The 450671-nt window shown below is 58.2% G+C and carries 463 protein-coding genes, 2 tRNA genes, 8 pseudogenes and 2 riboswitches (2 of these 475 cut by a window edge); of the genes and pseudogenes, 245 read left to right on the forward strand and 228 right to left on the reverse strand.

Annotated elements, in window-relative coordinates:
• The 10 genes from ACR3ES_RS08950 to ACR3ES_RS08995 form a co-directional block, all read right to left on the reverse strand.
• Positions 1–379, reverse strand: partial view of a hypothetical protein gene (locus tag ACR3ES_RS08950; RefSeq protein ID WP_170435068.1) — the 5' end (the start) only. It extends 437 nt beyond the left edge of the window; the window shows 379 of its 816 coding nt (coding positions 1–379); its start codon is at positions 377–379; the stop codon falls past the left edge of the window.
• Positions 379–882 carry a ribosome maturation factor RimM gene (gene rimM, locus ACR3ES_RS08955; protein ID WP_170435070.1) on the reverse strand — a complete coding sequence of 168 codons (504 nt, stop codon included), beginning with the start codon at positions 880–882 and terminating at the stop codon, positions 379–381. The genes ACR3ES_RS08950 and rimM overlap by 1 nt, the downstream gene beginning before the upstream one ends.
• Before the next feature lie 143 nt (positions 883–1025).
• Positions 1026–1661, reverse strand: a complete 636-nt coding sequence (bluB, locus tag ACR3ES_RS08960) for a 5,6-dimethylbenzimidazole synthase (protein ID WP_170435075.1) — start codon at positions 1659–1661, stop codon at positions 1026–1028.
• Between the two features lie 13 nt (positions 1662–1674).
• Positions 1675–2064, reverse strand: coding sequence for a 30S ribosomal protein S16 (gene rpsP, locus ACR3ES_RS08965; protein WP_170435077.1), 390 nt, complete (start codon positions 2062–2064; stop codon positions 1675–1677).
• Between the two features lie 42 nt (positions 2065–2106).
• Entirely contained in the window at positions 2107–2403 is a 297-nt protein-coding gene (locus ACR3ES_RS08970) for a chorismate mutase (RefSeq protein ID WP_074737903.1), read from the reverse strand.
• The gene (locus tag ACR3ES_RS08975) at positions 2400–2939 is read right to left on the reverse strand and encodes a GNAT family N-acetyltransferase (RefSeq protein ID WP_170435079.1); all 540 of its coding nucleotides are present in this window, start codon (positions 2937–2939) and stop codon (positions 2400–2402) included. The genes ACR3ES_RS08970 and ACR3ES_RS08975 overlap by 4 nt, the downstream gene beginning before the upstream one ends.
• Complete coding sequence (locus ACR3ES_RS08980) at positions 2936–3526, reverse strand: GNAT family N-acetyltransferase (RefSeq protein ID WP_170435081.1); 591 nt, start codon at positions 3524–3526, stop codon at positions 2936–2938. Before ACR3ES_RS08980 ends, ACR3ES_RS08975 begins: the two co-directional genes overlap by 4 nt.
• Positions 3523–4059 carry a GNAT family N-acetyltransferase gene (locus ACR3ES_RS08985; RefSeq protein ID WP_170435083.1) on the reverse strand — a complete coding sequence of 179 codons (537 nt, stop codon included), beginning with the start codon at positions 4057–4059 and terminating at the stop codon, positions 3523–3525. The genes ACR3ES_RS08980 and ACR3ES_RS08985 overlap by 4 nt, the downstream gene beginning before the upstream one ends.
• 1 nt (position 4060) lies before the next feature.
• On the reverse strand, positions 4061–5563 hold the full coding sequence (ffh, locus tag ACR3ES_RS08990) for a signal recognition particle protein (protein WP_170435085.1): 1503 nt from the start codon (positions 5561–5563) through the stop codon (positions 4061–4063).
• A 160-nt stretch (positions 5564–5723) separates the two neighbouring features.
• The gene (locus ACR3ES_RS08995) at positions 5724–6242 is read right to left on the reverse strand and encodes a hypothetical protein (RefSeq protein ID WP_170435087.1); all 519 of its coding nucleotides are present in this window, start codon (positions 6240–6242) and stop codon (positions 5724–5726) included.
• 88 nt (positions 6243–6330) lie between these two features.
• Here ACR3ES_RS08995 and ACR3ES_RS09000 point away from each other — a divergent pair, with 88 nt between their 5' ends.
• Complete coding sequence (locus ACR3ES_RS09000; protein ID WP_170435089.1) at positions 6331–6861, forward strand: prolyl-tRNA synthetase associated domain-containing protein; 531 nt, start codon at positions 6331–6333, stop codon at positions 6859–6861.
• Here the strand turns inward: ACR3ES_RS09000 and ACR3ES_RS09005 are convergent, their stop codons facing one another.
• Both ACR3ES_RS09005 and ACR3ES_RS09010 read right to left on the reverse strand, forming a co-directional pair.
• Positions 6862–7602 carry an aspartate/glutamate racemase family protein gene (locus ACR3ES_RS09005; protein WP_170435091.1) on the reverse strand — a complete coding sequence of 247 codons (741 nt, stop codon included), beginning with the start codon at positions 7600–7602 and terminating at the stop codon, positions 6862–6864.
• 72 nt (positions 7603–7674) lie between these two features.
• Positions 7675–8256 (reverse strand): NAD(P)H-dependent oxidoreductase, encoded by a 582-nt coding sequence (locus ACR3ES_RS09010; protein WP_170435093.1) that lies wholly within the window; start codon positions 8254–8256, stop codon positions 7675–7677.
• Between the two features lie 121 nt (positions 8257–8377).
• Here ACR3ES_RS09010 and ACR3ES_RS09015 point away from each other — a divergent pair, with 121 nt between their 5' ends.
• From ACR3ES_RS09015 to ACR3ES_RS09035, 5 genes are all read left to right on the forward strand, one after another.
• Positions 8378–9256 (forward strand): LysR family transcriptional regulator, encoded by an 879-nt coding sequence (locus ACR3ES_RS09015; protein ID WP_170435095.1) that lies wholly within the window; start codon positions 8378–8380, stop codon positions 9254–9256.
• Positions 9253–10167: a DMT family transporter gene (locus ACR3ES_RS09020; RefSeq protein ID WP_480425223.1), complete on the forward strand. Its 915-nt coding sequence runs from the start codon at positions 9253–9255 to the stop codon at positions 10165–10167. The genes ACR3ES_RS09015 and ACR3ES_RS09020 overlap by 4 nt, the downstream gene beginning before the upstream one ends.
• Before the next feature lie 84 nt (positions 10168–10251).
• Positions 10252–10533 (forward strand): hypothetical protein, encoded by a 282-nt coding sequence (locus ACR3ES_RS09025; protein ID WP_170435100.1) that lies wholly within the window; start codon positions 10252–10254, stop codon positions 10531–10533.
• Between the two features lie 72 nt (positions 10534–10605).
• Entirely contained in the window at positions 10606–11535 is a 930-nt protein-coding gene (locus ACR3ES_RS09030) for a coiled-coil domain-containing protein (protein WP_170435102.1), read from the forward strand.
• An 81-nt stretch (positions 11536–11616) separates the two neighbouring features.
• Positions 11617–12021: a universal stress protein gene (locus tag ACR3ES_RS09035; protein ID WP_170435104.1), complete on the forward strand. Its 405-nt coding sequence runs from the start codon at positions 11617–11619 to the stop codon at positions 12019–12021.
• Between the two features lie 7 nt (positions 12022–12028).
• On the opposite strand, the gene ACR3ES_RS09040 is transcribed toward ACR3ES_RS09035, so the two are convergent.
• A complete protein-coding gene (locus tag ACR3ES_RS09040) occupies positions 12029–12364 on the reverse strand; it encodes a metalloregulator ArsR/SmtB family transcription factor (protein ID WP_170435106.1) in 336 nt (111 codons plus the stop codon).
• Positions 12365–12448: 84 nt separating this feature from the next.
• On the opposite strand from ACR3ES_RS09040, the gene ACR3ES_RS09045 reads away from it, so the two are divergent.
• The 11 genes from ACR3ES_RS09045 to ACR3ES_RS09095 all read left to right on the forward strand — a co-directional run bounded on the left by ACR3ES_RS09045 (position 12449) and on the right by ACR3ES_RS09095 (position 21348).
• Positions 12449–13360, forward strand: a complete 912-nt coding sequence (locus ACR3ES_RS09045; protein WP_170435251.1) for a DMT family transporter — start codon at positions 12449–12451, stop codon at positions 13358–13360.
• Positions 13361–13545: 185 nt separating this feature from the next.
• Entirely contained in the window at positions 13546–13878 is a 333-nt protein-coding gene (locus ACR3ES_RS09050; protein ID WP_170435109.1) for an AtpZ/AtpI family protein, read from the forward strand.
• Between the two features lie 2 nt (positions 13879–13880).
• Entirely contained in the window at positions 13881–14639 is a 759-nt protein-coding gene (locus ACR3ES_RS09055; protein ID WP_170435111.1) for a F0F1 ATP synthase subunit A, read from the forward strand.
• Positions 14640–14687: 48 nt separating this feature from the next.
• Positions 14688–14912: a F0F1 ATP synthase subunit C gene (locus tag ACR3ES_RS09060; protein ID WP_005981269.1), complete on the forward strand. Its 225-nt coding sequence runs from the start codon at positions 14688–14690 to the stop codon at positions 14910–14912.
• Between the two features lie 86 nt (positions 14913–14998).
• Complete coding sequence (locus ACR3ES_RS09065; RefSeq protein ID WP_480425225.1) at positions 14999–15550, forward strand: F0F1 ATP synthase subunit B'; 552 nt, start codon at positions 14999–15001, stop codon at positions 15548–15550.
• A gap of 5 nt (positions 15551–15555) precedes the next feature.
• Positions 15556–16116 (forward strand): F0F1 ATP synthase subunit B, encoded by a 561-nt coding sequence (locus ACR3ES_RS09070; RefSeq protein WP_170435114.1) that lies wholly within the window; start codon positions 15556–15558, stop codon positions 16114–16116.
• Between the two features lie 148 nt (positions 16117–16264).
• Positions 16265–17200, forward strand: coding sequence for a glycosyltransferase family protein (locus ACR3ES_RS09075; protein WP_170435116.1), 936 nt, complete (start codon positions 16265–16267; stop codon positions 17198–17200).
• Positions 17197–17991 carry an FkbM family methyltransferase gene (locus ACR3ES_RS09080; protein WP_480425227.1) on the forward strand — a complete coding sequence of 265 codons (795 nt, stop codon included), beginning with the start codon at positions 17197–17199 and terminating at the stop codon, positions 17989–17991. Before ACR3ES_RS09075 ends, ACR3ES_RS09080 begins: the two co-directional genes overlap by 4 nt.
• Positions 17992–18034: 43 nt before the next feature.
• Entirely contained in the window at positions 18035–19267 is a 1233-nt protein-coding gene (locus tag ACR3ES_RS09085; protein WP_480425229.1) for a glycosyltransferase, read from the forward strand.
• 153 nt (positions 19268–19420) lie between these two features.
• Positions 19421–20284, forward strand: coding sequence for a glycosyltransferase family 2 protein (locus tag ACR3ES_RS09090; protein ID WP_170435122.1), 864 nt, complete (start codon positions 19421–19423; stop codon positions 20282–20284).
• A 248-nt stretch (positions 20285–20532) separates the two neighbouring features.
• Positions 20533–21348: a phosphate ABC transporter ATP-binding protein gene (locus ACR3ES_RS09095; protein ID WP_170435124.1), complete on the forward strand. Its 816-nt coding sequence runs from the start codon at positions 20533–20535 to the stop codon at positions 21346–21348.
• A gap of 67 nt (positions 21349–21415) precedes the next feature.
• On the opposite strand, the gene ACR3ES_RS09100 is transcribed toward ACR3ES_RS09095, so the two are convergent.
• Entirely contained in the window at positions 21416–22183 is a 768-nt protein-coding gene (locus tag ACR3ES_RS09100; RefSeq protein ID WP_170435126.1) for an FCD domain-containing protein, read from the reverse strand.
• A gap of 153 nt (positions 22184–22336) precedes the next feature.
• Here ACR3ES_RS09100 and ACR3ES_RS09105 point away from each other — a divergent pair, with 153 nt between their 5' ends.
• The 5 genes from ACR3ES_RS09105 (at position 22337) to ACR3ES_RS09125 (ending at position 28931) form a co-directional block, all read left to right on the forward strand.
• Positions 22337–23530, forward strand: a complete 1194-nt coding sequence (locus ACR3ES_RS09105; protein ID WP_170435128.1) for an aminotransferase-like domain-containing protein — start codon at positions 22337–22339, stop codon at positions 23528–23530.
• 43 nt (positions 23531–23573) lie between these two features.
• Entirely contained in the window at positions 23574–23969 is a 396-nt protein-coding gene (locus ACR3ES_RS09110; RefSeq protein WP_170435130.1) for a hypothetical protein, read from the forward strand.
• Positions 23970–24110: 141 nt separating this feature from the next.
• Complete coding sequence (locus ACR3ES_RS09115; RefSeq protein WP_170435132.1) at positions 24111–27566, forward strand: AAA family ATPase; 3456 nt, start codon at positions 24111–24113, stop codon at positions 27564–27566.
• A 33-nt stretch (positions 27567–27599) separates the two neighbouring features.
• A complete protein-coding gene (locus ACR3ES_RS09120) occupies positions 27600–27974 on the forward strand; it encodes a hypothetical protein (protein ID WP_480425231.1) in 375 nt (124 codons plus the stop codon).
• Positions 27975–28130: 156 nt separating this feature from the next.
• Complete coding sequence (locus ACR3ES_RS09125; protein ID WP_170435134.1) at positions 28131–28931, forward strand: hypothetical protein; 801 nt, start codon at positions 28131–28133, stop codon at positions 28929–28931.
• 92 nt (positions 28932–29023) lie between these two features.
• Here the strand turns inward: ACR3ES_RS09125 and ACR3ES_RS09130 are convergent, their stop codons facing one another.
• The 3 genes from ACR3ES_RS09130 to cobD are packed head-to-tail and all read right to left on the reverse strand — an operon-like array spanning position 29024 to position 32094.
• Positions 29024–30187 (reverse strand): lytic murein transglycosylase, encoded by a 1164-nt coding sequence (locus tag ACR3ES_RS09130; protein WP_480425233.1) that lies wholly within the window; start codon positions 30185–30187, stop codon positions 29024–29026.
• 18 nt (positions 30188–30205) lie between these two features.
• Positions 30206–31126, reverse strand: coding sequence for an adenosylcobinamide-phosphate synthase CbiB (gene cbiB, locus ACR3ES_RS09135; protein ID WP_170435138.1), 921 nt, complete (start codon positions 31124–31126; stop codon positions 30206–30208).
• On the reverse strand, positions 31123–32094 hold the full coding sequence (gene cobD, locus ACR3ES_RS09140) for a threonine-phosphate decarboxylase CobD (RefSeq protein WP_170435140.1): 972 nt from the start codon (positions 32092–32094) through the stop codon (positions 31123–31125). Before cobD ends, cbiB begins: the two co-directional genes overlap by 4 nt.
• Positions 32095–32272: 178 nt before the next feature.
• On the opposite strand from cobD, the gene ACR3ES_RS09145 reads away from it, so the two are divergent.
• Positions 32273–32635, forward strand: coding sequence for a response regulator (locus ACR3ES_RS09145; protein WP_170435142.1), 363 nt, complete (start codon positions 32273–32275; stop codon positions 32633–32635).
• Here the strand turns inward: ACR3ES_RS09145 and ACR3ES_RS09150 are convergent.
• Entirely contained in the window at positions 32617–33606 is a 990-nt protein-coding gene (locus ACR3ES_RS09150) for a glutathione S-transferase family protein (protein WP_170435144.1), read from the reverse strand. The two genes, ACR3ES_RS09145 and ACR3ES_RS09150, sit on opposite strands and share 19 nt — an antisense overlap.
• 211 nt (positions 33607–33817) lie before the next feature.
• On the opposite strand from ACR3ES_RS09150, the gene ACR3ES_RS09155 reads away from it, so the two are divergent.
• Positions 33818–34171: a hypothetical protein gene (locus tag ACR3ES_RS09155; RefSeq protein WP_170435147.1), complete on the forward strand. Its 354-nt coding sequence runs from the start codon at positions 33818–33820 to the stop codon at positions 34169–34171.
• On the opposite strand, the gene ACR3ES_RS09160 is transcribed toward ACR3ES_RS09155, so the two are convergent.
• Both ACR3ES_RS09160 and ACR3ES_RS09165 read right to left on the reverse strand, forming a co-directional pair.
• Positions 34168–34698, reverse strand: coding sequence for a L,D-transpeptidase family protein (locus ACR3ES_RS09160; protein ID WP_480425236.1), 531 nt, complete (start codon positions 34696–34698; stop codon positions 34168–34170). The two genes, ACR3ES_RS09155 and ACR3ES_RS09160, sit on opposite strands and share 4 nt — an antisense overlap.
• On the reverse strand, positions 34699–35871 hold the full coding sequence (locus ACR3ES_RS09165; protein ID WP_170435149.1) for a MalY/PatB family protein: 1173 nt from the start codon (positions 35869–35871) through the stop codon (positions 34699–34701). It abuts the gene before it with no gap.
• A 100-nt stretch (positions 35872–35971) separates the two neighbouring features.
• Between ACR3ES_RS09165 and def (ACR3ES_RS09170) the strand changes: the two genes are divergently transcribed.
• From def (ACR3ES_RS09170) to ACR3ES_RS09190, 5 genes are read left to right on the forward strand one after another with little or no spacing between them, the layout of a single operon-like run.
• Positions 35972–36490: a peptide deformylase gene (gene def / locus ACR3ES_RS09170; RefSeq protein ID WP_170435152.1), complete on the forward strand. Its 519-nt coding sequence runs from the start codon at positions 35972–35974 to the stop codon at positions 36488–36490.
• A complete protein-coding gene (def, locus tag ACR3ES_RS09175) occupies positions 36487–36981 on the forward strand; it encodes a peptide deformylase (RefSeq protein ID WP_170435154.1) in 495 nt (164 codons plus the stop codon). Before def (ACR3ES_RS09170) ends, def (ACR3ES_RS09175) begins: the two co-directional genes overlap by 4 nt.
• A gap of 2 nt (positions 36982–36983) precedes the next feature.
• A complete protein-coding gene (gene fmt / locus ACR3ES_RS09180) occupies positions 36984–37898 on the forward strand; it encodes a methionyl-tRNA formyltransferase (RefSeq protein WP_170435156.1) in 915 nt (304 codons plus the stop codon).
• Positions 37899–37903: 5 nt separating this feature from the next.
• On the forward strand, positions 37904–38140 hold the full coding sequence (locus ACR3ES_RS09185; protein WP_170435158.1) for a hypothetical protein: 237 nt from the start codon (positions 37904–37906) through the stop codon (positions 38138–38140).
• 1 nt (position 38141) lies between these two features.
• Positions 38142–38381 (forward strand): GlsB/YeaQ/YmgE family stress response membrane protein, encoded by a 240-nt coding sequence (locus ACR3ES_RS09190; RefSeq protein ID WP_170435159.1) that lies wholly within the window; start codon positions 38142–38144, stop codon positions 38379–38381.
• Positions 38382–38388: 7 nt separating this feature from the next.
• On the opposite strand, the gene ACR3ES_RS09195 is transcribed toward ACR3ES_RS09190, so the two are convergent.
• The 7 genes from ACR3ES_RS09195 to ACR3ES_RS09225 form a co-directional block, all read right to left on the reverse strand.
• The gene (locus ACR3ES_RS09195) at positions 38389–38991 is read right to left on the reverse strand and encodes a COG3904 family protein (RefSeq protein ID WP_480425239.1); all 603 of its coding nucleotides are present in this window, start codon (positions 38989–38991) and stop codon (positions 38389–38391) included.
• 62 nt (positions 38992–39053) lie between these two features.
• Positions 39054–39677, reverse strand: a complete 624-nt coding sequence (locus ACR3ES_RS09200; RefSeq protein WP_170435163.1) for a trimeric intracellular cation channel family protein — start codon at positions 39675–39677, stop codon at positions 39054–39056.
• Complete coding sequence (gene rnhA / locus ACR3ES_RS09205) at positions 39674–40141, reverse strand: ribonuclease HI (RefSeq protein WP_170435165.1); 468 nt, start codon at positions 40139–40141, stop codon at positions 39674–39676. The genes ACR3ES_RS09200 and rnhA overlap by 4 nt, the downstream gene beginning before the upstream one ends.
• A complete protein-coding gene (locus tag ACR3ES_RS09210) occupies positions 40134–40727 on the reverse strand; it encodes a class I SAM-dependent methyltransferase (protein WP_170435168.1) in 594 nt (197 codons plus the stop codon). Before ACR3ES_RS09210 ends, rnhA begins: the two co-directional genes overlap by 8 nt.
• The gene (locus ACR3ES_RS09215; RefSeq protein ID WP_170435170.1) at positions 40724–41176 is read right to left on the reverse strand and encodes a DUF3429 domain-containing protein; all 453 of its coding nucleotides are present in this window, start codon (positions 41174–41176) and stop codon (positions 40724–40726) included. The genes ACR3ES_RS09210 and ACR3ES_RS09215 overlap by 4 nt, the downstream gene beginning before the upstream one ends.
• The gene (gene ispH, locus ACR3ES_RS09220) at positions 41173–42123 is read right to left on the reverse strand and encodes a 4-hydroxy-3-methylbut-2-enyl diphosphate reductase (RefSeq protein WP_170435171.1); all 951 of its coding nucleotides are present in this window, start codon (positions 42121–42123) and stop codon (positions 41173–41175) included. The genes ACR3ES_RS09215 and ispH overlap by 4 nt, the downstream gene beginning before the upstream one ends.
• 191 nt (positions 42124–42314) lie before the next feature.
• Entirely contained in the window at positions 42315–42890 is a 576-nt protein-coding gene (locus ACR3ES_RS09225) for a LabA-like NYN domain-containing protein (RefSeq protein ID WP_170435173.1), read from the reverse strand.
• 136 nt (positions 42891–43026) lie between these two features.
• Between ACR3ES_RS09225 and folK the strand changes: the two genes are divergently transcribed.
• The 11 genes from folK to rnc all read left to right on the forward strand — a co-directional run bounded on the left by folK (position 43027) and on the right by rnc (position 51508).
• Positions 43027–43596: a 2-amino-4-hydroxy-6-hydroxymethyldihydropteridine diphosphokinase gene (gene folK, locus ACR3ES_RS09230; RefSeq protein ID WP_480425242.1), complete on the forward strand. Its 570-nt coding sequence runs from the start codon at positions 43027–43029 to the stop codon at positions 43594–43596.
• A gap of 94 nt (positions 43597–43690) precedes the next feature.
• Positions 43691–44044 carry a DNA-directed RNA polymerase subunit omega gene (gene rpoZ, locus ACR3ES_RS09235; RefSeq protein ID WP_170435177.1) on the forward strand — a complete coding sequence of 118 codons (354 nt, stop codon included), beginning with the start codon at positions 43691–43693 and terminating at the stop codon, positions 44042–44044.
• A 26-nt stretch (positions 44045–44070) separates the two neighbouring features.
• Positions 44071–46203, forward strand: coding sequence for a RelA/SpoT family protein (locus ACR3ES_RS09240; protein WP_170435179.1), 2133 nt, complete (start codon positions 44071–44073; stop codon positions 46201–46203).
• Positions 46204–46219: 16 nt separating this feature from the next.
• A complete protein-coding gene (locus tag ACR3ES_RS09245) occupies positions 46220–46918 on the forward strand; it encodes a DUF2062 domain-containing protein (RefSeq protein ID WP_170435181.1) in 699 nt (232 codons plus the stop codon).
• On the forward strand, positions 46911–47657 hold the full coding sequence (locus ACR3ES_RS09250) for a pyridoxine 5'-phosphate synthase (RefSeq protein WP_170435183.1): 747 nt from the start codon (positions 46911–46913) through the stop codon (positions 47655–47657). Before ACR3ES_RS09245 ends, ACR3ES_RS09250 begins: the two co-directional genes overlap by 8 nt.
• Positions 47654–48274: a LysE family transporter gene (locus ACR3ES_RS09255; protein ID WP_170435185.1), complete on the forward strand. Its 621-nt coding sequence runs from the start codon at positions 47654–47656 to the stop codon at positions 48272–48274. Before ACR3ES_RS09250 ends, ACR3ES_RS09255 begins: the two co-directional genes overlap by 4 nt.
• Positions 48271–48894: a LysE family translocator gene (locus ACR3ES_RS09260; RefSeq protein ID WP_170435186.1), complete on the forward strand. Its 624-nt coding sequence runs from the start codon at positions 48271–48273 to the stop codon at positions 48892–48894. Before ACR3ES_RS09255 ends, ACR3ES_RS09260 begins: the two co-directional genes overlap by 4 nt.
• 93 nt (positions 48895–48987) lie before the next feature.
• Positions 48988–49518 carry a hypothetical protein gene (locus ACR3ES_RS09265; protein ID WP_170435188.1) on the forward strand — a complete coding sequence of 177 codons (531 nt, stop codon included), beginning with the start codon at positions 48988–48990 and terminating at the stop codon, positions 49516–49518.
• Positions 49515–49934, forward strand: a complete 420-nt coding sequence (acpS, locus tag ACR3ES_RS09270; RefSeq protein WP_170435190.1) for a holo-ACP synthase — start codon at positions 49515–49517, stop codon at positions 49932–49934. Before ACR3ES_RS09265 ends, acpS begins: the two co-directional genes overlap by 4 nt.
• Before the next feature lie 57 nt (positions 49935–49991).
• Positions 49992–50831, forward strand: a complete 840-nt coding sequence (gene lepB, locus ACR3ES_RS09275) for a signal peptidase I (protein WP_170435192.1) — start codon at positions 49992–49994, stop codon at positions 50829–50831.
• A complete protein-coding gene (rnc, locus tag ACR3ES_RS09280; protein ID WP_170435194.1) occupies positions 50828–51508 on the forward strand; it encodes a ribonuclease III in 681 nt (226 codons plus the stop codon). The genes lepB and rnc overlap by 4 nt, the downstream gene beginning before the upstream one ends.
• Before the next feature lie 91 nt (positions 51509–51599).
• Here the strand turns inward: rnc and ACR3ES_RS09285 are convergent, their stop codons facing one another.
• Positions 51600–52976, reverse strand: coding sequence for a multicopper oxidase family protein (locus ACR3ES_RS09285; protein WP_170435257.1), 1377 nt, complete (start codon positions 52974–52976; stop codon positions 51600–51602).
• Between the two features lie 162 nt (positions 52977–53138).
• Between ACR3ES_RS09285 and era the strand changes: the two genes are divergently transcribed.
• Positions 53139–54047 carry a GTPase Era gene (gene era / locus ACR3ES_RS09290; RefSeq protein ID WP_170435195.1) on the forward strand — a complete coding sequence of 303 codons (909 nt, stop codon included), beginning with the start codon at positions 53139–53141 and terminating at the stop codon, positions 54045–54047.
• Positions 54044–54373, forward strand: a complete 330-nt coding sequence (locus tag ACR3ES_RS09295) for a DUF1491 family protein (protein ID WP_170435198.1) — start codon at positions 54044–54046, stop codon at positions 54371–54373. The genes era and ACR3ES_RS09295 overlap by 4 nt, the downstream gene beginning before the upstream one ends.
• Before the next feature lie 44 nt (positions 54374–54417).
• On the opposite strand, the gene ACR3ES_RS09300 is transcribed toward ACR3ES_RS09295, so the two are convergent.
• Together ACR3ES_RS09300 and ACR3ES_RS09305 are read right to left on the reverse strand one after the other, a co-directional pair.
• The gene (locus ACR3ES_RS09300) at positions 54418–54789 is read right to left on the reverse strand and encodes a VOC family protein (protein WP_480493397.1); all 372 of its coding nucleotides are present in this window, start codon (positions 54787–54789) and stop codon (positions 54418–54420) included.
• A gap of 176 nt (positions 54790–54965) precedes the next feature.
• Positions 54966–55790: a class II glutamine amidotransferase gene (locus tag ACR3ES_RS09305; protein WP_170435202.1), complete on the reverse strand. Its 825-nt coding sequence runs from the start codon at positions 55788–55790 to the stop codon at positions 54966–54968.
• A 276-nt stretch (positions 55791–56066) separates the two neighbouring features.
• Between ACR3ES_RS09305 and recO the strand changes: the two genes are divergently transcribed.
• Positions 56067–56792, forward strand: a complete 726-nt coding sequence (gene recO / locus ACR3ES_RS09310) for a DNA repair protein RecO (RefSeq protein WP_170435204.1) — start codon at positions 56067–56069, stop codon at positions 56790–56792.
• Here the strand turns inward: recO and ACR3ES_RS09315 are convergent.
• Positions 56776–57168: an META domain-containing protein gene (locus tag ACR3ES_RS09315; protein ID WP_480425248.1), complete on the reverse strand. Its 393-nt coding sequence runs from the start codon at positions 57166–57168 to the stop codon at positions 56776–56778. The two genes, recO and ACR3ES_RS09315, sit on opposite strands and share 17 nt — an antisense overlap.
• A gap of 250 nt (positions 57169–57418) precedes the next feature.
• On the opposite strand from ACR3ES_RS09315, the gene ACR3ES_RS09320 reads away from it, so the two are divergent.
• Positions 57419–58633 (forward strand): hypothetical protein, encoded by a 1215-nt coding sequence (locus ACR3ES_RS09320; protein ID WP_480493395.1) that lies wholly within the window; start codon positions 57419–57421, stop codon positions 58631–58633.
• Positions 58634–58761: 128 nt separating this feature from the next.
• Here the strand turns inward: ACR3ES_RS09320 and ACR3ES_RS09325 are convergent, their stop codons facing one another.
• The gene (locus ACR3ES_RS09325; protein WP_170435210.1) at positions 58762–60453 is read right to left on the reverse strand and encodes an acyl-CoA dehydrogenase family protein; all 1692 of its coding nucleotides are present in this window, start codon (positions 60451–60453) and stop codon (positions 58762–58764) included.
• Between the two features lie 144 nt (positions 60454–60597).
• Here ACR3ES_RS09325 and ACR3ES_RS09330 point away from each other — a divergent pair, with 144 nt between their 5' ends.
• Positions 60598–61362: a sulfite exporter TauE/SafE family protein gene (locus ACR3ES_RS09330; protein WP_170435212.1), complete on the forward strand. Its 765-nt coding sequence runs from the start codon at positions 60598–60600 to the stop codon at positions 61360–61362.
• A gap of 4 nt (positions 61363–61366) precedes the next feature.
• On the opposite strand, the gene ACR3ES_RS09335 is transcribed toward ACR3ES_RS09330, so the two are convergent.
• From ACR3ES_RS09335 to ACR3ES_RS09350, 4 genes are all read right to left on the reverse strand, one after another.
• Positions 61367–61864, reverse strand: coding sequence for a hypothetical protein (locus tag ACR3ES_RS09335; protein WP_480493393.1), 498 nt, complete (start codon positions 61862–61864; stop codon positions 61367–61369).
• A 77-nt stretch (positions 61865–61941) separates the two neighbouring features.
• A complete protein-coding gene (locus ACR3ES_RS09340) occupies positions 61942–62232 on the reverse strand; it encodes a hypothetical protein (protein ID WP_170435214.1) in 291 nt (96 codons plus the stop codon).
• A 361-nt stretch (positions 62233–62593) separates the two neighbouring features.
• Positions 62594–64192: a phosphoenolpyruvate carboxykinase gene (locus ACR3ES_RS09345; RefSeq protein WP_170435216.1), complete on the reverse strand. Its 1599-nt coding sequence runs from the start codon at positions 64190–64192 to the stop codon at positions 62594–62596.
• Positions 64173–64295 carry a hypothetical protein gene (locus ACR3ES_RS09350; protein WP_480581897.1) on the reverse strand — a complete coding sequence of 41 codons (123 nt, stop codon included), beginning with the start codon at positions 64293–64295 and terminating at the stop codon, positions 64173–64175. Before ACR3ES_RS09350 ends, ACR3ES_RS09345 begins: the two co-directional genes overlap by 20 nt.
• 243 nt (positions 64296–64538) lie before the next feature.
• On the opposite strand from ACR3ES_RS09350, the gene ACR3ES_RS09355 reads away from it, so the two are divergent.
• Genes ACR3ES_RS09355 through ACR3ES_RS09385 form a run of 7 tightly spaced genes read left to right on the forward strand, consistent with a single transcriptional unit; the run spans position 64539 to position 69966 of the window.
• Entirely contained in the window at positions 64539–65243 is a 705-nt protein-coding gene (locus tag ACR3ES_RS09355) for a response regulator transcription factor (RefSeq protein ID WP_170435218.1), read from the forward strand.
• A 32-nt stretch (positions 65244–65275) separates the two neighbouring features.
• Complete coding sequence (locus ACR3ES_RS09360) at positions 65276–66994, forward strand: sensor histidine kinase (protein WP_170435220.1); 1719 nt, start codon at positions 65276–65278, stop codon at positions 66992–66994.
• A 3-nt stretch (positions 66995–66997) separates the two neighbouring features.
• Positions 66998–67468 (forward strand): HPr kinase/phosphatase C-terminal domain-containing protein, encoded by a 471-nt coding sequence (locus tag ACR3ES_RS09365; RefSeq protein WP_170435222.1) that lies wholly within the window; start codon positions 66998–67000, stop codon positions 67466–67468.
• Entirely contained in the window at positions 67465–68346 is an 882-nt protein-coding gene (gene rapZ, locus ACR3ES_RS09370; protein WP_170435261.1) for an RNase adapter RapZ, read from the forward strand. The genes ACR3ES_RS09365 and rapZ overlap by 4 nt, the downstream gene beginning before the upstream one ends.
• Positions 68343–68735 (forward strand): PTS sugar transporter subunit IIA domain-containing protein, encoded by a 393-nt coding sequence (locus tag ACR3ES_RS09375; RefSeq protein ID WP_170435225.1) that lies wholly within the window; start codon positions 68343–68345, stop codon positions 68733–68735. The genes rapZ and ACR3ES_RS09375 overlap by 4 nt, the downstream gene beginning before the upstream one ends.
• A gap of 17 nt (positions 68736–68752) precedes the next feature.
• Positions 68753–69022, forward strand: a complete 270-nt coding sequence (locus tag ACR3ES_RS09380) for an HPr family phosphocarrier protein (RefSeq protein WP_170435226.1) — start codon at positions 68753–68755, stop codon at positions 69020–69022.
• A gap of 44 nt (positions 69023–69066) precedes the next feature.
• Positions 69067–69966 carry a lysophospholipid acyltransferase family protein gene (locus tag ACR3ES_RS09385; RefSeq protein ID WP_170435228.1) on the forward strand — a complete coding sequence of 300 codons (900 nt, stop codon included), beginning with the start codon at positions 69067–69069 and terminating at the stop codon, positions 69964–69966.
• 46 nt (positions 69967–70012) lie between these two features.
• Here the strand turns inward: ACR3ES_RS09385 and ACR3ES_RS09390 are convergent, their stop codons facing one another.
• Positions 70013–70888: a 3-hydroxybutyryl-CoA dehydrogenase gene (locus ACR3ES_RS09390; RefSeq protein ID WP_170435230.1), complete on the reverse strand. Its 876-nt coding sequence runs from the start codon at positions 70886–70888 to the stop codon at positions 70013–70015.
• Positions 70889–71050: 162 nt separating this feature from the next.
• Here ACR3ES_RS09390 and ACR3ES_RS09395 point away from each other — a divergent pair, with 162 nt between their 5' ends.
• Positions 71051–71908 carry a DUF6473 family protein gene (locus tag ACR3ES_RS09395; protein ID WP_480425252.1) on the forward strand — a complete coding sequence of 286 codons (858 nt, stop codon included), beginning with the start codon at positions 71051–71053 and terminating at the stop codon, positions 71906–71908.
• On the opposite strand, the gene ACR3ES_RS09400 is transcribed toward ACR3ES_RS09395, so the two are convergent.
• The 6 genes from ACR3ES_RS09400 to ACR3ES_RS09425 form a co-directional block, all read right to left on the reverse strand.
• Positions 71909–72838, reverse strand: coding sequence for an FAD-binding protein (locus tag ACR3ES_RS09400; RefSeq protein ID WP_170435235.1), 930 nt, complete (start codon positions 72836–72838; stop codon positions 71909–71911).
• Positions 72838–73596 carry an electron transfer flavoprotein subunit beta/FixA family protein gene (locus tag ACR3ES_RS09405; RefSeq protein WP_170435237.1) on the reverse strand — a complete coding sequence of 253 codons (759 nt, stop codon included), beginning with the start codon at positions 73594–73596 and terminating at the stop codon, positions 72838–72840. Before ACR3ES_RS09405 ends, ACR3ES_RS09400 begins: the two co-directional genes overlap by 1 nt.
• A 238-nt stretch (positions 73597–73834) precedes the next feature.
• Complete coding sequence (locus ACR3ES_RS09410; protein ID WP_170435239.1) at positions 73835–74407, reverse strand: cob(I)yrinic acid a,c-diamide adenosyltransferase; 573 nt, start codon at positions 74405–74407, stop codon at positions 73835–73837.
• Positions 74408–74410: 3 nt separating this feature from the next.
• On the reverse strand, positions 74411–74611 hold the full coding sequence (locus ACR3ES_RS09415) for a twin transmembrane helix small protein (protein WP_170435241.1): 201 nt from the start codon (positions 74609–74611) through the stop codon (positions 74411–74413).
• A gap of 82 nt (positions 74612–74693) precedes the next feature.
• Positions 74694–75521: an SDR family NAD(P)-dependent oxidoreductase gene (locus ACR3ES_RS09420; RefSeq protein ID WP_170435243.1), complete on the reverse strand. Its 828-nt coding sequence runs from the start codon at positions 75519–75521 to the stop codon at positions 74694–74696.
• 68 nt (positions 75522–75589) lie between these two features.
• Positions 75590–76210, reverse strand: a complete 621-nt coding sequence (locus ACR3ES_RS09425) for an SH3 domain-containing protein (RefSeq protein ID WP_480425253.1) — start codon at positions 76208–76210, stop codon at positions 75590–75592.
• Between the two features lie 202 nt (positions 76211–76412).
• On the opposite strand from ACR3ES_RS09425, the gene parC reads away from it, so the two are divergent.
• The 4 genes from parC to ACR3ES_RS09445 all read left to right on the forward strand — a co-directional run bounded on the left by parC (position 76413) and on the right by ACR3ES_RS09445 (position 82774).
• Positions 76413–78761, forward strand: a complete 2349-nt coding sequence (gene parC / locus ACR3ES_RS09430) for a DNA topoisomerase IV subunit A (protein ID WP_170435246.1) — start codon at positions 76413–76415, stop codon at positions 78759–78761.
• A 97-nt stretch (positions 78762–78858) separates the two neighbouring features.
• A complete protein-coding gene (locus ACR3ES_RS09435; RefSeq protein WP_170435248.1) occupies positions 78859–79446 on the forward strand; it encodes a hypothetical protein in 588 nt (195 codons plus the stop codon).
• Positions 79447–79562: 116 nt separating this feature from the next.
• Complete coding sequence (tuf, locus tag ACR3ES_RS09440) at positions 79563–80738, forward strand: elongation factor Tu (protein WP_170438373.1); 1176 nt, start codon at positions 79563–79565, stop codon at positions 80736–80738.
• Between the two features lie 674 nt (positions 80739–81412).
• Entirely contained in the window at positions 81413–82774 is a 1362-nt protein-coding gene (locus tag ACR3ES_RS09445) for a tetratricopeptide repeat protein (protein WP_170431740.1), read from the forward strand.
• A 62-nt stretch (positions 82775–82836) separates the two neighbouring features.
• Here the strand turns inward: ACR3ES_RS09445 and rpe are convergent, their stop codons facing one another.
• A complete protein-coding gene (gene rpe / locus ACR3ES_RS09450; protein WP_170431742.1) occupies positions 82837–83526 on the reverse strand; it encodes a ribulose-phosphate 3-epimerase in 690 nt (229 codons plus the stop codon).
• A gap of 195 nt (positions 83527–83721) precedes the next feature.
• On the opposite strand from rpe, the gene phnC reads away from it, so the two are divergent.
• The 5 genes from phnC to ACR3ES_RS09475 all read left to right on the forward strand — a co-directional run bounded on the left by phnC (position 83722) and on the right by ACR3ES_RS09475 (position 88462).
• Positions 83722–84543: a phosphonate ABC transporter ATP-binding protein gene (phnC, locus tag ACR3ES_RS09455; RefSeq protein ID WP_480425255.1), complete on the forward strand. Its 822-nt coding sequence runs from the start codon at positions 83722–83724 to the stop codon at positions 84541–84543.
• 65 nt (positions 84544–84608) lie between these two features.
• Positions 84609–85511: a phosphonate ABC transporter substrate-binding protein gene (gene phnD, locus ACR3ES_RS09460; protein WP_170431746.1), complete on the forward strand. Its 903-nt coding sequence runs from the start codon at positions 84609–84611 to the stop codon at positions 85509–85511.
• A 67-nt stretch (positions 85512–85578) separates the two neighbouring features.
• Complete coding sequence (gene phnE, locus ACR3ES_RS09465) at positions 85579–86460, forward strand: phosphonate ABC transporter, permease protein PhnE (protein ID WP_170431748.1); 882 nt, start codon at positions 85579–85581, stop codon at positions 86458–86460.
• Positions 86457–87824 (forward strand): phosphonate ABC transporter, permease protein PhnE, encoded by a 1368-nt coding sequence (gene phnE / locus ACR3ES_RS09470; protein WP_170431750.1) that lies wholly within the window; start codon positions 86457–86459, stop codon positions 87822–87824. Before phnE (ACR3ES_RS09465) ends, phnE (ACR3ES_RS09470) begins: the two co-directional genes overlap by 4 nt.
• 23 nt (positions 87825–87847) lie before the next feature.
• Positions 87848–88462 (forward strand): LbetaH domain-containing protein, encoded by a 615-nt coding sequence (locus ACR3ES_RS09475; RefSeq protein WP_170431752.1) that lies wholly within the window; start codon positions 87848–87850, stop codon positions 88460–88462.
• Between the two features lie 19 nt (positions 88463–88481).
• Here ACR3ES_RS09475 and phnF read toward each other — a convergent pair whose 3' ends face one another.
• Positions 88482–89192 carry a phosphonate metabolism transcriptional regulator PhnF gene (gene phnF, locus ACR3ES_RS09480; RefSeq protein WP_170431754.1) on the reverse strand — a complete coding sequence of 237 codons (711 nt, stop codon included), beginning with the start codon at positions 89190–89192 and terminating at the stop codon, positions 88482–88484.
• Positions 89193–89295: 103 nt separating this feature from the next.
• On the opposite strand from phnF, the gene phnG reads away from it, so the two are divergent.
• From phnG to ACR3ES_RS09520, 8 genes are read left to right on the forward strand one after another with little or no spacing between them, the layout of a single operon-like run.
• Entirely contained in the window at positions 89296–89754 is a 459-nt protein-coding gene (gene phnG, locus ACR3ES_RS09485) for a phosphonate C-P lyase system protein PhnG (protein ID WP_170431756.1), read from the forward strand.
• Positions 89754–90329, forward strand: coding sequence for a phosphonate C-P lyase system protein PhnH (gene phnH, locus ACR3ES_RS09490; RefSeq protein ID WP_480425257.1), 576 nt, complete (start codon positions 89754–89756; stop codon positions 90327–90329). Before phnG ends, phnH begins: the two co-directional genes overlap by 1 nt.
• 3 nt (positions 90330–90332) lie before the next feature.
• A complete protein-coding gene (locus ACR3ES_RS09495; RefSeq protein ID WP_170431761.1) occupies positions 90333–91424 on the forward strand; it encodes a carbon-phosphorus lyase complex subunit PhnI in 1092 nt (363 codons plus the stop codon).
• Positions 91421–92017 carry an HAD family hydrolase gene (locus tag ACR3ES_RS09500; RefSeq protein WP_480425259.1) on the forward strand — a complete coding sequence of 199 codons (597 nt, stop codon included), beginning with the start codon at positions 91421–91423 and terminating at the stop codon, positions 92015–92017. Before ACR3ES_RS09495 ends, ACR3ES_RS09500 begins: the two co-directional genes overlap by 4 nt.
• Positions 92014–92874 (forward strand): alpha-D-ribose 1-methylphosphonate 5-phosphate C-P-lyase PhnJ, encoded by an 861-nt coding sequence (locus tag ACR3ES_RS09505; protein WP_170431765.1) that lies wholly within the window; start codon positions 92014–92016, stop codon positions 92872–92874. The genes ACR3ES_RS09500 and ACR3ES_RS09505 overlap by 4 nt, the downstream gene beginning before the upstream one ends.
• Entirely contained in the window at positions 92871–93641 is a 771-nt protein-coding gene (gene phnK / locus ACR3ES_RS09510; RefSeq protein WP_170431767.1) for a phosphonate C-P lyase system protein PhnK, read from the forward strand. The genes ACR3ES_RS09505 and phnK overlap by 4 nt, the downstream gene beginning before the upstream one ends.
• A gap of 10 nt (positions 93642–93651) precedes the next feature.
• The gene (gene phnL / locus ACR3ES_RS09515; protein WP_170431769.1) at positions 93652–94335 is read left to right on the forward strand and encodes a phosphonate C-P lyase system protein PhnL; all 684 of its coding nucleotides are present in this window, start codon (positions 93652–93654) and stop codon (positions 94333–94335) included.
• The gene (locus ACR3ES_RS09520; protein ID WP_170431771.1) at positions 94332–94880 is read left to right on the forward strand and encodes an AAA family ATPase; all 549 of its coding nucleotides are present in this window, start codon (positions 94332–94334) and stop codon (positions 94878–94880) included. Before phnL ends, ACR3ES_RS09520 begins: the two co-directional genes overlap by 4 nt.
• Here the strand turns inward: ACR3ES_RS09520 and ACR3ES_RS09525 are convergent.
• The gene (locus ACR3ES_RS09525) at positions 94862–95545 is read right to left on the reverse strand and encodes a DUF1045 domain-containing protein (RefSeq protein WP_170431773.1); all 684 of its coding nucleotides are present in this window, start codon (positions 95543–95545) and stop codon (positions 94862–94864) included. The genes ACR3ES_RS09520 and ACR3ES_RS09525 overlap by 19 nt on opposite strands.
• A 52-nt stretch (positions 95546–95597) precedes the next feature.
• Between ACR3ES_RS09525 and ACR3ES_RS09530 the strand changes: the two genes are divergently transcribed.
• The gene (locus ACR3ES_RS09530) at positions 95598–96740 is read left to right on the forward strand and encodes an alpha-D-ribose 1-methylphosphonate 5-triphosphate diphosphatase (RefSeq protein WP_170431775.1); all 1143 of its coding nucleotides are present in this window, start codon (positions 95598–95600) and stop codon (positions 96738–96740) included.
• A gap of 18 nt (positions 96741–96758) precedes the next feature.
• On the opposite strand, the gene ACR3ES_RS09535 is transcribed toward ACR3ES_RS09530, so the two are convergent.
• From ACR3ES_RS09535 to ACR3ES_RS09565, 7 genes are read right to left on the reverse strand one after another with little or no spacing between them, the layout of a single operon-like run.
• The gene (locus tag ACR3ES_RS09535) at positions 96759–97235 is read right to left on the reverse strand and encodes a class I SAM-dependent methyltransferase (RefSeq protein ID WP_170431777.1); all 477 of its coding nucleotides are present in this window, start codon (positions 97233–97235) and stop codon (positions 96759–96761) included.
• A gap of 19 nt (positions 97236–97254) precedes the next feature.
• Complete coding sequence (locus tag ACR3ES_RS09540; protein WP_170431778.1) at positions 97255–98007, reverse strand: polysaccharide deacetylase family protein; 753 nt, start codon at positions 98005–98007, stop codon at positions 97255–97257.
• Positions 98004–99146, reverse strand: coding sequence for a glycosyltransferase (locus ACR3ES_RS09545; protein ID WP_170431779.1), 1143 nt, complete (start codon positions 99144–99146; stop codon positions 98004–98006). Before ACR3ES_RS09545 ends, ACR3ES_RS09540 begins: the two co-directional genes overlap by 4 nt.
• Entirely contained in the window at positions 99146–99727 is a 582-nt protein-coding gene (locus ACR3ES_RS09550; protein WP_170431780.1) for a histidine phosphatase family protein, read from the reverse strand. The genes ACR3ES_RS09545 and ACR3ES_RS09550 overlap by 1 nt, the downstream gene beginning before the upstream one ends.
• Positions 99724–100800 carry a glycosyltransferase family 4 protein gene (locus tag ACR3ES_RS09555; protein WP_170431781.1) on the reverse strand — a complete coding sequence of 359 codons (1077 nt, stop codon included), beginning with the start codon at positions 100798–100800 and terminating at the stop codon, positions 99724–99726. The genes ACR3ES_RS09550 and ACR3ES_RS09555 overlap by 4 nt, the downstream gene beginning before the upstream one ends.
• Entirely contained in the window at positions 100800–102047 is a 1248-nt protein-coding gene (locus ACR3ES_RS09560) for a glycosyltransferase family 4 protein (protein ID WP_170431783.1), read from the reverse strand. Before ACR3ES_RS09560 ends, ACR3ES_RS09555 begins: the two co-directional genes overlap by 1 nt.
• On the reverse strand, positions 102044–103258 hold the full coding sequence (locus tag ACR3ES_RS09565) for a glycosyltransferase (protein WP_170432341.1): 1215 nt from the start codon (positions 103256–103258) through the stop codon (positions 102044–102046). Before ACR3ES_RS09565 ends, ACR3ES_RS09560 begins: the two co-directional genes overlap by 4 nt.
• A gap of 368 nt (positions 103259–103626) precedes the next feature.
• On the opposite strand from ACR3ES_RS09565, the gene ACR3ES_RS09570 reads away from it, so the two are divergent.
• Positions 103627–106011, forward strand: a complete 2385-nt coding sequence (locus ACR3ES_RS09570) for a mechanosensitive ion channel family protein (RefSeq protein ID WP_170431785.1) — start codon at positions 103627–103629, stop codon at positions 106009–106011.
• 87 nt (positions 106012–106098) lie between these two features.
• Here ACR3ES_RS09570 and ACR3ES_RS09575 read toward each other — a convergent pair whose 3' ends face one another.
• Genes ACR3ES_RS09575 through ACR3ES_RS09595 form a run of 5 tightly spaced genes read right to left on the reverse strand, consistent with a single transcriptional unit; the run spans position 106099 to position 113322 of the window.
• A complete protein-coding gene (locus ACR3ES_RS09575; protein ID WP_170431787.1) occupies positions 106099–107454 on the reverse strand; it encodes a CoA transferase in 1356 nt (451 codons plus the stop codon).
• The gene (locus tag ACR3ES_RS09580; protein WP_170431789.1) at positions 107451–108605 is read right to left on the reverse strand and encodes an ABC transporter permease; all 1155 of its coding nucleotides are present in this window, start codon (positions 108603–108605) and stop codon (positions 107451–107453) included. Before ACR3ES_RS09580 ends, ACR3ES_RS09575 begins: the two co-directional genes overlap by 4 nt.
• The gene (locus tag ACR3ES_RS09585) at positions 108602–109630 is read right to left on the reverse strand and encodes an ABC transporter permease (protein WP_170431791.1); all 1029 of its coding nucleotides are present in this window, start codon (positions 109628–109630) and stop codon (positions 108602–108604) included. Before ACR3ES_RS09585 ends, ACR3ES_RS09580 begins: the two co-directional genes overlap by 4 nt.
• 13 nt (positions 109631–109643) lie before the next feature.
• The gene (locus ACR3ES_RS09590; protein WP_170431793.1) at positions 109644–111557 is read right to left on the reverse strand and encodes an ABC transporter substrate-binding protein; all 1914 of its coding nucleotides are present in this window, start codon (positions 111555–111557) and stop codon (positions 109644–109646) included.
• The gene (locus ACR3ES_RS09595; RefSeq protein WP_170431795.1) at positions 111550–113322 is read right to left on the reverse strand and encodes an ABC transporter ATP-binding protein; all 1773 of its coding nucleotides are present in this window, start codon (positions 113320–113322) and stop codon (positions 111550–111552) included. Before ACR3ES_RS09595 ends, ACR3ES_RS09590 begins: the two co-directional genes overlap by 8 nt.
• A gap of 234 nt (positions 113323–113556) precedes the next feature.
• On the opposite strand from ACR3ES_RS09595, the gene ACR3ES_RS09600 reads away from it, so the two are divergent.
• The 7 genes from ACR3ES_RS09600 (at position 113557) to ACR3ES_RS09630 (ending at position 121649) form a co-directional block, all read left to right on the forward strand.
• On the forward strand, positions 113557–114054 hold the full coding sequence (locus tag ACR3ES_RS09600; protein WP_170431797.1) for a class I SAM-dependent methyltransferase: 498 nt from the start codon (positions 113557–113559) through the stop codon (positions 114052–114054).
• A gap of 77 nt (positions 114055–114131) precedes the next feature.
• Positions 114132–114761 carry a glutathione S-transferase gene (locus tag ACR3ES_RS09605; protein ID WP_170431799.1) on the forward strand — a complete coding sequence of 210 codons (630 nt, stop codon included), beginning with the start codon at positions 114132–114134 and terminating at the stop codon, positions 114759–114761.
• Between the two features lie 113 nt (positions 114762–114874).
• Positions 114875–117277, forward strand: a complete 2403-nt coding sequence (locus ACR3ES_RS09610; protein ID WP_170431800.1) for a GcvT family protein — start codon at positions 114875–114877, stop codon at positions 117275–117277.
• 2 nt (positions 117278–117279) lie between these two features.
• Positions 117280–118830: a trimethylamine methyltransferase family protein gene (locus ACR3ES_RS09615; RefSeq protein ID WP_170431802.1), complete on the forward strand. Its 1551-nt coding sequence runs from the start codon at positions 117280–117282 to the stop codon at positions 118828–118830.
• Positions 118831–119505: a TetR/AcrR family transcriptional regulator gene (locus ACR3ES_RS09620; RefSeq protein WP_170431804.1), complete on the forward strand. Its 675-nt coding sequence runs from the start codon at positions 118831–118833 to the stop codon at positions 119503–119505.
• The gene (locus ACR3ES_RS09625) at positions 119502–120806 is read left to right on the forward strand and encodes an FAD-dependent oxidoreductase (protein WP_170431807.1); all 1305 of its coding nucleotides are present in this window, start codon (positions 119502–119504) and stop codon (positions 120804–120806) included. The genes ACR3ES_RS09620 and ACR3ES_RS09625 overlap by 4 nt, the downstream gene beginning before the upstream one ends.
• A gap of 57 nt (positions 120807–120863) precedes the next feature.
• Positions 120864–121649 carry a hypothetical protein gene (locus ACR3ES_RS09630; protein ID WP_170431809.1) on the forward strand — a complete coding sequence of 262 codons (786 nt, stop codon included), beginning with the start codon at positions 120864–120866 and terminating at the stop codon, positions 121647–121649.
• On the opposite strand, the gene ACR3ES_RS09635 is transcribed toward ACR3ES_RS09630, so the two are convergent.
• On the reverse strand, positions 121607–121996 hold the full coding sequence (locus ACR3ES_RS09635) for a DUF3307 domain-containing protein (protein ID WP_480425263.1): 390 nt from the start codon (positions 121994–121996) through the stop codon (positions 121607–121609). The genes ACR3ES_RS09630 and ACR3ES_RS09635 overlap by 43 nt on opposite strands.
• A 215-nt stretch (positions 121997–122211) precedes the next feature.
• Here ACR3ES_RS09635 and ACR3ES_RS09640 point away from each other — a divergent pair, with 215 nt between their 5' ends.
• Complete coding sequence (locus tag ACR3ES_RS09640; RefSeq protein WP_170432347.1) at positions 122212–125208, forward strand: cyclic nucleotide-binding domain-containing protein; 2997 nt, start codon at positions 122212–122214, stop codon at positions 125206–125208.
• Between the two features lie 3 nt (positions 125209–125211).
• Here ACR3ES_RS09640 and ACR3ES_RS09645 read toward each other — a convergent pair whose 3' ends face one another.
• The 8 genes from ACR3ES_RS09645 to ACR3ES_RS09680 form a co-directional block, all read right to left on the reverse strand.
• A complete protein-coding gene (locus ACR3ES_RS09645) occupies positions 125212–125499 on the reverse strand; it encodes a metalloregulator ArsR/SmtB family transcription factor (RefSeq protein ID WP_170432350.1) in 288 nt (95 codons plus the stop codon).
• Positions 125500–125607: 108 nt separating this feature from the next.
• Positions 125608–126840 (reverse strand): mandelate racemase/muconate lactonizing enzyme family protein, encoded by a 1233-nt coding sequence (locus tag ACR3ES_RS09650; protein ID WP_170431810.1) that lies wholly within the window; start codon positions 126838–126840, stop codon positions 125608–125610.
• A 25-nt stretch (positions 126841–126865) separates the two neighbouring features.
• Positions 126866–127960, reverse strand: a complete 1095-nt coding sequence (locus ACR3ES_RS09655; RefSeq protein WP_170431812.1) for a Zn-dependent alcohol dehydrogenase — start codon at positions 127958–127960, stop codon at positions 126866–126868.
• Positions 127961–128116: 156 nt separating this feature from the next.
• Complete coding sequence (locus ACR3ES_RS09660; protein ID WP_170431814.1) at positions 128117–128830, reverse strand: alpha/beta fold hydrolase; 714 nt, start codon at positions 128828–128830, stop codon at positions 128117–128119.
• Between the two features lie 13 nt (positions 128831–128843).
• Positions 128844–129632, reverse strand: coding sequence for a 3-oxoadipate enol-lactonase (pcaD, locus tag ACR3ES_RS09665; RefSeq protein ID WP_480425265.1), 789 nt, complete (start codon positions 129630–129632; stop codon positions 128844–128846).
• Positions 129633–129690: 58 nt separating this feature from the next.
• Positions 129691–130665: a threonine/serine dehydratase family protein gene (locus ACR3ES_RS09670; RefSeq protein WP_170431818.1), complete on the reverse strand. Its 975-nt coding sequence runs from the start codon at positions 130663–130665 to the stop codon at positions 129691–129693.
• The gene (locus ACR3ES_RS09675; protein WP_170431820.1) at positions 130662–131489 is read right to left on the reverse strand and encodes an alpha/beta fold hydrolase; all 828 of its coding nucleotides are present in this window, start codon (positions 131487–131489) and stop codon (positions 130662–130664) included. Before ACR3ES_RS09675 ends, ACR3ES_RS09670 begins: the two co-directional genes overlap by 4 nt.
• Positions 131489–132175 carry a haloacid dehalogenase type II gene (locus ACR3ES_RS09680; RefSeq protein ID WP_170431822.1) on the reverse strand — a complete coding sequence of 229 codons (687 nt, stop codon included), beginning with the start codon at positions 132173–132175 and terminating at the stop codon, positions 131489–131491. Before ACR3ES_RS09680 ends, ACR3ES_RS09675 begins: the two co-directional genes overlap by 1 nt.
• A 123-nt stretch (positions 132176–132298) precedes the next feature.
• On the opposite strand from ACR3ES_RS09680, the gene ACR3ES_RS09685 reads away from it, so the two are divergent.
• Positions 132299–132727 (forward strand): FKBP-type peptidyl-prolyl cis-trans isomerase, encoded by a 429-nt coding sequence (locus tag ACR3ES_RS09685; protein WP_170431824.1) that lies wholly within the window; start codon positions 132299–132301, stop codon positions 132725–132727.
• A 33-nt stretch (positions 132728–132760) separates the two neighbouring features.
• On the opposite strand, the gene ACR3ES_RS09690 is transcribed toward ACR3ES_RS09685, so the two are convergent.
• Genes ACR3ES_RS09690 through fabA form a run of 4 tightly spaced genes read right to left on the reverse strand, consistent with a single transcriptional unit; the run spans position 132761 to position 135567 of the window.
• Entirely contained in the window at positions 132761–132940 is a 180-nt protein-coding gene (locus ACR3ES_RS09690; RefSeq protein ID WP_480426474.1) for a hypothetical protein, read from the reverse strand.
• A gap of 59 nt (positions 132941–132999) precedes the next feature.
• Positions 133000–133791, reverse strand: coding sequence for an enoyl-ACP reductase FabI (locus ACR3ES_RS09695; protein WP_170431828.1), 792 nt, complete (start codon positions 133789–133791; stop codon positions 133000–133002).
• A 5-nt stretch (positions 133792–133796) separates the two neighbouring features.
• Entirely contained in the window at positions 133797–135026 is a 1230-nt protein-coding gene (gene fabB / locus ACR3ES_RS09700) for a beta-ketoacyl-ACP synthase I (RefSeq protein WP_170431830.1), read from the reverse strand.
• 31 nt (positions 135027–135057) lie between these two features.
• Entirely contained in the window at positions 135058–135567 is a 510-nt protein-coding gene (gene fabA / locus ACR3ES_RS09705) for a bifunctional 3-hydroxydecanoyl-ACP dehydratase/trans-2-decenoyl-ACP isomerase (protein WP_170431832.1), read from the reverse strand.
• 188 nt (positions 135568–135755) lie between these two features.
• Here fabA and irrA point away from each other — a divergent pair, with 188 nt between their 5' ends.
• Positions 135756–136172 (forward strand): iron response transcriptional regulator IrrA, encoded by a 417-nt coding sequence (gene irrA, locus ACR3ES_RS09710; protein ID WP_170431834.1) that lies wholly within the window; start codon positions 135756–135758, stop codon positions 136170–136172.
• Here the strand turns inward: irrA and ACR3ES_RS09715 are convergent.
• Positions 136150–137073, reverse strand: a complete 924-nt coding sequence (locus ACR3ES_RS09715) for a LysR family transcriptional regulator (RefSeq protein ID WP_480425267.1) — start codon at positions 137071–137073, stop codon at positions 136150–136152. The two genes, irrA and ACR3ES_RS09715, sit on opposite strands and share 23 nt — an antisense overlap.
• Before the next feature lie 85 nt (positions 137074–137158).
• Here ACR3ES_RS09715 and ACR3ES_RS09720 point away from each other — a divergent pair, with 85 nt between their 5' ends.
• Complete coding sequence (locus ACR3ES_RS09720) at positions 137159–137956, forward strand: phytanoyl-CoA dioxygenase family protein (RefSeq protein WP_170431838.1); 798 nt, start codon at positions 137159–137161, stop codon at positions 137954–137956.
• A gap of 6 nt (positions 137957–137962) precedes the next feature.
• Here the strand turns inward: ACR3ES_RS09720 and ACR3ES_RS09725 are convergent, their stop codons facing one another.
• On the reverse strand, positions 137963–138826 hold the full coding sequence (locus ACR3ES_RS09725; protein WP_170432353.1) for a hypothetical protein: 864 nt from the start codon (positions 138824–138826) through the stop codon (positions 137963–137965).
• 123 nt (positions 138827–138949) lie between these two features.
• Here ACR3ES_RS09725 and miaB point away from each other — a divergent pair, with 123 nt between their 5' ends.
• From miaB to ACR3ES_RS09785, 12 genes are all read left to right on the forward strand, one after another.
• The gene (miaB, locus tag ACR3ES_RS09730; RefSeq protein WP_480425268.1) at positions 138950–140269 is read left to right on the forward strand and encodes a tRNA (N6-isopentenyl adenosine(37)-C2)-methylthiotransferase MiaB; all 1320 of its coding nucleotides are present in this window, start codon (positions 138950–138952) and stop codon (positions 140267–140269) included.
• Between the two features lie 181 nt (positions 140270–140450).
• Positions 140451–141215 carry an outer membrane protein gene (locus ACR3ES_RS09735; protein WP_480426476.1) on the forward strand — a complete coding sequence of 255 codons (765 nt, stop codon included), beginning with the start codon at positions 140451–140453 and terminating at the stop codon, positions 141213–141215.
• A 142-nt stretch (positions 141216–141357) separates the two neighbouring features.
• On the forward strand, positions 141358–142380 hold the full coding sequence (locus ACR3ES_RS09740) for a PhoH family protein (protein ID WP_170431842.1): 1023 nt from the start codon (positions 141358–141360) through the stop codon (positions 142378–142380).
• 42 nt (positions 142381–142422) lie between these two features.
• Positions 142423–142917 (forward strand): rRNA maturation RNase YbeY, encoded by a 495-nt coding sequence (gene ybeY / locus ACR3ES_RS09745; protein ID WP_170431844.1) that lies wholly within the window; start codon positions 142423–142425, stop codon positions 142915–142917.
• Positions 142918–142953: 36 nt separating this feature from the next.
• Positions 142954–143841, forward strand: a complete 888-nt coding sequence (locus tag ACR3ES_RS09750) for a hemolysin family protein (RefSeq protein ID WP_170431846.1) — start codon at positions 142954–142956, stop codon at positions 143839–143841.
• Positions 143838–145343: an apolipoprotein N-acyltransferase gene (gene lnt, locus ACR3ES_RS09755; RefSeq protein WP_170431848.1), complete on the forward strand. Its 1506-nt coding sequence runs from the start codon at positions 143838–143840 to the stop codon at positions 145341–145343. Before ACR3ES_RS09750 ends, lnt begins: the two co-directional genes overlap by 4 nt.
• A gap of 42 nt (positions 145344–145385) precedes the next feature.
• A riboswitch (SAM-SAH riboswitch) is annotated at positions 145386–145434 on the forward strand.
• A 5-nt stretch (positions 145435–145439) separates the two neighbouring features.
• The gene (gene metK, locus ACR3ES_RS09760) at positions 145440–146621 is read left to right on the forward strand and encodes a methionine adenosyltransferase (protein ID WP_170431850.1); all 1182 of its coding nucleotides are present in this window, start codon (positions 145440–145442) and stop codon (positions 146619–146621) included.
• Positions 146622–146716: 95 nt separating this feature from the next.
• Entirely contained in the window at positions 146717–147439 is a 723-nt protein-coding gene (gene trmB, locus ACR3ES_RS09765) for a tRNA (guanine(46)-N(7))-methyltransferase TrmB (RefSeq protein WP_480425270.1), read from the forward strand.
• 66 nt (positions 147440–147505) lie between these two features.
• Positions 147506–148858: a 3-phosphoshikimate 1-carboxyvinyltransferase gene (aroA, locus tag ACR3ES_RS09770; RefSeq protein ID WP_170431852.1), complete on the forward strand. Its 1353-nt coding sequence runs from the start codon at positions 147506–147508 to the stop codon at positions 148856–148858.
• A gap of 5 nt (positions 148859–148863) precedes the next feature.
• On the forward strand, positions 148864–149490 hold the full coding sequence (locus ACR3ES_RS09775) for a cytidylate kinase (RefSeq protein WP_170431854.1): 627 nt from the start codon (positions 148864–148866) through the stop codon (positions 149488–149490).
• Between the two features lie 91 nt (positions 149491–149581).
• On the forward strand, positions 149582–150097 hold the full coding sequence (locus tag ACR3ES_RS09780) for a hypothetical protein (RefSeq protein ID WP_170431855.1): 516 nt from the start codon (positions 149582–149584) through the stop codon (positions 150095–150097).
• Between the two features lie 313 nt (positions 150098–150410).
• Positions 150411–152096 carry a tryptophan halogenase family protein gene (locus ACR3ES_RS09785; protein ID WP_170431856.1) on the forward strand — a complete coding sequence of 562 codons (1686 nt, stop codon included), beginning with the start codon at positions 150411–150413 and terminating at the stop codon, positions 152094–152096.
• A gap of 69 nt (positions 152097–152165) precedes the next feature.
• Here ACR3ES_RS09785 and ACR3ES_RS09790 read toward each other — a convergent pair whose 3' ends face one another.
• Entirely contained in the window at positions 152166–152630 is a 465-nt protein-coding gene (locus ACR3ES_RS09790; protein ID WP_480458664.1) for a hypothetical protein, read from the reverse strand.
• A gap of 291 nt (positions 152631–152921) precedes the next feature.
• Here ACR3ES_RS09790 and rpsA point away from each other — a divergent pair, with 291 nt between their 5' ends.
• The 7 genes from rpsA (at position 152922) to ACR3ES_RS09825 (ending at position 158537) form a co-directional block, all read left to right on the forward strand.
• On the forward strand, positions 152922–154598 hold the full coding sequence (gene rpsA, locus ACR3ES_RS09795) for a 30S ribosomal protein S1 (protein ID WP_170431858.1): 1677 nt from the start codon (positions 152922–152924) through the stop codon (positions 154596–154598).
• A 270-nt stretch (positions 154599–154868) separates the two neighbouring features.
• Positions 154869–155153 (forward strand): integration host factor subunit beta, encoded by a 285-nt coding sequence (ihfB, locus tag ACR3ES_RS09800; RefSeq protein WP_037310872.1) that lies wholly within the window; start codon positions 154869–154871, stop codon positions 155151–155153.
• 7 nt (positions 155154–155160) lie between these two features.
• Entirely contained in the window at positions 155161–155511 is a 351-nt protein-coding gene (locus tag ACR3ES_RS09805) for a LapA family protein (protein ID WP_170431859.1), read from the forward strand.
• Positions 155512–155520: 9 nt separating this feature from the next.
• Positions 155521–156165: a phosphoribosylanthranilate isomerase gene (locus ACR3ES_RS09810; protein ID WP_170431860.1), complete on the forward strand. Its 645-nt coding sequence runs from the start codon at positions 155521–155523 to the stop codon at positions 156163–156165.
• A gap of 32 nt (positions 156166–156197) precedes the next feature.
• Positions 156198–156548, forward strand: coding sequence for a DUF3291 domain-containing protein (locus tag ACR3ES_RS09815; RefSeq protein WP_480493388.1), 351 nt, complete (start codon positions 156198–156200; stop codon positions 156546–156548).
• 67 nt (positions 156549–156615) lie between these two features.
• Complete coding sequence (trpB, locus tag ACR3ES_RS09820; RefSeq protein ID WP_480425273.1) at positions 156616–157863, forward strand: tryptophan synthase subunit beta; 1248 nt, start codon at positions 156616–156618, stop codon at positions 157861–157863.
• 50 nt (positions 157864–157913) lie between these two features.
• Positions 157914–158537, forward strand: coding sequence for a class I SAM-dependent methyltransferase (locus tag ACR3ES_RS09825; protein WP_480425274.1), 624 nt, complete (start codon positions 157914–157916; stop codon positions 158535–158537).
• Between the two features lie 30 nt (positions 158538–158567).
• Here ACR3ES_RS09825 and hmuQ read toward each other — a convergent pair whose 3' ends face one another.
• The 8 genes from hmuQ to ACR3ES_RS09865 form a co-directional block, all read right to left on the reverse strand.
• Positions 158568–158888 (reverse strand): heme-degrading protein HmuQ, encoded by a 321-nt coding sequence (gene hmuQ, locus ACR3ES_RS09830; protein WP_170431863.1) that lies wholly within the window; start codon positions 158886–158888, stop codon positions 158568–158570.
• 85 nt (positions 158889–158973) lie between these two features.
• Positions 158974–159351, reverse strand: a complete 378-nt coding sequence (locus ACR3ES_RS09835; protein ID WP_170431864.1) for a DUF2237 domain-containing protein — start codon at positions 159349–159351, stop codon at positions 158974–158976.
• Between the two features lie 9 nt (positions 159352–159360).
• A complete protein-coding gene (locus tag ACR3ES_RS09840; RefSeq protein WP_170431865.1) occupies positions 159361–160524 on the reverse strand; it encodes a serine hydrolase domain-containing protein in 1164 nt (387 codons plus the stop codon).
• A gap of 83 nt (positions 160525–160607) precedes the next feature.
• The gene (pth, locus tag ACR3ES_RS09845) at positions 160608–161291 is read right to left on the reverse strand and encodes an aminoacyl-tRNA hydrolase (protein ID WP_170432366.1); all 684 of its coding nucleotides are present in this window, start codon (positions 161289–161291) and stop codon (positions 160608–160610) included.
• 135 nt (positions 161292–161426) lie between these two features.
• Positions 161427–162089: a 50S ribosomal protein L25/general stress protein Ctc gene (locus tag ACR3ES_RS09850; protein ID WP_170431866.1), complete on the reverse strand. Its 663-nt coding sequence runs from the start codon at positions 162087–162089 to the stop codon at positions 161427–161429.
• Between the two features lie 243 nt (positions 162090–162332).
• Positions 162333–163499, reverse strand: a complete 1167-nt coding sequence (locus ACR3ES_RS09855; protein ID WP_170431867.1) for an alpha-hydroxy acid oxidase — start codon at positions 163497–163499, stop codon at positions 162333–162335.
• Between the two features lie 44 nt (positions 163500–163543).
• Positions 163544–164335: a tryptophan synthase subunit alpha gene (trpA, locus tag ACR3ES_RS09860; protein ID WP_170431868.1), complete on the reverse strand. Its 792-nt coding sequence runs from the start codon at positions 164333–164335 to the stop codon at positions 163544–163546.
• Positions 164336–164414: 79 nt separating this feature from the next.
• Positions 164415–164903 carry an acyloxyacyl hydrolase gene (locus ACR3ES_RS09865; protein ID WP_170431869.1) on the reverse strand — a complete coding sequence of 163 codons (489 nt, stop codon included), beginning with the start codon at positions 164901–164903 and terminating at the stop codon, positions 164415–164417.
• Positions 164904–165104: 201 nt separating this feature from the next.
• On the opposite strand from ACR3ES_RS09865, the gene ychF reads away from it, so the two are divergent.
• A complete protein-coding gene (gene ychF, locus ACR3ES_RS09870) occupies positions 165105–166202 on the forward strand; it encodes a redox-regulated ATPase YchF (protein ID WP_170431870.1) in 1098 nt (365 codons plus the stop codon).
• Positions 166203–166252: 50 nt separating this feature from the next.
• Here ychF and ACR3ES_RS09875 read toward each other — a convergent pair whose 3' ends face one another.
• Entirely contained in the window at positions 166253–166684 is a 432-nt protein-coding gene (locus ACR3ES_RS09875) for an ester cyclase (protein ID WP_170431871.1), read from the reverse strand.
• A gap of 230 nt (positions 166685–166914) precedes the next feature.
• Between ACR3ES_RS09875 and ACR3ES_RS09880 the strand changes: the two genes are divergently transcribed.
• From ACR3ES_RS09880 to ACR3ES_RS09895, 4 genes are all read left to right on the forward strand, one after another.
• Positions 166915–167796, forward strand: a complete 882-nt coding sequence (locus ACR3ES_RS09880; protein ID WP_170431872.1) for a LysR family transcriptional regulator — start codon at positions 166915–166917, stop codon at positions 167794–167796.
• A gap of 87 nt (positions 167797–167883) precedes the next feature.
• A complete protein-coding gene (locus ACR3ES_RS09885) occupies positions 167884–169587 on the forward strand; it encodes an NAD(P)H-dependent oxidoreductase subunit E (RefSeq protein WP_170431873.1) in 1704 nt (567 codons plus the stop codon).
• A 13-nt stretch (positions 169588–169600) separates the two neighbouring features.
• Positions 169601–172384, forward strand: coding sequence for a formate dehydrogenase subunit alpha (gene fdhF / locus ACR3ES_RS09890; RefSeq protein ID WP_170431874.1), 2784 nt, complete (start codon positions 169601–169603; stop codon positions 172382–172384).
• Between the two features lie 113 nt (positions 172385–172497).
• A complete protein-coding gene (locus ACR3ES_RS09895) occupies positions 172498–173022 on the forward strand; it encodes a thioesterase family protein (RefSeq protein WP_170431876.1) in 525 nt (174 codons plus the stop codon).
• A gap of 12 nt (positions 173023–173034) precedes the next feature.
• On the opposite strand, the gene ACR3ES_RS09900 is transcribed toward ACR3ES_RS09895, so the two are convergent.
• From ACR3ES_RS09900 to ACR3ES_RS09910, 3 genes are all read right to left on the reverse strand, one after another.
• On the reverse strand, positions 173035–177081 hold the full coding sequence (locus ACR3ES_RS09900) for a translocation/assembly module TamB domain-containing protein (protein WP_170431878.1): 4047 nt from the start codon (positions 177079–177081) through the stop codon (positions 173035–173037).
• 35 nt (positions 177082–177116) lie between these two features.
• Complete coding sequence (locus ACR3ES_RS09905; protein ID WP_480425280.1) at positions 177117–178922, reverse strand: autotransporter assembly complex protein TamA; 1806 nt, start codon at positions 178920–178922, stop codon at positions 177117–177119.
• Positions 178923–179071: 149 nt separating this feature from the next.
• Positions 179072–180295 (reverse strand): urate hydroxylase PuuD, encoded by a 1224-nt coding sequence (locus tag ACR3ES_RS09910; protein ID WP_170431881.1) that lies wholly within the window; start codon positions 180293–180295, stop codon positions 179072–179074.
• Between the two features lie 95 nt (positions 180296–180390).
• Here ACR3ES_RS09910 and ACR3ES_RS09915 point away from each other — a divergent pair, with 95 nt between their 5' ends.
• Positions 180391–181305 (forward strand): LysR family transcriptional regulator, encoded by a 915-nt coding sequence (locus tag ACR3ES_RS09915; RefSeq protein WP_170431883.1) that lies wholly within the window; start codon positions 180391–180393, stop codon positions 181303–181305.
• 3 nt (positions 181306–181308) lie between these two features.
• Here ACR3ES_RS09915 and uraH read toward each other — a convergent pair whose 3' ends face one another.
• On the reverse strand, positions 181309–181665 hold the full coding sequence (uraH, locus tag ACR3ES_RS09920; protein ID WP_170431885.1) for a hydroxyisourate hydrolase: 357 nt from the start codon (positions 181663–181665) through the stop codon (positions 181309–181311).
• 161 nt (positions 181666–181826) lie between these two features.
• Between uraH and puuE the strand changes: the two genes are divergently transcribed.
• On the forward strand, positions 181827–183245 hold the full coding sequence (gene puuE / locus ACR3ES_RS09925; protein ID WP_170431887.1) for an allantoinase PuuE: 1419 nt from the start codon (positions 181827–181829) through the stop codon (positions 183243–183245).
• Positions 183242–183730 carry an ureidoglycolate lyase gene (locus ACR3ES_RS09930; RefSeq protein ID WP_170431889.1) on the forward strand — a complete coding sequence of 163 codons (489 nt, stop codon included), beginning with the start codon at positions 183242–183244 and terminating at the stop codon, positions 183728–183730. Before puuE ends, ACR3ES_RS09930 begins: the two co-directional genes overlap by 4 nt.
• An 18-nt stretch (positions 183731–183748) precedes the next feature.
• Here ACR3ES_RS09930 and ACR3ES_RS09935 read toward each other — a convergent pair whose 3' ends face one another.
• From ACR3ES_RS09935 to ACR3ES_RS09945, 3 genes are all read right to left on the reverse strand, one after another.
• Positions 183749–184735, reverse strand: coding sequence for a glyceraldehyde 3-phosphate dehydrogenase NAD-binding domain-containing protein (locus ACR3ES_RS09935; protein ID WP_170431891.1), 987 nt, complete (start codon positions 184733–184735; stop codon positions 183749–183751).
• Positions 184736–184789: 54 nt separating this feature from the next.
• Positions 184790–185113: a hypothetical protein gene (locus ACR3ES_RS09940; RefSeq protein WP_170431893.1), complete on the reverse strand. Its 324-nt coding sequence runs from the start codon at positions 185111–185113 to the stop codon at positions 184790–184792.
• A gap of 100 nt (positions 185114–185213) precedes the next feature.
• On the reverse strand, positions 185214–186047 hold the full coding sequence (locus tag ACR3ES_RS09945; RefSeq protein WP_170431895.1) for a bifunctional allantoicase/(S)-ureidoglycine aminohydrolase: 834 nt from the start codon (positions 186045–186047) through the stop codon (positions 185214–185216).
• A 175-nt stretch (positions 186048–186222) separates the two neighbouring features.
• On the opposite strand from ACR3ES_RS09945, the gene ACR3ES_RS09950 reads away from it, so the two are divergent.
• Positions 186223–186579: a hypothetical protein gene (locus ACR3ES_RS09950; RefSeq protein WP_170431897.1), complete on the forward strand. Its 357-nt coding sequence runs from the start codon at positions 186223–186225 to the stop codon at positions 186577–186579.
• A gap of 18 nt (positions 186580–186597) precedes the next feature.
• Here the strand turns inward: ACR3ES_RS09950 and ACR3ES_RS09955 are convergent, their stop codons facing one another.
• On the reverse strand, positions 186598–187533 hold the full coding sequence (locus tag ACR3ES_RS09955) for a 2-hydroxyacid dehydrogenase (RefSeq protein WP_170431899.1): 936 nt from the start codon (positions 187531–187533) through the stop codon (positions 186598–186600).
• Between the two features lie 126 nt (positions 187534–187659).
• Here ACR3ES_RS09955 and ACR3ES_RS09960 point away from each other — a divergent pair, with 126 nt between their 5' ends.
• The 4 genes from ACR3ES_RS09960 (at position 187660) to ACR3ES_RS09975 (ending at position 191331) form a co-directional block, all read left to right on the forward strand.
• On the forward strand, positions 187660–188895 hold the full coding sequence (locus ACR3ES_RS09960) for an acyl-CoA dehydrogenase family protein (RefSeq protein WP_170431901.1): 1236 nt from the start codon (positions 187660–187662) through the stop codon (positions 188893–188895).
• Positions 188896–188901: 6 nt separating this feature from the next.
• Positions 188902–189711, forward strand: coding sequence for a thioesterase family protein (locus ACR3ES_RS09965; RefSeq protein WP_170431903.1), 810 nt, complete (start codon positions 188902–188904; stop codon positions 189709–189711).
• A gap of 94 nt (positions 189712–189805) precedes the next feature.
• A complete protein-coding gene (locus ACR3ES_RS09970) occupies positions 189806–190432 on the forward strand; it encodes a DUF1007 family protein (protein WP_480425283.1) in 627 nt (208 codons plus the stop codon).
• Complete coding sequence (locus tag ACR3ES_RS09975) at positions 190417–191331, forward strand: HoxN/HupN/NixA family nickel/cobalt transporter (RefSeq protein ID WP_170431917.1); 915 nt, start codon at positions 190417–190419, stop codon at positions 191329–191331. The genes ACR3ES_RS09970 and ACR3ES_RS09975 overlap by 16 nt, the downstream gene beginning before the upstream one ends.
• Position 191332: 1 nt before the next feature.
• Here ACR3ES_RS09975 and truA read toward each other — a convergent pair whose 3' ends face one another.
• Positions 191333–192100: a tRNA pseudouridine(38-40) synthase TruA gene (gene truA / locus ACR3ES_RS09980; protein WP_170431919.1), complete on the reverse strand. Its 768-nt coding sequence runs from the start codon at positions 192098–192100 to the stop codon at positions 191333–191335.
• 113 nt (positions 192101–192213) lie between these two features.
• On the opposite strand from truA, the gene ACR3ES_RS09985 reads away from it, so the two are divergent.
• The 9 genes from ACR3ES_RS09985 to ACR3ES_RS10025 all read left to right on the forward strand — a co-directional run bounded on the left by ACR3ES_RS09985 (position 192214) and on the right by ACR3ES_RS10025 (position 203269).
• Positions 192214–193629: a YcjX family GTP-binding protein gene (locus tag ACR3ES_RS09985; protein ID WP_170431921.1), complete on the forward strand. Its 1416-nt coding sequence runs from the start codon at positions 192214–192216 to the stop codon at positions 193627–193629.
• Positions 193626–194081, forward strand: a complete 456-nt coding sequence (locus ACR3ES_RS09990) for a GNAT family N-acetyltransferase (RefSeq protein WP_170431924.1) — start codon at positions 193626–193628, stop codon at positions 194079–194081. The genes ACR3ES_RS09985 and ACR3ES_RS09990 overlap by 4 nt, the downstream gene beginning before the upstream one ends.
• Positions 194074–195063, forward strand: a complete 990-nt coding sequence (locus ACR3ES_RS09995) for a YcjF family protein (protein WP_170431926.1) — start codon at positions 194074–194076, stop codon at positions 195061–195063. Before ACR3ES_RS09990 ends, ACR3ES_RS09995 begins: the two co-directional genes overlap by 8 nt.
• 59 nt (positions 195064–195122) lie before the next feature.
• Entirely contained in the window at positions 195123–195833 is a 711-nt protein-coding gene (locus ACR3ES_RS10000) for a VIT1/CCC1 transporter family protein (RefSeq protein ID WP_480425285.1), read from the forward strand.
• Positions 195834–196058: 225 nt separating this feature from the next.
• Complete coding sequence (locus tag ACR3ES_RS10005) at positions 196059–196172, forward strand: DUF2269 family protein (RefSeq protein WP_480425569.1); 114 nt, start codon at positions 196059–196061, stop codon at positions 196170–196172.
• A gap of 102 nt (positions 196173–196274) precedes the next feature.
• Positions 196275–198992: a DUF2339 domain-containing protein gene (locus tag ACR3ES_RS10010; RefSeq protein WP_170431930.1), complete on the forward strand. Its 2718-nt coding sequence runs from the start codon at positions 196275–196277 to the stop codon at positions 198990–198992.
• A gap of 164 nt (positions 198993–199156) precedes the next feature.
• Positions 199157–202117 carry an isoleucine--tRNA ligase gene (gene ileS, locus ACR3ES_RS10015; RefSeq protein WP_170431932.1) on the forward strand — a complete coding sequence of 987 codons (2961 nt, stop codon included), beginning with the start codon at positions 199157–199159 and terminating at the stop codon, positions 202115–202117.
• A gap of 152 nt (positions 202118–202269) precedes the next feature.
• Entirely contained in the window at positions 202270–202725 is a 456-nt protein-coding gene (locus ACR3ES_RS10020) for a methylated-DNA--[protein]-cysteine S-methyltransferase (RefSeq protein ID WP_170431934.1), read from the forward strand.
• Positions 202726–202801: 76 nt separating this feature from the next.
• Complete coding sequence (locus ACR3ES_RS10025) at positions 202802–203269, forward strand: hypothetical protein (RefSeq protein ID WP_480425288.1); 468 nt, start codon at positions 202802–202804, stop codon at positions 203267–203269.
• 21 nt (positions 203270–203290) lie between these two features.
• Here ACR3ES_RS10025 and ACR3ES_RS10030 read toward each other — a convergent pair whose 3' ends face one another.
• The 4 genes from ACR3ES_RS10030 to fsa all read right to left on the reverse strand — a co-directional run bounded on the left by ACR3ES_RS10030 (position 203291) and on the right by fsa (position 206550).
• Positions 203291–203986, reverse strand: a complete 696-nt coding sequence (locus ACR3ES_RS10030) for a CDP-alcohol phosphatidyltransferase family protein (protein WP_170431940.1) — start codon at positions 203984–203986, stop codon at positions 203291–203293.
• An 89-nt stretch (positions 203987–204075) separates the two neighbouring features.
• Positions 204076–204996, reverse strand: a complete 921-nt coding sequence (locus tag ACR3ES_RS10035) for a tyrosine recombinase XerC (RefSeq protein ID WP_170431943.1) — start codon at positions 204994–204996, stop codon at positions 204076–204078.
• A complete protein-coding gene (locus ACR3ES_RS10040) occupies positions 204993–205700 on the reverse strand; it encodes a DUF484 family protein (RefSeq protein WP_170431946.1) in 708 nt (235 codons plus the stop codon). The genes ACR3ES_RS10035 and ACR3ES_RS10040 overlap by 4 nt, the downstream gene beginning before the upstream one ends.
• Before the next feature lie 196 nt (positions 205701–205896).
• Positions 205897–206550 carry a fructose-6-phosphate aldolase gene (gene fsa, locus ACR3ES_RS10045; RefSeq protein ID WP_170431949.1) on the reverse strand — a complete coding sequence of 218 codons (654 nt, stop codon included), beginning with the start codon at positions 206548–206550 and terminating at the stop codon, positions 205897–205899.
• An 88-nt stretch (positions 206551–206638) separates the two neighbouring features.
• Between fsa and ACR3ES_RS10050 the strand changes: the two genes are divergently transcribed.
• The 4 genes from ACR3ES_RS10050 to ACR3ES_RS10065 all read left to right on the forward strand — a co-directional run bounded on the left by ACR3ES_RS10050 (position 206639) and on the right by ACR3ES_RS10065 (position 211535).
• Entirely contained in the window at positions 206639–208834 is a 2196-nt protein-coding gene (locus ACR3ES_RS10050) for a primosomal protein N' (protein ID WP_170431952.1), read from the forward strand.
• Between the two features lie 78 nt (positions 208835–208912).
• Positions 208913–210145, forward strand: coding sequence for an MFS transporter (locus ACR3ES_RS10055; protein ID WP_170431956.1), 1233 nt, complete (start codon positions 208913–208915; stop codon positions 210143–210145).
• Positions 210146–210211: 66 nt separating this feature from the next.
• A complete protein-coding gene (locus tag ACR3ES_RS10060) occupies positions 210212–211090 on the forward strand; it encodes a 50S ribosomal protein L11 methyltransferase (RefSeq protein WP_170431958.1) in 879 nt (292 codons plus the stop codon).
• A gap of 100 nt (positions 211091–211190) precedes the next feature.
• Positions 211191–211535 (forward strand): hypothetical protein, encoded by a 345-nt coding sequence (locus ACR3ES_RS10065; RefSeq protein WP_170431960.1) that lies wholly within the window; start codon positions 211191–211193, stop codon positions 211533–211535.
• Between the two features lie 103 nt (positions 211536–211638).
• Here the strand turns inward: ACR3ES_RS10065 and ACR3ES_RS10070 are convergent, their stop codons facing one another.
• The gene (locus tag ACR3ES_RS10070; protein ID WP_170431962.1) at positions 211639–211851 is read right to left on the reverse strand and encodes a DUF1127 domain-containing protein; all 213 of its coding nucleotides are present in this window, start codon (positions 211849–211851) and stop codon (positions 211639–211641) included.
• A gap of 332 nt (positions 211852–212183) precedes the next feature.
• On the opposite strand from ACR3ES_RS10070, the gene ruvC reads away from it, so the two are divergent.
• The 18 genes from ruvC (at position 212184) to ACR3ES_RS10160 (ending at position 228625) form a co-directional block, all read left to right on the forward strand.
• On the forward strand, positions 212184–212681 hold the full coding sequence (gene ruvC / locus ACR3ES_RS10075) for a crossover junction endodeoxyribonuclease RuvC (RefSeq protein WP_170431964.1): 498 nt from the start codon (positions 212184–212186) through the stop codon (positions 212679–212681).
• Complete coding sequence (ruvA, locus tag ACR3ES_RS10080) at positions 212678–213355, forward strand: Holliday junction branch migration protein RuvA (protein ID WP_170431966.1); 678 nt, start codon at positions 212678–212680, stop codon at positions 213353–213355. The genes ruvC and ruvA overlap by 4 nt, the downstream gene beginning before the upstream one ends.
• Before the next feature lie 4 nt (positions 213356–213359).
• On the forward strand, positions 213360–214379 hold the full coding sequence (gene ruvB / locus ACR3ES_RS10085) for a Holliday junction branch migration DNA helicase RuvB (RefSeq protein WP_170431968.1): 1020 nt from the start codon (positions 213360–213362) through the stop codon (positions 214377–214379).
• A gap of 63 nt (positions 214380–214442) precedes the next feature.
• Entirely contained in the window at positions 214443–215066 is a 624-nt protein-coding gene (locus ACR3ES_RS10090) for a hypothetical protein (RefSeq protein ID WP_170431970.1), read from the forward strand.
• Complete coding sequence (gene ybgC, locus ACR3ES_RS10095; RefSeq protein ID WP_170431972.1) at positions 215063–215446, forward strand: tol-pal system-associated acyl-CoA thioesterase; 384 nt, start codon at positions 215063–215065, stop codon at positions 215444–215446. Before ACR3ES_RS10090 ends, ybgC begins: the two co-directional genes overlap by 4 nt.
• Positions 215447–215555: 109 nt before the next feature.
• Positions 215556–216251, forward strand: coding sequence for a protein TolQ (gene tolQ, locus ACR3ES_RS10100; RefSeq protein WP_170431975.1), 696 nt, complete (start codon positions 215556–215558; stop codon positions 216249–216251).
• A gap of 1 nt (position 216252) precedes the next feature.
• Positions 216253–216723 (forward strand): protein TolR, encoded by a 471-nt coding sequence (tolR, locus tag ACR3ES_RS10105; protein WP_170431978.1) that lies wholly within the window; start codon positions 216253–216255, stop codon positions 216721–216723.
• A 15-nt stretch (positions 216724–216738) separates the two neighbouring features.
• Positions 216739–217842: an energy transducer TonB gene (locus tag ACR3ES_RS10110; RefSeq protein WP_170431981.1), complete on the forward strand. Its 1104-nt coding sequence runs from the start codon at positions 216739–216741 to the stop codon at positions 217840–217842.
• On the forward strand, positions 217839–219158 hold the full coding sequence (gene tolB, locus ACR3ES_RS10115; RefSeq protein WP_170431984.1) for a Tol-Pal system beta propeller repeat protein TolB: 1320 nt from the start codon (positions 217839–217841) through the stop codon (positions 219156–219158). Before ACR3ES_RS10110 ends, tolB begins: the two co-directional genes overlap by 4 nt.
• Positions 219159–219241: 83 nt before the next feature.
• Positions 219242–219748 carry a peptidoglycan-associated lipoprotein Pal gene (pal, locus tag ACR3ES_RS10120; RefSeq protein WP_170431988.1) on the forward strand — a complete coding sequence of 169 codons (507 nt, stop codon included), beginning with the start codon at positions 219242–219244 and terminating at the stop codon, positions 219746–219748.
• A 4-nt stretch (positions 219749–219752) separates the two neighbouring features.
• Entirely contained in the window at positions 219753–220577 is an 825-nt protein-coding gene (ybgF, locus tag ACR3ES_RS10125; RefSeq protein WP_170431991.1) for a tol-pal system protein YbgF, read from the forward strand.
• Entirely contained in the window at positions 220568–221827 is a 1260-nt protein-coding gene (gene tilS / locus ACR3ES_RS10130) for a tRNA lysidine(34) synthetase TilS (RefSeq protein WP_480425292.1), read from the forward strand. Before ybgF ends, tilS begins: the two co-directional genes overlap by 10 nt.
• Before the next feature lie 76 nt (positions 221828–221903).
• Positions 221904–223820, forward strand: a complete 1917-nt coding sequence (gene ftsH, locus ACR3ES_RS10135; RefSeq protein ID WP_170431997.1) for an ATP-dependent zinc metalloprotease FtsH — start codon at positions 221904–221906, stop codon at positions 223818–223820.
• 104 nt (positions 223821–223924) lie between these two features.
• On the forward strand, positions 223925–224500 hold the full coding sequence (locus tag ACR3ES_RS10140; protein ID WP_170432000.1) for an MOSC domain-containing protein: 576 nt from the start codon (positions 223925–223927) through the stop codon (positions 224498–224500).
• Positions 224501–224665: 165 nt separating this feature from the next.
• A complete protein-coding gene (locus tag ACR3ES_RS10145; protein ID WP_170432003.1) occupies positions 224666–226342 on the forward strand; it encodes a formate--tetrahydrofolate ligase in 1677 nt (558 codons plus the stop codon).
• A 58-nt stretch (positions 226343–226400) separates the two neighbouring features.
• On the forward strand, positions 226401–226706 hold the full coding sequence (locus tag ACR3ES_RS10150) for a chorismate mutase (protein WP_170432006.1): 306 nt from the start codon (positions 226401–226403) through the stop codon (positions 226704–226706).
• Between the two features lie 52 nt (positions 226707–226758).
• Entirely contained in the window at positions 226759–227649 is an 891-nt protein-coding gene (folD, locus tag ACR3ES_RS10155) for a bifunctional methylenetetrahydrofolate dehydrogenase/methenyltetrahydrofolate cyclohydrolase FolD (RefSeq protein WP_170432009.1), read from the forward strand.
• Between the two features lie 331 nt (positions 227650–227980).
• Positions 227981–228625 (forward strand): LytTR family DNA-binding domain-containing protein, encoded by a 645-nt coding sequence (locus ACR3ES_RS10160; RefSeq protein WP_480493386.1) that lies wholly within the window; start codon positions 227981–227983, stop codon positions 228623–228625.
• 2 nt (positions 228626–228627) lie between these two features.
• Here the strand turns inward: ACR3ES_RS10160 and pdeM are convergent, their stop codons facing one another.
• The 14 genes and pseudogenes from pdeM to ACR3ES_RS10230 form a co-directional block, all read right to left on the reverse strand.
• On the reverse strand, positions 228628–229290 hold the full coding sequence (pdeM, locus tag ACR3ES_RS10165; protein WP_170432015.1) for a ligase-associated DNA damage response endonuclease PdeM: 663 nt from the start codon (positions 229288–229290) through the stop codon (positions 228628–228630).
• A gap of 40 nt (positions 229291–229330) precedes the next feature.
• Positions 229331–231742 (reverse strand): ligase-associated DNA damage response DEXH box helicase, encoded by a 2412-nt coding sequence (locus ACR3ES_RS10170; RefSeq protein WP_170432018.1) that lies wholly within the window; start codon positions 231740–231742, stop codon positions 229331–229333.
• 40 nt (positions 231743–231782) lie between these two features.
• A complete protein-coding gene (locus tag ACR3ES_RS10175) occupies positions 231783–233090 on the reverse strand; it encodes an ATPase (RefSeq protein WP_170432021.1) in 1308 nt (435 codons plus the stop codon).
• Between the two features lie 117 nt (positions 233091–233207).
• Entirely contained in the window at positions 233208–233753 is a 546-nt protein-coding gene (locus ACR3ES_RS10180) for a prepilin peptidase (protein ID WP_170432024.1), read from the reverse strand.
• Between the two features lie 3 nt (positions 233754–233756).
• Positions 233757–234608 carry a tetratricopeptide repeat protein gene (locus tag ACR3ES_RS10185; RefSeq protein ID WP_170432027.1) on the reverse strand — a complete coding sequence of 284 codons (852 nt, stop codon included), beginning with the start codon at positions 234606–234608 and terminating at the stop codon, positions 233757–233759.
• 29 nt (positions 234609–234637) lie between these two features.
• Entirely contained in the window at positions 234638–235219 is a 582-nt protein-coding gene (locus ACR3ES_RS10190; protein WP_480425298.1) for a tetratricopeptide repeat protein, read from the reverse strand.
• 7 nt (positions 235220–235226) lie between these two features.
• Positions 235227–236204 carry a type II secretion system F family protein gene (locus ACR3ES_RS10195; protein WP_170432030.1) on the reverse strand — a complete coding sequence of 326 codons (978 nt, stop codon included), beginning with the start codon at positions 236202–236204 and terminating at the stop codon, positions 235227–235229.
• Positions 236205–236214: 10 nt separating this feature from the next.
• A complete protein-coding gene (locus ACR3ES_RS10200) occupies positions 236215–237183 on the reverse strand; it encodes a type II secretion system F family protein (RefSeq protein ID WP_170432033.1) in 969 nt (322 codons plus the stop codon).
• Between the two features lie 11 nt (positions 237184–237194).
• A pseudogene (locus ACR3ES_RS10205) lies at positions 237195–238632 on the reverse strand (TadA family conjugal transfer-associated ATPase).
• 23 nt (positions 238633–238655) lie between these two features.
• Positions 238656–239891 (reverse strand): AAA family ATPase, encoded by a 1236-nt coding sequence (locus ACR3ES_RS10210; RefSeq protein ID WP_170432039.1) that lies wholly within the window; start codon positions 239889–239891, stop codon positions 238656–238658.
• A 201-nt stretch (positions 239892–240092) separates the two neighbouring features.
• On the reverse strand, positions 240093–240719 hold the full coding sequence (locus tag ACR3ES_RS10215) for an OmpA family protein (RefSeq protein WP_170432042.1): 627 nt from the start codon (positions 240717–240719) through the stop codon (positions 240093–240095).
• Between the two features lie 17 nt (positions 240720–240736).
• Positions 240737–242143: a type II and III secretion system protein family protein gene (locus tag ACR3ES_RS10220; RefSeq protein WP_170432045.1), complete on the reverse strand. Its 1407-nt coding sequence runs from the start codon at positions 242141–242143 to the stop codon at positions 240737–240739.
• A 194-nt stretch (positions 242144–242337) separates the two neighbouring features.
• Positions 242338–243222 (reverse strand): Flp pilus assembly protein CpaB, encoded by an 885-nt coding sequence (gene cpaB, locus ACR3ES_RS10225; RefSeq protein WP_170432048.1) that lies wholly within the window; start codon positions 243220–243222, stop codon positions 242338–242340.
• 901 nt (positions 243223–244123) lie between these two features.
• Positions 244124–244360, reverse strand: coding sequence for a hypothetical protein (locus ACR3ES_RS10230; RefSeq protein ID WP_170432051.1), 237 nt, complete (start codon positions 244358–244360; stop codon positions 244124–244126).
• Between the two features lie 353 nt (positions 244361–244713).
• On the opposite strand from ACR3ES_RS10230, the gene ACR3ES_RS10235 reads away from it, so the two are divergent.
• On the forward strand, positions 244714–245580 hold the full coding sequence (locus ACR3ES_RS10235; RefSeq protein WP_170432054.1) for a lytic transglycosylase domain-containing protein: 867 nt from the start codon (positions 244714–244716) through the stop codon (positions 245578–245580).
• Between the two features lie 46 nt (positions 245581–245626).
• Here ACR3ES_RS10235 and ACR3ES_RS10240 read toward each other — a convergent pair whose 3' ends face one another.
• The 6 genes and pseudogenes from ACR3ES_RS10240 to tldD form a co-directional block, all read right to left on the reverse strand.
• On the reverse strand, positions 245627–246253 hold the full coding sequence (locus ACR3ES_RS10240) for a CoA transferase subunit B (protein WP_170432057.1): 627 nt from the start codon (positions 246251–246253) through the stop codon (positions 245627–245629).
• Positions 246253–246972 (reverse strand): CoA transferase subunit A, encoded by a 720-nt coding sequence (locus ACR3ES_RS10245; RefSeq protein WP_480634769.1) that lies wholly within the window; start codon positions 246970–246972, stop codon positions 246253–246255. Before ACR3ES_RS10245 ends, ACR3ES_RS10240 begins: the two co-directional genes overlap by 1 nt.
• 105 nt (positions 246973–247077) lie before the next feature.
• On the reverse strand, positions 247078–249714 hold the full coding sequence (gene topA, locus ACR3ES_RS10250; protein WP_170432063.1) for a type I DNA topoisomerase: 2637 nt from the start codon (positions 249712–249714) through the stop codon (positions 247078–247080).
• Between the two features lie 183 nt (positions 249715–249897).
• Positions 249898–250125: a DprA-like winged helix domain-containing protein gene (locus ACR3ES_RS10255; RefSeq protein WP_480634770.1), complete on the reverse strand. Its 228-nt coding sequence runs from the start codon at positions 250123–250125 to the stop codon at positions 249898–249900.
• Positions 250126–250212: 87 nt separating this feature from the next.
• A pseudogene (gene dprA / locus ACR3ES_RS10260) lies at positions 250213–251036 on the reverse strand (DNA-processing protein DprA); the annotation flags it as partial.
• Between the two features lie 238 nt (positions 251037–251274).
• Entirely contained in the window at positions 251275–252696 is a 1422-nt protein-coding gene (gene tldD / locus ACR3ES_RS10265; RefSeq protein WP_170432069.1) for a metalloprotease TldD, read from the reverse strand.
• 176 nt (positions 252697–252872) lie between these two features.
• On the opposite strand from tldD, the gene coxB reads away from it, so the two are divergent.
• The 11 genes and pseudogenes from coxB to ACR3ES_RS10320 all read left to right on the forward strand — a co-directional run bounded on the left by coxB (position 252873) and on the right by ACR3ES_RS10320 (position 262856).
• Positions 252873–253784: a cytochrome c oxidase subunit II gene (gene coxB / locus ACR3ES_RS10270; RefSeq protein ID WP_170432072.1), complete on the forward strand. Its 912-nt coding sequence runs from the start codon at positions 252873–252875 to the stop codon at positions 253782–253784.
• Positions 253785–253871: 87 nt separating this feature from the next.
• On the forward strand, positions 253872–254837 hold the full coding sequence (cyoE, locus tag ACR3ES_RS10275; protein WP_170432075.1) for a heme o synthase: 966 nt from the start codon (positions 253872–253874) through the stop codon (positions 254835–254837).
• The gene (locus ACR3ES_RS10280) at positions 254837–254998 is read left to right on the forward strand and encodes a hypothetical protein (protein ID WP_170432078.1); all 162 of its coding nucleotides are present in this window, start codon (positions 254837–254839) and stop codon (positions 254996–254998) included. The genes cyoE and ACR3ES_RS10280 overlap by 1 nt, the downstream gene beginning before the upstream one ends.
• The gene (locus ACR3ES_RS10285; protein WP_170432082.1) at positions 254998–255573 is read left to right on the forward strand and encodes a cytochrome c oxidase assembly protein; all 576 of its coding nucleotides are present in this window, start codon (positions 254998–255000) and stop codon (positions 255571–255573) included. The genes ACR3ES_RS10280 and ACR3ES_RS10285 overlap by 1 nt, the downstream gene beginning before the upstream one ends.
• Positions 255574–255595: 22 nt before the next feature.
• Positions 255596–256411 carry a cytochrome c oxidase subunit 3 gene (locus ACR3ES_RS10290; RefSeq protein ID WP_170432084.1) on the forward strand — a complete coding sequence of 272 codons (816 nt, stop codon included), beginning with the start codon at positions 255596–255598 and terminating at the stop codon, positions 256409–256411.
• A gap of 163 nt (positions 256412–256574) precedes the next feature.
• On the forward strand, positions 256575–257252 hold the full coding sequence (locus tag ACR3ES_RS10295; protein WP_170432086.1) for an SURF1 family protein: 678 nt from the start codon (positions 256575–256577) through the stop codon (positions 257250–257252).
• Positions 257249–258637, forward strand: a complete 1389-nt coding sequence (thrC, locus tag ACR3ES_RS10300) for a threonine synthase (RefSeq protein WP_170432089.1) — start codon at positions 257249–257251, stop codon at positions 258635–258637. Before ACR3ES_RS10295 ends, thrC begins: the two co-directional genes overlap by 4 nt.
• Positions 258634–259896 (forward strand): M16 family metallopeptidase, encoded by a 1263-nt coding sequence (locus ACR3ES_RS10305; RefSeq protein ID WP_170432092.1) that lies wholly within the window; start codon positions 258634–258636, stop codon positions 259894–259896. The genes thrC and ACR3ES_RS10305 overlap by 4 nt, the downstream gene beginning before the upstream one ends.
• A complete protein-coding gene (locus ACR3ES_RS10310) occupies positions 259896–260480 on the forward strand; it encodes a GNAT family N-acetyltransferase (RefSeq protein ID WP_170432095.1) in 585 nt (194 codons plus the stop codon). Before ACR3ES_RS10305 ends, ACR3ES_RS10310 begins: the two co-directional genes overlap by 1 nt.
• A gap of 104 nt (positions 260481–260584) precedes the next feature.
• Positions 260585–261403 carry an MBL fold metallo-hydrolase gene (locus ACR3ES_RS10315; protein ID WP_480425304.1) on the forward strand — a complete coding sequence of 273 codons (819 nt, stop codon included), beginning with the start codon at positions 260585–260587 and terminating at the stop codon, positions 261401–261403.
• A gap of 38 nt (positions 261404–261441) precedes the next feature.
• Positions 261442–262856, forward strand: a pseudogene (locus tag ACR3ES_RS10320) (FAD-binding oxidoreductase).
• 39 nt (positions 262857–262895) lie between these two features.
• On the opposite strand, the gene ACR3ES_RS10325 reads toward ACR3ES_RS10320, so the two are convergent.
• The 3 genes from ACR3ES_RS10325 to ACR3ES_RS10335 all read right to left on the reverse strand — a co-directional run bounded on the left by ACR3ES_RS10325 (position 262896) and on the right by ACR3ES_RS10335 (position 264306).
• Positions 262896–263378, reverse strand: coding sequence for a fasciclin domain-containing protein (locus ACR3ES_RS10325; RefSeq protein ID WP_170432101.1), 483 nt, complete (start codon positions 263376–263378; stop codon positions 262896–262898).
• Between the two features lie 171 nt (positions 263379–263549).
• Positions 263550–264089, reverse strand: a complete 540-nt coding sequence (locus ACR3ES_RS10330) for an adenine phosphoribosyltransferase (RefSeq protein ID WP_170432104.1) — start codon at positions 264087–264089, stop codon at positions 263550–263552.
• Positions 264090–264171: 82 nt separating this feature from the next.
• A complete protein-coding gene (locus ACR3ES_RS10335; protein ID WP_480425306.1) occupies positions 264172–264306 on the reverse strand; it encodes a hypothetical protein in 135 nt (44 codons plus the stop codon).
• A gap of 106 nt (positions 264307–264412) precedes the next feature.
• Here ACR3ES_RS10335 and ACR3ES_RS10340 point away from each other — a divergent pair, with 106 nt between their 5' ends.
• Complete coding sequence (locus ACR3ES_RS10340; protein ID WP_170432107.1) at positions 264413–264586, forward strand: hypothetical protein; 174 nt, start codon at positions 264413–264415, stop codon at positions 264584–264586.
• Between the two features lie 7 nt (positions 264587–264593).
• Here the strand turns inward: ACR3ES_RS10340 and ACR3ES_RS10345 are convergent, their stop codons facing one another.
• Positions 264594–265223 (reverse strand): LysE family translocator, encoded by a 630-nt coding sequence (locus ACR3ES_RS10345; protein ID WP_170432111.1) that lies wholly within the window; start codon positions 265221–265223, stop codon positions 264594–264596.
• A gap of 191 nt (positions 265224–265414) precedes the next feature.
• On the opposite strand from ACR3ES_RS10345, the gene ACR3ES_RS10350 reads away from it, so the two are divergent.
• Positions 265415–266281: an alpha/beta hydrolase gene (locus ACR3ES_RS10350; protein WP_170432114.1), complete on the forward strand. Its 867-nt coding sequence runs from the start codon at positions 265415–265417 to the stop codon at positions 266279–266281.
• Between the two features lie 15 nt (positions 266282–266296).
• Here the strand turns inward: ACR3ES_RS10350 and ACR3ES_RS10355 are convergent, their stop codons facing one another.
• Positions 266297–267169, reverse strand: a complete 873-nt coding sequence (locus ACR3ES_RS10355) for an S-methyl-5'-thioadenosine phosphorylase (RefSeq protein ID WP_170432117.1) — start codon at positions 267167–267169, stop codon at positions 266297–266299.
• A 217-nt stretch (positions 267170–267386) separates the two neighbouring features.
• On the opposite strand from ACR3ES_RS10355, the gene ACR3ES_RS10360 reads away from it, so the two are divergent.
• Positions 267387–269021 (forward strand): SulP family inorganic anion transporter, encoded by a 1635-nt coding sequence (locus tag ACR3ES_RS10360; protein ID WP_170432120.1) that lies wholly within the window; start codon positions 267387–267389, stop codon positions 269019–269021.
• Between the two features lie 30 nt (positions 269022–269051).
• Here ACR3ES_RS10360 and ACR3ES_RS10365 read toward each other — a convergent pair whose 3' ends face one another.
• A complete protein-coding gene (locus ACR3ES_RS10365; protein WP_170432124.1) occupies positions 269052–269693 on the reverse strand; it encodes a CatB-related O-acetyltransferase in 642 nt (213 codons plus the stop codon).
• Complete coding sequence (locus ACR3ES_RS10370) at positions 269693–270298, reverse strand: flavin reductase family protein (RefSeq protein WP_480425308.1); 606 nt, start codon at positions 270296–270298, stop codon at positions 269693–269695. Before ACR3ES_RS10370 ends, ACR3ES_RS10365 begins: the two co-directional genes overlap by 1 nt.
• Positions 270299–270369: 71 nt before the next feature.
• Between ACR3ES_RS10370 and ACR3ES_RS10375 the strand changes: the two genes are divergently transcribed.
• From ACR3ES_RS10375 to ACR3ES_RS10395, 5 genes are all read left to right on the forward strand, one after another.
• Positions 270370–270864 (forward strand): GNAT family N-acetyltransferase, encoded by a 495-nt coding sequence (locus ACR3ES_RS10375; protein WP_170432130.1) that lies wholly within the window; start codon positions 270370–270372, stop codon positions 270862–270864.
• 53 nt (positions 270865–270917) lie between these two features.
• The gene (locus ACR3ES_RS10380; protein ID WP_170432133.1) at positions 270918–271661 is read left to right on the forward strand and encodes an EcsC family protein; all 744 of its coding nucleotides are present in this window, start codon (positions 270918–270920) and stop codon (positions 271659–271661) included.
• 212 nt (positions 271662–271873) lie between these two features.
• On the forward strand, positions 271874–272263 hold the full coding sequence (locus tag ACR3ES_RS10385) for an NUDIX hydrolase (RefSeq protein ID WP_480493382.1): 390 nt from the start codon (positions 271874–271876) through the stop codon (positions 272261–272263).
• Between the two features lie 72 nt (positions 272264–272335).
• Positions 272336–272791: a DUF1178 family protein gene (locus tag ACR3ES_RS10390; protein WP_170432136.1), complete on the forward strand. Its 456-nt coding sequence runs from the start codon at positions 272336–272338 to the stop codon at positions 272789–272791.
• Positions 272792–272794: 3 nt separating this feature from the next.
• Entirely contained in the window at positions 272795–273433 is a 639-nt protein-coding gene (locus ACR3ES_RS10395) for an SDR family NAD(P)-dependent oxidoreductase (protein WP_170432139.1), read from the forward strand.
• Here ACR3ES_RS10395 and ACR3ES_RS10400 read toward each other — a convergent pair.
• Positions 273427–273783: a hypothetical protein gene (locus ACR3ES_RS10400; RefSeq protein WP_170432142.1), complete on the reverse strand. Its 357-nt coding sequence runs from the start codon at positions 273781–273783 to the stop codon at positions 273427–273429. The genes ACR3ES_RS10395 and ACR3ES_RS10400 overlap by 7 nt on opposite strands.
• Positions 273784–273947: 164 nt before the next feature.
• Between ACR3ES_RS10400 and ACR3ES_RS10405 the strand changes: the two genes are divergently transcribed.
• From ACR3ES_RS10405 to ACR3ES_RS10430, 6 genes and pseudogenes are all read left to right on the forward strand, one after another.
• Positions 273948–275186, forward strand: coding sequence for an aspartate kinase (locus ACR3ES_RS10405; protein ID WP_170432145.1), 1239 nt, complete (start codon positions 273948–273950; stop codon positions 275184–275186).
• Between the two features lie 46 nt (positions 275187–275232).
• Positions 275233–277475 (forward strand): annotated as a pseudogene (ptsP, locus tag ACR3ES_RS10410) (phosphoenolpyruvate--protein phosphotransferase).
• Between the two features lie 163 nt (positions 277476–277638).
• Positions 277639–279084, forward strand: a complete 1446-nt coding sequence (zwf, locus tag ACR3ES_RS10415) for a glucose-6-phosphate dehydrogenase (RefSeq protein WP_170432151.1) — start codon at positions 277639–277641, stop codon at positions 279082–279084.
• 2 nt (positions 279085–279086) lie between these two features.
• Positions 279087–280892 (forward strand): phosphogluconate dehydratase, encoded by a 1806-nt coding sequence (gene edd, locus ACR3ES_RS10420; RefSeq protein ID WP_170432154.1) that lies wholly within the window; start codon positions 279087–279089, stop codon positions 280890–280892.
• 4 nt (positions 280893–280896) lie between these two features.
• Positions 280897–281532, forward strand: a complete 636-nt coding sequence (locus ACR3ES_RS10425; RefSeq protein ID WP_170432157.1) for a bifunctional 4-hydroxy-2-oxoglutarate aldolase/2-dehydro-3-deoxy-phosphogluconate aldolase — start codon at positions 280897–280899, stop codon at positions 281530–281532.
• Between the two features lie 51 nt (positions 281533–281583).
• Positions 281584–282780 (forward strand): aminotransferase class V-fold PLP-dependent enzyme, encoded by a 1197-nt coding sequence (locus ACR3ES_RS10430; RefSeq protein ID WP_170432160.1) that lies wholly within the window; start codon positions 281584–281586, stop codon positions 282778–282780.
• Here the strand turns inward: ACR3ES_RS10430 and ACR3ES_RS10435 are convergent.
• The gene (locus ACR3ES_RS10435; protein WP_170432163.1) at positions 282777–283889 is read right to left on the reverse strand and encodes a pyridoxal phosphate-dependent aminotransferase; all 1113 of its coding nucleotides are present in this window, start codon (positions 283887–283889) and stop codon (positions 282777–282779) included. The two genes, ACR3ES_RS10430 and ACR3ES_RS10435, sit on opposite strands and share 4 nt — an antisense overlap.
• A 93-nt stretch (positions 283890–283982) precedes the next feature.
• On the opposite strand from ACR3ES_RS10435, the gene ACR3ES_RS10440 reads away from it, so the two are divergent.
• Both ACR3ES_RS10440 and ACR3ES_RS10445 read left to right on the forward strand, forming a co-directional pair.
• Positions 283983–285053 (forward strand): SMP-30/gluconolactonase/LRE family protein, encoded by a 1071-nt coding sequence (locus tag ACR3ES_RS10440; protein ID WP_170432167.1) that lies wholly within the window; start codon positions 283983–283985, stop codon positions 285051–285053.
• Positions 285054–285118: 65 nt separating this feature from the next.
• Entirely contained in the window at positions 285119–285901 is a 783-nt protein-coding gene (locus ACR3ES_RS10445; protein ID WP_170432170.1) for a crotonase/enoyl-CoA hydratase family protein, read from the forward strand.
• Here ACR3ES_RS10445 and ACR3ES_RS10450 read toward each other — a convergent pair whose 3' ends face one another.
• The 4 genes from ACR3ES_RS10450 to ACR3ES_RS10465 all read right to left on the reverse strand — a co-directional run bounded on the left by ACR3ES_RS10450 (position 285902) and on the right by ACR3ES_RS10465 (position 291704).
• Positions 285902–286234 (reverse strand): DnaJ family domain-containing protein, encoded by a 333-nt coding sequence (locus tag ACR3ES_RS10450; protein ID WP_170432173.1) that lies wholly within the window; start codon positions 286232–286234, stop codon positions 285902–285904. It abuts the gene before it with no gap.
• Positions 286235–286272: 38 nt separating this feature from the next.
• Entirely contained in the window at positions 286273–287436 is a 1164-nt protein-coding gene (locus tag ACR3ES_RS10455; RefSeq protein WP_170432176.1) for a benzoate/H(+) symporter BenE family transporter, read from the reverse strand.
• Positions 287437–287573: 137 nt separating this feature from the next.
• A complete protein-coding gene (locus ACR3ES_RS10460; RefSeq protein WP_170432179.1) occupies positions 287574–290714 on the reverse strand; it encodes a valine--tRNA ligase in 3141 nt (1046 codons plus the stop codon).
• Between the two features lie 93 nt (positions 290715–290807).
• Positions 290808–291704, reverse strand: a complete 897-nt coding sequence (locus ACR3ES_RS10465) for a phytanoyl-CoA dioxygenase family protein (protein WP_170432182.1) — start codon at positions 291702–291704, stop codon at positions 290808–290810.
• 621 nt (positions 291705–292325) lie between these two features.
• Between ACR3ES_RS10465 and ACR3ES_RS10470 the strand changes: the two genes are divergently transcribed.
• Positions 292326–293402, forward strand: a complete 1077-nt coding sequence (locus ACR3ES_RS10470; RefSeq protein ID WP_170432378.1) for a T6SS phospholipase effector Tle1-like catalytic domain-containing protein — start codon at positions 292326–292328, stop codon at positions 293400–293402.
• Positions 293403–293412: 10 nt separating this feature from the next.
• Here the strand turns inward: ACR3ES_RS10470 and ACR3ES_RS10475 are convergent, their stop codons facing one another.
• Together ACR3ES_RS10475 and ACR3ES_RS10480 are read right to left on the reverse strand one after the other, a co-directional pair.
• Positions 293413–294057, reverse strand: coding sequence for an NUDIX hydrolase (locus ACR3ES_RS10475; RefSeq protein ID WP_480425312.1), 645 nt, complete (start codon positions 294055–294057; stop codon positions 293413–293415).
• 5 nt (positions 294058–294062) lie between these two features.
• On the reverse strand, positions 294063–294626 hold the full coding sequence (locus ACR3ES_RS10480) for a GcrA family cell cycle regulator (protein WP_170432184.1): 564 nt from the start codon (positions 294624–294626) through the stop codon (positions 294063–294065).
• Between the two features lie 126 nt (positions 294627–294752).
• On the opposite strand from ACR3ES_RS10480, the gene ACR3ES_RS10485 reads away from it, so the two are divergent.
• Positions 294753–295556 (forward strand): ABC transporter permease, encoded by an 804-nt coding sequence (locus ACR3ES_RS10485; protein WP_170432187.1) that lies wholly within the window; start codon positions 294753–294755, stop codon positions 295554–295556.
• Here ACR3ES_RS10485 and ACR3ES_RS10490 read toward each other — a convergent pair.
• Complete coding sequence (locus ACR3ES_RS10490; protein ID WP_480425570.1) at positions 295538–296431, reverse strand: DMT family transporter; 894 nt, start codon at positions 296429–296431, stop codon at positions 295538–295540. The genes ACR3ES_RS10485 and ACR3ES_RS10490 overlap by 19 nt on opposite strands.
• A 301-nt stretch (positions 296432–296732) precedes the next feature.
• On the opposite strand from ACR3ES_RS10490, the gene ACR3ES_RS10495 reads away from it, so the two are divergent.
• Complete coding sequence (locus ACR3ES_RS10495; RefSeq protein WP_170432191.1) at positions 296733–297920, forward strand: aspartate aminotransferase family protein; 1188 nt, start codon at positions 296733–296735, stop codon at positions 297918–297920.
• A gap of 75 nt (positions 297921–297995) precedes the next feature.
• On the forward strand, positions 297996–298922 hold the full coding sequence (gene argF / locus ACR3ES_RS10500; RefSeq protein ID WP_170432193.1) for an ornithine carbamoyltransferase: 927 nt from the start codon (positions 297996–297998) through the stop codon (positions 298920–298922).
• A 6-nt stretch (positions 298923–298928) separates the two neighbouring features.
• On the opposite strand, the gene ACR3ES_RS10505 is transcribed toward argF, so the two are convergent.
• Entirely contained in the window at positions 298929–299540 is a 612-nt protein-coding gene (locus ACR3ES_RS10505; protein WP_170432196.1) for a ferric reductase-like transmembrane domain-containing protein, read from the reverse strand.
• Positions 299541–299559: 19 nt separating this feature from the next.
• Positions 299560–300048 (reverse strand): peptidase associated/transthyretin-like domain-containing protein, encoded by a 489-nt coding sequence (locus tag ACR3ES_RS10510; RefSeq protein WP_170432199.1) that lies wholly within the window; start codon positions 300046–300048, stop codon positions 299560–299562.
• A 289-nt stretch (positions 300049–300337) separates the two neighbouring features.
• Here ACR3ES_RS10510 and ACR3ES_RS10515 point away from each other — a divergent pair, with 289 nt between their 5' ends.
• Positions 300338–301300, forward strand: coding sequence for a pirin family protein (locus ACR3ES_RS10515; RefSeq protein ID WP_170432202.1), 963 nt, complete (start codon positions 300338–300340; stop codon positions 301298–301300).
• Positions 301301–301374: 74 nt separating this feature from the next.
• Entirely contained in the window at positions 301375–302349 is a 975-nt protein-coding gene (locus tag ACR3ES_RS10520) for a 2-dehydropantoate 2-reductase (RefSeq protein ID WP_170432205.1), read from the forward strand.
• A 128-nt stretch (positions 302350–302477) separates the two neighbouring features.
• On the opposite strand, the gene ACR3ES_RS10525 is transcribed toward ACR3ES_RS10520, so the two are convergent.
• From ACR3ES_RS10525 to ACR3ES_RS10535, 3 genes are all read right to left on the reverse strand, one after another.
• A complete protein-coding gene (locus ACR3ES_RS10525) occupies positions 302478–302948 on the reverse strand; it encodes an NUDIX hydrolase (protein WP_480425315.1) in 471 nt (156 codons plus the stop codon).
• 177 nt (positions 302949–303125) lie between these two features.
• Complete coding sequence (gene hrpB / locus ACR3ES_RS10530; RefSeq protein ID WP_170432208.1) at positions 303126–305579, reverse strand: ATP-dependent helicase HrpB; 2454 nt, start codon at positions 305577–305579, stop codon at positions 303126–303128.
• Positions 305580–305621: 42 nt separating this feature from the next.
• Positions 305622–306335 carry a DUF3108 domain-containing protein gene (locus ACR3ES_RS10535; RefSeq protein WP_480425316.1) on the reverse strand — a complete coding sequence of 238 codons (714 nt, stop codon included), beginning with the start codon at positions 306333–306335 and terminating at the stop codon, positions 305622–305624.
• An 83-nt stretch (positions 306336–306418) separates the two neighbouring features.
• Between ACR3ES_RS10535 and meaB the strand changes: the two genes are divergently transcribed.
• The 5 genes and pseudogenes from meaB (at position 306419) to ACR3ES_RS10560 (ending at position 310456) form a co-directional block, all read left to right on the forward strand.
• Positions 306419–307396, forward strand: a complete 978-nt coding sequence (meaB, locus tag ACR3ES_RS10540; RefSeq protein ID WP_170432213.1) for a methylmalonyl Co-A mutase-associated GTPase MeaB — start codon at positions 306419–306421, stop codon at positions 307394–307396.
• A 158-nt stretch (positions 307397–307554) separates the two neighbouring features.
• Positions 307555–308690: pseudogene (locus ACR3ES_RS10545) on the forward strand (Hint domain-containing protein).
• A 225-nt stretch (positions 308691–308915) separates the two neighbouring features.
• Positions 308916–309203 (forward strand): 50S ribosomal protein L28, encoded by a 288-nt coding sequence (gene rpmB / locus ACR3ES_RS10550; protein WP_170432219.1) that lies wholly within the window; start codon positions 308916–308918, stop codon positions 309201–309203.
• A 401-nt stretch (positions 309204–309604) separates the two neighbouring features.
• Positions 309605–309955, forward strand: a complete 351-nt coding sequence (locus ACR3ES_RS10555; protein ID WP_170432390.1) for a hypothetical protein — start codon at positions 309605–309607, stop codon at positions 309953–309955.
• 42 nt (positions 309956–309997) lie between these two features.
• Entirely contained in the window at positions 309998–310456 is a 459-nt protein-coding gene (locus tag ACR3ES_RS10560) for a copper chaperone PCu(A)C (protein WP_170432222.1), read from the forward strand.
• 114 nt (positions 310457–310570) lie between these two features.
• Here ACR3ES_RS10560 and ACR3ES_RS10565 read toward each other — a convergent pair whose 3' ends face one another.
• Both ACR3ES_RS10565 and ACR3ES_RS10570 read right to left on the reverse strand, forming a co-directional pair.
• Complete coding sequence (locus ACR3ES_RS10565) at positions 310571–311179, reverse strand: DUF308 domain-containing protein (RefSeq protein ID WP_170432225.1); 609 nt, start codon at positions 311177–311179, stop codon at positions 310571–310573.
• 76 nt (positions 311180–311255) lie between these two features.
• Positions 311256–311954 carry an NAD-dependent deacylase gene (locus ACR3ES_RS10570; protein ID WP_170432227.1) on the reverse strand — a complete coding sequence of 233 codons (699 nt, stop codon included), beginning with the start codon at positions 311952–311954 and terminating at the stop codon, positions 311256–311258.
• 28 nt (positions 311955–311982) lie between these two features.
• Between ACR3ES_RS10570 and ACR3ES_RS10575 the strand changes: the two genes are divergently transcribed.
• Together ACR3ES_RS10575 and ACR3ES_RS10580 are read left to right on the forward strand one after the other, a co-directional pair.
• Positions 311983–312432, forward strand: coding sequence for a low molecular weight protein-tyrosine-phosphatase (locus ACR3ES_RS10575; RefSeq protein ID WP_170432231.1), 450 nt, complete (start codon positions 311983–311985; stop codon positions 312430–312432).
• A gap of 316 nt (positions 312433–312748) precedes the next feature.
• Positions 312749–313291: a DUF7486 family protein gene (locus ACR3ES_RS10580; protein ID WP_170432234.1), complete on the forward strand. Its 543-nt coding sequence runs from the start codon at positions 312749–312751 to the stop codon at positions 313289–313291.
• 54 nt (positions 313292–313345) lie between these two features.
• Here ACR3ES_RS10580 and ACR3ES_RS10585 read toward each other — a convergent pair whose 3' ends face one another.
• From ACR3ES_RS10585 to ACR3ES_RS10595, 3 genes are all read right to left on the reverse strand, one after another.
• A complete protein-coding gene (locus ACR3ES_RS10585) occupies positions 313346–314299 on the reverse strand; it encodes a LysR family transcriptional regulator (RefSeq protein ID WP_170432394.1) in 954 nt (317 codons plus the stop codon).
• A gap of 73 nt (positions 314300–314372) precedes the next feature.
• A complete protein-coding gene (locus ACR3ES_RS10590; RefSeq protein WP_170432237.1) occupies positions 314373–314684 on the reverse strand; it encodes a hypothetical protein in 312 nt (103 codons plus the stop codon).
• Between the two features lie 163 nt (positions 314685–314847).
• Complete coding sequence (locus ACR3ES_RS10595; RefSeq protein ID WP_170432240.1) at positions 314848–316035, reverse strand: hypothetical protein; 1188 nt, start codon at positions 316033–316035, stop codon at positions 314848–314850.
• 89 nt (positions 316036–316124) lie between these two features.
• Here ACR3ES_RS10595 and lepA point away from each other — a divergent pair, with 89 nt between their 5' ends.
• The 3 genes and pseudogenes from lepA to ACR3ES_RS10610 all read left to right on the forward strand — a co-directional run bounded on the left by lepA (position 316125) and on the right by ACR3ES_RS10610 (position 320263).
• The gene (gene lepA / locus ACR3ES_RS10600) at positions 316125–317924 is read left to right on the forward strand and encodes a translation elongation factor 4 (protein WP_170432243.1); all 1800 of its coding nucleotides are present in this window, start codon (positions 316125–316127) and stop codon (positions 317922–317924) included.
• A 276-nt stretch (positions 317925–318200) separates the two neighbouring features.
• Positions 318201–319318 (forward strand): annotated as a pseudogene (locus tag ACR3ES_RS10605) (IS3 family transposase).
• A gap of 123 nt (positions 319319–319441) precedes the next feature.
• Entirely contained in the window at positions 319442–320263 is an 822-nt protein-coding gene (locus ACR3ES_RS10610; RefSeq protein ID WP_480493379.1) for a hypothetical protein, read from the forward strand.
• On the opposite strand, the pseudogene ACR3ES_RS10615 reads toward ACR3ES_RS10610, so the two are convergent.
• The 4 genes and pseudogenes from ACR3ES_RS10615 to ACR3ES_RS10630 all read right to left on the reverse strand — a co-directional run bounded on the left by ACR3ES_RS10615 (position 320247) and on the right by ACR3ES_RS10630 (position 323378).
• A pseudogene (locus ACR3ES_RS10615) lies at positions 320247–321363 on the reverse strand (IS3 family transposase). The gene ACR3ES_RS10610 and the pseudogene ACR3ES_RS10615 sit on opposite strands and share 17 nt — an antisense overlap.
• 300 nt (positions 321364–321663) lie before the next feature.
• Complete coding sequence (locus ACR3ES_RS10620) at positions 321664–321906, reverse strand: hypothetical protein (RefSeq protein WP_170432256.1); 243 nt, start codon at positions 321904–321906, stop codon at positions 321664–321666.
• 832 nt (positions 321907–322738) lie between these two features.
• Positions 322739–322876: an entericidin A/B family lipoprotein gene (locus ACR3ES_RS10625; protein WP_170432259.1), complete on the reverse strand. Its 138-nt coding sequence runs from the start codon at positions 322874–322876 to the stop codon at positions 322739–322741.
• A 160-nt stretch (positions 322877–323036) separates the two neighbouring features.
• A complete protein-coding gene (locus ACR3ES_RS10630) occupies positions 323037–323378 on the reverse strand; it encodes a metalloregulator ArsR/SmtB family transcription factor (protein WP_170432262.1) in 342 nt (113 codons plus the stop codon).
• 359 nt (positions 323379–323737) lie between these two features.
• Between ACR3ES_RS10630 and ACR3ES_RS10635 the strand changes: the two genes are divergently transcribed.
• The 6 genes from ACR3ES_RS10635 (at position 323738) to ACR3ES_RS10660 (ending at position 327493) form a co-directional block, all read left to right on the forward strand.
• Positions 323738–324370, forward strand: a complete 633-nt coding sequence (locus ACR3ES_RS10635; protein ID WP_170432264.1) for an ATP-dependent Clp protease proteolytic subunit — start codon at positions 323738–323740, stop codon at positions 324368–324370.
• Positions 324371–324502: 132 nt separating this feature from the next.
• The gene (clpX, locus tag ACR3ES_RS10640) at positions 324503–325771 is read left to right on the forward strand and encodes an ATP-dependent Clp protease ATP-binding subunit ClpX (RefSeq protein WP_170432267.1); all 1269 of its coding nucleotides are present in this window, start codon (positions 324503–324505) and stop codon (positions 325769–325771) included.
• A 68-nt stretch (positions 325772–325839) separates the two neighbouring features.
• Positions 325840–326199: a RidA family protein gene (locus ACR3ES_RS10645; RefSeq protein WP_170432270.1), complete on the forward strand. Its 360-nt coding sequence runs from the start codon at positions 325840–325842 to the stop codon at positions 326197–326199.
• Between the two features lie 80 nt (positions 326200–326279).
• The gene (locus tag ACR3ES_RS10650) at positions 326280–326663 is read left to right on the forward strand and encodes an NADH:ubiquinone oxidoreductase subunit NDUFA12 (RefSeq protein ID WP_170432273.1); all 384 of its coding nucleotides are present in this window, start codon (positions 326280–326282) and stop codon (positions 326661–326663) included.
• 12 nt (positions 326664–326675) lie between these two features.
• Positions 326676–327128 carry an outer membrane lipid asymmetry maintenance protein MlaD gene (gene mlaD, locus ACR3ES_RS10655; RefSeq protein WP_170432277.1) on the forward strand — a complete coding sequence of 151 codons (453 nt, stop codon included), beginning with the start codon at positions 326676–326678 and terminating at the stop codon, positions 327126–327128.
• Positions 327125–327493, forward strand: a complete 369-nt coding sequence (locus tag ACR3ES_RS10660) for a DUF2155 domain-containing protein (RefSeq protein WP_170432280.1) — start codon at positions 327125–327127, stop codon at positions 327491–327493. Before mlaD ends, ACR3ES_RS10660 begins: the two co-directional genes overlap by 4 nt.
• On the opposite strand, the gene aat is transcribed toward ACR3ES_RS10660, so the two are convergent.
• The 4 genes from aat to ACR3ES_RS10680 form a co-directional block, all read right to left on the reverse strand.
• Complete coding sequence (gene aat, locus ACR3ES_RS10665; protein WP_170432283.1) at positions 327448–328080, reverse strand: leucyl/phenylalanyl-tRNA--protein transferase; 633 nt, start codon at positions 328078–328080, stop codon at positions 327448–327450. The genes ACR3ES_RS10660 and aat overlap by 46 nt on opposite strands.
• A 48-nt stretch (positions 328081–328128) precedes the next feature.
• Complete coding sequence (accC, locus tag ACR3ES_RS10670) at positions 328129–329478, reverse strand: acetyl-CoA carboxylase biotin carboxylase subunit (RefSeq protein WP_170432286.1); 1350 nt, start codon at positions 329476–329478, stop codon at positions 328129–328131.
• 9 nt (positions 329479–329487) lie between these two features.
• On the reverse strand, positions 329488–329991 hold the full coding sequence (accB, locus tag ACR3ES_RS10675; RefSeq protein ID WP_170432289.1) for an acetyl-CoA carboxylase biotin carboxyl carrier protein: 504 nt from the start codon (positions 329989–329991) through the stop codon (positions 329488–329490).
• Positions 329992–330141: 150 nt separating this feature from the next.
• Entirely contained in the window at positions 330142–330678 is a 537-nt protein-coding gene (locus tag ACR3ES_RS10680) for a LuxR C-terminal-related transcriptional regulator (RefSeq protein WP_170432292.1), read from the reverse strand.
• A gap of 217 nt (positions 330679–330895) precedes the next feature.
• Between ACR3ES_RS10680 and ACR3ES_RS10685 the strand changes: the two genes are divergently transcribed.
• From ACR3ES_RS10685 to ACR3ES_RS10705, 5 genes are all read left to right on the forward strand, one after another.
• Entirely contained in the window at positions 330896–332191 is a 1296-nt protein-coding gene (locus tag ACR3ES_RS10685) for a helix-turn-helix transcriptional regulator (protein WP_170432295.1), read from the forward strand.
• A gap of 78 nt (positions 332192–332269) precedes the next feature.
• Positions 332270–332650: a response regulator gene (locus ACR3ES_RS10690; protein WP_170432298.1), complete on the forward strand. Its 381-nt coding sequence runs from the start codon at positions 332270–332272 to the stop codon at positions 332648–332650.
• 83 nt (positions 332651–332733) lie between these two features.
• A complete protein-coding gene (locus ACR3ES_RS10695; protein WP_480493377.1) occupies positions 332734–332955 on the forward strand; it encodes a hypothetical protein in 222 nt (73 codons plus the stop codon).
• A complete protein-coding gene (locus ACR3ES_RS10700) occupies positions 332955–335633 on the forward strand; it encodes a sensor histidine kinase (protein WP_170432305.1) in 2679 nt (892 codons plus the stop codon). The genes ACR3ES_RS10695 and ACR3ES_RS10700 overlap by 1 nt, the downstream gene beginning before the upstream one ends.
• A gap of 79 nt (positions 335634–335712) precedes the next feature.
• Positions 335713–336825, forward strand: a complete 1113-nt coding sequence (locus ACR3ES_RS10705) for a FliM/FliN family flagellar motor C-terminal domain-containing protein (RefSeq protein WP_170432308.1) — start codon at positions 335713–335715, stop codon at positions 336823–336825.
• Positions 336826–336836: 11 nt separating this feature from the next.
• Here ACR3ES_RS10705 and ACR3ES_RS10710 read toward each other — a convergent pair whose 3' ends face one another.
• The 4 genes from ACR3ES_RS10710 to ACR3ES_RS10725 are packed head-to-tail and all read right to left on the reverse strand — an operon-like array spanning position 336837 to position 339035.
• Positions 336837–337268 (reverse strand): TIGR01244 family sulfur transferase, encoded by a 432-nt coding sequence (locus ACR3ES_RS10710; RefSeq protein ID WP_170432311.1) that lies wholly within the window; start codon positions 337266–337268, stop codon positions 336837–336839.
• Between the two features lie 9 nt (positions 337269–337277).
• Positions 337278–337709, reverse strand: coding sequence for a DUF6691 family protein (locus tag ACR3ES_RS10715; protein WP_170432314.1), 432 nt, complete (start codon positions 337707–337709; stop codon positions 337278–337280).
• Positions 337709–338137 carry a YeeE/YedE thiosulfate transporter family protein gene (locus ACR3ES_RS10720; RefSeq protein WP_170432317.1) on the reverse strand — a complete coding sequence of 143 codons (429 nt, stop codon included), beginning with the start codon at positions 338135–338137 and terminating at the stop codon, positions 337709–337711. Before ACR3ES_RS10720 ends, ACR3ES_RS10715 begins: the two co-directional genes overlap by 1 nt.
• A gap of 34 nt (positions 338138–338171) precedes the next feature.
• On the reverse strand, positions 338172–339035 hold the full coding sequence (locus tag ACR3ES_RS10725) for an MBL fold metallo-hydrolase (protein ID WP_170432320.1): 864 nt from the start codon (positions 339033–339035) through the stop codon (positions 338172–338174).
• A gap of 246 nt (positions 339036–339281) precedes the next feature.
• On the opposite strand from ACR3ES_RS10725, the gene ACR3ES_RS10730 reads away from it, so the two are divergent.
• Positions 339282–339497, forward strand: coding sequence for a hypothetical protein (locus ACR3ES_RS10730; RefSeq protein WP_170432323.1), 216 nt, complete (start codon positions 339282–339284; stop codon positions 339495–339497).
• 9 nt (positions 339498–339506) lie between these two features.
• Here the strand turns inward: ACR3ES_RS10730 and ACR3ES_RS10735 are convergent, their stop codons facing one another.
• The gene (locus ACR3ES_RS10735) at positions 339507–339725 is read right to left on the reverse strand and encodes a hypothetical protein (RefSeq protein WP_170432326.1); all 219 of its coding nucleotides are present in this window, start codon (positions 339723–339725) and stop codon (positions 339507–339509) included.
• 163 nt (positions 339726–339888) lie between these two features.
• Between ACR3ES_RS10735 and ACR3ES_RS10740 the strand changes: the two genes are divergently transcribed.
• Positions 339889–340155, forward strand: coding sequence for a DUF2312 domain-containing protein (locus ACR3ES_RS10740; RefSeq protein WP_170432329.1), 267 nt, complete (start codon positions 339889–339891; stop codon positions 340153–340155).
• Positions 340156–340176: 21 nt separating this feature from the next.
• Here ACR3ES_RS10740 and ACR3ES_RS10745 read toward each other — a convergent pair whose 3' ends face one another.
• Entirely contained in the window at positions 340177–341052 is an 876-nt protein-coding gene (locus ACR3ES_RS10745; protein ID WP_480425327.1) for a hypothetical protein, read from the reverse strand.
• A gap of 173 nt (positions 341053–341225) precedes the next feature.
• Here ACR3ES_RS10745 and ACR3ES_RS10750 point away from each other — a divergent pair.
• Positions 341226–341301: transfer RNA gene (locus tag ACR3ES_RS10750), tRNA-Thr, on the forward strand.
• Positions 341302–341603: 302 nt separating this feature from the next.
• On the opposite strand, the gene tcmP is transcribed toward ACR3ES_RS10750, so the two are convergent.
• From tcmP to ACR3ES_RS10765, 3 genes are all read right to left on the reverse strand, one after another.
• Complete coding sequence (tcmP, locus tag ACR3ES_RS10755; protein ID WP_170432335.1) at positions 341604–342767, reverse strand: three-Cys-motif partner protein TcmP; 1164 nt, start codon at positions 342765–342767, stop codon at positions 341604–341606.
• Positions 342764–343525, reverse strand: coding sequence for a phage Gp37/Gp68 family protein (locus ACR3ES_RS10760; RefSeq protein WP_170432338.1), 762 nt, complete (start codon positions 343523–343525; stop codon positions 342764–342766). The genes tcmP and ACR3ES_RS10760 overlap by 4 nt, the downstream gene beginning before the upstream one ends.
• 259 nt (positions 343526–343784) lie before the next feature.
• Positions 343785–343961, reverse strand: coding sequence for a hypothetical protein (locus ACR3ES_RS10765; protein WP_480493375.1), 177 nt, complete (start codon positions 343959–343961; stop codon positions 343785–343787).
• 262 nt (positions 343962–344223) lie between these two features.
• On the opposite strand from ACR3ES_RS10765, the pseudogene ACR3ES_RS10770 reads away from it, so the two are divergent.
• A pseudogene (locus ACR3ES_RS10770) lies at positions 344224–345017 on the forward strand (IS5 family transposase).
• A 102-nt stretch (positions 345018–345119) separates the two neighbouring features.
• Positions 345120–346148, forward strand: coding sequence for an IS110 family RNA-guided transposase (locus ACR3ES_RS10775; protein ID WP_171567903.1), 1029 nt, complete (start codon positions 345120–345122; stop codon positions 346146–346148).
• A gap of 327 nt (positions 346149–346475) precedes the next feature.
• On the opposite strand, the gene ACR3ES_RS10780 is transcribed toward ACR3ES_RS10775, so the two are convergent.
• On the reverse strand, positions 346476–346967 hold the full coding sequence (locus ACR3ES_RS10780; protein ID WP_170438128.1) for a hypothetical protein: 492 nt from the start codon (positions 346965–346967) through the stop codon (positions 346476–346478).
• 66 nt (positions 346968–347033) lie between these two features.
• On the opposite strand from ACR3ES_RS10780, the gene ACR3ES_RS10785 reads away from it, so the two are divergent.
• Positions 347034–347423, forward strand: a complete 390-nt coding sequence (locus tag ACR3ES_RS10785; RefSeq protein ID WP_170438130.1) for a hypothetical protein — start codon at positions 347034–347036, stop codon at positions 347421–347423.
• Positions 347424–347473: 50 nt separating this feature from the next.
• On the opposite strand, the gene ACR3ES_RS10790 is transcribed toward ACR3ES_RS10785, so the two are convergent.
• The 15 genes from ACR3ES_RS10790 to ACR3ES_RS10860 form a co-directional block, all read right to left on the reverse strand.
• The gene (locus ACR3ES_RS10790) at positions 347474–348205 is read right to left on the reverse strand and encodes an amino acid ABC transporter ATP-binding protein (RefSeq protein ID WP_170438132.1); all 732 of its coding nucleotides are present in this window, start codon (positions 348203–348205) and stop codon (positions 347474–347476) included.
• Positions 348202–349062 (reverse strand): amino acid ABC transporter permease, encoded by an 861-nt coding sequence (locus ACR3ES_RS10795; RefSeq protein ID WP_480425329.1) that lies wholly within the window; start codon positions 349060–349062, stop codon positions 348202–348204. Before ACR3ES_RS10795 ends, ACR3ES_RS10790 begins: the two co-directional genes overlap by 4 nt.
• Positions 349063–349887, reverse strand: coding sequence for an ABC transporter substrate-binding protein (locus tag ACR3ES_RS10800; protein WP_170438136.1), 825 nt, complete (start codon positions 349885–349887; stop codon positions 349063–349065).
• 445 nt (positions 349888–350332) lie between these two features.
• On the reverse strand, positions 350333–351430 hold the full coding sequence (locus tag ACR3ES_RS10805) for a M56 family metallopeptidase (RefSeq protein ID WP_170438138.1): 1098 nt from the start codon (positions 351428–351430) through the stop codon (positions 350333–350335).
• The gene (locus tag ACR3ES_RS10810; RefSeq protein ID WP_170438140.1) at positions 351417–351812 is read right to left on the reverse strand and encodes a BlaI/MecI/CopY family transcriptional regulator; all 396 of its coding nucleotides are present in this window, start codon (positions 351810–351812) and stop codon (positions 351417–351419) included. Before ACR3ES_RS10810 ends, ACR3ES_RS10805 begins: the two co-directional genes overlap by 14 nt.
• Before the next feature lie 66 nt (positions 351813–351878).
• Positions 351879–352280 carry a DUF2160 domain-containing protein gene (locus tag ACR3ES_RS10815; protein WP_170438142.1) on the reverse strand — a complete coding sequence of 134 codons (402 nt, stop codon included), beginning with the start codon at positions 352278–352280 and terminating at the stop codon, positions 351879–351881.
• Between the two features lie 8 nt (positions 352281–352288).
• Entirely contained in the window at positions 352289–353086 is a 798-nt protein-coding gene (locus ACR3ES_RS10820) for a carbohydrate ABC transporter permease (protein ID WP_058280831.1), read from the reverse strand.
• A complete protein-coding gene (locus tag ACR3ES_RS10825; protein WP_170392846.1) occupies positions 353083–353946 on the reverse strand; it encodes a carbohydrate ABC transporter permease in 864 nt (287 codons plus the stop codon). Before ACR3ES_RS10825 ends, ACR3ES_RS10820 begins: the two co-directional genes overlap by 4 nt.
• Entirely contained in the window at positions 353946–355019 is a 1074-nt protein-coding gene (locus tag ACR3ES_RS10830; protein ID WP_170438144.1) for an ABC transporter ATP-binding protein, read from the reverse strand. Before ACR3ES_RS10830 ends, ACR3ES_RS10825 begins: the two co-directional genes overlap by 1 nt.
• A gap of 1 nt (position 355020) precedes the next feature.
• Positions 355021–356070 carry an ABC transporter ATP-binding protein gene (locus tag ACR3ES_RS10835; protein ID WP_170438146.1) on the reverse strand — a complete coding sequence of 350 codons (1050 nt, stop codon included), beginning with the start codon at positions 356068–356070 and terminating at the stop codon, positions 355021–355023.
• 81 nt (positions 356071–356151) lie between these two features.
• Complete coding sequence (locus ACR3ES_RS10840) at positions 356152–357891, reverse strand: ABC transporter substrate-binding protein (RefSeq protein WP_170438148.1); 1740 nt, start codon at positions 357889–357891, stop codon at positions 356152–356154.
• A 176-nt stretch (positions 357892–358067) separates the two neighbouring features.
• Complete coding sequence (locus tag ACR3ES_RS10845) at positions 358068–358655, reverse strand: dihydroorotase (RefSeq protein WP_480426478.1); 588 nt, start codon at positions 358653–358655, stop codon at positions 358068–358070.
• A gap of 31 nt (positions 358656–358686) precedes the next feature.
• The gene (locus tag ACR3ES_RS10850; RefSeq protein WP_170438359.1) at positions 358687–359079 is read right to left on the reverse strand and encodes a transcriptional repressor; all 393 of its coding nucleotides are present in this window, start codon (positions 359077–359079) and stop codon (positions 358687–358689) included.
• 13 nt (positions 359080–359092) lie between these two features.
• Positions 359093–359338, reverse strand: a complete 246-nt coding sequence (gene yidD / locus ACR3ES_RS10855; protein WP_170438356.1) for a membrane protein insertion efficiency factor YidD — start codon at positions 359336–359338, stop codon at positions 359093–359095.
• Entirely contained in the window at positions 359335–359679 is a 345-nt protein-coding gene (locus tag ACR3ES_RS10860) for a DALR domain-containing protein (protein WP_480425336.1), read from the reverse strand. The genes yidD and ACR3ES_RS10860 overlap by 4 nt, the downstream gene beginning before the upstream one ends.
• Before the next feature lie 397 nt (positions 359680–360076).
• Between ACR3ES_RS10860 and ACR3ES_RS10865 the strand changes: the two genes are divergently transcribed.
• Positions 360077–360163, forward strand: a tRNA-Leu gene (locus ACR3ES_RS10865).
• Positions 360164–360586: 423 nt separating this feature from the next.
• Entirely contained in the window at positions 360587–360775 is a 189-nt protein-coding gene (locus ACR3ES_RS10870; protein WP_170437201.1) for a hypothetical protein, read from the forward strand.
• Here ACR3ES_RS10870 and ACR3ES_RS10875 read toward each other — a convergent pair whose 3' ends face one another.
• Positions 360776–361534: an alpha/beta fold hydrolase gene (locus ACR3ES_RS10875; protein ID WP_170437205.1), complete on the reverse strand. Its 759-nt coding sequence runs from the start codon at positions 361532–361534 to the stop codon at positions 360776–360778.
• 92 nt (positions 361535–361626) lie between these two features.
• On the opposite strand from ACR3ES_RS10875, the gene ACR3ES_RS10880 reads away from it, so the two are divergent.
• The 4 genes from ACR3ES_RS10880 (at position 361627) to ACR3ES_RS10895 (ending at position 363746) form a co-directional block, all read left to right on the forward strand.
• A complete protein-coding gene (locus ACR3ES_RS10880; RefSeq protein WP_170437199.1) occupies positions 361627–362001 on the forward strand; it encodes a hypothetical protein in 375 nt (124 codons plus the stop codon).
• A 55-nt stretch (positions 362002–362056) separates the two neighbouring features.
• A complete protein-coding gene (locus ACR3ES_RS10885) occupies positions 362057–362647 on the forward strand; it encodes a TetR/AcrR family transcriptional regulator (protein ID WP_170437197.1) in 591 nt (196 codons plus the stop codon).
• Positions 362648–362739: 92 nt separating this feature from the next.
• Complete coding sequence (locus ACR3ES_RS10890) at positions 362740–363423, forward strand: PspA/IM30 family protein (RefSeq protein ID WP_170437194.1); 684 nt, start codon at positions 362740–362742, stop codon at positions 363421–363423.
• A gap of 38 nt (positions 363424–363461) precedes the next feature.
• A complete protein-coding gene (locus ACR3ES_RS10895; RefSeq protein ID WP_170437193.1) occupies positions 363462–363746 on the forward strand; it encodes a hypothetical protein in 285 nt (94 codons plus the stop codon).
• Between the two features lie 129 nt (positions 363747–363875).
• Here the strand turns inward: ACR3ES_RS10895 and glyA are convergent, their stop codons facing one another.
• A complete protein-coding gene (gene glyA, locus ACR3ES_RS10900; RefSeq protein ID WP_170437191.1) occupies positions 363876–365171 on the reverse strand; it encodes a serine hydroxymethyltransferase in 1296 nt (431 codons plus the stop codon).
• Between the two features lie 166 nt (positions 365172–365337).
• Here glyA and ACR3ES_RS10905 point away from each other — a divergent pair, with 166 nt between their 5' ends.
• A complete protein-coding gene (locus ACR3ES_RS10905; protein WP_170437188.1) occupies positions 365338–366099 on the forward strand; it encodes an NAD kinase in 762 nt (253 codons plus the stop codon).
• A 265-nt stretch (positions 366100–366364) separates the two neighbouring features.
• On the opposite strand, the gene ACR3ES_RS10910 is transcribed toward ACR3ES_RS10905, so the two are convergent.
• The 4 genes from ACR3ES_RS10910 to ACR3ES_RS10925 all read right to left on the reverse strand — a co-directional run bounded on the left by ACR3ES_RS10910 (position 366365) and on the right by ACR3ES_RS10925 (position 372715).
• Positions 366365–367804, reverse strand: a complete 1440-nt coding sequence (locus tag ACR3ES_RS10910; RefSeq protein ID WP_170437186.1) for an amidase family protein — start codon at positions 367802–367804, stop codon at positions 366365–366367.
• An 83-nt stretch (positions 367805–367887) separates the two neighbouring features.
• Positions 367888–369777, reverse strand: coding sequence for a propionate-CoA ligase PrpE (prpE, locus tag ACR3ES_RS10915; RefSeq protein WP_170437184.1), 1890 nt, complete (start codon positions 369775–369777; stop codon positions 367888–367890).
• Positions 369778–370008: 231 nt separating this feature from the next.
• The gene (locus ACR3ES_RS10920; protein WP_170437182.1) at positions 370009–370398 is read right to left on the reverse strand and encodes a GFA family protein; all 390 of its coding nucleotides are present in this window, start codon (positions 370396–370398) and stop codon (positions 370009–370011) included.
• A gap of 43 nt (positions 370399–370441) precedes the next feature.
• Positions 370442–372715 carry an NADP-dependent malic enzyme gene (locus tag ACR3ES_RS10925; protein WP_170437180.1) on the reverse strand — a complete coding sequence of 758 codons (2274 nt, stop codon included), beginning with the start codon at positions 372713–372715 and terminating at the stop codon, positions 370442–370444.
• A 298-nt stretch (positions 372716–373013) separates the two neighbouring features.
• Here ACR3ES_RS10925 and ACR3ES_RS10930 point away from each other — a divergent pair, with 298 nt between their 5' ends.
• The 6 genes from ACR3ES_RS10930 to upp all read left to right on the forward strand — a co-directional run bounded on the left by ACR3ES_RS10930 (position 373014) and on the right by upp (position 378733).
• Positions 373014–374117, forward strand: a complete 1104-nt coding sequence (locus tag ACR3ES_RS10930) for a cupin domain-containing protein (protein ID WP_170437178.1) — start codon at positions 373014–373016, stop codon at positions 374115–374117.
• A gap of 91 nt (positions 374118–374208) precedes the next feature.
• Positions 374209–374601 carry a cytidine deaminase gene (locus tag ACR3ES_RS10935; RefSeq protein WP_170437176.1) on the forward strand — a complete coding sequence of 131 codons (393 nt, stop codon included), beginning with the start codon at positions 374209–374211 and terminating at the stop codon, positions 374599–374601.
• A gap of 4 nt (positions 374602–374605) precedes the next feature.
• Positions 374606–375913, forward strand: a complete 1308-nt coding sequence (locus tag ACR3ES_RS10940; protein WP_170437203.1) for a thymidine phosphorylase — start codon at positions 374606–374608, stop codon at positions 375911–375913.
• Entirely contained in the window at positions 375910–377121 is a 1212-nt protein-coding gene (locus tag ACR3ES_RS10945) for a phosphopentomutase (protein WP_170437174.1), read from the forward strand. Before ACR3ES_RS10940 ends, ACR3ES_RS10945 begins: the two co-directional genes overlap by 4 nt.
• Positions 377118–378104, forward strand: coding sequence for an adenosine deaminase (locus tag ACR3ES_RS10950; RefSeq protein WP_170437172.1), 987 nt, complete (start codon positions 377118–377120; stop codon positions 378102–378104). The genes ACR3ES_RS10945 and ACR3ES_RS10950 overlap by 4 nt, the downstream gene beginning before the upstream one ends.
• A complete protein-coding gene (gene upp / locus ACR3ES_RS10955; RefSeq protein ID WP_170437170.1) occupies positions 378101–378733 on the forward strand; it encodes a uracil phosphoribosyltransferase in 633 nt (210 codons plus the stop codon). Before ACR3ES_RS10950 ends, upp begins: the two co-directional genes overlap by 4 nt.
• Before the next feature lie 6 nt (positions 378734–378739).
• On the opposite strand, the gene ACR3ES_RS10960 is transcribed toward upp, so the two are convergent.
• Positions 378740–379753 carry a hypothetical protein gene (locus tag ACR3ES_RS10960; RefSeq protein ID WP_170437168.1) on the reverse strand — a complete coding sequence of 338 codons (1014 nt, stop codon included), beginning with the start codon at positions 379751–379753 and terminating at the stop codon, positions 378740–378742.
• A 153-nt stretch (positions 379754–379906) separates the two neighbouring features.
• Between ACR3ES_RS10960 and ACR3ES_RS10965 the strand changes: the two genes are divergently transcribed.
• From ACR3ES_RS10965 to ACR3ES_RS10975, 3 genes are all read left to right on the forward strand, one after another.
• A complete protein-coding gene (locus tag ACR3ES_RS10965; RefSeq protein ID WP_480425341.1) occupies positions 379907–380842 on the forward strand; it encodes a DMT family transporter in 936 nt (311 codons plus the stop codon).
• Entirely contained in the window at positions 380839–381486 is a 648-nt protein-coding gene (locus ACR3ES_RS10970) for a sulfotransferase family 2 domain-containing protein (protein ID WP_170437164.1), read from the forward strand. Before ACR3ES_RS10965 ends, ACR3ES_RS10970 begins: the two co-directional genes overlap by 4 nt.
• Positions 381487–381673: 187 nt before the next feature.
• Complete coding sequence (locus ACR3ES_RS10975; RefSeq protein ID WP_480634716.1) at positions 381674–382420, forward strand: Hint domain-containing protein; 747 nt, start codon at positions 381674–381676, stop codon at positions 382418–382420.
• A gap of 83 nt (positions 382421–382503) precedes the next feature.
• On the opposite strand, the gene ACR3ES_RS10980 is transcribed toward ACR3ES_RS10975, so the two are convergent.
• The 8 genes from ACR3ES_RS10980 to ACR3ES_RS11015 all read right to left on the reverse strand — a co-directional run bounded on the left by ACR3ES_RS10980 (position 382504) and on the right by ACR3ES_RS11015 (position 390463).
• Positions 382504–384705, reverse strand: coding sequence for a 3-hydroxyacyl-CoA dehydrogenase NAD-binding domain-containing protein (locus tag ACR3ES_RS10980; RefSeq protein ID WP_480425344.1), 2202 nt, complete (start codon positions 384703–384705; stop codon positions 382504–382506).
• A complete protein-coding gene (locus ACR3ES_RS10985; RefSeq protein WP_170437159.1) occupies positions 384698–385186 on the reverse strand; it encodes a cupin domain-containing protein in 489 nt (162 codons plus the stop codon). The genes ACR3ES_RS10980 and ACR3ES_RS10985 overlap by 8 nt, the downstream gene beginning before the upstream one ends.
• Positions 385186–386397 carry an acetyl-CoA C-acetyltransferase gene (locus ACR3ES_RS10990; RefSeq protein ID WP_170437157.1) on the reverse strand — a complete coding sequence of 404 codons (1212 nt, stop codon included), beginning with the start codon at positions 386395–386397 and terminating at the stop codon, positions 385186–385188. Before ACR3ES_RS10990 ends, ACR3ES_RS10985 begins: the two co-directional genes overlap by 1 nt.
• An 11-nt stretch (positions 386398–386408) precedes the next feature.
• Complete coding sequence (locus tag ACR3ES_RS10995) at positions 386409–387047, reverse strand: glutathione S-transferase (protein ID WP_170437155.1); 639 nt, start codon at positions 387045–387047, stop codon at positions 386409–386411.
• A 278-nt stretch (positions 387048–387325) separates the two neighbouring features.
• Positions 387326–387538 carry a hypothetical protein gene (locus ACR3ES_RS11000; protein ID WP_170437153.1) on the reverse strand — a complete coding sequence of 71 codons (213 nt, stop codon included), beginning with the start codon at positions 387536–387538 and terminating at the stop codon, positions 387326–387328.
• Between the two features lie 55 nt (positions 387539–387593).
• Entirely contained in the window at positions 387594–389375 is a 1782-nt protein-coding gene (locus ACR3ES_RS11005) for an acyl-CoA dehydrogenase C-terminal domain-containing protein (protein WP_170437151.1), read from the reverse strand.
• A gap of 42 nt (positions 389376–389417) precedes the next feature.
• Positions 389418–389819 (reverse strand): MerR family transcriptional regulator, encoded by a 402-nt coding sequence (locus ACR3ES_RS11010; RefSeq protein ID WP_170437149.1) that lies wholly within the window; start codon positions 389817–389819, stop codon positions 389418–389420.
• Positions 389820–390094: 275 nt separating this feature from the next.
• Positions 390095–390463 (reverse strand): MerR family transcriptional regulator, encoded by a 369-nt coding sequence (locus tag ACR3ES_RS11015; RefSeq protein WP_170437147.1) that lies wholly within the window; start codon positions 390461–390463, stop codon positions 390095–390097.
• 115 nt (positions 390464–390578) lie between these two features.
• On the opposite strand from ACR3ES_RS11015, the gene ACR3ES_RS11020 reads away from it, so the two are divergent.
• From ACR3ES_RS11020 to ACR3ES_RS11030, 3 genes are read left to right on the forward strand one after another with little or no spacing between them, the layout of a single operon-like run.
• Positions 390579–390998 carry a PaaI family thioesterase gene (locus tag ACR3ES_RS11020; protein WP_170437145.1) on the forward strand — a complete coding sequence of 140 codons (420 nt, stop codon included), beginning with the start codon at positions 390579–390581 and terminating at the stop codon, positions 390996–390998.
• A 1-nt stretch (position 390999) separates the two neighbouring features.
• Positions 391000–391518 carry a PaaI family thioesterase gene (locus tag ACR3ES_RS11025; RefSeq protein WP_170437143.1) on the forward strand — a complete coding sequence of 173 codons (519 nt, stop codon included), beginning with the start codon at positions 391000–391002 and terminating at the stop codon, positions 391516–391518.
• 2 nt (positions 391519–391520) lie between these two features.
• Positions 391521–392837: an MATE family efflux transporter gene (locus ACR3ES_RS11030; RefSeq protein WP_170437141.1), complete on the forward strand. Its 1317-nt coding sequence runs from the start codon at positions 391521–391523 to the stop codon at positions 392835–392837.
• On the opposite strand, the gene arsC is transcribed toward ACR3ES_RS11030, so the two are convergent.
• The 4 genes from arsC to ACR3ES_RS11050 are packed head-to-tail and all read right to left on the reverse strand — an operon-like array spanning position 392834 to position 394993.
• Complete coding sequence (gene arsC / locus ACR3ES_RS11035; RefSeq protein ID WP_170437138.1) at positions 392834–393175, reverse strand: arsenate reductase (glutaredoxin); 342 nt, start codon at positions 393173–393175, stop codon at positions 392834–392836. The two genes, ACR3ES_RS11030 and arsC, sit on opposite strands and share 4 nt — an antisense overlap.
• Complete coding sequence (locus ACR3ES_RS11040) at positions 393172–394230, reverse strand: quinone-dependent dihydroorotate dehydrogenase (protein ID WP_170437136.1); 1059 nt, start codon at positions 394228–394230, stop codon at positions 393172–393174. The genes arsC and ACR3ES_RS11040 overlap by 4 nt, the downstream gene beginning before the upstream one ends.
• Positions 394227–394658 carry a DUF1330 domain-containing protein gene (locus tag ACR3ES_RS11045; protein WP_170437134.1) on the reverse strand — a complete coding sequence of 144 codons (432 nt, stop codon included), beginning with the start codon at positions 394656–394658 and terminating at the stop codon, positions 394227–394229. Before ACR3ES_RS11045 ends, ACR3ES_RS11040 begins: the two co-directional genes overlap by 4 nt.
• Positions 394655–394993 carry a DUF952 domain-containing protein gene (locus tag ACR3ES_RS11050; RefSeq protein WP_170437132.1) on the reverse strand — a complete coding sequence of 113 codons (339 nt, stop codon included), beginning with the start codon at positions 394991–394993 and terminating at the stop codon, positions 394655–394657. Before ACR3ES_RS11050 ends, ACR3ES_RS11045 begins: the two co-directional genes overlap by 4 nt.
• Before the next feature lie 108 nt (positions 394994–395101).
• Here ACR3ES_RS11050 and ACR3ES_RS11055 point away from each other — a divergent pair, with 108 nt between their 5' ends.
• Positions 395102–396685, forward strand: coding sequence for a bifunctional metallophosphatase/5'-nucleotidase (locus ACR3ES_RS11055; RefSeq protein WP_170437130.1), 1584 nt, complete (start codon positions 395102–395104; stop codon positions 396683–396685).
• 54 nt (positions 396686–396739) lie between these two features.
• Here the strand turns inward: ACR3ES_RS11055 and ACR3ES_RS11060 are convergent, their stop codons facing one another.
• Both ACR3ES_RS11060 and ACR3ES_RS11065 read right to left on the reverse strand, forming a co-directional pair.
• Positions 396740–397738: a sulfotransferase family protein gene (locus ACR3ES_RS11060; protein ID WP_480425346.1), complete on the reverse strand. Its 999-nt coding sequence runs from the start codon at positions 397736–397738 to the stop codon at positions 396740–396742.
• Between the two features lie 37 nt (positions 397739–397775).
• Positions 397776–398393 (reverse strand): tetratricopeptide repeat protein, encoded by a 618-nt coding sequence (locus ACR3ES_RS11065; protein WP_480425347.1) that lies wholly within the window; start codon positions 398391–398393, stop codon positions 397776–397778.
• A gap of 54 nt (positions 398394–398447) precedes the next feature.
• Between ACR3ES_RS11065 and ACR3ES_RS11070 the strand changes: the two genes are divergently transcribed.
• Together ACR3ES_RS11070 and mnmH are read left to right on the forward strand one after the other, a co-directional pair.
• Positions 398448–399113 carry an SOS response-associated peptidase gene (locus ACR3ES_RS11070; RefSeq protein WP_170433103.1) on the forward strand — a complete coding sequence of 222 codons (666 nt, stop codon included), beginning with the start codon at positions 398448–398450 and terminating at the stop codon, positions 399111–399113.
• Positions 399114–399160: 47 nt separating this feature from the next.
• Positions 399161–400213 carry a tRNA 2-selenouridine(34) synthase MnmH gene (gene mnmH, locus ACR3ES_RS11075; protein WP_170433100.1) on the forward strand — a complete coding sequence of 351 codons (1053 nt, stop codon included), beginning with the start codon at positions 399161–399163 and terminating at the stop codon, positions 400211–400213.
• On the opposite strand, the gene selD is transcribed toward mnmH, so the two are convergent.
• The 7 genes from selD to ACR3ES_RS11110 are packed head-to-tail and all read right to left on the reverse strand — an operon-like array spanning position 400204 to position 408296.
• Positions 400204–402363, reverse strand: coding sequence for a selenide, water dikinase SelD (gene selD / locus ACR3ES_RS11080; RefSeq protein WP_170433097.1), 2160 nt, complete (start codon positions 402361–402363; stop codon positions 400204–400206). The two genes, mnmH and selD, sit on opposite strands and share 10 nt — an antisense overlap.
• Positions 402364–402368: 5 nt before the next feature.
• A complete protein-coding gene (locus tag ACR3ES_RS11085) occupies positions 402369–402755 on the reverse strand; it encodes a Na+/H+ antiporter subunit G (RefSeq protein ID WP_170433092.1) in 387 nt (128 codons plus the stop codon).
• Positions 402756–402762: 7 nt separating this feature from the next.
• A complete protein-coding gene (locus ACR3ES_RS11090; protein WP_170433089.1) occupies positions 402763–403032 on the reverse strand; it encodes a K+/H+ antiporter subunit F in 270 nt (89 codons plus the stop codon).
• Positions 403029–403526: a Na+/H+ antiporter subunit E gene (locus ACR3ES_RS11095; protein ID WP_170433134.1), complete on the reverse strand. Its 498-nt coding sequence runs from the start codon at positions 403524–403526 to the stop codon at positions 403029–403031. The genes ACR3ES_RS11090 and ACR3ES_RS11095 overlap by 4 nt, the downstream gene beginning before the upstream one ends.
• A complete protein-coding gene (locus ACR3ES_RS11100) occupies positions 403526–405070 on the reverse strand; it encodes a monovalent cation/H+ antiporter subunit D (protein ID WP_170433085.1) in 1545 nt (514 codons plus the stop codon). Before ACR3ES_RS11100 ends, ACR3ES_RS11095 begins: the two co-directional genes overlap by 1 nt.
• Entirely contained in the window at positions 405067–405426 is a 360-nt protein-coding gene (locus ACR3ES_RS11105) for a Na+/H+ antiporter subunit C (RefSeq protein ID WP_170433082.1), read from the reverse strand. Before ACR3ES_RS11105 ends, ACR3ES_RS11100 begins: the two co-directional genes overlap by 4 nt.
• Complete coding sequence (locus ACR3ES_RS11110; protein ID WP_170433078.1) at positions 405426–408296, reverse strand: monovalent cation/H+ antiporter subunit A; 2871 nt, start codon at positions 408294–408296, stop codon at positions 405426–405428. The genes ACR3ES_RS11105 and ACR3ES_RS11110 overlap by 1 nt, the downstream gene beginning before the upstream one ends.
• Before the next feature lie 219 nt (positions 408297–408515).
• On the opposite strand from ACR3ES_RS11110, the gene ACR3ES_RS11115 reads away from it, so the two are divergent.
• The gene (locus tag ACR3ES_RS11115; RefSeq protein WP_170433076.1) at positions 408516–408986 is read left to right on the forward strand and encodes a rhodanese-like domain-containing protein; all 471 of its coding nucleotides are present in this window, start codon (positions 408516–408518) and stop codon (positions 408984–408986) included.
• Entirely contained in the window at positions 408986–409801 is an 816-nt protein-coding gene (locus ACR3ES_RS11120; protein ID WP_170433074.1) for an alpha/beta fold hydrolase, read from the forward strand. The genes ACR3ES_RS11115 and ACR3ES_RS11120 overlap by 1 nt, the downstream gene beginning before the upstream one ends.
• Here ACR3ES_RS11120 and mdoH read toward each other — a convergent pair whose 3' ends face one another.
• The 13 genes from mdoH to cbiE all read right to left on the reverse strand — a co-directional run bounded on the left by mdoH (position 409802) and on the right by cbiE (position 424588).
• Positions 409802–411670, reverse strand: coding sequence for a glucans biosynthesis glucosyltransferase MdoH (gene mdoH, locus ACR3ES_RS11125; RefSeq protein WP_170433070.1), 1869 nt, complete (start codon positions 411668–411670; stop codon positions 409802–409804).
• Entirely contained in the window at positions 411667–413166 is a 1500-nt protein-coding gene (locus ACR3ES_RS11130; RefSeq protein WP_170433067.1) for a glucan biosynthesis protein G, read from the reverse strand. Before ACR3ES_RS11130 ends, mdoH begins: the two co-directional genes overlap by 4 nt.
• The gene (locus ACR3ES_RS11135) at positions 413163–414383 is read right to left on the reverse strand and encodes an OpgC domain-containing protein (RefSeq protein WP_170433064.1); all 1221 of its coding nucleotides are present in this window, start codon (positions 414381–414383) and stop codon (positions 413163–413165) included. The genes ACR3ES_RS11130 and ACR3ES_RS11135 overlap by 4 nt, the downstream gene beginning before the upstream one ends.
• Before the next feature lie 28 nt (positions 414384–414411).
• Positions 414412–415782: a tetratricopeptide repeat protein gene (locus tag ACR3ES_RS11140; RefSeq protein WP_170433060.1), complete on the reverse strand. Its 1371-nt coding sequence runs from the start codon at positions 415780–415782 to the stop codon at positions 414412–414414.
• Positions 415783–415961: 179 nt separating this feature from the next.
• A complete protein-coding gene (locus ACR3ES_RS11145) occupies positions 415962–417146 on the reverse strand; it encodes a CaiB/BaiF CoA transferase family protein (protein ID WP_170433057.1) in 1185 nt (394 codons plus the stop codon).
• Positions 417133–418752, reverse strand: coding sequence for a thiamine pyrophosphate-binding protein (locus tag ACR3ES_RS11150; protein ID WP_170433054.1), 1620 nt, complete (start codon positions 418750–418752; stop codon positions 417133–417135). The genes ACR3ES_RS11145 and ACR3ES_RS11150 overlap by 14 nt, the downstream gene beginning before the upstream one ends.
• Positions 418753–418831: 79 nt before the next feature.
• Positions 418832–419296 (reverse strand): DUF302 domain-containing protein, encoded by a 465-nt coding sequence (locus ACR3ES_RS11155; RefSeq protein ID WP_170433051.1) that lies wholly within the window; start codon positions 419294–419296, stop codon positions 418832–418834.
• 166 nt (positions 419297–419462) lie between these two features.
• Entirely contained in the window at positions 419463–420206 is a 744-nt protein-coding gene (cobF, locus tag ACR3ES_RS11160; RefSeq protein WP_170433049.1) for a precorrin-6A synthase (deacetylating), read from the reverse strand.
• Complete coding sequence (gene cobA, locus ACR3ES_RS11165) at positions 420199–420927, reverse strand: uroporphyrinogen-III C-methyltransferase (RefSeq protein WP_170433046.1); 729 nt, start codon at positions 420925–420927, stop codon at positions 420199–420201. The genes cobF and cobA overlap by 8 nt, the downstream gene beginning before the upstream one ends.
• Positions 420924–422246 carry a cobyrinic acid a,c-diamide synthase CobB gene (locus tag ACR3ES_RS11170; RefSeq protein ID WP_170433043.1) on the reverse strand — a complete coding sequence of 441 codons (1323 nt, stop codon included), beginning with the start codon at positions 422244–422246 and terminating at the stop codon, positions 420924–420926. The genes cobA and ACR3ES_RS11170 overlap by 4 nt, the downstream gene beginning before the upstream one ends.
• A complete protein-coding gene (cobM, locus tag ACR3ES_RS11175; RefSeq protein WP_170433040.1) occupies positions 422233–423027 on the reverse strand; it encodes a precorrin-4 C(11)-methyltransferase in 795 nt (264 codons plus the stop codon). Before cobM ends, ACR3ES_RS11170 begins: the two co-directional genes overlap by 14 nt.
• Positions 423024–423392 (reverse strand): cobalamin biosynthesis protein, encoded by a 369-nt coding sequence (locus ACR3ES_RS11180; protein ID WP_170433037.1) that lies wholly within the window; start codon positions 423390–423392, stop codon positions 423024–423026. The genes cobM and ACR3ES_RS11180 overlap by 4 nt, the downstream gene beginning before the upstream one ends.
• Positions 423389–424588 (reverse strand): precorrin-6y C5,15-methyltransferase (decarboxylating) subunit CbiE, encoded by a 1200-nt coding sequence (cbiE, locus tag ACR3ES_RS11185; RefSeq protein ID WP_170433034.1) that lies wholly within the window; start codon positions 424586–424588, stop codon positions 423389–423391. The genes ACR3ES_RS11180 and cbiE overlap by 4 nt, the downstream gene beginning before the upstream one ends.
• Between cbiE and ACR3ES_RS11190 the strand changes: the two genes are divergently transcribed.
• The gene (locus ACR3ES_RS11190) at positions 424587–425336 is read left to right on the forward strand and encodes a cobalt-precorrin-6A reductase (protein WP_170433031.1); all 750 of its coding nucleotides are present in this window, start codon (positions 424587–424589) and stop codon (positions 425334–425336) included. The two genes, cbiE and ACR3ES_RS11190, sit on opposite strands and share 2 nt — an antisense overlap.
• Here the strand turns inward: ACR3ES_RS11190 and cobJ are convergent.
• The 7 genes from cobJ to ACR3ES_RS11225 are packed head-to-tail and all read right to left on the reverse strand — an operon-like array spanning position 425309 to position 433267.
• Complete coding sequence (gene cobJ / locus ACR3ES_RS11195; protein WP_170433028.1) at positions 425309–426061, reverse strand: precorrin-3B C(17)-methyltransferase; 753 nt, start codon at positions 426059–426061, stop codon at positions 425309–425311. The two genes, ACR3ES_RS11190 and cobJ, sit on opposite strands and share 28 nt — an antisense overlap.
• Entirely contained in the window at positions 426058–426786 is a 729-nt protein-coding gene (locus tag ACR3ES_RS11200) for a precorrin-2 C(20)-methyltransferase (RefSeq protein WP_170433025.1), read from the reverse strand. Before ACR3ES_RS11200 ends, cobJ begins: the two co-directional genes overlap by 4 nt.
• Complete coding sequence (locus ACR3ES_RS11205; protein ID WP_170433022.1) at positions 426783–427412, reverse strand: precorrin-8X methylmutase; 630 nt, start codon at positions 427410–427412, stop codon at positions 426783–426785. The genes ACR3ES_RS11200 and ACR3ES_RS11205 overlap by 4 nt, the downstream gene beginning before the upstream one ends.
• The gene (gene cobG, locus ACR3ES_RS11210) at positions 427412–428539 is read right to left on the reverse strand and encodes a precorrin-3B synthase (protein WP_170433018.1); all 1128 of its coding nucleotides are present in this window, start codon (positions 428537–428539) and stop codon (positions 427412–427414) included. Before cobG ends, ACR3ES_RS11205 begins: the two co-directional genes overlap by 1 nt.
• Positions 428536–431829, reverse strand: a complete 3294-nt coding sequence (cobN, locus tag ACR3ES_RS11215) for a cobaltochelatase subunit CobN (protein WP_170433015.1) — start codon at positions 431827–431829, stop codon at positions 428536–428538. The genes cobG and cobN overlap by 4 nt, the downstream gene beginning before the upstream one ends.
• 6 nt (positions 431830–431835) lie before the next feature.
• Positions 431836–432891 (reverse strand): cobalamin biosynthesis protein CobW, encoded by a 1056-nt coding sequence (gene cobW / locus ACR3ES_RS11220; RefSeq protein WP_170433010.1) that lies wholly within the window; start codon positions 432889–432891, stop codon positions 431836–431838.
• Position 432892: 1 nt separating this feature from the next.
• The gene (locus tag ACR3ES_RS11225; RefSeq protein ID WP_170433007.1) at positions 432893–433267 is read right to left on the reverse strand and encodes a DUF1636 domain-containing protein; all 375 of its coding nucleotides are present in this window, start codon (positions 433265–433267) and stop codon (positions 432893–432895) included.
• A 92-nt stretch (positions 433268–433359) separates the two neighbouring features.
• A riboswitch (cobalamin riboswitch) is annotated at positions 433360–433566 on the reverse strand.
• A 147-nt stretch (positions 433567–433713) separates the two neighbouring features.
• On the opposite strand from ACR3ES_RS11225, the gene ACR3ES_RS11230 reads away from it, so the two are divergent.
• The 4 genes from ACR3ES_RS11230 to ACR3ES_RS11245 all read left to right on the forward strand — a co-directional run bounded on the left by ACR3ES_RS11230 (position 433714) and on the right by ACR3ES_RS11245 (position 438557).
• The gene (locus tag ACR3ES_RS11230; protein ID WP_170433004.1) at positions 433714–434661 is read left to right on the forward strand and encodes an NAD(P)-dependent oxidoreductase; all 948 of its coding nucleotides are present in this window, start codon (positions 433714–433716) and stop codon (positions 434659–434661) included.
• A gap of 128 nt (positions 434662–434789) precedes the next feature.
• Positions 434790–436331 carry a DUF4153 domain-containing protein gene (locus ACR3ES_RS11235; protein ID WP_480425352.1) on the forward strand — a complete coding sequence of 514 codons (1542 nt, stop codon included), beginning with the start codon at positions 434790–434792 and terminating at the stop codon, positions 436329–436331.
• Positions 436332–436338: 7 nt separating this feature from the next.
• The gene (locus ACR3ES_RS11240) at positions 436339–437031 is read left to right on the forward strand and encodes a response regulator transcription factor (RefSeq protein WP_170432999.1); all 693 of its coding nucleotides are present in this window, start codon (positions 436339–436341) and stop codon (positions 437029–437031) included.
• Positions 437016–438557: a sensor histidine kinase gene (locus tag ACR3ES_RS11245; RefSeq protein WP_480425353.1), complete on the forward strand. Its 1542-nt coding sequence runs from the start codon at positions 437016–437018 to the stop codon at positions 438555–438557. Before ACR3ES_RS11240 ends, ACR3ES_RS11245 begins: the two co-directional genes overlap by 16 nt.
• A gap of 29 nt (positions 438558–438586) precedes the next feature.
• Here the strand turns inward: ACR3ES_RS11245 and ACR3ES_RS11250 are convergent, their stop codons facing one another.
• From ACR3ES_RS11250 to ACR3ES_RS11260, 3 genes are read right to left on the reverse strand one after another with little or no spacing between them, the layout of a single operon-like run.
• A complete protein-coding gene (locus tag ACR3ES_RS11250) occupies positions 438587–439594 on the reverse strand; it encodes an ABC transporter substrate-binding protein (protein ID WP_170432993.1) in 1008 nt (335 codons plus the stop codon).
• On the reverse strand, positions 439573–440940 hold the full coding sequence (locus ACR3ES_RS11255) for a sensor histidine kinase (RefSeq protein ID WP_170432988.1): 1368 nt from the start codon (positions 440938–440940) through the stop codon (positions 439573–439575). The genes ACR3ES_RS11250 and ACR3ES_RS11255 overlap by 22 nt, the downstream gene beginning before the upstream one ends.
• Positions 440930–441598, reverse strand: coding sequence for a response regulator transcription factor (locus ACR3ES_RS11260; protein ID WP_170432985.1), 669 nt, complete (start codon positions 441596–441598; stop codon positions 440930–440932). The genes ACR3ES_RS11255 and ACR3ES_RS11260 overlap by 11 nt, the downstream gene beginning before the upstream one ends.
• Before the next feature lie 108 nt (positions 441599–441706).
• On the opposite strand from ACR3ES_RS11260, the gene ACR3ES_RS11265 reads away from it, so the two are divergent.
• From ACR3ES_RS11265 to ACR3ES_RS11290, 6 genes are all read left to right on the forward strand, one after another.
• The gene (locus tag ACR3ES_RS11265) at positions 441707–442690 is read left to right on the forward strand and encodes a tripartite tricarboxylate transporter substrate-binding protein (RefSeq protein WP_170432982.1); all 984 of its coding nucleotides are present in this window, start codon (positions 441707–441709) and stop codon (positions 442688–442690) included.
• 63 nt (positions 442691–442753) lie between these two features.
• Entirely contained in the window at positions 442754–443236 is a 483-nt protein-coding gene (locus ACR3ES_RS11270; RefSeq protein ID WP_170432978.1) for a tripartite tricarboxylate transporter TctB family protein, read from the forward strand.
• A gap of 1 nt (position 443237) precedes the next feature.
• A complete protein-coding gene (locus tag ACR3ES_RS11275; protein ID WP_170432975.1) occupies positions 443238–444749 on the forward strand; it encodes a tripartite tricarboxylate transporter permease in 1512 nt (503 codons plus the stop codon).
• Complete coding sequence (locus ACR3ES_RS11280) at positions 444739–445926, forward strand: CoA transferase (RefSeq protein ID WP_170432972.1); 1188 nt, start codon at positions 444739–444741, stop codon at positions 445924–445926. Before ACR3ES_RS11275 ends, ACR3ES_RS11280 begins: the two co-directional genes overlap by 11 nt.
• Positions 445923–446702 carry a citryl-CoA lyase gene (locus ACR3ES_RS11285; RefSeq protein ID WP_170432970.1) on the forward strand — a complete coding sequence of 260 codons (780 nt, stop codon included), beginning with the start codon at positions 445923–445925 and terminating at the stop codon, positions 446700–446702. The genes ACR3ES_RS11280 and ACR3ES_RS11285 overlap by 4 nt, the downstream gene beginning before the upstream one ends.
• Before the next feature lie 305 nt (positions 446703–447007).
• On the forward strand, positions 447008–447871 hold the full coding sequence (locus tag ACR3ES_RS11290; protein WP_170432968.1) for an MBL fold metallo-hydrolase: 864 nt from the start codon (positions 447008–447010) through the stop codon (positions 447869–447871).
• 222 nt (positions 447872–448093) lie between these two features.
• Here ACR3ES_RS11290 and ACR3ES_RS11295 read toward each other — a convergent pair whose 3' ends face one another.
• Entirely contained in the window at positions 448094–448855 is a 762-nt protein-coding gene (locus tag ACR3ES_RS11295) for an FkbM family methyltransferase (RefSeq protein WP_170432966.1), read from the reverse strand.
• A gap of 99 nt (positions 448856–448954) precedes the next feature.
• Here ACR3ES_RS11295 and ACR3ES_RS11300 point away from each other — a divergent pair, with 99 nt between their 5' ends.
• From ACR3ES_RS11300 to ACR3ES_RS11310, 3 genes are all read left to right on the forward strand, one after another.
• Positions 448955–449554, forward strand: coding sequence for a superoxide dismutase (locus ACR3ES_RS11300; RefSeq protein ID WP_170432964.1), 600 nt, complete (start codon positions 448955–448957; stop codon positions 449552–449554).
• A gap of 4 nt (positions 449555–449558) precedes the next feature.
• Positions 449559–450440: a metallophosphoesterase gene (locus tag ACR3ES_RS11305; RefSeq protein WP_170432962.1), complete on the forward strand. Its 882-nt coding sequence runs from the start codon at positions 449559–449561 to the stop codon at positions 450438–450440.
• A gap of 210 nt (positions 450441–450650) precedes the next feature.
• A protein-coding gene (locus ACR3ES_RS11310) for a host attachment family protein (protein WP_170432960.1) crosses the window boundary here: on the forward strand, positions 450651–450671 show its beginning. 432 nt of this gene lie beyond the right edge of the window; the window shows 21 of its 453 coding nt (coding positions 1–21); it begins with the start codon at positions 450651–450653; the stop codon falls past the right edge of the window.

Consider the following 450671-nt stretch of genomic DNA (forward strand, 5'->3'; position numbering starts at 1 on the left):
ACGGATCGCCTTGCAGCCTGTCACGAATGAGTTCCACCAAGGCAGAGGCTAGCTCGGGAAGGGCGGCATAGCCCTCGGCGCTGTTGCGGCTGGAGCGCAGGCCCGCGAAGTTTTCCTCACTCAGGATCAGGCCGCGGCGGGTGGCGAAATCGGTCGATTGCAGCAGGTCGCCGGCACCTGCCTTAAACTCGGCAAGTGTGTTGTTCATCCGGTAAATCGAATGACGGGTGGCAGCGTCCGCCAGACCGGTCTTGCGTGTCTTGTAAGGCAGGATCAGCGAGAAATGTGGCCAGATCAGCTTGCGGTTCTTGTACAGGAACGAGTGTGCAACGGTGGTGCCGGTCTTGTGCAGCCCCAGATGCAGCAGAACGCGTCGCATCAGATCAGGCCTTCGGGCGGGTCGGCGATGATGCGGCCCGCGTCCAGATCAACCGTCGGTACCGCCTCTAGCGTGAAGGGCAGCAGAACGGTCGACTTCAACCCCGGCCCGTGAAGTTCCAGCAAATCCGAGGCACCGTGGTTCTGAACGGATTTGACCCGGCCCAGCAGTGTACCGCCTGTGTCATAGACCTCTAAACCGATCAGATCGGTATGGTAAAACTCGTCGTCGGGAAGCGAGGGCAACTGGTCGCGTCGCGCAAAAAGGCGCAGGCCCTTCAGGGCATCTGCCTCTTCCTTGGTTTCGACGCCACCAAGACGGGCTGCAAATCCGTTCTTGATCGTCCGGGTCAGGACAAGAGGATAGCGCTGGGTGCCCGCTTCGTCTGTCAGAGGGGAATAGGCTTCGATGTCTTCCGCAATGGCGCAATAGCTTTTCAGCCGGACCTCACCGCGCACGCCGTAGGATCCTGCAACGCTGCCGACGCAGATCAGATCACTCATTTGAGCCTTCCGTTATACACAGTCCATTTCGCCAATGTCCGATCCCCTCGCAGGCTTCGCGTTGGTTCGAGCGTTCGAAGAACACGCCCACAATAAAGGCGATCATCAGCAGGATGGGAAGCCGCAACAAACCGAACATGTGCCTATCTCACCTCGATGGGCAGAGTTTCGTTTCGGTTTTCCCAGCCGACCTGTTCCAGTTCCGGCGTGTCCGAGAATACTTCGGGCCAGCCGACGCAGAAATACCCGATCAACCGCCAGGTCTCGGGCACGTCCAAATCACGGGTAAGTTGGTCGGGGTCAAGGATGGACACCCAGCCCAAGCCCAAACCTTCTGCGCGCAAAGCGAGCCAGAACAGTGTGATCGCCGACACGACCGAATACCGCCGCATCTCGGGCATTGTGCCTGCGCCCAGACCCTGGCCTTTTTCGGTGGCATCGTCGCAAAACACGGCCAGCTGCACCGGGGCGTCCTGCATCCCGGACAACTTCAACTCGCTGTAAAGCTTTGCCTTCTCACCGGAATAGCCATCTAACGCCTTGGCATTGGCGGTTTGAAAATTCCTTAGGGCCGCGTCGCGTGCGGCGTTGCTATCGACGCGGATCACGCGCCAGGGTTCGCTGAGCCCCACCGAAGGGGCCAGCCGAAACGCGTCGAGGCAGCGCGTCAGCACTGCCTCGTCAAATGCATCGGTGCGGAACCGACGCACATCGCGCCGGAGCCGCAACAACAGGTCAAACTGCGTGCGAAAATCGTCAGTGAACGTCTGATCCCGCACAGCAATCGCCTGCTTATTCTTCTGCGACCGCTTCTTCAGCCGGTGCAGCCGCTGCTTCGGTGGCTTCCGCAGCCTTTGCAGCTTTCTCTTCAGCGCGTTCCTGAGCTTTCTTGCCCGGGGTACCTTTGTTGGGGTTGTTGCGCTCGGCCTTGTCACGGGCGCCGGCTGCTTCCAACATACGCGCGATACGGTCGGTGGGCTGTGCGCCCTGATCCAGCCAGTACTGGATGCGCTCCATGTTCATTTTCACGCGCTCTTCGCTGTCTTTCGGCAGCAGCGGGTTGTAGGTGCCCAGTTTCTCGATGAAACGACCGTCGCGCGGCATGCGGCTGTCAGCAGCCACGATGCGATAGAAGGGACGCTTTTTCGAGCCGCCGCGAGCGAGACGAATTTTCATTGCCATGGTGGTATCTCCTTTGAATGGCGTATCCGGGATTTGCCCGGTTTAGTTCTGATGTTTCTTGTGGTGTCGGATGACTTCCTGAATGATGAAATTCAGGAAAGCCTTGGCGAAATCGGGGTCTAGATCGGCCTCTTTCGCCAGGTCTTCGAGCCGTGCGATCTGCGCTGCTTCGCGCGAGGGATCGGACGGGGGAAGGTCGTGTGCGGCCTTGAGTTTGCCAACGGCCTGCGTGTGCTTGAACCGCTCGCCCAGCGTGTAGACAAGGATCGCGTCCAGCCGGTCGATGCTTTCGCGATGCTCTTTCAACAGCGTGGCAGCCTGTGTCACGGGGTTGGTCATTGGCCAGTCCTTTCGGTGGTCAAGTCAATCTGCGGGTGGCGCCAGATCTGAGCGTGTTTACCCAAAAGCTCGGCTCGCTCAGTTTCCAACGTGGCCCCAAGCCGTTCCGCCAGCGCGCGCGAACGATCATTGGCGTGGGCGATGTAGGAGATCACACCATTCAGACCCTGATGCCGCGCGGCGTAGTCGCGTGCCGCAAGTGTCGCTTCGAAGGCTAGCCCTTTTCCTTCAAAATCGGACATCAACACCCAGCCAAGCTCGGGTTCGGCCCAACCCGGTGCATTCATCATGCCAACCCAGCCGGCAAACTGACCAGATGATCGTTCGGTGATGTGCCAGCCGCCATAGCCGTGAAGCGCCCAGTGACCAAGACGTCCTGCCAGAGATCTCCACGAGTCCACCTCGTTTCGCGGGCCGCCGACCATATGGCTGCGCTCGGTTGCAAAAAAAGCAATCATCGCGGGCAGATCATCCAGATGCGGTGCGCGAAGGATCAGGCGGTCTGTCTCAATGGTGGGGATGGTGAAGGTTGTCATGCGTAGGCCTCCATCCCACCATCGCCGTCAGCGGAGAGGTGACGATACACCAAAGTCACACCGTCCTCTTCAACGATTTCGCGTTCCACAAAGGCGCCAAGCCGTTCTGCCAGACGTTGAGAGCGTTCATTCCCTTTGACGATAAAACTCGCCAAAGTGTCCCAACCAAGTTGCTCAAACGCAAAGCCGCGCGCTGCGCTCGCGGCCTCAAACGCATAGCCGTGGCCTTCGCCTTCCTCGGTGAAGATGAAACCAAGCTCTGGCTCTGGGTCTTCCGGCTCGAAGCCGAGAACGACAAATCCGAGCAGTTGACCGTCTGCCTTCGCTGCAACCGACCAAAGGCCATGGCCGCGCAGCGACCAGATGGCGACCATCTGAGCGAAATCATACCACGCGTCTTCACGCGACATGACCGTCAGGTACCGCGCACGCGGACTGGCCACGATCTGGGCGTAAGTGTCGAAATCCGACAACTGCGGAGCACGCAGAACCAGACGCTCGGTTTCGAGCGTCGGAATGGCATCCGCCACCCGTGCCGCCAGCTCAGCCCCTTGCGCATTGGGCGCGGCTTCAAATCGGAAGGTCATGCGTAGGCCTCCGATCCGCTTTGCCGCTCATCCGGGTGAGGGTGACGAAAGACAACATCTTCGGGAGACGGGCGCGCTGCGCTTGGATCTTCACTTGCCCCAAGCCGCTTTGCCAGTGCGATTGAGCGGGTGTTAGGCGCATCGATATAGCTGACCAGAGTCGTCAATTCGGTGTTCTGAAACGCCCAATCACGTACAGCGCAGGCCGCTTCAAATGCATAGCCCTTGCCTTCAAATCCGGGGAAAATGCACCAACCGATTTCGGTTTCCGGGAATTTAGGGGGTTTGTTGATCCCGACCTGCCCAATGAGCTCACCGGTTTCCGTCAGATCGACGGCCCACGCGCCAAACCCAAGAAACTGCCAACTGGCCACGTCCGAGCCCAGCATCGACCAAAGGTCCTGCGCCGAGTACGGCCCATCCATGTACTTCGCCCAATCGGTCGCAAACAGCTTCGCCATCGGCTCGAAATCCTCAAGCCGGTGATGGCGCAACGTTAGGCGCGTGGTGGATATGGTGGGCGCAAGGGTCACGTTACTTTTTCTTCCCAAAACCGCTGAGACCCGGGGGCAGGGTCATACCGCCGCCCATACCAGGCAGACCGCCGCGTCCACCCATCGCCTTGGCCGCCTGTTCGAGCGCTTTAGGGTCCATGCCTGCGGCCATCTCCTCGGGTGAGGGGCCGCCTTTGCCGAACATGCCTTTCATGGCTTGTTTCAGCATCTTGCCTTTGCCCATCTTGCCCATCTTTTTCATCATGTCCGACATCTGCCGGTGCATCTTGAGCAGTTTGTTCAGGTCGCTGACCTCCATCCCCGAACCGGCGGCGATGCGTTTCTTGCGGCTGGCTTGCAGCAATTGCGGGTTGGCGCGTTCGCGTTTGGTCATCGACTGGATCAGGGCGATCTGACGCTTAAGCACCTTGTCGTCCATGCCCGCTTCTTCGACCTGTTTGGCCATCTTGCCCATGCCCGGCATCATACCCATCATGCCCTGCATACCGCCCATCTGGATCATCTGTTCCAGCTGCATTTTCAGGTCGTTCATATTGAACTGACCTTTGACCATGCGCTTCATCATGCGCTCGGTCTGTTCCATCTCCATCGTTTCCTGGGCCTTTTCGACCAGAGCAACGATGTCGCCCATGCCCAGAATACGACCGGCGATCCGGTCCGGCTCGAAGGTTTCGAGCGCGTCCATCTTTTCGCCCAGACCGACAAAGCGGATGGGCTTACCGGTGACCGCGCGCATCGAAAGCGCTGCACCGCCGCGCCCGTCACCGTCCATCCGGGTCAAGACCACGCCCGAGATGCCGACCTTGGCGTCGAACTCTTCAGCGACTTCAACGGCGACCTGGCCGGTCAGGCCGTCAACCACCAGCAGGGTTTCGCGCGGGTCGACCGCGTTGCGGACCTGCTCGACTTCGTCCATCAGCACTTCGTCAATGTGCAGACGGCCTGCAGTGTCGAGCATGTAGACGTCATAGCCACCCAGCGTCGCTTGCTGCTTGGCACGTTTGGCGATATCAACCGGCGATTGGCCCGGCACAATCGGCAACGTGTCTACACCAACCTGCGTCCCGAGCACCGCCAACTGATCCATGGCCGCCGGGCGATAGACGTCGAGCGAGGCCATCAGGACCTTCTTGCCCTCTTTCTCTTTCAGGCGCTTGGCGAGCTTGCCGGTGGTGGTGGTCTTACCCGAGCCCTGCAAACCGACCATCAGGATCGGAGCGGGCGGGTTGTCGATTTTCAGCGCGCCGGGGTCTTCTTCGCCGCGCAGGGTGTCAACCAGCGCGTCATGCACGATCTTGACGACCTGCTGGCCGGGCGTGATCGATTTGGTCACCGCCTGACCGGTCGCCTGTTCCTGCACCTTCTTGACGAATTCACGCGCCACCGGCAGCGAGACGTCGGCCTCAAGCAGGGCAACGCGAACCTCGCGCAGGGCGGTTTTCACGTCTTCTTCGGACAGGGCACCCTGTTTGGTCAGCCGATCAAAGACGCCGGAAAGGCGTTCGGATAGATTTTCAAACATGCCTTCGGCCTCCTTAGCCGGTTTAGATGTGGCACCACCTAATTAGGTTGCGCCGGTTAAATGCACAAACGCCCCCACGGGCGAAACTCGCTGGTGGGGGGCGATCCCTGAACGTCTCAAGGGACCGGAAGATCAAACGCTTCCGGATGTTGGGGGCGATTTAGGCGGATTGGCTATCAGAGTCAACCGTGCGTGGCGGAAGCCAGTCATTGACCGCATCGACCATCCGCTGCGCGCCGCGACCGCTGACATAGGCTTCGACAATTGGGTGACGACCAGCACTCATACCTTTTTCCAGGATCAAAACGGGACGATGCATCTTGGACGTGGTCCCTTCGCGGGTTGAGGTGGTGGTTTCCACCTCGGCATGGGACAAGTTGGACAGCTCATGTTCTACGGTGTCATATCCAAAAACCGATTGACGACGGATCAAAATGCTATTGCTACTCCGGTCGAATATGACTTGCACGCGGCGCACAAAGGCGCAGAACGCGCCAAAGCCCAACCCGCCACCAAACAGCGCAAAGACAATACCGAACAAGACGCCTTCACCACCCTCGGTAGCCATGAAAAGGCCTGCGCCGACAAAGCAGAGGATAAAGACGACCAACATGAGGCCGATCAGCCAAGGCGTATTGGACAGGATCAACTGGTCTGGGGTGTTGCGCGTCACTTTCATGGCGGCACGCTAGCATCGATTTTGAGGGCTGTCGTGGCTTGAAATTAACCATGTGTTGCGCGATGAGCGCGTGAAACAGGAGGGTCCCATGGACGCATCATCCGCCTTTCAGGATACATTGCCGCTCAGTTCCGATGCGCTGCTCGCGCAGCTGGATGCGTGGGGGCTGGCCTACCGGCTTCATACTCATTTGCCGCTACGGACTGTTGAGGATGCGAAGGCGGTGGAAGATCAGTTCATGGTGCCAGGCGAAAACACGTTGCGGCTCAAGAACCTGTACCTGCGCGACAAGAAAAAGCGCAACTACCTGGTGACACTGGAACAGAGCCGCGAGATCGACCTCAAAGTGCTGGGTGCCGAACTTGGGGTCGGCAACCTGTCCTTCGGTTCGGCAGATCGGCTGTTTCAGAACCTCGGTATCCGTCCCGGGGCGGTCAGCCCTCTGGCGATGATCAACGGTGTAGAGAGGAGCGTAAACTTCGTCATGGACGCCGCCGCACAGCAGGCGGATGTGATCAATATGCACCCGCTGGTCAATGACCGGACCGTGGTGCTGGCGCGCGCGGATCTGATGACTTTCTTTGACAAGATCGGCTGCAAGGTGGCCTGGCTGCCCTGATCAGACCTCCAAAGCCTCCTTCAACGCGGTCGCCACATGCGCGGCCGAGGGGTTGATGAACAAGTGTCCATCGGCCTCGAACACCGGATCGTCCAGATGATCGGGAAAGGCCAGTGGCAATTCCGTGCAGGCCAGCAGGATGGCGGTGCCGGGTTGGGCGTGGCGATTGCAGAATGCCAGCAGGCGGGGGTGCGCCGTCTCGGACGCACCGCCGTAGAAGTCGCTGTCAATCATCGCCTGCATCTCGGCAATTTCGTCTTCGGGCAGACGCGCGTTTGCCGCGATACCTTCTGCAGCCAAACGGTCGGCATAGTTGCTGGCCCGCATGGTGACGGTCGTGCCAAGAACCAGCGCCTTTGACGCCCCGGTGGAGGCAGTCGCTTCTGCCGTTGCATCGAAAATGCTGAGAATGGGCATGGATACCCCCTCGCGGATCGCATGAAGCCGGGCGTGTGGCGTGTTGGATGCGATGATCGCAAAGTCGCAGCCAGCCCGTTGCAATGTCAGCAAGGCGTCGCGGAACACCGCGTCAAATGCGGCCCAGCTCTCCTCATCCCCGGCCGCGCCGCGCAAGGCGCGGGTTTTGGCCTGTGTCACGGACTCGATGGTCATTGGCGGGATCGGGAATGGTGATCCATGACCGCGTTCCGCAAAGTACCGACCCGCCCCTTGAGCAATGGCGCGGTAGTAATCCACGGTCGAGGCCCAGCCTACACCGCCCAGAATTCCGATCTTCTTCATGTCAAACGCCCAGCCCGCCGGTTCCCGCTCAGGTGCAGACTGGACGTTTCGAGGCATAAAGGCCAGAGCCGATCAGGCTGCCAGCTCTGACACCGCCTTGTGGGCGTTCTTGACCGCGGTTTCAGCATCCAGAGCCATCTGATCGGCCGCGATCACATCAACATCATGGATGCCAATAAAGCCCAGCACGTGTTTTGCATATCCGGTGGCAAAGTCGATCTCGGACCCCACTGCGGTTCCGCCTGACGCGATGGCAAGGACGGCGCGTTTGCCCTCTAACAGCCCTTTGGGCCCCTTTTCGCTGTAAGCAAAGGTCAGACCGGCCCGGGCGACCAGATCGATCCAAGCCTTGAACGCGGCGGGCACCGAGAAGTTGTAAATGGGCAAGCCGATGACGATTGTGTCGGCCTGTTGAAGCTCGTCTACCAACTCATCCGACAGGGCCAGTTGATCGCGCTGAACGTCATCCCGTTCGTCTGCGGGGGTAAAGTTCGCAGCGATCCAGTCCTCGGTCAACAGCGGCAGGGGTGTCGCCAGATCGCGGCGAATGATACGCCCGGCCCCCAGATGCCGGACGATACGGTCAGACAGGTCGCGGGTGGCCGACCCCGAGCGACGGGCGGAGGCATCGATATGAAGAATGGTCTTGGTCATGGCTTTGGGTCCTTTTGGTCGGGAAAATTTTGCTCTGTCGCCAATATGAATGTTGCGTACATGAACAAAAGTCGGATACATCAACAGTTATTGTTGGAAATTGCACAGAGATGGTCGGGCCATGGACAATTGGGACGAAGTGAGAACCGCGTATCAGGTTGCTCGAATGGGGACCGTGAGCGGCGCGGCCGAAGTTCTGGGCGTGCACCATGCAACGGTCATACGCCATATCGATGCGATAGAGTCGCGGCTCGCGGTCAAACTGTTCCAGCGCCATGCGCGAGGCTACACCCCGACCGAGGCTGGCGAAGACCTGTTGCGGGTCGCGCAAGCCACCGAGGATCAGTTCAATCAACTGGTCGGGCGCATGAAGGGACGCGGCGACGATGTCTCGGGTGAATTGGTTGTGACATCGCTGTCGTCTTTGGCGCCTCTGGTTGTTCCAACGCTGAGCGATTTCCAAAAAGCCCATCCGGCGCTGATCGTGCGTTATCTGACAGGCGACCGTTTGTTTCGTCTGGAATATGGCGAAGCCCATGTGGCGATCCGGGCCGGGGCCGCGCCGGACCAGCCTGACAATGTTGTGCAGCCTTTTGTGGCGCAAGAGGTCGGCTTGTATGCCAGCCGAGACTATATCGCCCGCCACGGCAAACCGTCAGATGTGCAGGACTTTACCAATCACACATTTGTCGGGAATGATGATGAAAACAGCCGCGCACCGTTTTATCGGTGGCTGCGCGAAAACACGCCAGCCGAGGCAATCACCTTTCGTTGTTCGAACAACTTTGCGGCGGGCGAGGCTGTTCTGGCGGGTGCTGGCATCGGCTTTATGGCGCGGTGGGAGGCGGCGCGGTACCCGATGCTGGAGGAAGTGATGCCACCCTTGCCGGAATGGTCAGGAAAGCTGTGGCTCGTGACCCATGTGGATTTGCATCGCACGACCAAGGTGCAGGCGTTTCTCAAATACCTGAAAGAGCAGGCTAAAGGTTGGTTGCCATGAGCCCACCGGCGCGTGGCCATTTGGCCATGCTCACCTTTTCGGCTCTGGTTGCGGGCAGCTTCTCGCTGGGATCTATTATTGCCAACGATGTCGAACCGGCGGCCTTGAACGCAGTGCGCTTTGCCATTGCAGCTGTGATTATCGGCATAGCGGCCTCATTAACAACCGGCTTGACCCGAACCGCGGCACAAGCCCCATGGCGATACCTGGTTTTGGGCGGGTTGTTCGCCACCTATTTCGTGTTGATGTTCTACGGCCTGAAAACCGCGCCACCGGTCAGCGCCGCCGCGGTCTTCACGCTGACACCTGTCCTATCGGCTGTCGCGGGCTGGGTTCTGCTGCGCCAGATCACTACGCCACGAATGGCCTTGGCGTTGACGGTTGGTGCGGTTGGGGCCTTGTGGGTGATTTTTCGGGCCGATTGGCTGGCGTTTCGGGCTTTTGAAATCGGCAGCGGTGAGATCATCTATTTCTGGGGTTGTGTGGCACATGCGATTTACACACCAATGGTGCGCAAGCTGAACCGGGGCGAACCGGCTGTTGTGTTCACCTTTGGAACGCTTGTGGCGGGATGTCTGATCCTCGTCGCTTTCGGCTGGTCGGACATAGCGCCAACCGAATGGGCCAGCCTTTCGCCCATTGTCTGGATTGGACTGATGTATCTTTCGGTCTTCGCCACAGCAGCCAGTTTTGCTCTGGTTCAGTTTGCCACCATGCGCTTACCCTCGGCCAAGGTAATGGCGTATACCTACCTTGTGCCCAGTTGGGTTATTCTTTGGGAAGTATCGCTGGGGAATGGCATCCCAACCGCGCTGGTCATCGGAGGCGTTGTCCTGACCGTTGTCGCGTTGCTCTTGCTGCTAAAACAAGAGGTGCCAGAGCCTGCTTTAGGCCAAAGTGTTTCGGATTGAACCTTGTTTTTTCGTTTTGATCTGGCAGCATCGGGCCAGAGGATCGGAGCGCGATCTCGACCTACTAATAAAGAGCAGGTGGTTATGAAACATATCTATGGCTCGGTTGTTTTTCTTGCATTTTGTGCGTGCGCACCAAACAGTCAAACCGGATCCGGCACCGAAACCGATCTGGAGGCGAGCTGCGAGGCTCTGGTCGCTGCGGAAACAGGCAGAGGGCCGGGCGATGTATCGACCCTCTCCACCCAATCAAGTCCGACCGGTACAGTCACATCGGTTTCCGTTGCCGGTGCCGACGCACCCTGGCTGTGCCGCGCCGATGCTGGAGGCGTCATCACCGGCGTTGGATACAGTCAGGAGGGTTAGGAAGATTACGTGACCCGGTGGCGTGTGATTTCCATTGGCCCAAAACTTGTTTTCCAAACCAAAGGTTAGACTATGAATAATACGCATTATTTCATTCGCGTTCTGATCTGCGCCAGCTTATGCCTGCCGCTTTACATCAATCAGGCTCAAAGTCACGATGGTCATTCTGGCGATGATGATCGTGTCGTTGGTGATCAGTTTCGCAAAAGCGGCGGTTTTGGAGATCAGGACGGAAAAACGGGAGATCGGACTACGAGGCCGGAGCCACAGTTGAGCAATCAGGAGGGTGGCGACGTTTCAAGTGCGAGCAGTGATGATTTTGGTGAAGTAACCTCGCACTGGGTGGCGGCCAAAGGGGCGGCAGATAGCCTGTCGTCATCCATTGGCGCAATGCATGCCAATACGCAGGCACTGTCCGCCCGCCACCGCGATTTTTTGGACGGTGATATCGATGAGAGCGGCTCGTCGATCCACAATGTGATTTTGAATCTGGCGCCCAAAGCGGCGGAACACATGGAGAACATAGTTGCTCAGAACGCAAAGGTAGAGGAGACCCTGGCAGAGATACAGGCGAACTTAAATACCGTAAGGGCTGACATTCAGGCCTTCAATGATGACCAGCAACAGGAAACGCCAAGCCTCGGAAAAACGATCCATCTTAGCAAGTTGAAGCAGAATACGAATGCGTTGAACACTCTTGAGCAGCAGTTTCAGACCATAGCGTCGAATTCTGGGGTAACGATGCAGGAATTGGAGCAGGCAGAAGAGCAACTTCAATCAGAAGTTAACGCATTCAAGGCGTCACATTCCGTAAACTCCGATGCGGCTGACATCCTAGAAGCAAAGAACCTTTCTGCCGACGCAGCTGCGTCAAAGTATCGGCAGGAACTCAGCCAAACGCGTGCATCATATGCTGATTTACAGACTAAACTCGACGAGACATCGGTGCAGCTTGACGCGTTGCAGGAACAGTTAGGACATCTGCGTGATCATCTTGAATAAATACGGCAAAGACGTTTGTTCAAGTCAGACTGAACTGGTAGGCTCTTGGCTGCCCTGAGCCGCAAGCGAGAGAAGGTCCACATGTTCAAGCACATCATGATCCCAATTGATCTTCACATGCCGCCAGAAGTGCAAAAAGCGACCGAGGTGGCTTCGGAAATGGCCAAATGGCAAGGTGCCAAGATCACCGTTGTAAGCGTTTCAGGAACAGACCCCGCCCAGTCTGACAATGCCGTCGACGCACAACTGGCAGAGATTGCCAGCGCGCTTGCGGCTCAAAGTGGCGCACAGGTCAACACGCACAATATCCATTCCGTCGATGTCGCCATCGAGGTCGACAGGGACCTGACCAGCGCGGCCGAAGAAATCGGTGCCGATCTGATTGTTGTCGGAACCCACACTCCCCGGATTACCGACTATATTCTGTCCAGCCATGCCGGGTATCTGGCCAAACATGCCAAGGTTTCGGTATTCGTCGTCAGGTAAGTCGAGATCAGGTGTCTTCGGGCGCTGGCAATTCCACCTCAAGGAACCGTTCGAACGCATCCAGATTGACCGGTTCGAACTGACCAAAACCCTGCATCCAGACGGAAGCGGCGCGCAGCGCGTCGGGTTCTAGCTTGCACCATTTCACCCGCCCGCGCTTTTCTTGTGAAATCAGCCCGGCCCGGGTCAGAATGACCAGATGCTTCGAAATCGCAGCCAGCGACATCTCGAACGGTTCGGCCACGTCCGTTACGGCCATGTCATCCTCCAACAGCATCGCAAGGATGGTGCGGCGGGTCGGGTCGGCAAGGGCCGCGAAAACTGTGTCGAGATCACTGGACATGCTTCTTTCCTAAAGGGCAGCAACCGGTTTGACAATTTGCGCTAAAAGATCACTGTGCCCCGGAACGAGCTGAAAGGGCAGGTGATGGCGCTCAAATACTGGCTGGTGATCTGCATACTAGGCATCGGCTGGGGCATGTCTTTCATGTTCAACGCGATTTTGCTGCGTGAACTTGGGCCGCTATCGGTATCGATGGGGCGCGTGGCGTTCGGTGCGCTGGGCTGTTGGGTCTATGTGCTCGGGGCGCGTTTGCCGGTGCGCTTAAGCTCAGTGCGCGCTGTTGGACTGCTGGGCTTTGGTGCACTCAGCTATGCTGCGCCCTTTGCGTTTTACGCGCTGGGGCAGCAGCAGATCGCCTCAGGTGTGGCTGGTATCGTAAACGCGACGACACCTGCCTTTGCGGTCATCGTTTCGCATTTCTGGCCGGGCAGCGAACGCGCCACGCTGCTCAAATCGCTGGGTGTCATATGTGGTTTCACTGGCATCGTGGTACTGTCTTTACCTGTTCTGAACGCCGGAGCGACATCCAAGTTCTGGGCCATCCTGCTGATCCTGTGCGCGCCTGTCTGCTATGCCTTCTCGCTCAACATCGCCCGCTCGTTTCGCGACATGCAGCCTGTGGTGCTGGTGGCGCTGGCCCTGACGGGAGCGACGCTCGCCATCGCTCCGCTGGCACTGTGGCGCGAAGGGGTGCCGCATGTTACGCGGGCCGAGACATGGGCGTCGCTGCTGATGATCGGTTTTGTCCTGACCTCGGCGGCCTTTATCGCGTTTTATTGGCTGCTGCCCAAGGTGGGGCCGACCAATATCTCAACCGTCACCCTGATTGCGCCGGTCTCGGCGCTGGTACTGGGAACATCGGTTCTGGGTGAGGCACTTTTGCCCGAACATCTACTGGGCATGGCAACCATATTCGCGGGACTGTTACTGATCGACGGGCGGATCGTCAGAAGATGGCGGCAGGGTAGGGCTGACAAAGATCAACCAAAAGGTTGAATATGCTGAATCCGGTGTTTCGGCCCGAATGCCCGGCCCAGCGCGTCTTGTGCGTTGATAAAATAGGAAGATTTATTTTATATAAGTCAATAGCTTAGGGAAATTTTGACTGGCAATCAAACAACGTTGACTCTGTGTCTTATGCCCCTTAGCACCGTGCCCAAGACTGTGCGAGGAAAACGCCCGTGACCGATGATGACCAAAAGCAGCGTATGGCGCAGCTGGAGGCCAAGATCGACGCGGCGAAAAAGGCCAAAGCGCCGAAGCCTCGTGCGGATTCTGACGTGTCCGGGGGCGAGCTTGCCTGGAGGATGGTCATCGAAATGGTATCCGGTCTGGGGATCGGGTTTGGCATTGGATACGGGCTGGACAGCCTGCTCGGGACAATCCCGATCTTTCTGGTGCTGTTCACATTGCTGGGCCTTGTCGCGGGCGTGAAGGTTATGCTCCGCAGCGCGAAAGAGGTCCAAGAGAAACAAGCGGCGGCGACGGCTGCCGAGAAGGACGAGAGGGACTGAACGTGGCGACCGAGACCACCGCAGCAGAAGGCAGCAGCCTGGTTTTCCACCCGATGGATCAGTTCATCGTTAAGCCGTTGTTCGGTGACGGAGTGGTGGGCATGTTCACCATTACCAACGTGACGCTGTGGCTGTTCCTTGCGATCGTTGCAATTGTTCTTCTGCTGATCGTTCCGACCTCGAAGCGCGCGATTGTTCCGACGCGGATGCAGTCGGTGGCCGAACTGGCCTATGGCTTCATCTACAAAATGCTTGAAGATATCTGCGGCAAAGAAGGCGTTAAGTACTTCCCATATGTCATGACCCTGTTCATGTTCATTGTCTGCGCAAACTTCCTGGGCATGATCCCCATGTCCTTCACCACGACATCGCATTTCGCCGTGACCATCCCGCTGGCGCTGGCCGTGTTCCTGACCGTGACCGTACTGGGTTTCGTCAAGAACGGTGCCGCGTTTCTGGGCCTGTTCTGGGTCTCCAGCGCCCCGCTGGCGCTGCGTCCGGTTCTGGCGGTCATCGAGCTGATCTCGTACTTCGTACGCCCGGTCAGCCACTCCATTCGTCTTGCCGGTAACGTCATGGCAGGCCACGCGGTGATCAAGGTTTTCGCAGGCTTTGCCGCGATTGCGGTGATCTCGCCCGTGTCCGTGCTGGCGATTGTCGCAATGTATGGCCTTGAGGTCCTCGTGTCCTTCATCCAAGCCTACGTATTCACCATTCTGACCTGTGTCTATCTGAAGGATGCACTGCATCCGTCGCACTAAGGTCCGAACACCCAACATCGAAACTTCCAATTCGTAAGGAGAAACATCATGGAAGGCGATCTCGCACATATCGGCGCAGGCCTGGCAGCAATCGGTTCCGGCGCGGCCGCAATCGGGGTGGGCAATGTTGCCGGCAACTTCCTGGCCGGCGCCCTGCGCAACCCTTCGGCGGCTGCGTCGCAGACCGCAACCCTGTTCATCGGTATCGCGTTCGCAGAAGCGCTGGGCATCTTCGCATTCCTGGTCTCGCTGCTGCTGATGTTCGCCGTATAATCTGCGGAACCTGATCCTTACGCGCAGGTGGGCCCAAGCCATAGCGGCCCACCTGTTGTAAAGACGAGTTTCCGACGGAGGATATCATGGCGACTGAACCCCTTACAGAAGAGGTAGCTGGCTCGTGCGTCGACTCCTATGGCTCTGCCATCGGGATGCCGCAGCTCTGCTTCGATTGGTTCCCCAACCAGATTTTCTGGCTGGTCATCACGCTGGTCGTCATCTTTCTGGTCCTGTCTCGCGTGGCCCTGCCGCGTATCGCGGCAATCCTGGCCGAACGTCAGGGGACCATTACAAATGACCTGGCTGCGGCCGAAGATCTGAAGGCCAAAGCGGTCGAGGCCGAAGGGGCCTACAACAAGGCGCTGGCCGATGCCCGATCTGAGGCACAGCGTATCGCAGCGGAAGCCCGCGCCGAAATCCAGTCTGGTCTGGATGACGCGATTGCCAAGGCGGACGCGGAAATCGCTGCAAAGGCGGCTGAATCGGAAAAGGCAATTGCCGACATCCGGGCCGGTGCGCTGGAAAGCATTCAAGTGGTTGCCAAGGATACGGCGGCTGAACTGGTGACTGCGCTGGGCGGCGAGGCGGATGCCAAAGCCATCAACAGTGCCGTAGACGCGCAGACGAAAGGATAAGTGACATGCGGAACACTCTTGCCCTTATCCTGACTTTCGGCGCGGCCAGCCCGGCATTGGCAGCCAAAGGCCCATTCTTCTCGCTGGCCAATACGGATTTTGTGGTCTTTCTGGGCTTCATCGTCTTCATCGCGGTCCTGTTTTACTTCAAGGTCCCCGGAATGATCGGTGGCGCGCTGGACACCCGTGCCGAAGGCATCAAGTCCGAGCTGGATGAAGCCCGTGCCCTGCACGAAGAAGCGCGCAGCCTGCTGGCCTCGTACGAGCGTAAGCAACGCGAAGTTCAAGGTCAGGCGGATGCCATCGTGGCGGCTGCCAAGGAAGACGCGGTACTGGCGGCTGAGCAGGCCAAAGCTGATCTGGAGAAATCCATCGCACGCCGTCTGGCTGCGGCGCAGGATCAGATCGCCTCAGCTGAGGCGTCTGCTGTCAAGGAAGTCCGTGATCAGGCCATCACCGTTGCTGTTTCAGCTGCAAACGCTGTGCTGGCGAAGCAAATGACTGCCGCGCAAGCAAACAAGCTGATCGACGCGTCCATTTCGGATGTTGGTGAAAAGCTGCACTGACGGGATTCCGTCGAGGTTTTGGCGAAAGAAAGAATGCTCGCCCGTGGATACACGGGCGCGCTTATGTTAAGCTAGGTGCTCGCCGCGTCGGCAATTCCGTGAGCCGCGCAGGCCTTGACTGCAAAAGCAGGCGGTTTGGGACTATTTAATGCCAGAAGCGCAGTACGAATACGCTGATCCAGCTCCAATCTGCTTGTTTGCATTCAACCGCCCGCAACACACAAAGCGAACGCTCGATGCGCTGGCGGCGTCTCCTCTGGCGCCTCAAACCGACTTGATCGCCTACGTGGACGGCCCTCGGACACCGGAAGAAGCGCCGGTTGTAGATTTGGTAGCCGAGATCATCTCAAAGCAAACCGGCTTCGCCAACGTCTCAGTGACTAAACGAGAGGCTAACGTGGGCTTGGCATCCGCGATTCAGGATGGTGTGACCGCGACAATGCAGGCCAGGGGAAAGGCAATTGTCGTCGAAGATGACATCGTGACATCGCCAGCCTTTCTGAACTTCATGAACGAGGCTCTGCACCGCTACGAACACGACAAAAGAGTATGGCACATCGCAGGCTACAACGAGGAATTGCCTGCACTTTCGGATAGGCCAGGTGCGGTATTTTGGCGGTTTATGAGCTGTTGGGGCTGGGCAAGCTGGGCTGACAGATGGCAGCATTTCGAGCGCGATCCCGAGCAATTGGTGAACGATTTCTCAACCAACAACATTTACCGTTTCAATCTGGACGGGGCCGAGGATTTCTGGAGCCAGGTGCTAGGTAATGTTCGAGGCGAGATCCGAACTTGGGCAATCTTTTGGTATGCGACGATTTTTCGAAACGACGGCCTGTGCCTGTCGCCCTATCCGTCGTATGCTGAGAACATCGGCTTGGATGGATCCGGTACGCATTGCATACCCGCCGGTGAGGTGCGCGATCGGGTGCTCAATCAGAACATGCTCCCCGACTTCCCGGATCAGGTCCGAGAAGACCGCGTGGCGCTGGAGGCACTTCGAACACATTACGGCTACAAGCCTGGAAAGTTGCGCGAACTCAAACGCAGAATTCGGCAATGGAAGGAAAGGGTTTTGAATTGATCGGGTTCATCAATAAGCGCCTAAGGAGACCCGAAGGTCCAAAACGCCATAGGCTTCAGAACCTTGTGCCAAAGCCGGGCTTGAACCTAATTTCGCTGGGCACCTCCTATGGGGGCTGGACTTTCCAGGACGACGTTTCGTTGCAAAACGCAGTTGTAATCAGCGCAGGGTTAGGTGAAGACGCATCGTTCGATGTTGCGTTTGCCAAGAAGTATTCGGCCAAGATTATACTCGTAGATCCGACGCCGCGTGCGGTTTCATATTATGAGGCGATGAAGCTTCGCTTCGGGTACTCTGCCGAATGTGCCTTTGTTGAAGGCGGAAAACAGCCGATTGAAGCCTATGACCTCGTCGGTTTATCCGAGTCTGATTTGGTTTTCGAACCAACCGCGCTGTGGACGGAGAATACCAGGTTGAAATTTTTTCAGCCAGAGGACCCAAATCACGTTTCGCATTCGATCGTGAATTTTCAGAACGATTACCGAAAGGATACCGCAGCGATTGAAGTCGAGGCAGTCACGTTGCAGACTTTGCTGCAGCGTCACGGACTGGAAGGGCAGCGCATCGCTTTACTGAAACTTGACATAGAAGGTGCTGAGGTAGAAGTGTTAGAACAATTGGCCGCTCAGGGTATTTTCCCTCGCCAGATTTGTGTCGAGTTCGATGAGTTGAACCGCCCAGGTGACAAGGCATTCGAAAGGGTCGACCGTGCAGATGCGGCACTGCGATCTTCCGGGTATGAATGCGTATACGGAAATGGTGGTACAGATTATCTGTACCTGAAACTATGAACGCGCCTCTGTCTCAGTGTCTTCTCGTTTGCGAAAAAACAGCATGCCAGACAAGTTTCGGGTTAACCATTTAAACTACAGCTACGATCACGGAGGTGCAGCGCTTGCTGCATACCGATTGCACCGGGCGTTATTGGATGCAGGTGAGATATCCAGAATGACGGTCGCGACGGGCCAGGTGAATGAGTTCATCGAGACCGTATCCCCCAAAAAAACGTGGCGGCGGTTCTTACAACGAAAACTGTCGAAGTACTTGCATAAGACATATGCTCAAAGGCAGACTGAGGGGTTCGCGTCCTTGGGCTATGTCTCATCTGGATTGGGAGAATATCTGAACTGCCAACCGCGTCAGATCGTTAATCTACACTGGATTAATTTCGATTTTTTTTCGATTGCTGAGATTGGCGCGTTGAAGCAACCGTTGGTCTGGACGCTGCACGATATGTGGCCGTTCTCTGGAGCCGAGCACTACAGCGAAAAGAATGCATGGCGAGATGGTTATGCATCGCATGGACGACGCGGGTTTGACCTGAATCGCTGGGTGTGGAAGAGGAAAGCTGAGCATTGGCATACGCCGATGCAAATTGTGTGCCCAAGCCGGTGGTTGGCGGACTGCGCGAGAAGTAGTCAATTAATGCAAGACTGGCCAATAAAAGTGATCCCAAACGCAATTGATACGGAGATATGGCGACCAAGCAACCGGTTGGCCGCGCGCGCCTCGGTGGGGATTTCGCCTGACGTGCCCATCGTATTATTCGGCGCGGTTAGAGGAACGGATGACCCCCGCAAGGGGTTCGGGCATCTGGTGGCAGCGATGCACAAGGTGCACAGGGAAATTCCGGACGTTCAGGCGGTTGTGTTCGGAAGCGGCGCAGGCGACAATAGTTTTCCATTTCCTGTTCGTTATATGGGTGAAGTTACCGATAAACGGCTTCTGCGCTCTATTTATTCGGCCGCAGATGTACTCGCGCTTCCGTCGCGGCAGGACAATTTACCAAATACGGGTATTGAGGCAATGGCATGCGGTATTCCGATCGCAGGGTTTGATATCGGCGGTTTACCTGATCTGGTGCCCAACAATTCCATGGGCCATTTGGCGCGCCCATTCGATGAAGGAGATTTGGCGCAAGGAATCATTAGAATTCTGCGAGACCGCGATACGGACGAGGCGTTGGACAGGGCATTGGCGCTGCGCAGGTACGTTCAGGAAACCTATGATTCAAAGGTCGTGGCCGACCAGTATCGAGCAGTTTATCATCGGATCTGGCAGGGCTGATCCGTATCAATTACAGTCGGCATTGCTAGGTGATCGAGGCAGACATGAAATGCGACTAAAACACTTCTGTTGCCGGAACAATAGCGCGGAATGTCAACGTAAAGTCGCTATAGAGGTACGTTTACTTCTTCAGGCTTCCACAATGAAGTTAGAATGAAAATGACGCTGCCTAAGATAAGCTTGGTCATACCCAACCTGAATTGTGTTGAGTTTATCGAGGACACGATCACATCGATTCTGGATCAATCTTATCCGAACCTTGAACTTATCCTTTCGGATGGTGGAAGTACCGATGGCTCGCTCGACATTGTTGATCGCTATTCTGACGCCTTTGACCATGTCGTTTCGGGCCCGGATACCGGTCAGGCGAATGCGGTGAATAAGGGCTTTGCCTTGTCCACAGGGGATGTCATGGGGTGGATCAATTCCGATGACATACTTCGGCCGGGCGGGCTGGCCCGTGTCGGATCGCTCTTTGCCCAGAAGCCAGAAATTGACTGGCTAACCGGAAAAATCACCAGCATTGACGAAGATGGCAAGCTATTGCGTTCACATCGACCAAGGCCATTAACTTACGAACGTATTCTGGCCGGAGATTATCAATGGGTGCAACAGGAATCGACGTATTGGCGTCGAAGTCTTTGGGACGTAGCGGGTAAAGGTCTGAATGAAAACATGAAGCTTGCCGTTGATGGCGAGTTGTGGCTGCGGTTTGCCCGCCATTCTAATCTGGTTCCGGTGAATGCACAGATAGGTGCATTTCGATTTCGCAAAGGCCAACGTTCGGAAGCCATTGACGAGTATCACGCGGAAATGTTGCGGGTCATTGAGCAGGAGCGGAGAAAGCAAGACGCCACTGACGATCTTATTGAACAAATAGTAGACGCGCCGTTGTCTTTGCGCTCGCGACAACAAGCTGAAACTGAATTTCCGGACATTTCATACCGGGATCCCAAGTCAATAAATGCTTGGAGAATGCTAAGGATTCGAACGCTCGGTCGATTTAGTAGCCTTTGACCGCAGATCAAACGATTGTTAAGCGCGATGCGCTTTTAGAAAAACAAACAAACGTTTATTGCGTTTCCTTGCAAGTGAACCATTCCAACAGAATAAGCCTGCGTATCGCGATACTCGCAAAAATAACGAGCGACGCCGAATAGATACCATGTGAAACTTTTGTGAAGTTCCCCCCTCCCTTGTTTTGGATCAAACCGGGTTTCGTCCCGGCATGTGAGGCATGTGGTGACAGATAGGAGGAGGCTCGCATGCTTAACATCACAGAACAGGACATCACGCGATCTGCATCGCAACTCAGGAATTCCCCGCCGCTGATTGAGGTCAGGAATCTTTCGCTGTTCTATGAGGACAAGCAGGCGCTGAAGGACGTCAGTTTCGACCTTTTTGAAAACGAAATCCTCGCGCTGATTGGCCCTTCAGGATGCGGAAAGTCCACCGCCTTGAAGTGTCTGAACCGTATGCATGACGGGACGCGCGGCGTGCGGATTGAGGGGTCTATCACGATGGGGGGCGAGGAGATCCACGCGCCGCACATCGATCCGCCGATCCATCGGAAAAAGTTCGGCTGGGTCGCGCAGAAACCCAATCCGTTTCCTGTTTCCATTTGGGAAAACGTGGCTTATGGCGCGCGTATCCACGGGTTCTTTACCAAGACAGCAGAGCTTGAGGAGCATGTCGAACAGTGCCTGAAACGGGCGCATCTCTGGGACGAAGTCAAGGATGTCTTGCGCAGCAAGAACGGCACTGATTTGTCTGGTGGCCAGCAACAACGGCTGTGCATTGCGCGGGCGCTGGGAACGAAACCCGACATCATGCTAATGGACGAACCGACGGGCTCGATCGACCCGATTGCAACTGCCAAAGTCGAAGAGCTTATGGTGGATCTTAGGCAAGATCACAGTGTCGTGGTGATCACGCACTCGATGATGGAAGCACGCAGGATCGCTGATCGGGTCGCGTATTTTCATCTCGGCGAATTGCTGGAAATCGGGCCGACCACGCAGGTTTTTGAGAACCCGGTTCACGAAAAGACCCGCGAATTTGTCCATGGCAAAACTGGATGACCCCGATCCGTGGCAGACGGTTCGACAGACAGGGCTAAAAGATCAAGTCAGATACGACCGCGCATCACTATTGCTCTGTCTCATTGGCGAGACGCTGGAGCGCGATCTCCTCGTTTCGCTCGGCCTTTTGCTGATCCGCCATACAACGTTCGACATAATCCAGATGGTGTTCCACTGCTTTTCGGGCCGCCGACGGATCGCGCGCTTGTAGGGCCGCGTTAACTGCACGATGCTGATCAAGGATGGCATCGCGCGTCGCACTTTGCTGGAACATGATCTGCCGGTTGTAAAAAACCCCTTGCCGCAGCAGGTCATACATTGATCGCATCATGTGCAGCATCACGACGTTATGGCTGGCTTCAATGATCGCCATATGGAATTGCGCGTCCAGTTGCGCCTCTTCCTCGGCGGCGTTGCGGGCATGGGCGGTCTCCATTTTGTCCAAGATGGCTTGTACCACCTTCAGGTCGCTATCCGATCCCATACGCGCGGCGCGCTCGGCGGCCAAACCTTCCATATCCCGACGAAAAGACAAATAGTCGAACACCGCCTCGTTATGATTTCCAAACAGCCGGATCAACGCAGGCGAAAAGGCTGATCCCAGTACTTCCGCCACATAGATGCCCGACCCGGCCCTGGCTGTCAGCAACCCCTGTTCCTGCAATTCCGAGATCGCCTCGCGCAGCGACGGGCGCGACACGCCCATTCGTTCGGCCAGTTCCCGTTCCGAGGGCAGTCGTTCACCAGGCCGAAGGATGCCCCGCAGGACCAGCAGTTCGATCTGGCGTACCACGGCCAGAGACAGTTTTTCGGTCTGAACTTTTTGAAAGGGCATAGGATCAACAGTCAAAATTGGTCAAGTCACATGACCACATATCAGAATGGCATTCAAGGTGATCGAAAAGATTGAAATACTAGGTCAGTATTATTGACACAAAAAGAACTCTGCATAGTCTGCACCGGATGGGACAGAGGAGGCCCTGACAAGATGGATCAGCTTTTTGCCACACGGACGTCCCGGATGAAGGCATCGGAAATCCGTGAACTGCTCAAGTTGCTTGGCCAGCCCGGCATCATTTCTTTTGCTGGCGGCATTCCCGACCCGAACCTATTCCCGGCTGACGCGTTCGCAGAGGCCTTTCAGCAGGCGCTGGCGCCCGAACAACACGCTCAGGCCCTGCAGTATTCGGTGAGCGAGGGTTACGCCCCGTTGCGCAAATGGCTGGTGGACCATATGCGGGGAATTGGTGTGGATTGCGACATTAACAACGTCCTGATCACATCCGGTTCTCAACAGGCGCTGGACTATCTGGGCAAACTCTTTCTGTCTCCGGGTGACACTGCGCTTGTTGGCTGGCCCACCTATCTGGGGGCAATCAACGCCTTTGATGCCTATGAACCGCGTTTTGACCGGCTCGATCCCCACGGCAATCGCGGGGCGGCGGAATATAGTGATGCTGCGGGTGATAGCCCGATCAAATTTGCATATCTCTCCGCAGATTTCGCCAATCCTACGGGGGAAACCGTGGATCTCGCGGGCAGAGAGGCTCTGCTGGGTCTTGCTGATGATCTGGATTGTGCGGTTATCGAAGATGGGGCTTATCAGGCGCTGCGCTATGACGGCGACCCGATCCCGCCGATCCTGGCCCTGGAGATCAAGCGCAAAGGGTCGATTGAAAACTGCCGGACGATCTATTGCGGTAGCTTCTCGAAAACCCTGTCGCCGGGGTTGCGGATGGGATGGGTTGTGGCCGCCAAACCCGTGATCTCGCAACTGGTTTTGCTGAAACAGGCCGCCGATCTGCACTCGGCGACGATCAACCAGATGGCGGTTCATCACGTCGCACAGAACTGTTTCGATGTGCATGTGCCCATGTTGCGTGAGGTTTACAGCGCGCGCCGTGACGCCATGTTGGACGCGTTGGCTGAACATGTTCCCGATGGTATCGAGTGGACCCGGCCCCAAGGTGGCATGTTCGTCTGGGTTACCCTGCCCGAAGGCATCGACGGGGCCGACCTGCTGGCGCGCGCGCTCGAAACTGTCAAGCTGGCCTTCGTGCCGGGCCGTGCCTTCTTCCCCGATGGGTCCGGGGCCAATACGATCCGATTGAGTTTTTCCAACTCGGATGAGGCCACGATCCGCGAAGGCATCCGCCGACTGGGAGAGGTGCTGCGCGTCTGAACTGGGAAAGGTTTCATTAACCAATTTGGCGCAAAGCTGCGGCATGGTCCGGTTTCTTACCTTCCTGCTGCTGGCTGCCTGTTCCGGCGGCACCCCGTATTTCCGCGATCTGCCCGCGACCCGTGTGGCGGTGAACGGCAGCGTTTTTGATGTGCGGGTGCGCAACGAACTGGCCGAGGCCGTCCGTGTGAACGCACAATACGCTCCGCGATTGGGTCCAATCCGCGACCGGGCCGCGCTGGCCATGGCGCAGGTCTCGGGCTGTCCGCTTCTGGACGTGTTGGGAGATGCGGCGGTCACCGTGGGTGTGCTGGGTTGCGATCGCGAATTGGGTGAGAAGTTGGTTTTTGGCGCGCTCCTCCGCCGTCCATATGAATGCATCAACTACGGTTATTCCGGCGATTACGGCTATCAGGTTTTTGAGTGTACGCCCTACTGATTTGTGCAAAACCCCGCGCAGTTTTGGCAAGATATTGTGGATAACTCAGCGCAAACTCCCATATCCTGCGCATACACGTTGACACCTTGCCCCTCACTTGCGCAGACTTCTGATCCATAGGAATCATAAGACGAGCAGCCTTTGCGCTTTAGCAAACTCAAACTGACCGGCTTCAAGAGCTTTGTGGACCCGACCGATCTGATCATCGCGGACGGGCTGACGGGCGTCGTGGGTCCCAATGGTTGCGGTAAATCCAACCTTTTGGAAGCGCTGCGCTGGGTCATGGGTGAGAACCGCCCGAAATCTATGCGCGGCGGTGCGATGGAGGATGTGATCTTTGCGGGTGCCGCGACGCGCCCGGCCCGTAACTTTGCCGAGGTTGTCCTGTCGCTCGACAACTCTGAACGTCTTGCGCCGTCAGGCTTTAACGACAGCGATCAGCTTGAGATCGTCCGCCGCATCACCCGCGACGTCGGCAGTGCCTATAAGACCAATGGCAAGGATGTCCGCGCCCGCGACGTACAGATGCTGTTCGCCGACGCCTCGACCGGGGCGCATTCGCCAGCACTGGTGGGGCAGAACCGCATCGCTGAACTGATCAACGCCAAACCCCAGGCGCGCCGTCGGATTCTGGAAGAAGCGGCCGGGATTTCTGGCCTTTACCAGCGCAGGCACGAGGCCGAGTTGAAGCTGAAAGGCACCGAGGCCAACCTAACCCGGGTTGACGACGTGCTGGAACAGTTGGGCGCGCAACTGGCGCAACTCGCCCGCCAAGCCCGTCAGGCGGCGCGGTATCGCGAGATCGGCGAACAGCTGCGGCAGGCTGAGGGCATGCTGCTCTATCGTCGTTGGAAAGAGGCCGACATGGCCCGTCAGGCGGCAGAAGAAAAGCTGCGCGACCGGATCACCGAAGCCGCGCGTGCCGAGGCTGAGGCCCGCGAAGCCAGCACCAGACGCGCTGAGATCGAAGAGACCCTGCCACCCTTGCGTGAGGAAGAGGCAATTGCCGCCGCCGTGCTGCAACGTCAACAGGTGCAGCGCGATCAGATTGCGGATCAGGAAACCCGTGCCCGTCAAACAATTGAAACGCTGACCTCCCGCATCCAGCAACTTGGCAATGACATCGAGCGTGAGACCGGTCTGAACCGGGATGCAGGACAGATGATCGAACGTCTGGAGTGGGAGGCTCGCGAACTGAGCAAAGCCGCAGAGGGGCACGACGAAAAAGTGGCCCAAGCGGCCGAGGTCGCACGTGAGGCCGCGTCGATCTTGCAGGATCGCGAAGATCACCTGTCGCAGGAAACCGAAGACATGGCGCGCCTTGTTGCTCGCCATCAGTCGGCGCAGCGACTGGTAGAAGACAGCCGCAAGACCCTGACCCGATCCGAGGGTGAAGAGGAAAAGGCCCGCATCGCTGTGGACGAGGCACAAACGGCTCTGACCCGCGCCAGTGACGCTTTCGTGGCCGCGCAAACCGGCGAAAGTGATGCGCGCGCGGCCGCAGAAGAGGCCGAGCAAGCCCTGGCTGCGGCCGACGAATTGCGCAACGAAACGCAAGCGCGCGAGGCGGACGCGCGGGCAAAGCGCTCCGAGGCCGAAGGTGAACTGGGCGCTATCCGGGCCGAGACTACGGCGCTGGCCAAGCTGGTAGAACGCGATACGGCCGAGGGCGGTCAGGTGCTTGATCTTCTGCGCGTGGCACCGGGTTATGAAAAGGCGCTGGGGGCTGCGCTGGCCGATGATTTGCGCGCGCCATTGGTCGAGGGCGACGGCCCATCCGGTTGGGTGCAACTGGCCGGGTATGACGCGGACCAATCGTTACCAGAGGGGGCCGAACCACTGGCCTTGCATGTGTCGGGCCCGGACCGCCTCAGCCGTAGGATCGCGCAGATTGGGCTGGTCGATGGCGATCAGGGCGCGCGTCTGCAGGCTGCGCTGAAACCGGGGCAACGCCTTGTATCGCGGTCCGGCGACCTGTGGCGCTGGGATGGGTTCCGCGCCTGGGCCGAGGATGCGCCAAGCGCGGCAGCCTTGCGGTTAGAACAGCTGAATAAGTTGGAGGCTCTGAAACAAGAGCTCGCCCGCACCGAAGCGCAGGCCGACGGGGCGCGGGCTGCGCATGAGGTCCTGTCTCGACAGCTGGCCGAGGTGACCGAGGCCGACCGCTGCGCGCGTGAGGCCCGCCGCGCTGCCGATCAGCGCATGGCGGAAACCGCGCGTTTACTCAGCCGGGCCGAGGCGGATCGCAACCTAGCGCAGGGTAAACTGGAAACACTGATTCTGGCCGTTGACCGCCACAAGGAAGATGCCATGTCCGCGCGCGCGCAACTGCGCGAAGCCGAAAGCGCATTGACCGGACCGGGTGATCTCGACAGCGCCCGGGCGCAGGTTGAGGACATCAAGCAGACCGTCGAAGCCGCGCGGATCACCATGCTGACCCACCGCTCGACCCATGATGAGCTACGCCGCGAGGGTGAGGCCCGCACCCGCCGCACGCAAGAGGTCACCAAAGACCTCAGTGGTTGGAAACATCGTTTGGAGACCGCAGAGAAGCGCATTTCTGAACTTGCTGAACGCAAGGAAAGCTCGGAGGAAGAACTGACCGAGGCCACAGCCGCCCCCGGTGAGATTGCCAAGGCGCGTGAAGACCTGAACGAGCTGATCGAAACCGCCGCAGCCCGCCGGGCCGAGGCAGCAGATAAACTGGCGGCTGCCGAGGCGCTTCAGCGCGATGTCGTTATGACCGAGCGCGAGGCAGAGCGTCTGGCCTCGGAGGCGCGCGAAACTCGCGCCGCGGCGGAGGCCCGTTGCGATGCCGCCAAGGAAAGCGTTGTTGCAGCGGCAGAGCGGATCGCAGAGGATCAGCAGCTCACGCCAAACCAGTTGCTAAATCAACTGGACGTGAATCCGGATCAGATGCCTGCGGCCGATGCGCTTGAGGCGGAAGTGAACCGCCACAAGCGTCAGCGCGATGCGATGGGAGCGGTGAACCTGCGTGCCGAAGAGGACAGTAAAGAGGTTCAGGAAGAATTCGACACCCTGAACAGCGAAAAGTCTGATCTTGAGGAGGCAATCAAGGCCCTGCGCAGCGGCATCGCCAGCCTCAACCGCGAAGGGCGCGAGCGTCTGTTGACGGCCTTTGAACAGGTGAACTCGAACTTTGCCATGCTGTTTAAGCATTTGTTCGGTGGAGGCGAAGCCAATCTGGTCATGGTGGAAAGTGACGATCCGCTGGATGCGGGTCTCGAGATCATGTGCCAACCACCGGGCAAGAAACTTTCGACGCTTAGTCTACTCTCGGGGGGCGAACAGACCCTCACCGCCACCGCGCTCATTTTTGCAGTCTTCCTTGCCAATCCGGCCCCGATCTGCGTGCTGGACGAGGTCGACGCGCCGCTGGACGACGCCAATGTCACCCGCTTTTGCGACCTGTTGGACGAGATGTGCCGCCAGACCGAAACGCGTTTTCTGATCATTACCCACCACGCGGTGACCATGGCGCGTATGGACCGGCTGTTCGGTGTGACGATGCAGGAACAGGGTGTCAGCCAACTGGTTTCGGTGGATCTGAAGAAAGCCGAGCAGATGGTCGCCTAATCGATCACTGCAACGTTATGACGGATTCGCAGTATGTCGGGGTACGGTGGCGGTATGGTCCGATTGATACTGATCTTTTCCGTCATTTTTGCCTTGCCGCTTTCGGCAAAGGAATGGCCGGTCAAGCCCGGCGATGTACCCCTCAGTCAAACAGAACTGGATGGGCTAGCGGGGCGCACACTGACCTTTTACGACGACGGTCAGTCAAGATACTCGGCCGGAGGGGCCTATTCCTACACCTATGCCAGCGGAGAATCCGCCTTCGGCACCTATTCCATCGCCGAGGATGGCAGCATCTGCATCGCCTATCGCAATGGTTTCAGCCGCTGTGATCTGTACGTCCACAGCGGCGAACGGCTGATCCTGATCGACGAGAAGGGCGATCGCTATCCGGTGCGGCCGGAGTAACAACAGCGCAGCGCCGTTAGGCTATTGGAACTGTGTCACACTCTGTGTGCTTCATTCGCGTACTGAGGTATATTGCCCATTGGCGGTTGACCTGCGCTTTGCCTCATCTTTAGTGAGACGCGCTGGGTTTTCACTTGATGGGCGAGGGCAACTGATTTGAACTTTGAGGTGGCAAGTTTCTGGTTTGGATCGCCGTTGTCCTGCGTCGAACGCGTGTGCATTCAGTCATTCCTGGATCATGGCTATGTGTTCCACCTCTATGTTCTGGATCTGAATATCGAGGTGCCCGAAGGTGTCAAACTGCACGATGCGCGGGACATTTATGTTGACGAAAACACCGAGGATCTGGCTGGTGGCCGTAAACGAGCGGCGGTCTATTCGGATGTGTTTCGAATTCATCTGATGCAAAAAACCGACTACGTATGGGTCGATTTGGATGTCTATTGTTACAATCCTCTGGAAGTGCAGTCCGACTATCTCTTTGGTGTGGTGCGGCGCAACTGGGCCATGAACAACTGTGTTCTGCGCATTCCAGAGAATTCTCTTGGCTTGAAGATGATACTGAACTTTTTGCAAGCCGAAGTTCCGATCCCGTTCTGGCTGGGTAGTGAGAAGGTCAAGAAGCTGGTCAGTAGATACGAGGCTGGCGAACCTGTCACTCTATACGACCTGCCGTGGACTACGACTGGCCCCAGCGTGGCGCGCTGGGCCTTGAGTGTCACCGGTGAGATTAGCCGTGGCCAGCACTGGCACCTGTATTGGCCGTGCCGAGGATTTCTGGACCCGGAGCGCAGTATTGACGACTATGAGGCCGACTGGGTTCGCTTTCATCATTTTCAGGGTGAGACGCGAAGCAGCATCCGATCCAAATTTGGTGGGATTCCTCCGAAAGGCAGCTATATCGACCACATTTGCAAACGCCACGGTATTAACCCCGAAGATTTCCCGGTCGTTTAGGTGAACATTCGAGCGCAACCGATTTCGCGCCGAACCTTGTTGGTGCACAACAGAGCTCCAACGGGATAGCGTTACGGCGCGAGTTATGGCATTTAAAGCCTATTCAACAAGTCCGCTGTCGGCCACGCATCGGCAGGCAGCCCCAGCCGCACCTGTTCCGCCTGAACCGCCGCCCGCGTCCCGGCCCCAAGAATCCCGTCGATCTTGCCCACGTCATATCCACGTGCCTGCAGTTTGCTCTGCAATTGTTTCATCTGCGCACCCGACAGACCCGGTGCAGGGTTACCAGCATCGTAAATCTGTGCGCCGTCCAGGTGTGTGCCGAAATAGGCGGCGGTTAGGACGTAGACAAAGCTCTGGTTCCACTCGAAATAGACGTCGAAATTCGGATAGGCCAAAAAGGCGGGCCCTTTGTGCCCCTGTGGCAGGATCAGTGAAGCGGGCAGGTTGGCCAGCGATCCGCTGCGCGCCTGAACACCCATAGCTTGCCATTCGGACACCGAGCGCGGTTTGCCGGGACCGGACAGCGACCAGTCCATCTGTGCCGGTACTGTAACCTCTTGTAGCCAGGGTTGTCCCGGTTGCCAGCCCAGATGCGACAGCATCTTGGCCCCTGACATCAGCGCGTCCGGAGCCGAGGTTTTCAGCGAAACCGTACCGTCCCCGTCGCCATCCACGCCGTTGTCGAGAATATCCTGTGGCAGCATCTGGACCATGCCGATTTCACCGGCCCAGGCACCTGTTGTGCGGGCGGGGTCGAAATTACCCCGTTGGTACAGCTCAATCGCAGCGAAGATCTGCGGTCGGAACAGCTCGGGTCGGCGGCAATCATGCGCGAGTGTCACCAGCGCGTCACGTGTGTTGAAATCCCCTTGAAACGCGCCGTAGTCCGTCTCGAACGCCCAAAACGCCAGCAATACCCCGCGCGAGATGCCATATTCAGCCTCGATCCGGTCAAACACCGCGTCGTATTTGCGCGACATGGATTGTCCGCGCTCAATCCGGTTTTGCGAGATCAGACGGCGCGAGAAGTCGATGAACGGTTTTTGAAACACGCCCTGGGCTCGGTCAGCTTGCAGCACTTTGTTGTCTTGTCGCACGCCACTGAAGAAGGCATTCACAGTGCCCTGATCGAACCCTTTTTGTGCAGCCTCCGCCTTCAACCCCTCGACGAATTGGTTGAACCCGCCGCCACATCGGGCGAGGGCAGGTGAGGTCAAAAGCGTGGCGGCAACGAGGCCGGAAAGAATGCGCATGGTCGAACCGATCCGATCTTAGAAAACAAAACTGAAGACAACCCACACTGACACGAGGCCAAGCACAAGCCCCCATACGGTCCACAGCATGTCGCATGCGCGGAAAACCTCGTATGCGCCGATCTCCCGCTGCCCGCTCCCATTGACCCAGGCGAGGTCCTGGACCTGTCCATCATAGCTACGCGGCCCGGCCAGCGCGACGTTCAGGGCGCGCGCCATTGCCGCTTCGGGCCAGCCGGCATTGGGCGATTTGTGTTGCCGCGCATCCTGCGCGATATCCGACAATTGGCTCCATTGTCTGGAAATGGCGAGGATCATCACACCCGTCAGCCGGGCGGGGATCAGGTTCAGCAAATCATCGAACCGGGCCGAGGCCCAACCGAATTCCAGATACCTGTCGTTGCGATAGCCGATCATGCTGTCTGCGGTATTCACGGCCTTGTAGACCAATAGCCCGGGCAATCCGGCGATCAGGAACCAGAACGCCGGCGCGATCACACCATCGCTGAGATTTTCCGCAGCACTTTCTATGGCAGACCGGGCAACCTGTGCCTCGGTCATGTCCGCCGTATCGCGAGACACGATGCGGGCCACCATTTCCCTGCCGTCGCTCAGCGACACCCGCAGCCCGTCGCCCACATCGCGAACGTGGCTAACCAGCGATTTCTGGGCCAGTAGAATGGCACAAACCAAGATCTCGACGACCGAACCCAGCAGTGTGAGAGCCAGTCCGATGGCACAGGCCATCCCAACCAACAGGACCAACACGACCAGACCTTTTATCTGCCGCCATTGCCCGGTGTTCAGCCGGTCATCCAGCCAGTTGATTGCCATGCCGATGATCACTGCTGGGTGCCTGAGGCGGGACCAAAGCCAATCCGGTTCACCCAGTGCGGCATCCAGACACAGGGCACAGGCCAGCAACAACGCAGGGCTCACAACGCCGCCTCAAGCCGCTCCCAGCCCTCGGTCGGTGGCAGGCCAAGGCGTAGGGACGTCTCGGAATATGGAAAAATGCGGCTCCAAACATGCGAACGGGCCAACCGATCCTGCCATGTGCGGGCGCTGTTGACCTTGTAAAGCCGGAAAAGTGCCGTGCCGCCGACCAGGTCTGCGCCTTTGCGCGTCAGTAGCTCATCAAGACGGTCGGACTCGTTGGCAAGCAAACGGCGCGTTTCAACCGCCCAATGCGTATCCTCCAATGCACGCGCTCCGATCCGTAACGCCGGCCCGGACACGGCCCACGGTCCGGTCAGATCATTCAGTCGTGCAATCAGGTCCGGCTGCCCCACCGCAAATCCCAGACGCATCCCTGCCAGGCCCCAGAACTTGCCAAAGCTCTTGAGTATCACGACGCCGGGTCGCGTGGCCAGATGGAGCAAAGATGCATCTGGCATGACGTCGCAAAAGCTTTCATCAATCACAACCAACGGCGCGCTCGCATCGTCCTCGCGCCAAACGCGCCCATCGGGGTTGTTCGGATGCACGATGACCCGGGCCTCTGCAGAACCATTTTCAGTGACAGTCCAACCCTGCGCTGTAAACGCGGCGGCATGCTCGTTGTAAGTCGGGGTGGTGATATGGACACGTCCGGGTGGCGCCAGCCCAGGAACGCGCGCGATCACTGCAGACGCGCCCGGGACGGGTAGAATCGCGGCTGTGTTCGGAACATTCCAGAACCTGCGTGCAGCATTTGTAAGACGGTCGAAGGCGCCATGATCCGGCAGGTCCATCCAATCACTTGGCCGAAGTCCCGACACATCATACGGGTGCGGATTAATCCCGGTGGACAGATCAATCCAGTCGGCCCGCGTTCCGCCGTACATTCTGATTGCATCATCCAGCCCGCCACCATGGTCGCGTTTGGCGCGCGGGTTCAATTCGCCAACTGTGTCCATTATCTGCATTACATGCTCAAACTGCCGATTTAAGCCCGCTTGAAGCGGATTTTCGCCATTTCGACAAGAAAATCCGCATGATCAAAGGTTGCTGAGAGCATCGTTAACACTTTGTTAAGGAAATAACGGGATCACGAGCCACGGGGGTCGGCACCACTCACCATACCAAGTGCCGAGGTTGTTGCAAATGAAAGTTCTGATTGTTGAGAGTAACCCCGACCTAGGTCAGGTCTGGAAACGGTATCTGGAACGACAAGGTGCAGAGGTCACTCTGGTCGCTGGTCAGGAGGCTGCGATTCTTGCGCTCTACGGCACTGCCTTTGACATCATTGTACTGGATCTGGTTTTGGAAACCGGCAGCGCATTGGCCGTGGCCGACTTCGCCAGCTACCGCCGCCCCAACGCCCGCGTGATCTTTGTTACCAACACGACCTTTTTCTCGGACGGGTCGATCTTTGCCCACAGCCCGAATGCCTGTGCTTATGTGCAAAGCGGAACGCCGCCAGAGGATCTGGCGGCAATGGTTGAGCATTACGCAGCTGGCCGCTGACCGCGCCCGTGCGATTCCATGTAGTCGAGGATCGGGTTTACGGGGATGATCCGGTGCGGGTTTATGGTTTCATGGCTGTAGTGATAGTGGCGCACGATGTGTTCGAAGTTCACTGTCTGCGCAACACCGGGCCATTGGTACAGTTCGCGCGTATAGGCCCATAGGTTGGGATAATCGATCAGGCGTTGGCGGTTGCACTTGAAATGCAGGTGATAGACCGGGTCGAACCGGATCAAGGTGGTGAAAAGACGCCAGTCCGCCTCGGTCACGCGGTCGCCCATCAGATAACGGTTTGAGGTCAGGCGATCTTCGAGCCAGTCCAGCGTCTCGAACAGCGGGCCAACCGCGGCGTTATAGGCCTCTTGCGAGGTGGCAAAGCCGGACTTGTAGACCCCGTTGTTAATGTCGGAGTAAACCCGCGCGTTCACCTTTTCGATCTGATCGCGCATCGCTTCGGGCCAGTAGTCATCTGTATTTCCTGTGATCCCGTCAAAGGCCGTGTTGAACATGCGGATGATTTCGGAGCTTTCGTTGGACACGATGGTTTCGCGCTCTTTATCCCACAGGATCGGCACCGTCACGCGGCCGGAATACGCGGGATCGGCTTTGGAATAAATTTCGTGCGCATAGTCCAGGCCGTAAAGCGTGTCGCCCGTGGCCCCAGATTCATCGGTTTCGAACGTCCAACCCTTGTCGAGCATGTCCGGGTGCACAACCGAGACTGAGATCAAATCGCTCAGCCCCTTCAGTTCGCGGAAAATCAGCGTGCGATGCGCCCAGGGGCAGGCATGACTGACATAAAGGTGGTATCGGCCCGGTTCCGCTTTGAACCCGTCTGTGCCTGACGGGCCGGGACTGCCATCGGCTGTCACCCAATTGCGAAACTGTGCGGTGCTGCGTTTGAACGCGCCACCGGTGGATTTAGTATCATACCAGGTGTCATGCCACACCCCATCGACCAACAGGCCCATAAGAAGTCCTCCGAAACAAGATTGAAACATAGATAGGCCGATACCGCACGTCTTCCTACGCGAGGGCACGCGCAATGGGCCTGCGCCCGTGCACAGCCGGGACAGAATTTTTTGAGCAACAGGTAGCCGAATGGCCGGACTATGTGTCGCGGTTCACTGGATTTTTACGTTCCATCCCCCAAAATAAAGAACATTAGCGGGGGAAGAATTTATGAGTACCTATGTTTCCAAGGAAATACGCGCTGAATTAGATGCGGCGCGAATCGCCGCGCTCAAGAAAACCAGCCGCTTGCGGGTGGAAATGGGCGACAATACCTTCAAGATACTCGAATTGTGGAAGGACGGCTTTTCAGTCGAAGCGGAAACCACGCCCCGTTTGCGCGGGCTGGTCGACATCTATGATGGCGCCAACCACCTGTATCAATGCCTCATCATCGCGGATGAGGAGGAGGGTGGTGAAATGCGCTATGAGTTCAAGCGCAGCACAGCCGCGCATGACAAGGCCCCCCTCGATTTCTGCCGGGCGCCCGACGCGCCAATCGCACTGTTGGGGCATGACGACTAGGGGCGAATTTCAACCGTCGTTCCGTTGGTCGTCAGCCTCCAAAGCCGCTCCATCTCGGAATTTGAGACGGCGATACAGCCCGCCGTCCAATCTCCGGGCAAAGTCAGGCCACCGAGCCCATTTGGCTGGCCATCAATAAAAATGTCACCGCCGGGGTCTTCGCCGCGCTGTCGCGCGCGCTCTAGATCGTCGGGCTTCGGATAATCGATCCCCAGAGACAGGTGGTAAGCGCTCTGCGGATTGCGCCGGTTGATCTTGAAGACTCCAACCGGCGTCTTTCCGTCGCCCTCTACTTCTTTGTCGCCTTCGGGCGTAAAGCCAAGAGCGATATCAGCCTGCATGACAACTGCGCCATTCTGAGTGGCAGTGAGGCGCCGCGCCGACTTTTCAATCAAGATGTGATCGACCCAAGCCGCCTCCGGGGCCATTTGCGGAGCGGCAGGGCGCGGACCATAGTGGTGCCAACTAAACCAACCGGCACCCAAGACCAGCGCAAGCAGGGTTATCCGACCCAGCCAGCGCATCATTCACTGAAGGTCGGCAAAGGCACCGCTGAGTCGAGCGCAAGCCTCTTCGACCCGCGCGCGCTGGGTTCCGAGGTTGAAGCGCAGAAAATCCTCTCCGCCAGTGCCGAATGTGGTGCCATGGTTGACCGCGATTTTAGCAGTTTGTTCGACACGGTTCGTGAATTCGGTGCGCTCCATACCGGTGCCAGAGAAATCGACCCAGGCCAGATAGGTCGCTTCCAGGGGCATGGATCTTAGCCCGGGGATATTTGCGATTGCTGCATCGAAAATCCGGCGGTTTTCGTCGATATACTTGACCAGTTCCCCGACCCAAACAGCGCCTTCGGCAGAGTAGGCTGCGGCGGTGGCGAACTGGCCGAAGGAATTCGGCGCCAGCGACAAGGCCAGCATACGCTTGGCAAACTGTCCGCGCAGCTCTGGGTCAGGTATGATCACCTGACCCGTGTGCAGGCCCGCGATGTTGAATGTCTTGGACGGTGCGGTCAGCATCAGCAATCGGTCGGTGATCTCCGGCGCCGCGTTCTGCATCGGGATATGTGTGTGGCCCGAAAAAACGACGTCTTGGTGAACCTCATCCGACAGCAGCAGCAGGTCGTGGCGTTTGGCGAAATCGGCAACGGCTTGCAACTCGGACTGGCTCCAGACCCGGCCGCCCGGATTGTGGGGCGAACACAGGATGACCATCTTCTCGTTGCCGGTCATCTGCGCGTCATAGGCTTCAAAGTCCATCTCATACCGGCCATCAGTGTTGACCATCTCACATTCGACGACCTTGCGCCCGGCATTGCGGATTACCTTGGCGAACGCGTGATAGACCGGGGTAAACAAGACAATGCCGTCGCCCGGTTTCGTGAACGTGTCCAGGCACATGCCCACCCCGTTCACAAGGCCGGTGGTGGTGAAAATCGCGTCCGCCTCGACGTCCCAGTCATGCCGCGTGCGCATCCACCATCGGATCGCGTCCGTGTAGGGCTGATCCAGGTTGACGTAACCAAAGATGCCATGGTCCACCAATTCCCGCAGTTTGTTCAGCACCGGCGGTGGCGCGCGAAAGTCCGTGTCCGCGACCCACATGGCCAAACCGTCCTCGGTCGGCACGCCATAGACCGGCTCCATCATGTCCCACTTTGCGCAATGGGTGCCGTGGCGGTCGATGAGGTCGTCAAAGCTCATGGGGGTCGTCTCCTGTCTGGTCGCAGGGCAAGCTATCCGGAATCGCGTCATGTGCAAGGGGGGCGTTGCGGCGCGACACGGGATGGCCTAAATCAGCCCCATGAAACGCAATATCCTGATCCACCCCGATCCGCGCCTGAAAAAGGTCTGCGCCCCCGTCGCTGATATCACGGACGACCTGCGGGCGCTGGCCGATGACATGCTGGAGACGATGTATGATGCACCGGGCATTGGCCTTGCCGCGCCTCAAGTGGGTGTTCTTGACCGGTTGATCGTGATTGATTGCATCAAGGAAGAGGGTGAGGCACCGCGTCCCTTGGTCATGTTCAACCCCGAGGTCATCGCATCCTCGGACGAGACCAATGTGTATGAGGAAGGGTGCCTGTCGATCCCCGATCAATATGCCGAAGTGACCCGGCCCAAAGTGGTGGATGTCACGTGGATGGATCGGGATGGCAACTTGCAAACCGAAACCTTTGACGGGCTCTGGGCGACATGTGTGCAGCACGAAATCGACCATCTGAACGGCAAGCTGTTTATCGACTACCTCAAGCCACTGAAACGCCAGATGATCACCCGCAAGATGCAAAAGCTCAAACGCGAGCGCGCACGCGCATGACGGTCCGCCGCTGCCTGCCCTGGCCTGACAAGCACCTGCGCAGCAAGGCCAGCGAGGTGACCGAGATCACGGATGAGATCCGGGCGATCTGGGACGACATGATCGACACGATGGAGGCGATGCCCGGCGTTGGCCTCGCCGCGCCCCAGATTGGCATCCTGCTGCGCTTGGCCGTGGTGGATGGTTCGGCTGAACGTGATAAAGCCGTGCGGCTGGCCAATCCGGAAATCCTGCACAGCTCGGTCGAGTTACGCGACCATGAAGAAGCCAGCCCCAATCTGCCGGGTGTTTCGGCCAAAGTGAAACGTCCGCGGGCGGTCACGGTAAAGTACCTGAACGAACATGGAATCGTGGATCGCCGTGATTTCGTGGGGATCGAGGCCACGAGTGTGCAGCACCAGATCGATCACCTGAACGGACGGATGTATTTCGACCGTCTCAGCAAGGTCAAACGCGATATGCTGCTGCGCAAGGCCAGGAAACAGGGGTAGCAATGCGCGTCGTCTTCATGGGCACCCCGGACTTTTCGGTTCCGGTTCTTGAGGCTCTGGTCGCCGCCGGGCACGAGATCGCGGCCGTCTACTGTCAGCCTCCGCGTCCGGCTGGGCGGGGCAAAAAAGATCGTCCAACGCCAGTGCAGGCGAGGGCTGATGCGCTGGGTCTGACCGTTCATCACCCCACCTCATTGAAATCGGCTGAGGAACAGGCCAGTTTTGCCGCGCTGAACGCGGATGTGGCTGTTGTCGTTGCCTATGGTCTGATCCTGCCACAACCGATCTTGGACGCTCCAAAACATGGTTGCCTGAACATTCACGCCAGCCTGTTGCCCCGCTGGCGCGGCGCGGCGCCGATCCATCGCGCCATCATGTCCGGTGATGCAGAAACCGGTATCTGCATCATGCAGATGGAGGCCGGGCTGGATACGGGACCCGTCCTGTTGCGCAAAGCGATGCAGATTGGGGCCGAGGACACCACAGCTGACTTGCATGATCGATTGTCTCTCGTGGGGGCCGAGCTGATCGTCGAAGCGCTGGCCAATCTGCCTGATCTGAAACCCGAACCGCAGCCCGAAAGCGGAGTGACCTACGCGACCAAGATCGACAAATCCGAAGCCCGTATCGACTGGACACGCCCGGCGACTGAAATCGATCGCCAGATACGTGGTCTCTCGCCGTTCCCCGGTGCCTGGACCGAGGTCGGGGGCGAGCGCATCAAGCTTCTGGCCTCCCGCCTGACAGAGGGGCAGGGCAAACCGGGCGAGGTTCTGGACGATGCGCTTCGCGTGGCCTGCGGGCAGGGTGCAATCGAGCTGCTGCGCTTGCAAAGAGCCGGCAAAGGCGCGCAGGATAAGGAAACGTTTCTGAGGGGTTGGCCCATTACAGCCGGCACCCGTTTGTTAGCGGAGTAAGCCAATTGTTCATGGTCTTGATGGGCACCGTCGTGATTGCAGGGATCGTCGGATACCTGTCGGAAAAGACGGGGTTTACCCATAACGGATACCTTCAGTCCATCATCATCTGCGTCGGCGGGGCGTTTTTGTTCTATTTCCTCCGCATCATGTTTGGCATCAGCTTTGGGCCGCCGGGGCTGGATGCAATGATTTCGTCCATTGGCGCGCTGATCATCGTCCCGACCCATTGGAGGAAATGAGATGCCGGTTGTCGCCCTGATCGTGATCGGAGCCGCTGCGGGGTTCCTTGCCACCCGCCTGATGCGGATCGAAGCGGATATCCCGACCACTATGCTGATCGGCATTATCGGTGCACTGATCGGTGGGTTTCTCTTGCGCACGCTGGCAACTATGATGGGGTGGTTGTCCGGGTTTGTCGGGGCGGTGCTGGGCGCATTACTGGTGATCTGGATCTGGCAGACTTACCTGCGACGCCGGTAGACCCTGTTCATCGCGCATCGCACACGTCGGCTGATCCCAGACGCGGCGATGCGCGCGTGGTCAGCCCAAAGCGATCCGCTTCGGCCGCCGTCATCCAATGCATGCTGTCCGCTGGCGCGGCCTCCAGCGTGAACCAGTAAAACGCTGCATCCACGTCAATATCTTTGAAATAGTCCAGATACCGGTCATGCTCGGGGTCGTCCTTGGGCAGTTCTATGGCCACAACGCCCGAACCTGCCCAACTGTGGACGCCCACGCATGCGCCCGGCTGCAGGGTGCGCTGGGTCCCGGCCAGAAACAGGTCGGTTCCGCCTGACGCGACCAACCCATTGGACGGCACAACCGTGTCGAAGCCTTCGTCATGAACAACCCGGCTGAAAACGACATTTGCATCATCGTCCACAGAGCCTTCGATGTTTTGCAGGACCAGCGTCCGGATTTCTGGGTTCTCGGCGATCACTTCCTCAAAAGCAGACAATGTTGTGTCATCAATCGTACCGGTTGCAATGATCTGATCCCCCTGAGCAACGAAGCTGACCGGAGTGTATCGCTCGGCGCAGGACGCCAGCACTGCAATGCACGCAAGGAGAGACGGGAGTGAATAGTTCATTTCAACCTCACGCAGTTCTTCTTGGTGGTATCAGTGCACAAGTTGCACGTCCATTCAGCAGCTCATTTGCGAGGCGGGCGTGCCTTGTAGACCGGCAGCCGCCACCCAAACAGCAGCGATCCGGCCCGCAAGGCCCAACAGACCAGCGCACAGGCCGCCAGCGCGGGCAACGTGTCCAGCCCGAGTTTCGTTGCAACAACAGCCGTAAGCGCCCCGGCAAAGGCGCATGAGACATAAAGCTCGCCCTGTTTCAGAACCAGCGGCACTTCGTTGCAGACAACGTCGCGCATCAACCCGCCCAGACAACCGGTGGTCACGCCCATCAATATGACAATCACCCCGGACTGATCCAGTGACAGGGCTGCGGCAGTCCCGGCCGCGGCGGCAATCGACAAAGCAAAACTGTCCAGCCAAACCAGCCAGTGGTACCGGCTTTCGACCAGATGGGCGGTGAAGAACACCAACACCGCCGCGCTGCAAGCGATCAGGATGTAATCGGGCTGTCCGACCCAAAAGACCGGATGGCGATCCAGCAGCAGATCTCTGACCGTGCCACCGCCCACGGCCGTCAGGCAGGCCACAAAGGCAAACCCCACCAGATCCAGCTGCGCCCGACTGGCCACCAGAGCACCCGTCAGTGCAAACACCAAAACCGAGGCATAATCCAGCAGGGCAAGAAGGCTCACGCCTGTGCCTTTTTGGGTTTGAACGGGGCCATGCCTGCCCGGGCCAGTTCGTCGGCCTTTTCGTTTTCAGGGTGACCTGCGTGGCCCTTGACCCATTCCCAGGTCACGTCATGGCGCTCTTGCGCCGTATCCAGCCGTTGCCACAGATCGACATTCTTGACCGGTTTCTTGTTGGAGGTTTTCCAGCCGTTTTGCTTCCAGCCAAAGATCCAGCCTGTAACGCCGTTTTTGACATAGGCGCTGTCGGTGACGATTGTGATCTTCGACGGGCGGTCCAAGGTGTCCAGGGCGCTGATCGCGGCCAGTAGCTCCATTCGGTTGTTGGTGGTTTCGGCCTCTCCGCCGTTCAGTTCGCGTTCTTTGAGAACCGTATCACCCTCCATCGCGCGCAGCAGAACACCCCAGCCGCCGGGGCCGGGATTGCCGGAACAGGCACCGTCGGTATAGGCAAAAAGATCAGGCATGCGCGGCCAGTGCAATCCAGTTCGAAACAGAACCATCCAGCCCGGTTCCACTGCCGAATTTCTGCGAGGTGACAGTAAAACCGGCCTCTTGCAAGTATGTCTTCAACTCTTCCTCGCTATAGTAGCTGTAGTATCGGCCCAGACGATCGGGCCCTTCGCCCTGCCCAAGTTTCATTGCGATGTAAAAGACACCGCCAGGTTTCAACGCTTGATGCACGGTCTCGAGGTGATCCGGGAATTCACTTCGGCTGGCATGCAGCAGACTGAAATTTGCCCAGATGCCATCGTAGGCCGCCACCGCGTTCAGATCCGAAAACGTCGCCTGCCGTGCCGAAACCCCGGTATGCGCCGAGGCCAGCCGAACCATCTCGGCGGACGCGTCCATAGCATCAACGATCAGCCCGGCCCGTGCCATGATGGCCGCAGATGCACCTGGTCCGCAGCCCAGATCCAGCACACGCCCGGTTGCAGGCACGGCCTCAATGAACCGCGTCAGCTGAGGATCGCCAGCGTTGTCATCATCGGTCAGCGCAGCATAGCGCGTGGCTTCTGCATCATAGACAGAGATCGTATCGCGCGTGCTCATAGATACACCCCCACGGACAGGCAAAGAACGACAATCGCGGTCAGCAGAACACGCAGCTTCATCCACCAGCGTGGCGCCAGCCCCCAATACCAGAACACTACGTCCAACAGCAGCAATCCGACAAACCCGACGATCAGGTTGATGCCCGCATTCACCGGGCCACCACCCGTCATAAAGAATGCCCAAAGCGCCGGTAAAACCGACAACGCGTAGCAGGTCGCGGCCCGGCTGCCCGAGGTCTTTGTGGCAAATCCCCACAAGATACCGGACATGAAACTCAGAATGACCGCACCATAGAACAGCTGAACATACGGTCCCACCATCCGTGGGCCAAAAGTGCGCGATCCCCAGGCGGCAAGGTCTCCGTTCAGGTATGTGAGTGCCCCCCAGACAAATGGGATCAGGCCAGCCAGACCCAAAACCAATGGCGCGCGGGGCACCCCGTTCATGCCGGCTGCCGCAGGACGCGGGGCACTTTGAATTCGACGTTCTCCACGGCGGTTTCGACAAGTTCAACCGTCACGTCGTAGTGTTCGCGAAAGGCGTCGATCACTTCGTTGACCAGCACCTCGGGCGCTGACGCCCCTGCGGTGATGGCGATGCTGGAAATGCCCTCCAACGCGCGCCAGTCGATCTCGGTCGCGCGCTGGACCAGCTGCGCGTAGTCGCATCCGGCCCGTGCGGCAACCTCCACCAGGCGTCTGGAATTGGACGAGTTCGGCGCGCCGACAACCAGCAGGGCGTCGGACTTGGGCGCGACTTCTTTTACGGCCTCTTGTCGGTTGGTGGTTGCGTAGCAAATATCTTCTTTGTGCGGCCCAACGATTGCCGGAAAGCGGGCTTGAAGAGCGGCAATGATATCCTTGGTGTCGTCGACCGACAGGGTTGTCTGGGTCACAAAGGCCAGCCGTGCCGGATCCCGCACCTGAACCTGCGCCACGTCCTCAACCGTTTCCACCAGCAGCACTTCACCGTCGGGCAGTTGCCCCATCGTCCCGACGGTTTCCGGGTGCCCTTTGTGCCCGATCATGATCATCTGCAACCCAGCTTCGAAGTGACGCTGTGCCTCGACATGCACTTTGGACACCAGCGGACACGTGGCGTCCACATAAATCATCTCGCGTTGGGCCGCCTCGGCGGGAACCGATTTAGGCACGCCATGGGCCGAGAAAATCACCGGGCGGTCGTCGGGACATTCGTCCAGTTCCTCAACAAACACCGCGCCCTTGGCGCGCAGCCCATCGACGACAAACCTGTTGTGCACGATCTCATGACGCACATAGACCGGTGGCCCCCACTTTTGCAGGGCCATTTCAACAATCTTGATGGCCCGATCCACGCCTGCGCAAAAGCCACGCGGGGCAGCAAGGTATAGTGTCAGTGGCGGCTTGGTCATGTCGCTGTCTCCTTATGGCACAGGTAAGTCTTTTCCCGGCCTTGGTCCAGACAGGACTACGTCATTGATCTGACATGAATCGGTGCTAGCCAGACGACGTTTTAGCACCTGTTCATTGTTAAAGAAGCGCGGTCAGGATGATCTGTCCTGACCGCGCGCTTTTGTTGTCCCCATCGATGTCAGCGGTGTAATCAGTTGCCGCTGGCAACCGCAACGCTGCGCGGCTCAGCCGGAACCTCGCGCGGAGGGCGTCCGATGACATCCCGCAGATCTTCCAATTCGATGAAATTGTCCGCCTGCCGACGCAATTCGTCCGAAATCATCGGGGGTTGGCTACGAATGGTCGAAACCACCGAAACACGCACCCCTTGGCGCTGCAGGCTTGCAATCAGCGGGCGGAAATCCCCATCGCCCGAAAACAGCACAATATGATCGACGCGCGGTGCCAGTTCCATGGCATCAACCGTCAGTTCGATATCCATATTCCCTTTGACTTTCCGACGCCCCATGCTGTCGGTGTATTCCTTGGCCGGTTTCGTCACCATGGTGAAGCCGTTGTAATGCAGCCAGTCGACCAGGGGACGGATCGGGGAATACTCGTCATTTTCCAGTAGCGCTGTGTAGTAGAAAGCTCTTAGCAGTTTGCCGCGGCGCATAAACTCTTGCCGCAATAGTTTGTAGTCTATGTCAAAACCGAGTGCTTTTGCCGCAGCATAAAGATTCGAGCCATCGATGAACAGCGCTAGCCGTTCGTCCTTATAAAACATAAATAGTCCCTTCCGGTATAATCCAGGGCGCCCCTTCAGAGGTGAGTGAGTGAATTCCCGGGCGCTCTGCTGCGTCTATAATTAGGGTATTTATTGTACACCGCAAGTATGCAGTTTGCCGAATAAAGGTAGTTTAATGAGCGTTTCGTTATCAAATACCGTTCTTGCTCTGGGCGCCAATCTCGATTTGGGCGGAAATGAGCCCAAGGCGACCCTTCGGCTTGCGCTGGATGCGCTGGGCGCCAACGGGTTGGTGATTCGCGCTGTCAGCCGGTTTTTTTCCACTCCGTGTTTCCCAGCTGGTGCCGGCCCGGACTATGTGAACGCGGCTGCTCTGATCGAAACGCAAGAAAAGCCGGACGACCTGCTCGAGGTTCTGCACGCGGTCGAACACCAGTTTGGGCGCGAACGGGTGCAACGCTGGGGCATGCGGACGCTGGATCTGGATCTTGTTGCGTGGAACGACAGCGTATTGCCCAACCGTGTCGAGTTCGACCGCTGGCGCACCCTGCCGCCTCGGGCGCAACGGCACACTGCACCGGAGCAGCTCATTCTGCCTCATCCCCGTCTACAAGATCGGGCTTTTGTGCTGGTGCCGATGGCGGACGTGGCACCAGATTGGCGGCACCCTGTGCTGGATAAGACAGTGACCGAGATGATCGCGGACCTGCCGGCCGCAGACGTTGCTGCTGTCACGCCTCTGTGATCCGTGCATTTGCGGCATTTCCTGCTTGTCAAGCCTTGCAATCGGCCTTAGATAGACGGCTTCCTGCCACGGATTCATTTACGGAGAGCGCCCTATGGCCCGCGTTACGGTCGAAGACTGTGTAGACAAGGTTCCCAACCGGTTCGAACTGGTGATGCTGGCAGCCCACCGGGCTCGCGAGATTTCCGCCGGTGCAGCGATTACCGTGGACCGCGATAATGATAAGAACCCGGTCGTGTCTCTGCGCGAGATTGCAGACGAAACCCAGAGCGCTGACGACCTGCGCGAACGGCTGATTGAGGCCAATCAGACCCAGATCGAGGTTGATGAGCCAGAAGAAGATCAGATGGCGCTGCTGATGGGTGCGGAAACGGACAAGCCCGCGGATGATGATATGTCCGAAGAAAAGCTCCTGCGCGCCCTGATGGAGGCTCAAGGCCAGGGGTAACCCCAGCAACACAAGGTGCGGACCGGATGATTTCTGCTGACGACCTGATCGCGCTGGTCCGCAACTACAATCCCAAAGCAAATGCTGACCGCATCGCGCGGGCCTATGACTTTGGCAGGCAGATGCATGAGGGGCAGTTCCGGTACTCCGGCGAGCCCTATTTCAGCCATCCTGTCGCCGTAGCGGCCATCCTGACCGAACAGCGTCTGGATGATGCGACCATCATCACCGCACTCCTGCACGATACGATCGAAGACACCAAGACCAATTACGGCAAGGTGGCCGAGCTGTTCGGCGATGAAGTTGCCAAGCTCGTCGATGGCGTCACCAAACTGACCAACCTTCAGCTTTCTAGTCGCGAGACGAAACAGGCCGAGAACTTCCGCAAGTTGTTCATGGCCATGTCCAAGGACCTGCGGGTCATTCTGGTCAAGTTGGCCGACCGTCTGCACAACATGCGCACGATCAAGGCGATGCGCCCGGAAAAGCAGGTCCAGAAAGCGCGTGAGACGATGGATATCTATGCGCCGCTAGCCGGTCGCATGGGTATGCAATGGATGCGCGAAGAACTCGAAGACCTTGCGTTCCGCGTTCTGAACCCCGAAGGCCGCCAATCTATTATTCGGCGTTTTATCACTTTGCAGCGCGAAACCGGCGACGTGATTCACCGGATCACCGGCGACATGCGGCACGAGTTGGAGAAGGCGGGTATCGAGGCCGAAGTGTTCGGGCGCGCCAAAAAACCTTATTCGATCTGGCGCAAGATGCAGGAAAAGGATCAGGGCTTTTCCCGCCTGTCCGATATCTACGGCTTCCGCATTATCACCGGGTCCGAAGAGGACTGTTATCGAACCCTTGGCGCGATCCACCAGCGCTGGCGGGCGGTGCCCGGGCGGTTCAAGGACTATATCAGCCAGCCAAAATCCAACGGCTACCGCTCGATCCATACGACGGTGTCGGGGCGTGACGGTAAACGGGTCGAGGTGCAGATCCGCACACGTCAGATGCACGACGTTGCCGAAACCGGTGTTGCGGCGCACTGGTCCTATCGCGACGGGGTACGCTCAGAAAACCCGTTCGCGGTTGATCCGGCCAAGTGGATTGCCAACCTGACCGAACAATTCGACAGCGAAGACGACCACGAGGATTTCCTCGAGGCCGTCAAGCTTGAGATGTATTCGGACCAGGTGTTTTGCTTCACGCCCAAGGGCGACGTGGTCAAATTGCCGCGCGGTGCCACACCGATTGACTTTGCCTACGCCATCCACACCCGCATCGGCCATGCCTGCGTGGGGGCGAAGGTGGATGGGATTCGCGTGCCGCTGTGGACTCGGATCAAGAACGGGCAGTCGGTGGATATCATCACCGCCGATGGGCAGACACCACAGGTTACATGGCTCGAAATTGCAGTGACTGGTAAGGCACGTACCGCCATCCGTCGGGCCCTGCGCGAAGTGGACCGGGAACGTTTCATCAAACTTGGTAAAGAACTGGCCCGCGCCGGTTTCGAAAACGTGGGCCGCAAGGCCACCGACAAGGCGCTGGACACAGCTGCCAAACATCTGCGTCTGAAAGACCGACACGAATTGCTGGCCCGGCTGGGCAGTGCGGAACTGACCGCGCATGAAGTGATCAGTGCCGTTTATCCCAAACTCACACAGGATGACGGTGATGCCGTGCCGTTGCGACGCGCCGTTATCGGCCTTGAGGCCGGACAGAAATTCGACCGCGCGCCGTGCTGCCAACCTTTGCCGGGCGAACGCATTGTGGGCATTACGTATCGCGGCAAGGGTGTGGTTGTGCACGCCATCGATTGTGACAGGCTGAGCGAGTTCGAAAACGAACCGGATCGCTGGGTCGATCTGCACTGGCATTCAGGCACCCATGCGGCCGTCTACGGAGCGACACTGGACCTGACCATCGGCAATGATGCCGGCGTGCTGGGGCGCATTTGCACGTTGATCGGCGAGAAAAAGGCCAATATTTCGAACCTGCAGTTTGTAGATCGCAAACCGGATTTTTACCGCCTGTTGATCAATGTCGAACTGCGGGACCTTGAACAGCTTCACTCGCTGATGCTGATGCTTGAGGCCGAAAGCGATGTTGCGGCGGTTGAGCGGTATCGGGACAGGACGAAATCCGCAGTAGCGGCTGGTTGAGAAGGGGTGATCAGGAGTGGTTTTCAAGCGCCGAGACCGACGCTCTCCTGTCCAGATCGCTTCGGAATTCGTCTATCCGCGGGGAGGCTGGACCCGCGCATTTCTCTACGTCAAACACCGGGTACGGCGACTGCCGGATTCGCCTGAGCGGATCGCGCGCGGGATCGGGGCTGGTGTTTTCGCTGCGTTTACGCCGTTTTACGGCATGCATTTTATCGTCGCCGCTATTTTGTCGCGGCTGATCAACGGCAACTTGTTGGCCGCCCTCAGCGGCACTTTTTTCGGCAATCCGCTGACCTATGTGCCCATTGGTGTCGTGAGCCTACAGACCGGTCATTTCCTGTTGGGTACGAGGTACCGCAAGGGCGACACCCACGGTCTTATGGGTAAGTTCGCCGATGCGATTAGCGATCTGAAAAACAATTTCTTCGCCATGTTCACTGATCGGGTCGCCGACTGGCATGGGCTTAGCCGGTTTTATGACGATGTCTTCTTTCCTTATCTGGTGGGCGGCGTCATTCCGGGCATCGTGGCCGGGGTGGTCTGCGGCTATCTCAGTCTTCCGCTGATCCGGACCTATCAGCAGCGTCGCCGCGCCAGGATCAAGGCGAAGTTCGAAGAAATCAAACGCTTGGCCGAAGAAACGGCTGACGTTTCCCCTGCAATGCCACTAGGCTCGGGCCAAGATCAGAAAAAGGAATCGAGTGATGTCTGACAATCCTTTGCGTCTGGGCGTGAACATCGATCACGTGGCGACGGTCCGTAATGCGCGTGGCGGTGCCTATCCGGATCCGTTGCGCGCTGCGAAACTCGCCGAAGAGGCAGGGGCCGACGGGATTACAGCGCATTTGCGCGAGGATCGACGGCACATCTCAGACGCGGATATCGACGGTCTGATGGAGGTCTTGTCGGTGCCTCTGAACTTTGAGATGGCGGCCACGGACGAAATGCAGAAAATCGCCCTGCGTCACAAACCGCACGCGGTCTGTATCGTCCCCGAAAAGCGTGAGGAACGCACCACCGAAGGCGGGCTAGAGGTCGCGCGCGAGGAAAACAAACTGGCGCATTTCATTGCACCTTTGCGCGATGTTGGGTGCCGCGTGTCGATCTTCATTGCTGCCGATAAACGGCAGATCGATGCCGCGCACCGCATCGGCGCCGAAGTGATCGAATTACATACGGGCGCGTATTGCGACGCCTTTGCCGAAGGCAAGATGGACGAGGCTGAGCATGAGTTGCAGGCCTTGCGAGAGATGTCAGCATATGGACATTCCCTGGGCCTCGAAGTGCATGCGGGCCACGGTCTGACCTATGAAACGGTAAAGCCCGTCGCCGCCTTCCCTGAAGTGCGCGAACTGAATATCGGACACTTTCTGATCGGAGAGGCGATCTTTCTGGGCCTCACCTCCGCGATCGCCGAAATGCGCCGCCTGATGGATGAGGCGCGGTCATGATTGACCTGGCCTCGCTTGCTGTAACGGCCCTGGCCTTTTTCATCGTCGCTGTCTCGCCCGGCCCAGCCAATATCTCCAACGCGGCGGTGGCGATGAGCAAAGGGCGCAAAGTCAGCCTTGTTTACGGTCTGGGGCTGTCATGCGGGCTGGTGTTCTGGGGACTGGTCGCCGCCAGCGGCATGGGCGCGGTTCTGCAAAGCTCGCTTTACGTGCTGATGGTGCTCAAGGTTTTGGGCGGTCTCTACCTGCTTTGGCTGGCGTGGCAATCCGGACGTTCCGCGTTGCGATCCAACGCGGACACCGTTTCGGTGCCTGCCAAGGGTAGGTGGTTTTGGCGTGGTATGATCCTCAATATGTCCAATCCAAAATCGGTGATTGCTTGGATGGCGGCTTTGTCGGTTGGCCTCGGCCCGGATGACGGGTTGCTGTCCGTTGCCGTTGCAACTTTGGTCTGCATTGCGGCAGGATTCTTCAACAACTTCCTCTATTCGATGTTGTTTTCGGTCAGCGGCATGATGGCCGGATATCGCCGGTTCCGCCGCTGGATCGACGGGGTTGTCGCCGGGCTGTTTGCAATTGCCGGCTTGGGACTGATCAGATCGGCTTTTGTGCGATGATCACGTCCGGTTTCATAGCAATCTGGATCGCCTGGCTGATGGCAGGGGGCTCGCCGGGTCCCGCCACGATGGGCATTGCGGGCACGGCTATGAACGAAGGTCGCACTGCGGGTCTGGCCTTTGCGCTGGGCATCTGCGCGGGCTCCGCCGCGTGGGGCATCGCCGCCGCTTTGGGACTGTCAGCGATCATGCTGGCCAATGTCTGGGTGTTCGAAGTGATCCGCTATATCGGCGTGGCCTACCTGAGCTGGCTGGCCTTAAAGGCCCTGCGCCGCGCGATGACGTCGGATGAGGTCGCGCTGGGCAAACCGGCAACCGGGTCACTGCCGACGATTTTTGCCAAAGGGGCTGCCATTCACCTGACCAATCCCAAGGCAATCTTAAGTTGGGGGTCGATCTACGCGATCGTCGCGCCAAATGATGCCAGCCTCGCAATGTTGTTGGGCTATTTTTCTTTGCTCTACGCAGGCTCTTTGCTGATTTTCATCGGCTACGCGTTCCTGTTCTCCTCGGAACGCATGGTCTGCACCTACCGCCGCACCCGCCGGGTGTTTGACTTTGCCTTTGCAGGGTTCTTTGGATTGGCGAGCTACAAGATTCTGACGGTGCGATTGTCGTGAGTGTTATCCTCCCAGCGCAGCTGTGTCCCATTGCAGTTTCAGGGTGGAATAGTCTCTTTTTGGGTAACTGTAGTTTTTGATGGACAAGTCGGCGTGAATTTCAATCTGTTGAGATATTTGGCCGTTTTCACGGGCGCGTTCATCTTGATTCTCGTGCTGATCGTCATCCAAGGAGCTTTGCTGTTTCTGATCTCTGATCTAGGCGTCCCAGGCATTTCGGGCTATCGGTTTGTGCTTTTTTGGATTGCGGTAATGCTCTTTACGCCATTTGTAAGTGATTACTTTGATTACGCATTTGTGTTTTTGTTTGGGGCTTTCGCGGTCGCATCCTTTCTCGAAGGCAAAAGATATCAACGGTCAAACTCAACAATTCCCTCCGGTCTGGCCATGGTGTCCTTGCCTTTCACCATGGCCTTTTGCGGCGTCTGCGCGGTTGGTATCTGCGCTTTGCTAATTGGATATTTGTTAACCGGTCAGCTTTCGTTTTGGGGTGGCAACTTGAGCGCCTGGCAGTATTTTATTCTTTGCGCTTACATTGTCTTTGCGACGCTCATTTGCCGCGTTTCATTTGGCATCGGTCTCAAAAAAGCTCAGATACTGAACACAAAAGGGGAACATGCATGATCCTCGGTGTCGGAACAGATCTCGCGAATATCGATCGCATCCAGGGCACTCTTGACCGTTTTGGTGACCGATTCCGAAACCGTGTGTTCACCGATATCGAACAGCGTAAGGCGGAACGCCGCCACGACACGGCTGGGACCTACGCCAAACGCTGGGCCGCGAAAGAAGCCTGCTCCAAGGCGCTTGGCACCGGTCTGCGCATGGGCATTGCCTGGAAGGACATGGCGGTCACCAATCTGCGTACCGGACAGCCCGTGATGCATGTAACCGGCTGGGCCGCTGAGCGGCTAAAGGAAATGACCCCCGAAGGGCACGAGGCGATCATCCATGTGACACTGACCGACGACCATCCATGGGCGCAGGCCTTCGTCGTGATCGAGGCCCGTCCGCTTCACGATGGGTCCGCCCGGCCTTGACTTGCCCCCATACGCCCCGCATGTAGCACCCCGACAACCTGAGGACTGGAGAGCAGAATGGCCGAAGACGCCAAAACCGGAAACGCCGTATGGGAGACGATTAAAACCATCGTTTATGCCCTGCTGATCGCGGGCGTTTTCCGCACCCTGTTCTTTCAGCCATTCTGGATTCCGTCAGGATCAATGAAGCCCACGCTGTTGATTGGCGACTTCCTGTTCGTCAACAAGATGTCCTACGGGTATTCTTATGCCTCATGCCCCAGCCTGATCTTTCCAAGCGTCGGCCTGAACATTGATGCCGAAGACATCTGCGGCTGGATTCAGGGCGATGAAAACACGCGTATCTTTGGCAGCGAGCCTGAGCGGGGCGATGTCATCGTTTTTCGCCATCCTGTTACGGGGCGCGACTATATCAAGCGCCTGATCGGGATGCCGGGTGATCGGGTTCAGGTCCGTGATGGGGTGATTATCCTGAACGGCACGCAAGTGCCGCAAACCCCGGATGGCGTCTTTACCGAAATTGCTGCGCCCCAGGGCCCGCAACGTCTGCGACCCCGCTGCGAAAACGGTCCCGTCGGAATCGGGGGTGCCTGCGAAAAGTCGCGTTTCATCGAGACGCTGCCGAACGGTGTTTCGTATGAGGTGGTCAATATCGGCAATCAGGGGTCGGACAATACCGGCATCTACACCGTTCCCGAAGGCCATTATTTCTTTATAGGGGACAATCGCGACAATTCTGCCGACAGCCGCTTGCCGCAATCCGCTGGCGGGGTAGGCTACGTTCCATACGAAAACCTGATCGGCCGCGCCGATCGGATCATGTTCTCGTCGGCGGGTCGCTCGATGCTGTTCTTCTGGACCTGGCGCAGTGATCGCTACTTCAAGGCGGTCAATTGAAGCTATCGGCCGATATAAAGTCGTTTCAAAAGCGGTTGGGATACGAGTTTTCCAATCCCGACCTGCTTGTTCGCGCCTTGACGCATGGATCGGTTTCCTCACCCACCCGGCCAGACAACCAACGCTTGGAGTTTCTGGGGGACCGTGTACTTGGTCTGGTCATGGCGACCGCCTTGCTTGAGGTCGATAAAGAAGCTTCCGAAGGCCAGTTGGCTCCACGTTTCAACGCCCTTGTTCGTAAAGAGACCTGCGCCGATGTCGCGCGTCAGATCGATTTGGGCGCGGTGCTGAAACTGGGCCGGTCCGAGATGCTCTCGGGTGGACGCCGCAAGCAGGCCCTGTTGGGCGACGCGATGGAGGCGGTGATCGCCGCGATCTATCGAGATGCGGGGTTCGAGGCTGCGCGCGATGTGATTCTGGCGCTGTGGGACGATCGTATTCTCACAGTCGAAGCAGACGCCCGAGACGCCAAAACCGCCTTGCAGGAATGGGCGCAAGCTCGGGGGCAAAAGCCGCCCTCTTATGTCGAGTTGAAACGGACCGGTCCCGATCACGCGCCGGTCTTCACCATCGCGGCACGGCTTCAGAACGGGACTGAGGCTGAGGCAACTGCTGGTTCCAAACGTCAAGCCGAACAAGCCGCAGCCAAAGCCTTACTGGACAGCCTGCCGACATAAGTCATGTTGCGCAACTCGGAGACTTCCTCATCCGGCTGAAATTACACTCGGGCAAGCTCGGATTTAATCTGGCTCAAGAGGGTTGGCCCACTCAAACCACCCGAATAAAGCCGGTCAGGCCGGTTTTCTGATGCTCGATCACATGGCAATGAAATGCCCAATCCCCCGGATTGTCCGCGACCAGCGCGATCTCGATAACCTCATCCTTCAACAGCAACATGGTGTCGGTCAGCAGCGGCGGTAAATTCCGCAGGTTTGATTTCAAAGGCACAAACACCAACCCATGCAGGTGGATCGGATGTTGGTTCGGCGACTCGTTTCGCAACCGCAGCACATAGCTTTTGCCCATCTCCAACGTTGCAAGTGGCCCGACCCCCTGCGTCGCGTCGCCCGGCCAGGGTTTGCGATTGATGGACCAGAAGTTGTACCCGAGCGACCCGCAGAACCCGTTATTGGGCTCACCGCCTTCCGGTGTCCAGCCAAACACAAACTCGTGAAGCTCGACGCTGGCAAGATCGGGTTTGGTCGTGGGGTTCACGGGCAGGGGCCGCAATTCGCGCAGATTGCGTCCGACCGAAATCCCGACGGCCCGCAACTGGGTCACGGCCCGATGTGGTTGGCCCGGAAACTTAGCCACAAGATCAACCGTCTGACCTTCATCTGACGGCATCAGCACTGCAAACTCCACCCGCTGGCCCGGGCCGATTAACAAGGGTTCCTCCGCGCTCGGCATCGGAACCTCAATCTCAACCGGATGTCCGTCCCAGGCAATGATCCGCGCCTCTGAACCTGCCAGATGCACCTTGTAAATCCGCGTCGTATCGCTGTTTAGGACCCTAAGCCTGACAAGGCTGCCCGCACCATGGTCATAGACCGGCGCATTCAGCCAATTGGCCGTTTGAACATTGCCGAACGTTCCGGCACGCGCCGCACCCCGGGGCGTATAAGCGGGTAGAAACGCACCGTCCTCATCCAGCCGGAAATCGCGCAGGTTGACAACCTGGTCGCTGTCGAACCCCACATCCTCTGCCTCGGCAATCACCATCACGCCGGTCAGGCCGTGGGCCATCTGCTCCATCGTCATGCAATGGGGGTGGTACCAATACGTTCCGGCATCGGGTGGGGTGAATTCATAGTTGAATACCTCATCCGGTCCGATCGGCATCTGCGTGAGATAAGGCACCCCATCCATTCCGTTTGGTATCCGCAGCCCATGCCAGTGCATCGCGGTATAATCGGGCAGGGTATTGCGCACGGGTAGCCGCATCACCTCGCCCTGCTTCCCATAAAGCACGGGGGGCGGTGCGCCCGGTGACAGGCTGACCATGCCCGTCGTGACTTGATCGCGCAGGGCAAAGCTTGCAGATTGAACGATCAGTTCCTGGTTCGCCGCAGCGACGCTAATTCCACCCAGTCCTGCAGCGCCGGCTGCGGCGGCGGTGCCAATAAGAAACTCGCGGCGTTTCATATTCAACCTCTCGGAGACGGTAATCAGGCCGGGCTCGGTTTGGCTGGGCGTACTGGTCATCATTGACATCGGGCATGCATGACCGCAATGCAATAAATCCCTCTGGCCCGTCCTCGCTATCTGTTATAGGGGTGCCGACCTGCACACAGGATCGCACATTACATGACCACTCACGCCGGATTTATTGCTCTGATCGGAGAACCCAACGCAGGGAAATCGACCCTGCTGAACCGCATGGTCGGGGCAAAGGTCTCGATCGTGACGCACAAGGTCCAAACCACCCGCGCGCGCATTCGTGGCGTCGCGATGGAGGGCGACGCGCAACTGGTCTTTGTCGATACGCCGGGCCTGTTCAAACCGCGCCGCCGTCTGGACCGGGCCATGGTCGCGGCCGCATGGGGTGGGGCCGCTGACGCCGACATCGTTGTGCTGATGGTCGAGGCCCATCGTGGCATCACCGAAGGGGTTGAACGCATTCTCGAAGGTCTGGACGAAATCGGGCAGGGCCGCACGATTGCGCTGGCGATCAACAAGATCGACAAGGTGCCGTCCGAAAAACTGCTGACGTTGACCCGTGATCTGAACGCGCGCTATCCCTTTGCCGAGACGTTCATGATCTCGGCGGAAAAAGGCCACGGCGTCGACGACCTGCGCAAATGGCTCGCCTCGGAACTGCCCGAAGGCCCATGGCTCTATCCCGAAGATCAGATCGCCGATCTGCCCCTGCGCATGATCGCCGCCGAGATGACGCGCGAGAAACTGACCCTGCGGCTGCATCAGGAACTGCCCTACCAGTTGACGGTTGAAACCGAAAACTGGGAGGAGCGCAAAGATGGCTCCGCTAAGATCGATCAGGTTATCTATGTCATGCGCGACGGTCACAAAGGCATCGTGCTGGGTAAAAAGGGCGAGACGATCAAGGCCGTCAGTCAGGCGGCGCGGGCGGAACTGGAAGAGTTCCTTGACCGCAAAATCCACCTGTTCCTGCAGGTCAAGGTCCGGCCCAGCTGGCTGGAAGACTCTGAACGCTATGCCGAGATGGGTCTGGATTTCAAAGACGGTAACGCATGACGCGTCTGACGGCCGAGTTCTGGGTGCACGCCTATCTGGCGCGCCTGCGGTTTCAGGAAATCCCGGCCTTTGTTGTGGCGCATGGCGACGACACAGCCGGCGCGGTGCTGGTCAAGCTCAACACGCTGGACGGTCAGGCCGTGGTTTTCCAGCGCAGCTTTGACCTTATGAGCGGCGAACGCAAATGGATTGAACTCGCCAGCGGCGCCGAGGCCGACGCCGATGCCGCCATCACCCGCCAACGCAGCTTTGACCCCGACCTCTGGGTGATTGAGGTCGAGGACCGCCAAGGGCGTCATTTGCTTGGGGACGAGGGGTTGGAGTAAAGGCCCATACCCGCCTGGAACCTGAGCACGTTCATTTTAGGATTCTAATTTGGGTCACTAAAGTAAACGAAACTCATCTTATTGCCATCCAGATCGCGCGCGTATGCACCGAAAAAGTCCGGACCATACTGCGGACGCGCGCCTGGGTCGCCTTCGTTGGTGCCTCCGTTTTCCAGTGCTGTTGAATGCGCGTCACGAACCTCTGCTTCACTCTGACACAACAAACCGACCATAGCTCCGTTTCCGACAGTCGCAGTCTTTTGATCAAATGGTGAGGAAACCCAAACACGCCCCCCGCCGCGTAACTCGTAACAGACTGCATAGGGCATGTACTCGGCTACAACCTTACCGCCTATTTTGGCGAAAACAGCATCGTAATAGGTGCGTGCTTTAGCAACATCGTTGGAACCGATCATAACGTAGTTTAGAGACATTTTTGAAATCCATCGCTTGGAACATAACAGGAACATTAACGGCGAAAGGGACTAGTTTCAACTTGATTCTCTTCTTACGTAAATCTGCTGGCTTTTGGAGCCGGTGCAAGCGCTCTGATGACCTGAAAGGCAAAGCTTACATCGCGGAAAAACCGCAGTTACAGGACCGCCTGTGGTTGGGACGGCTCGACAAAGTTGACATGTAGATTCTTGATGCTTGCTGCAAACTCGTGCCTACTGAGCGCATCCCCGTCTGTTTCTATTGCCGTATTGGTCGCAATTTCGACCCACCCCCCAAGGTTTGCATCCAGCGGTTCCGACGAGATAATGATCCCGTCCTTGCAACGGCGATAATGCAGGCTGGGGGCGAACCGGTCCGACGCGTAGCGGGCTGCAAACAAGCGCTGGCCGTCCGACCAGCACGCGGCAAATCGCAGATAGGGTAATGCGCCTTTGCGCCGAGAAAGGGCTTCAACGCGCTCAACTGCCCGCTGCATGGCCCCAATCGGATCTTTGTTCAGCCCCTCGCCATGGGCGATTAGAAAAATGGCCTCGCTTTCGGTGGCCCCCATCCGATGGTTGTAGAGGTCGGGGGGGATCATTCCATCCAGCTCCTGCCGGATTTGCTCGTGCCCTCCGGCCTGACCGTTGTGCATAAAGCTCCACCGCCCGCAGCCGAATGGGTGACAATTGTTGCGCGAGGTGGCTGTCCCGGTCGAGGCGCGGACATGGGCCAGAAACAGACCGGACCGGGTGTGGTGTGCCAGCTGCCTCAGATTGGCATCCGACCAGGCTGGATTCGTGTCCTTGTAAAAGCAAGGGTTCGGTCGCTCCGAATACCAGGCCAGCCCGAACCCGTCGGCATTAATCGGTGTCTTGCCAATCAGTGCATTGCGGCTTTGTTCGACAAGCGACTGCTCCTGATGCATGACAAGATCGTCCAGATAGCGCTTTGCCCCAACCCATGCCAAGAAACGACACATGCAATTTACCCCGGTATATGTCCAATTCCGGTATCAATATCACCGCCTGGGCGAGGATATGTCACAAGTTATGGATACAAAAACTGCTTCTTTCTATCAAATGATATGCAGATAGCTGGATCTACGTTCAAAGATTCCGGATGCACCGGGATTAGCCAAATGCCGCTCAACTGCTGTTGGTCACCTGCAAGCAAGAAACATTGGGACCGACCCCTTGCGGGTATGAACCCTTTGCGGTCTGTTGGGCAGACACCATCAGCCACTACCGGAGCCCTTTTGGACTGGCGCGATCACGGCATACTTCTGACCACCCGCCGCCATGGTGAAACGGCGGCGATTATCGAGGTCTTTACCGAAGCCCATGGGCGCCATGCCGGTGTTGTGCGTGGGGGGACCAGCCGCAAGATCGCACCCATTCTGCAACCGGGAGCGCAGCTGGATGTACTCTGGCGGGCGCGGCTGGAGGAACATCTCGGTACATTTCAGGTGGAACCGCTGCGGTCCCGGGCGGCGGCGGCGTTCTCGGGGCGGTTGGCGCTGGCCGGGCTGAATGCGGTGGTATCGCTTTTGACGTTCTGTCTGCCAGAACGCGAACCGCACCCGGCAATCTACAGGCAGACCGAGCAACTGATGGATTTGCTGGGACACGATGAGATCTGGCCGCTGGGATATCTGCGCTGGGAACTGGCCCTGCTGGAGGAGATGGGCTTTGGCCTTGATCTTAGCCGCTGCGCTGTTACCGGCGCGACCGAAGGGCTGATCTATGTCTCGCCAAAATCAGGTCGCGCCGTCAGTGCTGCCGGAGCCGGTGACTGGGCGGACAAGTTGCTGCCATTGCCGCCCTGCTTGCGCTGTGAAGGAGCCGCGCCGGACATCGAAATTGCATCCGGGCTTCAAACAACAGGTTTCTTTCTCGAGCACCGCGTCGCGCCGTCACTGGGGCACACGCCTTTGCCGGATGCGCGCGCCCGGTTTGTCGACCACGTCACTCGGCGGCTGTGAACACCATTTCGTTCCCGTCATCGTTGCGCAGGATCAGAACATCCCCTGACACTTCGGCCTGCGTCATTGCCAACAGGGCCGCAAAATAGAACCCTTCGGCTTCAAGCGCCTCACAGGCGCGACGCGTGGCCGCCAGATCACTGATTTCGAACCAGGGGTAGGGCGCGTTCAGCGTGCCGGTATAGGTATTGCACGGCGCAGACCCTGCGACCTCACCCGCTGCCGGAAACTGTAGGGTCGCCTTGGCGGAAAAGGGTTGGGAGTCAATTTCCTGAAGGGACCAGATGCGATCAGCGGCTCCATAGGCAGCCACAGTTTCATCCCGATCACACTGAAACAGTCCCATCAGGGGCAGCATCAGAGCATAACGTAGCATTTCTTGCTCCTCGAAAAGCGCCGGACCGCGTGTATGTGCGCCGATTGGTGTGGGTCAAGCTATACTTACAACAAGGCACGTCAAACCCACCGTGCAGTTGACCGATGATTAGAAATCGACATAGTAGCTCAGCTAACACTCGGCGTTTCTACAGAGGGCCAAGTGTTCAATATACTAAAGTTCGATTTCTGGGCATGTCCCGATATGTAGTTGTTTGGTTTGGAAAGTTTCTGTGTCGCAAAGTGACGACATGAACAAAGACGCGCAACCCCGGCGTTTCGTCAGGATTCTCATGATCCTGATCTACGTGCTCTTTTTGGTGCTACTGATCGAGCTGCTGTCCTACGTCGCGGTTGTTCATCTGTTTGACAATGCACTCGGAAACAAAGCCGAACGGCATCTCTATTCGTCGATCCGGGGCCATCAGCTAAACCCGGCCTACCGGCGCGAGTTCGACACAGGTGGCCATCGAATTCACTCAGACCAGGGCTTTCGCCGGGACACAAATGTTGCTCTGCCAAAGCCGGACACTACCTATCGCATTTTTCTGATGGGAGGCTCGACGGCCTATGCCATTGGGTCCCAGGGCAGCGTTTACCCCAACCACCCGACGCTGACCAATCAGGAAACCGTCTCACACTACTTGGAACAGGCCCTGCGCCAGCAGCACCAGGCTCAGACACCCGATGTCACGATTGAAGTCATCAATGCAGGTGTAGCTGCATATCACAGCTTTCAGCACGTGCTGTATGTCTATGAAACACTGTATGAATACGAGCCAGACATGATCGTGTTTCTGGACGGGCACAATGATTTTTACAACGTTGGGATCTCTAACCCGATCCAAAGCTACGGTTACTCCTCGGCGCGCATGGTGGACGCCCTGAACGACCGCAAGCCGTTTTTCGCAACCTACGCCTTCCTGAGGTACTTTGCCGACTATTCCTACACGTTCAAGCTGGCGTCAAAGCTCACGCAAGGCCTGTACGACCGTTACGAGACACCCCCATATAACACCTATGGCGACGTCACAGCGCTTGAGCGTGATTTTTCAGCCGAACTTGAAGCCACTGCGCGCGTTGGATTCTTGCGGAACTACAAGCTGATCGAGACCTTCGGCAATTATCACGGATTCTGTTATCACGTTTTCCTTCAGCCAGAGGTCGTGTTTGAAGACGCGGCTCATCTGAGCGAATTGGATCGCGAAACGGCACGTATTACTCGGGATTTTTACTTTCCAGGCCGGGAAGATGTCATGAAGCGCGCGCGTCTTGAACTCCCCGCGCTGTTTCAACATGCCGGAATACCCTTCACCGACATCGGGGAGATCGCGGCACCGGAACATCGGGATAAGGCGCTATATGTCGACTACACCCATCTGACGCCGGAGGGATCGAAGTTGGTGGCCGACCGGATGCTGCCGGTGGTGACTAGGCGGGCTGCCGAGTGCGGGCTCGCCAACTAGGTTGAAACGTGGGATTTTTTGGACAATCTGGACACGTGTAGAGGTCGGACAGGTGCAAACTGTGCACCGCAAGAAAAGACCCGGCGCAAGGGCCGGGTCAGTTTGGGAAACAGGGATGCCGTTTCGGGTCAGCCCAGCAAACGCCGCGCAATGACCTGTGCCTGAATTTCGGCAGCCCCTTCGAAAATGTTCAGGATGCGCGCGTCGCACAGCACCCGGCTGATCTTGTATTCCAGTGCAAAGCCGTTGCCTCCGTGGATCTGCAAGCCGTTGTCGGCCGCCGCCCAGGCCACACGCGCACCCAGCAGCTTGGCCATCCCGGCCTCAAGGTCGCAACGCTGACCGTGGTCTTTTTCCCAGGCCGAGAAATAGGTCAGTTGTCGCGCGATCATGATTTCGACCGCCATCATCGCCAGCTTGCCCGACACGCGCGGGAAATTGATCAGAGATTTGCCAAACTGCTTGCGGTCCTGCGCGTATTGCATGGCGATATCCAACGCACTCTGGGCGACGCCGATGGCACGGGCGGCGGTCTGGATACGAGCAGATTCAAAGGTTTCCATCAGTTGCTTAAAACCCTTGCCCTCCTCTCCACCCAGAAGGTTCTCACCTTTGACTTTGAAACCATCAAAGGCCAGTTCGTATTCTTTCATCCCGCGATAGCCGAGCACCTCAATTTCACCACCGGTCATACCCGGGGTGGGGAAGGGGTCGTCATCGGTGCCGGGTGTCTTTTCAGCCAGAAACATCGATAGGCCACGGTGATCGCTCGACTCTGGATTTGTCCGCGCCAACAATGTCATGACATGGGTGCGCGCCGCGTGTGTGATCCAAGTCTTGTTTCCGGTAATCTGATAGTCGCCGTTTTCGTCCTTGACCGCGCGGGTGCGCAGGCTGCCCAGATCAGACCCTGTATTGGGTTCGGTAAACACCGCCGTGGGCAGAATCTCGGCGCTGGCCAGTTTCGGCAGCCAGTTGGCTTTTTGCTCATCCGTACCGCCCGCAATGATCAGTTCGGCCGCGATCTCTGACCGGGTGCCCAGCGAACCGACACCGATATAGCCACGCGATAACTCCTCGGAAACAACACACATCGAGGCTTTGGACAGGCCGAAACCGCCAAACTCCTCGGGGATTGTCAGACCGAAAACCCCCATCTCGGCCAGCTCTTCGATGACCTCGATCGGGATAAGTTCATCTTTCAGGTGCCAGGCATGCGCATAAGGCTCGACCTTTTCCTGAGCATAGCGGCGGAACTGGTCCCGGATCATCTCTAGCTCTTCGTCCAGACCAGACGCACCAAACATCGTGGCACCGGACTGATCCTGCATCAGTTCGACGAGACGCGTGCGCGCGGCCTGAGAATTGGCCTGCGCCATCAGCGTTTGCACTTCGGCGCATTGGAACCCGGACAAAGCGTCCCAGCCTAGACCCAGGTCTTGCAGGCGGACGACCTCACCCTGGTTCATTGGAATGCCACCGGCGACCTGATGCAGGTATTCGCCGAATGCGATCTGGTGCAGCAGTTGCTCTATTTCGCCAAATTTGCCGTCGGCCTCCAGCGCCTCGGCCCAGCGTTGCATCTGTTGGAGGGACTGGCAGTAGGTTGCCAACCAGGCGAACCCGTGCGCCGCTGTCTGGTGCGACTCAATCAACGCGCCCGAGATCTTGCCATCGGATGTGACCATCGCACGGACTGACTCGCGCGCCCGTTCGAACACGGACTCAACGGCCGGAACAGCGGCTCTGGTCAATGTCAGAAGGTCGGGCAATGTCGCAGTTGGTGCCATCTGTGTCACATCCTGTCCGTCATGAGCCATAAATCACGTCCTTCTCTGGGTCGTCCGGTCATACCATGCTGCACGTGCAGCGCAACAAAAATACGAATTATATCTGGTAAAAGTTCAAAAATTACCGGAACAATTTTGCATCGCAGAGAGACCTGACAATGATATCAACAGCCCATGGCGTTGTTTTCAATACTTTCTGTGCAAGACCTGTTTCTCGCGGCAGGGATTGCCTTTCTTGCAGGTTGGATCAAGGGGATGGTCGGGTTTGCCATGCCAATGATATTGGTGTCCGGGCTGAGCATGTTCCTGCCGCCAGACGTGGCACTGGCCGGGCTGATCCTGCCCACTCTGGTAACAAACAGCGTTCAGGCCCTGCGGGAAGGACCGTCTGCTGCGCTATCTTCGATCCGGCAATTCAAGGTGTTTCTGGCGGTCGGTTTGGTGTTTCTGCTGGCAGGCGCGCAGCTCGTCAGCCTTGTGCCGACCTCGGCCTTTCTATTGATGATCGGCGCACCGGTGACCGTCTTTGCATTGATCCAAGTTCTGGGAGTAAGGCTGACACTGACCAACCGGTCGGCGAAGATTGAAGCCGGCATCGGGGCCGTGGCTGGGTTTGTAGGTGGCATGTCCGGGGTCTGGGGGCCACCAACCGTGATGTACTTGACCGCGTTGAACACCTCCAAGTTGGATCAGTTGCGGGTGCAGGGTGTCATTTATGGATTGGGGGCCGTGGCCCTGACGGTCGCGCATCTGGGGTCGGGGATCCTGCGCGCTGAAACTGTGCCTTTTTCGGCGTTTCTGATCGTTCCGGCCTTGTTGGGCATGTGGGTCGGGCTGCAACTGCAATCCCGGATTGACCAGGCCAGTTTTCGCAAAGTGACGTTATTGGTCTTGCTGGTGGCCGGACTAAACCTGCTGCGGCGCAGCTTATTGTATTGAGGGCTCAGCGCCGGCTGTCGATGAACCGAAACGAAAAATACAAAATGAGCATCAAAAAGAACAAGCCGGAGATGTCGCCGATCAGAAAGGCAATGTACTCTGCGGTCGCACTGCCAAACGCGAGATTGGTCAGACCCGAGACAAGGATCGACGTTATGACTCCGACACCCATAACGCAGGTCCAACAGGCTTTTCGGTCGGGTCGCGGGAACAGGTCCCACCCCAACCATTTACAAAAGTAGAATACGGCCGGGGCGGTTGTCACAGCGATCACAATGCCGATCAGCCGGCTGGGCAGGAAGACATCGGATCCGGCTACAATAGCAAACGATAGAAAAACACCCGGCAAAAGCGCAAAGATGGCGCGCCATCCCAATAGCCAGGCCGCCAGAACACGAACGCCGTGGGGCAGAAACAGCAAACTTGCTCGGCTCAGGTATTCAGGAAAAAACACATCTTGCAGCGGCATCAGAACCCGGAACGTCAGGAGCGATGCAGCCAAATAGGCCAAAGAGGCAATGAATGTTTCAGTGGCCCACTTACGCACCGGGTCAGCCGCCCAGGTGCAGGGCCGCCACTCTACCTGGGCGCATTTACGACATACCGTCCCCGGTTGGAACTGCCACTTTGCGACAGGTACCCCTTTTCAACCAGTGACTTGAGAGCTCGGAAGAATGTTGGCCGCGAGACGCTTTCGACCAGCGTATGTTCAATAAGGCCAAATGTGCGGACTTCATGGTCGGTCTTTGAGAGCTCTTCGGCCGCATAGTATATGTCGCGCTCAACCGGAGAGAGTGTTTCCAGCCCCAAAGTGCGTTCCATGCTTTGCATCAATTTGCGCAGTTCGGTGAGTTTCGAGATTTCGGTCATTAGGTCCCCATTGGTTTTTCTGCCCGAGATTGAAGAGCTGCGACGATATGAACCGTACTGAACCTCGGTTCGTTCAGCATGTACCATATTGACTCAATTCCCCATCTGCTTAGACTATTTTATTGATTAGGCAGCTCAAATCGCCGATGTGAGTGTCCGCGTATGAGCTGCCCAAAAGCCATTTTAGTTTCAGCCCGGTGCATCAGCGCCGGGCGTTTTCGTTTTAATAGTACGCATATCTACAGCAACTGCACTTTTCGAACAACGCATTTGTCTAGGCAATTGTCGCTTTGCAACCATAAAGCGATCCCTGATTGGGCCGGGTGAGCAAAAACAGCGGTGTATTCGCTCACAGCGGCGCTTACCCGATGGCCACGGCCTTGATGTCTTCGTCGATGAACGGGACATATTGTTCAAAGTTCTCTGCAAACATCTGGACGAGTTTTTCTGCCTGTTTGTCAAAAGCCGCCTGATCATCCCAGGTCCGGCGCGGATCCAGCAGAACCTCGGGCACGCCTGGAACGGAGACCGGCACGTCAAAACCGAAATTCGCATCCTTGCGGAACTCCGCGTCGGCAAGGGATCCCTCCAGCGCCGCCGTCAGCAAGGCGCGGGTTGCTTTGATCGGCATCCGGCTGCCGACACCATAGGCGCCGCCGGTCCAACCGGTGTTGACCAGCCAGCAGGTCGCGCCATGTTGAGCGATCTTGTTGCGCAGCAGGTTCCCGTAGGCTTCGGGGCGACGCGGCATAAAGGGCGCGCCGAAGCAGGTTGAGAACGTTGGTTGCGGTTCTGTTACTCCGCGTTCGGTCCCGGCAACCTTCGAGGTGAAGCCCGACAGGAAGTGATACATCGCCTGTGCCGGTGTCAGCCGCGCGATCGGAGGCAGAACGCCAAACGCGTCGCAGGTCAGCATGATGATGTTCTTCGGGTGTCCACCCAGCGCTGATTTGGACGCGTTGGAAATGTACTCCAGCGGGTAGGCGCACCGCATGTTTGCGGTCAGAGAGTCGTCGTCGAAATCCAACTCTTTGGTTTCCGGGTCGAACACCATGTTTTCTATAACAGTCGCGAACTTGGAGGTAGTCGCGTAGATTTCGGGTTCGGCCTCGGCGTTCAGGTTAATGGTCTTGGCATAACAGCCACCCTCGAAGTTGAAGGTGCCGCGATCCGACCAGCCATGCTCGTCATCGCCGATCAGAACCCGAGCCGGGTCTGCGGACAGTGTCGTTTTGCCGGTGCCGGACAAACCAAAGAACACGGCGGTATCGACCGGGTTGCCAACGGCGTGGTTGGCCGAGCAGTGCATCGGCATCACGCCTTTTTCAGGCAGCATATAGTTAAGCAGCGTAAAGACGGATTTTTTGTTTTCACCTGCATATTCAGTGCCGCCAATCAGTATGAGCTTACGGTCAAAATTCAGCGCAATGACGGTTTCACTGCGGCAGCCGTGCTTTTTCGGATCGGCTTGAAAGCTGGGGCAGTTGATGACGGTGAAGTCAGCGGTGAAGTCGTCCAGATCCTCACGATCGGGGCGGCGCAGCAGGTGCCGGATGAACAGGTTGTGCCAGGCCAGTTCGGTGACCATGCGCACGTTTATCGAATAGCTGGGATCAGCCCCGCCGATCAGGTCCTGCACAAAATAGTCGCGACCCTTCATATGCTCGATCATGTCAGCATACAGCGCATCGAACCCCTCTGGCGTCATGGCAGCATTGTTTTCCCACCAGATGCTGTCGGCGACACTGTCGGTTTTGACGACATGCTTATCCTTGGGCGAGCGGCCCGTGAACTTGCCTGTAGAGACCAGAAACGCCCCGCCATTGCCAAGCGTGCCTTCGCCACGCTTCAGCGCCTCTTCGATCAGCGCAGGTTCCATGTAGTTGTAATAGACATTGCCCAGACCCCCGATGCCCTGATCTTCGAGGCGGAATTGCGGGTTAACCCGTCCAGATGTCATGCGTTTCTTCTCCTGTGGCGGCGCTGCAGTCGTTGGACCCCATGCGCTTTTGGGGCAGTTTGCCGGATTTTGCCGGCGGATAGGCGCCTCTTATCATGGTCATTTAGCGCATGAACAGGACGGTTTGTTGCAGTTAGCGCAACCAAGCTCAGGTTTAGCGCCACCACGAATTTCCTGTCGGAAATCCGGGCAACAATTCGGGCGAGGCAAGGCAATTTTGCCGCATCCCTGCCGCAAGAATGGCATGATTCGCGGTTACGGATTGATTCGGCGTCTTAAAACCGCCAACAATGCTGTACAAATAAGCGAATTATTGCGTGAGTGAGCAGGAATAGGGGTGAACCCGATGTCAAAGATTGCACTGGTGGATGACGATAGAAACATTCTGACGTCCGTATCCATGACACTCGAAGCCGAGGGTTTTGAGGTCGAAACATATAACGACGGACAGGCCGCGTTGGATGCGTTCAACAAGAAGATGCCGGATATGGCGGTTCTGGATATCAAGATGCCGCGTATGGATGGTATGGATTTGTTACAGCGCCTGCGTCAGAAAACGCAGATGCCGGTGATCTTCCTGACCTCGAAAGACGATGAGATCGACGAGGTTCTGGGTCTGCGGATGGGCGCGGATGACTATGTGAAAAAGCCGTTCTCTCAGCGCCTTCTGGTCGAGCGTATCCGGGCGCTGCTGCGTCGTCAGGAAGCCACTAGCGGTGATGCAGCGGCCGTTGCGTCCGGCGACACCAAAGTTATGGAACGGGGTGAGTTGCGGATGGACCCGCTGCGCCATGCAGTTAGCTGGAAAGGCACGGATGTGTCTTTGACGGTCACCGAGTTCCTGTTGCTGCAGGCGCTGGCCCAGCGCCCGGGCTTTGTCAAAAGCCGAGACCAGCTTATGGATGTGGCCTATGACGATCAGGTCTATGTGGATGATCGCACCATCGACAGTCACATCAAGCGTCTGCGCAAGAAAATGCGGGCTGCGGACCCTGAGTTTTCGGCTATCGAAACCCTGTATGGTATCGGGTACAGATACAACGAAGAGTAGCCGCTGCCGACAGCAAGGGGTGATGGAGTTCCGTGCGCGACACCGAACAAGCAGAAGAAGTGCGCGACGGTGATGTCGTTCTTGGGGATGACTGGGTCATCCCTCAGGACCCTGACTCCGCTGAATTGCGGGAAAAACGATCCCGGAGAAACCTCTTTTCACTGCGCGGATCGCCCCTCGCCCGAAAGATCATAACCTTTAACCTGATTGCACTCGTGATCCTGGTCACCGGGCTGTTGTACTTGGACGACTCCCGCAAGGAGCAGGTTCAGCAGACCGCCCGTAACCTGATTGGCGATGCGCAACTGGTCAGCAATGTTTTCGAAACCCAGCTGCGCCAGGGCGCATCCCAAAGCCCACAGAGCACCGGTAATCTGGACGTCAAAGACACCCTCGCGGGACTGAGCCTGCCTGAAGGTGGCGAAGTCTTTGTTTACGATGCCGGGGGTACTCTGATCGGCTGGACGCGCGGTGCCGCTCCGGCCTCTGAATTGCCTGTGTTGCTGCGTACGGATGCCGAAGTGCAAACCGGGGCTACTGTGATCAGTGACGCCCTGAATGCGGTTTGGACAGGTGTGTCCAAGATTTTCAACTGGTCACAGACCAGCGAGGCGCCAACCTTGGCGCAGCGCGTTCAGGACATCATCCCACAAGCCCTATTGGGCAAAAAACAGGTTCAGGCGGTTCAGGACGATGCGGGCGAGACCGTCATCGTGGCCGCCGCACCGATCCTGTTTGAAGACAATCCCGTCGGGGCTGTGGCCATTGCTGGCCCGGCAGGAGAAATTGACGCGTTGGCCCGGCGCGAACAGGAACGCATTCTGCAGATGTTTGTTGTCGCGCTGTTGGTCTCAGTTGGGCTTAGCCTTGTTCTGGCGTCGACAATCGCGAACCCCCTGGCAGACCTCGCGTCGGCCGCGGAAATGGGGAAGGATCGTGGGACGGGGGTCAATCCTGGGCGTATCCGCATACCAGACCTCAGTGCCCGACCTGATGAAATCGGGCGCCTCAGCCGTGCGTTGCGGGGTATGGTGACGGCGCTCTACAATCGGATAGACGCCAACGAACAGTTTGCTGCTGATGTCGCCCATGAAATCAAAAACCCCCTAGCCAGTCTGCAATCTGCCGTTGGCACCTTGCGAATGGTCAAGCGCGAGGATCAGCGCGACAAGCTTTTGGGTGTGATTGAACATGATGTGCGGCGCCTGGATCGGCTGGTCAGCGATATCTCCAACGCTTCCCGCCTGGATGCGGAGTTGGTCAAGGAAGAAGAACAGCCTTTCGATCTGCTTAAACTCCTTGGCAACATCGGTCAGCACCTCGGTGACGAGGCCCGGTCCCAGGGGATCGATTACATAACGGATCTGCCCCCTGACCCGATTGTGGTCAACGGTCTAGAAGCGCGTCTGGCACAGGTTTTCGTGAACCTGATCACCAACGCGATTTCTTTCTGTGAAGAAAATGATGCAATCCGGGTTTGGGTGCGTCAGCGCGACAACCGCGTACTGATCGTTGTCGAGGATACCGGTCCCGGCATCCCCGAACAGTCCCTGACCAAAGTTTTCAAACGGTTCTATTCGCAACGTCCCGAAGAGCATTTCGGGAACAACTCCGGCCTTGGTCTGGCGATTTCGAAACAGATCGTGGAGGCCCATGGCGGCGTCATCTGGGCCGAAAACATTCGCCCGACAGAGGCTGATATCACTTCGGACCCACTCGGGGCGCGGTTTGTTGTCGGGCTTCCCGTCTGAACCATGAGTGGCCCCGCCCTGTCAGATGTGACGGACCGGGACACCGCCCAAATTCATGCAAGTTGCGTTGCCGTGAATGGCCAAGGAGCGTTGATCGTTGGGGCGTCGGGCACCGGTAAATCAGGCCTCGCCTTGCAGATGATGGCGCTGGGCGCCGGGCTTGTTGCAGATGACCGCGTCGATCTTCGCATGGAGAACGATCAGGTCATGGCTGAGGCGGTTTCGCCAATCTCTGGACTGATCGAGGCCCGCGGCATCGGCCTGCTGCGGGCAACGCCGAGCGGTCCTGTACGGGTCAGCTATGTTGTCGATCTGGACCACAGCGCTTTGGCGCGGCTTCCTGATCCGGTTACGATAAAAGTGCTGAGGCAAACTGTGCCCTTGCTTGAGGCGGCCGGCGTACCCAATTTGGCACCGGCTTTGATGCAACTACTGAAAATGGGACGCGTGGACCCGGAATGGCCCAGCTCATGACTTCGCAACGGCGCATTGTTTTGGTGACAGGTCCCTCAGGCGCGGGCCGTACGACCGCGATTCATGTTTTGGAAGACCTTGGGTTCGAAGCTATCGACAACCTTCCGATGGGTCTCTTGTCCCGTCTGTTGGACGGGGGCGACGATGATCGCCCGGTGGCCTTGGGCATCGATACGCGGAACCGGGACTTTTCAACGAATGGCTTTATCGAACTGGCGGAAAAACTGGGGCGGATGGCTCAGATGGATCTGACGGTTCTGTATCTGGATTGCAGCGATGAGGTTCTGCTGCGCCGGTTCTCGGAAACCCGCAGGCGCCACCCTGTCGCTCAGGATGCTGGTCCTGAAACCGGCGTTCGGCGAGAAAAAGAATTACTGACCCCCATTCGAGAGATTGCCGATACGCTGATCGATACCAGCGCGCTGAACGTGCACCAATTGCGCGAGGAGGTTGAACTTTGGTTTGCTCCGAAGGGTGGGCGCCATCTTGCGGTTTCCATAGAGTCGTTCTCGTACAAGCGGGGGCTTCCAAGAGGTCTGGACATGGTGTTTGATTGCCGGTTTCTGGCCAACCCGTATTGGCGTCCCGAATTACGAGCGGCTGATGGTCGAAACCCGGATGTGGCGCACTATGTACAGGCGGACATGAATTATTCTCCGTTTTTTGACCGTGTTGTTGAGTTGCTGCATCTGTTGCTGCCGGCCTTTCGGGCCGAGGGCAAAGCGCACTTGTCTATCGCCTTTGGTTGCACCGGCGGTCAGCACCGCTCTGTCGCCATGGCGGAAGCGGTTGCAAAGGCTCTTGCAGAGGGGGGGCAGCAGGTGGCAGTTAGGCACCGCGAGATGGAACGTCGTTCGTTGAATGTGAGGCCAGATTGATCGGGATTGTGATCGTAGCGCATGGTGGATTGGCGCAAGAATATCTGGCTGCCATGCAGCATGTGGTGGGGCCGCAACCCGGCCTGTCGGCAGTTGCGATCGAGGCCGATCACGACCGTGATACAAAACAGGCCGAGATTTGTAGTGCCGCAGATCACGTGGACGTCGGCGATGGCGTAATCATCGTCACAGACTTGTTTGGGGGTAGCCCCTCGAACCTGAGTCTGAGGGCCTGCGCCCCTCAGGATCGGCGAATCCTCTATGGTGCAAACCTGCCTATGCTGATCAAATTGGCCAAAAGCCGCCACCTGCCGGTAGCCGATGCGGTGCGACAGGCAATGGAGGCTGGACGAAAGTACATCAATTCGCAGAATGTGACATTGGACTAAGACCGGACTTTTTTGGAATGACTAACCGCAGCTTGAAAATAATCAATGAAAAGGGCCTGCACGCCCGTGCCTCTGCAAAGCTGGTCGAGGTTGTCGAGGGCTTCGATGCGAACGCAGAGGTCTCAAGAGCAGGACTTTCTGCCTCAGGGGACAGCATCATGGGTCTTTTGATGTTGGCAGCATCGCGCGGAACGACTATTGACGTCGAGACATCTGGACCGGATGCTGAGGCCTTGGCAGAAGCTTTGGAAACTTTGGTGAACGACAAGTTCGGAGAAGGGTTCTAGGTAAGCCGCCCCTGACGGGACAGGAAGAACGGGAAGACCAGGAATTGGCGGAAACAACGCACGAGACCAAGACAGCCCCTGTATTGGACGGAACCGAGGATCAGGGTGAAATCTACGACCGTAGAACGCTGACCTACGCGAATTCGTTCGACGATGCCTGGACCTCTACGGCCATCCGCGCCATCGAATGGTGCACGGGCAAGCTGACCATTTTGCGCATGGTCAACACGTTCGAGAAAAAGAACGAGTATTACCGGGGCCAACGGTTCTGGGGCGGCGCGCTTGAGGTCATGGGCATCAACCTGACGACGCCACCAGAACAGATCGCGCGGATTCCTAAAAAGGGACCTGTTGTGGTCGTCGCCAATCACCCCCACGGTATGGTGGATGGCATGATTCTGGCCGAGTTGATCGGGCAAGTACGGAGCGATTACCGCATCCTGACCCGCTCGGTTCTGACCGGATTGGACGAGGCTGCGACTTCGTTCATGATTCCGGTTCCATTTCCGCACGATCCCGAGGCGCAGGCCAAAATGCTGGAAATGCGGGGCAAGGCGATGGAACACCTGAAAAACGGTGGCGTCGTGGCGCTATTTCCATCAGGTGTTGTCATGTCCTCGGACGATTGGTTCGGCCCGGCCATCGAACGGGAATGGAACGTTTTTACCGCCAAGATGATCCGCCGTTCGGGTGCACAGGTGGTTCCGATCTTTTTTCCCGGCAGGAACTCCCGCGCTTATCAGATTGCGAACAAAGTCTCGGCGATCCTGCGGCAGGGATTGTTGCTGCATGAAATCGTCCGGTCTTGCAACAAGCCGCAATCCCCGGTCATTGGTGAACCGGTTTCCGATGAGGACATGCAGCTTCTGGAAAAGGACCCGCGGGGTTTCATGACATGGCTCAGAGACCACACAATGGCGTTGAGCCGCTCGCTTAAATCCTGAGCGTATCTGTTTCTTCCCGCAGATTCATGTGGACAGGAGGCTGGCGCTACCGCGTTGGAACCGGAACCTCTCCGCGATAGTCATAAAATCCACGTTCGGTCTTGCGACCCAGCCATCCCGCCTCGACATACTTCGTCAGCAAGGGGCAAGGTCGATACTTGGTGTCCGCCAACCCGTCATGCAGAACGTTCATAATCGCAAGGCAGGTATCCAACCCGATGAAATCAGCCAATTCCAGCGGTCCCATCGGATGGTTGGCCCCCAGTTTCATCGACTGGTCGATGGACTGCACACTGCCCACGCCTTCATACAGCGTGTAAACGGCTTCATTGATCATCGGCATGAGAATCCGGTTCACGATAAAAGCCGGAAAATCTTCGGCGCTGGCCGCTGTCTTGCCCAACCGATCCACCACGGTCTTGCAGGCGGCAAAGGTCTCTTCGTCCGTCGCGATTCCACGGATCAGCTCTACCAGTTGCATCACTGGAACCGGGTTCATGAAATGAAAGCCCATAAACCGCTCGGGCCGATCTGTGCGGCTGGCCAGACGGGTGATGGAAATCGACGATGTGTTTGATGTCAAAATCGTATGGGGCAGCAGATGCGGCTGTAGGTCCTCAAAAATCGCCTGCTTGATGGTCTCGCGTTCCGTTGCGGCTTCGATCACCAGATCCGTCTGGCCCAGTTTGGGTAGATCCAAGGTCGTCGTGATCCGTTTCATCGCCTCCTGCATCGCGTCCTCGGTGATTTTACCCCGGGACGCCTGACGCGCGAGGTTCCCCTCGATGGTCGCAATTGCGTTGTCCAGCGCGTCCTGACTGACGTCGTTCAGCAGAACATCGTACTCCGCCAATGCCAGTACATGGGCGATACCGTTGCCCATCTGGCCTGCGCCAATCACTCCGACTGATTTTACGTCCATTGTCCGGTGCCTTTGTCTCGGGATTCATCGCGACACTATCGGCAGACCGGGGCGGGCGGCAAGGGCGTCCGGTGAATGCAATTTGCTTCAAATCCGCACATTAGGACTTTCTCAACACTTAAGGCTGCAAGATGGCAGCGGGGTGAAAACTGGGTGAGTGTCATGGGCTGTCATCAACTGGGCTCGGCTAAGTCCGATGAAGAGATCTGTCAATATGAAGGATCAGGGCTTTGGTTTCGCGGGCCAAAGCGGGCGTTGGACGCGCCATATGTGGCCTGCGTTGGTGGGGATGAAACATTTGGGCGGTTTTTGGAACAGCCGTATCCGGCTTTGCTGGAACAGCGGTTGGGTTGCGATTGTGTGAATTTTGGCAGTGTGTTTTGCGGTGTCGAGGCTTTGTCTACCGACAGGGGTCTTCGGGATTTAGTCGCCAGAGCTCGCCTGTGCATACTTAAGGCACCAGACATTCCCGGTCAGACGAACCGGTTTTATCGTGTTCATCCTCGGCGCAACGACCGCTTTGTTGAACCGACGAAGGATCTGCTGAGCCTGTACCCGGATATGGATTTTACGAACGTTCATTTTGTCGGCCATCTGTTGAAGCTGTTGCAGGCTAAAAACGACGCACGTTTTGAAACCGTCAGGCAGGAATTGCGTGCCGGATGGGTGCGGCGATGCAGCACGTTGCTGAGGGAAATCGATGTGCCAGTTGTTTTGTTGTGGTTACGTGTCCGTCGACACCATGACCAAGCCCATGAGCTTGTGCCGGTGGACGCGGCATCGGTAGCTGAACTCCAACCGTTTTGTGCAAGTGTCGTCGAAATGCCGGTTTCCGTCTCCGGAGAGTCGGATCATTTGGAGGATTTGCTGTTTGGCACCCTCCAACAACCGATGGCAGAGCACATGCTCGGGCCGTCGGCCCATAGGGCAATCGCCAATCAGCTGTTGATGACACTCTACGATTTAAACGAAAAAGGCCCGCCATTTGGCGAGCCTTTCCGTCGTGTCTGGGCCGATTGATCAGCCGAGTTTTTCGGTCAGTTCCGGCACAGCTTGGAACAGGTCCGCAACCAGTCCAAAGTCTGCGACCTGGAAAATCGGAGCTTCTTCGTCCTTGTTGATCGCGACGATGACCTTCGAGTCTTTCATGCCAGCAAGGTGCTGGATCGCGCCCGAGATGCCGACGGCGACATAGAGGTCAGGGGCCACAACCTTACCGGTCTGGCCGACTTGCCAGTCGTTCGGGGCATAGCCCGAGTCCACCGCCGCACGCGACGCGCCCACGGCTGCGCCCAGCTTGTCCGCCAGGGTCTCGATCATTTTGAAGTCTTCTTCCGAACCGACGCCACGGCCGCCCGAGACAACGACGCCAGCCGAGGTCAGTTCCGGACGGTCGCTTTCGGCCACCTTGTCCTCGACCCATTCCGACAGGCCCGGATTGTCGCCGACCGAGATGGTTTCGACCGGGGCCGAACCGCCTTCACCAGCGGCGTCAAAGCTTGCGGTCCGCAGAGTAACGACCTTCTTGGTATCATTCGACTTAACGGTCTGTATCGCGTTGCCCGCATAGATCGGGCGCTCGAAAGTCGAGCCATCGACAACGCCCGAGGCGTCCGAGATCACCATCACGTCCAGCAACGCGGCAACGCGAGGCATGACGTTCTTGGCGTCGGTGGTTGCGGGGGCAACAATGTGCTCGTAGCCATCGGCCAGTGATACGATCAGAGCGGCAGTCGATTCCGCAAGGCGGTGGCCCAATGAGGCATCCTCGGCGACCAGCACTTTGGACACGCCGTCGATCTTCGCAGCGGCCTCACCGGCGGCGGCGGCAGAACCGCCCGCAGCCAGAACGGTGATGTCACCCAGTGACTTGGCCGCGTTCACGGCTTTGGCGGTTGCGTCAACACTGAGTTCGCCGTTGTTCACTTCGGCAAGCAGAAGTACAGCCATTACACAGCCCCCGCTTCTTTGAGTTTCTCGACCAGCTCGTCGACCGAGCCTACGACGATACCAGCGGCGCGTGCCGGCGGCTCTTCGGTTTTGAGGACCTCCAGGCGCGGCGTGACATCGACGCCGTAATCAGCGGGGGTTTTCTCATCCAGCGGCTTCTTCTTCGCCTTCATGATGTTGGGCAGCGACGCATAGCGCGGCTCGTTCAGGCGCAGGTCAACGGTGACGATGGTCGGCATTTTGACGCTGATGGTCTGCAGGCCGCCATCCACCTCGCGGGTGACCTTGGCGGTGTCACCTTCGATATCCAGTTCGGACGCGAAGGTGCCCTGGCTCCAGCCCAGCAGGGCCGACAGCATCTGGCCGGTGGCGTTCATGTCGTTGTCGATCGCCTGCTTCCCCGCCAGAACGATGCCTGGCTGCTCTTCCTCGACCACCTTGGCCAGGATCTTGGCGACGGCCAAGGGTTCGATATCGGTGTTCACATCATCAGAGGCAACCACCAGAATGGCGCGGTCCGCACCCATGGCCAGCGCAGTCCGCAGGGTTTCCTGCGCCTGCTTGACGCCAATCGAAACAGCGACGACTTCGTCAGCCTTGCCCGCTTCCTTCAGGCGGATCGCTTCTTCGACCGCAATTTCGTCGAAGGGGTTCATCGACATTTTCACATTGGCGAGATCAACACCGCTACCGTCCGCTTTCACGCGAACCTTCACATTGTAGTCAATCACGCGTTTGACAGGCACGAGTACCTTCATTTTTGCGCTTTCTCCTCAAAAAACGGTAAGCCGCAAAGCGACTCCACCAATGTTCTCGCGGGCCTAGATAGCGCCTTGCGTAGCAACGCAACAGAGCAAAATCGTCACGTCATGTCGCCGGGACGTCGCGTTTCGTGGTTTTTTGACGCAAAGGAACACCAATTGGCTGGTTTGCGCTGTTGGTTCGCAGATCGGGTCGGGTGGCTGTGGCCATGCCGGTTGTCAGGGAAAAGAGTGTTCAGCGATTTGCGCCCGGAACCCACAGCACGTCATCCTTGCCACCATTGTTGGCGCACCGCGCAGCGACAAAGAACCAATCGCTGAGCCGGTTAAGATACTTTACCGCGACCTCGTTCACTGGCTCCATATTGGTCAGTTCCACTGCCAGACGCTCTGCCCGGCGTGAGACGGTTCTGCAAACATGCAGATGTGCTGCCAACTGCGAGCCACCCGGCAGAATAAAGCTGCGCAGGGGTTCCAGCGTTTCGTTCATGACGTCAATCTCGGCCTCGAGCCGGTCAATCTGGGCGGGCACGACACGCAGCGGGGTATAATCCGCCTCGGCATCTTTCTCCATATCAGGTCGGCAAAAGTCTGCGCCCAAATCAAACAGATCATTCTGTATGCGGGCCAATGCTGCGTCTGTCTCACCGTCGGCTTCGGTCCGGGCAACGCCAACAAACGCATTCAATTCGTCCACCGTCCCATAGGCCGTAACACGCCCAGAGTATTTTGCGACCCGCTCGCCATTCCCAAGCGCGGTTTTCCCGTCGTCGCCGCTGCGCGTGTAAATCTTATTCAATACGACCATCTGCTACACTCCTTGCCCGCGCAGAACCACGTAGATCACAATCAACACAACGGCAATGAACTGGAACAGGATGCGCAGACGCATCATCTTGTTGCTCTTCTTCGCAGCTTCCATGCCGCCTTTGCCGAAATTGGCGATACCAATCGTCAGCACAACGACAACTGCCGCCATGGCCAGAAGGAGAACGACCATCAATAGGTCCATAACAGGTCACCGTCCGTGTGTTTTTGTTTCATTGCGCCCCATCTAGCGCCGACATGATAAAAAGCGAACGGGTTATTTCGCCTCAGATGTCCGAAAGGATGCGGTCGATGGCCTTTGTGGGCAGGATTCGGCGCAAATACCCGGCTATGTAAGTCGGCGTCGTCACATAATAGCGCGATCTTGGGCGTTTGGCTTCTACTGCATGTGCTAGTTTTTCTGTGACGGCAGAGGCCGGCAGCTCAAACCGATCCGGTCCCGAGCTTTCATAGAGGCGTTTGAGAAGGGATCCTTCATACTTGTCGCGCAGGGCCGAATTTTCCCAGTCGATGAAACGTTCAAACAGCGGGATCGCCTTTTCGCGCAGCTTTGAGGTTATCGGGCCGGGTTCGATCAGGACCACCTTTATGCCGGTGTTCCGGAGTTCCAGGCGCATTGTATCAGTCAGGCCTTCGACTGCATATTTAGTGGCCACATAGGCGCCGCGCCATGGAAAGGCCACGAGGCCCAGTACAGAAGAACACTGCACGATGCGCCCGTGACCCTGTGCCCGCATGACGGGAATCACTTGACGCGTCAGTTCATGCCAGCCGAAGACGTTGGTTTCAAATATGTGGCGCAACCCCTCTGTCGGAACATCTTCGACCGCGCCGGGTAATCCATGCGCGCCATTGTTGAACAGCGCGTCGAGGGTCCCGCCGGTTTCTTTGAGAACCTGAGCCAGCCCCGAGGTTATGCTGTCGCCATCGGTATAGTCGATCCGTGGGCTGTCAAAGCCTTGTGCCCGCAAACGGTCGCAATCACGTTGCTGCCTGCACGAAGCAAAGACACGCCACCCACGCGCACGCATGCCGTGTGCTGCATCCAGGCCAATACCAGATGAACAGCCTGTAATGAGAATCGATTTTTGCATGCCATCCCCGGAATTGTCCTCGTCCATAGCTATGGCGGGGAACCGTACAGGGCAATGACATGCATGTTTCAGTCCATGGTTTTTCGGACCAGTGACGCGGAAATCCATCCGACCTGTTGCCCGGGCAACACGCGCAGGCGCAACCAGCCGGTGCCGGACTCGCTCAGCACTTCGACTTTCTGGCCGAGTGTAGCTTTGCCGACGACCGGATAAATCGTGCCCGGGCCGTCGCGCATATTCACGCGGGTTCCGGATACTTCGCGGATGTCTTTTTCCGGTTCCTCTATAACAGGGATTTCCAGCGATGCAGGTTCAGCATCCGACGTGACCTGCTGAAGCCCCGCGACACCTTGCTCCAGAGAGGCCAGAGTCAAGGTCGTGCCCTGATCGTCAAACAACGACGGGTTTGCATGCAACCCGGCCGCCACGTCTGCCAGCAAAGCTTCGGCCTCAGCATCGTTCAGCACAGGTTCGGCGTCAGGTGTCGGCGCAATCACGTCAGCCGGTTTCAATATGGCGCGCGTAACCAGTTGCTCTGCTGGTGCCGGTTCCGGAGTGGGACCGGATATCTCTGCAACAAGCTGCGGTGCATCCGAGCGCAGACCACGCGGTTCAAAATCGGGACCTCCGCTCATCACGTAAAAGGTCCAGCCAAGTAAAGCAAAAGTAACAAGTATCAGGCGCGTCATGGCGCATCCCCCAGGGTCAATCGTAACATCAAATAAAAGCAGCAATTCAATTGATGAGAGTTTAGCATATTTTGGACAACGAGTCGAAAAACGGGGGAAATCCGATACTTGGCTCCCCCTGTTGCAAAAAGCGCGACTTGTCCCCAGCAAAATACGTGCTGCTTGCTTTACCCAGCCTGTCCAGCGTCGTATCACATCATCTATGAATGACACGATCGATGACCCCAATATGGAGGCCCCCGACAACGGGGACGAGGTGGCCGAGCCGCTGCGCCGCGCGATTGGCGAACGCTATCTGACGTACGCCCTGTCTACGATTATGCACCGGGCCCTTCCGGATGCGCGGGACGGGTTAAAGCCGGTTCATCGACGAATCCTCTACGCAATGCGCGAGCTGCGGCTCAACGCAACAGGCGGATTCCGCAAATCCGCCAAGATTTCAGGCGATGTGATGGGCAACTATCACCCCCATGGCGATGCTGCGATCTACGACGCGATGGCGCGTCTGGCGCAGGATTTCAACGTGCGCTACCCGCTGGTCGACGGGCAGGGCAACTTCGGCAATATCGACGGCGACAACCCGGCGGCCTCGCGCTACACCGAGGCGCGGATGACCATCGTGGCTGAGGCCTTGCTTGAGGGTCTGAACGAAGACGCCGTTGATTTCCGCGACAACTATGACGGCACGCTGACCGAGCCGGTCGTGCTGCCGGCGCAGTTCCCCAACCTGCTGGCCAACGGTGCCAGCGGTATCGCGGTGGGCATGGCGACCAACATTCCGCCGCATAACATCTCGGAGCTCTGCGATGCCTGTCTGCACCTGATCAAAACGCCGGACGCGCGTGACGACACGCTATTGAACTACGTTCCCGGTCCTGACTTTCCAACTGGCGGCGTGATCGTTGAGCCGCCCGAGAACATTGCTCAGGCCTATCGGACTGGGCGCGGCTCTTTCCGTCTGCGCTGCAAATACGAGGTTGAAGATCTTGGTCGGGGTCAATGGCAGATCATTGTCACAGAGATTCCCTATCAGGTCCAGAAATCCAAACTGATCGAAAAGATCGCCGAGCTCATCCAAACCAAGAAAATCCCGATTCTTGCCGATGTGCGTGACGAATCCGCCGATGACATCCGTTTGATCCTCGAACCACGCTCCAAGAACGTGGACCCAGAGGTGCTGATGGGCATGCTCTACCGAAATTCGGACCTTGAGGTGCGGTTTAGCCTGAACATGAATGTGCTGATCGACGGCGTGACGCCCAAGGTCTGCTCGATGAAGGAAGTGCTGCGCGCCTTCCTCGATCACCGGCAAGAGGTGCTGCTGCGTCGCTCGCGCCACCGCATGGCGAAGATCGACCACCGGCTGGAGGTATTGGAGGGCTTTATCGTCGCCTTCCTGAACCTCGACCGGGTAATCGACATCATCCGTTACGACGACGATCCCAAAGCCGCGCTGATGCGCGAGGATTGGGGGACTACGCATTTCCGCGCGACCGACGAATCCGATTATGTCTCACCCAAACCCGGTGAGGGCGAGCTGTCCGAGGTTCAGGTCGATGCGATCCTCAACATGCGCTTGCGCTCCTTGCGCCGTCTGGAAGAGATGGAACTGGTTCGTGAGCGTGACGAGCTGATGCTGGAGCGCGCCAATCTTGAAGACCTGCTGGCTGATCCTGCCCTGCAATGGGCGAAAATCGCCGAGCAATTGAAAGAGACTAAGAAGACCTTCGGCAAGGATTACGAAGGTGGTGCGCGCCGGACTCAATTCGCCGAAGCGGGGCAAGTCGAGGAGGTCCCGCTTGAGGCAATGATCGACAAAGAGCCGATCACGGTCGTCTGCTCTCAGATGGGCTGGATCCGCGCCATGACCGGTCATATCGACCTGACCCGCGAGCTGAAGTTCAAGGATGGTGACGGGCCGCGTTTCATCTTCCATGCGGAAACGACCGACCGGCTACTTGTGTTCGCCTCGAACGGGCGCTTCTATACGGTCAGCGCCGCCAACCTGCCCGGTGGGCGCGGCATGGGGGAACCGCTGCGTCTGATGGTCGACCTGCCGAACGAGGCCGGGATCGTTGACATTATGATCCATAAACCCGGGCGCAAACTGTTGGTGGCTTCGGACGCAGGCAATGGGTTTATGGTGCCCGAGAATGAGGTTCTGGCCCAAACTCGGAACGGCAAACAGGTGTTGAACGTCAAGGACAAAGAGACAGCGATGATCTGCAAACCGGTCGACGGCGATCATGTGGCCGTCGTATCGCAAAACGGTAAGTTTCTGGTCTTTCCTGTCGATGAACTGCCCGAGATGACCCGTGGCAAGGGCGTTCGCTTGCAGAAATACAATATGGCGCGCGGGCGTCAGGGCACGCTTGAATTGGATGGTGGATTGTCTGACGTCACCACCTTCAACTGGGAAGAGGGTCTGAAATGGTCGATGGGTGGCGAAAAAACCCGGCGCGAGGCAGATATGTCGCAATGGCTGTCCAGGCGCGCCAGCGTCGGGAAAAAACCGCCCTACGGCTTCCCGCGCGACTACAAGTTCTCGTGATCTATCCAAGGCCACGGGGGGGGTTCTGCCGATACGGCTTGGCACGGGCCGTATCGGTGCGCTAGATCAAAGAAAACAGGCCTATCGAGACATAATCATGCTGCGAATTCTGACCCTGATCACCGGACTGGCCCTGATGGGCGCCTGCACCCAGACGCAACTGTACGAGGAGCCCGAGTCCTTGGGGGAGTTCAAGCTCGTGAAAATTGTGTCTTTCGCGGACAAAGCCAAACAGGGTCCGATTTCTCGCGATGCGACATCTCAGGAATGGACCGATGCTCTGGAAAACGCGATTAACATACGTCTTGGGAGGTACACTGGCTCGCAGCGCTACATTATCGGCATTAGCCTTGAGGGGTATATGTTAGCTCCTCCGGGAGTTGTGATATACAACCCAAGAAGCGCTGCGATTGTAATCGTTAATGTTTATGACTTTGATCAGGAAAAATTCTTAGCTAAGGAAAAGCAGTTTTTTGTGTTGGAAGACACTACCAAAGAAACCGCAATTGTCGGCTCCGGTAGGGTCAGGACTAAGGAGGAGCAATTGAGTGGTCTTTCTTTGAAAGTAGCCGATGAAATTGAAGAATGGCTGGCTGAGGAACACAAGAACAATGGCTGGTTCGACAAACGCCCTGATCCGATTCAGCCCCTCGACTCCGTCGAGGTGACGCAAAATCCGGCATAAGGCATCGCATTTCCCTCAGGATGTGCTTGATTTTCCCCTTTGAACCAAATATCTCGCGCGCGCAGATGTAACCACGGGACCAAGGGTCCCCCAAAATGCAAAAGGGCGCCTGAGGAATGGCAAAGGAAAAGTTTGAGCGTACAAAACCGCACGTCAACATTGGCACGATTGGGCATGTTGACCACGGCAAGACGACGCTGACCGCAGCGATCACCAAGTATTTCGGTGACTTCAAGGCGTATGACCAGATTGACGGCGCGCCGGAAGAGAAAGCGCGCGGCATCACCATTTCGACCGCCCACGTGGAATACGAGACCGACGCGCGCCACTATGCGCATGTCGACTGCCCCGGCCACGCTGACTACGTCAAGAACATGATCACCGGTGCTGCCCAGATGGACGGCGCGATCCTGGTTGTGAACGCAGCCGACGGCCCGATGCCGCAGACGCGTGAGCACATCCTGCTGGGCCGCCAGGTTGGCATCCCGAAGATGGTCGTGTTCATGAACAAGGTCGACCAGGTCGACGACGAAGAGCTGCTGGAACTGGTGGAAATGGAAATCCGCGAGCTGCTGTCTTCGTATGAATACCCCGGCGACGATGTTCCGATCATCGCAGGGTCGGCTCTGGCCGCGATGGAAGGCAACAACCCGGAAATCGGCGAAGAGAAGATCAAGGAACTGATGGCGGCTGTTGATGAGTATATCGACACCCCTGAGCGTGAAGTTGACAAGCCGTTCCTGATGCCGGTCGAAGACGTGTTCTCGATCTCGGGCCGTGGTACCGTTGTCACGGGCCGTGTCGAGCGTGGCGTGATCAATGTGGGCGACGAGATCGAAATCGTCGGCATCCGCGACACCCAGAAAACCACCTGCACCGGTGTTGAGATGTTCCGCAAGCTGCTGGACCGCGGTGAAGCGGGCGACAACATCGGCGCCCTGTTGCGCGGGATCGACCGTGACGGTGTTGAGCGTGGCCAGGTTCTGTGTAAGCCGGGTTCGGTGACCCCGCACACCAAGTTCGAAGCCGAAGCCTATATCCTGACCAAGGAAGAGGGTGGCCGTCACACCCCGTTCTTCGCGAACTACCGTCCGCAGTTCTACTTCCGGACCACGGACGTGACCGGCACCGTGACCCTGGCCGAAGGCACCGAGATGGTCATGCCCGGTGACAACGTTGGTTTCAGCGTCGAACTGATCGCCCCGATCGCGATGGAAGACGGTCTGCGCTTCGCCATCCGCGAAGGCGGCCGCACCGTCGGCGCCGGCGTCGTGTCGAAAATCATCGAGTAATCGGTGGCGGCGATGAGATTATTCGCCGAATAATCTCGGGCCCAACCGTTGCAACAAGAAAGGCCGTCCCTCACGGGCGGCCTTTTTTGCTACCTTTCTGCGTTTTAATCTACGGACCACTTTGAGGAAAAAATCACAGTCTACCTTCAGTCGTGAAGAGAAACCGTAGCAGGTCAAACACGGTGGTGGCGCGGTACGGCGCACATTTGGAAGCTCACATCTGAACGGGCAGAAACTGCCGCGCGTCCTGTTCGATTGCCCACTGCTGCTGAACGAAAGGATGAAACATGTTTGGTACTCAGTTTGCTAGTAACTGCTCACGGCTTCTGCACAGTGGTGATCTTGATGACATGCGAGACGCGATTCTGTGCGATTTTCCCACGAACGCGGATCACCAAATCGATTCGGCTAAAGGACAGAAAACACCGCAAGCGGACAGGATTGTTACCCTGAAACGGTGCGCCTGATCTGATCCCGGGGCCGGTTGCCGAGCTAACGCCAAGGTGGACATCAGAACTATCGAGTTGTTTTGCCTGGCAGCGGGACTTGCCAGCCCCAAAGAGACCCGAAAGCCCAACCATCGAACCAAAGAAGGCCGTCCCGCAACTGGGCGGCCTTTTTCTCATCACATTTGTGCGTATCCTGCTGGAAACAAAACAGCCCTTTTGGACAAAATGTTCGCAGCATTAACCAACCTGACCGGAATTTTTGCGCTGGCCGTCTCCTTTAAGGTCCTAACCGGCGGCAGCGGTTACGCTAAGCCGCTTCTTACAAACTCGCAGTCCACTTATGTTTCTGCTTGCCTGGATCAACAGGACACATCCGAGCGTCTGATTGAAATCTGTCAGAATGGTCTGGGCGAGGCCGGTGCCTCGGACAGGCAACGTGTTGAGATGCTCGATGTTCTTGCGTGGGCCCATTTCGATCTCGATGATCTTGACCAGGCAGAAGCGGCCTTTGATGAAATCCTGACATTGAGCCCAAACGCCGAGCCGGGCCTGCAAGGCCTTGGATGGATGCGGTATTACCGCGACGACTATGCTGCGGCCGTAGAGTTTTTCCGGCAGGCGGTGTCACGCAAGCCAACGGCCCAAAACCTGGCCGGGCTGGCCGCAAGCCAATACAGTGGCGGTCAGATTGGTTTCGATGCGTTCGAAGGTCAGATTCGTACGGCCTTGGCTCTGGAGCCGGATTACAGCTGGGCGATACGAGAACTGGCATGGGTGCAGGTTGACGAAGGTCTCCATGACGATGCGCTGGCATCGTTCCGGTCTGCTGCAGAAGTGGACCCCAACGATCCTTATGCTGAATACGGTGTGGCCTATGTCCTGACCGAGCGGGACGAGTGGGACAGTGCCTTTGACCACGTGACCCGGGCGTTAGATTTGTACCCTGATTTCATCTCTGCAAAATCGCGTCGGTCTCTGATCCTGCTAATGCTGGATCGCCCGAAACAAGCCTTGAAAGACGCCGAGGCCGTCATCGCGGCAAAGCCTGACGACGCGGACGGATATGTCCGAAAGGCTCGGGCGCTGTCTGTTCTGGGTCGGCGGTCAGAGGCGCATTCAGTTCTGGCAAACGCAGAAAACCGGGCAGGTCCCAGCAGCTACTTGTTGTATTGGCGGGCGAGCCTATTGGCCGATGACCTGGACTATGCGCCAGCGTTGACGCAAATCCGACGAAGCGTTGAACGGGAAGACGCCGATCACTTTGATCACCGCCTCCATGCTGAAATAGCGCTCTGGCTGGATAGGAAAGAAGAGGCGCGCGGCGCCATCAACCGTGCGCTGAAACTGAACCCTGAAGGGTCTTATATTCAGTTCACGAATGCCTTGGTTCTCTTGGGGGAGGGAAAGTTCGATACGGCGGAGAAGACGTTCGATGCGGCCATTCAAGCCGGGTTGTCCGAGGACAATCTGAGCGAATTCCTGTCGTCACTCGTGGCCGAGGGGCGGTTTGTACAGGCGATAAGGATGCGTGTGCGGTACAGCACTCGCGCGACTGAAGCAGGTGGCGAACTCGCGGGCTCCAATTAACAGCAATCACTGGTGATTCGGCGTTTTCACATTCGGCGCCTCAACCGCTGTTGCACAGTGTCTCAGGACACTGCGGCTTCGGCGGCGCTTCGAACAGCCTTGATGTTATCGCCGTAGATCCCGGGATTGCTGACTGATCCGCCTTTGAAGACAGCAGATCCTGCAACCAGCACATCTGCGCCCGCCGCAGCGACCAGTGGTGCGGTTTGGGGGTCAACTCCACCGTCAATTTCAATATGGACCGGTCGGTCGCCGATCATCTGACGCAGGCGGCGCACCTTATCAGTCATGTCGATGAATTTCTGCCCGCCGAACCCCGGATTCACCGTCATCACGCACACCAGATCGGCAAGGTCCAGCAGGTGTTCAACTGCCTCGGCCGGGGTTCCCGGGTTCAGCGCGACGCCCGCTTTCATCCCTACGGCACGAATAGCCTGCAACGTGCGATGGGTGTGGGGTCCAGCCTCGACATGGGCTGTCAGTATGTCGGCGCCGGCATCGGCGTAGGCCTGGATGTAAGGATCGACCGGTGTGATCATCAGGTGAACATCCATCACCGTTTTGACGTGTGGGCGAAAGGCTTTGATCGCCGGAGGCCCAAATGTGAGGTTCGGAACGAAATGACCGTCCATCACATCCACATGAACCCAGTCCGCGCCCTGAGCCTCAATGGCCTGAATTTCCTGTCCGAAATTGGCAAAATCGGCAGACAGGATTGATGGGGCGATCTTGATCGTGCGGTCAAAGCTCATTTCGGCCTCGTATTGGTAGAGCAGTTGAAGAGCATATAACGACAGCCTTCACAGAAGGGTAGTCTCGGAACTTCTCCGTTGCGGGGTATCCGGCGAAATTGTTGCTCCGATGCCGTTACAAAACTTTCACGCAACCGACACAAAGCCGTTGAACGCCATCTGTAGCTGACCGCCAATACGATTTGGGGGTGGCACGTGCTGCGTATCGAAAAACTGACCAAGCGCTTCGGCGAAAATACAGCCGTGGATTCTGCGACGTTGGATGTCGACAAACCTTGCATGATCGGAATCATCGGTCGGTCTGGCGCTGGCAAATCGACACTGCTGCGGATGATCAACCGTCTGACGGATTCCAGCGACGGTCAGATCTTGTTCGGGGACCGCGACGTGACACGGCTCAAAGGGCGCGAAAAACGTGCGTGGCAGGCGGACTGCGCGATGATTTTTCAGCAGTTCAACCTTGTGCCCCGTATGGACGTCGTCTCGAATGTGTTGCACGGAACGCTGAATCGCCAGTCAACACTGGCGACGATGTTCAATTTGTTTCCGATGGAAGAAATTCACCGCGCCATCGACATTCTGGATCGTCTCGGCATCGCCGAGCACGCGCCAAAACGGGCTGAGGCGCTGTCGGGTGGCCAACAGCAGCGTGTCGCCATCGCGCGCGCCCTGATGCAGAATCCCAAGATCATTCTGGCGGACGAGCCGATTGCGTCGCTGGACCCGATGAATGCGCAGGTTGTGATGCAAGCGCTGCGCCGCATTTACGAAGAAGATGGACGAACCGTGATCGCCAACCTGCACACGTTGGACACGGCTCGCCGTTATTGCGACCGCGTGGTCGGAATGCGCGACGGACGCATCGTGTTCGACGGCCTGCCTGAACAGCTGACCACCGGCGTCGCCCGCGAGATCTATGGTGCCGATGCCAGTTTCTCGGAAGAGGCAACGTCGACAGAAATCGACACGCTCGACGCCACTCAGAAAGCTCTGATGGAAGCCGAAGCCACCATCTGAGCCACACCATCCTTTCATCGCCCGGTCCGATGGAAGGCCGGGAACATCAACCTGGAGAGAGACAGATGAAGAAACTGCTTGCTGCCCTTGTGGCAACCACGGCACTGGCCACCCCGGCCATGGCTCAGGACATCAGCGAGTTCCGTATTGGTATCCTGGGTGGCGAGAACGCCCAAGACCGCCTGAACAACAACGAATGTCTGCGTGAATACACTGAAGAAGAGCTGGGCGTCGAAACCAAGCTGTTTGCCCCTGCTGACTATGACGGTGTGATCCAGGGCCTGCTGGGCGGCACCATCGACATGGCCTGGCTGGGTGCCTCGGGTTATGCCAAGACCTATCTCAGCGATCCTGAAGCTGTCGAGCCGGTTTTGGTCAAGGTGAACGTGGACGGCGGCTATGGCTACTACTCGATCGGGTTCGCCCGTAAGGACAGCGGCATCACCTCGCTGGAAGACATGAAGGGCAAGACCTTTGGCTTCGGCGATCCGAACTCGACCTCGGGTTATCTGATTCCGTCTATCGAGATTCCTCAGGCGACCGGTGCGACCATGGATTCGGGCGACTACTTTGGTGAAGTAAAGTTCACCGGCGGGCACGAGCAGACCATTGTCGCAGTAAACAACGGCGACGTTGACGGTGGAGTGACCTGGGCCGACGGTCTGGGCGACTGGGAAGACGGCTTTAACTCGGGTGCCCTGCGCCGCGCAGTTGATGCGGGTCTGGTCGACATGAACGACATGGTCATGATCTGGCAGTCCCAGCCGATCCCGGAAGGCCCGGTTGTTATCCGCAAGTCGTTGCCGGCCGAGGTAAAGGCAAAAATGACAAAGCTTTGGGATGAGTTGAGCGAAAAAGATCGCGAGTGCTTTTATGGCGTCGCGGCAGGCGAGGCAAAGAGCTTCGATCCGATTACACATGATGCCTACGAAGTCATCATCGAAGCCCGCAAGCTGAAATCCAACTAAGTCTGCAATTTCCAATACGCGGGGTCCGGTGCGAAACCGGACCCCGTTTTCCGCTCAGGAGCATTCCATGACAGACCTGACGTCAGGGTCCTTAAGCGTCGATCAAATTCGCGACGACTACACCGCAATGACACGACGCAAGCGGCTCTATGGTGGTATTCTTCTGATCTTGTTCGTGGCCTTGATGGCCGCTGGGTTCCGCACCGCCGACAGTCGGAACGCCGGCAGTTTCATCGATGGCTGGCGCCGTGTTTTAGACTATCCGACAGAAGTTCTGGCCGAAGCGTGGGAGAAAATCGGCGCTATGCCGGAGAACCTTGTCAAGTTTTTCCCGGCTCTAGTGGAGACTATTAACATTGCAGCCGCATCGACGCTGATCGGTACGATCGCTGGGACGTTTCTGGCTCTGATGTCGACCCGAGGTATGGCGCTCTGGCCTTCGCTGATCCCGCTGTTTCGCCGCATCGCTGATGTTTTCCGGGCAGTCCCTGAAATCGTCATCGCTCTGGTGCTCATCTTTGTACTTGGCGGGGGTCCGGTCCCTGCGATGATCGCCATCGCCATTCATACTGCCGGTGCGTTGGGCAAACTGTTTTCCGAAGTGAATGAGAATGCTTCGCTCAAACCCGTCGAGGGGCTGCATTCTGTCGGGGCCAACTGGTCGCAGCGGATGTATCTGGGTGTGATCCCGCAGGTCGGGCCAAACTATGTCAGCTATGCCCTCCTGCGGTTCGAGATCAACATCCGGGCATCGGCCATTCTTGGTTTCGTCGGCGCGGGTGGTCTGGGATACGAGTTGCGAAACTCGATGTCCTGGGGGCAGGGGCGCTATGACGAAGCAGCTGCCATCTTCCTTCTTCTCTTTGTTACTATTGTGGTTGTGGACCAAATTTCGGGTGTGCTGCGCGACCGGCTGACCCACGGGTCGGAAAAAGGAGCCTCGGTATGAGCACCTTCGCCACCGACCTTTCAATTGAAGAACTGAAGTCTGAGGCCGACCGCCTGTTCGGCCGCAAGAGGCTGGTGAACTTTGGTTTGCCCGCGCTGGTTCTGGTGTATCTGGTTTATGTCTTCTTCGCTTTTGACGTCCCCGGTCTGGCGGCCAGAGCCAATTGGGACAACGGCAGGACGCTGGTTGCCGATAGTTACAGCTACAAGACCCATGTCGAACGTGACAATCGCACTGGTGAGATCTCCGCCGCCATTGAGGGCGAACGCAAGGGCGCCTACCCGGAAGGTGAGGCCCCTGAATGGGTGACATTGGGCGAAACGACCGTGATCGATCTCGAAGACGGCCACGTTGTGCGTTTTGGGACGGAAACGGTCGAGTATGACATACCCGGTTTTGGCACCGTGCGCGCCACCCCAACCCGCGCAGCGGGCGTTCAGGCGGAACTGCCGGCAGGCGACGTACCGGACTGGATCAACGTTTCAAAAAACCGTCTGGCCATCACGACGGATGCCGGTCGTCTGACCGTGACCCGCAACCGGTCCGAGGTGTTCCGCTATTTCAATGGTTGGGAATTGTTCTGGTTCACGCTGGACAGCCCCTACTACGGACAGTCCTTCCCGGACCTTATGGGTCAGGCAACGTCGGGTGAGGCTGGTGCGATCCTGAACGACTTCTGGACCAACAAGATGTGGCGCCACCAGGATGTGGCCTGGGCCATTTTTGAAACAATACTGATGGCGTTTCTGGGCACGTTCGGTGCGGCTATTTTCGCTTTGCCCCTGGCCTTTCTTGCAACGCGGAACTTCAATCCGCTGAGGTCGGTTCGCTTTGTCACGCGTCGTATCTTTGATTTTGTGCGCGGGGTCGATGCCCTGATCTGGACGGTCATTCTGGCCCGGGCATTTGGACCCGGTCCCTTGACCGGCGCGCTGGCAATGCTGGTCACGGATACAGGGACGTTTGGCAAGATATTTTCTGAAGCGCTAGAGAATGTGGATCAGAAACAGATTGAGGGGGTTCAGTCGACCGGAGCGAACGCGCCGCAACGGTACCGATTTGGAGTCATCCCTCAGGTTACGCCTGTCTTGCTCAGCCAATTACTGTATTTCCTTGAATCCAACACGCGCAGCGCGACAATTATCGGCGCAATCACTGGGGGCGGCATCGGTCTGCTGTTGACGCAGGCAATCATCACCCAGAAGGATTGGGAAGAGGTGGCTTACTACATCGTCCTTATCATCCTGATGGTTATGCTGATGGACTGGTTCTCCGGTGTACTGCGCCGTCGACTGATCAAAGGCGAAACAGGCAAGGAACGCAAATCCAAGGCCTCCAAATCGCAAAAGGCAATGGCCGTTTAGGGCCGTCAAAAATGGAAAGACCAATGGCGCGACTACGCCCGGACAAGCCGTTCATTCATCAGGATTGCAGCATTACTGGCAGCACATTTGGAGCCTATGTGGAAATCGGTGCGGGTAGCCGGATCGCAAATACCGTAGTAGGGGACTACTCCTATTGCGACCGGACCTGCGACATTGCCAACGCCGAGATCGGCAAGTTCGCAAACATCGCAAGCTTCACGCGGATCGGGGCGACCGATCACCCGATGGACAAGGCGTCTCAGCACCATTTCCTGTATCGGTCTGCCAGCTATTGGGATGATGAGGCAGATGATGTTGAATGGTTCGCTCACCGCGCCAGCCGGACGTCACGAATCGGGCATGATACATGGATCGGCCACGCGGCCATCATCAAGCCTGAGGTCGAGATTGGTCACGGCGCGGTCGTTGCTGCCGGCGCGGTCGTAACCAAGGATGTTCCACCCTATATGATTGTCGGGGGCGTGACCGCACAACACATCCGCCAACGCTATGCGCCGGAGATTGCCGTCAGGATGTTGGCGCTGTCCTGGTGGGATTGGGATAACGAACGTCTGCGCCGGGCCCTGCCGGATTTCCGGGCACTTAAGGCCGAAGCCTTTCTTGAGAAATACGAGTAGGGTCAACCCTCGCTGCGGTTCAGTCTTCGTTCAGGGTTAGGGTGACCCGTTCCCCTGCAAAGACGGTTCTGCCGTATTCGACCGGTTCGCCATGTGGATCGGCATTTATGCCGACCGAGAACAGAACCGGTGCGCCTTCTGTCAACTGCAGGTGCAACGCCTGGGTCGCGGTCGCAGCCCGGGCGGTGAGACGGGTGGAAACACGGGTGTAGTCGGCGACGCCACAGTGTCGCAGGGCTTTGGTCACCGATTGCGTTTCGGTCAGGGCCTTAAGGATGTCTGGAAACCGGTCTGCGGGAAACACACTTTGAAACAGGCCGATCGGTTGACCATCTGCCAATGATAGCCCGTCATAGACATGCACAGCGTCGCCGGCATGCAAATTCAAAGCTTTGGCTTCGGCCTGATCGGCCGCACGTGTGGTGAGCGCGAGGATGGTCTTGCCAGGTATCTTGCCACTTGCCGAAATGCTCTTGTGATACCTGACACGTTTGCCAATCGGATAATCGGTGGGCCGTGCGGCGACAAAAACGCCTGCCCCGCGTCTAGCATGCACAAGGCCCTGATCTGCCATGTCGGAAAGTGCGCGGCGAACTGTATGGCGGTTGACGCCATGTGTAGCGGCCAGTTGCGCCTCGGTCGGCAGTCGGTCGCCGGTGTGATACCGACCCTCGGCGATATCCGAGGTCAGGCTGAGGGCGATGCTTTTCCAGACGGGTGTTTTGGTCATGTCATCAAATATTCACAGAGTTGCGGATTGCGAGTCACGTCGATGGGATGTAATATTTGTCTAGTTGTATAGTTCATGTAGACAACCCGGCCAAGAGGCTTTGATGACACATCAGACAGAAATCGCGCCTGCCGCGCGCAAGGAGTGGATGGGGCTTTTGGCGCGTGCCCCAGAGCACGCGGTCATGACGCTTTGGGGCGAGGTTCCCGACCATCCCTCCTTTGAATGGCTGCGCAGCCCCGAGGTTGGCGGCGTCATGGTGCGCGGGCGTACCGGAGCAACGGGCGCACCGTTTAATCTGGGCGAAATGACGGTCACGCGCTGCTCGCTGGTCTTGACGGACGGCACGGTCGGACATGGCTACGTTCAGGGCCGGTCCAAAGCTCAGGCCGAAACAGCCGCGCTAATTGATGCGCTGATGCAGACATCGGCGGCTGAAATGGTGCGCGCGCGGGTTCTGGACCCGCTGAAACAACAGATGCAAGCCAGAATGACCAAAAGGGCGGCGAAAGCCGCAGCAACCAAGGTCGAGTTCTTCACAATGGTGCGGGGGGAAGACTGATGAACGCGCAAACCCAGTTCTTGGGCGGGTTCAAAAACGCGCCGACGGACGCGGCCCATGCGTTTCGCGCGGCGATGACGGTGATGGCGCGCCCGGGCGAAATTCGCAAGCTATCGGGTGCCGAAGCGCCCGCACCGCTCTCCGCTGCGGCGGGTACTCTATTGCTAACGTTATGTGACCCGGAAACCAAAGTGTATCTGGCGGGATCGGCCAATTCGGACGCGGTGCGTCAATGGCTCACCTTCCACACCGGTGCACCGTTTGTGTCGGCATCCGAGGCAGACTTTGCCATTGGCGCCTGGGATGCGCTTGGGTCGCTCAACGCCTATCGCATTGGCACGCCAGAATACCCCGACCGGTCTGCCACCCTGATCGTTGAATGCGAAAGCCTCCAGCAAGACGGCGCCGTTCTCACTGGTCCGGGCATCAAGGACAGGGCGCGACTGTCGCTGCCCGATATCGACGTGATGCAGGCCAATGCAGCGCTGTATCCGCTGGGGTGTGATTTCTTCCTGACCTGCGGCGACCGGATTGCTGGTCTGCCGCGCAGCACGCAAATCGTGACGGAGGGCTAGTGCATGTATGTAGCCGTAAAAGGGGGCGAAAAAGCCATCGACAACGCCCATGCCTGGTTGTCCGAAGAACGGCGCGGGGCGGCAAATGTGGCGGAACTGAGCCTTGCTCAAATCCGCGAGCAACTGAGCCTTGCCGTGAACCGGGTCATGGCCGAAGGGTCTTTGTTCGATCCCGATCTGGCCGCGCTGGCAATTAAACAAGCGCGCGGCGACCTGATCGAGGCGATCTTTTTGATCCGCGCCTATCGCACCACGCTGCCACGTTTCGGATATTCCAACCCGGTTGAGACTGCAGAGATGGCCTGTGACCGCCGCATCTCGGCCACGTTCAAGGACGCGCCGGGGGGTCAGGTGTTGGGCCCCACCTTCGACTACACGCACCGCTTGCTGGATTTCAAGCTGGCCGCGGACGGAGACGTGCCTCCCGCTCCGGAAGGCGTCGCGCGACACGAAAAGACGCCGCATATCACCGAGTTCTTGAAGGGCGAGGATATCATTCAGGACGAGATTTCGACCGATGAGACGCCGGGCGATCTTACGCGCGAACCGATGGAGTTTCCGTCGAACCGCCCCCTGCGCCTTCAGTCGCTGACGCGTGGCGATGAAGGGTTTGTCCTTGGGATGGCGTATTCCACCCAGCGCGGCTATGCCCGCAACCATGCCTTTGTCGGTGAATTGCGGATTGGCAAAGTGGCCGTTGAGATGGATATCCCGGAATTGGGCTTCGCCATTGAGGTCGGTGAGATTGAGCTGACTGAATGTGAAACGGTGAACCAGTTTAAGGGCTCCAAGACCGAGCCGCCTCAGTTCACGCGCGGCTACGGCCTCGTGTTTGGACAGTCAGAGCGCAAATCCATCGCGATGGCGTTGGTGGATCGCGCCTTGCGCTGGGAAGAACTGGGAGAAGACAATCTGGGCGCGCCCGCACAGGACGAGGAATTTGTCCTGAGCCATGCGGACAATATTCAGGCCACCGGGTTCCTCGAGCACATAAAACTACCGCACTACGTGGATTTTCAGTCCGAACTGGAGTTGGTCCGAAAGCTGCGCCGTGAGGCCGAAGAGCGAATCACGCCAAAGGAGGCTGCGGAATGAAAGCGGTCGTTTTTGATATCGGTGGCGTTCTGGTCGATTGGCAACCGCACCTGGCATGGGTCGAGGAACTGGGTTCGGAAGAGGCGGCGCACGCTTTCGTCGAGCGGACTGATTTTTTGGTACGGAACGCCCGCGGCGATAACGGAGAACGCTTTGGGGACCTTGCCAAAGAACTTGATGACCCAGAGGATCAAAGCCTGTTTGCCGCCTATGTCGAACTTTATACGCGAACGGTCAAAAACCCGATCCATGGCACCTGGCAGATTCTCGACCGGCTCAAAGCGCAAGGCACACCGATTCATGCTGTCACCAACTGGTCGGCTGAGACATGGCCGGAAGGACTCAAGGTTCACCCGCGTCTTGCCGAAGTGTTCGGAACGCTGGTCGTTTCGGGCCAGGAAGGGGTGATGAAGCCCGATGCACAGATCTTCAGGTTGCTCTGCGACCGGGCAGGGATCGCGCCGGAGGACTGTGTTTTCATAGATGATGGCCCGCACAATGTCGAAGGCGCGCGCGCAGTCGGTATGGAGGGCATCCATTTCACCACGCCGCAGGCGCTGGAAATCGCGTTGACCGAAAGAGGTTTTCTATGAGCGAGTACAACTTCGCCTACCTGGACGAGCAGACCAAACGGATGATCCGCCGCGCCATTCTCAAAGGACTGGCGGTTCCGGGCTATCAGGTGCCCTTTGCCAGCCGCGAGATGCCGATGCCCTATGGCTGGGGGACGGGCGGGGTGCAGGTTTCCGCAGCAACCCTGACACCGGATGATACGCTCAAGGTGATCGACCAGGGTGCGGATGATACCACCAATGCGGTTTCGATCCGCAAGTTCTTTGAAAACACCGCAGGTGTGGAGACCACGGAGGAAACGGACAAGGCAACCGTCATTCAGACCCGCCACCGCATCCCCGAGGCGAAGCTGACCGAAGATCAGATATTGGTCTATCAGGTGCCGATCCCAGAACCGCTGCGGTTTCTGGAGCCGCGCGAGACCGAGACACGCAAGATGCACAGCCTAGAGGAATACGGGCTAATGCATGTGAAGCTGTATGAAGATATCAGCCAGCATGGCGCTATTTCGACCTCATACGCTTATCCGGTGAAAGTGTCGGAACGGTATGTGATGGACCCATCCCCGATTCCGAAATTCGATAACCCCAAGCTTGAGATGGACGCGATCCAGTTGTTTGGTGCGGGGCGCGAGCAACGGATCTACGCGGTGCCGCCACACACCAAAGTCGTCAGCCTGGATTTTGAGGACTACCCGTTCGAGGCGACCAAGGCCGACCATTGCTGTGACCTGTGCGGGGCGACGGACAGCTATCTGGATGAGGTCATCACGGATGACGCAGGCAATCGCATGTTTGTCTGTTCGGATACGGATTACTGCCGGTCGCGTCGCGAGGCGGGCCATGTCGGTCCAATGACCAAGGAGAATGCGGCATGACCCCCTTGTTGCAAGTCAAAGGCATTCGAAAACACTATGGCGCGCGGATCGGCTGCGCGGATGTGAGTTTTGACCTCTACCCCGGCGAGGTGATGGGGATCGTGGGCGAAAGCGGCTCGGGCAAATCGACCCTTCTGAACTGCCTGGCCGGTTATCTGGAGCCGGATGCAGGGCAGGTGGTCTTTGACACCCGTGCGGATGGTCCGACGGACACCGTGACCATGTCGGAACCCGAGCGCCGGATGCTGAGCCGTACCGATTGGGCCTTTGTCCATCAGCATGCCCGTGATGGGTTGCGGATGTCGGTCAGTGCGGGCGGCAACATTGGGGAACGTCTGATGGCTGTGGGTGATCGCCACTATGGTGACATCCGCGATAAAGCCATTGACTGGCTCGGACGCGTCGAAATCGAAGAAGGGCGTGTGGATGACCGCCCGACTGCATTTTCCGGCGGGATGCAACAGCGGCTGCAGATTGCGCGTAACCTGGTGACAGGGCCACGGCTGGTGTTCATGGATGAGCCGACCGGAGGGCTGGATGTTTCTGTGCAGGCGCGGCTGCTGGACCTTCTGCGGGGTTTGGTGCGCGAGATGGGGCTCAGCGCCATAATCGTCACCCACGATCTGGCCGTGGTGCGCCTGTTGGCGGATCGGCTGATGGTGATGAAGGACGGCCACGTGGTCGAGGCCGGTCTGACTGATCAGGTACTGGACGATCCGCAACATGCGTACACGCAATTGCTGGTCTCCAGCGTGCTGCAAGTGTGAGGGCGGCGACATGATTGAACTCAAAGACGTAAGCAAAAGCTTTACCCTTCACAATCAAGGAAGTGCGGTTATCCCGGTCATGGATAGCGCGTCGCTCAAGGTTGCACCCGGCGAATGCGTCGCCCTGACCGGCGCGTCCGGGGCCGGAAAATCCACGCTGATGCGGGTGATCTACGGGAACTACCTCGCCGCCTCGGGACAGATTCTGGTGGGCGGCTTGGACGTGGCCAAGGCCGAGCCGCGCGAGATCTTGGCGCTGCGGCGCGAAACGCTCGGCTATGTCAGCCAGTTCCTGCGCGTGGTGCCCCGTGTGCCGACGCTTGAGGTGGTTGCCGAACCCTTACTTGCCCTTGGCAAGGATCGTCAGAAGGCACTCGACAAGGCGGCCTCGTTGCTCGGTCGGCTGAACATTCCCGAACGGTTGTGGACCCTGAGCCCCACCACCTTCTCGGGTGGCGAACAGCAGCGGGTGAACATTGCGCGGGGGTTCGCTCATGACTACCCAGCAATGCTCTTGGATGAGCCGACGGCAAGCCTAGACGCGCAGAACCGTGAAACCGTGTTGTCGCTGATCGCAGAAGCTAAAACCCGAGGTGCGGCGATTGTCGGGATCTTCCATGATATCGATGCGCGAGAGCGGGTCTGCGACCGCGAAGTCAATGTATCAGAATTCACGCCCGGACTGGCGGCATGAATCTGTGCCCGGTCATAGCCGTTGTTGGCCCCTCAGGCGTCGGGAAGGACAGCGTGATGGAAGCCTTGGTGGCTAGCGCGTCCGATATTCAACGAGTCCGGCGCGTGATCACGCGGCCCGAGGGCGAAGACGGCGAAGATTTTGACCGGGTTTCGATCGAGGTGTTTGAACAGATGGTGCTGGATAGTGCTTTCGCACTGCACTGGCCCGCACATGGTTTGCGTTACGGCATTCCGTCTGAGATTTCCCGCCAGCGGCAGGTCGCGCGTGCTGTGCTTGTAAATCTGTCCCGTGCAGTTCTGGGGCAGGCCCAAGAGGTCTTTGGCGATCTGATCGTGATCTCTCTGACCGCGGATCCAGAGATTCTGGCGCAACGCCTGTCCAGCCGGGGGCGCGAGAGCTCGGGCGAGCAGGCACGACGCCTCGACCGAGCGAAAGCTCCGTTGCCGGACGGTCTGAACCGGGTCATTGAAATCGACAATTCAAGGTCGCTGGACGATACTGTCAGTGAAATCCTGAACCGTCTTCAGCTGGAAAGCGCGTAGCGATGGATCAGGTGAAACTGCCCATCCTCGGCCTCGCCCACCAACGCCAGATCGTTGATTTGAAATGGCACCGGCAGCAATGGCGCCAAGTTAATGTCAAGCGAGGCCTGCACACTGGTCAACACGGTCTTGTCCAGCTTTCCACTCAGGGTGATGTGAAAGCGGAACGACTCCAGCACATAGGGATAGCCCCACCGGATCAGATTGGCGTCCTGTTCCGGGGTCAGGCCATTTGCTCTTCGACGATCGATCTCTGCCTGGGTCGCCCGAGCCCGAAACTGGTCCAAGTCCTGAACACAGGCGGTGGCCAACGCGTTCAGCGCATGCGGATCACCCAAGGGTCGCAAGGCGAGAAAGCGCCCCAGACGCGCGATCTCGAGACCGTCCAATGTGACAGGCGTGCTTCTACGTGCCAACGCGGCGCAGGCCTCTTGCAATGCGTCGAAGGACTGCCCGTCGCGCAAGCGAAAGGGCGGTTTCATCGTGGCGTGCAACCCGTACTTGCGCGGCGTATCCGTGATGGCCGCGACGTCAACGCCGTCGACGTCTGGATGAGACACCTCTGTACCAGTTTCCATGTCCCAACCCAGCCACCGGGTTGCAAATTTCGTCCAATCCGCCTCGGTGGGTGGCGCAAAATAGATTGCGTATCGCGTGAATGTCACATTGGCCTCCTATTGCGTGGCCTTCCAATAGCTTGAAATGCGTGAAGTTCAGATGACAGAAGACTTGATCCTTGCCAATGCCACGCTTGTATTGCCCGACGAAACCGTGACCGGCAGCGTTCGGATCCTGGGCGAGAACATTGCCGAGATAAATACCGGCGCATCGGTTCCCCCCGGTTCGATTGACTGTGAGGGTGACTACATCAGCCCCGGCCTGGTGGAATTGCATACGGACAACCTTGAGCGTCACATTCAGCCGCGCCCAAAGGTGGATTGGCCGCATGCCGCCGCGATCATCGCCCATGACGCGGAACTGGCCAGCACGGGTATCACGACTGTATTCGACGCCATGCGTGTCGGGTCCATCCCGTCCGGTACTGCGCGATACCTGAAATACGCCCGCGGCCTGTCGCAGGAACTGTGGCAATTGCGCGAGCAGGATGCGCTAAAGATCAGTCACTTCCTACATCTCCGGGCTGAGGTGTGTTCAGAAACCCTCGTCGAGGAACTGGATGAATTCGGCCCCGAGGACCGGGTCGGGTTGGTTTCGATCATGGATCATACACCCGGCCAGCGACAGTTCCGCGATCTGTCCAAGCTGGAAGCCTACATGAAGGGCAAGCATGCCATGGACGATGACATGTTCATGCAACATGTGGCCCAATTGAAAGGCTTGCGTGACCGACACGGCGACAAACACGAGATCGAAACGGTCAAAGCAGCACGAAGGTTCGGGGCGGTTCTGGCCAGCCATGATGACACAACTGAGGATCAGGTGAAGGTCTCAGCCGGTCATGGGATTCGCTTGGCCGAATTCCCCACTACGGTTGAGGCTGCAAAAGCCTGTCATGATCACGACATCAAGGTCATGATGGGCGCGCCAAACGTGATCCGGGGTGGGTCGCACTCGGGCAACGTGGCAGCGCGAGAGCTCGCTGAACTGGGCCATCTGGACATTATGTCTTCGGACTACGTGCCCTCAGCGCTGTTGTTGTCGGCAGCAATGTTGGGCGCGCTTTGGGGAGACATGGCACGGGGCTTGAAAACCGTAACCCTGGCCCCGGCGCAGGCAGCGGGCCTGGACGACAGGGGAGAACTGCGCAGCGGGGCCCGCGCCGACCTGATCCGCTTTCGCATGCGGGCAGGCGTTCCGGCGCTGAACGCAGTTTGGTCGCGCGGTAGGCGGGTCGCCTGAACGCGGGTTGGCCCTTAATCAGGCCAAGTAAAACAGATAGCGGTCGGGATCGATGCTGTCCGGTCCGCCAATCTGATCGAACCCCACAAGCGGCTGTCCGGATACCAGCAGACCGCCGGGCTGCATCACCTGCGCGATGAGCGGACTGAGACGGGCGGCTTCGGCCACATCTTGATCCTTGATACCCCGCCCCAGGTCGTAATGCGCCATCGCAATCTTGCGCCCCGTTTGAGCCAGTTTTTGCAACATGGGCTCCGCCTCACCTTGCAGAAAATCCTCAGGTGGCGGTGTGCTGTTCGGGTGGCATTGCAGAACCCTGTCCATCACCCAGATTCTGCGATCCGGTAGAATTTCCCGAAGGTGGTCGTAGGTGCGCCCGTTTCCAAGGCCGAGATCCAGAATATCACCTTCCTTGTCGCTGATCCGTGCCGCCGCCCAGTTCAGGCCGTCGCGCTGGGCTGTCAGACGGCGCAACATAGAATCCAGTCTGCTCATCGAACGTTCTTTCTCGGTCTCAGATCTTGGGTGCGGTCCAGGCGTGCCCGGGACCCTCCAGCAACACCCGAAGTAGGTTTTCTGTAAATGCCCAGATGTCTTGATCATGAACCAGATGGTGGGTCAACACGCCAAATGGTTCCGTGTTGTCAGCCCGGCCCTCGCGTCGGTCCTGCAACAAACCGACGGACTTGGCGATCAGTGTTTCTGGCGCGATCAAGCCTCCAGTTGCGCGCCAGTCAACCGGGTCTAGATGTGTATTGACCTGTTCCAAACCCTGAGCCGCCCACCGTGTTTGTCGCGGCGTCGACGTCGATAGGTAGCGAAACCCGAGGTTTGGCAGGTTCACCATGACCTCTGGGGCTATTCGGTTCCAGGGCGGGACAAACATGGGGCGCAATTCCTCGCCAAACAGTTCCCGTAGGCGGACAAACCCGGCCTGCGCGTCCGCAACCATCGCATCAATCGGGCGATGCAACTGGAACTCCGCTTTCTTCTCTCCTGCCGTGGCATGGTTCTCGTGCGCCCACCCATGAACGACCGGAACCAAACTCTTCTGTTTCCCAACGTACTCTGCCAAATCGACCGCCGCATCGCGCGGGATGACGGCTAAGTGGACGGGTAGGTCGAGCTGTTCGGACAGGGCGGTCAGCCTGTCCAACTGTGGAGTCGGCGCGACCGCATCATCATCGCGCCACCACAGTGGCAATGACAGCCCCTGATCTGACCAGTATTGTAATTCTGTTTCGAGCGGGCGCCAATCAAAGGTCATCTGCGCCGCTCCAGCAGGCGTTTCGCAATTTCCACAGATTGCTGTGCTCCGTTGAACCCGAATTTGTGGCTTGACCGGGCACCTTCGGAAAGAACGCGGTGCACGACATTCGCAAGTGTGTCGCCGCTCAGGTCTGCACTGCTCAGCACTTCGATGGCGGATAACTCTGAAAGGCTTTGAGCACGCAGGCCCTGTTCGACTTCATTACCATCGTCGAAGGGTACGAAGACGGCGGGCGTCCCGCTTTGCAGGATGTCGAGGGCAGTATTGTAGCCGCACATGCTGACCGAGGCGGCGGCGAGCGGTAGCATGTGCCGAAAGTCCGGTCTCACTGGTTCTATAATGGTCGGCGTGCCCGTTGCCAGCTGCGATAGCTCGGCAATCCGTATTTCGACATCCCGCCCGCCGACCAACAGGCGCCAGCGCCGGTTGGGCATCTTTCGGGCGGCCTCGATGGCGGCCCGAAAGATCGGCTGCCCCACGGATCCGCCGCCCGCGCTAACGAGTATTTCATCCTGCCCCGCTTGCTGCCGGTGAGGCTGTGGCGGTTCGGGCGCGACAAACCCGGTGTAATGCAAGCGCTGTGCCAGATGGTCCGTCACCGGCCAACTGACCGACAAGGGCGTCACACTCTCGGTGGAATGAACCAGAATGCCGTCATAAAAACGGGTCACAACATCTTCAGTTCTTTGGGCTTTTGACGGTTTGGACGGCGGGGCCAGAATATCCCGGATAGACCCAAGGATGACCGGGCGTGTTGGAAGGTTCTGAGCCGCGCGCAATGCAGCATCGAATTCACTTGCCAGCGCCCTTCGCCCAAAAGGATAAAGCTCGGTGATCATAATATCCGGCTGGAAATGCCGAATGGCTTCGACCAACGCAGTTGCCCGGGCAGCTTTGTAGGCGTCACTGGCGGGGTCACCGCTGTCCGTCAAAAGACGGGTGAAATCTGTGCCGTCCGACCTCAAAGGCGGCAGGTTCACAAATGGCAGGTCTTGCTGATCCAACTGGGGCGCAGGCATTCCACCGGATACAATCTGAACCTCGTGCCCATCATCGGCAAAGGCCCGTCCCAGCGTCAGCGCGCGGCTGAGATGCCCGGTCCCAAGCAGGTGCGTGACGATGATCATCACCCGCATCACCGCGCTCCTTTCTTTTCCAAACGTACCGGATCAGGTTCCGGTGCAAGGTGTTCTACGTCCACGACATAAAGGCGGTTTCGTTTGATTTGAAACGGTGCAGGACCGTCAAAGTCCCACCCCCAGGCGCGGGCCAGTATCACCCGCATGATCCCTATGTGACACACGGCAACTGCGTCTCTTTCCAGTCCAGACAACCAAGGCGACAGCCGTCCCAAGACTTCAGCCGGGCTTTCCCCGTTTGGCGGTCTGTACTCCCACCCCCACTCCTCGATATGCCGATAGCCGCTTTCTTTTTTCTCAATCAGGTCAACACCGCGCTGGCCTTCCCAATCCCCCCAATTCATCTCGATCAGCGCGTTGTCCAAGCGCGGTACACCGCCGGAAACAAGGTGCGCAGTTTGACTGGCGCGTTTCAAAGGGCTGGACCAGATTTCAGCGGTGCTCCACTCAAAGGGGAGTGTATAGCCGGACAACTCTTGGCGCGCGTCGTCGTCCAGTGGAATGTCGCTGCGACCCTGAATGCGGCCTGCGCGATTCCATGCTGTGTGCCCATGTCGGAGCAAGGCCAACCGAGTCATGAAGACCCCTCTAACAGAGGATGTACAGCTGACCAGAACTGTTCAGTTGCATTGGGCATTAGGTGACGGTGCGCGACGCGCGTGCGGGCTTTCAAACCCAGTTCCAGACGCTTCTGCCTGTCGTCCAGAAGCGCTTGCATGAGACGTGCCAAACCCCGCGCCCCTGTTTCCACCGATGGATAACTGGATGGCACGAGTACGTCTCGAACCCCTGGTCGATCCTGCGCAACCACTGGCAATCCTACGGCCTGCGCCTCAAGATACACCATGCCGTAGGCCTCGTTCACACCCGGCCAGACCAGCATGGAGGAGCGCATGTAAACCTTCTGCATTTGCGCGCGATCCAACTGACCCAAGAAACGCACCTGATCGCCGAAAGGCGCCATTAGTGCCTCCACTTCACCGCGCGCTGGCCCGTCGCCAGCAATCTGCAGTATCCATTCGCCTGTTAAATGGCGCAAGGCGTCAGCGAGTATCGTGTAAGATGCCAGCTTATCCCCATGCCGCATCATACCAACAGCCAGCATGGGGCCGTTGCCTGCACCCGTGGGAGGCAGGTCTGATATCGGCAGAAACGGCGGAAGTTCAACCAGGCTCTGGTCGCCGTAGCGCTCTCTTTCCAACGTGATCAGGTCATTGGCAGTGTGGTAGAAAATCACTTGAGCGGCATCGCAGGCCGCGTCTGCGGCTTTGGCAAATTCGGACCATGGTCCCGACAATCGGCTGGTCGCCCGGGTGCTTTCCAGTTGAACATACGGAATGCCTTTTGCCGAACATACCGCCGGTCCAAGCAGATCAGGGGCCTTGTAGTAGTTGTGATAGGTGACCCACAGATCGGTATCGGCGGATAACTCCCTTACCAGCCGATCAACCTCGTCCTCTGCCGCCCGGCGAAGTGCCATCTGATTGTCCGGGTCGCCAGATTTGTCAAAGATGCGTAGCCGCGACACCAGATCCACCGTATCGCCATTGGCAGCAATCGCGCGCATCAGGTTTTTGGCCATCTCCCGGTCACCCGAAGGCACCGGGCTGTCCGGTGGTTTCATCGGTGCATAAAAGGCGACGCGAGGCATCACGCTTTGCCCGAGCACAAGGCATGAAGCCGCGTCGACAGGCGCGCTATGCCAGGCTCCATCCGAAACTCGGAAATCAAGCGGCCATAGGCATTGGATGCCATTTGTGCCGTACGGTCTGGGTCGGCAGCAAGTGCAGCAATTGACGATGCCAGTGAGGTCGAATCATCCTTGGACAAAACCCCATGTGTTCCCGAGGTGATAAATTCCGGAATTGCAGAGACAGGTGTCGAAAGGATCGGCAGATTTTGTGACGCGGCCTCCATCAGTACGTTGGGCAGCCCGTCGCGATCCCCGTCCGCCGCAATTCGACTGGGTAGAATAAACAGATCCGCTTGACGCATAGCCGCAATCACTTCCGGCTGGTCACAGGATCCTTTCCAAGTGATCCGGTCAAAGACCCCCGCTGTATGGGCCTTGTCGCGCAGCGTATTGCCCAAAGCCCCGCCGCCGATATGAGTCCAGTGCCAGTCCAGCGATGCGGGCAGCTGTGCAAGGGCATCGATCAGCCGGTCAAACCCTTTTTTCTCGACGAGGCGTCCAACCGATAACATCTGGAACGGGTCATCAGGGCTGCGAGTACTGCGCTCCGTCGGTTTTGGAAATCGGGCCAGGTCCAATCCGTGATAAATCAGATCAATGCGCTCCGGGGTATCGGCAAGGTCCCGCAGGTGTTCGGCTCCAACCGCGGTGCAGGTTGCACCAAACGCGGCTCCGTACGTGGCCGCCTGTAGCTTTTCGCGTTTTTCCCAGTCGGGCGAGGTCCATATGTCTTTTGCATGGGCGGAGAAGCTCCATGGCACACCGCGCATGATCGCGGCGTATCGAGCCACCGATGACGGCGTGTGCAGAAAGTGCGCGTAAAGCGCCCGGATCGCCGAGGGCAATTCAGATGCCAGGACACACGCTTGCCCGAACCGGCGGATGCGATTGTGCGACGGATCCCGTTTCAGGTCCTGACGCCAGACCTCGTACGACTTCGCGTAGCCTGGTAAACTCTGAGCGATCTTACGTGCCGACCAAACGCGCTCGGGCTCGTCATACAGATATTCGGGCAAATATCGGACTTGGCCTTTGAATTGATCGTGCAATGGGTGACGTTTGGTGTCGGTCGGATGGCGCAAAGACCAGATGTCGAAATGGTGACCGGCCTCCTGCAAAGCGACTAACTCCTGCGCGATGAAGGTCTCGGACAAGCGAGGCCACCCTTTGACCAGAACCGCCAGTTTAGGTCCGGCTGTGCTCATCCGGTGGCGCGTTCCCGTTCCGGAGTCAACAACGCGTCGATGCGGTCCGTGACATAGTTCAGCCCATCCAGAAGACCATCCTGAATGGCCTGCGATGGCAATGGTTGGTTTGGCAGATCGCGAATGGCCTGGATCATAGCCTGCGGCGTCAAACCCTTGCGGCTTTCATCCAGCATTCGCACCAGACCAAGGTCTTCGGCGCGCGACGCCCTGATCCACTGTTCCAACCGCGGCGTGGTGCGCGGCACGATGACGGCGCGTTTGTCAAAAGACAGAACCTCGCAAAATGTGTTGTATCCACCCATGCAGACCACGCCTGCGGCGCCCGCAAACAGCGTTTCGATTTGTGACTCAAAGCCAACCGCCGTTACCCGCCCGCCCAAGGCTGCCACGCGGGTTTCAAAATCCTCACGCAACTCACCGGACAGGAAGGGGCCATAGACCAAAACCGCGCGCGGTGACAAATCCGGATCTTGTTCATAGGCGGACAGCACAAGGTTCACCATGGCTTTGCCATCTCCGCCGCCGCCCGGTGTAATCAGGATATAGGGCTGTTCCGGCGGCTCACCGACGGGGCCAAGGTCACGACGCAAATAGCCTGTCCAGTGAATACGGGACTGCGCAGCGATGCTCAGCGGGAGGCCTGCGGTCGGATCGTATACAGACCGCAATCCATAAACCCAGATTTCATGATAAAACCGCTCCGTAGCGGCAACTGCCTCTTTGCGAGCCCATTCGGCCGCCAGAACCTCGGGTTCATCCAGAACATCCCGCAACCCAAGGATCAGCTTGGTTCCGCCGGTGGTGGCCAGATGCTCAAGCGTAGGCAGCAATTCTCCGCGAAATCCGGTTGGTTCTTTGTCGACGATCAGCACATCGGGGTCGAACTGTTGCACCGCGGTCTGGATCAGACCAGATCGCAGCTCTGTCACCTCATCAATGCCCATGCCGATCGTGCGTGCGGCGTAGGATCCGTCCGCGCGTTTTGTCACCCCTGGCAGTCGCACGTGGTCGACGCGACGTGGAAAGGTGAACCGGCCAGCCACGGGCGAACCCGTTAGGATCAAGGCGGAGGCGTGCGGATCGGCTTCTGTCATTGCTGCGGCCAAGGCACGGGATCGGCGCAGATGGCCCAAGCCGAATGTGTCATGGCTGTAAAACAGTATTCGCGGCGCGCGGCCGGTCTTTGTGTTTGCTATGCCTAGGCTCATATAGTCGCCTGTTATCTTGGTCACGGTGCGGTATCCGCGCGTTTGCACCTGATACCGTACATTCTGAAGGTCCGCTTGCCAAAGGCAGAAATGCGTACCTGCAAATGTTCCAAACATTGCGATTTGGCAACAGGATATTGATGGTTTGAACGTATTTGGCACAAGAATGCTGGTCAAAACCGGCAATCGTGACGCCGTCTGGGTCCTTCTCTAACCATATACAACTCTGCCGGATAATTCTATCCGCGTAGGCTGTGCATAACGAACACGACCTTACACGATGTTGGGACCGCTTAATGTGGGGGTTTGAACAGAACCTGGGGGTTATGTAGTCTGCCGGTCATGTGTGGAGCAGAATGTAAGACCTTATGAAACCGAACTTTCTGGCCGGATTGGCTCTGATGATATGGGTCCTCGGTCTGGCGATACCGGCCGGGGTGATGGCGCAAACTTCGTTGATACCCGGATACTCATCCGGGTCGGGCAACGCGGCAGAGACCTCGGATGAAAACGATCTGTCGGCGGCTATTCGTGCGGCGAGCGAAGCGGGCGCCAGCGTCATTGTAATCGACAGCGCCGGGCAGGTTGTGTCGTCAACGGCTGGCGAAACTGCTGCCGAAGACACAGGCGATCCAGATAACCCGATGGGTGAAGGCTCGCAACTGATGAAGGCGCAGGAGCGGTTTTCGAAGTTCCGCGCGTCAGTGCAATCACGCCTTGAGGCGTTGCCGTATTCCGTGTTCGAAGTTCAGTACATCCTGCGGCAGACCAGCCCGGATGGCCGTATCCAGACCTATGTTGAGGTTTTGGGGTGGAACATCTTGTTCCTGTTGTTGGGTCGATGGCTGTCGGTTGAGATCTATGGCAAGCGCATCGCCAAACGATTTGTTGTGGCTCGGATCAAAGAACACCCGCAGGGCTATCGCGAAAAGATGCCCTTTCTTGTGTTTCGGTTCCTAATGGGTATCGGGGCCACGATTTTTGCCATGCTGATGGCACTGATCGTGGGGTATCTGTTCTTCGGCGAGGCCGAGGACATCTCGGTTCAGTTCACCATTACGGCCATTTTCACGGTCTTTTTCCTGTCCAGAACGGTGTCCGATCTGTGGCGCATGGTTTTGTCTCCGTATCTGAGCCAATATCGCCTGCCACCATTTTCCGACCGTGACGCAAGGCGGCTGTACGTTTGGGCATCGGCCTTGGCGACATATGATATATCGGTTGTCCTGTTTTCGACCTGGGTGGCGGATTTCGGGCTGAACTACAACGTCTATGCAATGGTCTATGGCAGCCTGACGATGTTGGGGGCCGTCGGTAATGTTCTGATGATCCTGTTCAATGCCCGGGCGATCTCACACGCAATTCGGGGAGGACGCGCGCCCGATCAGGTGTCGTGGATATTGCGGTTCATCTCGTTTGCGTGGGCCCCCGTGCTGATCGTTTACATGGTGTTTAGCTGGTTCAAGCTGGCCGTGGATCTGGTGTTGGAGAACGAGAACTCGCTGCCAATCGTTGCAAGCAGCTATATGATCTTTATGTCTGTGGTCGTTGCCTATGGCGCGATGAACTACCTGCTTGAGCGATATTTCGACCGCAACCGGCAGATCGAGGAACTGAATGCCGAGGCCGATCAGGAGGCGGACGAGGAAGATCACGAAGCGATTGAGACCCCTCAGGCTGAAAAGCGCAAACACACCATCCTGACCTACGAAGATCTGGCGCGCCGTGTTGCAGGAATCCTGGCCTTTGTTGTTGGGCTCTATGCACTGGTTGTCATTTGGAACCCTGAAACCAGCTTTAGCGAAGACTTGCCGATTGAGCAGGCACTGGATGTGATGGTGATCCTGTTCATCGGGTACATCCTGTTTCACTTTTTCCGTATCTGGATCGACACTAAGATTGCAGAAGAGGAAGACGACGGCGGGGCAGAGGCTGAACTGGGCGACGAAGGTGGCGAAGGCGGGCAAAGCCGCCTGGCAACGCTGCTTCCACTGTTCCGAGGCGCAATTCTGGCCATAGTCGTGGTCACCATTGCGTTGATTGGTCTGATGGAAATTGGGATCAATGTCAGCCCGCTGTTCGCCGGTGCGGGTGTTGTTGGGTTGGCTGTTGGATTTGGGTCGCAGACATTGGTGCGTGATATCTTTTCAGGGGCGTTTTTCCTGATGGATGACGCTTTCCGCAAGGGCGAGTACATCGATATTGGCGATGTGAAGGGGACGGTCGAGAAAATTTCAGTCCGGTCTTTTCAGCTGCGTCACCACCTTGGTGCGCTGAACACAATTCCCTTTGGCGAAATCAAGGTACTGACCAATTATTCGCGCGATTGGGTGATCATGAAGCTGCCGCTGCGGGTGACCTATGACACCGATGTAGAGAAGGTCCGAAAACTGATAAAGAAACTTGGTCAGGAGTTGCTGACCGACCCGGTGATCGGTGAAAACTTCATTCAGCCGCTCAAGTCGCAAGGTGTGATCGAGATGCAGGATTCGGCGATGATCATCCGGGTCAAGTTCATGACCAAACCGGGCGATCAATGGTTGGTGCGCAAGAGGGTGTACCAGGATATCCGAGAGCTTTTTGCGCGTGAAGGCATTCGTTTTGCGCATCGTGAGGTGACGGTTCGTTTGGCGGATGAGAAGGAGGCCGAAGACCTGACACCCAAGCAGCGCGAGGCCGTCACAGGTGCCGTGCAGGCCGCAATTGACGAAGACTATCTCGACGATATCGGTCCGGGTGGAGATGATCGCTGAGGTGGTCTCCCGCCCCTTTGATCTGCGTCCCTGACGGGACGCCGCCCAAAGCGTTGGGCCGGGCCGCGCGTGCCGCGCGGCGGGAGGTCAAGCGTTGAGCGAAGGCCAGGACGCGTCGGCGGTGCCCAGTTTGGAGGCGGGCAGACGCCATTGCATCTTTGCGGATCCAACGCTCAAGGCCGGCTTCAAACGATGACCGGGCCCCCAGCCCGTGTCTTCGACAGAGGACGCGTAGTCTTTTGCGGCTGCGGTCGTGATGTCTTTCCCTTCGCTGGTTTTGCTGAGGACCGCCAGCAGTTCAGCGGTTCGCGCCAGCGAGAGATGGGCGTGCATAATCGAGTCGCCCGCCGCAGCCTGCGCGAGGGCCGACAGGACAGCGGCTGCCATCAGGTACCCGGTGGCATGATCCAGCGCCTGAACCGGCAAAGGCGTTGGTTTGTCGGCACCGGCCCAGTCCATGCCTGAGTGCGCAATACCGGCGCTCATTTGTACCAAACTGTCAAAGCCGCGCCGCGTGGACCAGGGCCCCTGCCATCCATAGGCGTCCAGCGTGACCTCGACCCTGTTTGGGGCCAGCTCGTCTCGTTTGGTCTTTGTCAGACCCAGCGCGTCCAGTGCGCCGGGCCGGTAACCATGCACAAACACATCGGCTTGTGACAACAAGGCTTGCAGACGGTCCAGCCCGTCTGGTGACTTCAGATCCAGATAGGCACAGTTTTTGCCGAGCGAGATGTCGGGAATTACACCGGGTTCGTCCCAATCCGGTGGATCTACACGCAGCACCTCGGCGCCAAAACCGGCCAGCGTGCGTGTCGAGACGGGGCCGGCCAAAACGCGGGTCAAATCGAGCACGCGCAGCCCCGCAAGCGGACGCGCGGCGGTTGCTTCGGGTCGCTCACGTAAGGTGATACGGCGCGGGCCTTGCCAACCAACAAGAGGATCACGGGCCACCGCTCGCCCTTGTGGATGATCCTGCCACTCGATCCGGCTGCGCATAGCCGCGGCAACGCCACCTTCCGCCACAACAGCGTTTTCCAAATCCCCGATAGCCCATGTTCGAGTAGCTTTGGTCACCGCGTCCCGGTCCGCAGGGACGGCCAGAACCTTAAGAGCCGCAGCGCGGTGATGGGGCAGGTTGGTATGCAGTCTAATCCACCCGTCAGACCCTTGATAGTCGCCGGCAATAGGGTCCCAGAGGTTCGGCATCTCCCAGCCGTCAGGCTTGAAGGAAAAGCCATACCAAAGCGACGCCAGCCTGTGATCGACCGTCACTTCGGGAGCGGTTGGTGCCAGATTCATCGCAGCTACAAGTTTGGCCAATTCCCGACCAACGGCGGCAAAACTGGCGGTCGCAAGTTCTGATACCGCAAAAGCACTGGCGCGCGCACCTGACCCTTTGGTGCGATAGCTGTCAGTAGCCGGGAGGGCTGCGAGCAGGCTCATTGCTGATAGGGGTCGAGACTATCGCGCAACCCGTCGCCAAGGAAGTTAAAGGCCAGCACAACCACGATGATCGGCAACATCGGGATGGCGGTCCATGGATAGATTTCGATCGAGGCAAGGTTCTGTGCATCATTCAGCATAACGCCCCAACTGACGGCGGGAGCGCGCAGCCCGAGACCAAGGAAGCTAAGTGCAGTCTCGCCCAGGATCATGGCTGGAATCGACAGCGTTGCCGAAGCAATAAGATGGGACATGAAGTTCGGCAGCAAGTGTTTGCGTATGACCCTTCCCGAACTCGCGCCCATCATCTCGGCGGCGCGAACATACTCCTCCTCCCTCAAGGAGAGGAATTTGGCGCGGACAGATCGGGCGAGACCGGGCCAGTCGAGGATGCCCAGAATGATCGAAATGATAAAGAAAACGGCGACTGGGCTCCAGTTCGACGGAACTGCGGCAGACAATGCCAACCAGAGTGGGAGTTCCGGGAGGGACCGCAAGACTTCGATGACCCTGTTAATGACCCAGTCAATCCGCCCGCCGAAATATCCGGCGATGGATCCGAACAGGATGCCCAAAGTGAAGGAGACGGTGATGCCGATCAGACCCACGGTCAATGACAACTGTGCGCCGTACAGAATTCGGCTGAATATGTCGCGGCCCAATCGGTCAGACCCCCACAAAAACAAGGTAGCTCCTTCAGGCGCGCAGAACAAATGGGTGTCGGACGGGATCAGCCCGGCCAGCCGGTATTCCGACCCTTCGCAGAAAAAGCGGATCGGTCGCGGGTCATCCGTGTCAGGCACGAACTTCCACTGGAATGTCTCAAGGTCCGCCTCGGCCACGATGGGATAGACGTAAGGTCCAATGAACGCGCCGTCGTGGAACCAGTTGACCGACTGGGGCGGCGCATAGAGGTGCTCTCCGTTCCGGTCATTTGGACCGTATGGGGCAATGAAACCTGCAAACGGCAGCATGAGATAGCACAGCAGCAGAAATGCGCCCGAGATCAGACCAAGCTTGTGCGTTTTGAATTTACGCCAGACCAGAACCCAATTGGGGGCATCCAGATCAGCACGCTCTAATTGCTGAACCGACGCCTGAGGGTCAAAGGGGGCGTCGTCGACAAAGCGATCTTCGGGACGGTCGGTCATGCTTCGCGCCCCTCATAACGGATACGTGGATCCAGCATCACCAGCAGGATGTCAGAGATCATCGTGCCGATCAGGGTCAACAAAGCGACAAACATCAGCACAAAGGCCGACAGGAACTGATCTTGTGTCTTGAGCGCTGTCAGCAGTGTCGGGCCGATCGTTTGCAAGCCCAGAACCACTGAGACCAGAACCGAACCCGACACCATAGAGGGCAGGAGATTTCCGATGTCCGCGACAAACGGGTTGAAAGCAACGCGCAAGGGGTATTTGGTCAGCATCCGAGACGGTGCCATGCCCTTGGCAATGGCGGTTTCCACGTAGGGTTTCCCCAATTCATCCAGCATATTGGCGCGCAGGCGTTGCATCATCGCGGACGCGCCTGATGTACCGATGACGAACGTTGGCACGATCAGGTGGATGAGAATTGACTTCAACTTGTCCCAGCTCATTGGCTGGCCTTCGAACTTTGGATCCATCAGGCCACCGATCGGCAGGTTGAAATACTGATGCCCGTAGTAGAACAGGATCAGTGCCAGCAGGAAGTTCGGCGTCGCCAGCCCCAAGTACCCCACAAAAGCCGACGTGTAGTCGATCCAAGTGCGTGATCGTGCTGCGGCAAGCACGCCAAGGGGCAGAGCGACGGCATAGACGAACAGGATCGCGGCCAGATTGACGACGACCGTCAGCCACAATGTATCTCCCACGATCTCGGACACAGGACGGTCGAATTCAAAGGACCAACCATAGTTGCCCTGCAGCAGTCCGGAAAACCCGTGAGGGCCCGGCCAGAAGCCCATCCAAATCAGGTACTGTTCCCACATCGGGCGATCCAGTGCATATTCGGTGCGCAAAAATTCAGCTTTGGCCACACCTGCGGACTGGCCCGAAGCCTGAAGCTCTGCGATCTGATTGCTCAGGTAGTCGCCGGGCGGCAGGTTGATGATGACGAATATCAGAACCGACACCACAAGCAGGGTCAGCAGCATCGTAAAAAAGCGATACACCGCATAGCGCAGCATTATCATTTAGCTGCTCCTGTCAGTCGGCGAAAAAGAACTCGTCCGGGCGGTGAACGCCGAAATGCGCGCCGGGTTCCCACGCCCACATGGCCTGTTCCGGTACATTGCGCAGACGGTTTGAAACCACGATGGGCTGTGGGGCGCCGTTCAGGATACCGATGGCATAGAGCTGTTCCGCATGTATGTTCAGCATCTCTGACCACACGGCCGCGCGCTCATCATCGGTCGTCGCGATTTCCCAGTCATGGGCCAGGGTCATAAGACGCTCGGCTTCGGGCATGTCAGGCGCTTCGCCGACCTCGCCTCCGGTCTGATAGTACTGGCCCCATTTTGGCCAGGCCAAGAATACCTGATCTGTCGGCGCGAGGTAGGCGGGAGAGGTGTGCGCTTGGGGGATACCATCATCCCAGCCGAACCAGACCGAGGCCATGGTGTTGCCCGCAAAGACCCGGTTGCGCAGGATATCCCGATCCAGTGGGCGCATGACCAGTTTCACGCCGATTTCGCGCCACGTGTCAGTTACGATCTGCAGCGCGTTTTCGACCTCCTGCCGCTCTCCGGCGGTTTCTATGACTAACTCCATCGGTCGACCATCAGGCAGCAGACGCGTTCCGTATTTATCGCGCTGGTCCAACCCAACCTCATCCAGCAGCGCATTGGCCTGATCAATGTCGAACTCGGCCCAGGCATTGGCGTTTTCTTCACTGTAGAATGGCGAGGCAGGCAATACGGACATCGCACCCGGTTGGGCGAGTTTGAAGTAAAGCGCCTGATTGATGGTCTGACGGTCTATGGCCAGCGAAAGTGCGCGGCGTACGCGGACGTCGCGCAATATGTTGCGCCAGGCCTCATCTTCAAAATTCAGGTTCGGGTATATCGCGATCTGAGATGCGACGCCCGTTTTCCACAGCACGGTCTTGTAGTCTCCCTGTGCTTCGCCCTTTTTCAGAATCGAGGCGTCCCGGAAGGCTAGGCCGCGACCCTGCAGATCGCTTTCGCCAGCGTTGGTTTTGGCTGCCACAAGACCGGGGGCGACAATCTCCATTTCGACCACATCAATATAGGGCAGTTGAACGCCGTTGGTGTCGATACGGTGATAGTAGGGGTTTCTTACAAAGTTGTGCCGGATTTTCTTGCCGGAACTGGCATTCAGCCAAGGCTGCAGCGTCGGCAATTCGTGATTGTCGAACTTGTAGAGATTGTCCAGTTTGTTGTGCAGCGCCGCCCAGCTTTTGACGCGCGCATCCTCGACCGCAAAGGCAAGGTCTTCCTGGTCTGCGTACTTCTCGTGGTACTGCTTTAGAAACTCTGAAGGACGGTAGATAAAGGGTGGGCGCGCCTGTGCCAGCGATTGCAGGAAGTCTGGATTGGGGTCATCCCATTCGTAAACTACCGTTGTCTCGTCGGGAAAGCTGACCGTCGGCAGATTACCTTCTACGATCAGGAAATCGGGCGGTCCTGAGGGGCTGAGCAATTCGTTGTTCGCAACGTCCTCCCACCAATATCGGAAGTCCTCGGATGTGAAGGGTGTGCCGTCGGACCATTTGTGGCCGTCGCGCAGTTTCAGGGTGAATTTGCGATTTCCGTCGTTCTCGAACGAGGCAAGCAGATCGGGCACAATCGTATAGTTCTCGTCGAACCCGACCAGCCGTGCATAGCCATACACCACCATTTGCCGGATGTCCTTGGATCGCGTGACCATGGTGCGCAGGGTGCCGCCGGGTGTTCCGAACTCGCGCCCCTTTGCGGCCAGATCAACGACCAACGGTTCTTGAGGCAGGCGATCCTGAATGGGTGGTAAGTCGCCGGCATCCACTTCTGCGGCCCAAAATACCGTTTCTTGCGGCGTGGGCACGGTTGTTGCCGCAGCGGGCACCATCCAGGTGAGGACCAGCAACGCGGCCGGGATCAGATGTCGAGTGGTGTTAAACATGGCAACGTACCTTATGGCCCGGCTCCAATTCCACCAGAGAAGGTAACACGGTGTCAGAGAAACGAAAGGCTTCATCCCAACTGTCCGGCGCGCCGGCACCCAGCGAAACCATTTGCAGGTCGATCGGGCGATTGATGTCGGGTTCGGGTTGAGCGGCAATCAACGCCTTGGTGTAGGGGTGGCGCGGATTGTAGAAAAGGGTTTCGGGCGGAGCCTGTTCGACAACAACGCCCCTCCGCATCACCGCAACTTCGTCGGCAATGCGCGCCACGACCGCAAGGTCATGGGAAATAAACAGATAAGACAGGTTCAGGCTGTCCTGCAACGTTTCGAGCAGCGTCAGGATTTGCTCCTGCACAGATACATCCAGCGCCGAGGTGGGCTCGTCACACACGATCAGCTGTGGGTCCAGCATCATCGCCCGCGCAATGGAAAGACGCTGCCGCTGACCCCCGGAAAAAGCGTGCGGGTAGCGTTTGAGCATATCAGCGTTCAGACCCACCCGTTGCAGCATCTCGGCAGCCTTGCCCCGCTGTTCCGAGACCGAGCCGATGCGATGAATCTCCAGTGGTTCGGTCATCGCGTCCTGAATGCGCATCCGAGGGCTGAGTGAACTGTAGGGGTCCTGAAACACCATTTGCGCTTTGCGCTGAAAGGCGGTGCGCTGAGCGCGTGTCATGTTGTGAACGGTGATTGGGTCTTCGTCCGGGGTCGTGCGGAACAGAATTTCGCCGCCTGGATCTGGCAGTTCCGCACCCAACGCAATGCGGGCGGCCGTTGTTTTGCCAGAGCCGCTTTCCCCTACGATGGCCAGTGTTTTGCCGCGCGCAAGGTTCAGGTCGACGCCGCGACAGGCGTGGATTTCCTTGTCAGCCTGCCACCCTTTGCTGGCCCGCATCGTGTAGGTCTTGGAGACGCCCTTCATTTGCAGGATCAGGTCCTCATCCGGCATCGGCAATCCGACTGCGTCCTGATCCGGAATCGCCGGTGCCGCATCGAACAATTGTTGAGTATACGGGTGCGCGGGCGCGGTCAGGATCGGCGCGGCCGGACCAGATTCCATCACGCGGCCCTTGTGCATGACCACGACCTGCTCGGCCATGTTTGCCACCACGCCCAGATCATGCGTTACCAGGATCAGCGCCATCCCGGTTTCTCTCTGCAACTCCTTGATAAGCCCCAGCACTTGCGCCTGTGTGGTCACATCAAGCGCCGTCGTTGGTTCATCTGCAATCAGCAACTCGGGCTTGGCGACCATGGCCATTGCGATCATGGCGCGTTGGCGCATGCCGCCGGACAGTTCAAACGGATAGGAGTCATAAGCGCGTTGTGGATCCGGAAAGCCCACACTGTCGAATTGTTGCAGAACCTCTTTGCGGGCCTGCGCCTCGGACGCGCCCCGGTGCAGCCACAAAACCTCGCTGACCTGATTGCCAATCTTGTGTAGTGGTGACAGGGACCGCATCGGTTCCTGGAAAATCATCGAGATCCGGTTGCCGCGTATGCCCCGCATTTCGCGCTCGCTGATTTTTGTCAGCTCTGCCATGCCTTTGGAATCGTTCAGAGTAATACTGCCGCTGCGTATCTGAGCCGTGCGCGGCAGAATCCGCAGCGCGGCCCGACAGGATATGGTTTTGCCCGAGCCGGACTCTCCGACCAATGCGAGTGTCTGTCCGGCCTCAACGTCAAAGTTCACATCGCTGACGACAGGGCTACCTGCACCGAAACCGATGCTGAGGTCCCGGATAGACAACAATGCACTCATGCGGGCATTCCGCCCGTCTGACCGTCTGGCGACATCGGTTTTTTCAACCCCCTGTGTTTTTAAGGCAGTCTCGCGCGGTTAGCCCTAACTAGTCAAACGAGTTCTTGGGGTGAAATGTCGCGAAAATGTGAAAGTTTGGGCACGATGACTACACAAAGTCTTGAGTTTTTGCGATCTACGGCAATGTCGGCGGCATCTGTGCCCCCCTGAGCAGCAGCAAAGAGAGATTATCCTATGTCCGACACCAAGAGCCGGCTGGACCTGTTCATTGACCGCATGGTGTCACAGCGCGCTTGCCTGGATTTCGCCATTTCGCAGACAACCGGAATGTCAGGGCCTGTGTTCGAGTTGGGATTGGGCAATGGGCGAACATATCACCATATGATTCAGCACATTCACGACCGCCCGGTCTATGTGTTCGAACGTGCTGTGGCGTCGCATCCCGACTCCACACCGCCCGAAGACCGGGTAATCTTGGGGGATGTACGCGAAACGCTGCCAGCCTCGCTTGATCGCTTTGGACCCACGGCCAGCGTAATCCATGCCGATCTGGGCGGGCATAGTCGTGAAAAGAACGATGTCTTTGCCCGCTTTGTTTCCCCTCTGATCGAGCCACTCCTGGCCCCCGGCGGCCTGATGGTGTCAAGCGACAGAATGTATTTTGAAAAACTCACCGAATTGCCCTTGCCAGAAGGGGCGGTCGAGGGGCGATGCTTTGTGTATCGTCGCTAAGCGCTGTTCAGAAAGGCGCGGCGGCGCCGCGTGTTCAGCCAAATGTTTGGTGGCGTGCAGGAAAAAGGACAGATGTCATGCTCTTTTATGATTGCTCAACTGCTCCCAGCCCACGGCGGGCCCGCATTTTCATCGCAGAAAAGGGGGTGCAGATCGAAAGCCGCGATGTTTCGATTGCGAAAGGCGAACAACTTGATGAGGCCTTTCGTTCAGTGAATCCGCGCGCAACTCTGCCGGTTCTGGTGACGGATGAAGGGACGGTTCTGACGGAAAATCTGGGCATTGCCGTGTATCTTGAGGCGCGTTTTCCTGAACCACCCTTGATGGGGCGCACGCCGGACGAGAAAGGCCTCGTGTTGATGTGGAATGCGATCGTGGAAAGCCAGGGTGCCGCGCCCATTGCCGAGGCGTTGCGCAACAAGCATCCAGCCTTTGAAGGCCGGGCCATGCCGGGTCCGGTCAACTATGCGCAAATCCCCGAACTGGCGCAGCGCGGCCTTGATCGGACGCATGTGTTCTTTGAAATGCTTGAAGCCAGGCTGCAACACAGCCCATTTGTGGCTGGCGAGGTGTACACGCTTGCAGACATTTCAACCTTTGTGTTCGTGGATTTCGCAAGAGTGATCAAGCTTGGGATTCCTGAGAACAACACGGCCACGCGGGCGTGGTTCGACAAGGTTCAGTCCCGGCCCAGTTCAAACCTCTGATCGCTGTTATAGGCGCGCAATTTACTGAGCTGCCTCGTACTGTACAGAAATGTCTAGACAGAGGTGAACAGTGCCACTAGCGTCTCCGCAGAGTCTTTTCATGGGAGGTTGGGATGAAATCCCAGTATCGTGTCGTGGTCATCGGAGGCGGCGTTGTCGGCGCCTCGGTTCTGTATCATCTCGCCAAATTCGGTTGGTCGGATGTCGTCGTGCTGGAGCGGCGGCGGCTGGCATCGGGGTCGTCCTGGCACGCGGCGGGTGGCATCCACGCATTGAATGCAGACCCCAATATGGCATCCTTGCAGGCCTACACGATTGACCTTTTGAGCGAGATTGAGAAGGAATCCGGTCAGAGCATCGGTCTACACATGACCGGTGGTCTGACTCTGGCTGGCACGCCCGAGCGGTGGGAGTGGCTGCAGGCGAATTACCGCATTTTCCAGTCTATCGGGATCGACGATTGCGAGTTGCTGACGCCAGAGGAAGCGCAAAAGCGGTGCCCGATCATGTCGACCGATGGCGTTCTGGGGGCCATGTGGGCGGATCGTGAGGGGTATATCGACACAACTGGTACGGTTCAGGCCTATGCCACGGCCGCCAAGAAACGCGGGGCCGAGTATTATGAAGAAACAAAGGTCGAGGAACTGATCCAAACCGATGACGGCTGGCAGGTTGTCACCGACAAGGGCACGATCACTTGCGAACATGTGGTCAATGCTGCCGGTCTCTGGGCAAAACAGGTGGGGCGTATGGCGGGGATCGAACTGCCGGTCTCGCCGCTCAAGCACCACTATCTGATCACAGATTCCATTCCCGAAGTGGCCGCTGCCGATTTTGAGATGCCGATGACAGTCGACCTCGAAGGGTTCACCTATATGCGGCAGGACCAAAAGGGTGTCTTGATCGGTATCTACGAGGTGGATCACGAACACTGGGCTATGGATGGTGCACCGTGGAACTACGGAGAAGAGCTGTTTCAGGAACAGCTTGAGCGGATCGAGAATGAACTGACGCTGGGCTTTGAGCGCTATCCGTCGATTCAGGACGTCGGCATCAAGACCTGGGTCAACGGGGCCTTCACCTTCTCACCTGATGGCAACCCGCTGGTCGGTCCCGTGCCGGGCAAACGGGGCTATTGGTCGGCCTGTGCAGTGATGGCGGGCTTCCTGCAGGGCGGGGGTGTCGGCAAAACGCTGGCCGAATGGATGATCCATGGCGAACCCGAGGCTGATGCCTGGCCGATGGACGTGGCGCGTTATGGCGATTTCGCGCAGAACAAGCGCTACATCCGTGAGACGACAGGCCAGTTCTATTCCCGGCGTTTTGTGATGACCTATCCGAATGAACAACTGCCTGCGGGTCGCCCGCTGAAGATGGCCCCGGCGCATGACGCAATGACTGAGGCCGGTTGCAAATGGGGGGTGAGCTGGGATCTCGAAGTGCCGCTTTATTTTGCGCCGAAGGGGTTTGAGGAAACGCCGACTCTCAAACGCTCGAACGCGCATGACATCGTGGCAGAAGAGTGCAAGACGATCCGCGAAGGCGTTGGCCTGATGGACATTTCGGGCTTTTCCCGGTTCGAGATCAGCGGCCCGAATGCTGAGATCTGGCTGGATAAGGTCATGGCTTCGAAGCTGCCCGCACCGGGTCGGGCCAAACTGGCGCCAATGCTGGGCGAGAATGGGCGGCTCAAGGGTGATCTGACCGTGCTCAACTGGGGCGATGGCACCTGGTGGATCATGGGCAGCTATTACCTGCGCGCTTGGCATATGCGCTGGTTTGACGATCATATGATCGATGGCGTTGATATTCGTGATTTGGGCGAAGAATACTGTGGTTTTGGTCTTGTCGGACCAAAGTCACAGGCGGTGATCGAAAAACTGGCCGAGCAGGATATCTCGGGCCTGAAATTCATGGGCTGTGGCCATTTCGACATCGGTCTTGTCCGCGCCCGCGTGGCGCGCATGTCGGTGACCGGAGAGAAAGGCTATGAGATCAATTGCCGGTATGGCGATCATATCAAGCTGCGCCGCATACTGTTGGAGGCAGGGGCCGAAGGAGGCATCCGCGAATGTGGCTTCAACGCGATGCTGTCTACCCGGCTCGAGAAGAGCTTTGGCATCTGGTCGGCGGAATTCACCCAGCTTTACACGCCGGGCATGACCGGCATGGATCGTTGGATCGACTGGGACAAAGACTTTGTCGGTAAGGCGGCTGCCGTTGCCGAACGCGACGGCAATGGCCCGGCACAAGTTCAGGTCACGCTGGAAATCGATGCCTTGGACGCAGATGCCAGCGGGTATGAACCTGTCTGGGCGGGCGGTGAGCGTGTCGGCTTTGTGACCTCTGGCGGTTACGGCCACTATACCGGCAAGTCACTGGCCATGGCGCTGGTCAACCGCGACAAGGCCGAGCCGGGGACGGAACTGTCTGTGCATGTGGTCGGTGTCGAACGACCATCCCGTGTTGTTGCGCCGTCACCTTACGATCCTCAAGGCAAAGCGATGAGGGGCTGAGCATGATCGCGCAAACCCCGGAGCGCGGGCGGAGACGGCGAGGGCGTGGCGCCGATGCTGCCCCGCCCGTCGCCCGCGATGTGAATTACCGCCAACTGAAGAATCCGTTTCCGTTGATGGAAGTGTTCCCGGCAGATCAGATCGCGGATATGCACGAAACGGCCTTGCGCGCGATTCAAGAACTTGGGGTCAAAGTGCTTCTGCCAGAGGCGCGCCGCCTGTTCGACCAAGCCGGTGCGCGGGTGGATGAAGATCGCGAGATGGTGTTCATTGGACGCGAAATTGTCGAGGCGGCCATTGCCTCGGCACCCAAGTCCATTGCCTGCCGGGCGGGTGCGGGTCGCCGTGATTTCACTTTGGAGTTGGGAAGTCTGGTGTTTCAGCCCGGGGCTGGCGCGCCCAATGCCACCGACCTGGAACGCGGGCGTCGCCCCGCCACCGGGCAGGATTATCTGGAGTTCCTAAAGCTCACCCATCATTTCGATGTGTTCCAGATGATCTCACCTCAGGTCGAGCCGCAGGACGTGCCAACCCACCTGCGCCACTACTTCACGACCAAGGCGCAGATGGAGTTGACGGACAAATTCCCGTTCTTCTTCTCGCGCGGGACGCCGCAGGTGATGGACTGTTTCGAGATGTTGTCGACAGCACGCGGCCTCTCTGACGACGAGTTTCGCGCCAACCCTCACTGTTACACGATCATCAACACCAACAGTCCGCGCACACTCGACATTCCCATGGCGCAAGGCTTGATCGATTTCGCACGACACGGCCAGATGTCCATCATCACGCCGTTTACACTGATGGGGGCAATGGCCCCGATTACGGTAGCGGGTGCAATCACCTTGTCGCATGCCGAAGCCCTGGCCGCACTGACGCTGACCCAGCTTGCCAACCCGGGTGCGCCGGTGTGTTATGGCACGTTCACCAGCAATGTGGACATGAAGTCGGGTGCTCCAGCCTTTGGGACGCCATCGCATTTCCAGGCCTCGCTGGCCGCGGGTCAGTTGGCCCGCCATTTGGGCTTACCCTGGCGGTCCGCCGCCGGATCGGCGGCGAACATCAACGATGTTCAGGCGGCCAATGAAAATCAGTTTGGCCTTTGGGGATGTCTCATGGCCGGGGCAACGGTGATCATTCACTCGGCGGGTTGGCTCGAAGGCGGGCTGACCGTATCTTTCGAAAAGCTGATCTGCGATGCCGAGGTGCTGAACATGGTGGCCGAGCTTTGCGCCGGTGCGCAGGCCGGACCAGCCGAGATCGGCTTTGATACCGCGTTGCGCGAGGTGGAACCAAGCGGTCACTTTTTTGCCTCCAGCCAGACGATGGAGCGCTATAACACCGAGTTCTACGAACCGCATGTGCACGACTATGCCAATTTCGGCACCTGGACCGAGCGAGGATCGGTGGATGCCAACCACCGCGCCACAGGGGTTTGGAAGGGTATTCTGAACGACTTCAAAGCGCCGCCCAGCGACAACGACCGGATCGGGGCTTTGCAAGATTTTATTGCCCGTCGTACAGCAGAAGGCGGCGCCCCGCCGGAGAGTTGAATGAACACCAAACCGATCTTGCACCGGGATGACCCCAAGGCCGAGCCACTTGTTGGTAACATCAAGGTCACACGCGATGACTGGCTGAATGTTGCGATGGATGTGCTGATCTCGGATGGGGTGGATCAGATCAAGGTTCTGAACTTGGCCGAGCGAATGGCGGTGTCTCGATCGTCGTTCTATTGGTATTTCAAATCCCGGCAGGAACTGCTGGACGCATTGCTGGCCAAATGGCAGGCCACCAATACAGCAGCGTTGATCGCGCAGGCCGAAGCACAGGCCGACACCATCACTGCAGCCGTTTGCAACGTGCATCGGTGCGTTGTGAACACCGCGCTTTTTGACACCGCATTGGATTTTGCGGTGCGCGACTGGGCGCGAAAGTCCGGGAAAGTGCGCCGCGTTCTGGATCAGTCGGATGCAAAACGCCTGAAGGCCCTGCACGCCATGTTCGCCCGATATGGTTATTCCGAGATCGAAGCGGAAACGCGCGCCCGCGTGCTGTATTACATGCAGATTGGATATGATTTGGCCCAGTTGAACGAACCGATGAACACGCGAATATCGATGGTTCCGCACTATCTATACGTTTTCACCGGAGTCGAGCCCAGACCCGAAGAAGTTGAGGAATTCAGCGCCTATTCAAAGCGCTATTGGCAAGGAGACACAGAATGAGCCAACCAGACGCAATTATCATCGGCACGGGTGTCATCGGTGCCGCCATCGCGTTCGAAATGGCCAAAGCCGGTTGGCAAACCTTGTCGCTGGACCGCAACAGCCAGGTCGGCCATGGCTCCACCGCAGGCTCCTGTGCAATCATCCGCATGCATTATTCGACCTTCGACGGCACCGCCTTTGCATGGGAGGGGTACCATTACTGGCGTGACTGGGCCGAGTATCTGGGTTTGCCCGAGGACGCCAATCTGGCGCAATTCCGGGAAACCGGATGTCTGGTGATGAAAACCGACGCAAACGGGTTGCTGGAAAAGCATATGCACAACAGCGCCGATCTAGAGTGTCCGTTCGAGGAATGGTCTCCCGAGAAAATCACCGAACGCCTGCCGGTCTACTCACTGGATAGTTTTACGCCGCCGAAACGTATGGAGGACCCTGAATTTGGTCAACCGAACGGCCGAAAAATGCAGGGTGGGGTGTTCTGGCCGCAGGCGGGATATGTCACGGACCCGGCCCTGTCTGCGCAAAACCTGATGGACGCGGCAAAACAGCACGGTGCGGACGTGCGAACCGGCGCGGAGGTTGTCGAGATACTGACCGAGGACGGGCGCGTCGCTGGAGTGAAATTGGCCTCGGGCGAAGAAATCCGCGCCAAAGTGGTCGTGAATGTCGCCGGACCGGGATCCGCAATCATAAACAAAATGGCTGGCGTTCTGGACGACATGACCATTGAAACACGGCCACTGCGGCAGGAAGTGGTTCATGTTCCCGCACCCGAGGGGTTCGACTTTGAAAATGACGGCACCATAGTTTCGGACAGCGATATCGCCTGCTATTGCCGCCCGGAGCATGGCAACCACATTCTGGTTGGCTCGGAAGATCCCGAATGCGATCCGCATCAGTGGTGCGAGGACGATGTTCACTACAATCACGATTTCACCGACCAGTGGACCACACAGGCCATGCGATACGCACAACGGGTGCCCAGCCTTGGCATTCCGTCCAAGACGCGCGGGGTTGTCGATCTCTACGACGCTTCGACCGATTGGATTCCGATCTATGACAAGTCCAGCTTGCCCGGCTTTTACATGGCCTGTGGCACCAGCGGAAACCAGTACAAGAATGCCCCGATTGCGGGCAAGATGATGACCGCCTTGATCAGCTATTGCGAGGGCGGGGCGGATCATGACGCACAACCTCTGCAGTTCGAACTGCCCTATATCAAGCGGAAGATCGATGTCGGGTTCTATTCGCGTAATCGCCCCATCAACGAAGAAAGCAGTTTTTCCGTTCTGGGCTAGCCGAGCTTGTGAAATGCTCTAGGTTGCACGGGACCCGCAACAAAGGCCGGACCCGTGATGACCGATCCGCAGAACCGTGTTCTGATCCTGGGCAGTGCTCCGTCGGCTGTGACAGCGCGGTCGTGGCCCCGCGAACCCTTTACGCATGTTGTGGCGATCAATAACGCGTGGCACATTCGGCCGGATTGGGACATACTGATCCATCCAGAAGACTTCCCAACTGCGAAACGTCCGACACACTTGAAAGAAACTCAGCGCATCGTAAGTGCCGAAGACTATGTCCCAAGGCAAAACCAATATGGCGGGTTTGTCTATGCGGGTGGCACGATGGCTTTTACTGCCGGATATTGGGCATTGTCCGCGCTTCGGCCTGCGGTGCTGGCCTATTTTGGATGTGACATGGTGTATTCAGATACTGGTCAGACACATTTTTACGGCAATGGCACCGCCGACCCTCTGCGCTCCGACATAACGTTACGCTCACTTGAGGCGAAGTCTGCACGGTTGGCGATGTTTGGCGCAGCACAGCAATGCCACATGGTGCGCTTGTCTGAAGGCGACAGCAGACTGGTGTTTCCCTCAACGTCAATTGCAGACTTGCAGTGCCCGCCGTTGCCTAAGGTCGACGGAATGCAGGCTGTTCTTCGAGCTGAGGCCGAAACAGGATACTTTGTTGAATCAGGACGGTACTGGGAAGTTGAAAGCCAGTTTGATCCAGAAAAAGTGGACGAACTGGATCGACTTTGGCTATCTGCGTACCGGGCGGGCGTTTCGGAGAGTAATGCCGAAAATGCTCCGGCTTACGCCGCAAACTCCAGCCAGGCCCAAACCATCGCGATATAGGTCAGATTGTGCAGACACTGGTCCAGCCCAGCCGCGCGCCAGAATGCGGCCTGGTTTGGTTCAAGCTGTTTTTTGTCCGAATAGCTTGCCTTGGCATAATCAATGTTGAAGTGAACGAACCATTCCAGAGCAACAGTAACAAAGATAAAGGGAATCGGCGCACCGAACAGCAGAAAGACAACAACGGACCCCGCGGCATGCACACCTGCATGTTGCGCGCGGCCCATGTGAAAATACTCACCACGCCCGGAGAGCATCTTGGGTGTCTGAAGGTAATAGTCGGCAAACATATGTTTGATCTGCAACAAGCAGAGCATAACCAACACTGCGCCAAAACTGGCAGTCAAAATTACCCTCCCGATGACGTCCCTGAGCAGACTCTAGGCATTAAAAGACCGCCGCGCAAATGATCTAGTTCACACAACGCGAATAAACGTCTTCGGTGGGAAACTATTTGCCAATTTTGTCAGGATTACTGTAAATTCAGAATGTTGACTTTGCGTGCATTACACCAAAATCGAACCGTTGATCAGCAGCAGGGGCGGGTTCCATAGAACGCACGATTTTCCGGTTTATTTGGAAATACTCCAAACGCGACCAGCTGATCCTGCTGGCCGTCACGTCTACGCTGTTCCCGTTGCTATATCTGACGCTTGAGTTGCCGAAGCGCATCATCAACGATGCGATTGGCGCCACCAGCAGTATTGTCGATGTTTGGGGATACAGCCTTCCACAGACAAATTTCCTGATCATCTTGTGCTTTGCCTTTCTGGCTGCCGTACTTGCGCATGGTCTGATGAAGATGCGGATCAACACGATGAAAGGCGTGTTGAGCGAACGGATGCTGAGGCGGTTCCGCTACCAGTTGATCAGCCGCGCTCTGAGGTTCCCACAACCCTATTTCGAACGGGTCAGCCAGGGCGAGATGGTGTCCATGATCACCGCAGAAAGCGAACCGATGGGCGGCTTGATGGGCGACGCGATCAGCCAGCCGGTTCTGCAGGCCGGGCAGATGATCACGATCCTGTCTTTTCTGTTTCTGCAAAGTGTCTGGTTCGGTCTGGCTGCGGTCGCGCTTATTCCTGTGCAGGCGTGGCTGATCCCGCGCCTGCAGCGTCAAATCAATCTGCTGAACAAGAAACGCATCCAGGAAGTCCGTGTGCTGGCAGCCCAGATCGGAGAGAACGCAGCCGGTGCCGCAACACTGCGTGCCAATGGTGGCTGGCGGTACCGCCGCGCTATGGTCTCGGATCAGTTGGGCCGATTGTTCGGAATCCGGTTCGAGATTTACCAGAAGAAGTTCTTTATGAAGTTCATAAACAACTTCATCTCGCAGCTGACGCCGTTCATGTTCTATCTGGTGGGCGGTCTGCTGGTTCTTCAGGGCTCTGTCTCATTGGGTGCGTTGGTGGCGGCGCTGGCGGCCTACAAAGACCTCAGTTCGCCGTGGAAGGAACTGCTGACCTATTACAACCAAACACAGGACATGGGGTTGCGCTGGGATGTGGTGATCGAGCGCTTTGCGCCGTCGGGGATGCAGGACGAAAAGCTGTTTGAGGGCGAGCCGGATGACCGGCCACACCTGAATGGCGATATCGTTCTGGATCGGGTTTCGGTTCGTGACATCGATGGAAATCAGGTGCTCGATGATCTGGATCTGACCTTCCCGGAAGGAAAGACCATCGGTATCGCCGCACCCAGCGAAGAAGACAGACGCGCCATTGCGGAATTGCTGACACGAGAAATCCTGCCTAGCGCTGGCCGTGTCGAAATCGGAAGTCAAAACCTAGCAGAATTGCATCAGGGCGTTGTCGCAGCGCGTATTGGCTATGCCACCTCGCGACCGGTCATGTTTCAGGGCACGTTGGGTGACAACGTTATGATGCCGATGCGGTACAAGCCGCTGTCAGAGGTCTCAGATGATCCCGGGTTTGCCGAAACACTCCGTGCCGGCAACAGCACCGATCCGTTTCAGGCCGATTGGCTGGACCCGTCGCTTGCCGGTTTGGACAACGCCAACGCATTGCGGGATTGGTGGCTCAAACTGATCGACGGAATGGGGTCGGGGGCAGCCTTGTTCCAGCGCGGCGCGGAACAGGCATTTGACCCAGACAAGTACCCAGCGCTCGCACAAAAACTGGTAGATCTCAGACCGCTGGTGCAGCAATCGATCAGAGAGGCCGGGCTAGAAGAACAGGCGCTGATTTTTGATCGAAACGCCTACAATACTGCCTTGCCGGTTGCCGAGAACCTGTTGTTTGCCACGCCGCGCGTTCCGGTCACTCAGGAATTGCTGGCGCAACAAACGGTCTTTCTGGGTCAACTGCGCGAATTGGGCTTGGACGAAACCCTGATCGCACTCACGCGCGACGTGATCGATATGTTGAGGCAGATCTTTGGCCTGGACGGCACGGACCATCCTTTGTTCCGCAAGCTGGGTCTGGAGGCCCAGACATATGAGGCGGCCGTCGAACTGGTGGAACGCACCAGAAAGGAAGGCGCGGCGGGGCTGGATGACGATCAACTCGCTAATCTGCTGGCTGTGCCATTGGTCATCTCGGCAGAGCAGATTGGTCCGGCTTTTTCAGATGAGCTCAAGGATCGCATTCTGGAGTTGCGTCACAGCCATTCCGCAAAACTGCTGGATCGCCTCCATGATGTTTTTGTACCGCTTGACCCCGACGGCTTTGCGCCCGGTTTGACGGTTATGGAAAACGCCCTGTTTGGGAAAGTCAGCCAGATCGGTGGGGCGCGGTCAGACGAGGCGCGCAAGATGATCGTCGACGTACTGGACGAAAACGGCGCACGTCCGCTGGTTGTTGAACTGATCTACGACATTCCCGTGGCCCTTGGTGGGCAGAATCTGCCGGCGGTTTTTGCCGAACCGCTGGCCTTTACCCGTGCAACGATCAAGAAACCCGACATCCTGATCCTGGAAAACGCGCTGGCCAGTTATGACATGCAAACACAGGTAGCGGTTTACAAAAACCTGCGTGCGCTGTTGCCCGAGACAACCGTCATCTATCTGAATGACCAATTCGAAAATCCGGATGTTTTCGACATGTATGTCGAAATCCGTCAGGGTCGTGTTGTCTCGGACGAAGGACCAGCGGACGTGGAAGAAGACAGCGCTGCCTCGGCAGACCTGGCGCGGAAACTGCGCGCTTTGGAGCAAACTCCCCTGTTTTCAGGGTTGGATCGCAGGCAGTTGCGCCTGCTGGCATTTGGTGCGCGTTGGTTCGATTCGGCTGCCGGGCAAGTTGTTTTCTTGAAGGACGACCAGCCAACGGATGGCGCATATGTGGTGCTCGAGGGCGAAGCCGGATTGTACCTGCCGCAATCTGGCGGGCCAGATCAGTTGATTACCAAAGTTGGACCCGGTGCTCTTGTCGGCGAACTTGGCTTGATCCGGAAAGAACCGCGTGCCCTAAGCATGATCGCAGAAACAAATCTGTCCTGCTTGCGTATCGGCGAAGAAGAGTTCCTTGCCGTGGTCGAAAACGACGCTGCGACTGCGTTTAAACTGTTGCAGGTCATCGCAGGCTACGTTTCAAACTAACGATCAACAGTCCGGGTTGCAGAACAGGTCGTAGAGCAGCGAAATGACCTGCGCGGTATTCCCATCCTGCAGAGAGTAATAGACCGTTTTTCCGTCCCTTCGCGCCTTCACCAGACCTTCTTCGCGCAAACGGGCCAGCATTTGGCTGACGGCGGCCTGGCGGGTTTCGAGCAATGCCTCCAGCTCTCCCACAGATTTCTCACCATCGCCCAGATGGCACAGGATCATCAACCGCCCCTCATGCGCCAGCGTCTTCAGAAAGGCTGCTGCTTCTGCTGCGCTGCTTTGCATATCGGTGGGCATTTCCGGCGGCTTTTGAGGTTGGATCTGGTTGAGTGTCACGAGAGAGCTGTCCAGCACATGATTTTGGCGCAATATGCCTCAACCCGGTCGCGCTTGTCACCCCTCGGTTGCCGGGGCTCCGCCCTGAAACGCGTTGCCATTGACGTAGTCGCAGGGCTCTTCCTGCATCTCGAGGTGCAAACCGCCCCCTGTATATGGGTGCGCCCGCGCAAGGTCTTCGTCGACTTCAATCCCCAATCCGGGTCCTTTTGGGGCGGAAACAAACCCTTCCTGGACACGCAGACTGCCTTTGATCAGCTGGTCGTGAAACGGGGTTTCAATTGACTCCAGCAACAGCAGGTTTGGGATCGATGCAGCCAGATGAATATTCGCCGCCCATTCCACCGGACCCGCGTAAAGATGCGGGGCCATCTGCGCATTGAATAGTTCGGCAATTGCGGCAACCTTTTTCATTTCCCAGATGCCACCGGCGCGTCCCAGTGCGGGCTGCAAGATTTCCGCCGCGCCCGCGCGCAACACCGCACCGAACTCGGCTTTGGTGGTCAGGCGCTCACCTGTGGCCACCGGGATGCGGACATTCCGCGCCACACGTGCCATATCTTCGATCATGTCCGGCGGTGTCGGCTCTTCGAACCAGAGCGGAGAGTAGGGCTCCAGTGCCTGGCCAAGGCGAATGGCTCCGGCGGTGTTGAACTGGCCATGGGTGCCGAACAACAGGTCGGCCTTGTCACCCACCGCTTCGCGAATTGCCTTGCAGAACGCCACCGACATGGTGATGTCGGACATCGCCGGCATATGCCCGCCTCTGAGCGTGTAGGGCCCGGCTGGGTCGAATTTCACGGCAGTGTATCCACGCCGAACCATTTCAACCGCGCATTCTCCGGCTTGCTCAGGCGATGTCCAGAAATCCATGAGATTGTGCTGTGGCAGCGGATAGAGGTAGGTGTAGGCACGAATTCGATCGTTCATCTTTCCGCCAAGCAACGCATACACCGGCCGGTCACGATCCTTGCCCAAGATATCCCAACACGCGATCTCAAGCCCTGAAAATGCGCCCATAACGGTCAGGTCCGGGCGTTGGGTGAAACCGCTGGAATAGGCGCGGCGGAACATCAGCTCGATGTTTTCCGGGTTTTCGCCCAGCATATGCCGCTCGAACACGTCGCGGATCACCGAACACATGGCCTTCGGCCCGACCGAGGACGCGTAGCATTCTCCCCAGCCTGTAATGCCGGTATCGGTGGTCACTTTGACCAAGATCCAATACCGCCCGCCCCAACCCGGCGCAGGAGGGGCGGTCACGATGATGTCGAGATCCTGCAGTTTCATGCCTTGTCCTCTCGCCTTGAAGGTGTCAGCCACCGTTGAACATAATCACATTGCGCTTGGCAGATCCTGTCTTGGTATCCGCAATCGCCTCGTTGATCTGTTCCAGCGTCCAACGGCCCGAGATCAACTCATCCAGCTTCAGACGCCCCTGCTCATAGAGATCAATCATCCAGGGGATGTCCCGCTGAATGACCACATCCCCCATTTTTGACCCAACAAGCCCCTGACCAAGGGCCGCCAGAATCACTGGCTCATAGTGGGCTTCATCGCTAGAATGTGGCATGCCAATCATCACGGCCTTGCCGCCGGGCCCAAGGTAGCGGGGCGCCTGATCATAGGCGGGGATCGCGCCGACGGTGATCAGAACGGCATCCGCACCGCGCCCACCCAAAGCCTTGTAGGCGGCTTTCCACGGTTCTTTTAGACCGGCCAAGACACCATGGGTCGCACCGAACTCCTTGGCGATATCCAGCTTGTCCTCGGTCATGTCCACTGCAACGATACGGCGTGCACCCGCAATGCGGGCGCCCTGAATGGCGTTTAGGCCAACCCCGCCGGCCCCAATTACCACCACGTCCTGCCCCGGACGCAGACCGGCGGCATTGACGGCTGCCCCAACACCGGTGATGACGCCGCAGGACAACAGGCTTGCCACGTCTTTGGGCATGTTTTCCGGGATTTTGACGATCTGCCGATGGCTGACCACGACCTTCTCCGCAAAGGCGCCACAGGCCATGGCCTGCTGCAACGGACCGCCGTCACCGGTCCGCAACGGCCCCTTGACCGTATCGTAGGGCGTTTCGCAGATCGTAGGCTTGCCACCCGCGCAGGACGGGCAAGACCCACAGGCACGGATCAGGGTGACCACAACGGGATCACCGACCTTAAAGTCTCCTGCGGCCTCGCCTACCGCGCTTATCACGCCTGCCGCTTCGTGCCCGTAAACAGCAGGTAGAAACCCACCCCACGCGCCATCAGCGTAGGAAATGTCTGAATGGCAGATGGCCACGGCGTCTAATGTTACCTCGACCTCTCCGGTACCCGGGTCTGCAAGTTGAACCTCTTCGATGGCCAGGGGTTCATTGAACGCCCGGCATACCGCAGCTTTCATGGTTTGCATGTGGTCCCTCACTCCCTTTGGTGCACGGTGGCGCGGGAAATTGCGAGCCGCAAGGCGGAATACGGCATGGAAACGTCGTTGTTAAGCCACGGCAGAATTTATTGCGAATTGCAGGTGCCATTGCACAGCATCGAGGCTGATTTGAGGAATACCGCGTCAGAGCTTTGTTTCGAGCTCGTGCAGGGTCCCTGCCAACTGGCGGGGGTGAGAGAAAAACGAGGAATGTGAACTGTCAATTGTTCGGCGCAATGCCGGGGGGACGCAGTCGCTCATCTGCTCCTGATACTCGGTCGGCAAGGTTCGGTCGTCCGTGGTGCGGATATACGCCTTGGGCATGTTCGCAAACCGTTCGCCAATCGGCAACGGCGTATCCTGCGGTCGGATCGCCTGAGGGCACAGGCGGGCCAACGCATACGGCACGATGTCTGCGGGGCAATCATGGTAAAACAACGCCTGAACGCAGTCCGGTCGGACAGTGTAGGACAGGCCGTCGGCGGATTTTTCAACGGCGTCTTTGATGGTCTGGCTTGGTCCTTTTCTGCGCATCTGGACCATCGACAGGCCATCATGTGGCACATATGCGCTGAGATAGATCAGAGCGCGCATGGCGTCCGGTTCCGCCTCGGCGGCGGCGCTGATTGGATAGCCACCCCAGGAGTGTCCGACGATGATTGTTTCAGGTGTCACCGCAGCCAGTATCGCATCGCGACACCCGTCCAGTGTGACCTCGGAAATCGGAGTCGGGTCCGCGCCATGGCTGGGCAGATCAATCGCTCGCGCCGTGTGGTCCAGCGCCTCAAGTTCGGGGATCAGATCACGCCAACACCAGGCGCCGTGACATGAGCCGTGGATCAACAGGAAATCTGCCAAGGGGAATGCTCCTTCAAATATGTCCGATATCGCTCAAAAAATGCCGCAAAAGATCAGCGTAGTCTGCAGGTCGCTCGATGCAAGGTAAATGGCCAGCACGGCGCATTATCTCGAAGCGAGAACCGGGAATCAGGTCGACGGTTTCCCGAACGAGGTCGGGGGGAGTCGAGCCGTCCTCGCTGCCGGCGATCCCAAGCGTAGACAGTCGCAGGCCGCTGGTAGGCGTATAGAAGTCGGTACCGGCTATGGCCGCGCAGCATCCCAGATACCCGTCCACAGGCTGTTGAACCATCATGTTGCGCCACACCAGGTGGTTTCGATTGGCTCGGAAATCCTTTGAAAACCATCGTTCCATGGTGGCATCTGCAAGCGCTTCGATCCCGCCGGATCGCACGGCAGTCATTCGGTCCCGCCAAATCTCAGGCGTCCCGATTTTGGCAGCGGTGTTTGACAGAACCAGAGCACGAATCTGGTCTGTTCTCTTCACGGCCAACCCCTGCGCGATCAGACCACCGACGGACAAGCCGACAAAGACACAGTCTATGATTTCGAGGTGGTCCAATAATGCCTCGGCATCCCGGATCAGCGCCCCCATGGAGTAGGGTCCGGACGGGGTTGACGACAGCCCGTGCCCCCGTTTGTCGAACCGGACGATCCGCAGTCCCTCAGGCAAATACGGTAGGACCGCATCCCACAGGCGCAGATCGGTTCCCAGAGAATTGGCAAACACCACCGGTGCACCATCGGGTGTACCGTCGATCCGGTAGTGAAGCTGTGCGTCGCCGAGATTAGCGATGTTCATGTGTCAGGTCCTTACAGCAAGGATTGCGCGTTCAGGTTGCACCTATCTGATGCGCTTGTCAGGTCAGGAACTCCAGGGCGCGACCAAAGACCTCGGGATCAGCATTGCCCCCCGACGCAACCACGATCACGGCCTCGCCTTGAATTTCGTCCTTGCGGAACAGGGCCGAGGCCAGTGCAACAGCCCCACCGGGCTCCAGTACAATTTTTAGCCGCAGGAAGGCCTGGGCCATTGCGCGCAAAGCTTCGTCTTCCGTGACCGAAAACCCCGGACCACACAGGCGTTGCAGGATTGGAAACGTGATTTGGCCCGGCTGGGGAGTCAGAATCGCGTCGCAGATATTGCCTGAGGTTGCGGTGTTGGCCTGAATTTGCCCGGTCGCCAGCGAGCGTTTGACATCGTCGAACCCTTTTGGCTCGCAGGGTCGCGCGCGCAGGCCTGGTGCATGTTTGTTCAGAGCCAGTGCAATGCCTGATGTCAGGCCCCCGCCACCGCAACAGACCAGCACATCCGCCTCGGTGACATCCAGGTCCGCAGCCTGTCGCGCAATTTCAAGACCGGTTGTACCCTGTCCGGCGATGACCTGTGGCTCATCATAGGGCCGGATCAGTGTCAGTCCGCGTTCAGCGGCCAAGGCTTCGCCGATATCCTCGCGGCTTTCGGACGCCCGATCATACAAGACGACTTCGGCGCCAAGGGCCTTGGTATTGGCGATTTTCAGCTGCGGTGCGTCTGAGGGCATGACGATAACCGAAGCAACGCCATGTTTGGAAGCGGCCATTGCGACGCCCTGTGCGTGGTTGCCAGAGGAGTAGGCAATTACTCCCCGCTTGCGGTCCGCCTCTTCCAATGCGGAAATCGCCGACCAGGCACCGCGGAACTTGAAACTGCCTGTGTGTTGCAGGCATTCGGGTTTCACCAGAACACGACGGCCCGCGATGTCATCCAGAAAAGGTGAGGTCAGAATCGGCGTTTCCCGAACATGTCCTTTCAACCGCTCGGCGGCGGCTTCGGTCATTTCAATGGTACTCATACGGCGCTCAATACCTTGCGAATTACATCCAGTGACTGCGGTTCATTCAAAAACGGGACATGGCCTCGGTCGGGCACCTCTGCTGAGATAAGGTTCGGGTGCCGCACATGCATCTCGGCCAAGGTCTCCGCACCCAAAACATCGGAATTGGCCCCTCTTATGACGCACGTCGGGATATCACGCAGTGCTTCGAAGAACATCCACATATCCGGTATTGCCCCGGCAGCCGCCTGTTCGATCAGGGCCGCACGTAAGGCGGGGTCATAGCGCAGGGCGAGGCGATCCCCCTGTTTTTCATACTGTATTTCCGCTTGTTTCCTCCAAACGTCCAGCGACACACCGGGAAACTGAGGCTCCATCACCTGTTTGAGAACAGCAGCGGCTTCGTCATAGGTTTTTGATGTCGGTTTTGCACCGACATACTCCATGATTTTTGCGATACCGGATGGTTCGATCACCGGGCCCATATCGTTGAGGATGGCACCACACAGGCGTGCGGGATGGCTGGCGGCCAGCGCCATGGCGATCAACCCGCCGCGCGAGGTTCCCAGAACGGTTGCCTTTTCGAGGCCAAGATGGTCCAGCAATTCGATTGCGTCGTGAGATTCGCGAAAGATGTTGTAGTTCAGGTAATCCGGATCGTAGTCCGAGCGCCCGCGTCCCCGGTAATCCATCGTGATCATACGCAGGTCGGTAACGTGCGGCGCAAGGAACGAGAAATCCCGGCTGTTTCGCGTCAAGCCCGCCAGGCAAAGCAGCGGCGTTCCCCCGCCGGTGTCTTCGAAATAGATGCGTTTTCCGTCGGACGTTGTGAAGTCAGCCATCAAAGCCCCGCAAGGCTCGGGATCGTCGTTAGATCGGGCAATACATGCGCAGGCATCCAGGGCAGGCGGTCCATGGGTTCACCAGATCGGTTGACCCAAGCGGTGACAAAACCGTAGCCGCTGGCTCCCGCCGCGTCCCAGCCGTTGGAACTGACAAAAAGCACTTCATCGCGTGCACACTCAAATCTGCCCTGCACCAGATCGTAGACACGGACATGCGGTTTGAACACGCCGACGCTTTCAACCGACAAGACATCGTCCAAAACGTCTCCGATCCCGGCGGATTGAACCGCGCCGTCGAGCATGGGCGGGGAACCGTTGGATAAGATTGCGGTTTGCAATCCCCCGTCTTTCAGGGCTTTCAGCATCTCGGGCACCTCAGGGTACGCGCTCAGCTGCCAATACAGATCCAGCAACCGTTGGCGCAATGCTGCGTCGCCTTGCAGCCCGGTGGCTTCCAACGCCCAGTCCAGCCCATCCTGGGTCACGTCCCAGAAATCAGCATGGGCATCCGCCACTGCCCTCAGCCAAGTGTATTGCAGTTGTTTTAGGCGCCAATGGTTGGCCAGATCCGGCCATTTGTCCTGCAATGCGTCAAAACCCGGTTCGGCGGCGGCCTGACGCGCAGCAGAGGCGACATCAAATAAGGTGCCGTACGCATCGAATACGCAGGTTGTGATTGCCATCCGCCCCTCCTTTGTTTGGGCGCAGGTTGGCACAAGAGTCAGGGGTGTTAAAGAGCCTAGGGTTTACTTAGTGAAATCAATCCCTACGGTTGGCCCCTCAACCCCAAAAGGCCGGAGGCCAGTATGGCAGACATCAAAAAGGGCGATACTATTCGCATCCATTACACCGGGACGCTGTTGGACGAAACCGTCTTTGACAGTTCAGACGGGCGCGAGCCGTTGGAGTTTGTCGTCGGGTCTGGTCAGGTCATTCCCGGTCTGGATGAGGCTATGTCCGGTCTTTCGGTTGGCGAGAAGAAGCGGGTCGAGATCGCCTGTGTCGATGCTTATGGGCCGATCAACCCGGCTATGCGGCAGGAAATACCGCGCGAGGGTATTCCCGATAACATTCCGCTCGATCCCGGTACGCAGCTTCAGATGAAAACGCCAGAAGGCTACGACCTTTCGGTGACCGTGGTCGAGGTCAATGATGCAACTGTGACACTGGATGCAAATCATCCGCTGGCGGGGCTGGATTTGACTTTTGATGTCGAGGTGGTTTCGATCAACTAGTGCTTGTTGCGGACTGCCCCGGCGAACGAGATTCTAGCCCAAAAGTGCTTCTATCGCTGCACGAACCTGCGGTTGCGTGAAAAAGACGAGCAAAAGCAACACGGTGGTCAGCGTCAGCAACAGAAGACGCGCTCGATTGCTGAGAAAACCCTGCTTTCTCCGCGCCTGCGACCCACGTGGGCTGCTGGTAATGATCTGGTCGACTTTGCTCATGCCGCAAGACATGCCCGCCAAAGATGGTGAAATCTTGGCGGTGACGGGGAAAGATGTGGTCACATGAAATCGGGCTGTGGCATCCCCAGCACGTGAAATCCGCCATCCACGCGAATGATTTCACCAGACGTGCATGCGCCGACATCGGATGCCAGATAAACTGCGGTACCACCAACCGCCTCAAGCGTTGCATTCGAACGCATCGGGGCGTTCTGATCGCAGAATTTGTAGGTCCTACGCGCGCCGCCGATGGCCGCCCCCGCCAGCGTTTTCATCGGACCCGGAGAGATCGCGTTTACGCGAATGCCTTCGGGGCCCAGATCGTTGGCCAGATAGCGGGTCGCGGATTCCAAAGCGGCCTTGGCGACTCCCATGACGTTGTAGTTGGGAACGACCCGGTTCGATCCCTGATAGGTCAGGGTCAAAAGTGTGCCGCCATTGTCTTTCATCATAGGATAGGCGCGCCGGGCGACTTCGATCAGCGAATAGGCTGAAACATCCATCGAGTGTTTAAAGTTGGCGCGGGTTGTGTTCAGAAACCGGCCCGTCAGTTCAGATTTATCTGAATACGCAATGGCGTGAACCACAAAGTCTATGGTTGGCCAACGTTTTGCCAAGTCTTCGAACGCCCGGTCCAGTGATGCGTCATCGGTGACATCCGCATCCACCATGAAATCACTGCCAAGGCTTTGGGCCAGCGGTTCCAACCGCTTGCCGAATGCCTCGCCCTGATAGGTGAACGCCAGTTCTGCGCCAGCTTCATGCATGGCCTTGGCGATGCCCCATGCGATGGAACGGTCATTTGCCACGCCCATAATCAGGCCGCGCTTACCCTTGAGAACATCCGACATCATATTCACCCGTTATACTTTGACAGAACCATGGATCCGTTTGTGCCGCCAAAGCCGAAGCTGTTGGTCATCACGCTGTCCAAGCCTGCATTTTCAACTACTTGAGTCGCTATTTCACCGGGCAGGATGCCTTCGGCAAGTGTGTCGACATTGATCGACGGAGTAATGAAATCTTCGTGCAGCATCAAAAGGCAAAAGATCGCTTCCAGCGCGCCCGCAGCCCCCTGCGCATGGCCGGTCATCGATTTAGTCGACGAGATCGGCGGCACTTGGCCCTCGCCAAAGATGCGGCGCACGGCCTCAACCTCTCCCACATCCCCGACCGGGGTCGAGGTGCCATGGGCGTTGATGTAGCCAACCTTGCGGTCTTCCGGCAAGGTTGCCAACGCGAGCCGCATGGCACGTTCGCCGCCTTCGCCGGACGGGGCCACCATATCATGGCCGTCCGACGTGGCTGCGTATCCGGTGACCTCTGCGTAAATTTTTGCTCCGCGGGCGAGGGCGTGGTCCAGTTCTTCCAGAACCACGATGCCGCCGCCGCCTGAGATCACGAACCCATCCCGGTGTTCGTCAAACGCGCGTGAGGCTCTTTCCGGCGTGTCATTGTATTTCGAGGACATTGCGCCCATTGCGTCAAATAGGCAGGACAGGGTCCAGTCCAGTTCCTCACCGCCACCGGCAAACATCACATCCTGCTTACCCATGATAATCTGCTCGGCCGCATTGCCGATGCAATGCAGTGACGTTGAGCAGGCCGAGGTGATCGAGTAGTTGATCCCTTTGATTTTAAATGCGGTCGCAAGGTTCGCCGAAATCGTGGAACACATGCATTTCGGAACTGCAAACGGCCCGATGCGCTTGGTTGCACCATTCTTCAGAACGGTCTGGTGCGCGGTCAGCATGGCGCTGGTCGACGGACCGCCGGACCCGGCGACAAGCCCGGTCCGTGGGTTTACCACCTGATCCTCTGTCAGGCCCGCGTCTTCAATGGCCTGGCTCATCGCGATATGGGCATAGGCCGCGCCGGGCCCCATAAAGCGCAGCGTGCGCTTGTCGACATGCTCTGCGACATCGATCTTGAGCGATCCGGCGATCTGGCTGCGAAACCCGTGTTCGGCCATCTGATCATTGGCCACGATGCCGGATTTACCAGCCTTCAGAGAGGCCAGAACCTCCTGGGCATTGTTCCCGATGGAGGACACAACCCCCAAACCGGTGACAACTACTCGACGCATGTGCATGCTCCTTGTTTCGGGCCAGTCAGGCTCAGGCTTCTGACAGGACGACTCTCATGTCCTTGACGTCGTAGATCATTTCACCATCTGCTTCGACGATACCATCGGCCACACCCATCGTCAGGCGTCGGGTCTGGATCGCTTTTTTGAAATCTATTTTATAGGTCAAAATCTTACGATCCGGGCGAACCATACCTGTAAGCCTGACCTCGCCAACGCCAACAGCCATGCCGCGCCCCTGCCAGCCGCGCCAGCCCAGATTGAAGCCGGTCAACTGCCACAACCCGTCCAGGCCCAAACAGCCGGGCATGATCGGATTGCCCGGAAAGTGACATTCAAAAAACCAAAGATCGGGCGTGATGTCGAACTCGGCCAACACATGGCCCTTACCGTGCTCGCCTCCGTCGCCGGATATGTCGGTGATACGGTCCACCATCAGCATCGGCGGGGCAGGCAATTGCGCGTTGCCGGGACCGAAAAGGTCGCCGCGGGCGCATTTCAGCAGATCATCCTTGTCAAAGCTGCTCGGGAATTGGGCCATTCTGCCGACTCTCCTGCCAGGGGTCCGTTGGTTTTATCTGGCCTCGTCTAGCACCCGTTTGCAAGGTCCTGCAAGAGCCGCAAGCCACATCATGTTGTGCGCCAGACATAGTTTGCGAATGAATTTCATTTGAAATTACCAAGGGTGCGCACCTATATATAGGGTCAGCAAAAACGGGTATCGGATCAATGACACCTCAGAGCCGCAATATCGCAACAAAATGGCTGGTAGATGCCGGGCTACGCCCCACGCGACAGCGTGTGGCGCTGGCCGAGCTTTTGGTGGGTGATGGTCGGCATCGTCATGTGACCGCCGAAAGCCTGTTTGAGTCGGCTAAGACCAAAGGCGACGCAGTCTCTCTTGCGACGGTGTATAACACTTTGCGTGCATTCTGCGATGCGGGTGTGCTGCAGGAAATTACGGTCGACGGGTCCAAGAGTTATTTCGATACCAACACACATGATCACCCGCATTTCTATTGGGAAGACGACGGTCGCGTCAGCGACGCACCCTCTGATGAGCTTGTGATCCAGAGCCTGCCACAAGCCCCTGAAGGGGTAGAGATCGCGTCTGTCGATGTTGTTATTCGGTTGCGCCGAAAGTAATTTGTGGCACGGCTTGGAGCGCCTCGATTAAAACTTGCTCAGCTTCGGTGACAGTCTGGTCCGCAGGGCCTGTCCCGTGGCGCGCCAGAACCACTGCTTCAACTGCATCTGCGTTGCCGATTGGAATACGGACAAGTGGCCTGCCGTCATAGCTAAAGCGGTTCTGCGGGCTCGCATAGCTGAGTCCGATACCGTTCCCATGTGCCGCCAAACTGCGTTGAATCTCCAAAGACGCAGCGCGATGCGCCACTGTAGGGTTAAGGCCGTTGCGTCGGAATAATCCGAGGAAATGTTGGGCGGACAAACCTTCTTCGGACAAGATAAGCGGATGGTGTGCCAAATCTGACAGCGTGACCTGAGCACACCGCGCAAGCGGATGTTCGGTCGACACGAGTGCCCTTGGCCGGCTGTCAAACAGATGATGTCTGACAAAACCAGCGTCCAGAACCAGTTCGTATGTGATTGCGATATCGATCTGACCGTTGATCTGTCCGTTCAGGAGGTTTTCGAACGTCCCGACCGTGTACGTCAGCGTGGTGTTGGGCAAAGCGTTATGCAACAGGTGCAGAGAAGAGGCTAAGTGAAGCGGCGCCAAATCCATAAAACAGCCCAGCCTCAGGTGTTTTGCGCTTTGCCGCGCCGGATCGGAAACCTCGATTCTGGCGGCGTTTTTCAACAGGTCCTTTGCCTGTTCTACGAACTTGCAGCCTTGCGGCGTTAAGGTCATTGCCACTCCGCGCCGGCGGACGAACAAGGGATATCCCAAATGCGCCTCGACCCGAGTCAGGGCAGTCGATAGGGCAGGTTGCGAAACATTCAGGTTTTGCGCCGCGGCTGACAGGCTGCCGAATTGCCCAATGGCACACACATATTCGTACTGGCGCAGGGAAAGATATAACATCGAGTTAATTCTTTCATTAAAAGATATGATTTGAACAGAAGAAACGTTTCAGGTCAGAATCTTTTGACACGCCAAGGAGACCGATATGCCGCATCCGCTCGTTTCCCAAGATATGATCGACACATACCAGGAGGACGGGGTCGTCCTGGTAAAGGGCCTGTTTGCCGATCACCTAGACCAACTGCGTGCGGGCGTGGCGACAAACATGAAGGAGCCGGGCCCCTATGCGTCGGAAAACAAGAAAGAGGGCGAGACCGGCCTGTTTTTTGATGATTACTGCAACTGGACCCGCATTCCCCAGTTTCGGGAGGTAATCGAAACCTCTCCGGCAGCCGAGGTTGCAGCAGACTTGATGCAATCGCAGACTGTACAGATGTTTCACGACCACGTGCTTGTGAAAGAGCCGGGGACGTCGATGGCAACACCCTGGCATCAGGACGGCCCATACTACTTTGTCGAAGGTCAACAGACGATCAGTTTCTGGTCGCCACTGGACCCGGTCAAACAGGCCACATTGCGTTGCGTTGCCGGTTCGCATCGATGGGACAAAGAGGTTCTGCCAACCCGATGGGTGTCCGAGGAAGGGTTTTTCCCGGATGAAGGCCGCTACATCCCGGTGCCGGATCCGGATGCCGACGGCATGAAAGTCGTTGAATTCGAAATGGAACCGGGCGATGCGGTTGCGTTCAACTACCGTACGCTGCACGGCGCGCGTGGGAATCGATCAGACAGCCGCCGCCGGGCGTTTTCGCTGCGACTAGTGGGGGATGATGCGCGATATGTTGAACGTCCAGGTCCCACGTCGCCGCCATTTCCGGGGCACAAGATGCAGCCCGGGCAGCGCCTGCGCGACGATTGGTTCCCCGTGCTTTTGCAGCGCTAAGATGTCTCAGAACCACTGACCGGATTCAATAAGTCCCAGATCAAGTAACTGACGCGAGTTCCACTGAAACGGGACCGATTTGTCCCAGCGGAAGCTGGGGATATCAAAAGTGGAGCCCGCGTTGCTTTTCAAGGCCTTGGCCGCGCGAAAGGAACAAATGGCGGCCGTCAGATTGTTGTGCCAGGGGCAGGAATAGGTGTTGTATTCCGCCTCGTTGAAGGTGTGGTCTGGTAACAGAGTCAAACCCTTTTGTGCCTTGAACAAAGCGATCCTGTCGATGCGGCGGCGCTCATACGGGATGTGGTCCTCGAACCGCCACCTGAGACCGCCGGACATGTCCAATTGACGCTCAAGCGGTTGGCCAGCCGAGTTATGACGCGTGTGGGCATAATAGCCGGTGCTGTCCAGCATGGCATGAGCCGGATCGACACCGTTCGGAAAGCGCGCCAGATCATCGGCGTAGAGGTCAATGACATGGCTCAGCATGGCTTTGCGGCGTTCTTCTGTGTGAAAGGCCAGCATTTCGCCGATGCTCCGCGTTTCACAGAAGGGGAAAAACAAATACTCGGCGTTGTAACAGTAGTACATCCAAGTGTTGGGTGCGGCCTGAATGATCCTGTTGATCGCCTCAAAGATGGCGGACCGAGGGGCACATTTCAGTGTGACGCGGTGGATTTCTTCGCTCAGATCCTCACCAAGCCGGAAGTCACGGGGCATGAACGCAACCACGGCTTTGAAGCCGAGTTTCTGGTGATGCCGCAGGGTTCCCTCGAGTTCCACATCGTCTTCGGCAAATACCAATGCAACCGGACCATTGGCCAGAACAGTCTGGCCTGCTTTTAAAAAGTGATCGAGGGATTCGTACTGCATCGCCCTGTTTTCGGTTCCGCCTTGCTGGAAAGTTCCGCCAAATTCGGGTAATTGCGCCTGCATTGCAAGCGGCGTTCCAAGCATATACATGACGCCGGTCCAGCGAGCGCAAAGGCCCGATCCATGTCCGAACCAAAAAAGCTGTTTATCAAGACCTACGGCTGCCAGATGAATGTCTATGATAGCGAGCGGATGGCCGAGGCACTGGGCGGGCAGGGCTATGTCGAGACCAAAAGCGCAGATGATGCGGACATGATTCTGCTCAACACCTGTCACATTCGGGAAAAAGCCGCCGAAAAAGTCTATTCCGAACTCGGTCGCTTCAAGGGTCTCAAGGCAGAGAAGCCCGATCTGAAGATCGGTGTTGCGGGCTGCGTGGCGCAGGCTGAAGGTCAGGAGATCATGCGCCGACAGCCTCTTGTCGATCTGGTGGTTGGTCCGCAGAGCTATCACCGTCTGCCGGAAATGGAGGCCAAAACTCGTGCCGGTCAAAAGGCGCTCGACACGGATTTCCCGGAAGAAGACAAGTTCGAGAAGCTCAAGAACCGACCGAAAGCCAAGCGCGGCCCCACCGCTTTCCTGACCGTTCAGGAGGGGTGTGACAAATTCTGCGCGTTCTGTGTGGTCCCCTACACAAGGGGCGCCGAAGTCAGCCGTCCAGCCGACCGCATTCTGTGTGAGGCCCGTGACCTTGTTGAGCGCGGCGTGCGCGAAATCACTCTGCTGGGTCAAAATGTGAATGCCTATCACGGGGCGGGGCCCGATGGTGAAATGACCCTTGCGGGTTTGATCTGGGAACTGAACAAGGTCGATGGCTTGGAACGCATCCGGTTTACCACGTCGCACCCGAATGACATGGCAGACGACCTTATCGAGGCGCATGGAACCTGTGAAAAACTGATGCCATACCTGCATTTGCCGGTGCAGTCGGGTTCCGACAAGATTTTGAAATGTATGAATCGTAGCCATACTGCGGACAGTTACCTGCGACTGATCGAACGGATTCGTGACGCCCGCCCGGACATCGTCATGTCCGGAGACTTCATTGTTGGTTTTCCGGAAGAAAGCGAAGGGGATTTTCAGGCGACCCTCGACCTCGTGGAAGAGGTGAAATACGGTTATGCCTATTCCTTCAAATACTCGACGCGCCCCGGAACGCCTGCCGCTGAACGGCCACAGGTCGACCCCGACGCTGCGGATGAGCGGCTGCAGCGTTTACAAGCGCTGATCACGCGTCATCAGCGTGAAATTCAGGATTCGATGATCGGCCGGTCCGTGCGGGTGCTGTTCGAAAAACCAGGCCGATTGGACGGGCAAATGGTCGGTAAATCCGATTATCTTCACTCGGTTCACGTCTCGGGAGCGGATATTTCGGTGGGGGATTTGCGAGATGTTCGGATCACCGAGTCTGCGGCAAATTCCCTGGCGGGTGCGTTGATCTGAGTACCTTATTGGCCGCGACCCGGACACCATAGTTGGCTTTTGTTTCCAAATTTTACCCTTGATTTATCGCTTTGACCTATGGTCCGAGGAAAGTCATATTTTTCCTGACGCGCAAACACGTCTTTGGGAAAACTAAATCTGCGCTAACTTGAGTTCTAGTTTGGGGCGATGGAGGGTACGAGTGACGAGCCTGATGCGATTTGCACTGCTGCAGTTTTGCCGCGCTGTGTCGGTGACCTGCGTTATGGCGTTTTCCGCCGGCGCAACCATAGCTGCGGATCTTGGTAGCGGTGCATCTGACCCGGCAGTGATCAGCTCCAAGCGGTTTGGCGACGATGTACACGCGTTTTATCTGGGGGTAACCGGTGGTTTCGGTGGCGGCGGAGACGACCGGTTTGGACTGAGAACACCCTCGGGAACGTTCGAAATTGGCGAACAGGACCTGACTGGCAGCTATGGTGGTATCAAGGGCGGATGGCGCGGCGTGCTACCGGCAAGAGGCGGCCGGGACTTTGTCTATGGGTTTGAAATCGGATATGATTTCGGTTCGGTTGATGACACTGTCACGACACAGATTGGCACGGATATCGTGCAGGGCGGCTCGAAAATTTCGGATGTTCTGACACTGCGTGTTCGCAATGGTCTGACGAACCGCAGCGGTCGCGTCTTGTATTTTGTCAGCCTTGGTTACGTCTGGGGTGACATAGAAACAACAAACAGCATCACGTCCGGATCGACGGTTCAGTCTTTTGCAAACTCGGATCGACGAGGCGGCTTTTCGGCAAGTATTGGGGCTGAACACAGGCTGAACGACAATTGGTCGGTTACCGGCGAATACGAGTATGTGCAGTTCGATTCCGAGGATGTCGTGTTTGGTTCTGGATTTTCCACCAAATCCACGCCCAATTATCGGGGACTGCGGTTTGGTCTGAATTACAAATTCTAGCAAAGAACCATTTTGTTTAGCTTTTGTTTGACAACTGGTCGGCGGTTTTGTCCTTTGGCGCGGAAATTTTGAAACTGTGGCTTGCGCCCACCGAGTCTTGTTGTCTACGCTAAAGGTGAAAACGCCAAGACAGGAGAACGGATTGGCCATCGGTGCCCTGACCCCACCGCAAGACGACATGCCCCAACGCGAGGCGTTTGTTGAATTCCCCGACAACCGATTGTTGATTGATTTATGCGGCGAGTATGACCGCAATCTGGCCGAGATTGAGCAGAAGCTGTCTGTTCAGATCCTGCGTCGGGGTAATCAGCTGGTGGTTATGGGCGACGAGGATTCGCAGAAACAGGCGCTGGAGGTGTTGCAAGCGCTCTATACGCGGTTGGAAGGCGGGCGCGACGTTGAGGCGGCGGATGTGGATCGCGAGCTTCGCATGGGCGGCTCTGAACAGGAGACTGGCAGCCGCGACGGTGACCAGCTTGAGATGTTCAAGGGCGGGACGGTTGAGATCAAAACTCGTAAGAAACTGGTCGAACCGCGTACAGACGCTCAAAAAGCTTATGTTCAATCCCTTTTCAATAATGAGCTTGCCTTTGGCATTGGGCCTGCCGGCACTGGGAAAACCTATCTGGCCGTTGCGGTTGGCGTGTCGATGTTTATTGGCGGTCACGTGGACCGGATTATCCTTAGCCGTCCGGCCGTCGAAGCCGGCGAAAAGTTAGGCTACCTGCCGGGTGATATGAAAGACAAGGTCGATCCGTACATGCAGCCTTTGTATGACGCGCTGAACGATTTCCTGCCGGGCAAGCAACTCGCCAAACTGATCGAGGAAAAGCGAATCGAAATTGCCCCGCTGGCCTTTATGCGCGGTCGGACTTTGGCCAATGCCTTTGTTGTTCTGGATGAGGCGCAGAACGCAACCACCATGCAGATGAAAATGTTCCTGACCCGTCTTGGAGAAGGCAGCCGCATGGTCATCACAGGCGACAGGTCTCAGGTCGATCTGCCGCGCGGTGTTCTGTCGGGTCTGGCGGATGCGGAACGGCTGCTGAAGGCGATTCCAAACATCAGCTTCAACTATTTCACGTCAAAAGATGTTGTGCGCCACCCGCTTGTGGCGGCCATTATTGAGGCATATGAGGCTGAAGCTGGCCGCGAAACGGGGTGATATCCCGGGCCTCGTCGGTTTGAGGCTGCGGAAAGTGTCGAAATGAACCTGGAAGTCACAGTCGAAGACTCGCGTTGGCAAAATCTTGAAGACTTGTCGCAGGACGCTATCGGCGCCGTGCTCTCGCATGTGGGGCTGCCCCCCGACATCTGCGAAGTCAGCGTATTGGGATGCGACGATAACCGTATTGCCGAGTTGAATGACGAGTTTCGGGAAAAACCAACAGCGACAAATGTTCTCAGCTGGCCGGGAGCCGAATTGGGTGCGGTTGATGCCGGGCAAACGCCGCGTCTCCCGCATCCGGATCTCACCGGCGAAATCATGCTGGGTGACATCGCAATCGCGTTCGATACCTGCGCGCGCGAGGCTGCTGCGGCGGGTAATTCCATGGACGATCACGTGACGCATTTGCTCATTCATGGAACGTTGCATTTGCTGGGGTATGATCACGTTCGTGACCTGGACGCCACTTTGATGGAGGCAGTTGAGGTCGAGATACTTGGCAAAATGGGTATTGATGACCCATATAATACATGACGTGGGTTACCAAACCCGATCAATTGGAACAGGATAATGGGCGATATAGACGGCAGTTCTAGGGCGGCGCACAGCGCGCAACCACAGAACAGCGGCAACGACATCGAAGAAAAAAGCAGCATTTTTTCTCGGATTTTTGATGCTTTCTCCGGTCCGGACGACAAGCAAGACCACCCGGTCAACGGGCATGAGGCGGTTGCCGTGCAGCCGCGTGGCATGATCAACCTCCGCCGGATGCGGGTTGAGGATGTCGCGATACCGACCGCGGAAATTATCTCAGTACCTTCTACGATATCCAAAGATGAACTCGCTCAGGTGTTCCGTGACAGCGGGCTATCTCGGGTTCCTGTCTACGAAGGCACGCTGGACACACCATTGGGGTTTGTACATCTAAAAGACTTTGCTTTGATCCACGGATTCAACGGGGGATCGGACGAGTTCGACCTGAAATCGATGCTGCGCACGTTGCTGTTTGTGCCGCCTTCAATGCCGATTGGGGTTCTGTTGACGAAGATGCAGACCGAACGGCGTCACATGGCGCTGGTGATCGATGAATATGGCGGCGTTGACGGGTTGCTTACAATCGAAGATCTGATTGAGCAGGTCGTGGGTGAGATCGCCGACGAACATGATGCGGATGAAGACCAGCTTTGGATTCAGGAGAAACCAGGCTGCTACGTTGTTCAGGCCCGCGTGCCTCTGGAAGAGTTCGAAGCCGAGATTGGCCGATCCCTGACCGATCATAAGGATGTCGATGACGAAGACATCGACACCCTCGGGGGGCTGGTCTTTATGCTGTCTGGGCGCGTTCCCGCGCGGGGCGAGGTTGTGTTGCATCCCGAAGGTCCGGAATTCGAAGTTATTGACGCCGATCCACGCCGCATCAAGCGATTGCGCGTGATGTTGCCGGATATCGCTGCATGAACCCTGCCCAGGGCTGGCCTGTATGGGTGAGGCTCGTGGTTGCCGCCGCGCTGGGCGCGTCGGCTGCCTATGGTCTTGCCCCGTTTGGGTACTGGCTGGCGACATTGACCTCACTGGTTCTGATCACGCCCCTGTTTCTTGCCAGCGAAACGCGCACCCGCGCCGCTTGGCTCGGTTGGGTTTTTGCGACCGGCTACTTTGCGCACGCGTTGAACTGGATCATCGAGCCGTTTCAAGTTGATGCCGCACGACACGCCTGGATGGCGCCGTTCGCCCTGGTCTTGATGGCGGGCGGGTTGGCCTTGTTCTGGGCGCTCGCTTTTTGGCTGTCGCGCCGGTTGGGAGCGCCGGCGCTGCGTCAGGGCATTCTGTTGGCGCTGGCGCTCTCGCTTGTTGAGTTCGGACGCGGGTACCTGCTCACCGGGTTCCCCTGGGCCGCGGTGGCACAAATCTGGGTGGACACACCAGTTGCGCAGCTTTTGTCGTTGGTGGGTCCATATGGTCTTGCAGCGCTGACGTTTGCGGCGCCCCTGCTTGTCGGTGCAGCGCTCTCGGAACACAGGCCCATCCGGCGTCTTGCGGGACCCGTTGTCTTTGCCATGGGTTTTGCGGTTTTAGCTTTGTCTTACGCTGCGATGCGACCTGACGTTCAGGACAGCGAATACACCGTTCGTCTGGTGCAGCCCAATGCTCCACAACACCAGAAGTGGGATCCTGAGTATGCGCCGCTGTTTTTTGCACGACAGCTGGAGTTTACGGCTGCGGACCCCCGGCCGGATCTGATCGTCTGGCCAGAAACTGCGATTCCGGCATGGTTGGGTAGTGCGCAACCCTATCTGGCGGCAGTTGCCGAGGCGGCGCAGGGTACGCCCGTCATTCTGGGCATTCAGCGTAGCGACGGTCCACGTATCTACAACTCGATGATTTTTCTGGGTGAAGACGGTCGTCAGCAAGGTTTGTACGACAAACATCATCTCGCGCCGTTTGGCGAATATGTGCCATTTGGCGATCTGATGGCGCGTTTCGGCATCCACGGCCTTGCGGCAACAACGGGAAATGGATTCAGCGCCGGACCCGGTCCCCAACTGCTCGATACCGGAGACCTGGGCAAGGCCTTGCCGCTGATCTGTTACGAGGCCGTTTTTACGCAGGACGTTCTGGGTGCACCCAACAGGGCGGATTACCTGCTGCAGATTACCAACGACGCGTGGTTCGGCACACGTTCTGGGCCGTATCAGCATCTGGCACAAGCGCAGATGCGGGCTATCGAGCAAGGCCTGCCGATGATGCGGTCGGCCAACACCGGCGTGTCGGCGATGATCGATCCTTTGGGGCGGATCACGGCATCGCTGCCATTGGGGCAGGCCGGGTATGTAAATGCCACGCTGCCGAAACCACAGGCGCCGACGCTTTATTCACGGATGGGCGATAATCCGGTCTTGGTCTTGCTATTGGTGTTGTTCGCGATGTTCTGGCGCAACGCCCGCAAAGATCGACGCTGATTTTGGATTGACCCTGTCTGCCTGGGCGCGTATCCCGTCCGTCGCCTGTCACAACGGCTTCCTGGCGTGGCAGGAAAATCCTAATGGAGCACTTTTATGTCCCGACAGAACTATACATTTACTTCGGAATCCGTTTCCGAAGGACACCCTGACAAGGTCTGCGACCGCATTTCCGACGCCGTCCTTGACGCATTCCTGAACGAAGAACCCGAAGCGCGCGTTGCGTGTGAAACCTTCGCCACAACCGACCGTGTCGTCATCGGTGGTGAGGTCGGTCTTTCGGATCAGGATAAATTGCACGATTACATGGGCCGCATTGATCAGATTGCGCGGGCCTGTATCAAGGATATCGGGTACGAGCAGGACAAATTCCATCATGGCACGGTGGAAGTGACCAACCTGCTGCACGAACAATCGGCCCATATCGCGCAGGGTGTAGATGCCGCCCACAATAAGGATGAAGGTGCCGGGGATCAGGGCATCATGTTCGGTTACGCGACGACCGAAACGCCAGCACTGATGCCTGCGCCGATTCAGTATTCCCACGCGATTCTGCGCCGTTTGGCCGAGGTCCGCAAAAACGGAACCGAGCCTGCGCTGGGCCCGGATGCAAAATCGCAACTGTCGGTGATTTATCGCGATGGCAGGCCAGTTGGCGTCAGCTCAGTCGTGTTGTCGACCCAACACCTGGACGAGGCTCTGACTTCGGACGATATCCGCGAGATTGTCGAGCCTTACATCCGCGAGACGCTACCGGAGGGTTGGCTGACGGCAGAGACCGAATGGCATGTCAATCCCACCGGTAAGTTCGTAATCGGCGGCCCGGACGGTGATGCGGGTCTGACCGGACGCAAGATCATTGTCGATACCTACGGCGGCGCGGCACCTCATGGCGGTGGCGCATTCTCGGGCAAAGACCCGACCAAGGTCGACCGCTCGGCCGCATATGCGGCCCGTTATCTGGCTAAGAACGTTGTTGCTGCTGGAATGGCGGATCGCTGCACCATCCAGCTAAGCTATGCGATCGGTGTGTCCAAACCGCTGTCGATTTACGCCGACACCCACGGGACCGGACAGTTGCCGGATGCGCAGATCGAAAAAGCGGTGGGGGAGGTCATGGACCTGACACCGCGCGGAATTCGTCAGAAACTGGAGCTGAACAAACCCATCTATCAGCGTACCGCAGCCTATGGTCATTTCGGACGCGAACCGGATGCAGACGGTGGTTTTAGCTGGGAGCGGACCGATCTGGTCGACGCGTTGAAACAGGCGGTCTGATTCAAAGAGACTTAGAAAAACGCGCCCGACCCGGCGCGTTTTTTGTATCGCATCGCATCGGCGGGCACCTCTTGCAACGCGTTAGGCGGCGCAGTATGGCCAGCGTCATGAACTCCAAGACACCACAACGCCCACACAGAAACTTCTACGGCCGTCTCAAGGGAAAGGCCCTCAAGAGAAGTCAACAGACCTATCTGCACGAAGATCTTAACGCCTTGTCACCCGGCGCAGTGGATTGGCAGACCAACCCCGAGCGGCACCCGCTGAACCTGCAAGAGTTGTTCGGCGGCAAGGATGTTTGGCTTGAAATTGGGTTTGGCGGTGGTGAGCATCTGGTGCATCAGGCGGCGCGCAACCCGAACACCGGTATCATCGGGGCTGAGCCTTACATCAATGGCGTCGCAATGTTGCTGGGAAAAATCCGCCGTGCAGGCGTGCACAACCTAGCCGTTCATCCCGGCGATGCGCGCGATTTGTTTGATGTGCTTCCCGATGCCAGCATGTCGCGGGCGTTCCTGCTGTATCCGGACCCCTGGCCGAAAAAACGGCACCACCGCCGCCGTTTCGTGACAACCGAACATCTGGAGCCGCTGGCCCGTGTGCTGAAACCGGGCGCGATTTTCCGGGTGGCAACCGATATCCCCGACTACGTCCGTCAAACATTGGAAGAGGTCCCGCGTGCGGGGTTCGAATGGCTGGCCGAGCGCCCGGCGGACTGGCGCGAGCCTTGGGATGATTGGATCTCCACCCGCTACGAACAGAAGGCCCTGCGCGAGGGCCGCACACCGCACTACCTGACCTTCCGGCGCAAGGGGTGATTGCGCTGGACCAAGCGGCGGCAATTCGCTAATCGGCCTGAGTAAGACAGCGCAAAAGGAACCCTCATGTCCGGACACGGTTCGCCCATCCCGATGACCTCACGCCCCTGTGGCCCACTGACTGGAACGGCAGAGGTGCCCGGCGACAAGTCGATCTCGCACCGGTCTTTGATCCTGGGTGCAATGGCGGTGGGCGAGACCAAGATCTCGGGCCTTCTCGAGGGTGAGGACGTTCTGGACACAGCTAAGGCGATGCGCGCCTTTGGGGCCGAGGTGACCGATCACGGTGGTGGGGAGTGGACGGTGTATGGCGTGGGCGTCGGGGGCTTTGCGGAACCCGATCAGGTGATCGACTGCGGTAATTCAGGGACCGGCGTGCGGTTGATCATGGGGGCAATGGCGACCTCACCGATCACAGCGACCTTTACGGGCGATGCAAGTCTGAACAAACGCCCGATGGCGCGTGTCACGGACCCGTTGTCTCTGTTTGGAACGCAGTCCGTTGGGCGGTCAGAAGGGCGTCTGCCCATGACCATCGTCGGTGCCGCCGAACCGGTGCCCGTGCGGTACGAGGTTCCGGTTCCCTCTGCGCAGGTCAAATCTGCCGTGTTGCTGGCGGGCCTGAACGCACCCGGCCAGACCGTGGTGATTGAAAAAGAAGCCACCCGCGACCATTCGGAACGGATGCTGGCGGGGTTTGGCGCTGAAATCACCGTTGAAGACACTGATGAAGGTCGGGTGATCACCTTGACCGGTCGCCCTGAGTTGAAACCGCAGGTAATCGCCGTACCCCGCGATCCGTCCAGTGCGGCGTTTCCGGTTTGCGCAGCCCTGATCACGCCGGGTTCGGACGTGTTGGTCCCCGGTATTGGCTTGAACCCAACCCGCGCCGGTCTGTTCACCACGCTGCGAGACATGGGGGCCGATCTAACCTATGAAAACGAGCGCGAAGAAGGTGGCGAGCCCGTGGCCGATCTGCGCGCGCGGTATTCGCCCAAAATGCGGGGTATCACGGTCCCGCCGGAACGCGCCGCGTCGATGATCGATGAATACCCGGTGCTCTCCGTTGTCGCAGCAAACGCCACGGGAACCACGGTGATGGGCGGCGTCAAAGAGCTGCGCGTCAAGGAAAGTGACCGGATCGACGCAATGGCGCGTGGCCTGAGGGCCAATGGGGTCACTGTTGAAGAAGGCGAGGATTGGTGGTCCGTCGATGGCCATGGAATCGGCGGCGTTCCAGGCGGCGGTACGTGCGAGAGCTTTCTGGATCACCGCATTGCCATGTCCTTCATGATCCTCGGGATGGGCGCGCAAAAGGCAGTGACCGTAGATGATGCCGGGCCCATCGCTACGTCTTTTCCGATTTTTGAACCCTTGATGGCCCGGCTTGGTGCCCAGTTGGTTCGCAGCAATCGGTAGGCTTGATGGCGACGACCAGTTTCACAGTGGCGATTGACGGTCCTGCGGCGGCAGGGAAGGGAACAATTTCCAAAGGCGTCGCAGCGCATTTCGGGTTTGCCCATCTGGATACCGGGCTGCTCTACCGCGCGGTTGGCCGTGAAACGCTCAACGGGGTCGATGCGATCACGGCGGCGCATGCCTTGACGGCAGAGGCGTTGGACCACGGCGATCTGCGCACAGCGGATATCGCGCAGGCCGCATCCAAAGTCGCAGTCATTCCCGAAGTGCGATCCGCCTTGGTCGATTTCCAACGCGCTTTTGCCAGAAGGGCAGGCGGTGCGGTCCTGGACGGCCGGGACATAGGAACAGTGATTTGCCCCGCAGCCGAGGTGAAGCTGTTTGTCACCGCAAGCCCAGAGGTGCGGGCGGAACGGCGTTTTCTTGAGCTTCAGGAAAAAGGCGCCGACGTTTCGCGCGCGCAGGTTCTGAACGATGTGCGCGAACGCGACGCGCGCGACGCAGAACGCAGCACGGCCCCGATGAAGCCAGCGGAAGATGCGGTACTGTTGGATACCTCAGACCTGTCGATAAAAGACGCTTTGGACAAAGCAATCGACTTGATCTCGGAACAGCGACGCACCGTTCGGTAGCACTGGATGGGAAATATTCTTCACCAGGCTTTGTTTGGCTTGTGTCCTGCCGCGACCCTATTGTTGGGCCACACACTGCAGGAGAATGATCATGATCCGCCTTGCCCTTGCGCTGATGTTCCTCGCCGGAAGCCTTGCCGCCCAAGAGGCTGAGCCGCCGATGGATTACGAAAGGCTGGGCAAGATCCTGTTTGCCCTCGACCCCGAGACACAGCCACTTGGACCGGGTTTTGAGCTGACGATCTCGGATGTTCCAGTTCTGGTGATCACCGATGTCAGCACGGATCGGATGCGTGCGATGGTGGCAGTCCGCAGTGCTGATGAACTGTCGAAAGAAGAGCTGCACCGTATGATGCAGGCCAATTTCGACACGGCATTGGATGCCCGCTACGCGATTGCAAATGGAACCGTTTGGGCGACGTTTATTCATCCGCTTTCGTCGTTGGACAAGGCGCAACTGATTTCTGGATTGGCGCAGACGGTGAACATCGCCGAAACCTACGGCACATCCTATACCGGTGGCGCGATCCAGTTTGGCGGGGGTGACAGCGATGAATTGCAACGGCAATTGATCGAAGACCTTCTGAAGAAAGGCGAGGAAATCTGAACCACACCTTGAGTTTAGTGCTTATAGGTGCGCCCACCTCCGTCCGCAAAAGCGACTGTATCGATCAAGATATGCGGGGGATTTGCCTCGAACACCTCGCGGTTCTTTTTGTGCGGCCCGGGTTCGGAAGATCGAACGCTCTGAGTCGAAGGATCAGAATGAGACACATGTAAATTTGTCAAGGGTATAGATTGACGCAATAAAGTCGTTATAGTCTCCGGCACGCCAAAGAGGGAAGGCCGCTTTACAAGCCCCAAAACAAAAAGGGGCAAGCAGCTAAAAAATCCCCAAAAGCCGACAGGGACAAAAGATAATGAATAATCGTTTGCGTAAAATCACCATCGTAGGTGGTGGTACAGCAGGTTGGATGACCGCGCTGATCTTGGACATGGTGTTTTCTCGCACCTCAGCGTCCAAGGATCGCCCCGCGATCTGCCTGATCGAAAGCCCCAATATCTCAACCGTGGGTGTTGGCGAAGCCACAGTGCCGCGTATGCCGGTCACGCTCCGGCAGGCGGGCATTTCAGAGCGGGATTTTTTTCGCGAGACCAATGCATCCTTTAAATTGGGGGTGAAGTTCTGCAATTGGAACAAGGACCCCAAGGGTAAACGCATCGATTACGTCAACCCTTTTGCCCATGGCCAGGTGCTGGAAGGCTTGGAGTCCGCCGAGTATTTCTTGCGATTTGGCAATGGGGACCGGGACTTCACGCAATCCATCTCGCCACATGATGATCTGGCACGCCTATGCAAAGGTGCGCGGCAGTTGCGTCAGCCGGAATTTGAGCAGCGTTTTGGCTATGCCTATCATCTGGATGCTGTGAAATTTGCAGGCATGCTGACACGGGTCTGCACCCAGCGTGGCGTGGAACATATCCAGGATGAGGTGCAATCGGTTGAGCTGGATGAACAGGGCAACGTCAGCCATCTGATGCTGGAGCGCAACGGCCGCCACGACATCGAGATGGTCATCGATTGTACCGGCTTTCGCGGGTTGATCATCAATCAGGCCCTTGGCGAGCCGTTTATGGATTATTCGGACTACCTGCCAAACGATCGCGCCATGGCGCTGCAGATCGAGCATCCTAACCCCAAAAAGATCGAAAGCGTGACCCGGTCCACGGCACTTGGTGCCGGTTGGACGTGGCGGGTGCCGCTCTATAACCGTGTCGGCACGGGCTACGTGTTCTCGTCCGCGCATCGCACGGATGATCAGGCGGCAGATGAATATCTCGAATGGCTGGGCGCCAGCGGCAAGGGTGCGACACCGCGCGTGATCCCGATGCGCATCGGGCGTGTGCGCAATGCCTGGGTCAAGAACTGTGTGGCGATTGGTTTGTCCGGCGGATTTATTGAGCCGCTCGAGAGTACCGCGATCCATATGATTGATCATGCAATTCGCTGGTTTGCAGAGCACTTGCCGACGCGGGACATCGAGCCGTCGTTGCGCGCAAGATACAACCGTCAGATGAACAAGCTCTATGACGAGGTTTTGGATTTCATCTGTCTTCACTATCGATTGGGTAACCGCACAGATGACCAATACTGGATCGACGCCCGAACGGAGATGAAGATACCGGATCGGTTGGCCGAGAACCTGGAACTGTGGCAGCACCGCCTGCCCATGGAACACGATATCGAGTTTGCAACGCTGTTTAACTTCCGCGTTTATCAGACGGTCCTACTGGGCAAGCAGGTCTACGATACCGGCTATGGCAAGGGCATCCGTGAACGTGCTAGGCCGCTCAAAAAACCGATTTGGACTCAGTGGTGGAAGGGCGCGAAAGTGGATCTTGCGCAGATCCTCAAAACGATGCCGGACCACAGAATGCTGTTGCGCGATATCCGCGGGGAGTTGAAGCAACCGACCTTCGCCATGGCAGCGCCAATGAAGCCGACGGTTGCAATGCCCGGTGCGGCACCTGAGCCTTGGGTGATCCAGAACATGCCGGACCTCGCTGAAATCCAAAGCGGTAAGAAGGATTTGCAGCTGTTCTAGACACGCTTTGCATACCAAGCAGAGAGTTTGGTCAGACAAAGATGATGGCGGGGCGTCAAATCCCGGCCATCAGGTGGGCAGGGGGTCAGGAGTCCTTTCCCCAAGCAGGTAGCGGACGACATCGACATAGTCGAAGATCAGCGAAATCGCGATGACCAGCAATATGATGCGTATGATCCAGGTGGGCAGTACCGGTATCTCTGGGCGCATTTGCTGCCGCCAAAGGTAGATCGCCAGCGGTGTCCAGAACACCACGTGCCCAAGCCCCATAAGACGAACATATCCCAGTTGACTGAAAATAACCAAAACCCCTGCCGCGCCCAGCAAGCTACCAATCAGTGTGATGACCGAAACCAGACGGGTTTGACGCCAGATCAACAAAGTGACCGGCAGGATGAATGCCCCGAACCCCAGAATATTCAGCCAGATCTGAAGCCACTGCGGTTGCTGCGCGACAATGAGATTAAAGTCTTCCATATTCGTCGAAAGCTCCGGTTGCAGATGGCGTTCGGGTGCCCGGTCAGGCGTATTCACAGACGGACCGGCAAACGCGGTCCCAAGAAGATCAGGTCAATGTCTGTTTGGCAATATCAAGCAACTTGAATGCCGGATCATGCTTTCGGGTTGCGAGACCTGCGTCAAGCCGCTATAGAGCGCGCGTCGACAAGGCGATTTGAGCCATAAAACAATGAGACGAGCAGGGTCGGAACCAACCGGCCCTCTTTGTTTTGTGGCGACACTGCCAATTCGCCTGACCAACCCACAAGACCGGCGGAGACAACCGCTCGGCCAGTAAAAACGTTAAACAAAGGAAAATAACGCCACATGGCTAACGCATCTATGGAGGAATTCGAAGCCCTCCTGAACGAAAGCTTCGAAATGGACACACCCGAAGAAGGGTCTGTTGTCAAAGGCAAGGTTCTGGCGATCGAAGCCGGCCAAGCCATCATCGACGTCGGCTACAAAATGGAAGGCCGCGTTGATCTGAAAGAATTCGCAAATCCCGGCGAAGCCCCTGAAATCGCCGTTGGCGACGAGGTCGAGGTTTACCTGCGCGCCGCAGAAAACGCCCGTGGCGAAGCCGTCATCTCACGCGAGATGGCCCGCCGCGAAGAGGCGTGGGATCGTCTGGAAAAAGCTCATGCCGACGACCAGCGCGTCGAAGGTGCTATCTTTGGTCGCGTCAAAGGTGGCTTCACTGTCGATCTGGGTGGCGCAGTTGCGTTCCTGCCCGGTTCGCAGGTTGACGTTCGCCCCGTGCGCGACGCTGGCCCGCTGATGGGCCTAAAGCAGCCGTTCCAGATCCTCAAAATGGACCGCCGCCGTGGCAACATCGTTGTGTCGCGTCGCGCAATCCTGGAAGAATCGCGTGCCGAGCAGCGTGCCGAAGTTATCGGCAACCTGTCCGAAGGTCAGACCGTCGAGGGTGTTGTCAAAAACATCACCGAATACGGTGCATTTGTTGACCTGGGCGGCGTTGACGGCTTGCTGCACGTCACCGACATGGCATGGCGCCGTGTAAACCACCCATCCGAGATCCTGACGATCGGCGAAACCATCAAGGTTCAGGTCATCAAGATCAACAAAGAGACCCACCGCATCAGCCTGGGCATGAAGCAGCTGCAGGAAGATCCGTGGGATCTGGTTGCTGCCAAGTACCCGCTGGGCTCGGTCCATCAGGGTCGCGTCACCAACATCACCGACTACGGCGCGTTCGTCGAGCTGGAAGCCGGTGTCGAAGGTCTGGTGCACGTGTCCGAGATGTCCTGGACCAAGAAAAACGTCCACCCGGGCAAGATCGTTTCGACCAGCCAGGAAGTCGACGTCATGGTTTTGGAAATCGACGGCGCCAAGCGTCGCGTGTCTCTGGGCCTGAAGCAGACTCAGCGCAACCCATGGGAAGTGTTTGCAGAAACACACCCTGAGGGCACCGAGGTCGAAGGCGAAGTCAAGAACATCACCGAATTCGGTCTGTTCATTGGCCTCGAAGGCGACATCGACGGCATGGTTCACCTGTCCGACCTGTCGTGGGACGAGCGTGGCGAGGATGCGATCCAGAACTACCGCAAAGGCGACATGGTTTCGGCCGTTGTCTCTGAGGTTGACGTCGAGAAAGAGCGTATCTCGCTGTCGATCAAAGCCCTGGGCGGTGACAAGTTCGCCGAAGCCGTGGGCGGCGTGAAGCGTGGCTCGATCGTGACCGTCGAAGTGACCGCAATCGAAGATGGCGGCATCGAGGTCGAGTACGAAGGCATGAAGTCGTTCATCCGTCGTTCGGACCTGAGCCGTGACCGTGCCGAACAGCGCCCCGAGCGTTTCTCAGTCGGTGACAAGGTCGATGTTCGCGTCACCAATGTCGACAGCAAGACCCGCCGTCTGGGCCTGTCGATCAAAGCACGCGAGATCGCCGAAGAGAAAGAGGCCGTGGAGCAATACGGGTCTTCCGACTCGGGCGCATCGCTCGGCGATATTCTTGGAGCGGCACTGAAATCCGGCGACTAAGCCCGGGCCATTGTCCAAGCTGAATCTACGGCCCCGCGCAGACGTGCGGGGCCGTTTTTCTTGCGAATCAATATGTTCCGAATTTTGACTTTAATAGGTTGATGCTTATGCAATTGGCGCCGAATCTGCGCGATCAAGCAAAAAATCGCGCAACTTCGCAGTAAAATGAAGGCTTTGCGGCCAGAGTACACGTTTCCCCGAACCAGGTTTTTTCCTATACTGTCCGAAAAAATAGACATGGTTAACTGGTCGCCTGGGAGGGTAACACACATGATCCGTTCAGAACTGATTCAGAAAATCGCAGACGAAAACCCGCATCTTTATCAGCGTGACGTCGAGCGGATTGTGAATACCGTGTTCGAAGAAGTGACCGACGCCATGGCCCGTGGGGACCGCGTGGAATTGCGTGGGTTCGGTGCATTCTCTGTAAAGCAGAGGGATGCGCGTGTTGGCCGCAATCCCAGAACCGGCGAAACGGTTCAGGTCGAAGAAAAATGTGTACCATTTTTCAAGACGGGTAAGTTGCTCAGGGACCGATTAAACGGTAAAGCCTGACAACATGATGCGCTATCTTCGATATGCTTTTTTGGCGACCCTTGGAATCGTTCTGATTTCGGTATCGCTGGCTAATGTTCAGTCGGTGGAACTGAAACTGATGCCCGAGGCGCTGTCCGAGCTTCTGGGCTTTAACCTGAGCACGACGTTGCCACTGTTCCTGGTGGTTCTGGGCGGTGTCGTCGCCGGGCTGGTTATCGGGTTTCTGTGGGAGTGGCTGCGCGAGCACAAACATCGCCGTGATGCGACTGTGAAGAAAACCGAAGTGCGCAAGCTTGAGCGCGAGGTCAAAAAGCTCAAGAAGAAGCAGAATGAAGATCAGGACGAAGTACTGGCACTGCTCGACGAGGCAAGCTAAGGCTTTTCCATGTCTGCCGATGTAAGCGTGAAAATCTGCGGTCTGACCGCCCCGGAGCATGTGCGCGCCGCCGTTGACGCCGGTGCGCGCTATGTCGGGTTCAACTTCTTTCCAAAGTCACCGCGATACGCCCCTGTGCCGCAGGCGGCGCAACTCGCGTCTCTGGTGCCGGCCGGAGTGGCCAAGGTGGCGCTTGCCGTGAACTTCTCGGATGCGCAATTGGATGAGATTGTCACTGGAGTGCCGCTCGACATGCTGCAACTCCACGGATCAGAAAGCCCGGACCGCGTCGCGGAGGTCAAAGAACGCTATGGCTTGCCGGTCATCAAGGCCATTGGCATTGCCGAGGCTGAGGATCTCACGGCCATCGATCTCTACGCGGATGCCGCAGATCAGTTGCTGATCGACGCCAAACCGCCGAAGAATTCGGAGTTACCGGGCGGGAACGGGTTGCCGTTCGACTGGCGTCTGCTGGCCGGGCGGAAATACTGGCGCCTTCCCTGGATGCTGTCAGGTGGCCTCAACCCGCAAAACGTGGCCGAAGCCATTCGGATGACGGGTGCGCGGCAAGTTGACGTTGCATCCGGTGTCGAAACTGCGCCGGGCGTCAAAGACGCTGACCTGATCAAAGCCCTTATCCGCGCCGCCCAATGATCTGAACCGCGGGTAATCGCGTATCTCTTTTCATGGAGGACGCAAAGATGCTCGCAGCCATTGGCGGCGTTTCTATAAGACACTGGTACCATGCGCCCGAGTTTTACTGGCGGGCAGGGCGGGCATTGCGTCAGGCACAGGAAGACCCGGCATGTGAGCACGCCGAGGTGTTTCAGCGCGACGGGCTCTATTTCTCGCTGAGCGTCTGGCGCGACGCTGATGCGATGCTGGACTACGCGCAATCAGGTCCGCATCGCGGGGTAATGCAGGCAGCGCATCGATTGGCCAACGTGAATACGTTTTACCATTTTCCATGCGACACAGTTCCGTCCGCAGAACAGGCGGTGCGTTTGTGGTGGCAGAACACCCGTGCCGCGGAATGATACGTTTTGCGATGGCAAAACAGCCCGGCACCACCTATGAACATCGGGTACGACGAGGGAGACACCCATGGCCAACGATCTTTTCAATTCCTTCATGTCCGGCCCTGATGAGCGTGGCCGTTTTGGCATTTTCGGCGGGCGGTTTGTCAGCGAAACACTGATGCCGCTGATCCTGTCGCTGGAAGAGGAATACAACAAAGCCAAGGACGATCCGACCTTTTGGGCCGAAATGGACGATCTGTGGACCAATTACGTTGGTCGACCCTCGCCGCTCTATTTCGCCGAGCGTCTGACCGAGCACCTAGGCGGTGCGAAAATCTATCTCAAGAGGGATGAACTCAACCATACCGGCGCGCACAAGATCAACAACGTGCTGGGTCAGATCATTCTGGCGCGCCGCATGGGCAAGACCCGCATCATCGCCGAAACCGGCGCCGGGCAGCACGGCGTCGCAACAGCGACCGTTTGCGCAAAGTTTGGTCTGAAATGCGTGGTGTACATGGGCGCACATGATGTGCAGCGCCAAGCTCCCAATGTGTTTCGAATGCGCCTGCTGGGTGCCGAGGTCATTCCCGTGACATCGGGCCGTGGCACTCTGAAGGACGCCATGAACGATGCGTTGCGCGATTGGGTGACGAATGTGCGTGATACGTTCTATTGCATTGGCACCGTGGCCGGCCCGCATCCCTATCCGGCGATGGTGCGGGACTTCCAGTCGATCATCGGCAAGGAAGCCAAAGAGCAGATGCGCAAGGCAGAAGGCCGTTTGCCAGATACGCTGATTGCGGCCATCGGTGGCGGCTCGAACGCCATGGGCCTGTTCTACCCGTTTCTGGATGACCCGGACGTCAGCATTATTGGTGTCGAAGCAGGTGGCAAAGGCGTAAACGATAAGATGGAGCACTGCGCCTCTTTGACTGGTGGTCGTCCCGGTGTTTTGCACGGTAACCGCACTTACCTGCTGCAGGACGATGACGGACAGATTCTCGAGGGCTATTCGATCTCGGCCGGCTTGGACTACCCCGGCATCGGACCAGAGCATTCTTGGCTACATGATATTGGTCGCGCGCAATATGTCTCGATCACCGACAGGGAGGCACTGGAGGCGTTCCAGCTATGCTGCGCAACGGAAGGCATCATTCCGGCGCTCGAACCCTGCCATGCCCTGGCACATGTGATGAAAATTGCGCCCGAGCTTCCAGAGGATCACATCATCTGCATGAATATGTGCGGGCGTGGGGACAAGGACGTGCAGACGGTCGCGAAATATCTGAACTTTGATATGTCCGATACCGAAGGCCGTACGGCTGACTGACACGCGCCCGGGGCTTTGCGCCCCGGGTGTTTCATGTCACGGTGCGTGGTATGCAAAATACATCCAGTTCGGAAAAGCTCGATCAAAAGTATGACGCGGCCGCCCCCGGTTGGGCTGACAAGATGCGTCTGCTTGGGTATTTCGACGCCTATCTGGGCTTTCTATCGACGGGGTCAGCCGGGGATCTCGGTCGCAACGCGCTGGATGTGGGGTGCGGTACGGGTGCTTTCGCTGAGGCGCGTGCCGTCATTCAATCCGAAGGCCGGGTTACTCTGATGGAACCGGCGGACAAAATGCTCCGGCAGGCAGAGGTCGCGCTGTCTCAAAGGGGTGTTGCGGCCAAAACGGTCCAATCACGGCTGGAAGACTACCAGTCTGCCGAACCTTTCGATTGCATTCTCGCGGCCCACATTCTGGAGCATTGCGAGGATCCGATCAATGCGTTGCGCCATATGCGCCGCCTGGCCATACCCGATGCCAAACTGTGGCTGGTCGTCAGCAAACCACACTGGTGCAATGCCATTATCTGGTTCCAATGGCGTCACCGTTCCTACTGGCCGCAGAAAGTGGCAGAGATGCTCAGGGATTCGGGTTGGGTGTTGGAGATGGAACACAGGTTTCCAGCCGGTCCGCCCTCTCGCACGTCGCGCGGGTACTTGGCCCGCGCTCTGTGACAACTAAACCAGTGCGCCAGTTCAGGCGGGTCAGCTTTGATGCAGAACCGTCTCGAAACCCTCAAATTGCGGCGGCCCCATCAGAGCGGATTGCGTGCTGCTTTTTCCGGCATTCTTATGCGCGTCGCGGAACTGCTCGGATTTGGTCCACGCTTCAAAGTCTGCGCGTCTGTCCCAAAGGACATGGCTGGAGTACAAGCGATACCCGTCGCCCTCCGGACCCTTGAGCAGGCGAAACTCCTGAAATCCCGGCAACTCCTGCAAACGGCTTTCGCGGTCCTTCCAAACGGCTTCGAAATCGGCTTCGCGGCCCAGTAGGACCTTGAAGCGATTCATAGCGATAAAACTCATGATCTTCCTCGTCTATGGTCGGTAAGACGCTGGCTAAGGAGGCCCTTGGCTGGCGGATGTGTTCGCCTCTTTTTATCAGGTCGCGTCAATCAGTCTTGGCGGCGTGTTGACGCAATATCTCGATTGGTGTGATGTCCAGCGCGCGTTGATGCGTTGCCTCAAGATGAACGCGCGGCGCACAGCCCTCCTCATGCGCTTGCAGGAATCTACTGGCGCACAGGCACCAGCTGTCGCCTGGTTTGAGGCCGGGAAAGTCGAACTCGGGCCTCGGCGTGCTCAGATCGTTGCCGACATATTTCGAAAACGCCAGAAACTCGGCCGTCATCACCGCACAGACCGTGTGGCTGCCCTGATCCTCGGGGCAGGTGTTGCATGCGCCGTCCCGAAAAAAACCTGTCAGCGGGTTGCGCGAGCACGGCGCCAGCACGCCGCCCAATACGTTGACACTGTCTTGCTTTTGCATAGGCGTACCTTACAGGTTTCTCGCGATTGTGCGGAACATTTCTACGTTCCGGGTGTTGACTCCAGGGTCGCGGAACTGACGGTCCGCACCGGTGGTGACGATCAGAACGTCGCGTGCCTGATCAAAGTAGATGTATTGCCCATAGACGCCCCGGGCAAGAAACTCGCCTTCTTCTGCGCCAATCGGAATCCACCACTGATACCCATAGCCTGTTTGGCCTTCCTTTGTTGGCGCACTGGCGCGGGTCGCCTCTGCGATCCAGTCTGCCGGTACCAGTTGGTGCCCGTCGCGAGTTCCGTTTTGCAGGATCATCTGTCCAAACCGTGCAAAGTCGCGGGTGGTAAAGTTCAAACCGCCCAGAACAAACGCCACTCCGGCACCATCAGTGATGTAGTACCCATTCCGCTCCAGTCCCAGCGGCTGAACGATCTTTTCTGTCATCAACTCCGAAACGCTGCGACCTGTCGCACCCCGGATCACCATTCCGATCACATGGGTGTCGATCGACACATATTGCCAGGTCTCGCCAGGCAGCGTGAAACTTTCGGTGAGCGATGCTGCAAAATCGTCCAGTTCCCCGCCCAGCGCCACAACACGACCCATACGGTTGATGTCGGAGTTATAGTCCAGATAGTCCTCGTCAAACCTAACGCCGCTGGTCATGTTCAGAACGTTACGGATGGTTGTCGTTTCATAGGCGCTGCCTTGCAGCTCCGGCGCATGCTGCACGACCGGATCGTCAAGAGACCCGATGGCACCTTCGTCCATAAGGATACCCAGCAGAGCCGAGAGATAGCTTTTGGCGACGGACCAGGAAATCCGTCGGTCTTCGGGTGCGGTGCCCAGATAGTATTCTTCGAACCGGATTTCGCCGTCCTGCATGACCAGCAAAGAGGTAACCGACCGTTCTTCGATCCAGGTGTCCGTGTCGCTTGGCAAGTCGAAACCCGCGCCGTAGGGCAATTCCCAGGTCGGTCCGTCACCGCGGGGTAGGTCGGTTGTCAGGAAAGCTTGATCCATGTGCGAGAAGTTGTGAACGATCTTGTCTTCGGAAAACAAAGAGTTCACTGCCATAAGGCGCTGAATTTCTTCGCGCTTCCAAAGACCGATAACAACGGCGGCCAGCACCAAAGCCAAAATGATCCGTAATGCCCATTTGAACACTGTCCGCATCTGAATCCTCCCATTATGGTTCGCATTGGAACGTGGGCTGGTTCAATACGCAATGGCTACGTTGCGGAAGGTAAACCCCCGGATTACCTGAATTTATCCAAAAGTCTTTGCATCACGGATCGCTCATCCGTGATGGGTTCGGGCGATGGCTCGGGATCTGGGTCGGCCTGTGACGGAGTGGGCGTTTTGGAGGATCGCGCAGGCGCGGTGCGCAGGGCCACCGCATTCATGAACTTTCCCCCCTCATCCAAGGCCAGATGTGCTGCGCCGTCCGAAACTCCTTGCAACACATTCTCAAGCCAATCGCCGTCAGATTTTGCAAAATCGCTGAGCACATAGGGCGAGACCATTTCTTTGCGCCCGGGATGCCCAATGCCCAGCCGAACCCGGTCATAGGCTGCCCTAATATGATCGTGTATCGAGCGCAATCCGTTGTGGCCTGCGTGACCGCCGCCGGCCTTTACGCGAACCTTTCCCGGTGCCAGATCCAATTCGTCGTGAAAGACCGTCACCTGCGTCGACTCGAGCTTGTAAAATCTCATGGCTTCGCCCACCGATTGGCCCGAGCGGTTCATGAAGGTCATGGGCTTGAGCAACAGAACCTTTTCGTCGCCGAGGCGTCCCTCGGCCATGTCGCCCTGAAACTTTGATCGCCATGGACCAAAGTCGTGATCCTCGGCGATTCTTTCAACGGCCATAAAGCCGATATTGTGCCGGTTCCGAGCATATTTAGGTCCGGGGTTTCCCAAGCCGACAAACAGCTTCATGGCATAGCCTTCGCGTCGCATCTACACGTCTAATTGTGTCACGTGCTTGCACGGTTTTATTGCAAAACGCCACCCTGAAAGAAAAACGAGGCCCTGGTAGGAGCCTCGTCTCTTCATTTCAGGAACGGTGGAAGACTATTCTTCGGCGTCTTCGCCGATGACTTCAACTTCATCTGCGGCGACTTCGTCTGTTTCGCCCTCGCCTTCGTCTTCGTCCTCTGTTGCCAGCCCGGTCGGTGCCGAGATGTTCGCAATCACGAAGTCCCGGTCGATGGTCGGTTTGACGTCGCCGGGCAGGTCGACAGACGAAATTGTTGCAACGTCGTTGATTTCCATTCCGGTCAGATCAACGGTGATTTTCTCGGGAATATCGCCCGCGGTGCAGACCAGCTCGACCTCGGGTCGCACAACTGTCAGAACGCCGCCTTTTTTGATGCCTGGGGCGGCTTCCTCGTTGATAAACTCAACGGGGATGAACAGAGCGATCTTGCTGGTGCGCCGCAGGCGCATCAGATCAAGGTGGGTCGGCAGGTCCTTGACGACATCACGCTGAACATCGCGGCAGATCACGCGAACGTCTTCGTGACCTTCGACCTTCAGGTTCCACAGGGTCGACTTGAACCGTCCGGCTTTCAGGCGCTTGAACAACTCGTTGAACGGTATCTGAATCGGTAGCGGATCGTTGTCGCCACCAAATACAATGCCCGGAACCATGCCTTCGCGGCGTGCCTGACGAGCGGCGCCCTTGCCTGTCCCCGTCCGTTCCAGAGCTACGAGATCAGGAATCTCACCAGCCATGTTAATTCTCCAAAGTTAGGGCGGGCATCCTCCAAGGCTGTATGCCCGCGTGAAGCCGCGTCTTTAGCTTGATTCACTGGGTTTGGAAAGGGCTTTTTGGCTCCTTGCCATGTTGCGAGGCTCTGCCTCGCGCTCCGGGGTATTTGAGGCCAGATGAATGAAGGATTCCCTGCTTCACTGGCCTCAAATATCCCGGGGGAGTCGCCCCCTCAGGGGCGGCGGGGCAGCGCCCCCCGCACCTCATCAGTTTTGCCAACGCCCGCCGAAATCTTTGGGAATCAGCAGGTTGTGACGTCCCAGATCGCTCACGTTTCGCTCTCCACACAGCGCCATGGTTGTATCCAGTTCCTTTTGGATAACATCCAGCGCTGTGGTGACGCCATTCTGGCCCATGGCACCCAGCCCATAGACAAAGGCGCGGCCGATATAGGTGCCCTGCGCCCCGAGAGCGAGCGCTTTCAGAACGTCCTGACCCGAGCGTATACCGCTGTCCAAGTGAACTTCGATATCGCCCCCAACTGCATCCATGATTTCCGGCAGCATGCGGATCGAGCTAAGCGCGCCGTCCAGTTGGCGTCCACCGTGATTGGACACGATAATGGCGTCGGCACCCAGTTTGGCTGCCATTTTGGCATCCCCGGCATCCAGAATGCCTTTAAGGATCACTTTGCCGCCCCATTGTTCCATCAATTTCTCGACCTTGCCCCAATCAAGACTGGGATCGAATTGTTCGGCCGTCCAAGCCCCCAGAGAGGAGGCGTCTGATATGCTTTCGACATGACCGACAATATTGCCGAATTCGCGCCGCTTTGCGCCCAACATCTCAACGCCCCATGCCCATTTGGTCATCAGGTTTGCGATGGTTTTGGCGGTCAGCTTGGGCGGAGCGGACAGCCCGTTTTTGAGATCCTTGTGGCGTTGCCCGAGTATTTGCAGGTCCAGCGTGATGACCAGAGCCGAGCATTTTGCATCCTTCGCGCGCTGGATCAGACGACTGACATAGTCGGTGTCCTTCATCGTGTACAACTGGAACCAAAATGGTTTGTTGGTGAAATCCGCCACATCTTCGATCGAATTGATCGACATGGTGGACAGCGTGAAGGGCACGCCGAAGTCCTCGGCGGCTTTTGCGGCTTTCATCTCTCCATCAGCGTGTTGCATGCCGATCAATCCGACGGGGGCCAGCGCGACCGGCATGGTTGCGTCTTCACCGATCATTTGTGACGCAGTTGACCGCCCATCCATGTCGACCGCAACCCGTTGGCGAAGGCGGATTTTCTCAAAGTCCGAGCTGTTTTCGCGGAATGTTTGTTCCGTCCAACTGCCGCTTTCCGTGTAGTCATAGAACATACGTGGGACGCGCCGCTCGTAAATCTTTCTCAGGTCCTCGATTGTCGTAATTACGGGCATAGTCGGCGGCCTCATCGGAGTGAATTGGGAATGCGCTGTTCCGGCTAGACCGAGTGTGCTCCATCCGCCAGCGTTTTGACAAAATCCAGTATGTCGGCCACGGGCTTGCGCGCGCCGATCTGGCTGACGATTGCCGATCCGACAACGGCACCATCGGCAACGGTGGCGATGGCGCGTGATTTGTCCGGCGTATTGATGCCAAATCCAACGATGACGGGCAAATCCGTCGCGGATTTGATACGCGCCACTTCGGGACCGACATTTGCGGCCTGTGCCTCGGCTGCGCCAGTGATCCCTGTGATGGAGACGTAATAGACAAAGCCCGAGGTATTCTGAAGAACACGGGGCAGGCGTTGGTCATCCGTGGTTGGCGTTGCCAAACGAATAAAGTTCAGCCCAGCCGCCTGCGCCGGAAGGCAAAGCTCATCGTCTTCTTCCGGTGGCAGATCGACCACGATCAACCCGTCTATGCCGGCGGCTTTGGCGTCCGTCAGGAACGTGTCGACGCCACGGTTGTAGATCGGATTGTAATACCCCATCAGCACAATCGGCGTCGTGTCGTCGGTTTCCCGAAAGGCGCGCGCCAGATCCAGGGTGCGCTGCAGCGTCATGCCGCCGTCTAGCGCACGTTGCCCCGCCGCCTGGATGGTGGGACCATCTGCCATCGGGTCGGTGAAGGGCAATCCCAGCTCGATCACATCGACCCCTGCGCCGGGCAGACCTTTGACAACCTCAAGCGATGTATCGTAGTCGGGATCGCCGGCCATAACGTAAGCCACAAAGGCCTTTTTCCCTTGCGCTTTCAGCGCGGCAAACTTGGCATCGATACGGGTCATGGGATGTCCTTGCAGTCAGGTTTCGACCTGATGTGCAGAAACTCTGACTGAAAATCAATCCCACTGCGGTGAGAATGGCTCAGAACCCGAGATGATAGCGCAGCATGACAGCGTTTACGCCCGGGTTCTCCTCTTGCGTACTGGCATTGGATTTGTGTGTAATCGCCACGGAAACCTTGTTGCCGCTGTTCAACGTGTAACCGACCCCCAACAGGCTGCGGATCTGAAAGCTGCCACCCAAATCATTCAATGCGTTGGATTCGTCATAGTATCCAGGCATAACGCTGCCTTCGACAAACCAGCGGTCATTGAACGCGTAAACGCCAATCAGGCCCGCGCCGATATGCGTATCACCGTCCACGTCCACCGAGAGTGCGGCCCCCCAGGTGGCGCTGAATCGGGTCGCCTGATGAAACGGTTTGTGCTGATACTCCAGTGAGAATATCGCCTGATCTTCGGACTGGCTGTCCGAATAATCCGCATATCCCGCCCCGAATATGATGGATTGCGCCGAAGCGGATGTTGTGACGCTGGCGGCTGCAGCGGCAATAAGAAGGAGTGTCTTCATTTTAAATCTGTCAACTGATTGTCTGAGGTTCGTGGTTCGGGGCGGACCTTAAGGCGCTTTTTTTATGTTGTGCAAGGCTGCAAGTCGGGAACAAATCCGTGATGTGTCCAAACGGGCTCAACAACGCAGGTTCCGCTCAGCGGCTTGCGCATCGAGCCGGACCTGCCTAGAAGCAGCCGCGAATGGCATCAGGAGACCGTCATGGGCTTTAAAATGGGAATTGTGGGGCTGCCAAATGTCGGCAAATCGACGCTCTTCAATGCGCTGACCAAAACCGCAGCCGCGCAGGCAGCGAACTTCCCGTTTTGTACTATTGAACCCAATGTGGGCGATGTCGCGGTGCCCGATGATCGGTTGGACAAGCTGGCCGCGATTGCCAGCTCAAAGCAGATCATTCCAACGCGCATGACCTTTGTGGATATCGCCGGTCTGGTGAAAGGCGCGTCCAAGGGGGAAGGTCTGGGCAACCAGTTTCTGGCCAATATTCGCGAGACCGATGCCATCGCCCATGTCTTGCGCTGTTTTGAAGATGGCGACGTAACGCATGTCGATGGCCGCGTCGATCCGGTCGCGGATGCCGACACCATCGAAACCGAGCTGATGTTGTCTGATCTGGAGAGTATCGAAAAGCGCCGTGCCAATCTGGTGCGCAAGCTGAAGGGAAATGACAAAGAGGCGAAGCAGCAGGATCGTCTTCTGGCCGCTGCGCAGGATATGCTGGAGAACGGTCAACCAGCCCGTCTAGTTGAGGTTTCGGACGAGGACACAAAGGCCTGGAAGACGCTGCAACTGCTGACCACCAAGCCGGTGCTCTATGTCTGCAACGTGTCCGAGGAGGAAGCGGCCGAGGGCAACGAATACTCCGCAAAAGTCGCCGAGATGGCTGCAGCGCAGGGCAATGCCCACGTTATCATCAGCGCCAAGATCGAAGAAGAGATCAGCCTGCTGGAAGAGGACGAAGCGCAGATGTTTCTGGAAGAGATGGGTCTGGAAGAACCTGGCCTCGACCGCCTGATCCGGGCTGGCTACGATCTGCTGAAGCTGGAAACCTATTTCACCGTCGGTCCGAAAGAAGCCCGCGCCTGGACCATCCGCACTGGCACCGCCGCGCCGCAGGCGGCAGGTGTCATTCATGGCGACTTCGAAAAGGGTTTCATCCGCGCCGAAACCATCGCTTATGATGACTATATTGCCGCCAATGGGGAGCAGGGTGCGAAAGAGGCAGGTAAGATGCGGGCCGAAGGAAAAGGCTACATCGTCAAAGATGGCGATGTGATGCACTTCCTGTTCAACAACTGATCAGTACGGGGTTGCCGGGGCTCTGAGCAGCCCGGCAGTACTTTGGCGTGCTAGTTTCCGACCCCAAGCTCCTGCCGCATCGTGTAGTAATCCCAGACGACCCAGCTTTCCGCGATCTTCCCGTCGGCGACCCGGTCGATCTGGACGCCTGTCCAGTTCACAGGGCGACCCGAGGCGGGCAGGCCAAGATAGGGGCCGGTCTGAGACCCGTAAAAGCGCCAATGTGTTGAAACGCGGTCGCCTTCAGTGATCTGACCAATTATCTCGACTTTCAGATCGGGAAAGGCTTTGTGGACGTCTGCGACAATTCTGGCCCAGGTTGCAAGATCAACGCTCCCAGTCCCGCCGGTGGCCAATGGCGCCTGATGGTTTTGATAACCCTCGGCGAATATTGCCTCGTCGATCTTAGAATCCGCCGCCCACATTTCGACGACCTGTCGGGACAGACTCTTTGCGGCGGAATTATCGCCTTGTTGCGCCATAACACTTCCTCCTGAGACCTATGCCAGCAAAGCTGCCAGTGCCCAAATCCGTGCGACCGGGCCGATGCACTCCCTAATCATTGAAGTCCTCCGTCCATAATGTCGATATCGGCTCACGATAACCCGTCGATCCCTAAAGACGAAACTGCAATCTCGCCATCGCAACTAGTGCTTTCACGGCGCCACAAATACGCTACTGTGCGCTTCTGACCTCAAAAGGCAACGACGGCATGATTGAAATCCGTGACCTGCAATTGCTCAGCGCTTTGGCGCGGCATCGTCACTTTGCAAAGGCGGCAGCCGAGTGCGGGATTTCCCAGCCAGCGTTTTCCATGCGTATCCGCAATCTTGAAGACCGGCTTGGCGTGTCTATCGTACGCCGCGCCAATCGGTTTCAGGGGCTGACCCAAGAGGGTGAGATGATCGTCCAGCGGGCACGGCGTATCCTTGATGACGCCAAAGCGCTGGAACAGCAGGTGCAGGCGGCCAAGGGCGAAATCACCGGCACGCTGATCCTGGGGGTGATCCCAACGGCCATTGCCTTTACCGGGCGTTTGATCAAACGGCTGCGGCAGGCGCATCCCCGGGTTGTGACGCGGATCGAAACGATGTCTTCAACCGCGATCCAACACCGACTGGATGAGGGAAGCCTGGACGCGGGCGTGACCTATGGTGACAGCATCGGCACCGATCTGAGACAGGTTCAGGCGCTTTACGAGGAAACCTATGTTTTGCTTGTGCCGTCTCACATGACAGATGAAACCGGCGCGATCCCCTGGGCGCGCGTGGCTGAATTCCCGCTCAGCCTGCTCGAACCTCAGATGCAGAACCGGCGCATCCTGGACCGGATTTTCGCCGAGCAGGGTTTGCATCCCGATGTCGTGGCCGAATCCAGCGGTTTTACGGCGTCGATGATCATGGCGCGCGAGGGGTTGGCCGCTACCGTTGTCCCGCGTGTTCTGATGCGAGCATTGGGTGATCTGCAGGCGACAAAAGTGCTGCCGTTGACAGACCCGGTTGTAAGCAAACCGATTTGCCTGGCTACTCTGACCCGTGATCCCGAATTACCAACTGTGGGAGCGCTGAAAGCGATTGTGACATCGTTGCGGTGATAATTTTTCGTTATCGTGCGATAGGCTTTCGAGATTTGACGGTATGCTACTCTGATGGAACAGACTCTGTCTGATACGGAGGAAAGCATGGCACCATTGGACACCAAGCCATCCGACGCAAAACTGGGCGTTTGGAAGTCAGGTAAGGGCAAAGGGCGGCATACGCCCAAAGGTCGTCAGTTCACGGATGAGGCGCAGGCCGAAATTGCGCGCCTGTTGGGCAACCGCCCGCGCCGCCGTGACCTGCTGATTGAATTTCTGCATTTGATTCAGGATGAACACGGCCATATCAGCGCTGACCACATTGCTGCTCTGGCGGTTGAGATGCGGGTCGGTCAGGCCGAGATCTACGAAACCGCGACCTTCTATGCCCATTTCGATGTGGTGAAAGAGGATGAAGCACCTCCGCCCGCGCTGACCATTCGGGTCTGTGATTCTCTATCCTGCGAGATGGCCGGTGCCCAGCAGTTGCAGAAGGCGCTGGAAGACGGGCTGGACCCGGCTGAGGTTCGTGTTGTCCGCGCACCTTGCATGGGTCGTTGCGATACCGCTCCGGTACTGGAGATCGGACACAACCATATCGATCACGCGACCCCCGAAAAGGTGCAGGCCGCGATTGCTGCCGATGACACGCACGCACATCTGCCGGACTACGAAACCTTTGCGGCTTATGAAGCGAAGGGCGGATACGCCAAGCTGAAAGAGCTGCGCGAAGGGGGCGATTGGGAAAAGGTGCAGGAAGATATCCTGTCCTCAGGCCTGCGCGGTCTGGGCGGTGCTGGCTTCCCGTCCGGCAAGAAATGGGGCTTTGTTCGCATGAACGAGGGCCCGCGCTACCTGGCTGTGAACGGGGATGAGGGCGAGCCCGGCACGTTCAAAGACCGCTACTATCTGGAGCGCACGCCGCATGTCTTTCTTGAGGGCATGCTGATCGCCGCCTGGGCGGTCGAGGCCGAGACCTGCTTTATCTACATGCGTGACGAATACCCGGCGGTGCTGGAAATCCTGCGTCGTGAGATTGCGGCATTGGAAGACATGGGTATTGTCGAGCCGGGTTACATCGACCTGCGCCGCGGTGCCGGTGCCTATATCTGCGGTGAAGAATCCGCGATGATTGAATCGATTGAGGGCAAAAAGGGCCTGCCGCGTCACCGTCCTCCGTTTGTGGCGCAGGTGGGGGTCTTTAACCGCCCGACCTTGGTGCACAATGTCGAGACGCTGTATTGGGTCACCAAAGTGTGCCGCGAGGGGCCGGAATGCCTCAACAGCACCGAAAAGAATGGCCGTAAGGGTCTGCGCAGCTATTCGGTCTCGGGCCGGGTGACAAAGCCGGGCGTTTACTTGCTGCCTGCGGGGTCAACCATTCTGGACGTGATTGAGGCGGCCGGTGGTATGGCCGAAGGGCAATCCTTCAAGGCCTATCAGCCGGGCGGTCCATCTTCGGGTTTGTTGCCTGCATCAATGGACGACATCCCGCTGGATTTCGACACTCTGCAACCGCATGGCACCTTTATCGGGTCCGCCGCCGTGGTGGTTTTGTCCGATCAGGACACCGCCCGCGACGCGGCGCTGAACATGCTGCGGTTTTTCGAGGATGAAAGCTGCGGCCAATGCACGCCCTGCCGCGCCGGTTGCGAAAAGGCCGTGAAGCTGATGCAGGCCGACAAGTGGGATCAGGACCTGCTCGAAGACCTTTGTCAGGTCATGGGCGATGCGTCGATCTGTGGTCTGGGGCAGGCGGCCCCAAACCCGATCCGCCTGGTCATGAAACATTTCGCTGACGAAATCTGAGGGAGACAGAGCCATGCTTGACGCAAGCCCAACCAAGACCGTCACCTTCAATCTGAACGGTAATGACGTCACCGTGCCCGAAGGCTGGACCATCTGGGAAGCCGCCAAAGGGCAGGGGTTCACCATCCCGCACCTGTGCCACAAGCCGCAGCCGGGCTACAAACCCGATGGCAACTGCCGTGCTTGTATGGTCGAAGTCGAAGGCGAGCGCACGCTGGTCGCCTCGTGCATCCGTCCTGCGGCGGACGGTATGATCGTTAAGACCGACAGCGAGCGTGCCGAGAAATCGCGCGCCATGGTCATGGAACTGCTGGTGGCCGACCAGCCCGAGGAGGCGCACGACACCTCCAGCCACTTCTGGGACATGGCCAAGCTGACCGATGTCAGCGACAGCCGTTTTCCGACGAAAGAACCTGAGAAGATTCCACTGCTGGACGACAGCCATGTTGCTATGCGGGTCAACCTGGACGCCTGCATCAACTGCAATCTCTGCGTCCGGGCGTGCCGCGATGTGCAGGTCAACGATGTGATCGGCATGGCGGGTCGTGGCCACACCGCACAGGTGGTATTCGACCAGAACGACCCGATGGGCGATTCAACCTGCGTGGCTTGTGGCGAATGCGTTCAGGCGTGTCCTACAGGGGCGCTGATGCCGGCCACTGTGCTGGACGATCAGCAAAAGGGCGATAGCAAGGACTACGATTCCGAAACCGAAAGTGTCTGCCCGTTTTGCGGTGTGGGCTGCAAGGTCTCGCTCAAGGTCAAAGACGGCAAGGTCAAGTATGTCGAGGGCATCAATGGCCCGGCAAACGAAGGCCGTCTGTGCGTCAAAGGCCGCTTCGGTTTCGACTATATCCACCACCCGCATCGCCTGACTAAACCCCTGATCCGCCGCGAGGATGCGCCTGAAAAGGGTCTGAACGTCGATCCTGCGGACCTCTCGACCCATTTCCGCGAAGCGACTTGGGAAGAAGCGATGGATTTAGCGGCCACCAAGCTGATGGCCCTGCGCGACGAAGATCCGCGCAGCGTTGCGGGCTTTGGCTCGGCCAAATGCACCAACGAAGAAGCCTATTTGTTCCAGAAGTTCATCCGCCAGGGCTTCAAGCACAACAACGTCGACCACTGCACCCGTCTGTGCCACGCGTCGTCCGTTGCGGCTCTGATCGAGAACGTTGGTTCTGGTGCCGTGACCGCGACCTTCAATGAGATCGAAAACGCGGATGTGGCGATCATCATCGGGGCCAACCCGATTGAAAACCACCCGGTGGCTGCGACCTATTTCAAGCAGTTCACCAAGCGCGGCGGCAAGCTGATCGTGATGGACCCCCGTGGCGTCGGGATGCGGAAATTCGCCGACGAGATGCTGCAGTTCCGTCCGGGCGCGGATGTCTCGATGCTGAATGCGATCATGAACGTAATCGTGGAGGAAGAGCTCTACGACAGCCAGTATATCCACCGCTGGACCGAGAACTGGGAGGCCGAGAAAGAACACCTGCGCGCGTTCACACCCGAGGCAATGGCACCCATCTGCGGAATCGAGCCGGATCAGCTACGCCGCGTGGCCCGTACCTTTGCACAGGCCAAGGCCGGTCTGATCTTCTGGGGTATGGGCGTCAGCCAGCATATCCACGGCACCGACAACTCGCGCTGCCTGATCTCGCTGGCGTTGATGACCGGCAACGTGGGCAAACCCGGTGCAGGTTTGCATCCGCTGCGCGGCCAGAACAACGTGCAGGGGGCCTCGGATGCAGGTCTGATCCCGATGTTCCTGCCGGACTATAAGACGGTCACGGATGACAATATCCGGGCGCAGTTTACCGATGTCTGGGGCTCTGACGATTTCTCGAACGAAAAAGGTCTGACGGTTACCGAGATCGTCGACCAGATCTATGCCCGCAACATCAAGGGCATGTATATCCTGGGCGAAAACCCGGCCATGTCCGACCCGGATGTGAACCACGCGCGCGAGGCGCTGGCTAAGCTGGAGTTGATGATCGTGCAGGATATCTTCCTGACCGAAACAGCGAACTACGCCGACATCATCCTGCCCGCCTCGGCGCTGTATGAGAAGAACGGCACGGTGTCGAACACCAACCGTCAGGTCCAGCGGGTGCGCCCCGCCGTGGCACCTCCGGGCGAGGCGCGCGAAGATTGGCAGATCACCGTCGATCTGGCGCAACGGATTGGTCTCAAATGGGACTATAGCGACGTGTCTCAGGTCTTTGCCGAGATGAAGCTGACCATGGAGTCGCTCGACAACATCACATGGGAGCGGCTGGAGACGGAGTCGATCACCTATCCCTCCCTCAGCGAAACCGACCCCGGTCAGTCTATTGTCTTCGGTGACGGTTTCCCGCGCACCGATGGCAAAGCTAAGTTCACACCGGCCAGCATCATTCCGCCAGACGAATCCCCGGATGAAGAGTATCCGATGATCGCCACGACGGGCCGTCAGCTGGAGCATTGGCATACCGGGTCGATGACGCGCCGCGCCATGGTGCTGGATGCCGTTGAGCCCGAGGCGAACTGTTCGATGAATCCCCGGACGCTAAAGCTTATGGGGATCGAGCCGGGCGAAACGATCCGCCTGACCACTCGTCGCGGTTCGATTGAGATCATGGTGCGCGCCGACCGGGCGATTGCCGAGGATATGGTGTTTATCCCATTTGCCTATGTTGAGGCGGCGGCGAACATCCTGACAAATTCCGCTATCGACCCCTATGGCAAAATCCCCGAGTTCAAATTCTCGGCCATTCGTGTGGAAAAGATCGAAGACGCCATCGCAGCAGAATAGGGTGCAAGAACACGTGGAAGCGGGCGGTCCGGGTCAGGGCCGCCCTTTTTCGTTTTGTGCGCTGGACACAGCCTCGGTTTCCCGCCTTCATGTTCTCGTAAAAGGAGGCAGCGATGTCAGAAAACCCAATAGGCGGTCATGACGGTCCATATCCGGCCCCGGTTGAAATTCCGGGCCGTCCAGTCGACCCTGCCTGGATTGACTATAACGGCCATATGAATGTGGGCTATTATGGCGTCGCCTTTGACATCGCACTGGAGCAGATGCTGGTCGAGCATCTGGGTTTGGGCGAACCCCAGGTCAAGACCGCAGGGCAGGGTCCCTATATCCTACAATCCCACCTGACTTTTCTGCGCGAAGTCACCCAGGATGCAACCATCTGTTTTCGCTTTCGAATGCTGGATGCCGATTCTAAACGCGGGCATTACTTCGCCCAGATGATTTCGGTTGATGGCAATGAGGTCTGCGCGACCCAAGAGGCGCTGTTCATGAATGTCAGCCATGAAACGGGGCGTTCCGTCGCCTATCCGGACTGGGCTGTGGCGCGGTTGGCTCGGATGGTGGACGATCACAAAACGTTGGACCGCGTCGTCCAAATGGGTCAGCCCATCGGGATTCGTCGGAAAGAGAGGCGCTGACGGGCGGGGCGCTCAATAATCTCGTTCGAAAAACAGGCCGATACCGGTTTCGCCCTTTCCGTCCACGGTGCCACGGACGGTGAAGTTGTCGGTAACGTCGAGGTTCAGGTTCACCTCGGTATCTCCTTCGGTGTTTACCGTGAAATCGGTATAGAGATTGTCACTTAGATACGCGCCAGCCCCCAGTCGCCCGGCGCCGCCTTCGGTCGCGCCTATATCAATCGTATCGACGCCAGTTGAACTGCGTAGGCCCCTGGTGGCGTCCCCGCCAGCTCCGCTCAACTGCGCCAGCGAGGCCGCCATCTGAGCCACGACAAAGGGCGAAAGCTCGGAAAACCTATTGCCGAACAAGAGCATGGCGAGGGCTTCTTCGGCTGGGCGCTCGGGATCTGAAAAAACGTCGACTTCGGGGGAATCGAGCGGGCCGGCAATCTCGATCGTTGCGGTTCCGTCCGAGGTGCTGGCCGAAGACTCGAACTCGATATATGGGGTCAGATCGCCCTGCAGCGTGACAATACCCTTGGTCAGGGCCAGCCTGCGCCCCAGGATGTCAAAGTTACCGCGGATAAGCTCGATCTGACCTGATGGGATAACCGAAGTGGTGGTGCCGCCGATCGCGATCCGACCACCAAGTTCCGCGTTCACGCCCCGGCCGCGCACGAATACGGCTTTGGGGGCCAAAAGATTGATGTCCAGCGAAATGCGGGACGCGCTTTGGCTGCCGTCATCGGTGGCAACCAGCTGTGCCCGCTCGCGCGTGACATAGCTGGCGCGGCTTTCATTCAGATGCTGGATTTCAGGAATCGGTGCCGCGCCAACAGCGCCGGATGCGGCAGCGAGATTGATGTTGGTCTCAACAAAGGTGATCTGCCCGGCCAGCAAACTGTTGCCTGCCAAGGCCCCCGTCATCGCGATCTGGCCGTCCAGCGTGGTTTCGTAGAGCAACTGATCTGTCAGCACGAGGTTGTTGATCGCGGCAGTGATCTGCGCGTTGAAAGGCGGTGTCAGATCCACCGGCCCGCTGATTGCGAAACCGCCACCCGCGCGCACGCCGCCGTTCAGTGAAATCGTGGCGCGGCTATTGGCCAGATCAACCGATCCGCTGATACCGGTGATCGTCTGGCCAATTGACGGGATTGCCATCGAAGTACCGGACGTGGTGATCGAACCGCTTACCGACTCCAACGCCGGCTTTCCCTTGAGTGCCAGATTGAACCGCGCGGAACCATCGATCTTGTTGGGGGTAATGAAGACGTTGGCAAGTCCGATATTGACGCCACCCTGCGCTGTCAGATCTGCTTGTCCGGACGTTTCGTCGAACGTACCGGCGACAGTTGTGTTGATGTCTGCCGGACCGCTAGACGTCGCATTTATGGTCCAGACTCCATTGGCGCGTTTTGCCGTACCCGTTGCGGCAACAGTTCCGGGAAACTCGGGTGCGAACCGTTCGATCCGGTTGAACTTGGCGTCGAAATCCAGATCGGCAGACCCATTTGCATCCACAGTCCCTTTGAGGTCGGCATACGAGCTGTCGGGACCCTGCAGGCTTGCTGTGCCTTCCAGTCCGGAACCGGTCGGTGCAACATTTCCGTTCAGTGTCAGCGGTCCTGAGAGGGTGTTTGACAGACGGGCCAGATCATCCAGCCGGGCGGTGAAGTCGAGGCCGCCAGAGTCCCGATCCAACTGGCCGGATGCATTGGCCGACAGCGCTGTGCCGTTCAGGCGGAAGGCGCGAATGTTAAGACCCTGATCGTCATTCACGGCGTCCACCGTTAACTCTGTTCGACCTTGAATCAATTTGTCGACTGGGTTGATACCGGTGCTGACATCGTCGGCTTGTAGGCTCCCTTGCACGTCGAAGGTCTTGCTGCCTTGCGCGCCCTTACCCTGTACATCGGCGCGAATTGATCCGGCCAGATCTCGCTGCGCAAGGGCCGAAAAGAGCGACAGATCGGGGACCGTCAGCTTACCTTGACCGTCTACCGCCAGATCACCCGCAGGGTCATCAATGGTGGCGACAACCTCAGCCGTAAGGGCCGTTCCGTTTACCTTGGCCTGCCGAATGTCGATCTGATCCTGACCGAGTGCGCCGTCGAATTCGAGTGTGGTCTTGCCTGTCAGCAAGGGATCGAATGCTGCCATCCCGGTTTGGATGTTCTGGCCGGTGACGCTGGCGGTTCCGTCAAATTCCAATGTCTGTATCGTTCCCGTGCCGTCCAGGCTGGCCTGAAGCGCGCCAGCCAAGTCCCGTTTGGCCAGTCCGGAAAAGACGGACAGGTCGCGCGCATCCACGCTGGCCTGTCCATCGATTGAGATATTGCCATCCGGTGTCGTCACGGTGCCGCTGGCCTGCGCGCGCAACACATCCGCGATAATGGTGAAGTCACGGACCGACACGCCGTCGGCATCGCGCTTGGCGTCAAGCGTTATTTTGGTTTCGCCAGCGATCACCGGGTCGATATCATCCCGCCCGGTGGACAGGTCGCTGCCTTCAACAGTCAGCTGACCGTCAAAGCTGCCCTCCAGCGGTGAACCGCTGCCGGTGACCTGCGCCGAGGCTTGCCCGCCCAGCTGCAAACCCGCCAGATCGGAAAACCGCGACATGTCGGACGCCTCCAGCGATGCGGACCCATCCACATTCAAGCCGCTGGTCAATCCGCTGATTAATGCGTCAACAGCCAGGGTATAATCTGACCCGACCAGTTCGAACCCCGACAGGTTCAATGACTGGTCGCTGCCATAGTCGAACAGGCCATCCAGCGTGATGCGGTCGCCCAGAGCCGTGTTCAGCGCCGGATCCACCATATCGACACCGTCCAAAGCTGCCTGGACATCGCCATCAATTGTCAGGGTGCTGCCCTGCGTCAGCGTTCCTTGCGCGGTGATCTGCCCTCTTTCCAGGTTGATTTGTTTCGACTTGAACGCATCTGCCGTCAGACTCAGATCCCAATGGTCGCCGTTTTCCTGATCGAACAGAGCCGATACTTGTGCTGCCTCAACGGAGGTCTCCCCGCCCGAGATCGGCAGCACCACGGCTTCCCCATCCGGTGGCGTAATGCGTCCTTGCAACGCTGCGCGTTGCAAGGCGCCTCCGGTTGCGAGTTGCAGTTCCCCTTTTAAGTTCAGCGCCTGCGACGTGAATTCCAGATCGCTGATATCCAGTGCACCATCCGGATGCGTCAGGCCATCGACAAAAAGGCGCGTTTGCGTGCCAAAAAACACATCCATGTCCTCGGCAACAAATGGTGTCAGATCGCCGCCCAGATCGGCGGTAAAGGTGATTCCGTCTTGCGCGCTGGCGGCGGCTGTCGGTGCAGACCGCAATCGAACCTGACCTGTAACGCGTGGCTGGTTGTCACTGCTCAGACCGATATCAGCGGTGAAATCGGTGACCGGACCAGACCCCCTTGCTGTCAGTTCGATCGGAGGGCTGTTCGGGATGTCAAGGGCGGTCGAGATCAACCCGCCGGACGCTTCGACCACCTGCAAATCCAGGTCGATCTGGCTGTTCGTATTCTGAAAGCCCGCCGTCAGATTGATCTGATCACCCGCACGGTCCAGCCGTGTGATATCCAGATTTGTGTCCAGCGTTCCATCTGCGAGGGAGAGGTCGCCGTTGACGGAAAGATCGGCCGCAACGCCGATCAATGGCTCTCCCAACGCAAGCTCATCGATCCGTATCTCGCCGATCTCGATGGCGACCGGCAGTTCTGGCAACTGGAACGGTTGCGTTTCTGCGGATGGAGGCGGTTCTTCTTTTGTCGTGGTGCCCGGCGCGCGCGCAATGTCGATCTCTTGTGCGGTCAGAGTGTTGACCGAGAACCTGCCCCGGATCAGGGCCAAACGGTTCCAATCCAGTTCGGCATCCTTGATGGTCAGCCAAACGCCTTCGTCGTCGGCAACCGTGATTTCTCTGATTGTCGCGCGGGAACTCAGGGCACCTTGCAGCCCGGTCACAGTGACATTCTGATTGTCCCCAGACAGCGTGTCCTGCAGGAACCGCTCGATCATGCTGCCGTCATCGTCATCCTGCGCCAACAGCGGCGCTGGTGCAGTCATGGCCACAGCCAGAAGGGGATATAGAAACCGCCAGCTCAAAATGCCTGTCCGATCCCGATGTAAAACTGCAACCCATCGCCGGTATCGCCCTGAACCGGATAGGCGAGGTCAAAGCGCAGCGGGCCAAACCCGCCCAGATCATATCTGACGCCGATCCCGGCACCGGCGTGGTCTTCGGCACCGCTGCCGACAAAGGACGACGTGTCCACGATACCGTAATCGTAAAATCCCACCAGAGACAGGGCGTCGGTGACCTTGCCGCGAACCTCGCCGGAAAAGCCCAGAAAAGACCTGCCGCCTGCAATGCCCGTTCCGACCGGGATGCCCAGGCTTTCAAAGGGTTGGCCCCGAACCGTGCCAGCACCACCGGAGAAGAACAGGAAGTCCGGTGTCACACCGTCTGCAGGCGGACCAATAACAGAACCCAACTGAACCCGTCCTGCCAGCACCAAGTTTCCACCGGTTCCAAGGCTGGTATAGGCGCGGCCATCAAAAAACATCCGAATGCCGGTATCCGTCCCGGACAACCCAACAAAGGGCATAACCTGAGAATCCAGATAAAACCCACGGGTTGCGCTGACCTTGCTGTCGCGCCGGTCCCATTCCGACCGGAACGGCAGGATGAAATACCGGAATTTGCGACCATCGCCATAGGCGTCGTTTGCGTCCGACCATTGAAAACCGGCAGAAGCTTCGGCGTACAGCCTGTCGGAAAAGGTGCGGCGCGCACCGTATGAAAAGGACGCCACGGTGACATTGTAATTGTCGGTGTTGCGCCGTTCCAGTAAGGCGCTCCAGAACGTGTTGTCGTCCGGACCCAGCCGATCCGGCTGATCCAAGCGCACGCCAATGCGACCGTCCAAGTCCTCGGATCCGCCGATGTTGCGCAATGCGGCCTCAAACCGCAGTCTCTCTGCGCGTCTGAACACGTTTCGATGCGTCCAGCTTGCGGTCACGTCCACGCCATCGCGTGAGGCCAGTTCGACGCCGAATGTCAGGCGGCGTTTGGGCAGGTCTTCGAAGGTTGCGTCGAAGTCCAGCGTTCCGTCCGGGTTGGGTGTCTCCTTTTCCTGAATGGAAACCGTGCTAAACGTTCCTGTCCGGCGCAAGCGGGTTCCCACTTTCTGGATTTTTGCAGGCGAATAAACCTCACCACTTGGAAACCCGGCTATTTTCTCAATCGAGCGGTGCCGGACGTCTGTGTCGCCCTTTATGAACATCTTGCCAAAAGTCAGGCGCCGACCCGGGTTCAGATCGATCTCGGCGTCCAGCCGGGCCTGGGCATGACGCGCAATGACTTTCTGATCTGCAACATCGGCCTTGGCATGACCCGCATCCCGCCAGGCCTGCACACCGGCCGAGGCAGCTTGTTGAATGGCACCGGTTGTCGCGCGCTGACCCGGTGCAAATTCTTGAGGCAGTTCGGTTTCCGGCGCCAGCGGTTGAACGACAGCGGTTCCAAAGGTGAAGGTCGGGCCGGTTTCAATGTCAATCGTGGCGCGGTTGATCTGGGTTGGCACGCTGAAGGAACTGAGATCGGCTGCTTCCTGCCCGTCCAGCTTGATGCTGACAACGGGGCTGAAATACCCTTCGTCATATAGTATCTGAATGATTGTGCGGTAATCGGACAGGGCGGCAGACAGGATTTCCAGCGGCGTATCCAGGCCTCGGGAGTCAGCCGTTGTGATCGACGACGTGTCTTCGATCCGTTGCACAAGATCTTTCGAAGCGCCGGGGATGTTGAGCGTTGTCTCAAGGGCCGACACTGTGGTCGCAGCCAAAGCCAGTATCAGGCCAACAAGCAGGCATATCAGTCTGCCGCGCGGCTTGCTCCCTTTCATCAGATGGCTCCAACTGTCCCTAGTCGAAATCAATTTCGCCGCGTTTTGGTTTTGCCACGGCTGATTAACTTTAGGTTAGAGCATCTGAAACCGGTCGGGGAAAGGGTTTATAGTTTTCCCCGACCAAATAGGCGTCGACTGTGGTTGCGCTATAGGCCGGCGTTTCGGGCCCACCGTATGATGGCAGCGCGGTCTTCGGGCTCCATATATGTGATGTTTGCCGGCGGCATTGCATGGCTCACGCCTGACTGCAGATAGATCTGTTGTGCGTTGCGGGCGATGTCGGCTTCGGTTTCCAGCAGAACGCCCTTGGGCGCCCAGAGGATACCGTCCCACACCGGTTCGCGGGCATGACACATGGAGCAGCGCCCGAGGACGATGTCATGCGCGTCTTCAAAACCATCAGCCGCAGCGAACCTCTGTTCATAAGGCGTCAATGGCTGCGCCTCGGCTTCTTCCAGTGGTTTGTACATGGGTGCAGTCGACAACCACATGATGGCAATGAACAAAAGCGCGGTGACCAGCCAGGTCCATGTCGGGTTACCGGTGCGGGCGTGACGTGTGTTGAAGTAGTGCCGGATGGTGACGCCCATCAGAAATACGAGCGCCGCAATGATCCAGTTGTATTCGGTCGCGAAGGCCAGCGGGTAGTGGTTCGACAGCATCAGGAACACAACGGGCAGCGTGAGGTAATTGTTGTGTGTCGAACGCAGCTTGGCGATCTTGCCGTATTTGGGGTCCGGCGTCCGCCCGTTTTTGAGATCGTCGACCACAATGCGTTGGTTCGGCATGATGATGAAAAACACGTTCGCCGTCATGATCGTTGCCGTGAACGCCCCCAGATGCAGCATCATGGCGCGCCCTGTGAAGATCTGGTTGTAACCCCAGCCCATGGCCACCAGCAGCACGAACAGTAGGATCATCAGCAATGTGGGACGCTCGCCCAGGCCGGATTTGCAAAGATAGTCATAGACCAGCCAGCCGATCGTCAGAGAGGCCGCCGAAATCAGAATGCCTTGCCACAGCGCCAAATCAGCCTTTTGCGCATCGATCAGATAGAGCTCGCCGCCCACCCAGTAGACAACCATCAGCAGCGCCGCACCGCTGAGCCAGGTTGCATAGCTTTCCCATTTGAACCATACTAGGTGGTCCGGCATCCGCTCGGGCGCGACAAGGTATTTCTGGATATGATAAAACCCGCCGCCGTGGACCTGCCATTCTTCACCATCTGCAGGACCTGGGATGTCACGATTCAAACCCAGATCCAGCGCGATGAAATAAAAAGACGATCCGATCCAGGCGATGGCGGTTATCACGTGCAGCCAGCGCACGGCAAAGGCGATCCAGTCCCAGAACACGACAAAGTCGTACATACACAGCGCTCCGATTGCTTGCCGCCACACTAGGCAAGCGGGCTTTTCTTCGGTATTCCCGTATATTGTCAAACTGTATCAAAAAAAACGAGAAGATGTCCTATCTCGACAATATCCGCACCTTTGTCCGGGTCTACGATCTTGGCAGCATGTCCGCTGCCGGTCGGGACATGCGGATTTCACCTGCTGTAACCTCGGCGCGGATTTCGCAGCTCGAGGATCATCTGGGTGTCCGCTTGTTTCAGCGCACGACCCGGAACCTGACACCAACCGAACAGGGCCGCGCGTTTTATCCCGGTGCGGTGTCCGTTCTGGATGCCGTGGACGAGGCCGAGGCTCAGGTCACACATCTGACCGAAGCGCCGCGCGGGTCGCTGTTTGTGGCCGCCCCGCTCGGGGTCGGGCGCCGTTTGTTGGCGCCCCATGTGCCTGATTTCCTTTCAGAATACCCGGAGATTGATATCCGGCTGCGATTAACCGACCGCTCGGTGGACCTGACGACCGAAGGATTGGATCTGGCCTTTTTTATCGGCCAGCCAGAAGACAGCACGTTGCGCATTCGAAAGATCGCCGATTGTCAGCGCGTTCTGTGCGCTGCACCGGACTACGTGAAACGGCGTGGTATGCCCCAAACCGGGGCTGAACTGATCTCGGACCGCCATGAATGCCTGAACCTGCGATTCCCAGGGGCGACCGAATTTCAGTGGATGCTAGACACGTCAGAGGGTCCGAAACGGTTCGCCGTGTCGGGGCGGTTTGAATGTGATGACGGGGATGTGCTGACCGATTGGGCCTTGTCCGGGCAGGGAATTGCGATGAAGCCCGTTTTTGAGGTGGCAGAGCACCTGAAAGCCGGCCGTTTGGTGTCGGTCGCGCCGGAAACGCCGCCCGTGCCGGTACAGATGGCATGCCTCTACACCCATCGCCGCCATCAGGACCCCAAGGCGCGCCTGTTCATGGATTTCATGATCGAGCGGATCGGAAAAGTTGTGCGAAACTCAGAGGTCTGATTGTCAGCTGCCGCGATAGGTCGAATATCCGTAAGGCGATAACAAAAGCGGCACATGATAATGCGCTTCGGCATCTGACAGGCCGAACCGAATTGGGATCTGATCCAGAAACAGCGGATCATCTCCGGCCTGACCCGCGGCGCGCAGATAGTCGCCAGCGTAGAAGACCAATTCGTACATCCCGGTCGCAAAGTCGGCCTGCGGCAGGATCGGGCTATCGGTGCGACCATCCGAGTTGGTCTGCATCTCCAGAAGTTTGCGATGAGAGTTGCCGGACAGTTTGTACAGCGCGATGTTCACTCCTTCGGCGGGACAGCCGCGCGCGGTGTCCAGAACATGGGTTGTCAGATAGCCAGCCACGGGGTGCTCCTTCGTTTCATCATCTTCGCCCCAGTTTGACGCAAACCCCAAATCTCAGGAAATGCCAAAAGAACTGGAAACAGCGTTCGGATTGATTTGATAATCCTGTAAGAGTTTCTAGGCTAAGCCAGTGGAAACACCAAATCGGAATGGAAGATACCATGCAGCCCCCTCGTTATCCCCGCGACATGATCGGATATGGAGCCAACCCGCCGGATGCGCAGTGGCCCGGCGGTGCGAAACTCGCGGTTCAGATCGTGCTGAACTACGAAGAGGGGGGCGAGAACTGCGTTTTGCATGGAGATGCCGCATCCGAGGCGTTTTTGTCTGAAATTGTCGGAGCCGCGCCGTGGCCCGGGCAGCGCCACTGGAATATGGAATCGATCTATGAATACGGCGCACGAGCCGGGTTCTGGCGGTTGCACCGGTTGATGCGGGATTTGCCAATCACGGTTTATGGTGTTGCCACTGCACTGGCGCGATCGCCAGATCAGATGGCGGCAATGAAGGATGCGGGGTGGGAGATTGCCAGCCACGGACTGAAGTGGGTTGAACACAAGGACATGAACGAGGCGCAGGAACGCGCCGAAATCGCCGAAGCGATCCGGTTACACACCGAGGTCACCGGAGAGCGCCCCTTGGGCTGGTACACCGGGCGCTGCTCGGAGAACACGGTGCGTCTGGTGGCTGAGGAGGGCGGCTTTGCTTATGTCGCTGACACCTATGCGGATGACCTGCCATATTGGCTGCAGGCTGGAGACAGAAACCAGTTGATTGTGCCCTATACGCTGGATTGTAACGACATGCGCTTTGCCACGCCGCAAGGGTTCAATGCGGGTGATCAGTTCTTTTCTTATCTCAAGGACAGCTTTGATGCGCTCTATGCAGAAGGCGAAGCCGGAGCGCCCAAGATGCTCTCCATTGGATTGCATTGCCGTTTGATCGGACGTCCGGGTCGGGTGATGGCGTTGAAACGCTTTCTGGACTATGTGCGCAGCGTTCCGGATGTCTGGTTCGCGACTCGTCTGCAGATCGCCGAACATTGGGCGCGGAACCACCCGCCCCTGACGCATCCCCGTCCCTCGCAGATGCGAAGGGAGGATTTTGTGGCGGCGTTTGGGGGTGTTTTTGAACATTCTGACTGGATCGCTGAGCGCGCTTTTGATCTGGAACTGGGGCCGGCCCATGACACGGCGGGCGGGCTGCACAATGCCCTCGCGCGCATGTTTCGATCTGCCTCTGAAGGCAAGCGGCTGGGCGTGTTGACCGCACATCCGGACCTGGCGGGCAAGCTGGCGCAGGCCAAGCGACTCACCAAAGAAAGCACCTCGGAACAGGCCTCGGCCGGGCTGGATGCCCTGACGGATGAGGAGCGCAAGACGTTCACTGACCTAAACCAACAGTACACCGAAAAATTTGGCTTTCCCTTTATCATTGCCGTTCGGGATCATGACAAGGCATCGATCCTGCAGGCTTTCCAGCGTCGGATTGAGCAGGACCGCGATGCTGAGTTTGCCGAGGCCTGTCGTCAGGTCGAACGGATTGCCGAATTTCGGCTGCGGGACATGTTGCCATCATGAGCCGACAAATCCAGGTGGAACCGATTTCGGCGGGCGCGTTCGCCCCGTTTGGAGACTTGATGGACGCATCTGGTCCGCCGGACAAGATCATCAATCAGGGTCAATGTGGGCGTTTTCACGATCTGGCCCAACTGGACTTTTCGGATGGGCGCACGGGTATCAGCCTGTTTGACGCCAACCCACGCGCCTTGCCGTATCGACTGGATATGGTCGAGCGCCACCCGGACGGCAGTCAGGCCTTCATTCCCATGGCGCACCAAGCATTTCTGGTCATCGTCGCTGCGGACGACGGTGGTGTTCCCGGTCACCCCCGCGCCTTTGTCACGGAGCCGGGGCAAGCGGTGAACTACCATCGTGGTACATGGCACGGTGTTCTGACGCCCTTGCATGCGCCGGGTCTGTTTGCGGTGGTCGACCGCATCGGCGCTGGCGCAAATCTCGAAGAGTTCTGGTTCGACACCCCGTACGAGGTCGTTCCGGCCTGAGGCGACAATCCCGCCTCGTCAGTCCGACGCCATCAGGCGGGCAACGTCCAGCATGCGTGCGGAAAACCCCCACTCGTTGTCATACCATCCAAAAACCCGGACCTGGTTTTCTCCCACCATCCGCGTTTCTGGGCCGGCAACAACCAGCGACTCGGGGCGTGCCCGAAGGTCGGAGGACACCAACGGCTCATCTGTCCAGCCGAGAACAGGGCAAACATCAACAGCGTCCCGCCAAGCGGATTCGAAGGTTTCGGCGGCCATCGCGTGTTCCAGCGTAACCACGAGGTCCACGGCAGAAACGCTCGCTGTCGGGACGCGCACCGCTGCGCCCGAGATGCGACCGGCCAGATGTGGCAGGACCACATCGATCAGATGCATCGCGCTCGAGGTTGTTGGCACCATCGAAAGCGCACCGGCACGCGACCGGGCAAGGTCGCCACGCGGCGCGTCGACCATCGGCTGGCTGTTGGTATAGCAATGTATCGTGGTCATATGACCGCTTGCTACGCCACCGATGCCGTCCAGAATCTTGACCAACGGCGCCAGACCGTTGGTAGTGCAGGAGGCATTCGAAACGATCCTGGCACTGCCCAGCTGATCCTCGTTGGCGCCGAGGACGACGGTCAGCTCCGCCGCAGGCGAAGGGCCAGAGATCAGCACTTTTCCCGCCCCCGCAGTCAGACCGCGCCGGGCGACATCCGAACTGCGGGCAATTCCGGTGCAGTCCAGCACGACGTCCACACCGGACAAGTCGACCTTTGCAAGATCGGTACTTTGCGTCATCGGAACGGTTCGCCTGTCCACGATCAATGCGGCGTCCCCAGCCGATACTGCGCCCGGATAGGGGCCAAATGTGCTGTCGTATTTGAACAGATACGCGCAAGTTTCCAGTGGTGCGATATCGTTGATCAACACCAACTCGACATCCGACTCCTTTGGCAACGCAAGAATCTGCCGCAGGATCGTGCGGCCAATGCGGCCGAATCCGTTGATCGCGAGTCTCATGCGCAAGCTATGGCAGGCGGATCAGGCGACCTCAACGAAAGTATTGTACCAATTTCAGTTGCAGCTGACCTGCGAGAAGAACTGGCCCGAGATATTTTGATACATACTCGGCACGATCGGCTTGCACCCGGTGGCCGCCTGGATCGCGGCAATCGCCTGAATTGTCTTCAAGCGTGGCGGCGGACCAAACGGATTCAGGTTGTTGTTGTCCCGAGTGGCCCGATAAACCACTGGAGCATCCGAGACCTGCGTCACAGCCCAGGTGCGGCTCATGACAAAAACGGATTTGGTTTCTTCCTTGGCCACAACAGGCGTTGCGTCAAATGCCGCAAAGCCAATCAGGACCGCCAGGGCCACCATCGTTCCGCGCAATACCATCGAACTGTCTCCAGGCTGAAAAACTCTGTTATTTCACCAGATTCATCGGCTTATGTGAACCCCCGACGGCGAAACGACGTGGAAATGTTGGTTTGCCCGTTCAGCGCTGCGGCAATGACAGGGGCATGTGGCGATTCACATCCTTGTAAAGGAGATAGCGAAAGCGCCCTGGGCCGCCAGCATAGCAGGCCTGAGGGCAGAACGCGCGCAGCCACATGTAATCGCCCGCTTCGACCTCGACCCAATCCTGATTGAGCCGGTAAACCGCCTTGCCCTCCAGTACATAAAGCCCGTGTTCCATCACATGGGTTTCGGCAAAGGGAATCACACCGCCGGGTTCAAATGTCACGATGTTGACATGCATATCGTGGCGCAGATCCTGCGGATCGGCAAACCGTGTCGTCGCCCAGCGCCCTTCGGTGCCCGGCATTGGAACCGGTGCAACGTCGCGCTCGTTGGTGATGATGGGATCCGGCGCAGGCAAACCCGGCACAGCCTCATATGCTTTGCGGACCCAATGGAACCGGGCGGTCTCGTCCGAACGGTTGTGCAGGGTCCACTCGGCGCCTGCGGGGATGTACGCGTACCCGCCGGTTTCCAGCAAATGAGGCTCACCATTCAGCGTCACGGTAACGGCGCCCTCGACAATAAACAGAACCGCCTGCGCCCGGGCGTCGGCTTCCGGCCGGTCGCTGCCACCCCCCGGTTGCACCTCCATGATGTATTGCGAAAAGGTCTCGGCAAACCCGCTGAGCGGACGGGACAAAACCCATAGTCGGGTGCCGGTCCAGAATGGCAGGTAGCTGGTAACGATGTCGCGCATCGTGCCTTTGGTAATTACGGCATAGGCATCGGTGAACATGGCCCGGTCCGTCAAAAGCTGATCCTGGCCGGGGTGTCCGCCAACGGGCGCATAGTAGGTCGGATGTGTCATCTTAGGCCTCGGCATCGTTTCGCAGGCACTATGCTGGGAATGCCTCAGCACTCCTAGGTCCGTGGATGCGATAGGTTTTTTCGGAATAATTTGAAGGTGGGGGGACGGGGCTTGGCCACACACCAACAGCGGTATAATCTTGAGGCAGAACTGATTTCAGCACAGCGAGGCAGGTATGAAAGCCCGGATTTTTTTAGCATTGGTGGCATTGAGCATTGTGGGGTTTGCAGGGGTCGCTCAGTCCAAACCGCTGTCCCGTATAATTGCCGAGATGGGTCTTACCCCTGCTGATTTCGAAGTTGTAACCCAAACCTCGGATGCGTTGCTGAACAGCGGCACGCCAAGCGCGGGGCAGGAGCGGTCGTGGATGAATGAGGAAACGGGGTCCAAGGGTATTGTCCGGGTGCGCGATGTACAGGGCAATTGCGTCAACCTGCAACACTTCGTCCAGCCAGAAGGATCGGATCAAACGCGCGAGGTCAGAACCCGCCGGTGCAAGGACGCCAGCGGGAACTGGCTTCTGACCCCCTGATCGGAACCTGTTGCGGGCTCAGTAGCCCTGGGTCCGATCCACCTCATGCAGCAACGGTTCACCGGCGCTTAACCTCCTGAAATTCTCGGCCACATCGGACAGGGCGTCTCCCAGATGCCAACCGGACACATGCGGGGTGATCGTGATACCGGGATGCCGCCACAGCGGGCTGTGTTCCGGCAAGGGCTCTTGGCAAGTCACGTCCAGCACCGCGTGGCCCGGTGTGCCGCGGTCCAGAGCCGCGATCAGAGCATCTTCGTCGATCAAATCGCCGCGACCGGCATTCAACAGGTGACTGCCGGGTTTCATTCTGGTTAGCATCTCAGCGCCAAACAGCCCGACTGTGCCCGCGGTCGACGGTAGAATCGCGCAGACATAGTCGGATTGGCTCAGCATGTCCGGAAGTAACTCCTCGCCATGCAGGCAGACCACGCCTTCGATCTGCTTTGGTGATCGGCTCCATCCCATGACTTGAAATCCGACCGCATGCATCATTCTGGCCGTCCGAGCGCCGATATGGCCCAGCCCCAGAACGCCGACCACGGTGTCAGGTGTAAAGATCGGCGCTTTGGGTGCCCACTCGGTCCTGTTCTGCGCTTCGGAATAAAAGGTCACGTGCCTTTGGGCCCGCAGAATATAGGCCAGAAACCACTCTGCGATACCTTGCGCGGGCGCATCAGGTTTGAGGCGCGTAACCCGCATGTGATCGGGCAGATCAGGATTGCCAAGTATCGTTTCCACCCCTGCGCCAAGTTTCTGAACCAGCTGAAGATTGGGCAAGCGACGCAGATGTTCGCCCTGCAAACTCACCAACGCAACCATCGTAATCTCGGCAGGGTCCCCGATGGATTCCGGGGTGCGGACGTCCGCTTTGGGAATGTGGCGAAGGATATCCTCAGCGATTTTGGTGTCGCTGATCCAATCGCTCATTCCGGTATCGATCAACAATGCCATTTGCACCGCTCCTGAACTCATTTGTTTGGCGTGACGTCCCGTCACTCAACTGGACAGGGTTGCGGCACTTAAGCCATCCTCGGGGGAAAGGTACAGCCCGGTTCAGGCGCCGGAGGAGGAAGTCTCATGAATATGTCATTCAGCTTGCGCGAGGAAAATCGCGCCCTGCTTCAGCGCGTAAAAGATATGGTCCGGGACGAGATCATGCCGCTTGAAGAGGAATATCAGACGGAAATCAACAAAGGCGACCGCTGGCAGTATACCGAACGTCAGGCCGAGATTCTGGAAGGCTTGAAAGCCAAGGCAAAAGCCGCCGGCCTGTGGAACTTTTGGTTGACCGACAGCAAGAAGGGTTTTGGCCTGACGACTGTCGAATACGCGTATTTTGCCGAGGAGATGGGCAAAACTCCACTGGGTGCCGAGGTGTTCAATTGTTCGGCCCCCGACACCGGCAATATGGAGGTGTTCGAGCGGTACGGAACCGACAAGATGAAGGAACACTGGCTGCGGCCTCTGCTAGATGGTCAAATCCGCTCGGCCTACCTGATGACCGAGCCGGATGTTGCGTCGTCTGATGCGACCAATATTTCGATGTCCTGTGTGCGGGACGGGGACAGCTATGTCTTGAACGGGGAAAAGTGGTGGTCCTCGGGCGCGGGTGATCCGCGCTGCAAGGTCTATATCGTTATGGTCAGAACCGGAGGTGACGCGCAACCGGTTCACAAACGTCAGTCGATGATCGTGGTGCCTGCTGACACGCCGGGTATCGAAGTTTTGCGGCCGATGGAGGTCTACGGCCATGACGATGCACCGCACGGCCATATGCATATCCGGTTCACGGATGTCCGGGTCCCGGCCGAGAACATCTTGCTGGGTGAGGGACGCGGATTTGAGATTGCGCAAGGACGTCTGGGGCCGGGTCGAATTCACCACTGCATGCGTGCAATCGGGCAGGCCGAAACGGCATTGGACCAAATGTGCAAGCGATCCCTGCAGCGTGAGGCCTTTGGCAAGAAACTGGCGCAGCTAGGGGCCAATTTCGACATTATCGCGGAATGCCGGATGGAGATCGAAATGGCCCGCCTGTTGTGCCTCAAGGCGGCATGGTACATGGACCAGGGCGATGCAAGGGCCGCCGCGCCCTGGATCAGCCAGATCAAGGTGGTGGCCCCGCGCGTCGCGCTCAAGGTCATCGACGAAGCCGTTCAGATGTTTGGCGGGCAGGGCGTCAGTCAGGATACATCACTGGCGGCAGCCTGGACGCATGTGCGCACGCTGCGATTGGCAGACGGGCCGGACGCGGTGCATCGCAGGCAGGTCGCGCGCGCCGAGTTGAAGAAGCACACGCAGGAAAAGGTCTGAAGCGAGGTGAGTGGCAGGCAAGCGGAACAGGAGGCTCAGGCCTATTTTCACTTAGACCCCGACGGCGCGTTTGTCGGCAATGACCCAGTGCGTGGGCCTTGGTCTGCCGACCACTGTCATGCTGGACCTGTAACCGGCCTGATCGCGCGTGCCGCCGAGACAGAGGTGGGCCAGGACAAGATGCTGACGCGGCTGACGGTCGACCTGTTGCGCCCGCTGCCTTTGGCGGGTCTTCGGGTTGCCGCCGAGACGACGCGCCACACCAGAACCCTGGCGACGACACGGGTCACCGTACATGATCTCGAAGACACTCTTTGCGCAACGGCAACAACCATGCATCTGGTGCGCAAGGATTTGGGCCACGTTCCCAATGCCAAAACCGACCCCATCAGCTTTGACGACACCGTTGCTGGACCATTCCCGATCCGTCAAATGCGGCACGACCTTCCGGGGTTCACGCATTTTGCGGACGTGGTCTATCCGAAACACGGCAATCAAGGCCCTGGCCCCAAGACCATTTGGATGCGGACACCACAGTTGCTGGAAGGTGAGACCGCTTCGCCCGTCCAATCACTGTGCCCGTTGGCGGATTGCGGAAACGGCATTTCGTGGAACGTGCCGCCGACCGAAATGGGGTTCATGAATACGGACCTGACAGTACATATCCATCGGGAGCCGGTATCGGACTGGCTTGCATCGGACTCGATTTCGCACTGGCAGCCGACGGGTATCGGGATGTCCCAATCCGTTCTGTACGACACCCAAGGGCCAGTCGGTACCGCCCTACAGACGCTGGTTTTGTTCCCGCCAAAGTGACACCGCAGGCTGATTTCGGCACGCGCCCGTAAAACGCGTTGCTGCCGAATGCCCCAACACCTATCTTGAACGCATGCGCTGGCTAGCCACTCTCATGACCTGCTGTTTACCGCTCCCCGCAGCGGCCCACCCGCATGTGTTCATCGATACAGGGTTAGAGTTCATTGTGGACGAGGCCGGGCAGTTGACCCATGTGCGCGTGACGTGGGCCTATGATGAGTTGTACTCTCTGCTATTGCTTGAAGATATGCAGCTGGATCAGGACTTTGACGGCGTTCTGACCGAAAGTGAGCAGGCGCAACTGGCCGGGTTCGATACGCAATGGATGGACGGATATAGTGGCGATCTTGTGGTGCGGAAGTATGGGGCGGGGGTGCCGTTATCCGGGCCGATAGATGCGCGGGCGAGCACCCAGGACGGGCGCATCGTCACGTCCCACCTTCGCGCCGTTCAAGGCGGCGGCATTGCGGCCAGTGGACTGTCCGCCATGGCGTTCGACGAAACCTATTACAAGGCGCATGACGTCAACCTGCCGGTCACAGTGGCCGGGCCGGATTCGTGCCGGATCGATCGTATCGACCCGGATATCGACGGGCAGCTTGCACAGATGCAGGCCTTTTTGCTGACTTTGGACGCAAACTATGACCTTGAAGAGAATGATATTCCCCTAGTTGGGGAGAGTTTCGCGACCGAGATTCTGCTTTCATGCCCAAGTACCTGATTGTTCCGGTCGCCGTCGCGGGCGGTCTGCTGATCTGGTTTTGGGGCAGCGGCGGGTTCGACCATCTGGCGGCCTGGGCTGCCGGTGAGCAAAGAGAATTTCAGAATCAGATCGCCCGCGCGCTGCGCGCGACGCATGCGCAACAGCCTGAGGCCGTTGCGACCCTGTTGACCGTCTGTTTCGCCTATGGGTTCTTCCACGCCATCGGCCCGGGTCATGGCAAAGTTTTGATCGGGGGCTATGGCCTGGGACGCCGGGTTGCCTTTCTGCGTTTGTCAGCCATCAGCGTGCTGTCCAGTCTTGGTCAGGCGGTGACCGCGATCGTCCTCGTTTATGCAGGGGTTTTCCTGTTTCAAATGTCCCGGGAAAGCCTTGTGGGAACGACCGAGCAGGTCATGGCCCCTATCAGCTATGGTGCAATTGCGGTGATCGGCCTGTGGCTGGTGTTCCGGGCCATGCGCAGTTTCGCGAGGCGAAAACGCAAGGAGGCTCAACCTACGCATCACGGCGATCACCAGCACGATCATGGGGCATGTTCGGATTGCGGGCATCGCCATGGACCCAGCGCCGAGGAAGCGGCGCAGGTGGGAAGTCTGCGCGAGGCACTGGTTCTGATTGGGGGGATCGCCGCACGACCCTGTACCGGTGCCCTGTTTGTTCTGATCCTGACGTGGCAGATGGGCATAGCGCCGGTTGGAATTGCGGGCGCTTTTGCGATGGCATTGGGGACTGCTACCATCACGACTCTGGTGGGCTGGACATCCTTTGGGTTGCGTGGAGGGCTGCTGGCCTCGGCATCCGCCACGCGTTTTGCAACGGTTCTGGCCCCGACCATCGAGTTGGTAGCCGGACTAATGATTGTCGTGGTTGCGGGCGGTCTGTTGCTGCGCGCAATCTAGGTCAGTTGAACACCGGCTCGGGGTATCCCACCCGCGCCAAATAGAGCCCTTGGGGTGGACAGACCGGTCCGCACGCAGCCCTGTCAGTCGCTTCCAGCGCGTGCCGTACATCTTCTGGCGACCACGCGCCTGCGCCGACCCGTTCCAATGTGCCGACGAAACTGCGCACCTGATTGTGCAAAAACGACCGGGCGCGCACATGGAAATGAACCTCCGGCCCCGAGAACCCTTGCGCATTCTCCACCCGCAACTCATCCAGAGTTTTGACCGGACTGGCCGCCTGACAGATGGAGGAGCGGAAGGTCGTGAAGTCATGCCGCCCGATCAACATATCCGCTGCCGTCTGCATCGCGTCGACATCCAGCCTGTGGTTGATCCGCCAAACCTGACCTCGATCATGGGTCGCGGGCGCTCGGCGCATCAGAATGCGAAACAGATACTGCCGTTCCGTTGCCGAAAACCTGGCATGCCAGCCGTCGTCAACCTGCGCTGCCGCGACAATCGCCACTGGCTGGGGTTTGAGGTGATAGTTCAACGCCTCTGACAAGCGGAAAGGGTCCCATTCCTTGTGTAGATCGCAATGCGCCACCTGACCAAGCGCATGAACCCCCGCATCTGTGCGACCGGCAGCCGCTATCGTGTGGTCGCCCGGTTGGATCTGCGACAAGGCGATTTCAATCGCGCCCTGAACGGACGGCAAATCCTTTTGCCGCTGCCACCCTGCAAACGGTTCCCCCTGGTATTCGACTTTCAGCGCATATCTGGGCATATCGCGCTGTATCGTGCCGCGCGGACCCGGGCAAGGGTGGGTCTGGCAAAAGCTCTGGCAAGTCTCGCAACCTCTACCTATCTTGGGGCAAACAAAAAAAGCGAGGCGACGGCTTGGTCATCTCATCATTGGCAGACAATCTGGTGCGCGGTGTCGAAGCCGTCGGGGACCGCGTATCCGAGACCTTGTTCGAGCCGGTGATCCGATTGGGTGTCACAGGTCTCGCGCGATCCGGCAAGACCGTGTTCATCACGTCACTGGTGGCAAACCTGCTGGACCGCGGGCGTATGACCGGACTTGTTGCAGAGCAGGAGGGGCGGATCACGGCTGCCTACCTTCAGCCGCAGCCAGATGATACCGTTCCACGTTTTGCTTATGAATCCCATCTGTCGGACCTGACTGGACCAGAACCGCACTGGCCCGACAGCACCCGGGCGGTTTCTGAACTGCGCCTGTCGTTCAAAGCGCGTCCGGCCGGATTGCTTGCCGGGTTGCAGGGGCCGCGCAAGATCCATCTGGATATCGTCGACTACCCCGGTGAATGGCTCCTGGATCTAGCGCTGCTGGACAAATCCTACGAGGCGTGGTCGCAGGACACGCTGGCCCGCATAAACACCCGTCCCGAGGCGGCAGAGTTCCTGTCACAGGTCAAAGCAATGGATCCTGCCGGATCACATGATGAGACAGCATCCCAGGGGCTGGCGCGGGCGTTTACAACCTACCTCAACAGGGCCCGTGAAGCTGGATTCTATGATTGCACCCCGGGACGTTTTCTGTTGCCCGGCGATCTTGCCGGGTCGCCGGTTCTGACCTTTGCGCCGCTGCCAGTGTCAGGCGCGTCGCGCCGCCGCACGCTGCACCGCGAGATGGAGCGGCGCTATGAAGCATACAAGTCGCAGGTCGTAAAGCCGTTCTTTCGTGATCACTTTGCCCGGATCGATCGTCAGGTTGTGTTGCTCGATGCGCTGGGCGCGATCCACAAGGGACCGCAGGCGGTCGAGGATATGCGGCGGGCCATGGCAGACATCCTGTCGGCCTTTCGCCCTGGGCGCAACGCATGGCTCAGTCAGCTTTTACTGGGCAAGCGGGTCGAACGCATTCTGTTTGCCGCCACCAAGGCCGATCACCTCCACCATGTGCAACATCCCCGCCTGACCGCGATCATGGAGGCCCTGACGCGCGACGCTCGGGACCGCGCGAGTTTCGCAGGCGCTGAAACGGCGGCGCTGGCCCTGGCATCGCTGCGGGCCACGACCGAAGAGATGCGCAGCCACAACGGATCAGACCTGCCATGTGTGCGGGGCATGTTGCTGGACAGTGGCAAACAGGCCGCGTTCTATCCCGGTGAGTTGCCGGACGACCCGGCGCATTTATTGGGCCCGGCCCGAGACGGCGCTGCCGAGTGGTTGAGTGAGGAGTATGGGTTCATGTCCTTTGCGCCAGCGCATCTGACCTTGCGCCCAGGCGACGGTCCACCGCATATCCGGCTTGATCGCGCCGCACAGTTTCTGGTTGGAGATCGGTTGTGACGGCTATCCTGCGCCCCGCCCGCAGCACCGATGCCGGCGCGACTGGGCAGATTCTGCATGCCTTTGCTCGCGAACACGACTGGATGCCCAACCTGTATTCTTGCGCTGAAACCATTGCCTTTTGCGGACGCATGATTGACCGGAACTGGGTTACCGTCGCGGAAACGGATCAGGGTGTAGCCGGTTTTCTGGCGCTTGATGGCTCGACTATCCATTCGCTCTATCTGGTGGCCGCGGCGCGCGGACACGGGATCGGGCGCCAGTTGTTGGAGGATGCGAAATCAACGCGGTCGCACTTGTCTCTGTTCACGTTCCAAGCCAACACGGACGCGCGCCGGTTCTATGAGCGAAATGGTTTTTCCGAAGTGGCGCGCAGCGATGGGGCCGAAAACGACGAAAACCTTCCGGACATAGAGTACATGTGGCGCAGCGAGGGTGTGAATGATGGCTAAAGGCCCTGTTCTGATCGATCTGGACACGGATGAAGCGGCTGCGGATGTCGCGCAAGCGCCTCCGGTCCCGGATGTATCCCAGCCGCAGGGACAGGCGATGCAAGGGGCTGCGAGGCTGGCCGCGCGCAGACCTTCGCCTCTGTCCCGGTGGTTCTGGGGATTGGCCCTGGCGCTGATCGGTGCGGCGGTCTCGGTTGCGGCCTGGGACTTTGCGCTCTCATTGATCGAGCGCGCACCGATTTTGGGGTGGATTGTCACCGGGTTGATTGGGGCTTTTGTTCTTGTCACGCTGATCATCGCGTTGCGAGAACTGGCGGCTATCGGGCGTCTGTCTCGGTTAGACGGGATGCGGCGGGCCGCCGATGCCGCTTTGGTGGAGGACGATCTCGCGCGGGCTCGCGCTGTCACGGCGCGGCTGATCGCGTTCTATAAGGGGCGTGACGAAACCCGCTGGGGCCGAGATCGGCTGGTCGAACGTATGGCAGATCAATTCGATGCGTCTGGTCTTTTGACATTGGCAGAAGACGAACTGCTCGCCCCGCTGGACGCCGCAGCGAGCCGCGAGGTCGAAGCGGCAGCCCGGCAAGTCGCCACGGTGACGGCTTTGGTTCCGCTGGCGCTGGCGGATGTTGCAACGGCGCTGGCCGCGTCCCTGCGGATGATCCGCCGGGTTGCCGAAATCTACGGAGGGCGCGCAGGATTTCTTGGCAGTTGGCGCCTGACACGCGCTGTTTTTGTGCATCTGGTTGCCACAGGCGCCGTCGCAGTGGGCGATGATCTACTTGAGCCGGTACTGGGCGGGTCGGTCCTCAGCAAGCTTTCCCGACGGTTTGGCGAGGGGTTGGTGAACGGTGCATTGAGTGCGCGTGTGGGCGTGGCGGCGATGGAGGTCTGCCGTCCCTTGCCGTTTTCGGATAGACATAAACCTTCGACGCGCGGAATGATCAAACGCGCTCTGCAGGGACTGTTTTCAAAAGGTTGATCTAGCGCAAAGCCTGTGCGCCGTCCCTCCGGCACATTTGTCGCAACGGAGGCCCAGCCATGACCGATCACGGTCACAGCCAGCAAGAGATTGCCGCCCGCATCAACGCCCCGCCCGGACGCGGGGTGCTGCGGGATGTGGTCTATGGCGGCATCGACGGATCGGTGACGACTTTTGCCATCGTGGCGGGTGTGGCCGGGGCAGGCCTGTCCCCCTTTGTTATCATTGTGTTAGGGTTGGCGAACGTGTTGGCCGACGGGTTTTCCATGGCGGCGGGCAATTACTCCGGCACCAAGGCCGAATTGGACAACATCCGCCGCATCCGAGCGATCGAAGAACGCCACATCAAACTCTACCCGGCCGGGGAGCGCGGCGAAGTGCGCGAAATCTTTGCCCAAAAAGGCCTGTCGGGACAGGTTTTAGACGAGGCGACCACGGCGATCACAGCCGACCGGGAGAACTGGATCAACCTGATGATCGAAGGCGAATACGGGTTGGGCAGTGTCGATCCGCACCCGATCAAAGCGGCAACGGCAACCTTTTTTGCGTTCTTGGTTGCAGGATTAATCCCACTGGTGCCATTTTTGTTGTCGTTGGAGCGTGCCTTCTCCATTTCGGCATGGATGACGATGGGTGTCTTCTTCACCATCGGCGCGGCGAAAAGCAGATGGTCGCTGGCGCCATGGTGGCGATCCGGGATTGAAACCCTGCTCATCGGCGGTCTTGCAGCCTTGATCGCGTATTTTGTCGGGTCTTTGTTCCATCTCTGAAGCGCACTGTTGTCGCAACCGGTCAGCAACACCCAGTGGGCCAAATATAATTCGCTAGTATGGTCCAAAACGGAAGCAAATCATCATGCGAGATTGAGACCTGCGAGCCAAACGTTTTCTCGGTCGCGGTGCTTACGGTTGTATTGGTACCGGATAGCGCGGCAATTGTCCCGATTTCGGCAATTTCTGCCGGACGAGGAACAACAATGGATATCATGCACTCTGGTGGCCTATCACCGTCTGTTCCGGTTTTGGTTTGCCTGCGGCGTGCCGGCCTTTCTGGCGGTGCTGACAATCCTCTGGCTGATGCTCGCGCGCCCGCCGCTATCTGTGTTCTGACGGATACGGCGCACAGGTTGCTGAAACCTTACGGGATTCCAGACTGTTGTCCTTGGCTACCTCGCGTTAGCCTTCAGGACACGCACCAAACGGAGGCCACTTTTGGAATCTTTACTTGTTCTCTTTGGCCTTATCGTTCTCGCCATCCCCGTGATACTGATTGTGCTGTTAGTGGGGCACACGCGCCTGCGGCGACGTGTTGAGCAATTGGAAACCCAGCTTGGTAAATTCACCCAAAACGCAGGAGAAGAGGAACCGAAGCTGGTACAGGCCGAAAAAGCCCCTGCCGCTCGCGTGCAAAAGGAAGAACCTCGTCCGACGCAGTTATCCGCCGCGAAACCCGACCCCAAAGATACGGAGCCAGACACTGCATTGGACGACACCGTGGAATCTGACGCAGCTGTTGTGTTTCGCGAAGACCGGTTTGCCGAATTGGGAGCCTGGCTGCGAGAGAACTGGTTTTACGCGGTTTCTGCCGTTTCCTTGGCATTGGCAGGCATCTTTTTGGTGCAATACGGGGTTGAGAACGGGCTTCTGCCTCCTGCCGCGCGCGTTACGGCTGCGTTGGCGTTTGGGTGTATGCTGATTGCCGCAGGCGAGATTGTAAGGCGCCGGTTCGGAGATGATGAAACCTCGACCACGGCCTATCTGCCATCGGTGTTCTCGGGCGCCGGGCTTGTCACGTTGTTCGGAGGGATTCTGTCCGCCCGCCAGCTTTACGATCTGATCGGGGCTGAAACAGCCTTGGCGGGTCTGGTCGTGGTTGCGATGGTTGGGCTTGTGCTGGGGTGGTTCCACGGGCCTTTGCTTGCCGCTGTCGGCTTGATCGGAGCTTTCGCCGCACCCTTTTTGGTCGGAGGCGAGTCCGAGGATCCAACCTGGCTGTATGGCTATTTCTTTGTTTTGACCGTTTTGGGGTTGGGGATCGACACCGTGCGGCGCTGGGCCTGGGTTTCGGTTTTGACCCTGTTTGGGGCATACACGGCGAGTCTGTTGCTTGTGTTGTCCTCACCACTCACCGAGCCCGGGTATCTGACATGTGTTACGGCGCTGGCTCTGATCGCCATTGCCATCCCGGTCCGACGCGTTTGGCCGGATCACCCTGGTCCCATGGTTGCCGAAAAGCTCTGGCGGTCCAAGGGTGTCGCGTGGCCTGAATTTCCAACCCGCCTGGCTGCTGGCGCGGTCACGGCAAGCACGGTGATCCTGTCGCTGCATTGGGCCGACTCGGCGGGAGAGTTCTGGCTGGGCGTTTGCTTGCTGGCCGGTCTGACGCTGGCGTTGATGCTTTGGGCCAAAGAAGCCCGCGCATTGCAGGATCTGACGGTGCTGCCTGCTTTGGGCCTGATCTGGTTCGTGCTGATGCACGGGCTGGACAGCGGCGCGGTACTGCGGACCTTTACCGCGACCTATGCCGAGACGAATGAGGCCGACTATCCGCTGGTAATCACCACCCTCGTGACTCTGTCAGCGCTTTTGTCGATCGTTGCCGCGTGGCGGTCGTTTGGCGCAGATCAATACCCGGCAGCCTCGGCCGGTGTGGCGGTTTTGTTTGCGCCCGTCATGGCAATCGCATTGGAGGTCGGCTGGCACCCGGCAGGTGTGATTGGAGCATACCCATGGGCGCTGCACGCGATCTCACTTGGCGTCCTAATGGTGGTCATGGCGGAAAGGTTTGCGCGGGTTGACGGTAACAACCGGATGCGTCCGGCATTGGCGACGCTGTCCGCGCTGTCCTGCCTCAGTTTTGCCTGCGTCATCGTTCTGAGTTCGGCCGCGCTGACGATTGCGCTGGTCGCGACAATTGTTGTCGCGGCCGCATTGGACCGGAAATTCACATTGCCGCCGATGAGCTGGTTTATCTGGGCGGGTGTGTTCACGGTCACGGTGCGTCTGGTTCTGAATCCGGGCCTCGATTGGGCCAATTCGGCACCGGTAGCCGAGATGACGCTGGTTTATGCGACAGCAACCGTTGGGTTCCTCGCCGCATGGCGTCTTATCCGGCCACTGGCGCGGCCGGTGGCGATTTTGCTTCTGGAAAGTGCGGCCTGGGCCACCGGAGGCATCCTGTTATCCCTGCTGCTGTTGCGCTGGCTCGAGGGTTTTGGTGAAGGCGGGGCCGACAACAGCCATTGGGGCCTGAGTCTGCTGTCGGTAATCTGGCTGTTGCTGGCCTACGCGCAAATTCAGAGGTTCGAACTGGGCGGCAAACTGAATTATGTGCGGTATCTTCTCGCCGTGTTCTTTGCAGGGCATGGCTTGATGCGCCTTGGACAGGCTCTGAGCGATGCGAACCCGCTGCTAAACCCCTTTGCCGAGCCTGTCCTGGGTCCGCCCGTGCTAAACACGCTTGCAGTCGCTTATCTGTTGCCAGCCGTTGCAATCGGCCTTTCGGCGTGGCGCATTCCTGCGATGCCTGTGTGGCTTCGGCAAGCCAGTTTTGGATTGGCGGGCGCGCTTTCGGCGTTCTGGTTGGGGATGGCGATCCGCCATATCTGGCAGGGCGCCAGTGGTATGTACGAGGCCAATGGCGTCACGCAGCCAGAGCTTTATACCTACACAATGACGCTTTTGGTGATCGGAGCGGTGTTGTTTTACCAGTCGCTCGCGCGCCATTCCGATGTCATGCGCAAAGCGGGATTGGGTGTGATCGGACTGGCGGTTGCCAAGGTGTTTCTGATCGACATAGCTGGTCTGGGCGGTCTGATCCGAGTGTTTTCACTGCTGGCATTGGGATTGTCGCTGGCCGGTCTGGCATGGCTCAATCGCTGGGCCAAACTGCGCCATGCGCCACGAGGTGCGGACCCTCTGGACCATTAGGCGCAGGCGTCCTATAAGCGCGGCCATGTTTGACCGTCTGGCCATCATTATTCGAATTATATCCCCGGCGCTCTGATATCGCGAGACGCCGGGCAAAGGTGCTTGAGTTATCGCACTGACCGCTTCGATCCACATGTGACAATACCACCCTGAGGACGCCCCAAATGTGCGCCGACACGACCCAAACACCTGACTACAAAGACACGCTGAACCTTCCCAAGACCGATTTCCCCATGCGCGCTGGTCTGCCCAAGCGCGAGCCTGCATGGTTGGAGCGCTGGGAAGAGATCGGCGTCTATGACCGCCTGCGCGAGAAAGAGGGGCGTGCGCCCTTCACGCTGCATGATGGCCCTCCGTACGCAAACGGCCACCTGCATATCGGCCATGCGCTGAACAAGACCATCAAGGATATGATCGTGCGGTCCCATCAGATGATGGGGTTCGACTCGCGCTATGTGCCCGGCTGGGACTGCCACGGTCTTCCGATCGAATGGAAGATCGAGGAGCAATACCGCAAGAAAGGCAAGAACAAAGACGAGGTGAGCGTCGTCGACTTCCGTCAGGAATGTCGGAAGTTCGCGGATGGCTGGATCGATATCCAGCGTGAAGAGTTCAAGCGGCTGGGGATCACCGGCAACTGGGCCGACCCTTACATCACGATGGACTATCGCGCCGAGGCGGTGATCGCCGACGAGTTCATGAAGTTCCTGATGAACGGGACGCTCTATCAAGGCTCCAAGCCGGTGATGTGGTCGCCCATAGAGAAAACCGCGCTGGCCGAGGCGGAGGTCGAGTATCACGATAAGGAAAGCTTCACCATCTGGGTGAAATTCAAGGTCTTGATCAATGAAACAACGCCTCCGGTCACCGGCGAGGTGGGGCAGGTGCAACCACTCAGCGATCTTGAAGGATCTTACGTTGTAATCTGGACGACGACCCCGTGGACCATGCCGTCTAACAAAGCCGTGGTTTATGGATCGGATATCTCGTACGGCCTCTATGAAGTCACAGGTGCGCCTGATGAGTGCTGGGCCGCGGTTGGTGACAAATTCCTGTTGGCCGACAATCTTGCAGCCGATGTGCTGGGCCGCGCGCGTCTGAATGACGATCAGTGGGCCCGTGTCCGCGACGTTACCGCTGATGAGCTTGCAACGCTCAGTCTTAAGCACCCGCTGGCTGGGGCTGAGGGCGGCAATGGCGAATGGGACGACATCCGCGACTTCCGCGCCGCTGAGTTCGTGACCGATACCGAAGGTACCGGCTTCGTCCACTGTGCGCCGTCGCACGGTATGGAGGAATTCGAACTCTATCGCGATCTGGGCATGCTGGAACAAGTCATCACCTATAACGTGATGGACGATGGCTCGTTCCGCGCCGATCTGCCGTTCTTTGGAGGCACCTACATCCTGTCCCGCAAGGGCGGCGAAGGTGATGCCAACAAGGCGGTCATCGACAAGTTGGCCGAGGTCGGCGGGCTGCTGGCGCGGGGCAAGATCAAGCACAGCTATCCGCATTCCTGGCGCTCGAAAGCGCCGATCATCTACCGCAACACGCCGCAATGGTTTGCCTCAGTGGACCGCAAGCTGGATGACGGCATGGGGGAGATGGGCGACACCATCCGTGAACGCGCCCTGCGGTCTATCGATGAGCTGGTGAAGTGGACGCCGCAGACCGGTCGTAACCGTCTGTATTCCATGATTGAGGCGCGCCCGGACTGGGTTCTGTCGCGCCAGCGCGCCTGGGGTGTGCCGTTAACTTGCTTTACCAAGAAGGCTGCACTGCCAACTGATCCGGACTTCCTGCTGCGGGATTCGGCGGTAAATGCACGGGTCAGAGAGGCGTTTGAACAAGACGGGGCCGATTGCTGGTACGTTGAAGGGGCCAAAGAGCGATTTCTGGGCAACGACTACAATCCGGACGACTGGGATCAGGTCTTTGACGTTCTGGATGTCTGGTTCGATTCCGGCTCGACCCATGCCTTCGTTCTGCGGGATCGTGAGGACGGCACCGAGGACGGCATTGCCGATGTCTATATGGAAGGCACCGACCAGCATCGCGGGTGGTTCCATTCGTCAATGTTGCAGGCTTGCGGCACTCTGGGCCGTGCGCCTTACCGAAATGTCGTGACGCATGGCTTTACGCTGGACGAAAAGGGCAACAAGATGTCCAAATCGCTCGGCAATACGATCGTTCCGGAAGAGGTCATCAAGCAGTATGGCGCCGATATCCTGCGTCTTTGGGTGGCTCAGACCGACTACACCGCCGACCAGCGTATCGGGCCGGAAATCCTGAAAGGCACCGCTGACAGCTATCGGCGCTTGCGCAACACGATGCGCTTTTTGCTGGGATCACTGGCGGATTTCACCGAAGCGGACCGGATCGATCCGGCAGAAATGCCGCGACTGGAACGTTGGGTCCTCAGCCGTCTGGCCGATCTGGATGAAGAGGTGCGTCAGGGGTATGCGGCCTTTGATTTCCAGGGTGTGTTCAGTGCGGTCTTCAATTTCGCCACTGTGGATCTCTCGTCCTTTTACTTCGATGTGCGTAAGGACGCGCTCTATTGTGATGGTAACAGTGTGCGCCGCCGCGCCGCCCGGACGGTACTGGATATCCTCTTCCACCGTCTGACAACATGGCTGGCACCCGTTCTGGTCTTTACCATGGAAGAGGTCTGGCTTGAACGTTTCCCGGCGGATGACAGCTCGGTGCACCTGGTCGACTTCCTGGATACGCCTGCAGAATGGCGCGACACAGAGCTGGAAACAAACATGGCCAAGGTGCGGCGCGTGCGCCGTGCAGTCACGGCGGCGCTCGAGGTTCAACGGCAAGACAAGGTCATCGGTTCCAGTCTCGAGGCAGCGCCCATTGTACATGTCGAGGATGCGGATACCCGTGATCTGCTGGCAACTTTCGATGTGGACGACATGTGCATCACATCGGGTCTCTCGATCACCGGCGATCCAACCCCGGCTGAGGCTTTCCGTGTGCCTGAAATCGAAGGTGTGGGCGTGGTTTTTGAAAAGGCCGAAGGTGCCAAGTGCCAACGGTGCTGGAAAATCCTGCCCGATGTTGGTTTGCACGCACATCCGGGTGTGTGCGGCCGGTGCAATGACGCACTGGGATAAAGATGGCTGCGCCCCTTCCTTGGCGAGGGGCGTACCATGGGCTTAACAGCATTATTTGGTTGAGGTCGCCCCGTTCCGCGCGGAAACTGTCGGATGCAAGTCTGCCCCATTCTCGGCTTGCGCAGTGTGACCTGATCTGAAACCGTGTGATCATGTCCATGATCGCAGTCGATACGCAGTTCGGACGGTTAGGCGTCGAGGAAACCAACGGCGCCATTACGCGCCTCGTATGGAATGGCCAGAACAATGGTCCCGCCACGCCGTTGCTTGCGGAAGCATCGGCTCAACTGAAAGCCTATGATGACGGGCGGTTGGAACGGTTCGACCTGCCGTATCGCATCGCGGGCTCTGAATTCCAGCGTCAGGTCTGCGATCTGATGTTCGCAATCCCGTTCGGAGAAACCCGGACATATGGAGAGATTGCCAAAGACCTGAACCAACCCGCGCAGCCGGTTGGACAGGCTTGCGGCGCAAATCCCATTCCCGTCATCATTCCCTGCCATCGCGTGCTGGCCGCCAATGGGCTGGGCGGCTTTTCGGGCGATGGCGGCATTGAAACCAAAGTGGCTCTGCTCCGACACGAAGGGGCTGCCAGCCTGCTGATCTGATCGGTCGAAATCGGTTGCAATCCGTCCATCCCGGGACCAACTTATACCAGATACTGAATTTGAAGGACCCCGCTGAATGACAGCCGCAACTGACCGTGCAACCCGCAAAAAGACAATCATTGACCGCCTGATGTCTCTTGAGGCGCAGGAACTGGCGACTGCGCAGGCGCATTACGATGCGTTTCTGAAAGATGCGCAACTGGATGACCGGGAAGGCCATGACAAAGACGACATCGCCGCCTCGCGCGAAAACGCTGATCTGGCGGCAGCTTTTGACGCGCCGGTCCACGCACATCACGCCAAGATAGATGTGATCGAAAACACCGATTTTGGATTGACCGACACGGTCAAGCCGGGCGCTGTCATCAAATTCAACAACCGCCGTTTTGTCGTTTGCGTGTCGACCACACGGTTCGATGTGGACGGCAAGACCTATATGGGAATCTCAACGCAAAGCCCGATCTACCTGGCCATGGCCGGCCTGCAGGAAGGTGACGTCTTCACCCATAACGGAACCGAATTCGAGGTGCAGGAAGTCTTGTAACCGGCCGCTTGCGCATTGATCCTAGCGGCCTCGCTGCGGGATCAGTTGTTGCGCGATGCCGGCAGACACGAGGTACAGGCTCGTGATCACCAGGCCCCAATGCGCCCAGCTTTCGGGGTGAAAATCGACCCAAGCCGCCCAACCAGCAAAAAACGTCCAGGCAAACGCCATCGGCAAAGTTAGGCTGCGCCACCGTTCCGTACGGATCGGGTGAACGAATTTAAGCGGTAGGAACATGGCGATTGCCAGCAGCGTCACAAGAACGAGGCTGAACCAGAAATTCGGCTCTAACGCAAAGATCACGATGACCACCATGTTCCAGCATCCCGGAAACCCAGAAAAGGAATTGTCCTTTGTTTTCATGCGGGTGTCTGCGAAATACATCGCGCTGGCGAAGGTAATGATGATGATCGCAAACCAGCCGGTCCACCCGTTCATCAAACCGGATTTGAACAATGCGTAGGCCGGGATGAACACGTATGTCAGGTAGTCGATGATAAGATCCAAAAGAACACCATCGAACTCTGGCGCGTTCTTTTTGACATGATAATGCCGGGCCAATGGGCCGTCGATTCCGTCCACGATGAAGGAGACGACAAGCCAGAGATACATCAGGCTCCATTCTTCTTCGACAGCAGCCAGCATTGCCAACATTGCAAAAACGGCGCCGGTTGCAGTGAACAAATGAACGGCGAGGGCTTTGAATCTCAGTGTCATTCACGTGTCATGTACGAAGCGCAAACCAGATGCAAAGCAAAAAGCCGAACCGCATGGCTATCGGGCTGGCTATGTTGTCTATAAGGGCCTCACGCCTTGGGATGGGCGCGATTGTAGACCTCCATCAACCGCGCCGTGTCCACGGCCGTATAGGCTTGCGTTGTGGACAGCGATGCATGACCGAGCAGTTCCTGAATGGCGCGCAAGTCCCCTCCTGCAGAAAGGAGATGTGTCGCAAAGCTGTGGCGCATCGCGTGCGGCGTTGCGGTCGCCGGCAGTCCGAGTTGCATCCGGGCCTTTGCCATGACGCCCTGAATGGCTCGCGGGTTCAGGCGGCCACCCCGGACACCTCGGAATAAGGCGGTATCCGACGTCTGTGGGTGCGGGCACAAGCGCAGGTAGCGATCAACCGCGTCGCGGGCCGCCGGAATAACCGGCACGATCCGTTCCTTGTCCCCTTTGCCCAGAATACGCAGCGTTGGCGGCAAAGGTGCATCAGCACCGGTTAAGGACAAGGTCTCGGAAATCCGAAGCCCACAGCCATACAGGAGCGTCACCACAGCGACATCGCGGGCGGCGATCCAATCAGACGTCGATTGCATTTCGACCGTCTCGATCATCGCACGCGCCGCGTCTTCGGCCAGCGGGCGCGGCAGCTTTTGGGTGAATTTGGGTGCGCGTGTGGCTAAAACAGCGGTGGGCTCAAACCCTTCGCGCTCGGCCAGCCAGCGGTAGAAGCTTTTGACGGCCGACAGCTTTCGCGCCAGCGACCGTGCACCGACGCCCGAGGCGCGCTGATCCGCCATCCAGGCGCGCATATCCGAGATCGAGATGCGTTCGAGCGCAGCCAACCCCTGTCGCTCACTGTGGTGCAGGGTCATGAAAGACAAAAACTCTGTCACATCGCCGCGATAGGCCGATTGTGTGTTTTCGGATCGCCCGGCCAGCGCCCTCAGATTGTCCAGCCAGTGCTGCAGCGCATCGCGGCAGGCCGGGGAGATCAGGCTCACGACAGCCAGTGACGCATCGAGCGTTCGAACACGCCAGCAAAAAAGGCAAGAAGGTCCGTGCCCAGTTGCGGCGTGAAGTGCCGCGGGTCCGACGCGCCCATGACAATCATGCCAGGCAAACGCCCCGGGCCTAGGTCCAGCTTAAGGCAAGCCTCGGAGCGCAGCTGATCTGCATGCGCTCCAAACAGCCGGTGGTTCGGATGATGAACCTCGCGCAGGGTGACCTCGCGCGCTGGACCGCTGCGATCAAAGGTCAGGTACTGATCGACAAAACCGGGTTCCGTCACAGTCAGCACGCCACCAAGCCTGTCGATTGCCGGGTCGTTCTGAACCACAGTGGTTTCCAAAACCAAAGTGATCCGATCCACCCGCAAAATATCGGTCACGTCACTGCCGAGCGCGCGCAGGAAATCTTCGAACTCAACCGGTTCCAGAAGGCGCAGAATGGCCCTGTGGACCTGATTGGTGCCCGCCAGATTTTCGTACGCCGCGGCGATGACGGAGCGGTGGGTGTCTTCCAGCCGGTCCAGCCGCGCCTCAAGCCGTTGCATCGCAATGCCGCGCAGATCGATGACGTTGTCCCCACGCGCCTGTTCATTTGCGGCGACAAGGGCCTGCATGAGGTCTTTGTCATCCAGAATGGCGTCCGGCTCCGCCAGAATCGCGGCACGGAGGTTGTCCTGTAGTTTCGGGTTGCTGCTCATGTCCTGTCCGGTCTTTTTTTGTTGTGCGGCTTATAACACGGGTCGCCGGAATCGCCTTGGGAAAAATGCACGTATGGGTGGATTTTGTATCCGGTGTGTGACCGGGGCTCCCGCCTGCAATTCCCTGATCACAGATCAGGTCTTGGCCGTTGGGCCGGGCACGGCGCCGGTCGGCGCCGTGCGGTTGGGTAAAAGATTAGAGGATTTTCTGGCCCGTTTTGGCCCAGTCCGCCAAGAACGCGTCCAGACCCTTGTCCGTCAGCGGATGATCGGCCAGCTTTTTGATCACCGCGGGCGGGGCGGTGATGACATCCGCGCCGATGCGCGCACTTTCGGTCACATGGTTCACCGTGCGGATCGAAGCCGCCAAAATTTCTGTTTCAAACCCGTAATTGTCATAGATCTGCCGGATGTCGGCGATCAGATCCATGCCATCCATGTTGATGTCATCCAGGCGTCCGATGAACGGCGAAATGAAAGACGCGCCTGCTTTGGCGGCCAAAAGCGCTTGATTGGCCGAGAAACACAGTGTCACGTTGACCATCTGGCCTGCGTCGGTCAGTGTCTTGCAGGCTTTCAGCCCGGCCCATGTCAGCGGGACTTTGACGGCAATGTTGGGCGCGATCTTGGCCAGTTTGCGCCCTTCGGCGATCATGTCATCGGCCTCGGTGGCGACAACTTCGGCCGACACAGGACCATCCACCAGATCGCAGATTTCCTTGGTCACTTCCAGAATGTCGCGGCCGGATTTCAGGATCAGCGACGGGTTAGTGGTCACGCCATCCACCATACCCAGATCGTTCAGTTCAGCGATGGCGTCGATCTCGGCTGTGTCTACGAAGAATTTCATGCGGGCAGTCCTTTGATGGGTTGGCCTTGGTCGCGGATGGCTTTACCTCAAAGAGACCCACGCTGGAACCCCCTGCATAGGATATGCTGTGAGCGCTAACGGATATTTCGACGAAGGAGAGCTGGTTGCGGTATTGACCACGCAGCCTCTGGACCGGACGTTGGATTACAGGGCGCCCGAAGGTGGGTGCTTTTTAGGCGCGTTTGTCGAGGTTCCGCTGGGGCCGCGCAAGGTGCTGGGCGTGGTCTGGGGGCCGGGGCAGGGAGGTTTTGATCTGGCCAAGGCGCGGTCGGTGATCCGGGTATTGGACGTCGCGCCCATGCGCGAAGAGATGCGCCATTTTCTGGGGAAGGTGGCGGATTATACGCTGACGCCAATGCCGTCGATGCTGCGCCTGGCGACCCGTGCGCCGGGGCTTGGCGATCCGCCTTCGATGCGCAAGATTTATCGGTTGGGTCAGGGTGAACCCGATCGGATGACCGACGCTAGAACTCGGGTGCTGGAGGTCTTGCGCAACTACGGAGGGTTGGCGTTTACACTGAAGGAACTGGCGGAGCAGGCCGGAGTGACGTCTTCGGTCGTCAAAGGGCTGGTCAAGCAAGGCGCTGTGCGGGAAGAGGATAGCCCCCGCGATTTGCCCTACCCGCATCTTGATCCGGACTTGCCGAGCAAAGACCTGACGGAGGATCAGGCGGTAGCGGTGGCGCGTCTACAGGCCGGGCAACGCTCTGGCGACTATGGAACGACGTTGCTGAAAGGTGTCACCGGGTCGGGCAAAACCGAGGTGTATCTCGAGGCGGTGGCAGAAGCGCTGCGCGCGGGACGTCAGGCGCTGGTCCTGTTGCCCGAAATCGCCTTGACGGCTGAATTCCTGACCAGGGTCGAAGAGCGGTTTGGCGCAAAACCTGCCGAATGGCACTCGGGTGCGACGATGACCGAGCGTCGCCGTGTCTGGCGCATGGTGGGGCAAGGCGATGCGCAACTGGTGGTGGGTGCCCGGTCAGCTCTGTATCTGCCGTTTCGCGATCTCGGTTTGATCGTTGTCGATGAAGAGCACGATACCTCGTACAAACAGGAAGATGGCGTGCACTACAGCGCGCGGGATATGGCGGTGTTGCGTGCAGCGATTTGCGGGGCCCGCGTGATCCTGGCCAGCGCGACGCCCTCTCTGGAAAGCTGGGCGAATGCAGAGGCTGGAAAATATGACCGGCTTGATCTGACGGCGCGGTTCGGGGCGGCAGTTCTGCCTGACATGAAATCCATCGATATGCGCGCCGAGCAGATGCAGGCCGGGACCTGGATTTCCCCCACATTGCGGCAGGCGGTGCGGCAACGGATCGAAAAAGGTGAGCAGTCCTTGGTGTTCATCAATCGCCGCGGTTACGCGCCGGTGACGCTGTGCCGGGCGTGCGGCTATCAGATCGAGTGTGATCAATGTGATGCGCGGATGGTCGAGCATCGGTTCCTCAAGCGTCTGATGTGTCACCAATGCGGAGCGACCAAACCGATGTCTAATGCCTGCCCCTCGTGCGGGGTTGAGGGCAAGCTGGCGCCCGTCGGGCCGGGGATCGAGCGTTTGGCCGAAGAGGCTGAGGCGACCTTTCCAGACGCGAAAATCGTAATGCTAAGCTCTGATTTGTTTGGATCGGCGCGGGCGTTAAAGGCCAAGATTGAAGAGATCGCCCAGGGGGATGCGGATATCATCATCGGCACGCAGCTGGTGGCCAAGGGTCACAACTTTCCCAAGCTCACTTTGGTGGGTGTCATAGACGCCGACCTAAGCCTGCACGGGGCCGATCTGCGCGCCGCCGAACGGACATTCCAATTGATGCGCCAGGTGGCAGGGCGCGCGGGGCGGGCGGACAAACCGGGGCAGGCTTTGTTGCAGACCTTTCAGCCGGAGCATCCCGTGATCCGGGCAATTCTGTCGGGCGACGAAGAAGGATTCTGGCGGACCGAAGCGGCCGGGCGGCAGGCGGCGGGCGTTCCGCCTTATGGGCGTATGGCCGGAATCGTTCTGTCCGGCCCCGAGGTTGGTGCGGTTTTTGACCTCGGCACCGCACTGGCGCGCAACAATGTCCCGCTTCGCGAAATCGGGGCGCAGGTTTTTGGACCCGCCCCGGCCCCGATCGCGCTCATCCGCGGACGGCATCGGGTGCGCCTGCTCGTCAAAGCCCCAAAGGCGGCCCCGATTCAGGAGGCAATCTCGCGTTGGATTACGCCCTTGCGGTTGAAGGGCGACCTTCGCCTGACCGTGGATATCGATCCGCAGAGTTTTTACTGATCTCTGCATCAGTGCAGAGGCAGTGTGCGCCCGGTCTTTTCCCTCGCCAAACCGCCGCAATGGGCGTAGAGGACTCTCATGCTGAAACCCGTGCCCCTGTCCGAGGCGCAGAGCCTTCCGTTCTGGCGTCGTCCGATGACGCTCCTGTTTGTGATGGCGTTCACCATGCCGATTGCGTTCAACGGGTGGAATGCGCTGCTGAACAATTTCGTGATCGAGGTGGTGAATTTTGATGGCGCGGATATTGGCCTTCTGCATACGGTGCGCGAGATCCCGGGATTTCTGGCCGTTGGCGTGATCGCGGTGATCCTGTTCATTCGCGAGCAGGTGTTGGCGATGATCTCCCTTATGCTGCTGGGCGTTGCCACGGCGGTCACGGCCTGGTTCCCCAGCCTTGGTGGTCTGCTGTTCGTGACGTTGTTCAGCTCGATTGGCTTTCACTACTACGAAACGGTAAACCAATCTCTGCAATTGCAATGGTTGCCAAAGGATCGCGCGCCGCAGGTTCTGGGTTGGCTGGTTGCGATGGGGTCTGCGGCAACTGCGGTTGTTTATGGGTTGATCGTGCTGACCTGGGACAGGTTTGACCTGTTATACAATACCGTTTTCATGGCGGCTGGCGGGGTCACTGCGCTGCTGGCCTTGTTCTGCCTGATCGCCTATCCGCAGTTCGACGCACCGACGCCGCAGACCAAAAAATTGGTGCTGCGCCGCCGCTACTGGTTGTACTACGCCTTACAGTTCATGGCTGGCGCGCGGCGTCAGATCTTCGTGGTCTTTGCCGGTTTCATGATGGTCGAGAAATTCGGGTTCGCGGTGCACGAACTGACCAGCCTCTATCTGATCAATCTGGTGATCAACATGGCCGCGGCGCCGATGCTGGGTAAGGCCGTGGCCGTTTTTGGCGAGCGCCGGACGTTGGTCTTTGAATACGCAGGGCTCGCCATCGTGTTTGCAGCCTATGGCGGCATCTACTGGTTTGGCTGGGGCGTGCTTCTGGCCGCGATCCTATATGTGATCGACCATGTTTTATTTGCCCTGGCGCTGGCGCTTAAGACGTATTTTCAGAAAATCGCAGACCCGGCTGACATCGCACCGACGGCGGCCGTTGCCTTCACGATCAATCATATAGCGGCTGTCTTTCTGCCCGCTCTGCTGGGCCTGCTTTGGGTGGTTTCCCCCGGTGCGGTGTTTGCACTGGCCGCGGGTATGGCAATGGTGTCTTTGGCCCTGTCGCTGCTGATCCCTCGCCATCCGGAACCGGGTAACGAAACGATCCTGTCGAAATACGCACCTGCACCTGCGGAATGAGCGTTGCCGCTTGACCTTGTCCGCCCATCCCCCTAGGCGCTCGGGCAATCCAGACAGGAGACCCCCATGCCCACATTTACAGCGCTGACGACACTGACCGGAAAACCCGCAGCGGAACGCCTGGGAAACGCGATGGAGCGTCTTAGCCCGGAGCCAACCGGCGTTGGCGTGTTCGAGGTCGAGGACGGGTCTGGCCTGTGGGAAGTCGGCGGCTATTTCACCGAAGCACCGGATGAAACCGCGTTGGCGGTGCTGGCCGCCGCGTTCGAGGCCAAGCCATTCGTGGTCTCGGAACTGCCGGAAACCGACTGGGTTGCGCATGTCCGCAGGGAACTGGCTCCGGTCGAAGCGGGGCGCTTCTTTGTCTATGGGGCGCATGACGCGGACAAAGTGCCGGCGGGCAGCGTACCTTTGCTGATTGAGGCGGCAATGGCCTTTGGAACCGGCCATCACGGGACGACGATGGGATGCCTCAAGGCATTGGATCGCCTGTTGGAGGAGGGGTTCACAGCCACCAAAGTGGCCGATATTGGCTGCGGCACCGCCGTTCTGGCCATGGCAGCGGCTCGGGTTTGGAAAGGTGATATCCTTGCCAGCGATATCGATCAGGTTGCCGTTGATGTGGCTGAGGCCAATCTGAAGGCCAACAATATGAGAGGTGCCGTAAGGTGTGTTGAGGCGGCAGGCTTTGATCACCCTGAGTTGCGGTCCGGAGCACCCTACGATCTGATTTTTGCCAATATTCTCAAAGGTCCTCTTATCGCTTTGTCGCCCGACATCGGCGCGAATCTGCGGACAGGGGGCTATGCGATTCTGTCTGGAATCCTCCATGAACAGGCCGAAGATGTGGCTGCAGTTTATTCACAGAATGGGTTCAATGAGGTCCACAGGGCGCAGATTGGTGAATGGACGACGCTGATCTTAAGCAAACAGGACTTAAATTAGGCCATTTGCGGGAGTTTTGTGGATTTTTGCCACGGTTTTGTCGCAATCTCTTTTTACCGTTTTCTAATGAAGTCGAGGGGGGCGGTTTTAGGAGGCTGCCATGACGGGAAAGCAATTGGAGTTTGGTCAGCGCGTTCATCGCCTGAACAAAAAACATCAAAAGATGAGCCGTGGCTATCGTGCGACCATGCGCAAGGATGGCTTGGTTGTTATGAAACCACAACGGGTCCGCTCGGCGGTTCCGGTCAAGGTTTTGGTGCTGTGCCTGATCGCGTTCTTCGCCTTCAAGGCATTTTTGCTGTCCAGCCTTGGGCCGTCCGGATACCAATATCGGGTTGATAGCCTGAATCAGGGCACCTCGGTTGAACAGGCCGGTGCTTGGGTGATGCAAATCGATCCACTGACACAGATTCTCTCGGTTCAACTGAACGAAGTCCTGTACTGAGTTCAGCCTGACACGAAAAACACCGCATGCCTCTCGGGCGCGCGGTGTTTTTATTTGCCCCTTGGGGAGGAGTCAGGGCGTGTGAGTGGTCGTTGATCAGACCTTAGAACCGGCCTTCCGCGATGGCGTCGATGTCGCCACGGCACAGACCGATGTCTTCGAGTTCACGATCTGTTAAACCCTTCAGCGCGTTGCGGGTAACGCGGGCGTCGTTCCATTCGAACACGGCGTTTGCAGCCGATGTGAGTGTTGCGCCGATACGGCCAACGAGGCCGAATGAGCCAGAGGTGGTGCGGATGGTATCCAGTGCAGCCATATCCTGTTTCCTTCTGTTTGTGTTCACGTTGCGATCTTGCGATCTGACCGGCATCTAGTGCCGTCAAATGAACAGAACAAGTTCAGTTTCTGCATATGTCCTATGCATTTTCTGCAATACTCAATCACCCTGTAATCGCCTTAAATAATTGGTGAATTTACCTTCATAAACCTGTCGATTTCAGACGGTTTCACGTCGTGATTAGGCTGTGTTGTCGCGGCCAGAACAGTCATGTCGTTTTCATGCGTGAGGTCAATTCGCTTGGAAAATGTTCATGTTTCGTGCTAATCGATGAAAAAAGATCACATAACCCGAGCAGGCCGAGGCAAAACATGCGAATTCTGGGCATTGATCCGGGGTTGAGAACCCTGGGATGGGGCGTCATCGAATCAAATGGCAGCCGCCTGAGCCATGTCGCCAATGGTCTGTGTAAATCGGACGGGGATGATCTGGGTGAACGGCTTCTTTCGTTGCACAATCAGATTGTCGAGGTGATCGCAGCGCATCGTCCGGATCAGGCCGCCATCGAACAGACCTTTGTCAACAAGGATGGCGCCGGAACGCTCAAACTGGGTCAGGCGCGTGGTGTCGCGTTGCTGACGCTGGCGCAGGCGGGATTGGCTGTTGGCGAATACGCCCCCAATCGGGTCAAGAAAACCGTTGTCGGGGTCGGTCACGCAGAGAAAGAGCAGGTCCTTCATATGGTCAAGCTACAGCTGCCGGGCTGTGCGCCCAAAGGGGCCGATGCGGCAGATGCTCTGGCGATTGCCATCTGTCATGCCTATTACGGCAAGACCCAGCAGGGGCGGTTGAAAGAGGTGGGAGCATGATTGGCAAGCTGACGGGACGGTTGGATTACCGGGCGGCAGATCATGTGCTGATTGATGTGCGGGGCGTTGGCTACATTGTTTATTGTTCGGATCGCACCATGGCGGCCTTGCCCGGCGTGGGAGAGGCGATTTCGCTCTACACCGATATGGTCGTGCGCGAAGACCTGATGCAGCTTTATGGGTTTTTGTCGCTGGTTGAAAAGGAATGGCACCGGCTGCTGTGCTCTGTTCAGGGCGTCGGGGCCAAGGTTTCGCTGGCCATTCTATCAGCGCTTGGGCCGGACGGTGTGAGTCGTGCGATTGCACTGGGCGACTGGGCATCCGTCAAGGCGGCCAAAGGCGTTGGCCCCAAAACGGCACAGCGCATCGTTCTGGACCTCAAGGACAAGGCGCCCGGTGTCATGGCCATGGGGGGCACCATCACCGAAGCAATGGACGGCCCGGTGCTGGATGTTGTCGAGACTGAAGCTCCCGTTCCAACACAAAAGCAATCGCCTTTGCCTGCTTCCGGTGCAGGCGCGGCGTCTGCCGATGCGCTATCTGCTCTGTCCAACCTGGGGTATGGCCCGTCAGATGCGGCAGCAGCCGTGGCCGAAGCGGCAGCGCAGATGCCCGATGCCGGTGAGGCAGATCTGATCCGCGCAGCGTTGAAGCTGCTGGCCCCGAAAGGCTGATTGAATGGTAGACGTCGATCCCACCCTGCGCCCTGAACCGTTGCCCGAAGACAATGATCGCGCGCTGCGCCCACAGGGTTTGGATGAATTCATTGGCCAAGCCGAGGCGCGGGCCAATCTGCGCATCTTTATTCAGTCCGCCCGCCAGCGGGGCGAGGCGATGGATCATACGCTGTTTCATGGTCCTCCGGGGCTGGGAAAAACCACGCTGGCGCAGATCATGGCGCGCGAGCTTGGAGTGAATTTCCGAATGACATCCGGTCCAGTGCTGGCCAAGGCAGGGGACCTGGCGGCGATTTTGACCAATCTGGACTCGCGCGATGTGCTGTTTATTGATGAAATCCACCGTCTGAATCCGGCGGTTGAAGAAGTCCTGTATCCGGCGATGGAGGATTTTGAACTGGATCTGGTGATCGGCGAAGGCCCGGCGGCACGCACCGTCCGGATCGAGCTTCAGCCCTTTACACTGGTCGGGGCAACCACCCGGATGGGCCTGTTGACGACGCCCTTGCGGGACCGGTTTGGGATCCCAACCCGTCTGCAATTCTACGAGGTCGATGAGTTGCACGAAATTGTCACGCGCAATGCGCGCAAACTGGGTGCGCCGGCCGACAACGATGGCGCGCGGGAAATCGCCAAACGGTCTCGCGGAACGCCTCGGATCGCAGGCCGGTTGCTGCGCCGCGTCGTCGATTTTGCAATTGTCGAAGGCGACGGCCGGATCACACGGGAACTCGCGGATGGTGCTCTTACCCGTCTGGGCGTGGACACTCTGGGCCTTGACGGGGCGGATCGGCGCTACTTGAAGCTGATTGCAGAGAATTACGCGGGCGGGCCTGTCGGCATCGAAACGTTATGCGCGGCGTTGTCGGAAAGCCGGGATTCGCTGGAAGAAGTGATTGAGCCGTATCTGCTGCAGCAAGGCCTGATCCAGCGCACGCCGCGCGGCAGGATGCTTGCGCAAAAGGCATGGGCTCATTTGGGGCTGCCGGCTCCGAAAGGTCAGAGCGATCTGTTTGGTTGAAGCCGGGCGTCTGAGATTTTATGCCTTCGGCGAAAGTGTTTTCGGAAAGATGAAGGATCGCGCGTGACCCCGGACGAGATCGAAGCCCTGTTCACCCGTGACAGCGGAGAATTCCTCTTCGCGCGCTGGGGGCGCCCGATTGTTCCGGTTGTCTTTGGCGTCGAGGATGACACCTTGGCAATTGTCAAAGGCGCGTTCGAGGCGGTGGTGGCACTGGCGGATCACCAGATGGCCGAAACCGATCCGGAGCTTGGCGTGAATTGCATGGTGTTCTTTTTCCGGGACTGGCAGGAATTGCCCGAGGTCCCGGATCTGGATCGCCTGATCCCCGACCTCGGGCCGCTGGTGGAGCGTCTGATCGCGGCGGATGCCAACCAATACCGCATTTTCAGGTTCGAAGAGGACGGCGCAATCCGCGCCGCGTTTGTCTTTCTGCGCATGGATGCCGAATTGTCAAAGGTGCCTGCCGAAACCCTTGCGCTCAGCCAGGTGGTGCAAACTGTTCTTTTGTGGTCGGATGCCGCTTTTCGCGACAAATCGCCCTTGGCCATGGCAGGTGACGCAACGATCTTGCGCCCCGAGATTGCCGGGTTGATCCGCGCTGCATATGATCCTGTTCTGCCGAGGGCGGCGCAGGACCCGTCTCACGCATTGCGATTGTTTGCCCGGTTGGAGCAACCTCAATGAAACACACCTATCCGGTTCGCGTTTACTATGAAGACACCGATATGGGGGGTGTGGTCTACCATGCGAATTACCTGCGTTACATCGAGCGGGCCCGATCGGACTGGGTGCGTCAACTGGGTAATGACCAGAACGCCATGCGTGACCAAGGTATTGTCTGGGTCGTGCGCCGGGTCGAGGCGGATTACCTCGCGCCAGCGAAATTCGAGGATGAACTGGTGGTCGAAACAGACGTGGTTTCATTGTCTGGTGTGCGACTGACCATGGCGCAGCTGGTGCGCCGGGGCGAGACCGAAATCTTTCGTGCGACGGTTACAGCCGTGTGCATCAACAAAGCTGGCAAGCCTGTCCGTCTTCCGGCAGAGATTCGCGCATTGATGTAACAATTTGCAGGGCCGGGGTGGTTCTGTTGGCTTTTCATCACCAACTGCGATAGCGTTTGGCAAAACAAGGCCAAACGAACGGCCGTCAGGCAAAACAAAGAGCAGGTTCATGGAAGCTGAAACGCTGGCGCTGGCGCAGGAGATCGACTTCTCCATGTGGGGGCTGTTTGCCCGCGCGACCTTTATCGTCAAACTGGTGATGCTGATGCTGGTGGTCGCATCCTTCTGGTCCTGGGCGATCATCATCCAAAAGCTTATCAACTATCGCGCCGCACGCCGCGAGGCGCAGGTGTTTGATGAAAGTTTCTGGTCCGGCAACCCGCTGGATGAATTGTTCGAACAGATTGGCACGCAACCCGATGGCAGCTCTGAAAAGATCTTTGCGGCTGGCATGATCGAATGGCGCAGGTCGCATCGCACCGATGGCGGATTGATTGCGGGGGCGACGGCCCGAATTGACCGGTCGATGGACGTTGCTATCGCTAAAGAGGCCGAGACCCTGAACAAGGGGCTGCCCATCCTTGCAACCGTTGGCTCGACTGCACCCTTTATCGGCCTGTTCGGTACGGTCTGGGGCATCATGAATGCCTTCATCGAGATTGCAGAACAGCAGAACACGAACCTTGCCGTCGTGGCCCCGGGGATCGCCGAAGCTCTGCTGGCCACCGGTCTTGGGCTCTTGGCCGCGATCCCGGCGGTGATCTACTATAACAAGCTGAGCGCGGACAGCGATCGGATCGTAGGCGGCTATGAAGCTTTTGCCGACGAATTCGCGACCATCCTGTCGCGGCAATTGGACAGCTGACATGGGCGCGGTGGTCCAGCAACCCTCGGGCGACAATGGCCGCAGGCGCGGTCGGCGGCGCGGGCGTTCGCGACCGATGTCCGAGATCAATGTGACGCCCTTTGTGGATGTCATGCTGGTGTTGCTGATCATCTTCATGGTCGCTGCGCCGCTGCTGACCGTGGGAGTGCCCGTCGACCTGCCCAAAACCGCGGCCAGTGCGCTGCCCGGCGACAACGAAGAACCGCTGACTATCACCCTGACGGCAGACGGTCGGGTGCAGATTCAGACCACAGACGTGCTGCGCGAAGAGTTGATTGGCAAGTTACGCGCCATTGCCGCAGAACGCAGCAGCGACCGTGTCTTTCTGCGTGCCGATGGCGCGATCCCCTATGCGCAGGTGATGCAGGTCATGGGCGCGTTGAATGCGGGCGGGTTTTCCAATGTGGGCCTGGTGACAGATACCGGCGGCCCAACGCTGGACGATGGGTAAGGGTGAGGCTGCGCGGTGGATACCGGCACCAAAATTTCGGCGATTGCTCATGTGAGTGTGATAGGTTGGGCGTTGTTCGGCGGGACCTTTCGGTCCGAGCCGTTGCCGATGGCTGTCCAGGATGTTTCCGTGATCAGCGCTGAGCAATTTGCTGCGATGACAGCACAGCGCGATGCGCCAGATGTGCCCGTTGAGCCGACTACCCTACAACAGCCGCCGGAACCGACGGAAGAGGCCAATGCACCCGACCAAACGTTGGAAGACCAGCCGCGCCCCGAGCCCGTCACCCCGTCAGAACCCGAGCCAGAGCCAGAGCCTGAAACTCTCGAAGCACCACCAGAGCCCGAAGTGCCCGAGGATGTGCCTGTACTGATCGAACCGGAAGTGGAAACTGCCGCGTTGCCGGTGCCTCCGGGTCCCGAAGCACAGCCGCGCCCGGCCGACCGGGTGGCACCTGAAGCGATTGCCCCACCGCCTCCGGACGCCGAACCTGATGATATTGAAACGCCTCCCGTGTCGCTGGATGAAGGCGCGGAAACGCAACAGGAGCAGCAGGACCAGACAGCCCCCGAAGAGGCCGCCCCGGAAATTGTGACCGAAGCCGAGGAATCGGATGAACAGTCTCCATTGACGTCTCCACGGCCAAGGGTACGGCCCAATAGGCCAGCCCCGGAGCCTGCACCCGACGTGGCCGAGACACCTGAACCAACACCTGATACCCCTGCGCCGAGTGATAACGCGGCCATCAATGATGCCTTGGCCGAAGCGTTGAGCAGTGGAACCGAGCCTACGGGGCCGCCTCTGACCAGTGGAGAAAAGGATGCGATGCGTCTGGCGGTGTCTCGGTGTTGGAACGTCGGGTCGCTATCGACGGATGCCCTGAACACCGTAGTTGTCGTCGGATTCTCTCTGAACCGCGACGGAACCGTTGTAGGGGGCAGTTTGCGCCTTCTGGACAGTACCGGTGGGACGGCTGGTGCCGAAAAACAGGCATATGACGCCGCCCGGCGGGCAATATTGCGCTGCGGAGCGCGAGGATACGAACTGCCTGCTGACAAATACGCGCAGTGGCAGGATATTGAGATTACATTCAATCCCGAGAGGATGCGGATCAAATGATGAAACTTCTGACCAGCCTCTTCGTTGGCCTGACCCTGCTTTCGGCGCCGGTTTACGCTCAGAGCGGGCCACTGCGTCTGGAAATCGACGAAGGCATCATCGAGCCGATGCCATTTGCGGTTCCCAACTTCGTGCCGGACGGTCCGGCGGCGGCGCAATACGCCAACGATCTCTCTCGTGTTGTTGCGGCGGATCTGACGGGAACGGGGTTGTTCCGCGAAATCTCTGCCGACGCGTTCATCAGCCGGGTCAGCAGCTTTGACGCCCCGGTGCAGTTTGCCGATTGGAAGGCGATCAATGCACAGGCGTTGGTGACCGGCGCTGTGAACGTCTCGGGCAAGCGCCTGACAGTTCGGTTTCGGGTTTGGGACGTGTTCTCAGGCCAGGAATTGGGCAATGGCCTGCAATTGGCCGGTACAACCGATGGCTGGCGACGTATGGCGCATAAAGTCGCCGATCAGGTGTACAGCCGGATCACCGGCGAGGGCGGATATTTCGACAGCCGCGTCGCCTTTGTCTCCGAAAGCGGCCCCAAGGATCAGCGTCTGAAACGTCTGGCCATCATGGATTACGATGGCGCAAATGTGCAGTATCTGACCGACAGTTCAGCCATTGTACTGGCTCCGCGCTTTTCGCCGTCCGGGGACCGACTACTGTACACAAGCTACGAAACGGGCCGACCGCAGATTTACGTGCTCGATGTCGCCAGTGTCAGGCGGCAGGAGTTGAAAACGCAGGAAGGCACGATGAGCTTTTCGCCCCGGTTCTCTCCGAATGGTCAATCCATCGTCTATTCGCTGTCGCAGGGTGGGAACACGGATCTGTGGCGGATGGATCTGGCCTCGGGTCAAAGCACAAGGCTGACAAATACGCCTGCCATTGAAACCGCGCCCAGTTATTCGCCGGATGGCAGCCGCATTGTATTTGAAAGCGACCGCTCGGGCACACCGCAACTCTATGTCATGCCGTCGGGCGGCGGGGAACCAACCCGCATGAGCTTTGGTCAAGGTCGATATGGCACACCGGTCTGGTCCCCTCGTGGCGATCTGATTGCTTTCACCAAGCAGAACAAAGGTCGGTTCCATATTGGTGTGATGCGCACGGACGGCAGCGAAGAGCGACTGTTGACGTCGTCGTTCCTGGACGAAGGGCCGACATGGTCCCCGAATGGGCGTGTCATCATGTTCACACGCGAAACGCAGGGAGCCAGTGGACGATCAACATTGTATTCCGTGGATATTTCGGGGCGCAATCTGCGGCCGGTGCGAACCCCGGACGGCGGCAGCGACCCGTCCTGGGGGCCACTGCAAAATTGATCGCAACCACCATGCGGCAAAGTTCACAAGAAACGGCTGCTGTGGTAGACAGGCGGCAATAATCAAAACACGAGGCACTTGAAATGAACGTATTGAGCAAAATCCTGGCGGTGGGCGCGATGAGCGTGGTTGCTGCCTGTGCAAACAACGATCCTTCGGCATTGGGTGGCGGTGGCCCGGGCGGCAGCGGCGCACTTGTGCCGGGCTCTCCGAGCGATCCGCGCTCCCCCGCTTATTTCCAGCAAACCGTTGGTGACAGGGTTCTGTTTGCGGTGGACCAGTCCACACTGTCCCCGCAGGCCCAGACGATCCTGCAGGGGCAGGCCGACTGGTTGATGGCAAATCCCGACTTCGTAGCGACGATTGAGGGGCACGCGGATGAGCAGGGAACGCGAGAATACAACCTCGCGCTTGGTGAACGGCGTGCAAATGCGGCACGGGAATACCTGATCTCGCGCGGGGTTGCAGGCAACCGGCTGCAAACGGTCACTTATGGCAAAGAACGCCCGATCGAGATTTGCAGCACCGAGGAATGTTATTCCAAAAACCGGCGCGCAGTGACGGTGCTGACCGGTTCAACCTTGGGGTAAGACGATGAGACTTGCAGGATGGGTTTTGGCGGCGGTTGTGGCGACGGCTGGCATAGCACAAGCACAGGATCAACAAACGCTGGCGGATATCCGGCAGGAGCTGACGGTTCTGCATGTGGAGATACAGCGCCTGAAGCGTGAGTTTTCCACCACCGGCTCGCCGGCACCAAATCTGTCCGGCAGTTCAGTACTTGAACGTGTAGATGCGATTGAGGCGGAGTTGCAGCGCCTGACCCGCCAGACCGAGCAACTGAACCAGCGTGTGCAGAATATCGTGACCGACGGGACAAACCGGATCGGGGATCTTGAGTTCCGCTTGGTTGAGCTTGAGGGGGGCGATCTGTCGACGCTGGGCGAAACTTCGACGTTGGGAGGCGAGGATCAGTCCACGGCCGCAGTACTACCTGCACCCGCGCAGCCTTCCCCCTCGGATCAGGGTGAATTGGCTGTTGGCGAACGCGCCGATTTCGACTCTGCCTCTCAGGCATTAACGGATGGCGATTTCCAAACGGCTGCCAATATGTTCGCGCAGTTTGACACATCTTACCCCGGTAGCCCTCTTGCGCCCGAAGCGCATCTGAAACGGGGTCAGGCGCTGGAAGGGCTGGGCGACACGCGGGAGGCGGCACGCGCCTTCTTGGCCAGCTTTACCGGCGATTCCGAAGGCACCTTCGCACCGGAGGCTCTGTTCGAACTGGGCGCGGCGCTGGGACGCTTGGGCCAGACCGATCAGGCCTGCATCACTCTGGGCGAGGTTGGCGTACGGTTTCCGGCGTCTGCCACCGTGTCTGACGCCACGCAGGAAATGGCGTCTCTGGGGTGTTCTTGATCCGGAACGCCGACACTTTACGAACTGAACTGCGCGCAAACCTGCCCAAAAAATTGCCGGGCAGGTTGGGCGTTGCAGTATCCGGCGGTGGGGACTCTATCGCCTTGATGCAACTATTGAACGGAATTGCGCGGGACGAAGGTGTTGTTCTATCCGTCGCCACGGTCGATCACGGCCTACGATCCGAAGCGGCGGAGGAGGCGGACGTTGTAGCAAATCAGGCTGCACGTCTGGGACTTGCGCATGAAACCTTGCGATGGGAAGGCTGGGATGGTCGTGGGAACCTGCAGGATCAAGCCCGCAGGGCGCGCTATGAGTTGCTCGCATCCTGGGCACACGGCAATGATATCAGCGCGATTGCCTTGGGTCATACCGCCGATGATCAGGCGGAAACGTTTTTGATGAGATTGGGCCGGGCGGCGGGTGTAACCGGCTTGTCGGCCATGCCGAAAACCCGAAACGCACACGGCATTCAGATGCTCCGCCCGATGTTGGGGATCACCCGGCGGAGGCTGCGTGAATACCTGACCGAAATCGGGGCGAGTTGGATCGAAGACCCATCGAATCAGGACTGTCGTTTTGATCGGATCAAGGCGCGCAAGGCTCTGCCGGGCCTTGAAAAGCTTGGAATCACGTCCGAAACGCTGTCCCGCGTGGCTGAAAACATGTCACAAGCGCATGAGGCATTATCGCGCTATGCGCAGGATTCCGCCCGACGTGTCGCGAAGGCAGAGGCAGGGAGTGTCATCGTCGACCGTGCCGCGTTTTCCGCTTTGCCCAGCGAAATCCAGCGCCGGATTGTGGTGGGCATCGTTTCGTGGATCGCGGGGCGGGGATATCCGCCGCGCCAATCGTCGGTTGACCGGGCGTTGGCCGCCTTGCCTGGGGGACAAGCGGGCGCGATCAACGGCTGCCTGCTGCTGCCCGAGGGCGATAAGGCATGGATTTGCAGGGAGTTTAAGGCGGTCGAGGGTCTGTCCGCCCCGGTAGGGGAAGTTTGGGACGGAAGGTGGATCATCACCGGTCCGGACACACCGGGGGCTGAGATTCGGGCGCTGGGTGAGACTGGATTACAGGCTGTGCCGGACTGGCGCGCGACAGGTCGACCGCGCCTCGCTTTGAGTTCTTCACCGGCCGTTTGGCAGGGGGACCAGCTGCTCGCAGCACCGGTTGCAGGCTATCCAAATGGCTGGACCGCCGAACTAACCCCTGAATGGCCCGAGTTTTACACATCGTTTTTATCGCATTGAACCTGCCACAATCCTCTCTATTTTAAGGAGTAACCCGGCAGCACCCCATCTGCCGCAATCTTTTGGGAGATTTTCCTTGGGCAACGCTCGCAATATAGCATTCTGGGTCGTTCTGTTTCTGCTGATCCTTGCACTGTTCAACCTGTTCAGCGGACCGGGCGGAACGCTTCAGAGCAACGAAAGAACATATTCGGACTTTGTCAGCGCCGTACAGAGCGGTGAAGTCAAGAATGTCACCCTGGATGGCGAACAGATACGTTACACCACCGAAAGCGGCGGCACCTATGTCACAATCAAGCCGGGCGATGCCGAGGTGACCAAGCTTCTGATCGATGAAAACATTCCGGTGCGTGCTGAGAAACAGCAGCAATCCGGCTTCCAGTCTTTTCTGATCACGCTACTGCCCTTCCTTCTCTTGATCGGGGTTTGGGTCTATTTCATGAACCGGATGCAGGGCGGCGGCAAAGGCGGCGCAATGGGCTTTGGTAAGTCCAAGGCCAAGATGCTGACTGAAAAGCATGGCCGGGTAACCTTTGATGATGTCGCGGGCATCGATGAGGCCAAGGAAGAGTTGGAAGAGATCGTGGAATTTCTGCGCAACCCGCAGAAATTCTCGCGCCTCGGCGGCAAGATCCCCAAGGGTGCGCTGCTCGTGGGCCCTCCCGGAACCGGTAAGACACTGCTGGCCCGCGCGATTGCGGGTGAGGCCGGTGTGCCGTTCTTCACCATCTCAGGGTCCGATTTTGTTGAAATGTTCGTGGGTGTTGGTGCGTCCCGTGTCCGCGACATGTTCGAACAGGCCAAGAAAAACGCGCCGTGTATCGTTTTCATCGACGAGATCGACGCCGTTGGTCGCCACCGTGGCGCCGGCTATGGCGGCGGTAACGATGAACGCGAACAGACCCTCAACCAGTTGCTGGTCGAGATGGACGGGTTCGAGGCCAATGAAGGCGTGATCATTCTGGCCGCGACGAACCGCAAGGACGTCTTGGACCCGGCTCTGCTGCGTCCGGGCCGTTTCGACCGGAACGTGACTGTTGGGAACCCCGATATCAAAGGCCGTGAGAAGATCTTGGGCGTGCATGCGCGTAAGACACCTTTGGGCCCCGACGTCGATCTGCGGATCATCGCGCGGGGTACTCCGGGCTTTTCAGGTGCCGATCTGGCAAACCTTGTGAACGAGGCCGCCTTGATGGCTGCTCGCGTGGGTCGTCGCTTTGTCACCATGGAGGATTTCGAGAACGCCAAAGACAAGGTGATGATGGGGGCCGAGCGCCGCTCGATGGTGTTGACCCAGGATCAGAAGGAAAAGACGGCCTATCACGAAGCTGGCCACGCTGTGGTTGGGCTGGAACTGCCGCTGTGCGATCCGGTTTACAAGGCGACGATCATCCCGCGCGGTGGTGCGCTGGGTATGGTTGTCTCGCTGCCAGAAATGGATCGCCTTAACTATCACCGGGACGAGTGTGAGCAAAAGCTGGCGATGACCATGGCCGGTAAGGCTGCCGAGGTGATCAAGTACGGCGAGGATCACGTCTCGAACGGCCCGGCAGGGGACATCATGCAGGCCAGCCAATTGGCGCGTGCGATGGTGATGCGCTGGGGGATGTCAGACAAGGTCGGCAATATCGACTATGCGGAAGCGCATGAGGGATATCAGGGCAACACCGCAGGGTTCTCGGTGTCCGCCCATACCAAAGAGCTCATCGAGGAAGAGGTCAAACGCCTCATTCAGCAAGGTTATAAACGGGCGCACAAGATTTTGAGCGACAAAAGCGAAGAATGGGAGCGTCTGGCACAAGGCCTGTTGGAATACGAAACCCTGACGGGCGACGAGATCAAGCGCGTCATGAACGGCGAATCGCCGGGCGAGGGGGACGACGAAGGCGACACGCCGGATCAGGGCAGCGCCCCAAGCGTCACCGCCATTCCAAAAACCAAGGCAAAGAAATCGCCGCCCGAGGGCGGGATGGAGCCGGAGCCAACGGCGTAACGAAACAGACCCGGGCCTGCCCCGGGTCTTTTCATTTTGGCCTTTCGTTTGAGTGCGATAGCCCAATATGATCCGGTTGAAATGGGATCAGGAACGAGGTTCACATGCCGGTGCTCAGGGAAACAGAATTTGCCGCTGAAGTGATCTGGCTGGGCCACGTGCCCGCAGATACAACGATCCGGGCGCAGCCTGTCGACACATTGAACCTTGGCTTCTCCGGGGACATTGGAGCGCGGCATGAGGGCGTCAACCGAGCGTCCTGCGTCCGGGTCAAAAATCTGTATCCGGAAGGGACCGAGATACGGAATGTGCGACAGTTGACGGTGCTGTCCCAAGAAGAGCTGTCCGCAATTGCCGATGACATGAGGCTTGATCAGTTGGACCCATCCCATCTTGGGGCGTCGATTGTCTTGCGCGGCATTCCGGATTTTACCCATATCCCTCCGTCATCGCGCCTGCAGGCAGAGGATGGGCTCACCTTGACGGTGGACATGGAAAACCGGCCCTGCGTGCTGCCGGGACGCGAAATTGAGGCGGATCAGCCTGGCCATGGCGCAGCCTTTAAACCCGCAGCTCGCGGACGTCGCGGTGTGACAGCCTGGGTAGAGCGGCCGGGTCATTTGAACCTGGGCGATAAGATGAAGCTGTTTGTGCCGGATCAACGCAGTTGGGCGCCTTAAGACGCGGCTGTTTCCGATTTGAAACCGCCGAAGTGACGTTGCGACGTTTCGCGGCAAGATTATGTCGGAATTCACATTCACGCTGGTTGTGCACAACGGTATGGATTGCACAGCGCCGACCTGTCGCGTCGGTTTTGCACGGCATAACATTAGGGGCCCCGCTCAATGAGCTATAAATCCGACATCGAAATCGCCCGCGAGGCGAACAAAAAGCCGATCCAGGACATCGGTGCCAAGCTGGGGATCTCCAGCGACGACCTGCTGCCTTATGGTCACGACAAAGCGAAGGTCAGCCAGGACTTCATTAATTCTGTTCAGGACCGGGAAGATGGCAAGCTGATCCTGGTGACCGCGATCAACCCAACCCCGGCGGGCGAAGGCAAGACGACCACGACCGTGGGTCTGGGTGACGGCCTGAACCGGATCGGCAAAAACGCGATGATCTGTATCCGCGAGGCGTCGCTTGGGCCGAACTTCGGCATGAAGGGCGGCGCTGCAGGTGGCGGCTACGCGCAGGTTGTTCCGATGGAAGAAATGAACCTGCACTTCACAGGTGACTTCCACGCGATCACTTCAGCGCACTCGCTGCTGTCGGCGATGATCGACAACCACATCTACTGGGGCAACGAAGCCGAGATCGACACCCGCCGCGTTGCGTGGCGTCGTGTGGTCGACATGAACGACCGCGCCCTGCGTCAGATCACGGCGTCGCTGGGCGGTGTGTCGAACGGCTTCCCGCGCGAGGCTGGCTTTGACATCACCGTGGCCTCGGAAGTGATGGCGATCCTGTGCCTGGCCAACGACCTGAAAGATCTGGAAAAGCGTCTGGGCGACATCATCGTTGCTTACCGACGCGACAAGACCCCGGTTTACTGCCGCGACATCAAGGCCGAAGGCGCGATGACCGTGCTTCTGAAGGACGCGATGCAGCCGAACCTGGTTCAGACGCTGGAAAACAACCCGGCCTTTGTCCACGGCGGCCCGTTCGCGAATATCGCGCATGGCTGTAACTCGGTCATCGCGACCAAGACCGCTCTGAAAGTGGCCGACTATGTCGTGACCGAGGCTGGCTTTGGCGCCGATCTGGGGGCCGAGAAGTTCATGAACATCAAGTGCCGCAAGGCGGGCATCGCCCCGTCGGCTGTTGTGCTGGTTGCAACCGTGCGCGCGATGAAGATGAACGGCGGCGTGGCCAAGGCTGATCTGGGTGCGGAGAACGTCGATGCCGTACAGGCTGGTTGTGCCAACCTGGGCCGTCACATCGAGAACGTGAAATCCTTCGGCGTGCCGGTTGTCGTAGCCATCAACCACTTTGTCACCGATACCGATGCCGAAGTGCAGGCCGTGAAAGACTACTGCGGTGATCACGGGGTCGAGGCGGTTCTGTCGCGTCACTGGGAACTGGGCTCGGAAGGCTCGGCGCCTCTGGCTGAGAAAGTTGTTGAAATCGTTGAAGGTGGAACTGCGAACTTCGCGCCGATCTACCCCGACGATATGCCTTTGTTCGAAAAAGTCGAAACCATCGCCAAGCGCATCTACCGCGCGGACGAGGTTCTGGCAGACAATAAGATCCGCAACCAGTTGCGCGAGTGGGAAGAAGCGGGCTACGGCAACCTGCCGGTCTGCATGGCGAAAACCCAGTACTCGTTCTCGACCGACCCGACCCTACGTGGCGCACCCACCGGCCATTCGGTTCCGGTGCGTGAGGTTCGTCTGTCGGCTGGTGCCGGGTTCATTGTGGTTGTCTGCGGTGAGATCATGACCATGCCTGGCCTGCCGCGCAAACCTGCCGCCGAAACCATCTGCCTTAACGACGCAGGTGAGATCGAGGGCTTGTTCTAAGCGCTTGAATGATACATCTCGTGGTCTGGGGAAATCCCCGGGCCATGAGGAGAGAAACATGCCCACTCTGATACCGCCGCAAGACTGTCGCTCGATGCGCGAATTGCGGCCTCAGATCGACAAGCTGGACCGTCAATTGATCGAATTGTTGGTAACGCGCGCGGGCTATATCGACCGCGCGTCTCAGCTGAAACCCGGCGAGGGGCTGCCTGCCCGTATCCCGGATCGTGTCGAAGAGGTGGTGCAGCGCGTGCGCAAGAGCTCGGATGAATTGGGCATGGATCCCGATCTTGCAGAAAAGCTCTGGCGCATTTTGATTGACTGGTCGATTGCGCGTGAAGAGCGTGTGCTCGGCGCTGACTAGAGCGAAGAGGCGCCTTGTGCGCCCGATCCGTTTTGGAAGAGGGGATTGAAGAATGGTAGCCCAGGTTATTGACGGTAAAGCCTTTGCCGCAAAAGTACGTGCACAGGTGGCCGATCAGGTCGCAAAGCTGAAGGAAGAAAACGGGATCACACCCGGCCTGGCCGTGGTGCTGGTGGGCGAGGATCCGGCCAGCCAGGTCTATGTGCGTTCAAAAGGCAAGCAGACCGTCGAGGTCGGCATGAACTCATATGAGCACAAATTGGATGTGGACACCTCGGAAGAGGATTTGCTGGCCCTGATTGACAAGTTGAACAATGATCCGGCAGTTCATGGCATTCTGGTACAGCTGCCATTGCCCAAGCATCTGAACGAAGATTTGGTGATCAACTCAATCGATCCGGCCAAGGATGTGGATGGGTTCCACATCTCGAATGTGGGTCTGCTGGGCACCGGTCAAAAGTCGATGGTGCCCTGCACACCACTGGGCTGCTTGATGATGTTGCGCGACTACCATGGCTCATTGTCGGGCATGGACGCGGTTGTCATTGGCCGCTCCAACATTGTGGGCAAGCCGATGGCGCAGTTGCTGCTGGGTGACAGTTGTACGGTAACGATCGCACATTCGCGCACCAAAGACCTGCCAGACGTCGTGCGCCGTGCTGATATCGTTGTCGCCGCTGTTGGTCGTCCTGAAATGGTTCCGGGTGACTGGATCAAGGACGGCGCAACGGTCATTGACGTGGGCATCAACCGGATTGAGCGGGACGGTAAGAACAAGCTGGTCGGTGACGTAGACTACGCCAGTGCCTCCGAACGCGCGGGCGCCATCACCCCCGTCCCCGGCGGGGTCGGCCCCATGACCATTGCATGTCTGCTGGCCAACACACTGACAGCATGTTGTCGCGCAAACAGGTTGCCCGAACCTGAAGGCCTGACAGCCTGAGACCGTTTCGCCGGATCGGATAGGGGCCCGGTCCCAGTTTCATACAGACTGAAGTCAGGAGGGATGCGGGCGGTTCTGTGGCGCGTTGCGCGTCACAACATTTTACATCAAATTCATTTGACTGTCCGAAAAATACTGATAAGCCTCTGTTTCCAGACAGTTAAGTTGAAGGGTGTTGAGCGCCTGAGGCTGTTTGTCCGAGCCTTTGGGGGGGCTTGTAACTAGCGGTATGACATCGAAGCAGAGCCTGATACGAAACGTATGTACCCCTCGGAGAGTGGTTTCGGGATTGGTTTTCCTGCCATTGCTGGCCTACGCATTTCCGCCTTTCATGGTTTCGGATCTCCCCTTTTTTCTTCGCCTGATGTTCTGGACGGGTGTCATGGTCATTGCCCTATGCGTGACCTGGATGGCGCGGCGTTTGGTCAATGGTCGGCTTTTGCTGACGAAGCTACCTGTCCGGGATCTTGCATTTGCAGCCTTGATTCTTGCCCTTTTCACACCGTGCCTGTGGGTGCTGGCTTGGGCTCTGTTCTCGGTCGGGGGCCATGAGACTCCTGCTTTGCTGACCGCTGCGAACTATGGTGCAATATTCTCCGCCGGTCTGGTTCTGGTCCTGCGCGGCGACAGCGAGCCATCGCCCGCTGTTCACGGAAAATCGGAACAGCCCCGCCTTGTAAGGCGGTTGCCTCAGGATTTTCAGGGGTTGATTTATCGATTGACCGTCCGCGACCACAATGTCGATGTTGTGACGTCACAGGGCACGTTCACGATCCGGTCACGGTTCACAGATGCCATCAACGACATGGAACCCGTAGCGGGTCATTGTTCCCACCGGTCTCACTGGGTCACGGACGCCTCAATTGTTCGCGCCGAAAAGTCAGATGGCAAAACCTGGCTGCGTCTTGTAAATGGTGATCTTGTGCCGGTCAGCCGCAAATACAGGCCAAAGCTGGAAGAGGATGGCCTGATCTAAGACTACCGCGGCATCGCAACCATCTGTGGGGTAGAGCCGGTCAGGATGGCCTTTGCGTCCGGTCTAAGCAGATTGGACAAGACGCTGTCGCTGCTGCGCAGCCCTCCGGTGTAGGCCCCATAGGCCGGTAGGATGAGACGATGTTGGTCCAGCAGGAACGCCGGGCGCGTTATGGATCGTCCCCGGGCACGTATGCATACCTTTGGATGAAAGTGACCGGATACCTCGCCTTGACCACAGGCTTCAGCGATATGCCGAAAGACCAACGATCCGCAGATCCATTCCGACAGATGCGTGCCGCCCAGTTCGATCGGTCCGGGATCATGGTTGCCTTCGATCCAAATCCAGCGACGTCCCGCCTGCAATGCCGCAATGCGAAGTTTCTCGGAACGGTCCAGAGAAAAAGATGCTTCCAGGTCATCGAAACTGTCGCCCAGGCAGATGACTGTTTCGGCATCTGTTCTGTCCAAATCCGCTGCCAGACGGTCCAGCGTTTCCCGACTGTCGTAAGGTGGCAGCACAGGGCCGCCCCGACGGGCCATGCGTTCGGACTTTCCCAGATGCAGGTCTGATACGCATAGCGTCTTCCTGTCCGACCACCAGAGCGCCCCGGACGGCAAGGCGCATAGGCGCTGACCTGAAAAGGAAAACTTACACGCGTTCATGAAACGTTCTTTGCCTGTTTTGTGCCCGCGCGCAAGAGGGTCAATTCGGGTCCAGACCCGCCGTCTGCAAAAGCCGCGCGCTTTCTTGTGCCAAAAGGCGTTCCTCGGCCGCGCCTTTGACGGGCACCTTGCCGACCTCGAGGAACAGGGGCGCGGCCAGCGGGGACACACGATCCAGGCGGACCAGATCAATCCGGTCGCCTATGCGAGCCACCATGGCTTCGATCCGTCCAAAGTCGACCAGACCGCGCATTGCTTCTTCCCGTGTGATCTGCATCAACAGGTGATCGGGGTCGTACTTGAGCAGCGTGTCATACAGGATGTCTGACGAGAACGTTGCCTGCCGTCCGGATTTTCGTTGCCCACCGGTGTTGCGTTCTATCAGCCCCGCAATCGTCGCCGATGCGCGAAACGTACGCTTCATCACCGCGTTTCCTGCAAGCCAGGTGTCCAACCCCTGGCGTAGTGCGTTCAGTTGAAACAAGGGGCGGGGATCGGTGACCGCATCCAAGCCCCAGATCAGCGTCGCATAGTCTGTGGCCACAAAACCCAGCGGCGCCTGATCGGTTTCCTCCATCCGTTTGGTGAGCAACAGGCCAAGCGTTTGCTGCGCGTTCCGTCCGGCAAACCCATAAACACACAAGTGCTCGCGCCCGTCATCGGGGAAACTCTCGATCAGCAGCCGGTCGCGTTGGGGCAGGCGCGAGATCTCCCGCTGCAACGCCAGCCACTCGGCGGTGTGGCGCGGCAATTGAGGCCAGTTATCCTGCGCAAACATTCGCAATATGCGGTCGCTCAACTGGGTCGATGTGGCAAATTTCGTGCCCATGAAGGTTGCGATTTTGGGCTTCTTGTCGGCCTGCCGACTGACCTCGACCACCATGTCCCGTAGGCCTTCGTAGCGGACAATCTGCCCGCCAATCAGAAACGTGTCCCCGGGCGTAAGCGACGCTGCGAACTCTTCTTCAACTTCACCCAAAGGTTTGCCGCCGCGATTGCGTCTCAGCCGTACTTTTAGCGTGTCGGTATCCTGAATAGTGCCCAAGTTCATCCGAATGCGCTGGGCCGCACGAGGATCTCGCAACTGCCACAAACCGTCGGATCGTTGCTGCAGACGCTGCCAGCGGTCATAGGCGCGCAGGGCGTAGCCACCATTTGCGCAGAATTCCAGACAGGCGTCGAACTCGGAGCGTCCGAGATGCGAATATGGTCCCGCAGAGGTCATCTCGGTGTACAAGGCATCTGCATCGAACGGTGTGGCGGCTGCCGCGATCAGGATATGTTGGCACAGTACGTCCCTTGGACCTGATCCGCGCGGATCGCCGTCCAGATCATGGGCCCTGGCAGCTTCGAGCGCAGCGACGCATTCGACCACTTCAAACCGGTTTGCCGGGACCAGCAAGGCCTTGGACGGCGCGTTGTAGCGGTGGTTTGCGCGTCCGATCCTCTGCACCAGCCGTTTCACATTCTTGGGCGCTCCGATCTGGATCACCAGATCCACATCGCCCCAATCTATACCGAGATCCAGGCTGCCGGTGCAGACAATGGCACGCAGGTCGCCGCGCACCATGGCGGCCTCGACCCGGTCCCGCTGCTGCCGGTCCAGACTGCCGTGGTGAATTCCAATCGGCAGACCCTCGTCGTTGGCCAGCCATAGATTGTGAAAGAAAATCTCAGCCTGCGCCCGGGTGTTGTGAAAGATCAGGGTTGTCTTGTGTCGCCGGATTTGCTCCAGCACCGCAGGGATCGCGTAGGCCGCACCGCCACCGGACCACGGAGGCATTTCCTCGGTCTCCAACATCGCGATATCCGGATCCGGGCCCGGATCGGCCTGAATGATTTGGCAAGGATCAGGGTGTCGGGCCAGAAACTGTGCAATCGCGCCTGGGTTTTCGACCGTCGCGGACAGACCCACACGGCGCAGGTCAGGACATAAAGTTTGTAAGCGGGCCACGGCCAGCATCAACTGGTCGCCACGCTTGCTTTCGGCCAGCGCGTGGATTTCATCTACGATCACGCGTTGCAGCCCTTGAAACATGCGTGGTGCGTCCTCGTACGACGTCAATAACGCAAGGCTTTCGGGGGTGGTTAACAGGATATGCGGCGGGTCTGCGCGTTGGCGTTTCTTTTGCGTGGCCGAGGTGTCGCCTGTCCGATCCTCGATACGGATGGGCAGCCCGATCTCCTCCACAGGTGTGCGCAAGTTACGTTTGATATCGGCGGCAAGGGCCTTGAGCGGAGAGACATAGATCGTGTGCAGGCCCGTGTGGGTCCCATCGGCTAGCTCGGCCAGGGATGGCAGAAAACCAGCCATGGTTTTGCCCCCGCCCGTGGGCGCGATCAGCAGGGTCGCCGGGTCCTGCGCCCGGCGGAACATATCCTGCTGATGAGGGTGGATGGACCAGCCTTTAGCGGAAAACCACTTTCTGATCCGGGCGGGAATCTGCGTCATGGACGCAGACTAACCGTCCCGTTACCGGAATGGCACGGCGTTATTTGACGATTTTCTCGTCTTTCACAAACATGTTGGCCCATGCACGGTCGACCAGTTCGGGACTCATTTGATAGGGAATCCCCTCAAACTCGCAGATCGAGATCATCTGATCGATCAGGAATATCGGCTGATAGTTCGCGTAGATGTTGTCGATGGTTGGGTATTTGACCTTCAGCAGGTGAACCAGCGCCGACTCGTCAAGCGGCATACCGCGTTTGCGGGCCACCATTGCGAAGATTTTCAGGAAGTTTTCCTGGTTCGGCCCGTCGATCTTGATCTTGAAGAAGATCCGGCGCAGGGCGGCCTGGTCGAAGATTTCGTTGGGGTGGAAGTTGGTCGAAAAGATGACCAGAGTGTCAAACGGCACCTCGAATTTTTCACCTGACTGCAGGCCGAGAATGTCCTTGTTTTCCTCAAGCGGAACGATCCAGCGGTTGATCAGCGCCTGTGGGGGTTCAGCTTGACGGCCAAGGTCATCGACGATGAAGATGCCGCCGGTCGACTTCAACTGCAGCGGGGCCTGATAGGTTCGTGCCGTGGGGTTATAGACCAAATCCAGCATGCTGAGCGACAATTCACCGCCCGTCACAACCGTCGGGCGTTCGCACTGCACATATCGTGTGTCAAAACGTTTTTTGCGGCGCAAGCTGTTCGGGTCGTCCGCTTCCTGCTCGATCGCGTTGTGCACAATTGGGTCGTACACCGTAATGACCTGTCCGGCATACTCAATGGCGCGCGGCACATAGACATTGTCACCCAGGGCATCGCGAATTCCGTTGGAAATCGAGGATTTACCGTTGCCGGGCGGGCCATACATCAGAACCGAGCGACCAGCGCTAACTGCCGGACCAAGCTGATCCAGCAGGCTGTCGGGCAAGACCAGATGGCCCATGGCTCCGGTCAACTGGTCGCGCGTGACCTGAATATTGCGGATCGATTGACGTTTGACCTGTTCGCGGTAGACATCCAGCGGCACCGGCATGGCGCCGAAGTATTCAGACTGACTCAGGGCGTCTAAGGCCCGCGCCTTACCGGCATCGGTCAGCTGATACCCCATTTCGTTGCCGCTGTTGGCGTTCAGTGTTCCGGTTGCCTCAAGCAGTTTTTGCTCGCGCGCGATGTCGATCAGCTCCTGGGTCACAGATCCGGGAAGGCAAATGGCGGCGGCAACTTCTGAGACGGTGTCAACATTCTTGCGAAAGACGGTCTTCAGCAGAATATCCCGCATCATCACCAGTGGCAGTTGCATCTCGCCCAAGCCCTTTGGGGCAGGGGGCGCCATAACGGTTGAGGTTTGCATATTCATGGGCGATGCTCGTCTGTCAATTTGCCACATCAAATGCCCGGTTCAGGGCGACTTGCGGGAAATCTGGCGCAGCTTTGTGGCGGCACCATGGCGGGGACAAGGCGTGCAGATGATAGTTTACGAACCGTAAACAGTACCCAATATCAAATACATGGCCAGCGCACCGGCTAGGGCCAGGCCCATCGGGAACTGCTTGCCGCGGTCCCAGCTGTCCCAATGCGGCGCGATGGTGCGTAATCTGGTGTGTTTTGCCAGCCGATGCGTTGCCACTGCGCCCAACACACAGGCGGTCAGAATCGCACCCAAAAGCAATAAATCCCCAAACCACACGAATGGAGAGGCTGCGGCCAGAAACTTTGCGTCCCCCGCACCCATGGCACCAGCCGCGTTCAGCACCATGCCGATCAGTAGAACGATGACAATATGCAGCAACTGCCAGACATAGATCGGCAAGGCGACCGCAAACGGTCCAAGGTTTCCTGCGACCGCTCCGGAGGACCAGGGCGGAAAAACAAGTAAGCCTACGACGACATAGACAATTACGAGCGCAAGGACCGCATGGTTCTTGATCAACATGTCACGCATGTCCGTGAATGCGACATAAAAACAAATCGGCAACACGAATGGCAGAAACCAGATCGCCGCAACCGCAGGGATTTCCATGGGTCAGGTTTCCTCAAGAGCGCGAAGTGACCGAACGGCTTCGTCAAAATGCTGCGGATGGGTTGCAATCGCTTCGCGGAACAGGTTTTTGGCGGTCGCCAAATCGCCTTGTTTTACGGCTGAAATCGCCATCGTGTTCAGCAAACGCGCGCGCTCGACCTGGGTCATTGGAACAACCGGCATGCTGTAGTTGCCCTGTGCGGAGCGGGCCAGAACCAGATTGTTTTTTGCCGTGAACAGCGATCTGTCCTGACGGATCGCATCGGTAAACAGCCGCTCGGCTTCGGCATACTCACCGCGTGTAAGCTTGGAGTAGCCCCAGTTGTTCATAACACCGCCCGGGCGCGTCGTCAGTCCAATGGCGGTTTCATAAAAGTGGTCGGCGCGTTTCCAGTCTTTTCGTGAATCCGCGACCAGCGCCTCAAGTCGGTAGCGTTTGAATGTCTCAAATGTCGGTGGAACCGAATCCAGCACAGTCTTTGCCTCGGACCAGTTGCCGTTCCGGACCAGGGCGTCGGCATACTCGATCTTGTCGGCATTGTTTGCGCCTTTCATCGAATTTACGCGTTTCCAAGCCGTAGACGCTTCGGTCGTGCGTTTTGCCCGGCCCAGAGAAATCGCCAATCCACGCTGCAGGTCGATCCGGTCGGGGTTCTTGCTGACGGCCCCCAGGAAATAGGTTACCGCTTCGTTGGGATCGGCGGCGTTCAGGAGAACGTCGTTCAGGTTGGTTTCGTCAATGACGTTCACCTCCTGAAAGGTGCGTTCAACCTTTTCCTCTTCGCTTTCCTTGGCGCAGGCCGCCAGAACCAGCCCGCTCAGAATGATAGACGGAATCAAGAATTGCTGGCGCATTTTTGCGTCCTTTACTGCTCTTGCCTCGTTTACTGGATTTTACGCAGCGCGAATTGCCCGTCGCCAAGCTGCTCCAGCTCATATTCTTGTTCTTGGGGCGTATTATTAACAGGATTTTCCATTTTTGCGAGTGCTAACCGCAGATTGTCGCGGATTGCGTCACTTTCGCCATTGTCGAGCGCAAAGGCGCGCTGAAAGACTTGGGCCGCCTCGGGGTACTCCTGTTGCTCCATCAAAAGGACGCCAAGATTGTTCCACGCAACCGGCCAATCGGGGTCATCTTCGACAGCGCGGCGCAGCAGGGTTTCTGCTTGGCCCAGGCGCTTCAGTCCCAGATTGGCCGTGCCCATCGACGTTAGAATTTGAGTTGTCATGCCTTGATCCAGGGCGGCGCGGGTGAATGTGCTCAGGGCCAGTTCATACTCACCCGCGGCCATCAGCCGGTTTCCTACGGTGATATAGTCCTCTGACTCACCCTTGGGGTCAATTCCCGGCGCGTCGACAGAGCCCGATAGCCCCCCGTCAGTGCACGAAGCCACCATGGCAAATACCATGGTGGCTTGAAAAAACCGGCGAAGCCCCTCAAAGGCACACCTGTTTGTTGCTTGCATCAGAGGATCACCTGCTTCCGAACTCCGAAATGACATTTGCAGAGGGTCCGACCAGAATAACAAGCAGCGGCGGAACCGTTAGCATCATTGTGGCAAGTGTCATCTTGGTTGGCAACTTGTTCGCCGCCTCTTCGGCGCGCATGACCCGTTTGTCGCGCATCTCACCGGCATAAACCCTAAGAGCTTCGGCAATCGATGTACCAAAAGTGGCCGATTGGATCATGACGGTCACAAACGAGTTCACATCCTGAACTCCGCACCGCGTCCCGAAATCGCGTAGAACCGTGTTCTTGTCCTTCCCGGCCTTCATTTCATAAGCGACGATCTCGAATTCAAGTGCGATGTCCGGGTATGACGCCTTCATTTCTCTAGCGACACGCACAATGGCCTGATCCAGGGATTGGCCCGCCTCGACGCAGACCAGCATCAAATCCAGCGTATCCGGAAAGCCTGAAGTAATCGCTTCCTTGCGTTCTTCGACTCTGCGCGTGATCCAATACTTGGGCAGCCAGTACCCTATAGCGCCGGGCAACAGAACACGAATGAGGATCTGCTGTGTCGTGAACTCTTCGCCGCCGGCAAAAACGGTGACCAACATAACGCCGATGACGATTCCGATAATGCCAAGGGCAAACTGTGCAAAATGAAAGAAACGTACTGAGTCTTTGGATTGATACCCGGCCTGACGCAGCTTGAGCTGCATTGCCGATAACTCTTCTTGATCTTTCGGTTCAAGAAACGTCGCAAATTTCTCAAGTTGTTCGTTTCGCCCCGCATTCCGAAGCTGTTCCTTTTTGGCCTTTTTCTGGTTCTTCGGCGTTGCATGAGAGCGCTGAAGCTTTTTTAGCGGGTCCTCGGGTTGGTTCAGCATCAGCGAAACAGCCACAATCACCATGACCATCCCAAGGACACCCACAACAATCAGGGGGCCGAACTCGCCCAGGTGCTGCGTCAACATGTCATTGATTTGTGTAAGGAATTCCATCAGCGCACCCTCACACCTTGATATTGGTGATGATCTTCATGACGATCAGGTTCAGCGTCAGCATGATGCCGACAAAGAAACACATCGGAATGAACCAGGGATGATCCAGAACATCATCGTAATACCCGGGGTCCTTAACAAGTATGAAGGCCAAACAGGCGAGAGGGAACCCTGACAAGAACTTGCCGGACCATTGGGCCTCTGCGGTGATCGCCTTGACGCGCCGGAACAATCTGAAACGCGCTCGGATAACCTGAGCCAGCCCAGCCAGAATCTCGGCGAGGTTACCGCCGGATTGCTGCTGGATGCCGACGGCAACAGCAAGAAAGCGCATGTCCTGCATGTCCAGTCGCTCAGCCATGTCCTTGAGCGCCTCACCAACATCGCGGCCATAGGCACATTCATCCGCAATTACGCCAAACTCTGTTCCCAAAGGATCCTGTACCTCATTTGCGACAACCTGAACCGTCGACACAAACGGGTTACCCACGCGCAGGGACCGGACCATCAACTCCACGGCCTCTGGCAATTGCTCTTCGATCATGCCCATGCGCTTTTTGGCCTTGTGGTTGACCCAAGCGTAAACGCCACCAACCCCGATTGCGACAGAGAGTGCAGCCCGAAGAAGTGTGTCCGTCGCGGTGCCGATGCTCAGCCCCATAAAGGCAACGACTGAGACGAGCCCCATGATCATGATCAACTGCCTGGGCGAGAAGGCGATCGCCGCTTTCTGCGCTTTGTCCGCCAGCAAGGAATACAGAGGGATGCTCTGCGAATTCATATGCTGCTGCATTTCCTTGCGCAGCTGTTCCAAAACCTGTTCGCGCCCGACGCCCTTGTCGAGCATGTCAAGGCGCCGGTTCACCCTGCTGTTCAGGCTGATGGATTTTCCGAAGGCGACCAGATAAATGCCCTCGACCAGGGCTAGGACCCCCACGAAAATGGCGACATAGATAAGCGCTTCGACCGGCAGTTGCATATCCGTATCTCCTACATAGTCGTTGGGTCGTAGATGGACGCCGGCAGGTCAAAGCCCCACAGGCGGAACCGCTCGGAGTAGTGGCTGCGCACGCCGGTGGCGGTGAAATGGCCAATAATCTTATTGTCCGGAGTCAGACCAACACGTTGAAATCGAAAGATTTCCTGCATTGAAATCACATCACCTTCCATACCGGTGATTTCTGTAATCGAGGTCATGCGGCGTGAGCCGTCCTGCAAACGGCTGGCCTGAACCAGCAGATTCACAGCCGACGAAATCTGGCTGCGCACCGCCTTGATCGGCATTTCGATCCCGGCCATCGCGATCATGTTTTCCAGACGTGAGATCCCGTCTCGGGCCGAGTTGGCGTGGATCGTGGTCATTGACCCGTCGTGGCCGGTGTTCATCGCCTGCAACATGTCGATCACCTCGGCACCACGCGTCTCGCCCACAATGATGCGGTCAGGACGCATCCGCAGCGCGTTTTTCAGACAGTCCCGGGGCTGACCTCGCCTTTGCCTTCCACGTTGGGTGGGCGGCTTTCCATCCGGCCCACATGGGTCTGCTGCAATTGAAGTTCCGCTGTGTCCTCGATGGTCAGGATACGTTCGGCGTCGTCAATAAAGCTGGAGAGCGCGTTCAGAGTGGTTGTTTTACCGGAACCGGTACCGCCCGACACGATAATATTCAGACGGGTGGACACCGCAGCCTGCAAGTAGGCGGCCATTTCTTCGGTAAAGGCGCCGAAGTTGACCAAATCGTCAATGCCGAGCTTGTCTTTTTTGAACTTACGAATGGACACCAGCGACCCATCGACCGCAATCGGCGGCACCATCGCGTTGAAACGCGAGCCATCTGCCAGGCGTGCGTCGACATAAGGGTTGGATTCATCGACTCGCCGGCCCACAGCGGACACGATCTTATCGATGATCCGCATCAGGTGCTTTTCGTCCTTGAACGTGATGTCGCTGAGTTCCAGTTTGCCCTCGCGCTCTACAAAGATCTGTTGCGGGCCGTTCACCAGGATATCGTTGACGCTTTCGTCCCGCAGAAGGGTTTCCAGCGGACCAAGGCCGGTCACCTCGTCATACAGCTCTTTGTTAAGCTGGGACCGGTCTTCACGGTTCAGGACGATATTCTTTGTTTCCAGGACCTCGCTGGCAATTGCGCTGATCTCTGCGCGCAGTTCGGCCTCTTCCGCGTTTTCCAAAGCGCCCAGGTTCAGGTTCTCCAGCAACTCGCGATGGAGCTCGATCTTGATCTCACCCAGGCGCTCCTTGCGCTTGCGGTCGCGGTCCGTACCCGCAACGTCCGCACTTTTTTCTTCTGGGGTTTGCGCGCGACGGCATTGGCGGCAGGCGCAGCTGCTGCGGCTTCGGCTGGTGCGGGTGCATTGGCCGGTGTTTGAACCGGCTGTGCATCGGACTGCTTCTTATATCTTGAAAACACGGTGTTCCCCCCTCGGGACTACGTTACGCAGCTTCGGCGTTGCTGCTGCCCAAGCTGTGAAGCGATTTGGCTAGTTTCGCGATCTCACGTCGCAGCGGGTTCTTGGCCGCTGCGTTGGCCAGCGGCAATCCATGGTCACCGCTTTGCATCACCGGCTTACCGCCATCCGGGAGTTGGAGGTCGATTGAAATACCCAGGCTCTCACCCATGCGTTTGACACGGCTCTTGCCGTTCAGGTCGGTGAATTTGGGTGCTCGGTTCAGGGCGAATCGCAGTTTGTTGAATGGCAGTTCTTCGGCCTGAAGAGCACGCTTGAGCCGCAACGCATTCTGGGCCGAGCGCATGTCCAGCTCAATCATTGCAAAATACACATGTGCAGCCTGCAAAACTGTTTCCGACCAATGAACAAGCGTTTTGGGCATGTCCACGACCACGTAGTCAAAGTGCTTGCGAGCGGTGTCGATCACACGCTGAATGTCCTCGGGCGTGATCAAATCCAGTGGAACCATGTCTGACGGTGCCGTGAGAACCTGCATTTTTTCTTCAAAGGTTTGAAGAGCTTGCGAGAAAACATCGTCGTCCATTGATGCCGTGTCCGACAGCATCTCGAATACTGTTTCGCGCCGCGGCAGATCCAGATAGGTCGACACGGTGCCATATTGCAGGTCCAGGTCGATCAGACACACCGAGGGCGCTTCCTTGTCGGACACACAGGCAAGCTCCCACGCGAGATTCACCGCCATGGTCGTAGACCCGACACCACCTGCTAGTCCGTGGACCACGAACATCGCGCCTTCTTTCGATCCTCCCGTTGCCAGAGGCACGGGGGCGGCTTGGGGTGCAACGGTTGCGTCGGGCTGGTTTATCCGTTCGACGGCTTCCTGCAACTCGCCTTCCGGAAGTGGGTAAGGCACAAACTCGTCGGCGCCTTTGCGCAGCAATTGATGCAGCGAGGCAGGCGTTACATCTTCAGCAATCAGGATGACTTTGATTTTCTTGGCCTTCGCCTGACCGATGATCTCACCCATCAGCGACAGGCTGTCTTCGTCTTCGCCATCGATGGCCAGCGCGACGAATTGCAGCGAATCAGCTTCAGGCTGGCTGAAAAACGCAAGGGCTTCGGCGAATCCTAAATCACCCCAACGCTCTCCAAGCACGGCCTCCATATCCTCGATCAACAGATCGAAGTTTTGGACATCTCGACTGATTGTGCAGGCGAGGATAGCAGTCTGGTCATCTTGCGGCGTCGCGCTGGTCATAAACACAATCCTCGTCGTAAGGGGCCTGGCAACTCATGCGAACGACGAACGTCCGCGCAGATTTGCTGTTGCCCCTATGCGGCCAATTCAGGCCACAGGTCACCCTATTGTTTACAATGTGGCTTGAAAGTTGGGCGAGATTTTGGCGCAAAAGAACCAATTGTAGGGAAATGGGCGACGATATCGCCCATTCCACGTTTATTATTCAGAGGTGTCGGTTGCCGAAACCTCTTGGATTGCGCTCTTGGTCGTCGCGCTTTCGACATACTCGCGATACACGATCTCAGCGTATTTCCCGTCGAGGGTCTGGGGGTTTCTATCAACGAAACCGGCGACTTCGGTCACCGTACGGCGGTTACGGCGGTCCCGATTGGGCGTCGCGACTAGTGGCCGGGTTTTACCGAAGGAAACAACAGCTTCGAGGCGGGAGCGCGAGATTCCCTGTTGCGAGAAAAATGCAACCACCGCTTGCGCGCGCCGCAATCCAAGGCTCTGGTTGTAGCTTGCGGAACCGACCGCGTCTGTGTGTCCATATACGCGGAATCTTGCCTCAGGGAACTGTTTGATCCAGTCGGCTTGCTGCAAGAGTATCGTTTGGGCGGATGCATCCAACTGAGAACTGTTGAATGCAAAGTTTATCTGGCTCGGCACTTCTGCGGCGAAACGTCGGCTCAGAATGTCTGCATATGTTAACTCACCGCTCATGACCTGAGCATTGTTCAGAGTTGCATTCCCGAACGTACCTTGATCGATTTCGTAACCGGCCTCTCGCGTACAAGCCGTGACTGCGACTGACAGACCCAGTGTGATGATGATCCACTTTTGCATTGGTCCTATCCTCCCAATCAATCCAGGACGTAGCCGTAAGAACTGCCAAAGTCTTGCTTGGCAACTTCGGAGGCTCCACCGGCGCCGACACGTTCGGTCCGGGCGACGCGGCCGTTTACGAACAAGTCAAACTCGCTGGGCGGTTTGACGCGATCCGTTGGCAATGCCAGCGCCTCGCCACGTGTCGGCGACACCAGATGCGCCGTGATAATGATGATAAGCTCGCTTTGCTCTCGCTGATATTGCGCGCTACGAAACAGGGCGCCAATCACCGGGACATCACCCAGCCACGGAACCTGATTGCTCAGGTCGGTGAAGTCATCTTCGATCAACCCGGCAATTGCAAAGCTCTCGCCATCCCGCAACTCAACGGTTGTTTTGGTTTGGCGGGTAATAAAGCTTGGAACCGAGTCACCGTTGATTGTGAAGTCCGAACTGGTATCAATACTGGAGACAGCGGTGCCCAGTTCGAGGTTGATTAGATCTCCATCCACAACGCGCGGAATGAAGTCTATTTCAACACCAAAGGCCTTGTATTCGATGGCAACCACGCCGTCATCCTGCGGGACGGGAATAGGAACTTCGCCACCTGCCAGAAACGACGCTTCCTGCCCGGAGAGGGCCGAGAGGTTCGGTTCTGCCAAGCTGCGTGCGAGCCCTTTGGCTTCAAGGGCTTCCAGCAGCAGGCGCACCTGCGTTGATCCCGCGCCAAAGCCGAATAGAATTGCGCCGGTGTTGGATTGTACGGTTGGAATATTGTTTGCAAGCGCATTGTTCAGTGCGAATTGGTTGTTCAACGTGTTAAAACCAGCCGTTACATCACCGCCACCAAAGCCAAGTGAGGCAGACAGGTTCTTGGCCACTGAACGATTCATCTCGGCAAAGCGAACTTTCAGCATGACCTGTTGAACGCCACCCACCGACAGCAGGTTTGAGACACGTTCCGGAGCGTAGCGCTCCGCTAACTCCAGCGCGCGCGCCAGCTTTGCAGCGCTGGACACAGTCCCGGACAAAACGATGCCATCATTCGCGGTGCGCACTTCGACGGTCTCATTGGGAAGAATTTGCCGTAGGCGTTCTTTGAATTCTGTAACGTCCGGTGCAACACGAACGCGGACGTTCGCAAGCAGATTGCCTGCGCCGTCAAACAGTGTCAGCGTCGTTAACCCCGGCTCTTTACCCAGAACATAGATTGTTCGATCCGAAAGCGATGAGATATCCGCGATGCCTGCGTTGGCAATGCTGAGTTCAGCAAACGGCTGTTCACTTTCCACAACGATCGCGCGGTTTACGGGAACCTCCAGTGTTTCCACCGTGCCCTTTTTCACCACGCGCAGAGTTTCCGCCCAGGCGGCATCGCCGACCAAGCCAATAACAAGCAACAACCCCAGCAGGGTTGCGCTGATCCAGGAACGTCTTGTCATGTGACCTGCCTCTCCGATCACGCCTCGTTTTTTGGGTCTTATGCCCTATGTGATAATAGACTGCGCGAATTCCGAATTTATTGCAATAATCAATGGTTTCCGGAATTTTCCTTATGTGGATAATAAGCAACAATCAAAACGGAATGAGCCGCACCTGTGGCGCGGCCCAACACCTGTAACGCTCTGAATTGACATCAGTTTGTGCAGGGAATCTCGGTTGTCACAATCTCACCACCACGACGTGTGCGGATCGTGCAGACGGGTTCCGGGGCCTGAACCGGCGCCGGGGCGGCCTCTTCGATGCCCAGCAGTGTTTTCTGGTCGATTTCGATTGCGGCGGATGCGACGGTGTCGTCATTTACGCCTACAAGTGCAAGGGACAACCGACCGGTGTTTTGTGCCTGGGCCAGCGCTAGGACCTGTTCTGGTGTGACTGCCACGGTGACCGTACGCGCGATTGTCGTGCCGGTGACATCACTGCCTGCAATCTGGTCGACGGCAATCAACTTAATATTGGTTTGAATCAAACGTGTTATTTCACCGTCGGCCCCTTCGGCGGCCCCTCTGCGCGTGCCGGTCCAGTAGACATCGACATCGTCACCCGGTCGCAGGAAACCGGATACACCCGTCGCCACATCCACGCTGATCGCATAAGCGCGCATACCTTTTTCCAGACGCGACGTCAAACCGGCCGCCTCTCCGGGTTCGGTCACTTTGACAAGCATTATCGCCTCGTCCTTTTCCATTGCACGCAGAATATAGCGGTCCCTGTCCCCCGTTTCTGGAAAAAGTACGGTCATGTCTGTGAAGCTGCCTTCGGGGATGGTGTTCTCGGGCCAATCGACGACCCGCACATCTTCCGTGGTCAGTTTCTCTCCATACCGAAGCGTACGGGTAGACACGATGACGCCTACCGTGGGCACAACCTCCACACTGGCATTTGCCAATGCCTCCTGAGCGGCCTGCCGTTCACGTGCCAGTTCAGCTTGATATGCCGAGATATAGTTGCGTGCCATATAGACCGCACCGCCAGCCAACGCGATCCCAACGAGAAGGACAAGTCCAAAAACTGCTCGCATCTAGTACCTCTTTGTTTTCAGTGGTCGACCGCTCTGGCGACCAATGCATACTGATGAAACAGCGTACCTTTTAGAAGAAAATTGTGTCGAAAAGTTGGACAAACATCACTTTTTGTGAGTGGCTGATGTTCTTTTGGCAACGCGGCTCTAGCCAACTTAGGAGACTGTTGTCGGAAACAGAAATGCTATTTTCGGAAAGGCTGGTGATAGCTGCTAACGGAAAGCCTCCCAATACTTTAGGAGCCCAGTGATATAGAGAGCAGAATTTAGTTGTTGCTGCGAAACGGTCAGCTACCGCCACCAGCTGTACCGGCCGATGTTAGGCCGCCGAGTGCACCGGCGCTTGTTCCAGTGCTAACCGTTGAGCTGCTCATTGCTGAGTTCACATTGCCACCCATCCCGACGGCGCCGGTTTGAATAGCGAAGAATAGAAGAACACCTAGGCCGATGATCAAAGCGGTCAAAACGACCCAGTCCACCGTGACTGCTCCGTTTTCGGAGTTTCGGAAGGTTTTTAAAAATCTAATCATCTTGAGCCTTTTCATCAGACTACCGTCAAGCAAACTCCGACGGGAAATTCGAGTTCGCGCGCCATTTCACAGCGCCATGGCTAATATTTCTGCCGGATACGGGTGGCGGGAATTGGGCAAAACATTGATTTATATGCGGTGTTTTCGACTTGGCGTGAACAATTCATACTACCGAAGGATGTTTGTGTTTGCCTGACATTTTCGGGCAATACGTTTGGCGGTATAGTTTAGAGTCGGCTCTTGCACTCTCCAAGACAAGTGCTCCTCCGACGCCAAGCCACTTCAGTGTGCTAGAGTTGGGCGGCAATCCAAAAAAAAGCCGCGCCGGTTTCCGGCGCGACCTTTTCATTAAAGAAGAATCTGGCTCTGGCTTAGCTACCGTTGGTGCCTGCAGCAGTGATACCGCCCGCGGTGCCGTTGGTGTCACCAGTGCTGATGGTTGCACCCGACAGAGCCGTGTTCACGTCGGTCGCCAGACCAACTGCACCGCCGGAAATCTGAGTGTAGGCCACTGTGCCCAGGCCGATGACTGCTGCGGTCAGAACAACCCAGTCAACTGTAACCGCACCGTCTTCATCTTTGCGGAAGTTCTTGATGAACTTGATCATGTTACGTCCCTCCTAAAGGATCTAAAAAAGTCTGTTAAACCTCGGCGTCTTACAGAGCTTTCTCTCTCAGTCCGCTCCCGACCGTCTCGGTATGGCATTATGTTTGCCCTTTGCGCGTGGCAGGAATTGGGCCAAAGGGTAATTTTTTTCCCTTGGGCTTAACTTTTTCGGAAGATTTTTCACAACCATCTGAAAGTAAAGCAAAAAAATGACATTTTGGTTAATGCCGGGTGGTTAAGCGATGCATATTTGCGCCAAATGAGGCGAAATCGCCCCATTTCGCTTTGTTTTTCTGGCCTTGCGGGAAGATTCGGGGTTCAAATCGCCTAAAACGAATACATGAGGCAGGCAAAATGAATCTCCGGGTCGCAACAGGATGCGCCGGTGTGTTGGCGTTTCTCCTAGCGGGAATCGCGCCAGCCGCCGCGACCGAGGTTGAACCGCGTGGTGTTTATAAACGGATCAAAGCACCAAAGCCGGGTGAGCGCCCACGCGTGACCGTACAAATCTCACCCGAGGAACATGCAGCCAAACCCTCGGCGCCCAGTACCGGCAAGAACCTGATCGTTCCGGAAATCATCGCCCGAACGAAAGTGCCGCCGCCAGAGATTCCACTTCCGACCCAGAAAGGGGCGATAAAGGGGTCCTACAAGGCGTTTTGGGACAGGATATCGCCGGAGCTGGCTCAAGCGAGTTCCGGACGGCTGGACGCTGCAATCAACGCGCTGTCGGCCACCAGCGTCGCTGCGCCAAGGCTTCAGACCCTGCAAAACATTGCGCAACGACAAGGCGTGGACATCCTGCGCTCAACCGTCGATACCAATGTCTCACCCGCTTTGGTTCTTGCGGTAATCGCGGTGGAGTCCGCCGGGCGCGTGGACGCGGTTAGTTCCGCAGGCGCGCAAGGCCTTATGCAATTGATGCCGGCCACGGCAGAACGTTTTGGCGTTCAGGACAGCCTGCAACCGGCGCAGAACATTGCCGGGGGCGTAAAGTACCTCAACTGGTTGATGGAAGAGTTCGGGCGCGATCCGATTCTGGTTCTGGCCGGATATAATGCAGGCGAGGGGGCCGTGCGCAAACACAGCGGCGTGCCGCCTTACGCAGAAACCCGGGACTATGTGCCCAAGGTCCTCGCAGCGTTTCAAATCGCGCGCGCATTGTGCGCGACCCCACCCGACTTGATATCGGATGGATGCGTGTTTCAGACCATGAACTGAATAGGACCCGCCAATATCTGGCGGATCCATTTGTTTGAAAAAGCGCTCAGTTGACGATTTTTGCTTCGGTTGCGGTTCGAATTTCATCCTCGGTGACGCCTTCGGCAATCTCGATGATCTTCAATCCACCTTCGACCACATCCAGCACGCCCAGATTGGTGATGATACGATCCACCACCTGCTTACCAGTCAGTGGCAGGGTGCACTTTTTCAGAAGCTTGGATTTGCCGTGCTTGTTGGTGTGATCCATCACAACGATCACGCGGCCAACGCCGGCAACCAAATCCATGGCACCGCCCATGCCTTTGACAAGCACGCCGGGAATCATCCAGTTGGCCAGATCGCCTTCCTCATCGACTTCCATGGCGCCCAGAACAGCAGCGGCGATCTTGCCGCCCCGGATCATGGCAAATGAGGTTGCACTGTCAAAGTAGGCGGTACGCGACAATTCGGTGATCGTCTGCTTGCCCGCATTGATCAGGTCTGGGTCTTCTTCACCCTCATAAGGGAACGGGCCCATGCCCAGCATGCCGTTCTCGGATTGCAGGGTGATGTCCTTGTCGCCTACATAGTTCGCCACCAGCGTCGGAATGCCGATGCCGAGGTTCACATACATGCCGTCTTCCAGTTCTTGCGCCGCGCGGGCGGCCATCTGATTGCGGTCCCAGGGCATTATGCGTCCTCCTTCTTGCGGGTGGTGCGCTGTTCAATGCGCTTTTCATGCTCGCCCTGAATAAGGCGGTGTACGTAGATACCCGGCAGGTGGATCGCGTCCGGGTCCAGCGATCCTCGGGGAACAATTTCCTCGACTTCGGCCACGCAGATTTTGCCGCAGGTCGCAGCGGGTACGTTGAAGTTGCGCGCGGTTTTGCGGAATATCAGGTTGCCCGTGTCATCGGCTTTCCATGCTTTGACAAGGGCCAAATCGGCAAACAGGCCCTCTTCCATGATATAGGTCTCGCCCTTGAATTCTTTGTGCTCTTTGCCTTCGGCAATCACGGTCCCCACGCCGGTCTTGGTGTAAAAGCCTGGAATGCCAGCACCTCCGGCCCGCATCCGTTCGGCCAGCGTGCCCTGAGGGTTAAATTCCAGTTCTAACTCGCCAGCCAGGTACTGACGCATGAATTCCGCGTTTTCACCAACGTATGAACTGATCATCTTTTTGACCTGCTTGGTCTGGAGCAGGATACCGATCCCGAAATCGTCCACGCCGGCGTTGTTAGACGCAAAGGTCAGGTCTTGTGTGCCGGCATCCTTGATCGCGTCCAGCAGCAGTTCCGGAATACCGCACAGGCCGAACCCGCCGGCTGCGATGAACATGCCGTCATGCAGCAGCCCATCAAGCGCCTCGGCGGCATTGGCATACACTTTTTCATGGAAAACTCCCCCAATGACATGGTGATTGGCCGGTTGTGCCGACACGCCACCGGGAAGTCAACGAATCCAAGGGAGAGTAGTATTTCTACCTATGCAGCCGAGCGTTTCAGATACTGGCAACTAGCTAGCGGCCTTCTTGGTCGCAGCTTTCTTCTTGGGGGCGGCTTTCTTTCTGGTGCCTTTCTTGGCGGCCTTTTCGTTGGCCAGTGCAACGGCCATTTCCAGCGTCACATCCTCGGGGTTGATGTCCTTGGGCAGCGTCGCATTGACTTTTTCCCATTTCACATAAGGGCCATACCGTCCGTCCAGAACCTGTATCGCACCTCCATCCGGATGGTTCCCCAGCGCCTTCAAGGGCTTGGCCGTTGCCTGACCGCGCCGCCCCGGATTGGCACGCTTTTCAGCAAGCAACTCGACGGCCCGGTTCATGCCGATCTCGAATACGTCGTTGGGATCCTTCAGGTTGGCATAAACCGGTTTGGCCTCATCGGGCAGCTGATGCATCAGATAGGGACCAAAGCGTCCAAAGTTGGATGTGATCAGACCCCCCTCGGGGTGCTCACCAATCTGGCGCGGCAGGCTGAGCAGGGTCAAGGCCTTGTCCAGATCCATATCGTCCTTGCTCCAACCACGCGGCAACGAGGCGCGCGGCGGTTTCTTGTTCTCGGGTGTCGGCTCCCCACGTTGAAGGTAGGGGCCAAAACGTCCTGATTTCAGCCAGATTTCGTCGCCCCCATCCTCACCCAACAAGCGTTCATCGCCTTCTGCGCCCTCACCGGCAATCGGCCTGGTGTAGGTGCATTCGGGATAGTTCCCACAACCTACAAACCCGCCGGTACGCGACGTTTTCAGGTGGAGCCGTCCAACACCACATTTCGGGCAGATGCGCGGATCTGATCCATCCTCGCGCGGCGGGTAAAGCTGTGGCGCCAGCGCAGCATCCAATTTGTCTAGTACCTCGGAGATGCGCAGCTCGGACGTTTCACCGATCGCCGCCGAGAAATCGCGCCAGAATTTACCCAACAGGTCCTTATAGTCGCGATCACCTGCGCTGACGTCATCCAGTTCTTCTTCCAGATTGGCAGTGAACTCATAGCCCACGTATTGGCGGAAGAAGTTCAGTAGAAAAATCGTGACGATCCGCCCCTTCTCTTCGGGGATCAGGCGGTTTTTGTCTTTGCGTACATATTCGCGGTCTTGAATCGTCGTGACGATTGATGCGTAGGTGGATGGCCGTCCGATCCCAAGCTCTTCCATTCGCTTGACCAGAGTTGCCTCGGTATAGCGCGGCGGCGGCTGGGTGTGATGTTGCAGGGCGAGGACCGCTTCGTTCTCGGACAGAATGGCCTCTTTGGCGATTTTGTCACCGCCCGATGCGTTACTCCCGGTCGCCTTGGCAAACTGATCGTTCAGCGAGACTTTGGAAAACGGCGCCGGATCACCCTGTGTGATCTGTGGCAGGCGCTTGTCGTCTTCATCGACGACATCGTCACGACCTTCTTCGTAGACGCGCATGAAGCCGTCAAACATCACCACCTGTCCGGTGGCGCGCAGGCCGGCCTGCCCGTCATCGCTGCCAATCTCCACCGTGGTGCGTTCCAGCCGGGCGGCGGCCATCTGGCAGGCGATGGTGCGCTTCCAGATCAAATCATAGAGCTTGCGCTGATCCTCATCCGTTACCTTCAGGGCCTTGGCATCCCGCGTCATGTCCGTCGGGCGGATACACTCATGCGCCTCTTGCGCATTCTTGGCCTTGTTCTTGTACATGCGCGGGCTGTCGGGCACGTATTGCGGCCCGTACCGGTCGGCAATCGCGTCGCGCGTGGCCGCCACGGCTTCGGGGGCCATGTCGATGCCGTCTGTTCGCATATAGGTAATGTATCCGGCCTCATAAAGCCGCTGAGCCACCTGCATGGCGTGGCGCGCACCCATACCGAACTTGCGGCTAGCCTCTTGCTGCAGGGTCGAGGTCATGAATGGCGCACTTGGATTGCGGGCCGCAGGCTTTGCTTCGACCGAGGTGACGCGGAGCCCACGGCTTGTGATCGCCTGAACGGCGAGTTCGGCCTGCGTCGCATTGGCCAGATCGTGCTTGTCGAGTTTCTTTCCGGCAAGGGTGACCAGCCGCGCCTCATAGCTCTGGCCGCGCGGTGTTTCGAGCAAGGCCTTGACGGACCAGTATTCCACCGGCTTGAAGGCCTCGATTTCCATTTCACGTTCGACGATCAGGCGCAGGCAGACCGATTGCACACGCCCCGCCGATTTCGCGCCGGGCAGCTTGCGCCACAACACCGGCGACAGGTTAAAGCCCACCAGATAGTCCAGAGCGCGGCGCGCCAGATAGGCCTCGACCAAAGGCATATCCACTTCACGCGGATTCTGCATCGCCTCGGTCACCGCTTCTTTGGTGATCGCATTGAACGTGACCCGGCTGACCGGCGTATCCTTCTTGATCGAGCGCCGCTTGGTCAGCGCCTCTTGCAGGTGCCAGCTGATCGCTTCGCCTTCGCGGTCGGGGTCGGTGGCGAGGATCAACGCGTTGTCCTCTTTCAGAGCTTCCGCAATCGCTTTGACATGTTTGCGGCTGTCGTTTCCGACCTCCCACGTCATCGAAAACTCGTGGTCTGGGTCGACAGATCCGTCCTTGGGCGGCAGGTCCCGCACATGGCCATATGAGGCCAAAACAGTGTAGTCCGGTCCAAGATACTTATTGATCGTTTTTGCTTTGGCCGGAGATTCTACAACAACTACGGGCATTTAGGGGAAATCCTCGCTCGACGGGCTTTGCGCTGTGTATGGCGCTGCAAAATGTGTGCGGCAAGACGCAATTGTCAATGCGTTCCTTTTTCCCAGCGTATTTGTGCACAATTCTGGGACGCATCTATGAAAATCGCCTGGGCGAATCCCCCGATTTAAGCGATCAGATGTTATGGTCCGGAATCAGGCCGATAGGGACAATAACCCACCCGGTTGCCTTTGAATTTTACCGTCAAGTTCCAGGTCCACAAGAACGGGGCCGATTTCCCCCGCTGTCGCGGCCACATCCCGTATCAATTGGTCTTCGGCCACCGGAGACGGGCCGAGGCGGTTCAGGATTTCCTGATGCAAGGCGACAGTTGATGCAACCCCGGGCGCGCGATTCTGATCAGGTTGCGTCATGTCGTCCATCTCGCACAGGGTCAACTGTTGTGGCGGCAGCGCCTCAATCACGTCTTCTGCCGAGCGAACCAGGGTTGCGCCATCACGGATCAGCAGATTGCATCCGGCCGCCCGCGCATCGAACGGGTGGCCGGGAACGGCCAGAACTTCGCGACCCTGATCCAATGCATCCCGTGCTGTGATCAGGCTGCCGGATTTTGCGGCGGCCTCGACGACGATGACGGCGCGTGCAAGGCCCGAGATGATCCTGTTGCGCCGTGGAAAGTGGCGCGCCTGCGGGGTGACTCCCATCGGCTGTTCCGACAGGCGCAGCCCCGTCTCGGCGATATTACGGGCGAGGTCCGTGTTTTCCACCGGGTAGATCACTTCGACGCCGCCGGCCATAACCGCCACAGTGCCGGTTTCGAGTGCCGCGAGATGCGCTGATGTGTCGATGCCTCGCGCCAAGCCGGACACAATAACAAACCCCTTTTCGCCCAATTCCCGGGCCAGCCCCTTGACATTCTTGCCCCCAGGGAGCTGCAGTTCCGCGCGCCGACAATGGCAAGTATTGGTCGGTTCAAAACGGTTGTGTCGCCGATGGCCCAAAGCAATGGCGGGGCATCTGTCAGATTTGTAAGCTCGCTAGGAAAGTCGGCGGCCCCAAGGCACAAAAGCCGCGCCTTTGCGGCTTTTGCGGCCTTGAGTTCCGCCTCGATGACGCCGGGCGGGCATATTTCATACCCTTCTATTCCGGCAGCGCGTGCCATTTCCGGCAGCGCGGCCAGCGCGTTCTGCGCTGAACCATGTTCCCGCAACAGGCGCCGGAATGTTGCCGGGCCAACCTTGCGTGAACGCAACAGACGGAGCCAGGAAAACCGGTCCTCTTCCGTGGTGGGTGGGAGTGGGGGGTGATTGGAAGAAAGCTGCTCTTCAGTCATCCGATGCTCCGCCTGATTGCAGAACTGGTTTACGGGAGTGTGGGTTAACAGCCTGTGAATCTCACAAAATTATACGTATTTTTCTCAGTTATGTAGAAGATGAACGGTTCAAATATTTGAAGTTAAAAAATAAAATAACAGATCGTAAAGTCCGGGGCCGCTCGCACTCAGGATCAAACAACACCTGCGCGACGTGTCACGTTAACCCAGATTCTCAAACTGGCGGTGTTTTGGCGACTCAGGCGGCCGAGCCGCCAACTGTCAATCCGTCCATCAAAACCGTCGGCTGACCCACGCCCACCGGCACCCACTGCCCGTCCTTGCCGCAGGTGCCCATGCCGGGATCCAGGGCCATGTCATTGCCCAGCCCACGAATGCGTTTGAGCGCCGATGGGCCATCTCCGATCAGTGTTGCGCCTTTTACAGGCGCGCCGATTTTGCCGTTCTCAACCCGATAGGCCTCGGTGCAGGAGAACACGAACTTGCCGTTTGTGATGTCGACTTGCCCGCCACCGAAACCAACGGCCCAGATGCCGTCTTTGATGTCTGCGACCAGAGCAGCTGGATCAGAATCACCACCCAACATTACCGTGTTTGTCATGCGCGGCATCGGTTTGTGGGCATAGCTTTGTCGCCGCCCGTTGCCTGTGGGCGAGACACCCATCAGGCGGGCATTCTGGCGGTCCTGCATATATTTTGTCAGAATGCCATCCTCGATCAGGACCGTCCGCGAACTGGGTGTCCCTTCATCATCAACCGTAATGGACCCGCGCCGATCAGAAATGGTGCCGTCGTCCACAACCGTGACACCTTTGGATGCAATCTGCTGGCCCATCAGGCCTGCAAAAGCAGAACTGCCCTTTCTATTGAAATCCCCTTCAAGCCCATGCCCAATCGCCTCGTGCAGAAGGATACCGGGCCAGCCGGGACCAAGGGCCACTTCCATTACCCCGGCCGGCGCGGAAACAGCGTCCAGGTTGACCAGCGCAATCCGCAACGCTTCGCGCGCCTTGTCCTGCCAGTCCGTAGGGTCGATCAATCCGTCCAGCCCCACACGACCGCCACCTCCGGCCGAGCCGCTTTCTCGGCGACCGTTCTGTTCGACAATCACGGAAACGTTCAGCCGCGTCATTGGTCGCACATCGCGTACCAGCACACCGTCCGGGCGCAGGATTTCCACCTCTTGCACCGAGGCCGCGATGGTGGCGCTGACTTGAACAACACGTGGGTCAAGGTCCCGGGAAAAGGCATCAATCTCGCGCAGGGTTTCGACCTTGACCGGGAAGCTGGCGGATTCGATGGGGTCTTCGTCTGTATACAGACGGGTGTTGGTGGCCTGCGGCGGGTCTGCAAGTGTTCCACCGCCGTCACCTACAGCCAGACGGGTTGTTTCCGCCGCGCGTTTCAGCGCGGGAATCGACACATCCGTTGAATGCGCATATCCGGCAACCTCACCCTGAACCGCGCGCAGACCAAACCCTTCGGAGGCATCGTAGGATGCGGTGCGCAGGCGCCCGTCATCAAAGACCAGCGACTCGGATTTTCGCCGCTCCACAAACAGCTCTCCATCCTCGGCCCCGTCTGTCGCAGAGCGCAAGACAGCCAATGCCTCATCGTGCGGAAGAGCGCTTTCAAAAGGGCGAAAAGGGGCTTGAGACATGAATTGCGGCCTTTCGGGTTTGATCTAGATCAAAAATAGCGTCTGTTTGACGCAAGCATTTTGCTTTATCTACCCGACAGAATATGGTTTTTAACGCGGCCAAAGACAACGGGAGAGGTGCGACTGATTCACACCTTTTCGCGAGAGACGCAAAGATCAAACGATCAGGACAGAACATGAAGAATGCTTTGATGCTTTCGGGCTTGGTGACAGCCCTCTCCAGCCTTCCCGCCATGGCTCAGGATCTTGAGATCATTGGCAAGCCGGTTGATGGCGGCATGGGGTTTCAGCCTGCCGCGACGGAACTTGCCGTCGGCATTCAGCGGTTGGATACAATGATTCTGGTGATCATAACGGCCATCTGTGTGTTGGTGGCCGGTTTGCTGCTGTACTGCATCGTGCGCTACAATCAGCGTGTTAACCCAACACCGGCGCGGTTTTCTCACTACTCACCGGTGGAAATCGCATGGACTTTGGGCCCGATCCTGATTCTGGTCTTTATCGGCGCCTTTTCGCTGCCGGTTCTGTTCAAGCAACAGGAAATCCCAGAAGGTGACGTTGTCATTAAAGTCGTGGGCAACCAGTGGTACTGGACCTATGAATATGTCGATCACGACTTCGCGTTCGACAGCTATATGCTGGGCCACCCGGCGACATTGGACGAAGGAACGCGTCCGGCGGATGCTGACGTGAGCCCATTTGTTCTGGACGACGCAATGCGCGCCAAACTGGCAGATGCAGGCTACAGCGATGACGAGTGGCTGCTGGCGACCGACACCGCGGTTGTTGTGCCGGTCGGCAAAGTCATCGTCATGCAGGTCACCGCGTCGGACGTGATCCATTCTTGGACCATCCCGTCTTTCGGCGTGAAGCAGGACGGCGTACCCGGGCGTCTGGCCGAACTGTGGTTCGAAGCGGACCGGGAAGGCATCTATTTCGGCCAATGTTCGGAACTGTGCGGCAAGGATCACGCCTATATGCCGATCACCGTGAAAGTGGTCAGCCAAGAGGCGTATGACGACTGGTTGCAAGGCGCGATCGAGGAATATGCGGGCCTGCCTCAAAGCTATCTGGTTGCTTCAAAGTAAGTGCCTTAAGGGCGGGTCAATCCCCGTCCTGAACAAGATGCAGACTGCGCGGGTGTCCGCGCAGTTTTCGACCCAAAAGGACCGGAAATGACCGACGCAAGCATCAATGCCAGCGCTGTGAAAACCCAGCCTTCCGCGCATTCCCTGGCGGATGAGCCCAGCTTTGGCGATTACTTTGCGCTGCTGAAGCCGCGTGTGATGTCTTTGGTTGTATTCACCGCTTTGGTCGGATTGTTGGCTGCACCGGTGCCGGTGCATCCGGTCGTCGGCTTTTGCGCCATCCTGTTCATCGCGATCGGCGGCGGCGCTTCGGGTGCGCTCAATATGTGGTGGGACGCGGATATCGACAAAGTGATGAAGCGGACAAGAAACCGCCCCATCCCGTCCGGTAAAATAGACGCGGGCGAGGCTTTGGCTTTGGGACTGGCGTTGTCCGGTCTGTCCGTCATTATGCTTGCTTTGGCAACAAACGTGTTTGCAGGCGCATTTCTCGCCTTCACCATCTTCTTTTATGTCGTCATCTACACGATGTGGCTGAAGCGCTTGACGCCCCAGAACATCGTGATCGGTGGCGCCGCCGGGGCTTTTCCACCGGTCATCGGTTGGGTTGCGGCGACCGGGACGATGCCGATTGAACCCTGGCTGATGTTTGCTCTGACATTCATGTGGACACCGCCGCATTTCTGGGCCTTGGCGCTGTTCATGCGCTCTGATTACGATGATGCGGGCGTTCCGATGTTGACCGTGACCCATGGTCGTCGTGCAACGCGTATTCACATACTGATCTATACAGCCCTGTTGGCCATTCTGGCCGTTGGTACTGCGTTTTCGAACATTGGTGGACCGATTTACCTGACGGTTGCATTGGTGCTTAACGCCTTGTTCTTGCGCGGTGCGTGGGTGATTTCGCGCCGGACCGAAGAGGATTCGGAAGCCGACAACTTTAAGGTCGAAAGGGCTTTCTTCAAGCTGTCATTGCTCTACCTATTCTTACACTTCGGTGCGATACTGACCGAGGCGCTGCTGAAGCCCTATGGCTTGGGGGGCTGGTGATGAGCCTGCGCAAAAGCCATGAACTGCATCAGCGCCGGTTCAGCCGCAACCTAGGCGTTGGGCTGACACTGGCTGCTTTCATTGTAATTATCTTTGGCCTGACGGTCGCTAAGGTCTCGGGCACCGATTTTGGGATGGCAACAGAAGAGGTACAGAACTGATGGCTTTATCTGGTCCGCAAAAGACCGTCGCACAAACGGTGGGTGTTGTCATTCTGATGGGCAGCCTAGCCTGGGCGGCTGTGCCTTTTTACGACTGGTTCTGCCGTGTGACCGGATTCGGCGGCACGACCGGCGTCGCCGAAGAGGCCCCGGATGACATTTTGGACCGCGTTGTTACCGTGCGTTTTGATGCGTCCAAGGCGAAAGGCATGGCTTGGGAGTTCAAGCCGGTCGAACGCGAAATGGAGGTGCGCATCGGTGAAACCGGCTTGGCCTTCTACGAGGCCTATAACCCAACAGATCGCCCCATTGCGGGCCAGGCCTCTTACAATGTGGCGCCGTATTCCGCTGGCGGGTATTTCCAGAAAATCGCCTGTTTCTGCTTTGAAGAACAGGTACTGCAGCCGGGCGAGCGCGTTGAGATGCCGGTAAGCTTCTTCGTCGATCCTGAAATGGTTGAAGACCTCGAAGCGAAATATGTGCATACGATCACACTGTCGTATACATTCTACGAAATTGACCTGCCCGAGGGCTATGCCGCCCTAGAAGTGCAGGCAGATACAAACACGAACTAACGCCTGTAGGTGAGGGACGCTGATGGCACACGCTAAGAACCACGATTACCACATTCTGAACCCCTCGATCTGGCCGCTGATCGGAGCGATTGGCGGCTTTGTTATGCTGTTCGGAGCCGTCCTGTGGATGCACGGCATAACCGCCTGGATGTTCTGGATGGGGTTTGTGGCCGTCATCTACACCATGTTCGCGTGGTGGTCCGAGGTGGTCGCGGAAAGCCGTCAGGGGGACCACACCCCGGTGGTGCGCATTGGCCTGCGCTACGGCTTCATCCTGTTTGTGATGTCCGAGGTGATGTTCTTCTTTGCCTGGTTCTGGTCGTTCTTCAAGCATCGCATGTACCCGATGTACGACTATGCCGGCACCGAATACATCCAGCCGGATATCTATGCGGTTGACCCGTTTCACCTGCCACTGATCAACACGCTGGTCCTCTTGCTGTCCGGTTGTGCGATCACCTGGGCCCACCACGCGCTGGTGCATGACAACGACCGCAAGGCGCTGGTCAATGGTTTGGCCATCGGGATTGTGCTCGGCATCGCCTTTACCGCCCTTCAGGCATATGAGTACTACGAGCTTCTGGCTCACAAAGAGTGGGAATTCGGCGGTGACCAGTTCTATTCGAACTTCTTCATGGCGACAGGGTTTCACGGGGCACACGTGCTCATCGGAACGATCTTTCTGATCGTCTGTCTGATCCGAGCGATGCGAGGGGACTTCACGCCAGAAAAGCATGTCGGCTTCGAGGCCGCGGCCTGGTACTGGCACTTTGTCGACGTGGTCTGGCTGTTCCTGTTCTTCGCCGTCTACATCTGGGGGCAGGCGCCGTACATGTAAAACGTGCTGCGTAAGCAAATTTCAAAAGCCGCCTCCGGGCGGCTTTTTATCTACCCGGAACGCAACATTGCGCCCCACACAATTGCGAGGTTGCATTTCTTTTCGCGCAGCCCTTAACAAGGCCTCGGCTCCTGTGCCTTAGAGTGAAAAACGGAGGTTTGAAATGCGCCGTATCCTGTTCCCACTGATCTTCGGTATTGCCGGTTTGGCAATCCTGATGTCGCTGGGACTGTGGCAGGTTCAGCGATTGTCATGGAAAGAGGCGATACTGGCGGAGATTGACGCCCGTATTGGCGGCACGCCAGTGGATTTGCCCGCCGCGATTGATGCCCAGACACATCGCTATCAACCGGTAACCGTTTCAGGATCGATGCTGCCGAGGGAAATCCATGTTCTGGTTTCCGTCAAACAAGTCGGTCCCGGCTATCGTATCATTGCGCCGTTCCAAGCGGGTGACCGAACCATCCTGATCGACCGCGGCTTTGTGCGGACCACAGAAAAAGAGGCCGTACGGCAGGTCGGAGAGATGGACGTAACGGGCAACCTCCATTGGCCGGATGAGATCGACAATTACACGCCCGAGCCTGATATTGACGGCAACATCTGGTTTGCGCGCGATGTGCCGGCCTTGGCGAATGAATTGAATACCGAGCCGGTGCTTTTGATTGCCAGGTCGGCAACCGACCCGAGTGTAACGCCGCTGCCGGTTGATTCTGCGGGCATCCCCAACGACCACCTGCAATATGCAGTGACCTGGTTTGGTCTCGCTCTCGTGTGGGCGGTCATGACCGGATACTTCCTATGGCGCAGCCGCGCCCCGTCTGAGAGTGAAAAGACATGAAATACATCTCGACCCGTGGGCAGGCGCCCGAACTGACATTTGAAGAGGCCATGCTCACAGGCCTTGCCCGCGATGGCGGTTTGTACGTGCCTGCTGAAATTCCGGCGATGAGCCATGGCGAGATCGCCGCGCTGGCCGGGCTGTCGTATGAAGAGACCACATTCCGCGTGATGTGGCCCTATGTCAGCGACTCTTTCGCTGAGGATGAGTTCAAGGAAATCATCGCCAGCGCTTATAAGGGCTTTGGCCATGACGCGCGCGCGCCGCTCAAGCAGTTGAACGAGAACCACTTCCTGCTGGAACTCTTTCACGGTCCCACGCTGGCCTTCAAAGACTTTGCCATGCAATTGATTGGCCAACTGTTTCAGGTTGCCCTGAAACGACGCGGGGATCGTGTAACCATCGTCGGCGCGACCAGTGGTGACACCGGCTCGGCTGCAATCGAGGCGTTTCGCGGTTTGGATGCGACAGATGTGTTCATCCTGTTCCCCGATGGCCGCGTCTCTGAGGTTCAGCGCCGCCAGATGACGACACCCGCAGAAAGCAATGTGCACGCGCTGGCCGTGGATGGGGACTTCGACGATTGTCAGGCCGCATTAAAGGACATGTTCAACGATTTCGACTTCCGCGATGGGGTGAAACTGGCGGGCGTGAACTCGATCAACTTTGCCCGCGTTTTGGCCCAGATCGTCTATTATTTCTCAGCCGCCGTGAGCCTTGGCTCGCCGCATCGCCAGGTCAGCTTTACCGTGCCCACAGGCAATTTCGGCGACATTTTCGCCGGATATCTGGCCAAACGCATGGGCCTGCCCATTGACCGCCTGGTGGTTGCAACCAACCAGAACGACATCCTGCATCGCTGCCTTTCGGGAGAGGGGTATTTTAAGGGTGAGACCATCCCCTCGATCAGCCCGTCAATGGACATTCAGGTCAGCTCGAACTTCGAACGTGCGCTCTACTACGCCTACGGCGAGGATAGCGGCGCCGTTGCACAGTTGATGGATGAATTGAAGCAAGGTGGCTTCCACGTCAGTCAAGGCGCAATGCAGGCCCTGCGAGAGAGTTTCGATTCGGGGCGTGTGTCCGAGGAGGAAACCCTGAACACGATCAAATCGACATTGACCCACAGCGCCGAACTGGTTTGCCCGCATACTGCCATCGGTATCAAAGTCGCCGAAGAATTGCGCACAGCTGATGTGCCGATGATCACTCTGGCCACGGCTCATCCGGCAAAATTCCCTGCGGCGGTCGAGAAGGCAAGCGGTGTGCATCCGCCTCTTCCATCCCGCATGTCTGATCTGTATGAACGTCCGGAACGGGTGACCCGCATCGCCAATGATCTGGGCGCCCTTAAGGATCATATCAAAAGGCACATCGCTGAGTGACTGTCAGACAAGAGCAACTGAAGAACGGATTTCGTATCGTCAGTGAACACATGCCGGGGCTGCAATCGGCGGCCATTGGCATCTGGGTAACCGCCGGCGGGCGGCATGAGCGGGTCGAACAGAACGGTATCGCCCACTTCCTTGAACATATGGCGTTCAAGGGCACCGAGCGCCGATCCGCACTGCAAATCGCCGAGGCGATCGAGGATGTCGGCGGCTACATAAACGCCTACACATCGCGTGAGGTCACCGCCTACTATGCGCGTGTCCTCAAAGACGATGTCGCGCTGGCGATGGATGTGATCGGTGATATCGTTCTGAATCCCATCTTTGATCCGCGCGAAATCGAGGTCGAGCGCGGCGTGATCCTGCAGGAAATCGGTCAGGCTTACGATACGCCTGACGATGTGATTTTCGATTGGCTGCAAGAGCAAAGCTATCACAACCAGCCGCTGGGTCGGACTATTCTTGGCCCCAGCGAGCGGGTCAGCAGATTTTCTCGGGAGGATCTGTCCGGGTTTGTCACCGAGCATTACGGCCCCGAGCAAATGATCCTGTCTGCTGCCGGTGCGATAGACCATGACGCGCTGATTAAGATGGCCGAAGAGATGTTCGGCCACCTGAAACCCAGCAAGGGTCTGATCGCCGAGCGCGCCCGCTTTACCGGCGGAGAGGCGCGGCATGACAAGCATCTGGAACAGGCGCATTTCGCCTTGGCGCTGGAAAGCCCCGGCTACCGCGACGATGCAATCTATACTGCGCAAATCTACTCAACCGCACTGGGCGGTGGCATGTCCTCGCGCCTGTTTCAGGAAGTGCGCGAAACGCGCGGTTTGTGCTACACGATTTTTGCCCAGACCGGTGCCTATGCAGATACCGGCACTACGACGATCTATGCTGGTACCTCGGCCGATCAGATCACGGAATTAGCGGATGTCACCATTGATGAGATGAAGCGCGCGGCAGAGGACATGAGTGACGACGAAGTCGCCCGAGCGCGGGCGCAGATGAAGGCGGGAATGCTGATGGGTCTGGAAAGCCCGTCCAACCGGGCTGAACGGTTGGCACGGTTGGTACAGATCTGGGACACAGTGCCGTCGTTGGCGGATACCGTGGCCAAGATCGATGCGGTCCGCACCGACGATGTCCGGGCTTTCGCCGAACAGATGGCCGTTCAGGCTCCGGCAGCGCTGGCGCTTTATGGACCGGTTTCGGGGGCGCCAACGCTGGCACAGCTGCAGGAGAGGCGCGCAGCGTGATGCTACTCGGCAGACGCAAGCTGAAACTCGAGACCGAGCGGTTGAGCCTGCGCCCGCCCATTCATTCCGATTTCAATGGCTGGACCGCCTTGCGACGCGCGTCCAAGCAATTTCTGACCCCGTGGGAGCCGGTTTGGGCCAAGGATCATCTGAGCCGCAAGTCTTTCACTAATCGCGTCTACTGGGCGCAGCGGTCGGTTGCAGGTGGAACTGCGATACCGTTGTTTTTGTTCCGGCGCAGCGATGACGTACTGGTAGGCGCCATCACGCTAGACAACATCCGGCGCGGTCCGGCCCAGGCGGGAACGCTTGGCTACTGGACTGGACAGGCTTTTGCCCGGCAGGGATACATGCGCGAGGCGATCGGAGCGATCGTCCATCATGCCTTTACGCGGTTGGACCTCAGCCGGATCGAAGCCGCCTGCCTGCCGGAAAACGCCGCGTCGCGCGGGTTACTGGAAAGCTCGGGTTTCAAGTATGAGGGCGTGGCGCAGTCTTATTTGCAGATCAACGGCCGATGGCGGACGCATGTGTTGTATGCCAGTCTGCGGTCGGACCGGCGCGGCAAGACCGACGCGGGGTAGCCGACTTATGTGGGTTCATTGGGGCGCTGCCCCAAACCCCGAGATATTTTTGGCCAGATGAACAAGGGGCATGACTTGTCTGGCGGTTGCGCTACACTCATGCCATGCGCTGGATTGTTGCGGCATTGATGGTGATCTCGGGCGGGGCTGCGGCGCAGGAACGGCGGCCGAGCCACTGTATCGCCATTGCGGATGCTGCACCCGGAATCGAATATGTGCATAAGGCGGCGTGGCAAGATCCGGTGCCCGCGTTTTCGGTTCGGATCAGTTACATCGCGCATGCGTCTTTCCTGATCCAGACGCAGGGCGGGTTGAACGCAGTTACGGATTTCACCGGTTTTATCGGGGGCGCCGATCTAATCCCGGATGTGGTGACGATGAATCACGCGCACAGCACCCACTGGACCGCTAATCCCGATCCGGCCATCCCGCATGTTTTGCCGGGCTGGGGTGATTTTGGGCAGGGGATCGACCATCACCTTGATTTGGGCGAGATGTTGGTGCGCAATGTTTCGACCGATATCCGGTCGGCCTATGGCGGTGTCGAGGAACGCGGCAACTCGATCTTTGTATTCGAGGTCGAAGGGCTCTGCATCGGGCATCTCGGGCATTTGCATCATGTTCCGTCGGATGAACAGTTCGCCGCTCTTGGACGGCTGGACGTGGTCATGGCCGCCGTTGATGGGGGCACGACCATGCCGCTGCCGGACATGATCTCGGTCCTGAGGCGGCTCAAAAGCTCGGTCATCATTCCGATGCACTGGTTTTCAGACTTCTCCCTGGACCGGTTTCTGGTGGACATCCGCAACGATTTTCCGGTCGAACGAGAGGGTGTGTCTGAGCTTATCGTGTCATTGCGCACATTGCCGGATCGGCCAACGGTTGTGGTTCTGAAACCGCGTTACCTGATTGATCTGGAATAGGACTTGCCGTGACGGGCCGTGTTGGGCAAGGAGGAGGCATGACCCTGAACCCTGCCGATGACCGTCTGGCGGAAGCGATCCGCACCGATCTGGGCGATGACGTACTTCGGCCGGTGTCAGATCGCTACCTGGAAGAGCCGCGCAACCGGTTCGCCGGACATGTCGGCCTTTTGGCCTTGCCGCGTGGCGTGGATGACGTGGCCAAGCTGGTGCAGCTGGCGTCGGACGCCAGCGTTCCGATTGTCCCTTATGGCGGCGGCACCGGGTTGGTTGGTGGTCAGGTGATGACCGACGGGCCAGCTCCTCTGATGATTTCGCTGGAGCGGATGACGGCCATCCGGGAGATCTACCCAACCGAGAATATTCTGATCGCCGAGGCAGGTGCCATTCTGCAAGATGTTCAGGCGGCCGCAGAGACCGCCAACCGGCTGTTTCCGCTGTCTTTGGCGGCGCAGGGCTCCTGCCGGATCGGTGGCAATCTGGCCACCAATGCGGGCGGCGTGAATGTGCTGCGTTACGGCAATGCGCGCGATCTGTGTCTTGGGCTCGAAGCGGTTCTGCCGAATGGCGAGATCTGGCATGGTCTCAGTCGCTTGCGCAAGGACAATACAGGTTACGATCTGCGTGACCTGCTGATCGGGGCCGAGGGGACCCTAGGGATCATCACGGCCGCTGCACTCAAGATGTTCCCGCGCCCGACCGCTGTGGGCACGGCAATGTTTGAGGTATGTTCGCCCGAAGCCGCCATCGACCTTCTCGCGTTGGTCCGGGATCTGGTTGGGGAGGCTGTCAGCACGTTTGAATTGATCCACCGGCAGGGTTTCGAATTTCTGGCAGAGGTTTTGCCGGACGTTCGCCAGCCCTTCGCGGCTCCTCCAGAATGGTGCGTTCTGATCGAGTTGGGGCTTTCGGGCGGGCGCCAACCCGTCGACGCTTTGGAGGGAATATACGAGAAAGCCGAAGGGTTAGGCCTGGTCAGTGACGGGATCATCGCGATGAGCGAAGCGCAGCGCGCGGACCTTTGGGCTGTCAGGGAACGCATCCCCGACGCCAATCGCCTGATCAGATCGGTCTCAAGCCATGACATCTCGGTCCCGATCTCGCGCATTCCTGACTTCATTCGGCAAGGTGCAGAGGTTGTGGGCGCTCTGGGTCCGTTTCGGATCAACTGTTTTGGTCATCTTGGCGACGGAAACCTGCATTACAACGTGTTTCCCCCAAGGGTCGCGGCCGGGGGGAATTTGACGATGTGCGCATGTCGGTCAAATCTGCGGTGCATGATCTGGTGGATGCTTTTCAAGGATCAGTCAGCGCGGAGCACGGGGTGGGGCGCCTGAAAACCGGGGATCTCGAGAAGTACAGCGACCCGGCAAAGTTGAGCGCAATGCGCGCCATCAAAAAGTCGCTTGACCCAAAGGGGATCATGAATCCGGGCGCCGTTCTAAAAATGTGAACACGGCCCGGTCCGACCAGGCCGTGTTCCAGGGTTCGTTTACGATGCAGGCAGGATCACCTTGTCGATCACGTGGATCACGCCATTCGACGTTTCGATGTCGGCCTGAACGACGTTGGCGTCGTTGACCATCACACCGGAATCCAGATCGATGGTGATGTCACCACCTTGCACGGTGGCTGCCGTCATATCGTCCGACAGGTCTCCGGACATCACTTTGCCCGGAACAACGTGATAGGTCAGAACGGCGACCAGCTGATCTTTGTTTTCGGGCTTCAGCAAATCTTCAACGGTGCCTGCCGGCAACGCGGCAAAGGCGTCATCGGTCGGTGCAAAAACGGTAAACGGACCTTCGCCCTTCAGCGTGTCGACCAGCTCGGCAGCCTGAACGGCGGCTACGAGGGTCTCAAAGCTGCCAGCCGCGACGGCTGTGTCCACGATATCTTTACCGTGGCCATCGGCCATGGCCGAAGTGCTCAGCAGGATGGATGCGAAACCGGCGACGGCGAGTTTGCGGAACATAGTTTAGTCTCCCTAGGTTTGAAATGCCTTAAACAGCATCAACCGAGGTACGAGGGCTGATCGTGAAAAGATCACCCAGTCTGCCAAAAAACCAGCTTGAATTTGGGTCCGTGCGGTCTAAGCCCGCGCGGCTTCAAATTTCCAATCACGAATATGTGATTTCCCGACGTGCTACAGCCCTTCGAACTCGCACAGGACGTGAACGTCCATACCCATAGCCTCAAGCACTTTGCGGCCGCCAAGCTCGGGCAGATCGATGATAAAGGCGCAGGACACGATTTCGCCGCCCAGCCGTTCGATCAACTTGATACCGGCAGCAGCCGTACCGCCGGTCGCCAACAGGTCATCCACAACAAGGATCGTTTCACCGGGCTGAATGGCATCATCGTGGATTTCCACGATCGCCTCGCCGTATTCCAGCTTGTAGTCCTGACTGATCGTGGTGCCGGGCAGCTTGCCCTTTTTGCGGATCGGAACAAACCCGACGCTGAGCTGGTGGGCAATTGCGCCGCCCAGAATAAAGCCGCGCGCCTCAAGACCGACAACCTTGTCGATCCGCTCACCGGCATAGGGGTGCAACATCTGGTCGATTGCGATACGAAATCCGCGCGGGTCGGCGAACAGGGTTGTTACGTCCCGGAACATGATCCCTTCATGTGGGAAATCGACGATGGTCCGAATGTAGTCTTTGACTGTCTTATGTCTGGACATGAGCCAACCCAGTTAACTGAAAACACGCGGCGGTGTTTGGCCCATCGGGGTCAGTCTTGCAAGAAAAGATTACTGTCCGCCCTTACTTGCGGCGGTCAGCTACGGCGTTCGGCAGTCCATAGTAACGATACAGCGCGGCAGGCAGCCACGACAGGTGCGGTTTGCGCCAATTGCGCTGGTCACGCAATAGAAATGCCTGAGCGACATGAAGGTTCATTGCCATAATCCTTTTTTGTTGTTAGGTGCCCGATATCTACATCCTCTATTCAATGTATATACAATGCATAGAGATATGAATCAAGTGTTTGACGGGAACAAGGCGCGTGGCAAAGAAAGACGGTAAGAGATCTACCAAGAAAAACAGTCAGTTGGTCCTGCGGCTGGACAAGGATGAACGCGACGCTTTTGTGGACCTATGCAAGGAACTCGACACTTCGGCGGCACGTGAGATCCGGCGCTTCATCCGCGGTTTCATGAAGGAAAACGCAGAGGACTAGCTGTGTTTCACGCTGGTCGGCGCAAGACCGCTGTGGCCACGCCCATACCGATCAGAGTTAGCCCTCCAAACCGGGTCAGCGCAGTGATCACGCCCGCGCGTCCGATGGTTCGACGCAGCCGGTCGGCCAACAGGGCATAGGCCAGGGCGTTTAGCCAGGCCAATCCAACGAATGTTGCGATCAGGATGGCAAATTGCGGGCCCAGCGGGTCGGCCGGGCGGAGAAACTGCGGAACAAACGCGATGAAGAAGGCAATGGATTTTGGGTTCAAAGCGGTCACCGCCGCGGCGTGGCCAAAAACGCTGCGGGCTGAGACGTCGCGTCCGGTTTCAACCGGATTCAATCCGCCAGAGGGCGCGCTGCGCAGCAATTTCAGCCCCAGCCAGACCAGGTAAGCCGCGCCCACCCATTTTAGAACGGAAAACAACGTCGCTGAGGCCAGAACCAGCGCACCCAGTCCCAGCAAAGACGCGGTCATTGCCACCAGATCACCCACCGCGACCCCGGTCGCCGACGCAACCGCGACGCTGCGCCCCTTAGACAGAGCGTAGCTGAGCACCAACAATACCGTCGGTCCGGGAATCAAGAGAAGTGCGGTCGAAGCAGCCACAAAGGCCAGCCAAAGGTCCAAAGACATGGGTCATCCTGCTAGTGTCGTGAGGCGCAGCAAGCCTTGAAGATTTGGTCCGGTCAAGAGATTTCTATGCGGAGGCATGCGCCTCGGACACAGGTCCAAAACTAAAGATCTGATTAAGCTTGAAGCGTGTTTCTTGAATCCGCGCCATCAATTCCCAAGCTTTTAGAACCTGGTTTAAATTGGAGGACCAGATGGCACAGTCAAAAACCGTACTCTCTCGGGTCTCAACATGGCACACGTGGTTTGACGCGCAGCGATCAAGAAAGGCCCTGATCACGCTGGTTCTTCTGGCGGGTACGCTTTACGCTGCGGCCATTGGATACATGTACCTGAACCAGCGCTCCCTGCTCTTCAAACCCGAAGGCGTGTTACCCAATCCAGCCGTTGTGGGGCTTGCAGACATAGACGTCACAACGGCGGTCATGACCGACGGAACGGAACTGACCGTTTGGTCCGCGCCACCGATCATTGAGGATGCGCCGACGGTACTGTTCTTTCATGGGCAAAGCGGCAATCTGGGCGATCGGTCCGAACGGTTCGGGGAAATCCTTAACAGCGGCTATGGGCTTCTGGCGCCCAGCTATCGGGGATATCCCGGCAGCGCCGGTGATCCCACCGAGGCGGCGCTGATCTCGGACGGGATTGAATTGTTCGACATGTTAGACGCACAGGATCAGTCCGTGGTCCTTCACGGCCAAAGCCTTGGAACTGCGGTTGCAGCCGCGGTGGCCGAACAACGACCCGACGCGGAATTGCTGGTTCTCGAAGCGCCGTTTACCGCAACGGTTGATGTCGCCGCAGAACGTTATCCGTGGTTGCCCGTGTATGCGTTGATGAAGGATCACTTCGCAACGCGCGACATTATTGACCAAATCGAGGTCCCGACTCTGATTTTTCACGGTACCGAAGATGAGACGGTACCGCTGCACCACGGCGAAAACCTGTCGGCCCTCGCTAATGACAACTCGCAGCTCTATGTCATCTCAGGCGGCACGCATAACGATCTCTGGTCTCACGGCTTGTGGCAGGTGGTCGACCAAACGTTGAAACAGCGCTGACCCCTATTCTAGGCGTTACAGAATTCGACCAGCGACCGCATCCAGTTTTGCCAGCAACGCCGGGTCCCGTTTCTCTGGCGCAGTCAGAATCGCGTATTCGAGGGCCCGGTCGCATCCATGCGGGCATGGGTCACGCTCCGACCCCAGCAGGGCGGGCAGCCCCTTGACCAGCGCGCGACCCTTGTCGGCATTCCCTGTCAGCGTCGCAACAATCGCGGCCACATCCACCTCACCGTGATCCGGGTGCCAGCTGTCATAGTCTGTGACCATTGCAATTGAGGCGTAACACAACTCCGCTTCGCGTGCGAGCTTGGCCTCGGGCATGTTGGTCATCCCGATGACATCGCAACCCCATTGTTCCCTGTACATCTTGGACTCCGCAAGGGACGAGAACTGAGGGCCTTCCATCGCAAGATAAGTCCCACCGCGATGGAGGGTGATACCCGCAGCCGTCCCAGAGGTTTCACAGGCGTCGCTCAGACGCGGGCAGGTCGGGTGGGCGACGCTCACATGGGCAACGCAACCCGTTCCGAAAAAGCTTTTCTCTCGCGCAAATGTCCGGTCGATGAACTGATCGACGATGACAAAATCGCCCGGCGCCATGTGTTCGCGGAACGAGCCGCAGGCCGACACCGAGATCACATCGGTCACACCCAGCCGCTTTAGCGCGTCGATATTGGCGCGATACGGCACATCGGTTGGCGAATGAACGTGGCCCCGCCCGTGGCGCGGCAGGAAGGCCATGTCCACACCATCCAGTGATCCGGTCAGGATCTGATCAGAGGGCGCCCCCCAGGGGGTCTCAATCGTGACCCATTCCGGACGCTCCAGCCCATCGATGTCATAAATGCCGGATCCGCCGATAACGGCAATTTTGGTCTGGGCCACAACGGCTCTCCTATGCAAATCTCATTCTATTGAGTTCTGCGGGTCGCAGGTGTTTTTGGCAAGTGGCTTCAACGGTTAGTGTGCCTAACTTTGGTTTGATCGATCTAGCTATGCGTCAGGCGCATACCAGGTTCTCGTCAGGCGCTGTATCTCGATGGGCTCCTGAGCGCTAGAAGGCGCCTTTCGCGCGAACCCATCTGACCGACAGGACCGTTCAATGCACCGAGCCTTGCTGGCAAGTTTTGCCAATCGCCTTGCCATACCGGATCTCCGCTGGATGCCGGACGAAGGCCTGACCTTGTCACGATTGCGGATTGAGCTTTTGTCGGGTCTGACCGTCGCCCTTGCTCTGGTGCCCGAGGCGGTGGCCTTTGCGTTTGTAGCGGGCGTACATCCCCTGGTCGGCCTCTACGCAGCCTTTCTGGTTGGCCTGATCACTGCGCTGATCGGTGGTCGCCCCGGGATGATCTCTGGTGCGACGGGGGCTCTTGCCGTTGTGATGGTCGCATTGGTAGCGCAGCACGGGGTCGAGTACCTGTTCGCGACCGTTGTTCTGATGGGCATTTTGCAAGTCATTGCTGGCGCAATGCACTGGGGGCGTTTTATCCGTCTGGTGCCGCATCCGGTGATGCTGGGTTTCGTGAACGGTCTGGCTATTGTGATCTTTCTGGCGCAGATGGGTCAGTTCAAAGTCCCCGGCACCATGGAAAACACCGGCCACGGCCTGAGCGGCGGTGAGTGGCTGTCAGGTATGCAGCTTTACACGATGCTGGGTCTGGTGGCGCTGACCATGGCGGTGATCTGGGTCATGCCGCGCGTGACGCGTATCGTACCCGCCCCTCTGGCAGGCATTGTCGTTGTTGCGGCACTGGTGATTGGCTTTGGTCTGGACGTGCCGCGAGTGGGCGATCTGGCGTCCATCGAGGGCGGTCTGCCGACGTTTCACATCCCAATGGTGCCGCTGAACTGGGAAACCTTCCAAATTATCCTGCCTTACGCCGTCATTCTGGCCGCCATTGGCCTGATCGAATCCCTGCTGACGCTGAACCTTGTGGGCGAAATCACCGGTAAACGCGGCGGTGCCTCGCAGGAGTGCATCGCACAGGGTGCAGCCAACGTTGTGACTGGCTTTTTTGGCGGCATGGGCGGTTGCGCGATGATCGGTCAGTCGATGATCAACGTGAAATCCGGTGGCCGCACCCGGATCGCCGGGATTGCGGCAGCGGTATTCCTGCTTGTCTTCATCCTGTTTGCCTCGCCTTTGATCGAGCAAATACCTCTGGCTGCGCTCGTGGGCGTGATGTTCATGGTGGTGATCGGCACCTTTGCCTGGAACTCGTTCAACATCATGCGCAAAGTGCCGTTGACCGACGCGTTCGTCATCGTGCTGGTCACTGTGGTGACCGTAATGGAAGATCTGGCTGTTGCAGTTGTGGTTGGCGTGATTGTCTCGGCACTGGCTTACGCCTGGAACAACGCTACCCGCATCCACGCCGTCACGCGGGATTCGGAAACAGAGAAGGGCGCCAAGGTTTACGAAATCAAAGGGCCGCTATTTTTTGGTTCGTCCGATGGCTTTGTTGAACTGTTCGATGTCCCGACCGATCCGGATACCGTGATTGTGGACTTCGCGGACAGTCGCGTAGTTGACCAGTCGGCTCTGCAGGCCATCGAGAACATTGCTGGCAAATATGAAGCCGCTGGTAAACGCGTGATGCTGCGCCACCTCAGCCGGGATTGCCACAAGCTGCTGAACAAGGCGGGACACCTGATGGTCGATAGCGATGATGACCCGGACTACGGGCTCGCCGTGGATTACTCGGTCCGCACCGGAATTTTGGGCGGGCATTGAATTGCTACAGGTGGCCAGTTTGGCCACCTTTTAGGTTGGCGCAATGCGTTCCAGCGTTTCGATATCGCCGGACAAAAGCGCCTCTTCGGCCTTTGAGATCAATTCGAGGGGCCAATCCCACCAGCTCAGGGCCAATAGCCGGTCGATCGTTTCTTGATCGAACCGGAAACGCCGCACTTCGCCTGGGTTCCCGGTCACGATTGCATAAGGTGGAATATCACCGCGCACCACGGACCCTGCGCCGATGATCGACCCGGTTCCGATCCGGGCACCGGGCAGGATCAACGCGCCATATCCGAACCAGACGTCATGCCCGACCACAGTGTCCCGGCGATCGGGTTGGTATTCGAGCAGATTTTTGGGATCGAAAACCGGAAATGGATAGCAGGTCGCGCCGTTCATCGCGTGGTTTGCCGATGAGGTGATGAACCGGACGCCATGCGCAATCTGGCAGAATTTTCCGAGCTCCAGTTTCTCTTCAGAAAACGGAAACAAGAATGGGGCCAGTTGTTTTGCCCAATCTTCCGGGGCGTCAAAGTCCGAGGCATAGCTGAACGTCCCGGCTTTTAGGCGCGGGTGATCAATGGCTTCGGACAAAAAGACCGTGCCTTTGTATTGGGACCCGTCGGGCAGGGTGATCGGGTACCGGCGGGTAGGATCAGGTAAGGGCATCAGTCATCCGGTCTTGCGAGGCTGAACAGGTCGTTCACGACCGAATAGTCCCGATATCCCAGTCGGGCAAGAGGTCGGAACGAGGTAACGTCGAACTTGCCGTCCCGCATATGGTCGTCATGCAGATGCACGCCGGTGACTTCGCCGAACACCACCCGATTGGCCTCTCCCGGCAGCGTCACGATCTGCGTCATCTTACACTCGAGCGCCGCCGGGGCACCCTCGATCCGCGCGCAAGGGATCGTTTCGCATTCAATGGGAACCAAACCGGCGTGATCGAATTCATCAACATGTTTTGCAAGACCCTCGGAACTGGCATTCATGGCGTCCCGATGCGCATAGGCCACGACATTGACGCAGAAGACACCGGTCGCCTCGATATTGGCGATACTGTCCTTGCCGCAGTTTTGGTCGTGTTTGGCACCCGTCGAGGCAAACATAACCTGCGGCGGCGTGTAGGCCACCCCGTTGAAGAAGGAGTAGGGCGCAAGGTTGTTGACACCATCCGCATCACGGGACGAAATCCAGCCGATTGGGCGCGGCGTGATGATGGCGTTGAACGGGTTATGCGGCAAACCGTGGCCGTCTTCGGGGCGATAGAACATCTGATCTCCAAGCGTTTGCCCAAGGCGTATCGAAGTGCTAGGGCGAATGCCAGTAAGGAAAAGAGGGCAGGGTGCAGCAGTTCGAAATCAGACCGGAAGCACCGGATGATTGGTGGGAGGTTGAAGCCCTGTTTGACCTGTGCTTTGCACCGGGGCGCGAGGCTCTGTCGTCTTATCGACTAAGGGACGACATTCCGCCGGTGTCCGGTCTTTCTCTGGTCGCGCGCGATGGGCAGGGCATTCTGGCTGGGGCGATCCGGTTCTGGCCGGTTCACATTGGTACACATGACGCGCTGCTTCTGGGTCCAGTTGCTGTACACCCCACCCATCAGGGCGAAGGTCTGGGCGGTTTTTTGATTCATCAGGGGATTGATGTCGGGCGCGGCAAGGGCTGGGAGCGGGTGATGCTCGTCGGAGACGCGCCGTATTACGCCCGGTTCGGTTTCGCACGTTTGAACGGAATCGAGATGCCGCCGCCGACCAACCCAGACCGCGTTCTGGGGCACGAACTGACCCCCGGCGTATGGGAGGGCGTGCGCGGACCAGTCACCCGCTGGACCCGCTGACCTATTGAAACCTCTCTGCCCGATACCGATGTTGAAAGGGCAGGAGGGTACAGATGCAGGACATGGTTCTTGTTGAAGAGGTCGATGCCGAAGCCGAGTTGGACCGGCTGGCACAGCACTACCGAACGGCTGGCGGCGCAGGGGTTAAACTGCTTAACCGGCTGGGCGGGTCCGCTGAATCATTGCTGGAACAGCTGCCGGAACCCGTGCGGCAAGGCCTGACCGGAGCAACAGAACAGGCGCTCTGGATTGCCATGCACGCGGCGCAGGGATCGCGCAGGGCTGTACCGGATCAAAAACCCTGGGTGAATACTGCCGTGACGACCGCCATGGGGGCGGCCGGGGGGTTAGGTGGCGTTTCCACAGCCTTGATGGAATTGCCCGCGACCACAACCATGCTGTTGCGATCTATTCAGGGAGCGGCTGCGCGGGAAGGGTTTGATCCCGAACAGGAAAATGTCAAATTCGACTGTGTCCGGGTGCTGTCTGCCGCCGGGCCTATGACCCATGATGATGGAGCAGATCTTGGGTTCTTTTCGGTCCGACTCACACTAACGGGCCCTGCGATGCAGCGGTTGATTGCTGCCGTGGCTCCACGCTTGTCTGTGGTTCTGGGCCAGAAACTGGCTGCGCAATCGGTGCCGGTGCTCGGCGCCATTGCCGGAGGCGGAACCAACTATATCTATACGCGCTACTATCAACAGATCGCTCATGTGCATTTTGGCCTGAGACGCTTGGCGATGGATGCCGATATCCCTCATGAGGAACTGGTGCGGCAACTGTCTGCACGCATGTAGCCTCTGACACCCAAATCACGGCCAACCTTGGCTTGATTATCATCATGTGGTATCCATGATGTAACGAACCGCAAAATATCACAAAAACTCAGCGGTTTGATGTACAGGCATGAACCCCGCTCGAAAGGCGTCACCGCGTGATGGATGCAAGGCTTTCGCCGCATGTGTTACGGAGAACTGGAAAGCTTCCTGTTCTGCCGCAATCGGCCGCATTGTGTTATCGCATCGAGAAGGGCCGGCCGGAGGTGTTTCTGATCACGACCCGAAGGTCTCGCCGCTGGGTCATCCCCAAGGGGTGGCTTATCGACGGGCTCACGCCGGCAGAAACTGCCGCTCAGGAAGCGTGGGAAGAGGCTGGCGTTGTTGGAGACTGCATCCCGGATCAGCTTGGCCAGTTTACTTACCTCAAACAGCGCCCGGATCAAGCGCCGGCGATGTGTGTGGTGGACGTGTTCCCCCTGCATGTGCGATCCGTCATGTCGAGCTTTCCAGAGAAAGGTGAGCGCCGACGCAAGTGGTGTTCGCCTAAAAAAGCCGCACTTAAGGTCAGTTCACCGGAACTGGCTGCACTGTTGCGAAGATTTGGACCTTACCCGCACTGAGTTGACGTCAGAAAGACTTGATATTGCCATACCGGTAGGTATCTAATTGTTAAGCCATATTTTGGACGCAACATGATTCAATACGCACTAAAATGCAGCGAAGGCCATACGTTTGAGAGCTGGTTCCAATCTGCTGAAGCCTACGACAAACTGTCAGTTGCCGGCTTGGTGACATGCGCAGTTTGCGGGTGCCAGCACGTTGAAAAGGCCGTCATGACGCCGCGTGTGCGTCCGGCGCGCACTGCGCAGGGGCAGCCCGAGACCGCCCCCGCAAAGCCAGGGCCGATAAACGTCTCAACCCCGTCGCCGGAGGTCGAAAAGGCTCTTACGGAATTGCGGCGCAAGGTCGAAGAAAATCTGGACTATGTCGGTACGGACTTTGCGGATGAGGCCCGCAAGATTCACCTTGGCGACGCCCCGGAGCGTGCGATTTACGGCGAGGCAAAGCCGGATGAGGCCAAGGCCTTGATAGAGGACGGGGTACCCGTTGCCCCGTTGCCCTTTATTCCCAGCAGAAAGACAAACTGATCCATGCACATTGTGATTACCGGGGCCAGCCGTGGAATCGGGCAGGCCCTGGCAGATCGCTACCGCGCGCAGGGTGCGGAGGTCACCGGCACCGCGCGCGATCACAGCGCGCAGGCTAGGTTGGAGGTTTCGGACCCTGACCAGCAAGCCGAGTTTGCCAAAAAACTACACGGCCAGCCCGTTGATCTGCTGATCTGCAACGCCGGCGTATATCTGGACAAAGGGCAGGACATCGATGGCTACCCCGCTGAAATGTGGGCCCAAAGCTTTGCCACCAATGTCACCGGCGTTTTTCTGACAATTCAGGCCCTGTTGCCTAATCTGCGCGTCGCGCGCGGCAAGATCGCGATCTTGTCGTCGCAAATGGCCTCACACACGCGCGCGCCCGGCGGCAGCTATATCTATCGCGCCTCTAAGTCGGCGGTGCTCAATCTAGGTCGAAATCTTGCAACCGATCTGCAAGGAGACGGGATTGCCATCGGCATCTACCATCCCGGTTGGGTTCAGACGGATATGGGTGGCCCCGCCGCTGAAATCACTGTCGATCAGGCGGTGACAGGGCTGATGGCGCGTTTCGAGACATTGTCGTTAAACACCACCGGCTGTTTCGAGACTTGGGAAGGCGCGCCTCACGCCTACTGATCGCCCAACGCCGCGCGGGGGATTTCGTAGACCTCACCGGGCTCGATGAAAATCACAAACAAATCTCCAGGCGTTTCATAGCTGAGCTTCGAGACTGAACTGCTCGAATCCGGCTTTCCATCGGTGAAATAGATGTTGCGGACTTCCCCGGTTGGCAACAACACCGCAAGAGTTGCCGTTCCATCGTCGCGACGCCGCAACTCCGCATTGCAGTCCTGCAGCGGGTCTCCGGCCAGAGCTGCGCAGGGCACAGTGCCCAATGCGTTTTTCCCATCCGTTCCGGCTTGTGTCGCGACTTGTGCCACGGCAGGTGATGAGAGAAACGTCAGGGCGATAGCAATGCGGAGCATGAATAACCTCTTGGAACAACAGACGCTCACAGGCTTGCATTCCGCCAAAGCATTGTAAAGCGGCTGTGTATCGCGGGCGGAAGACTCAGCGCCCTTGCCCTTGCGACCCCCCTCGCATAAGAGGCACGGGACTATGCATCTCAGGCGCGGAGACACTTGCCCCCATGCCCGTACTCGTAATGAAATTCGGCGGCACCTCGGTTGCCAATCTCGACCGTATCCGTCGCGCGGCCAAGCGCGTGGGCGTCGAAGTGGCCAAGGGGTATGACGTGATCGTCATCGTGTCGGCGATGTCGGGCAAAACCAACGAGTTGGTGGGCTGGGTTGACGAAACGTCGCCGCTTTATGACGCGCGCGAATATGATGCGGTCGTTTCGTCGGGCGAGAATGTTACGGCGGGCCTGATGGCGCTGACCCTGCAGGAAATGGATGTGCCGGCGCGCAGTTGGCAGGGGTGGCAGGTGCCATTGCTGACCACCAGCGCGCACAGCCAGGCCCGGATAGAGGAAATTCCAACCGACAACATCACCCAGAAGTTCGATGAAGGCATGCGGGTCGCCGTTGTCGCGGGCTTTCAGGGGATTAGCCCCGAGGGTCGTATCACCACGTTAGGGCGGGGGGGGTCGGACACCACGGCGGTGGCCTTTGCCGCTGCGTTTGGGGCCGAGCGCTGCGATATCTATACCGATGTCGATGGTGTTTACACCACCGACCCGCGCATCTGCGAAAAAGCCCGCAAGCTGGAAAAGATCGCGTTCGAGGAAATGCTCGAACTGGCCTCGTTGGGGGCCAAGGTATTGCAAACCCGCTCGGTCGAACTGGCGATGCGCTACAAGGTACGCCTGCGGGTGCTGTCCAGTTTCGAGGAACAATCCGACAATGCAGGCACGCTGGTCTGCGCCGAGGAGGATATCATGGAATCCAATGTTGTGGCCGGTGTGGCCTATTCTCGCGACGAAGCCAAGATGACCGTTGTGTCGGTTGCGGACCGCCCCGGGATCGCGTCGATCATCTTCACCGCGCTCAGCGATGCCGGCGTTAACGTGGACATGATCGTGCAAAACATCTCGGACGAGGGGCGCACGGATATGACCTTTTCCTGCCCCACCGAGCAGGTGACCCGCGCCGAAAAGGCCTTGCTGGAGATCAAGGAAAAGGGCGAGTTGAACTACGCCGAACTGGTCGCGGACGAGGATGTCTGCAAGGTGTCTGTGGTCGGTATTGGCATGCGTTCGCAATCCGGTGTGGCGGCAAAAATGTTCAAAGTACTCTCGGATGAGGGGATCAATATCAAGGTCATTACAACCTCTGAGATAAAAATTTCGGTATTGGTGGACCGGAAATACATGGAACTTGCTGTTCAGGCACTGCATGATGCCTTTGAATTGGACAAGGCGGCCTGAGCAAATATGCCAAGGTTCTTGCCTGACACCGTAAATTAGGTGGGCCATGGCGGACGGTACCGAAACAGAATCCCGCAAACTGCTGGGGCGTCTGCGCGAGGAGATGGCGAGCGAAGTCGCCGGTCAGGAACGCCTTGACCGGATCACCACGCTGATTGCCGACAGCATTCAGCGCGAGGTGTGTTCGATCTATCTGTTCCGCGATGAAGACACGCTGGAACTCTGCGCGACCGAAGGCCTGTCGCCTGAGTCGGTACACAAAACGCGCTTGCGGCTGGGCGAGGGGCTGGTGGGCCGCGTCGCCCAATCCAGCCAAGTCGTCAATACGGCGGATGCGCCTTCGGCCAAAGGATTCCGGTTCATGCCGGAAACGGGCGAAGAAAGATATTCGTCTTTTATCGGCGTGCCGGTGCAGCGTCTGGGTCAGAAGCTGGGGGTTCTGGTTGTTCAGTCGCGCGAGGCTCGGGAGTTTTCCGCCGACGAGGTTTACGCCCTGGAAGTGGTGGCCATGGTGTTGGCCGAAATGGCCGAGCTGGGTGCCTTTGTGGGCGAGGGCGCGGCCCTGTCGCCACTTCACCAGCAATCCGTGCTGTTACGTGGGGACCTGCGCAGGAAGGCTCAGCCGAAGGCCGTGTCTGGCTGCACGAACCGCGCGTTGTTGTCACCAACCCGATCGCCGATGACCCGCATCGCGAACGCGAGCGTCTGACCGAGGCGGTCGAGGAATTGCGCGTCGGTGTCGACAAGATGCTGGAAATCTCGCAAGGCGGCGACACCGAACAGTTGCAGGTACTGGAAGCCTACCGGATGTTTGCCAATTCCAAAGGCTGGATGCGCCGGATGGAAGAGGACATCGCCCTTGGCCTGAGCGCTGAGGCAGCGGTCGAAAAAGAACAGTCCCAGGCGCGCGCTCGCATGGGGCAGGTGACAGACCCTTACCTGCGCGAACGGCTGGCGGATCTGGATGACCTCAGCAACCGTCTGCTGCGTATTCTGACAGGTCAGGGCAATGCAAACGGCGCAGACCTGCCACCCGATCCGATACTGATTGCCCGCAATATCGGGCCTGGCGATCTATTGGAATACGGTCGCGCCCTCAAAGGGATCGTGCTCGAAGAAGGCTCAGTCGGCAGCCACGCAACAATTGTCGCGCGCGCGCTGGCGATCCCGCTGGTGGTTCATGTGGGGCGCATCACCACAGAGGCGCTGAACGGCGATCACATCATGGTCGATGGGGACCAGGGCGTTGTTCATCTGCGTCCCGAAGATACTGTGGTCAGTGCCTTCCGGGACAAAATGGCGATGCAGGCCAAGGCGCAGGAGCGTTATGCGTCGATCCGGGAAACACCAACTGTGACGAAAGACGGGGTCAGGATCAATCTGGTCATGAACGCCGGACTGATGGCCGATCTGCCTTCGCTTGAGACCTCGGGCGCCGAAGGCGTGGGCCTGTTCCGCACCGAGTTGCAGTTTCTTGTCCGCAACAAGATGCCCAAGCGGTCGGAACTTGTGGCGCAATATCAGCGTGTTCTGGATGCCGCTGGCGATAAACGGGTGGTGTTCCGGACGCTGGATATCGGCTCGGATAAGGTTCTGCCCTACATGAAACATGTGGATGAACCGAACCCGGCACTGGGTTGGCGCGCGATCCGCGTTGGGCTGGATAAACGCGGCGTCATGCGTATGCAACTTCAGGCTCTTATACGCGCTGCCAATGGTCGGCCGCTGACCGTCATGTTTCCCTTTGTTGCTCAGGCAGATGAGTTCCGCGAGGCGCGCTGGGAAGTCAGAAAAACGATTGAGCGCGAAAGGCGCCTGGGCCGTGTCCTGCCGGAAACGCTCGAGGTGGGTGCGATGCTGGAAACGCCCTCGCTTGGCTTTGCCCCACAGAAGTTCTTTGACGAAGTCAATTTCATCTCAATCGGCGGCAACGATCTGAAACAGTTCTTTTTTGCCGCCGACCGCGAAAACGAGCTGGTGCGTCGCCGGTATGACACCCTGAATGTCAGCTTTCTCAGCTTCATCGAGCGTATCGTGGAGCGGTGTGCCATCTCTGAAACCCCTCTCAGCTTTTGCGGCGAGGATGCGGGGCGTCCGGTCGAGGCCCTGTGTCTTGCCGCCATGGGTATCCGCACGCTCTCAATGCGCCCGGCGTCGATTGGTCCGGTCAAAAGCCTGCTCTTGCGCGCGGACCTGCATGACGTCCGTAAGATCATCGCCGACGCGCGCCATCGCGGGGAACAATCCGTGCGCCCATCGGTGATGGAGTGGTTGCGCAACTATGGATAGGTCGTGAAACCGCGTAATCCTGTCATTCTTCGCTTGATTTTTACGTGTTGTCTTTTTATGTAAACGGCGAATGTTAGCGGTAACAGTAGGTGCTCTGCATGTTTCCCTATTGCGCCAAGCACCATGCTAAGCTGCCTGCGGCAAACTTTAGAGGAGCCTGGTTATGGTTTCACGCGTAATTCCGGTAGATCCGTTCGACCTTGTGTTGTTCGGCGCGACCGGCGATCTGGCGCAGCGTAAAATCCTGCCGGGGCTGTATCACCGCTTTGAGGTCGGGCAGATGCCGGACGACGCACGGATTATCGGGACTGCCCGCTCTGACATGGACAGTGATGGCTTCCGTGATCAGGTGCGGGCGTCGATGACGGAATTTGCTCCGCAGTTCGACAAAGACACGCTGGATCGGTTTCTGTCTCGCGTCGAATATGTGTCGGTGGACGCGTTGGGCGATGCTGGCTGGCCCGCTCTTCGCGAATTGCTGCGCCCCGAAATTGTCCGCGCGTTTTACCTGTCGGTGGGGCCCAGCCTGTTTTCCGGCATTGCCAAGCGTTTGCATGACGAGGGCCTGGCGACTCCGGACAGCCGCATCGTCGTAGAAAAACCCTTTGGTCACGATTTGGCCTCGGCCAAGGCACTCAACGAAGGCCTTCGCGCGTGTTTCGACGAGCATCAGATCTATCGGATCGATCACTATCTTGGTAAGGAAACCGTGCAGAATCTGATGGCGCTGCGCTTTGCCAATTCCCTGTTCGAACCGCTCTGGAACTCTACCCATATCGACCACGTCCAGATTACCGTGGCCGAAACGGTTGGGGTCGAGGGGCGCGGCGCGTATTATGACCAATCCGGCGCCATGCGCGACATGATCCAGAACCATCTGGTGCAATTGCTGTGCCTGACCGCGATGGAGCCACCGTCGAAATTCTCGCCCAACGCGGTGCGGGACGAAAAAGTAAAAGCCATTGAGGCGCTAGAGCCGGTTGCTCAAGCCGACATTGCACGCGGTCAATACCGTGCAGACAAGGGCAATGACGGGTATGTCGATCATGTCGGCAACCCAGCAAGCCGTACGGAAAGCTTCATTGCGCTCAAAGTCCACCTCGGCAATTGGCGCTGGGCCGGGGTGCCGTTCTATCTGCGCACCGGAAAACGCCTGCGCGCCCGGGAATCCGAGATCGCGGTCTTCTTCCGCGACCCCCCGCACACTATCTTTCCCAATGTGGGTCCCTTGCGGGGCAACGTTCTGGTCATCCGTCTGCAGCCGGACGAGGGGATTACATTGCGCACGACCATCAAAGATCCCGGTCCAGGCGGGTTCCGCCTGTCCGACGTCTCGCTGGATATGAGCTTTGCCGATGCACTGGGCGACGAGGCCAGTCCGCCGGATGCCTATGAACGCCTGATCATGGACGTGATCCGAGGGGACCAGACGCTGTTCATGCGGGGTGATGAGGCCGAGGCCGCCTGGGCCTGGGTCGATCCCATTATTCAGGGCTGGGAAGACCGTGGCGACCGCCCCTCCCGGTACGATCAGGGCAGCTCGGGACCCGAAGAAGCATTGATGCTGATGCATCGCGATGGGCGTCGCTGGCGCCAAATCGGAGGTTAGACATGGTTCACAACGTGATAACTGATGTCACCCAGCGGATCATTGATCGCAGTAAGGATCAGCGCGGCCCGCATTTGCAGCGGATGGAGCAAGCCAAATCCAAAGGTCCGGCACGCGGGCATCTGTCCTGCAGCGGTCAGGCCCATGCTTATGCCGGTGCGGGGGAAGACCAGCAGTCGATGGCGACCGGCACCGCCGGCAATCTGGGCATCGTCACCGCCTATAACGACATGCTCTCGGCGCACCAGCCGTTTGAACGCTATCCGGAGCTGATCCGTCAGGCCGTCCGCGCCGCGGGCGGGACCGCACAGGTTGCAGGTGGCGTGCCCGCCATGTGTGATGGCGTTACGCAAGGCGAGGCGGGGATGGAGCTGTCGCTGTTTTCCCGTGATGTGATCGCATTGGCGGCCGGCGTGGCGCTCAGCCACAATACCTACGACGCGGCCGTTTTCCTCGGTGTCTGCGACAAGATCGTGCCGGGTCTTGTCATTGCGGCTCAAAGCTTTGGCCACTTGCCCGCCGTCTTCCTGCCCGCAGGTCCAATGACCAGCGGCTTGCCCAACGACGAAAAGGCCAAGGTTCGCCAGCAATTCGCCGCTGGTGAGGTGGGCCGCGAAGAGCTCATGGCCGCCGAGATGGCCGCCTATCATGGCCCGGGCACCTGCACTTTCTACGGTACGGCCAACACCAACCAGATGCTTATGGAGTTTATGGGGCTGCACCTGCCGGGCTCCAGTTTCATCAACCCGAATACACCGTTGCGCGATGCGTTGACCGAGGAAGGGGCGCGGCGCGCGCTTTCTCTGAGCGCGCTGGGCAATCATTACACACCGGTCTGTCAGATCCTCGACGAACGGGCCTTTGTCAACGGGATCGTTGGTCTGATGGCCACCGGCGGGTCCACCAACCTGTTGATCCACCTGATCGCCATGGCGCGGGCTGGCGGTATCATTCTCGACTGGCAGGACTTTTACGAAATCTCTGAGGTCGTTCCGCTGGTTGCCCGTGTTTATCCCAACGGTCTGGCAGACGTGAATCACTTCCACGCGGCGGGGGGCCTTGGATACTGCATCGGCACGCTGCTCGAAGACGGTCTGCTGCACCCCGACACACTGACTGTCGCCGGGCAGGGGCTGCATCGGTATACGCAGGAACCCAAGCTGATTGACGACGCGTTGGTCTGGCTGGACGGCCCGGATCACAGCCTGAACGAAAAGATCGTCCGTTCGGCCAAGGATCCATTCCAGCCCACCGGCGGCCTGTCGCGCCTGACCGGAAATCTCGGCACCGGCGTGATGAAGGTGTCAGCCGTGGCTCCGGAACATCAGGTGGTCGAGGCACCCGTCCGCGTTTTCCATGATCAGGGCGATGTCAAAGCGGCCTTTAAAGCCGGTGAGTTCACCGGTGATGTGATCGTCGTGGTTCGCTTTCAGGGACCAAAAGCCAATGGCATGCCCGAACTGCACTCACTGACCCCGATCCTGTCCGTCTTGCAAGGGCGCGGACAAAAGGTGGCGCTGGTCACCGATGGCCGCATGTCAGGCGCCTCGGGCAAAGTGCCCGCCGCTATTCACATCTGCCCAGAGGCGCTGGACGGTGGGGCCATCGCCTATCTTCAGGATGGCGACCTGATGCGGGTCGATGCGGTTAAGGGTGAGTTGGAAATTCTGACTCCCGGCGTTCTGGACCGCGCGCCTGCCGCAGCCGACCTGTCTGCGAACCAGTATGGCGTCGGACGCGATCTGTTCGGCACTTTCCGCCGTACGGTCGGTTCTGCCGATACCGGTGCCAGCGTTTTCGGAGTCTGAACTCATGTCCGCAAAAACCAAACGCACAAGAGAAATCTGCGCTCTCGCGCCCATTGTCCCGGTTCTGGTGGTCGAGGACGCCGAACAGGCCCGCCCGCTAGCTGAGGCTTTGGTTGCCGGTGGTCTACCTGCGCTGGAAGTCACGCTGCGCACCCCGGCCGCGCTGGATGCAATCCGCGCAATGGCGGATATTCCGGGTGGGGTCGTCGGTGCCGGTACGCTGGTCACACCCGAAGACGTCCGGGCCGCGAAGGAGGCGGGGGCGCAGTTTGGCGTCTCTCCCGGTGCGACCGACGCCCTGATCGCCGCCTGCGAGGCCGAAGGCCTGCCCTTGCTGCCCGGCGCGGCAACAGCCAGCGAGGCCATGCGGTTGCTTGAGCAGGGTTACGACATGCTCAAGTTCTTCCCTGCCGAGGCTTCGGGTGGCGCACCTGCGCTCAAGGCAATCGGCGCGCCCTTACCGCAGATCACGTTTTGCCCGACCGGCGGCGTGTCGCCGTCAAATGCGCGCGATTACCTGTCGCTGTCCAACGTGGTTTGCGCTGGCGGCAGCTGGGTCGCACCAAAAGAGATGGTCGTGAATGGCGATTGGGCCGGGATCCAAGCGCTCGCCCGCGAGGCGTCAAAGCTGATGGATTGACGCGGCTTCAACCTGCGTTAGGGTAGGCCTCAATTCAGACAGGTTGACCCCATGACAAACCGAATCTCCCTTGCGCAGGGGCGCGAGTATCTGGCTATTCCCGGACCTTCGGTCATGCCCGACGCGGTTTTGCAGGCGATGCATCGCCCGTCGCCCAATATCTACGAGGGCGAGTTGATCGAGATGATGCCGGCGCTGACCCAAGACCTGCGCCGCGTGGCCCGAACCAAACACGATGTCGCCATCTACATCGCCAACGGCCACGGCACGTGGGAGGCCGCACTCAGCAACGTTATCGCCCCGGGCGAAACCGTTCTGGCGCCCGCCTCGGGTCGGTTCACCCATGGCTGGGCCGAGATGGCCAAAGGCGTCGGGGCCCAAGTCGAGTTGCTGGATTTTGGAACGGCCGCGCCATGGGATTTTGCCCGCATCGCCGAGGTGCTGCGGGCGGATACAGAACATCGGCTCAAAGCAGTTCTCGCGGTGCATGTGGACACCTCGAGCTCGATCCGGAACGATATTCCCGCCCTGCGCGCATTGCTGGACGAGTTAGACCACCCGGCGCTTTTGATGGCGGATTGCATAGCCTCACTGGGTTGCGACCGCTTCGAGATGGATGCCTGGGGCGTCGACGTCACTGTGACCGCCTGTCAGAAGGGACTGATGACACCGGCGGGCGTGGGTTTTGTCTTTTTCAACGACAAGGCACAGGCCAAGCGGACCGCGATGCCGCGCGTCTCCCAATACTGGGATTGGCAGCCGCGTGCGAACCCGGATCTGTTTTACCAGTACTTCAACGGCACGGCACCGACCCATCACCTTTATGGGCTTCGCGCTGCGTTGGATATGATCCATGCAGAAGGGATCGAAGCTGTATGGTCGCGTCATGGCACGTTGGCGCGGGCGGTCTGGGCGGCTTGCGAAATCTGGTCCGAAGGCGGGGCGCTCAGTCTGAACGTCGCAGATCGCGATCGCCGCAGCCATGCGGTCACGGCACTCCGACTGACCGAAGGTCGTGGTAAACCCCTGCGCGACTACGCCGAAACTCGGCTGGGCCTGACCTTGGGCATCGGGCTGGGGATGGAAGATGTCAATGGATGCTTCCGTTTGGGCCATATGGGTCACGTTAATGGGCAGATGGTGATGGCCATGCTGGGCGGAATGGAAGCCGCGATGGCCAGTTTGAACATATCGCGTGGAAAAGGCGCATTGGACGCGGCCGCCGCCGAACTATCGGTCGTAAGCTAGACTTTGTCTCGTGCTTCCAGCAGCGCCTTGGGCAGTGCCGCAGCAAAGACATCCAGATCGGCGGGCTGTCCGCAGCTAACCCGGATACAACGGTTCTGCGGAGCGGCAAAGGGCATGCGGACAAACACGCCCTGATCCAGCAGCGCGTCCAGAACGGCCTTGGCAAAAGCACCGTCTTGGCCACAATCGATGGCAACGAAATTTGTGGCCGAGGGCAATGGGGTCAGGCCGTTCTGTGTAGCGATTTCACCAATCCGGTCGCGTGCCTTTGCAATCCGTGTCTGCACGTCGGACAGCCACGCATTATCCCTTAACGCGGCAAGTGCTGTGGCTTGAGCGGCTCGATTCATTCCAAAGTGATTGCGGACCTTGTTGAAGGCCGAGATCAACGCGGGCGCACCAAGGGCATAACCAACCCGCGCCCCAGCCAATCCGTAGACCTTGGAAAAGGTCCGCATCCGGATCACGCGCGGATCGTCTGCGGCGACCGGTGCGGCTGTTCCCTCAGGGGCGCACTCCACGTACGCCTCATCCAGCACCAGCAGGCAGTCACTGGGCAGACGAGCCATCGCAGCGACAATATCCGCACCGCGATGCCAGCTGCCCATCGGGTTGTCGGGATTTGCCATATAGACCAGTTTGGCATCTACCTCGGACGCTTTGGCAAACAACGCCGAAGGGTCTTCGTGATCAGCGGAATAGGGGACCTTGTGCAGGACACCGCCAAATCCGGCCACATGGTAGTTGAAGGTGGGATAGGCTCCGTCAGATGTGACGACAGCGTCTCCTGGCCCGACAATTAGGCGCACCAGATATCCCAGAAGCCCGTCAATGCCTTCGCCGACAACGATGTTCTCGGGCGCAACGCCATGAGCCGCCGCCAGCGCGTATCGCAGGTCATGATTCTCGGGGTCGCCATACATCCAGATGCCGTCCACCGCCTGCCGCATTGCCGCGATGGCGTTTGGGGATGGACCAAAAACGCTTTCATTTGCCCCCAATCGTGCCAGAAACGGCGCCCCACGCTGCCGTTCTTGTGTTTCAGGCCCGACAAACGGAACGGTTGCGGGCAGGGATTGGGCAAGCGGGGTATAGCGCGGACCGGTCATGGCCGCAGATAAGCGCAACCTCTGGTGTTGGGCAAGGCTTGCCGCAGATGGCATTCGGCGTCAGGGTGCACGCAATGGTCGCTCGGAGGTGTCATGCGCTATTTCCTCGGACTCGTGCTTGTTGGTCTTGCCTATCTTGTGTTTTGGCCCGTTCCGGTTGATCCGGTCGCCTACGAAGCGCCTGAACCGCCCGGCTTTACCGGCGACTTTGCCGAGAACACGGAACTGGACAAACTCACCCTGATTACACTGCCGGATGGAGAGATTGGCCCGGAAGATATTGCGGTTCTGCCGGACGGTGCAACTTATACTACTAGCCTTTCGGGTGTTCTCTATCGTATCGACGGGGACGAACCGGTTGAAATTGACAGGCTTGGGGGGCGCCCTCTTGGGTTGCGTGCCGGTCCTGACGGTGCGCTCTACATCGCGGACAGCTTTCGCGGCCTGATGCGCTGGACCGGGCCCGGAACGCTGGAAACTCTGGTATCCGAGATTGACAGTGCCCCTGTTATCTATGCCAACAACTTGGACGTGGCGCGCGATGGCACAGTCTATTTCTCGAACTCATCGGACCGGTTCGACCCTGAAACGATGGGCGGAACCAAACCCACCTCGGTTCTGACAATCTGGGAACAGTCCCCGACCGGCTATGTCGCGCGTTATTCACCTGATGGCGGTGCCGAGAAAATCGCCAAAGGGTTTGTCTATACCAACGGCATCGCCCTTTCACCGGACGAGGATTTTCTGCTGATCGCCGAGACCGGGCGTGCGCGCGTGCACAAGCTCTGGCTGGCCGGTCCAAAAGCCGGAACGCAGGAGGTTTTGATGGATAACCTGCCGGGATACCCTGACAATATCAAAGCTCAGGGCGACGGCACCTATTGGATGGCCTTCGCCAGTCCGCGTGTGCCATCTGAGGCGCTGATGCCTTATCCGTTCTTGCGCAAGGTCATCTGGCGCTTGGGACCGATGGTGCGCCCCGCGCCGATACATCGGGGCATGATGGTGCAGTTCGATGGCGAAGGTAACATCTTGAGCACATTGCAGGACCCGGATGGACGGCTCGGCATTACAACCGGCGGTCAGGTTGTCGGCGATCAGTTCTATGTAATGACGCTGGAGTCTCCGTGGTTTGGCCGGATGCCCGCCGCCGATCTGCCCTGACGTCGCTGTGGCAATGGGCCGGACTTTCAGGGCATGGTTGGCGAAACAGGATTTGGAGGACCCCGATGGCACGCGTATCTGTCGAGTATAAGGATCACATCGCTCGGGTGACACTGACCCGGGGCGACAAGATGAATGCGCTGGATGACGCAATGGTCCAGGCAATCCTGTCCGCAGGGCAGGAGGTTGCAGCCTCGGACGCCCGCGCTGTCGTTTTGGCGGGCGAAGGCAAAAGCTTCTGCGCCGGGCTCGATATGGCCAGCTTTGCGTCAATGGCCCACAAGGATCCGACGGAATGGCTGATGAGCCGCAGCCATGAGGACGCCAACGAAATGCAGGAACTCGCTCTGGTCTGGCGCCGCGTGCCCGTTCCGGTCATCTGCGCCATTCAGGGCGTGGCGTATGGCGGCGGTCTTCAGATCGCGTTGGGCGCGGATATCCGCATCGCGCATCCCGAGGCAAAACTGGCCGTGATGGAAATGAAATGGGGCATCATTCCCGACATGGGCGGGATGGTTCTTTTGCCGCAACTGGTCCGCTCGGACGTTCTGCGCCTGCTCACCTACACCGCTCGCCCCATTGGCGCACAACAGGCTACGGATTGGGGTCTGGTTACCAAACTGTCGGACGATCCGCAGACCGAAGCGCTGGCGCTCGCCGAAAACATCGCCAACCAGAGCCCATCGGCGATCCGCGCCGCCAAGCGTGTGATCGACGTGGCCGAGTCCAAATCCCGCGCAGAGGTATTGCTGGCGGAATCCGCAGAACAGGTAGAGTTGATCGGCAAACCGGATCAGATGGAAGTGATTTCGGCCCAGATGCAGGGCCGAACACCGGAGTTCAAGTGACTATCTCAAAAATGCCCGCCGGGCGTCCCGCGCCATGTTGTAACGCATTTCGAGCTCCGCGATCTTCGCCATTGCAGCCTTCCGGTCTTGCGGGTCCGTGAGCGCCGCATAGGCTTTGCGGGCGGCATCAAGCTGTTTCCTGATATCGAATTCCTCTGGCAACACTCCGGTCTGCGCCATGATCCGGTTACCTGCGGCCAACGCAGGGTCGGTTTGCGCGTCCGAGGACCGGTCGGGCAGGGGCTTCCCTTCACCCTCCAACCCTTCAAGCTGGCCTTCAGCCTGTGCCTTTCTGATCTGGCGTTCGACCAGTTTTCCAAGTGACCCGCGCATGATCCGACTATAGGCCCGCGAGCGCCGGTGCAAAAGCCCTACCGCACTCGGTTCGAGACTAGGTAGGTGATGCCACCGGCCACCAACCCCCAGACCGCCGCGCCCAAGCCGAACACGGTGATCCCGGATGCCGTGATCGCAAGCGTCAGGATCGCGGCCTCGCGTTCGGCAGGCACCTCAAGCGCCGCAAAGGCCGCATTGGCCATCACGCCAATCAGCGCGACACCGGTCAGGGTCCCCATCAACAGCGGATCGGCATGGGCCGCAAAACCGGTGATGGCCACCGCAAAGACACCGAAGAGGCAATAGAACGCGCCTGCCATGATCGCCGACCAATAGCGTTGATCCGGGTCCGGATGGCTGTCTTCGTTCGAGCACATCGCTGCAGTGATGGCCGCAAGACAGGTGGCAGGCGCGCCAAATGGCGCGGACAGAATACTGGCGCCACCAACTGATGAGAACAACCGACCTGCCCGGGGCGCGTAGCCATAGCTGCGCATCACCGCAACGCCGGGGATATTCTGGGTGGCCATAGTGACAATGAATAGCGGTAGTCCGATTCCAATGGCGGAGGCCAGCGAAACGCTTGGCATGGTCCAGACCGGTGCTGCCAAATACTGCTCTGGCCGCACCGACGTGTCACCTGCGCTGACCACAACGACAAGCGCTGCAGCCACCACCGCCGCAGGCACGGCGAACAGGCGATTGAACCGCCCGGCGACGAACCATGTCAGGATCACAGGCAAAGCCTGCCACGGCAGCTCGACGGCTGCTTTGAACGGCACGATACACAGCGGCAGCAGCACACCTGCCAACATGGCCTGAGCCAGGGTTGTCGGGATCGCAGCGGCCAACCGCCCCAACGGACGCCACAAACCTGCGAGGACGGTCAGAGCGCCGGCGCACAGAAAGGCGCCAATGGCGCCCGAAAACCCTTCGATTGGGGTGGCAGACACCGCCAGCAGCGCCGCCCCTGGTGTGGACCAGGCCACGCTGATCGGTTGTCTGTACCACAGGCTCAGGACAATCGCCGCCAGCCCCATGGCAATGGCCGCACTCATCAGGCCCGAGGCCGCCTCGGACGGTGATGCACCCATCGCCGCCAAGCCCTGCAGGACAATCGGGAAGGAACTGAAAAAGCCCACGACGGCAACCACCAGCCCGGTCGAAACGGTTTGCATCGGGGGTAAGGTCTGCGACATCGGCTCCTCGGGGTTGCCACCCGCACTTGCTAGCAACCGCAAGACGCTGACAACAAGGGGAAATGCGACAGCGCCAAAGGAAAACCCGCCATCGTTAAGGTGGCGGGTTCGAGGTCTTGGTTTGGAAGACGACCAGATCAGGCGATTTCGGCCAACCGGTCCAGCGCCTCGTTCAGCTTGGCCTCTTCCTCTTCGCGGGCGGCGAGATTGGCTTTGGCTTCCTCGACCACCTCTTCTGGGGCCGAGGCCACGAATTTGGGGTTGTTCAGACGTCCACGCAGACCGCCAAGTTCCTTGGCCAGCTTGCCTTTGGCTTTCTCCAGCCGTTCCTTTTCTGCACCAATGTCGATGATGTCCGCCAGTGGCAGACCAAATGAGGCTCCGGGGGCGGCGATTGAGATGGTGCCCTTGGGCAGTTCGCCGGCCTTAGTCAGGCTGTCGATCCGCGCCAGACGCTTGATCAGCGCCTCGTTGCGGTCCCATGCGGCTTGGCCGTTCGCGTCGATTTCAGTCACCAGCATCGGAACGTACAGACCAGCAGGTACCCGCATCTGCGCGCGGGCTGAGCGGGTGTTTTCGATCACCGAGATCACCCAATTCATCTCACGATCCGCATCCGCATCGACAAGTTCGGTGCCGTATGTGGGCCAGTCGGCATGGACGGCCATCTTGGCGCGGCTACCGGTCAGGCCCCAGAGTTCCTCGGTGATGAAGGGCATGATCGGGTGCAGCAGGACCATACACTGATCCAGTACCCAGCGCATGGTGGCGCGGGTTTCGGCCTGTGCTTCGGCGTCATCACCCTGCAGCAAGGGTTTGGACAACTCCACGTACCAGTCGCAAACCTTGCCCCAGACGAAGGCATAAAGCCCGTTGGCCGCATCGTTGAAACGATAGCTTTCCAGCGCCGCGTCGACCTCTTCCCGCACGCGGGCGGTTTCGCCGATGATCCAGCGGTTCACGGCGGCTTTGGGTTTCAGATCGGCGACGTCCAGTCGCGGCACGGCGTCTTTGAATACCTCGTTCATCTCGGCAAAGCGGACGGCATTCCACAGTTTGGTGCCGAAGTTGCGATAGCCGGTGATGCGTTCGCGGGACAGTTTCAGCACGCCCCCAATGGCCGCCATCGAGGCGTTGGTAAAGCGCAGCGCGTCGGCGCCGAATTCATCCACGATCTCCAGTGGGTCGATGACGTTGCCGGTGGTCTTGGACATCTTCTTGCCCTTCTCGTCGCGGACAAGCTGGTGCAGGTAGACGGTGTGGAACGGGATCTGATCGACCACGGCCAGTTGCATCATCATCATCCGGGCGACCCAGAAGAACAGGATGTCGAAGCCGGTGATCAGAACGTCCGTGGGGAAGTAGCGCTCTAGCTCCTCGGTCTGCTCGGGCCAGCCCAGCGTGCCGATAGGCCAGAGGCCGGACGAGAACCAGGTGTCGAGGACGTCGGGGTCGCGGACTAGCGAAATCCAAAACAGATCGTTGTCAGTGATCTGGTCATCCCTTCTGCTTATATCAACTTGAGTGTGTAAGCGCGGACTTGTCGCACCCACGCCGTCAAGTTTTCGGTCCACCGCAACGTCGAATTTGTCGCCATAGTAGGCTCGTGCTTTCTTCAGCATCGCTGTTTCATTCGGTGCGCAGAATGCAACGGCATTATCTAACCTAGACCAATATGTTTCGTCTGCGCATTCTTGCTCTCTTTGTTCGAGAACACTTGATCTTAAGTAGGCGTCATCGATTTTCGGCCCATACCAAACCGGAATCTGATGCCCCCACCACAACTGGCGCGAAATGCACCAGGGCTCGATGTTTTCCAGCCAGTGGTAATAGGTCTTCTCGCCCGACTCGGGGATGATCTTGACCGTGCCGTCTTTGACCGCATCCAGTGCCGGGCCGACGACTTTTTCGGCGTCAACGAACCACTGGTCGGTGAACATCGGCTCGATGACCACCTTCGAGCGGTCGCCGAAGGGCTGCATGATCGGTTTGCTCTCGACCAGCGGAACAAGTGCTGCCGGATCATCATCTTCGCCCAGCTTGGTGCCCAGAACTGGATCATCTGCGCGGGTCATCACGGCCAAACCGTCAGCGGTGATCTCTTCGACGACCTTCGCGCGCGCCTCGAACCGGTCGAGTCCGCGCAGGTGATCGGGGACGAGGTTGACCGCGTCGATCTCGTTCTCGGTGAACGCGCGACCACGCGCGTACTCCTGCGCTATGTCTGCCGCTTCCGCATAGGGCGCACCATCGGCCCGCATCGCGCCTTTGGTGTCCATCAGGCGGTACATCGGAATGCCGCCGCGCTTGGCGACCATATTGTCGTTGAAGTCATGCGCGCCGGTGATCTTCACCGCGCCCGAGCCGAAATCCGGGTCCGGATAGTCATCGGTGATGATCGGAATCTGACGACGATGCTCTTTTGGCCCAACCGGGATTTCGCAGAGTTTCCCGACGATTGGCGCGTATCGCTCATCTGATGGATGAACCGCAACCGCGCCATCGCCCAGCATGGTCTCAGGGCGGGTCGTGGCGATGGAAATGTAGTCGCGCTCCTCGCGAAAGATCACATTCCCATCTTCATCTTTTTCCAAATACTCATATGTCTCACCGCCCGCCAAGGGGTATTTGAAGTGCCACATGTGACCGGCAACTTCGATGTTCTCGACTTCCAGGTCCGAGATTGCCGTCTCAAAATGCGGGTCCCAGTTGACCAGTCGCTTACCGCGATAGATCAGGCCTTTCTCGTACATATCGACAAAGACCTTGATCACCGCATCGTGAAAATTCGCAGAATTTTCGTGCCCCTTGCGCGGGTCGCCCGGGGCGCCCGCCATGGTAAAGGCGTTGCGCGACCAGTCGCAACTGGCGCCAAGACGCTTGAGCTGTTCAATGATCGTGCCGCCGTATTCGCCCTTCCATTCCCAGACTTTCTCAAGGAACTTCTCGCGCCCCAACTCGCGCCGCCCTTCGTTGCCCTGCGCCGCCAGCATCTTTTCCACTTGCATCTGCGTGGCGATGCCCGCATGGTCCTGACCGGGCTGCCACAGCGTGTCAAAGCCGCGCATCCGGTGCCATCGGATCAGGATGTCCTGCAGCGTGTTGTTGAACGCGTGACCCACGTGCAAAGCACCCGTCACGTTGGGCGGCGGGATCATGATGGTAAAGCTTTCGTCGCGCGAACGGTTCGCGCCGGCCTCGAAGGCTCCGGCCTCTTCCCAAGCCTCGTAAATGCGGGCCTCGGCCTCGGCCGCGTTAAATGTCTTTTCCATCGCCATGGGGTGCGTCCTGCGTCATCGATCTCGGGTCAGCGCCTGCAATAGCGAATGGACGCGGGAAGGGGAAGGCCCCGAACGCCTCTGACGCTCTTCTTACCCCTGATCCGGAGGCGATCCATAGAGTGCAAGGCCCTCGTTCGCGCCCTGTGCCATTGCCTTGGCCTGATCTGCCCGAATGCGGGCATGCAGGTCCAGCGCTTCGGTCGAGAACAACTCGGTTGGCGCCGGGATATGCACAAAATTTCCAACCCGATCCGCGCCGCGCGCCAGAATCGCGTAGTCGCGGTCAGCCACCTTTTGCTGCGCATTGGGGTTCAAATAGCGAATGGCCAACCCGATGCGCCGATCATCGGACACGTTGGGGCCCGAGCCGTGAATGGTCAGCCCGTGATGCAGGGACATCTGGCCGGGCTCCAATTCGATATGGGTTTTGTCCGTGTCCGCGACATCCACAGCCACCTCCTGCCCCCGCGACAGCAGGTTGTTGTCCGAGAACGTATCGGTATGCGGTAGGATTGGGTTCTTGTGGCTACCCTTGACGAAATCCATGCACCCGCTTTCCACTGTGGCTGGCGACAACGCAATCCACGCTGTCAACTGATCCGGCGTCTCGCCCATGCCCCAGTAGGTCAGGTCCTGATGCATCCCGACAACCTGCGTCGTGTGCGGTTCCTTAATGAACAGCTCCGCCGACCAGAGCAGCAGGTCAGGCCCCAGAATGCCTTCGACCACATCCAAGACGCGCGGGTCCAGAGCGATCCGGGCGGCCAAAGGCATCACCACATGGGCGTTCACCCGTTTGTACATATTCAGCGGCAAGGGCAGATCGGCCTCACGCCATGTGTCTTCTATAGTTTCCAGTTCGGCGCGAAAGCCCGCGACTTCGGCGGCCGGAAAGACCGGGATGGGAAAGGCGAATCCATCGGCCCAGTAGGCTTCGATGGTTTGATTGTCCAAACGACCGTTTGTCAGTGCGATAGCAGCGGGCATGCGACCTCCATGAGCCTGAACCTGTCCTTTGAGGCTAAAGAACATATTCTTTTGAATGCCATGCCGTTTGCGACATACACGTCGCAACGGCTTCTATATTGGGAACCGGTACAAATTTCATCGAAATCGGTGCTGTTGTGGTTCAACAAGATACCAAATGAACACATCCTCGTGTGTACGCCCGATCATGAGAGACGAAATCGTAAGGTTTTTGCTGGATAGTTCCAACACTACGGTGCCCGACCCAAGCGAGGCCAATATTGCGAGCTCTTGCGGTTTCACGCGTTCTTACGGATGGGAGAGTTGGTTGAAACGGTATGATCGAAACCATCTGACGGGTGTTGAACACGCGCGCGTTGCATGATGCCGACCGGCAACGGCTCACGGCTTCGTTTATGGATTGCGCCTTGCTGCGCGACGCTGAGATACCCATCATTAGGGTTACCCAGGTGCCGGTTCCGTCAACCGTTAATCCAACGTGTACGACCGGTTGAGACGAGCTTGGCACTGCGGGCGCGCCAACTGACGTGGCAAACGCGGGTCAGGACGCGTTTAGGAAGACAGGGTGCGGCAGACAGGCTTGCTGTTCACACCCGACAAGGATTGGAAAGTGTTGACGCCATGGTTCTGTCGCGGCTGAGTAGGAAGGTTCTGGGATGGCTTGGACGGCCCTTGCGGTCCGAGCATTCCGCCGAGACGCGGCATCGCGAACCGATCAGCCATGTCATCATTCTGGACGGCACAATGTCAACGTTGGAACCGGGGTATGAAACCCACGCGGGCCAGACCCTTCGGCTGTGCTGCGAGATGGGGAGCAAAGTTTCGGTTTTTTATGAATCCGGTGTCCAGTGGGACAGCTGGAAATCCTCACTTGATGTAATGATGGGGCGGGGCATTAATCGCCAGATCCGCCGCGCTTATGGTTATCTGGCATCTCGCTACAAACCCGGCGACCGGATCTTTTTCATGGGGTATTCGCGGGGCGCTTACGGGGTGCGCAGCCTCGCCGGCGTGATCGACATGATCGGATTGCTCAAGGCAGAGCACGCAACCGAGCGCAATATCAAACAGGCCTACCGGCACTATGAATGTAACCCGGGTGGACCCGCAGCCCGAGATTTTCGGCGTAAATTCTGTCACGACACGGTCGCGATCGAAATGGTCGGTGTGTGGGATACGGTCAAGGCTTTGGGCCTGCGCCTGCCGCTGTTGTGGCGCCGGGCCGAAAAACGGCATGCCTTTCACAACCACCGGCTGGGCCCGTCGATCCGCCACGGGTATCACGCCATGGCATTGGACGAGACGCGCGAGGTCTATGAGCCGGTGTTGTGGGAGTGCATGCCGGAATTCAAGGGCCACGTCGAACAAGTCTGGTTCCGCGGAACCCATGGCGATGTTGGCGGCCAGCTCAACGGGTACGAACAGGCGCGACCGCTCAGCAATATCTCCCTGATCTGGATGCTGGACAAAGCGCAATTGCATGGCCTGCCTTTGCCCGAGGGGTGGCGCGCCCGCTTTCCCACCGATGTGCATGCCCCCTCGGTGGGGACGTGGCGGGGTTGGGGCAAGATATTCCTGCTACGCAAGCACCGGAAAATCGGTCAGGACCCGTCCGAGCGTTTGCATGTTTCGGTAGCACCCGACGAGTTGCCGCGATGGGTGCCGATGCCGAATTTACCATCGCACCCGGCGCAGTAGGCTCAGGCCGTCAATCGAATACAGCGGCAGTGCGACCAACGGCATTTGACTGAAAAGCCGCCTGGATGTCCGCACCCAGATTTCGCGTCAGCGACAAATCGGGCAGAGCATTCGGCGGAAAAAAGGCGGCGTCGTGTGTTTCTTCACCCGGTGTGGGCGCCTGGTCGCCGATCTCATCGCACAGAAAGAACAGTTTGTAGAAGTCACGTGCGTCCGCCGGATATGGATGCCTTGCCTTGTGGCGCAGGGCAAATAGGTGACCGGCCCGAACCCGTAGTCCCGCTTCTTCCCAAACCTCGCGCTCGATGTTTTCCGCAGGTGAACTGCCGATATCCGCAAAGCCACCGGGCATCGCCCAAAACCCGTCGCTGCGTTCGCGCACCAGAAGAATGCAACCATCGCGAATAACTGCGCCGCGAATATCGATGCTGGGCGTGGCATAACCTGCCGCGTGTTGCGATATCAGACCATCGATATGCGACAGCGGCACCTGACCCAGATCGGCCAGCATCGCGCGTGCGATTTCAGCGATCTCTTCGAATCGCTCGCGGTCGAACGGATCTTTGCTAAAATGTTGGCCCGTTTCGGCAAGTGCCAGCAGTCGTTTGGCACGTGCCAGCCAGGTATCCTCCATCGCTGTCGGATCCTGGCGCATCAGGCTCAGCGCCGCCGGTCTCTGCGTGAACTCATCGGTTGGAACGCAACGCCGACATGCGCCTCGCAATAGGGCTTGCCGGGCTCAACTGGCAGACCGCAGAACCAAAAATCCTCGGTCGCGGGGTCGCCCACGGGCCATTTGCAGGTTTTCTCGGTCAACTCCATCAGCGTCAGCTTTTTCGCTTTCTTCTCGACCTCGTTCACCTTGGCCAGGGCCTCGGGGCTTATTTCATTGGCCGAAGGTTGCGGCGGCAGAGGTTGACCGGCGGGGATAATCTGACGGCGGGCCGGTGCGGCCGGTTTTGCTTCGGGTGCCGGGGCAGGGCGCGCCGGTTCTGTCTTGGGCGTAGGTTTGGGCTTGGCTTCGGCTTTGGGCGCGGGTTTTTCCTTGGCGTCGGATTTTGACGGGCTTGCGCCGGTTGCGCGGTTCGACAGGCCCAGACGGTGCACTTTGCCAATCACCGCATTGCGGGTCACGCCACCCAGTTCCTTGGCGATCTGGCTGGCCGACTGGCCTTCGCCCCACATTTTCTTCAGCAGTTCTACACGCTCATCTGTCCAGGACATGCGCTTCCTTTCAAAAGCGGGAAAGCGGCCCCGGATTCGGGCCGCCTTCGGAATTCTCTCAGCCCCCTATTCTAAACACTGCAGCCCGAGTTACAAGCTGTCTTCGAATCAGGTAAGGGGCAAAACATGCAGATTCCCACGGATCAGGGCGCGCGCCGTTTCGGAGCGGTCAATTGGATGGGCCTTTACACTTTGGCGCAGCGCGAAACCCTGCGGTTTCTGGCGGTCTGGACCCAGACTTTGCTGGCACCGCTGGTAACCGCGGGGCTGTTCCTGTTGATCTTCAACATCGCCATCGGCCCGGGCCGACCTGACGTGATGGGGGTGCCGTTCCTGACGTTTTTGGCCCCTGGCATCATGATGATGACAGTGATCCAGAACGCCTTTGCCAACACCTCGTCTTCGATGGTGATTGCCAAGGTGCAGGGCAACATCGTGGATACGCTGATGCCGCCGCTATCGCCGGTCGAAATTTTGCTGGGATATCTGGCGGGCGGCGTCGCGCGCGGGGTGCTGATCGCGCTGGTTGTCGCAATCGCATTGGGGCTTGTTCTGGGTTTAGTGCCGCAAAACCCGCTTATTGCGCTGATTTTCGTCGTACTTGGCGGCGCCTTCATGGGTGCGTTGGGCCTTCTTGCCGGGATTTTTGCCAACAAATACGATCAGATGGCCGCGATCACAAATTTTGTGGTCACGCCGTTGGCGTTTTTGTCGGGCACCTTTTACTCGGTTGAGGATTTGCCGCCTCTCCTGAACCACATCAGCCATGTGAACCCGGTGTTTTATCTGATTGACGGGCTGCGATACGGTATGATCGGCGTATCGGACAGTTCGCCGTATCTGGGGCTGTTGGTGTGCAGCGGTGCAACCGTGCTGATCGGTGTGCTGATCTGGCAGATGTTGCGCACCGGTTACCGTCTCAAACCCTGACGCTGCCGGGCTTCGCGCCAGACCAGAATCAGTGCCCCAGTCAGAATAATGGTGGACCCGGTCACGCTGACGGCATCCGGGATCACACCAAAGATCGCGAAATCGTAAAACGCCGCAAAGATCAGTGTTGCATAGCTGACCGGCGCAACGAACGAGGCATCCGCACGCGCCATTCCATTGACAAAACAGGCCTGCGCACACGCCATCAGCACGCCGATCCCGACAAGCGCCCCCCATTGCGCGGTCGTGGGTGGATGCCAGACGAAAAGCACGGCGACCGTGGCAATCGCCAACCCCATCGAGTTGTTGACCAGCAGAATCTGGATCGGCGCCTCACGCCCTGAGAGCTTTTTGATGAAAATCAACTCCATCCCGATCACCACAGCGGCCGACAGGGCCAGCAGGGCCGCTGGCTGAAAACTTGCAGGCGTCGGGCGCAGTAGGATCAACGCCCCGGTCAGTGCCACAGCAGCAGCCAGCCATCGCCATGGCCCAACGCCTTCTTTCAGCAAAGGAATGGCCAGAACCATGGCAAACACAGGATTCAGAAACGAAATCGCTGTTGCGTCGGCGATCGGAATATAGGCGACCGATGCGAACATGAGCGTGATCCCCAGCCACCCAAAACTTGTGCGCCCAATGTGCAACCCCCAATGGGTCTTTTGTAGTTTGGGTCTTAATACGGCCACTGCGCTTATGATGGTCAGAAACGCAAACATGAACCGTCCATGGCTGATCTGCATCGGATGCAGGGGCGGGCCCAGTGTGTCGGTTCCCAAGGCCTTTGCCAGCAACGTGGTTGCCGCGATGAACGCGCTTGCGACGAAGATCAGCAGCGCCGCAAGGGGCGGATTATGCGTTTTCGGAACGAACATGCCATAGCGGTGGAGCCTGGGACGCAAAATGGCAAGCCGGAAATGCGCCCGTGTGTGTCTCAAATCTTAAATTCGCCTGAAGGCGATATTCGGGGTTTTCAGATCGCACCCGCCCCGCTATACGGCGCACATGATCAAAGTTGCACATATCCTGCGCCTCCGACGCCGACGTCTCACCGCGTAACCGGCCCGTTTGATCCATATGCGCTGTGCAAATCGGCGCAAACTCCACCAAATCAGTTGACGAACCCGGCCTCTGTGTATCAGTCACGAGGTCAAACCTGTTGAAAAGGATGATCCGATGATCCCGTCCGTTCTGCCGACCTATAATCGTGCGCCCCTGACTTTTGTGAAGGGTGAAGGCGCCTGGCTGACCGAGGCGGATGGTCGACGTTTTCTGGACCTTGGCGCCGGGATTGCGGTGAATGCGCTGGGTCATGCGCATCCGGCGCTGGTCAACGCACTGACGGAACAGGCGCACGCGCTGTGGCATGTCTCGAACCTCTACAACATCCCACAGCAGCAGGCGCTGGCCGATAAGCTGGTCGACCACACATTTGCCGATACGGTGTTCTTCACCAATTCAGGGACCGAGTCCTGCGAACTGGCGGTAAAAATGGCGCGCAAGTATTTTTATGACAAAGGCCAGCCCGAACGGGTCGAGATCATCACCTTCGAAGGCTCCTTCCACGGTCGCTCCTCCGCCGGGATTGCTGCCGCGGGGTCAGAGAAAATGACCAAAGGCTTCGGCCCGCTGCTCCCTGGCTTCCGCCACCTGCCTTGGGGTGGTCCCGAGGTCAAATATGTGATCGGCGACGACACGATTGCCGCCGTGATGGTCGAACCGATCCAGGGCGAAGGTGGAATTCGCCCACTGCCCGACGCCAGCCTGAAATGGCTGCGCGACCTGTGCGATGAACACGGCGTATTGCTGATCCTGGACGAGGTGCAATGCGGCGTTGGTCGGACCGGCAAGCTCTTTGCCCACGAATGGGCAGGCATCACGCCGGATATCATGATGGTGGCCAAGGGCATCGGCGGGGGGTTCCCGTTAGGTGCGGTTCTCGCCACCGAGGATGCGGCAAGCGGAATGACTGCCGGCACCCACGGATCCACCTATGGCGGCAACCCACTGGGATGCGCGGTAGGTTGTGCGGTGATCGATCAGGTCGCAACACCAGCCTTTCTGGACGGCGTCAACCGCAAGGCTGGCTTGTTGCGTCAAAAGCTCGAAGGTCTTGTGGCCGACCATCCGGACGTGTTCGAAGAGGTACGCGGATCGGGCCTGATGTTGGGGCTCAAATGCAAGGTGACCAACATGGATGTCGTGAACGCCGGGTATGACAATGAGGTCATCACCGTCCCTGCTGCTGACAATGTCATCCGACTGCTGCCACCGCTGACGCTGACCGAGGACGACATCGCCCAGGCCATGATCCGCCTGGAAAAAGCTGCCTCGCAGGTCGAGACCACTCTCGAAACTGCCTGATCTTCATCTTTTCCCAAATACTCCGGGGGTGTGGGGGCTGGCCCCCATGCGCCACTTAGACAAAAGCGAAATGAAATGAACCACTTCCTGGATATCCATAAAACTGATGCGACCGATCTGCGGGCCATGATCGATCAGGCCGATGTGATGAAGCAGGCACGCCTCGGTCGTCCCAAAGCCGCGCCCGATGATGATCAGCCGCTGGCTGGCCGCATGGTGGCCCTGATCTTCGAGAAACCCTCCACTCGGACGCGCGTGTCGTTCGACGTGGGTGTGCGCCAGATGGGCGGACAAACCATGGTGCTGTCCGGCAAGGACATGCAACTGGGTCACGGCGAAACCATAGCCGATACTGCTCGTGTCCTGTCGCGCTATGTCGATATGATCATGATCCGGACCTTTGATGAAACCATCCTGACCGAGATGTCAGAATACTCGGATGTACCGGTCATCAACGGCCTGACCGACCGGACTCATCCCTGCCAGATCATGGCCGACGTGCTGACCTTTGAAGAGCATCGCGGACCGATCAAAGGCAAAAAGGTGGTCTGGACCGGCGATGGTAACAATGTTTGCGCCTCGTTCCTGCACGCGGCGGGCCAGTTCGGCTTTGACCTGACCTTCACCGGCCCGTCCCAGTTTGACCCCGAAGAAGAATTCATGGGCCTTGCGCGCCGGCAGGGCTCGAAAATCATTGTCGAACGCGATCCTTACAAAGCGGTTGAAGATGCCGATCTGGTGGTCGCGGACACCTGGGTGTCGATGCACGATTCCCAGTCCGCCAAAGAGCGTCGCCATAACCTGTTGCGTCCCTATCAGGTCAACGCCGAACTGATGTCCCACGCCAAACCGGATGCGCTGTTCATGCACTGTCTGCCTGCGCACCGCGAAGAAGAGGCGACCTCCGAGGTCATGGATGGGCCCAATTCCGTGATCTTTGACGAGGCTGAGAATCGTCTACACGCGCAAAAGGCGATCATGCGCTGGTGTCTTGAAGTCTGATCCCGGTCAAGACCCGCGCCTGGACCCCACAGCCCAGACCTTCAGACCGGCGAGCGTTCTTGCGCTCGCCAGCAGGACGAGGACGCACAGGGCTGTTTTGGACATGATCTCCATCGTTCCTTCGACCAGCATGGCGTGTACGACGCTGCCGATCACCGTTGTGGCGGCCAGGGTTGTGTGACCCAGGCGCCAGGTGCGAAACCGCAGCCGCAGGCGTTTGCGCAAGACAGCCAGAACTGCGGCCGCAAAAACGGCCCACATCGCCACCACACCCCAGTCGGAAAATGGGGTCGGTGATACGAATAACAGTGCGTCCACCACGTCTGGCGGGCTGCTGATCCACAGTGCAGCAACATGCACGACCACCGCCAGAACCAGCGCTCCCCCGACAAATCGGTGCAGATACCGGCTGCGGAAAGCAGATAGGCCAGGCAGGTATCCGCCGGCCAGCAAAGGCTGAAACAGCAACAGGCCCATCGCGATGATCCCCGCAAACCCCGCAAGGATGTAAACCGGCGACCGCCATGCAAGCAACGGGCTGGCCGCAGCCGCGGCAAGAGGAACCAGAACCGCCAGCGCCAGCACACCCCAGATCAGGATCGCTCGGGTGCGGCTCATCATAGTATTCCGGGTTGGATCAGGCAGGTTGCAGTACGAAGTGGGCGGCCAGCGTCTTGTCTTTTGCGCGGCTCATCACCGGGCGCAAAAACACGGTTTCGAAATCTCCGCTGTCATACGCCAGGTGCCCGTGCGGCTGGCCAAAGGCTGGAACGATTTGTGGCATCTCCAGTCTAAACTCACCATTCGCATCGGTCAGAGTGGCGCCATGGCTCTGCGGGTCACGCTCATATCCTTCGGTCGTATGTGCCCAGATCTGAATACGCTGGCCGGCCAGCGGTGCACCGTCGCCGGCACGGCGCACGGTGCCGGTCATCCAGAACCCGCCTCCGCCAATCCGGTCGACGATTGGGGCTCCGGGTCGGTAATTGTTCGATCCTCCCCGCATCGACGGCGTCGGAGCAAGCCCGGCAGCCCGGGCCGGCGCGACTAGACCGGATGCACTGGCCGCGACGGTGCCAAGTCCCGTGGCGAGTAAGGTACGACGTGTCATCTTGAGGCGAGTCATCGCATACGCTCCTGTCGATCTGATCATGTCTGACACCGGCCCTCGAGGACCGGCACATCCTGCACCCTGTAAGATAACACGATTGCGGGTGAATCCGAGGGCTAGCTCTCAGAGTATACAGGTATGCGCATCACGGCTGTGTGAGGCTATCATTAAGGTACTCGGCTTGCCCGCGGTCGTTTGCACGAATGCTGTGCGGAAATGCGCTTTTCGTGAGGCGTTTTAGCCTTATATCCTGCAAAGACGAACATGAAGCCATCTGCCGCAGCCATATCAAGGGAGATCAGGAATGAGCTGGAACCCCACCCACACCCCCGAATGCCTGTCCGAAAACGGATCTCTGGAAACTCTGATTATCCCCCGTGCCCGCGATCTGGGTGGTTTTGAGGTGCGCCGCGCCTTGCCGTCGGTCGAACGACAACTGGTCGGGCCCTTTATTTTCTTTGATCAGATGGGCCCGGCAGAGTTCATCACCGAAGGTGGCATTGATGTCCGCCCGCATCCGCATATCGGTCTGGGCACGGTGACCTACCTGTATCAGGGGGAATTCGAACACCGTGACAGTCTGGGTACCCATCAGATGATCTATCCCGGCGAGATCAACTGGATGGTCGCCGGTCGTGGCGTCACCCATTCCGAACGCACCAGCGACGAAACACGCGGTCAGAAGCATTCGCTGTTTGGCATCCAGACCTGGATCGCCTTGCCCGAAGCGCACGAGGATATGGCCCCCGATTTCGAGCACCATAAACAGGGAGTCTTGCCGCATATTCAGGACACAGGTGTCAGCGCAAGACTGATTTTGGGCTCGGCCTATGGCGAGAACAGCCCGGTCACGATGCTGTCTGAAACCTTTTATCTCGACGTGGGACTGGAGCCCGGTGCTGCCTTTCCTTTGCCAGATGACCACGAAGATCGCGGCGTCTACGTGACCGAAGGCTCAGTCGAGATCGCGGGTGATACATTCGAGTCCGGGCGCATGATGGTGTTCCGCCCGGGCGACAAGCTATCGGTCAAGGCAGGCCCGTTAGGTGCGCGCCTGATGCTGCTGGGCGGCGCGACCTTGAACGAAGATCGGTATATCTGGTGGAACTTCGTGTCCTCTTCGAAAGAGAAGATCGAAACCGCCACCCGCGAATGGAAAACCGCTGATTGGGCCAACGGGGCCTTCCACTTGCCGACCGGGGACGATCAGGAGTTTATCCCGATCTCAGCCGAACTTGAGCGGACCAAGCCCCGTCTGGCGCGCTGAACGCTACGTCAACCGGTGCCCGGCTTGCCCGCCGGACCGATCCCGGCAATCCTGTCCTCGGATGGAGGATTGCAATGAAACTGGTTATCGCAGGGGCTGGCAGCATCGGGTGCTACTGCGGCGCTCTGTTGGCCGATGCCGGGCATGATGTCAACTTGTTGGGACGGGCCCGCATTCTGGACCCGATCCGCGCGCACGACCTGACGGTTACGGATTTTTCGGGAGTGAGACGCACGGTTGCAGCGGACAAGTTGACACTGACCGAAGACCCGGCCTGTCTCGCCGATATGGATCTGATCATCGTGACCGTCAAATCCGGCGCAACAGCGGATATGGCGGATCTGATCCGTGTGCATGGTTTCGACGCAACCCCGGTTCTGTCCTGGCAAAACGGAATGGACAATGCACGGACACTGCGCGCGGCTTTGCCGGGTCGCGATGTACGCGCAGGAATGGTGCCGTTCAACGTGGTTCCGACCGACCCGGCCACCTATCATCGCGCCACATCCGGTGACATTGTCATCCAGTCCGGCCCTGGCGATCTGGCTGCACGCCTCACCAGTACGAATTTGCCCATTGTCGGCAGCACCCAGATCGAGGCGGTGCAATGGGGCAAGCTGGTCATCAATCTCAACAACGCCCTGAATGCGCTGTCCGGGCTGACTCTGCGCGAGCAGCTTTTGGATCGCAACTGGCGGCACCTGATGGCCGACCAGATGACCGAGGCGCTGGCTGTTCTGAAGGCCGCTGGCAAACCGGTTGTTTCGACCACACCGCTGCCCGCGTGGATGACACCGCATATTCTGCGCCTGCCGACACCGGTGTTTTCCCGCATCGCTGCGCGCATGCTCACCATCGACCCGACCGCGCGTATGTCGATGTCCTACGATCTCAAGGCCGGTCGACCAACGGAAATCGATAGCCTGCAGGGCGAGATCATGCGGCTGGGTGAAACTTACAAAGTTGAAACACCCTTTTGCACCAGAGTCGCGTCTCTAATCGGGGACGCACCAACCGGATCACTCTCACCGGATCAGATCAGGGCATAAGTACCGTCATTATGGGGAAAATAACGGCGGTTGGGTGCGGGCGGACTATCCGCAGCTGTCCAAAAAGCTGGCTGTTGCAAGCCTCCGCGCAATAGCCGTCTGTACTTTGCGAAATTACGGCTGATGCCTCACATTTGCAGCAGCAAGGCCTGCAATTCGGGCTCTTGAACCCGTTCGGCTGCGACCTTGGGGGACACCCAGCGGCGCTTGCGCTGACCCACCTCGGGGTAATCCTCCGCCAGTTCGTTCACTTCAATATGGTAAACGCTGGTCAACACCGGCTCGGCCGAGCCGTCTTTGAGGACCTTGTCGTACGTGAAGTGGCCAACGGGATCTTTTTCAACCGCCTTCGCACGTACGCCAGCCTCTTCCCACGCTTCCTGCGCGGCTGTTTCCGCCCCGTCCAGACCGTCAATCGGCCATCCCTTGGGGATAATCCAGCGTCCGGTGTCCCGGCTGGTGATCAGCAGAACGTCTTCGCCGGACGCAGTCTGACGCGTGCACAAAGCTGCAACCTGCACCCGCTTGGGGTGCTGGAGGACAGGTTTAATAACCTCTTCCCATGTATGGTTCAGCCATGTTTTCATAATGCGGTACATTCTGAATGCGATCTCTTAAGGTAGTGTGAAATAACAATGAAGTGTTTCAGATTCAACTTTAGCGGTGAAATGTGCGCAGATTTGTGCAAAATCAGTTGGTTTTTAGCCGTGTGTGGATTTAGGACAGCACATGCGCCTTTTCCGGACACTACGATCTGACTGATGCCCCCGCTTGGCTTATTTTTGCCTGCGCTTGGCGCGTAGCGTGGGGTCGGCCAGCGTTGGGTCCTCTGGCCAAGGATGCTTGGGGTATTGCGCCCGCATATCCTTGCGCACATCCGCATAAGACCCTGCCCAGAATCCGGGCAGGTCTCGGGTAATCTGAATGGGGCGCTGTGCAGGCGACAATAGGGTGATCTTCATCGGCGTGCCACCCACCACGGGGTGTCTTGTGACACCGAACATCTCCTGTAATCGCACCGAAATTTCCGGTGCCTCGCCGCCATAGTCGATTGACACCTTGCGGCCCAGTGGCGTTTCAAAAGATGCGGGCGCGCGCCTGTCCAGTTCTTGTGTCTGGGTCCAGTCCAAACGCGCGCGCAGGGCCGGTAACAGATCAAACCGCTTCCACTCATCTGCGTTTCGAACGTTTGAGAGCATGGGTAACAGCCAGCTTTCGAGATCGGCCAGCAACGCGTCGTCCGAAAAATCCGGTAGATCCACCCCATCCGCCCGCACAAGTTCCACCCGCGCTGCCAGGCGCGCGGCTGCGCCGTCCAGCCGAAGCCCAAGGTCCCGCACCCCGTCCAGCATGGCCCTGGCAACGGCGTCTGCGGGTACGTCTTTCCAGATGCGATCCCCCAGCACGATGGAACCAAAGCGTTCCTGGCATGTGGCGACGACCCTGCGGTCCCGCTTGGACCACACGCAACTGTCCGTCCAGGCAATCTGATCTGAAAACAGATCGCGAATGTCGCGCTCTGAGATCTGCACCGCCATCCGCACACGCGCCTCTCGCGGGTTTCCATCGGTATCTGTAACGACAAGATAAGGGGCGGTGGCCAAGGTATCGCCCGCGTCGAGAACCACCCCTTTTCCGCCCGACAGCACATAGCGGGGATCGTCTCCCTTGCGCCGCTGCCCAATCCGGTCCGGGTAGGCCATTGCGGCCATCGAGGCGGTGCTGTGCTTGTCTGCGGCACGGCTAACCTGAGTCCTCAACCGGCGGGCCTCGGTTTTAATCCGTTCTATAGCGCCTGCGTTCGCCTGCCAGACCCGCCTTTGCCGAAAGCCCCGCAGATCCTTCAGCGCCTCAAGCCGCAGGGTGATATCCACCGGAGCACCTTTGAGCGGGTCCCGGTCCGCCATCAAGGCCGCCAACGGGGCGGCCTGTGCTCCTGCGCTGACCAGCATGTGCCCCAGCCGGGGATGCAGCGGCGGTGCCGCCAAAGCCCGCCCATGGTCGGTAATACGCCCCTTGTCATCCAGCGCACCCAGCATCGCCAGTAGCACGCGGGCCTCGGACAGCGCGCCAGCGGGGGGCGGGGTCAGAAAGGCCAGATCCCCGGCATCTGCGCCCCACAGCGCCAGTTCCAAAGCCAGCCGGGTCAGATCGGCGGCTTCGATCTCAGCCGGTGGATATGCGGCTAAGGCACCGTCTTCACCTTTTGACCAAAGCCGGTAACAGACCCCCTCGGCCACGCGTCCCGCGCGCCCCGCGCGCTGCGCAGCTTCGGCCCGGGTCACCCGTTCCGTGACCAGCCGGGACATACCCGATCCCGGATCGAACCGTGCCCGACGAGCCTGCCCCATGTCCACCACAACCCGGATGTCGGGAATGGTCAGAGAGGTTTCGGCAATTGAGGTCGCCAGTACCACCTTGCGCGCGCGCTCCGCTGGCGCAAGTGCCGCGCGCTGGGCGGCAAAGGGTAATGCCCCGAACAGTGGCCGTATACTGCACTCAGGCGGCAACCGGCTGGCCAACGCTGTCTCGGCGCGTCGAATTTCGCCCTCACCGGGCAGAAACACCAACAACCCGCCCCCCGTCGTTTGCGTGTCCTGCTCGGCCTGAACAACAAGATCAATCAGTGCATCCAGTCGTCGGGTCTGGGCATGCAGAGGTTTGTCCAGCCATCGTGTTTCGACCGCATAGCTGCGCCCTTCCGAGGTAACCAGAGGCGCATCCATCAATTGGGTCACAGGCTCTGCGTCCAAGGTTGCCGACATCGCCAGCAGGATCAGATCGTCCCGCAACGCCTGTGCCACCTCAATACACAGGGCCAGTCCCAGATCGGCATTCAGGGACCGTTCGTGAAACTCGTCGAATATCACGGCGCCCACGCCGGGCAAATCGGGATCGGATTGCAGCATCCGGGTCAGGATGCCCTCGGTCACCACTTCGATCCGGGTGGTTTTGGAGACTCTGGTATCACCCCGCACACGGTAGCCCACGGTCTGCCCGGCGCGTTCTTGCAGCGTTTCCGCCATCCGTTCCGCTGCTGCCCGCGCCGCCAAACGTCTGGGTTCCAGCATGACGATCTTGCCGGGGCACAGGTCTGCCTGAAGCATCTCGAGCGGAACACGCGTTGTTTTTCCAGCACCCGGCGGGGCCTGCAAAACGGCGCGCTTCCGATCTCGTAAGGCGGGCAGCAACTCTGGAATGACGTCGTCGATGGGCAGGCGGGTTTTCATCGGGGCTTTATCCGCCAACTGTCGGCGGAGGTCCAGTTCCGGCTATTTCCGCAGCACAACGGCTGGGCCGTAAATGGTCAGCGCCTCGACGCGCATGGCGCGCATGATAGTCCCGGAGGGTTCGTAGATGACCTGCACGGGAAACCGGCTGCCTTGCCGCAGATCGCCCGGTTCATATCCCGCCAACCGCGTGAAATGACCATCACAACGCACCTGGGCGCCTTCGCCGCTGCGCAGGGTCAGTGCGATTTCGGTCAAACGCTCGCCATCAAAAATCTTTTGTCGCAACCTGCAAAGCTCTTCCGCGGGTTGATCGCGCAGCACCATGAATATTGCGGTCAACGGATCGACGGCTCCGCGTTGTTGCTGATCGGTGACCGCATGTGCCCCCCGATCGCCGATTTCCGGGCCGCTGGCGCGTGCAATGCCGCGCGCATAGTCCAGTCTGGCGCGAGATTGCCGCTGACCGGTATCCATATCCTCGGAATAGTATTGCGGTTTGAAGTTTGCGCCCTGACGTCGACCGGTTGCCTCCAGCACGAACTGCACCCGTTTAAGCGTCCCAACCAAACCCGTTGTCGCTAAACGTGCGGTAACCGCGTACCGTGTGGAACTGGTCTCGGCGCTTAGCGCCATCTCGCCAACTTTAACCCCCAGTGCACGCAAAGCAAAGCGACCCTGCTGCGGTTCGGCCAAACTCACGCTGGGGAGCAACACGACCAAGGCAAGGCATGACAATTGGCGCATAATCGACATCGCGTGCAATTCCTGTCTGCTCCGGGCTGGACAAACGGCCCCGGAAAACGGCAACTAGTCCTGCCGCAAAGATCGGGACAATAATGAACATAGATAGCCTTGGCGACATGATTTTGAAGGGCGACCGCCGGGCGCTCGCCCGCGGAATTACCTTGGTCGAAAGCAATCGCGCCGATCATCGGACCGAAGCCTCACAGCTGCTGGCGCAGTTGGCCGGATCAGGGCGGCAATCGCTGCGGATCGGCCTGTCGGGAACACCGGGCGTGGGAAAATCCACTTTCATCGAGAGCTTTGGCATGATGCTCACGGGGCAGGGGTTGCGCGTCGCTGTTCTGGCGGTTGATCCCAGCTCGGCCCGCTCTGGCGGCTCGATTCTGGGGGACAAGACCCGGATGGAACGCCTGAGCCGGGATAAGAACGCCTTTATCCGTCCATCCCCCAGCCAGACGCATTTGGGCGGTGTGGCGCGCCGGACGCGCGAGGCAATCGCGTTGTGTGAGGCCGCAGGCTATGATGTCGTGCTGATCGAAACCGTGGGGGTGGGGCAATCGGAAACGGTTGTTTCCGAGCTGTCCGACCTGTTCCTGTTACTGTTGGCGCCAGCCGGAGGCGACGAGTTACAGGGTGTCAAACGCGGGATAATGGAGATGGCCGATATCATCCTGATCAACAAGGCGGACGGTGATCTCAAATCCGCGGCGACCCGGACCTGTGCAGATTATGCCGGTGCTTTGCGCCTGCTGCGTAAGCGTCCGCAAGACCCCGAGGGGTTCCCCAAAGCGATGGCCGTGTCAGCGGTCGAGGAACACGGGTTGGAACAGGCGTGGGACGAAATAAAGACCCTGATGCAATGGCGGCGCGAAGCCGGCTATTGGGACAGCAATCGCGCGGCGCAGGCACGATACTGGTTCGATCAGGAGGTCCGTCACGCCTTGCTTGCAAAGCTGGAATCGCCCGAGGCCCGTGGTGAAATGGAGCAGTTGAGCGACCAGGTCGGGTCAGGCAACCTGAGCCCCTCGGCAGCGGCGGATCGGATGCTGAAACTCTTGTCGACCGCCTAAGAACCGCGTTAATGCCGTCCACCGCAAAGGTGGTGCGATCATCTCTAATCATGTATAAAGCTTAAATAATAAATTTGAGATGCGCGCTTTGACGTTTCAAAGTGCCTGTTACAGTACGAGTTTTCGCAACCGGACCGGCTCAACAGGACCCGTCGATCATGCCAGACATAAACGGCACCAATTCCGACGACGAAATCGAAGTCACAAATAACAACGGGACCCTGAATGGCACGCCACAGGGGTCGCCGATCAACAATATTCGCGGTCGGCAGGGCGATGACGAGATCACGGTGACCAACAGCACGGTTGTTGGCGTCGTGCGCGGCAATGCTGGCAGCGACGACATCACCATTACAGGCAGCACAATCGGCGGGACTTTGGCCGCCGGTGCCGACGCGGATACAGTCACCGTGCGCGGGTCTAACATCGCCAATATTCGGCTGGGCGGCGGCAACGATACCCTGGATTTCCGCAGTACCACTGTATCGGGCGACGTGCGGGGAGGTGGCGGAACCGACACTTTGAACCTGCCCGAGGGGACTGTAATCAATGACAGCAGCTTTGGTTCTATCACCGTTGTGGCCGGAACCAGTTATTCCCTGTCCAGCGGGACGTTTACGTTGCCATCCGGTACGACCGTCACCTACGCGGCATTTGAGAACGGTACCGGTGTTCCCTGCTTTACAAGGAACACGCTGATCCGGACACAACGCGGCGATGTTCCTATTCAGGACCTGCATCCCGACGAATTGGTTTCCACCGTTGGCGACGGGTTTCAGCCGATCCGCTGGATAGGGCGCCGGAGGCTGGACGCCACCGCGCTGGCCAACAATCCAAAACTTCGTCCGATCCGTATTATGGCCGGAGCCTTGGGCGGGGGATGCCGAACCGGGACCTCTTGGTCTCGCGTCAGCACCGCATGCTGGTGAACTCGAAAATCGCAATGCGCATGTTTGGTGCGTCCGAAGTCCTGATCCCGGCGGTCAAGCTGATTTCCTTGCCCGGCATTTTCATCGATGAAGAGGTTGAGGCCGTCGAGTACTATCACCTTCTGTTTGACCGGCATGAGATCATATTTGCCGAGAATGCGCCGACAGAAAGCCTGTTTACCGGACCAGAAGCTTTCAACGCGCTGACGGCAGAGGCCCGGCTTGAAATTTTCACCCTCTTCCCTGACCTGGCCGACGTAACGCGCTTGAGCGATCCGGCCCGGTACATCCCACGTGGGCGGCAACAAAACCAGTTGATTGCGCGGCATCTCAGAAACCGAAAACCGCTGTTGCCGGCCACTTGACCAGACTATCTTGCGCCCGGGGACTGCGCGGCGCCGCGGATTGTGAAAGACGTGTTGCAATTGACCTTTGGCGCGATGCAGAAAGAATTCGTGTTGGCTGTCTTGACCCTTCCGGCGATTCCCACTAAACGCACCCAACCAGTTTTCGGGCGCGACTTCGGGTTGCGTCCCTTGTGATTTGGCCGCGGGTCTTGTGCCCGGCCTCCAGAAACAAAGGAAGAAACCATGTCGCGCCGTTGCGAACTGACCGGAAAAGGCCCGATGACTGGCAACAATGTCAGCCACGCCAAAAACAGAACCCGCCGTCGTTTTCTGCCCAACCTGAACGACGTCACCCTGCAATCCGAGGCTCTGGGCCGTGGTGTCAAACTGCGCATCTCGGCGGCTGCCCTGCGCTCGGTTGACCACCGGGGCGGACTGGACGCGTTTCTGGCCAAAGCCAAGAACGATGAGCTGTCCGCAAACGCGTTGAAAGTGAAGAAAGAAATCGCCAAGGCGCAAGCCTCGGCCTGATACCCGCACACAGCGAGATCGGTAACCCTGCACCTGCCGGTGCGGGGTTTTTTATTTGTTTTGGAAACTTGGCTGTAGAATTGTCCAAAGAGCGGAAACAAATCGCGTCTCGGTGACATGGTTCACAGACGGCGCCCGGCACTGCGCGTAACTTGGGTTCATCAGTTTTTGGGGCCATCTCATGTCTTTGAGGAGTTTTTATTTCTTTCTGGTTTTGACCGCATTGGTTGGCAAAACGATCTCGGCTTGCGGTCGGATGCAGCGTTGGGTGAACCGCTCTCACACAAGTTTCACCAAAGGATCGGTCAAACGGCCCGGACTGGACTACTAAAGTCGGCCTTTTGGGCGCGACCCTTTGGCGCTTGAAGCGCGGTTTCGCTCTGGCCTATATCTTGGCCAGGATGAGAGCGGTTCTGACAAAATCCCTGCCCATTGTGCTGTCTTTGCTGGTGGTTGTGACCGGGCAAGGGGTCGCGTCCTCGCGTGGAATAGATAACACGGTCGGCCAAATGGTGCTGTGTACCGGCACCGGCCCGGTTGTCGTGTATACGGACTCGCAGGGGCAGCCGACGTCGCCTCCGCATTATTGCCCTGAGTATGCGCTGGCGCTGTTGGGTGCGGTTGCGGTCCCGCAGGTACCGCTGCCCGAAGCACCATCGGGTGTGCACCCCGCGCCGTTGCGGCACTCGGAAAACCTGATCGCGCTGCCGCTGCCCCATCAACCGGCGCGATCTCCGCCTGTTTGGATCTGAAGAGATACCCCAGTTTTTCAAATCCAAACACAGGAGAGGCACATGTCCCTCAAAACCACTCTGTGCGCAGCACTCGCTGCTGTGTCACTGGCCGTACCCGCCCTTGCTGAAAGCACCATCGTGGTCGAGGACGCCTATGCGCGCTCGGCCGCCAAGATGGCCACGGCCGGTGCAGCGTTCATGATGATCCAGAACCAGGGCGATACGGATGACCGGCTGGTCAGCGCAACCTCGGATGTGTCCGAACGGGTCGAACTGCATACACATGAAATCGATTCCGACGGCGTTGCAAAGATGATGGAAGTCGAAGAGGGCTTCGTCATTCCAGCCGGAGAATCCCATATGTTGAAACGCGGCGGCGACCATGTGATGTTCATGGGCCTGAAGGCGCCGCTTGAGCACGGGGACATGGTTCCGGTTACGCTGGTTTTTGAACAGGCGGGTGAAGTCCAGGTGGAGGTTCCCGTCGATCTGGAGCGTCAGGACAAAGGCGGTCACTAAACAAACCAGGCGGGCAACACGCCTGTCTTCGGGCCGCTTTGCGGCCGTCATCCATGCGTCAGGCCGGGTCATGCCCGGCCTGAAGGCGCCGAGAGCCAAGCGTGCGCTAATGGACTACCTGTTGATTGTCTTCATACCGACCCGGTCGCCCGCCCGCCGGAACCGTGCTGCCAGCCAGAACATGACACCGGCGAAGGCCAGCGCCGAGAAAGCAATAGCCCATCCCAGCGCAACCAGGCCGCTGCCGGGCCAGAAGATCAGCACCAACCCGATGATCAGTGCGACAATGCCTGAATTGCGCATGGTGGCGCGTTGTGGGTCCATTTCGTGCATCTGCCGACCCGCCATCAGCGACCCAATCCCGATGATCAGCGCCCAGGCCCCGATCAGGAAAAACGCCAGCCTGGCCGCGCCTTCGGGCCAGATCAGCAGGACCAGGCCAATCAGAGCCGCGAAAACACCGAAGCCCCCGACAAGGCCGCGGCGGCCGAAACCCAGCAGGGTCAACGCACCGTCAAGGACCAGCAGGGCACCAACCAGCCGCAACAGAAACGAGATGCTTCCGGTCGGCCAGAACAGGGCGGCAATGCCAACCGCAGCCGCCAGACAGCCGCGCAGCAAGAAGGTCCACCACAGGCCTGCAAGCTTGTCGCCCAGCATGTCCCGATCTTTCATGCTGCCGTCTTCAAGAATTTCGCCGGTTTGGGGGTCTTGGTCTGTCATGGTAAAATCCTCATCTGAATACGGTACAGACTAGCCGATAAAACCCTATGGCGTCTGCAATTTTTGCGATCCAGGCTTATGATCTCTGTCCCAGCATTTTCTCCACCCACTGCGGAACAGTCTCTGTGGCCTTGCCCGTCAACTGATCGTCGAATACCCGGGCGCCTGATGTTGGCTCAAGATTGATTTCGATTGTCTGCGCCCCGGCCGCCTGCGCCTCATGCACAAAGGCAGCGGCCGGATAGACCTGACCAGATGTGCCGATTGCGGCAAACACAGATGCGCTGGCCAGATGGTTACAAATCACGTCCATGTGATAGGGCATCTCACCAAACCAGACCACGTCGGGCCGCGCTGCGGGGACGTGGCAGGCGACGCAGGGCTCCCCCACTGCCATTTCCGGCGGTGCAGTCCACCGGTGCCCACACACGGCGCACAGGGCGCCAGCCAAGGTGCCGTGCATATGGATTACCGCCCGGGCGCCCCCGGCCTCGTGCAAGTTGTCGACATTTTGCGTGACAATCACCACGTCTCCAGGCCAGTCCCGCTGCAACCGGGCCAATGCGTGATGCGCGGCATTGGGCTGCACCGTCGCCGCCTGAACCCGCCGGGCATTGTAGAACCCCTGCACCAGAGCCGGGTTACGGGCAAACGCTTCGGGCGTGGCCACATCCTCGATCCGATGTTGCGCCCACAAACCGCCCTCATCGCGAAAGGTGCTCAGCCCGCTTTCAGCGGAAATCCCGGCCCCGGTCAGAATGACGATCTTTCCCATTTCTTCTCCTCACGCTACACCAAGGCTCATGACACACCGTATCCTCTTTGTCTGTCTGGGCAACATCTGCCGGTCTCCGGCTGCCGAAGGCGCTTTTCGCGCGCGTGCACCGCATCATGAAATCGACAGTGCCGGAACAATGGGCTGGCACGCCGGTAATCCGCCATATGGTCCGATGCAGACGGCAGCTGCGGCGCGTGGGATTGACCTCAGCCCGCTGCGAGCGCGGCAATTCACGGCGGAGGATTTCGACCGGTTTGACCTGATCATTGGTATGGATGCCGCCAATATCGCCGATATCGAGGCCTTGCGGCCTACGAGCAGCGAAACACCGGTGCGCTTGTTGACCGACTTTGCACCCGACGCTGAGGCCGACCATGTGCCGGACCCCTACCACACACGGGATTTCGAGGGTGCGCTGGACCTAATCGAGGCTGCACTTCAGGGGCTTGAGGCCCATTTGCAAGCCCAGCGGTAGAAACGCAGGTAACTTTGTCTTTGGATCAGCAAGGATTCAATGTCAGTTTCCAACCCCTGAACGGCCCTGAACGGCCTGTCTTCGTGAAAAACCGATGCCGCCTCATGACATCGCCTCAAAGACTGCGCACACAATGATCCGAACACTTTGGCCACGACGACCGGCATAAGTTGACGTGGCTATGCCGGGCTCGGAGCGGGTGCTGGCACGCGTGAACAAGTTGACAGGCGATTCGTGTGTCGGCTACGGATTATTCAATTATAGCGGGCTTTGACCAAGTGACCTTCAGAGACGTTTTGTGCAAAGGAGATCAGATATGCTAACTCGTAGCCTTTTCGCCAGTATTGGTTTTTCTGCGGTGCTGGTGGCCGGGCCCGTTGCGGCCGAGGATGTTTGGCACATCAAATGCTTGGCTTCACATGGTGAAACTCTGGCGGTGAAAGCCTTTGATGAAGGCGGCACCACGTTCGATATCAAGGCCTTGAAGGAGGAAGACGACGATCTGCTCCACATCAAAGCACTGAACCATTTCAACGATGAAGAGTTACACGTGAAGGTTCTGCCAAACACAGCGGTTGATGAGTATTCCGATGTAAAGGCCATAACCGAAGATGATACAACGTTGTCAATAAAGGGACTTACCGACAACGGAGATACGTTGGATGTCAAAGCGTTTCTCAATGAGGACTCTGGGGTCTATGATATCAAGTGTCTTGAGGACGATGGGACCCGCCTTGGTCTAAAAGCGATTTCACCTTCTGGCACTGTGTTCGACGTTAAAGGCTTGGTGGATCACGAAAGCGCGGACGAGCTGGAAATTGAGATAGAGGCGCATATCAAGGCGATCCCGCAAGGCTGATTTTTGTATCAGATTTGTTCCCTTTGCCGGGTACTGGAAGAGGGGATTAGCGGCCTAGCTGCTCATCACCTTTAAGCGATCGGTCAGCCATGGCACCTGCACGAGTGCCGGATCAACGATCTGGCTCTGCATCAGCCGCCGCATCATCCCCGCCACCTCGCGGGGCACCTGATCGGACCAGTCCGAGCGGGTGAACAGGGAGATCATGCGCGCAAAGTCTCCGAATGGGGCAGGGTGGACCTCGATCCCGTCATGGAACCGTGCGGCCCGCATGTAGCCCAGCGGTGTGGTAATGGACCATCCAACACCCCGCGCAACCATCGCCATCAGCGCCAGATGTGAGCCGATCTCGAACCGCTCCTCGAACTCCATCTGCTGACGGGCCAGATGGCTTTCGATCTGTCGGCTGATCAACTGCTCGCGGGCGTAGCGCAGGAAGGGAAGCTCCTGCAGCGCGGCCTCTACGCCGCCCGCGCTTTTGGGCGCGACCAGAATGAACGGGTCCCGAACCAGCGGGTATTCGACCACCCCTTCCAGCACCTCGCCGCTATGCGCCGAAACGGCCAGATGCAGGCGCTGCGACTCCAGCGCCTCGAAAATCTCAAGACTGGGCAGCGTGATCAGCTTGAATTTGGACCGTGTCAGGCTGTCCGCCAGCAACGTCGCCAGACGCGGTGTCAGATCATTGTCGAAATCGTCGATCAGACCGATGGACAGGGTGGCCAGATGCCCCAGATCCATCACCGTCAACTCGCTCTGCGCCATTTGCAGCTCGGCCAACACCGCCTCAGTCCGCGCCAGAAAGCTGCGCCCGGCCTGAGTCAGCCGCATCGGCCGCCGCCCGTGATCCACCAGATCGGTGCCCAGTGCCTTTTCCAGATTGCGGAGTTGCTGGGAAACCGAGGGCTGGCTGAGCCCGGTGATCTCAGCCGCCTGCGCCACCGATCCGGTTCGCGCCAGCGCCTCGAACACCTCGAGACCCCTCAAACTCAACCCTTTCATCACCATGAAATACACCTTTCGCTGCGCCATTTCTGAGGCGCAGCCGGGACCAGGTCAAGCATGCAGATTGTAAGTGGCTCTAGCGGCAGATCGCCTGTGCCAGCTGACCAAAGTTCTGATACCGATCCCACAACGCATCATCGCGCGCGGTTTTCGACATCTTCAACTCCTGCGCCTGATGCGGGTCGGTGAACCACTTGGCCACGGTTCTCTGGTCGCCATTTGTCAGCGTGTCATTGGCCACACCCTGAATGCATCTGCACCGCTGCCGGGTTGCTGCCGCCCGGTCGGATGCCAGACACGCCCGCTTGATCTGCGAGGCCTCAACGGCCTGCGGTGCCACTGCCGAGATCGACGTGGCGCAGAGTGCGATTAGGAGGAACTGTTTCATGCTCATGCCTCATCTTTGCCTGCCCGGACGGGTCTGATGCCCCTCTCGGTCTGCGCGGCAGTATGAATCAAACCGGAGTCCGGATCAATCACACGTTGCAAAAAAGTGATTGCACGAGTCGGAAACACCCCGCCCCTCAGGCCGGGCTTCAGCCCGGCACCGGTCAGGGTATGAATTTGAGCCAACCCTCCACGGCTTCAATAAGCGCCTGTATTTTGTCTGTGTTAGCCGCAAGGTACGCGCCGCCAACGACCGGAATGGCCCACTTTATTGAGGTGTCCACGGCCAGATCCGCTTTGCGACCGCCCCACTTGATCAGTGCTGCCAAACCAGTCTTGAGCGCGCTGAGAGCGATCAACAAGCCGTCTCTATCCGGTTTCGACTTGGCGATTTCATCTTCGACGTCACCGATGGCGTCCCAGATTGTCGCTGCAACTGACACAAAGTCTTTTGGGTCTTCGATGGTCTCCGGCGGATAGTTCCCACCGATTCCATGTCGTGTGGGCCGGTTGGCTGCATGGGTACTTCGAAAGTCCTCAAGAGCCATTTCGACTTTGATCCGTGCGATTTCCTCCGCAATCGCGCCTGGTCCCGCATCCCAAATCGCGTCACCAATTGTTGCTACGCGTTTTTGGAACTCCCAGTCTACCGGTTTGCCTTCAAGAAATCCATCATACCAATCTGACCAAAACTCCCAAACCTTGCCTGCTGAATACAGCCCGTCTTGGAAGTAAATTGTCACGTAGTGGGGTTTAGCGGTGAACTCGCTGTTGTTTTCAGGGGAAAATAGCATTTGATTCAACGCTGTCTTTGGAGATTCAAGACCCAACTCTTTGCGAATGTCGAAAGTATACTCGTCTACTAGCTCCGCGTATGCCAGTTCACGCTCCTTCTCCGAGGTAACCTCTAGATGATCATAAAAACCCGGATAAGGAAAACCGAGCCCAAATATTTGTCGAGCAGGACGGTTCCCTGAAAAGTAGTCAGCTACTATTTCAGAAGCATAAGAAAGCTCTTGGTGCCCTTCTTCAGCCAAGTTCTCTTGTTCTAGCTCGTCAATCAGTTGCCTGGATTTGCGGGCGAAACCTGCCCAATCAAAGGTATTCAATGCTACTTCTGTATTTCGACCTGCCAATGCACAACAAATTCCTACGCGAAAGAGGTGGAGCACGATTTGCTCTCGACCTTGCATCCATACTGCCTGATCTTGTTTCGCCCACTCCTGCGGTGAAGTAATCTCCAATAGAGATCGCAAATAGATGCGTGCGACGGAAGCACGCAGCATCTCATCAGAAGCATCCCCTAAGATTTCATCAAGACGCTTGGCTATCAGTTCGGAATAGTCTGGCACGGTCCACAAACCTGATTGCGGTGCAAATGGCTTCCGCAAGGGCGGGGAGCCATTGACCATAGTTATAAAACAAATCATATCCCCAACCCATGACAGACCTCGCGCATATCCGCAATTTCTCCATCGTCGCGCATATCGACCATGGCAAATCCACCCTTGCTGACCGGCTTATTCAAGAGACCGGAACGGTCAAGGATCGCGACATGAAGGAACAGCTGCTCGACAGCATGGATATCGAGCGCGAGCGGGGCATTACCATCAAGGCCAACACCGTCCGCATCGATTATACCGCCGACAATGGCGAGAAATATGTGCTGAACCTGATCGACACGCCCGGCCACGTGGACTTTGCCTATGAGGTCAGCCGGTCCATGCGCGCGGTCGAGGGCTCTCTGCTGGTTGTCGACTCCACCCAAGGGGTCGAGGCGCAGACGCTGGCGAACGTGTACCAAGCCATCGACGCCGATCATGAGATCGTGCCGGTCTTGAACAAGATCGACCTGCCTGCGTCGGACTGTGACCGCGTGGCCGAACAGATCGAGGATGTGATCGGCATCGACGCGACCGACGCCATTCAGGTCTCGGCAAAGACGGGGCAGGGCATCCACGAAACGCTCGAAGCCATCGTACAGCAGCTGCCCGCGCCGCAGGGCAATCTCGACGCGCCGCTCAAGGCGATGCTGGTGGATTCGTGGTATGACGCCTATCTCGGCGTTATCGTTCTGGTCCGCATCATGGACGGCACGCTGAAAAAGGGGATGCGGGTCAAGTTCATGTCAAACAACACCCTGCACCATGTCGACCGCGTTGGCGTCTTCCGCCCCGAGATGGAGATGGTCGACAGCCTTGGCCCCGGTGAGATCGGCTTTCTCACCGCCTCAATCAAACAGGTCCGCGACACCCGAGTTGGTGACACCATCACCAATGACCGCAACGGCAGCGAGGACGCGCTGGACGGCTTCAAACCCGCGCAGCCGGTGGTGTTCTGCGGCCTCTTCCCCGTCGACAGTTCCGAATTCGAAGACCTGCGCGATGCGATCGACAAGCTGGCGCTGAACGATGCCAGCTTCAGCTTCGAAATGGAAACCTCGGCCGCACTTGGCTTTGGCTTCCGCTGCGGCTTCCTGGGCCTTTTGCACCTTGAGGTCATCCGCGACCGTATCGAACGCGAATACGATATCGAGCTCATCACCACCGCGCCGTCGGTGATCTATCACGTCTACATGAAAGACGGCGAGATGATCGAGCTGCACAACCCCGCCGACATGCCCGATCCGTCCAAGGTCGACCATATCGAGGAACCGCGCATCAAGGCGACCATTCTGGTTCCTGATGAATACCTCGGCGACGTGCTGAAACTCTGCCAGGACCGTCGCGGTATCCAGCTGGACCTGACCTATGCGGGCACCCGCGCGATGGTCGTCTATGATCTGCCTCTGAACGAGGTCGTCTTTGACTTCTACGACCGCCTGAAATCGGTGACCAAGGGCTATGCCTCGTTCGACTACCAGATGACCGGCTATACCGAAGACAATCTGGTCAAGATGTCAGTGCTGGTGAACGACGAACCGGTCGATGCACTGTCGACCATGGTTCACCGCGACCGGGCCGAGATGCGGGGCCGGGCGATGTGCGAAAAGCTCAAGGGCCTGATCCCGCGCCACATGTTCAAAATCCCGATCCAGGCCGCCATCGGAGGCAAGGTCATCGCCCGCGAGACCCTCTCGGCACTGCGCAAGGACGTGACCGCCAAATGCTACGGTGGCGACGCCACGCGGAAACGCAAACTGCTGGACAAGCAGAAGGCGGGGAAAAAGAAGATGCGTCAGTTCGGGAAGGTGGATATCCCGCAGGAGGCGTTTATTAGCGCCTTAAAAATGGACAGCTAAAAGCTTGCCATATTTACGGCGGGTGGGCGAAAGCGGTTGGCGCAGCCAACTGCGTGCCCATGCCTAAAACAAATGGGTTTGGTGTTTCGAGGAATCTATTCGAGGCAATTTTAGCACGGTACCCGTATTAAGGGAGTTTCGTATTGAGATTTCGCTGTTAGCATTTACTCTGGTAGAACGAGTTTCCAAAGAGGGTGTATATGGAAGAAATTTCACTACGGTGTCTTGGCCCCCTAAAACTGTGCCACAGTTGGCTTAGTTTTGGAGACGGGATTGATGGCGCGGAAACGGTATTCGGACGAAGATATTCTGCGGCTTTTGCGCGAGATTGAGCTGGGCCTGGCATCTGGTTCGGATGTCGCGACGGCGTGCAGAACGGCTGGTGTCAGTGATGCGACCTATTACACATGGCGCAAGCGGTTTGGTGGGATGGGACGATCTGAGATGGCCAATCTGAAGGCGCTGCAGAAAGAGAATGATCGGCTCAAGAAAATCGTGGCTGAGCTTGAACTGGACAAACTCATTCTCAAGGAGAGCCTTGATTATCTAAAGCCAAAGGCCTGACGGCAGACCAGCTTCGTCAGGCCGTGGTCCACACCCGACAAAAGCTGGCAACCTCTGAACGGCGCACCTGTCGCGTGATTGGATTGGCGCGGAGCACGCTGCAATACCGCGCAGCGCCAAAGGATGATGAGGCGTTACGTCTGGCGATGATCCGATTGGCCAAACGGTATGGGCGCTACGGCTACCGCAAGGTCGCCGAGCTGCTGCGTGTCGAAGGCTGGGCAGTCAATCATAAAAAGATCGAACGACTATGGCGCGAAGAAGGCTTGCAGCTCCCACAACGGCACAAGAAACGCAAACGGCTGTACCACAAGGACAGCTCGATCATCCGGCTCCGACCGCAACATCCCAATCACATCTGGAGCATTGACTTTGTCCACGACAAGCTGAGCAACGGACAGAGCTACAAGATGCTGACGGTGCTGGATGAGTATACCCGTGAGGCGCTCTGCGTAGCGGTCAAGCCGAAGATGAACAGCGCAGACGTGCTGGATGCGCTCTACCCACTCTTATTGCGGCACGGGAAGCCCGAACACATCCGTTCCGACAACGGCGCGGAGTTCATCGCAACGGCCCTGCAGACCTGGTTAAGAAAGGTGGGCATTAAGCCGATCCAAATCTACCCGGGATCACCTTGGGAGAATGGATACAACGAGCGCTTCAATGGCACTCTGCGCCGGGAAGTCCTCAACGCAGAATGGTTCCACACCACCAAACAGGCTCAGATCGTCATCAATACCTGGCTTAGACAGTACAATCGTGTCAGACCCCATCAGGCTCTAAACATGCGACCGCCCGTTCCAGAAACCTTGCTCAAAACTGGCCCATAGAATTGGGGCTGGACAACAGCCGGACGGCTACATTTTTATGAATACACTCGATCTCAGTATGCAACGGCAAGGTTTATCACGACGGTAGAACATTTCCGAAGAACTGGAAAAGTTGCTCCGCGTGTGACCAGGTCTTCTTACGTAGAAATATTTGTTGAGACGCCCAAGGAAGGGTCCTTCCTAGAGATACTATTAATAAAGGCTCAAGAAGCAGCCGCGACAGCGATTTCTGCGCCACTAACAAGCCTGATTTCCGTGGTGATGAACACGCTACTTCCAAGAAATGAAAAAACAGAATCTGATCTACTTCAGATGGCGAAGATTCAACTAGCTCAAGAAGAGTTGAGATTGCGCCAGAATCAAGAAGAGACAGAGAGAGCAAGAGAACTCAGGAAAATCATTGAAAGTAATGCGGCAACAACTCAGCAAGCATTGAAGCTTACGGAAGTTGCTATCGAATCTAGAGACGCTGCATATGGTAGAGCGGAGTTGCTAGGGCCTCGAATAGAAGAAATTCGAAATGAAATTCTCCGAGAGCAAGAGCGGCTAGATCAAACTGGCGAATACAGAGAAGAACTTGAGAAGATTTCTCCTGAGCAATTGGCAAAGTTGACCTCACGTTTGCGGCCTATGATCCCGGAAATGGCTTTGCCGCTGAAGAAATCAGCGGACTCATTGCAGATCGAAGGTGGGGCAGATCGCAAACCTCTGGTTCTGTTGAACCCGACGAATGTCGCTGAGATAGTAGAAAAAGAACTCGAAGAAGAAACTATTGAGATTCCCGTGCATGTAAGAAGTTATGACCGGGATAGAGGCGTTGGCAAAGTGACTTCGGCTGATTTGCCTCGGCAAATGAACTTCGTTGTTCCTCCTTCGGAACAAACTCGATTGTTACTGGACATATTAGATGCGATGTCCAGCCCCAATTCTATGGGCCAGTTTTGAGCAAGGTTTCTGGAACGGGCGGTCGCATGTTTAGAGCCTGATGGGGTCTGACACGATTGTACTGTCTAAGCCAGGTATTGATGACGATCTGAGCCTGTTTGGTGGTGTGGAACCATTCTGCGTTGAGGACTTCCCGGCGCAGAGTGCCATTGAAGCGCTCGTTGTATCCATTCTCCCAAGGTGATCCCGGGTAGATTTGGATCGGCTTAATGCCCACCTTTCTTAACCAGGTCTGCAGGGCCGTTGCGATGAACTCCGCGCCGTTGTCGGAACGGATGTGTTCGGGCTTCCCGTGCCGCAATAAGAGTGGGTAGAGCGCATCCAGCACGTCTGCGCTGTTCATCTTCGGCTTGACCGCTACGCAGAGCGCCTCACGGGTATACTCATCCAGCACCGTCAGCATCTTGTAGCTCTGTCCGTTGCTCAGCTTGTCGTGGACAAAGTCAATGCTCCAGATGTGATTGGGATGTTGCGGTCGGAGCCGGATGATCGAGCTGTCCTTGTGGTACAGCCGTTTGCGTTTCTTGTGCCGTTGTGGGAGCTGCAAGCCTTCTTCGCGCCATAGTCGTTCGATCTTTTATGATTGACTGCCCAGCCTTCGACACGCAGCAGCTCGGCGACCTTGCGGTAGCCGTAGCGCCCATACCGTTTGGCCAATCGGATCATCGCCAGACGTAACGCCTCATCATCCTTTGGCGCTGCGCGGTATTGCAGCGTGCTCCGCGCCAATCCAATCACGCGACAGGTGCGCCGTTCAGAGGTTGCCAGCTTTTGTCGGGTGTGGACCACGGCCTGACGAAGCTGGTCTGCCGTCAGGCCTTTGGCTTTAGATAATCAAGGCTCTCCTTGAGAATGAGTTTGTCCAGTTCAAGCTCAGCCACGATTTTCTTGAGCCGATCATTCTCTTTCTGCAGCGCCTTCAGATTGGCCATCTCAGATCGTCCCATCCCACCAAACCGCTTGCGCCATGTGTAATAGGTCGCATCACTGACACCAGCCGTTCTGCACGCCGTCGCGACATCCGAACCAGATGCCAGGCCCAGCTCAATCTCGCGCAAAAGCCGCAGAATATCTTCGTCCGAATACCGTTTCCGCGCCATCAATCCCGTCTCCAAAACTAAGCCAACTGTGGCACAGTTTTAGGGGGCCAAGACAGGTGAACTGAAGCGTTTCCGGCCCGTCCGAATGTAGGGGGTATGTACCGCCGCCGCGCTTGTTTTGTGGCGGAGAGTAGTAGGTTACCAAAGGCGGGTCGGAGCGCTTCTCAAATGCGGAACCAGTGTCTCCACAGCGAGGAGACGGGCCGGGCGGCCATTGTCCGCCGCCCGCGACTGGGTCCAGACCGCCTCGTGCAAGAATGCGGCGTTCCTCGGCACGGGTCATCTGGGCCTCGCGGACCTTCAGCGCGACTTCGCGCGGTGACACAGGTGCCGTCCGGCCCTGGTTTCATTTCTGGAGAGTTTGACCTCTGGATCACAGTCGACGAAGGCCGCCCAGCGGATGTTTCGAGTTAATTCTTTTACCGTTTCCAGATTCCAGATCCGGTCCGCCTTGGTGTTCGAAACCCGTGCGGCCGGTGCTTTGGCCTGACGGGTCATCAGCTTTCTCAACTGAGCGCGGGCGTTGAAAACTGTGCCATCCATCGGCGAATCTCCATCTGTACGATTCGAAAGATCGGACCGTGAGGAGCGCCGCACAGCCGTAATTTTCACCTGACGCGCGTTCTACTGCCTTCGCACCTGCAGAAAAGGCCAAAATTCAGGCGGGTCGCGATGATTTTTAGTTATCCATTTCCAACTCTGCCCAAAGTCGGGACTTATTGGGTTATCCACATCGCTCTCCCGGCGGATATCAACAGTTTATCCCCGTCTAATTTTCATGCTGCGGTGCTATTTTCTTGTCGGATCACGGCCTGAATGCAAAGGTTCAGACACCGCAACGGTTCTTCGGAGCAAGAGCGGGACGCATAGGCTAAGGGGGTCGCGGCGGCGAGAGCGGATTTTAGGATTTGTTTTATGTTGCAACGACTTACCGGTGGATGAACGGCTGGATCGGACTTCGTGTTCGAAGCAGGTGGTCACCCTCTCAGAAGGTCGATGCGTGCTGCGGCGCGGCTCAGGTCGCGCAGCGGCAGCTTTAGTCCCCACGGGGGCTGGGGCAACTGGATCGGGACGCCCCTCGGGCGTGTCGAACCGGCAAGGCGTCAGGAGTGTCCGCAAGGATACATGCAAAGACCGCGTCTGCGCACCTGACGCCTTTTCCTATTCCGAACCCCGGGTTCATACAGGCTACCACCCACCTCCCTCTCAGTATGGGAAAGGGGCTCTTCTGCATGTGCAAAAGAGCCCCGATTTAGCGTCAGAAGATGCAATGCCGCGTCTGTGCACCTGTGGGACGAAGGTTAGCGTATTCGCGTATGTGTATCAACCAGATATTGCGAATTCTGACGTCGACCCCGCAATATGCAGGCGTCAGTTATAGGTTTTCCTGCACATCCGTCGCGGCGCTCTGAATCGCATCGCCTGCGTTCTCAATATCTTTACCCGCGCCTTTTGCGGTTTCGCAGGCGGCCAGCGCAAACAGGCTCATACCAATCAGAATTACTCGGATCATGCTTGTCTCCTTCATACTTGATCTGCTTTTCGGTAGCACCTTTAGCGAGGTCGAACCAGTGTTTTGCAACCTCTGCAGACGCGATGATATATGGCAACGACACTATGTCTTAACGTATGCTGATTGAGCCCGCCGCGGTTCTTACGGTGTCTATGCGCAATCAGGTCGCATCCCTTTCGCAAAACAGGTCGTAGACAAGTTCCAGCATGCGGCGGGGACGCTCATCGGCCAGACGATAATAAATGGCCTTACCTTCGCGGCGCGGCGTGACCAACCCTTCAAGCCGCAGCCGCGACAACTGTTGCGAAACGGCGGCCTGACGCGCAGACAGCAGGTTTTCGAGTTCTGTTACGGATTTTTCACCGGACACCAAATGGCATAGGATCATCAAGCGGCCCTCGTGGCTGATCGCCTTGAGAAAGTTCGATGCGCGTGTTGCGCTTTCGAGCATTCGGTTCAGGTCTTCCGGCGACGTATTTGGGGGCACTTTGGTCACGGCCATGGTCAACTTTCTGTCAGACCCGTCCATCGGGCATCAGTTCCACCTTGCTGGTCGTCCTCAATACATAACTCAATCTATTTGTCCCATATGTATGAATCAAAACACCGTGATGTTTGAAAGGAAAGAGATCTGCAGATGCGGCCTGAACCACAGGGGTGTGACGATAACCGCGTGTATCAGGAAGGAACCAAACAACCCTTGTTGATGTGCGGCGGTGACAGTTGCCGTTAGGGATCGGTACCCGCAACAACGGATCGAAGTCTGCCACCCCCCTTGCAGCCCCCCGGTGGCGACACTAAGACTCGGGTAACTCTTGTTGGGATACTGTCCCGATCCATCGCAAAACAGGCAGGTTAAGAATGTTCGATCCAGTAGACACCTATATGAATACGCTTGTTCCCATGGTCGTCGAGCAGACCAGCCGGGGCGAACGGGCCTACGATATTTTTTCGCGCCTTCTGAAAGAGCGCATCATCTTCATCAATGGTCCGATCCATGATGGGATGAGCCATCTGGTTGTGGCCCAGCTGCTGCATCTTGAAGCCGAGAACCCGAACAAGGAAATCTCGATCTACATCAACTCGCCTGGCGGCGTCGTGACCAGCGGTTTGTCTGTTTACGACACAATGCAGTATATCAAGCCGAAATGTTCCACATTGGTGATCGGTCAGGCGGCCTCGATGGGGTCGCTTCTGCTCGTCGGTGGTGAAAAGGGGATGCGCTTTTCGCTGCCCAACAGCCGTATCATGGTGCACCAGCCCAGCGGTGGATATCAGGGCCAGGCCAGCGATATCATGATTCATGCGGCAGAGACGCAGAAACTTAAGGATCGCCTGTATGACATCTATGTACGTCATACCGGACAGACCAAGAAGGCGGTTGAAAAAGCGCTGGACCGTGACAATTTCATGAGCCCGGAAGAAGCAAAAGACTGGGGCCACATCGACGAGATTGTGGAAAACAGAGCTAAAATGGACACGGAAGATGCATAGGTTTGAAACCCCGGGTTCGACCGAAGGGGTTTATTTTGAGATTGTAGCCGCCACAGCACTGGCCTAAGCTGCATGAACAGGCGCAAGCGCGACCCGCAAAGGGGCGCAGAGATGGAGCCCGAAAGGTAGATCATGGCGACGAATTCAGGCGGGGACAGCAAAAACACGCTCTACTGCAGCTTTTGTGGCAAAAGCCAGCATGAGGTGCGAAAGCTGATCGCAGGACCGACCGTGTTCATCTGTGACGAATGCGTCGAGCTGTGCATGGACATTATACGCGAGGAGACAAAGGCCAGCGGTCTGAAATCTTCGGATGGTGTTCCAACACCTAAGGATATCTGCGAAGTCCTTGACGACTACGTGATTGGTCAGGCCACCGCCAAGCGGGTTCTGTCAGTCGCGGTTCACAACCACTACAAACGCCTTAACCACGCCCAAAAGGCTGGCAGTGATATTGAACTGGCCAAGTCTAACATTCTGCTGATCGGTCCAACTGGCTGCGGTAAGACGCTGCTGGCGCAGACACTGGCGCGCATTCTGGATGTGCCCTTTACCATGGCGGATGCGACGACGCTGACCGAAGCCGGATATGTGGGCGAGGATGTCGAGAATATTATCCTCAAGCTGCTTCAGGCCAGTGAATACAATGTCGAACGCGCACAGCGTGGCATCGTCTACATCGACGAAGTCGACAAGATCACACGCAAGTCAGAAAACCCTTCGATCACGCGCGACGTGTCGGGCGAGGGGGTGCAGCAAGCCCTGCTGAAGCTGATGGAGGGCACGGTTGCCAGTGTTCCGCCTCAGGGTGGGCGCAAGCATCCGCAACAGGAATTCCTGCAGGTGGATACGACGAATATCCTGTTCATCTGCGGTGGTGCCTTTGCTGGTCTGGACAAGATCATTGCGCAGCGCGGTAAAGGATCGGCCATGGGCTTTGGCGCGGATGTACGTGACAATGACGAGCGTGGCGTTGGCGAGATTTTCAAGGAACTCGAACCGGAGGACCTGCTGAAATTTGGTTTGATCCCTGAGTTCGTTGGGCGCCTTCCGGTGCTTGCAACCCTCGAGGACCTGGACGAGGATGCGCTGGTGACCATCCTGACCAAGCCGAAGAATGCTCTGGTCAAGCAGTATCAGCGCCTGTTCGAACTGGAAGACGCAGATCTGGACTTTACGGGCGACGCGCTCAAAGCGATTGCCAAGAAGGCCATTGAGCGCAAAACCGGCGCACGCGGGTTGCGGTCGATCCTCGAAGATATCCTGTTGGATACGATGTTCGAACTGCCCGGAATGAAGAATGTGACTGAGGTTGTCGTGAACGAAGAGGCTGTGACATCAGACAAACAGCCGCTAATTATTTACGCCGATACGGCGCAGGAGTCGGCGTCTGCCGGTTGATCCAGGATCGCAATTGCGAGGCAAACGGTGCGGAGTGACCGCGCCGTTTTTCTATTTGGAGGCATAAGATGACCAAACGCATCTCTTCTGGCGGCGAATTCGAAGCCAAGGTCGGGTATTGCAGGGCCGTGGTGGCAGGCGGCTGGGTTCATGTTGCAGGAACGGTCGGGCAGGGCGATGACGTTGTTGCGCAGTGCAAGTCGGCATTGCAGATCATCGAAAAAGCACTTGCGGAGGCAGGTGCCGGTTTTGTCGATGTGGTGAGGGTCACCTATATGCTTCCCGATCGCTCGGAATTCGCGTCCTGTTGGCCGATCCTGTCTGAAACCTTTGGCGCACATCCACCAGCGGCAACGATGATCGAATGCGGTCTGATTGATCCCAAATACCGGATCGAAATCGAAGTTACCGCATATCTGCCGGAGTGACGCAGGAAACCTAGGTGGCTCTGGACCTCGGCTTACCTTTGGTCCATATCATTGTTCGACCAAATCGCCGGAGGCAGCCAATGGGACTCCTGAATACTCTACTGCGAGCCGTGACCTGGTGGAACGGGGCGACCCTGAACACGCAGATATTTACTGCGCGCAAAGGGATAAAAGTTGGTGAAGATGATGAAGGCAACGTCTTTTACCGCACGGCAGATGACAGCAAACGCTGGGTGATTTTTAACGGTGAGGCCGAGGCCAGTCGGATTGATCCCGACTGGCATGGATGGCTGCACCGGACTTGGGACGAACCGCCAACCGACAAGCCGCTGCGCCACAAATCCTGGGAAAAGCCGCATCAGGAAAACCTGACGGGAACCGCCCTGGCTTACACGCCAGCGGGGTCGTTGCGTCGGGCAGATCCGGTGGATCGCAAGGATTATGAAGCCTGGAGCCCAGAGTAAGCGAGGCGCGCAATGTCGACACACAACTGGACCGAAGTGATCGTCGGTGGTGCGGTCTTGGCCTGCGCCGTGGCCTTTGGCGTATATGCCAGCCAATCAACAGGCCTGTCGCAAAATCGCGCAGGCTATGAACTCGGGGCCTCGTTCCGCTCGCTCGAAGGCGTGTCGGTGGGCACGGATGTGCGCCTGGCAGGCGTCAAGATCGGAACTGTAACGGATGTAGAGCTGAACCCTGACACCTATCGCGCGGATACGACATTTTCGGTTGCGGATGGGGTGCTTGTGCCAGATGACAGCGCGGTTGTGATCTCTTCCGAAGGGTTGCTGGGCGGAAATTTTGTCGAGGTCATGCCCGGAGGATCCCCGTTCTATTTTGAACCCGGAGATGAGATTGAAGACACACAAGGTGCGGTCAGCCTCATCTCTCTGCTGGTTAAATTCGTCGCGGGAGACGGCAGCGAATGATGCGCGCCGTTCTGATCGCTTTGTTGCTCATTGGATCGGGCGCAGCGGCCCAGCAAAAGGTCCAGTCCGGCCCCGGCGCAATGCTGCGTGGCCTGGATAAGGTCAGCGGGCAGACCGTGGACGTTGAGATGCAAAGCGGCGAGACACAACCTGTGTTCGGGTTGGACGTCGCGCTGGGCGATTGCCGCTATCCGGTCGATAACCCGACCGGAGACGCTTTTGCCTATCTGACCGTCTGGGAAAAAGGCAAGGCGGATCAACTGTTTGACGGTTGGATGATTGCCACCTCTCCGGCATTGAACGCACTCGATCACGCGCGCTATGACGTCTGGGTGATCCGTTGTATGACGCCCTCGGCAGACTGAGAAACCGGGGCCGCAAAGTCCGTGCTGACTTCGATCGCATCCGCTAGTTCTACCCGGTATTGGCTGCGCGGGATTTCGATTGCACCGAGCGAAGCCAGATGCGTTGTCAGGAACTGCGTGTCAAAAAGCGTGAAACCGGTCTGTTGCAACCGATCCACCAGATAGGCGAGGGCGATTTTTGAGGCATCCGTGCGGCGCGAAAACATGCTTTCGCCAAAAAACGCGGCTCCGAGCGCGATTCCAAATACGCCACCGACCAGGTTTTTGCCGTCCCAGACTTCCAGCGAATGTGCGTGACCGGACTGATGTAACTCATGATACAGCCGTATCAGTTCTGTATTGATCCACGTGTCCGAGCGATCTGCGCACCCGTCGATAACACCAGAAAAATCGCGATCAATAGTCACGTCAAAACCACAATTGCGAATACGGCGCACAAGGCTGCGCGACATATGAAACCCATCCAGAGGAATAACGCCGCGCAATTTCGGATCGACCCAGAAAAGGTCCGGGTCGTCACGGTGCTCGGCCATCGGGAAGATACCGATCGAGTAGCCGTGCAACAGAAGCTCTGGCGACAGGCTCATGCCACAGGCCCAAGCGCCAAAGAGCACTGGCCCGTCATAGACCGGGCCTTACTGGGCCATATTCTCCGCAAGCCAGTGCTCCAGCCAGTGGATGTTGTAATCGCCGCTGTGGATATCGGGTTCCTGTAGCAGGGCGTGGAACAAGGGGACGGTTGTGTCGATGCCGTCTACGATCAACTCGCCAAGTGCGCGGTTGAGACGGGCCAGGGCTTCCGCCCGGTCGCGACCCTGCACCACGAGCTTGGCAATCAGCGAGTCGTAATAGGGCGGAATCGAGTATCCGTCATAAAGCGCCGAGTCCATTCGCACGCCCAGGCCACCGGGTGCGTGATAGGCCGTGATCTTGCCGGGGCAAGGCGAGAAGTTGGGCAGCTTTTCCGCGTTTATCCGAACCTCAATGGCATGTCCGTTGATCTCCAGATCGTCCTGCCCAAACGACATCGGTTCACCTGCGGCGACGCGGATTTGCTCGCGCACCAGATCGACGCCAAAGATGCCTTCGGTGACAGGGTGTTCCACCTGCAAACGGGTGTTCATTTCGATGAAGTAGAATTCACCATTTTCGTACAGGAACTCGATGGTGCCCGCACCGATATAGTTGATCTTGGCGACAGCATCCGCGCAGACCTTGCCGATCTTGGCGCGTTCATCAGGTGTAATGCAGGGGCCGGGCGCCTCTTCGAACACTTTCTGGTGGCGGCGCTGCAGCGAGCAGTCGCGCTCGCCCAGATGCACGGCTTTGCCCTTACCATCGCCAAAGACCTGAATCTCGATATGCCGGGGCGTGGTCAGGTACTTTTCGATATAGACCTCGTCATTGCCAAAGGCGGCTTTGCCCTCGGCCCGTGCGGTCATAAAGGCGCTTTCCATCTCACCGGCGCTTGGCGCAACTTTCATGCCACGTCCGCCGCCGCCGGCAGTGGCCTTGATAATGACAGGGTAACCGAACTCCTCACCGATCTTCTTGGCGGTCGCTAGATCGGGAACGCCGCCATCTGAGCCCGGAACGCAAGGCACGCCCAGTTGCTTCATCGTATCCTTGGCGGTGATCTTGTCGCCCATGACGCGGATATGCTCCGCAGTGGGGCCGATGAAGGTGATGCCGTGGTCTTCGACGATCTGCACAAATTCGGCGTTCTCGGACAGGAACCCGTAGCCGGGGTGGATCGCCTGTGCGCCGGTGATTTCGCAGGCTGAGATGATCGCGGGCACAGAGAGATAGCTTTGTGGGCTGGGAGGCGGGCCGATGCACACCGACTCGTCCGCCATGCGCACATGCATCGCGTCGCTGTCGGCGGTGGAGTGCACGGCAACCGTCTTAATCCCCATCTCGCGCGCAGCGCGGATGACGCGCAGGGCAATTTCGCCTCGGTTGGCAATCAGGATCTTGTCGAACATGGGAGCACCTTACTCAACGATGACCAGAGGGGTGCCAAACTCGACGGCGTCGCCATCACCCACCAAGATGCGCTTGATCGTGCCAGATTTTGGCGCGTGGATGTGGTTCATGGTTTTCATCGCTTCGACAATCAGCAGGGTGTCGCCTTCGGAAACCGAAGCGCCAACCGTGATGAATGCCGGTGCGCCCGGTTCAGGCTGCATGTAAACGGTGCCGACCATAGGTGATGTCACCGCACCGGGATGGCTGGCTGGATCTTCGACGGCGGCGGGCGCCTCGGCAGCGGCTGGAGCGGCAGCTGGGGCCGCGGCCTGTGCCGCAGGGGCAGCGGTCGGAACTGCAACCTGAATCGGCGCAGGGGCCGCTTGGGCCATGCGACTGACGCGTACGTTCAGGCTGTCTTCTTCACCATACTCACGTTTGACCTGCAGTTCGGTCAGGTCGTTGTCACGCAGCAATTCGGCCAGTGCCTTGATGAACGCCACATCCGCTTCGTGTTTGGTATCTGTCATGAGTGTCCTCGACGGTTCCCCTTTGGCCCGTCTGTTCCGTGCGGGCTTTGGTTTGATTACGCAGGGTTATAAGCGATGCATCCGGCCATGAAAAGCGCAGTCTGGACCTGTCAAACTGGTGCTTCGGGCGAGTGGTAGAAGCTAGGCGGGTCACAGCGGCATGCCCGAAAGCTTGGCCACCAGTTCTGGCAGTTTCCGGGCGCCGAATTTTTCCAGCAACCGAGCGCGGTAGGCCTCGACCGTGCGATAACTCAGGCGCAGTTCCACGCCGATTTCCTTGGCGGACAGACCTCGACAGGACAGAATTGCCACCTCGCGCTCGCGAACTGTCAGTTCCACGAGGGGGCGTTCTTCAGAAATGTCGGAAAAGCTCCAGATTCCATGGCGAAACGGGTCATCCGGCGTCAAAGACCGTCCGCGCGCACGGCACCAGAACAGGTCGCCATTGCGGCGGCGCATCACGCGCTCATCAGAGTAATACCCCGTGTCGCGCATGATCTGCAGACTGCGCTCTCCAATCCTCTCCCAATCCGCGACAGACGGATAGAGATGCAGCAGCGGCATATTCCTGTAATCAGGCTCTTCGCCGCCAAAGGTGCGTGCGAACTGAAGGTTGCAGCGCCGGATGATCCGGTTTTCCAGTTCGACCAGTCCGATTGGCGCGTATTCAAAGGCAGGATCGCTCATTTCCGTATCGTGACGGCAAACCGCCGAAAATTGAAGGGGCTTAGCTAAACGAATGAAATTTCAGAGTGATTTAGAAGATGGCGCAGTTCCCTAGGGAGTGACCGAAACAGTAAATTCTGTAAACGATCTATGAAAACCAACGTGTAACTAATAGAAAAAGATAGATTGTTCTGAAAACTGATGGCCTCAGGGCTTTGACTACAGCGGGATGGAGGGTATGCGCAACACGCTTACAGGCAGTCGAATCCGGGAACGCAGGCAGATTGCGGGGTTGCGTCAGGCCGAGCTCGCGCGCCGTGCCGGTATTTCGGCGTCCTACCTGAACCTGATCGAACATAACCGCCGGCGGATCGGAGGTAAGCTGCTGGTCGATATCGCGGCCGCCTTGTCGGTGGAACCGTCACTGCTGACGCAGGGGATTGAGGCGACCCTGATATCCGCCTTGCGCGAGGCTGCTGTTGATGCGGTGGGCCAAGAGGCCGAGGTCGATGGGCTCGAGGAGTTTGCGGGGCGCTTCCCAGGTTGGGCAGGCGTGCTCGCCCAGATGCATCGACGGGTCGTCTCACTTGAGCGCACAGTGGAAACCCTGTCGGATCGGTTGACCCACGATCCGCATTTGGCGGCGTCTATGCATGAAGTGCTGTCGACGGCAGCCGCGATTCGGTCGACCGCAGCGATTCTGGCTGACACGCAGGACATCGATGTGGAGTGGCAGGACCGATTTCACCAGAACCTGCATCAGGATGCCGAACGACTGGCGGACAGTTCCAAAGCGCTGGTGACCTACTTGGACGACAGTGACTCGGCGACGGACCCACGTGGCATGCCGCTGGAAGATGTCCAGGCGTTTTTTCAGGCGCGTGGGCATCACTTTCCGGAAATAGAATCAACCGGGGACGTTTCGCAAATTGAATTGACAGACCTGGACACCACGGCTGCGCGCGCTGTGGCGCAAGAAATGTTGGAGCTATATGCCTCGGACGCGAGGGCTATGCCGTTGGCGGACATGCAATCAGCCTTACATGAGGCCGAACTGGACCCGATCGAACTGTCAGTTCGGTTTTCGGTCGATATGGCAACTGTTCTCAGACGTCTGGCTTTTTTGCCTGATGATTTTCTTGCCCGACCCGCTGGTCTTGTTATGTGCGATGCATCAGGCAGCATTTTGTTCCACAAACCCGTTCTCGGCATTATCTTGCCCCGTCATGGCGAAGCCTGCCCGTTCTGGCCGCTGTTTACGGCTCTGAACCGTCCATTGGTTCCAATTCGAAAGCGTGTCACTCAACTCGGCCGAACAACTGCGGAGTTCGATTGTTTCGCCTACGCATGGCCGCATGCCATTCCGGGGTATGATCTTGAGCCGGTGTACAGGGCGGTGATGCTGGTTCAGCCTGTTGAAGAGGACGAATCAAGCGTGTCAACGTCTGCGCAAGTGGGGCCAAGTTGTCGGGTCTGCCCGAACGGCGAATGCGGGTCACGGCGCGAACCATCGATTTTGAGCGAAGGTTTTTGACAGGTTCCAAACAGAGCGCTTAATCTAAAGGCGACAGCTGGAGGGAATGGCCATCTGTCACGGGGAGGAACTGAACGTATGAGCCGCAAGGTTCTGTTAATTGAGGATGAGCCGAACATTGCCGAGGCGATCCGGTTTCTGCTGACCCGCGAGGGTTGGCAGGTTGAAACACATGGCGAGGGCACAGATGCTGTCCAGGTGATACGGGGGACGAAACCCGATCTGGTGATCTTGGATGTCATGCTGCCAGGCAAAAGCGGGATGGATATCCTGCGGGACCTGCGCGATGTGGAAGATATGCAATCTTTACCTGTGCTTATGCTGACGGCGCGCGGCCAATCCCGTGATCGCGAGATGGCCGAGAATGCAGGCGTCAGCCGATTCATGACCAAACCGTTTTCCAATGCAGAGGTGCTGACCGCTGTACGCGACCTGCACGCTCAAGCGTCGCGGTTATGACGGACGGCGAGGGTAAAGACAAAAGACCGTCGGGTGCCAGGCCCTCGCTTTTCTTGGAACGGCAGAGTTACCGCCGTCGGCGGTTGACCGATGCCGCACGGTTGCTTCCGTTTCTGGGCGCGGCGTTGCTGGCTATTCCACTGCTTTGGCCCAGCGATCTATCCCTTGGCCGAACGGTGCCACTGTCATCCGCCATCTTTTACGTGTTTGTCTGCTGGGCCGGGCTGATTATTGTTAGCCTGATCTTTGGCTTTGCCGCTGCGCGCATGGGCGGGCGCGACGACAGTGAGGCGGACTCGGACTGATGGCGACGCTCAACGTCCTGATACTGGTCTGTCTGGGTTATGTCGTCCTATTGTTTGGCGTGGCCTTTGCCGCTGATCGTATGGCTGCGGCAGGTCGGGGCAAGTGGCTGCGATCCCCTCTGATCTACACGTTATCCCTGTCGATCTACTGCACCGCCTGGACGTTTTACGGCGCGGTCGGAAACGCCGCCAGATCGGGGTTGGAGTTTGTCACGATTTATCTGGGTCCGACACTGGTTATGGTCAGTTGGTGGTGGGGCCTGCGCAAGCTGGTGCGTGTTGGGCGCAGCCAGAGGGTGACATCGATTGCCGATTTGATCTCATCGCGATACGGCAAGTCGAACACGCTGGCCGTCTGCGTGACCATTTTGGCGGTGTTGGGCGGCACTCCTTACATCGCCCTGCAATTGCAGTCGATCACGCTATCCTTTTCGATTTTCGCCGAGGCTGACGCAACGGGTCTTTATCGCGAGGGCTCCAGCGTCTTCTGGGTCGCGGCGGGTTTGGCCGTCTTTGCGATTTTGTTTGGAACGCGCAACCTCGATGCAAATGAGCGTCACCACGGCGTTGTAACCGCCATTGCATTGGAATCGGTGGTCAAGTTATTCGCACTGTTGGCCGTGGGAATCTTTGTGGTCTGGGGTATCGCTGGCGGCATTGGCCCGATGATGGATCGCATCGATGCCTCGGATATTGGCCACTGGAATGTGGATGCGGGGCGATGGACAACCTTCATCTTTCTGTCCGCAGCCGCCTTTATCTGTCTGCCGCGCATGTTCCAGGTCATGGTTGTCGAAAACGACGATGAAGGGCATCTGAGAACCGCCGCTTGGGCCTTCCCACTCTATCTGTTGTTGATGAGCCTGTTTGTCGTGCCCATCGCGGTCGTCGGGCTGGACCTGCTGCCCGCCGGGTCAAACCCCGACCTGTTTGTTCTGACGGTCCCGTTGTCACAGGGAAATGACGGGTTGGCCATGCTGTCATTCATTGGCGGATTCTCTTCGGCCACGTCCATGGTCATTGTGACCGCGATGGCTTTGTCGACGATGGTGTCGAACCATGTTGTCATGCCGATCTGGCTGAACACTCAGGAAGGGACCGGATCGGTGTCCGGCGATGTGCGAAACGTTGTCCTGCTGGCGCGCCGGGTATCGATCGCAGTCATCATGGCGTTGGGATATTTTTACTACAGCCTGTCCGGCGGTGGCGCGGCCCTGGCATCTATCGGGTTGGTTGCCTTTGCCGGGATTTCGCAGATTTTACCCGCACTTGTTGGTGGGTTGTTTTGGCGGGGCGCAACCCGGGTTGGCGCGCTGGCAGGCCTGACCGTTGGCTTTGTATTGTGGATATACACTTTGTTGTTGCCCGGTATGGGCGCGGCCTGGATGCCCGAGGCAGTTTTGCAGAACGGGCCCTTTGGCCTCGGCTGGCTGCGTCCTCAAGCCTTGTTCGGGATTGAAGGCATCGATCCGATGGTGCACACGGTGATGTGGTCTATGTCGCTGAACACAGTCGCGTTTTGCGTCGTCTCGCTTCTGAGCTTTCCAAGCCCTCTGGAACGACTGCAAGGCGCACAATTCGTAAATGTGTTTGATCATTCCGTGGCGCCACGTGGCTGGACCGGGTCTGTTGCGCAAAGCGAGGACCTGATGATCATGACCCAGCGGATTCTGGGCACGGGACCGGCGCAGGAGTTTTTCCAGGCCGAAGCCGAACAGCAAGGCGGGCGCACACGGCTTCCGGAACCGACGCCGGGATTTCTCGAACGCCTGGAACGCGAGTTGAGCGGTTCCGTCGGCGCCGCAGCGGCGCATGCGATGATCGGTCAGATTGTGGGCGGATCGTCCGTTTCGGTCGAAGACCTGTTGGCGGTTGCGGATGAATCCGCGCAATTGCTGGAATACTCCAGCCAATTGGAGGTAAAATCAGCCGAGCTCAGCCGCACTGCGCGTCAGCTACGCGAGGCAAACGACAAACTGACGCAAGTCTCAGAACAAAAAGACAGCTTCTTGAGCCAGGTCAGTCACGAACTGCGTACGCCCATGACATCGATCCGTGCATTCTCTGAAATTTTGCGCGACACGCGGGGGCTTAGCGCCACCGAACAAACGCGCTATGCGGCGGTGATCCACGACGAAGCTTTGCGCCTGACGCGCCTGTTGGACGACCTGCTGGACCTAAGTGTTTTGGAGAGCGGGCAGGTCAGCCTGAATGTCGGCGATGACAGCTTGCGCTCGGTTTTGGATCGCGCGGTTTCTACAGCACTTGCCGGGACCGATAAGACCTTGAGTGTGCGCCGCAGCCGCTTGGCAGAGCGCATTCCACTGCACACCGACCTTGATCGCCTCGGACAGGTTTTCATCAACCTGATCTCGAACGCTCAAAAGTACTGTGACGCGGACGAGCCTGTGCTGACAATTTCCGCACATGATGTGGGCGGGCAGGTCGTGATTGATTTCTCAGACAATGGAAGCGGGATTCCAACCAATGCTCAGTCCATGGTCTTTGAAAAGTTTGCCCGCGTCGGCGTAGACAAGGCGGGCGGCGCTGGTCTTGGATTGGCAATCTGTCGCGAAATCATGCAGCGCCTGGGTGGTGAAATCAGCTATTTGCCGGGGCAGGGCGGGGCCGCTTTTCGCGTCAGCCTTCCACTGGCGTTCCGGCAAGCCGCGCAGTGATTGAGGCATAAACAACTTCGTAACCGTCGCTGGGTTAGACCTGAACAAAGCCGCAGAATGACTTGGTGAATGTAAGGCAATGGCACAAACGGTCAGCGCCGCTTTGGCGCGCAAGTTATCGATGGGACAGGATGATCTGGGGGATCGTCCGCGCTCGGTCCTCCGGGCGCTGCGTCTGAGCATCGCGCGGGCGGCCTCGGATTGTCTGAATCTGCCGCTGACCGTCATTGGGGCAAAACAGTCGAACCGCCCGCCGGATGATCTGACCAAGGCCATTGGTCAGGACTGGCTGTTGTTGTTGTTCGTCGGGTCCGGAGATGTCGCAGCGGTGTGCCTGGACCCCAATACCGTATCCGCCATTGTACAGACCCAGACCATTGGTGAGGTGACCGCCGATCCACCCGCGCCTCGCGCGTTTACAGACACGGACGCCGCCATGACCGCGCCGTTGGTCGAAGACACGCTGGTGCGCGCTGATGCCCTGGCTGAGGGCGCGGCAGATCAAGCCTGTCTTGCGGGGTATGAATTTACCTCCCGTGCAGGTGATCTGCGATCTATGTCGCTTGCCTTGCTGGAAGACAGTTATCGGGTGTTTGATCTGACGGTGGAATTGGCGGGCGGCATGCGGCAGGGTCAGGTAATGCTTCTGCTGCCTGATCTTCCGGCCTCTGCCGACATGGACGCGGCTGCGCAAGACACTACCGGGCCGCGGATGGAACACTCTTCGGGTGTCTTGCGCGCGGAACTGAATGCTGTCCTGTGCCGAATGACGCTGCCTTTGACGGGCCTGTCCGAACTGGCCGTTGGCGATGTGTTACCCCTGATCGGGGCGCGGCTGGACAAAACCGAGATTTTGACAATCGAACGGGCCCGTGCTGCGGTGGGACGACTGGGTCAGAGCACCGGCTTGAGGGCCATACGGCTGAATGAACGGCCCCCGCTGCCCGCGCTGGACGATACCGGGGAACCCGAGTTCATCGACAGCACGTCTCAACTCTCCCGGCAGGGCGACTCAGAGCCGCCAATCCCGGACGTGCGGGACGTCACACCCAATGACCCAGTAGACAACCTTCAAGAGGCGGAGGCGCTGACCGGAGAGTTTTCCCTTGCCGGTTCCGATCTCACGGCCACGGACATTTCGCAATTGGCCGGTCTTTTGGAACCAGATGATCAGACAGGCCCTGCCGACTGATCGCAGCCTTGTCAGTCGGTAGTGCTGCGAAGGCGATCCAGGGCCGGGCGCAAATTTTCCAACTGATAACCGGCTTTTGTCGTGGCAGTCAGGATTTCATCCGTACTCATCCGGTCACATTGGCCCAAGGCCCAGATCACCGAACAGCGCGTGCCAGAGGCGCAATACGCCAGAACCGGTCCGTCGCAACTCTCCGCCATGTCCCGTTGTCGCGCAACATTCTCGGGCGTCATGGTTTGATGGGTGAGTTCCAGCACTTCGTATTCCAATCCGGCGGCGCGTACCGCCGCGCCGATGGCATCTGATTGTAAATCAGGGGGAATTTCTGAATTCGGCCGGTTGCAGATCACCTTGACAAAACCGGCCTCGGCGATGGCGGGAACATCCTCGACCTGGATTTGGGGCGAGACGGCGTAGCGGGGGGTTATGGGGCGAATCTCCATACCGATTCCTTAGGTTGCGTTTGCTGGCCTGTCCAGTCGGTCCCTTAGCGGTGGGGCCACGAGCATACCGGCGATCATCGCACTCAGGAATACCACGCCGCCAAGCCCGCCATAGGTCAGCGACGCCAAGGCCGGCCCGGGGCACAATCCGGCCAGGCCCCAGCCCATCCCGAACAAGATCGAGCCGAGGATCAGACGGCGATCCAGTTCAGGTTTCGCGGCTGGCGGAAAATCTCCTCCGACGAGGGGCGCGTGTCCGGATGTCAGTCGCCACGCGACCAGCATCGGAAGGATCGCGCCGCCCATTACAAAAGCCAGAGTCGGGTCCCAGGCCCCGAATATGTCCAGCCATCCCTGAACCTTAGTGGTGTCCGTCATGCCCGAGATCAGCAGGCCTGCGCCAAACAGCGACCCTGCAATCAGCGAGATCAAGATGCGCATCAGATCAGCCCCCACATGTGCCGGAACAAGAGCAGGGTCAGGCCCCCGGCAATGATGTAAACGATCGTAGCGACAATTCCACGCACAGAAAAACGGGAGATGCCGCAGACGCCGTGACCGGAGGTACAGCCATTGGCGATACGGGTGCCGATCCCCACCAGCAGACCGGCCGCGATCACCACCGCCAGATTGGCGGTCAGGTGCGTTTCTGCCGCGGGCACGATCAAAGGGCGCAGAAGCAGCGGCATGCCGATGACGCCCGCGATGAAGGCCAGGCGCTCGGCAATGTAAGAGCGGTCACTGCCGTCAACCAGGCCTCCAAGAATTCCGCTGGCCCCCAGGATCCGACCGTTGCCCAGCAGATACACCGCTGCGCCAAGGCCAATCAGCAGGCCTCCAAACAGGCCCCACATCCAAGCAGTGTCCATGTCATTTCATCCTGTTTTTAGTGTGCTTTGCAGGTCAGAGTTTATTGATGGGGACCTTCAAAAACACATCGCCCTGTTCATCCGCAGGGGGCATCTGCCCGGCGCGCATATTGACTTGGAGCGATGGCAGAATCAGGCGAGGCATGGCCAAAGTCGCGTCGCGGGCATCGCGCATGGTGACAAAATCCTCGATGCTGCGTCCCTGACCGATATGGACATTCAGAGCTTTTTGCTCGCCCACCGTGGTCTCCCAGGCGTATTCATCCCGCCCTGGTGCCTTGTAATCGTGTCCGACAAAGATTCGGGTCTCGTCAGGCAGGGTTAGGATCTTCTGGATCGAGCCGTACAGAACGCTCGATGATCCGCCGGGAAAATCGCAGCGGGCGGTGCCGAAGTCGGGCATGAACAACGTATCTCCGACAAAGGCCGCATCGCCGATGACATAGGTCAGACAGGCCGGAGTATGGCCCGGCGTGTGCAGCACGTCGCCGCGCATCTGTCCGATGTGAAAACTATCGCCTTCGGAAAACAGAGCGTCGAACTGACTGCCATCGCGCTGGAATTCGGTGCCCTCGTTAAAGACCTTTCCAAAGGTGTCCTGCACGGTGACGATCTCGGCCCCGATACCGATTTTGCCGCCCAATTCCTGTTGCAGATAAGGCGCCGCAGACAGGTGATCGGCATGCACGTGGCTTTCCAGGATCCACTCTACTTTGAGATCTTGCGCGCGCACGTACTCGACAATCCGATCCGCAGAGGCGGTGGTTGTCCGTCCGGCGGCATGGTCAAAGTCCAAAACGCTGTCGATGATGGCGCACGCTTTTCCTTGCGGTTCACGAACGACGTAAGACACTGTAAAGGTCTGGTCGTCGAAAAAGGCTTTCACTTTTGGTGTCATGGACTCCTCCGTGGGTACGTGTTACTCATATAGTAAATTCGGAATGTGAGGCAATGGCCAATTCGGTTTTTGATGTTTGTCAAGGCGGCGCGCTCTGAATCTGATTAAACATTAGTCTGACTGCGCCTGAACGCCGAACCTTGCACAATTCACAGGCAAGAATCCGCACAACGCCCAGTTACAATATACGAGTCTTATTCCCGTTACCTATATTTGACATACTGGCTCCAAGTGGGAGGATGGAAAATGAAAACAACAAATCTCTATTCCGAAGCTGAACAGCTTGAAAAAAAGCTTCACAACGCTTGTCTGGATACACGCCTGGCGCTTCAGCCGAGTGTGAGCAAGATTGTTGATCGGATGCGCCAACAGGGTATGCATGTCCCGTCGCGCCTGCGCCGTCTGGACGCGGCATTGTGCGAAGACGCTATGGAAGCGCGTTTCGACAACTTGCCCGTCTAAGTCCTTTGGTCATCCAAAGGAAATCCCAAGGATGACCATCATCAAGCCAATCACGGACAGAAACAGCGATGCCATGTTCCATGGCAGAACGCCTTGGACAACAGCGCGAAGTTGATCGTCTGACAAACCGGCCTTGCGCGCCTTCATCACGCGGAGAATACACCAGATCAGACCGGCAAGCCCGGCCAGTGACAGGGCAGCCCCGCCCCAGGTGATGAATTCGAACATGTTTCCCCAAAAATTGCCTGTGATCGCCCCTCGCGCTTAGCGGATCAGATCGTGTCGTACAAGCCCGGGACCGGATTGGGCGCTTGCGGCCCGTACAGCGGCAATGTATCCGGCAATTGCCCGATGTCACAGCATCAGTTTTCAGCCCTTGGGAGAGACCTAAATGGAAGACATGACCGAAGATCAGACCGCCGCCAATTACCGGGTGACCGCAGGTGAGTTGCGTCAGTTCATCGAGCGGTTTGAGCGGCTGGAAGCAGAAAAGAAAGACGTCGCCGAGCAGCAAAAAGAGGTGATGGCCGAGGCCAAGGCACGTGGCTATGACACAAAAGTCATGCGCAAGCTTGTTGCTCTGCGTCGGCGTGACAAGGACGACATTGCAGAGGAAGAGGCCGTTTTGGAGATGTACAAAGAAGCGCTGGGCATGTAGCCGCGAGGCGCACAAGCGGTTTTAGGGCCTAAGGACCCGAACACCCTGCATGGTTTGGATGCGGTCCAAGTCTTGCGCGTACAGTTCCGAAAATGCGCTGATAACGTCGGCGTTCCATCCCGGAAAATCCAGCTCTACTTCAATCTTGTCGGGCTCGGCGTGGTGTTCGAAAATGCGTCTGATCTCTGCACGCACCGCCCCGTCGTCTTGCGACGTGCGATGCTGGTTGACAACAACGAGTTCGCGTTTCCCCACCTCGGTCAGAAGCGATGCCAGCAAAGCGTGTTCGTCTTGCATCGCTGTGTCTTCTGGTAAACCAGACATTGCGCGCATTATATCGCCCCAGATCAGGGGGGTGTCCTCATGCTCCCAAAGTGTTAGCCGGATCCCTGGCGCAAGGTCGCGCAAGTCTTCGAGCATGCTCAACCAGCTTAAGCAACTCAGATCGATGCTTTTGAGGATAGTACGGCGCAACTCGTTGCGCAGAGACAGCAGGATTTTGGGAATGAAGATGGCGGGATTCATCAGGCCGAAAAACAGCTCGATCTGAACTCCTTCCAGTAGTCGTTCGGTGTAGGCCGTGCGCTGACCGGCCAGGGGGTAAAGCTGGCCGTCTTGGATCGCGGTTCTTCGGGGCCCAAAGAATTTTTCACTGGATACAAGGACGCGTTGGGCATCCGAGCCTTTTGGCAAGATGCTCTGCAAGTCACGTCGCGCATCAGGAGGAGCAGCGTTATCCGCAAGCGTATCGGACATCACTTTGACGAATTGTCGACAGTGACGTGGACCTAAAAGCAGGGTCCGACGTTCCTGCAAGGCTGCCCTGTTCGCTTGCAGTGACCGCGCAAGCAACCCATCGTCGGTAAATGCGACGCCCGCATGGATGACAACCTGCATTTTTCCCGAACCCTCAACCTTTGCCGAACACAAGGCGACCGACATGTTTTGTCTTTTGGCACTCTGCCTTTGTGTCCTATTTTCACATCTTCTGAAGAAATGCGGCAATCCCTAAGTTAGCGTGAAATTTGAGGCTTGCAGTCCTCCGCAAGAGACAGTAATCGACAGCCAGCGCCCCTATAGCTCAGCTGGTAGAGCAACTGATTTGTAATCAGTAGGTCCGCGGTTCGAGTCCGTGTGGGGGCACCATGATTTCACCTAAGTTATTGATTTTATTGAATAATTTTGTTGCGGGATTGTTTTTTGGTCAATTCCCGCAACAATTCACTCAACAAAGATGTCTCCGAGTCGAGGCCTATCGTATTCTTCGTCGGACACGAAGAATACATTTGCAACCGGGTGTAGCGCGGTGCGCCAAGTCAAACGAACGTGCGCGCCGAATTAGATAACTGTTCTCATAGCGCGGCGGCGGCTTTCGGACGAAATGGCGGGATTTGCTGGACAGCCTAGTGGTCTGCACATGAGTGGCTCGAGGCAAATAGTTAGTCGGATCAATTCTTGCTACCTTCGGTGCCTAAACAAAAAATAGTTGTTCCCGGCCTCGGTTTCTGCGCCTTTGGAGGCAGCTGGTAGTCAAGTAACCCACGAGTTTTCATGTCTTTGCAGAGGTCTTTGACATGCGTTTCGCGCATCGGAAACCTTTCCATGATTTCCAGCGCTAAGTCTGAGAATTCGATCTTACCTCGTTCAGAAAGGATTTTGGTCGTCAGTTCTTCAGATCGCAGCCGATACCTCTTGCAACCGACACCGCGCTCGCCTTGCTCGTGAAGCGCAAAGTCATCGTCTGAAAACATCATGTCCTGAAGTGTCTGTGTGGCCTTGGCCTCGCGACGGGCTTTGAACTCCTCCCGCTCGACCCTCCAATGCACGTCCCGAAACAGCGCTACACCTTCCGGCCTGTGCGTGCCTAGCATTAGGCGCATCTTTTCGCGATTGATCAGTGGCTTTAGAATCGAAAAATCTGGAAAGTAGGTTGCGACGCCACGAGTGTGGAAAGCGTCTTTCAATAGATGCAGGACCTTAAGTTCGCCCTTCATTCCTTGTGGTAGTTTTTTGGCCGTTTCTTCCCACTCCGAATCGCCAACGAAGTCACCAAACTGGTGTGCGACCTTCGGGTTGACCGAGTGCCTACCGACTTCTTCGGTCATGAAGTTGAACAGGAATTCGCCAGTGCGCCCACTAAGGAACCGGCAAACATCTTCGATCCTGACAACCCAGTTGGTCGGGTCGATAAAAGTGAATGTGAACCCGTCTGGAATGCGTTGCTCAATCTGTTCGAGATTGTCTTCAAACGCCCCTTCGAATACATAAATCTCGAAATCGTCGTTCCTCTGGGCGTACGCGCGGAGCTGTTTTGCAGCTACTGGGTCTTTTTCGCATAAGCAAAACCGAAGCTTTAAACGCGGCCCGTGTCGCCGTTCCTCGACAAACTTGCGGACGACCTCAAGCAACTCGACAGCCACTCCGAACGAGGCATCCGAGCAACCATCCTCATCTCGGATTTTCCATGGACCGGCAAAACCATCGACATAATTGAAGGTCTCGTAGCCGCCGTAGAGAGTCTTGATTGCCAATGTCTCAAGATAACGACGAAGGAACGCGTGCTTGATGAAGGTTTGCTCGCGACCCTTGTATAGCTCGGTGCGCAGGTTCATGCGGCCTGCAGCTCATGAAGGATCGAGGGAGGCACGATTTGCCATGGGAAACCATTCCACTCCTCGCCATCAAGCAAGCGTCCACCTGACTTCGGTCTCGCTCCACCCCACTGCTTGAAAAAGAACGCTGTACCTGAGTATTCGCAAGATATGCGAAGTTCTTGTGCCCATTCCGCCTTCATAGGTCGTGCACGTGGTCCGCTCTCACCACCAACAATAGCCCATGCCACCCCAGACAGATCGACATCACCTACGGGACCCAATAGTGGTTCAAAGGAAATAAAACGCGCGACCGAATTGACCTGAAGCAGATGCTTGATTCTTCCTTTGTGCGCGGCGTCTTCGACGGACACACCTAGCCAGATATGCGTAGGGACCTGCTTGCCGGAATAGCGCTTTTCGAGATAGTTGCGCATCAAGGAGGACCGCTTAGTCAGAACCTGATAAACGTGCCAGTTGGCTTTCTCCATGGCATCAAAAACTTGGTCGATATACGAGTGCTTTACATCCTTATGGAACAAGTCGCTCATTGAGTTCACGAAGATCATTCGAGGCTTTCGCCATCGAGCGGGCTGATCCAACCGTGACGGCCAAAGTCGGAGATCGAAACCCTGCTCGTAGGGGTGACCTTCAATGCCCCTCCACCGCTCTGCAAACCGTTCTGCATAGCAGTTGTCGCACCCCGGCCCGACCTTGGTGCAGCCGGTCACCGGGTTCCATGTTGCATCCGTCCACTCAATTTCTGATTTCTGAGCCATGATTAGGTCCTCAAAATGCCTGTGGATAACTTTTGCATATCGGTTCAAAAAGAGCTAGCTCCCAACCGTGGGTTGCAGCCTATTTTGGACCATCCGCCGAGAAGCGCGATCCAGAGTCGTCGACTTTCCGATTATCCCGCAACAAATCCCGCAACACTAATTTCCGGAGTTTGTCGTAAGCTTTTGATAAAATAAACAATTTTTTCTTTTTCTCTTTAAGTCCGAAATTGTGTGGGGGCACCACTTTAAAATCAATAGCTTACACGAATTCTGTCAGCGTTTGTACCTCGTCCGTTGTTTCTCTGGGGGACACATGGGGGACAGATTGCAGGGTTTTCACCACTTTGAAAGGCTCGGAAACAACAGGTTTTGACAGGTTTTCGCCACGCTCGGCGTCGCGCCTAACCTTACGGTCGCTCTGGCCTGTCTTCTCCACAGTGTCCTTTACAAAGCCGCCCCACCGTCTGGCCAAATTGGCCACTCGGTCCACCGCCGTTCGCTCCGTGTACGGTTTTAGGACGCGCGCGCCTCATACGCTGCCTTGCGCCCGCTATTTCCCGCTAGAAAGCGGCCCTCAATCCACTCGACCGTAAAAGCCGTATTTTCGGATTGCCTGTTTTCCCCTGTATAAACTAGGCTCAGGACCCATTGATTTCTGTTTGGCAGCGTGATTCACGGTTCAAAAAACGAGCGATGACATGTCTGATCTATTCTGGCTGACGGATGTGCAGATAGTGCGTCTTGAGCCTTTCTTTCCGAAATCCCATGGGAGGCCTCGGGTTGATGACCGGCGAGTGTTGAGCGGGATTATCTTCATCAATCGCAATGGCTTACGGTGGCGTGACGCACCCTCCGCGTATGGCCCGCACAAGACGCTCTACAATCGTTGGAAGCGGTGGAGGTGAGTGGCAAACGCCACTGGTTCGAGTGCCGCCACGAACAGGGCATCTTTGCGCAGATGATGGTGGGTTTGGCCGCTGAGCACGGCGAAGAAAAGACTGTCATGATTGATGCCACATATCTCAAAGCGCGTCGCACGGCATCCAGTCTTGCGGTGAAAAAGGGGGACGTGGACGCCTGATCGGACGCACGAAAGGCGGCATGAACACTAGAGCTGCACGCCATCTGCGACAGCAAGGGCCGCCCGCTAAACCTGTTTGTGACAGCTGGTCAGGTCAGCGATTACATCGGCGCGCGGGCATTGTTGGGCAGCCTGCCGGATGTCGATTGGCTGCTCGGTGATCGTGGCTACGATGCCGACTGGTTTAGAGACGCGTTGACAGACAAGGGGATACGCGCTTGCATCCCCGGCCGGAAACAGCGGAACAAACCGGTGAAGTACGATAAACGTCGCTACAAGCGGCGCAACCGGATCGAAATCATGTTTGGCAGGTTGAAGGATTGGCGGCGTGTGGCAACCCGATACGACAGATGCCCGAAAGTCTTCCTGTCCGCCATCGCACTCGCGGCACTCGTTATTTACTGGCTATGAGATGCTGTAACGGGGCCTGCGTCACGCACGACCGTTGCCACTTGTCAGACCAGCACGGCGCTGTCGCCATTCCCGTATTGACCCTAGATGGAGGATGACGGGATGAAGCTATTTATCGGATTGGATGTGTCGTTGGCGAAGACCGCAGTGTGCGTGGTAAGCGAGCATGGCCGGATCGTCAAAGAGGCGGAGACTGAAAGTGACCCGGAAGCTCTGGCGCACTGGTTGGACGAACTTGACGGCAGTATCGCAGCGATTGGCCTTGAGGCTGGGCCACTGTCGCAATGGCTGCACAGAGGGCTGACCGAAGCTGGCCTGGAGGCGGTGCTCATGGAAACACGGCAGGTGAAAGGAGCGCTGAAGGCGATGCCGATCAAGACGGATCGGCGCGATGCAGAAGGGATTGCACGCCTTCTTCATCTCGGCTGGTTCCGCCCGGTCCACTGTAAATCCGTCTCTGCTCAGGAAACCCGGGCGGTTCTCGGCGCTCGAAAGGCTATCCAGCAGAACATGATCGCTCTGGAAATGTCGTTGCGCGGACTGCTGCGGAACTTCGGCCTCAAGGTTGGTGCGATCTCCCGCGGCAGGTTCGAGACACGCATTCGGGAATTGGCAGATGGCAATCCGATGCTGGAAACCGCAACAGCGCCAATGCTACGCGCCAGAGCAACGTTGCGACAAGAACTGGCAGCCCTTGAGAAACAGGTACGCCAGCTCGCCCAGGACGATCCAGTGTGCCATCGTTTGATGACAATGCCGGGGATCGGTGCAGTCGTCGCACTGACCTTCCGCGCAGCTGTCGATGATCCAACCCGCTTTCGATCTTCAAAGCGGGTCGGACCGTGGGTTGGCTTGACGCCTTCACGCAACCAGTCCGGAGAACGGGACCTGTCAGGCGGTATCACCAAAGCTGGTGACGTCAATCTGAGGAGGGCGTTGTGCCAGGCCGCAACCGTCATGATGAACCGCGGCCGATCGACATGGCTGAGAACCTGGGGAGCCCAACTCGCGCAGCGGCGCGGACGCAAAATCGCAATGGTCGCCCTCGCACGCCGTATCGCTGTCATACTTCATCGGATTTGGGTCGATGGCACAACCTTCCAATCAGATGCGGCGCCAAACCCTGCCTAACAGGATGACACCCCACCCGTTGCCTGCCTGATCGCAGGCCTTTGAGGTCCCGCAGGGACGTGGTTCCGATGATGCCGTGGTCAGGACAGTCGCCGACTTCAATCAAGCACGCCTATGAGATGGGCACATCGGAATTACATCGAACCAGCATCATGTTGGCAGCCGCCGCGCTGACCACGAACCGAAGCATGTACCCAAAGGATCTCAGCCGTAGGCCGCGACAGAAGCCAGGACCGGCACCAAGAATATCAAAGAACCTCTACGGCGGGTCAATTGTTGTGCGCAAAACCGCTTGACTGGGGTGCCTCCGTTACCGAAGTCCTGACCCTAGTTGCAAGTGTCGACCATCTTCTTGTAGGCTTCTAATCCTTTTTGGGTTTTGAAGTGCCCTTGAACTCGGAGGCGTTTTTGGCCTTTTAACAAGAGGCCATCAAAGTCGACTCTCCGAAAGGACAGCATCTCTTGCGTGGTCGCTGATTGGTCGTTGCTAGGATTAATGCCCCAACCATTGTCATCTTCAAATGAGACGGCCTTCGTATCTGTGATGAGCGATACATTTTCCCAAACAAGCGCTTGCGTCGCCCCGGTCGGAGTCAACTGAATGATGGTTTCGCTCTCGCTGTCTACCATCAGTACAACTTCATGAATTCGTCCTTTTGGCACCATACGAGTAGCCATCCAGCAGTAGTCGCCGTCTTTGAACAAGCTCCAATGCGCAACTCTACCCTTATTGTAGAATGACTTTTGGGCTATCGCATCGCCGCCAAATGTGAATGCAAAGACCACTACCGCTGCACCGTATTTCAAGAATCTCTTCATACTATTGTCCAAAATAAATGGAGCAGGCATGACCTGCTACCGCTCAACTTTGTGCTCTTAGGCAAGTTGAAAAAGTTACTTCAAAAAATCAAGCGGTATCAATGCAGTCAGAACTTCTACCCAAATTTGGCTGCCGTTCTCTCACGCCGCTTCCGCACCGCCATCTCCCCACAACTTTCCTTGCAGTACTTGGCGTTCACCTGCCACTTGTCCGGTACAAGCCATATTGACGCTTCGGATTTACCACTCATTAACCAACATCCACGCAGGTTCGAGCAATTGGTGCCAGAAGTGGATGCAGTGATGAAAAGCCGAATGCTCGACCAACTCAAACAGGTCATTGCAGGAGATAAGCCGAGGTTCGGGAAGCTGGTCAAGTATGACGGTCATGGCGGTTTCTCCGAAGATGCCTTGCAGGGGTTAGAGGATCTGTACGCCCGGACACCGCGACTGTAGGGAGCACACCAGAACGGGTCTTACGGCTCTATCCAGGCAACAAGGCACAGTCAGAGTACGCGCGCGAGGAAGGCCTTGGTCCGCGCTTCTCGCGGTGAGGCGAAAAGCGTCTCGGGCGGACCTTGTTCCAGAATGCGGCCCGCATCAAGGAAACAGACCTTGTCGGCCAGTTCGCGGGCAAAGCCCATCTCGTGCGTAGCCAAAACCATTGTCATACCCCGTCGGTGTAAATCGCGCAGCACGTCTAGCACCTCTCCCACAAGTTCAGGATCAAGCGCGCTTGTGATCTCGTCAAACAGCATGATCCGAGGCTCCATCGCCAGCGCACGGATGATCGCAACTCGCTGCTGCTGACCACCCGAAAGCTGGTCCGGATAGTGCTCTATCCGGTCGCCGAGCCCGAAGCGCGAGAAAAGCTGTTGCACCCCTGGGCGCAGGTCCTCCCGACTGAGGCCGCGCACACGACGCGGGGCGAGCATTACGTTCTCCGCCGCTGTCATATGAGGAAAGAGGTTGTAGCTTTGGAACACAATACCGATCTGTTGGCGCACGGGTTGTGGGTCCAGCCCCGGTTCGGAAATATCCGTCCCATCCAGCCAGATCGTGCCATCATCGATGGGCTCCAGCAGATTCATACAACGCAAGAGGGTGGACTTGCCAGAGCCCGACGCCCCGATCAGACAGACCATCTCGCCCTCGGCCACATCGAGATCAATGCCCTTGCAGACTTCGTGATCGCCAAACCGTTTGCGCACCCCGCGCAAGGACAATTTCGCCGTCATGTACGCGCCCGGTTCTGCTTGTTCATCAGGTAATCCGCATAGCGTGTGGCGGGGATGGTGAGCGCCAGAAAGATGAGCGCCGCGCCGACATAGGGTGTAAAATTCGCGTATAGCGATTTGTAGACGCCGGCTTGACGGAAAATCTCAACTGGCCCGATGAAAGACAAAAGCGCCACGTCCTTTTGCAAGGCAATGAAAAGGTTCATATTGGCAGGCACCACATTGCGAATAGCCTGAGGTAACACAATAAAGCGCATTGTGTCCCGATCGCTCAGACCCAGTGAGACGGCGGCTGATCGTTGTGACTGATGGATCGAGTCTATACCAGAGCGAATAACCTCAGCCACATAGGCCGAGTAGATCAGTACGAGCGCCAAAGTGCCCCAGATATACGGACTGTTCCAGGGCCGCGGCAAACCCAGCCCGGGCACTCCGAAGCCTATGATGTAGATGACAAGAACGACCGGCAAGCCGCGGAAGATATCCGTGTAGGCAACCCCGAAAAGACGGAGCGGAAAGAGTGCTGGCGCGCGCGCGTCCCGGCAAAGCGCAATGGCGAGGCCAGTGACTGCGATCAGCGGAGCGGACCACGCAAAAATCATCACGTTCAGCAAAAAAGCCTCAAGCAACCCGGGAAACGTCGCCACAAAGGCCCGACCGTTAAAGAAGGCACGCTGCACCGCGTCCCAGCCAGGGGCGAGCGGCACGAGAAATACGATGGCCAAAACCACACTGACGGTAGAGATCAGCGCGATGCGGTTCGAGCGTCGACGTACTCCGGCCTCATAGACCTCGCGGCGCGTGGGCGCCGTTGCAGAGCGCTCGGCCGCATTGTTCTTCAACGATGTTTCGCCCATCTACTCGATGACCGGAACACCCGTGGCTTCCGCCAGCCATTGCGCCTCAATGGCAGCAAGCTCACCGCTTTCGGTCAGTTCAGAGATCGCAGCGTCGATACACTCCTTCAGCGGGTTACCCTCCTCCATCAGAAGGCCGAACTGATCAGGGTTCTCCGATTGCTCCGGCGGGAACTGACCCAGCAGCGCACCGCCTTCCACAACCACTGCCGACAGATAGAGTGCAGTCGGCAGATCATAAAGCGCAGCATCGATCTGACCCGCCATGATCGCGGCATTCACGTCGGCATTGTCGTTGTAAAGGAGGGGTTCACTCGCAGGCTGGATCACCTCATTGAGTATAGGAAGTGCAGTGGTGGTGGCCACGGCTCCCCATTTCAGACCCTTGAGGCTGTCCAGCGTCGCTTCGGCCCCGGCATCGACCACATTCTGGGTTGTCAGAACCGCCATGGCGGAGGCGTAGTATGGCAGACTGAAATCAACCATCTCCTCCCGCTCGGGGGTAATCGAGTACTGCTGCATGTTGAAATCGAAATTCTTCGCACCGGGTTGTATCGCCTCATCAAAGCTGGTGCGTACCCAGACGACATTATCCGAACTGAAACCCATTTTGTCAGCGATGGCATAGGCAACAGCAGCTTCGAACCCTTCGCCGCTTTCAGGCGCGTCGTCCATCACCCAGGGATAGTAGGCCGGGTTACCGGTGGCGATGGTCAGTGTTCCCTCAACGAGGGTTTTGTCCGCAGCGCAGGCCCCATGGCCCGCGGCGTGCGCCACCGTCGCAGAGACAATCAAGGCCAGACCTGTACCGGAAAGTAGTTTCATCAAAACGTCTCCCTGTTTTCTGATTGCCCGCAGGTTCCTACGGGTGAAGAGATTTGTCTAGTGCGAGGATCGGGAGGACATACGCGCACCATTTTGTGTCAACTTTCGGCACCCAGCTGCTATCCGGTTTTACAGACGGCCAAAAAACCGACCACAGCAGCTTTTTCGTTGATCGTGGCCAAAAGCTGACCTTAGCCTATAGGTGGCGATGCCGCATTGCTGCCGGTTGGAATGGCCAATGGCTGCGTTCGTATAACCCTCGGTCAATGGAATTCGAGCAACAATGACAACAGCGAGATAGCTGTTGAAGGCTAATTGGTTAACTAGAGCCTAGTGGGTAGCTGCAACGACCAAAGGTGTTGTGTCACCCAATTTGTCACCAAACGTGATCGCGGTACACGCTAGTCCACCTCTCCAACCCAAGGCAGAAGCTCATTGCAGCCTATCAATTCCCCTGACTACGAGCTTCCAGCCGTTCCAGATTTACAACCGTCGAAAGCATCAGACGATCGTGGCTCCAGTCCTGAGTTTGACGCACCGAGGCCGAACCAATCGCAAGCACGACTACCAGAGCAAGCGTCAACCCAACGAAAACAGCTGACAATTGGGGCGTTGTCGTTTGTGCGCCGGTCAAGGCAATCACACGCTGACGCAAGACGCGTTTTGATTTTGGCCCGTTAACTAATGGCACATGAAGAATACGAGGGCTGTTTTGCCTACAGGAGCGCGTGCAGTAATCCAGCAAACAGGCCGTATAGTCCGTCGCTTGAATTCCTTTGCGTGAGACGACAGATTGATCGCAGGCGAGTTCGCGAAGTCGATTAAACTGATGTTTCATCGTCAGATAAGCCGGGTTCCAGAAGAGAAGTGGACGTACAAGCTCGAAACCCAGTTCCCATTCAACATCCATAGCGCGGATGTGTTGGAATTCGTGTGCCAGCGCAAAGCGCAGATCGCGCGGTGTGTTCAGCAAATGACTGGGCAACACGACGTGGCGACGGCGAATTCCGCGAACTGCAAAGGGCACGGTTATACGGTCGGACAAACGAATGTCCACCTTGGTCGATTGTCGCCACAGGAAGCTGGACCGTACAGCGTTGCGAATTGCAAGAGCGTTGCGGACAAGCCGAATTGCCAGAGTGGTAGACACCAGAGCCAGTCCAATCAACACGCATGTAACGAAGGTGTAAGTGCCGGAAAGAACGTGATCCACCCAACGTTCGCGCGTATTCAGCAGGGTTTCGAACTGCGCGGCCGGCATGGCGATCTCGCCGCGCAGATAGGCCGCCACTGCAATATCCCCCAGCGCGACACCGCGCTCGGGCCATACCAGACTGACAAAACCTGAAACACCTATCGCTAGAACGGGGCTTAGAATAACGCAGCCGCAGAGTATCTTGAGTGACCGTAGCTGAGCAACACAGCCATAACGCAGGGACGTGCGCGCCAAGGATGCACGGGCTGCCAGCCAGATCAGTGCTGACAATCCAAGCACAATATTAAACTCGAGAAACGCGTCGAGAACCGGTTTAACCGCTGTCATTTTGCAGTCTCCTCTCTACCAGTGCTCGAATTTCCTCTAGATCATCTTCTGTCAGTCCCTCATCGTCGACCAGCCTCGCAACCAACGTCGCGGGGGTATCATCGAACAAGGTCCGGGAAAGATTCTGTAGCGACCGCGACTGGTACCTGTCCTTTTCCAGCAGTGGTCTGTAGATCAGCGACTTGCCATTTTTCTCGCTTTCAACGAACCCTTTGTCATCGAGGATACGCAGAATAGTCGCGCCAGATGTGTAGGCAAGATTGCGTTCAGGTGGCAGGCGATCAAGGACATCACGGACCGAACCCTGACCGAGCGCCCAGAGTTCGTTCATGAACTCCAGTTCAACCTCGGTCAGCAGATTTGTCGTCTTTTTCTTTCGCATCGGTCTCGGTGTCACCATTTTTTAGTGTGCCTGTCAGACAAGCATCCTTTCGTGTTTTGTCAAAGCCTAAACTTTCCAGAAGACGAAGAAACCCCAGCCAATGGACAGAAACAACGGTGTCCAAACGGGTTGGCCCACGAAACCGAGCCAGGCCAGAAAGATATAGGTCGAGCCCAGCAGAGTGATGAACAGGCGGTCTCCCAAGGTGGTGGTCAAACCCAGCACGCCTTTGCGTTCAATGCCGTCGCGGAATTTGAACCCTTCCAACACGCCGATCAGCGCAATGGCCGAGAAGATGCCTATGAACAACGCCAGCGTGGCGGGGGTCCAGGCCATCCAGAAATCGGGCCACAGCGGGTCCGTCCAGGAGAACCCTTTTTCCTCTTGCTGGCCGACATTGCCCCACCCGGCTTGTTGGGCGACGGCCATGTTCGGGAGGAAGGGAAGGATGATAAGAAGTTTGCGCATATCGAACCTCATACACGTCCCATCGCGAAACCACGCGCGATGTAGTTGCGGACAAACCAGATGACGATGGCGCCGGGGATGATGGTCAGGGTTCCGGCAGCAGCGAGCAGACCCAGTTCGTACCCCGCGCTGGAAGCGGTGCGGGTCATCACGGCGGCGATGGGCTTGGCTTCGACCGCGGTGAGCGTCTTGGCCAGCAGCATCTCGACCCACGAGAACATGAAGCAGAAGAAGGCTGCGACGCCGACGCCTGCTTTGATGTTGGGCAGGAAGATCGTCACAAAGAAGCGCGGGAAGGAGTAGCCGTCGACATAGGCCGTCTCGTCCAGCTCTTTCGGGATACCCCGCATGAAGCCTTCCAAAATCCACACCGCCAAAGGCACGTTGAACAGCGTATGCGCCAGCGCAACAGCCAGATAGGTGTCGAACAGGTGGATCGACGAATAGAGCTGGAAGAAGGGCAGGGCGAACACGGCGGCCGGAGCCATTCGGTTGGTCAGCAGCCAGAAGAACAACTGCTTGTCACCCAGAAACCGGTAGCGCGAGAACGCATAGGCCGCAGGCAGCGCCACACAGACCGACAGAACCGTGTTGATCGTCACATAGATGATCGAGTTGATGTACCCCCAGTACCATGTCGGGTCGGTGAAGATGGTGATGTAGTTCTCCAGCGTAAAGGTCTGAGGGAACAGGGAAAAGCCCGACAGGATCTCGTTCGTGGTCTTGAAAGACATCGCCACCAGCCAATAGATCGGCAGCATCAGGAACGCGATATAGAGGATCGGAATAAGAGACCGCTTCTTCATTGCGCGTCATCCTTTGTCATCAGAGTGTAGAAGACCCAACTGACCAGAAGCGTGATGGCGAAGTAGATCAGGCTCATCGCGGCCGCTGGGCCAAGGTCGAACTGCCCCAGCGCGATCTTCACAAGGTCGATCGACAGCAGGGTTGTTGAGTTACCGGGACCGCCGCCCGTCAGAACGAAGGGTTCGGTATAGATGTTGAAACTGTCCATGAAACGCAGCAAAACGGCGATGGTCAGGACGGTTTTCATCTTGGGCAGTTGGATATAGCGGAACACCGACCACGGGCTGGCTCCGTCGATCTTGGCTGCTTGGTAATAGGCATCCGGGATCGACACGAGACCCGCGTAGCACAGCAGAACAACCAGCGACGTCCAATGCCAGACATCCATCACGATGACGGTGATCCAAGCCGACAGCGGCTGTTGCGTCATGTCATAGTTGATGCCCAGAACGTCATTCAGGAAGTAGCCCAGCAGGCCGATCTTAGGCAGGGTGAAGATGTTCCACATCGAGCCAACCACGTTCCACGGGATCAGCATCGGCAGGGCCATCAGCACCAGACAGACCGGCACCCAGAAGCCTTTGCGCGGCATGGACAGGGCTACAATGATGCCAAGGGGCACCTCGATCAGCAGGATCAGGAAGGTGAACAAGAACTGCCGTCCCAGAGCGGCCTGAAACCGGTCGGAGCGCAGAATTTGTTCGAACCAGCCCAGACCTTCCCAGAAGAACTGGTTGTTGCCGAAGGTTTCCTGCACCGAGTAGTTGACCACCGTCATCATCGGCACCAGCGCGTTGAACGCGACCAGTGCCAGCACCGGCAGGACAAAGAACCATGCTTTTTGGTTTTCTGTTCTCATCAGCTGCGCTCCTCGGTTGCGATCCAGCCGTCGCGGTAAACGCGGGATTGTTCTGGTTTGAATTGCAGGAAGACCTGTGAGCCCGGATTGGGTGCATTATGTTCGGTCACGGCTTTAAGGGCGGTGTTGCCGACCATGGCGCTGACCACATAGTGGCGACCAATGTCAGACACTTTGGTCACATGTGCCGGAATGCCGGTGTCGCCAAAGCCCACATATTCGGGGCGGATGCCCAGATCGGTGCGACCTCCGTCGCCATGGGTTGGGCCTTCCAGCATGACCTCATGGCCTTCGAACAAAGCGCGGTCGCCTTTGGCCTCGCAGGGCAGAACATTCATGCCCGGTGAGCCGATGAAGTGGCCGACAAATGTGTGCTGAGGGCGCTCGAACAGTTCGACCGGCGTGCCAATCTGCACCACTTCACCCTCCTGCATCACCACGACTTCATCGGCGAAGGTCAGGGCCTCGGTCTGGTCGTGGGTCACGTAGATCATCGTCGCTTTGACGCGCTGGTGCAGCTCTTTGAGCTTCGAACGCAGCTTCCATTTCAGATGCGGGTCAATCACGGTCAGCGGTTCGTCGAACATCACCGCGTTCACGTCATCACGGACCAGACCGCGCCCCATCGATATCTTCTGCTTATTGTCCGGGCTGAGGCCGCTGGCGCGGGTGTTCAGCATATCCGTGACGTCCAACATCTCGGCAATCTCATCGACGCGTCGTTTGATCGTCGCGGCATCGACGCCTCGGTTCTTCAGCGGAAAAGCCAGGTTTTCGCCCACGGTCATCGTGTCGTAGATCACCGGGAACTGGAACACCTGCGCGATGTTGCGCTGATCAGGGGGCAGGGCGGTCACGTCGCGGTCGTCGAACAGGACTTGCCCCTCGGACGGTGTCAGCAGGCCCGAGATGATGTTCAGCAGCGTGGATTTTCCGCATCCTGAAGGGCCGAGCAGTGCATAGGCCCCACCATCGCGCCAGGTCACGTCGATCTCTTTCAGCGCATAATCCTCGGGGGCTTTTGGCGATGGCATATAGCTGTGTCGCAGGTTGGAAAGCTTGATCTGTGCCATGTCAGGCCACCCTTTGGCCGTCTTGGCCGAAATACCGGCAATGGGCCGGGTTCATGTAGAAACTGTGATCTTCGCCAACTTCATAGGGATGCACACCTGCCGCGAGCGAAACCCAGTCATCCGATCCATGCCGAAAATGCGCGCTGGAGTCTGATCCTGACAATTCCGTCACGATCACACGGCCCGTCAGTTCCACATCAGCATCCGATGTGCGGAACGGTGTCACACGATGCGGGCGCACGGCGACCATGTAGTCACCGTCGGCCATGTCCGAGACCGTCCAGCCTCCGCCGCCTGCCAATTGCGCCTGCGCACCTGATACTGTGATGTGGGCAACATTGATCGGCGGGTCCGAGAACACGCGGGCGGCCGCGATATTTTCGGGATTGCGATAAATGTCTGCGGTCGGACCGAATTGCATGACGCGACCGTCTTCCATCAAAGCCGTGTAACCGCCCAAAAGCAGGGCTTCTTCGGGTTCCGAGGTCGCGTAGACGACAACGGCACCGCGCCCGGCGAACAGGTCCGGCAGTTGCTCGCGCAGTTCTTCGCGTAGCTTGTAGTCGAGGTTCGCCAACGGTTCGTCCAGAAACACAGCCCGGCTCTCTTTCGCAATCGCACGCGCCAGGGCGGTCCGTTGTTGTTGGCCACCCGACAGCTCATGCGGGCGGCGGTGCAGCATCGGGCGCAGTTGTAAGAGGTCAGCAGCCTCTTCCACGCGGCCTTCGATTTCGGATTTCGCCATGCCAGCCACGCGCAAAGGCGAGGCGATGTTGTCAAAAACGGTCATATGCGGGTAGTTCACGAAGAACTGGTGGACCAAGCTGATCTGCCGCTTTTGCGTGTTCAGCTTAGTGACGTCCTGCCCATCCATGAAGACCTTGCCCGAGGCAATCGGGTCCAGCCCCGCCATCATCTTGATCAGAGAGGTCTTGCCCGATCCGGTCGCCCCCAAAAGCACATTGAAATGGCCGGTGCGCAACGTCAGGGTGGTGGGCTTGATATGGATGGTGTTGCCAACCCGTTTGGTGGCGTCTTGTAGTTCGATCATGTCCGTGGATTCCGGTCCTTCAGTGCACGCACTGGTCTTGGGAAGGAGGTGCCGAAAACGGCACCTCCAGTTCTTTCTAGCTTACTGAGACTGCCAGCGCTGAACCAGTTCGTCATAGTTGACGGTTTGGCCTTGCGGCTTTTCGTTCTCAAGCTTGGCCTTGGGCGAGCCCGGCTTTTCCAGCCAGAAGGCAGCATCCTGCGGCTCGTTCAGGCGTGGACCACAGCCACCGTAGACACCGGCGCTTTCATCCGCGGCCTGCATACGGGCCATGGTGATGTCCATCTCTTCGGCCAGACGATCCATCGCCTCCTGCGGCGTAAACGCACCCGAGTTCACGTCACCGATCTGCTGCCACCAGATCTGAGCCAGCTTCGGATAATCCGGAACGTTGATGCCGGTGGGCGACCATGCCACGCGGTCAGGTGAGCGATAGAACTCGACCAGACCACCCAGCTTGGGTGCGCGTTCTGTGAACGACTCGTGATTGACAGAACTGTCGCGGATGAAGGTCAGGCCCACATGGGACTTCTTCACATCAACAGTCTTGGAGGTCACGAATTGAGCGTAGAGCCAAGCCGCCTGAGCACGATCCTCAGGGGTCGACTTCAGGAAGGTCCAGGACCCCACGTCCTGATAGCCAACCTTCTGACCTTCTTCCCAATAGGGGCCATGCGGGCTGGGCGCCATGCGCCAAAGCGGAGTGCCTTCGTCGTCCACAGTGTTGTTGCCTTCGGACTTCGGCTTCACCATGTCGGCGGTAAAGGCGGTGTACCAGAATATCTGCTGGGCCACGTTGCCTTGGCTAAGTGCTGGCAGTGACTGGTAGAAATCGTAGGACGCCGCACCCGGAGGAGCGTACGCCCGCAGCCATTCATCCCACTTGCGGATCGCATAGACCGCAGCCGGACCGTTGGCCGCACCACCGCGCGAGACGGAGGCCCCAACAGGGTTACAGGTGCCCGCTTCCATGCGGATGCCCCATTCATCAACGGGTACGCCGTTTGGCTCACCCACGTCACCAGCACCGGCCATCGACAGCCAGGCGTCGGTCATACGCCAACCCAAGTCAGGCGCACGCTTGCCGTAGTCCATGTGACCATAGATTGTCACACCATCGACTTCCTTGACGTCATTCGTGAAGAATTCGGCGATGTCCTCGTAAGCGGACCAGTTAACAGGAACACCCAGATCATAGCCGTATTTCTCTTTGAACGCGGCCTTGTTGGCTTCGTCATCGAACCAGTCCTTGCGGAACCAGTAGAGGTTCGCGAACTGCTGGTCGGGCAGCTGATACAGCTTGCCATCCGGGCCGGTGGTGAACTGAATGCCCATGAAGTCATCCAGATCCAGCGTCGGCGAGGTTGTCGCCGCCCAGTCGCCGCCCATCATGTCTGTCAGCGGGTAGGCCAGCTGCAGGCGCGAGTGCGTTCCGATCAGGTCGCTGTCGTTGACATAACCGTCATACAGGTTCCGACCCGTTTGCATCTGGGTCTGAACGGCCTGCACCACTTCACCTTCACCCAGGATCTGGTGGTTGACCTTGATACCGGTGATTTCCTCGAACGCCTTGGTCAGGACCTCGGATTCATACGAGTGCGTGGGGATGCCTTCCGACAGGACGTTAATCTCCATGCCAGCATAGGGTTGTGCAGCTTCGATGAACCACTGCATCTCGGCCATCTGTTCGTCTTTCGACAAGGTCGATGGCTGGAATTCGTCGTCAATCCAACGTTGTGCTGCGGCTTCGTCGGCCCAAACGGGGCCGTGCCCCGCAATGACGGCAGCCGCCGCCACTGCGGAAAGTAGATGTCTCCGCATCTGTCTCCTCCCAAAGATTTTGGTTGCCTCCGGCGCAAACCGGATGGCAGGTAGCATCGGTGATTTTCGGCGTTACTGTCAAACTAATATTTTAGTAATAGAAGGCAGTTCACATAAACAATTGATAAATATTGCTTTTAATTGTATGTCTGTGCCAAAAGTTACAGTTTCTCCATCTACTGTTGATCTCTGGTGTTGAAACCATAACAAAAACAACCAGTTTTTGAGACGACTACGTACCCGATGCACCAAGGCGCATTCAAGATCGCTTCCACCCCGTCATCATCTTGGACCAAGAGTGACCCGGTCGACGACCCCATGAAGACCTTTACACCTGCACAGCCCGGCAGCTTCTCCAGCAGAGGAAGCTCTGAGACGTTTTCATGCGTTCCACCCACGTAGAAAGCAAAATCGCAATGCATACGGTTCGTTGCAGCGGCGATCTTGGCTTCGAATGCCTCACGTGTTGTTGTGAGCGGGTTGGTGTTGGGCATCTCAAACACGCCCGTCACGCCGCCCAGGACAGCACCGCGCGATCCGGATTCAAGATCCTCTTTGTGGGTCAGACCCGGCTCGCGGAAATGAACCTGGGTGTCGATGACACCTGGGAGAACGTGCAGGCCTTTGCAATCCACCACGGTTTCCGAAGCCGCGCGCGACAGGTCACCCAAAGCGGTGATCCGTCCGTTCTGCGCGCCGATATCTGTTTCATGGATGCCGTCATGGTTGACGACGATGCCGTTTCGAAAAATGGTTTCAAACATCTGCATTTGTTCGCTTTTTGTTGACCTTAACCTAGGTGCCGGAGACGCAGGACGAGCATAATCCATGCACCTCAATGATATGACGCTGCGGCAGGAAACCCGTTTCTTCAACGAAGCCGGAGCGGTTCTCGACAAGGCCTGGGGCGGTGCGTTCTTCAACAGTTCCGCATTCGTCGCAGATAGACAGTACCGCCGATTGATGACTGCCATCGCATTGGCACGCGATGTAGGCCTTATGGGACTCGACCCTGTGAACGCGACCGATCTTGGTTAATGCTGCAAGTGCGTTGTAGACGGTCGGCCGTGCTATCTTTGGGTGTGATGCCCGTAATCGGCGCAACACATCATAGGCGGACATCGCGCCACTGGCGGCCTTGAGCACGGCGAGTATCTCGGCCGGCACTTGTTCACCGCGTTTCGTCATGGAACATTTAGCTTCATTTGATCTGGGGGTTGTTTACAGGTGGCACCGGATCAAACCCTGATCCGCCCCATGGATTGCAGCGTGCCAAACGGTGAAGCGTTAACCATAGGCCGCGAAGAGGACCATGGGTTTCCAGAGCTTCGATCGCATAGACAGAGCAGCTTGGCTGAAAGCGGCATGAGTGACCAAGCCAAGGGGAGAGGATGAGCCGGTAGCCACGGATCGGAAGGATCAGGAGCCATGTGAAGAAACCCCTCATGCGCGCATCCGCCAACGGCTCTCACCGCCGGAGTCCTCGACTTCAACGCCAAGTGCCAATAGCTCATCGCGCAATGCGTCTGCGCGTGGCCAATCACGATCAAGGCGTGCTTGCGCGCGCTTTGCAACGAGCGCCTCGATCTGATCGACCTCACCAGCGCCCGCCTGAGCCCATGCTGATGGATATTGCTGAAGTAGACCGAGGAAACCGCCTGCCTGACGTAGACCTGCCGCGATCTGGGCGCGTCGGCTTGGGTCGTCTTCGGAATGGAGCTGCCCCGCGAGGGCATGCAAGGCGGCTAAGGCAGCTGGGGTGTTCAAATCATCATCAAGCGCGGCCATAACAGAAGCCATATCATCAGGTGAAGGCTCAATGGCTCATCATAGAGGGTATACTTAGACGACAACCACAATGGAAAGATATGTTCACCTCGACCAGTGGAGGCTTTCCCGCCGAACATGAAGCAGCGACCTTACGAAATTGCGTCAATTTGTACCGCTTTTTCTGATAGTTGCTGACTGTGTTAATGACCTACTGGTCGTATTACATGGTTATTAGTGCAAAAGTCTTTCTTCAATACGAACTTCCTCTTGAACAACTTAACAAAACTAGGCACTCACTGATTGAAACTTTGAGCCCGACACTGTTTTGAGGTATCCGGGTTGCCTCACATGCGGTACCAAAGGGCGGCTTTAAAGCTGGTTGAGTTTGGTGGTATGGTTGGCAATACAGCGACACGCGGACGTGGTGGAATTGGTATACACAAGGGACTTAAAATCCCTCGCCGTCAATGGCTTACGGGTTCGAGTCCCGTCGTCCGTACCACAGTTATTGCCCTCAGAATATCTGGGCCGGAAGGCCGTGACGGTTCGAGTCCGGCCGCGGGTACCAACTCATATTCTCTTTGTTCCGAGCCCAGCGACCGTTCGGGAGTCTCTTTTGGAGAAATCGCACTGGGCCATTGACGCAAAGCTCGTCTGACACGCTGCACAGTGCAAAAGTATTGTAACTCGCTTAACTGGAAGACGGGCGGGCGTGGATGCTGACAAGGGTCACCGGCTTTGGCGGGCAGGCTAGTCAGGACTGCCGAAAGGTGCACAATCCTGGCGGTTTAGCCGGTTGGACCACAGGCGGGGTGAAATTGCCGATTCATAGAGACAGCGATTGTCCGATCTGACTCAAATCAAAGTTGACTGGGTTCAAGTTTCTTAGAATTGCGGTCAGTATTTAACAACAGGACGACTAGCTATGTTTCGCCTTGCCGCCATGCTGTACACCCTTATCGCATCCGCGTTGGCCGGATCGGCCGTGATTGCGGTGTTGTCCGCCGGACTGGTATCTGTCAATGCAATTGTTGCCGCAGCAGCGGCGGGCGCCGTCGTCGCTGCGCCGGTCTCATGGCTGGTGGCCAAGCGGCTCTATCAGGGCGATGCGTGATTAGGCGTTCAGAAACGCCCTAACGGCAGCTTCGAATTCCCGCGGTTTTTCGGCGTGCAGCCAGTGACCGGCGCCCGGGATTTTTGCGAATTTCGCCTTTGGAAACAGGGTGCGGATTTTGTTTCGGTGTTCTGGCAGGACGTAATCCGACGCCCCTCCGGACAAAAACAGCGCCGGTCCGTCCCAAACGGTATCGACATCCGGAAACCCCATGATTTTGGGCATTTCCTCTGCCAACACGTCCAGGTTCAAGAGCCAGCGCTGCCCTTTGACATCCAGCGATTGCGTGAAAAAGCTCTGCAAGGTGCGGTCGACGCCCTGCTCGGCCAATTGCTGTTCCGCATCTGATCGCCGTGTGACTTGCGACATGTCCACCGCGCGCATTGCATCGATGAACGGCATCTGACTGTGGCCATAGGTCACCGGTGCAATGTCGGCCACAATCAGCTTGTGGACCAGAGGGCCATGTTTCAGCGCCAGAACCATCGCAGCCTTGCCGCCCATCGAATGCCCCACAACATCAGCGGAGCCACCAAGGCTGTCGATCACTTCCGCAAGATCAGCGGCCAAATCGAAGTAGTTGTGGTTGGCGTCCCACTTACTGTGGGCGTGATTGCGCATATCCACTGCCACAACCTGCCGGTCATCGGATAGCCGCTTTGCTATGACACCCCAGTTGCGGGCCGAGCCATAAAGACCATGGGCAATGAGGAGAGGCGGTTTTGAGGCCGGATCGCCATGTACAATCGTATTCAGCATATTTGCGTGATACCCGGCAGGGCAGGGGACGACCAGCCCCATTGTCGACTGCTGTCGGGGCAGATACATTGCCAGGTCAGGAGGCGCATCGCATGTCGCAGGACACAGACATTCATACCCGGATCACCCAGACGATCCTGTTGCTGCGCGCCAAGTTGGGCGTCCGCGACAAAACCCTGTTGGCCTCAGTCAAACGCGCAAAACGCCGATTGCCGCGTCGCATCTACAAGCAGGCCCTGATTCTGGCCGGTGCCGAGCAGATGGCGGCGCACCCCAAGCTGCGGCAGGTTCTGGATTCACCGAAACTGCAGCACGCAGCAGAAGAAGTTCAGACCCACTTGAGCAGCATCAATCTGGCAGATCGGCGCTGGGGCTGGTTTCTGGGCATGCTGGGCGGCCTGGCTTTCAACATGCTGGCGTTTTCATGCCTGTTGCTGGTCTTTCTTTTGTGGCGTGGCTTGATCTGACCACAACTTCTGCCTTATGCGCTGAACCGTGAACGCGGTTCAGGTAAAACAGAGTATGGCGACAAAATCCCAGATACGGCGCGCGCAGTTGCGCGAGAAACTGATCGAGTCTGCCGAAACCAGGATCGATCGGGATGGATTAGCCGAACTGAGGGCGCGGGATCTTGCAAAGGATGCGGGCTGTGCTTTGGGCGCGATCTACAACGTGTTCGACGATTTGAATGCAATCGTGATGGCGGTCAACGGACGCACATTTCAGCGCCTTGGACAGACAGTCGGGGATTCGTTTGATGGCAGCGAACCTGCGGTAGAACGCCTTATCGTCATGAGCACCGCATATCTGAACTTTGCAGATGAAGAAACGAACCTGTGGCGGGCCCTGTTTGATCTGAATATGGCGGATGATGGTCCTGTGCCCGACTGGTATCGTGAGGCTTTGAGAGGTCTGTTTGCCTATATTGCCGAGCCGGTGGGTGAGCTGTTCCCGGAATTGGACCGTGTCGAGTTGGACCTGATGACACGTGCGCTGTTTTCCTCGGTGCACGGGATTGTAACCTTGGGTCTGGAAAACCGCATCTCAGGCGTTCCACCGGAACAGATTGAACGGATGATTTCTCAGGTTCTTTCACGAATTGGAAACAGTTAGTTTCCTGAACGTCGTTCACAAAATATCTTGAACACCGTTCAGGCGTTTGCTATATCCAATTTGTGAACATCGTTCAATAATTGGAGAGGCATATGTTCGGTACCTTGAAGACCTTGATAAGTGGCTCGAATGCCCGTGCAGAAGACTGCCTGCGCGACATCTATTCCAACGAACTAATTGATGAAAAAATCAGAGAGGCAGAACAGAATCTGAAGGCGGCCAAGTTGACACTCGCCAGTCTGATCCAAAAGCAGCGCAACGAAAGTCGTCAGATCGACGGGTTGCAAAGCCGCGTAGACGATCTGATGGAGCGCGCCAGGCAGGCTCTGGCGGATGACCGCAAGGACATGGCTGAAAGCGCGGCTCAGGCAGTGGCGGATATGGAGAACGAACTGGCGCTTCGGGTGCAGACTGTCGAACGGCTCGAGACGCGTATCCTGCAGCTGCGCCAATCAGTTCAGGCCGCAAGTCGCCGTATTCTCGATCTCAAGCAGGGTGCTATTTCCGCACGGGCGGTCCGCCGCGAGCAAGGTTTGCAAAAACGCCTGAACCGCCACCTGGCCGGTGACAGCCCGATCGACGAGGCCGAGGCTTTGATCGATCGTGTGATGCAGCAGGACGATCCATTTGAACAGTCGGAAATCCTGCGTGACATTGATGCCGGGCTGGATCACTCGACCATCGCCGCCCGGATGGAAGACGCGGGATACGGGCCCAAAACCCGCACATCTGCCGGCGACGTATTGAACCGCCTCAAGGCGGGTTCCGAAGACTGAGACCATTCAATTCCAACTTTAAAAACAGGAGACTTGAAATGAACAATCGTAATGAAAACAACCTGATCCTTATGCTGAACGGTGCCGGGGTTGCCGTGGCGTATGTCTTGCTGGGGTTCTCGCTGTATTTGTCCACCGATGTGCCCCTTGCCACAAAAGGATACTGGGGTATGGGCGTTGTCCTGCTGACGCTGAGCCTGATCAATGTGGTGAAATACCGTTTCGACACCCGTTCGGCCGAAGACCGGATCAACCGAATCGAAGAAGCCCGTAATGAAAAACTGCTCGAGGACGTACTGAAAGATCCCACATCCGAGGTCTGACATCACCCTTACTGCGAACAGTGCTCAGCCGGACGCTTTCAGCGCAGCTGCTATCCGCACGAAACAGGGCAAGTGAGCATTGATCACAAGAACGGCACCCACACTGTGCCGTTCTTTTTGTTTTGCGGCTTACAGGTTGGGGTAAATTGGGAAGCGGGCGCAGAGGTCTGCGACTTCGGCCTTGACCTTGGCTTCGACCGCAGCGTTGCCGTCTTCGCCATGGGCGGCCAAACCATCGACCACTTCGATGATCCAATCGGCGATCTGGCGGAACTCGACCTCGCCGAATCCGCGGGTGGTGCCGGCGGGAGACCCCAGACGAATACCGCTGGTGATCGTCGGCTTTTCCGGATCAAACGGCACGCCGTTCTTGTTGCAGGTGATATGCGCGCGGCCCAAAGCCTTCTCGGTCGCATTGCCTTTGACGCCTTTAGGACGCAGATCGACCAGCACCACATGGGTGTCGGTGCCGTGGGTCACCGTGTCCAAACCGCCCTTGATCAGCTGATCCGACAACGCCTGCGCGTTGGTGACGACCTGCTGGATGTAGTTTTTGAACTCGGGGCGCAGCGCCTCGCCAAAAGCCACGGCCTTGGCCGCGATCACATGCATCAGCGGGCCGCCCTGAATGCCGGGGAAGATCGCCGAGTTCACTTTCTTAGCGATATCTTCATCATTGGTCAGGATCATACCGCCACGCGGGCCGCGCAGGGTCTTGTGCGTGGTGGTGGTCGCCACATGGGCGTATGGGAAGGGCGAGGGGTGCTCGCCTGCGGCCACCAGACCGGCGAAATGTGCCATGTCCACGTGCAGGTAGGCCCCGACCATGTCGGCTATCTCGCGCATGCGGGCAAAGTCGATCTGGCGCGGGATGGCCGAGCCACCGGCGATGATCAGCTTGGGCTGATGCTCTTTCGCCAACGCCTCGACTTGATCGTAGTCGAGCATGTTGTCTTCCTTGCGCACGCCGTATTGCACTGCGTTGAACCACTTGCCCGACTGGTTCGGGCGCGCGCCGTGGGTCAGGTGACCACCGGCGTCCAGCGACATGCCCAAAATGGTGTCACCGGGCTGGATCAGCGCCTGGAACACACCCTGGTTGGCCTGAGAGCCGGAATTGGGCTGCACGTTGGCGAAGTCACAGCCAAACAGCTCTTTGGCGCGCTCGATGGCCAGATTCTCGGCGATATCGACGAACTGGCAGCCGCCATAGTAGCGACGACCGGGATAGCCTTCGGCGTATTTGTTCGTCATCACCGAGCCCTGCGCCTCCATCACGGCGGCAGAGACGATGTTCTCAGACGCGATCAGCTCGATCTCATCGCGCTGACGGCCCAGCTCGGACGTGATCGACGCGTAAATCTCAGGATCGCGATCAGCCAGAGACTGGGTGAAAAAACCGGTGTCACGAAGATTGGCGTTCATGGTGGCTCCAGATAGCAGGGGTTACATGGCGGATTTCCTATCGGAAACACTGTGGATGCAAAAGGCTTAAAGCGACGAATTGGCCAACTGTGGCGTCAAGTCTGGCCTAATGGGGAAAGGTATGTTTGTTTCGGAACCAAATGCGCAGCACCGGAAACCGGAATAGATGATCAAGAGAATCGCTTTTGTCGCCAGCGATGTCAAAGTGGCGCAAACCGCTCGGGACGCCCTGATTGCGCGATACGGCAATGCCGCGCCCCGCGACGCGGATGTCGTCGTAGCGCTGGGCGGGGACGGGTTCATGCTGCACACGTTGCAGAACATGCAGCACCTGGACACACCGGTCTATGGAATGAATCGCGGGACCATCGGGTTTCTAATGAACGAGTTCCACGAAACTGACCTGATGGATCGGCTTGGCGCGGCTGAGGAAGAGGTCATCAACCCGCTGGCCATGCGTGCGATGGATCAGGCCGGCAAATTGCACGAAGCGCTGGCGATCAACGAAGTCTCGCTGCTGCGCGCTGGACCGCAAGCTGCACGACTGAAGATCAGTGTTGATGGTCGGCTGCGCATGTCAGAGCTTGTCTGCGATGGCGCCTTGCTGTCCACGCCAGCCGGATCAACCGCTTACAACTATTCGGCTCATGGCCCAATTCTGCCGATCGGGGCGGACGTTCTGGCCCTGACGGCGATCGCGGCGTTTCGTCCAAGGCGGTGGCGCGGGGCGTTGCTGCCCAAGATCGCCAATGTGCGTTTCGACGTGTTGGACGCGGATAAAAGACCGGTCATCGTTGCCGCCGATTCCGTGTCTTTCCCCGATGTCGACTGGGTTGAAATCCGTTCGGAACCCGCCATCACTCATCGCATTCTGTTCGATCCCGGACACGGGTTGGAGGAACGGCTCATATCCGAACAATTCACTTAGAAAGTGTCTGTGCGGAGTTAATTTCGCCTAATGTGAACCAGTTCACAGGCGGTTCATTAACTTTTGGCTAGCCTGATCTTGCCCGGAGAACACGCCAAGGTGGAAGTGAGTGGCCACCAGACGGCGTTTTCGAATGATTGCGCAGATTTCGCGCTGGCGAGGGTGGGTGGTGCTACGCTCGTCATCAGAAATCCGGGCATATTTTAGCAGTTGGACCCCGGGCACAATAACCCGGGGTCTATTTATTATGTCCGGACCGGAAGTCTCAGCCGGTCGCGCCCATATGCTCCCACAAGGGAAAGCACATCTGTCCGACGTGCGCCTCGATAGCTGCAGCTGCGTCTACGGCCAAATCCTCTCGCCAGCGCCGGGCAGCGATCTGTACGTTGATCGGCTGCGGACCCAGCGGCAGATCCGCCAGGCGGGCCGGGACGCAAGCCGCAGGCAGACCCAGAAAGTTCATCGCATAGGAGTATACGGCGCAGCCCAGAACCTCGTGTACGCCTTCCACCCCTTCGGTGTCGCGGTCGGGTTTGAAAAACGGTTGCGGCAAAAACGGGGACAGAACCAAGGGATAGTCTTGCATAAAAACCGACCATTCGCGTGCATAGTGGCTGCGTTTGGCCAGCATGCGGATCAGTTCGGTTTCAACGATTGGCGGGAACTCTTGAAAGTAGACGTCAAAGATGTCCCGTATGGTTTGCGATCCAGCGGCCTCGATATCTGACTTCATCAGGGTCAGAACCTCGCCCATCAGCGCCCGATATCCGATGCGGCCGGATTCAAACACATCTGGCGGCTCTACCTCTTCCACTAGGTATCCGGCGTCCACCAACGCATCGCGCGCTGTGTCCAGCGCTTTTTCGACGTCGGGGTGCAGGGCGTAGCCAAATGTGTTCTTGGTGAATGCAACTTTCACTGGACCCTCCAGCGCGGCACCGCGCCATGGCAGCGGTGTGTGGAACGGATCGCGTGGGTCCGCCGCGATCAGGCTGGGCATCGACAGATGCAGGTCTGCAACAGAACGGGCAATCACGCCCTGCACGGACATGGATTGCGCCAGCAAACCGCGCTCGGACTGTTGGCTTGGGTTCCAGGCGGGCACGCGGCCAAGCCCGGGTTTCACCGTAACTGCGCCATTTGCCGCTGCAGGAAACCTCAGACTGCCGCCGATGTCGTTGCCGTGCCCAAGAGCGCCAATACCAGCCATCACCGCCGCGCCAGCCCCGCCAGAGGATCCACCGGCGGAAATGTGGCGACCCCAGGGATTATGCGTGCGTCCATAAAGCGGATTATCCGTGTCTGCGCGAAACGAGAATTCAGGCGTGTTGGTGCGTCCTATGACGATGGCACCGGCGTTGTGCAGGTTTCTGACGACGGGCGCGTCGTCGGGTGCGATCACATCTTTCAGGGCGACAACGCCGTTTGTCGTCGCGTGCCCCTTCTGGTCCACATTGACCTTTATCGTGACCGGAACACCGTGCAACGGTCCGGTTGGCGCACCCTGAGCGCGGGCCTTGTCCAGACTGCGCGCACGATCCAAAGCCTCGGTGCTCAGATCTTCGACCACCGCGTTCAGCTCCGGGTTCGCCTGTTGCATCCGATTGACCGCGGCTCGCACAGCTTCTTCGGCGCTGACATCTCCTGCGCGGGTCAGGGCGGTGAGTTCGGTGGCGTCGAGACGCCAGAGTTCGTTTTGTGTCATGGGCCCTCTCTGTCTCATTGCGACAGTAGGGGGCCTGTTCCGGGTTGCAAGTCAAAGACAGCTGGGTTGCTGCAGTCGATCGGTTACTGAGCGTATCCAATCGATTGCAGCGCCGTCTTGATCTCATCCAGAATGACGGGGTCGTCGATGGTCGCAGGCATTTTGTACTCTTTGCCATCCGCAATCGACACCATGGTTCCCCGAAGAATCTTGCCCGAACGGGTCTTGGGCAGTCGATCCACGACAACCGCGAGTTTGAAGGCGGCAACCGGTCCGATCTTTTCCCGCACCATCTTGACGACCTCCTGCGCGACCTCGCCGGTGTCTCGGGCTGCGCCTGCGTTCAGACACAGGAAACCAACCGGCATCTGCCCTTTGAGCTGATCCGACACACCAATCACGGCGCATTCGGCGACATCGGGATGCGCGGCCAGAACCTCTTCCATGCCACCGGTGGACAGGCGGTGGCCTGCAACGTTGATGACATCGTCGGTCCGCGCCATGATGTAGAGATACCCATCCTCATCGATCATGCCAGCGTCACCGGTCTCGTAGTAGCCGGGAAAGTGTTCGAGGTAAGACTTCTTGAAGCGCGCCTCAGCATTCCAAAGCGTGGGCAAGGTACCGGGAGGCAGCGGCAGTTTGACCGCGATTGCCCCCAGCTCACCCGGTTTCATCGGATGGCCACCTTCATCCAGAATCTGAACATCGTAGCCTGGCATCGGTCTTGCCGGCGAGCCCAGTTTAACCGGCAGTTCCTCGATACCCAGTGGGTTTCCGGCGATGGTCCAACCTGTTTCCGTCTGCCACCAATGGTCGATCACCGGAACCTTCAGCGCGTTTTGCGCCCACACGATAGTGTCGGGATCAGCACGTTCACCGGCCAGAAACAGCGCGCGCAACCCTGACAGGTCGTATTTCGAGAGCATCTCGCCTTTGGGATCCTCGCGTTTGACGGCGCGGATCGCGGTAGGGGCGGTGAAAAAGCTCTTGACCTTATGCTCGGAAATCACCCGCCAGAAGGTGCCCGCATCGGGCGTACCGACGGGTTTGCCTTCGAACACGATGGTGGTGTTGCCGTGGATAAGGGGTGCGTAGCAGATGTAAGAGTGGCCGACGACCCACCCAACGTCCGAGGCCGCCCAGAACACGTCGCCCGGGTCGACATTATAGATGTTCTTCATCGACCAGTTCAGAGCAACCAGATGACCCGCTGTTGGCCGGACAACGCCTTTCGGCGCGCCGGTCGTACCCGAAGTGTACAGGATATAGGCCGGATCGTTGCCTGCGACGGGCACGCACTCTGCCGGTTCGACGCCGTATTGGAACCCGTGCCAGTTGACGTCGCGGCCTTCGACTAGCTTGGCAACCTCTTGTTCCCGTTGGAAGATGACGCAGAACTCTGGCTTGTGATCGGCCATTTCAATGGCGCCATCCAGCAGGGGTTTGTAATGCACCACCCGGCCCGGTTCCATCCCGCAGGAGGCTGCGATGATCGCCTTGGGTTTTGCATCGTCGATGCGCACAGCCAGTTCGTTGCTTGCAAACCCGCCAAATACAACCGAGTGGACAGCGCCCAGACGCGCGCAGGCCAGCATCGCCTCTAACGCTTCGGGGATCATTGGCATGTAGATAATGACCCGGTCGCCTTTTTCTATGCCTTGGGCGCGCAATGCCCCGGCCAGTGTCGCGACGCGGTTGCGCAATTCCACGTATGAAATCTCGCGCTTGGTGTGGGTGATCGGGCTGTCGTAGATGATGGCCGTCTGTTCGCCGCGTCCATTCTCGACATGACGGTCAACCGCATTCCAGCAGGTATTGACCTGAGCGTCCGAAAACCACTCATACAGCGGCGCATTGTCGTCAAACAGAGCTTTGCTAGGCGGTTTGATCCAGTCGACCCCTTTGGCAGCATCCATCCAGAACGCCTCGGGGTCGGTTTTCCAGCTTTCATAAACGTCTTGATATGCCATTTCGTCCTACTCCCAAAGCCGTCCGCAAGTTGTTAGGCCCCTCGGCTGCCTCGAACAAGCGGCTGAAATGACGGCGCGTCAGTTTATCGCTAAATATTTGCAATATCGTGCAATCTGCTCTGCTAATTTTTGCAAACCTCATTCTGTTTGGCCGCTTATTTGCAGCAGCTTGGGTGTTTTGCAAACCTGCAAACCCAGTCGTGCAAAATCGCTGGCGCTAACAGATTCGCTTCAGCCAGCGCTCTTGGCATAGCGGGGCAGGATGTCCTGAATGCTCAGCCAGCGGATATGATCCGCATGAAAGACATGGAACCGGGGCGGCAGTGCGTTGGGGTCATCCAGCGTCGCGACATAAAGATGAATGTTCTTTGTATCCCGGGCATTCCGATATGCCATTTGAGTCCCGCAGGCGGCACAGAACAAACGCTCTACATCCTCTGACGACTGATAGATGCTTGGCGCCGCCCCCCGCCATTTCACCGAACGATGCGGCAATCCAAAAAAGGCGGTGACCGGTGATGCGCAATTGCGGCGGCAATCTGTGCAATGGCAGTAGCAACTCCACGCCACATCGCCATCGGATTCCCAGCGCACCGCATTGCAGTGGCAATGCCCCTTCATGCTGACCTCCCTGATTGGCGGCCAGCCGAAGCGACCACCTGCCTCAACCGTAATGCGCGACGGGCGTTCCGGCAATGGCGGCCATGTTCAGCAGACCGCGTGCAGTGATGGAAGGCGTCACGATATGCGCCTTGTTTCCCATACCCATCAGAATGGGACCCACCTCGATCCCGTCTGCTTTCATTTTGAGGACGTTTCGAACCCCGCTGGCGGCATCAGCATGTGCAAAGATCAAGACGTTTGCCGCACCCTTAAGACGCGAGGCAGGCAGGATTCGCGCCCTTAGGTCTTCGTCAAGCGCCGCATCCAGATTCATCTCACCCTCGTACACGAAATCGCGCGGTTTCTGATCCAGTATGTCTATGGCCGCGCGGAGGCGTTTGCCGGACCCTTCGGATTGGTTCCCGAATTGCGATTGGGAGCAGAATGCGATCTTGGGTTCCAACCCAAACCGGCGAACGTGGCGCGCGGCACCAATGGTGCTCTCGGCCAATTCTTCGGGTGTTGGCAGTTGGCGGACATGCGTATCCGCGATGAACAGGGGGCCATCGTCCAGAATCATCAACGACAACGCGCCATGCGGGCGCAGGTCGCCGTCATCCAGAACCTGTTCGACGTAGTTCAGGTGCCAGCGGTATTCGCCAAATGTGCCACAGATCAGACTATCGGCTTCCCCCCGATGAACCATAATGGCTCCGATCGCCGTCGTGTTTGTACGCATGATCGCCTTGGCCAAATCCGGCGTTACGCCGCGGCGCTGCATAATCTGATGATACGAACTCCAGTAATCATAGTACCGGGGATCGTTTTCCGGGTTTACGATCTGGCAGTCTTTTCCGGGCCGTATGTTCAGGCCGAGCTTTTCGCAGCGTGTTTCGATTACATCCGGCCGCCCGATCAAGATGGGCGTTTCTGTAGTCTCCTCCAATATGGCTTGTGCTGACCTCAGCACACGTTCGTCCTCGCCTTCCGCAAATACGATCCGGCGCGACGCGACGGCGGCGGCTTCAAACACGGGCCGCATGAGCAGGGCCGACTTGAAGACCGTCTGGTTGAGCTTTTCTTTGTAGGCTTCGAGATCGTCGATTGGCCGCTTGGCCACCCCGCTATCCATCGCGGCTTTGGCGACGGAGGACGAGACCACACCGACAAGACGCGGGTCAAAGGGTTTCGGGATCAGATAGTCCGGACCGAATGTCAGTTGCTCGCCCTTATACGCCGCAGCGGCCTCGGCGCTGGTCGTCGCGCGGGCCATTTCGGCGATACCGTCAACGCAGGCAATTTGCATTTCGTCGTTGATCTCGGTAGCACCGACGTCCAATGCACCGCGGAAGATAAAAGGAAAACACAGCACATTGTTGACCTGGTTCGGAAAATCGCTGCGTCCGGTGGCGATGATGGCATCTGGCGCAACTTCGCGTGCGGCCTGCGGCAGGATTTCTGGGGTTGGATTGGCGAGGGCAAATATGATCGGGCGCTTGGCCATTCGTTCAACCATCTCGGGCTTCAACACATTTGGCCCGCTAAGCCCCAGAAACAGATCGGCATCGCCAATCACATCGTCCAGCGTTCGCAGGTCCGATTTCTGAGCAAACTGATCTTTGTGTGGATTCATGTCCTCGGCGCGCCCCTCGTACACGAGGCCATGAATGTCGCACAGCCAGATATTTTCGCGCTTGACCCCCAGCTTGACCAGCATATTCAGGCAGGCAATCCCCGCCGCGCCACCGCCGGTTGATACAATCTTGATATCTTCAAACGATTTACCGGCCACATGCAGGGCGTTTTTTGCCGCCGCACCGACGACAATGGCTGTGCCATGCTGATCGTCATGAAAGACGGGTATGTTCATCCGCTCGCGACAGAGTTTTTCAACGACAAAACAGTCAGGTGCCTTGATGTCTTCAAGATTGATCGCACCGAAGGTCGGCTCTAGGGCGCAGACAATATCGGCCAGTTTTTCCGGATCCGGTTGATCGACTTCAATGTCAAAGCAGTCGATACCGGCGAACTTTTTGAAAAGAACAGCTTTACCTTCCATCACAGGCTTGGACGCCAGTGCGCCAATGTCCCCCAAACCCAAAACCGCAGTACCATTTGATACAACGGCCACCAGATTGCCGCGCGCGGTGTACCGTTCCGCGTTCGCGGGGTCGGCCTTGATTTCCAAACTGGCCTCGGCCACGCCGGGGGAATAAGCGCGGGCCAGATCACGCCCGTTGGCCATGGGCTTGGTCGCCTTGATCTCCAGCTTTCCGGGCTTTGGATAGGCGTGGTATTCCAGCGCGGCCTGTCGCAGGTTGGGTGTATCCGACATGAGCGGTTCAGCTCCCTTTCGAAATTTGATTTAGTATTAAACTATTTTTTTCAGCTTGGCCATGCTGCGGCATTTTTTTACGTGCTGGCGCAAGTCTGAAAGAGTTTGTGCAATTTACATCTATCAGGTTTCGATGGCTCATGAGGAGTGATGTTTAGGCGGCCCATCGACTGACTTAGTGAACCCACCATTAGGTGTTTGTCTGGCCGAGAAGAAATCTGAGCCGTGCGTTTTCGATTGGTAATTTTGCGTCCGTTCTGGTCGGATAGCGCAAATCGCAGAACTAAAGAGACAGTTTATGAGCCAGACGTCACCTGAAACAGCGACACGCGCCGAGATTCGCCTTCCAACGCAAGAGTTGCGAGATGATATCCCGTTTTACACTAAGGTGCTCGGGATGAAGATGGACATGATCTATCCCGCCGATGATCCCCGCGTCGCGGTGTTTTCCGGGCACGGGCTACGGTTGCGCGTCGAAAAAGACGCACCGGACGGGCCCGGAACGCTCAGAATCCTGACCGCCGACCCCGATGGTTTTGCGGATGGTCAGCGTAGGCTTTTTGCCCCAAATGGCACCCGCGTCGAAATAGAAGAGCTGGATCCGCCGCTTGTCATGCCGGAAACGGTGCATTCTTTTGTGGTGCGCAGGCTCAAGGATCAGGCGCCATGGATCATTGGGCGAGCAGGGATGCATTATCGCGATCTGGTGCCCGACAGGCTGGGCGGGTCCATCATCGCCAGCCATATCCGCATACCGGACGGGGGCCCGGTGCCAGATATGGTCCATTTCCACAAAGTCGGGTTCCAGTTGATCTTTTGCATCCATGGCTGGGTGGATGTGGTTTATGAGGATCAGGGGGAAAAAATGCGGTTGACCGCAGGAGACTGCTTTATCCAGCCGCCGGAAATCCGCCACCGTGTGTTGGAGGCATCCGACAATGTGCAAGTGATCGAGATCGGTGTGCCCGCCGAACATGTCACGGAAATCGACCATGACATGGAGTTGCCTACCCCATATCTCCGCCCGGATCGCGAATGGCAGGGCCAGCGCTTTGTTTACAATCAGGCCAAGGATGCGGAATGGGTGCCGTTCCGCTTGCCAGGTTATATTTGCCGGGACACAACGATTGCAGAAAACACCAGGGGTGTTGCCGGGGTGCAGGTCGTTCGACGAGGGCCGGGTGAACCGGTCTGGGCCAGCCACAACACCGACATCCATTTCTCGTTTGTAATGAACGGGGCCGTGACGCTGGAAGGCGAAGGGCGCGAGCCGTATAGGCTGGAGCAGGGCGACGCCTTTGTCATACCGCCGGGAATGCGCACACGCCTTGGCGATCCGTCCGAAGATGTAGAAATAATGGAGGTCACATTGCCGGGTACATTTGAAACGCAACTGGATTGACCGAAAATCTAACCGAGGGGCTTCAACTCCCTTCATAGTTTCTATTAGGGTACGTGTTTCTGACCAGACGATCAAAATTTGGGGAATCGCCATGTCGCTGAAAGACGCTGCGTTGTCTGTGCGCGAAAAAGCTTATGCGCCCTATTCCAACTTCAAGGTTGGCGCAGCGATCCGTTCTACATCCGGCAAGATCTACTCGGGATGCAATGTCGAGAATGTGGCGTATCCCGAGGGCACCTGCGCCGAGGCCGGAGCAATTGCCGCGATGGTGGCGGCAGGTGAACAGGAACTGGCCGAAGTCTATGTGGTTGCGTCAAGCCCACAGCCGGTGCCGCCTTGTGGCGGATGCCGGCAAAAGCTGGCCGAGTTTGGTAAACGCGACGTCAAGGTGACGTTGGCAACTGTCGACGGCGCTGAGTTGGAAACAAGTATCGGACAACTGCTGCCGGGCGCCTTCGACGCATCGCATATGGAAGATGTCTGACCGAATGGACGCCCGCTCGATCATTGCCAAGCTGCGCCAGCACGATGTGCCGACCCAACAGGAACTGGCATGGTTTGCGCAGGGGCTGGCCGACGGGAGTGTCAGCGACGCGCAGGCCGGAGCATTTGCCATGGCGGTTTGCATGGGCGGTCTGGGCGTGCGGGGGCGGGCCGATCTAACCGTCGCCATGCGGGACAGCGGCGAGGTTCTGAGTTGGGATCTGGATGGCCCGGTGATCGACAAGCACTCGACGGGCGGCGTGGGCGATTGTGTCAGTCTGGTGTTGGCGCCGGCGCTGGCAGAATGCGGCGCCTATGTTCCGATGATCTCCGGGCGGGGCCTGGGCCATACAGGGGGCACACTGGACAAGCTGGAGGCTATTCCGGGCGTGAGTACGCATATCAGCCAGGATCGGCTGGCACATATCCTGCGCGATACCGGTGCGGCCATCGTAGGGGCCACCAGCCAGATCGCGCCGGCCGACAAACGGCTCTATGCAATTCGGGATGTCACGGCAACGGTAGAAAGTCTGGACCTGATCACCGCGTCCATCCTGTCCAAGAAACTGGCTGCCAGCCCGGACGCCTTGGTTCTGGATGTAAAAGTCGGCAGCGGCGCGTTCATGAAAACCATCGAGGACGCCCGCAAGCTGGCGGTGGCTCTGACCGAGACCGCCAACACGGCAGGTTGCCGAACGTCAGCTGTGATTACCAACATGCACCAGCCATTGGCCCCCGCGCTGGGCAATGCGCTGGAAGTGGCCGAGGTGATGAAGGTTTTGACAGGTGCGCCAGACACATCGCTTGCCGAGATTTCGGCTGAACTGGGCGGTGTTCTGCTGTGTGATGCCGGAATGTGCGACACCATGGAACAAGGGCAGGCCAAGATTGCTGAGATCATCGCAGATGGTCGCGCGGCTGAGCGCTTTGGGCGTATGATGGCTGCAGTAGGCGGACCTGTGCGGCTTGTCGACACGTGGTCCAGGTTCCTTCCGGAGGCGAACGTGATCCACGAGGTGCCCGCGCCCAAGGATGGGTATGTGACGGCCATTGATGGAGAGGCCTTGGGCCTCGCCGTTGTTGCGCTGGGCGGCGGTCGCCAGGTGGAAAGCGATGAGATTGATCCCGCCGTTGGCCTGTCGCACATCCTGCGCCTTGGTGTGCGGGTGTCCAAAGGGGCTCCGCTGGCCATCGTTCATGCCGCCCGCGAAGATGCCGCTCAGCGAGCAGCGGCCGCGGTCACGGCAGCCATGACCATTGAGGGCACAACCGGTGCAGAGTTGGACCTCGTCCACGAAAGGATCACCGCGTGAGCCGGGCCTTTCTTGTCGTGATGGATTCCGTCGGCATCGGCGGTGCGCCGGATGCTGGTCAGTTCTTTAATGGGGAAACCCCGGATACCGGTGCAAACACGCTTGCACATATTGCGCAGGCCTGTGCGGCGGGTCGTGCCGAAGAAGACCGATCAGGTCCTTTGCATCTGCCTAATCTGGCGAGCCTCGGTCTGGGGTCGGCCGTACATCTGGCGTCGGGCGAAATGGCGCCGGCAGTAACGGAAGAGCCAAGCGGCCTTTGGGGGTGCGCGCGCGAGCATTCGCCGGGCAAGGACACACCATCAGGTCATTGGGAACTGGCCGGAGTGCCAGTGCCCTGGGACTGGTACTATTTCCCGGACACAGTGCCAGCATTTCCTGAAGACCTGAGCCAAGCCGCTGCCCAGGCTGCCGGAACAGATGGTATTCTTGGCAACTGCCATGCCTCTGGGACGGCGATTATTGCTGAGTTGGGGGCTGAACACATGCGATCCGGTTGGCCCATTTGCTACACGTCCGCAGATAGCGTGTTCCAGATCGCGGCCCATGAAGACAGCTTTGGTCTGGACCGCTTGTTCGCGATGTGCCGATCGCTCGCGCCGCAGCTGCACGACATGAAAGTGGGACGCGTCATCGCGCGACCGTTTGTTGGCACGCCCGAGGACGGGTTTACCAGAACCACAAATCGCAAGGATTTTGCCATTCAACCGCCGGCGCCGGTCTTGACCAAATGGGTGCAGGATGCCGGTCGTCGGGTCCACGCGGTAGGCAAAATCGGCGACATATTCTCGATGCAGGGGATCGATACGCTGCGCAAGGGGTCAGATGCGGAACTGATGCAGCATCTTTCGGACCTGATGGACAAAGCGGAAGACGGCAGTCTGACCTTTGCCAATTTTGTTGAGTTTGACAGCCTTTATGGTCATCGTCGCGACATCAGTGGCTATGCCCGCGCGTTGGAATGGTTTGACCGCGAAATCGGTGAGGTGCTGAAAAAACTGCGCCCTGGCGACCTGATGCTGTTAACGGCCGATCACGGTAACGATCCCAGTTGGACCGGCACAGACCACACCCGCGAACAGGTCCCGGTCCTGATTGCGGGCCGGGGCACGGGCCAGATCGGCCGGGTCAATTTCGCCGATGTGGGGGCCAGCATCGCCTACCACTTGGGCGTCCCGGCCCAGGGTCCGGGAAGGAATTTCTTATGAATGTCGCCGACCTCCCAAAGATCGAATTGCACCTGCATCACGAGGGTGCCGCGCCACCAGCCTTCATTCGCCAGTTGGCCCATGAAAAGCAGGTCGATCTGAGCGGCATTTTCAAGCCTGATGGATCTTATGACTTTCGCGATTTCGCGCATTTCCTGAGTGTTTATGAGGCGGCCTGTGAGGTGCTGAAGACGCCCGAGGACTTCCGCCGCCTCACACTGGCCATCCTCGAAGAAAGTGCCGAGAACGGGGTGGTTTACTCCGAGACGTTTCTGAGCCCGGATTTCTGTGGCGGAGGTGATTTACATGCCTGGAAAGATTACCTGAACGCCATTCGCGATGCAGCGGATGAGGCCGAAGACAAGTTTGGTATCACCTTGCGTGGCGTGGTCACATGTGTGCGCCATTTCGGGCCTGAACAGGCCAAACGGAGTGCCCATTGCGCGGCCGAGACGGCAGGCGATTGGGTGACAGGCTTTGGCATGGGCGGGAATGAGGCCGTTGGTGCCAAGGGCGATTTCAAATGGGCGTTTGACTGCGCGCGCGAAGCGGGCCTGCGATTGACCACCCATGCCGGAGAGTTTGGCGGACCCGAAAGTGTTCGTGACGCCATCCGCCATCTTGATGTGGAACGGATCGGCCATGGGGTGCGTGCCATCGAAGACCCGGATCTGGTGCGCGAATTGGTCGACCGAGACGTGACGCTGGAAGTCTGCCCCGGCTCGAACGTCGTCCTAGGTCTTTATCCCGATTTTGCGGCCCACCCGATCGCGCAACTGCGCGATGCGGGCGTCAATGTCACGGTTTCGACTGATGACCCTCCGTTTTTTCATACGACGATGCGGCGCGAGTATGAGATGCTCAGCCAGGCTTTCGGCTGGGATGCCAAGGATTTTGCGGCTTTAAACGAAACGGCGCTGAATGCTGCGTTCTGCGATGAGGAAACCCGCACGCGGGTGAGGACAAGACTGGAGACAACATGAGCGAACATCTGACCATCGTCGATCACCCGCTGGTGCAGCACAAATTGACGCTCATGCGGGACAAGGGCACTTCGACCGCCGTGTTTCGGCAATTGCTGCGCGAGATCACGCTGTTGCTGGCGTACGAAGTCACACGTGAAATGAAGTTGACAACCCGCCACATCGAAACCCCGATGGAGGAGATGGATGCGCCCATCCTGGCGGGTAAAAAGCTGGCGCTAGTTTCGATCCTGCGTGCGGGCAACGGCATGCTGGACGGCGTGCTGGAATTGATTCCATCTGCCCGCGTCGGGTTTGTCGGACTATATCGTGACGAGGAAACCCTGAAACCGGTTCAGTATTACTTCAAAGCTCCGGAGGGGTTGAAAGACCGGTTGGTGATCGCCGTCGATCCCATGCTGGCCACAGGCAACAGTTCGGCCGCTGCCATTGATCTGCTGAAAGAGGCTGGCGCCACCGATATCCGGTTTCTGTGTCTCTTGGCCGCCCCGGAGGGTGTGGAACGCATGAAAGAGGCCCATCCGGACGTGCACATTGTGACGGCCGCACTGGATCGTGAGTTAAACTCCAAAGGCTACATCATGCCGGGTCTGGGCGACGCGGGTGACCGCATGTTCGGAACAAAATAGCCTGACTTACTCGCCGCAGATGTTCTGTAGCCGGACCCAATCCCGGTCCGGCAACACTTGCTCCAAAGCGCGGCCTGCCATCGGATCGGCCTCAATCAGACTTAGCACGGTCTCTCCGGTGATATCGCGTGCATAGGCGTACGGTGTCGATGGCAGGGCCGCTTGTGCGAAGGCTGCCAGCAGGATCTCGTCTGTCAAAGAGGGGCGCGGCTCGGACAGAACCTCTTCTGTATAAGCATCCACAATGTCCGGCGTCAGTTCCCCTGTCGTCAGCAGTCGGAAAGCTGATGTCGGGCCGGTTCGGTCCAGAAGATCGTCAAGAGGATCATACGCGTTGGCGCGGGTCCGCTCTGCGATGATGTACCCGGCTGCTACAGCCGGGTCCTCATGATCTTCGATCAGGGCCCGATTCAGCAAAATGGTGCCGCCTGGCAAGCTCAGGCTGTCCCCAACACCGGCTGGTAAAATGATGATCTGACGTACGCCGGTGCGTTCGGCCAATCGATCCAGCGAGGGTTTTGCATCTCGCGAGGCGCAGGCTTGTCCCGAAACCCGTTCGATGCGTTGCAGGATCGTATCGCCGATCTCTTGCCGTTTAACCTCAGGCACGACAGACACGACATGACTTTGCAGGGCAACAGGCAGCCACAAGACGAGAACGGCGAGCACAGCGACGACAACGCCGGCAACGCTTGCCCATCGCAGGCGGCCGGGGTGCGGGCGTGACCGGTCGATGGCCCGCTGCAAGCGGTCAATGGCCTCGATCATTGTTGTCTCGGTTTGCGCCAGTTCCAGCGTTTCATCCGGATCACCATCCGGGTTGAAGACAGCCGGGTAGGACCCTGGGTTCTGCCGTTCGAGCGCGGCCAGCGACCAATGCGTCAAGGCGCGGTCGTTGAAGTCAGAAATTGTCAATGTGGCCTCACCAATTGACACCAGAACCTCGCGCCGCTGCTCGTCGGGCGATGGGCGCCACAGACCGGTGGCTTCGATCCGCTGGTACTGTTTCAGGGCCGTCATTGAGTTGGGTCTGCTCGATTTTGTTTTGTCAAAGCTTAGCACGGTGAATTCGCATGGCGCAAACCAGTTGCGTCCGATTTCGGATTTGTGCTGGATAGCACAATGTGGGGACGTTTGGGTCCACCGTTCGTCGCACGCAAACTGAGGCACAGCATGCAGTCAGACAAACCAACGTCGCCGGTATTGGCCTCAATGCTGATGATCGGCGCCATGGCGATCATAGGTGTCGTCGACAATGTCGTGATCCTTCTGGCGGATACCATCGGCCTTTGGCAATTCCACCTGAGCCGGGCGCTGCTGATGTTGCCACTCATTATTGGCCTGTCTCTGCTGGGTTTGGGCGGGTTGCGGCCCAAGCGGTTGGGGCCCGTCGTGCTGCGCAGCGTATTGATCACGCTGGCCATGCTGTTCTATTTTGCCTCGCTGGCCCTGATGCCGATTGCGCAGGCATTGGCGGGCCTGTTCACCTCGCCGATCTTTGTGCTGTTGCTGTCTTCATTAGCGATGAAGCAGACCATCGGACCGTGGCGCATCCTCGCCGTCCTGACCGGATTCGCGGGAATTCTCTGCGTGCTGCAACCGAACCCGACAGATTTTGATGCCCGGACGCTGCTGCCGGTTGCGGGTGGGTTGTTCTACGCCTTCAGCGCGATCATAACACGCAGCCATTGTTCAGATGAAAGCACGGTGGCGTTGCTTGCCAATATGGTGATCACGTTGGGCCTTGCCGGGGCACTTGGTTTGGTCGTGTTCACGGCTTTCCCATTCGCGACACCCGACGGTCCGGACGGATTTGCAGTGCGTGGCTGGGTTTGGGACATGCAACCGGCGCTGCCGTGGATATTGGTGCAAGCGGTTGGCTCAACTGCTGCAGTGTTTATGCTGATCAAGGCGTATCAGGTCGGCGAGCCCTCTTATGTGGCGGTTTTCGAATACTCTGTGATGATCTTTGGCCCGCTCTTTGCCTGGGTTGCGCTTGGACAGATGATTGGTGTCATGCAGATCGCGGGGATCGGGTTGATTGCAACAGCCGGCGCGCTGTTGGGCTGGCGGGCAGGGCGCGCACCTGCGGAACCGGAGATGCCGTGATCATTTCAACCGGCAGAGCGTATGTGTTTGTACATATCCCAAAAACCGGTGGGACATCGCTGTCGCTGGCTCTGGAACAGCGGGCACTGAAAGACGACATACTACTGGGAGACACGCCCCAGGCCAAAAAGCGTCGCCGACATGCAAAAACACTAAAAGCCAGGGGCCGGTTGTTGAAGCACTCGACTCTCGCCGAAATCGAGGGGGTCTTGCCGCCGGAAACCCTGCACGCGATGTTTGCGTGCACTCTGGTCCGCAACCCGTGGGATCGGGTCGTCAGCTACTACCACTGGCTACGAGAGCAGAACTTCGACCACACAGCCGTGGCTTTGGCCAAAGCTTCAGATTTTGAGGCATTCGTATTGAACCCCGCGATGTTGCAGTCGTTTCAGCAGTTTCCGGCAAGGGCCTACATGACAGCGGCAGACGGGGTGGAGCGGTGTCAGGCCTACATTCGTTTAGAGCATTTTGAAACGGACGCCCAACCCTTGTTTGATCACCTGGGGTTCGAGGTCGACTTGCCACATCTCAATCGATCTGATCGCAGCACTGATTTTCGCAGCTGTTACTCGCCCCAGACGGCAGAGGCTGTTGCACAAGCCTGCCGTGAGGACATTCGGAGATTCGGATACCGGTTTGACTGATCGCGCAGGTATTCGTTTCCGAAACGGAATTAAACCATAAGTTCTATGCTGCTCTGTTCAGAATTTTTGGCTTTACTGACCGTATGAAGGCTCGATTTGGGCGCAAATATGTCAAAATTAAGTCGCCCTTTCATTTTCCATGCTAGCACTTGCAGATCGATTGAAGGTGCCAAAAGGGGTGAGGCAGGTGTTTGAAGTAGTGAGTGTTTCGGATTTTTCCGATCTTTCTGAAAATAGTGATGCGACGGTTCCCCGCGATGCGGTGACTGCGCGCCGGGGTGGGTTGCTGCATGGAACCAAGGTTGCGACAAACAATGGTTGGAAACCGGTTGAGCGTATCGTTGCAGGTGACCACATCCGCACGCTGGACCATGGGTTCAAAGAGGTGCGTCGCGTCTCGATCAACCGCGTGACCGTGCCGTTGGGTGAGACCCGCGCCGAGAATCTGCCGGTTTTTGTTCCCGCACGGGTCACAGATAACGGACGCCCGGTCTGGCTGATGCCGGAACAAGGCATCGCCGTAGATCTCAACAGGCTTGACCCCGAGACCCAAGGTTTGTCCGTTGTGCCCGCGCGTTTGCTCAGCGGCAAATGCCAACTCAAGTCCCGCGCGCCGGGATCATCCTTTGCGGTCAGTACGCTGTTTTTGGAACAGGATGAAGTCATCTGTGTCGAGGGCGGGTTGCAGGCCTATTGCCCATCAGGCCGGTTCAATATGCACACAGCGTCCGACCATAAGCTCTATAGTGTCGCCGATGAAGACACAGCTATTGCGTATGTAAATATGATTGCAACCAAGGGCGATTTGTCGGCCCTTGCACATTCGTTGGGTGCACTGCCTGCACCCATCCCACAGGAACCGGTTTTCCCGATCCGTCCCCCAGGGGCGTACGCAGACCGGGGCGTCCGGGTCGGCCGGACACGTCGGTGCTGAATCCTGCGGACTGATTGGCAGACCTAACCGAACATCAAGAGAAAGATGCAGGCGCGTGATGTCGCGCGCCTGCATCATTTGGGTTAAGCCGCTTTTGCCGCCGGGTCGAAGCGTCCGTAAAAGCTTTGGCCTTTTTCAGCCATCTCGCGCAGCAGCGGTGGGCAAGTGAAGCGTTCGCCGTACTGTTCCGCCAATTGGTCGCAGCGCTCGGCCGCGTAGGGTGTGCCGATGATGTCCAGCCAGCTGAGCGGGCCGCCCGACCAAGGTGCAAAGCCCCAACCCAGGATCGCGCCCACGTCGCATTCGCGGATGTCTTCCAGAACGCCTTCTTCCAGCGCGCGGACCGCTTCCAGAACCTGTGCGAACATCAGACGTTCCTGCACCTCGATCAGGTCAGGCTGCTCGGCGGCCAGTGGGTACTTGTCCTGCAGACCCTTCCAATATTCGACGCGCTTGCCCTTCTCGTCATAGTCGAAGAAACCAGCATTGGCCTTGCGACCCAGACGGCCCTGTTCCTCCATCCAGAAGATCAGATCGTCCGAAGGGCTTTCGGGATAAGCATTGCCCATCGCCGCCTTGGTCGCCCGTGCAATCTTGGCACCCAGATCAATCGAGGTTTCCTCGGTCAGCTGGATCGGACCCACCGGGAAGCCCAACTGACGCGCCGCGTTGTCGATCAGGATCGGGCTGACGCCCTCGGTGATCATACGCGCACCTTCGTTGATATAGGGGATGATGCAGCGGTTGGCGTAGAAGAAGCGCGCATCGTTGACCACAATCGGCGTCTTCCGGATCTGGCGCACGTAGTCCAGAGCCTTAGCGACGGCGCGATGACCGGTTTCCTTGCCCTTGATGATCTCGACCAGGAACATCTTCTCAACAGGTGAGAAGAAGTGGATGCCGATGAACTGCTCGGGCCGTACTGAGGCTTTCGCCAGATCGGTGATCGGCAGGGTCGAGGTGTTCGAGGCAAAGATGCAATCCTCGGGAATAATCGCCTCGACTTTTTTGGTCATCTCGGCCTTGACGCCCGGGTCTTCGAACACGGCCTCGATGATCAGATCGCAGCCTTTCAGATGCTCCAGATCAGGGGTGGCTGTGATACGGGCCAGCAGGGCTGTTTTCTTCTCAGCGGTGGCTTTGCCGCGTTTGATGCCCTTGTCCATGTAGCTTTCGCTATAGGCCTTGCCCTTGTCGGCGGCTTCCTGATCCCGGTCGATCAGAACAACCTCCATCCCGGCCTGTGCCGAGACCAGAGCGATACCGGCACCCATCATGCCAGCGCCCAGAACGCCGACCTTTTTAACGCGCTGATCGGCCACATCTTTGGGGCGGACCGCGCCTTTCTCCAACGCTTCCTTGTTCAGGAATAGCGACCGGATCATGGCCGACGACGAGGGGTTCATCAGGACGTTGGTGAACCAACGCGCTTCGATCTTCAGGGCGGTGTCGAAGTCGACCAGCGCCCCTTCGTAGATCGAGCTCAGCAGAGCCTTGGCCGCCGGGAAGGCGCCTTGGGTCTTGCCATTCACCATCGCGTTGGCGCCGACGAAAGTCATGAAGCCAGCAGGGTGGTAAGGCGCGCCGCCGGGCATTTTGTAGCCCTTGGCGTCCCAAGGCTTGACCAGATCGGCGTCCTTGGCGTTCAGAACCCACTCCTTGGCTGCTGCGACCGGATCGTCCGAAACATCGTCGATCAGCTGTGCGCCCTTGCCTTTATTCGGGTCCATCATCTTGCCTTCCAGCAAGACAGGGGCCGCTGCCATCGCGCCAACCATACGGCTATAGCGCATGGTGCCACCACCACCGGGGAAGATACCCAGCAGGATCTCGGGCAGGCCAATCTTGGCCTTGGCGTTCGATGTCATGACACGGTGATGACAGGCAAGAGCGATTTCGGTCCCGATCCCGGCGCAGGTGCCGTTGATGGCACAGGCGATCGGTTTGCCGCCCTTTTTGGTCTTGGGGTCCATGCCCGCCAGTTCCATCTTGCGCAGAATGTGGTGGCCACCCATGACGAAATCGAACAACGCCTGTGCCGGCTGATCCCCCGCTTCCTGACGGATAGTGGCCAGCGTATTCAGGTCCATGCCACCTGCGAACGATCCCTCCTTGCCCGAGGTGATGACGATCCCTTTGACCTCATCATCGTTGAAGGCCTGATCAATCAGTTGGCTGACCTCCTGAAAGGCCTCGCGGGTCAGAACGTTCATGGATTTGCCCTGGGCGTCCCAGGTCACAAAAGCGACGCCGTCTGCGTCTTTGCTCAGAGTGAAATCAGTCATTGCCATCTCCAATCTGGTCAGCCGTCAACGGGCTGCCATCCTGTTTCGTGAAATGGTCGCCGGTCGTATCCGCCGTTACCATCATATCTATGTCGCTGTAGTAGACCGTCTCGGTCGGGGTGCGTGTGCCGACAACCAGAAAGGCTGCCCGCGATTGAGATCGGTTTATCAAATGGTGCCCGTTCTTGACGCCCGCTGGCCAAGCGGCGCAGTCGCCCGGTCGCATAAGGGTTTCGCCCTCGTCCTCGACCAGTACCAGTTCACCTTCGGTGACCATCGCAAACTCGTCCTGCTGCATTTGGTAGTGCCGCAGCGACGAAGCGCTTCCGGGTTCGACGAAGACGAGGTTCACGCCGTACTGTGTCAGCCCGCCCGCATCACCGAGCGCCAGCCAGGATCGGCCGTCGACTGTGCGGGCCAGCTTGCCGGGATATCCCGTCCCGCTGCTCCGCGAGATTTGTGTGAGGTCCAGCTTGGGCATCAGACCCGCTCGATAATGGTTGCCGCGCCCATGCCAGATGCGATGCAAAGCGTGGCCAGACCGGTTTCCTTGTCCTGACGCTCTAGCTCATCCAGCAGCGTGCCGATGATCATCGCACCGGTTGCGCCGAGCGGGTGACCCATCGCGATGGAGCCGCCGTTGACGTTGACCAGCGCCGGATCGACATCGAACGCCTGCTGGAAGCGCAGCACGACCGAGGCGAAGGCTTCGTTCACTTCGAAAAGGTCCAGGTCGCTGATCTTCATGCCGTTGTCGGCAAGGATCTTCTCGGTCACCGGAACCGGGCCGGTCAGCATGATGGTCGGGTCGGTGCCGATCTTCGCGGTTGCCTTGATACGGGCGCGTGGCTGGAGGCCGTATTTCTCACCGAATTCCTTGTTGCCGATCAGAACAGCGGCCGAGCCGTCCACGATGCCCGAGCTGTTGCCCGCGTGGTGGATGTGGTTGATCCGCTCCAGATGCGGGTATTTCAACATCGCGACTTTGTCGAAGCCCGGCATTTGCTCGCCCATCATCTGAAAGGATGGGTTCAGCGCGCCGAGGCTCTGCATGTCGGTACCGGGGCGCATGTATTCGTCGCGGTCCAGAATTGTCAGGCCGTTCTGGTCCTTGATGGTGATGACCGATTTCTCGAACCGGTTGTCTTCCCAAGCCTCTGCCGCGCGTTTCTGAGACTCAACGGCCAGCGCATCGGCATCGTCGCGGGTGAACCCATACTCGGTCGCGATGATGTCGGCCGAGATGCCCTGCGGTACAAAGTAGGTGTCCATGGCCAGCGTCGGGTCTACGGCAATCGCGGCACCGTCGCTGCCCATGGCCACGCGGCCCATCATCTCAACGCCACCAGCGATATAAGCCTCGCCCGCGCCGCCTTTAACTTGGTTTGCGGCCAGGTTGACGGCTTCCATGCCCGAGGCACAGAACCGGTTGATCGCCAGGCCGGGGATCGACTGATCCAGGTCCGAGGCCAGAACCGCCGAGCGCGCCAGACAGCCGCCTTGCTCCATCACCTGCGTAACGTTGCCCCAGATCACATCCTCAACGGCGTGGCCTTCCAGATTGTTGCGTTCCTTGATCGCGTTCAGGGTCAAGGCGGACAGGCGCACCGAGGTTACCTCGTGCAGGCTGCCATCCTTACGGCCCTTGCCGCGCGGAGTGCGCAGGGCGTCATAAATGTAAGCTTCGTTCATGGGTCTTCTCCTTAAGCTCGATCCGACGGGTTGCCGGGCATCAGGTCATAGGGGTGTTTCCAACCAGGCTGCTCGGACAGGCGAGTTAGCCAGGCGTCGATATTGTGCCAGTCGGCACGGTCAAAGCCGAATGGTTCGGGGTAGTAGAGGTAGCCGCAGCAACTGAGATCAGCGTTGGTCACGCCGTCCCCAACAATCCAGTCCCGGCCCTCGAGGTGGGTGTTCAGTGTTTCATAAGCCGCTTTTAGGCGACCTTGGTTGAAGGCAATCACATCGGCATTGCGGTGTTCTTCGGGGAGGAAGTTGATCAGAAAGCGGGTCATCCCCGCCATTGAGCTGAGCTTGTGATTGTCCCACAGCACCCAACGGAAAATATCGTAGTTTTCGTCGCGATCCTTGCCGCCAAACTTGCCGGATTTTTCTGTGACGTAAGCCTGAATCGCGCCCGATTGAGTGGTTTTGAAGTCGCTGTCCACCAGGACAGGCGCTTCGCCCATCGTATTGACTTCGGCACGGTACTCAGGCGTTCGAGTCGCGCCCTTGAAAAAGTCGACAAAAACTGGTTTCCAGTCCAACCCGGACATTTCCAACGCCAGCGCTGCCTTGTAGCAATTCCCGCTTTCTCCAAAGCAATGGAGTTTTATGGTCATGCGCTCGCCCCTCCCAAGGCGTATGTCGTTAGGCTGAATTTGAGTATTTTTGAAAAGATGAAGGCCCGGCGGTAACCTTTGATCAACCATCTTTGTGTCCAATGGTCGTGCGGTACAGGCTGGAGAGCCGATGACCGCAAAAGGTGAAGTCGTCCCTGTCCTGATGGCGAGCGCGCCCGGTGGCAGGGACGCATCGCCGCTTCATCTTTTCACAAATACTCCCGCCGGAGGCATCCGGCATTATGACTAACTCTGTCGTGTGAATTTCGCCCCAAATCTTATCTTTTCCGCGTCTCGAGTTCGGAATTAAAGATGCGCAGGCGGTGGGTCAGATTCTCCTCGTCAATTACGCTGTTGAAGTTTTCGAACAGGAAGGACAGCGCCTCCCCTTCATCGAGCCCGGCCTCTCGCGAGAACGCTTTGAGTTTGCGATACCCGTCCTCGGTCATTGCGACCGGAAAGCGGCGGGTCAGGCGAAAACGTTTTGGCATCAGGTGTCCTCCGGGTCATTGGGTCCGGGTAGTGTAACCCGGACCCAGACTGAAATCAGAAGTTCGCTGCGTCCAGTGCCATTACCGTGTCCGCGCCGGTCTGAATGCGAGACAAGTGCATCGCAGTCGCGGGCAGGCGGCGGGCCATGTAGAAACGGCCGGTGTTGATTTTCGTCTCATAGAACTCTTTGTCCGAGGCCCCACCGTCCAGCGCATCTTGCGCGGCTTTTGCCATTTGTGCCCACATCAGGCCCAGGCAGACATGACCGAACATGTGCATAAAGTCATAAGACCCAGACAGAGCGTTGTTGGGGTTCTTCATGCCTTCCTGCATGAAATACATGCCTGCGGCTTGCAGGTCTTTCGATGCCGCTTTTAGGGGTTCAATGAAGGCTTTGTCGTAGGCTTCGTTGTGGCCCGCGTTTTCCTTACAGAAGGTTTTGACCATCTCAAAAAACGCCATGACGTGCTTGCCGCCATCCTGCGCCAGCTTGCGACCGACAAGGTCCAGTGCCTGCACGCCGTTTGCACCTTCGTAGATCATCGCGATCCGGGCGTCGCGGGTGTATTGCGACATGCCCCATTCTTCGATGTAGCCGTGGCCGCCATAGACCTGCTGCGCCTGAACGGTCATGTCGTAGCCTTCGTCCGTCAGAAAACCCTTGATGACCGGGGTCAGAAGCGAGATCAGCCCGTCCGCATCCTTGTCACCCGAGCGGTGTGCTTTGTCGATCATGGTCGCGCCCCATAGGATGAACGCGCGCGCGCCCTCGGTGAAGCTTTTCTGATCCATCAGGCTGCGGCGGATATCCGGGTGCACGATCAGCGGATCGGCGGGGCCATCGGGGTTCTTCACGCCGGTAACATCGCGGCCCTGCAGGCGTTCCTTGGCGTACTCCAGAGCGTTCTGGAACGCGGCTTCAGCCTGAGACAGGCCCTGCATGCCCACACCCAGACGCGCTTCGTTCATCATGGTGAACATGGCGCGCATGCCTTTGTGCTCTTCGCCCAGCAGCCAGCCGGTGGCCTCGTCATAGTTCATGACGCAGGTCGAGTTGCCGTGAATGCCCATCTTTTCTTCGATCTTGCCGACCGAAACGCCGTTGCGTTCGCCCAGGGAGCCGTCTTCGTTTACGATGAACTTTGGAACGATGAACAGCGAGACACCCTTGATGCCTTCGGGGCCGCCGGGAATCTTGGCCAATACCAGATGGATGATGTTGTCGGCCATGTCGTGATCGCCGGACGAGATAAATATCTTCTGTCCGGAAATCTTGTAGCTGCCGTCGCCCTGCGGGTCAGCCTTGGTCCGCATCAGGCCCAGATCGGTGCCGCAATGCGGCTCGGTCAGGTTCATGGTGCCGGTCCATTCGCAGCTAACCATGTTGGGCAGATACGTGTCTTTCTGCGCGTCGGTTCCGTGCGCAAGAATGGCCGAGGCGGCACCATGGGTCAGGCCCTGATACATTACGAAGGCCTGGTTTGCGCCAGAAAACGCCTCGCCAACGGCGGTACCGATCACATACGGCATGTTCTGGCCGCCATACTCTTCCGGCATGTCGAGGCCCGTCCAGCCCCCTTCTTTCATCTGCTCGAAGGCATCCTTGAAACCTGTAGGGGTGTATACGATGCCGTTTTCCAAACGGCAGCCTTCGGTGTCACCAACCACATTCAGCGGGTGCAAGACGTTGGTGGCGACTTTACCGGCTTCTTCCAGAACGGCGCCGGTGAATTCGGCCTCCAATTCGTTGTAGCCGGGAATATCGGACTGCGAGACTTTCAGAACATCGTGCAAGATGAACTGCGTATCTTTGGTTGGCGCGTTGTAGACGGGCATGTGAAGCTCCCTTAATTCATATGTCCGGGTGACGGTCCGATGTTACTCGGCCGCTTTCTTTTCCTGGTTCATTGAGGCGATAACTTTCTCGCCCCAGCGCAGTTGTTCTTTCAGATCGTCGATGGCCTGGGTCAGCTCTTCGCGGCGCGATTCCATGTCGGCGAGACGTTCGCACGCGATCTCGTAGGTGCGCGACATCTGGGTGAGTTGTTGGTCACCAACATGATACAGGTCCAGAAGCTGGCGGATTTCTTCCAGGCTGAACCCAAACCGTTTCCCACGCAGGATCAGTTTCAGCCGCGCGCGGTCGCGTTTGGTGAACAGACGTTTCTGACCTTCGCGGATCGGAAACAAAAGCTCTTTGGCTTCGTAGAACCGCAAGGTACGTGGCGTGACGTCATAGGTCTCGCACATCTGGCGGATAGTCATCAGATCTTCGGTCATTCGTCAAACTCTCATCACTGGCGTCATGCGGCATGAGTTGCGCAGTAGTTGCGCGCTTTACAACATGTGAATGACGTTTACGTAATCCGAACGCTGCGTCATTTCAAAGTTGACGTAACATCCGGTCGCGTAAAGCTGAAGATCGCGCAATTTTCTTTCCGCTGGGTAATGCGGAGTTCGATCCTGAATCACGGATTCAAGCAGCGTCGCTCACTAGATTCGCCAATTTCTGACATGGTCCGAAAGATCACATACCTTCTCGGATCCGAAGAGGGTTACCCCAGAGTGTTGGCGGTTTGGTCCCGAAGGCGTTTGAGCTCGTCCATCGCCTCATCCAACTGTTCGCGCTGCTGACGCAGTTCGCCCATCTGGCGATCAGCCATGTCGACAAAGGCTGACATCTGGGCCTGGTTGCCCTGATCCTCGTAGATCAGCAGCCATTGTCGAATCTCCTCGAGAGGAAACCCAAATCTCCGGCCCCGCATGATCAGCTTCATTCGTGCCCGCTCACGCGGGCCGTAGAACCGCGAGCGGCCTTCGCGATCAGGCTGCAGCAGTTCGATATACTCATAGTATCGCAGGGTGCGCGGGGTCACGTCGAACTCGGCGCACATCTCTTTGAATGACAAACGATTGTCGGACATTCGGGGTCTCCTCGTCCGCAACCTATGGCGTCGCGACGTCAAGCGCAACAGGCGGGCTTGCCCTTTGCGTGGGCACCGGCTCATAAAGGGGGACACGACAACAGGACGCAACCCCATGGTCGATAAGACAGAATTAGCCCGTCAGTTCATCGAGGCGATCCCCCATGCCAGGGCTCTGGGCCTTAAACTGGTTCAGATCGAGACCGGTGAGGCCGAGATAACCATGCCGTACAATGAGGACCTGATCGGGGACCCGCGCACCGGTGTGATTCATGGTGGGGCCGTCTCGACCATTCTGGATACATGCTGTGGGGCCGCCGTCATGAGCCATCCGTCCGCTCCGGGTGGCACGGCGACCATTGACCTGCGGATCGACTACATGCGGGCGGCGACGCCGGGCCAGACGATTACGGCGCGGGCCAGTTGCTATCACATCACACGCAACGTGGCCTTTGTGCGGGCGACCGCCATGGATGACGATCATGACCACCCGGTGGCGACCGCCTCGGGCTCGTTCACGGTTGAGGGAAAGTAAGATGGCCAGACCGCGTCCCGAACCCATGCAGGTTGTAAAACGCCGCCGAGATGCGGCGCTGAATGCGCTGGTCAGCGGTGTCCCCTATATCCGTTTTCTGAACATCAGTTTTGACAGGCGCGGGGACGAACTGACCGGCGTTCTGAATTTTGACGACAAGCTGATTGGCAACCCGTTGCTGCCGGCGATGCATGGCGGCGTGACGGCGGCGTTCCTTGAGGTGACGGCCGTGATCACGCTCAGTTGGGAGCACATGTTTCCCCGCGTCGAAAGTGGTGAGATCGACGCGGATGCGATTATGACAGACGACGCCATCCGGTTCCCCAAAACCATCGACTTCACGGTTGATTATCTTCGGTCGGGTCTGCCCCGGGATGCCTACGCCCGGGCATTCATCAATCGGTCAGGGCGCCGCTACGCGTCTGTTCGGGTTGAGGCCTGGCAGGACAATCACGCCAAACTCTTTGCTCAGGGCACAGGACATTTCCTAATGCCGCAGCCCGTGCGGGACAAGAGCTGATCATGTCGGACGCTTCGGCGCCCATTACGCACAGGCGGGTGCTGAAAATCGCGGTACCGATCGTCCTGTCGAATGCCACGGTGCCAATTCTGGGTGCTGTTGACACCGGAGTGGTTGGACAGATGGGGCAGGCGGCCCCGATCGGCGCTGTTGGCATCGGTGCGGTCGTATTGTCCGCCATCTACTGGATCTTCGGCTTCCTGCGAATGGGAACAACCGGTCTGGCGGCACAGGCCAGAGGTGCCGGAGATGCTGCGGAAACCCGGGCCTTGTTGATGCGAGGGCTTTTGCTCGGCGGCTCTGCCGGGTTGTTCTTCATTATTGCGCAGGTCGCGGTTTTTGCCGGGGCGTTCGCCCTGTCGCCTGCCAACCCAGAGGTCGAGGCGCTGACGCGGGCGTATCTGGAGATACGCATCTGGGGCGCGCCAGCCACAATCGCACTTTATGCGGTTACAGGATGGTTGATCGCCGTTGAACGTACGCGCGGTGTCTTTGTTCTGCAGATCTGGATGAACGGTCTGAACATCGTTTTGGACCTGTGGTTCGTTCTTGGCCTTGGGTGGGGCGTTGAGGGGGTCGCAGTGGCAACCCTGATCGCAGAGTGGACGGGGTTGGCGCTGGGGCTTTGGTTGTGTGGCGACGCGTTTCGGGGCCGTCAATGGCGCGACTGGCCGGTTATCTTCAACGCAGACCGCCTGCGCCGGATGATGCAGGTCAATGGTGACATCATGATCCGGTCGGTTTTGCTGACGGGGTCTTTTACAACCTTTCTGTTTGTCGGCTCGGATCTGGGGGACGTCAATCTGGCTGCCAATCAGGTGTTGCTGCAATTCCTTGAGATCACGGCCTTTGCGCTGGACGGATTTGCCTTTTCGGCAGAGGCGCTGGTGGGCAGCGCCGTTGGAGCACGCGACCGGTATCAGGTCAGGCGCGCGTCGGTCATGGCGTCGCAATGGGGTGTTGGCGGGGCTGTCCTGTTGGGTGCCGTATTCTTCATTGCAGGTCCCGCGCTGATCGATCTGATGTCCACTTCGCCCGAGGTTCGCGTAGCAGGACGCGAGTTCCTGATCTGGGCTGCGATAGCGCCAGTGATTGGCGTTGCCAGTTGGATGTTCGACGGCATCTACATAGGCGCGACGTGGACTCGCGCGATGCGGAACGCGATGCTGCAATCCGTTGCGGTATACGTTGTTGCTCTTCTTATTCTAGTACCCAGTTTCGGCAATCACGGGCTTTGGGCGGCTTTGATGGTTCTAAACCTCACGCGCGGCGTCACCATGGGGTGGCGCTATCCCAAGCTTGAAGCGCAGATTGGTTAGATCAGCACAAGCAGGTTCTCCGGCGGGCGTCCAATCGCAGCCTTGTCGCCGGCGATTGCAATTGGGCGTTCGACCAAAACCGGGTTCTCGGCCATGGCGCGGAACAGGTCGTCTTCGGATGTGGTCCGGGTCAGACCCAGTTCCTTGAACCGCTTTTCGCCTGTGCGCATCATTCCGATGCCCGGAAGCCCCAAGCGAGTGCACAGCTCGCGCAACTCCTGCTCTGACGGTGGGTCCTCCAGATATCTCCGGATTTTCACCTCAACACCACGTTCTTGCAGCAGGGCCAGCCCCGCGCGCGACTTGGAACAGCGGGGGTTGTGCCAGTAGTCGATCATAACCACTGCTCGCGTTTGCAACCGACTGCTTCGGCAACCGAGGCAAATCCATCTTGGGCCAACAGATGATCGAGCCCCAGCGCGATTTCGGACGCCAGAGACAGACCTCCGTAAACCATCGCGGTGTAAAACTGCACTGCCGACGCGCCTGCGCAAATCTTGGCGTAAGCCTGTTCGGCGTTGCTGATGCCACCGACACCGATCAAAGGAAGTGTGTCTCCGGTGAGCTTGCTGAGCTGAGCGAGGACGTGGGTCGATTTCTCGAACAGCGGTTCACCGGACAGCCCACCGTGCTCATCCTTGTGTTTGCTCAGCAGGCCGTCCCGCGAGAGGGTTGTATTGGTGGCGATAATGGCGTCAATACGCGCCTCGTTTGCGACCTCGGCAATATCCGCCAGTTCAGTTTCTGAAAGATCCGGTGCGATCTTCAAAAAGATTGGAATCGGTCGGGTCAATGTGTCCCGGGTCTCAATCACACGGGCCAGTAGCGCGCTAAGCGCGGCCTTGCCCTGTAGATCGCGCAGTTTCTCGGTATTGGGTGAGGACACGTTGACAGTGGCGAAATCCAGATGCGCGGCGCAATGCGCGAGAACCTTGGCAAAGTCCCCCGGTCTGTCGTCGCTGTCCTTGTTCGCCCCCAGGTTCAACCCGATCACTGCGTCCTTTGGCCGGTTGGCCAATCGCCGCGCCATGACGTCCATACCATCATTGTTGAAGCCGAAGCGATTGATCGCCGCCTTGTGTTCGGTCAACCGAAAGAGTCGCGGTCTGGGGTTTCCGTGTTGAGGGCGCGGAGTGACGGCGCCGACCTCAATAAACCCGAACCCCGCGCGCGACAGTGGTGCCAGAACCTCGCCATTCTTGTCATACCCGGCCGCCAGCCCGACCGGGTTCGGCAGGTCCAGACCTGCGACTTTGGTTCTGAGGCGCGGCGATGTCACCGGGCCTGGGGCAGGGGTCAGTCCGGTTTTGAGCGCTGTGATTGAAAGACCGTGCGCGGTTTCCGGATCCAGGCGGTGCAATGCAAACATCGCAAGTCGTTCGGTCAGTCTCATCCGAAGGATGCCCCGCCCTGCGCCGACCCGCACCGGATCAGGCGCGAGGTTTCGACAGCGGCCTGACGATGCACCACCGCGTCTCGGTAGACCGGGTCGGTCACCATCGCCAAAAACGCGTGCGCGTTTGGATAACGCGCAACAAAAACCGCATCCCAAGTCTCGTCTGCGGGGCCGATCAGCGTCGTCTGAAATGCACCGCGCCAGAGGATCGATGCCCCAAGTCGGGCAATGATCGGCGCAGTTTCAGCGCCATAGTTCTTATAGGCCTGCGCCCCGCTGAGACCGGCCTTGGCGAGTTTGTGATCTGATGGATACTGTGCCCGATCCCGAAACTTGACCAGATTCAGCATCTCGATGGGCTGATCCCGGTCCAGATCCTTAAAGGTTTCAAACTGTGCGCGTTCCGGGTCGATGTAGGTCGTCATACCAACTCCTCCGGGAAGACGTGCTTATCGTCTACCAGCGGTAAGGGGCGGGACCAGATCACGTCAGTCATCCGGATCGGGCGGTAAAGATGCGGGAACAGGGCGTCTCCGCGCGACACCTCCCATTTCAAGTCACCGCCCATCGCGTCAATGTTGCACGCCACAAGGGTTAGCCCTTCGGTGCCGGCAAAGTGCTTGGCCGCCGTCTCGGCAACCTGCTCGGCCGTTGAGAAATGCACAAACCCGTCCGCGACATCGATTGGTGCACCCTCCGAGGCACCTTTGGCTTGAAGATCGGCCCATTCATCGGACCTGAAAATCTTGTAAATCAGCATGCGGCTGTGATGCCCCGAGCGACTGGGGGAATCAAGCCGGATTTCCCCCTTTGACTCTTTCACGCTGCCAGCGCACGATCATAAAAAACAACACTAGGGAGTTTCATGATGTTGACCCGTTTTCTGGCATCTGCCGCCGTTTTAGCGCTTACATCTGGCATCGCTGCCGCCGACTACAAATTGACCATTCTGCATACAAACGACCTTCACAGCCGCATCGAGTCGATTAATAAATACGACTCGACCTGTGATGCCGAGGACGAAGCCGAAGGAAAATGCTTTGGCGGTGTGGCACGCCTGAAGGCAATGGTGGATGCCAAGCGCGCGGCGATGCCCGACGAAAACTTGCTGTTGTTGGATGCCGGGGATCCCTTCCAGGGGTCGCTTTTTTACACGACCTACAAAGGCGCCGCTGAGTCCGAATTTATGGAAGCCATCGGCTATGATGTCATGGCGGTTGGAAATCATGAATTTGACGATGGTCCCGAGGGATTGGCGACATTCATCGACGCCGTCAGCTTTCCGGTGATCTCGGGAAATCTGGATTTGTCATCGTCCGCCGAACTGAAAGACAAAGTGCAAAACCATGTCGTTTTGGACGTGGGTGGTCAGAAGATTGGTATCATATCCGCTCTGGCGACAGATACCGTTGACACCTCCAGTCCCGGAAAAGACGTTGTGTTTCAGGACGAAATCGAAAGCCTGTCGGCGGACGTTGCGGCCTTGCAGGACGAAGGCGTCAACATCATCATTGCCCTGAACCACGTGGGATTGGCAAAAGATATCGAAATCGCCGAAAACGTCCCGGGATTGGACCTGGTGATCGGGGGGCACTCTCATTCGCTGCTGTCGAATACACAGGACGGTGCGGCCGGTCCGTATCCGATGATGGTCGGCGACGTTCCGATTGTTCAGGCCTATGCGTATTCGAAATACCTCGGGGAAGTCACCCTGACCTTCGGTGACGATGGCAATCTGATTTCCGCAGAAGGCGAGCCCATTTTACTGGATGCCTCGGTCACTCCCGACGCGGATATTGCCGCCCGCGTGGCTGAAATGGGTGCCCCGATTGAAGAGATGAAGAAACGCGTGGTGGCAAACACGGCGGAATCGATCGAAGGCGACCGCTCGGTGTGTCGGGTACAGGAATGTCAGATGGGCAATCTGGTTGCCGACGCGATGCTGGCCCGGGTTGCGGATCAGGGTGTGCAGCTGGCCATCGCTAATTCGGGCGGTCTGCGGGCCTCCATCGACCCCGGTGAGGTGACCATGGGCGAGGTGCTGACCGTGCTGCCGTTCCAGAACACGCTGTCGACCTTCGAGATCAGCGGGCAGGGGATCATCGACGCGTTGGAGAATGGCGTCAGCCAGGTCGAGGACGTCAAAGGACGGTTCCCGCAGGTCGCTGGAATGACCTTCACTTGGGACCCATCGGTCGCGCCAAACGAAGGGCGCATCAGCGATGTTATGGTGGCCAGCGGAGATGGCTTTGAACCAATCGATCCAGCTGCGACCTACCTAGTCGTGACCAACAACTATGTTCGCAATGGTGGTGATGGGTACAGCATGTTCGAGGGCGACGACAAAAAAGCTTACGACTACGGTCCTGATCTGGCGGATGTGACGGCTGAGTATCTGGCCGATAACGCCCCGTATCAGCCCTACCTTGATGGGCGCATTAAGCAGAAGTAATCCGGCCATCTCCCAAAAGCTGCTTCCGCTGGGCGTGGCTTTTGGGACTGTTTGTCAGCTGAAATCGTATTCCGGCCACAAGGCCGGGTCGAACCCGTCTAGCATGGGCTGAATATGCTCCGCCACCTCGCGCCAGCCACCAATGGATTTCGTTGAGATCTTGTTACGGACCTGATCGATACTGGCGGTGCGCACCTGTTTTTTGTTTTCTTCCGGGTGCATCATGCTTTCCTGCCACGCGATCCCGCAGAAATCCGCGACCTGCTGGCTGTAGGTCTTCGGGTCGGCAACCAGATTTTCATACTGAACGGTCAGAATACGATCGCCGAACACGGCATCCCAATGCGCCATGTAACGCCGGTACAGATTCGCAGAATGTGCGATCGCCTCGAGATCACAGGTGTACCTCAATCCGCCTGCTGGAAACCATCTGATCCATTTCGATAAACCAACATCGCGTGGGTCGCGTATCAAGTTGACAACTTTTGCGTTGGGAAAAGCGCTAAATAAAAAACCAACTCGCCGGAAGTTATGGGGCATTTTGTCGATGAAAGCGACGGTGTCACTTCGAATAGGGGGCATCAGTCTGCGGTAGTCTCGCGCAAACTCGCCAGCAGCCATCTTGTCGAAAGCCCGACCGCTATCCAGAAAATCATCGGAGAGATCGGATGCCAACATCAACTCCCCACATCCCGAAATTCTGGGTGTAGAGCTCAACATCATCTCGACAAGTGTCGTGCCCGAACGCGGTTGGCCAACCACGAAAATTGGGGTGGGGTTGTTTCTTGCTTCATAGCTGGGAACAGGTTTTCCTAAGGGAAACCGATCTATTATTCTCGTAAACTTGTCTTCTTCCGATGCAAGGTTGTATGGGCTCGACTGTTTCTGAGCAGCATTGGCCCTGGCAAACAAAGGTAGAGCCGCGCTGAGCCCAAGGTGGTCAGAGGTTAGTTTGGCCTTGGCAAACTCTAATGGAGTTGAGCTATAATCCTTGGATTCCAAGGCGGCTTCAACTGCAGTAAGTAGCTTTTGCCCGCCTTCATTGCGTTGCATGAAAGCCAAGTGATGTAGCGCACTTGGATTTGTTGGATCACGCTCCAGGATTTTTTTTTAGTATTTCTACGGAACCCGCTCGGTCTCCACTTTGATGCAAGTTTACAGCTTTAAGGAAGGCAATTGATATCCTATCGGGCGCCAATTCATACGCCCGCGAGATATCACTTGTGTAGTCCGAGACAAATCCAATGTGCTCAAAGGCGCGCGCTCGTTTGTACAAAAAGTCGGCGTTTTCGGGGTCTTTTTCAAGTTTTTGAGTGGTGTAATTTATTATAGATCGCCAGTTCTTGCTCTTGTTCGTAATTTCTTCAATTAGTCGAGTAAGCTCCTTGTTGTTTGGAAACTCTTCGATTTTTTGTTCTGCATAAGTCAGGGCTTGATCAATCTGCCCGGTTTGCATCAGAGCATTCGCCAGATTTTCTACAAACTGCGGGTCGTCCGGTTTCATACGGGCGGCTTCAACAAAATGCGGAATGGACTGCTGGTACTTCTCCATTTCGGTCAGCACAAAACCGGCGATTGCGTGATAATCTGAGTCCTTGGGGAACTTTTTGATGCCAAGCTGCGCTTTTTTTAGCGCCTGCGGCAGTTTGCCTGCCTCCAACAACGCCACCGCCTTGCTTTTTAGGGTTTTTGCCCTTTGATACTCCATCGGACCCTATGTGACCCTTTGCCTGTAGAAACAACTATCGATGGTTCATTACCCATGTGCGGACGGTTTGCAATAACTCTTCACAATGACGCAATGGCGCGGCTGTTTGATGCGCGGCCTGCGAACGCTCTGCCAATGGTTCCGAACTACAACGTCTGTCCGACAAATCAGGTACATGTGGTGCGGACTGGCGAGACAGGTCGCAGATTGGACGCGCTGCGTTGGGGACTTCTGCCACATTGGTACAAAACTGAGACAGCTGGTCCGCTGCTGATCAACGCCCGGGCCGAAACTCTCGCAGAGAAACCCGCCTTTCGGTCGGCCTGTCGTGAGCGTCGGTGTCTGATCGTGGCGACAGGGTTCTATGAGTGGACGAAGACAGAACAAGGCACTCGATTGCCGTGGTACATTCAGCGGCAGGACGGAGCTCCCATTGCCTTTGCAGGTGTCTGGCAGGACTGGGGGGATAACGCAACGCGCCAAGGCACCTGTGCCATCGTGACCACCGGGGCAAATCAAAGGCTGAGCGCACTTCACCATCGTATGCCTCTAATCCTTGAGCCTGAGAATTGGCCGCTCTGGCTCGGAGAAGCCGGCAAAGGCGCTGCGCGCCTGATGCGGCCTGGGGCCGAGAATGTGCTGGAATTTTACAGGGTTGGTGAGGCGGTAAATTCGAACCGCGCGGCCGGGCCGGAACTGATTGAGGCGCTGGAGGCTTAAAGAAGGATGATCTTTCTTTCCAGAACGGTGCAAGCTAGACCGCAGGCATGGTCCTGAAACTATCAAATCTCTCTGACCTGTATGCGCAGGATTTCGACACAGTAATTGACGTGCGCAGCCCGGCTGAGTTCGCCGAGGACCATCTGCCGGGCGCGATCAACCTGCCGGTTCTGGATAATGATGAGCGTGCCCGGGTCGGCACGATCTATGTGCAGGAGAGCCCGTTTCTGGCACGTAAACTGGGCGCCGCGCTGGTGTTCCGAAACGCGGCCAATCACATTGAAAACAGTCTTAGTCATCACGGCGGACGTTGGCGTCCGCTGATCTATTGCTGGCGCGGGGGGCAACGATCAGGGGCTTTTGCCTGGATGCTCCAACAGATTGGCTGGCGCGCCGAAGCCATCGAAGGAGGATATCGGACCTACCGACGGTTGGTCAATTCGTACGTCTATGACAAACCCCTGCCACATCAATTGATTGCACTGGATGGATACACGGGTACCGCCAAGACCGATTTGCTAAAATATTTAAAATCTTCCGGTGTTCAGGTTCTGGATCTGGAAGGATTGGCCAACCACCGGGGGTCCTTATTGGGCGACATGCCCGGCGGCCAACCCAGCCAGAAGTCCTTTGAGTCGGCGTTATCTGCAGCTCTCTGTGCTTTGGACGTGTCCCGCTCGGTCGTCGTCGAGGCGGAATCATCCAAAATCGGCAATCTGATCCTGCCACCTTCTTTATGGACTGCGTTATGTGCAGCCCCTCGCGTTCAGATCACCGCACCGATTGAGGCACGCGCTGGTTATCTGGCTCAGGCATACGAGGATGTCCTTGCGGACGCTGATCGATTGCGCGACCGTTTGCATCCCCTGCGATTTCACCGTGGACACGAGGTTGTCGATGGGTGGATGCAGATGATCGCTGCGGGCGAAAAACAGGCTTTCACACGCGCCTTGATGGAGCAGCACTACGATCCGGCTTATGAGAAATCCCGACACGCAAGACGGGTCGAGATACTGGCAACGATTGAGGTTTCAAACCTGGATGACACGGGTCTGACTCAGGCGGCAGCAGAGATCAAAGTGGTGCTGGATCAACTTTGAAGCTTTAGTCCAGATGTCTTGGTTAACTGACCAATAATTGCCGCAGGATAGCCCGCATGGTGCAACGCGCGCAGTCGTTCGGACGCGTCGTTCGCAGAAACAGCGGCCAGCAAACCTCCGGCAGTTTGCGGATCATACAGCAAGGCGGCCTTGCCGGTTTGCGGTAACTCTGGGCTGAGCGATCTGTTCTCGGCGAAAATTGTGGACTGAACGCTCTGATCGCTGAGCTCAAGCGCGCCGTCCATGATCGGAACGGATGCCAGATCAATTGTGGCGCCACAGCCCGAGGCTTCGCACAGGCCCAACAGATGCCCGGCAAGGCCAAATCCGGTGACGTCTGTCATCGCGTGTGCGTTCGCTAAAATGCGCGAGGCTTCAGCTTGCGGTGTGACCATCTGTTCATAGGCGGCTGAAACACAGGCTCCGCTTGCCTGACCAGCCATTTCGGCTGCCATGATCACGCCGCTGCCCAGAGGTTTGGTGAGTAGCAGAACATCGCCCGGCTGCCCACGAGACAAAGAGATGGGTTCGGCGTTGCAAAGACCAGTCAGAGTGAACCCGATCGTAAACTCATCTCCCATCGAACTGTGCCCCCCGACAATGTCGGCACCAGCCTCTTGCATGACATCGCTCGCTGTCGACATGATCTCGGACATCGTACGATGCTGCAGGTCTGGTGACATGCGGGGCAAGATGATTGTTGCGGTTGCAGCCTGCGGTTCGGCCCCCATTGCCCAGATATCGCCCAAGGCATGCACCGCAGCAATGCGGGTCATCAGGACCGGATCCAAGGAAAAACCGCGCAGATGATCCGATGTGATCACTTGTCGTACGTTGCCGGTTGTCAACACAGCGGCATCGTCGCCCGGTAAGAACCCAACATCGGACCGTTTCGGCCGCATCACAGGCCGCAGGGCGGATTGCAGTGCGGTGCGTCCGATCTTGGCCCCGCACCCGCCACACATGGGTTTGTCACCCAACGCCTCGTGCACGCCCGCCGCATGGTTTTTTGGCACAACAGGTGGTTTCATTTGCGGCAACTTGCGAAACTTGTTCATGAAGGACTGATCGATATGGTCTTTCCATCTCCACATCAACGAACCGCTGAACGAGGTGCCCAGACGCTCGGCCAAGGCGGATTTGCCGCCGAGGGAGATGAGTTTGAGGTAGTCCTTCTGCGGTGCGTATTGCCGCATTTTTCCGGCACCCAATGCAGCTCGAAGGTTCTCGAACAGGACAGGCGCTTCGCGCACGGCGTAGACACCCGCTTTGGGGCGCGGATTTTCAATCAAATGCGCACAGTCGCCGACGGCAAAAATCGCTGGATCGCTGGATTGAAGGTGGCTGTTCACGCGGATGTAACCGTCCTCCAGGTCCAGCCCCGTAGTGGAAATCCAGTCATAAGGTCTTGCGCCGGCAGCCCCGGTGACGAAACGTGCAGGGATCTGTCGACCATCCGAAAGCTCAACATGATCTTCGGCAATTTGCGCGATCTGGACCTGCTCAAGGATTTCGACACCTAAATCGGACAAGGCTTTTCGGATGGTGGTTGCGGCTTTGGAACTCGTCGCCGACAGACCGGTAGAGCTGTCCATCAATGTGATCTTGGCTGGCCGCTTTCTCGCGTTCAGCGCGTGCGCCATAGCCATGGCCAACTCTACGCCCGCAACACCCGCTCCGATAACGGCGACTGCGGCAGGTCCGGTCTGGGTCAGGTACGCATCCCATCGCGCCGCAAAAGCCCCGAGCGGTTTTGCCGGAACCGCATGTTCACGGAAACCGGGCAGGAACGGCATCTCGGATGTAATGCCGACATTGATCGAGGCCACATCAAACGCCACTGGCGGTCTTCCGGGAACGTAAATCTCCCGGCTGTCGGTGTTGATCCCATCCACAGCCCCAAGAACAATCCTTGCGCCGGCAAAACGGGCCAGCTTGATCAGATCAATATCCAGCTCCCAGCGCTCATAATGACCGGCTACAAAACCCGGCAGCATGCCGGAATAAGGGGCGGTCGCACCGGGGTTAATGACTGTAACGCGCGCGCCCGGCAGCGGGTTCATACCCCATTTCCGCAACAGCAACGCGTGAGTGTGACCTCCACCAATCAAAACCAGGTCGCGGGTCAGTGGCAGCGGAGGTGTATGCATCAGGATCAGTTCGTGCTGTGGTCAGGGACGTCCTCGACCTGTTCGACCGCGTGCGTGGCCCAAAGCTCATCCTCGCCCGCGTCTGGCAGGTTCTCGGGTTTTTCATGACGGTGAATGTGCCATTTGGCAATGAACAGGGCCGTGATCGGCGCGGTCAGGAACAGGAACAAAGTGATCAACAACTCGTGCAGCGACAGCTTCCCCTCGAGCAGAACCGAGTGAAAGATTGACGCCAGCAGAACGCCACCGACGCCCAGGGTGGTGGCTTTGGTCGGGGCATGCAGCCGCGACATCTGGTCTTTGAGCTTGATCATTCCGAAAGATCCGACAAACCCAAAGATGCCCGAGACGATCAGGAAGACAGAAATCAGCAGTTCGAACAGAAATTCCATACCGCCCTCACTCGATGATGTTGCCGCGCAGCATAAAGCGCGCGTAGGCCACGGTTGAGACAAAGCCCAACATGGCAATGATCATCGCGGCTTCAAAGAAAATCTCGCTGCCTTGAGACAGACCATACAGGATCATCAGGGCGATGGTGTTGATCACTAGTGTATCCAGCGCCAGTACGCGGGTGCCGACACCGTCTGCGGTGATGATCCGCCAAAGACACATCAAGATCGCTGCCCCAAAACAGGCGAAAGCAAACCAAATCGCATAGAGCATCATTCGAAAATCTCCTTCAGGCGGCGTTCGTAGCGCCGTTTGATCTGGTCGCGAACCGCCTCGGGGTCCGGTGCGTCAAGGCAATGCACCAGCAGGTTGTGACCTTGCGCTGACAGATCGCAGCTCACCGTCCCTGGGGTCATAGTTATTGTGCCCGCAAGGACGGTGATTGCTTCGGGCGTGCGCAGCTCTAGCGGGATGCAAATCCAGCCAGGCTGACGGTCGCTATCGCGTTTGAACAGGATGATGCGCGCAACGGTGATGTTGGCCATAACGATATCCCAGAGGACCACCAGCATATATTCCGCCACCATCGGCCAGTTCCGCAGCTTTGGGCGATCCGGCCAGTAAGGCTGCGTGATAAACGGAATGATGATCCCCAGCAGCAGGCCAAATACGAGCGAGTTCAACGACCCGTTATTGGCCAGAAGAACCCACACCAACGTCAACAGAAAGGTCAGGTGCGGGTGCGGGAATATTCTGTGCAGAAGCTTTATCACTCTTCCCCTCCCAATACCGCAGAGATGTACTGCTCAGGCGTGAACAACTGTTCGGCGGTCTTACTTGTGTACTCCAATGCAGGCCCCGCAAACAGGGTCAGAAGGATCAGACCCGCCACTGCTCCGAAAACGGCCGTAAAGGCCAATCCGGGTTGGGGTTCGGGTGCGGTGGCTTGCGGTTGTTCGTCGGCGTCTTGCGCCTTGGGTTCCCCGACATACTGGGCATCATGACTTTTCCAGAAGATCAGCGACCCGGCTCGGGCCAGGCCGACGATCGTGACGAAGGACCCAATCAGAACGACCGCCCAGACCGCGTTGGCGTCGGACGCGTCCCGCGCGGCATCCAGAACCAGCAGCTTTCCGACGAAGCCGGACAGGGGTGGCATCCCGGCCATGGCAATAGCGCCGACAAAGAAGAGGGACGCGATCAAACCGCTTTGCGCCATTGGCGGCTTTGGCGCGATGGCACCGCCCCGGCGTTCCATAACCAAGTCCGCAACTAGAAACAGAAGTGCTGTAGCTAGGGTTGAATGGAACACATAGTAGAGCGCGGCCGCTGTTGCGTCTGGCGTGAACAGTGAAATGGCGATCAGCAACGTGCCCATTGAGGCGATTGCACAAAAGGCCACCATTCGGGCGATGTGTTGCGCCCCCAATATCCCGATGGCTCCAACGGCAAGGGTCAGCAGCGCTGCGGGTTGCAGCCAGTCACCGACCAGTCCGTGGGTCGCTTCGACTTCGGGGCCGAATGCCAGCGTATAGACGCGCAGGATCGAATAGGCGCCGACCTTGGTCATGATTGCAAACAACGCCGCCACGGGTAGTGGCGCATTGGCATAGCTGGCCGGAAGCCAGAAATGCAGCGGCAGCACAGCAGCTTTGATACAAAAGACCAACAGCAACAGTACGGCACCCACGCGCAGCAAGGCGGTGTCCTCGGGTGGAATCTCTGCGACGCGGACAGCAATGTCTGCCATGTTCAGCGTTCCGGTCACGCCATAGAGCGTGCCCAGAGCAAACAGGAACAGCGTCGAGCCCAACAGGTTGTAAGCGACATACTGCACCCCCGCCTTCAGGCGCACCGAACCGCCCGCATGGGTCATCAGGCCATAGGACGCGATCAACAGAACCTCGAAGAAAACGAACAGGTTGAACGCGTCGCCTGTCAAAAACGCGCCACACACACCCATCAACTGAAAATGCAGCAACGCGTGAAAGTGTTTTCCGCGTTCGTCCCAACCGGAGGCAATTGCGTATAGAACGATGGGCAGGGCCAGCAGCGCGGTCAGCAGAACCATCATCGCCGAAAGCCTGTCCAGAACCATCACAATCCCGAACGGAGCGGGCCAGTCTCCAAGCTCATAGACCTGAATATCCCCGCCCATCGCTTGTACGGTGACGGTCAGGGCAATGCCGATCAAAGCCACAACGCCCGCGACCGAGAAGATACGCTGCAGGTCCAAGTGGTATCGCAGAACCATGATTATGAACGGGGCCAGGATCGCGGGAAGGACGATCGGCGCAACGATCCAGTGGTTCATGCGTCTTCTCCCGGCGCATCCGTGCTGTCCTGGGCGGTCATGTCGATATGGTCATCCTTTGAGGACAGGTAGGCGCTGAGCGCGATCATCACGATCACAGCCGTCATCCCGAACGAGATCACAATGGCCGTCAGCACCAGTGCCTGGGGCAGCGGATCGGTGTATGGAACCTCTTCGTACTTGTTCAAAACCGCGGGTGCATTCAGCGCCAGACGACCGGTTGCAAACAGGAACACGTTCACCGCATAGGTGATCAGCGACAGGCCCAAAATAACCGGGAACGTGCGGCGGCGCAGGATCAGGAAAATCCCGGCAGCGGTCAGAACGCCTACGGCAGAGGCTACCAACGCTTCCATCAGGCCTGCTCCTTCTCTTTGTCTTCTTCCGGCGGATCATCCCGCAGCGGGTTGATATCCATCGGGAATTCCTGCGCCATACCTGGTTGCCACGCAAAGCGGGACAGACTGTCCAGCGCCAGCATCACCGCGCCCAAAACAGCCAGGAACACGCCTGTGTCGAACAGCAAGGCCGTTGCCCACTCGAACTCTTCCAGCGGGGGCCAGTTGATGTAGCCGAAGTCGCTGGTCAGGAACGGGCGTTCGTTGAACCATGCGCCGACACCTGTGGCGGCGGCAATCAGAACCCCCCAGCCGATCGTGCCGTGGTAGTAGAACCGCTGACGTTCAATCGCCCATGTATAGCCGCTGGCCATGTATTGCATCAGGAACGCAATTGCCACGACCAGACCGGCGATGAACCCGCCGCCCGGCTGGTTGTGCCCGCGGAAGAAGATATAGGCCCCAACCATTAGCGCGATTGGCATCATGACGCGGGTCACAACGACCATCATCAAGGGATGCGCATCGCCAGACTGCGGCCAGTGCGGTTTGCGATTCAACAAATAGCCCCGGACATTGCTGCCAAGAACAGCCTCGGTCAGAGCAAAGATGATCAGCGCGGCGATACCCAGAACGATGATCTCGCCAAAGGTATCAAAGCCCCGGAAATCGACGAGGATCACGTTAACGACGTTGGTGCCACCGCCGCCTTTGTACGAGTTCGCCAGATGGAAGTCCGAAATCGTCGGGAAGGCAAAATCACGCATCATGATCGCATAGATGAGCGCTCCGGCTCCGATACCCGCCACCACGGAGACAGCCGCATCCCGCCATCTGCGCGCAGCCGAGCTGTCCCAGGGCGTTTCGGTCGGCAGAAAGTTCAGAGACAGAAGCAGCAGGATCATTGTCACCACTTCGACCGAGATCTGTGTCAACGCCAGATCCGGTGCTGAGAGATAGTTGAAGGCAACCGAAACGATCAGACCGACGACGCCAATCAGCACAAGCGACAGCAGTCGGTTGCGGTGGAACCACATGATCCCCAGCGTTGCGACAACGAGGCAGATCCAGCCGATGATCGGAATAGTCTGGGCAGGGATCGGGACGCGTGTTTCAACACCAATGGTGCCGGTGGAATAGGCGTAGTACCCCAGTGCCACTGTGAACGCGACGAAAATGATCGCGTAGCGGCTGAGGACGCCATTGTGCAATTCGTCGGTGACCCAGCGGCTTAGCCTTGTGAAGGCGCTGATGATGGCCTCGAAAATCACTTTGGCTTCGGGGCGGGGCAGGGCGTTCCAAACCTGCTCGCCGCGTTGATGCAGGGTCAGCAAGAACAGGCCGCCCACCGTCGCCACGACAGACATATAGAGCGCTGGTGTGAAGCCGTGCCAGAGTTTCAGCGAGTAGTACGGCAGCTTCTCTCCGCCGATCACTGCGCTGGAGACCACCGCCACCAAGGGCCCGACAATCGCCGCCGAGTAGAGGCCGATCAGGATCACCAGCACGACGAGGAACGCAGGCGCGATCCAGAGACCGACAGGTGGGTCGTGGGGCTTTGCAGGATAGTCGTCGCGCTCAGGACCCAGAAAGACATGGCTGATGAAGCGGAAGGAATAGGCCGCAGAGAACAGCGCAGCCAGCAACGCCAGCCCGGGTACCAGATAGGGCGAGTTCAGCCAGGTTGTGTCGACCGTTTCCTCCAGCATCATTTCCTTTGACAAGAACCCGTTCAGCGGTGGCAGGCCCGCCATTGACAATGCGGCGATTGTTCCGACCGTGAAAGTGATCGGCATCAGGTGGCGCAGCCCGCCCAGTCTTTTGATATCTCGGGTTCCGGTTTCGTGATCCACGATCCCGGCCGTCATAAATAACGCAGCCTTAAAGGTCGCGTGGTTGATGATGTGAAACACGGCAGCGACCGCTGCGAATGTTGTGCCGAACCCCAGCAGCATGGTCACGAGACCAAGATGCGAGACGGTCGAAAACGCCAGCAGCGCCTTGAGGTCATCCTTGAACAGGGCGATCACTGCGCCGATCAGCATGGTGATCAGGCCGGTTGTCGCCACAATGTAGAACCACGCATCGGTTCCGGACAATACCGGCCACATGCGCGCCATTAGGAAGAGACCCGCCTTCACCATCGTGGCGGAATGCAGATAGGCTGACACTGGCGTCGGTGCCGCCATGGCATGCGGCAACCAGAAATGGAATGGGAACTGCGCCGATTTCGTGAAACAGCCCAGCAGGATCAGGATCAGGGCTGGCAGGTAGTAGGGCGAGGCCTGAATGAGCTCTTTATTCTGTAGAATGACGCTCAGGTCATATGAGCCGACGATGTTGCCCAGGATCAGCATCCCCGCAATCATCGCCAGGCCACCGCCGCCAGTCACGGCCAGTGCCATCCGGGCGCCTTGACGGCCTTCGGGCAGGTGTTTCCAGTACCCAATCAGAAGGAACGAGCTGAGCGATGTCAGCTCCCAGAAAATAAGCAAAAGCAGTATGTTATCGGACAGGACGATGCCAACCATCGCGCCCTGAAACAGCAGAAGATACGTATAAAACTGTCCCATCGGGTCTTCGCGCGACAGATAGAATCGCGCGTAAAGGATGATCAGCAGACCGATGCCGAGGATCAACAGTGCGAACAGAAATCCCAGCCCATCCAGCATGAAATTCGCGTTCAGTCCCAGACCGGGGATCCAGTCGAACCGGGCTGTAACCACTTCGCCCCGCATGACCGTGGGGATGTGTATAAACAGTCCTGCCAGCGCCATGAATGTCGTCAACCCAGCCGCCGAAGCTGCTGCATTTCGGCCCGCCCGGATCAGGAGGGCTGGAAAGACAGCTCCGATAAAGGGAAGGGCCGCGATAAGGAATAGGGACAAGTGCGATACTCCGTACTGGGCGCTTGAAGTGTTACAGAATTTGTAGGGATAATTTAATGACTGTTCAGAAATTGCAAGGTTCGCGCAAATTCCAAAACGTGTATATTGGATGCTTCTTCTGCGTAATAATGACGCGAACTTGATCCTTTCGACGGATTTCGGCACGGAAATGCCGGACCGGGTGTGTTAATGCGCTTTAAGCGGCCCAGGGAATTTGGCATGACGAAGATGAGGAACGGGATCCGAAGATGGGTTTTGCTGGGCGGTTGTGCCGCTATTCTCACCAGCTTTGCGATCCGTGAATACCGCCTGATCCCCGAGGACTATGCGGGTCGTCAGCTTGATGTGTCCGAGGCGCACAGGCAGGCGGTCAATGGCGATGTGTTGTTGGTCGATATCCGCACGCCCCGGGAATGGCGGGCGACAGGTCTGGGCGTGGGGGCACATCCGCTTGATATGCGTCGTGATGACTTCACCGAGGTGCTCGAACAGTTGGTAGGGGGGGATCAGCACGCTCCGGTCGCACTGATCTGTGCGCGCGGCGTTCGGTCGGCGCGGCTCAGCAACCAGCTCAGCGAGGCTGGCTTTACCAATGTTATAGATGTGCCCGAGGGTATGCTGGGATCCGCCGAGGGCCCCGGCTGGGTTCGGGTTGGGTTGCCAATCAAAGACTACGAGGGGGGCGCGTGATGAGGTCCAAGCTCTGGACAACCATCGGTTTCGCGCTGTGCGCGCAAATGGCTCAGGCGGCTTGCGGAGACGCCGAGGGACTGTGTGAGACCGAGTCCGGTGGCTATCAGATCGAACTGCCCGAGGCAGAGAATCCACCGATGGTCATTTTCCTGCACGGCTATGGCGGCAGCGGAACCGGCACGATGAGAAACCGTGGCATGGTTGATCCGTTGTTGGCCCGGGGATACGCGGTGATGGCGCCCGAAGGTGCAATCAGCAATGGTCGCCAAAGCTGGAATTTCTATCCCGGTTGGGACGGGCGAGATGAGACCGCCTTTCTTATCGAAGTTGTCGATGATGCGGCCGCGCGGTTTGGTGTCGATCCCGAAAGAGTAGTCCTCGGCGGATTCTCTGCGGGCGGGTTCATGGTCAATTATCTGGCCTGCGCAGCGCCGGAGACGTTTTCAGCATATGTCCCGGTTTCTGGCGGATTCTGGCGTCCACATCCCGAGGCCTGCGCAGGCCCGGTGCGCTTGTTTCACACCCATGGCTGGACCGACAATGTTGTTCCGCTTGAAGGCCGCTTTCTGGGCGGCGGACGCTTTCAGCAAGGCGACATCTTTGCGGGGCTGGAGATCTGGCGTACCGCCAACGAATGCGTCGACAACCGTCCGGATGGTTTTGGCAAGACAGATGAGTTCATGCGGCGGAAGTGGACTCGTTGCGCTGAGGGCAGTGCCCTTGAACTCGCGCTGTTTCCCGGTGGGCATTCCGTGCCCAAAGGATGGTCGGACATGATGCTGGATTGGTACGAAGGACTGCCCGGCGGTTGATTACTCCGCCGGGGTCATGGTGCCCTTACCGTCGATCAGACGCTTCAACTCGTCCCGGTGACGGCGCGCCGACCGTGTGATCGCCGGTTCCTCGAAGTCTTCGCGCATTCCAACCATGTGCCGGGCCGCACCGGCCGATACGCCGCTGAGCGCGGATAGCGGGATGGCCAGCGCCAGGCTGATGGCAATCGGTGCAAGCCAGAACGAGACCAGACCTGCCAGAATACCGATGCTGAGGGCAATTCCGCTGATGGTTTCAAGCGCGTGGCACAAAACGAGTGTGCGCAGCCGGTAGGTGCTGCCGTCCCGCGCCTGCGGCGACCAACCTTTCTGGAGGCCCAGTACCGTGCGGAAAACAGCAATCATCTGTTGCACCATCAGAATTGGCGCATAAAGGATCGACAGCAGCACTTCGGCCAGAAAAGATGTGAAAAACCGCCGCCCGCCGCCAAAGTCAGAATAGCGCACCCCGGACAGAGGCAAGGCGGCAACGCCCAGAACCTTGGGTGCAAGTAGCATCGCGTACATGACCAGAATAATCAGCACATGGCGCGTTTCGGTCATCTCCGGCCATTGGGGAAAGAGTGGATTGTCTGGACTGAAGTAATGCAGGACCGAGGCGTCCTGTCCCTGGCCGATCAATGCCCACATGACCAGCAGCGCGAACCAAAGCGGCGACATCAGATATCCAACGGCCCCATGAAACATGTGGAATCGCGACACCGAGCGAAAGCCACTGGTCCCGAGCAGTTTCAGATGCTGCAGGTTGCCTTGACACCATCGCCGGTCACGCATGGCATGGTCGATCAGGGTGGGGGGTGTTTCTTCGTAAGAGCCACGGATTCGCGGCAAAAACCGCACGGCCCAACCGGCCCGGCGCAGCAAGCCCGCTTCGACGAAATCGTGGCTCATGATCAGTTTGTCTTTTCCGTTGACCGAGCGAAGCCTTGGCAGGCCGGCACAGGTGGCAAAAGCCTTGGTGCGAATGATGGCGTTGTGACCCCAATAATTGCCTTCCTGTCCACACCATCGCGCGAGGCCTTCGGCAAACGCGATCCCGTACACGCCATTGGCAAACTGCTGCATCCGTGCAAAAACAGACTGCGCGCCGATCAGCTGCGGATAGCTCTGGATCAGGCCGGCACCTGGATCACGCGCCAGTGCATCGGTCAGACGGGCAATCGCACGGCCTGTCATCAAGCTGTCGGCATCCAGAACCAACATGGCATCCCAGTCACCACCCCAGCGGCTAACCCAGTCGGCGATGTTGCCGACTTTTCGATCTGTGTTTCGGTCCCTGCGGCGATAGTAGAGTTCCAGTCCGGGTGCCAGGGTTGTGCGCAGCGCTTCGATACTGGCCTGTTCCTGCGCGGCGATGTCCGGATCGCGCGTATCTGACAGGATGAACATGGCATAGTGGTTCTGACCGCCGCGTGACTGCAAGTCTTCCAGCATGGTGCGGGCATTGCCCAGAACGTACCAGGGTACTTCATTGTAGACGGGCATCAACAAGGCGACGCGCAGGGGATCCGCGCGGTTGCGCCGCGCCGGTAGGTCTTGCCTGGAGAGCGAGATCATACCCAGCAAAACGGTGCAGACCGTGAAAGATATCCAGAAGAAGTTGAACGAGATCAGAGTCAGCAGAATGCCCTCGATCAAATTGATCCCTTCGGCTCCGAACCAGTCGGTCATGACCCACAGCAGGCCCAACGTCGCGGCCATGGCCGGTGAAAAGGCCAGAGCGCGCCAGAATCCGGTGGATGGCCGTCGAGAGGGCGGCACATCGGCGTCACGGAATCCGGTGCGAAAATCCTGCGTTGGCATCGTCAGAGGAGCCTCGGGCGGCATGATATGCAGGTTTTGACTCATGTAGTCCATCTGTACAGCCAGACCTCAGAGGCCGCCTGTTTCCCTAGGCGTAACTGAGCCCTCAGTTCGACATGATCGCGATCAGACGGTTCGAACGAAAACGCAAGGCGCACACCGCCTGTGTCCGGGTTGTATTGCAATACGCCATCGGATGTTTCGGCATGCGGCGATTGCACATAGATTTTGATCGCATCAAGATCTTCAAAAAGCTCACTGGCTTCAAAGTCGATGACGGCCAGCCGCCCTTCGCCAAAAGTGTTTTCGCCCATCGCCGTGTTGATCACGCGTGGCATCGACGTACGCTGGGGCTCTTCTCCCCATATCAGAGAATACGATATGTCGACCTGTTGGCCTGCGCTGTAGGGTACGGCGGGTCGCCAGTAGGCCACAATGTTGTCGTAGATTTCCTGATCGGCGGGTATCTCTACCAGCGTGACCGTGCCTTTGCCCCACTCGCCTTTTGGTTCGACCCACAAACCTGGCCGTTTGTGGTAATTGGCTTCGAGATCGGCGTAATCCGAAAACGCCCGTTTTCGCTGCATCAGACCAAACCCCTGAGGGTTTGTATCCACAAAGGAAGAAATTTGCAGCCGGGTCGGGTTTGCCAGAGGACGCCAGATGACTTCGCCGGCGCCATTTCGGATCATCAGCCCATCGCTGTCATGCACCGCAGGCCGGAAGTCGTCGAACCTGCTGTGATTGGTCTGATCGAAGAGGAACATCGAGGTGCCTGGTGCGATCCCCACGTGGTCAAGCTCGACGCGTGGGAAAAGGGTGGCCTCGACCTCCATGACGCAATCCGCGCCGGCGGTGACGTCAAAACGGTAGGCGCCGGTGACGCTGGGGCTGTCCATCAGCGCATGGACGACCATGTTGCGCTGGCCGGGTTCTGGACGCTCCAGCCAGAAGCGAATGAACTCAGGAAATTCCTCGCCATCCGGATCGCCGGTTTTTAGCGCAAGCCCGCGCGCCGATAACCCGTACACTTCGTGCAGGCCAATCGCGCGAAAATAGCTGGCGCCCTGGAACACGCAAAACTCATCGGTTTTGCCGGGACGGTGCATTTCCGTGCGCAGGCGCAGGCCCGAAAATCCAAGGGTCTCGTCCACAGGAAGCTGCGGGACCTCGTCTGACTTGTCGAACATGTCCAGGTCAAAGACAACGGGTTTGGTCATGCTATCTTCGACGGTCGACACCTGAACGGTTCGAGGGAAGTAGAGACCCGGTGTGAAGAAGTCGACATTGAACGGCGTTTCCGTTTCAAACCACAGCGCCCGATCCAACCGGAACCGGATTGACCGGTATTGCGGATAGGTCAGATCCTGCCATTCCTGCGGCACCATTTCGCGTTCTTCGAACGGGCGGCTGGCAAGATCGCGAGCCAAGGCCACGACGTCATTGCGGTGAAACGGAACGTCTCCGCCCGTGGCAAAGGTTGCGGGCGCGAGAAACAGCGCTGAGGTTGAGGCCAGAAATGCGCGGCGGGTCAAATTCATTTCTTTAATTTCCAAGGCTGTGACTTAAACCACGCGGCCAGATAGGCCACGCCGATGATCATGGCAAAGCCAATCATGTTGGCGACAAAGACACTGGCAACATCCCGCCCAGTCTGGTCCAGACCGACGCCGATCAACCGGGCGGCGGCCATCGAGAATACGAATACCGCAAGCGATTGCTGACCCACCTTGGTGATCAGCTTCAGAACCAGTTGCCAGACGCGCGCGCCAAGGCTGTGACCGGTGGCGATCAGGCGATGGCCATGTTCGCCCGCAACGACCCAGCCCAGATAGGCGAGCGACAGGAAATGCAGGTAGCGGAACAGTCCGAACTCGGTTTTGCTGCGGAATTCTTTGGTCAACGGCCAGACTTCGCGGATTTGCTCCGCCAGATCCGGCGCTGCAGACTGGATCCACATAAACACCTTCCAGGACCCAAAGGGCGCGGACAGAACCAGAAACAGCACAGCCGCCCAGATCAGGGTCTTGGATACGGGCGGGGCCGGCAGCCAGCCCCGCATAAAGGCAAAGCCGGTAAAGAATAGCAGTTGCCAACCGAACGGATTAAAGAACCACTGTCGATCCGACCACGGTTCTGCGGGCAAAGCCAGAATGCCGGTTTGAGCGACCAGCCAGATCCCGACCGAAGCTGTGGCCACCGCCCAGAATCCGATCCGCGACAGAGCCATGAACAACGGCATCATCGCCAGCACGACCAGGTACATCGGAAGGATATCGAAGTAGTTGGGCACATAGGTCAGTGTAAACAGACCAACCATCTGCGGCAGCGGGTCATTAAAGAAATGCTGCAGGTTCAGGGACGATACGTAAGTTTTTTCGAACAGGCCGGAAGTGTCCAGCGCGGCCATGCTCATGGCGACAAAAAAGAACAGGCAGATATGGGCCCAGTACACCTGCCAAATACGGAATACCACGCGGGCCGTGCCCATCCACCAGCCCTTGCGCATGAAGGCGCCGCCAAAGGCGATGGCCGAGGCCATGCCGGAACAGAACACAAAGATCTCGGTCGCATCGGAAAAGCCGAACCGCGCGGGAATCCACTTGGCCCAGGGGTCGTTCGGAATGTGTGCGATCAGGATGATGAACATCGCGATGCCGCGATAAAAATCCAGTCGGGGATCGCGAACACGCGCGGTGGGAGCTGCGGCCGAGGCCGCAACAGGAGCAAAATCAGTAGCGGGCGAAGCGGTCGCCATGCGGTCTTTGTCCTTCTTGGTCTTTTCGTTATTCGGCGGGGACGCTTTGCGCATCGCCGTTGTCGCGCGCCGCGTCGATCAGGGCGCGGCGGGCAAGCGCATAATTGTCCTCGCCTCCGGCGCGTTTCGCCTGCCGGTCGTCCAGAATGTGTTCAACGGCATCCAGCCGTCCCGCACGCAACCCGGAATCGATTGTGATGCGCTCGAATACATCGCGCTGGGCATGACTGCCACCGGCCAGTTGCATGGACCCGCGCGCGCTGAACAAAAAGTCGAAGGCAGCACCATATTGACCCTTGCCAAACGCTTCCAACCCTTTTGCGGCCGCCACGCCAGGATCCGACATCCGAATGGCGGTGTCGCCATGATTGCGACCGGCATCTTTTTGAATGCGCTGCAAAAGCTTCCCCGTGGCGTCCGGCCGGTTATCCCCGGTCAGCGCCAGCAAATAGTGAAGATCGGCGAAAATGAGACATCCATCTTCGGTCCTGGCGGCGCTGAGATCGGCCAATTCTTCCCAGCGATCTCCTACATTGACGCCCTCAAGTTCCAGCCGCGATAGAAGCGAGGTGGCATTTGAGATGTCGCGATAATCGTCGGTCTTGTCCTGACGGATGTTCTGATCGTAGAGCTCGATTACCTGCTCAACCTGACCCAGGTCGAGATGCATCAGCGCCTTGTGCCACCAGACATGATAGCGAAAATTATTGCAGTGCGCCCAGGCGTCTTCACGACCGGCCAGCCAGTCCAGCCCGAGTTGCGCGTTCCCGGTCATCTCATGCACATGGGCCACCGCATGCAGGCCCCAGGCGTCATCCGAGACCATCCACAGCGCCTGACGACCGGCAATCTCGGCTTTCTCGTAGGCCCCGGTTTCTTCCAGCGCGAAGGAATGGCACCCCAACAGGTATCCCCGCCCCGCATGGTCGGGTTCATAAGACGGCAATACCCGCTCAATGGAACGGCGCATGCCTTGCGCGTCGCCCAGCACGAAACGGGTGGCGTGGCTGAGTTTCATCGCCAGCGTGTCTTCGGGATGCGCGCGCAGAACCTCTTCGAATTTCTGGACCGCCTGCGATGGCAGATCGGAAAGGTAGAGTTCGAGCGCATCGACATAAAGCCGCTCGCGCGCGGACACCGGCTGACGCTCCATCGCGGCTTTGGCGGCAGCCAAGGCGTCGGTCGCAACCGGCAGCATCTCGCGTCTGCCCAGCAGAACCATGAACAGACCTTTGACGGCATGACCCAGCGCAAAATCCGGCTCAAGCTCAAGCACCTGCCCAAGATGTTGCGGCGTAATTGCCGCATGGGCCATGAACCCAAGCAGAACACCGTTCCAGGCGTCAACGCTTGCCGACTGGGTGAGGCTGTTCATCTGTCCGAAAACATCTTGCTTCATGCGTGGGTCCAATCTGATTGAGATATTTGACACTGTTCGATTTATCAGAGTGTGCGGCGGCGTCGTAACAGTATCGACCCTGCTCTCGAATTGGTGAAAAGCCGTGTGTGCGAAAAACGAAAAAAACCGCCGATTCAAGGGCATGTTTCAGCAACTTGCCGCCGAAATGGGCAAGTGTTTCAATCGTCGAACGGATTTTCGGCACTCAGCACCGCCTCGGTGTCCGCCCCGAAAACGGGCGGTGCAGTGCGGTATGTCACCGGGGTGCGCGACAGGTTCAATGGATTCCCAATAAGTTGAACGTCGCCCGGATCGGCTTTCATACTGATCTGCATCTCCCGTGCGCTGGCCTGGTCGGTGTCAAATACCTGATCAAGTGTCTGAACCGGGCCAACCGGAACTTTGAGTGCCTCAAGCTCGGCAATGACTTTTTGTGTGGATATCGCGCGCATTGCCGGGCGCAGCACGGAATTCAAGTCGTCGCGATGCTCCAGACGCGCCGGATTTGTCGCAAAGCGGGGGTCATCTGCAAGCTCGGTGGCCTCGATAAAACCACAGAAACGACGGAACTGGCTGTCATTTCCAACCGCCAGAATGACGTGACCATCCGCTGTTTCGTACACTTCGTAGGGCACGATGTTGGGATGCCCGTTTCCGCGTCGCTGCGGTACCTTGCCCGATGTCAGGTAATTCACACCTTCGTTGATCAGCCACGCCATTTGAGTGTCGACCAGCGCAAGATCAATCTGCTGTCCTTCGCCAGTCAGATCGCGGTGGCGCAGGGCGGCCAGAATACCAACAGCCGCGTACATGCCGCACATGACATCGGCAATGCCGACCCCCACTTTCATCGGTGCGCCGTCTGGATCGCCCGTCAGGGACATGATCCCCCCGTAACCTTGTGCCATAAGGTCATATCCGGGCTTGTTGGCGTTCGGCCCTGTCTGGCCGTAGCCCGAAATGGAACAGTAAACCAGGCCGGGAAGATCTTGCGCCAAACTGTTGTAATCCAGACCATATTTGGCCAGCCCGCCGGGCTTGAAGTTTTCAATCAGGATATCCGCATGTGCTGCGAACCGTTTCACTTGCGTCTGCCCCTCAGGTGTCGTGATGTCGATGGCAACGGATTTCTTATTGCGGTTCGCAGACATGAAATAGGCGCTCAGATCCGAACGATTGCCATCCGCATCCTCGACATAGGGCGGGCCCCATTGACGGGTATCATCACCGCCTGTGGCGGGATTTTCGACCTTGATCACGCTTGCGCCAAGATCCCCCAGCAACTGTGTGCAGGTCGGGCCCGCCAGAATACGGCTGAGATCCAGAACCTTAACCCCTTTGAGGGGCCCTTCAGATCCGGCCATCATACCCTCCACGCTCGATTTCTGCGGCAATAACGGTGAAACGGTCGGCTTTCACCGCCTCATCCAGTGCCGCCCGCAGTTCTCCGCGGTTGCGTACGGTGTGTCCATAGCCTCCAAATGCCTGTCCGATGGCAGCAAAGTCGTGGCGGTCAAAGTCCACGCCCCGGTTGCCCATCTGGCGTTGACGCTGCTTCAGTTCGATTAGGCCAAGGCTGGCATCAACAAACACCAGAAAAATCGGGTTCCCGCCCATTTCGGCGGCGGTGGACAGTTCGCCCGCCACCATCAGGAAACCGGCGTCACCCGAAAAGCTGATCACCGGACGGTCGGGTTCGGCGAGTTTCAGGCCCATTGCCATGGGTACCGCGCAGCCCATCGTGCAGAGCGCTGAGGACTGGATTAGTCCGCGCGCTTCCGTACAGGTCCACATCTGGCTCAGCAGGATGCGATGGGCGCCACTGTCTGCTGTGGCAAGGGTCTCAGGAGGTAGGGCCGCGCGAGTCTCGGCAATCACGGCGCCGGGCCCCCAATCCTCGTGGGACGGAAAAGCCCCAGCCAATGCGGATTTGACCTGTTTGGGTTCGCAATCGGGCCAAGTGGCGCGGGCACTATTGCCCTTGGCGATGGCTTCCAGCGTGGTTCCTGTATCGGCCACAAGGTTCAACCCGGCTTGATGCATATAGTGGTCGTTGAAGACGGCCGAGATATCGATAACGCGCGTGTCCTCGGGATCCCAGATTTCGCGCCAGCCGGGGCGCATTTCAATTGGGTCATAGCCCAGACACAGGATCAGATCCGCTTGCTCGACCAAGGGCACGAGATGTTTGTCGGCCAGCGGTGACAGCCCAGCCGCACCGAGGCAAAGCGGGTGGTCCTCTGGCACCACGCCTTTGGCCTTATAGGTGGTGACAAAGGGAATGCTGAAATGCTCCAGAAAAGCCTGAACCACGCTGCGGGAGTCGTCATAGAGCACATCCAGCCCGATGATGGCCAAAGGTCGTTGGGCGTCGGCGACCCAGCGGCGCGCCTTTTCAAGGCAATTGCCTTCCGGCGTGACCGCGGCCGGTTTGGCAAGACGACGACGTTTGGTGGTGGAGACGCGCGTATCCGCGACCGAGATCGGGACATCGATATGCACAGGGCCGGGGCGCGGTTGGTTGGCCAGCGAAACGGCCTTGTCCGCGACAATGTCGGCGCCTTCTCCCGTCATCAGAAACGTCCCCTTGGTGATCGAGCGATACACTTGGCTATGGTCCATGACCTGATGTGTATAGGTCAGTGCTTCGTCAGCATCGACACAACCGGTAAGAACAATCATCGGAACCCGATCCTGCAGCGCATTGGCCACCACGTTGATCCCGTTCATCGCGCCGGGCCCAAGAGTTGCAACAAGGATGGCAGGTGCGCCATCGCGATGATGAACGGCCTCGGCCATGAAACCTGCCGCGTTTTCGTGTTTGGTCAGGTGAAACGCGATCCCAGCCTGTTCCAGCGCATCCACCAGCGTCAGAACCTCGCCTCCCGGCATGCCAAATGCATGGCGGCATCCGGCCTCATACAACCGCTCGGCCAACAGATCAGCGGCGCGGGGGGAAGGGTCCTGCATCAGTCATGCTCCGAAATTTGTGTTGCTGAGCAGATTGCGAAGGACGCACCCGGACGCAAGGCGGTTCACGCCAGTGTGACTATTTGACAGCGCTGTCCGCGATGACCTGAAACCTCGCATCCAACTCGGTTGCGATATCGTTCAGGGCCTCGCCGCCCTCAAAAACATATGGGGCGAACACATAGCTCGGGGTTTTGTAGGAGAGGGTGGCGGTGCCGTCGGCGTTTTCCGTCACATACAATCGGATAGGGGCTTCGATCATTGCCGCCGTCGACGTTTCAAGCACCCGCACGGCGTAGTCGTTGTTGAATATGCCGATCACCCGGTTGCCCGGGATCTTGATGCCTCGGGCCGCTGCGGCTTTGGTCGGCCCGGCCTGTGTCACGACAATCAGCCCGTTTTCCTTAACAGCGGTCCTGGTGTCATCGACCAGTTGCTCAAACGTCTTGTCCGTCACAAACACGGCCCAGCCAGCAGGCGGTTCCGTGATCTCGGCGCGGACAGGCAGCGCCAGAACACATAACGCAAGACAGAGCAATCTCATTGGGTCGTCTCCTCGGCTTGGGTTGGACAAGAGATGCCAGAAAACGCGCCCATGCGCACTCACAATCTCGTGCAACTGAACAACCCAGCGCGCGGGCCATGCCAAGGCTGGGCTGGACACACGATGAGCATCGCGATTGCGCAATTGCCGTTTGCGACCTGTCCGATCACGTCCCGCGTCTTTTTAACACGTAGATGTCCATGATCCAGCCATGTGCGGTCCTTGCGTCCGATCTGGTTGCCAGAATGTCGGGAGCGACAGCGCTCAAATGGCCATGAATCAGGATTTCCTCCTGCATCCCGACATACGCCCCCCACCAGATGTCATAGTCTGCCATCTCGAGGCTTTGAAACGAGCATTCGCCGTCCAGCATAACGGCAACGGTTGACGCGGCGACTGGCCAGCCTTCTTCGCGCAAACGCCGACCGGTCGTGACGAAATAAGGCGCCCCAATCTCATTGATGGGAATTCCAAACGCGGCCGTCAGTGCCTGCAGGGCTGTGATACCCGGAATCACCTGTGTTTGGGGCTGTGGGGTTAGACGCGCGGCGATTCTGAGCGAGCTGTCATAAAGGGACGGGTCCCCCCAAATCAGCAAAGCGACCTTTTGGGCAGTGGGATAAGTTTCGATTGCGCTTCGCCACTGGGTGGCAATCGCGTCGTGCCATTCCTCCACACCCTGCAAATAGCCCGCCTCGGACCGTCTTTTGGGGATGTCGAAATAGGCGATTTGAGGGTCCTTTTCACATATCCGGGCTATGATCTGTTCCCGTATGCCTGCCAGATCAGCCTTGTTCTCACCTTTTCGGGGAATCAGAATCAGATCGGCAGACCGGATTGCCTCAGCCCCCTGAAAGGTGACATGATCGGGGTTGCCGGTGCCGATGCCGACCAGCGTCAGTTCATACATCGTCAAGCCCCGCCAAAGGTCCGTACAGGATCAGAGCGGGGGCGGTGCCAACCTCGGAGTTCAGCTTTTCGGACAACGCACCAATGGTTGACCTATGCAGCGCCTGATCAGGTGTCGAGACCGCCTCGGCCAAAAGCGCAGGTGTGTCCAGGGACAGACCGTTTGCATGCAGTGCCTCCACCAAAAGCGGAAAGGTCCTTTTGCCCATAAATACGACGGTTGTGGCAAAAGCGTCTGCGAGTGCAGGTAGGTTGAGATCGTCCGGGAGTTGTCCGTTGACATCGTGTCCCGTTACAAACTGCACCCGCCGGGCCGTCAGACGGCGGGTGAGCGGGATTCCGGCCGCAGCAGCAGCAGCAACTGCCGAAGGAACACCCGGAATGATCTCGTAGCCTATACCCGCGTCCTGCAAGGCAACCAACTCTTCTTCCAGGCGGCCAAACAGCCCGCCATCACCGGATTTCAGCCTGACAACATGGGCTCCTGTTTCGGCGTATTCGACGAGCAGGCGGCTGACATGGTTCTGTTTTGGCGACGCACGGCCCGCGCGTTTGCCCACGCCGACCAGATCCGCATCCTCGCGCGCATGCGACAGGATCGGACCGCTGCTGAGGTCATCGAACAGCACCGCGTCGGCGGCTTGCATCCGATTGACGGCCTTGAGCGTCAGCAATTCCGGATCACCGGGGCCTGAACCGATGAACGAGACGAACCCGCTCATCCCGTGGCCTCGGCAATCAGGTGAAAGAACGTTCCGGTGACGTTGCCGCGCACGGATCCTGTTTGCGGTCCTTCATTCCCTTCGGCATCGTAAACACGTGCCAGGGGCGCATCCGGTTGCTCGACAATAGATGAGTAATGGAACTCATGGCCGCGAAGCGCGGTACTCTCGGCAAAGCCGGGCATCGGGGCCAGCAATTCTGCCTTTCGGTATCCCAGATTGAATTTGCGCTTTTCGTAAGATGTGACAAGGCCCAGCAACCCGGCCATTGCGTGACGGACACCATCCTTGTCGATCAATCCTTCGCCCAAGGCCATATAGCCCCCGCATTCGCCATGTACCGGTTTGGTTTCGGCATGGGTCCGCAAACCCGTCTGAAACGTATTGGCCGCGGCCAGCGTGCTGGCGTGTAATTCCGGATACCCACCCGGCAACCAAACAAGGTCCGCGTCTTTGGCGGGCGCTTCATTGGCTAATGGCGAAAATGGCAGCACTTCCGCCCCCGCCGTGCGCCACCCTTCCAGCAAGTGTGGGTACGTAAATGAAAACGCCGCATCGCGGGCCAGCGCGATCCGCTGGGCCGGAGGGCGCGGCAGCGCGGCCGACGACGGCCCCATGGGGCCCGAGGAGGCCGCCCGCTTGATCGCCTCCAAATCCACATGTTCGCGCAGAAACGCGGCATATCCGGCAATCGCGCTTTCAAGATCAGGGTGTTCAACGGCCTGAATGAGGCCCAGATGCCGCTCGGGCAGGGTCAGATCGCCCCGGCGGGGCAAGACGCCCAATACAGGCAGTCCCGCACGCTCCATTCCAAGCCGGGTCAGACGTTCGTGCCGTGGGCTGGCGCACCGGTTCAGGATGACACCGGCAAAGGGCAGGTCTGGATTGTACATCCGAAACCCCAGCGCCGTGGCCGCTGCTGATTGTGCCTGTCCACCGACATCCAACACCAAAACCACGGGCCACCCCATCCGCTCTGCGGTTTCCGCGCTCGAGCCGTGGCCGAGCTCGCCGAGTTTGGCGACCCCGTCGAACAAGCCCATGGACCCTTCGGCGACCACAATATCCGCGCCGTCTGCCTGCGTCGAAATTGCGTTCAACAGTGGCTCGCCCATCGCCCAACTGTCCAGATTGAACGATGCGCGCCCTGCCGCGGCACGGTGAAAGGCCGGATCGATATAGTCCGGCCCGCTCTTAAATGGCTGAACGGTCAAGCCATCCTCTGCCAGTGCACGCAGTAGGCCGAGCATAACAGTGGTTTTTCCGGTGCCCGATGACGGTGCCGAAATCAGAAGGCCAGGAGGATTAGTCATCGCCATGGCTCCAGCTTGACCATTGGCTGTCCGCACTTTGCGGACGGTAGCGGCGGTCATAGGTTTTGGAATAAAGACAGCTTTCGTCAAATCCTTCGCCAGCCAGCGCGGGGCCGACCATGATCAGGGCGGTGCGCGAAATGCTCTCGTCCATCGTATCTTTCAATGTGGCAAGCGTTGCACGGATGATCCGCTCATCCGGCCAGCTTGCACGGTAGACGACGGCCACAGGGCAATCCGCGCCATAGGCGGGCGTCAGATCGGCGATTACCGTGTCCAGATTGCCGATGGACAGGTGAATGGCGAGCGTCGCGCCGGTTCGGGCGAAGTTGGTCAGGGTCTCCCCTTTGGGCATGGACGATGCGCGCCCGGGTGTGCGCGTCAAAATCACCGATTGCGCCAGCCCCGGCAGAGTAAGTTCGGCGCCAAGCGATGCCGCCGCAGCCGCGAAAGACGGCACACCGGGTGTTACGCTGACAGGGATGCCCATGTCTTTCAGTCGCCGGATTTGCTCCCCCATCGCCGACCAGACAGACAGATCGCCCGAATGTAGGCGCGCAACATCATCGCCGGCTTCATGTGCCGAGCTGATCTCAGACATGATCTGATCCAGATCCATCGGCGCCGTGTTTACGACTTTTGCGCCTTCCGGGCAGTGCTCCAGAATGGCGTCGGGAACCAGCGATCCCGCGTAGAGGCACACCTGGCAAGACGCGATGATGTCGCGTCCACGCAGCGTCAGCAGGTCAGCGGCGCCGGGTCCAGCCCCAATAAAATGAACGGTCATGTCTGTCCTCCGATGGCGACGGCGCAGGTTGCAAGCCGGTCGTCCGAGAGTTTTCTGGGCGATAGCAGCCGCGCCCCGGACCCCGCGGCGGCCAGCGCAGAGGCCTCGGCGACGCTGCCCGTGCCATGGGTGGCCCGGCTGCGCGGCGAACAGGTCAGCGTGCGCTGTCCCACAAGATCATCTGGTGCAACAAGGTGCAGGGGCAGGGCGATTTCTCGGACGAATGCGTTCAGAGCGGCATGGCCGTCTTTATCCGAGACGGTTGCAAGCGCATCCACACGTTGCCCGTTCACAGCCCGCTCGAATGCCGCCCGTAAACTGTCCGAAGTGGCGGAAGAAGAAAACCCGATCCCCGCGACGATCATAGCGTTACGCTCCACTGAACAACGGGGTAGGCCGCTTTCCAGCCGCGTCGTGGCCCCAACGCCGCTGCCTGGGCCAGTTCGATGCGCAACAACTCTCCGCCCAGGTCATCCTGCATGCGGGACAATAAGGACTCGCTTTCCAATGTAACCGCATTTGCAACCAGCCTTGTGCCGGCGGGCACGTTGGCGCGGAGCCATTCCACCAACTCTACGCTCAAACCTCCGCCGACGAAAACAACATCGGGCGGAGTCAGCCCATTCAGCGCCTCGGGCGCGGTTCCGTGAACGACCTCCAACCGATCCTGCCCCAGAGCGTCGGCGTTGCGGCGGATGCGGTCGGCCCGATCCTCAAGCGGTTCAATCGATGTCGCCGTCAGGGTCAGGTCACACATCAGCCATTCGATGCTGATCGATCCGGTGCCGCCGCCGATGTCCCAAAGATGCTCGCCCCGTTGCGGAGCCAGGGCGGATAGGGTGAGCGCCCGGATGGGCCGTTTGGTGATCTGACCATCGGTTTCAAAAATGTCATCCGGTTTGCCGGAGGCTTTGGGGAAAGCGCGCCCTGCGCCTGCAACCTCAAGGCCAACACAAACCGGGTGTTCGAACGACCCCAGCAAAGCCTCGGTCAGCGACATGCTGCTGGCGCGTTCGCGCGGTCCGCCCAAGGATTCCATAACGTGCAGCGCGGTGTCTGCAAACCCGGTGTCGCCGAGATAGGTGGCAAGTTCGGCGACCGCGGCCCCGTTCCGAAGCAAAAGAATGGCACGCAGCCCGGGCGCCAGATGGGGTCTCAGGCGGGTCAGCGGTGCCGCATGAAGTCCAAATGTCAGCGTGGTTTCCAGTGGCCAGCCGAGCCGTGCTGCGGCCAGAGAGAAGGTTGATTGACCGGGCAGGGCAACCCATTCAGCGGCATCGAAGTTTCGCGCGATCACGGACCCGGCGCCAAACCAAAACGGATCACCGGACGCCAGCACAACCGTACGCCGTCCCCTGAGTCCTGTCAGAATGGGCAAGCCATCCGCATAAGGAACAGGCCATTCAATCCTTTTGGCGTTGGTGTCTGGGATAAGCGACAAATGTCGAGGCGATCCCATGACAATCTCGGCGCGGTCCAGAACTTGACGGCTTGCGGGAGAGAGGCCATCCAGTCCATCTTCGCCCAGACCCAAAACAGTCAGCCATGGAGTGTCATGCATGTCCAACCTCCTGATCCTTGGCGGCACGACCGAGGCCAATGCCCTGGCCCGCGCCGTTGCGGGCAGGGGTGTCCGGGCCATCTATTCTTATGCCGGGCGCGTGGATACGCCGCGCCCGCAACCCATTCCGGTCCGCATCGGAGGGTTTGGAGGGCCAGAAGGTCTTGCGCGCTACATACAGGAGAACGGGATCAGTCATATCGTCGACGCGACACATCCGTTTGCCGCGCAGATGAGCCAGAATGCGCTTGAGGCGTGCCGACTGACCGGCGCGCCGCTTGCGGCTTTGACCCGACCCGAATGGAGCCCAAAGACAGGCGACCAGTGGCAGCACGTCCCGGATATCCCGGCCGCCGTAGACGAACTGGAGGGGCCAGCGCGGCGCGTGTTCTTGGCCGTGGGCCGAATGCATCTTCAAGATTTTGCCAGTCAACCTCATCATCACTACCTGCTTAGGCTGGTGGATGCCGCCACGGCCCCACCGTTTCCGAACTGCGATGTGGTAGTTTCGCGCGGCCCGTTCACGCTGGACGATGACCGCGCGTTGATGGAAAACCACGGTACGGAGCTGGTTGTTTCGAAGAACGCGGGCGGGTCCGGCGCGCGCGCCAAGCTTGATGCCGCGCGTCTGCTTGGACTGCCTGTTCTGATGATCGACCGCCCCATCCTGCCGCACCGGACGGAGTTTCTGAGCGTGGAGCAGGTTCTGGACTGGTTGGCTCATTCCGGAGTGAACCTCGGGGTGTAAACAATTGGATCGCCATCACGGTCAATTATACGCGTGAGCGAGGAACCGACAATCACCACGGTCTGCATGTCTGCCATATCCGGCGTGGCCTCCGCCAGAGTTGAAATTCGGACGGTCTCATCTGCACGCGATACGGCACGTGCAAACAGGACCAGCCGCTCTGGCTCACATTCCGCGCGCAGGATTTTAAGTGTTTTTTCAAAGCCTTCTGGGCGGGACTTTGAGCGTGGATTGTAGAAAGCCATCGCAAAATCCGCCTGCGCTGCGAGACGAAGCCGTTTTTCGATCACGGACCAGGGTTTGAGGTTGTCGCTAAGGTTAATGGCGCAGAAATCATGCCCCAACGGCGCACCTGCGCGGGCCGAGGCCGCCAGCATCGCGGTGATCCCGGGCAGCACGTCGATTGGGATATTGCGCCAGTCCTCTGGCCCGCTTTCCAGCGCTTCGAACACCGCTGCGGCCATGGCAAAAACACCCGGATCGCCAGAGGAGACCACCACGACACGCTTGCCTTGCGAGGCCAATTGCAGCGCATGCTGAGAGCGGTCAATCTCAACCCGATTATCGCTGGCATGCAAGGTCAGGTCTTCGCGCTGTTCCACCCGCGCCACGTAGGGAATGTAACCTACGACGTCAGTTGCATCCGCCAAGGCAGAGGTCACTTCGGGTGTCACCAGATCATCGCTGCCTGGTCCCAGCCCCGCGATCTTGACCCAACCGGTCATGGCCGCCGTCCTTGACCGTGCACTAGGATAATTGAGAAGTAGGGAGTCACCTTCTCGCACGCTTCTGAAAGTTTCGTGACCCTTTGCTCTGCCATTTGGGCAAACTCGACAATCCACGCGCGCTCATAGAGACCGGCGGTTTTCAGCGATCGTTTCACCTTGTCGATATTGCGGCCGATCTTCATCACCACCAGCGCGTCGGTCTGCGCCATCCGATGCGCCAGATCTTCTTCGGGTAGCGTTCCCATCAGAACGGTCAGGACGTCATCCCCCCAGGTGATCGGGTCGCCCGTTGCGGTCCATGCGCCCGACATTCCGGTGATGGCGGGCACGACTTCGACATGAGCTTTGTCGCGTAACCGGCTGTAAAGATGCATGAAAGACCCGTAGAAAAACGGGTCTCCCTCACATAGAACAACAACATCCTCACCCTGCTTTATCAGCGTCATTAGATGCGCCGCGCAGTCTTTGTAAAAGGCGGCCAAAAGCTCGTTGTACCGTGGGTCCGTTAACGGAATCTCGGTGGTCACGGGGTATTCCATCGGGAACTCGGTCGCGTCACATGGGATCATCCCAGTCACGATCTTACGCGCATGACCACTGCGCCCGGGCTTGCGAAAGAACGCAACGTTACGTGCCGTGCGCAGCAGACGGTCCGCCCGCACACTCATCAGGTCCGGATCGCCTGGACCGAGACCGACGCCGTAAATCCTACCCATGCTCATTCGGCGCGGCTCGCAATCGCGTTGATGGCGGCCACCGTTATGGCGCTGCCGCCAAGACGACCCTTGACGATGCAGGACGGGACCGGCTGTGCCGCCCACAGGGCCTCTTTGGATTCCACCGCGCCAACGAAGCCAACCGGACAGCCGATGATGGCGGCAGGGCGCGGGCAGGAGGGATCTTCAAGCATATTTAACAGGTGGAACAGGGCGGTTGGGGCGTTTCCGATGGCTACCAAGGCGCCGTCCAGTTTGGGCCGCCATAGCTCCAACGCGGCAGCAGACCGTGTATTGTTCATCTCTGCGGCCAAGGGGCGGACACGGTCGTCGTGCAGCGTGCAGATCACCTCGTTATTGGCGGGCAGACGAAACCGGGTCACGCCTTCGCTCACCATGCGCGCATCGCATAGTATCGGAGCGCCGTTTTCCAGCGCGGACCGTGCCGCCGGGACGAATCCGGGCGAGAAATGCACGAACTCTTCCAGCCCCACCATGCCCGCGGCATGAACCATACGCACAGCAACTTGTTCTTCGTCGGCATCAAACCGGGCAAGGTCGGCCTCGGATCGGATCGTGGCAAAGCTCTGCTTATAGATCGCAGCGCCATCAGTTTCATATTCATAAGGCATCACGTCAGGTCCATGGTCGAAAGAGCATTCGGGTTCAATCCCCTTTTGCAGGGCTCATCCCCCGCGCGACCGCTTTTGACAAGATCAAATCGTCCGTCCCGCCCCACCAAAGTGACATCTGCCGCCCCCATCCGTGCACAGCCCTTTGCGCAGCCCGACACATGCAGAACGCCATCCACGCGAGAGGCCAGGGCGCGGGCGACCTCGCGGGTTTCCACTTGCGCCTGCGGGCAGAACGGCGCGCCGGGGCAGGCGTCGGTGGTCATAAGCGGGTCGGCAGCATCGGTGACAAAGCCCGGCGCAGGTATTGCCGCCCCGCCTTCGAGTAGCACAAGCCGCCAGGGCGTTACCCGCAATGCAGATGATTGTGTTGCAATGATGAGTTCGCGCAAAGGCTCTGCATGTAATTGACCAAAGGCCGCGCCATAGACTGTTCCCAAGTTGCAAGGTCCTGGCTGGATTGTCGCCGCAATAGGGCCAGGCGCGTGTCCTTGCCAGTCCGACGGTACCCCAATGGCAGACACCAGCCGTGACATACGGCGTGTGTCTGGTGCGTAATTGTCCGAGAACCATTTGGCCATCGCGATCAGCCGATCCACGGCCGCGTCCTCGGTGACCAATTGACCCGTTGCCGCGCCGTCTGCGCGCAGAACCAGACCCTCAGGTCCGGTTTCCAGCCGTATGTCCGCTGAATCCGACGCCAGCAGCCGGGCTGTACCGGTATCCACCGCGAACCCAAACTTTGCCGGAAGGTCCGGTAACTCGCCCAATCTGTCGATCAACTCCTGTGTCAGCCGCTCGGTGAGGTCGCCGGGTCGATAGAGCGGTGAGACGAGGATATTGCGACGCACTTCAATGCCCGGTTCGGGATCCAGTAAACCAAGGGCAGCCAGTTCCCGCAGCAACGGGCTATGATCAGCTTCGTTTACACCGCGCAGCTGGAGATTGGCCCGGTTTGTCAGGTCGATTGTGCCATTGCCAAAGTGGTCTGCCAGATCGCACAAGCCCAACGCCTGTTGCCGATCCAGCCGCGCCAGCCGCGGTCGAACGCGCACCACAAGGCCGTCGCCGGACATCATCGGTCGGTGCGCGCCCGGGCACCACCCCTGGACGACCGGCGCGCTCATTTCATTCCCTCCAGGTCCGCCCGGATCGAGTTCCGGCGGGTCTCCCAGAGACCTGCGTCCAGCAGGGCACGGAACCTGTCCTGCATCGCCTGATGGGCAAGGGGGTTGGCTTCTCGCAGAAATGTATCGACTTGGGTGTCGCCCAGCGTCGCATCGTGGTAGAGATCGAACAGATGCGGTGCGACAGTGTCTGACAGATGCGCAAAAGACGCCATATGGTCAAGGGTTGCCGCAATCTCGGCCGCCCCCCGAAACCCGTGGCGCTGCATGCCCGCAATCCAGCCCGGATTGGCCGCGCGGGCATGGACGACGCGGCTGACTTCTTCGGGCAAGGTCCGGGCACGCGGGGTGTCCGGGTTGGTGTTGTCCAGATGATAAAGCTGCGCGTTGCCGCCTGTTACTTTCTTGGCGGCGGCGAACCCGGCCTCATGGGTGGCATAGTCATTGGCCAGCAGCAGGTCGGTTTCAGTCAGATCCTGCAAGTGGACAAAGCTGTCGGCATTCGCCACGCGCTGGATAAGGCCGTCTTTGTCCTGAGTGATGTGTTCGCCCTCCAGCGCGAATGAGCTGGCCTGCAACCAAGCCTCACCCGCCTGTGCGCGGGCCTCATCCGTGTAAATCTCGGACAGCTCGGTCATGTTGACACCATAGCTGCCGGGAGCGGGGCCGAAAACACGGGCTGTGACGGGCCGACCTGCATAGGGGTTCCAGTCTTGTGCCTCGTCCCGGTCCGACAGTGCACGGATGGCCTGTCCGTAGAGCGCTGAAAGTGTCGGGAACACATCGCGGAACAGGCCAGAGACTCGCAGCGTTACGTCCAGGCGCGGGCGGCTGAGGTCGGTGATCGGCAGGACTTCGATGCCCGAGACGCGTTCAGATCCCTTGTCCCACACCGGTCTGACGCCCAGCAGATGCAGGGCCATAGCGAATTCTTCGCCGGCAGTGCGCATGGTGGCCGACCCCCACAGATCGACGATCAAACCCTTGGGATAATCGCCTTCCTCCTGCAGATGCCGCCGCACGAGTTCTTCGGCCAGTTTAACGCCCTGCGCATAGGCTGCCCGCGTCGGAACCGATCTCGGGTCGGTGGTATAGAGATTGCGCCCGGTTGGCAAAACGTCTGACCGGCCCCGGTACGGCGAACCCGAAGGACCGGCCTCAATTCGCTTTCCGGCCAGGGCATCCAGCAGCGCCTGTTTTTCGCTCTGAGCGGACGGCGCTGTATCAAAATTGGCTGGCACTTCTGGCAAGCGGCCAAATACATGAAGCCCGTCGCCAAACTGACTTTCCTTGATGTCACAGACGAACCGGTCAATCCGTGTGATGGCCTCGGCTGTGCAGGTCGCCTGATCAAGACCCAAGTCGCTTTCCAGCCCGATGATCTGTGCCTCATCTCGGATATCGGCCTGCAGACGGTCGCGGCGCTTTGGGTCCAGGCCATCAGCATTCGAAAACTCATCCAAAAGAGCTTCCAGCCGAACCATCCGATCCGGGGTGCCGCTTTCTTTCATTGGGGGCGGGACATGGCCGAGGGTCACGGCACCGATCCGGCGTTTGGCCTGTGCGGCCTCGCCGGGGTCGTTGACGATGAAAGGATAGATCACCGGCAGATCACCGACCAGCACTTCGGGCCAGCATTCCCGTGACAAAGCAACAGATTTCCCAGGCAACCACTCCAGCGTGCCATGGGCACCGATATGGATCAGCGCATCCGCACGCAAGCCCTTGCGCAGCCATAGGTAGAACGCGACATAGCTATGCCGTGGGGTGCGCGACAGATCGTGATACTCATCGTCTCGCAGGTCGGGCGTGCCCCGTTCGGGTTGCAGCGCGACCAGTGCCTTGCCGCGTCTGAGCGCCGCGAAATGAAACGCGCCGTCGACGAAGGCAGAGTCATCCTCAGGCTGGCCCCAGACGGCCTGCAAATCCGCGCGCAGCTGCTGTGGGAGATCGGAGAGCGCTGCCAGGTAGTCTTGCAGTGGCCACGATATCCGGGCGTCCAGCAAGGTCTCGGAAACCGGCTGTGCCGGGGCGGTGTCATACCCATCCATTTGCAGATCTGACAGCATCGCTTCGACCGACGCCAAGGCATCGAGACCCACCGCATGCGCCATCTGCCAGTCTTTGCCCGGGTAAGTGGACAGTACAATGGCCGGAACCTGTTTAGCCTTTGGTTTTTCCTGCAGCTTTAGCCAGCCGGAAACGCGGTCAACAATGGCCTCGATCCGCTCCAGTTCTGCGCGGTGGGCAAAACGGGAATATTCAAGATGCGGGTCCCGCTTGCCGGGTTCCTTGAAAGAGGCGATGCCGGCCGAAATGCGTCCGTCAACCTCGGGCAGAACCACATGCATTGCGAGATCGGCGGGGGAAAGACCCCTCTCAGCCTCGGCCCAGGCCTTGCGACGCGAGGTCGAGAGCGCGACCTGAAACACCGGGACGTTGGCCGCGTCCAGGGGGGACGTGCCCATCGCGCCTTTTCCCGAAAAGGACGTCGCATTCACAATTGCTGCCGGGTTCAGGGCCACAACCTGCTCGCGCAGCCAGTCTGCCGCTGTTGGGGCTTTCAGAGACGGTGCAAACAAACCAACCGCATCCAAGCCGCGCGCGCGCAGGCTTCGGATCAGTGTGGCAATGGGTGCAGTATCAGCAGAAGTCAGGTAAGCCCGGTAGAAGGTCACAAGAATGCGTTTCGCGTCTCCTGCAAACGCCGCTTCCGCAGAAACAACGCCGCGATCCGGGCACCACGCACCGCATTCAGGGATAGATTTTGCGCCCATGACCGGTCCGGCATAGAGCCCGGTCGCCAAGGCCATCTGTGCCAAAGCGGCCTGTGCAGCGACCTCTCCGCCGCTATCGCAAAGATGGGCTAACCGCCGCAAGGTGGATACGGGTAGCGTCGAGTAGTCATCCAGCCGCGTATCCTCGCGCCCGTCCGCAGGCAGCACGGCCAGCGCGATCCCGTTGGCCTGCGCGAGCGTCAGAACCTGCTGCAACCCGTACGACCAGTAGGGTACGCCGCCGATCAGGCGGATCAGGATACCTTTTGCGCCCTCAAGCGTCTGCTCGACATAGGTGTCCACCGAAAGGGGATGTTTCAGCGCTGTCAGGTTCGCAAGCCGAAGGGTCGGCAGACGCCCTTCGGGTCCGCCTCCGCGATGCCAGCCCGCCGCGAAAGCCCCAAGGTCGCTGTCAGAGAAAGACAAGACCACCAGATCCGCCGGGTTCTGGCCCAGATCGGTTGGGGTTTCTGTCTCTTCTAACCCGTGGCTTTCGCGAAAGACGACGTGCATGCGGTGTTACTCGGCAGCCTCGGCGACGCCTTCGAGGATGCTGCGGATTGCCGCTGCATCGATGTCGTCATGTTCGGCGATGACCACCAATCGCGACCGGCGCTCTTCGTCCGGCTTCCACGGGCGGTCATACTGATGTCGCACGCGGGCTCCGACAGCCTGAACCAGCAGGCGCATGGGTTTGCCCGCCACCGCCGCATAGCCTTTGACGCGCAGGATGTTCAACTCCCTGGCCAGACGCTCGATATTGGCAACCAGAGCAACCGGATCGGTCTGTTCAGGCAATTCGACCACGATGCTCTCGAAGTCGTCATGTTCGTGGTCGTCGTGACCGTCATGATGCGACGGACGTGCGTCGATGTCATCTTCGGCCGCGGCCTCTAGGCCCAGCACAACACGCACGTCCACCGCGCCCTCGGCCACCTCGACAACGGGTAGGGGCCGTGGTGCCTCAGCCGCGATAACCTCTTTGGCCTTGGCAACGCCCTCGGGACCGGCCAGATCAGGTTTGGTTAGCAGGATGATATCGGCACAGGAAATCTGATCCTCGAACACCTCTGACAGAGGCGTTTCATGGTCGATTGACTCATCCGCCAAACGCTGGGCATCGACTGCTTCGACATTGGGGGCAAATCGACCGGCCGCCACCGCCTCGGCATCAGCCAGAGCGATCACGCCATCTACAGTGATCTTCGAGCGGATATCGGGCCAGTCAAACGCTTTGAGCAGCGGTTTCGGCAGCGCCAGCCCCGAGGTTTCGATCAGGATGTGATCCGGGCGCGGCTCCAGCGCCATCAGCACCTCGATGGTCGGGATGAAATCATCAGCGACCGTGCAGCAGATGCAGCCATTGGCCAACTCCATGATATTCTCAGCGGGACAATCCGGGATCGCACAGGATTTGAGGATCTCACCATCGACGCCGACGTCTCCGAACTCGTTGACGACAACGGCCAGACGCTTGCCCTGAGGGTTTTGCATCAGATGCCGGATCAGGGTTGTTTTTCCCGCGCCCAGAAAGCCGGTGATCACGGTGACGGGAAGTTTTTCAAGGTTTGGCATATCAGGCTCCAATCGGGGGAATACGGGCCGCGCAGTTCTTGCGGAAATGTTCAGGGCGTTCACGCCATTTGACCAGGCCATCCTCGGCGGCGAGGTACTTGATAGCGCCTTCGACGATGATTGCGACATCGTCGGCCTCGTTCAGATTTTCATAGACAAAGGTCCAGCGGGTTGGCCCGCCGCGCAGAACAATCGAGCATCCCTGATCGCAGTTCGAAAGGCATTCGACGGGTTTCAGAGCGATCCCATCGGGCAGTTCAGCTTGGGCCAGGGCCTTGTGCAGTTTGGCGCCGGGGCGCTGCGCATCATCCTCAATGGGCAACCCGCGTCGGCAAGTGGTGCAAACCAGCAGTTCCACTGGTGCGGTTTCGGTCATGTCTCTCATCCCCCTTTTCGGTTCATGGGGGACGGGGTTTCATGCGGGCCACGCTGATCGCCATGGTCCCGACACCGGAACACCCCGTCCGGTCTGGTCTTCGGGCGTTGGCAGGTCTCCCGGCTTGCGGATGTCAGAGCGATGGCTCTGTCGGATGACCCGCCTTCCCGGCCTTTTGGCCAGTGGCATTGGGCACCCTCTCCGGTCACGGTCGCGGGGGCGGCTGCGTTTGGCGGATAAACCGTTGACGCATTCCCTTTTCATCTGCGGTTGCAGACACCAACGGATCGGACATGCGGCACCCGCGGGCAGCTTGTCAAGCGCGTTACGCACACAGAAGCGTTGAAGGGATGAAAAGCGACCTGCCAGCGTCGCTGGGCGGCATGACGGCGCGCACGCAACCGTGTTGCGGTCTGCGCGAAAATGTAAGCAGGGAGTAATGCTACATGAAAGTTGGTTTCATTGGTCTTGGAAACGTTGGCGGAAAGCTTTCGGGGTCGTTGCTGCGCAACGGGCTCGATCTGACGGTCCACGATCTGAACCCTGAATTGGTTGCAGAATTTGTGGCCAGGGGGGCGAAAGCCGCAGAAAGCCCGGCACAGATGATGCTGGATTGTGACGCAGTTATCACCTGCCTGCCATCTCCTGCGGCCTCGGACGCGGTGATGCAGGAAATGCTGCCCGAGGTTGGGCCCGGCAAGATCTGGATGGAAATGTCCACCACCGACGAGGCCGAGGTCAAACGCCTGGGCGCGCTGGTGATCGAACGGGGCGGGGCCGCTGTGGATTGCCCGGTTTCGGGCGGGTGTCACCGCGCGGCCACCGGCAATATCTCGATCTTTGCGGGCTGTGACCGCGAGACATTCGAACATATCCTGCCGTTTTTGACGACGATGGGGCGGCGGGTTCTGCACACGGGTGAGTTGGGCTCGGCGTCGGTTCTGAAAGTGCTGACCAACTATCTGGCAACAGCGAACCTGATCACCTGCGCCGAGGCGCTGGTCACCGCCAAAGCTGCAGGTATGGACCTGAACACCACGTACGAGGCGATCAAGATCTCGTCGGGGACGTCCTTTGTGCATGAAACCGAAAGCCAGGTCATCCTGAACGGCTCGCGCGATATTTCATTCACTATGGATCTGGTGAAAAAGGACATTGGCCTGTTTCAGGAGGTTGCGGACCGTGCCGGCGTGCCGCTGGAGATTAACCCGATGATGATCAAGATCTTCGAGGACGGCATTGCCCGCTACGGGGATCGGGAACTGTCCCCGAATATTATCAGAAGGCTCGAAGACGCCACCGGGCTCGACATCACGGCGCCGGGGTTCCCAATGGAAATGGAAGATGATGAACCGGAGGAACCGGGATACGAGGTGATTCCGCAAGGTCGCTAGGTCGCGCAAAAAGCCGGTTGCACGAAACCTGCACAAAACAATCCTGACGCCTGCACGACCTGCGGGCGTCATATGCAAACGCGCCGCGCATACTCCGCTTTGACGCAAAACATTGCTCGGAGGGACAGATGAGCGGAAAACTGATACTGAATGGCTTGCCGGACAGCATCCGGCAGGACGGGTGGTGGTTGGATTGCAGTGATGCGAACACCACCAGCGATATAGGGGCGCAAAGGCCGTCAGAGTCCAGGGAATCCGTCAGATATCATCCTGCGGTGGTTCCCCTCCTTCTGTTTTTGATTTGGCTGGCTGATTTCCTGTTTTGGGATCACGGTTTGGGTGTGTCCATCGCGCTGTTTGCCATTTCGCTTTCCGCTTGCGTGCTGGCTACAAAACCCGCAGGGGCAACACGACGCGAATGGGCGATTGTTCTCGGCGGTCAGGTCATCTGCAACCTGCCGGTGGTCGAACAGGTTCAGGCCATGTCGCTAGTGTTCACGATTGCGGGGATCGTGGTTCTGGTGGCTTGGGCCTGTTACGGGCGCTTGATCGGATGGTGGCAGGCTATTCGGACGTTTGTCCGCGTCTCCACCGTCGGGGCGGCGTTGCTGCCAATCACGGCCGTCAAGGAAGTACGCGCGTCTCAGGCAGGCCCGAACATGAGGCGACTGGCCAAATCGATGATTCTGCCGGTTTCGGTCGGCCTTGTTTTCCTGCTCCTTTTGTCGGCCGCCAACCCGGTTTTGGAGCGGTTTATCGAACAGGTGTACAGGCTGGATTTTCTGACATGGGATCATCTGGTGCGGCTGGTTTTTTGGTTGCTGGCGGCGTCTCTGATCTGGCCGTATCTGGTTCTGTCCGAAACCTGGCTTGCACCCGCAGCCAAAGCCCCTGATGTTCGGACGGGCCGGCGACCATGGCTTGCGTCCCTTTTAACAGTAGAGTCGCTTCGTAACTCACTGTTTCTATTTAATCTCTTGTTTCTGGTGCAAACGGTCATGGATGTCGGCGTGCTGATCGGAGGCATGTCGCTGCCAGACGGGGTGACTTATGCCGGGTACGCACATCGCGGGGCCTATCCTTTGGTGGCAACAGCGCTTTTGGCAGGGTTGTTTGCTGTTGCCTCGTACAAAGTGATCGACCACAGCCGGTTTTTGAAAACCCTGATGTTGGTGTGGCTTGGGCAGAATGTGTTTCTGGTGATCACGGCGGCAGTCCGGCTATACCTCTATGTCGACGCGTACAGCCTGACATACCTCCGCGCCGCGGCCTTCATATGGATGGGCCTCGTGCTTGTTGGGCTGGCACTGACCATTATGCAGATCAATCAGAGCAGAAGCGTCGCATGGTTGGTGCGATCCAACCTGATGGTCCTGATGGGCACCTTGTACATCTGTTGCTTTGTCAATTTTGCCTTTGTCATCGCTGCATACAATCTCAGAAAATCCGAAGGTGCTGGCGATTTGGACGCAGCCTACATTTGCGGTCTTGGCGAACAGGCTCTTCCGGTGATTGACGCCTATGAAGGGCTGACAGGATTGCCCATGTGTCCCAGATATGGTCGGTATGCGCCCGCGAAACCGGTCTTTCAGCCGATTGAAAATTGGCGCACATGGGGCTTTCGCAAGTGGCGGCTTCAGGTCTATCTTGACGGAAAAACGCAAAGGTAAGCCCCTCATGTCCGGCCATATTCTCATTGTGGATGACGATCCGCATATCCGCGAGGTGATCGGGTTTGCGGCCGAGAAATCCGGCTACACCACAGCCCATGCCGAAGACGGCCTTGCCGCATTGGCATCGGTTCAGGCCGAGCCGCCGGACCTTGTGGTTCTGGATATCGGGCTCCCGGAACTGGACGGGCTCGATGTGTGTCGGGAAATTCGCAGAACCTCGGACCTGCCGATCCTGTTTCTGACCGCACGGGATGACGAGGTGGACCGGATCGTCGGGCTGGAAATCGGCGGTGACGACTATGTGACCAAACCGTTTTCCCCACGCGAACTGGTTGCAAGGATCAAGGCGATCCTGAAACGCACGCAGTCCGTTGCCATTCAGCCGGAGCGGACATACAGCCGTGGGGATTTGCGGCTGGATCTGAATCGGCATCTGTGTGAGTTGGCTGGCCGGGATATCGCGTTAACGGCATCTGAGTTTTCTCTGTTGGAGGTTCTTATGGAACGTCCCGATAACGTGGTTTCACGCCGGCACCTGATCAGCGCGGTGTACGGGGTCAACATTCATGTTTCGGACCGCACAATCGACAGCCATATTCGCAACATCAGGGGCAAGCTGTCTCGGGCGGGGTGTCTGGACAGTATCGTCACGGTCCATGGGGGCGGGCTGAGGATGGGTGCGTGCCGGTCCGGGTAACCCGAAAATGGCGCCCCCATCTTGGGACCGTGTTGCTGCTGGTTCTGGGGCTGGTGTTGTGTCTGCCGATCGCAAGCCTGTTTCTGTTCAGGTTCTATGCCAACCAACTGGTTCAGCAGACCGAGGAAAGCCTGTTAACACAGGCCGCCGTCATGGCTGCCGTCTATGCAGAACTCTATGCAGAAGAGGCCGGGGTCGGCGACACCGGGCCCTCGGCGTCGCAGGGTTACGATCCGGTCTTTCCGTCGCTGTCCCTGGGGCCGGAGACCACTCTGCCGCCGCGCCCGGACGCGATCACAGCGGCCACGAGACCCGCGCCGATCTATCAGGCCATCGGCCCGGACCTGTCGCGCATCGCAGACGCCGCACAGGTGAGCACATTGGTCGGCTACCGGCTGCTTGACACGCGCGGAAATGTCATCGGCGGAAGTGCCGAGCTTGGTCTGTCCCTGAACCACGTTGACGAGGTGGCGCGTGCGCTGGCGGGCGAGACGGTTTCGGTTGCGCGCATACGCGTCCGGGACAATCCGGAACCTGTCGTCTATTCGGTCAGCCGAGGAACCCGTGTCAGGGTCTTTGTCGCGGTGCCAGTGGTCGTTGGCGGGGATGTCGTCGGGGCCGTTTATCTCAGCCGCACGCCCAACCACATCTTCAGGTTTTTGTATGGAGAGCGGTACAATCTGGCCAAGGCGGCTGTGTTCGTCATTCTGTCTACATCGCTGATCGGGTTTGTTTTTTGGCGTTTCATCACCTGCCCCATCCAGTCGCTGATCCGTCAGACGGAGATTACCGGCGACAAGGGGCGATGGCAGGTGCCGGACCATCACGGTACACGGGAAATCGAAAGGCTCGCCAACAGCTTTCAGCGCCTCACACAGCGCCTGCAAAACCAGCAGGATGCGCTTAAGACCTACACAGCCCATGTCACGCATGAGCTGAAATCGCCCTTGACTGCTGTGAAGGGCGCGGTCGAACTGCTCCGGGATCCCGATATGAGCGCCGAGCAAAAAGCGCGCTTTCTGGACAATATTGACTGCGACGCCGCCCGTATGGAGGACCTCCTTGCCAGCATGCGCGCGTTCAGCCTGGCGGACCAGAACGTCCTTGGGGGCACGTGCACGCTGGGTCAGGTTTTAGGTGACATCAGACCGGTGTTTCCGGGCATAAAGGTTGTGGTGCAAAACACGGACATCGCATTGCCGCTGGATGCAGATGCCCTGCGGATCATTCTCACGCATATGGTCGAAAACGCTCAGCAGAACGGAGCTAGAGAGATTTCGCTGATCGCGTCTCGCGATGCTGCCGGCGCGCAGTTGACTGTCCGCGATGATGGTTCCGGTATCAGCGATGGAAACCGCGACAAAGTCCTGATACCGTTTTTTACGACCCGGCGGGATCAGGGTGAAACCGGGATGGGTTTGAGTATTGTGAGAGCGGTCGTCGAGGCATCAGGCGGTCAGATGTCCATTGGACCAAATGCGCCCGGTGCGCAGTTTATCCTCCACTTCAAAGCGGCCCCGGGCTAGGGCGCGTATGGCGATTTGCGCTCATATCTCTAACGTTGGATCACCGCATCTTCCCACTCGGACAGGAATTTTCGCCGCTTTAGGCTGTCCAGAAACGTCAGCAGGGCCGGATCGAGCGCGATTACCGCGCGTTCGTCGGCTGTGTCGTCAGACTGCAACAATGGAAGCAGGGCGACCTCATCAGATAGCCCGGCGCTGTTGGTGACCAAGTGCCGGACAAAGGCTTCAGCAGCTTTGGGCTCCGGCGTTCCCTGAAGGATCATCGCGGTCCGCATCATAGTGGTGGTGAAATCCGATGGCAGGATGATATCGAGCGCGCCCGTCCCGTCCGCACGTGCTGCCGCGTAGCTGCCCAGCACGTTGTAAGCCACCGCTATCGTGCCATCGGCCAGGTCCTCGATCATGTCGCTTGAACAGCAATACAGGCGGACATCCAACCCGCCCATCACCTCCATTAAACGCCAGTAGGTTTCAGATGCGCGCGCATCCTGGGTCGCAAACAGATAGCCCAAGCCCGATTGGCGCACGTCATACGTGCCGACCCTGCCTCGAAAGGTCTCGGGGCGCGTCCGGAGGGTTTCGATCAGGTCCTGCCGGGTTTGCGGGATTGGTTCAGTCCCGAAAGCCGTGCGATTCACAACGATGGCTGCCGGTTCCGAGGTGAACGCAAAAAGGCTCTGATGCCACTGCGCCCATGGCGGACTCGAGATCCCCTCGATCATTAGGCCGTACCCGTCATTGGCCAGTTTCAGCTGCAAGTCCATCGCGCTGGAGATGGCAATGTCGAACGCCTCGGGCGTTTGCCGAACGCGCCGGTCTATTTCTGTTGTACTGGTCACTAGATAGTCCACGGAAATCCATGGGTTCAAGGCCACGAAACTCTCGATCAAGGGCGCAAACAACGCCGTGTCGGTGCTGGAAACAATGCGCAGATGCGCACCACCTGCGCCCTCGTTGAAAACCTGTTGATCTTCCCAATCCTGCGCGACCGCCAATAGCGGTAAGAGACATAAAATCAAAGCGAGAGTGTAACGCATGCGCCGCCCTTTGATTGGTTTGACAGCACCAGCGCACCGCCATGCGCAACCGCCACATCCTGCGCGATGGTCAGCCCCAGACCCGACCCAATGGTTCCGGTCGCATTCTGCCCCCGCTCGAAACGCCGCGTCAGCGTTTCGATCTCGTCCGGCGGAAAACCGGGGCCTTCATCCCTGACGGAGATCTGTACGCGCGGGGTTGCGGTGACATCGATGACAACGGTGCTATCCGCAGGCGCGTATTTGAGCGCGTTGTCGATCATGTTCCGAACTGCGTTTTGGATAAGAATGGGATCGCCGGAATACGGCACCGTAGAATCACCAATCAACGACAACGAAAGATCCTTCATTTCAGCAATGGGGGTCAGACGTTGCACAAGGTCGCGCACCAAGACCACCAGATCGACCTCCTCACGTTCCAGATGATCGGCCCGGAAGGTGATCATGGCATGATCGAGCAGCTGACCGGCGGCGCGCGAGCTTTCATCTATCGCCCGTACCATGGATCGCAACGCTTCGCGGTTTTCCTCCTTTTCCACCCGGTGAAGCGTTGCATCCGCATAAGACCTGACCGTTGCCAAAGGGGTGCGAACCCTATGCGCCGCCTCGGCAATAAAATCCTCTGACTGGCTCAGAGATTGATCCAACCGACCCATCAAAGAGTTCAAAGACGTCACCAGAGGCGCCATTTCCCGAGGTACAGGCTTGCGGAATGGGCTGAGGTCTTGGGGGCCGCGACGGGTCACGGATGTTGTTAGCTTGTTGAGCTGCCCGATTGTAGACGAGGTCGCCCAATAGGACAGGGCAGCGGCTAGAGCGAAGAACCCCAAGCCCAACAAGGCCGCATTGCGTGAAATCTGATCCAGCGTTTCGGACAGGGAGTCCTGGGTCTGTCCCAGCGCAACTTCGATCTCCGTATGTTTGGTCAATCCGACAAGCGTTCGACTGGCGCTCACTTGCCGGACGTTTTCGCCGCGAACCTCACCGGATTGAAACGTCCACCTGCCGTTCGCCGGGCCTGTTGCTGGCGACAGATCATCATACCCGGACAGGAACTCGCCATCCTGAAAAATAGCATAATACACCCGGTCATCCGATGGCGTGCTGAGCATTGAAAACGCGTTGTATGGAATGTCGACTTCCAGTTCGCCGTCCCTCAGCGCCGCGGCATCCAGAATCGAGCTGGCCGAGGCACCCAGAATATTGTCCTGACCTTGCTGCGCCACTTGGGCGGCGTAGTTGCGGACGGCGAAGAAGAGCAACAGCGCCAGAATAGCAGCCCCGCCGATCAGAGTGAAAACCAGGCGGTTTCGCAGTGAACCGGACACGGTTGGACTAGCTGACATGATCCAACCTGTATCCCAGCCCCCGCAATGTCGTGATCTTCAGGTCCGATTTTTCAAGATGCTTCCGTAAACGACCCACATAGACTTCGATCGCATTGTCCGAGACATCATCGTCGAGCGAGAACAATCTGTCCGCCAGTTTTTGTTTTGAAAACACATGGCCCGGGGCGTTTATGAACAACTCCAGCAATCGCAGTTCACGGTTTCGCAGCGAGACAACGTCATCACCCACGCTAAGGTGACCCGCAACCGGGTCAAAGACGATGCCACCAATTTCGATCCTGGTCTTTGTGATCCCGGATTTTCGACGCATCACCGCGCGACAGCGGGCCTCGAGCTCTGCGTGGTCGAATGGTTTGGTGACATAGTCATCAGCGCCAAGATCCAGCGATCCGATTCGATCCGATACCTGGCTGCGCGCGGTCAGGACAATCACCGGCGTATCCAGATCGCTTGCCCGGTGACGTTTGAGGAACTCACGCCCGTCCCCGTCGGGCAGCATGATATCCAACAGGATCAGATCGTATTCGTCGAGTTCGACAAAGGCGGTCGCGTCTTCCAATTTTGCTGCATGATCAACAACATGCCCATCCAACCGCATGCGAGAACCGATTGCATTTGCAAGCTCCAGATTGTCTTCGACCAGCAGGAATTTCATGAGGTTTTGGCAGTATTTTCGCACATGACAGGTTTATGTCAGGTTGGTGTGTTTTCTTTCCCTGCAATCTGAGCCGTCAAGCGGCCGGTTGTCAAATGGGAGGAAATCATGACGACATTCACACTGGGCCGCAGGGCCCTAATCGCAGCTGTGGCCGCATTTGGCCTTGCCGGTCCGGCGGCGGCTGACGGGCATCAGGTCGTGGACAGCATCCACTTCCTTATCCCTGGCGGCGCAGGCGGCGGCTGGGATGGAACCGCCCGTGGAACCGGTGAGGCACTAACCAACGCCGGTCTCGTGGGCACCGCGTCCTACGAAAACATGTCGGGCGGCGGTGGCGGCAAGGCCATCGGGTTTCTGATCGAGAACGCCGAAAGCAACCATGGCACACTGATGGTCAACTCGACCCCGATTGTGATCCGTTCGCTGACGGGTGTGTTCCCGCATAACTTTCGCGACCTGACCCTGGTGTCCGGCACAATCGGAGACTACGCGGCGATTGTTGTGGGCAAAGACAGCCCGATCAATTCGATGGATGATCTGCTTGCCGCATACGATGCGGATCCGGGCGCAACCGCGATCGGCGGCGGCTCGGTCCCGGGTGGCATGGACCATCTTGTTGCGGCCATGGTGATGGAAGCTGCAGGCAAGGACGCGCTGGGTGTCAAGTACATCCCCTACGATGCCGGCGGTAAAGCGATGGCAGCCTTGCTGTCGGGCGAAATCGCGGCGCTATCGACAGGCTTTTCAGAAGCGGTCGATCTTGCGAATGCGGGCGAGGTTAAGATCATCGGCGTGACCGCGGACGAGCGTGTGGCTGCGGCCCCGGATGCGATGACCATGAAGGAACAGGGCATCGACACCACATTCGTGAACTGGCGTGGGTTCTTTGGTGCGCCCGGTCTGCCCGAGGATAAGCTGGTTGCGTATCAAGAGGCCATTGCCAAGATGTACGACACGCCCGAATGGGAAGAAGTGCGTGCGCGCAACGGTTGGGTCAACATCCACAACTCCGGCTCTGACTTCGAAACCTTCCTGGAACAGCAGGAACAGCAGATCAGCGATCTGATGAAGAAGCTGGGCTTCCTTTAAGTTCACCAACGGCAGAGCGGTTCACCGCTCTGCTTTTACAGCTAAGAAAAGGGAGGGGAACTTATGGCGCTGGATCGCTGGATCGCGCTTGTTCTGCTGGGTGTATGTCTGACCTATGGGTATGCGGCTTGGTTCACGATGGATGGCAGCCTTCCCCCCTTCATGCAGAGAAATCCCATTTGGCCAAGCACCTTTCCCAAAGTGCTGTCAATCATGGGGATAATCGCAACGACGATCATTCTGCTGGGCTTTGAAAAGGGCGAGCCGAAAGAGGCCGACATCGATTATCGGCGCCTTGGGGACTACCATTTGGATCAGGCGCTTATGTTGCTGGCTTTGATGGTCATCTATGCCCTTTGCCTGCGGCCGGTTGGCTTCCTGATTTCTACTTCGGCTTTCCTGATCCTCGGATCCTTCATTCTGGGCGAGCGCAAGTGGCACATCATGTTGCCCGTGGCACTTATCGCAGCGGGGGCTGTCTGGTATCTCGTGCAGGAAGTGCTTGGCATCTACATGCGCCCGTTGCCGGGCTTTATAGGAGGCTGACATGCTCGAAGGACTTCTGATTGGCCTTCAAACAGCCTTTTCCATTCAAAACCTGCTGATGGTTGTTGCCGGTTGTCTGATCGGCACGTTCATTGGAATGCTGCCCGGTCTGGGTCCGATGTCGATCATTGCCATCATGATCCCGGTTGCCATCTCGATGGGCGATCCCTCGGCCGCTTTGATCCTGCTTGCTGGTGTGTATTACGGCGCAATCTTTGGCGGATCGACTTCATCCATCCTGTTGAACGCGCCGGGGGTCGCGGGCACCGTCGCCTCAAGTTTCGACGGCTATCCGCTGGCGAGACAGGGCAAGGCCGGTAAGGCGCTGACGGTTGCAGCGATTGCCAGCTTTGCAGGCGGAACGCTGGGGGCTGTGCTCCTGATGGTATTTGCGCCCGCGCTTTCGTCGGTGGCGCTACTGTTCCATTCCGCTGAGTATTTTGCGCTGATGGTTGTTGGTCTGTCGGCCATTGCGGCATTTGCGGGCACCGGACAGGTGGCCAAGGCCATCATCATGACCGTTCTGGGGTTGATCATGGCCACCGTTGGTGAAGGGGCCCTGTTCAACCTGCCGCGCTTTACCATGGGGATCATGGACCTGCAGTCCGGCTTTGGCTTCATCACGCTGGCCATGGCGATGTTTGCTTTGCCCGAAGCGTTGTTTCTGGTCCTGAAACCCAAAAACCTGCACGGAGATGATGGCGAAATCAAAGATCTGCGCGTGACCGGGGCCGAGGCCAAGGCAATCGCGCCCGTCATCGGTCGCCAATCCGTACAGGGGTTCTTTATCGGTGTTCTGCCGGGGGCAGGGGCAACGATTGCCAGTTTCCTTGGGTATGCGGTCGAGCGAAACATTGCTCCGAAAGCAGAACAAGAGGAGTTTGGAAAAGGGTCGATCAAAGGCCTTGCTGCGCCCGAGGCCGCCAATAATGCCGCCTGCACTGGCTCATTTGTGCCGCTGTTAACACTCGGCATTCCCGGATCCGGGACAACGGCTATTTTGCTGGGTGCGTTGATCGCGCTGAACGTCACACCCGGACCACGCCTGATGGTGGATGAACCGCAGATTTTCTGGGCGGTTATCATGTCGATGTTTATCGGCAACCTGGTTTTGTTGATCCTGAACCTGCCGTTGATCCCTTACATCGCCAAAGTGCTCGCCGTACCGCGCAACTACTTGATTCCCTTCATTCTCTTCTTCACCCTGATGGGGGCCTATATCGGGCAGAACAACGCCACCGAACTGCTGATTTTGGTCGGCTTTGGGGTGTGTGCCACGGCGCTGAAATTCGCGGACTATCCCTTGGCGCCGCTGCTGATCGGATTCATCCTCGGCGGCATGATGGAGGACAACTTTGCGCGCTCGATGCAGCTCTATGATGGTGTCGCCTTTATTTGGGAGCGTCCGATGACCTTGGGCCTTCTGGTGATTGCCGCTCTATTGATTCTGTTGCCGAGTTATCGGGCGCGCCGTGCCCGGGCCCGCGCGGCCGGTATAGCGGATGGCGACTGAGCCTTTAACGGGGCTGCGGGTCCTTGACCTGACCAACGTTCTGGCAGGCCCCTATTGCTGCTATCAACTGGCACTGATGGGGGCCGAAGTCATCAAAGTCGAACGCCCAGGGGGCGGGGATCTGGCGCGCGAACTGGGTGCTGATGCGGATCGCAACACTGCGGGTATGGGGATCAGCTTTCTGGCGCAGAACGCTGGAAAGAAGTCCGTCACCCTCGACCTGAAATCCGCGCAGGGCAAAGCCTTGCTCAAGCAACTTGTTGGGACAGCGGACGTTCTCGTCGAGAACTTCCGACCGGGCGTCATGGACCGCTTGGACCTCGGCTATGAGGTTTTGCAGGCGGAGAACCCAAACCTGATCTATTGCGCCATCAGTGGATTTGGTCAGGACGGGCCGCGCCGCGACGACCCTGCTTATGATCAGATCGTTCAGGGGATCAGCGGCGTCATGTCGATCACAGGCGCGGCTGACACGGCGCCATACCGGGTCGGCTACCCGCTCGCCGACACAGTGGGCGGGCTTACGGCGGCATTTGCGATTTCTGCAGCACTGAACGCAAAACCGCGAGGTGCTTTTCTGGATATAGCAATGTCCGAGGCGGTGATTTCGACCATGGGTTGGGTCGTGTCGAATTACCTAGTGGGTGGCGTTACGCCCGGGGCGCATGGCAACGAGAATACAACCTCGGCCCCCTCCGGGACATTTGCAACGCTCGACAGCCCCATAAACATTGCCGCCAATCGCGACGGGCAATGGCGAGCTCTTGCGCGTCATCTGGGGCGGGAGGACCTGTTGGATCATCCTGACTACGCCTCGCGCGAGGAGCGCAAGAAAAACCGGCACTCTTTGCGCGCGGAACTGGAGCGCAGCTTAAAACAACGCCCCGCACACGATTGGGTGCGTGAATTGAACGATCTGGGTGTGCCGACAGGACAGGTTTTGACGGTTGCCCAGGCGCTGGAGGACCCCCAGCTTGCGGGTCGGGGGTTGATCGGAACGGTGCATGTTCAAGGCGAGGACTTGCAGCTTGCCGGCAGTCCGGTCGTCATGGACGGCCAGCGCCGCATGCCTGAGACCGCACCCCCACAGCTGGGGGCAGACAATGAGGCGATCTGGTCCGAACTAGGCTTGAGCGGCGATGAGATAGAACTGCTCAGGCAGGAGGGGGTGATATGAACGATGTTGCCGATTGGTGGAAAACAGCAATCATTGACATGGAACCCGGTCGCATAGAATTGCGCGGATACCCGATCCAGGACCTGATCGGACAGCTCGGTTTTGCGGACATGATCTGGCTTATGGTTAGGGGCGACAGACCGTCTGTTGCGCAAGCGAAATTGTTTGAGGCCGCACTGGTTGCAGCGGTGGACCACGGTCCGCAAGCTCCGTCCATCGCCACGGCCCGCATGGCCGTCACCTGTGGCTTGCCGCTGAACAATGCGATGGCAAGCGCGGTGAACATGCTGGGCGACATCCATGGCGGGGCAGGGGAACAGGCGGTAGAGCTCTATCATTTTGTCGAGAGGCACCCGGGCAGTGTCGACGCTGCAATCGGAGACTGGAGTGCCGATCACGGAAAGATCCTGCCCGGTTTCGGTCATCGGTTTCACAAGCCGACGGACCCCCGCGCGCCGCGTCTGATGACGTTGGTGGAAGACGCAGTGAACGACAGGGCGTGTGACGGTCGTTTCCGACAGATCGGAATGTCTATCGAAACCGAGCTTACTCGGCGGGCTGGAAAACCGATCCCTATGAACATCGATGGCGCCACGGCCGTCATTTTCGCGGAACTGGGCTTTGCGCCGCCTTTGGCGCGCGGGCTGTTCTGCCTGTCGCGCTCGGTAGGTATTCTCGCGCATGCCTGGGAGCAGATGCAACAAGGCGGCCGCAACAAGGGGCCGACGCCGCCCGGTTATCGCTGGACATATCTGGGAGATGGCACGGGCCGCTGAGATCCTGAATAGCGCTTTTTGTCAAACCTGCCCGGTGCGGCATATGCACCGCGTCGAGCGGGCGCACCCGGTTTGTGGTTTTCGAGTGGCCGATTTCATTTGATCGGACCTGCCGTTGGTTCGATCCAGGAATAGCCAGCCTCAGTCCCTGCTGTCATCGACGTATGGAGCGGTTTCGATGTCTTCGGGTGCCTTAAAGCATTAATTTTTTAATACATATTCACTATTCAGTATATTTTAGTGGATGGTCATTGACATGTTCATATTGCCCAATATGTCGGTTACAAATCAACTGGAGCATGACAATGAATCCGGACGTCACACCGTTCTTTGATGAAACAACATGCACCGCGTCATTCGTTGTCAGCGACCCAGAGACCAAGCATTGCGCCATCATCGATTCCGTATTGGATTTCGACTATTCTTCGGGCCGGACCAGTTTCCGATCAGCGGATGAAATTATCGACCACGTGCGCGGTAACGATCTGACCGTCGACTGGGTTCTCGAGACCCACGTCCATGCCGACCATCTAAGCGCCGCGCCATATCTCCAGCGAAAGCTGGGTGGCAAGATCGGTATCAGCGAGAAGATCACAATCGTTCAGGACACGTTCGGAAAGGTCTTCAATGCCGGGACAGAGTTTCAGCGCGATGGCAGCCAGTTCGACAGATTGTTTTTCGAAGGGGACACGTTCAGGATCGGCAACATCGTGGCCTTCGTGCTTCATACCCCGGGTCACACACCTGCCTGTGTGACCTATGTCATTGGCGATGCGGCTTTTGTTGGCGACACGCTCTTTATGCCGGATTTCGGAACAGCGCGGGCAGACTTTCCCGGCGGATCCGCAGAGATATTGTACCGCTCAATCCAAAAACTGTTCTCTCTTCCGGACGAGACACGCGTCTTTGTCGGCCATGATTATAAGGCCCCGGGTCGCGAAACCTATGCATGGGAGACGACCATCGGAGACGAAAAAGCCTTGAACACACATGTCGGGCAGGGGCGCAGCGCCGAGGAATTCGTATTTCTGCGGACCAAACGCGACTCGGAACTGCCAATGCCCAAACTGATCCTGTCGTCACTGCAGGTAAACATGCGCGGTGGCCAGATGCCTCCCGCTGAGGAGGATGGCGCCGTTTACCTCAGGATTCCTGTGAACAAGCTGTGATTTGCTCACCGCCAAAACGGCCCATGCCGCGATGTCGGGACACAACTTCGGGCGGGGCGCAGTGTAATAGACTGTGACCCAAGCGCATCCGGATGTGCTGCTGATCAACAAGCCCGGTATAAGAGTTTGGAGATCGAAACTTTCGCGCCGCGGTATTGTGAACGTGTAGTTGGTTGTGCGCGCCCGGAGGTGTGACACGTTGCGAACGCCCCAGGTGCCAGTCTATTTTGAAAGCAACACTGTTTTGTACTGCGACAGCGCATGAGGCGTGAGCAGCGCGTCACGGCTCAAAGAATGCCCGTTAACATCCTGAAACCTGGAATAAAAACTCAAAAGTCTAAACAGATCGGAGGTTTGTTTCTGTCGCACGTCTTCGTCGAGCAATGGCGCGTGAAGAGACAGCAACAAAGTCGGGCGCTGTCGCTTTAGCCAGTCTAACAGAGTCGGCAGCACAAAAAACTCTGCTCCCTCGATATCCATCTTAACCAGCGAGACATGGGACAGATCGTTGACTGCCTCGAACTGATCCCAGCCGATCGTAAGCGCATCTGTCCCGTGCGCGCCGTCATGCAACAGAGAGCTTGTGGAATCTCCGGGCTCTCCGCGCAATGAGGCCATGCGGGCCACGCCGAATTGATCCGACAATGCCACCCCAAAGGCCGAGACATTGCGGAAGTCATTCAGATCCAGGTTCCATGCCAGATGGCGGAACGCGGTAGGGTCCGGCTCAAAACACCAAACGTGTCGCGCCTTGCGGGCCGCGTATAGAACTGTCGGACCGATCCAGGCGCCGATGTCCAGATAATCGCGTTCGGAGGACAGGTGTTCGTCGAGAACGGAAAAGGTTTCAGGTTCCCAATCCCCGGCCGAGGCTTTGCGCCAGAATTTCGAATGATAGGGGTCCAGACGAAAAGCCTCGCCATTCAGGTTGCCTGCGTAATAGCCGCGGGCGCGGTAGAACATCTTGTGCGCCTGTGTCAGCATGGCCGCCTCCGGGTTTTCTTGTCTGGACCCTTGACCTGCGGCGGTAGCCAAAGCATTTAACCCTTGGGAACCGCAACTTATACTTTACAGGGGGCCGAGATGGCTTTTGAACTTCCTGATCTTCCTTATGCACATGACGCGCTGGCCGCCAAGGGCATGTCCGCAGAAACGCTGGAATATCACCACGACCTGCATCACAAGGCCTATGTCGACAACGGCAACAAGCTGATTGCAGGCACCGAGTGGGACGGCAAGTCGCTGGAAGACATCATTACTGGCACCTATGATGCCAATGCCGTCGCACAAAACGGCATCTTCAACAACATCAGCCAGTTGTGGAACCACAACCAGTTCTGGGAGATGATGGGCCCCGGCGACAACGCTATGCCTGGCGAGCTGGAAGAGGCGCTGAAAGCCGCTTTTGGGTCGGTTGATCAGTTCAAACAGGAGTTTTCTGCCGCAGGTGCGGGGCAGTTCGGGTCGGGCTGGGCGTGGCTTGTCAAAAACGCCGACGGCTCGCTTGCCGTCACCAAGACTGAAAACGGTGTGAATCCCCTGTGTTTTGGTCAGACTGCGTTGCTGGGCTGTGATGTTTGGGAGCATTCTTACTACATCGATTTCCGTAACAAGCGTCCGGCTTACCTCACCAACTTCCTCGACAATCTGGTGAACTGGGAAAACGTCGCTTCGCGGATGTGATCCTTTGACCCGGCGCGGGTTTATCAAAGGCCTGCTGGCGGTGACGCTGGCAGGCTTTTTTGCTGCCTTATACGGCTTCTTCATCGAACCCGCGTTGCGACTTCGCGTGCGCAAATGGCGTCTGCGGCGGTCGGACTGGACAGCATCGCCCCTGCGGATCGCGGTTTTGGCCGATCTGCATGTCGGCGAACCTCATGTCACGCTGAAGCGCATTCAACAGATTGTGCGCCGGACCAATGCGCTGTCACCGGATCTGGTTTTTTTGCTCGGAGACTATGCGGCGGGCTATAAGATGGTGTCGCGCCCGGTGAAAATCGCGGATTTAGCCCCGGTATTGGCGGAATTGAAGGCCCGATATGGCGTCTTTGCGGTTCTGGGTAACCATGACTGGTGGGATGATCTGACTGCGCAGAAGCGGGGCCATGGACCGAACCTGTATGCGGACGCATTGGAGCAAAATGGCATCCCGGTTTTGTCGAATTCCGCCGTAAAACTCGAGGCGGCTGGTGTCTGGCTGGCGGGGCTTGAAGATCAGCTTGCACTGTCTTTGGGAGGCAGGCGGTTTCAGGGGCTGGACGATCTGCCGGCTACGTTGAACCAGATCACCGATGACGCGCCTGTGATCCTGATGGCGCATGAACCGGATATCTTTCCTCAAATACCTGACCGTGTCGCTCTGACCCTGTCTGGTCACACCCACGGAGGACAGGTCCGGTTGTTCGGTTGGTCACCTATCGCGCCATCGCGCTTTGGGAACCGATATGCCTATGGTCACATACGCGAAAACGGTCGGGACCTTGTGGTTTCGGGCGGAATCGGGTGCTCGATCCTTCCGGTGCGCTTTGGGGTGACGCCTGAGATCACATTAGTCGAGCTTTCCGCTTGATGGACAAACGGTGAAAACCTGCCGATCCGTCGGTTTTGGGATCAGACCCCCATTGCACGGCGCCAAGAAACCCATACCTAACTTATGCGGGAGGAGAGGCCTGCCGATCAACTATGACGATGGCGCCGCACCTGGCCTTTGGGCCATGAAAGAAAATATGCTCGTCTGATGGATGAGGGACACCCAAGACAACCGTAACAGGAGATCACGATGGTCGCACTTGCACAGGGA

The sequence above is a fragment of the Ruegeria sp. B1 genome (assembly GCF_056535885.1).

Bases quoted from the DNA above. Each gene is read 5' to 3' on its own strand.
- ACR3ES_RS10980 (WP_480425344.1), bottom strand. From the start codon at position 384,705: ATGACTGATTTCACTCTGAGCAAAGACGCAGACGGCGTCGCTTTTGTG.
- ACR3ES_RS11050 (WP_170437132.1), bottom strand. From the start codon at position 394,993: ATGCTGATTTACAAGATTTTCAGGTCCGATGAATGGGCCGATCTTCAA.
- ACR3ES_RS10495 (WP_170432191.1), top strand. From the start codon at position 296,733: ATGATCCCGTCCGTTCTGCCGACCTATAATCGTGCGCCCCTGACTTTT.
- lnt (WP_170431848.1), top strand. From the start codon at position 143,838: ATGAACCCTGCCCAGGGCTGGCCTGTATGGGTGAGGCTCGTGGTTGCC.
- trpA (WP_170431868.1), bottom strand. From the start codon at position 164,335: ATGACCCGTATCGATGCCAAGTTTGCCGCGCTGAAAGCGCAAGGGAAA.
- ACR3ES_RS10435 (WP_170432163.1), bottom strand. From the start codon at position 283,889: ATGACCGGTCCGCGCTATACCCCGCTTGCCCAATCCCTGCCCGCAACC.
- ACR3ES_RS09345 (WP_170435216.1), bottom strand. From the start codon at position 64,192: ATGACATCTGGACGGGTTAACCCGCAATTCCGCCTCGAAGATCAGGGC.
- ACR3ES_RS10430 (WP_170432160.1), top strand. From the start codon at position 281,584: ATGACAAACCGAATCTCCCTTGCGCAGGGGCGCGAGTATCTGGCTATT.
- ACR3ES_RS09810 (WP_170431860.1), top strand. From the start codon at position 155,521: ATGTCTGCCGATGTAAGCGTGAAAATCTGCGGTCTGACCGCCCCGGAG.
- ACR3ES_RS10380 (WP_170432133.1), top strand. From the start codon at position 270,918: ATGCAGGACATGGTTCTTGTTGAAGAGGTCGATGCCGAAGCCGAGTTG.
- ACR3ES_RS11145 (WP_170433057.1), bottom strand. From the start codon at position 417,146: ATGGCCGGATCTGAAGGGCCCCTCAAAGGGGTTAAGGTTCTGGATCTC.
- tolB (WP_170431984.1), top strand. From the start codon at position 217,839: ATGATGAAACTTCTGACCAGCCTCTTCGTTGGCCTGACCCTGCTTTCG.
- ACR3ES_RS10790 (WP_170438132.1), bottom strand. From the start codon at position 348,205: ATGACGGCGAAATTGTCCTTGCGCGGGGTGCGCAAACGGTTTGGCGAT.
- ACR3ES_RS09225 (WP_170435173.1), bottom strand. From the start codon at position 42,890: ATGTTTTATAAGGACGAACGGCTAGCGCTGTTCATCGATGGCTCGAAT.
- ACR3ES_RS10990 (WP_170437157.1), bottom strand. From the start codon at position 386,397: ATGAACGAAGCTTACATTTATGACGCCCTGCGCACTCCGCGCGGCAAG.
- ffh (WP_170435085.1), bottom strand. From the start codon at position 5,563: ATGTTTGAAAATCTATCCGAACGCCTTTCCGGCGTCTTTGATCGGCTG.
- ACR3ES_RS08980 (WP_170435081.1), bottom strand. From the start codon at position 3,526: ATGACCTTCCGATTTGAAGCCGCGCCCAATGCGCAAGGGGCTGAGCTG.
- ACR3ES_RS10140 (WP_170432000.1), top strand. From the start codon at position 223,925: ATGCCGGTGCTCAGGGAAACAGAATTTGCCGCTGAAGTGATCTGGCTG.
- phnD (WP_170431746.1), top strand. From the start codon at position 84,609: ATGAAGAAACTGCTTGCTGCCCTTGTGGCAACCACGGCACTGGCCACC.
- ACR3ES_RS09330 (WP_170435212.1), top strand. From the start codon at position 60,598: ATGGCGTTGTTTTCAATACTTTCTGTGCAAGACCTGTTTCTCGCGGCA.
- ACR3ES_RS11025 (WP_170437143.1), top strand. From the start codon at position 391,000: ATGGCCAGACCGCGTCCCGAACCCATGCAGGTTGTAAAACGCCGCCGA.
- hrpB (WP_170432208.1), bottom strand. From the start codon at position 305,579: ATGAAAACCCGCCTGCCCATCGACGACGTCATTCCAGAGTTGCTGCCC.
- ruvC (WP_170431964.1), top strand. From the start codon at position 212,184: ATGCGAATTCTGGGCATTGATCCGGGGTTGAGAACCCTGGGATGGGGC.
- ispH (WP_170435171.1), bottom strand. From the start codon at position 42,123: ATGACCAAGCCGCCACTGACACTATACCTTGCTGCCCCGCGTGGCTTT.
- ACR3ES_RS11090 (WP_170433089.1), bottom strand. From the start codon at position 403,032: ATGATGCTCTATGCGATTTGGTTTGCTTTCGCCTGTTTTGGGGCAGCG.
- edd (WP_170432154.1), top strand. From the start codon at position 279,087: ATGGTTCACAACGTGATAACTGATGTCACCCAGCGGATCATTGATCGC.
- aat (WP_170432283.1), bottom strand. From the start codon at position 328,080: ATGAGCCTGTCGCCAGAGCTTCTGTTGCACGGCTACTCGATCGGTATC.
- ACR3ES_RS10535 (WP_480425316.1), bottom strand. From the start codon at position 306,335: ATGTCGATTATGCGCCAATTGTCATGCCTTGCCTTGGTCGTGTTGCTC.
- ACR3ES_RS09545 (WP_170431779.1), bottom strand. From the start codon at position 99,146: ATGCGGGTGATGATCATCGTCACGCACCTGCTTGGGACCGGGCATCTC.
- ACR3ES_RS10440 (WP_170432167.1), top strand. From the start codon at position 283,983: ATGCGCTATTTCCTCGGACTCGTGCTTGTTGGTCTTGCCTATCTTGTG.
- ACR3ES_RS10060 (WP_170431958.1), top strand. From the start codon at position 210,212: ATGCCCACATTTACAGCGCTGACGACACTGACCGGAAAACCCGCAGCG.
- ACR3ES_RS09540 (WP_170431778.1), bottom strand. From the start codon at position 98,007: ATGACCTTTGATTGGCGCCCGCTCGAAACAGAATTACAATACTGGTCA.
- ACR3ES_RS09575 (WP_170431787.1), bottom strand. From the start codon at position 107,454: ATGAGCCTGCTCGCAGCCCTCCCGGCTACTGACAGCTATCGCACCAAA.
- ACR3ES_RS10070 (WP_170431962.1), bottom strand. From the start codon at position 211,851: ATGGCTGCACTGGATACCATCCGCACCACCTCTGGCTCATTCGGCCTC.
- cobN (WP_170433015.1), bottom strand. From the start codon at position 431,829: ATGCACGTCGTCTTTCGCGAAAGCCACGGGTTAGAAGAGACAGAAACC.
- ACR3ES_RS10290 (WP_170432084.1), top strand. From the start codon at position 255,596: ATGGCACACGCTAAGAACCACGATTACCACATTCTGAACCCCTCGATC.
- ACR3ES_RS10170 (WP_170432018.1), bottom strand. From the start codon at position 231,742: ATGACGCAGATTCCCGCCCGGATCAGAAAGTGGTTTTCCGCTAAAGGC.
- ACR3ES_RS11065 (WP_480425347.1), bottom strand. From the start codon at position 398,393: ATGGAGTATCAAAGGGCAAAAACCCTAAAAAGCAAGGCGGTGGCGTTG.
- ACR3ES_RS09535 (WP_170431777.1), bottom strand. From the start codon at position 97,235: ATGAGCAGACTGGATTCTATGTTGCGCCGTCTGACAGCCCAGCGCGAC.
- cobA (WP_170433046.1), bottom strand. From the start codon at position 420,927: ATGAGCGGGTTCGTCTCGTTCATCGGTTCAGGCCCCGGTGATCCGGAA.
- ACR3ES_RS10460 (WP_170432179.1), bottom strand. From the start codon at position 290,714: ATGGCGATGGAAAAGACATTTAACGCGGCCGAGGCCGAGGCCCGCATT.
- ACR3ES_RS10345 (WP_170432111.1), bottom strand. From the start codon at position 265,223: ATGTCTTTGGACCTTTGGCTGGCCTTTGTGGCTGCTTCGACCGCACTT.
- topA (WP_170432063.1), bottom strand. From the start codon at position 249,714: ATGCCCGTAGTTGTTGTAGAATCTCCGGCCAAAGCAAAAACGATCAAT.
- ACR3ES_RS10525 (WP_480425315.1), bottom strand. From the start codon at position 302,948: ATGTACCGCATTATGAAAACATGGCTGAACCATACATGGGAAGAGGTT.
- ACR3ES_RS09915 (WP_170431883.1), top strand. From the start codon at position 180,391: ATGTCCTATCTCGACAATATCCGCACCTTTGTCCGGGTCTACGATCTT.
- ACR3ES_RS10150 (WP_170432006.1), top strand. From the start codon at position 226,401: ATGCCCACTCTGATACCGCCGCAAGACTGTCGCTCGATGCGCGAATTG.
- ACR3ES_RS10580 (WP_170432234.1), top strand. From the start codon at position 312,749: ATGCTAACTCGTAGCCTTTTCGCCAGTATTGGTTTTTCTGCGGTGCTG.
- lepB (WP_170435192.1), top strand. From the start codon at position 49,992: ATGGCCGAAGACGCCAAAACCGGAAACGCCGTATGGGAGACGATTAAA.
- ACR3ES_RS10875 (WP_170437205.1), bottom strand. From the start codon at position 361,534: ATGCTGAATACGATTGTACATGGCGATCCGGCCTCAAAACCGCCTCTC.
- folK (WP_480425242.1), top strand. From the start codon at position 43,027: ATGAGCGTTTCGTTATCAAATACCGTTCTTGCTCTGGGCGCCAATCTC.
- ACR3ES_RS11260 (WP_170432985.1), bottom strand. From the start codon at position 441,598: ATGAAATTCCTGCTGGTCGAAGACAATCTGGAGCTTGCAAATGCAATC.
- mdoH (WP_170433070.1), bottom strand. From the start codon at position 411,670: ATGAGTCAAAACCTGCATATCATGCCGCCCGAGGCTCCTCTGACGATG.
- ACR3ES_RS09305 (WP_170435202.1), bottom strand. From the start codon at position 55,790: ATGTGTCGTTTCTTGGCATGGGTTGGGGCAAAGCGCTATCTGGACGAT.
- phnE (WP_170431750.1), top strand. From the start codon at position 86,457: ATGAGCACCTTCGCCACCGACCTTTCAATTGAAGAACTGAAGTCTGAG.
- ACR3ES_RS11055 (WP_170437130.1), top strand. From the start codon at position 395,102: ATGTTGACCCGTTTTCTGGCATCTGCCGCCGTTTTAGCGCTTACATCT.
- ACR3ES_RS10690 (WP_170432298.1), top strand. From the start codon at position 332,270: ATGAGCCGCAAGGTTCTGTTAATTGAGGATGAGCCGAACATTGCCGAG.
- ACR3ES_RS08970 (WP_074737903.1), bottom strand. From the start codon at position 2,403: ATGACCAACCCCGTGACACAGGCTGCCACGCTGTTGAAAGAGCATCGC.
- ACR3ES_RS09250 (WP_170435183.1), top strand. From the start codon at position 46,911: ATGTCTGACAATCCTTTGCGTCTGGGCGTGAACATCGATCACGTGGCG.
- ACR3ES_RS10200 (WP_170432033.1), bottom strand. From the start codon at position 237,183: ATGCAACTGCCGGTCGAAGCGCTTATCTATGTCGCCATTTTCGTGGGG.
- ACR3ES_RS08995 (WP_170435087.1), bottom strand. From the start codon at position 6,242: ATGAAAGTGACGCGCAACACCCCAGACCAGTTGATCCTGTCCAATACG.
- ACR3ES_RS09895 (WP_170431876.1), top strand. From the start codon at position 172,498: ATGTCAGAAAACCCAATAGGCGGTCATGACGGTCCATATCCGGCCCCG.
- ACR3ES_RS09255 (WP_170435185.1), top strand. From the start codon at position 47,654: ATGATTGACCTGGCCTCGCTTGCTGTAACGGCCCTGGCCTTTTTCATC.
- ACR3ES_RS10850 (WP_170438359.1), bottom strand. From the start codon at position 359,079: ATGACGAAACGCGGTGAACAAGTGCCGGCCGAGATACTCGCCGTGCTC.
- ACR3ES_RS10405 (WP_170432145.1), top strand. From the start codon at position 273,948: ATGCCCGTACTCGTAATGAAATTCGGCGGCACCTCGGTTGCCAATCTC.
- ACR3ES_RS09150 (WP_170435144.1), bottom strand. From the start codon at position 33,606: ATGGGCCTGTTGGTCGATGGGGTGTGGCATGACACCTGGTATGATACT.
- ACR3ES_RS09900 (WP_170431878.1), bottom strand. From the start codon at position 177,081: ATGACTGCACCAGCGCCGCTGTTGGCGCAGGATGACGATGACGGCAGC.
- ACR3ES_RS11060 (WP_480425346.1), bottom strand. From the start codon at position 397,738: ATGCAACGCAATGAAGGCGGGCAAAAGCTACTTACTGCAGTTGAAGCC.
- ACR3ES_RS09395 (WP_480425252.1), top strand. From the start codon at position 71,051: ATGGGCTGTCATCAACTGGGCTCGGCTAAGTCCGATGAAGAGATCTGT.
- ACR3ES_RS09435 (WP_170435248.1), top strand. From the start codon at position 78,859: ATGCTGCGAATTCTGACCCTGATCACCGGACTGGCCCTGATGGGCGCC.
- era (WP_170435195.1), top strand. From the start codon at position 53,139: ATGACCACTCACGCCGGATTTATTGCTCTGATCGGAGAACCCAACGCA.
- ACR3ES_RS09750 (WP_170431846.1), top strand. From the start codon at position 142,954: ATGGGCGATATAGACGGCAGTTCTAGGGCGGCGCACAGCGCGCAACCA.
- rpe (WP_170431742.1), bottom strand. From the start codon at position 83,526: ATGAGCTTTGACCGCACGATCAAGATCGCCCCATCAATCCTGTCTGCC.
- ACR3ES_RS10620 (WP_170432256.1), bottom strand. From the start codon at position 321,906: ATGGATGGCACAGTTTTCAACGCCCGCGCTCAGTTGAGAAAGCTGATG.
- ybeY (WP_170431844.1), top strand. From the start codon at position 142,423: ATGAACCTGGAAGTCACAGTCGAAGACTCGCGTTGGCAAAATCTTGAA.
- ACR3ES_RS10210 (WP_170432039.1), bottom strand. From the start codon at position 239,891: ATGACCAGCGCGACGCCGCAAGATGACCAGACTGCTATCCTCGCCTGC.
- ACR3ES_RS10295 (WP_170432086.1), top strand. From the start codon at position 256,575: ATGCGCCGTATCCTGTTCCCACTGATCTTCGGTATTGCCGGTTTGGCA.
- aroA (WP_170431852.1), top strand. From the start codon at position 147,506: ATGTCCGGACACGGTTCGCCCATCCCGATGACCTCACGCCCCTGTGGC.
- ACR3ES_RS11155 (WP_170433051.1), bottom strand. From the start codon at position 419,296: ATGAGATTGCTCTGTCTTGCGTTATGTGTTCTGGCGCTGCCTGTCCGC.
- ACR3ES_RS09350 (WP_480581897.1), bottom strand. From the start codon at position 64,295: ATGACCATGATAAGAGGCGCCTATCCGCCGGCAAAATCCGGCAAACTG.
- ACR3ES_RS10740 (WP_170432329.1), top strand. From the start codon at position 339,889: ATGGAAGACATGACCGAAGATCAGACCGCCGCCAATTACCGGGTGACC.
- ACR3ES_RS11015 (WP_170437147.1), bottom strand. From the start codon at position 390,463: ATGTCCGACAATCGTTTGTCATTCAAAGAGATGTGCGCCGAGTTCGAC.
- ileS (WP_170431932.1), top strand. From the start codon at position 199,157: ATGTGCGCCGACACGACCCAAACACCTGACTACAAAGACACGCTGAAC.
- ACR3ES_RS11045 (WP_170437134.1), bottom strand. From the start codon at position 394,658: ATGACGACCTACATCGACCCGGAACGCGCACAGTTTGAAACCTTTAAG.
- ruvB (WP_170431968.1), top strand. From the start codon at position 213,360: ATGGTAGACGTCGATCCCACCCTGCGCCCTGAACCGTTGCCCGAAGAC.
- rapZ (WP_170435261.1), top strand. From the start codon at position 67,465: ATGACTTCGCAACGGCGCATTGTTTTGGTGACAGGTCCCTCAGGCGCG.
- ACR3ES_RS09670 (WP_170431818.1), bottom strand. From the start codon at position 130,665: ATGAGTACCATTGAAATGACCGAAGCCGCCGCCGAGCGGTTGAAAGGA.
- cobM (WP_170433040.1), bottom strand. From the start codon at position 423,027: ATGACCGTTCATTTTATTGGGGCTGGACCCGGCGCCGCTGACCTGCTG.
- ACR3ES_RS09060 (WP_005981269.1), top strand. From the start codon at position 14,688: ATGGAAGGCGATCTCGCACATATCGGCGCAGGCCTGGCAGCAATCGGT.
- cobG (WP_170433018.1), bottom strand. From the start codon at position 428,539: ATGAGCGCGCCGGTCGTCCAGGGGTGGTGCCCGGGCGCGCACCGACCG.
- tolR (WP_170431978.1), top strand. From the start codon at position 216,253: ATGGGCGCGGTGGTCCAGCAACCCTCGGGCGACAATGGCCGCAGGCGC.
- pdeM (WP_170432015.1), bottom strand. From the start codon at position 229,290: ATGAACGCGTGTAAGTTTTCCTTTTCAGGTCAGCGCCTATGCGCCTTG.
- rpsA (WP_170431858.1), top strand. From the start codon at position 152,922: ATGGCTAACGCATCTATGGAGGAATTCGAAGCCCTCCTGAACGAAAGC.
- ACR3ES_RS10040 (WP_170431946.1), bottom strand. From the start codon at position 205,700: ATGAGCAGCAACCCGAAACTACAGGACAACCTCCGTGCCGCGATTCTG.
- ACR3ES_RS10390 (WP_170432136.1), top strand. From the start codon at position 272,336: ATGATTCAATACGCACTAAAATGCAGCGAAGGCCATACGTTTGAGAGC.
- ACR3ES_RS10570 (WP_170432227.1), bottom strand. From the start codon at position 311,954: ATGGGAAAGATCGTCATTCTGACCGGGGCCGGGATTTCCGCTGAAAGC.
- ACR3ES_RS09030 (WP_170435102.1), top strand. From the start codon at position 10,606: ATGAATAATACGCATTATTTCATTCGCGTTCTGATCTGCGCCAGCTTA.
- rpmB (WP_170432219.1), top strand. From the start codon at position 308,916: ATGTCGCGCCGTTGCGAACTGACCGGAAAAGGCCCGATGACTGGCAAC.
- ACR3ES_RS10160 (WP_480493386.1), top strand. From the start codon at position 227,981: ATGGTTTCGGATCTCCCCTTTTTTCTTCGCCTGATGTTCTGGACGGGT.
- ACR3ES_RS10485 (WP_170432187.1), top strand. From the start codon at position 294,753: ATGCAGATTCCCACGGATCAGGGCGCGCGCCGTTTCGGAGCGGTCAAT.
- ACR3ES_RS09190 (WP_170435159.1), top strand. From the start codon at position 38,142: ATGCCGGTTGTCGCCCTGATCGTGATCGGAGCCGCTGCGGGGTTCCTT.
- ACR3ES_RS10480 (WP_170432184.1), bottom strand. From the start codon at position 294,626: ATGTCCTGGACAGATGAGCGTGTAGAACTGCTGAAGAAAATGTGGGGC.
- ACR3ES_RS11255 (WP_170432988.1), bottom strand. From the start codon at position 440,940: ATGTCAGCTAGTCCAACCGTGTCCGGTTCACTGCGAAACCGCCTGGTT.
- ACR3ES_RS09160 (WP_480425236.1), bottom strand. From the start codon at position 34,698: ATGATGCGCTGGCTGGGTCGGATAACCCTGCTTGCGCTGGTCTTGGGT.
- ACR3ES_RS11135 (WP_170433064.1), bottom strand. From the start codon at position 414,383: ATGGCGACCGCTTCGCCCGCTACTGATTTTGCTCCTGTTGCGGCCTCG.
- ACR3ES_RS10870 (WP_170437201.1), top strand. From the start codon at position 360,587: ATGTTTCGCCTTGCCGCCATGCTGTACACCCTTATCGCATCCGCGTTG.
- ACR3ES_RS09960 (WP_170431901.1), top strand. From the start codon at position 187,660: ATGAATATGTCATTCAGCTTGCGCGAGGAAAATCGCGCCCTGCTTCAG.
- ACR3ES_RS10935 (WP_170437176.1), top strand. From the start codon at position 374,209: ATGTCGCTGAAAGACGCTGCGTTGTCTGTGCGCGAAAAAGCTTATGCG.
- acpS (WP_170435190.1), top strand. From the start codon at position 49,515: ATGATCCTCGGTGTCGGAACAGATCTCGCGAATATCGATCGCATCCAG.
- ACR3ES_RS10680 (WP_170432292.1), bottom strand. From the start codon at position 330,678: ATGAGCGATCCTGCCTTTGAATACGCGCCAATCGGACTGGTCGAACTG.
- ACR3ES_RS08975 (WP_170435079.1), bottom strand. From the start codon at position 2,939: ATGACAACCTTCACCATCCCCACCATTGAGACAGACCGCCTGATCCTT.
- mlaD (WP_170432277.1), top strand. From the start codon at position 326,676: ATGTCGACACACAACTGGACCGAAGTGATCGTCGGTGGTGCGGTCTTG.
- ACR3ES_RS11265 (WP_170432982.1), top strand. From the start codon at position 441,707: ATGACGACATTCACACTGGGCCGCAGGGCCCTAATCGCAGCTGTGGCC.
- ACR3ES_RS10020 (WP_170431934.1), top strand. From the start codon at position 202,270: ATGTCCATGATCGCAGTCGATACGCAGTTCGGACGGTTAGGCGTCGAG.
- ACR3ES_RS10230 (WP_170432051.1), bottom strand. From the start codon at position 244,360: ATGATCAAGTTCATCAAGAACTTCCGCAAAGATGAAGACGGTGCGGTT.
- yidD (WP_170438356.1), bottom strand. From the start codon at position 359,338: ATGAGGGGTTTCTTCACATGGCTCCTGATCCTTCCGATCCGTGGCTAC.
- ACR3ES_RS10835 (WP_170438146.1), bottom strand. From the start codon at position 356,070: ATGATCGAACTACAAGACGCCACCAAACGGGTTGGCAACACCATCCAT.
- ACR3ES_RS09785 (WP_170431856.1), top strand. From the start codon at position 150,411: ATGAATAATCGTTTGCGTAAAATCACCATCGTAGGTGGTGGTACAGCA.
- ACR3ES_RS11270 (WP_170432978.1), top strand. From the start codon at position 442,754: ATGGCGCTGGATCGCTGGATCGCGCTTGTTCTGCTGGGTGTATGTCTG.
- ACR3ES_RS10445 (WP_170432170.1), top strand. From the start codon at position 285,119: ATGGCACGCGTATCTGTCGAGTATAAGGATCACATCGCTCGGGTGACA.
- ACR3ES_RS10775 (WP_171567903.1), top strand. From the start codon at position 345,120: ATGAAGCTATTTATCGGATTGGATGTGTCGTTGGCGAAGACCGCAGTG.
- ACR3ES_RS09165 (WP_170435149.1), bottom strand. From the start codon at position 35,871: ATGAGCTTTGACGACCTCATCGACCGCCACGGCACCCATTGCGCAAAG.
- ACR3ES_RS11225 (WP_170433007.1), bottom strand. From the start codon at position 433,267: ATGACCGAAACCGCACCAGTGGAACTGCTGGTTTGCACCACTTGCCGA.
- ACR3ES_RS10685 (WP_170432295.1), top strand. From the start codon at position 330,896: ATGCGCAACACGCTTACAGGCAGTCGAATCCGGGAACGCAGGCAGATT.
- ACR3ES_RS11005 (WP_170437151.1), bottom strand. From the start codon at position 389,375: ATGCCCGTCTACAACGCGCCAACCAAAGATACGCAGTTCATCTTGCAC.
- ruvA (WP_170431966.1), top strand. From the start codon at position 212,678: ATGATTGGCAAGCTGACGGGACGGTTGGATTACCGGGCGGCAGATCAT.
- ACR3ES_RS09645 (WP_170432350.1), bottom strand. From the start codon at position 125,499: ATGCAAAGCAGCGCAGCAGAAGCAGCAGCCTTTCTGAAGACGCTGGCG.
- ACR3ES_RS10315 (WP_480425304.1), top strand. From the start codon at position 260,585: ATGCGCTGGATTGTTGCGGCATTGATGGTGATCTCGGGCGGGGCTGCG.
- ACR3ES_RS09390 (WP_170435230.1), bottom strand. From the start codon at position 70,888: ATGGACGTAAAATCAGTCGGAGTGATTGGCGCAGGCCAGATGGGCAAC.
- ACR3ES_RS10910 (WP_170437186.1), bottom strand. From the start codon at position 367,804: ATGACACAAAACGAACTCTGGCGTCTCGACGCCACCGAACTCACCGCC.
- ACR3ES_RS10000 (WP_480425285.1), top strand. From the start codon at position 195,123: ATGACCGATCACGGTCACAGCCAGCAAGAGATTGCCGCCCGCATCAAC.
- ACR3ES_RS11140 (WP_170433060.1), bottom strand. From the start codon at position 415,782: ATGAAGCAAGATGTTTTCGGACAGATGAACAGCCTCACCCAGTCGGCA.
- ACR3ES_RS10285 (WP_170432082.1), top strand. From the start codon at position 254,998: ATGGCTTTATCTGGTCCGCAAAAGACCGTCGCACAAACGGTGGGTGTT.
- def (WP_170435152.1), top strand. From the start codon at position 35,972: ATGAAACGCAATATCCTGATCCACCCCGATCCGCGCCTGAAAAAGGTC.
- ACR3ES_RS10565 (WP_170432225.1), bottom strand. From the start codon at position 311,179: ATGACAGACCAAGACCCCCAAACCGGCGAAATTCTTGAAGACGGCAGC.
- ACR3ES_RS11250 (WP_170432993.1), bottom strand. From the start codon at position 439,594: ATGCGTTACACTCTCGCTTTGATTTTATGTCTCTTACCGCTATTGGCG.
- ACR3ES_RS11130 (WP_170433067.1), bottom strand. From the start codon at position 413,166: ATGAATTTGACCCGCCGCGCATTTCTGGCCTCAACCTCAGCGCTGTTT.
- ACR3ES_RS09680 (WP_170431822.1), bottom strand. From the start codon at position 132,175: ATGGCAATCACAACCTGCGTATTCGATGCGTACGGCACCTTATTTGAT.
- cobJ (WP_170433028.1), bottom strand. From the start codon at position 426,061: ATGACCGGTTGGGTCAAGATCGCGGGGCTGGGACCAGGCAGCGATGAT.
- ACR3ES_RS10760 (WP_170432338.1), bottom strand. From the start codon at position 343,525: ATGGCTCAGAAATCAGAAATTGAGTGGACGGATGCAACATGGAACCCG.
- ACR3ES_RS09000 (WP_170435089.1), top strand. From the start codon at position 6,331: ATGGACGCATCATCCGCCTTTCAGGATACATTGCCGCTCAGTTCCGAT.
- ACR3ES_RS09685 (WP_170431824.1), top strand. From the start codon at position 132,299: ATGGCAGACATCAAAAAGGGCGATACTATTCGCATCCATTACACCGGG.
- ACR3ES_RS10745 (WP_480425327.1), bottom strand. From the start codon at position 341,052: ATGCAGGTTGTCATCCATGCGGGCGTCGCATTTACCGACGATGGGTTG.
- ACR3ES_RS10220 (WP_170432045.1), bottom strand. From the start codon at position 242,143: ATGACAAGACGTTCCTGGATCAGCGCAACCCTGCTGGGGTTGTTGCTT.
- meaB (WP_170432213.1), top strand. From the start codon at position 306,419: ATGAACATAGATAGCCTTGGCGACATGATTTTGAAGGGCGACCGCCGG.
- ACR3ES_RS09195 (WP_480425239.1), bottom strand. From the start codon at position 38,991: ATGAACTATTCACTCCCGTCTCTCCTTGCGTGCATTGCAGTGCTGGCG.
- ACR3ES_RS11000 (WP_170437153.1), bottom strand. From the start codon at position 387,538: ATGCCAAAACGTTTTCGCCTGACCCGCCGCTTTCCGGTCGCAATGACC.
- ACR3ES_RS10725 (WP_170432320.1), bottom strand. From the start codon at position 339,035: ATGACACCAAAAGTGAAAGCCTTTTTCGACGACCAGACCTTTACAGTG.
- ACR3ES_RS09355 (WP_170435218.1), top strand. From the start codon at position 64,539: ATGTCAAAGATTGCACTGGTGGATGACGATAGAAACATTCTGACGTCC.
- ACR3ES_RS10310 (WP_170432095.1), top strand. From the start codon at position 259,896: ATGCTACTCGGCAGACGCAAGCTGAAACTCGAGACCGAGCGGTTGAGC.
- ACR3ES_RS10930 (WP_170437178.1), top strand. From the start codon at position 373,014: ATGAGCCAGACGTCACCTGAAACAGCGACACGCGCCGAGATTCGCCTT.
- puuE (WP_170431887.1), top strand. From the start codon at position 181,827: ATGCAGCCCCCTCGTTATCCCCGCGACATGATCGGATATGGAGCCAAC.
- ACR3ES_RS11170 (WP_170433043.1), bottom strand. From the start codon at position 422,246: ATGGCGATGACTAATCCTCCTGGCCTTCTGATTTCGGCACCGTCATCG.
- ACR3ES_RS09365 (WP_170435222.1), top strand. From the start codon at position 66,998: ATGAGTGGCCCCGCCCTGTCAGATGTGACGGACCGGGACACCGCCCAA.
- ACR3ES_RS10510 (WP_170432199.1), bottom strand. From the start codon at position 300,048: ATGACTCGCCTCAAGATGACACGTCGTACCTTACTCGCCACGGGACTT.
- pth (WP_170432366.1), bottom strand. From the start codon at position 161,291: ATGAAGCTGTTTGTCGGCTTGGGAAACCCCGGACCTAAATATGCTCGG.
- ACR3ES_RS10840 (WP_170438148.1), bottom strand. From the start codon at position 357,891: ATGCGGAGACATCTACTTTCCGCAGTGGCGGCGGCTGCCGTCATTGCG.
- ACR3ES_RS09300 (WP_480493397.1), bottom strand. From the start codon at position 54,789: ATGATCGGTTCCAACGATGTTGCTAAAGCACGCACCTATTACGATGCT.
- ACR3ES_RS10720 (WP_170432317.1), bottom strand. From the start codon at position 338,137: ATGGACACTGCTTGGATGTGGGGCCTGTTTGGAGGCCTGCTGATTGGC.
- phnF (WP_170431754.1), bottom strand. From the start codon at position 89,192: ATGACCAAAACACCCGTCTGGAAAAGCATCGCCCTCAGCCTGACCTCG.
- ACR3ES_RS10350 (WP_170432114.1), top strand. From the start codon at position 265,415: ATGGCACAGTCAAAAACCGTACTCTCTCGGGTCTCAACATGGCACACG.
- ACR3ES_RS09010 (WP_170435093.1), bottom strand. From the start codon at position 8,256: ATGACCAAGACCATTCTTCATATCGATGCCTCCGCCCGTCGCTCGGGG.
- ACR3ES_RS11290 (WP_170432968.1), top strand. From the start codon at position 447,008: ATGAATCCGGACGTCACACCGTTCTTTGATGAAACAACATGCACCGCG.
- cbiE (WP_170433034.1), bottom strand. From the start codon at position 424,588: ATGCATGACACTCCATGGCTGACTGTTTTGGGTCTGGGCGAAGATGGA.
- ACR3ES_RS10920 (WP_170437182.1), bottom strand. From the start codon at position 370,398: ATGAAGGGGCATTGCCACTGCAATGCGGTGCGCTGGGAATCCGATGGC.
- ACR3ES_RS10845 (WP_480426478.1), bottom strand. From the start codon at position 358,655: ATGTTTGAAACCATTTTTCGAAACGGCATCGTCGTCAACCATGACGGC.
- ACR3ES_RS09155 (WP_170435147.1), top strand. From the start codon at position 33,818: ATGAGTACCTATGTTTCCAAGGAAATACGCGCTGAATTAGATGCGGCG.
- ACR3ES_RS09855 (WP_170431867.1), bottom strand. From the start codon at position 163,499: ATGCCCGTAATTACGACAATCGAGGACCTGAGAAAGATTTACGAGCGG.
- mnmH (WP_170433100.1), top strand. From the start codon at position 399,161: ATGGTCCTGAAACTATCAAATCTCTCTGACCTGTATGCGCAGGATTTC.
- ACR3ES_RS09805 (WP_170431859.1), top strand. From the start codon at position 155,161: ATGCGCTATCTTCGATATGCTTTTTTGGCGACCCTTGGAATCGTTCTG.
- ACR3ES_RS09825 (WP_480425274.1), top strand. From the start codon at position 157,914: ATGCAAAATACATCCAGTTCGGAAAAGCTCGATCAAAAGTATGACGCG.
- phnH (WP_480425257.1), top strand. From the start codon at position 89,754: ATGAACGCGCAAACCCAGTTCTTGGGCGGGTTCAAAAACGCGCCGACG.
- ACR3ES_RS09075 (WP_170435116.1), top strand. From the start codon at position 16,265: ATGCCAGAAGCGCAGTACGAATACGCTGATCCAGCTCCAATCTGCTTG.
- ACR3ES_RS10660 (WP_170432280.1), top strand. From the start codon at position 327,125: ATGATGCGCGCCGTTCTGATCGCTTTGTTGCTCATTGGATCGGGCGCA.
- ACR3ES_RS10905 (WP_170437188.1), top strand. From the start codon at position 365,338: ATGATCAAGAGAATCGCTTTTGTCGCCAGCGATGTCAAAGTGGCGCAA.
- ACR3ES_RS10195 (WP_170432030.1), bottom strand. From the start codon at position 236,204: ATGGAATTCCTTACACAAATCAATGACATGTTGACGCAGCACCTGGGC.
- folD (WP_170432009.1), top strand. From the start codon at position 226,759: ATGGTAGCCCAGGTTATTGACGGTAAAGCCTTTGCCGCAAAAGTACGT.
- ACR3ES_RS10965 (WP_480425341.1), top strand. From the start codon at position 379,907: ATGCAGTCAGACAAACCAACGTCGCCGGTATTGGCCTCAATGCTGATG.
- clpX (WP_170432267.1), top strand. From the start codon at position 324,503: ATGGCGACGAATTCAGGCGGGGACAGCAAAAACACGCTCTACTGCAGC.
- ACR3ES_RS10180 (WP_170432024.1), bottom strand. From the start codon at position 233,753: ATGGAAATCCCTGCGGTTGCGGCGATCTGGTTTCTGCCATTCGTGTTG.
- ACR3ES_RS11190 (WP_170433031.1), top strand. From the start codon at position 424,587: ATGTCCAACCTCCTGATCCTTGGCGGCACGACCGAGGCCAATGCCCTG.
- hmuQ (WP_170431863.1), bottom strand. From the start codon at position 158,888: ATGAGTTTTATCGCTATGAATCGCTTCAAGGTCCTACTGGGCCGCGAA.
- ACR3ES_RS09260 (WP_170435186.1), top strand. From the start codon at position 48,271: ATGATCACGTCCGGTTTCATAGCAATCTGGATCGCCTGGCTGATGGCA.
- argF (WP_170432193.1), top strand. From the start codon at position 297,996: ATGAACCACTTCCTGGATATCCATAAAACTGATGCGACCGATCTGCGG.
- trmB (WP_480425270.1), top strand. From the start codon at position 146,717: ATGGCCAGCGTCATGAACTCCAAGACACCACAACGCCCACACAGAAAC.
- ACR3ES_RS09605 (WP_170431799.1), top strand. From the start codon at position 114,132: ATGCTCTTTTATGATTGCTCAACTGCTCCCAGCCCACGGCGGGCCCGC.
- ACR3ES_RS09675 (WP_170431820.1), bottom strand. From the start codon at position 131,489: ATGGCTGACTTCACAACGTCCGACGGAAAACGCATCTATTTCGAAGAC.
- ACR3ES_RS10705 (WP_170432308.1), top strand. From the start codon at position 335,713: ATGGCACAAACGGTCAGCGCCGCTTTGGCGCGCAAGTTATCGATGGGA.
- ACR3ES_RS09020 (WP_480425223.1), top strand. From the start codon at position 9,253: ATGAGCCCACCGGCGCGTGGCCATTTGGCCATGCTCACCTTTTCGGCT.
- coxB (WP_170432072.1), top strand. From the start codon at position 252,873: ATGAAGAATGCTTTGATGCTTTCGGGCTTGGTGACAGCCCTCTCCAGC.
- ACR3ES_RS10830 (WP_170438144.1), bottom strand. From the start codon at position 355,019: ATGGCACAGATCAAGCTTTCCAACCTGCGACACAGCTATATGCCATCG.
- ACR3ES_RS10995 (WP_170437155.1), bottom strand. From the start codon at position 387,047: ATGACCATAAAACTCCATTGCTTTGGAGAAAGCGGGAATTGCTACAAG.
- miaB (WP_480425268.1), top strand. From the start codon at position 138,950: ATGTCCGAACCAAAAAAGCTGTTTATCAAGACCTACGGCTGCCAGATG.
- ACR3ES_RS11120 (WP_170433074.1), top strand. From the start codon at position 408,986: ATGAGGTCCAAGCTCTGGACAACCATCGGTTTCGCGCTGTGCGCGCAA.
- ACR3ES_RS09600 (WP_170431797.1), top strand. From the start codon at position 113,557: ATGTCCGACACCAAGAGCCGGCTGGACCTGTTCATTGACCGCATGGTG.
- ACR3ES_RS09970 (WP_480425283.1), top strand. From the start codon at position 189,806: ATGACCTGCTGTTTACCGCTCCCCGCAGCGGCCCACCCGCATGTGTTC.
- ACR3ES_RS10800 (WP_170438136.1), bottom strand. From the start codon at position 349,887: ATGAAACTACTTTCCGGTACAGGTCTGGCCTTGATTGTCTCTGCGACG.
- ACR3ES_RS10450 (WP_170432173.1), bottom strand. From the start codon at position 286,234: ATGCGCGGGTCACTTGGAAAACTGGTCGAACGCCAGATCAGAAAGGCA.
- ACR3ES_RS09425 (WP_480425253.1), bottom strand. From the start codon at position 76,210: ATGACGCGCCTGATACTTGTTACTTTTGCTTTACTTGGCTGGACCTTT.
- ACR3ES_RS10635 (WP_170432264.1), top strand. From the start codon at position 323,738: ATGTTCGATCCAGTAGACACCTATATGAATACGCTTGTTCCCATGGTC.
- ACR3ES_RS11230 (WP_170433004.1), top strand. From the start codon at position 433,714: ATGAAAGTTGGTTTCATTGGTCTTGGAAACGTTGGCGGAAAGCTTTCG.
- ACR3ES_RS10795 (WP_480425329.1), bottom strand. From the start codon at position 349,062: ATGGGCGAAACATCGTTGAAGAACAATGCGGCCGAGCGCTCTGCAACG.
- ACR3ES_RS10820 (WP_058280831.1), bottom strand. From the start codon at position 353,086: ATGAAGAAGCGGTCTCTTATTCCGATCCTCTATATCGCGTTCCTGATG.
- ACR3ES_RS10710 (WP_170432311.1), bottom strand. From the start codon at position 337,268: ATGGAGATTCGCCCCATAACCCCCCGCTACGCCGTCTCGCCCCAAATC.
- ACR3ES_RS09555 (WP_170431781.1), bottom strand. From the start codon at position 100,800: ATGCCTCGCGTCGCCTTTTATGCACCGATGAAACCACCGGACAGCCCG.
- ACR3ES_RS10470 (WP_170432378.1), top strand. From the start codon at position 292,326: ATGGTTCTGTCGCGGCTGAGTAGGAAGGTTCTGGGATGGCTTGGACGG.
- ACR3ES_RS10185 (WP_170432027.1), bottom strand. From the start codon at position 234,608: ATGCGCCAGCAATTCTTGATTCCGTCTATCATTCTGAGCGGGCTGGTT.
- phnE (WP_170431748.1), top strand. From the start codon at position 85,579: ATGACAGACCTGACGTCAGGGTCCTTAAGCGTCGATCAAATTCGCGAC.
- ACR3ES_RS10455 (WP_170432176.1), bottom strand. From the start codon at position 287,436: ATGTCGCAGACCTTACCCCCGATGCAAACCGTTTCGACCGGGCTGGTG.
- ACR3ES_RS11235 (WP_480425352.1), top strand. From the start codon at position 434,790: ATGAGCGGAAAACTGATACTGAATGGCTTGCCGGACAGCATCCGGCAG.
- ACR3ES_RS11295 (WP_170432966.1), bottom strand. From the start codon at position 448,855: ATGCTGACACAGGCGCACAAGATGTTCTACCGCGCCCGCGGCTATTAC.
- ACR3ES_RS09865 (WP_170431869.1), bottom strand. From the start codon at position 164,903: ATGAAGACACTCCTTCTTATTGCCGCTGCAGCCGCCAGCGTCACAACA.
- ACR3ES_RS09620 (WP_170431804.1), top strand. From the start codon at position 118,831: ATGAACACCAAACCGATCTTGCACCGGGATGACCCCAAGGCCGAGCCA.
- ACR3ES_RS09715 (WP_480425267.1), bottom strand. From the start codon at position 137,073: ATGTTATATCTTTCCCTGCGCCAGTACGAATATGTGTGTGCCATTGGG.
- ACR3ES_RS09285 (WP_170435257.1), bottom strand. From the start codon at position 52,976: ATGAAACGCCGCGAGTTTCTTATTGGCACCGCCGCCGCAGCCGGCGCT.
- ACR3ES_RS10425 (WP_170432157.1), top strand. From the start codon at position 280,897: ATGTCCGCAAAAACCAAACGCACAAGAGAAATCTGCGCTCTCGCGCCC.
- ACR3ES_RS09725 (WP_170432353.1), bottom strand. From the start codon at position 138,826: ATGCAGTACGAATCCCTCGATCACTTTTTAAAAGCAGGCCAGACTGTT.
- ACR3ES_RS09380 (WP_170435226.1), top strand. From the start codon at position 68,753: ATGACTAACCGCAGCTTGAAAATAATCAATGAAAAGGGCCTGCACGCC.
- ACR3ES_RS10235 (WP_170432054.1), top strand. From the start codon at position 244,714: ATGAATCTCCGGGTCGCAACAGGATGCGCCGGTGTGTTGGCGTTTCTC.
- ACR3ES_RS09520 (WP_170431771.1), top strand. From the start codon at position 94,332: ATGAATCTGTGCCCGGTCATAGCCGTTGTTGGCCCCTCAGGCGTCGGG.
- cpaB (WP_170432048.1), bottom strand. From the start codon at position 243,222: ATGCGAGCAGTTTTTGGACTTGTCCTTCTCGTTGGGATCGCGTTGGCT.
- ACR3ES_RS09085 (WP_480425229.1), top strand. From the start codon at position 18,035: ATGCCAGACAAGTTTCGGGTTAACCATTTAAACTACAGCTACGATCAC.
- ACR3ES_RS10810 (WP_170438140.1), bottom strand. From the start codon at position 351,812: ATGCGAAAGAAAAAGACGACAAATCTGCTGACCGAGGTTGAACTGGAG.
- ACR3ES_RS10520 (WP_170432205.1), top strand. From the start codon at position 301,375: ATGAAACTGGTTATCGCAGGGGCTGGCAGCATCGGGTGCTACTGCGGC.
- ACR3ES_RS09035 (WP_170435104.1), top strand. From the start codon at position 11,617: ATGTTCAAGCACATCATGATCCCAATTGATCTTCACATGCCGCCAGAA.
- ACR3ES_RS09410 (WP_170435239.1), bottom strand. From the start codon at position 74,407: ATGGTCGTATTGAATAAGATTTACACGCGCAGCGGCGACGACGGGAAA.
- ACR3ES_RS10645 (WP_170432270.1), top strand. From the start codon at position 325,840: ATGACCAAACGCATCTCTTCTGGCGGCGAATTCGAAGCCAAGGTCGGG.
- ACR3ES_RS10825 (WP_170392846.1), bottom strand. From the start codon at position 353,946: ATGAGAACAGAAAACCAAAAAGCATGGTTCTTTGTCCTGCCGGTGCTG.
- arsC (WP_170437138.1), bottom strand. From the start codon at position 393,175: ATGATCGACTACTGGCACAACCCCCGCTGTTCCAAGTCGCGCGCGGGG.
- ACR3ES_RS09690 (WP_480426474.1), bottom strand. From the start codon at position 132,940: ATGAGCAAAGTCGACCAGATCATTACCAGCAGCCCACGTGGGTCGCAG.
- ACR3ES_RS09815 (WP_480493388.1), top strand. From the start codon at position 156,198: ATGGAGGACGCAAAGATGCTCGCAGCCATTGGCGGCGTTTCTATAAGA.
- ACR3ES_RS09650 (WP_170431810.1), bottom strand. From the start codon at position 126,840: ATGAAACTGCAGGATCTCGACATCATCGTGACCGCCCCTCCTGCGCCG.
- ACR3ES_RS09210 (WP_170435168.1), bottom strand. From the start codon at position 40,727: ATGAGCACGCGCGATACGATCTCTGTCTATGATGCAGAAGCCACGCGC.
- ACR3ES_RS09935 (WP_170431891.1), bottom strand. From the start codon at position 184,735: ATGAGACTCGCGATCAACGGATTCGGCCGCATTGGCCGCACGATCCTG.
- ACR3ES_RS10145 (WP_170432003.1), top strand. From the start codon at position 224,666: ATGAGCTATAAATCCGACATCGAAATCGCCCGCGAGGCGAACAAAAAG.
- ACR3ES_RS09975 (WP_170431917.1), top strand. From the start codon at position 190,417: ATGCCCAAGTACCTGATTGTTCCGGTCGCCGTCGCGGGCGGTCTGCTG.
- ACR3ES_RS11040 (WP_170437136.1), bottom strand. From the start codon at position 394,230: ATGAGACTGACCGAACGACTTGCGATGTTTGCATTGCACCGCCTGGAT.
- ACR3ES_RS09875 (WP_170431871.1), bottom strand. From the start codon at position 166,684: ATGGCGCAACAAGGCGATAATTCCGCCGCAAAGAGTCTGTCCCGACAG.
- ACR3ES_RS09040 (WP_170435106.1), bottom strand. From the start codon at position 12,364: ATGTCCAGTGATCTCGACACAGTTTTCGCGGCCCTTGCCGACCCGACC.
- ACR3ES_RS11085 (WP_170433092.1), bottom strand. From the start codon at position 402,755: ATGGAATTTCTGTTCGAACTGCTGATTTCTGTCTTCCTGATCGTCTCG.
- rnhA (WP_170435165.1), bottom strand. From the start codon at position 40,141: ATGCCTGATCTTTTTGCCTATACCGACGGTGCCTGTTCCGGCAATCCC.
- ACR3ES_RS09850 (WP_170431866.1), bottom strand. From the start codon at position 162,089: ATGGCTGGTGAGATTCCTGATCTCGTAGCTCTGGAACGGACGGGGACA.
- ACR3ES_RS10555 (WP_170432390.1), top strand. From the start codon at position 309,605: ATGAGAGCGGTTCTGACAAAATCCCTGCCCATTGTGCTGTCTTTGCTG.
- ACR3ES_RS09340 (WP_170435214.1), bottom strand. From the start codon at position 62,232: ATGACCGAAATCTCGAAACTCACCGAACTGCGCAAATTGATGCAAAGC.
- ACR3ES_RS10475 (WP_480425312.1), bottom strand. From the start codon at position 294,057: ATGCGCCAGGATCCGACAGCGATGGAGGATACCTGGCTGGCACGTGCC.
- ACR3ES_RS09950 (WP_170431897.1), top strand. From the start codon at position 186,223: ATGAAAGCCCGGATTTTTTTAGCATTGGTGGCATTGAGCATTGTGGGG.
- ACR3ES_RS09905 (WP_480425280.1), bottom strand. From the start codon at position 178,922: ATGAAAGGGAGCAAGCCGCGCGGCAGACTGATATGCCTGCTTGTTGGC.
- ACR3ES_RS10700 (WP_170432305.1), top strand. From the start codon at position 332,955: ATGGCGACGCTCAACGTCCTGATACTGGTCTGTCTGGGTTATGTCGTC.
- tcmP (WP_170432335.1), bottom strand. From the start codon at position 342,767: ATGAACCTGCGCACCGAGCTATACAAGGGTCGCGAGCAAACCTTCATC.
- ACR3ES_RS10950 (WP_170437172.1), top strand. From the start codon at position 377,118: ATGAATGTCGCCGACCTCCCAAAGATCGAATTGCACCTGCATCACGAG.
- ACR3ES_RS10560 (WP_170432222.1), top strand. From the start codon at position 309,998: ATGTCCCTCAAAACCACTCTGTGCGCAGCACTCGCTGCTGTGTCACTG.
- ACR3ES_RS09910 (WP_170431881.1), bottom strand. From the start codon at position 180,295: ATGTACGACTTTGTCGTGTTCTGGGACTGGATCGCCTTTGCCGTGCGC.
- ACR3ES_RS10215 (WP_170432042.1), bottom strand. From the start codon at position 240,719: ATGCAAAAGTGGATCATCATCACACTGGGTCTGTCAGTCGCAGTCACG.
- ACR3ES_RS10255 (WP_480634770.1), bottom strand. From the start codon at position 250,125: ATGGACGACATGACGCAACCTGATCAGAATCGCGCGCCCGGGGTTGCA.
- ACR3ES_RS09610 (WP_170431800.1), top strand. From the start codon at position 114,875: ATGAAATCCCAGTATCGTGTCGTGGTCATCGGAGGCGGCGTTGTCGGC.
- ACR3ES_RS10715 (WP_170432314.1), bottom strand. From the start codon at position 337,709: ATGCGCATCTTGATCTCGCTGATTGCAGGGTCGCTGTTTGGCGCAGGC.
- ACR3ES_RS09405 (WP_170435237.1), bottom strand. From the start codon at position 73,596: ATGAAGGTACTCGTGCCTGTCAAACGCGTGATTGACTACAATGTGAAG.
- ACR3ES_RS09585 (WP_170431791.1), bottom strand. From the start codon at position 109,630: ATGATAATGCTGCGCTATGCGGTGTATCGCTTTTTTACGATGCTGCTG.
- ACR3ES_RS09570 (WP_170431785.1), top strand. From the start codon at position 103,627: ATGAAACCGAACTTTCTGGCCGGATTGGCTCTGATGATATGGGTCCTC.
- ACR3ES_RS11030 (WP_170437141.1), top strand. From the start codon at position 391,521: ATGTCGGACGCTTCGGCGCCCATTACGCACAGGCGGGTGCTGAAAATC.
- tolQ (WP_170431975.1), top strand. From the start codon at position 215,556: ATGGAAGCTGAAACGCTGGCGCTGGCGCAGGAGATCGACTTCTCCATG.
- ACR3ES_RS10780 (WP_170438128.1), bottom strand. From the start codon at position 346,967: ATGAAGAGATTCTTGAAATACGGTGCAGCGGTAGTGGTCTTTGCATTC.
- ACR3ES_RS09775 (WP_170431854.1), top strand. From the start codon at position 148,864: ATGGCGACGACCAGTTTCACAGTGGCGATTGACGGTCCTGCGGCGGCA.
- ACR3ES_RS11070 (WP_170433103.1), top strand. From the start codon at position 398,448: ATGTGCGGACGGTTTGCAATAACTCTTCACAATGACGCAATGGCGCGG.
- ACR3ES_RS09145 (WP_170435142.1), top strand. From the start codon at position 32,273: ATGAAAGTTCTGATTGTTGAGAGTAACCCCGACCTAGGTCAGGTCTGG.
- ACR3ES_RS09215 (WP_170435170.1), bottom strand. From the start codon at position 41,176: ATGAACGGGGTGCCCCGCGCGCCATTGGTTTTGGGTCTGGCTGGCCTG.
- ACR3ES_RS10190 (WP_480425298.1), bottom strand. From the start codon at position 235,219: ATGCAAGCAACAAACAGGTGTGCCTTTGAGGGGCTTCGCCGGTTTTTT.
- ACR3ES_RS09070 (WP_170435114.1), top strand. From the start codon at position 15,556: ATGCGGAACACTCTTGCCCTTATCCTGACTTTCGGCGCGGCCAGCCCG.
- rpoZ (WP_170435177.1), top strand. From the start codon at position 43,691: ATGGCCCGCGTTACGGTCGAAGACTGTGTAGACAAGGTTCCCAACCGG.
- ACR3ES_RS09560 (WP_170431783.1), bottom strand. From the start codon at position 102,047: ATGAGCACAGCCGGACCTAAACTGGCGGTTCTGGTCAAAGGGTGGCCT.
- ACR3ES_RS11285 (WP_170432970.1), top strand. From the start codon at position 445,923: ATGAACGATGTTGCCGATTGGTGGAAAACAGCAATCATTGACATGGAA.
- ACR3ES_RS10065 (WP_170431960.1), top strand. From the start codon at position 211,191: ATGACGGGAAAGCAATTGGAGTTTGGTCAGCGCGTTCATCGCCTGAAC.
- cobD (WP_170435140.1), bottom strand. From the start codon at position 32,094: ATGCAGATAATGGACACAGTTGGCGAATTGAACCCGCGCGCCAAACGC.
- ACR3ES_RS09325 (WP_170435210.1), bottom strand. From the start codon at position 60,453: ATGGCTCATGACGGACAGGATGTGACACAGATGGCACCAACTGCGACA.
- ACR3ES_RS09695 (WP_170431828.1), bottom strand. From the start codon at position 133,791: ATGTCGGATGTTCTCAAGGGTAAGCGCGGCCTGATTATGGGCGTGGCA.
- ACR3ES_RS09315 (WP_480425248.1), bottom strand. From the start codon at position 57,168: ATGCTACGTTATGCTCTGATGCTGCCCCTGATGGGACTGTTTCAGTGT.
- ACR3ES_RS10625 (WP_170432259.1), bottom strand. From the start codon at position 322,876: ATGATCCGAGTAATTCTGATTGGTATGAGCCTGTTTGCGCTGGCCGCC.
- ACR3ES_RS10240 (WP_170432057.1), bottom strand. From the start codon at position 246,253: ATGCCCTGGGACCGCAATCAGATGGCCGCCCGCGCGGCGCAAGAACTG.
- def (WP_170435154.1), top strand. From the start codon at position 36,487: ATGACGGTCCGCCGCTGCCTGCCCTGGCCTGACAAGCACCTGCGCAGC.
- fmt (WP_170435156.1), top strand. From the start codon at position 36,984: ATGCGCGTCGTCTTCATGGGCACCCCGGACTTTTCGGTTCCGGTTCTT.
- ACR3ES_RS09505 (WP_170431765.1), top strand. From the start codon at position 92,014: ATGAGCGAGTACAACTTCGCCTACCTGGACGAGCAGACCAAACGGATG.
- ACR3ES_RS10890 (WP_170437194.1), top strand. From the start codon at position 362,740: ATGTTCGGTACCTTGAAGACCTTGATAAGTGGCTCGAATGCCCGTGCA.
- phnK (WP_170431767.1), top strand. From the start codon at position 92,871: ATGACCCCCTTGTTGCAAGTCAAAGGCATTCGAAAACACTATGGCGCG.
- rimM (WP_170435070.1), bottom strand. From the start codon at position 882: ATGAGTGATCTGATCTGCGTCGGCAGCGTTGCAGGATCCTACGGCGTG.
- irrA (WP_170431834.1), top strand. From the start codon at position 135,756: ATGACACCTCAGAGCCGCAATATCGCAACAAAATGGCTGGTAGATGCC.
- ACR3ES_RS10515 (WP_170432202.1), top strand. From the start codon at position 300,338: ATGAGCTGGAACCCCACCCACACCCCCGAATGCCTGTCCGAAAACGGA.
- phnG (WP_170431756.1), top strand. From the start codon at position 89,296: ATGACACATCAGACAGAAATCGCGCCTGCCGCGCGCAAGGAGTGGATG.
- ACR3ES_RS10885 (WP_170437197.1), top strand. From the start codon at position 362,057: ATGGCGACAAAATCCCAGATACGGCGCGCGCAGTTGCGCGAGAAACTG.
- ACR3ES_RS10895 (WP_170437193.1), top strand. From the start codon at position 363,462: ATGAACAATCGTAATGAAAACAACCTGATCCTTATGCTGAACGGTGCC.
- ACR3ES_RS09565 (WP_170432341.1), bottom strand. From the start codon at position 103,258: ATGAGCCTAGGCATAGCAAACACAAAGACCGGCCGCGCGCCGCGAATA.
- thrC (WP_170432089.1), top strand. From the start codon at position 257,249: ATGAAATACATCTCGACCCGTGGGCAGGCGCCCGAACTGACATTTGAA.
- ACR3ES_RS09930 (WP_170431889.1), top strand. From the start codon at position 183,242: ATGAGCCGACAAATCCAGGTGGAACCGATTTCGGCGGGCGCGTTCGCC.
- ACR3ES_RS09530 (WP_170431775.1), top strand. From the start codon at position 95,598: ATGACAGAAGACTTGATCCTTGCCAATGCCACGCTTGTATTGCCCGAC.
- ACR3ES_RS10030 (WP_170431940.1), bottom strand. From the start codon at position 203,986: ATGACACTGAGATTCAAAGCCCTCGCCGTTCATTTGTTCACTGCAACC.
- ACR3ES_RS10175 (WP_170432021.1), bottom strand. From the start codon at position 233,090: ATGAATATGCAAACCTCAACCGTTATGGCGCCCCCTGCCCCAAAGGGC.
- ihfB (WP_037310872.1), top strand. From the start codon at position 154,869: ATGATCCGTTCAGAACTGATTCAGAAAATCGCAGACGAAAACCCGCAT.
- ACR3ES_RS11275 (WP_170432975.1), top strand. From the start codon at position 443,238: ATGCTCGAAGGACTTCTGATTGGCCTTCAAACAGCCTTTTCCATTCAA.
- ACR3ES_RS09025 (WP_170435100.1), top strand. From the start codon at position 10,252: ATGAAACATATCTATGGCTCGGTTGTTTTTCTTGCATTTTGTGCGTGC.
- cobW (WP_170433010.1), bottom strand. From the start codon at position 432,891: ATGCCAAACCTTGAAAAACTTCCCGTCACCGTGATCACCGGCTTTCTG.
- ACR3ES_RS11200 (WP_170433025.1), bottom strand. From the start codon at position 426,786: ATGAGCATGGGTAGGATTTACGGCGTCGGTCTCGGTCCAGGCGATCCG.
- ACR3ES_RS09295 (WP_170435198.1), top strand. From the start codon at position 54,044: ATGACGCGTCTGACGGCCGAGTTCTGGGTGCACGCCTATCTGGCGCGC.
- ACR3ES_RS09105 (WP_170435128.1), top strand. From the start codon at position 22,337: ATGGATCAGCTTTTTGCCACACGGACGTCCCGGATGAAGGCATCGGAA.
- metK (WP_170431850.1), top strand. From the start codon at position 145,440: ATGTCCCGACAGAACTATACATTTACTTCGGAATCCGTTTCCGAAGGA.
- ACR3ES_RS09110 (WP_170435130.1), top strand. From the start codon at position 23,574: ATGGTCCGGTTTCTTACCTTCCTGCTGCTGGCTGCCTGTTCCGGCGGC.
- ACR3ES_RS09400 (WP_170435235.1), bottom strand. From the start codon at position 72,838: ATGGCTGTACTTCTGCTTGCCGAAGTGAACAACGGCGAACTCAGTGTT.
- ACR3ES_RS10925 (WP_170437180.1), bottom strand. From the start codon at position 372,715: ATGTCGGATACACCCAACCTGCGACAGGCCGCGCTGGAATACCACGCC.
- ACR3ES_RS10280 (WP_170432078.1), top strand. From the start codon at position 254,837: ATGAGCCTGCGCAAAAGCCATGAACTGCATCAGCGCCGGTTCAGCCGC.
- ybgC (WP_170431972.1), top strand. From the start codon at position 215,063: ATGAAACACACCTATCCGGTTCGCGTTTACTATGAAGACACCGATATG.
- prpE (WP_170437184.1), bottom strand. From the start codon at position 369,777: ATGGCATATCAAGACGTTTATGAAAGCTGGAAAACCGACCCCGAGGCG.
- ACR3ES_RS09320 (WP_480493395.1), top strand. From the start codon at position 57,419: ATGAACAAAGACGCGCAACCCCGGCGTTTCGTCAGGATTCTCATGATC.
- ACR3ES_RS10960 (WP_170437168.1), bottom strand. From the start codon at position 379,753: ATGACGGCCCTGAAACAGTACCAGCGGATCGAAGCCACCGGTCTGTGG.
- ACR3ES_RS09475 (WP_170431752.1), top strand. From the start codon at position 87,848: ATGGCGCGACTACGCCCGGACAAGCCGTTCATTCATCAGGATTGCAGC.
- ACR3ES_RS09500 (WP_480425259.1), top strand. From the start codon at position 91,421: ATGAAAGCGGTCGTTTTTGATATCGGTGGCGTTCTGGTCGATTGGCAA.
- ACR3ES_RS10805 (WP_170438138.1), bottom strand. From the start codon at position 351,430: ATGACAGCGGTTAAACCGGTTCTCGACGCGTTTCTCGAGTTTAATATT.
- ACR3ES_RS11115 (WP_170433076.1), top strand. From the start codon at position 408,516: ATGACGAAGATGAGGAACGGGATCCGAAGATGGGTTTTGCTGGGCGGT.
- ACR3ES_RS10400 (WP_170432142.1), bottom strand. From the start codon at position 273,783: ATGCTCCGCATTGCTATCGCCCTGACGTTTCTCTCATCACCTGCCGTG.
- ACR3ES_RS10335 (WP_480425306.1), bottom strand. From the start codon at position 264,306: ATGAACCTTCATGTCGCTCAGGCATTTCTATTGCGTGACCAGCGCAAT.
- ychF (WP_170431870.1), top strand. From the start codon at position 165,105: ATGGGCTTTAAAATGGGAATTGTGGGGCTGCCAAATGTCGGCAAATCG.
- fdhF (WP_170431874.1), top strand. From the start codon at position 169,601: ATGCTTGACGCAAGCCCAACCAAGACCGTCACCTTCAATCTGAACGGT.
- ACR3ES_RS09130 (WP_480425233.1), bottom strand. From the start codon at position 30,187: ATGCGCATTCTTTCCGGCCTCGTTGCCGCCACGCTTTTGACCTCACCT.
- lepA (WP_170432243.1), top strand. From the start codon at position 316,125: ATGACAGACCTCGCGCATATCCGCAATTTCTCCATCGTCGCGCATATC.
- accB (WP_170432289.1), bottom strand. From the start codon at position 329,991: ATGACAGATACCAAACACGAAGCGGATGTGGCGTTCATCAAGGCACTG.
- ACR3ES_RS11020 (WP_170437145.1), top strand. From the start codon at position 390,579: ATGGTCGATAAGACAGAATTAGCCCGTCAGTTCATCGAGGCGATCCCC.
- ACR3ES_RS09100 (WP_170435126.1), bottom strand. From the start codon at position 22,183: ATGCCCTTTCAAAAAGTTCAGACCGAAAAACTGTCTCTGGCCGTGGTA.
- ACR3ES_RS09005 (WP_170435091.1), bottom strand. From the start codon at position 7,602: ATGAAGAAGATCGGAATTCTGGGCGGTGTAGGCTGGGCCTCGACCGTG.
- ACR3ES_RS10730 (WP_170432323.1), top strand. From the start codon at position 339,282: ATGAAAACAACAAATCTCTATTCCGAAGCTGAACAGCTTGAAAAAAAG.
- ACR3ES_RS09415 (WP_170435241.1), bottom strand. From the start codon at position 74,611: ATGGACCTATTGATGGTCGTTCTCCTTCTGGCCATGGCGGCAGTTGTC.
- ACR3ES_RS11180 (WP_170433037.1), bottom strand. From the start codon at position 423,392: ATGATCGTCGCGGGGATCGGGTTTTCTTCTTCCGCCACTTCGGACAGT.
- ACR3ES_RS09495 (WP_170431761.1), top strand. From the start codon at position 90,333: ATGTATGTAGCCGTAAAAGGGGGCGAAAAAGCCATCGACAACGCCCAT.
- ACR3ES_RS09580 (WP_170431789.1), bottom strand. From the start codon at position 108,605: ATGACCGACCGTCCCGAAGATCGCTTTGTCGACGACGCCCCCTTTGAC.
- ACR3ES_RS10370 (WP_480425308.1), bottom strand. From the start codon at position 270,298: ATGTTCTATCGCCCCGAAGACGGCCACGGTTTGCCGCATAACCCGTTC.
- ybgF (WP_170431991.1), top strand. From the start codon at position 219,753: ATGAGACTTGCAGGATGGGTTTTGGCGGCGGTTGTGGCGACGGCTGGC.
- ACR3ES_RS11100 (WP_170433085.1), bottom strand. From the start codon at position 405,070: ATGAACCACTGGATCGTTGCGCCGATCGTCCTTCCCGCGATCCTGGCC.
- ACR3ES_RS10880 (WP_170437199.1), top strand. From the start codon at position 361,627: ATGTCGCAGGACACAGACATTCATACCCGGATCACCCAGACGATCCTG.
- ACR3ES_RS09595 (WP_170431795.1), bottom strand. From the start codon at position 113,322: ATGAGTGCATTGTTGTCTATCCGGGACCTCAGCATCGGTTTCGGTGCA.
- ACR3ES_RS11280 (WP_170432972.1), top strand. From the start codon at position 444,739: ATGGCGACTGAGCCTTTAACGGGGCTGCGGGTCCTTGACCTGACCAAC.
- ACR3ES_RS11205 (WP_170433022.1), bottom strand. From the start codon at position 427,412: ATGCCTTATGAATATGAAACTGATGGCGCTGCGATCTATAAGCAGAGC.
- trpB (WP_480425273.1), top strand. From the start codon at position 156,616: ATGGCCAACGATCTTTTCAATTCCTTCATGTCCGGCCCTGATGAGCGT.
- ACR3ES_RS10360 (WP_170432120.1), top strand. From the start codon at position 267,387: ATGCACCGAGCCTTGCTGGCAAGTTTTGCCAATCGCCTTGCCATACCG.
- ACR3ES_RS09955 (WP_170431899.1), bottom strand. From the start codon at position 187,533: ATGGCATTGTTGATCGATACCGGAATGAGCGATTGGATCAGCGACACC.
- ACR3ES_RS10395 (WP_170432139.1), top strand. From the start codon at position 272,795: ATGCACATTGTGATTACCGGGGCCAGCCGTGGAATCGGGCAGGCCCTG.
- ACR3ES_RS10940 (WP_170437203.1), top strand. From the start codon at position 374,606: ATGGACGCCCGCTCGATCATTGCCAAGCTGCGCCAGCACGATGTGCCG.
- ACR3ES_RS09940 (WP_170431893.1), bottom strand. From the start codon at position 185,113: ATGGTATTGCGCGGAACGATGGTGGCCCTGGCGGTCCTGATTGGCTTT.
- ACR3ES_RS10650 (WP_170432273.1), top strand. From the start codon at position 326,280: ATGGGACTCCTGAATACTCTACTGCGAGCCGTGACCTGGTGGAACGGG.
- ACR3ES_RS10025 (WP_480425288.1), top strand. From the start codon at position 202,802: ATGACAGCCGCAACTGACCGTGCAACCCGCAAAAAGACAATCATTGAC.
- ACR3ES_RS09420 (WP_170435243.1), bottom strand. From the start codon at position 75,521: ATGCAAAAATCGATTCTCATTACAGGCTGTTCATCTGGTATTGGCCTG.
- ACR3ES_RS10055 (WP_170431956.1), top strand. From the start codon at position 208,913: ATGCTGAAACCCGTGCCCCTGTCCGAGGCGCAGAGCCTTCCGTTCTGG.
- ACR3ES_RS09835 (WP_170431864.1), bottom strand. From the start codon at position 159,351: ATGCAAAAGCAAGACAGTGTCAACGTATTGGGCGGCGTGCTGGCGCCG.
- ACR3ES_RS10585 (WP_170432394.1), bottom strand. From the start codon at position 314,299: ATGGTGATGAAAGGGTTGAGTTTGAGGGGTCTCGAGGTGTTCGAGGCG.
- ACR3ES_RS09995 (WP_170431926.1), top strand. From the start codon at position 194,074: ATGGCTAAAGGCCCTGTTCTGATCGATCTGGACACGGATGAAGCGGCT.
- ACR3ES_RS10505 (WP_170432196.1), bottom strand. From the start codon at position 299,540: ATGAGCCGCACCCGAGCGATCCTGATCTGGGGTGTGCTGGCGCTGGCG.
- ACR3ES_RS09240 (WP_170435179.1), top strand. From the start codon at position 44,071: ATGATTTCTGCTGACGACCTGATCGCGCTGGTCCGCAACTACAATCCC.
- ACR3ES_RS09615 (WP_170431802.1), top strand. From the start codon at position 117,280: ATGATCGCGCAAACCCCGGAGCGCGGGCGGAGACGGCGAGGGCGTGGC.
- ACR3ES_RS11240 (WP_170432999.1), top strand. From the start codon at position 436,339: ATGTCCGGCCATATTCTCATTGTGGATGACGATCCGCATATCCGCGAG.
- ACR3ES_RS11150 (WP_170433054.1), bottom strand. From the start codon at position 418,752: ATGCAGGACCCTTCCCCCCGCGCCGCTGATCTGTTGGCCGAGCGGTTG.
- accC (WP_170432286.1), bottom strand. From the start codon at position 329,478: ATGTTCGACAAGATCCTGATTGCCAACCGAGGCGAAATTGCCCTGCGC.
- ACR3ES_RS09550 (WP_170431780.1), bottom strand. From the start codon at position 99,727: ATGACTCGGTTGGCCTTGCTCCGACATGGGCACACAGCATGGAATCGC.
- ACR3ES_RS09885 (WP_170431873.1), top strand. From the start codon at position 167,884: ATGGCACCATTGGACACCAAGCCATCCGACGCAAAACTGGGCGTTTGG.
- ACR3ES_RS10330 (WP_170432104.1), bottom strand. From the start codon at position 264,089: ATGTCCAGACATAAGACAGTCAAAGACTACATTCGGACCATCGTCGAT.
- ACR3ES_RS10590 (WP_170432237.1), bottom strand. From the start codon at position 314,684: ATGAAACAGTTCCTCCTAATCGCACTCTGCGCCACGTCGATCTCGGCA.
- tldD (WP_170432069.1), bottom strand. From the start codon at position 252,696: ATGTCTCAAGCCCCTTTTCGCCCTTTTGAAAGCGCTCTTCCGCACGAT.
- ACR3ES_RS10630 (WP_170432262.1), bottom strand. From the start codon at position 323,378: ATGGCCGTGACCAAAGTGCCCCCAAATACGTCGCCGGAAGACCTGAAC.
- ACR3ES_RS10465 (WP_170432182.1), bottom strand. From the start codon at position 291,704: ATGCCCGCTGCTATCGCACTGACAAACGGTCGTTTGGACAATCAAACC.
- ACR3ES_RS09090 (WP_170435122.1), top strand. From the start codon at position 19,421: ATGAAAATGACGCTGCCTAAGATAAGCTTGGTCATACCCAACCTGAAT.
- rpsP (WP_170435077.1), bottom strand. From the start codon at position 2,064: ATGGCAATGAAAATTCGTCTCGCTCGCGGCGGCTCGAAAAAGCGTCCC.
- ACR3ES_RS09655 (WP_170431812.1), bottom strand. From the start codon at position 127,960: ATGCAAACCATGAAAGCTGCGGTATGCCGGGCGTTCAATGAACCCCTG.
- ACR3ES_RS10860 (WP_480425336.1), bottom strand. From the start codon at position 359,679: ATGGCCGCGCTTGATGATGATTTGAACACCCCAGCTGCCTTAGCCGCC.
- ACR3ES_RS09015 (WP_170435095.1), top strand. From the start codon at position 8,378: ATGGACAATTGGGACGAAGTGAGAACCGCGTATCAGGTTGCTCGAATG.
- ACR3ES_RS09065 (WP_480425225.1), top strand. From the start codon at position 14,999: ATGGCGACTGAACCCCTTACAGAAGAGGTAGCTGGCTCGTGCGTCGAC.
- ACR3ES_RS11300 (WP_170432964.1), top strand. From the start codon at position 448,955: ATGGCTTTTGAACTTCCTGATCTTCCTTATGCACATGACGCGCTGGCC.
- ACR3ES_RS11010 (WP_170437149.1), bottom strand. From the start codon at position 389,819: ATGACCGAAGATCTGATGACTATCCGCCAGATGTGCGAGACCTATGAC.
- ACR3ES_RS09625 (WP_170431807.1), top strand. From the start codon at position 119,502: ATGAGCCAACCAGACGCAATTATCATCGGCACGGGTGTCATCGGTGCC.
- ACR3ES_RS10735 (WP_170432326.1), bottom strand. From the start codon at position 339,725: ATGTTCGAATTCATCACCTGGGGCGGGGCTGCCCTGTCACTGGCCGGG.
- fabA (WP_170431832.1), bottom strand. From the start codon at position 135,567: ATGGCCCAATTCCCGAGCAGCTTTGACAAGGATGATCTGCTGAAATGC.
- cobF (WP_170433049.1), bottom strand. From the start codon at position 420,206: ATGTATGAACTGACGCTGGTCGGCATCGGCACCGGCAACCCCGATCAT.
- ACR3ES_RS09780 (WP_170431855.1), top strand. From the start codon at position 149,582: ATGATCCGCCTTGCCCTTGCGCTGATGTTCCTCGCCGGAAGCCTTGCC.
- ACR3ES_RS10985 (WP_170437159.1), bottom strand. From the start codon at position 385,186: ATGCCCAAGCTGGACCTCACACAAATCTCGCGGAGCAGCGGGACGGGA.
- phnL (WP_170431769.1), top strand. From the start codon at position 93,652: ATGATTGAACTCAAAGACGTAAGCAAAAGCTTTACCCTTCACAATCAA.
- glyA (WP_170437191.1), bottom strand. From the start codon at position 365,171: ATGAACGCCAATCTTCGTGACACCGGTTTTTTCACCCAGTCTCTGGCT.
- ACR3ES_RS10325 (WP_170432101.1), bottom strand. From the start codon at position 263,378: ATGTTCCGCAAACTCGCCGTCGCCGGTTTCGCATCCATCCTGCTGAGC.
- truA (WP_170431919.1), bottom strand. From the start codon at position 192,100: ATGCCCAGATATGCGCTGAAAGTCGAATACCAGGGGGAACCGTTTGCA.
- upp (WP_170437170.1), top strand. From the start codon at position 378,101: ATGAGCGAACATCTGACCATCGTCGATCACCCGCTGGTGCAGCACAAA.
- ACR3ES_RS11105 (WP_170433082.1), bottom strand. From the start codon at position 405,426: ATGGAAGCGTTGGTAGCCTCTGCCGTAGGCGTTCTGACCGCTGCCGGG.
- ACR3ES_RS09840 (WP_170431865.1), bottom strand. From the start codon at position 160,524: ATGCGGACAGTGTTCAAATGGGCATTACGGATCATTTTGGCTTTGGTG.
- pcaD (WP_480425265.1), bottom strand. From the start codon at position 129,632: ATGAACATCGCTAATCTCGGCGACGCACAGCTTCACTACCGGATCGAC.
- ACR3ES_RS10365 (WP_170432124.1), bottom strand. From the start codon at position 269,693: ATGCCCTTACCTGATCCTACCCGCCGGTACCCGATCACCCTGCCCGAC.
- tuf (WP_170438373.1), top strand. From the start codon at position 79,563: ATGGCAAAGGAAAAGTTTGAGCGTACAAAACCGCACGTCAACATTGGC.
- parC (WP_170435246.1), top strand. From the start codon at position 76,413: ATGAATGACACGATCGATGACCCCAATATGGAGGCCCCCGACAACGGG.
- ACR3ES_RS10575 (WP_170432231.1), top strand. From the start codon at position 311,983: ATGACACACCGTATCCTCTTTGTCTGTCTGGGCAACATCTGCCGGTCT.
- selD (WP_170433097.1), bottom strand. From the start codon at position 402,363: ATGCATACACCTCCGCTGCCACTGACCCGCGACCTGGTTTTGATTGGT.
- ACR3ES_RS10490 (WP_480425570.1), bottom strand. From the start codon at position 296,431: ATGTTCGTTCCGAAAACGCATAATCCGCCCCTTGCGGCGCTGCTGATC.
- ACR3ES_RS09045 (WP_170435251.1), top strand. From the start codon at position 12,449: ATGGCGCTCAAATACTGGCTGGTGATCTGCATACTAGGCATCGGCTGG.
- fabB (WP_170431830.1), bottom strand. From the start codon at position 135,026: ATGCGTCGAGTAGTTGTCACCGGTTTGGGGGTTGTGTCCTCCATCGGG.
- ACR3ES_RS09630 (WP_170431809.1), top strand. From the start codon at position 120,864: ATGACCGATCCGCAGAACCGTGTTCTGATCCTGGGCAGTGCTCCGTCG.
- ACR3ES_RS09880 (WP_170431872.1), top strand. From the start codon at position 166,915: ATGATTGAAATCCGTGACCTGCAATTGCTCAGCGCTTTGGCGCGGCAT.
- ACR3ES_RS09095 (WP_170435124.1), top strand. From the start codon at position 20,533: ATGCTTAACATCACAGAACAGGACATCACGCGATCTGCATCGCAACTC.
- pal (WP_170431988.1), top strand. From the start codon at position 219,242: ATGAACGTATTGAGCAAAATCCTGGCGGTGGGCGCGATGAGCGTGGTT.
- ACR3ES_RS10815 (WP_170438142.1), bottom strand. From the start codon at position 352,280: ATGCGCAAACTTCTTATCATCCTTCCCTTCCTCCCGAACATGGCCGTC.
- cyoE (WP_170432075.1), top strand. From the start codon at position 253,872: ATGACCGACGCAAGCATCAATGCCAGCGCTGTGAAAACCCAGCCTTCC.
- fsa (WP_170431949.1), bottom strand. From the start codon at position 206,550: ATGAAATTCTTCGTAGACACAGCCGAGATCGACGCCATCGCTGAACTG.
- ACR3ES_RS09120 (WP_480425231.1), top strand. From the start codon at position 27,600: ATGTCGGGGTACGGTGGCGGTATGGTCCGATTGATACTGATCTTTTCC.
- ACR3ES_RS09945 (WP_170431895.1), bottom strand. From the start codon at position 186,047: ATGACACATCCGACCTACTATGCGCCCGTTGGCGGACACCCCGGCCAG.
- zwf (WP_170432151.1), top strand. From the start codon at position 277,639: ATGGTTTCACGCGTAATTCCGGTAGATCCGTTCGACCTTGTGTTGTTC.
- ACR3ES_RS09445 (WP_170431740.1), top strand. From the start codon at position 81,413: ATGTTCGCAGCATTAACCAACCTGACCGGAATTTTTGCGCTGGCCGTC.
- ACR3ES_RS09590 (WP_170431793.1), bottom strand. From the start codon at position 111,557: ATGTTTAACACCACTCGACATCTGATCCCGGCCGCGTTGCTGGTCCTC.
- ACR3ES_RS09720 (WP_170431838.1), top strand. From the start codon at position 137,159: ATGCCGCATCCGCTCGTTTCCCAAGATATGATCGACACATACCAGGAG.